We start from the raw sequence: 461,373 nt of genomic DNA, 5'->3' as shown, positions 1-461,373 counted from the left end.
GCTCGCGTTCGCCACCTCCTCGCTCGCCGACAGCCGGGTCATCCTCGACCAGCCGGGCGCCGAGAAGCTGATCGGCAAGGGCGACGGTCTCTTCCTGCCGATGGGCGCGAACAAGCCGGTCCGCCTCCAGGGCGCCTTCGTCACCGAGGGCGAGATCCAGGCCGTGGTCCAGCACTGCAAGGACCAGATGGCCCCCGTCTTCCGGGACGACGTCACCGTGGGGACCAAGCAGAAGAAGGAGATCGACGAGGAGATCGGCGACGACCTCGACCTGCTGTGCCAGGCCGCCGAGCTGGTGGTCTCCACCCAGTTCGGCTCGACGTCGATGCTCCAGCGCAAGCTCCGGGTCGGCTTCGCCAAGGCGGGCCGGCTGATGGACCTGATGGAGTCGCGGAACATCGTCGGGCCGAGCGAGGGCTCCAAGGCGCGCGACGTCCTGGTCAAACCGGACGAACTCGACGGAGTGCTGGCGGTGATCCGGGGGGAGACTCCCTGAGCGTGCCGGGGAGCCGGCCGCGGCGGGGGCGGGGGAGCGGTCGGGGGGGTACGGCGCCGGCTGACCGCCATCCGGCCCAAACAGCACTCGTACGGGATCCCCGAGCAACCGTTTCCCTTGGTCGTACGTCAAGTTGAGGGAGAGGTGGAAGCAAGTGTGGTCTGTGTTCCGTTGTGCGGGGTACGGCCATACCGATGGCGTACAAACTCCGCTCCACCGGTTGCCCCACTCTTTCGTACCCCCCCTAGACTGAACATCCAGCAGGTGGCTCACGCTCGAAAGGCGCCCCCGTGTCCATCGGCAACTCTCCCGAAGACGACCGGCCTTCGATCGCAGACGACGGGCCATCGATCGGTCGTGTACTTCAGCAGGCCCGTATCGCCGCCGGACTGACGGTCGACGAGGTCAGTTCCACCACGCGGGTGCGCATCCCCATCGTGCACGCGATCGAGCAGGACGACTTCTCGCGGTGCGGCGGCGACGTGTACGCGCGCGGCCACGTCCGCATCTTCGCCCAGGCCGTGGGCCTGGATCCGGCTCCGCTGGTCGAGCAGTACGACGCCGACCACGGCGGCCGTCCCGCACCGACCCCGGCGGCCCCTCTCTTCGAGGCGGAACGCATCCGCCCCGAGGCGCGCCGGCCCAACTGGACCGCCGCGATGGTGGCCGCGATCGTCGTGGTCGTCGGCTTCGTCGGCTTCACCATGTTCAGCGGCGGCAGCGACAAGAAGAACACCTCCGTCGCCGAGGGCCCCGCCCAGCAGAAGCCCCCGTCGCAGGCCCCGGCCAACCCCAGCCCCCTTCCCTCCAAGCCGGCCGAACCCAAGCCGACCCCCTCCCCCTCGGACAGCGCCATCGCCGCCGTCCCCGCCGACAAGGTCACCGTCAAGGTCACCGCGATCAACGACAAGAGCTGGATCTCGGCCAAGGACCACAACGGCAAGATGCTCTTCGACGGCCTGCTCCAGAAGGGCGAGGCCCAGACCTTCCAGGACGGCCAGCAGGTCGACCTGATCCTCGGCAATGCCGGGGCCATCGAGCTCTACGTCAACGGCAAGAAGATCGACAGCAAATTCGAGGACGGCCAGGTCGAGCGCCTGAGCTACACCAAGGGCGACCCCCAGGTCGGCTGAGCCGCCCGCCCCCGGGCCCGCGCCCACGACCCTCGCGGCGGGGGCGTGGGCCAGGACAAAGTAGTCTTGAGTCCATGCCCGAACGCCGCACCGTCGCCCTTGTCACTCTTGGCTGCGCCCGTAACGAGGTGGACTCGGAGGAGCTCGCAGGCCGCTTGGCAGCGGACGGCTGGGAGCTCGTCGAGGACGCATCGGACGCGGACGTCGCCGTCGTCAACACCTGTGGATTCGTCGAAGCCGCCAAGAAGGACTCCGTCGACGCCCTCCTCGAAGCCAACGATCTGAAGGATCACGGCAAGACCCAGGCCGTCGTCGCGGTCGGCTGCATGGCCGAGCGCTACGGCAAGGATCTCGCCGAGGCGCTCCCGGAGGCCGACGGCGTCCTCGGCTTCGACGACTACGCCGACATCTCCGACCGCCTCCAGACCATCCTCAACGGCGGCATCCACGCCTCGCACACCCCGCGCGACCGGCGCAAGCTGCTGCCGATCAGCCCGGCCGAGCGCCAGGGCGCCCCCGAGGTGGCGCTGCCCGGACACGCCCAGGACACCCCGCCCGAGGACCTCCCCGAAGGCGTCGCACCGGCCTCCGGGCCGCGTGCCCCGCTGCGGCGCAGGCTCGACACCAGTCCGGTCGCCTCCGTGAAGCTGGCCTCCGGCTGCGACCGTCGCTGCTCGTTCTGCGCCATCCCCTCCTTCCGCGGCTCCTTCATCTCGCGCCGCCCCAGCGATGTGCTCGGCGAGACCCGCTGGCTGGCCGAGCAGGGCGTCAAGGAGGTCATGCTGGTCTCCGAGAACAACACCTCCTACGGCAAGGACCTCGGCGACATCCGGCTCCTGGAGACGCTGCTGCCCGAGCTCGCCGAGGTCGAGGGCATCGAGCGGGTCCGGGTCAGCTACCTCCAGCCCGCCGAGATGCGGCCGGGCCTCATCGACGTACTGACGTCGACCGACAAGGTCGTGCCCTACTTCGACCTGTCCTTCCAGCACTCGGCGCCCGGCGTGCTGCGCGCGATGCGGCGCTTCGGTGACACCGAGCGGTTCCTCGAACTGCTCGACACGATCCGCGCCAAGGCCCCCACGGCCGGTGTGCGGTCCAACTTCATCGTCGGCTTCCCGGGCGAGACCGAGGAGGACTTCAAGGAGCTGGAACGCTTCCTCACCGCGGCCCGCCTCGACGCCATCGGCGTCTTCGGCTACTCCGACGAGGAGGGCACCGAAGCGGTCGGCTACGAGGGCAAGCTCGACGAGGACACCATCGCCGAACGGCTCGCCCACCTCTCGCGCCTCGCCGAGGAGCTCACCGCGCAGCGCGCCGAGGAGCGCATCGGCGACACCGTGCGCGTCCTGGTCGAGAGCGTCGACGACGAGGACGGGGCGGTCGGCCGCGCCGAGCACCAGGCCCCCGAGACCGACGGCCAGGTCGTCTTCACCGAAAGCGCCGGACTCGCGCCCGGCCTTATGGTCGAGGCCAAGGTCGTCGCCACCGAAGGCGTCGACCTCGTGGTCGAGCTCGTTGGCGGGGTTGAGGAGGCGGGCAGATGACCGGAGTCCCGGCATCGACGGCGGGCGGTACCGGCCGGACGCCGGCGCCCGGCGGCAAGCTGGGTGCTGCGGCCGTCAACCAGGCCAGCCTCTGGAACATCGCCAACATCCTCACCATGATCCGGCTCGTGCTCGTGCCGGGCTTCGTCATGCTGCTGCTCGCCGACGGCGGCTATGACCCCGCGATGCGGGCCTGGGCGTGGGCGGCCTTCGCCGTCGCCATGATCACCGACATCTTCGACGGGCATCTGGCACGCACGTACAACCTGGTCACCGACTTCGGGAAGATCGCCGACCCGATCGCCGACAAGGCGATCATGGGGGCCGCGCTGATCTGTCTCTCGCTCCTCGGCGATCTGCCGTGGTGGGTCACCGGCGTCATCCTCTTCCGGGAACTGGGCATCACGCTCCTGCGTTTCTGGGTCATCCGGCACGGAGTGATTCCGGCCAGCCGCGGTGGCAAGCTCAAGACCCTCGCCCAGGGCACCGCGACCGGCATGTACGTGCTGGCGCTGACCGGCCCGCTGGCCACGCTCAGGTTCTGGGTGATGGCGCTGGCCGTGGTGCTCACGGTCGTCACGGGGCTCGACTACGTGCGCCAGGCGATCGTGCTGAGGCGCCAGGGGCTCGCGGCGCAGCGTGCCGCCGGGGGGCCCGCGTCGTGAACGAGGCGGCCCGGCTCATCCGACTGCTCACGGAGCGTGAGCAGACCCTGGCGGTGGCGGAGTCCCTGACGGGCGGCCTGGTGGCCGCGGAGCTGACGTCGGTGCCCGGCGCCTCGCGCGTCTTCCGCGGCTCGGTGACGGCGTACGCGACCGAACTGAAGCGGGTCGTCCTCGGGGTGGACGGGACTCTTCTGGCCGAGCGCGGAGCCGTCGACGCGGAGGTCGCGCAGCAGATGGCGGCGGGGGTCCGGGACGTGCTCGGCGCGAGTTGGGGGATCGCCACCACCGGCGTCGCGGGACCCGATCCCCAGGACGGAAAGCCGGTGGGAACGGTATACGTTTCGGCCGTTGGCCCCTCGGGATCGAACAAAACCGTCGCGTTGCGGTTGAACGGCGACCGGGCGGAAATCCGTAAAGAGAGTGTACGCAGCGTGCTCGAACTGCTCTCCAGTGAACTGCGCAAGGATGAGCGGGCACAGGATACGGAACAGAACGGGGGGATTTGATGTTTGCAGCCCTGAGTGAACACGACATCGCTCCCCGCACGGCCGCGTCGCGAGGCGGTACGGTGGGGCGAGAAGGATGCGGCTACGCGGTCCGAGGAGGGAGCCACCGATGATTCTGCTCCGTCGCCTGCTGGGTGACGTGCTGCGTCGGCAGCGCCAGCGCCAGGGCCGTACTCTGCGCGAAGTCTCCTCGTCCGCCCGAGTCTCACTCGGCTATCTCTCCGAGGTGGAGCGGGGGCAGAAGGAGGCATCCTCCGAGCTGCTCTCCGCGATCTGCGACGCGCTTGACGTACGGATGTCCGAGCTCATGCGGGAAGTGAGCGACGAGCTGGCACTGGCCGAGCTCGCTGCGTCTGCGGCAGCGAGCGACCCGGTGCGTGCGCCGGTACGTCCGATGCTCAATTCGATCTCCGTGACGTCGGTGACCGGTGTCCCGACGGAGCGAGTGACGATCAAGGCGCCCGCCGAAGCGGTGGACGTCGTCGCCGCCTGACACTCGGGCGCGCACCCAGGCTTGTACTGAGCCCCGGCCGGTCACCAGATGACCGGCCGGGGCTCAGCCCTTTTCCGCCGCGCCCGATTCGGGGCTTCTGTGGCAGGGTGGTAGGAGATCGCGCATACGTCCGCATTCGTCGCACGGGTGTTCCTTCGTGGGTGACGTCGCGGGCGTTCCGTCCGAGTGGAGGAACCGCATGTCCTACATCAAGAGCCCGCTGTCCGACGCCGACCTCAAGGTGGTCGGCGACGCTCTCCAGGGCGCGCTCGTCGATCTCGTGGACCTCTCCCTGGTCGCCAAGCAGGTGCACTGGAACGTGGTCGGCCCGCGCTTCAGGTCCGTACACCTCCAGCTCGACGACGTCGTCGACACCGCGCGGCTCCATTCGGACACGGTGGCCGAGCGGGCCTCCGCCGTGGGCGTCAGCCCGGACGGGCGCGCCGCCACCGTGGCGAAGACCAGCGCGATCGGCTCGGTCCCGGACGGCTGGATCAAGGACACCGACGCGGTGAAGGTCCTCGTGGACGCACTCGGAGCGGTCGTCGCCCGGATGCGGGAACGCATCGAGGCCACCGCGGAACCGGACCCCATCAGCCAGGACATCATCATCGGACTCACCGCCGACCTCGAAAAGCACGCCTGGATGTTCCAGGCCGAGACGGTCTGAGCCCGCGATGTACGCGCCCCCGTCGCGCCGCGCGCGAATACCCCGTGAACGGGCCGGGTCGTACGCGATGACGCGCGCGGGGCTTGGAGCGCGCCGGGGCCGTTCCCGGTGCGCCCTCCCGGCGGGTTTTCCGGCGGTCTAGCGTGGTCGGCCCGAGGAGGCGGCCATGACGGTGGCGGTGCGTTGGGTGCCCGCGCTGCTGGTAGCGGCGCTGTGGTGGTGGGCCGTGCTGCGCCTGGTGCTGGTCCCCGGCCATACGGGACTGGTCGAGGGGGCCGTGGTCGCGGGCGGCTGGGGGCTGAGCCTGCTGCCGGTGCACGTGGCGTCCGTGTCGAGCGCGCCGCCAGGGACCGGCCGCGCTACCAGGGCATCGAGACGCCGCCGTTCGGACGGAGGATCTGGCCCGTCATGAACTCCGAGGAGTCCGCGGCGAGATACAGCACCGCCTGGGCGACGTCCTCGGGCCTGCCGAGACGGCCGAGCGGGGAGAGCCGCAGCATCATCGACTCGATCCGCCCCTGTTCCTCGGCCGCGTGCTGAGCGGTCATGGGGGTGCGGACCCAGCCGGGGGCCACGGCGTTGACCCGGATGCCGTGCGGCCCCAGCTCGCAGGCGAGCGTCCTGGTGAGCTGGACGACCGCGACCTTCGAGACGCTGTAGCAGAACAGGCCCGGCCGTCCGGCGTCCACGGCGCCCGAGGCCATGGTGACGAGCGAGCCCCGTATGCCACGGGCGATCATCGAGCGGGCCGCTTCCTGGCAGGCGTGGAGCACGCCCCTGAAGTTGACCGCCAGGACCCGGTCGAGGTCGGCGTCCTCGGTGTCCAGGACCGAGCTGGTGTGCATCACGCCCGCGATCGCGGCCAGGATGTGCACCGGCCCGGCGGCTTCCAGCGCCGCCTTCACCTGCGCGCGGTCCGAGACGTCGAGCCGGTGCAGCTGCGCGCTGCCGCCCGCCTTGGCGATCAGCGCCCCGGTTTCGCCCAGGCCCGCCTCGTCGCGGTCCGCGCAGTGCACCGTGGCACCGGCCTCCGCGAGCAGCAGGGCACTGGCCCGGCCGATCCCGCCGGCCGCGCCCGTGACGAAGGCCGTGCGCTCACCGAGGTCGTACGCCGTGAGGGGCATACCGGGACGGTACGACCGGATCTGACGGGTCGTCAATAACTGGTGGGGGACCGGTGGGGGGATGCGTGCGGGCTCTTGCGTGCGGGCTCATGCGTGCGGGCTCATGCGTGCGGGCTCATGCGTGCCGGCTCACAGAGCGGGCGCCGGCTGGCACGTGGGGCACCAGTACGTCGGCCGCTCACGGCCCGAGGGGTCGCGCTGCGCGGCGGTACGGATGGTGGTGCGGCAGCGCGGACACGGCCGGCCGGCCCGGCCGTAGATGTACGCCTGACGGACCGGGCGGTCCTTGTTGGCTTCCAGGAGCCGCTTCGCGGTGGCCACCAGGCGCTCGGGGCGGGGCAGTCACCGATCGCCAGCCAGGGGACGACCCGGACGGCGAAGCAGATCTCCGACTTGAACACATTGCCGACCCCGGCGAGGTTGCGCTGGTCGAGCAGGGCTTCGCCGATGGGGCGCGCGGGGTCCTGGAGGAGATTGCGCAGGGCGACCTCCGCGTCCCAGTCGGGGCCCAGCAGATCGGGGCCCAGATGGCCGACCACCTTCGACTCGTCCTGCGTACGGACCAGTTCGAGCACGGGCAGCCGATACCCGACGGCCGTGTGTGTGGCGTTGCCCAGGATCGCCCGGATCTGGTGGGAGGGGCCCCCGTTCCAGCGCTGCCCGGGCTCGAAGATCCGCCAGGACCCGTCCATCCGCAGATGGGAGTGGAGAGTGAGGCCGCCCTCGATACGGGTCAGGAGGTGCTTTCCGCGCGGGGTCACCTCAAGCACCGACGACCCGGTCAGGTCGGCCGTGGCGAACCGCGGCACCCGCAGATCGGACCGGGTGAGGACCTGACCGGCCAGCGCCGTGTGCAGCCGCCGCGCGGCCTGATAGACGGTGTCACCTTCGGGCATGAGCCAATTCTGCCGGGGGTGGCGGCGGATTGCCGCCGGGTGGGGTGGGGTGGGGCGGGCTGAGGGGCGGTTTGGCTGGGCGGCGGGGCTGGGCCTGCCGGAGGGGCGAGGCTGTGGTGCGGTTTGGGTGGGCGGCGGGGCGGGGCTATTGCGGTTTGGCGGGGCGGCAAGGCGGGGCTGCGCTGCGGTCCGGCCGGGCGGTGCGGCTGGGCCAGCCGGAGGGTGCCGTGGTGCGGTTTGGCTGGGCGCGCTGATCGGGGTGCGGGCCGGGGTGGCCCGGACTGGGTGGGTCGGGTGTCACCGGCCGGGGCCCGGCCCTCGGAAGCCCGGGCGAGCCCGCGGGGGCGCGTCAGGGTCTCAGGCGCAGCCCCCTGGGGGTGGGGACGAAGCCCGCTGTCTCCAGGGCGCGGGCGAGCGGCGAGGTCAGGGCGGGGTCGCCGTTGGCGCGCTCCACGGTGATCGTGCCGAGCCGACCGGCCCGCGCCGCTCCGGCGAGGGCCCCCGAGGCGGCCGTCAGCGCAGGATCGTCGGGCTCGGCGGCCCAGGCGAGCAGGGACTTGCCGCCGCGCTCCAGATACAGCACGAGCTCGCCGTCGACCAGCACGACCACGGAGCCCGCCTTGCGGCCCGGCTTGTGCCCCGCGCCATTGGGCGGCTCCGGCCAGGGCAGCGCCGCGCCATAGGCGTTCGCGGGGTCGGCGGCCGCCAGGACGATCGCCTGCGGGGCGCTGTTCGCGTCGGCCCCCCGGTCCCGGGCGGTGGCGGCCGCCCGCAGCCGGTCCACGGCGCCGTCCATCGCGAACTGGGCCGCGCCCAGCCCCTCGACGACATAGCCGCGCCGGGCCTGCCCGCTGTCCTCGAAGGCGGCGAGGATCCGGTACGTCGCCGAGAAGCCGCCCTCGACGCCCTCGGCCTGCACCGCACCCCGGGTGACCACGCCGTGCCGATCCAGGAGCGTACGGGCCAGGGCGTGGGCGCGATGGGTGGGATCGGGCTCGGGGGCGGGCAGCAGGGACCAGCGGCCCGAGACGGTCGGCGGGCCGGTGCGCGAGACCGGGCGGGCCGCGCCCGTCAGGGTGCCGTACCGGCCCCGGGGCACGGGCCGCTTGGCGCGGTGTGCGGTGGACCCCGCGGTACGGCCCGACCCGAGCAGGGCGCGCAACGGCGCCAGGGTGTCGTTGGTGAGCCGCCCCGACCACGCCAAATCCCATACGGCGTCGGCGAGTTGGGCGTCGTTGGCCTCCGGGTGGGTGGTGGCCCGGACCTGATCGGCGAGCTGACGGAAGAACAGGCCGTAGCCGGGGGCCAGCGCCGTGAGCACCGACTCGTGGAGCGCGGTCAGTTCCAGCGGATGGGGCGGCGGCAACAGGAGCGGCGCCGCGTCGGCGACATACAGGGAGACCCACCCGTCCTTGCCGGCCAGCGCTCCCGCCCCTGCCCAGACGACCTCGCCGGTCGTGGTCAGCTCGTCCAGGAACGCCGGACCGTAGTCCGACACCCGGGACGGCAAGACCAGCCTCTCCAGGGCGGAGGCGGGCACGGCGGCACCTTGCAACTGCTCCACCGCGCGGGCCAGTCCGTCGATGCCGCGCAGCCTGTTGGCCCCCAGGTGCTGCCACTGGGGCAGGAAGGTGGCGAGCGCGGCCGGCGGCACCGGCTCCAGTTCCTGGCGCAGCGCGGCGAGCGAACGCCGCCGCAACCTGCGCAGGATCGTCGCGTCGCACCACTCCTGGCCGATGCCCGCCGGATGGAACTCGCCCTGGACGACCCGGCCCGAGGCCGCGAGGCGCTGAAGCGCCCCGTCCGTGACCGAGGCGCCGAGCCCGAACCGGGCCGCGGCGGTCGCCGAGGTGAACGGGCCGTGCGTGCGCGCGAACCGGGACAGCAGGTCGCTGAGCGGGTCCTTCACCGGCTCGGTGAAGGCCTCGGGCACACCGACCGGCAGGGCTGTGCCGAGCGCGTCGCGCAGTCGTCCCGCGTCCTCGATCGCCGCCCAGTGGTCCGCTCCGGCGATGCGGACCCGGATGGCGCGGCGCGCCCCCTCCAGCTCCGCGGCCCAGCCCGGCTCGGCGCCGCGCCGCGCCAACTCGGCCTCGGTGAGCGGCCCCAGGACCCGCAGCAGGTCCGCTACGCCCTCGACGTCCTTGATGCGGCGGTCCTCGGTGAGCCACTGGAGCTCCTGCTCCAGCTCGCTCAGTACCTCCGCGTCGAGCAGTTCGCGCAGCTCGGCCTGGCCGAGCAACTCCGCCAGCAGACGCGAGTCGAGGGAGAGGGCCGCGGCCCGCCGCTCGGCGAGCGGCGAGTCTCCCTCGTAGAGGAACTGCGCGACATAGCCGAACAGCAGAGAGCGGGCGAAGGGGGACGGCTCCGCCGTGGTGACCTCCACCAGACGCACCCTGCGCGCCTCCAGGTCGCCCATCAGCTCCGTGAGGCCCGGGACGTCGAACACGTCCTGGAGACACTCGCGGACGGCTTCGAGGACGATCGGGAACGACCCGAACTCGCTGGCCACCTGGAGCAGTTGGGCCGCCCGCTGGCGCTGCTGCCACAGCGGGGTGCGCTTGCCCGGGGAGCGCCGGGGCAGCAGCAGGGCGCGCGCCGCGCACTCGCGAAAACGCGAGGCGAACAGCGCGGAACTGCCCACCTGATCGGTGACGATCTGCTCGATCTCCCCCTTGTCGAAGACCGCGTCGGCGGCCCCCACCGGGGCCTGCTCACTGTCGAACGCCGCATCGAGGGCGGCCGGGTCCTGGTCCAGCAGATCCAGACCCATCAGGTCCGCGTCGGGCAGCCGCAGCACGATGCCGTCGTCGGCATGCATGACCTGCGCGTCCATGCCGTACCGCTCGGCCAGGCGGGCGCCGAGCGCCAGCGCCCACGGGGCGTGCACCTGAGCGCCGAAGGGGGAGTGGATGACCACCCGCCAGTCGCCGAGCTCGTCCCGGAACCGCTCGACCAGGATCGTGCGGTCGTCCGGCAGATGACCGCAGGCCTGGCGCTGCTCGTCGAGATAGGCGATCACATTGTCCGCCGCCCAGGCATCGAGGCCCGCGTTCCGCAGACGCGACCGGGCGTCGTCGGGGGAGAGCGCGCCGACCTCGCGCAGGAACGCGCCGAGCGCACGGCCCAGTTCGAGCGGGCGGCCCAGCTGGTCGCCCTTCCAGAACGGCAGCCGGCCGGGCACCCCGGGCGCGGGCGAGACGAGGACCCGGTCGCGGGTGATGTCCTCGATCCGCCACGACGTGGTGCCCAGAGTGAAGACATCACCCACGCGCGACTCGTACACCATCTCTTCGTCGAGCTCACCGACCCGGCCGCCGCCCTTCTTCGGGTCGGCCCCCGCCAGGAAGACGCCGAACAGGCCCCGGTCGGGGATGGTGCCGCCCGAGGTGACGGCGAGCCGCTGGGCGCCGGGGCGGCCGGTGACGGTGCCCGCGATCCGGTCCCACACCACGCGCGGGCGCAGCTCCGCGAAGGCATCGGAGGGATAGCGGCCCGCCAGCATGTCCAAAACCGCGGTGAACGCCGACTCCGGAAGGGCTGCGAACGGCGCGGCCCGCCGCACCAGCGCCATGAGGTCGTCGACCTGCCAGGTGTCGAGCGCGGTCATCGCGACCAGCTGCTGAGCCAGCACGTCCAGCGGATTGGACGGGATGCGCAGCGCTTCGATCGCCCCCGTGCGCATCCGCTCGGTGACCACCGCCGACTGGACCAGGTCACCGCGGTACTTGGGGAAGACCACCCCGGTGGAGACCGCGCCCACCTGATGCCCCGCGCGGCCCACGCGCTGAAGCCCCGAGGCGACGGACGGCGGCGACTCGACCTGGACCACCAGATCCACCGCACCCATGTCGATGCCCAGCTCAAGACTGGAGGTGGCCACCACCGCGGGGAGCCGGCCCGCCTTCAGGTCCTCCTCCACGATCGCCCGCTGCTCCTTGGACACCGAACCGTGGTGCGCCTTGGCGAGCAGCGCGGGGGCGCCCGCGGCCGCCCCCGAACCGCCCATCAGATCCGCCGGCGCGTGCGTCTCGGGCAGCGGCTCACCCATGGCGCGCTCGTACGCGATCTCATTGAGCCGGTTGCACAACCGCTCGGCCAGGCGCCGGGAGTTGGCGAACACGATCGTCGAACGGTGTGCCTGCACCAGATCGACGATGCGCTCCTCGACATGCGGCCAGATCGACGGCTTCTCGGCGCCCTCCTTCGCGTCGGCCGCGGGCGAGCCGGCCAGCTCGCCCATGTCCTCCACCGGCACGACCACCGACAGGTCGAACTCCTTGGTGGACGGCGGCTGAACGATCTCGACCTTGCGCTGCGGGGAGAGATAACGCGCCACCTCGTCCACCGGACGCACCGTCGCCGACAGGCCGATCCTGCGGGCCGGCCTCGGCAGCAGCTCGTCCAACCGCTCGAGGGACAGCGCCAGATGGGCGCCCCGCTTGGTGCCGGCGACCGCGTGCACCTCGTCCAGGATCACCGTCTCGACGCCCGCGAGCGCCTCACGCGCGGCGGAGGTGAGCATCAGGAACAGCGACTCGGGCGTCGTGATCAAAATGTCCGGCGGGCGCGTGGTCAACGCCCGGCGCTCGGCGGGCGGAGTGTCACCGGAACGGATACCGACCCGGACCTCCGGCTCGGGCAGCCCGAGCCGCACCGACTCCTGACGGATCCCGGTCAGCGGAGAGCGCAGATTGCGCTCCACATCGACCGCGAGGGCCTTGAGCGGCGACACGTACAGCACCCGGCAACGCTTCTTCGCCTCGGCGGGCGGCGGGGTGGCGGCCAGCCGGTCGAGCGCGGCGAGGAAGGCGGCGAGTGTCTTGCCCGAGCCGGTCGGGGCGACGACCAGCACGTCGGAGCCCTCCGCGATCGCCCGCCAGGCGCCCTCCTGCGCCGCGGTGGGCGCGGTGAAAGCCCCCGTGAACCAGCCGCGCGTCGCGGGCGAGAAGGAATCCAGCGCTGTCCGTGCCATGGTCCCCATCGTGCACCCACCCACTGACAATGGCCCGGAGCTGCGAGAATGGGAGCGTGGAAGGGATCGGGGAATGGGCGCGGCACTGGCAGTATCCCGAGCTGCCCGGCCTCGACCTGCTCCGCGCCCGATACGTCAGCCACTCCTTCCCGCGCCACGCCCATGAGGGGTTCGTGCTCGGCGCGGTACGCACCGGAATAGAGGACGTGGTCATGTCCGGCGGGACCATCCGGGCGCGCCCCGGCACCGTCGTCATGATCAACCCCGAGGTGCCGCACGCCGCCCACGCCGGAACCCCCGAGGGCTGGACGTACGCGACGCTCTACCCCTCGGCGCACCTGGTCGCCGACATCGCGGCCGACACCACCACCCTGCGCGGCACCGCCGGATTCGCCGAGAGCATCGTCGAGGACCCCGACACCGCCCTGCTCATCCAGGACGTCCACCGCGCGGCCGAACAGGGCAACGCGCTCGCCGCCGACACCGTGTTCCGCGTCGCCGTCTCCCGCCTGCTGCGCCGGCACGGCCACGCCCTGCCCGAACGCACCGTGCGGTCGGCGGGGGCGCGCGCCGCGGCCTCCGCACGCCTCCTCCTGACGCAACGACTGAACGAGCCGCCGTCCCTGGAACAACTGGCCAAGGAGCTGGACACCAGCCCGTTCGCGCTGCTGCGCGCCTTCAAGGCGGAGTACGGGCTGCCACCGCACGCGTGGCTCACCGGCGAACGGGTCCGCCGGGCCTGCCGCCTCCTGGACGGCGGAACACCACCCGCCGAAGCCGCCGTCGCGGTCGGGTTCAGCGACCAGCCGCACCTCAACCGCCACTTCACCCGCATCGTCGGCGTCACCCCCGGCGCCTACCGCCGCGAGCGCGCCGGAACATAACCGCCGAGACGGCGGGCGGGCCCGCGGCACCCGCGCGCGCAAGAACGTACAAGAACCGGGGCGCGCCCCTCTTCTACCGTGCACCACGTGGCAACGGAACAGACAGCACCCCCAGACATACCCACCGAGGTCACCCAGGCCGAGGACAGGCCCGACGCGGCCGTCGTCCGCGACGCCCTGGGCGTCGGCGTCGCCGTGGGACTCTCCGGCTTCGCCTTCGGAGTGACCTCCGCCGGATCGGGACTCGGCCTCCTCCAGACGTGCGCGCTCAGCCTGCTCGTCTTCACCGGCGCGTCCCAGTTCGCGCTCGTCGGCGCGCTCGCCGCCGGCGGAAACCCCTTCACCGCGGCGGCCGGCGCCTTCTTCCTCGGCGTACGCAACGCCTTCTACGGACTGCGCCTGTCCCAACTCCTCGCGCTGCCAAAGGCGGTGCGCCCCTTCGCCGCCCAGTGGGTCATCGACGAGACGACCGCCGTCACCCTGGCCCAGCCCACCCGCCGGGCCGCGCGGATCGGCTTCACCGTCACCGGCCTCACCCTGTACGTGCTGTGGAACCTGACCACCCTCGCCGGTGCGCTCGGAGCGCGCGCCCTGGGCGACACCGACGCCTGGGGACTCGACGCCGCGAGCCCCGCCGTCTTCCTCGCCCTCCTCGCGCCCATGCTCACCAGCGCCACCGAGCGCATCACGGCCGCCCTCGCCGTCCTCCTCGTCCTCGGGCTGCTCCCGGTGCTGCCCGCCGGCGCACCCGTCCTGGTCGCGGCGCTGGCCGCGCCCGCCGTCCTCTTCCTGAAGGGACGCGACAGGCACCCGGCGGTCGAGGGCGATGTGCCGCGGACGGCCCGCGCCCACGACATCACCGATCCGGGGCGATCGGACACCACCGGGAACTCCCCGAAGGGACAAGCACGTTGAACGTCTGGATCGCCATCGCGGCCACCGCCCTCGGCTGCTACCTCGTCAAACTCCTGGGCCTGCTCGTCCCCGCCGGCGCCCTGGAACGGCCCCTCGTCAAGCGGCTCTCAGCGCTGCTGCCGGTGGCCCTGCTGGCCGCGCTCACCGCGCAGCAGACCTTCAGCACCGGCCACCAGGTCCTGCTCGACGCCCGGGGCGCCGGGCTCGCGGCGGCGGCCCTCGCCCTGGCTGTCCGCGCCCCGTTCCTGGTGATCGTCGGGGCGGCCGTACTCGTCACGGCCGGCGTACGGGCCCTGGGCGGCTGAGGGGCGCCCGCCGGCGCGCCGACGTCACCCGATGGCGCGGCCGTAGGCGCGCAACGTGCGCAACGCCTCGATCGTCACCATCGGACGGCACTCCAGGGCCGTGCCGGGCGCCCACGCCCGCCAACGGATCGGCCAGCCGCCGTCCTCGCGCTGCTCCGCCTCCAAATGGTCCAGGGAGCGCCCCATCTCCTCGTCGGTGAACCAGCGCCGCGCCGCCGACTCGGGAGCGGGCGCGTAGTCGTGCGGGAAGTGGTGCTCACCCGGGGCGTACCCCTCGGCGACCGGATAGTCGTCGAGCCGCTCCGGATCGAGCACCGCGAGCCCCTGCTCCCTGACCAGCCGGCCCAGCCGGTCCGCCGCCGCCTGCGCGCGCGCACGGTCCGGGACGCCGTTCAGGAAGGCGACGGCGGCCTGCACCTCGTACGGATGCGACGTCTCCAGCGCGTCCACCGCCGCCCAGCAGAAGTCGGTGGCCCGGAACAGCCACGCGTGCCACACCTGGTTGCGGTGGAGCAGCCCCACCACGGGACCGGTGGTCAACAGGGCGCTGGGCGGATCGTCCACGACGGGGACGAACGGCGCCGCCGGATAGCCGCGCTGCGAGGGGTGCAGCGCGGGCAGCGCGCCGTCCTTGGTGGAGACCTCCGTCAGATAGCGGCACACTCGCTCCACGCGCTGCCCGCCGAGCCGCCCCACCGAGTCCAGGACCCGCAGCGCGTGCGCGGTGTGCAGGGGCTGGCTGACGGGGCCGCGCAGATCGGGTTCGAGGGCGTGACCATAGCCTCCGTCGTCGCCTTCGTAGGCGTAGAGCGCCGCCTCGACGGCGTCGGCGCCCCGGCCGAGGAAGTGGTAGGCGAACCGGCGCTGTTCGAGCACCCTGGCCGTGAGCCAGATGAAGTGCTCGGCGCGCGCCAGCGGGGAGTCGGGGGAGTGCGGGGATGCTCCTGAACCAGCCATGTTTCAGACGGTAGGGCCCACAGAGCCGCGCACAAGCCCGACGGACGGGGCTGCACTCTCAGGGGCGGGATACTGGAGTCATGCGGTTGACGATTTTCTGGGAGCGGATGGCCGACCACTTCGGCGCCGCCTATGCGGACTCCTTCGCGCGCGACCACGTGATGACGGAACTGGGTGGACGCACCGTGCATCAGGCTCTCGACGCCGGCTGGGAGGCCAAGGACGTCTGGCGGGCGGTCTGCGCGGCCATGGACGTGCCCGCCGACCGGCGGTGACCGCTCCGGTCCTTTGACCGCAGGACGGGAGGGGCTCGGCGGCTCCTGTCGCAGGCATGGGCGAGACTTGCCCCGTGGCCCCGACTGATGAGATCAACACCGACGACCGCGAAGCCGACGGGGCGGACCGTCCGCGCGGCGGTTCGCCCGGCTCCGGGCGGCCCCCGACGCACCCCCTGGGAGTCGGCGGCCCCGCCCGCATGCCCCGCTGGCTGCCGCGCGCCGTGGTGCTCGTGCTCGCCCTGTACGCCTGCTTCCAGCTGGGCAGCTGGGCCTTCCACCAGCTCATCGGGCTACTGATCAACATCCTGATCGCCTTCTTCGTCGCGCTCGCCATGGAGCCCGCCGTCGGCCGGATGGCGGCTCGCGGCATGCGCCGGGGCCTGGCGACCTTCCTGGTCTTCCTCGCCCTGATGATCGCGACGGTCGGCTTCGTCGTGCTGCTCGGTTCGATGCTGGCGGGTCAGATCGTCGACATGGTCGAGCAGTTCCCCAAGTACCTCGACTCGGTGATCAACTGGGTCAACCACAGCTTCCACACCGAGCTCTCCCGGGTCGAGGTCCAGGACAGCCTGCTCCACTCCGACTGGTTGCAGAAGTACGTCCAGAACAGCGCCACCGGCGTGCTCGACGTCTCCGCGACCGTCCTCGGCGGCCTCTTCCGGCTGCTGACGATCTTCCTGTTCGCGTTCTACTTCGCCGCCGACGGGCCCCGGCTGCGCCGGACCATCTGCTCCGTGCTGCCACCCGCCCGGCAGGCCGAGGTGCTGCGGGCCTGGGAGATCGCGGTCGACAAGACCGGTGGCTACCTCTACTCGCGCGGCCTCATGGCGCTCATCTCCGGCATCGCCCACTACGTCCTGCTCCAGATCCTCGGCGTGCCCTACGCGCCGGCGCTGGCGGTCTGGGTGGGCCTGGTCTCCCAGTTCATCCCCACCATCGGCACCTACTTGGCGGGCGCCCTGCCCATGCTGCTCGCGTTCACCGTGAACCCCTGGTACGCGGTGTGGGTGCTCGGATTCGTGGTGATCTACCAGCAAGTTGAAAGGACACTAAACATGGTCTCACCTGGGGAAACGTACCGTGAGCTTGCTGCGATGATGGCTGAGGCCAGCCCCGAGGACAGAGGCAAGCTCCTAGCGGCGCTGGGCGACGGCCCCCGGCCGGCACGGGACCGTCCGAGGTCCAGCACACCACTTCCCAAGCCACGAAGGGACCCGTTCCGACCCGTGGTGGTCGAGAGCTGCTGACCTACTCGCGAGGAGGGGCCCCTGACGGGGCCCCTCTTTTTTGTACCTACCTCTGTAGCAGGGTTAGTTCGTTCATTCACGCCTTAATGCACGCACCGACGCCCGCTCCTGGGGGCGGTCGAGTCCCGAACCTGACCAAGGAGGCCAGAGCCAGCGAGAGGTGAGGGGGTATATAACCCCCCTCACTAATAATGTCGGCGTCACCTGCCCCTTCCAGGGACGAGATCCCTCTGAAAAGTGGCTCAGGTCACCCGAAGAGGGTGTTTCGACCTCCTGATTACCTCCGAACGGGGGTCGCCGGGGTTCCGCGGCCGGCGCGTCTGCCCGAGGGGCGGTTAGTTCATACCCGTACATGCTGGAAGGAAGGCACCCCTGGTGGGTCCTTTGAATGAATGTACAGGCATTACCCCCATCTATGTATCAGGCATTGTATTAGCGTTAGTTCATGCCTGGATTGCGGTTTGAATGAACCCGTGAATCCGAGAGGGCTTCTGACTAGCGCTGAATACCTTTCGGGATGAATGAACGAACTGAATCCGCTATGTAGCGAGACCATTCCAGAGCGTCATGAAGCTCTCTTGACCCTCTTCGGGTGGTCGCAACGACCACTCCAGTCAGGTTGGAATGTGACACATGCAACAGTTTTGGATATTGACTCTTTGGGTGCCATATGGCACGCGTGCGTCTCCATTGAGATCAAAGGTTCGAGTCCACGGAGTCGCTTCGAGATGTCTCGGCGTGGGGTTGCGCTTCAAGTTGGGATGTGACACCTTTAGGTCATCGCAAGGAACGCCCCACAGGAAAGCGCCCCTAGTACCACTCGCTAAGCGAGAATGCGGAACGGGAGATCAGCACACCAGGGATGCGAACGGCGATAGGAACGGCCCTCTAAGGGCCGAACCCAAACCCTTAGCAACACCAAGCACGAACCGCACGGAGAGGCGTCAAAGCGCCGTGTGGGGGTTGCAACGGCCCGGCAGTGACCGGCACGCCGCTAATACCAAAGCCTGAACACACCCTTTGAAGCGAATAGACAAGGGATGACCCTAGAGCGCCCGTGCATTGCTGGGAAGCGAAGCAACGGAGCACGCCATAGGAGAGTGGAAAGGTGGCTAGGTATGACTAGCGAAACCATCTGAGATTGACTCTCACACACCCAATCAACACGACGCATCCAGCGCGTAGCCCCTAAGCCATGAGTAACGGGGCTCAGCGTGTCTCTAAGCGTCTGAGAGTGGCTGTGTGGGGGTGAGTATCAGAGAGGTTCTGATACCGCGAGAGAAAGGCATACAGGATGCAGTGCGCCGTATGTGAGATGTGGGGTATTCAACGTCAGGCTCGATACATAGGCCCGTGGTCTGATTCGAGAAAGATGCATGGCCGGTGTGACGCGTGCATGGGTGGCGTCAATCGTGAACGCAAAGGGTTCGCGCTGATTAAGAACGAGGGAGAGTAATGTCAATCGAAACGTGTGAAAAGTGTGGTCAGACGCGGTTTGTATGGCTGGTAGGGGAACGCGTACTCTGCGCGACCTGCGAGTTCATGGGCATTCTTGACGCCCTCTAGGACGCTTCAGGCAGGCTCACAAGTTGGAATGTGAGCCTTTCTGTGGCGCGCTAGTGGCGCGGAAGTCAAGCGAAAGGTAAATGCAATGAGTGGCGCAATCATTGACATTAAGTTCAGCGACTTCGCCAAGGAATTTGCGGAGCGCGATAGGGGATACAGCTCTAGGAGCGTACTGGAAGACATGGCGGACGCCGCCCGTGACTTCGCGTGGGCAGGTTTCGGATTGGTTGACGACGGAACCGGAGAACCATTGGAAGACTGGACCGATGGCTGGTACTACAACTGCGACTGCCGTGAGACTCGAATCCGGGTCAATGCGGAAGCTACTCGCGCCGCCTTCAAGAGTGCCGGTGTTGAAACGTTCGAATGGCGCGGCTGGATCGTGTGGGATGCATCGAACCGTGCAGGGCGCGAGATTGCCCGCAGCATCGGAAGCAGCCTCGCAGATTACCCAATCCTTGATGATGAGCGAATGTCCGAACTTGAATGGGATAACGCTTGTTCTCTGATTGATGATCTCTACACCCTGCCCGAAGGGGTAGAAGCCTCCGACGTGATCCGGGAAATGGATGAAGTGCCGTATTGCTCGAACTGTTCATTCTGCGACGTTGAAGAAGCTTTGGCGAAGCTTGAATACAGTCGGTGCATGGACTGTTCTGCATGGATCAAGACGGGTGAATACCTGAGTGATCGTGTTTGCTGGGACTGTGCTGAGAGTGAGCAAGCGGGGGAATGTGAATGCATTCCGAACTACATTGATGGACTCCGGCACATGAGCCTCTACCCGACGGTGTCTGATCTCCGAGATACACAGCGCGGCTGTGAGACGTGCTATCCGGTGCGCTGGCCGCACGGCGGCGCAAAGCTGGGTATCTGACATGGGAAAGCAGACGAACAGGGGCGGGATCCAGCACACGGGGGCGCTCTTGGATGGCCGTATCGGTTGCCGAACGCTTGGCTGTATGAACGTGGCAACTCGCTGGATTGATACGGAGCGCTATGGCGACCGCCGTTGGCTGTCTACGGCGTACTGCGACGGCCACGGTGATTGGGAGCTGAGCGACCCGCATCACACGATGCGAGTCCGTGGGATCAAAGACTGAGCGACTTTAGGCAGGCTCACAAGTTGGAATGTGAGCTTGTCTATGGGCTCTCAGAACCGAAGAGAGTGAACACAGGAAAGGTGAGGCGTGATGACGACTCGACACATCACAGAGATTGACATGAAGGAGTTTCGGATTGGAAAGCGTGTGCAGGTGGCGCTTCCCGCGTGCCCGTACAGCCGTCGTGCGGCCGGTGTTTATCGGGGAACCGTGGACTACGTCAAGGGCAATCACGTGGGGGTTTGGATGAGCTTTAACGGCTACGGAGATGACAACGGATTCCTGACAGGCGCCGCCCGGATTACCGATAACGGCGTACTGATTGCGGGGCGCTGACATGCAGACGTATGCAATTGAGATCTACCAGACAGCCACCTACCGGTTCGAAATCAAGGCGGAGGATGAACAGGCGGCACAGGATGCGGCCTACGAGTTCTGGGGTGAGCTCTCTTCCGCAGAAGAAGCCAAGTATCTGGACGACGTCCAGGACTCGATCGTAGACAAGGTGACTGCCAAGGATGACAAGTGATGAAGGTCAATGAATCGGTGTCGGCCAAGGTGCTCCGTGATGCGATTGAACGCATCAAGTGGCACGAGTTCCAGTGGCGCATGAAGGGAAGCGGCCCGGACCATCGCGAGCTGCTGCGAGCACTCCTGGGGGAGTTCCAGGCCCAGGCCCAAGCCGGCTTGGGGGGTGACCGTCCGTACACGGTCGTCATGGACTGGGAATCGGACTGGTGGGAGTCAGGAGCCGACGACGTAAGCGGCGGTCAAGACGATCCAGTTGTGTTCCACGTATCGGCCCCCTGCGCGTCTGATGCCTCTGATGAAGCTGACCGCTTGGCGGTTGAAACCTTCGGTGAAGGTGCGGCGGCCTACCTCAATCACGTTGCGATTCAGCACGGACATGCCCCCCTCGTTCGAGACGGAGAGTGAACTCAATGACGACAACTCAAGAAATCATCCGCGTAATCGGTTCCGACGTGGTGAAGATGGGCGAGCGCGCGGCGGCGGTGGCCGGAGACAGGGGAGGGGACATACGTGAACCTGTCTACGTGTGGACCCGAGAGGACATCTCCAATGCGGTCAACAACGGCGTAGACCTGGTGAACGATGAACTCGGGAGCGAACGCGACACGGACTTGATGAACATCGTTGTAAACGCGGTCATGACCCTCTTGGAGAACCCGCATTACACCTTGGACGAAGTGATCCAGGAGTGCTACGACGAGGACCCCGAAGAGGTCCGCTCGTGGTGGACGGGGTGGATCTGATGGCCCCGGCCGCCGTCGAGATCGGGATTTGGGTTCAGTACAGGACCCGTCACGTACGCCGCTGGTCGCGAGGAAAGATCATCGGCGTTGTCTACGGCGAACCAAAAATGAAGCGCGCCAACATCACTCACGTGGTCGTTCAGGACTGGTACTCGGTGGGCAAAGGTGTGCAGCCGCACGACATCACGGCTCCCGCAATCATTCCGCTTCACGACGTACGCAAGGAACGGAGCTAACCCATGCAGCAGATATACGCGGCCTGCCTCGCCGCATACAACAACGGCATCTTGCACGGTGAGTGGATCGACGCCACCCAGGACCCGGACAGCATCGGCCATGAGATTCGGCTCATGTTGGAGCGGTCTCCGATACCGGGTGCGGAAGAGTACGCGATTCATGATTACGACGGCTTCGGGGGCCTGGACCTCGGAGAGTACGAGTCCCTGGATGACCTCAACGCCATTGCCCTTGCACTGGACGATTTCCCTGCCGTGGTGGTCGCGCACTTCCATGGACAGGTGGACGCGCAAGATCTCTTGGAGACGTGCCAGGGTCACTACATCGGGAGCGTGGCAGAAGAGAGCGGGGAAGTGAACGCCTATGCGGCCTACATCCTCGCGGAGGAAGACCACTTCTGGGAGGAGCTACCGCAGCAATACCGGGGCCACATGCGGGCCATCGCCCGTAGCGAGGCGCTTGACCGACTGCTCAATTGCGAGGTGACCGCCCTCTACGAGGGCGCCGGTACCTGGCACTTCGTGAGCAACTACTGACGCTTAGCGGCTGGACATCAGGGGCTCAAGTTGGGATGTGAGCCCCTGGTTTCGAGCTTCTAGGACACCCCTAGAGCTCAACAGGAAGGAACGAATGATGACCGCCCAGGAAAAGATTCGCTTCACGCTCGCAGATGGATCGCGAGATTGCCTCAATGGCGCGCTTGCGGCCGCTCGGCGGGCCAGCACAACGAAGCAGGCAGCGGACGGCTTGTGGGACGCCTCCCAGTCCGTAGCGGCAGCCGACTCTGACGGGTCGTTTTTCCTTACAGCCCGCGACCTGTACTGGATCGGCAAGGCAAGCCGCCCCGAGTACTGGCGCGACGAAATGACCATGACGTATGTGATGGCAAACGTGCAGGGGCAGTTCAACGCGTGGAGCATCGGGGACAGCAAGTGAGCAAGACCAATGACTTCATCGAGCTTGAGAACTCCGTGCTGTGCACGGCGGCAAGTGTTGCCCATCTCGATGACCCGGTGATCCGCATGCGAGCGATATCCCACCTGTTCCACGCCATTGGCGAGCAGGTCGGCCGCTCCCGTTTCCACGACAAGCCGATGGTCTTGGCCGTCCTCGTTCGTCGTGCCTCCGAGTCCTACGTCCACGCCAGACGCGAGGTCATCGCGGACATGCGGGCGGTGGCGTGATGTTCGAACCGAGGATGTGTGACACCTGCTGTATTCCGCTTGACCCCTTCATGCTGTTCATCTCACGGGAGGTTGAGTACAGGCATCCCGCTTGGGTCGGGGTGGAGTGGGACCACGTGCCTGTGCCGGTACCCCCAGACCCCGGCCGGCTTCGGGGGGTCTGTGACTTCTGCTCGTCGGACCACCCCGTGACCGCGTTCGAGACTGAAAAAATGATCGTGATGTTTGACGGTCTGTCCATCCACGAGTTCTCGGAGCCGTGGTCCGCCTGTCGGCGGTGTGCCGTGCATATCCGCAGACGCTCACCGCACCTCTTGATCGAGCGTGCGCTCCAAGTAATTCCTGGCACTCTTAACCAGCCTGATCGGTGGGCGCGTCGCACGCGGATCAAAGCCCTGTTCATGAACTTCTTCAAGGCCAAGCCGGAAGAGGTGGGGCTGTGACCTACGCGAAGGGCGATTACGTCTTCATCAAGAGGGGTGACGGGTCGGTGCTGACGGCCGGACGAGTCCAGAGGCGTCGCCCGGACGGCCGCTACAAGGTGCGTAAGGCCGGATCGAACCAGGTGATCACTGTGACCTCTGGACGCTTGGAAGTACATCCGCAGAACAGTTGGGGATCTAGCAGGACGGCCGGTTGAAGGCTAGTCGGTTCGCAAGGCCAAGGCCGGGATGCTTCCCGGCCTTTGTTGTATCCACGAAAGGGATGCTGAAGATGTTTGACGGGTTCTGGAAGCTGATCGACGCGCAGCTCAAGGAGCTGGAGAGCGCTAAGGGAGCGGACGACGTGATCCGCATCCTGGCAAGCGAATCGTGTGTAGGGGATGGGTTCTTCCACGGGTCTGGCGGCGACGAGACCGTGTACGACGCCCTCCTTGCCGCAGGGTGGTCGTTCCTGTGGGCGGAGGCGGACTACTACTACGCGATGCAGGCGCCGGATGGATCGGCGATCACCTACATAGAAGGCGACATCTACCGGGGGAACCGGCGGTGAGCGCCCCCACCGCCCGCTAGCCCGTAGGGCTTTGGTCTGGCCCCAACTTCGGTTGGGGCCTTTTCCATGGCCTGTCGGTCACACCAACACACCTATACAGAAAGGCAGTTCAATCATGGCGCGCAAGGTTCTCGTTGTTCACGTTGACGACCTCGACGGCACGGAGAGTGCCGAGCCCGGCACCATCCGGACCATCACGTTCGGACTCGACGGAGCATCGTTCGAGATCGACTTGACGGGAGAGAACGAGGCGGAGCTCCGTACGCTCCTGGCCCCGTACATGGCGGCCGGCCGGAGGACCCAGGGGCAGGCCGGCGGTTTGACGACCGCCAGGCCCAGGAAGACCTCGGTCACGTCCTCGGTGAGGGCTTGGGCGCGAGAGCACGGTTACGAGGTCAACGACCGAGGCCGCGTCCCCGAGTCCATCCAGGTTGCCTACCTCAAGGCAATGGATGGCTCTGCTGCGGTCGCCACTCCGGCCACGATTTCGCGCGCTGATGTCATCGAGAGCGAGGAAGAGGCAGCCAAGCACTACGAGGCGCTGCCCGCTCCCGAGGGCCACGAGAAGAGGTGGCACAAGCGCACGGGGTCCGGCTGCGAACGCACCAATCGCATCGAGGACATGACGCTCCTTGAGCGCGTACACACTCTGACCGCCTTCAACCTGAACGTGCTCGGTCAGATGACCGGCGACCGCCCGACCGGCAAGGGCGGAAAGATCAGCGGTCTTGGTACCTCCGCTGTCCGGTTGCGGAACTTCGAGTTCATCGACGACGACGACGAGATCACCGCGTTCGGACGGTACGCCTACGCGGTCCGCAGCTAACACACACGCAACCGATCAGCTCTGTTGAGGGGCCGCTACGGCGGCCCCTTCTTCATGGCCCATCGGAGGAAGGGGATCACACGATGGCACGGAAGATGATCGAGCAAATCACCTGCGACGGGTGCATGGCCAAGACGGGTTTGAGCGTCGAGGCAGTCACAGAACTGACGGTCGGCACGGACACCTACGACCTGTGCCAGGAGCACGCTGCCCGCTTCGCTGCGTACTTCGCCGATCTGTTCACCCCCACCACGATTGCCGCTGCCGCGGCCTGAGAGGAGACGTATCAATGAGCACGTTCAAGGAGATGCAGTACGGCCCTCTGGGGAAGGCGGTCGAGGCGGCGATGCCGCACAGCGAAGCAGACCCGATCGGCGTGTACGCCGCAACGTTGTCGCTCTGGTCCGCTGCGGTCGCCGGAAAGGTTTTCCAACCCTCCGGTCGGCCCACCCTCTTTTGGTCGGCGCTGGTGGGCCGATCAAGGGTGGGGCGCAAGGGCTTCGCGCTGGGGACCGCGCGGGCGATCCTTGACCCGTCCATCGGTGGCTTTCTCAACACGCGGATGCGCAAGGGCATCAGCAGCGGCCCTTCCCTGGTGACGACCCTCTTCGAGGTCGAGCAGGAATCCTTGACCTCAGAGGACGGTCGGGATGGTCGCGTAATGATCGCAGAAGGCGAATGGGCCTCGGTGCTCAAGAGGGCCAACCGGGACGCCACGTACCACGACCAGCTCATTAACGCTTGGGACGGCGAAGCTGTCGTCAACACGACGAAGGGTAAGGGAGGGAAGAGGGAGGAGCAGCGGATCGACGTACCCCTCCTCGGCTACCACGTCCACATCCAACCGGGCCGGTGGGCACCCTTGGTCAAGCCTGAGTTCGCACTTGGTGGCGCCTTCAACCGCATCCCACACTTTCTGGTCAGCCAGAGCAAGTCTCTACCGTCGAACGTCAAGAAGCCCCTTGACGCGGTGAAGGAGACGCCGGCCCTGACTAAGGCGTACCGGTGGGCTCGGGAGAAGGTCAGGGAAATGGAGCTGTCGCCGGAGGCGGCGAAGATGCACGACGCCTACAGGCTGGAGTTCGATGACCGCTGCGCAGCACTGCCTGAAAACGTCTCGTGCTTCATCGAGCGGGGAGACGAGAACCTGCTTCGCATCGCGTGTCTGCTGACGGCCGCGGAACGGAAGACGATGATTCCTGTGCGGGCCTGGAAGGCCGCGCACGCAATGATCGAGTACTCGATGGCCTGCACTGAGAAGCTGATCAACGAGGCTCAGTCGGGTACGGGCCGACAGATGAAGTCTGTCGAGCAGATCATTCGGGAGTCGCTTCAGCGCTTCGGAGGCGAGGCAACTCGAACCCTCATCCTGCGGTCGCTTGGCACGCGCGGCAACGCCGATTCGCTGACGGCCGCCATCGAGAAGATGCCGGACGTGGTGATGGAGACCAGGCAGGGCGCGGCCAAGGGCGGTCCGCGGCCCGTGTACGTGCGCTTCACCGATGCCAAGAGGGAAGGCGAGGACGAGCGCCAGGAGGAGCCCGAGGAGCGGCCGAAGCTCGCAGTCGTCCCCGCCCAGAGGGAACGGCCGGCGCCACGGAAGAGGGCGGTCGGCACAGGGCCCAAGCGGCCGGCTGCCAAGAAGGTACCCGCCAAGAAGGCGGCGCTCGTGAGGCAGAAGGAAGAGACGCCTAAGAACCCAATGGCTGATCTGCTGTGAACCCAAATCAGATGCCGCAGAGGCGACCCAACCGCATCGTGCGGGGGCGGTACGCGGCCCTAGCGCGACGCTGGGCACGAGGTGTCTGGATCAACATGGATGAGGAGGAGGAAGGCTGATGTTGGACACGCAGTTGAGGAAGGTTCTGATCGAGGCCGGGGGCGAAGTCTCCTGGTCGTTCGTGCTTCGGCAACTCGGGGTGCGGTCGGCAGAGGTTGAATCCGCGGCAGCGCGTATCGGAGCCACGGTCGGAACCAGGCGAACGGTCGAAGCTGGCCGTCCGGTGAAGGTCGTGAAGCTGGGGTGCCTCGCCAAGTAGTCTCAGCTTTGGGGTGAGGGCCCATCCAGCGGAGGGGCCCTTTCGTTGTCTCGATAGAGAAGCAGAAACGCGAAAGGCCGGGGCCCGCTAGGGGCCCCGGCTATTTTTTGTGCCCACATTGTACCAACCATTGTGCTGCGGTTAGTTCATTCATTCGCGGGCGGTGTCGTCTACTCCTTCGCGGTCGCCACGGTGGAAGCGTGTTCGACCTCTCGGAGCGCAAGTCGTGCCTGAGCAAGCTCGGCGGCCAGGTCCGGGGAGGGCTCAGCGAGCGCATTCGCGGTCTTCTGGTTCTCCAGGCGCTGGGCTGCCTCGGCACCACCCAGGAGGGCGATGGACAGGGGGATCAGGGTCACCCAGTCCACCTGGGGGACCAGGGAGACCAGGAGCGGGGTGAATGCCGCAAGGACACCCAGGATTCGGACGATGTGATTACGGAACAAGGTGGACCTCCGGGGCCGGGGTGGGAATGATCTGCTGCGGCACAACCGGGATGTCGGTCGGCTTGGACTGCTCGGGGTGCACCGGCGCCGGGGATGTCGGCTCAGCCGGAACCTTCGGCTCGGCCGGATGCTCGGGCTTCGGAGCCGGGGTCGGAGGAGAAGTCGGCTTCGACTTCACCGCGTCCTTGATCTCCTTGAGTTCCGCCTTGATAGCCCGCAGCTCCTTCGTGATCCCGTCGAGCTGGCCGCAGCACTCGCAGTGCTGGCCGTGCTTGGCGTTGGCCGGCCGCTGAGCAATCGGCTTGCTCGGCTTGACGGTTGCCGGCAGAGAGGTCAGCCGCGGAGAGGTGGTCGGGGCGGTGCTCCCCCTCAGAGAGACGACCTGCCCCACAACGACGAGGTTGGGATTCGCCTGGTACTTCGGGTTCCATGCGAGGAGCTGGGCGAGCGAGACTCCGTGTCGGTTCGCGATGGACCCAAGGGTGTCGCCGGGCTTCACCACATAGATGCCAGAGCTGGTCTCGGTCGGCGGCTTCGACGGCTCTGGGTTGGGCTTCGGCTTCTCGGGCGGAGGCTTCGGCTTTTCCTGCTCCTGCGGGACGTTGATCTCCTGGTCAGGGTGGATCACGTCCGGGTTCTTGATCTGCGGGTTGAGCGCCAGGAGGCCAGCGAGGCTCACGCCCAGGAGGGCGGCGATGCCCGCGAGCGTCTGCCCCTTCTTGATCTTGTACTTGGTCGTGCCCGCCGAGCCGTCCGTGTCGCTGGCCGGTCCGGAAGCCTTCGCCGCGTAGGTGTATCCCGCCTGGCCCTTCTTGGACGGGTCCGCGGTAACGATGCCCTCGGTGAACTCGGGCAGGCCGTAGCCGTGCACGTAGGCGTCCCGGCGTCGGCGCTGGCGAGCCATCACCTTGTTGCCGTTGGCATTGTTCTCCAGGGAGGTGTTCCCCTCGTAGACGTAGATCCACGTCTCATCGAAGGCGTAACAGATTCCCGTGTGCGTGCTGCCGCTCGTGCCGTAGATGACCTGCGCACCGACAGCGGGGAACTCGCTCCATCGCGACCGCTGCTTGAACCACTGCATCGCGGTCCACACGCTTGCGGTGCGCGGGTAGAGGCTAGCGACGCCGGCCTTCATGGCGACCCAGCTCACCCAAGTGGCGCACCACGGCTGGTAGTTCGACCACTCAAGGCCCGGGACCTGCCCGGAGTACTTCTGGTGACCGCTGGGACGCTCGCCTGGTGCTCGCTCTGCCTGATAGCCGACCTCTGCCTTGGCTATGGATAGGACGTTGGAAACCTGACTCATGTTGCCCCCTTTCGGGCATGGGAAAGGGGCCGCCCAGTAGGACGGCCCCTGCATGAACTAACCGGGGCCGGTTAGTTCGTTCGTTCAGTGGGTGCGGAAGATGTTCAACCGGGCGGGGTCGATGGTGGAGACCAGCTGCACGAGGCGCTTGTTCTCCTCCTCGATGCGGCCAAGGCGGTCCTTGATCTCAGTCAGGTCCTCCTGGAGGCGGTCAGCACGAGCCTTCTGTGCTTCGGCCTCGGCCTTCCACACCTCGGCCGTCTTGGCTTCCTTGGCTGCCCGGACAACGACAAAGCCACCAATCACGGTGGCCAAGATTCCTGCGATCCCGAAGAGATCCAATATGAAGGTGGTTGTACTCATGCGGCCTCACTAGCTGGTCGCGTCAGGGGATATTAGAACTGCGGAAAGCGCAGAGAGAGATTCATCGGGATTTCCGGTCTTCGCCTTCGTCCAGGTCCCGCCGTAACCTTGGATCGAAGTCCATATCGTCTGCTCGGAGTTGAGGATCACCAGGCCGGATGTGTGGGCTGCCTGGTAGCTGCCCTTCACCTTGGTCGAGGTGAAGCCCTTCAAAAGCGTCTGGCTCGAAGACCCTGAAGACGTGCCCACCTGCACGAGCAACGTCCCAGTATTGGTGAGTCCGTCCCAGGTGGCCGGGGTGGACATCGTGGCGGTACAAGTCACCCAGTACAGACCCGAGACAGGGGGCTTGAAGTTCACCCGATCCTGGGTGGTGAACCCGCCTGCGGTACTCGCTTCCTTCCAGACGATCGGTGCTTGCCCGCTCACGTTGTCATTGGTGACGCCGGCCGCCCGCAGGCTCGGAGGGTTGGCAAGTACCTGAATCGGCGTGTAACTGGCCCGATTCATAGTGGCCGCGTCCACCTTCTGACGACTGGTCCACTTCTCATCCACCGCTGCCATAGGTCCCCCTCCCGAGATAGGTGACCGCGAAGTTCCACCAGCGAGTGGTGCTCCCTGGATCACTGCGGCCCGAGTCCCAGTTCGTAGCGCTGTTGACACCCCAGAAGCGGACGTTCAACGCGTCCCCTGCTTTGAGAGGAAGCACGTCGCTGATGACCTGCCCCGACTCGTGACCTGTCCGTGCGTTTCCGCCCTGGCTGAGCAGAAGGGGCTTGGCATCCGTGCCACCGTTGCCGTAGACCCCGATCTGGTAGACGTACTGGACGTCCGCAATGGGCTGTGCGCTGTGCCTGGCATTGCCGATGACGGACACCAGGTAGATGCCGTCCCATGGGATCGTTATGGCCGTCTTGGCGCCCCATCCGGGAGCGGCTTCCGTCTCTTGGAACCATCCTGGGAGGGTGCTGTTTCGGTAGACGCCGGCCCAGGTGACAGCGCTCTTACTGTCGGTCTGGCCCTTCCAGTTGAAGTCGACCCCGCGGCCAGTCACGCGTCCTCGATTCTCCAGGGCGTTGAACTGGTCAATGGTCTGTTCGTTCATGCGCTTCTCGTCAAGGAACTCTGTGTCGGCCCAGCTCTTCATAGCGGGCGCTGGGCCAGGAGTGGCGTAGTGCCAGCCCTCGGAGCTAGGGGCGACCATGAACGCGTACAGGGCGGTATCGACCGCTCCGTCAGCGACTACCCAGCTCCCATCGGCGCCGCCGTCGAGGTACACCTTCGCCTTCAGCTTGGTGCCCTTGGTCAGGTACTCGGTCACCCCTACCGGGACCGTGTGGTAGAAGGCTGTGGTGACGTGCTGCTGAATTACTGCGCCGAGTTCGCCAACCGCGCCGTTCCCCGACGCGTTGTTCTCGGCTTCTATGTAGACATTCAGATTGGTACCTACGGAGCGGTTCTTGGTCCCGTAGACGGAAGCCTGGAAGTGCATGTGGTAGACGCCGTCCTCGGGGACGATGAAGTACTTCCCGTCATCGGAGGTTGTAAAGCCGGACTTCTTCACGTTGGTCGAGGGCCACGTCAACTCCACGAACTGGCCCTTGTAGAGGGCGGTGCCACTGCGCGGATTGGTGGTGTTACTGGTACATCCCTGGGCGGCGAAAAATGGCATCTTGCCGTAGTACCTCTGCGGGGCAGTGATGCGCTCCTGCATGGTCTTAGGGGCTACCACTTCCCGCTTCCCCCATCGGGTCAAGGTGGGTTTGGGCATGGATCACCTCACAGGAGATAGGTCGTCTTGCCGAGTACAGAGGCCGAAGGATCGCCTAGGACCCAGACGCCAGGGCTGGTGGGGTCGCCAGGAATCTTGATGGTGATGACGGCCGCGGCCGGCACCGTGGTGTCGAACAGGATCTTGTCGAAGCCGCCGCTGCCGGTTCCGGGCATGTCGCCTGAGTGGAGGAGGAGTTGGGACTGACCGAACTGGCCCTGGATGGCGGGGCGGTGGGTGGTGACGCCCTCGGGGAACTGCACGTTCGTGAGGTTCTTCGCCTCGGTCAGCGCGAGGAATAGCGTCGTGTTCCCGGCTGGAGAGCTGAGGGGAACTTCGCTGACGTTCGCGTACTCCTTCACCTCATAGAACGGGGTGATCGGAATGTTGCGAGCCTCGGCGCCCCGGTAGACGTAGTTCGCGATGGTGGAGATTCCGCCGCCTGGCACTCTCCAACGCACCGAGTTACCGGCCCGGAGGCCCCACTCGCCGTCGTAACGGAACATGATGGCCGAGACCCAGGTGCCGGAGGCGAGCTGCTTCGTGGCGGTGAGGTTCCCTGACGGGTTGAGGAGCTGTGGCATGGACTCGCGGGAGACGCAGACCGTGACGACGAAGTCGCCCAGGCGCATTCCCTGCGGCAGCCTGAAGGTGCGGAATTCTCCGTCCTTGATCCCACCGTTGGCGTCCACCCACGACGGGTAGTACACGGGGTCGGGATATTTGGTCATCCACTCGGCGCCGTCCCAGACCTTGAACTTGGGCTTAGCCGTCCACTGATTCCCGTCCCACATCTTCTTGGGCAGTTCAGTCCATCGTGTTCCGTCCCAGAGCACGACCTTGTTGTAACTAGCTGCCATATTGCACCCAGATGTCGCCAGGCTTCAGTGTTACTCCCTGAGTCGCCGGATCGACCGTTCCGGAGAAGACGCGGGCGCTGCCGATGTTGCTTGCGCTGACAGTGCCACTCACGTTCACGTTGCCGCGCGTGGTGATGTCGCCCCCCGTGTCGATGGCGCCTTCCCAGTTGATTTTGAAGGGGCCCTTGCCGTTGGCGAAGGTGTTGCCGTTGATGACGAAGGCGTTCGCGTTCACTTCTGCCCCGGCTCGAATCTCGACGGGGATGTGCGTGTTGGTGTGCTGATAGAAGGTGGCAGAGCCGTTCTGGCGGAGGGCGAAGTTGTACGTCGCGACGCCGTTGCTCTGGTAGATGGTGTCCCCGTCAGGCCGCGGGACCGTGTTCATCAGTCCGAGCCATCGAGTGTTGACGGGCAGGTTCACCTGGTTCTTGTCCTTCGCAAGGAAACCGTCCAGGCGGCCATCGGTGTACTGCTTGGACCCGTGGGGGTCGAATGACTCGGTGTGTGCCTTGAGGCGCCGGCCGATGTCGTTGGGGGTCAGCATCACCCGGCCTGCGTTGAAGTCCACCCACATCTGCTCGATGCCGTCAGGGCCTTGAAACATGGGGATCATGCCTCGCTCGTCGGTGAGCAAGCCGTCCTTCAATGCGTTGCCCGCCATGTCGAGGAGATCCTTGACCTCGTTCGGGTCCTCCTGGGTGAGGTAGACCCGCCCCTTCAGATTCGGCAGGCGGCCACCAGACTCGTTCTCGGCGGCGTCCGCCGCCGTACCGCCAAATACATTGCGTGCCATGTGCCCTCCCGGCTACTTAAGGCCCTGCGTCTCGTAGACGCCGGAGAAGAGGATGTACGACTTGCGCGGGAAGACACGGAGGTAATCAAGCCCCTCGTGCAGGTACTTCGGGTTCTGGTAAAGCATCCGAACGTAGTCGCCCTTATGTCCACCCCAGGTGTAGCCGCGAAGATCCACGAAGTTCGGCATACCGGCGTCGTAACCACCGTTCACCATGACACCCGTAAAGACCTGACCGTTAGTGCCGTGAAGCTGGGCATCCTTGGGGAGAGTGAAGGCCATGCAGTTGTCCTGCGCGTCGTTCCAATAGTCGTTATTCGTGGGGTTGTTGATATCGACGGAGTACCAAACCAGGTTGGGTGCGATCCGGCGGTAGCGCCCCCTAGTGACCAGCCCGGATGGCGCGACGCGCGTGTACCGAATCTCGGGGGTGTAGGTCCGTGTGTCGCCCAGGTCCCGTGTGATAGTGAAACCGTCTGCACCGGCGAACGCCTCGTACTGGCCGCCGCCGGCCGAGGGAGCGAGATTGCGGATGAAGGAGCCTTCCGCCTGGTGTGCGGCGACAGCCTGAGCCGGAGCCACCGCGGAAACGTCCTCCGGTGCCTTGTACGGGTGGACGGGCGAGATGACCGGCTGCCCCTGCTTCTTCGGAACGCGGATCACATACAGAGGCAGCTCCCAGCGGCCCCCACGCTCCTTGAGCACGCGTGGCACCTGCGGGTTGGCCGTGGCCGCCCCCTGGGAGACCTCCAGCCTCCCGTAGCCCTTCGCGAGATCGACGCGGATCACAAGGAGGTCCTGGCGGTCGTATGTCTGGTCGAGATTGTGCTCCACGCGGACAGTTGTCGGTGCGTCGAGTTTGTAGTGGAAGCCTCCAACCATGGCTTCGCCTCGCTGCACCTTGATGGTGTTTACGTCGTACACCTCGGCGTAGAAAGGCATCGACTCGGTGACCATGTTGCTGCTATTCAGAACGTGGTCGATCCGGTCGCCAGTGAACTGCGTTGCCAGGTTTTGCCAGTCGTTTTGTGTGACGGCTGCCCGGCCACCGCCCTCTTCGGGCTTGCCTATGTTGGTGTCCTTGTCGAACGGGTAACTGATCTCGGCCATCACATTCTCGCTTCCAGCTTGCGCAGCTTCTCTCGCATCTCAAAGACCTGCTTGTAAAGGTTCAAGGGCTGGCCAGTTCCTTGGTCACCGACCTTCGGCGTCACAGATTCGGCCTGGCCGCCGTCGTCCACGGTGATGGTGACTTCATTCACCTTGTCCGTGATCGTCTGGCCGTCGGCTTCCACGGTGACGATGTCGCCCACCACGTAGTCCCGGCCGTACATGCACTGCGGGGTGTCCACCGGGTAGACCTGGAAGTGGCCCGACTTCTCGCCCTGCTTGAGGGCGCTCTGAGCCGCTTTTTGGACGGCTTCGATGTAGTGCTTGAGAGCGGCGGACTTCTGCTCGGCCGGCGTCGTGCCCGGCCATGGTTTTCCGTCTGGGCCGGTGCCGATGTCCTCGGTCTTGTCGTCGTTGATGCGTGTGACCAGCTCGACCCTGCCGTCCACCGTCTTGAGGGGGATGTCGCGGCGGTCGATGAACTGCTCGACTACGCAGCCCCACACCTTCTCGGCTTCGGCGTCGGTGGCCTGGTAGATGTACCGGTCCTTGCCTTCGCCCTGGCAGGCCACGATGGCGCGGGTCACGGTCGGTGCTTTGAGCTGCCACGTGTACTGCTTGATGTTGCCCAGCTCGGGGGAGAAACGGATCGTCGCAGCGAGGTCACGACAGTTGGTGATCTTCAGTTCGATCTTCTGGGACGCCGGGTTGTAGAGGAACCGGAAGCCGGTCTGCTTGTCCTGGAGCCAGTCACCGAACTTCGTACCAAGGTTGTCGTACCGCAGCGTGTCTGTGATCGCGTCGCCAAGTGCCGGGTTACGCCCCACCATCACTCCGGGGAGCGCTCGGTCCGGGAGCGCACGAGCCCCGAACGCCAAGTCACACTCGACCCACACGGCCTGGCCCACCGAGCCACCGGCCGGCCTGCGGTCGATGCCCTCCCATTGGTTCGTGATGGGTCGGAGCTTCATCGCGTCTGTGCCCTCGCCTGAGACGGATGGAAAGGCGAGGTAGTTGAAGGGAATCTGGTTGTCGCACTTCCCGCCGACGAAAACGGAGCCCATGGCGGTGTGTTGCTCGACCGTCCAATACTTCTCGAAGGAGTCGATGCCACCGCTGAAGACGGGGTCTGAGACCCCGTCCTGGTAGATGACGATTCCGCGGCCCTGCTTCAGCAGACGCTCGTGCGAGGTGCCGACACGGACGAGCATCTGCCAGGAGCCGGGCTGGTTGAAGCGGGCGGTGAAGTCCAGCTTGATCCAGGTGTCCACCTCGCCCAGGAGAGGCATCCTGCCGTCAGGTCCGGGGGCATCCCGTACGAAGATTCTGTACCCCATGTGGCCCCCTAGTAGCTCTCGAATCGGGGACGGATGGACAGGCGGAGCGCTGCGCTCGACGCCCCGGGGTTCATTTGGACATTGACCCTGGACTCACCGGCCGGCAGCTCGAACATGGAGGGGTTCGGATCGAGCTTCGGCCACAAGTTTTCCCCGTTGCTCCGCGTGATGGTCTTGTATCCAGGTCGGGTGTCAACGGTCAGTGTTTCGCCCGTTCCGATCAGGTCGGAGCTGGTGTCCTTCGGGTTGATACCGAACTGCCTGCCGTCTGGACCGGAGATTGTGAACGATCGGACTGGCCCTGCTATCTCCCAGACGGGCCAGGCTTCAACGTCGCCTGGATTGAAGACAGTGACGCCGCGCGAAGAGATGGTGCCCGTGCTGATGTCGAGCGGAACGAAAGGCTTCCCCGCCCCCTTCAGGAACACCTTTCCTGCGCCGGTTTTCCACTCCGCGACGACATCGCGGTCTCCGTAGAACCACGGGTCGAAGGCAGTCAGTTGGACGCCATACCGGCACCAGGTGAACCCCGCGTTGTCGGTGCCTTCGTTCCCCTCCATGCCGCCCTTGTAGTAGGCGGTGAGGTACCGGGAGGTGCTGTCTCCCTCGGTGAAGCGAAGGATGCAGGCGCCGTTCTTGGGATTGAGCGTGCGTGACAGCTTCCGCTTCAGGTTCAGGATCGTCCGGCGGTCGATGCCGTACAGGTAGAGGGGCAGGAGGATGGGGCGCTCGGCCGCCCTGGTGGAGCGGAACCAGCCGCCGTCGAGGTTGGGGCTCGTGTCCGAGTGCACTTCCATCGGGGGCAGGTCGAGGCCCGTCGCGCCGTCCTGCAAGAAGATGGCTGGCCAGGCCCGGCCCGAGAAGTCAGTGAGGGGGATCTCCTCCCCATTGCCGCCAGTGATGGTGACCTTGGTGTGGCCCCAGCGATCCGGCTCCGGGGGAACTCCTACGATCGGGGCGTTGTCCTCCCAACTGGGGAGCCGGTAACCCGGAATTGGCATCGCGTACCTCGCTATCCGGGCAGCACAAAGGGCCCCGACCGAGGTCGAGGCCCTTCATGCCGCCTGCTACATGCCGTACATGGTCTCCACATACTTGAGTCCGCGAATCACAGCCTGCGTGGTGTCTTCGCTCCTGGCCTCATGGATGTGGATCTCGTAACGGGGACCTAGAAGATCTCGGGTTTCCCCGTTGTTGTAGACCCGCTCACCACCACGGAAATTGATCAACTCTGGCCCCTTCTCGCCTACGAGGGCGAGCCCGGGGGACGCGTAGTTGGTTCCGGTCCAATAGCCCTTCGGTGGCTTGCTGGGGTCGGCCTGCTGTACCCGGCCGATGTCGCCGTACCGGTCCCGGATGTAGTTGATCGAAGCGGCGATGTTCGCCACCGGATCGAAGATGTCCCAGCTCGTACCGGGCTGGTGGTACGCACGGAAGGTCGGGTCGATCACCTGGGTCAGGCCCTTGGACGGCGTGCCGGCCTTGGCGTTGGAGTCCCAGTTGTTGATGGCCCGCGGATTGCCTCCGGACTCGCGACGAATGATCGTCGCGATGCCATCAGCCCACCTGGAGCCACTGACACCCGTGAGGCCCATGGCCTTGGCGATGGCCTGCGCGATCTCGCCATCAACACCGCCACCCAATGTTCCGGAGAACTTCGGGACACTGCCCGGCCATGCGTTCAGAACAGGGCCGTCAGACGTGGCTGCGCCGCCCGTGGGTCGCAGAGCTGCTGTGGCGTTCCGCCAGTAGCCCCGGGCCCGCTTGAGGGAGTTGGATTCGTTACCGCCAACGGTCTCGTCCGGGCCCGTCTTGAGGTTGATGTGCCCATTGCCCCGGTAGGTCAAGAGGTCGCCCGGCTGCGACTGCGAAATGGGTACGTGACGCATGGCCGCATTCCAAGTCGCAACGGCCGGCCAGCGGTTCTGCGGCGCCCCCTTGGGGGAGTTCCCGTAGGCCGCGTTCGCCCCAGCCTTGTCCACCACGTACGAGATGAAGTCGGCACACCAGGCTTCACCAGTGCCGAGGCTGTACTTCGAGCCGCCCACCATCGGGGCCTCGGTGCGGAACTCCTCCAGGGCGACCTTCACGACCTGGCCGCCACCCGAGGTGTGGTCGTCAACCCACTTGGTCCACTTCTCGGCCCACGGAAGGCTCTTCTCGAAGCCCCGCCGGTCGAGGTCACCCGCGATGCCGAAGGAGCCGGATACCGCGTCGAGCATCGGCTTGACGACGGAGTTCCAACCCGCCGCAAGGGCGGCCGTGTAGCCCTCGTAGTCGTCGTCCTTGTGCTTGCTGACCCAGTCTCCGCCGGTCTGGCCCGACCAGCTCTTCTGGCCGACGACGCCGCCGTTGGCGTAGACGTGGCCGCCCTTACGGGCCTGGTCGTTCCAGCGCAGGATCGTTTCTGCACCGAGCGCTCGCACGACTTCCGGACGAAGGATGCCTTCGCCCTTGGAGAGCATTGCCGGGACCGTATCGACGCCAGGCTGGTAGCCCGGCACGACACCGCCCGTCGCGAAATGCACCGGATCGAGCGGGGCCTGAGTGCCGGCCAGCTTCGCCATTGCCGACATCATTGAGACCGCGCCCCGGTTGTACGGGCCGCTCACCGTACTCCTGGTGGACGAGTCCACGTAGGACATGGCAGAGCGCCACAATTCCTGGATTCGGCCCGAGGCCGATTCGAAGAACTGCCTGGTGCTGTCGAGGTTCGACCGCAGGCGAGCGAGGGAGCCGGACGCCAAGGAGACTGACGATCCGACCTGCGACTGAACGTCGTCCCACACAGCTCGGTTGGTGCTCTGGAAGCTCCGCTCGGTCTGCGTAAGCGGACCCTGCGTGTGCTGAATCCAGCGCTGCTGAGCGGGCCTGATGTCGCCGTCCACAGCCGAACGGACCTTCGCCGCCACCTGGTCCCAGTCGGCCATAGCCGATCCGCGGTGCGCCCGTACCGCCTCGCTCAGGGAATCGAGGGCGGCCCTGATCTTGGCTACTGCCGCCTCGTACGCCTCCGCATCCGGCAGCGAAATGTCATATCCCAACTTCGCGGGCGCGAAAAGGGAGCCGGTCTTCGCGCCGGAGTTGAGCTGTCGAACCGTTGAGTGCCCGAGAAGGCGCGCCGCCTCCGGACGGAGGATGGCTTCGCCGGGAGACAGCAGGGCGTGAACCCTGTCGTTGCCGGGCGAGTAGCCGGGGACGATCCCGCCGTCCGCGAAAGCGAAGAGGCCCTGGGTGTTGGGCATCAGCTCTTTAGCCCGCTCGACGAAGGACTCGAAGACCTCTGCTGCGTACTCGGAGGGGGACGACCAGATCTGCTTCAGCAGACCGACCATTTCGCGCACCTGTTCGACCATGCCCGTGAACATGTCCTTCACGGACCGGAAGGCGCCTTCGAGGAACCCGACCGGATCGGTGATCGCGTCTGCGAGTGCACCGAGGATCTCGGCGCCGGAATCCCACAGGTTGGTGACGAGATCCTTCAGGATCTGGGGGATGGATTTCGCCAAGTCGGTGCCGAACTGAAGGCCACGCTGGGCGATGTTTCCGTCACCCTTCCAGATGTCTTCCCAGAAGAGGTTTCCAGCGGTGGGCGCGATCCCTCCGGCAGCGATACCGATCAGGTTGCCAATGCCGGTTGGCGCCTTGGTCAGGAAGTCCGGGACGCGTTGAAGGACGAATTCCTTCAGGTTCTCAAACCGGTTGTTCACCAGCCGGCCAGCACCGTCACCGCCTGCCTGGGCACCCCAGTGCCGGACATTGGAGCCCGTTGCGCCGCCGATTCCCGCACCTGCGGAGGCCATTCCAATGCCGCTCGTGAAAGCACCGATACCCGGTCCGACGTTGACGATGTCGTACATCTCTTCCAGGACCGACAGCGGCCAAGTCCCCGACTTGGAGGACCCCTTGCCGGCCTTGCCCTTGGCGTGCCGCGATATACGGCCGCGAGCTGCTGCCGAGTTCCACTCGTTGATCCGGTCGGAGCCGAGAGCGTTGGCTACCTCCGGGCGGAGAACTGCTTCACCGGGGGAGAGGATGGCGTGGTAGTTGTCCACCCCCGGTGCGTAGCCGGGGATGACGCCGCCCAAGGCGTGCTTCTTGCCCTTGCTCTTCCCCTTGCCGTCGCCGCCCCCGCCGAAGCCGGTGAGTTCGTTGACCGCAATGAGCTTGCCCTCAAGGCCACCAGCCTTGCTCGCGGCCTTCTCTAGGGCGTCGCCCAGCGTGCGGACCTTGCCTGTGATCGAGCCGAGCCCGCGCCCGTTGACGTCCTTGATCCGGTTGTTAAGGTCCGTCGCCTGCGAGTAGGACCCCTTGATCGCCGGAGTCAGCGACCCAGAGAACTTCTCCCGGACCGAGCCCAGGCTGCGGTCGTTGAGACTGCCGACCTCCGACGACACCTGTGCGACGCGGCGTTGAGCAGTGTCGGCCTTGTCCGTGAGGTACTGCACCTGCTGACGGACCATGCCCGCCTTGGCGTCGTTGAGGGCGTTCACGGCCTGGTGGACCTGCTTGATTCCGCTCTCGGCCGTAGCCGCCGTTTCCTTGAGCGCGACCAGCCGCTGTCCCAGCCCCGCAATCTGCGCCTGATTCAACTCGCCCACAGAGAGGCGGGCCTGATCAATCTCGCGGTCGGCGCTGCTAGCCCGACCACGGACGCCGCCCTCGCCACCCAGCTCGGACGCGAGCTGCGCCAGGCGCTCCTGGTTGAGATTGTGGATGCGGTTCTGAATCTCCTGGATCTTCTGATCCACTTGCCGAAGCGCCGCTTCGGCCTCACTGGTCTGCACCGTGAGCTGTGTCGAGCGACTGTCCTGACCGCGCACACGATCCAGGCCCCGGCGAGCCGCGGAACGGTCGTCGCCGTCGTGATAGTCGGCCCGACGCTGCCGGTATGCCTCACGGAAGTTGCCCCGGCCGGCGCGTACGCCAGCGAGGGCCTGGTTGCCGGTCCGGTAGGCGCCGCGTGCTCCCTTGAGCACTCCGCTACCGGCCTTCACCAGTGGGGAGAGGGACTTCGCGATCTTGCCGAAGGTCTTGGTAAGGAGGCCGGCCGCCACTGCGAGGGGGCCAAGCACCACTGCGAGTTTCACGACCTGGGCCACGAGACCCTTGATGGCCGGGTGGTCGTTGAGGAACCCCTGAACCTTCTCGAACCCTGTGATCAACAGATTGATGGCTCGGACAAGGTTTCCGGTCAGACCCCCGGACAGTTGCTTGAAATCCGGGTCCTCTACGAGCTTTCCGAGACGGTCAGCGAGCTTGTGCGTGTTCTGGCCCAGCTCGGTCCACTCGAACTTGCCTGTGTCTTCGTTGAACTGGCCGAACAGCTTGCCCAGGTTCAACTGGGCCTGTTCCTTGACGGCCGTGAAGTGTCCGCCGATGGAGCCGGTGCCCAGCGCCTCCGCGGAGCCCTTGACTCCCGGAGCCTTCTGGTATGCCTTGATGAACTTGTCGAAGAAGTCGCGGGAGTTCACACCGCCCTTGGGGTCCTGGACTTCCTTGAGGAAGTCGGGTCCACCCTTGTAACCGGCTATCTTCCCGATCTCGTTCATCGGGATACCGGTGCCGCGTACGAACTGGCGCAGATAGCGGGTGGACAGCTTGCCCTGGTCCATCATCATGTCGGCGGCCATCATGCCGCCCTTGACCTTCTCCGGGTTCGTGACACCGAAGGAGGCGGCATAGTCAGCGATGCCCTTGATGAGCAGTTCAGACTTCTTGAGGGACTTGGATGTCGAGTCGCCGTATGACTCGAAGTTGCGAGCCACTTGCGAAAATTTATCCGTCATGTCCTCAAGCGAGAAAGGCGTCTTGACGGCGAAGTCCTGAATGGACTGAATTCCCTTGGCGACTTCCTTCTGGTTGAAGCCTGCCCGGTTAAGACCCTCCGAGGAGTAGAACTGCATGTCGGCGGAGGTCGCGCCGATCTTGGTCATGATGCCCGCAGCCGCAGCGAGAGGCATCACGAGGTTCTGGTTGATCGAGCGGCCAACCTGCTCAAGGTTCTGGCCGTAGGTCTCGGTGGCCTGGCCGAGCGACTTCCACTGTGAGCTAGCCGAGCGGGTTGCGGTCCTATGGTCGCGGTCCCACGTGGCTATCTGACGACGGTTGGCGGCGATGGTGGCCGCCATCTCGGAACGCTGCTGCTGGAGACCACGAAGCTCCTCCCGGAGGAAGCCCTGACGGGCCAGGTGCGCGGCGCGCTCCTCGGCCAGACGCTGACGCACGGCGGCAGCCATCTCCCGCTCCGCGGCCCGCTGCTCAGCAGCGGCCTGGCGGGCGGCTGCCGCCTGCTGTGCCTTGACCTGCCGGACCTCGGCAGCCAGGGCGCGTTCCTCGGTCTTCTCGGCCTGGATGCGCCGACGAGTCTCCGCCAGATCTTCCCTCTGGAGACGGGCCTTCTCCTGCGCCTGCTGCCGTGCTTCCCGAAGGGTTTCCTGGGTTGCCTCACGGTTTGCCCGAACCGTGTCGCTGATGGCCTTCCTTGTGGCCGCCGAGGTGCCTTCCTCCAGCTGCTCCCGCTGCCGCGCTAGATTCCGGTAGGTGCGGAACTGCTTGCCGGCCTCCTCGCCGTGAAAGCGCGTCAGTGAACGCTCGATCTGGCGCAACTTGTTGGAGGTGTCGAGAGCTTCCTTCTCCGTCCCCGCCTTGGCTGCCTTGGCTGCCTTGGCTGCCTTGGAGGCAGACGAGGCCAGCGTGGAGAAGCCCTTGTTGATCGATGCGGAGAACGACCTGGCGGCCTGCTCTCCCATGCGGGTCATCTGGCGAGTCAGGTCACCGCGCATCTTTGCCAGACCTGACTTAGACAGTTCCGGATAGATTTCGAGGTATCCCGATCCGACCTTGACCGGTGCCCGTCCGCGTGTAGCCATGCAGCCTCCTAAAGGGTGCCGAAGTGGTTGAAAAAATCAGCCACCTCTTCGCCGGAGGCGAGAGCGAGTTGGGGTTTCGGCTCCTCAGCAACCTGGCCCGGCCGGGGAAGTGGCTTCGGAGGTTCAAGGTCATCATCTTCAGCGGAGTTGGCCTTGATGAAGAGGTAGTTCGACAGCTCAAGGCCGTCGCTGATACGCGCAAGAATGTGGTTGGTCTCGGTCCAAGACGTCGCTTCATCGAGGTCCATCAGGAGGAGAGATTCACCGGGCTTCTTGAACAGGGCCTGTATGAGAACGTGCAGGCGCCTCAGCGACATCCGTCCGCGCCACAAATCCAGGAGATCGACCCTGAAATGGGACAGAAGGTCTGCCTCAAGTGGGTCGCTGTGGTCCTGAAGGACGCGAACGGTTTGGATTAGTTTCCCGCGTCACCGAAGCCGGCAGCCTCGCTGACCAGGTCGAGGAAGTCGTTGAACTCACCGATCGTGCACCGGAGCCCCTTGTAGGTGGCCCACTGCTCCTGGCCGACGATCGCGCGGGCGATGGCACGCTCGCCGCCGCCGTCCTCGATCACGTCGAGTACATCGTCGGAGAGGTCCAGGGGGGCCGGGATCACGAACGTTGCGCCCTTGAACTCGAACTCGGTGGCAGTCGCCTTCGCCTCGGCGGACTTGGCGGTGGTGGTGGTCTTAGCAGCAGCCATGGCTGACTCCAGGAACTGGGAAGGGGAAGAGGGTGGGCGGGGATTTCTCCCTCCCCGCCACGGGGGTAAGTGCAGTTGTGGGCCGGGCGCATCCGGCGATGGGGCCGTTACACCGTGGGCGTCTTGGCCTCGACCTTGAGCTTGTCGGCGGCGGTGACCTTCTCGGCGGCGCCGGCCTTCGCGGAAACGGCGTAGTCCGTGCCAACCGCGGCGTCGGCAGCGATGACGACGGGGATCGTGAACGTGCCGTCCTCGCCAACCGCCTTAGCGGTGGCGGTGAACTTCTCGGGGTTGGGCGCGACAGTCACAGTGACGGTTTCGCCCTTCGGGAATCCGCGACCAACCACGTCGAAGTGGCCGCCCTGGGCAGCGTGGTTGGGCTGGAGGGTGACCTCGATCGGGATGGTCACCGGGTCGCTCTTGACCTTGTCGTCCGTCAGGACATATCCGAGGGAACCGGAGTGGTCCAGGGCCTCGATGGTGAGCTCGAACTTTCCGTTCTCGGCGCGCTGGAGCTGGATCGCGCCCCGGTCGGAGATCATCGCGCGGCCGATAACGCAGCGGTAGCGGACGGGAACGCCGTCTACGGTCTGGGACCAGTCCACGACGATGGCGAGTTCATCCAGTTCCGGGGTGGACTTCAGGTCGAGGCGCCACACGCCGTCGATGACCGACCCATCGGTGTCCTTCGCCTGCACCCACTTGGCGCCGAAGAAGAGCTGAGTGGTCAATTCGTTCGTCTCCATGAGGGTGGCCTTGATCTGAAACGAGGCCGACTTGACGTTGTAGAGGACGGGTACCGCCGACTGCCAGACGTTGACGGGGTCAGTCTCGATGCTCGGGGTGATGGTGACGCCACCTTCGTCCACGTAACCGAGCGCCTTGAAAACGTCGTTCGCGGCGATCGGGGTGCAGTCGCGAGGCAGTTCCTTCACTGCGCGAGCGTCTGCCACGTAGATCTCGCCCTGGGGGGCAAAGCGAATCTTCTTGGCGTTACCGGAGTTGGCGGTCTGGTCAGCCATAGGGCCTCCTGTGTCTGGGCATGAAAAAAGCCCCCAGGGGAGGGGGCCGTAAAGGGATGCATCACATCCCAACTTCGAGGGCGAAAGAGGGGGCCGGCCCCTCACGAATCCGTGATGAAGACCGTGACCTCTCCCTGATAGGTGTGCTCACGCGAGGTCGTGTCAGGGAAGTAGCGGGGGCTGATCGCCTCAGCCGCGTCGAGTACCAGGGCCTCGCCAACGGCCCGTCCGGGCAGCTCCTCAAGCAGCGCCTCGCGCACGCGGTACGCCAGCTCGGCCGCCACCGAGCGGTCCTCGGCGTACACCTGGTACGTGATGTCGGCACGGTCCATGCGGTCCCGGACAACGCGGTGGCCGCCTGCGTGCTCCAGGTAGATCGTGGTCTCGCTGGGTTCCCGGCCGACCAGGTCGCCCGTTACGTGGCCAGCCAAGTCCTTACGTGCTGACAGGAACGCAAAGACGACGGCGACAGGATCAATCCTCATGGCTCCCTCACCTTCATCAGCGCGTTCTTCAGCACGTGGTTGCCCGGATGGCGCCGGCCGCCCCCATCACGCCAGCCGTACTCGATGAGGAGGGCGTGGCGGTCGGCCTGGACTGCCGAGCGCACGACGCCGTTTTCCTCCCAGGCCGTGATGGATAGGGAGCGGGCGTAGGAGTTCCACGAGCCCTTCTTGTTCTTGGGTGCGTCGTGTCGCGCAATGGCAGCGACTTCGGAAGCCTTCCTGGACAGGAGTTTTGCGGTCTCGGTGGAGGACATCGCGTGCGCAAGCGCGTACTCGTTAAGGACGAGCCTGAATCGGGCGGCCATCAGTGCTCCACCCTCCAAGCTCGAATGCGTACGTGCTGAAGGGAGAGGTGGCGCCACTCCAGTGGATCGCCGTCTACCTCGTAGGTCAGGCCGCGGTACTCCACGCGGTCCGCGGAGTCCACGTCCGTCTCGGCCGGCAGGTAGACGAATAGTCGCTCCTGGGCGGTCTCGCGCTCCGGGGAGCGGACCTCAAAGGCACGATCAGGCTGGACGCACGCCAGCCCTTCGAAGACGGTCCGAGGGTTCTTCCAGTCGCGCTTCTTGCCGTAGGGCCCGTCCTGCGTGATGTCGGCTCGGGTGACGCGAACCGGATCGGTGAACAGATCCTTCATGGGCTCTCCATCGCGATCCCGTCCCAGACTGGGGTGTCGATCTGTAGGGAGATGGTTGCCAGCTTGCGCCGGTAGCGCTTGAGTGAGGTCCTGGCGGCGGGTGACAGGGACTGTGTGGTGGCGGAGGAGCCGAACTCGACGGCCACGTCTCCCACCTTTTCCGACACGATGCCTGGTGATACGGCTAGCCAGCGGATGACCTCGGCGCAGATGACAGCCCGGATGCCGGGCGAGTCCTCGCGGTAGCCCGAGCCGCAGTAGTCCGCCACGAGGGCGGAGGCGTCCGTGATGAACGCCTCCACCCTCGGCTTCTCGTCGCCCTCGACCTTCCGCCCAAGCCGGACCTCAATGTCTGGAACAACGATGCTCAATGTCACATCCCAACTTAAAGGCAAAAAAGAGGGGCTACTTGGCCGCGACAGCGACAGTGCGGTTCTTCTCAACGGCCACTCGGTTGTGGTCCTGGATCGTCTTCTCGACGCCCTTCGCCACGAGAAGCTGCTCGGGGCGGATCACCTTGGCGTCGTAGATCACCCGTGACTTGATGGCGTCAGTGAAGGACTTCTCGGGCTTGTACGCCTCCATCTGCGCGAAGGGGATTACAAGCGAAGTTGCGGAAGTCGCGCCCATGAACATGTCGATCGAGTTGAACTCGTCGTGACGCCGGCCCTTGACAAGCGCGGACTTGACCGGCTTTGCAGCACCAAGGGTGTTGGAAACGCGGACGGGGACACCCAGGATGGTGCCGATGACGCCCGACGGCATGACGGCGTTCGAGCCCCAGTGGGAGGTGTCGATGAACTTGTCATCCCGCAGGAGCAGTGAACGCAGGCGCGGGGAGATGAACAGGTAACGCGAGTCCGGCGCGTTCTTGAGATCCAGGTTCTCCAGCATCGCCACGACGTAGTCATAGACACCGATGATCTCGGTGTCCAGGGCGTTCGCCTCAACGGTGTCGATCTTGCCGTGCAGTGCAGGCAGGGTCTTCAGGTCGGCCGGCGCGGACTCGGAGCCATTGAGATCCTTGCCCTCGACGGCCGCGAGCAGGGTCTGGGCAAGCATCTTGTCGATGGAGACGGCGGCCTGGCGGCCACGCTGCCGGACCAGCTCCGACATCAGGTCGATGCCGCTCTTGGTCTGGAGCTGGTGGAGGGCGTCGATCTCGATGTGGAAGCTCGACCCCTTGCCTACGGTCATCGGAATGTACTCAAGGGCTGCGTGGTCCTTGTCTCCGATTTCCCCGTATGCCTTGATGAGGCCCTTGTCCTCAACGGTGTCGATGAAGTGAGGGATACGAATGCGGTCGCCCTCGCGCCGGAACTCGCCCTCGTAGTTCCGATTGGTGATCTCAGCGGAACCGAGGATCAGATTGTCTTCAAGGTCCTGGAGGAGCTGGGCAGTCCAAAGTTCCGGGACAAAGACACCGTTGCCCTTGAGGACCGGATCGGCGCCGGCCGGGCCTCCAGCCAGAAGGCCCGAAGCTGCCTGAGTAGTGAAATCGTTACCAGCCATAAATTACCTCGTTTGGGCATAAAAAAAGGCCCCGAAGGGCCTGTAGATGGAGAGGCTGGTATCACATCCCAACCTCGGGGCAAAAAAAGAGAGCTCAGCCCTCGCCCCGCAGGAGAGCGTCACACTTGCCCGCAGCGCGGGCCTCGTTGATCTCCCTGGGAGACATGCGGGCAAGATCCTCACGGGTGAGCTGGCCAGCAGCCGGGCTTCCCTGACGACCGAGGCCGAGATCCTGCGGGTAAGGCGGCGTGCTGCTCGGCTTCGGAAGCGACGAGACGAACGCTTCGATGCGAGACGAATCCGGATTTCCGTCTTCGCCAAGGAAGGAGTTCAGATTCAGGAACTCAGCACCGGGAAGCGTGACGCCGGCCGCAGAGGAAGCGGCACGCAGCTCGGCGCTGATGAGCTTGGTTCCAACCTCGGAGAGGGCCGCGGTTCGCGCCTCCTGGCGAGCGGCCTCAATGGCCTTCTCGGTGTCGGACATCTGTGACTGGCGGAAGCCTTCAAGTTCTGTGGACGCCTGCTTGAACCGGTCCTCGTTCTTACGGCTCAGCGCCTTCCACTTGTCGATCTCAGCCTGAAGTGCGGATGCGTCGGGCATCTGGCCCTCCGCCCCCTTGCCCTGTCCGGTAGTGGTCAGGTCGTTCGTCATCTCGTCCACGTGATCATCCATTTCGGATCGGCCGAAGTCTCACATTCCAACTTCGGGAGGAAAAATAAGAGCCCCATTTCGGGGCTACTTCTCGAACCGTCGCCGGTTCGCGTTACCGGAGTTGCCCTGCGGGGGCTTCTGAGCGTCCTTTGCGGACTTGGCCTTGATGCTTGCCTCGTCCACAGCCAGCTTCGAGTCAGCACCCTGCTTCGCAAGCTCAAGCTCAAGCTCCTGCTTCTGCGCCTGAGTCTGGTACTTGTCGGCACGCTCCATTTCGGTGCGGGCCTCCTCCTCAAGCAGCTGGTCGAAGCGAGCGATCTGGGACGGGGTGTAACCCGCGTCCTGCCAGAGCTGCTGCTTCGGCACCGAGAGCTGCTGGAGCTTCAGCAACGAGTCGATGTGCTGTGCCTCGGTCCTGTTCTCGGGGTCGCGCCAGATAACCTCGGCGGCTTCGTACTCCTCCTGGAGCGAGCCGCCGTTCTCGACGGCGATGGCCAACCTCATGACCTGCTCCCACGCCTCACCGAAGTGCAGCATCCGTTCCCGTGTCTTACTGACAAGGCCGGCCTCCGCAGAGGTGATCGCGTCACCAGAAGGAGGCTGCCCGCCCTTGAGCATGTAGTGGAAGGGGATGCGGCTGATGCTCGCCATGTGCTGGACCAGCATGTCAACGAGGGCCACATAGTTGCTCAGGTCAGCGGCGGCGAACTGCCCGAAGGTGGCCGCAGGGTCCTCGGCCTGGAGCAACTTGTCCACCGCGACCTTGAACGGCTCGACCGGGTTGCCGTGCTCGTCCTCCTGGATTTCCAGACCCGTGACGTAGCGCTGGGGCCAGGCGGCGTACTCAGACGCCACCAGGGAGTCAGCGACCGTCTTGTTGATCGCGTCCTGGAGCGGGATGACCGTGGCCAGGTCCGACATCGGTTCACCAACGAGCCGGGAACGGTTCTGGATCGGAACGACCGGAGGCCGGCCCAGAGGGTTCGGCTCCGTCCGGTCGATCGAGTAACCACCGATCTTCCAGTCACCCGTGTAGACCTTGTCCCTCCACCACAGGGTGCAGAACGCACGGCCCCAGTCATCCACGTAGAACTTCGCTGCGGCCTCGATGTCGTGCCGCGAGCCGGGCTTGTACTGGATGGCGACGTGTTCCGCGGACTCGATGGAGATGACCGCCTTGCCCTCCTCGTCGCCCCACACGATTGCGTAGGCCGCGCCCTGGATCATCGCGTCCAGGTGCGCTGAGTTGGACTCGGAGTCGAGCCGGTTCCGCTGCCAGATCTCGCGAGCCAGCTCGTCTTCCTCGGGCTCCTTCGAGAGCCTGAATCCGTCGATGAACATGCGCTCGTTAACTGAGTCGATGATCAATCCACAGAAGTTGTCGTTCCAGCGCTCAAAGATGTGCGCGAACTCCGTCCGGTACTTGGACTGGGCGAACAACATCCTCTGATGCTTGCCGTCGTAGTACTCGCCGTAACGCTTGTAGTTTCCCGACCGGGAAGCGAGCTTCGAGGACAGGTAGTCCATCCACATCTGCGGAGTGGACGGAGGCGACATCACGCCTTCCTGCCCTATGGACTTGTCGAGAGCAGAAACCATCTGAGCCCCTTTCATGCGGGGCTCAGAAACCGACTACCCGCCTCCGTTTGATCTGGAGACGCCCATCAGCAATCGCGTCAGCGCGTGCTTCAAGTGCAAGTACGGCAGCCACCGCGAGGTCGATTTTTCGTTTGGATCGTGGCGAGTCCTTGGTGATCAAGTCGCCCTGTGGCACCTCACGTACAACCGCCTGTAGGACATGGCGAGTTAGCTCAGGTTCCCCGACGTGGGAGAGGTCTCCGACCATGACGGCCGTACGGAAACGCTCGACGGCCTGAACCATCCGGGTAGGTTTGTTGGTCCAGTACTCGAAGACGTAGTCGTCACCCCATTCGACCGCCCAGCGGCCGATGTTCTCCTGCCACCAGGGAGGGTCGGCGTACATCCACTCGACCCGGTAGGTATCAAAGGCCCTTTTCACCGCGGCCTCTACGGAGAGGACATCAACTTCCCAGTCGTCCTTGGCGTGTTCGGGCCTGAGCCACTGGCCGAGCGTGAACAGCTTGGCGTCGTGAAGCCTGATGCCGACCAAAGCTGTGCCGTCTCCGCGGACACTCCCGTCGAAGCCAATGGCTATCTGCTCGCCCGGCTTGATGTCGTTCACGCTCTCGCAGGCGTCCCACTCGGCCTTGTTCATCCAACCGTCGCTGGACTCAGCGATCTGATTGAAGAAGAACCGGCAGTACGTAGAGTCCGGCGTCGTGCGGTCGTAGAGGATCGTCTTCGTCAGGCCGTTGATGTCGGCCCAGTGAGCGTCCCCGTACGCCTCGATGAGGGCGGCCTTGACCTTCTCTTCATCCCGGATGTCCTCGACCTCAATCGAGCCTTCCAGGCAGTCATAGAGCCAGAAGCCCTGCGCGACCATGTCGGACTCGTAGATGATCTGCGCTACGGAATCCTCGTTGGGATTAAAGGCGTTGGTGGTGGTCACCCAGCGCGAGCCGGCCTTCGTCGTTTTCTCGACGTTCCGTTTGAGGACCTGATAGAAGTCAGGACCGCCGTTGGAGCTGACCCAGTGATGGACCTCGTCCATCACGATAAAGGTGGGTCGGTTGCCCTCATTGGTTCGACCGGAAGTGGCCTTGGGGGAGATCGAGCCCGGCTTGCCGGACTTGAACTGCACCATGGACTTGCTGATCTCCAGGCCATATTCCTTCTCGGCCGGAGACTCGGAGAGCATTCCGCGGATCATGTCGAGGGTCTGCTGCGTCTGGTCTAGCGCCGTGGCACCGAGCTGAACCACTGGAAGGGGGACGCGCTTTGCCACCGGCATCCCGGTCTCGGCCCAGTGAGAAAAGCGGCAGGGGCCGATGAACTCCACGATCGCCAACGCGGCGAGCAGCGGTGTCTTGCCCCAACCCTTGGCCCGGCGCAGAGTGCCGGCCGCGTACTTCCAGGTCCCGTCCGGATTGATGGCGTAGTACCAGAGAACGAACTTGAGCTGCTCGGGAGTGAACTTGAACGGCTCACCCGCGGAATCCCCGTCAGGCTGAACGATGTACGTCTGAGCCCAGCGAATGATCTGGTAGCCAAGAGTTTCGTGCGGTGCCGGAACTCCGCTGGGCAGGTTGCCCGTTTGAGCCACGGCACGTCACCTCTAACCCTCTGAAAGCAGCTTGAACAGCTCCTTGTCCATGTCTTCATCCGTGAGCTTCTTGGGCCCGTCCTGGGACTTCTCGACCTCAACCGACTTGTCGAAGGACATGCGCAAGCGGGCGCGATCCTCAGTGGTGGCACCCCACTTGCCGACGCGTTGACGGATCTCGCCGGCGTACTTCATGTCGCCCAGGTAGAACGCATCCACGAGCTTGGTGACGATCTCCAGCTCGGCCCAGTCGGTCTCCAACCAGTCCTCGGTCTGAGGGGAGGAAGCCCACGTGCGCCAGAAGCGCTTGGCCCCGGCCGTCGAGATCCCCAGGGCCTTCGGCAGCTCCCTGCCCTCACCGGCCTGACCGGAGAGGGTCTTCTCACCCAAGGCGTGATTTGTGTTGCGGCGGACCGCGTTGGGGTTGGGCGCCGGCCCGCGTCGCGTCGCCATCAGACCGCCCTCTTCAGCAGATCGGAGGAGACCCCGTACAGCTCGCCGAGCTCCTCCAGCTCGACCACCGCGGAACGGTGCCACTCCCGCTTGAGCGCGGCCTTCGACGGGCGCTGGACTCGGAGGCCGGCGTGCTCCTGGTCGTACTCGTCGGCCCAGGCGTCGGGGGTCATCGCATCATCACTCCATGAATGAACTAACCGCCGCTCATCAGGAGCGACGGTCGTCGTAGTAGGTCTTGAGGGCGTGGCACTTGCCGCAGAGCACCCAGAGGTTGTCCAGCTCCCAGGAGCCGCCACGGCTCACGGGCACCAGGTGATCGACCTGGAGGTTTTCCCTGGTGCCGCACTTCTGGCAGGTGAACCGGTCGCGAGCTAGGACCCGGGCCCTGCGGGAGGACCAGTCACCGGGCCGGGACTCGTTCCGGGCGGACTTCCTGTCCCAACCCCTTCGAGCAGGGGGAGCGTGCTCGTCGCACCGGCCCGAGCGGACCGTGGTCCTGGTACAGCCGCTGACGTAGCAGACGCTCTTGGCACGCGGCATCAGCCCACCCCCTTTGAAGTTGAATCCCGATGAGGCCGGACCATCCGGTTCAGATGTCTGTGTGTGATGCGCTGCTGCATCGGGATAGGTGAATCGACAGGGACTCGAACCCTGAGCTGCCTCCCGGAGAGGGAGGAGTGCGCGCCTACACCGCGATTCCAGCCGGTAGCGATCCGGCCTTCGCCGACCAGAGGGGATCAATCTCGGCCGGCCGGATGAGTGGCCCCGGCTGGGTTCTGATCTGGCAGCCGGGGCCAACACCTTCCTGGATCTCTACCGGATGAACTCAACGGGAGGTCTACAGGAAGGAATCTTTGAGAGTAGGTCTGGCCTAGCCTGACCTTTCTTTAAAGAGCTTCTAACTAGCTTCTTCTCTCTTTCTTCTTCTCACTATAAATGTCGGTGTCCTGAAGGTGCTCGGGGGACGATGCGAGGTAGGGATGTGACACAGGTCTCGCTCGACTGGGCACGGTGAGTGACGGGGCTGTGAGGTAGGCCTCATTTTGGGATGTGAGGGCAACCGTTCGGAGTGTGGTGTACAAGATCGAGTGCTAGGGTCAGAAGCACAACGGTGTTAGTTGATCAAGCAATTAAGGACGGGGAGTCGGGTGCAGAAGGTTCTTCCGGACGTCAACACGCTGATCCGCATGAAGGAGCAGGGGCTCACGGATGACCAGATCGGCGCCCGGTACGGCGTGGTGGGCCAGGCCGTGAACAAGGCCCTCACCCAGGCTGGCTACTACCGTCAGGCGGTGTCCAGGCAGGTGATCGAGGACGCCATCCCCTGGACGGTGAAGCGAACGCAGGGCGCTGGCAGCCATCACACCTCGTACCTCGGCAAGGCTGTCATGGCCTACCTGCGCGTAGCCATGGGTGATGACACGGCCAAGGACAGTCATCGTGTGGCCGCGAAGCGCCTGCGTGCTCGACTGATCCGTGACAAGAAAGTCATCGACTACGACCCGCAGAGCAAGGATGGGTTCGAGCTCGTGGACAGGGAAGCGCGAGACGGTGACCTGATCTTCCGCTGGCCCGCGGATGTTGATCTGCCCGAGGGCAAAGTCCTCGAAGCAATTACTCTTTCGGCATAACCCTGTACGAGGCAAGTACCCGTGAGCAGCACAAAGGCCCTTGGCTAAGCCAAGGGCCTTCATGGTTTCCCAGCGTGGGTGCTGGCATGAGCACGGAAGCACTGTTCTCGCGCGCGCTCTCTTACGCGGCAAACGCGGCGATTGCCTCGCGTTCCTTCTCCTGGAAGCGGCGGACACGGTGGGCGATCGAGTCGAAGCCGGCTATGAGCGTGCGGGACTCCACATAAACATCGTCGTCGTCCTGGATCGTGCACCGGATGGTGAAGGAGGCGCCCTTCAGGTCCTCCACCCATGCCTCGATCCTGACCGGCTGCTCGCGGTAGACGAGCGGACGTACGTAGCGCAGTGTCTGCTCGCGCACGACGAAGTTGCAGGCAAGTCGCTCGGCGGGGTCGTCAGGCACGAGGTCGGAGAACATCCGGAATCGAGTGTCCTCCAGGTACGTGTTGTAGACCGCATTGTTCATGTGGCCGTTGGCATCCATGTCGGCCCAGCGCAGGGGGCACAGGTAGGTGTAGCGGGGCACTACTGCTGTCCTTCAGTTGTTCCGAGTATGTCGAAGCTGTCGATGCCGTCGCCCCAGGTAAGGAAAACGAGGCGCAACGTGGGGAACTTGGCCGGGGTGCATACCTGGCTGATCACGTCCCTCGGTTCGTCGTTGTTGTACGGGACGCGGACGCGGAAGTGGTGGCCGTCCCGGTTGCTGACGACCGTGGTCTCTTCCTCCCAGAACGCGCCGATCAGCGGGTCCTCCAGGGCGGCAAGCAGGATGCGCGCGATAGCGGTGTCGGTGCCTCGTCGAGCGATCTCCATGCGGATCATGCCGAGGTAGACGCGGCAATGCTTCTCCCAGCTCTCCAGCTGCACGCGAGCGTCCGGGTGGAGCAGGGTCCATCGCATGAGATTGGCGTCTGGCTCAGCCACCCAGGGGAACCACTGGCCCATGGGCTGATTGAAAGCGACCACATTCCAGTCTTCGTCGGACACATAGGCGGGGCGTGTGCCCTGCTGGTCGAGAATCCAGGAAATCGGCAACAGCTCGGGGTCGTCGCGGTTGGACGTGACTCCATGAGGCGAAGGCACGCCCATCGTCATCAGGAAGAGCGTCATCCGCTCAGCGTGGTCGAGCCCGAGGCAGTCAGCGATGCGCTGGAGCACTTCGGCGTCGTAGGTGACCGGTAGGCCGGCCTCGAACATTCGGTACCACTTGTCGGACATCCCGCTGGCCTGCACCACATCCTTCTGTGGCAGAGCTCTCCCCAGCCCCAGCGCGGCCCCGCGCGCAGCGCGCCACGCCTTGAGATACCTCGTCAAGTTGGACGCGGCGATCAGATCGGTCATGTCGTAGCCGCGGCCTCGGTCGGCACACACCCCGGCCCCCTCCTCATGCGAACGTTTGATCGAATCTTGCCAGAGACCTCAGCATATGCAGGCTTGCGGAGTGGTCGCTTCCGAATATGTGCGCACATGCCGGGCCAAAGGTCCCGGGCGTCAGGGACGAAGGTCCCGAGCGGCCTCTCCCTCCACTGTATGTGAATGGAGAGCGGTACCTACTTACCGGTAAGCACTTACCGGTGCACTTCTGGTATCACTGATCATCCTGCGGGGCGGGGGGATGTGTGATCTACACAACCGTTGGGATGTGACACTTTCCTGCCCGGAGTGTCGTAGAGTGATTCTGCGGTTGCTCCGCCGTTATTCGGCCCGCTAGGCCCTATGACCGAGGAGCCATTAGAAAGTGTTCGAGACCTTCAAAAACCTCAAGATCAGTGAACGCGCGGAGGAGGTCATGGCGGCTGTATCCGGGGCGGATCTCACATGCAGGAGTCGTAACTACACCGCGGCCTCGGGGTTGTGACCATGGCAGCACACGGTCTTGGGGAGGTCATCTGCATCACTGTTGGTGATTCAGCGGAAGAATTCGAAGGAGAGATGATTGTGGATCTCGAAGAACTCATCGAATGCCGCCTGGAGGATGCCGAGATCATCCTCCACGAGGAGTTCGACTGGCCGCATCCGCGCATGAAGGGCTCCACCCGGTTCATTCAGGTCGAAATTTTCAAGGGGTATGTATGACCATCGAGGCCAACTACACGCGCTGGGTACTGATGCCTCGCTCCGTCTCCCAGATCACGGAGTTCGAGGAGTGCCCATACAAGAGCTGGCTCAAGAGGGTTGAGAGGATCGAGCCCAGGCCGGCAGCGTGGAGCACTCATGGCACCGCGTTCCACACGGCCGCTGAGCACTTCGAGAAGTCCGGCCGCGAGCTGACGGCCGACCAGGCCGTCACTGTCTTCCAGGACGAGTACAGCAAGGGCATCAATCGTGACCTGGGCAAGGTCAACGACATCGACCAATGGATGCGCGCGAATCGCGGCACGGCCGCTGACGACTTGGAGGACAGGTTCGCCAAGGGCACCGAGCAGACGCGCCGGTACGTCGAGTACGTACAGGATCAGGCCCCCGTGCTCTGGCGCCCGGACGGCGAGGCCCCGGCCGTCGAGATGTACTTCAAGGTCGACTTCGAGGGCGTCAAGCTCCGCGGGTACATCGACCAAGTAGTTCTGAATAAGGACGAGACCCTGCGTGTGCGAGACCTGAAGACCGGCAGCACCAAGAGCAAATTCCAGCTGTGGGTGTACGGCCTGGCCCTGAATCAGCTCTACCCGGACGAGCAGGTCACCAACGGCGACTGGTACCTCGCCAAGGATCACCGGGTCTCCCGGCCGGTCAAGATGGCCGACGCAGACCAGGACGCGATCACCGAGCGCATCGTGAGCATGGATCAAGGCGTGAAGTCAGGCGACTTCCCGGCGAAGCCAGGTTTCGGTTGCCGATTTTGCGATGTGTCCCATGCGTGTTCTTTTCGCTCTCGAAGTTGAGATGTGACATTCCATAGGAAGGTGAAGCAGTGTTCAGTCTGAATCAGTCGGTCCTTGTTCGGGGGGCGGCCGGCGAACCCATCCCCTCCCCGTATCGCGGACTCCAGAAGCTCGAAGTCGAGTTCAGGCGTGGCGACTTCTCCGTCGTCTGCGCTGGCGGAGGTACCGGCAAGAGCCTCATGGCTCTCTTCCTGGCCACCTGGTCCAACGTCCCCACGCTGTACGTCAGTGCGGACAGCACGGCTGCTACGCAGCTCTCCAGGGCCACGGCGATGATCACTGGCGACAGCGCCCGTGAGGTCAAGAAGGCTCTCGTGGCCGACGACGGCTCCTTTGCTGCGTACGAGGCGGCTCTTGCGAAGAGGTGGTGGCTGCGGTTCAACTACCAGGCGCGGCCCACCCCCAAGGACATCGAACTGCACCTTGAGTGCTACCGCGAAGTTTTCGGCTGCTACCCACATCTGGTTGTCATTGACAACATCACCAACGTTGACGGAGGAGGTTCCTCGAACGCCGAGGAGTACACCTTCGGTTTGGAGGGGCTGTGCGACTACTTCAATGAGATGGCGCGCGAGACCGGCGCGCACGTGATGGCCATGCACCACGTGGTCGGCGAGTACAGCTCCGGCATCAAGCCCATCCCGCTCGATGGCGTGAAGGGCAAGATCGGGCGCGTCCCCTCCGTCGTGCTCACCATCCATGCCGAGGTGGACGGAATGCAGGGCAGGACCCTGCATATCTCGCCGGTCAAGAATCGAGAGGGCTTCACAGACCCCTCTGGGGAGACGTACGCCTCGTTCGAGGTGAACACGTCCAACCTGCAAATCACCGACCTGGACGAGGAAGTGTTCTGACTCACAATATTTAAATTTGCTCCGCAAGTTGGGATGTGACACACTGAAGTCAGCGAGGAAGAGGGCATGAAGAAGCCCAAGAGCGGATACCGACCCTGCCTCCGATGCGAGAAGAATCGCGCGGAGAGGTTCTTCACCTCCACCAGGGCGAGGATCTGCACCACGTGCCACAAGAAGAAGCGAAGCGCCGCGTCGCATGAGGCCCGGGTCTCCGTCTACGGCCTTGAGGCCGGCGACTACGCCCGGCTGCTGGCGGCCCAGGGTGGCGTCTGCGCCATCTGCAAGCAGTCCAGGGCAAAGCGGCTCGACGTGGACCACGACCACACCACGGGAATCGTGCGCGGCCTCTGTTGTGCAAGGTGCAATCGGATACTCCTCGCCCGCGGCCTGCGCAACGACCCCCAGGTCGCCCGCAATGCGGCCGACTACCTGGAAGACCCCCCAGCAATCCGCTTCATAGGCAAGCGGTACCACCGAGAGGACGGCAAGAAGTGATCTCGTACGACGGCGGACGGCTCCACGTCACCCTGACCCGCAAGACCGGCCTGGCCAAGTTGGCCCGGCTCCTGGAGGCGGAAGCCGAGCTCGGTCTCCACGAGACGGCCACCGTCGTCTACAAGTGCCGCACCGGTGCCCTCCGTCAGGTCATGCCGATCCAGGCCCTCGCCGAGATGGTCAAGACGGAGGTGGACGCCATCAAGCAGCTTCGTATTGAGCGCGCCGTCAAGGTTGGGATGTGACATGTGGAAGCCGGGTATCGCTGATGTCTTCCGGCACTACTACCCCGAGGTTGGTCTGAAGGAGCAGGACGGCTGGCAGAAGATCCACTGCCCCGAACACCCCGAAGAGAACCCGTCGGCATCGGTTAGTTCATTCAAGAAGCGCTGGCACTGCTTCGCCTGCGACATCAGCGAGGACAGCTACGACGTGATCATGCGAAAGGAAGGAGTGGGATTCCGTGCTGCTCAAGAGTTCGCCGCAAGCCGCTTCGCTGGTGGAGATAGCCCAGAGGTACAGCCAGAGCTACCCGGGAAGCCCGGCCGAGCAGTACATCAGCCACCGCGGTTTGGCCAGTCTCGCAACTCCCCTGGGATTCGGGTACGTCGAGCACCCCGCTACGGGACATGAGAAGCACCTCGGGCGCCTGGCCATCCCGTACATCAGGCCGGCCGGTGGCGAGCACGCAGTGGCCACCCTGCGCTTCCGGTGCATCACCGAGGCGTGCCTCAAGCACCCGGACGGCACCTGGCGGGACGAGGAACTGCACGAGGGCCACGGGAAGTACCAGAGCCTCCCCGGCTCCAAGCCCCTGCTCTACAACACAAGGGCCCTCATCAAACCGTCCCGGTACCTCGGGCTCAGCGAGGGCGAGTTCGACGCTGCGAGCGCCGAGCTGGCCGACATCCCCACCGTAGGCGTCCCCGGCGTCAGCGGTTGGCGAGACCACTTCGACCCCGCCTTCCTCGGATACGAGGTGGTCTTCGCCTTCACGGACGGGGACGAGCCGGGCGAGAAGTTCGTACACATGCTGGCCGAACGGCTCCCCAACGTCGTCCCCATCGAGTTCGGCAAGAAGTCCGACGTGAACAAGTTCGTGAACGAGCACGGCCCCAGGGCCCTTCGAGAAAAGTGCGGTTTGGAATGAAGTACCAGGCAGGGCAGACGGTCTACGTGCAGCAGGCCAAGGCCACCGTCGAGGCCGGCTACCCGCAGCACTCGGGCGGAATCGACTTCTACGACCTGAAGTTCAGCGATGGCCGCACCGTCGCATTCCCCGGCTACGAAATCACCACAGAGCCGCGCGTGGGCTATGAGAAGCCCGACAAGGTCAACTCCCCGTCGCACTACATGCAGGGCAAGTACGAGGTCATCGACGTCATTCAGGGCTCAATGAGCCACGAAGGATTCCAGGGATACCTGCTCGGCAACATGACTAAATACCTTCTGCGGTGCCAGCACAAGCACCAGGACGGCGGTTCAGAGGACCTGAAGAAGCTCATTTGGTACGCCGAGAAATACATCGCCAACATCCGAGTGGAGACCGCATGAAGATTCTGACCATCGACCTGGAGACCTCCCCCAATCTGGCCCACGTCTGGGGGCTTTGGAATCAGAACGTCGGGATGAATCAGCTCCTTGAGTCCGGTGAAGTCATCTGCTTCGCGGCCAAGTGGTACGACGCGAAGAACGTCATGTTCTACAGCGCCCACCAACACGGCAAGGCAGCGATGATCCAGGCCGCTCACGCTCTCCTCGAAGAGGCAGACGCGGTTGTCCACTTCAACGGACAGCGGTTCGACATACCTCACCTCAACCGGGAGTTCCTTGAGGCCGGCCTCGCTCCTCCGGCCCCCTTCGCCCAGGTCGATCTACTCAAGGTCGTCAAGCGTCAGTTCCGTTTCCCGAGCAACAAGCTCGACTACGTGGTGCAGAAGCTCGGGATCGGCAAGAAGACCGCGCACACCGGCCACCAGCTATGGGTGGACTGCCTCTCCGGTGACGAGAAGGCGTGGCGCCTGATGCGGCAGTACAACTGCCAGGACGTGAAGGTCACCGAATCCCTCTACGACTACCTGTTGCCGTGGATTCCCACTCACCCCAACCACAAGCTCTACGACGGCCAGGGCGACGACCACCAGTGCCCCAACTGCGGCTCCGAGGACCTGAAGAAGGAAGGCCGGGCGTACACGGCCGTCAGCGCGTTCCAGCGCTACCGCTGTGAGGGCTGCGGCAAGTGGTCCCGAGGTAGCAAGCGTCTGGACGCGTCCGAGATCACCACCATCAAGTAAGGGAACCATGCAGGAAAACCCAATCGACTGGGGGCACCTTGCCGACCTGGCGGGCAAAGTCGCCTGTGTCGTTGCCGAGCGCTGGCACATCGTTGAAGCCGACGACGTGAAGCAGGCCATGCTGGAGCACGCGCTTCGCGAGCGAAAGAACATTGCTCCCGTGGCCGACAACGAGCGCCTTATGCGAAAGATCTTCTACACGGCCGGCCAGCGCTACGCCGCCCGCGAGCGCGTCTACCGAGACCTTATGGACAGCGAGTATTTCTACACCGCGGACGAGGCCAGGAATGCTCTCAAGCTCCTGATCTACACCACGGATGAATTCGCCAACATGATCGGCAAGAAAGACACGCTCAATCACTGCGAGATCACCGACAACCTTCACACCGCGCGCATGGAGGCCGAGGCCGGCCTGAAGAAGCTCAACGACCGGTATCAGAAGCTCCTCATGGCGCACTACGTCTACGGACTGCCGATTGGCAGCGAGGCCGACAAGAAGGCGTGCCATCGCGGTGTCATCGCGCTCTCGTACGAGATGAACCGCTCGATCCGCAGGAAGGTCCACGCATGATCGAGACCCGTCAGGTTCACTCCCGCGCGGACGTCAAGATCGAAGTCGTCCATGACAGTGGCCGAACCAGTGCCGTCTACCTGGGCGTTCACACCGATGAAGGGTCCTTCGAGGTCAACATTGACCGACAGGACTTCCCGTTCCTGATGCACATGCTGAACACCACCTACACCGACACCCACTGAGGAGACGCCCTTGTTCACAACCGAGACCGCAGAGACCGTCTTCAAGCGCACCTACTCTCGCAAGACGCCCAACGGTGAGATGGAATCCTGGCCCGAGACCGTACAGCGAGTCGTGGACGGCAACCTCGCCCTCGTACCGGAGCGCTACATTGAGGAGGGCGAGCGCCAGGCCCTCATTGATCTGATCCAGAGCTTCCGGTTCCTGCCCGCAGGCCGCCACCTCAAGTCGAGCGGCGTCAACGACTTTGCGCTGAACAACTGCTGGGCGAGCGGCTGGGTGCCTGCGGACCCGGCCGAACATTTCCGCTTCACTCTCCTTCGCCTGGCCGAAGGAGGTGGCGTCGGCGCCAACTACAGCAGCCGGTACTTCAGTGGGTTCTCCGCGATCGAGAACCGGGTCCACGTCCATATCGTCTGCGACCCGGCACACCCTGACTACCTCGATCTGGTCGAGGCCGGCGTCATCAGCACCGAGTACGACTACGAGTGGGCCGGGGCCTACAGCGTGGAGGATTCCCGCGAAGGCTGGGCGGGAGCCCTGGGCGACCTGATCGACACAGCCCACAGCCCAGACACCCGGCACGAGAACCGCGTCTATGACGTGAGCAGGGTCCGCGGCAAGGGGACGCCACTGCGCAACTTCGGCGGAACCGCATCGGGGCCGCTGCCGTTCGCGAAGATGATGGTCGAGGTCGGCAAGATCCTCACCGACGCCGCAGGGTGGCCGATGAACGGCATGGACGCCATGGCCATTGACCATCAGATCGCAATGGCCGTCGTGGCAGGGGGAGTTCGGCGCTCCGCACGCATGAGCATCATGGCCTGGGATGACCAGCTCATCTGGGAGTTCCTGAAGGTCAAGGGCGATCAGCTCGCCATGTGGACGACCAACATCAGCGTGGAAGTGGACGACCACTTCCTCACGGCCGTCGAGGACGGCCAGGAGCACGCGGTGAAGGTCATGCAGGCCCTCGCCGAGGGTGCGCTCAAGAACGGGGAGCCTGGTTTCTGGAACCGCTCGCTGACGAGTGTGGGGGAGGTAGACGGTACCTACACCACCAACCCGTGCGGGGAAGCCACGCTGACCCCCTGGGAGCCCTGCAACCTGGGCTCCGTGAACCTCGGGGCATTCGTACGGGATGGCGAGTCGGACAGCCAGGGCCTCTACGACGCTCACCGCTACGCCACCCGCTACCTGATCCGAGCCACCTTCGCGAAGGTGGCCGACCCGAAGTCGCAGGAGGCGATCAGCAAGTACCGCAGGATCGGCGTAGGGCATCTGGGCTTTGCCGACTTCCTCTTCAAGCAGGGCATCAAGTACAGCAGCGCTCCTTACAATCCGCGGGTTCGCTCGGATCTGAAGTTCATGGCCCAGACCGTGGACCAGTCCGCAGCCGAATACGCCAACGAGCTGCGTATCCCCGTGCCGATCAAGAAGCGAGTCATCGCCCCGACCGGTACCACGAGCAAGCTGGCCTCCGTCAGCGGCGAGGGCATCCACGCGCCCTTCGCGGCCTACTTCCTGCGCCGGATTCGCTTCTCGGACCTGGAGCCCTCGGAGAAGGCGCAGGTGGAGGAGTACCGCGGGAAGGGGTACAAGGTGGAGCCCTGTGTCTACGGAGCCACCACGTCCGTGGTCGAGATCCCGACCATGGACCCGCTTCTGGCCGCGCACCCCGAGCTGGCCGATGTGTTCGAGCACGCGGGGGAGTTGAGCCTCGTGCAGATGCTCACCGTGCAGCGGCTCTACCAGGAGCTGTGGGCCGACCAGGCGGTCTCGTACACGGCCTCTGTCGATCCGGAGAAGTACGGCCCGGATGACGTTGCCCGAGTGATGCTCGGGTACATGCCGGCGCTCAAGGGGACGACTATTTTCCCGGAGATGAGCCGCCCCCAGACGCCCTATGAGCGGATCTCGAAGGAGCGCTATCTCTATGAAGTCGCCATTGTGGGCGAGGCCGTATGGGATACGGGATATGACGAGGTCTGTGCCTCTGGCGCCTGTCCAATCTGAGATCCACTTCACAGCACCACAAGTTGAGATGTGACACTCAAATTTGAAAGGATTCATTCATGAGCGAGAACCCCTTCGGAAGCTCCCCCTGGGGCGAGCCGACCACCGATACCACCACTGCCGAGACCCCCAAGGAGTCGCCCATGACCACTCCCACCACCCACACGCAGGAAGGCGTAACGCTGAGCTTCAAGGGCGGCGAAGGCTATGACGCCTCGCTCCTCGTCCTCCGTGCAGCCACCGTCGCCGACATGGACGCCATGCTCGACGAGGAGGCCAGCGCGCTCGCCTCCCTCATGAAGCGCATGGCCAAGATCCAGAAGTACAGCACCGAACTGAACGCCAAGGACAAGGGCGCCAAGCCCGCAGGCAAGAACAGCTTCTCCGGCGGCAAGGTCCAGAACTCCGGAGGCGACGGCGGTCACCAGGGCGTCACCGACTGCGAGCACGGTCGCACCCATGTCGCCAAGGGCACCTGGGAGGCGTACTTCTGCAACGCCGACGAGCGTAAGGGCGACGACAAGTGCGCACCCGCCTTCCTCAACAAGAAGTCCGGCAAGTTCGAGCTGAAGAACTAGCAATTTCGCCAGCTCTCAAAGTTGAGATGTGACACCGGGGCCGGGTCGCCGGCCCGGCCCCGGTACTCCTGAAAGGTCATCGTGAGGTTCAAAAGCACCATGGACGTGGGGCTGGTGCAGCAGCTCGCCACTGACGAGATGATCTGCATGGCCGCTCGTGTCAGCACCATCGGCCGCAATGCCCTGGACCGCGACGAGGAGAAGGATCAAGGCCTCATCAGCTTCCTGCTCCGTGATCGGCACGGCAGCCCCTTCGAGCACGGTTCGTTCACGTTCCGGATCTCCGCCCCAATCTTCGTCGTCCGCGAGTTCATGAGGCACCGCGCCGGAATGTCCTACAACGAGGAGTCCGGCCGCTACCGCGAGCTGGAGCCCGTCTTCTACGTACCGGCCGGGGAACGCCCCCTAGTCCAGGTGGGCAAGGCCGGCCAGTACGACTTCAAGCCAGGCACGTTCGAGCAGTGGTTCGTGGCCTCCGAGTCCACCCGCACTGCCTACGCCACGGCCTGGGAGTCCTACCAGAACATGCTGGCCGCAGGCGTCGCCCGTGAAGTTGCCCGTTCCGTGCTGCCTGTCGGCATCTTCAGCACCTTCTACGTCACCTGCAATCCGCGGTCGCTGATGCACTTCCTCTCGCTGCGCACCAAGAGCGACGACGCGAAGTACAAGTCATTCCCCCAGGTCGAGATCCAGATGGTTGCTGACCAGATGGAGGAGCACTTCAAGCGCCTCATGCCGACCACGCACGAGGCGTTCGTGAAGCACGGGCGAGTTGCCCCCTGATGGCAGAGCTCGTAGACGTGCTGGCCTACTACGAATGCGCCTGTGGCTTCGCATTCGTGGATCAGTACCCCCGCAACGCAACCCCTGAACTCCAGGCCGCATGCCCGGCCTGTGAAACCCCCGGAGTGAACGAATGACCTACATGTGGACCTCGAATGCCTACGAGGCCGGCAACTCGGAGATCGATCTCAAGAACGTGCCGCTCAGCAAGGTCACGATCGAGGTCAAGGAGGAGAACAAGGCGCTCATCGAGTCGCTTCGCAAGGACCTTGCCGAGGTGACCCGCAAGGCCCGCGAGGTCGAAGACGCCAAGCGGTACTGGCTCAAGCGTTACGAAGACGCACGCAACTCCGCGCGCCAGCTCGGTGAAGAGGTAGCCAAGCTCAAGCGCGATGCCGAGGGCACTGGAAGCGGTCACCGGTACGTGCGCCTGGTGAAGCACCTCGCTGACCGGAAGGGCCACTTGGAGCGCATCAAGGCTGACGCCGCTCGCGAGATGGCTTGGGAAGAGGGCTTGGGCGCCGAGGAGCGGCTGAACGAGGTCACTGCGGCTCTGGGGGCGGCCGGTGTTCGATAGCTGGGACGAAATCCCCCTCTGGGTCTACGACCACTGCAACATGACCGTCGAGCGACGCATCGGACCTGAACCTTCCGAGCCTGAGTTCCCCTCGATCCTGGAAGGGACTTACTGATGCTTGGGAAGAAGGCGAACCAAATCCGACTGCTTCGCCTGGAAGTTGAGATGGCAAACCGAACCAATGCACACTTCCAGAAAGTCAACAACCGGCTCAACACGTACATCGACGGCCTCGAAGCCGAGTTGGACATAGCCGTCCAGGAGTACACGGAACTGGAAGCCAGGTATGACGCCCTCACCGCAGAGCGTGAGGCGTCGCAAGCAGATAAGCCCCCTTTTTGAGCCCATCAAGTTGGGATGTGACATACGGAGGAATCGAATGAAGGTCATCAACTACGCCATTAACGGCTCCGAAGTCCGCATCAACGTAGTTGAGACTGAAGAAGACCTCCCAGAATTCCGACACTTCGTGATCAACAACCGCCGAGCCCTGGGTTTCGACACCGAGACTGACGGGCTCTCTTGGTGGGAGGACGGTTTCCGTATACGCCTTGCCCAGTTCGGCAACGCGCACGAGAGCTACGTCCTCCCCACCGAGAGGGGTGGCCTCTTCCAGGAAGACGCCATCAAGGCCGTTGGCTGGATCGAGAAGCTGGCCATGCAGAACGGCACCTACGACATCCTCTGCATGGATCGAGTCTGGGGGGTGCCGGCCGAGTCTGTCTTCCCTCGCCTCGTGGACTCCCGCATCACCGCCCACCTCGTAGACAGTCGAGGTCGGAAAGACGGTGGCGTAGGCCACTCGCTCGAAGAACTCACCCGCCACTACGTCTCCGCGACGGTGGCCGATGAGGTGAAGGCGAGCATGACCGTCATCGCCAAGGAGCTGGGCATCAAGAAGGCGGACATATGGCCGGTGATCCCGCTGGAGCATGAGGGGTTCAACCTCTACGCCGGTATGGACCCGATCCTCGCCTTCCGCCTGGTGAAGCTCCTCAAGCCCCAGATTCCGACCACGGCCCGCAAGCTCGTGCGCTACGAACACGAGCTGGCAGCCGCCTGCGCCTACATGGTGCGTCGCGGCATCAAGGCCGACGTGCCATACATCGAGGACCGGGCAGCCGAGCTGGCCTCCACGGAGCACCACTACAAGGACATCGCGGCGAAGCTCGGACTGGAGAACATCAACAGCCCCCGGCAGGTTGGGGCGGCAGTCATCAGCCGAGGCGTCATCCCCACCGAGACGACTCCGACAGGTCAGCCCAAGGTGGACGACCATCTACTGAAGGCCCACATAGATGACCCGCTGTGCGAAGCCATCTACCGGGGCAAGAAGGCTGCCAAAGCCAAGGCCACTTGGTTCGACAACGCCCTAGCCAACCGAGACGGGGCACACCGGCTGCACGCCGATATCCGCTCGATGGGCGCCAGGACGGCTCGGATGTCGATCTCCGGAGCTATACCCGCGCAGACCTTCCCCTCCGGAGACTCGTTGGTCCGGCGCGGATTTATAGCCGATCCGGGCATGGTCATCTGCGCCGTGGACTACAAGGCCCAGGAACTCCGGGTCCTGGCCGCCCTGTCGGGAGACAAGGCAATGAAAAAGGCGTTCCGCGAGGAAGCCGACCTTCACCAGATCACCGCGGACGCCGCCGAAGTAGACCGCAAAACAGGGAAGATGACCAACTTCCTGACGGTGTACGGAGGCGGGCCGGCCGCCCTGATGAGCCAGGCCGGCGTCACTCGGGAAGTCGCTGAGCGAGCCATCAAGGGGTTCTTCAAGGTCTTCCCCGGCGTGGAGCAGTACTCCGAGGACCTTCAGCGAGAAGCGCGCCGGAAGGGCTACATCACCACGAACACGGGCCGACGCCTCTACGTGGACAAGCGGCGCCCATACGCGGCCCTCAACTATGCCGTGCAAAGCGCAAGCCGGGATGTGACTGGCCGGGCCATTCTGCGACTCCTGGAAGCCGGATACGGGCAATTCATGCTTCTGCCCGTGCATGACGAGGTGATCTTCCAGTTCCCGGAGGAGCACGCCCTCAATGCCACGACAAAGGCCGCTCAGATCATGAAGGAAGTCATGCAGGGCGTACTCATCGACACGGATGTTTCGGTCTACGGAAAGAGCTGGGGCTGCGGATATACGGCCGATGGCCAGGTCTGCGATCTCTGCAACATAATTCACAAGGAGGCAGCATGAGCGAGAAGGACGGATTCGAGGAGTTGATCGGCGAGTTCGCCAGGGAGATGGAGAATGCGGCTTTGGAGCACGTGGCCTCCAGTGCGTTCAAGGCCGCCCGGCTTTGCGGCCTAGTCGTGAAGGAAGCCAAGGAGTGGGGCGTACCGAAGGATTTGGCTGAAGCCATGGCCGCAGACGTGTGGCAGATCATCATGATTCCGACCGGAACTGAAGTTGTGGAGGCCGGCGAATGAGCTACGCGGACTATTACGTGGAGGGCGACGAGTACGGATACACCGCCCTCATTCACGACCCCTCCGGGGAAACAGTCGCTGAAGGCGGCTGCACCTGCTGCTCGGACAATGAGGTCACGCTCCAGATGCTGATCGACTCCGCTGACTACGACCAGGAAAAGCGTGGGGCCGCGGCAAGTGAAGGATCTTGATGGGCGTCCAGACTGGATACTTACTTCCTCGGAATCGCTGTGGCTGTCGCTGAACGAGGCGATTGTTGCCGCTGCCGTGTCGGAGCTGTGGTGGTCGGCGCTGACCGGCGAATCGTTTCTACGGGATACAACGGATCGTATCCAGGAGGCCCGTCGTGCAGCGCTGGCGAGTGTCCGCGGTGCCTCTCGGAAGTCCCCTCCGGCACCTCATACGAGGACTGTCTTGAAACACATGCCGAGGCGAATGCGCTCCTTTACGCAGATTGGGCGTCGTGCCAAAAATCCACGATCTACATCACTCGATCGGCATGCAAAGACTGTTTGAAGCTCATCAAGTCGGCCGGGATTCACCGCATCGTGTGGCTGGAACGAAGGCGGGTTGTCGCGCTTCGTCTCCGGTAGGTAGTCTGGGCTCCAGTTGGGTTGTGACATGTTAGGTGCAACCCGCCCCGTAGCTTGGAGCACTCGTGGAAATCGTGCAGGTTGTACGGCTCACAGTCGAGGGAGACACCTACGAGGGTGAGGTGGACGACCTTGAGAAGGTGAAGCACCTTACCAAGCTGGAAGATGCGTACAACAAGAGCAAGAAGGCTCTTGAGGATGCTCTGGATGAGTACGGCATCGGGCCGGCTGTGACGGCCGGCCCCTCCTTCACCGTCAGGCCGAGCGTGGGGAAGCGGGGGGCAGTGTCGTCTGGGCCCGACGCAGCCGACGTACGTGCCTGGGCCGCGACCCTTACCAAGCCGTCTCTGCCCCTTTCAGCACAGGGCCGCATCCCGGGCTGGGTCAACACCGCGTTCGAGAAGAAGCTGAAGGGTGAGGCTCTGGGCAAGCATGTCCAGGAGCACGCCTCCACCGACTTCCTGAAGAAGTTTGAAGACGCCAACAAGAAGTAGTGATCCTGGCAGCCAGAAGGCCCCCTCCAAGGAGGGGGCCTTCTGGTGTTCGGCGGCCTATCAGAGGGAGTTGACGGCGGCCGTCAGGGTGGCCAGGTCCGCAGGCGTGACCCGGTGCAGGGTGGACACCTTGCGGTGAGCCACCATCCAGCGAAGCCGGACATCGCCGTAAGGCACCTCCACGGGTTGGTTGGACGCGGGCAGCAGCGTGAAGGGGTCGTACAGCACGCCGTAGACGCCCCACGGGTATGAGCGCTCTACGTAGGCGGCAACGAATCGGTTGTAGAGACGGGGGCAACTCGTGACAGCTTCCGGTGCGCATCCGGTGCAGATGGGAGGCGCCATCGTGCGCTCGCCCTCTTGAATGGGTACGCCGTTGGCACTGTTCATCACGTACAACTGCCGGTCGAAGTCCTCTTCCAGCGTGCTGCCCCCGCAGACCTGACACAGCAGGTCGAACATGCAGCGTCGCTGCCGTAGCGAGTGCACGGCTTCGAAGATGGCCTTGCCTTGTCCGCGGGCGAGGCCTTGGGGTCTCCAGAGCGTTCCATGTTGATCTCGGTCCAGGGGACCTTCATCTACGAACGCCAGACGGCGGCCGTATAGGTCCGCCCGTGCGGTGAGTTGGGGCATGGCCACCACCTCTGGCTCCCAAGCAGAGATGTAGGGGACGGTGAGCCGGTTCTGCTCGAAGCGAGGCTTCGCTGAGGCGAGTGTCATCGAAGTCCCCACGCGCGCTTGGGCTCGAACCGGCGGTGGACCTCGCAGTCGGCTGGCATGGGCCAGGGGCCGTACCCACGCAGTATCAAAACCCGGCCTAGGCCACCTCGTGATCGCATGTCGTCCACCCGGCGGAAGTCCCCAGCCAGGAAGACGTAGTCACCCACCCGCACGGTGCTGGGAGTCACGAACTGGGCTCTGGTGTACGGGGGCGCGTACGTGCGGTCGGTCTCCTCGAAGGTGTAGAGCTTGTCGCTAGAAATTTTGGCCATGAATTCTTGGGTCCTTGCGGGCGGTAGAGTTCTTATCGGGGGGTGTTTTGTGGCTAGACTCTGAGGCTCCGGACCGTCTCGAAGAATTGGAGATCTCCCATGCCTCAGATTGCCCGTCAAGGTGGAAAGATCAAGGCGCCGGAGCGTCCTCGTATTCCTTCGGTGTTGCGGCCGGCGGGCGAGTCCGAGTTGGAGGACGATGCGATCCTCAAGGGCCTGTCTTTCGACGGTCAGACCTTCGTCGGCCGGGAGGTCGAGGCCGCCGAAGCCGAGGGGTGCAAGTTCGCCAACGTCCGGTTCACCGGCACCAACCTGCGCCAAACCCAGTTCAGTGACAGTGAGTTGGTGACCTGCGACTTCTCTCAGGTCACTGCCGCGGACGTCTCCCTGCTCCGCTCCACCGTGACCGGAAGCAGGCTCACTGGGTCCTCGTGGAAGTCCGGGACTTTCCGAGACGTGACGTTCTCCGGGTGCGTAGCAACCCCCGGCATGTTCCGGCACATGAAGATCTACGCGACGGTATTCGAGGACTGCCGGCTCTCCGGGGCAGACTTTCAGTTCACCGAATTCCACAACGTCAAGTTCATTAACTGCGACATGACTGGTGTGCAATTCGGAAACGCCAAAGTCGGCTCCATGCGATTCGAGAACTGCACGCTTCTCGATGTTGGTGGAGCGGCTTACTTGAAGGGCACCACCGTGGCAGGCCCAGGGTCGATGGAGCTGGCCCTGAGCCTGGCACGCGAGGCCGGACTCGCCTTCGAGTAGGTCAGGCAGCGGGCCGATAGCCCGAGAACTCCTCGCTCGTGATGCCCTGGCCGACCTGGAAGAAGTTGATCGGGTCGGCTTTGGCCCAGTCCGTCATCTCGTCCAGGATCAACCGCCCGTACGGAGTGAACAGGTCCCGCTTGGTCTGCATGTCGTCGCAGGCGTCGCGCAGGGAGTCCGTGTACTGATCCACCAGTACGGTCTCGCCCTGACTGTGCTCCATGAACATGAGCGGCACGGCGACGGCCGCCGCGTGCAGGGCCGCGTGCAGCGGTCGTTTCTCGCCGATCTTGACCGCGCTCAGTGCCCGGTTCTCGTCCTTCGACAGCTCGTCCGGGGAGAGCGTGAACATCGGGTACACCGAGTCCATGACGAACAGGCCCGTGTGCAGGCCCTCGTGGACGATGCACATCGCGTAGTCGAGCGTCAGCCACGCGGAGCCAGGGCTCATCATCACGACGCCCGGCATCTGGTTCGCGGAGCCGCCACCGTCCGCACCCGAGTTCAAGACGATGATGTCCGTCACCAACAGGTCCACCATCTGACGGAGGCCGGGGTGGATCTCCTCGATCAGGTCCAGGGCCTCGATGATCTGCCGGTCCCACTCCTCGCGGGTCGGCCCATCAGAGGGGGAGGCGGGGCCGACGATGTGCAGGAAGATCTCCTGCCGCTTGCAGTGATCGACCCACGGGCTGTCCTCGTAGCCGATCTTGAAGCCCTGCAACTCGGCCGGGAGCCCTTCAGGGCGCAGGGTGTTGATCGCCTTGACGTACCCCGGACGCAGCTCCTCGTACGTCTCCGGGTGCTCGTCGTTGATCGCGTAGGTGAACCGGGCCAGAGTCTCCACCAAGTGCCCGACGTTCAGCATGTGCATGGCCGTGTCCTTCTGCCAGGGGGACGGGATGCGCGCCCGGAGCGGGACCGACCTCGCTCCGGGCGCTCTGTGCAAGTGGTGCGAGGCGAGGACTAGTTGGTCCAGCCGCCCATCATCACGACGTGCTCATCGGCCTGAGCCGCGGAGACCCGCGCCTTGATGCCGGCCGTGACCTGCTCAGGGTCGTCCTTGACGCTGGCGAGCAGACCGGTGAACTGGTCGGTGTTGCGCTCGATCTTGACGGGCATAACTTCTCCTTCGTCGGATGAACGTGATGGCACTTGCAACCCGCCCCGTGAGGAGCGGGGGACTTTGGGTCAGCCGGAGGCAATCCGACTGACGCACAGGGCGACAACGCTCGCCCAGACGCACCCGAGGGCTAGGTCACCGAGGGACGGCCGGCGCCACCTCACGCCGAGCGCCGCTGCTTGCAGCGGTGGCACTGGCAGGGAGGCCAGATATGGGTCGCCTCGGGCTCTCGCGGCTTTTCCTCATTCACGCGATACACGACCTGCCCGCCGAAGGTTTGGCCGTTGTCCCGCGAGATACGGATGGTCATCACGAGGTCCACCCCGATCTGACCGGGCGGTTCAAGTGGGGGTGACGCAGAATCTCTCGGTTGCACTCGCCCACCGTCCGCAAGTCGCCAGCCGCGTAGGCGTCCTCACGAGCCTCGGACTTGGCCAAGCAAGGCATACAACGGGGCTGCGGCGGGGGGTCATTGGCGGGCGCCCTCTCCGAGGCTTCGTCCGTACAGGAGCTGATGAGCTTCACCACCGTCTGCACCTCCGTCGTCACCCGCCGTTGTTGGCGTGACGTAAAGCATCGGAGCGATCTAGGGACTTCTCCACGACTTTCAGCAGTCATCTGAGGGACCGTCATTGATGCAGAAGTCCGCTCGAAGACTTCGAGCCGACACCTTGCGGTCTCACGCCGAAACCGCTAACAGACCCCGGGGAGTTGGTGATACTTCAGAGGGGAAGCTCGACACGACACGGGAGAGCCGGCATGTCGGAAGAAGAACAGGCAACGCTCCTGCGCAAGCTCGCACGAGAAGCGGGCATCGAGTCCTACGCCTTGTTCCTCCCGAAGTACGAGCAGACAGCACGCCGACTGGGACACCGGAACAACGACCCCAAGCTCAGCCGCGAGACCGTGGGCCCAAGACAGTGGTCCCGATGGCTCGCAGCGAAGGCAGCCCCACAGCCGTACGCCCGACTGATCCTGGAAGAACTCTTCCGTCAACCGGTCGAGCTGCTGATGGCACCCGTGGGTACGCGACAGATGGAACCCGCGTCATCTCTCTCGGTAGTGCAGCACCCGCACATAACGGAAGAAGACCTCCTCATGACTGCACACGACGCCGCCTCGCACGCTGGCGACGCCGCCTCCTTGTCCCTGACCCCCGAGGCCATCCAACTTCTTCGCACCCAGCTCCGGGGCCTGGCTCGCAGCTACCACCAGAAGCCGGCCGCTGAGATCTTCGTCAAGGCCAGGACGATCCGGGACACGATTGAACGGCGCATGGCCCTCACCCACCGTCCGACCCAATCCTCCGAGCTCTATCTCCTCGCCGGACAGGCGTGCGCGCTTCTCGCATCTGCCGCCTTCGATCTTGGCTCCCAGGACGCCGCCGAGACCCTGACTATGGCGGCCCTCACATACGTGAGGCCCATCGACCATGCCCCGCTGATCGCCTGGTGCGGCGGGAACCTGGCCCTCCTGGCCTACTGGGACGGTCGGCCTGCGGAGGCCCTGGAGCACGTTCAGGCAGCGCAGGGGCTGGCTAGGTCTGGTACCGCCAAGCGTCGGCTTCACAGCATCGCGGCACGGACGTACGCGCACCTGGGAGACCCGGGTCGCGTTCGGTACGAACTCGAAGCGGCTGAGCAGGCGGACCCGGACATCCGCGATGATCATCATGACGACATGGGCGGCGAATTTGGGTTCTCGTCGGAGCGAGCAGCCATGTCGGCCGGGAGTTCATGGCTACTGATCCAAGACGGTGCGAGCGCCGTCGAGGCATCCACCCGCGCGCTTGACCTCATTCAGATGCGGACTGCCAGTCAGCGATCCGTGAAGGTCGAGATGGAGGCCACCGTGGACCTCGCACTCGCGCAACTCCTCAATACCGACCTGGCGTCGGCCGTCGCGACCTTGCAGCCGGTGTTCGACCTCCCGCCCGAGCAGCGGGTGGACGGGCTTCTGGCGCGCCTCCAAGGTGTCCGGAGCCAGCTCACCGTTCCGGCGCTCCACAGGCACAACGAGGCCGTTGAGCTGGGACACCACATCGAAGGCTTCAGGCGGGACTCCGCCAGGTCTACCCTGCCTGGAGCCCCGCGCTACCAGCTCGGAAGCTAGCGAGCGTCCCAGGCAGTGAGCAGGGTGGCTTCCTTCTCCTCCGAGAGCCCGATGTGGGCTGCCCTCTCGTTCTCCACGGCGGTCTCTCCAGATGACAGCCATGCCCAGGTATCAGCGACGGTTTCCGACAGAGGCCGACACCTAAGACCGGCCTCCTGGGCGCGCACGCCAGAGACGGTCCACGTTCCCGGGTACGTCCTCCAGAGCGGCAGTTCGGTCCACTGCTTCACCCCTTGGTCGAGAAGCCAGTCTTCGTCCACCCACTCCAAGGTCGCTTCTGCTCCGATTACCTCGATGCAGGCCCGGAGGAAGCTCCCCATCGTCGCGTGGTTTTTCGGGGCGGTCAGGTTGAAGACTTCGGCTCCGCGGCCGGCCTCCACTCGACCGCATGCGAAAGTGGCAACATCGCGGGCGTCAACAGGTGCGATGGTCTGAGCCGGGTTGCCGGGAGCCAGGACACGGCCACCACGCTCGATTCGGTTCAACCACCAGGGCAGCCGACCCACGTACTCCTCCGGGCCCAAGATGACGCCAGGGCGCAGAATGGTCAGCTTGCGTCCCAGGTTCGTCTGCGCAGACTTCTCCGCATCGGCTTTGTCTACCCCGTACGACACGTTCACGTCGTCCGGCATGCCCGATACCGGATCGGCCTCCGCGAGAGTTGGCAGATCCTCAGTGAGCGGGAGAAGCGGCCATCCCGCATAGACCGACACTGTGGACACGTAGACGTACCTGCTCGCCGCCTCGGCCAAGGCTTGGGTCGCGAGGTCTACTACGTCGGCGGACATCCCAGAGGTGTCGATAATCGCGTCCCAAGGGCCGACGCCGGCCAGGTGCTCCAAGTCCTTCCGGTTGGTGCGGTCGCCCTGGATGGCGTGCACTCCTTCGGGGTTCCTTCCAGTCTTGCCCCGGTTGAAGACGGTTACGGACCAGCCGCGCCGTAGAGCCTCAACCGCTACGGCGCGTCCGAGGAAGTGAGAGCCACCCATGACCAGAACGGAAGTCGTCATGGTGACTGATCTTGCCCGCTCGGAAGCGGTGGTACCAGCCCCAGGTGGGGTGGTTGCGTGAACTAACTGTCCACCTGCCAGCTCCGGGAGGGATGGTTCATGCCGAGCAAGTTGGGATGTGACATTCGTGCTACGGTTGGTGTCGTAAAGAGGGCCCCCTCTGGTGAGGGGGTCTTTGCGTTCACTACAAGTTGGAATGTGACACTAGGGGGCGTCGTGCGCGTGATCACTGTCCGCGTGGACTCTGAGGGCAACGAGACCGTCGTCCGGGACAAGGTGTACGGCCCTCTGGCGGCCCCCGGCGAGTCTGAATGAGGCCACGAAGAAGCCCCCTCCAGCATGGACTGGAGGGGGCAGTCTTGCTTGTTTACACGGTCACCTTGCTTCGAAGCCGCCCTTCGGAGAAGTAGTTGTCCCGCAGGACCAGCCTCTTCTTTACGTCCTCGGGAACCACCAGCTTGGCGTGGTCGTCGTAGACCAGGAACTTGATGCCACCCCGCAGGAGGTCTTCCTCCATCTGCTCTGTGTCGCCCATGAGCCAGCGCTGACGGTAAGTACCCTCAAGCTGCTTGTACTGCCAATGATCCGTAGACGCCTCCTCCGGCAGCCCGCTCAGCTCTGCATTGTGCTTCTGTAGTGCATCCTCGGCTGTCTTCTGGAGGAACCCGCCTACCGAGAACTGTCCGCCCGGCGCGAGGCCGGCTACGTAGAACTGGATGGACTGCTCCAGCTCCTTTCGGCGCTTAGCTGTCTCCTCTCCCTTGTGGTAGACCCGCTCAACCACCTCGTAGTCGCCAATCTCATCCAAGACGGCTTGGACCAGCGATCCGTAGACCTCAGCTGGCTTGCCGGATGGCCTGTGATCACATGGTTTGCTGACTGTGGAGAAGCAGCGGATGTACTCCAGGATCTTGGTGATGTTTCCCTTCTTGTCCTTCTTCTTGTTGGCCTGGTAGATCATGTTGCCCAGGCAGTAACCGCACTTGATTACGTCCAGGAAGCTCGTAGCCTTCTTCTGCTTCGGCGGATGCACCTGCTGCTTGGACATGTCGAACTCAACGAGTTCGGCGAACTCCAGCTCTGTGTAGATTGGCTCCGCCACTCGCACGGGGTTGCCATCCGCCCCGTAGAAGATCCGGGGAGGGTTGTACCTTCCAGGCTTTCCGTCGGAGATGATCCTGACTCCCATGAGTGCGGGATTCCTCATGATCCGGATCAGGCCTGTGACCCTCCACAGCTTCCCCTGTGCAGTCCTGAAGCCAGCGCGGTTCAATACCCTGCAAATAAACCCGTAGGACCGCTTCCGCTTGACGCGCATGAGTCGGGCCCACCTAAGCATCACTGCCCGCTCTGGAGTGACGGCCAGGGAGGTTTCCTTGGTCTTCGGGTCCTTAACGGTGTGGTATCCGAATACCGGCTGACCCACCACCCATCGTGAGGTGGTACGGGCGTACTGCCAGAGAGAAGTGAGGCGGATGCCCATGTTCTCGGCTTCGATCCTCGCCATTCCGGCGATCATCGTGACCATCATCTGACCGAAGGTGGACTTGATGTCCAACTCCTCGATCTTCGAGATCATGTTCTTGCCGAACTCCTGGCACCACTCGATCATCAAGTGCAGGTCGTAGATCTGCCGAATGAATCGATCGAGCTTCCAGAAGAGGAGGACGTCAAACTCCGGGGCCCTCTCGTGAAGCCAGTGCCCAAGGGCCTTCCGCTTCCATGGCGGGATCTTCGTGGCCGACTGGTTGAGGTCGGAGGCGACGCCTACGACCCTCACGCCCTTCTGCGTGGCCAGGGCCCAGAGGTCCAGCTCTTGGCGGACGGGAGAGGTTGTCTCGTCCGTGAAGACCGACAGCCGGACGGAGAGCAGCCCCCGGGGGGCGTCGCTCGGCAGCCCCCGCTGCATGTCGCGCCAGCGGTCCAGCTCCGCAAGCTCCTGCGGGCTCCATGAGGACCTGTCTGGTTCAAGTGTTATGTCTGTGTCGCTCGGCATGTCGGTATGTGTATCAGCCTTTCACTTTCGCAGCAGTTCGAGAACTACATGCTCCAGCCCAAGCTCACCGCGAAGACCGTGGACATCCACCCGGCCGTCGCCTTCGGCTCGGTGATCGCCGGCACCGCCCTCATGGGCGCGGTCGGCGCCCTCATCGCCATCCCGGCCGTCGCCACCCTCCAGGCGTTCCTCGGCGCCTATGTGAAGCGGTACGACGTGACGGACGACCCGAGGATGCACGGCAGGCATCAGCCGCGCGGCCAAGACGCCACCGACACCGCCTGACCACCTCCCGGGGCCGCCGCCCGGCATCCCGGGGCGGGGCGGACACCGCGGCCGACCGAAATGTTCCCTTTGTCGCGGAGGATGGAGGAGAGGGAACGGGGTACTCCGCTCCGCGTGGTGCGCTTGACACCAAAATCGAACATCCATTCTGATGGGACTCCGGCCCTGTGTTCCCAAGGGTTCCACCGCGTTTCCGGTGGAGTTATCCACAGGCTGGAAGGACGCCGGAGCCCATTGTCAGTGGCAGGGGATAGCGTCTTTCACGTGAAGCGATCGACTCAAGCAAATCGGGTGGAACCCATGGCAGGTACTGACCGCGAGAAGGCGCTCGACGCCGCGCTCGCACAGATTGAACGGCAATTCGGGAAGGGCGCGGTGATGCGCCTGGGCGAGCGGCCGAACGAGCCCATCGAGGTCATCCCCACCGGGTCGACCGCGCTCGACGTGGCGCTCGGCGTCGGCGGCCTGCCGCGCGGCCGTGTGGTGGAGGTCTACGGCCCGGAGTCCTCCGGCAAGACGACCCTGACCCTGCACGCGGTGGCGAACGCGCAGAAGCTCGGCGGCTCGGTGGCCTTCATCGACGCCGAGCACGCCCTCGACCCCGAGTACGCCAAGAAGCTCGGCGTCGACATCGACAACCTCATCCTGTCGCAGCCCGACAACGGCGAGCAGGCCCTCGAAATCGTCGACATGCTGGTCCGCTCCGGCGCCCTCGACCTGATCGTCATCGACTCCGTGGCGGCCCTGGTGCCGCGCGCGGAAATCGAAGGCGAGATGGGTGACTCGCACGTCGGCCTCCAGGCCCGTCTGATGAGCCAGGCACTCCGGAAGATCACCAGCGCACTCAACCAGTCCAAGACCACCGCGATCTTCATCAACCAGCTCCGCGAGAAGATCGGCGTGATGTTCGGCTCCCCCGAGACCACCACCGGTGGCCGGGCGCTGAAGTTCTACGCCTCCGTACGCCTCGACATCCGCCGCATCGAAACCCTCAAGGACGGCACCGACGCGGTCGGCAACCGCACCCGCGTCAAGGTCGTCAAGAACAAGGTCGCGCCGCCCTTCAAGCAGGCCGAGTTCGACATCCTCTACGGCCAGGGCATCAGCCGCGAGGGCGGCCTGATCGACATGGGCGTCGAGCACGGCTTCGTCCGCAAGGCCGGCGCCTGGTACACCTACGAAGGCGACCAGCTCGGCCAGGGCAAGGAGAACGCCCGCAACTTCCTCAAGGACAACCCCGACCTCGCCAACGAGATCGAGAAGAAGATCCTCGAAAAGCTGGGCGTCGGAGTCCGTCCCGAAGCCCCGGCCGCCGAGCCCGCCAAGGACGCGGCGGGCGAGACGACCCCCGCGACCGACACGGCCGCGGTGCCCGCCCCGGCCACCAAGGCCAAGACGGCCAAGGCCACCGCCGCCAAGAGCTAGCGGTGACCCGCAGGGCCGAATGGGCCGACCCCGAGGAGCCGAGCCCCCACCGGGCCCGCTCCCGGCGGGCCGACCCGGACCGAACGGGCGACGGCACCAACTCGTCGAGGGCCGAGAAGGAGCCGCCGCCGCAGGACCCGGCTGAGCGGGCGCGGGCCATCTGCCTGCGCCTGCTCACCGGGACCCCGCGAACCCGTAAACAACTCGCCGACGCCCTGAAGAAGCGGGAAATCCCCGACGAGGTCTCTGATGAGGTCCTGTCCCGCTTCGAGGAAGTCGGCCTGATCAACGACGCGGCATTCGCCGACGCCTGGGTGGAATCCCGCCACCACGGACGCGGACTGGCCCGCCGCGCCCTGGCCCGCGAACTGCGCACCAAGGGCGTGGACTCCACGGTCATCGACGAGGCCGTCGGCCAACTCGACTCCGACCGGGAGGAGGAGACCGCGCGCGAACTGGTGGCCCGCAAACTCCGCTCCACCCGCGGCCTCGACCGCGACCGCCGGATCCGCCGCCTCGCCGGCATGCTCGCCCGCAAGGGCTACCCCGAGGGCATGTCCCTGAGGGTCGTCCGGCAGGCATTGGAGCGGGAGGGCGAGAACGCGGAGGATCTGTACGAGATGTGAGCCGTACGCGGGCCCAGCCGGGCCGAACCTAGCCGGGTCGGGCCGGGTCGGGCCGGGCCGGGGACTGGCCAGCCTGGCCAGGGCGGGGGTGGGCCGAGCGGTCATAGCGGGCCCGGTCGATGGGGGCTGGGCAGCGGAAGCTGGCCGAGCCGAGCCGGACCGGGCTGCGGAAGCGGGCCTGAGCCTGCCGAGCAGCCATAGCGGGCCGGCCCGGGCCCGGTACTGGCCAGCCCAATCAGGACCGGGGCCGGCCGAGCAGTCATAGCGGGCCCGGTCGGGCCGGGGGCTGGGCGGCTCGACCGACGCGCGTACGGCTCACCACTTCGGGGCCTCCCGGGCCAGGGGCGGGACTTCCCCTTGCGCACGGGCAGGCCCGCCGGGCGCCGGCCCGCCACGGGGCCAGCCGCGTCCCCGGCCGTCAGCCGCGTCCTGGGCAGACTGCCGCGTCCGGGGACGACAGCCGACGGCCGCCGGTCACTCCGCAGGGGGCGAGACCGGAAGCCCTTCCGCGCGCCACGCCTGGAAACCGCCGACCAGATCCGTCGCCCGGTACAGCCCCAACTGCCGCAGGGACACCGCCGCGAGCGACGACGCATAGCCCTCGTTGCAGAGCACCACCACCCGCAAGTCATGGCCGGTCGCCTCGGCGGCGCGGTGACTGCCCAACGGATCGAGCCGCCACTCCAGTTCATTGCGCTCGACGACCAGAGCGCCCGGGATCAGACCGTCCCGCTCGCGCAGCGCGGCATACCGGATGTCCACCAGCAGCGCCCCCTCGGACGCCTCGGCGAACGCCTCCTTCGCGGTCACCCGGTCCAGGTCGGCCCTGACCCGGTCGAGGAGCGCGTCGATCCCCACCGGCTCGCCACGATCCGCGCTCACTGCCAGTCCTCCGGACGCTCGACCTGCTCGACACGGAGCACCGCACCCGTCCGGCTGTAACGCCGGATGAGCGGAAGCGGCGGCCAATAGGCATGCACCGAGATCGCGTGCTCGGTCTCCGACTCGTTCCTCACCTCGTGCACATGATGCGGCCCGAACGCGCGACCGCCCCCGGGCCCCAACTGCCGTGAACGGTCGACCCCTTCGGCGAGTTCCAAGGTCTTCCAGCCCTCAGTGGGCAACCGCGCCGCGAGCGAATCCTCCCGCAGCGCGCCGGCCGCCGTGGCGAACGCGCCGTGCGAGCCACCGTGGTCGTGCCAGCCCGTACCGGTGCCCGGCGGCCACCCGATCAGCCACGCCTCACTGCCGGCCGGGCCGTCGAGCCGCATCCAGGTACGCCCCTGCTCATCCAGCGGCAACGAGGCGACCAGCGCGCTGTCCCCGGCGATACGGCGGGCGAAGTCGAGCAGCTCCGCCTGGGTTGGCCCAACATCGGGCCCCTGGGCGGAGGTTGAGGTGTGATCGGGTACGGGCGAAGGGACAGAAGTGCTTGCGGAGAGCGACACGGCAGACCATCCTGAGGGAGTTCGCGAATGCGCGCGTACGACCGACGGCGACACAAGGGCGCGGCGGCACGGCGCGAAGGGAAAGGCGAATCAGCAGGACGGGCGACACACGCAGCCCGCATAGCGGACGAGGTCCATATGGACCCTCCGCCACAGGCGCACATCGGTGTCGGTCACGTTCCGGAGTAGACCATGCGCACCTGTGTCGGTCAATCGAAGTTCGGATGACGGACCACGGATGGCGGATGCCGGATGCCGGATGGTGTCAGCGGATGACGGCGGCGGCGGACGGCCACCTCCCGAGGCGGGTCCTCAGCTGACGGCTGACAGCTGACAGTTATCAAACATCAGCAGTCAGCAGTCAGCAGTCAGCGATCAGCAATCGACAGTCGGCCTGCCAACCATCCCTACCGTCACTTGACGTCAGCCGTCCGCCCCTCCGCCCCCACAACCCCACCCTCGACACCAGCCCCACCGTCCACATCCCCGCCCCTCCCGGCACCCGCCTCACCACCGGCCCCGCTCCCGCTCGTCCCTCCCCGTACCGACTCGGCCGCGGCGTACATGTCCGTGGGGTGGACGCCGTTGAACGCCGCGACCAGATGGCCGTCGGGGCGCACGAGGAGCACGGCGTGCGCGGGGGCGCCCGGGTACGCCTCGGCGACCAAGAGCTCGCCGTCCAGCGGAAGGGCGCTCACCGCGGCGTCCAGGCTCGGCATGACCCCGGCCGTCAGCCAGTGCCGCCGATCCCACACCCCCGTGCCCGGAGCGACCAGGACGACCAGCAGGCTGCCCCTGCCCAGACGACTCCGCAGGGCCACGACCGAGCCGTCGGGAGCCGTGACGGGGACATCGCAGACCGGTGCGCCCGGCTCCGTACCCACCGGAATGTGGGAGGCGGCAGGCTCGGGCGCCAGCGGCGAGTGCGGGTAGGCCGGGGGCGCGCCGAGGGGGCCGCGACCCAGGTGGCCATCGGTCACGAGGGCGTCATGGCCGCGCGCGGCGCCCGGAACCCAACCCCGCAACCCCGCCCCGCCCCGCAGGATCGGCAACGACTGGTCGGCCGCCCGCAACCGGGCCGCGACCGCCGAGCGCCGCTCCGTCTGATAGCTGTCCAGGAGCACCTCGCACCCACCGTGGTGCCAGGCCCGGGCCAGCTTCCAGGACAGGTTCTGAGCGTCCCTCACGCCCTCGTCCAGGGCCTGGGTACCCAGCGCGCCCAGCAGATGCGCGGCGTCTCCGGCGAGGAAAGCACGCCGCACCCGCCAGCGCCGGGCCAGCCGGTGGTGCACGGTGTGCACACCGGTGTCGAGGAGCTCATAGGGCGGCGTCCCACCGCACCAACCGGCCAGGGTGTCCCGGATACGCCCCACCAGGGCATCCGGCGTCACCAGGTCGGCGCGCGGCGGAAGCAGCCAGTCCAGACGCCAGACGCCGTCCCGCAGCGGACGCGCGGTCACCTCGTCGCCACCGGCCCGCCACGGCGGAAGCCGATGCAGCAACGCCTCGCCCGGCCAGGGGAGTTCGGCCCGCAGAGCCACCACCGCCTGGCGCTCCACCGCCGTACGGCCGGTGAAACGGACATCCAGGAGCTTGCGCACGGTGGAGCGCGCGCCGTCGCAGCCCACCGCGTAACTGCCCCGCCACCAGGTCCCACCGGGCCCCGAGGTGTGCAGGGAGACCCCCTTGGCGTCCTGCTCCAGGGTGTCGACGCGGCTGTGCGTGACGATCCGTACGAGACCGGAGGCGGCGAGCGCGTCGCGCAGCCCGCGCGACAGGGCGTGCTGCGCCAGGTGCACCGGCGAGGGCCCACCCTCCGCGCCCTCGCCGAACTCGACGCGACGCAGCAGCCGGCCGCGTCTCATGGACCGCCAGCCGACCCAGCGGGCGCCCTCGTCGCGCACGGTCGTACAGCCGAGGTCACTCACGAACGCGGCGATGTCCGGACGCAGCACCACCGTGCGCACCGGACGCGGCTCGTCCTTGCCGGGCCCCTCGTCGAGGACGACCGAGGGCACGCCCTGGGACGCCAGCGACAGGGCCAGCGTCAGCCCCACCGGACCGGCGCCGACCACGATCACCGGGTCCACGGCGTGGCCCCCGAGGCGCGTCGGGACAGCTGGCAGGTGGCGCGGGGAACCCGGTGCACGATCACAGAACGTATGCAACCCACTGCGCGTGCTTGCGTCAAGTGACGGAGGCAGCGACGCGAACGCCACTGCCTCATATGCCGTCAGTTCGTCGTGGTGGACGCCCCATCAGGACCGTCGAGGCCGGTGACGGCCAGGCCCGAGGCCGACCCGTCGGCCGTGATCGGAGCGACGGCCGTCCCCATCGCGATCCCGGTCTTCGCACGGCGACCGCGCTTCTCGATCCAGGTGGCGAGGGCGGAGAGCAGCAGACACATCGCCACATAGATGCTGCCGATGACCACAATGGTCGACACATACGGGTATTCGCCCTTGACCTGGGTGTTGCTCGCGATCAGACGGGCCGTCTGGAGCAGCTCCGGGTACAGGATGATGAAGCCGAGCGACGTGTCCTTGAGGGTGACGACGAGCTGACTGATGATCGTCGGCAGCATCGCCCGGACGGCCTGCGGCATCAACACGCTCGCCATCACCTGGGTCTTGCTCAACCCCAGGGCGTACGCCGCCTCACGCTGGCCCCTGGGCACCGCGTTGATGCCGGCGCGGAGCACCTCCGCCTGGACACAGCCGTTGTAGATCGACAGGCCGAGCGCGAGCGCCCACATCGAGTAGTCGGTGAGGAAGCCGATCCAGACCGCGTAGATCGTGATGAGCAGCGGGATGGAACGGAACAGCTCGATGAAGGCGGTCGCCGCCCAGCGGACCGGCTTGTGGTCGGAGAGCCGCGCCACCGCGAGCACCACCCCCAGCACCAGCGAGCCGACCGCCGCGAGGCCGAACGCCTTGAGGGTGGCGAGCACGGCGTCCGCGATGTTCTGCCGGATGCCCGAGTAGTTGAAGATGTCCCACATCGCGTAGTCGAGGTGACCCTTGTCCGCGAGCCGGACGATCGCGAGGGCGATCAGGGCGAGCAGCACGAGGGAACCGACCACGGCGTAGACCCGGTTGCGTACGACAGCCTTCGGGCCGGGGGCGTCGTAGAGAACGCTGGCGCTCATCGGGCGACCTCCATGCGGCGCTCAAGAAGGCGGAAGAGACCGCTCATCGCGAAGGTGATGATCAGATAGCCGAACGCGACCCAGAGGAAGACGGGGACGATGTCGTACCCCTGGTCACTCAGCAGCTTCTGCCAGCCGAACAGTTCGGTGACGCTGAAGGCGCCGGCGATCGCCGAGTTCTTGGTGAGCGCGATGAAGATCGAGCTCAGCGGCGGGATGACGGTCCGGGTGGCCTGCGGCAGCACGATCATGCGCAGGGTCTGCGTGAAGCTCATGCCGAGCGAGCGGGCGGCCTCGGCCTGCCCCAGCGGCACCGTGCTGATGCCGGACCGGACGGCCTCGCAGACGAAGGACGCGGTGTAGAAGCCGAGCGCCAGCGAACCCAGCAGGAACGGGCTCATGCCGGGGAAGAGGATCTCCGGCACGACGAAGAAGAAGACCAGGAACAGCAGGGTCAGCGGCGTGTTGCGCAGCAGCGTCACCCAGGCGGTGCCGAAGAAGCGCAGCGGAGGCACGGGGGAGACCCGGAAACCGGCGAGCAGCAGTCCGAGGACCAGGGCGATGACCGAACTGACGGCGGTGATCTCCACAGTGCCTATGAAGCCGTCGCGGAACTCCGCGAAATGGTCGAGCAGTACGTTCATGAGGTCTCCGCGTCGGCGGGCAGCGGCTGGGGGATCGGGCAGGCGGGGGCCGTGGCGCCCCGTACGTCGTACGGGGCGCGTTCAGCGGGGTCGGTCAGTAGCGGGCGACGGCCGGCGGAGCCTGGTAGGTGGAGCCGGACAGGCCGAGCGTGGCGTCGTAGATCTTCTTGTAGGTGCCGTCCTGCTCGTGCTTCTCGAGCGAGGAGTTGACGAAGTCGCGCAGCGCCTTGTCGTCCTTGTTCATGCCGATGCCGTAGGGCTCCTGGGTGAACGGCTGGCCGACGACACGGAGCTTGCCGGAGTTCTTGGCGGCGTAGCCCTTGAGGATCGCGTCGTCCGTGGTGACGGCGTCGACCTGCTTGGACAGGAGCTGCTGCACGCAGTCCGAGTACTTGGAGAGCTCCACGACGGACGCGCCGTACTCGGGCTTCTTGATCTCCTGGAGCGGCGTGGAGCCGACGATCGAGCAGACCTTCTTGCCCTTGACGGCGTCCTTGCCGGTGATGGAGGTGTCGTCCTTGCGGACCAGCAGGTCGGCGCCGGCCTTGTAGTACGGGCCTGCGAAGCCGACGAGCTTCTTGCGCTTGTCGTTGATCGTGTAGGTGCCGACGTAGTAGTCGACCTGGCCCTTGGAGATCGCCGTCTCACGGACGCCGGAGTCGACGGTCTTCCACTCGATCTGGTCGGGCTTGAAGCCCAGGTCGGCGGCGAGCATCTTGGCGATCTCGACGTCGAAGCCCGAACGCTCCTTGGTCGACTGGTCCTCGAAGCCGAGGTAGGGCTGGTCGGCCTTGGAGCCGATGATCAGCTTGCCGCGCTCTTTGGCCGCCTTGAAGGTCGGCGAGTCCAGGGTGACGTTCGAGGCGACGGTGTACGTCGGCAGCTTCGGCGCGTCGGCGGCGCCCGGCTGGGCGGACTGCTTGTCGCCGGCGGAGCCGGACTTGCCGCCACAGGCGGTCGCGGTCAGGGCGAGCACGGCGATCGCCGCGACGGCGGCGGACTTGCGGAGCATCATGGCGAAGGTTCCTTGCGTCGTGGGTCTGTGGTCGTCATCGGTGGGCCGACAACTGCCGGGCGGTGATGGTCGGTTGACCAGCGTCAGGTGACCGGGGTCGGTCGGCCCGGGCGGGTGACCAGGGTCGGTCGGCCAGGGCTGGTTGGCCAAGGCCCGGTGGCCCGGGTCGGTTGGCCGAGGCAGGTGGCCAAGGTCAGTTGACATCGGATATCTGTCATCTGTCAGCCGATATCCCTCAGTCGTCAACCGCCGGCCACCGGCAACCGGCCGCCCAACCGCCACCTTCCAACTGCCAACCCCCGTGCGGCAGTCGGGCGGCAGCCGTCAGTGGTGCAGGATCTTCGACAGGAAGTCCTTGGCCCGGTCGCTGCGCGGGTTGCTGAAGAACTGGTCCGGCGTGGCCTCTTCGACGATCTTGCCGTCGGCCATGAAGACGACGCGGTTGGCCGCCGAGCGGGCGAAGCCCATCTCGTGGGTGACCACGACCATGGTCATCCCGTCCCGCGCCAGCTGCTGCATGACTTCGAGGACCTCGTTGATCATCTCCGGGTCGAGCGCCGAGGTGGGCTCGTCGAAGAGCATCACCTTCGGGTCCATCGCCAGCGCCCGGGCGATCGCCACGCGCTGCTGCTGACCACCCGAGAGCTGCGCCGGGTACTTGTCGGCCTGGGTGCCGACGCCGACCCGGTCGAGCAGCGCGCGGGCCTTCTGCTCGGCGGTCTGCTTGTCGGCCTTGCGGACCTTCACCTGGCCCAGCATGACGTTTTCCAGCACCGTCTTGTGCGCGAAGAGGTTGAACGACTGGAAGACCATGCCGACGTCGGCCCGCAGCCGTGCCAGCTCCCTTCCCTCCTGGGGCAGTGGTTTGCCGTCGATCGAGATCGCTCCGGAATCGATCGTCTCCAGGCGGTTGATGGTGCGGCACAGCGTGGACTTCCCGGACCCTGAGGGCCCGATGACGACGACGACCTCGCCACGGGCGATGGTCAGGTCGATGTCCTGGAGCACATGCAGCGCGCCGAAGTGCTTGTTGACGTTGTTCAGCACGACCAGGTCACCCGACGCGGGTACGGCGTCCTCGGTCCCCTTGGCCACTGATACTCCGCTCATCGGCTTCTTGCTCCGTCCTCCTCGGTTGGGGAGGACCGTAGTGGGGAGTTGTGACCAGCGTCATTACATCTGAGCGGAACTTGAGCATAACGATCCGGTTGCGTGGAAGCACTCTGGGTGAGCGCGTAGCTCCACCCAATACCGGCTCCGTAACGGATGATGCGCAGGGGCGGGCGCCCCCTTGACCGAAGTGGCGACCATGGGCGTGGATTCGGGGGTACGTGCCGTGATGCGGCCGATGAACATCGTGTGCCGAGGCCCTGAAGGGCCGGCGCCGGCCATCCAGGGAGGGGGCTCGTGAGACTGCTGCTGGTCGAGGACGACGACCACGTCGCCGCCGCCCTGTCCGCCGTGCTCGCCAAGCACGGCTTCGAGGTGAAGCACGCCCGCAACGGAGAAGAGGCGCTCCAGGCCCTCCTTCCTGACGAGCGCTGCGCCAAACCACCTTTTGGGGTGGTCCTGCTCGACCTCGGGCTGCCCGATCAGGACGGCTACGAGGTCTGCGGCAAGATCCGCAAGCGCACCGCCACCCCGGTGATCATGGTGACCGCCCGTGCGGACGTCCGCTCCCGCATCCACGGGCTGAACCTGGGCGCCGACGACTACGTGGTCAAGCCGTACGACACCGGTGAACTGATCGCCCGTATCCACGCGGTCATCCGGCGCCCGCCGCCGGGTGCGCGGCCGGAGACGACCGACACCGAACTGCGGCTCGGGCGAGTGGGGATCGAGCTCCCGACCCGCCGGGTCCGTGTCGACGGCGAGGACGTGCAGCTGACCCGCAAGGAGTTCGACCTGCTCGCCCTGCTGGCCCAGCGCCCCGGGGTCGTCTTCCGCCGGGAGCAGATCATCAGCGAGGTGTGGCGCACGAGTTGGGAAGGGACCGGCCGCACCCTCGAAGTGCATGTGGCGTCCCTGCGCTCGAAGTTGGGCATGCCCGCGCTGATCGAGACCGTGCGCGGCGTCGGCTACCGGCTCGTCGCGCCGGCCGCCCTCTGAGGTCCGCGAAGCCCGGTGCGCACCCGACTTCTCCCCCTCCTCATCTTCCTGCTCGCGCTCGTCCTGGTCGCGTTCGGATTCCCGCTGGCCCTGAGCGTGGCCCACGCCCAGCAGCAGCGGGTCGTCGTCGACCGTATCGACGACACGGCGCGCTTCGCCGCGCTGGCCCAGTTCGTCACGGCCACCGACGGCGACGACACCAACAGCGCGGAACGGCTCACCACCCTGGAGGAGGAGCTGGCGCGCTACTCCTCGCTGTACGGGATCGACGCGGGCGTCTTCTTCCGCAACGGCAGCGCCATGGCGAGCGCCCCCAAGGGGTGGCACGTGCCCGCCAAGGGCCAGGGACAGCTGGCCTTCCAGGAGGCGCTCGCCGGGCGCCGCAGCCACGACCCGGCGCAGGTCTGGCCGTGGCAGCGGGGCCGTCTGGTGGTGGCCTCGCCGGTCGTGCGTGAGGGCGACGTGATCGCGGTCGTGGTCACCGATTCGCCCACCGGGGGCATGCGTTCCAACACCCTGCGCGGCTGGCTGCTCATCGTGGCCGGTGAACTGGCGGCGATGCTGCTCGCCGTCGGCGCGGCGTTCCGGCTGACCGGCTGGGTGCTCAGGCCCGTACGCGTCCTGGACGCGGTCACCCATGACATCGCGACCGGCCGCATGAACTCACGTGTCGCGGCCGCGGGCGGGCCCCCGGAACTCCAGAGGCTGGCCCGCTCGTTCAACGAGATGGCGGACAACGTCGAGGAGGTCCTCGATCAGCAGCGCGCCTTCGTCGCTGACGCCTCGCACCAGTTGCGCAATCCGCTCTCCGCCCTGCTGCTGCGCATCGAACTCCTCGCGCTGGAACTCCCCGAGGGCAACGAGGAGATCGCCTCGGTGCGCACCGAGGGCAAGCGTCTGGCGCAGGTCCTTGACGACCTGCTGGGTCTGGCCCTGGCCGAACACGCCGCGGCCGACCTCCGGCTCACCGACATCGGGGCGCTGGCGGCGGAGCGCATCGCGGCCTGGCGCCCGCTCGCCGAGGACAGGGGCGTACGGCTGCTGGCGGACGGGGCCACCGCCGCCACCGGCTGGGCGGACCCGGTGGCGCTGTCGAGCGCGCTGGACGCCGTCATCGACAACGCGCTGAAGTTCACCCCCGCCGGCGAGGAGGTGCGGGTCACCGTAGCGGTGGAGGGTGCGCGGACCGGCGTCACGGTCACGGACCACGGCCCGGGCCTCTCCGACGAGGAGTTGGGCCGGATCGGCGACCGCTTCTGGCGTGCGGGCCGTCACCAGAACGTCAAGGGCTCCGGCCTCGGCCTCTCCATCTCCCGGGCCCTGCTCGCGGCCGGCGGCGGCACCATCGCCTACGCCCACCACGAGCCGCACGGTCTGCGCGTGACCGTCACCGTGCCCCGCGCCCAGCCGGAGCCGTGAGCGAGCGCGTCCCCCAGCGGTGCCCGGTCTCCGGGCGGCGTCAGGGCTTCACCGACCGGTAGTAGTCGCGCGCCCCGTCGTGCAGCGGCAACGGGTCGGTGTAGATCGCGGTCCGCAGGTCCACGAGCTGGGCGGCGTGCACTTCACGGCCGATGCGGTCGCGGCTGTTTATCACCGTGCGGGTGAAGCCCTCGGTCAGGGCGGCGTCGGTGCGGTCCGTGGTGACCAGGAGGTTCGCCACGGCGATCGTCGGCACGGGGACGCCCCGCTGTGCCTTGGGGTACGCGTCGGCGGGCATGGTCGCCGCCCGGTAGTAGCCGGTGCTGCCGTCCGCCTTGTGCAGGGCCGACACCAGGTCGGCGAGCGGGACGAGCCGGATCGGATAGGACTCCGACAGTTTGAGGACCGCGGTGGTGGGCAACCCGCCGGACCAGAAGAACGCGTCGATCTCCTTGTTCCGCAACAGGTCGGGCATGGTGTCGATGCCCGCGGAGACGGAGTTGATGTCCTTGTGCGGGTCCAGTCCGGCGGCCGGGAGCAGCCGGCTCGCGAGCAGCCGCACCCCGGAGCCCTCCTGTCCGACGGCGACCCGCTTGCCGCGCAGGTCCGCGACCGAGCGCACGGCGGAGTCCTGGGGCACCACCAGCTGGACGTAGTCGTCGTACAGCCGGGCGCAGCCGCGCAGCCGGTCCGCGCCGGGGTTGGCGTCCTTGCGGAACTTGTCGACGGAGTCGGCCGTGGCGATGGTGAAGTCGGAGATCCCGTCGGCCAGGCGCTGGAGGTTCTGCTGGGAGCCCTGGCTGGTGCGGAGGTTGACGTGGACGTCCGGCAGATCGCCGGCCAGTGCCTGTTGCAGAAGTTCGCCGTAGCGCTGGTAGACCCCGGTGCGTACGCCCGTACTGAAGTCGATCTTCCCCGCGGGGGACCGGCCGCCGAACGGCATCAGCCACCACAGGAGCAGCCCGAGGACCACCACGAGGGCCGCGGCGGCGGTGACGGCGCGGCGGTGGCCGGGCCGGGACAGGGCGGGGAGCATGGCTGGATCCTGCCAGTTCATCGCCCGCGAGGACCAGGGGGTGACGGGCCCCGTACCCTGGTGTGCGAGATGAGTGCGAAGACCTACGAGGTGCGCACCTACGGGTGCCAGATGAACGTCCACGACTCCGAGCGGCTGTCCGGCCTCCTTGAGGGGGCGGGGTATGTCCGCGCGCCCGAGGGCGCCGACGGGGATGCCGATGTCGTCGTCTTCAACACCTGCGCGGTGCGGGAGAACGCCGACAACAAGCTGTACGGCAACCTCGGCAGGCTCGCCCCGATGAAGACGAAGCGGCCCGGCATGCAGATCGCCGTCGGTGGCTGTCTCGCGCAGAAGGACCGCGACACCATCGTGCGGCGGGCCCCCTGGGTGGATGTCGTGTTCGGCACGCACAACATCGGCAAGCTGCCGGTGCTGCTGGAGCGCGCCCGCGTCCAGGAGGAGGCGCAGGTCGAGATCGCCGAGTCCCTGGAGGCGTTCCCGTCCACGCTGCCGACCCGGCGCGAGTCCGCGTACGCGGCCTGGGTGTCGATTTCGGTGGGCTGCAACAACACGTGCACCTTCTGCATCGTTCCGGCGCTGCGCGGCAAGGAGAAGGACCGCCGGCCCGGCGACATCCTGGCCGAGATCGAGGCGCTGGTCGGCGAGGGCGTCAGCGAGATCACGCTGCTGGGGCAGAACGTCAACGCGTACGGCTCGGACATCGGCGACCGTGAGGCCTTCAGCAAGTTGCTGCGCGCCTGCGGGACGATCGAGGGTCTGGAGCGGGTCCGCTTCACCTCGCCGCACCCGCGCGACTTCACCGACGACGTGATCGCCGCCATGGCCGAGACCCCGAACGTGATGCCGCAGCTCCACATGCCGCTCCAGTCGGGCTCGGACACGGTCCTCAAGGCGATGCGCCGCTCCTACCGGCAGGAGCGTTTCCTCGGGATCATCGAGAAGGTGCGCGCCGCCATTCCGCATGCGGCCATCTCCACCGACATCATCGTGGGCTTCCCCGGCGAGACCGAGGAGGACTTCGAGCAGACGATGCACACCGTCCGTGAGGCCCGCTTCGCGAACGCGTTCACCTTCCAGTACTCCAAGCGCCCCGGAACGCCGGCGGCGACGATGGACGGACAGATTCCCAAGGATGTCGTCCAGGACCGCTACATGCGCCTGTCCGCCCTCCAGGAGGAGATCTCCTGGGAGGAGAACAAGAAGCAGGTCGGCCGGGTCCTGGAGGTCATGGTCGCCGAGGGCGAGGGCCGCAAGGACGGCTCCACGCAGCGCCTGTCCGGCCGGGCCCCCGACAACCGCCTGGTCCACTTCAGCAAGCCGGACCAGGACGTGCGTCCGGGCGACGTGGTGACCGTGGAGATCACCTATGCGGCCCCGCACCACCTCCTCGCCGAGGGCCCGACGAGCGGCGTCCGTCGCACGCGCGCGGGCGACGCCTGGGAGAAGCGCAACGCCGAGCCGGCGCGAAAGCGCGCCGGTGTGATGCTCGGCCTGCCCTCGATCGGCGCCCCGGCGCCGCTTCCCGAGCCCACGGGCGGCTGTTCGGTCCTCTGAGCCCGGGGGTCTTGGCCGCCTCACCGGGCGGCAGGGCCGGGCCGCCGGAACGCGGCTAGGCTGCGGATCATGCTCGTAGCCGCCGCCTTCTGTCCCTGTCCGCCGCTTCTCGTGCCCGAGGTGGCCGCCGGTGCCGCGCCGGAACTCGACGCGGCACGCGACGCCTGTGCCGACGCCGTCGGCGTGCTCGCCGCGTCCCGTCCCGACCTCCTGGTCGTGGTCGGCCCGGCCGAGGACGCCGGCTCCTACCGGCAGGGGGCGGTGGGCTCGTTCGCCCCGTTCGGCGTGGACGTCTCGGTGCGCCTGGGTACGGGCCAGCCCGTGGCGCAGCGGCTTCCGCTGTCCCTGGCGGTCGGCGCCTGGCTCCTGGAGCGGGCCGGCTGGGCGGACGCGCCCGTCGAGGGGCTCGCCGTCGCCGAGCGCCTTGAACCCTCGCTCTGCGCCACCGCAGGTGAGGAGCTCGCCGCCCGCGCCGACCGGGTCGCCCTGCTCGTCATGGGCGACGGCAGCGCGTGCCGCACCCTCAAGGCGCCCGGTTACCTGGACGAGCGCGCGGCGGGCTTCGACGAGGTCGCGGCGGCCGCTCTCGGCGGCGCCGACATCTCCACCCTGCTGGGTCTTGACGCCGAGGCGGCGTACGAGCTGAAGGCGGCGGGGCGCGCGGCCTGGCAGGTGCTGGCCGGCGCGGGCCGGGGCGCCGGACTCGCGGGACGGCTGCTCCACGAGGAAGCGCCTTACGGAGTCGGCTACTTCGTCGGCGTCTGGTCCTGAAACCCGGCGGGGCCCTTTTCCCCGCCGCTCGCCCGAACACGCCGGAGGGCCGTGGAGCAGAGGCTGCTCCACGGCCCTCCGGCGCGCGTGGTTCAGGACGCGGGCGGGGCGCCGCCCCCGTGTCCCTGGTGGGACGAGGAGTCCAGGGAACGTGTGGGGCGCCTTCCCCGGGCGGCTACTTGCGAGCGCCTTCGCCGGCCTCGCTGTCCGCCGCCGCCTCGGCCGACTGCTGCTTGGGGATCTCGACCCCCTCGGCGGTGGCGGACTCGGCGCCCTGCGCCGCCGCGGCCTTCTCCGCGTCCTCGGACGCCTCGTGCGCCTCGGCCGCCGACGCCTCGGGCGAGGTGTCCCCGTCGCCCTCGGTCTCCGGCTCGGCCGTCAGCGTCGCACCCTTCGCGCCCTCGGACGACTCCGCGGCGGCCTGCTCGGCCTTACGGCGAAACATTGAAAAAACGCCCATATCTACTCCATAGCGTGCTCGTGTGGGCGAAATCCCGCGCCGATCCGGAGCGCCTCATTGCGTCGCCCGGCGGCACCGGTCAACAAACCGGCGTTCGGAACCTCGCAACAGGCAACGAACCCAGCCGTGCCCCGTCACGTAGCTCGTTCGAGGACGACCCCCGAGGTTTGCGAGACTGTGGAGGTGAGAAGTGCAGCTCCCGCACCGCGGGTCATCGCCGTCGTCGGTCCCACAGCGGCCGGAAAGTCCGATCTGGGCGTCTTCCTCGCCCAGCAGCTCGGCGGCGAGGTCGTCAACGCCGACTCCATGCAGCTCTACCGGGGGATGGACATCGGCACCGCCAAGCTGACGCTCGGCGAGCGCGGCGGCGTCCCGCACCACCTCCTCGACATCTGGGACGTCACGGAACCGGCCAACGTGGCGACCTATCAACAGCTCGCCCGCGCCGAGATCGACCGGCTGCTCGCCCAGGGGCGCACCCCCGTCCTGGTCGGCGGATCCGGACTCTATGTGCGCGGCGCGATCGACGTCCTGGAATTCCCCGGCACCGACCCCGAGGTGCGCGCGCGCCTTGAGGGCGAGCTGGAGGAGCACGGCCCCGGCGCCCTGCACGCCCGCCTCGCGGCCGCCGACCCCGAGGCGGCCCGCGCGATCCTGCCCGGCAACGGCCGCCGCATCGTCCGCGCCCTCGAAGTGATCGAGATCACCGGCCGTCCCTTCACGGCCAATCTGCCCAGCCATGAATCGGTGTACGACACCGTGCAGATCGGCGTCGACGTCGGCCGCCCGGAGCTCGACGAACGCATCACCGTGCGCGTCGACCGGATGTGGGAAGCGGGACTGATCGACGAGGTGCGGGCCCTGGAGGAGCGCGGGCTGCGCGAGGGGCGCACCGCCTCCCGCGCCCTCGGCTACCAGCAGATCCTCGACGCGTTCGCCGGTGAGTGCACCGAGGGCGAGGCGCGCGCCGAAACGGTGCGCGCCACCAAACGCTTCGCGCGCCGCCAGGACTCCTGGTTTCGACGTGATCCCCGCGTCCACTGGTTGAGCGGCGCGATGGAGGACCGGGCGGAACTCCCGCGCCAGGCGCTGGCGTTGGTCGAACGAGCGGTTACAGCCTGATCACGTGATGGCATCGGGACGCTCCGCGGGTCATCGCGGCACTGCTGCCCGTGCCATCATCAAACGTCGATCGACCAGTGGAGTCCGAGTTGGGAGGGCGCGTGGCGATGGAGGCCGGCCCTCGAGACCGAGAGCAAGGATCGCGCGAGCACACCGCGCGTCCCGGCTCGGCGGACCCCGGTTGCGTGGTGCCCAGCCCCGCACAAGCGGAATCCGCCGAGAGCGCCGCCGACGGCGTGCGCGCCGCGGACGCGACACCGCCGCCGCTCGGTTCCACGGCGCTCGGCGCCTCGGGGTTGAGCCCGGACGGACCGGAGGACGGTTCCGTCGGAGCGGTGGCCGACGGCGGCGAGGTCGAGGTCGAACTGCGCCCCCAGCGCCGCCTGAGGATCTGGCAGCTCGCCCCCATCGTGATGCTCGCCGCGCTCGGCTCGCTGATGTTCGCCTTCCCGCTCGCCTTCGAATTCGGCGACGGCGGACCGGTCGTGGCCATGCTCGGACTCCTCATCAGCTGCTGTGCCGCGGGCTGGGGCATGATGGCGGCGCGCCGCGTCGGCCACACCTGGCCCGGGCTGCCCGGCAGGGGTTCGAGGGAACGCCCGGACTGGCGGGTGCTGGCCCTGTATGTGGGCGTCGCCGGTGTGCTGGTCGCGCTCGCCGTCTGGCGGGTCGCCCGGCTCCGCTGAGCGGGGCCGACCGCGCGGGGCGTCCCGGCCGGCTGTCGGTGCGCCCCCGTACGATTGACGTGTGAACACTGCGCCGATCGCCTTCCTCAAGGGTCACGGGACCCAGAACGACTTCGTGATCCTTCCCGACCCGGACAACGTCCTCGACCTGCCCGCGTCCGCGATCGCCCGGCTCTGCGACCGCCGCGCCGGAATCGGCGGCGACGGCGTGCTCCACGTGGTGCGCAGCGCGGCGCACCCGGAGGCGAAGGCCATGGCCGGCGAGGCCGAATGGTTCATGGACTACCGCAACGGCGACGGCAGCATCGCCGAGATGTGCGGCAACGGCGTGCGCGTCTTCGCCGGGTACCTGGAGCGCGCCGGGCTCGTCGACGAGGGCGACCTGGCCGTCGCCACCCGCGGCGGCGTCAAGAAGGTGCACATCGCCAAGGGTGGCGACATCACCGTCTCGATGGGGCGTGCCGCGCTTCCCGAGGCCGGGGTCACCGTCAGCGTGGACGGCAGGAGCTGGCCGGCGCGCAACGTGAACATGGGCAACCCGCACGCCGTCGCCTTCGTGGACGACCTGGCGCACGCCGGGGAACTGCGCTCGGCGCCCCCGTTCAGCCCCGAGGCCGTCTATCCGGACGGGGTGAACATCGAGTTCGTCGTGGACCGCGGGCCCGGCCATGTGGCGATGCGGGTCCATGAGCGGGGCGCGGGCGAGACCCTGTCCTGTGGCACCGGCGCCTGCGCGGTCGCCGTCGCCGCCGCCCGCCGCGACGGCGTGGACCCCGCGGTCACCGGCACCGCGGCCACGTACACCGTCGACCTTCCCGGCGGAACCCTGGTCATCACCGAGTACCCGGACGGCGAGATCGCGATGACCGGGGCCGCGGTGATCGTCGCCGAAGGCGTCGTCGACCCGGCCCTCCTGACCGGCTGACGAATGACCGCCTGACGAATGACCGGCTGACCGAGCCCGCCGGGGCGCCCGCCCGGCCCTGACCGAAAAGGTCGGGGCCGAAACGCCCATGGCCAAAACCTTCGCTCGAATGGGTGATCCGGTTCACGCTGAGCGAGAGCGGGACTGCGCCACGTGGTGGGGTCGGTAGCATCAAGCACCGGTCCAAGGGGGCACGCCAGTCCCTCCACCGCCGGTCGATGCCGCCGGAGGTACCCCATGAGTGCAGAGGCCACGAATCCTGGTGCTCAGAGCCGCCGTCGCGGCCGCCCCCGGATCGACCTCCGCCGACTGGGCCGCGCGGCACTGCTCGGCCCGGTCTCCCGGGACCGGCTGCCCGACGCCATCGGCCATGTCGCCGACGCCCACCGGGCCCACCACCCCGACGCCGACCTGGCCGTGCTGCACCGGGCGTACGTCCTGGCCGAGGCCTCCCACCGCGGCCAGTTCCGCAAGAGCGGCGAGCCCTACATCACGCATCCGCTCGCGGTGACCCTGATCCTCGCCGAACTGGGCGCGGAGACCACGACGTTGACCGCTTCCCTCCTCCACGACACGGTCGAGGACACCGAGGTGACACTCGATCAGGTGCGGGCCGAGTTCGGCGCGGAAGTCACCTATCTGGTGGACGGCGTCACGAAGTTGGAGAAGGTCGACTACGGCGCCGCCGCCGAACCCGAGACCTTCCGCAAGATGCTGGTCGCCACCGGCGACGACGTACGCGTGATGTCGATCAAACTCGCCGACCGGCTGCACAACATGCGCACCCTCGGCGTGATGCGCCCCGAGAAGCAGGCCCGCATCGCCAAGGTGACCAGGGACGTCCTGATCCCGCTCGCCGAACGCCTGGGGGTGCAGGCCCTCAAGTCGGAGCTGGAGGACCTGGTCTTCGCGATCCTGCACCCCGAGGAGTACGAACGCACCCGGATCCTGATCGCCGCCAACTCCGGCACCCCCGACCCCCTCACCGGCATCGCCGACGGCGTGCGCGGGGTGCTCCGCGAGGCAGGGATCAACGCCGAAGTGCTCATCAGACCGCGCCACTTCGTCTCGGTGCACCGGGTGCAGCTCAAGCGGGGCGAGCTGCGCGGAAGCGACTTCGGACGGCTGCTGGTGCTGGTCGCCGAGGACGCCGACTGCTATGCGGTCCTGGGCGAACTGCACACCTGTTTCACACCGGTCGTCTCCGAGTTCAAGGACTTCATCGCCTCACCCAAGTTCAACCTGTACCAGTCGCTCCACACGGCCGTCGTCGGCCCCGGCGGCGAAGTCGCCGAAGTCCTCATCCGTACGCACCAGATGCACAAGGTCGCCGAAGCCGGGGTCATCGCGCTCGGCAACCCCTACGCGGGAGGGATCGGCGACGGGCCGCAGCAGAGCGGCGACGAACGCGAGGACCCCACCCGGCCCGGCTGGCTCTCACGGCTCCTGGACTGGCAGCAGAACGCCCCCGACCCCGACACCTTCTGGTCCTCCCTGCGCGAGGAACTGGCGGGCGACAGCGAGATCACCGTCTTCTGCGCCGACGGCCACACCCTGGTCCTGCCGGCCGGCGCGAGCTGTGTGGACGCCGCGTACGCGCAGTATGGCGAGGTCGCCCACGGCTGTATCGGCGCCCGCGTCAACGGCCGCCTCGCCACGCTCAGTACGGTCCTGAACGACGGCGACACCGTACAACTGCTGCTCGCCCAGGACGCGGCGTCGGGGCCCTCCAGCGACTGGCTCGACCACGCGAGGACCCCGGCCGCCCGGATCGCGATCAGCGGCTGGCTCGCCGCCAACCCGGAGGGCGGCAAAGTGGCGTCGGCCGCGCCGCGCCCCCAGGTCAATGTGCCGGCCGACCGCCGGGGCGCCGCCAACGCGGTGACCGACCTGCCCGATGTGACGGTACGGCTCGCCGGTTGCTGCACCCCGGTGCCGCCCGACGCGGTGACCGGGTTCTCGGTCCGCGGGGCGGCGGTGACCGTCCACCGTCACGAATGTCCCGCCGTCGCCCGGATGAAGGCCGTCGGACGGCCGCCCGTGGAGGTGCGCTGGGGGGACGCCGCCGCATGCCGGGTCACCCTGGTCGCCGAGGCCTTCGGCCGCCCCCGCCTCCTCGCCGACCTCACGGAAGCCATCGCCACCGCCGACGCGGCCGTCATCTCGGCCACCGTGGAACCCCCCAGCGAACAACGCGTCCGGCACACCTACACCCTCCAACTCCCGGACGCGGCCGGGCTGCCCGCCCTGATGCGGGCCATGCGGGACGTCGCGGGCGTCTACGACGTGAGCCGGGCCCAGCATCCGGCGGCCGCCGGCTGACGCCGGTCCGCCCCCGGCTCCACCCCCGTTCGAGTGGCCCCCACGCGAGTCGCCCCGATGGCACCGGGTCCCGCTGATAGCGGTAGTCCATGCCGCTCACCCCCCGCCGTCCCCGCCCCCGCCATCTGCGTGCCGCGCTGCTGGTCGCAGCCGCGGCCTCCGTGGTCGCCGCGGCGCTGCCCGCCCCGGTGCCGCTGGGCATCGGGGACCCGTTGTTCCCGCAGCTCGGCAACCCCGGTTACGACGTGCTCTCGTACGACATCGGATTCTCCTATTCGGGGGACAACAGCAAGCCGATGGAGGCCGTCACCACCATCGACGCCGTCTCGACGGACGCCCTGGAGCGGATCAACCTCGACTTCGCGCGGGGCACCGTGCACGGCGTCGAGGTCAACGGACGCCCGGCGCGGTTCGCCAGTGCCGAAGAGGACCTGGTGATCACGCCGGAGACCCCCGTCCGCCCCGGTGAAGCGCTGCGGATCACGGTGCGGCACACCAGCGACCCCAACGCGGCGCTCGACGGCGGCTGGGTGCGCACCACCGACGGCCTGGTCATGGCCAACCAGGCCGACGCCGCCCACCGGGTCTTCCCCTGCAACGACCATCCCTCGGACAAGGCGTTCTTCACCTTCCGCGTAACCGCCCCCGAAGACGTGACGGTCGTGGCCAACGGGGTCCCGGTCGCCGGCGAACGCCAGGGCACCCGGATCGTCTCCACCTACCGCAGCAGCCACCCCATGGCGACCGAGCTGGCGCAGGTGTCGATCGGACGCTCGGCGGTACTGCACCGGGAGGGCCCGCACGGGCTGCCGATCCGCGACGTGGTCCCGGCGGTCGACAAGGACAAGCTGGAACCCTGGCTGGCGAAGACCCCCGGACACATCGAGTGGATGGAGCGCCAGGTCGGGCGCTATCCGTTCGAGACGTACGGGGTGCTCATCGCGGGCGCCGAGACGGGCTTCGAGCTGGAGACACAGACCCTGTCCCTGTTCGAGCGGTCACTGTTCGTGCGGCCCGAGTTCCCCGCCTGGTACATCGACTCGGTCATGGTCCACGAGCTGGCGCACCACTGGTTCGGCGACAGCGTCTCGCCCCGCACGTGGTCGGACCTCTGGCTGAACGAGGGGCACGCCACCTGGTACGAGGCGCGGTACGCGGAGGAGTTCGGCAAGCGGTCCATGGAGCAGCGGATGCGCGCCGCCTACGCGCTGTCCGACGGCTGGCGCGCCGCGGGCGGACCGCCGGCCGCGCCCCGGGCGGCCGAGCCCGGACAGAAGATCGGCATCTTCCGGCCGATCGTCTACGACGGCAGCGCCCTCGTCCTGTACGCCCTGCGCGAGGAGATCGGCACGAAGGCCTTCGAGCGCCTCGAACGCCGCTGGGTGCGCGACCACCGCGACTCCACGGCCACGACCGCCGACTTCGCCGCGCTGGCGTCCCGGATCTCCGGCCGCGGCCTGTCCGGCTTCTTCAAGGCGTGGCTGTACGGCGAGAAGACGCCGGCGATGCCCGGACACCCCGACTGGCACACCCAGGCACCCAAGCGCGGCTGACCGGCCCCCTTGCCGGGCCCGAAAACAGGGATGACGGCCCCGGCGGCACCGTGCGACCATCGGGTGTGTCGGCGGCGCGCCGAGGCCGATTCCGTCCGGGAATCATTGGGGCCCATTACGCGTTGTGACCGACACAGCCGGAATTCCCTCGGGAGCTCCGGTCCGGAAAACCCCAACGACGTAAAGGATCCAATGACCTCCTCTTCATCCCCTTCCCAGGACGAGCAGAGCTTCGCGGACACGCCCCGCACCGAGAGCCTTCGGGCCGATGCCCTGATGGAAGAGGACGTCGCCTGGAGCCACGAGATCGACGGAGCGCGGGACGGCGACCAGCTGGACCGCTCCGAGCGTGCCGCGCTGCGGCGCGTGGCGGGCCTGTCCACCGAGCTCGAGGACGTCACCGAGGTCGAGTACCGCCAGCTGCGCCTGGAGCGCGTGGTGCTGGTCGGCGTATGGACCACGGGGACGCTCCAGGACGCGGAGAACTCGCTCGCCGAGCTCGCGGCCCTCGCCGAGACGGCGGGCGCCCTGGTGCTCGACGGCGTCTACCAGCGCCGTGACAAGCCCGACCCGGCCACCTACATCGGCTCCGGCAAGGCGCAGGAGCTGCGGGACATCGTCCTGGAGACCGGCGCGGACACGGTGGTCTGCGACGGTGAGCTCAGCCCCGGCCAGCTCATCCACCTCGAAGACGTCGTCAAGGTCAAGGTGGTCGACCGGACCGCCCTGATCCTCGACATCTTCGCCCAGCACGCCAAGTCCCGTGAGGGCAAGGCGCAGGTCTCGCTGGCGCAGATGCAGTACATGCTGCCGCGGCTGCGCGGCTGGGGTCAGTCCCTGTCGCGTCAGATGGGCGGCGGCGGATCCAGCGGTGGCGGCGGCATGGCCACCCGCGGCCCCGGTGAGACCAAGATCGAGACGGACCGTCGGCGGATCCGCGAGAAGATGGCGAAGATGCGCCGGGAGATCGCGGAGATGAAGACCGGCCGCGAGATCAAGCGCCAGGAACGGCGCCGCAACAAGGTGCCCTCGGTCGCCATCGCGGGGTACACCAACGCCGGAAAGTCCTCGCTGCTCAACCGCCTCACGGGCGCGGGCGTGCTGGTGGAGAACTCGCTGTTCGCCACCCTCGACCCGACGGTCCGCCGGGCCGAGACGCCCAGCGGTCGGCTGTACACGCTGGCCGACACCGTCGGATTCGTACGGCATCTGCCGCACCACCTCGTCGAGGCGTTCCGCTCCACGATGGAGGAGGTCGGCGACTCCGACCTGATCCTGCACGTGGTGGACGGATCGCACCCGGCGCCGGAGGAGCAGCTCGCCGCGGTGCGCGAGGTGATCCGTGACGTCGGCGCGGTCGACGTGCCGGAGATCGTGGTCATCAACAAGGCGGACGCGGCGGACCCGGTCGTCCTCCAGCGACTGCTGCGCATCGAGCGGCACTCCCTGGCGGTCTCGGCCCGTACCGGTGAGGGCATCGAGGAGCTGCTCGCGCTCATCGACACCGAACTGCCGCGCCCCGCGATCGAGATCGAGGCGCTGGTGCCGTACACCCACGGGCAGCTGGTGGCCCGGGCGCACGCCGAGGGCGAGGTGATCTCCGAGGAGCACGTCGCGGAGGGCACCGTGCTCAAGGCCCGGGTGCACGAGGCTCTCGCCGCCGAGCTGGCGCCCTATGTGCCGGCCGCGCACTGACGGTCAAGTGCCGCCGCTGAACGGGTAGTTCACGCGGTTCGAGCGGCGAAAGGCCCGCCCCCATCCGGATGGGGGCGGGCCTTTCAGCGTGCGTGCTTCGCGCTGTCGAGCGGGTCGGTCACTGGCCGCCGTGCTTCGCGCTCATCGAGTCGAAGAGCGCCTTGGCGCCCGCGCCGAGCCGCGGGCCGGCCAGCCAGCCCGAAGTGACCGGGCCGATCGAGGTGTTGGAGACGAGCTGTAGCTTGCCGTCGGGGCCGTTCATGAACCAGCCGCCGCCCGAGGAGCCACCCGTCATGGTGCAGCCGATGCGGTACATAGCGGGGGTGCCGGGCGTGATGGAGAGCCGGCCCGGGCGGTCGACGCACTTGAACATCTGGAGGCCGTCGTAGGGCGGCGCCGCCGGGTAGCCCCAGGCGCCCATCGCGCTGACGGCGTGGGCGTCGGGCGCGGAGAAGTTGACGGTCAGGGCGTTGCCGACGGTCTCCTCGAGGGACTTGGTGCCGTTCTCCGGCTTCACATGCAGCACCGCGTAGTCGTAGGGCGCGCCGGTGCCGCCGGTCGGGCCGCCGTTCTGGATCCACTCATTGGACGTCGAGGCCCAGTCGGCCCAGAACACGCCGTAGGGGGCGATCTCCTGGGGGCGTGCGTTGTCGAGCGCCGCCGACGACTTGCCCTTGTCGTTGTAGGAGGGCACGAAGGCGATGTTGCGGTACCAGCCGCCGGAGCCGCCCTGGTGCACGCAGTGGCCCGCGGTCCACACCATGTTGGACCTGCCGGGGTGGGCCGGGTCCTTCACGACGGTGCCCGAGCAGACCATGGAGCCCTTGGGGGAGTCGAAGAACACCTTGCCGACCGGCGCCGCGTAGCTGTGGTACGGCAGCCTCTCCTGGACGGCCTTGACGGGCGCGGGCTCCGGGTCGGAGATGCCGCCGTTGACGTCACCGGTCGCCATGGTCTTCTGCGGGTCCTTGGCGGACTTCATCCGGTCCGGCTTCCACAGGCCGTCGATCACCGGGTTGACGAAGTCCTTGGCCTCACGCAGCCAGGTGTCCTTGTCCCAGTTCTGCCATCCGCCGTTCTTGTACTTGTCCAGGTCCACCCCGTGCTTCTTGAGGGTGTCGGCCAGGTCGGCGGGAGCGGTGGAGCCGCCGCCCTTGGCCGGGGCGGAGTTCGAGGCGGACGGCTTGCCGTCGGCCTCGTCCCCGCCCGGGCCGCACGCGGTGGCGGTCAGCGCGAGAGTCGCGGCCAGGCCGGTGACGGCGAGCAGCGGACGTATGGATCGCATGCGTATGGATCGCATGAAAGACGATTCCCCCTGATGAGCCTGCCCACAACGGGCAGGTTTTGCCATGTACTTGTCATTGCGATGGGCGGCCGTGCACTCGGCCGCCCACCGTGCGGCCCCCACTATGCCTGCTCGGCGAGGGGGGCGAGAACGGGGGTCCCGGCGTTCACAGGACCCCCGCAAGCCGCTTACCGCCCGGCGTACTTGGTGCTCACCGAGTCATAGACACCCTTGGCCTCCGCGCCCAGACGCGGCCCGGCCAGCCAGCCCGCCGTGACCGGCCCGATGGAGGTGTTGGAGACCAGCGAGGGCTTGCCGTCGGAGCCCGTGGCGATCCAGCCGCCGCCCGAGGAGCCACCGGTCATGGTGCAGCCGAGGCGGTACATCGTCGGCATGCTCGTGGCGAGCGAGAGCCGGCCCGGCCTGTCCTTGCACTGGTACAGCTTCTGGCCGTCGTACGGCGCCGCCGCCGGATAGCCGTTGGCCGTCATCGCGCCGATCTTCGGCACGGCCGGCGCGTTGAAGTCCACCGGGAGCGCCCCGCCGACCGTCTCCTCCAGGGACTTGCCGTTCGAGCCCTTCTCCGGCGTCATGTGCAGCACCGCGAAGTCATAGGGCGCGCCCTTGCCGCCGGTCGGGCCACCGCCCTCGATCCACTGCTGCGAGGTCTGCGCCCAGTCCGCCCAGTACACGCCGTACGGCGCGATCTGCGGCTTGGTGGCCTTCTGCAACTGGGAGGTCGGCAGGTTGGTGTTGTTGTACGAGGGGACGAAGGCGATGTTGCGGTACCAGCCGCCCTTGGCGCCCGCGTGCACACAGTGGCCCGCGGTCCACACCAGGTTGGACTTGCCGGGGTGCGCCGGGTCCTTGACGACGGTCGCGGAGCACACCATGGAGCCCTCGGGACCGTCGAAGAACAACTTGCCCAGCTCCGGCAGGCTCTGGTGGTACGGCGCCTTCACCGCGACCGCCTTCACCGGCGCCGGTACCGGGTCCGTCACGCCCTTGTCGCCGGAGATGTCATTGGGGACCGTCTTCTCCGGCGGCTTCTCCGCCTTGCGCATCCGGTCCGGGTCCCACAGGTCCTGGATGATCGGGTTGACGTAGTCCTTGGCCTCGCGCAGCCACGTGGCCCGGTCCCAGTTCCGCCACTCGCCGTTCTTCCACTTGTCCAGGTCGAACCCGTGCTTCTTCAGCCGCTCCTTGACGTCGTCCGGTATCTGGAGCTGGTCGGCGCCGCTCGCGGTCGCCGAGGCCGTCGGCTTGCCGTCGGCACTGGAATCGCCGGGACCACAGGCGGTCGCGGTCAGCGCGAGCGCGGCCGTCAGACCGAGGGCCGCGAGCCCGGGCACAACCCCGCGCCGCGCTCCCCTCCCCGCGCGCTCGGCGCTGGACGGGCGTGTCGGTCGCATGTCGCATTCCCCCTGGAACTTCGTCTTCACAGCGTCTTCGTCTTCTGAACTCGTAGATCTCGAACCGCGACACCGAGGACCGGTGCCGCCGTGCGGCCCCCACTATGCCGGTGTCGCCGGGGACGGTACGCGGCAGGGCCGCGGACGCGCCCCCGCCGACGAGGTCCGGCCGGCCCGGTAAGGCGAACCTTGCTTGAGGCCAAGGAACTTGGCCCCAAGCCGTGATCCGGCGGTGCCGGCGTCGTTGGTACGTACGGGGGACATCAGGACAGCGTTCAGCGTGGGCGTACGTGCCGCGCAACGGACGCGATACGGAACCGTCACAGCGGGAGGACCAGCAGCAGTGGCCGTGACCGAACCAGCTACGACGGCCCTGTCCGGCGCCCACGAGGGAATCCTGCGCAGGCAGTCCCTCCGGGAGTCGGCGGCCCGCACCTACGCCCGATCGCTGCCCATCGTGCCCGTGCGGGCCCGCGGCCTGACGATCGAGGGCGCGGACGGACGGCGCTATCTCGACTGCCTCTCGGGGGCGGGGACCCTGGCGCTCGGCCACAACCACCCCGTCGTGCTCGAAGCGATCCGCAAGGTCCTCGACTCGGGCGCCCCGCTGCAAGTCCTCGACCTCGCCACCCCGGTCAAGGACGCCTTCACCACGGAGCTCTTCGCCACCCTGCCGCGCCAACTCGCCGACACCGCACGGATCCAGTTCTGCGGACCGGCCGGCACGGACGCCGTGGAGGCCGCCCTCACACTGGTGCGCACCGCCACCGGACGCACCGGCATGCTCGCCTTCACCGGCGCCTACCACGGCATGACCGCGGGCGCCCTCGCCGTCTCCGGGGGCGCCCGCGACGTCCGGGTGACCCGGCTGCCCTACCCGCACAACTACCGCTGCCCGTACGGAGTCGGCGGCGAACGCGGAGCGGAGCTCGCCGCCCGCTGGACCGAGAACCTCCTCGACGACCCCAAGTCCGGCGTGCCCGCACCGGCCGGGATGATCCTCGAACCGGTGCAGGGGGAGGGCGGGGTGCACCCGGCGCCCGACGCCTGGATGCGTCGCATGCGCGAGATCACCGCGAGCCGCTCCATCCCGCTGATCGCCGACGAGGTGCAGACGGGCGTCGGCCGCACCGGCACCTTCTGGGCCGTCGAACACAGCGGCGTGGTGCCCGATGTGATGGTGCTCTCCAAGGCCATCGGCGGCTCGCTGCCGCTCGCCGTGATCGTCTACCGGGACGGCCTCGACACCTGGAAACCGGGCGCCCACGCCGGCACGTTCCGCGGCAACCAGCTCGCCATGGCGGCAGGCGCCGCCACCCTCGCACATGTCCGCGAGAACCGGCTCGCCGACCGCGCGGCGGTCCTCGGAGCCCGCATGCTCGGCCAGTTGCAGGGGCTCGCCGCCGAGCATCCCTGCGTCGGCGACGTACGCGGCCGGGGCCTGATGATCGGTGTGGAACTCGTCGACCCCGAGCGCGAGGACCTCGGCTCCGGCGATCCGCCGCCACCCGACCCCGCGCTCGCCGCCGTCGTCCAGCAGGAGTGTCTGCGACGCGGCCTCATCGTCGAACTCGGCGGCCGCCACTCCAGCGTCGTACGCCTGCTGCCCCCGCTCACCCTCACCGACGAGCAGGCCGTGGCCGTCCTCGACCGGCTCGCCGACGCGGTGGCCGCCGCCGCCCGCGCCCCGCACCCGCGAGCCGACCCGGAGGCCGGCGCCCGCCACCGGGCCGGGACCGGACCGGCCCACTGATCCCGGACCACCCCCAGCTCCCAAGGAAGACCGCCGTGAACCCCACCCCAGCCCCCGAAGCGCACGAGGCCGACGGCCCGGTCGGCGCCGACCGCGGCCCGGCCGCCGAGCCGACGACGGTGCCGCGCCAGAAGGCCGGGATCCACGGCGAACGACTGACCGCCCGCGACGAACACGACCCGCTCGACGCCGCCGACCCCAAGGCCGCCGCCGAAGCGGCCGCCGTCGAGAACCTGTTGCGCTGCTGGGTGCGCGAGAACGACCTGGCCGCACCCGACGGGCCACTCCTGCGCATCGCGCTGCCCGCCAGCGGCACCGCCCTGCTCGTGCCCGTCCGGTACTGGTCGCCCACCGGCTGGCACCGGTTCGACCGGCCCACCCTGCACGGCGCCCGCGCCGACGCGCAGGCCGCCGACGCCGTCACCGTCGCCGCCCTCCTCGGCCGCGAGGCGGGCCTGAGCCAGAGCGCCGACCTGGTGGGGCGCGTCGCCGACTCGGTGCGCCGCACCGCCGACTTCATCGCCGACCGGCGCGAGCGACCCGGCCCGCGCGAGAGCGCCGACCTCTTCCTCACCGCCGAACAGTCCCTCCTCCTCGGCCACCCCCTGCACCCCACCCCGAAGAGCCGCGAAGGCCTCTCCGACGCCGAAGTGCGCCGCTACTCGCCCGAGTTGTACGGCTCCTTCCCGCTGCACTGGATGGCCGTCGACCCCGCCGTCCTCGCCTCCGACTCGGCCTGGACCGAGGACGGCCGCACCGTCCCCGCCGCGGAACTCGCCCTCCGCTTCACGGACGGCCTCCAACTGCCGCCCGGGACCGTCCCGTTGCCCCTGCACCCCTGGCAGGCCCGCGACATCGTCCAGCGCCCCGCCGTCGCAGCCCTCCTCGACGCCGGACTCCTCCACGACCTGGGCCCGCACGGCGAGCCCTGGCACCCCACGTCGTCCGTGCGCACCGTGCACCGCCCCGGCGCCGACGCCATGCTCAAACTGTCGCTCGGCGTACGCATCACCAACTCCCGCCGGGAGAACCTCCGCAAGGAACTCCACCGGGGCGTCGAGGTGCACCGCCTGCTGCGATCCGGGCTCGGCGACGAGTGGCGGGCGGCCCATCCCTGCTTCGACATCGTCCGCGATCCCGCCTGGCTCGCCGTCGACACCCCCGACGGCGAGGCGCTGCCCGGCCTTGACGTCATGCTCCGCCACAATCCGTTCGCCCCCGGCGACGACGCGGTCTGCATCGCCGCGCTCACCGCGCCACGACCCATGCCGGGCCGCACCGGAACGCACTCGCGCCTCTCTGACGTGGTGCTCCGGCTCGCCACCCGCACCGGCCGGCCCACCCCCGCGGTCTGCGCCGAGTGGTTCCTGCGCTACCTCGACCAGGTCGTACGCCCGCTGCTCTGGCTGGACGGCACGGTGGGCATCGCCCTGGAGGCCCACCAGCAGAACACCCTGGTCCTGCTCGACCCCGACGGCTGGCCCGTCGGCGGCCGCTACCGCGACAACCAGGGCTACTACTTCCGCGACTCGCGCCGTGCCGCCCTGGAGCGCCGACTGCCGGGCATCGGCGCCACCAGCGACACCTTCGTGCCCGACGCCGTCACCGATGAACGCTTCGCCTACTACCTCGGCATCAACAACATCCTCGGCCTCATCGGGGCCTTCGGCGCCCAGCACCTCGCCGACGAGCGGGTCCTGCTCGCCGCCCTGCGCCGGTTCCTCGCCCGGGCCACCGACCTCGGCTCACCCCTCCCCGCCCTCCTGCTGGACAGTCCGACGCTGCGCTGCAAGGCCAATCTGCTGACCCGGCTGCACGGCCTCGACGAACTCGTCGGCCCCGTCGACACCCAGTCCGTCTACGTCACCCTCACCAACCCCCTGCACACGCAGGGAACGTGACCCGTACGAACCGCTGAGAGGAGCGTCGCCGTGCCTCCCACCGATGCCGGCACAGGCCCCGCCGCCCCCCAGGGGGAGGGGGCCGAGGACACCCTGGACCTCCAGCTGCCCGAGGAACTGCTCGCCCTGCTCGACGGGGCGGACACCACCGGGCCGGGCGGGCCGGAGCCCCATGAGGCGCGGTCCGGCGGCCCGCGGCGACCGGGCGAGCCGATCCCCGAGAGCCCCAATTCCCGCGCGGGCAGGCCGAGTTCAGGGATCGGCCCGGGTGGCCCCGCACTCCCCGCCGGGTCCTCGCCCCCGAAAGGCCCGGCCCTCTTGCGCGCACCCCTGGCCAGCGCGGTTGAACCGGCCGCTCCCGGCCCCACCGCGCTACCGGGGGCAGGGACGGGCACGGCCTCCCGAAGGCCCGGCCCGGTCGTGGAGGACCTGCTCGACTCACCCGGCGACTGGACGCCCGCCACGACGCCGCTCGGCGCGTTCCACCTCGTACCCGTACGTCTCGAACGTGACCTCGCCCTCCTGACCCAGTGGATGAACGACCCCGCGGTGGCCGCCTTCTGGAACCTGGCGGGACCCGACTCCGTCACCGCCGCCCATGTGCGCGAACTACTGGACGGCGACGGCCGCAGCGTGCCCTGTCTTGGCGTCCTCGACGGCACCCCCATGAGCTACTGGGAGATCTACCGAGCGGACCTGGACCCGCTGGCCCGGCACTATCCGGCCCGCCCCCACGACACCGGGGTCCATCTGCTCGTCGGTGGCGTCGGCGACCGCGGCCGGGGCGTCGGCACCCTGCTGCTCAGGGCCCTCGCCGACCTGATCCTCGACAACCGTCCGCACTGCCCCCGCGTGATCGCCGAACCCGATCTGCGCAACACCCCCTCCGTCTCCGCGTTCCTCAGCGCGGGCTTCCGCTTCCACGCGGAGGTCGACCTGCCCGACAAGCGCGCCGCCCTGATGGTCCGCGACCGCGCGCTCAGGAACCTGCTGTGAACGCCCCGCTCCGCATACCCCACCCGCCCCGAATCGGTTCCACCGCCGAGGAGACTTTGTGCCGAACCCTCCTTCCCCCCGTGACTCCCGCGGCCTCCTCGACACCGAAGCCCCGTCCGGGCTGCTTGCGCCGCCCGAGCTGAACCGCGAGGCCTGGGACCGTGCGGGACGCCTCCTCCTCGCGAAGATGGTCGGCGCCTTCGCGTACGAGGAGATCGTGCGTCCCATGGTGGACCCCACCACTGACAACGCCGGTCGGCCCGAGAAAAGCCCAGCTCAGTACGGGTTCACGGGCCACTACGGGTTCGCCCTGGACGACGGCAGCACCCTCACCTTCCTCGCCCGGCGCGGTGCGTACGGCGGCTGGCAGGTCGACCCCGACTCCCTCCGCCGGACCGAGCGGGCTCAGGGAGCCAAGGGCGCTCAGGGCGTCGAGAGGGCTCACGGGGTCGAGCGGACTCGGGGAGCCGGACGCGACGGCGCCCTCAGCGGGGCCGGCTCACCGCTCACGCGCCCCGAACCCTTCGGCGACCCCATCCGCTTCCTCGCGCTCGCCCGGCGAACCCTCGGCGTGGACGGCGCGACCTTCGGCCACCTCGTGCGGGAACTCACCGCCACCCTCGCCGCGGACACCCGCCTGCACTCCACGGCGCTGCCCGCGGCCCGCCTCGCCGACCTGGGCTACGCCGAGCTGGAGGGCCACCAGAGCGGCCATCCCTGGCTCGTGCTCAACAAGGGCCGACTGGGTTTCTCCGCCGACGACGCCGCGCGCTGGAACCCGGAAGCCCGCACTCCGGCCACCCTGCCCTGGATCGCGGTCCGCACGGACCTCGCCGGCTACCGCGGTGTCGCAGCCCTCGCCACCCCCGACCTGCTCTACGCCCGTGAGCTCGACGCCACCGTCCGCGAGGCGTTCGCCGCGGCACTGCGGGCCCGGGGCCTCGATCCGGCGGCCTACCTCTATCTGCCCGTCCACCCCTGGCAGTGGACGGAGATGATCCTGCCGCTCTTCGCGCCCGCCGTCGCCGACAACGCCATCGTGCCGCTCCCCACCGACGGCGACGTACGCCTGCCCCAGCAGTCCATCCGCACCTTCCTGAACCTCACCCGGCCCGAGCGGCACACGGTGAAGCTGCCGCTGTCCATCCTCAACACCCTGGTCTGGCGCGGCCTGCCGACCGAGCGCACCGTGGCCGCGCCGGCCGTCACGGCCTGGGTGCAGGGCCTGTGCGCGAAGGACCCCTTCCTGCGGGACGAATGCCGGGTCATCCTCCTCGGCGAGGTCGCCTCCGTCGCGGTGGAACACCCCGTCTACGACCGCATCGCCGAAGTCCCCTACCAGTACAAGGAGTTGCTCGGAGCGATCTGGCGCGAGCCGCTGCTGCCGAAGCTGGAGCCGGGCGAACGGGCCCGTACCCTGGCCGCGCTCCTGAGCACCGACCCCGAGGGCCGGGCCTTCACGGCCGAACTCGTCGCCCGCTCGGGCCTCGAACCCCGGGTGTGGCTGCGCCGGCTCTTCGGCGCCCTGCTGCCGCCGCTCCTGCGCTTCCTGTACCGCTACGGCACGGTGTTCTCGCCGCACGGGGAGAACGCCATCGTCGTCTTCGACGACCGGGACGTGCCCGTACGGCTCGCGATCAAGGACTTCGTCGACGACATCAACGTGAGCGCCGAGCACCTCCCCGAGCACGACTCGATGCCCGAGGACGTGCGGAACATCCTGCTCACCGAGCGGCCCTCCTTCCTCACCCAGTTCATTCATTCGGGGCTCTTCGTGGGCGTCTTCCGGTTCCTGGCCCCGCTCTGCGAGGACCAACTGGGCGTCGCGGAGGCCGAGTTCTGGGCCCTGGTGCGCGACGAGATCCTGCGCCACCAGACCCGCTTCCCCGACGACAAGGACCGCTACGAGACGTTCGACCTGCTCACGCCCGTGATCGACCGGCTCTGCCTGAACCGGAACCGACTGCACACCGACGGCTACCGGGACCGCCCCGAGCGGCCGCACGCCACCGTTTACGGCACCGTGGCGAACCCGCTCGCTCCGATGGAGTGAATCGGATTGTCAGTGGCGCGCCGTAGGGTGGTCTGGCTATGACAAAGCCTTCACTCCCCGAGCTCCTGCACGCCGCCGTGACCGCCGTCGGCGGCGTGGAGCGGCCTGGCCAGGTCACCATGGCCACCGCCGTCGCCGACGCCGTCGACGACAGCTCCCACCTGCTGGTCCAGGCCGGAACGGGCACCGGAAAGTCCCTGGGCTATCTGGTGCCGGCCCTGGCGCACGGGGAGCGCGTCGTGATCGCCACCGCGACGCTGGCGCTCCAGCGCCAACTCGTGGAGCGCGACCTGCCCCGCACCGTGGACGCGCTGCACCCGCTGCTGCGCCGCCGGCCGCAGTTCGCCATGCTCAAGGGCCGCTCCAACTACCTGTGTCTGCACCGCCTCCACGAGGGCGCCCCGCAGGACGAGGACGAGGGCCTCTTCGACCAGTTCGAATCGGCCGCGCCCACCAGCAAGCTGGGCAAGGACCTCCTCAGGATGCGGGACTGGGCGGACGAGACGGAGACCGGTGATCGCGACGACCTGACGCCGGGCGTCTCGGACAAGGCGTGGAGCCAGGTCTCGGTGTCCTCCCGCGAATGCCTGGGCGCCTCGAAGTGCGCCTATGGCGCGGAGTGCTTCGCGGAGATGGCCCGGGAGCGCGCCAAGCTCTCCGATGTCGTCGTCACCAACCACGCCCTGCTCGCCATCGACGCGATCGAGGGCGCCCCGGTCCTGCCGCAGCACGAGGTCCTGATCGTCGACGAGGCACACGAGCTGGTCTCCCGGGTCACCGGCGTCGCCACCGGCGAGCTCACTCCCGGCCAGGTCAACCGGGCCGTGCGGCGCAGCGCCAAGCTGGTCAACGAGAAGGTGGCCGACGGCCTCCAGACCGCCGCCGAAGGCTTCGAGCGGATCATGGAGCTGGCGCTGCCGGGGCGCTTGGAGGAGATCCCGGAGGACCTCGGCTATGCGCTCATGGCGCTGCGCGACGCCGCCCGGGAGGTCGTCTCGGCGCTCGGCTCCACCCGTGACAAGTCCGTCCAGGACGAGGACGCCGTGCGCAAGCAGGCCCTCGCGATGGTCGAGACGGTGCACGGCGTGGCGGAGCGCATCACCAACGGCTCCGAGTGGGACGTCGTCTGGTACGAGCGCCACGACCGCTTCGGCGCGTCACTGCGGGTCGCCCCGCTGTCGGTGTCGGGTCTGCTCAGAGAGAAGCTCTTCAACGACCGCTCGGTCGTCCTGACCTCGGCCACCCTCAAGCTGGGCGGGGACTTCAACGGGGTGGGCGCCTCCCTCGGCCTCTCCCCGGAGGGCACCACCGGCGAGGACGTCCCGCAGTGGAAGGGCCTGGACGTGGGCTCGCCCTTCGACTATCCCAAGCAGGGCATCCTGTACGTCGCCAAGCACCTGGCCACGCCCGGCCGCGAGGGTTCGCGGGGCGACATGATGGACGAGTTGGCCGAGCTGGTGGAGGCGGCCGGCGGCCGCACCCTCGGTCTGTTCTCCTCGATGCGGGCGGCGCAGGCCGCCGCCGAGGAACTGCGGGGGCGCCTCGACCATCCGATCCTGCTCCAGGGCGAGGAGACGCTGGGCGAGCTGATCAGGAACTTCGCGGCCGACCCCAAGACCTGTCTGTTCGGCACCCTGTCGCTGTGGCAGGGCGTGGACGTGCCCGGGCCGAGCTGTCAGCTCGTGGTCATGGACCGCATCCCCTTCCCGCGCCCCGACGACCCGCTGATGAGCGCCCGCCAGAAGGCAGTCGAGGAGGGCGGCGGCAACGGCTTCATGGCCGTGGCCGCGACCCATGCGGCGCTGTTGATGGCTCAGGGCGCGGGCCGGCTCGTCCGGGCGACCGGCGACCGGGGCGTGGTCGCGGTGCTCGACCCGAGGCTGGCCAACGCCCGCTACGGCAGCTATCTGCGGGCCTCGCTGCCCAACTTCTGGTACACCACGGACCGCAACCAGGCGCGCCGCTCGCTCGCCGCCATCGACGCGGCGGCCGCGGCCGAGGGGAAGTAGCGCGCTCGGGCCGGTGCCGGGGGACTGGTGCCGCCGGGGGCTCTGGAGACACAGCAGGGCCCCGGGACCGGCGCAGAGGGTCCCGGGGCCCGGTCAGGGGCCGACGCGGGGGTCAGACGCGCCGGAGCACCGCCACGACCTTGCCCAGGATGGTCGCGTCGTCGCCGGGAATCGGCTGGTAGGCGGCGTTGTGCGGGAGCAGCCAGATGTGGTTGTCCTCGCGCTTGAAGCGCTTGACGGTGGCCTCGCCGTCCAGCATCGCCGCCACGATGTCGCCGTTCTCGGCCACCGGCTGGCGGCGGACCGTCACCCAGTCCCCGTCACAGATGGCGGCTTCGATCATCGAATCGCCGACGACCTTGAGGACGAACAGCTCGCCGTCGCCCACCAGCTGGCGGGGGAGCGGGAAGACGTCCTCGACCGACTCCTCCGCCAGGATCGGGCCACCGGCGGCGATCCGGCCGACCAGCGGCACATAGGACGCGGCGGGCTTGCCCGCGGTGTCGGTGGCCTGGCTGCTCGGCTGGTCGGAGCCGCGGACCTCGTAGGCGCGCGGCCGGTGCGGGTCGCGGCGCAGGAAGCCCTTGCGCTCGAGGGCCATCAGCTGGTGGGCGACGGACGAGGTGCTGGAGAGGCCGACGGCCTGACCGATCTCCCGCATCGACGGGGGGTAGCCACGCCGCTGCACGGAGTCCCGGATGACTTCGATGACCCTGCGCTGCCGGTCGGTGAGGCCGGAACTGTCCGCCCTGATCCCTGGGGGCCGGCCTGGCAGCGAGCGGGCGGGCCGCGTGGCGTCCGCCCCCTGGTTGGTGACTGCGTCGTTCATGGCATGCACCGGCTCACGTCGGGTCTGGGAGCGGTCCTGGGCAGTGATGGTGGCACTGTCTGCGGTGGTGGTCACGTCGGCCCCTCTCGAATTGGTCTCCCTAGCTGGACAACGGTAGTGGCTTTCGAAAGGTTGCGCCAAACACACGTTCGAGTGAAAAATCGCAGAACGCGCTGCGTGGCCTTATGGGTGGGTGTATGTGCGACTCCCGATTGGGGGCCCGTCGAACGTCAATTCGGGCCATTACGGTACCGTTCAGCGCCGAGGCGGGCGCCTGATGAGCTCCCCTCGAAGGCCCTTCGGGGCAGCCGCCGCGTGTCGCGTGCGACGACGGCGTGCCGGCGCCAGTCTGTCACCCGGCACCCCGCGATCCCCCGGTGCGACGCGCGTCCCGTAAGGTCTTGGGCGGCCGGAAATCGCCGGGCCGGACCGGGGAGCCGCCGACACGCGGTAGGGGCCGGATAAGCAGCAAAACCCTAGATCTAGTGGTTGGATTGGTACAGCCGCCCAGAAGTTGTGGTCCATGGTCCATCAAGACCCTGGCCATCGCCTATGCTTGTGGTCGCTTCGCGGGCGGATTCCAGGCCTGGTGAGGCTATTCAGTCGTGCTGTGAAGGAGGGTTGGGAACCATGCACTGCCCCTTCTGTAGGCACCCCGACAGCCGTGTCGTCGACAGTCGTACGACTGACGACGGCACGTCGATCCGGCGGCGCCGCCAGTGCCCCGACTGCTCCCGTCGCTTCACGACGGTGGAGACGGCCTCGCTGATGGTCATCAAGCGCTCCGGCGTGACCGAGCCCTTCAGCCGGACCAAGGTCATCTCCGGCGTCCGCAAGGCGTGCCAGGGGCGGCCGGTCACCGAGGACGCCCTCGCCCAGCTCGGCCAGCGCGTCGAGGAAGCGGTGCGGGCCACCGGCAGTGCCGAGCTGACCACCCATGACGTGGGCCTGGCCATACTGGGCCCGTTGCAGGAGCTCGACCTCGTCGCGTACCTGCGCTTCGCGTCCGTGTACCGGGCGTTCGACACGCTCGAAGACTTCGAGGCGGCCATCGTGGAACTCCGCGAGCGGCAGCCTCGGGACAATCCATCAGACGAGTGCGTGGCCGGCGCGACCCCCGAGGTCCCCGTGCCCGCCACCGCTGCCGACTGACCGAGGGGCCCGGGCGGGCTCGCGGTCGCCGATCGGCGGCAATCCAGACCTGTCAGGGGTGCGCTTCGGCTGCGCCCATGGCAACAGACAAACACCGTGCCTTGGGAACATTCAGGCACTTTTGGGCGTTTTTGCCCGCGTATGGGAGGCGGCAATGACAGAGACGGCGAGCGGCCCGGCACGAGGCTCCCGAGCCAAGGGATCCAAGGCCACCAAGGGTCTGCGCATCGAGCGCATCCACACCACCCCCGGCGTGCATCCGTACGACGAGGTGGCCTGGGAGCGCCGTGACGTCGTCATGACCAACTGGCGCGACGGCTCGGTCAACTTCGAGCAGCGTGGCGTCGAGTTCCCCGACTTCTGGTCGGTGAACGCGGTCAACATCGTCACCAGCAAGTACTTCCGCGGGGCCGTCGGCACCCCGCAGCGCGAGACCGGTCTCAAGCAGCTCATCGACCGGATCGTGAAGACCTACACGAAGGCCGGCGAGGAGTACGGGTACTTCGCCTCGCCCGCCGACGCCGAGATCTTCGAGCACGAGCTGGCGTACGCCCTCCTGCACCAGATCTTCAGCTTCAACTCGCCGGTGTGGTTCAACGTCGGCACGCCCCAGCCGCAGCAGGTCTCGGCCTGCTTCATCCTGTCCGTCGACGACTCCATGGAGTCGATCCTCGACTGGTACAAGGAAGAGGGCATGATCTTCAAGGGCGGCTCCGGCGCCGGCCTGAACCTCTCCCGCATCCGCTCCTCCAAGGAGCTGCTCTCCTCCGGCGGCAACGCCTCGGGCCCCGTCTCCTTCATGCGCGGCGCCGATGCGTCGGCCGGAACCATCAAGTCCGGTGGCGCGACCCGCCGCGCGGCCAAGATGGTCATCCTCGACGTCGACCACCCCGACATCGAGAACTTCATCGAGACCAAGGTGAAGGAAGAGGAGAAGATCCGCGCACTGCGCGACGCGGGCTTCGACATGGACCTGGGCGGCGACGACATCACGTCCGTCCAGTACCAGAACGCCAACAACTCGGTCCGCGTGAACGACGCGTTCATGACGGCGGTCGAGCAGGGCGGCAAGTTCGGCCTGACGTCCCGCATGACGGGCGACGTCATCGAGGAGGTCGACGCCAAGTCCCTCTTCCGCAAGATGGCCGAGGCGGCCTGGGCCTGCGCCGACCCCGGCATCCAGTACGACGACACCATCAACCACTGGCACACCTGCCCGGAGTCCGGCCGCATCAACGGCTCGAACCCGTGCAGCGAGTACATGCACCTGGACAACACGTCCTGCAACCTCGCGTCCCTCAACCTGATGAAGTTCCTCAAGGACGACGGCAAGGGCCACCAGTCCTTCGAGGTCGAGCGCTTCGCCAAGGTCGTCGAGCTGGTCATCACGGCGATGGACATCTCCATCTGCTTCGCGGACTTCCCGACGCAGAAGATCGGCGAGAACACCCGCGCCTACCGCCAGCTCGGCATCGGCTACGCCAACCTCGGCGCCCTGCTGATGGCCACGGGTCACGCCTACGACTCCGACGGCGGCCGCGCGCTCGCCGGTGCCATCACCTCCCTGATGACCGGCACGTCCTACAAGCGCTCCGCCGAGCTCGCCGCGGTCGTCGGCCCGTACGACGGCTACGCCCGCAACGCCGAGCCGCACCAGCGCGTCATGAAGCAGCACGCCGACGCCAACGCCGTCGCCGTCCACGTGGACGACCTGGACAACCCGATCTGGGCCGCCGCCACGGAGGCCTGGCAGGACGTGATCCGGCTCGGCGCGAAGAACGGTTTCCGCAACGCGCAGGCCTCGGTCATCGCGCCCACCGGAACCATCGGTCTCGCCATGTCGTGCGACACCACCGGCCTGGAGCCCGACCTCGCCCTGGTCAAGTTCAAGAAGCTGGTCGGCGGCGGCTCGATGCAGATCGTCAACGGCACCGTGCCGCAGGCGCTGCGCCGCCTCGGCTACCAGGAGGAGGCGATCGAGGCGATCGTCGCCCACATCGCCGAGAACGGGAACGTCATCGACGCCCCGGGCCTGAAGACCGAGCACTACGAGGTCTTCGACTGCGCCATGGGCGAGCGCTCCATCTCCGCGATGGGCCACGTCCGCATGATGGCGGCCATCCAGCCGTGGATCTCCGGCGCCCTGTCCAAGACGGTCAACCTGCCGGAGACGGCGACCGTCGAGGACGTCGAAGAGGTCTACTTCGAGGCGTGGAAGATGGGCGTCAAGGCGCTCGCCATCTACCGCGACAACTGCAAGGTCGGCCAGCCCCTCTCCGCCAAGACCAAGGAGAAGGAGAAGGAGGCGGTCACCGCCAAGGCCGAGGACACCATCCGCACCGCGGTCGAGAAGGTCATCGAGTACCGCCCGGTCCGCAAGCGCCTCCCCAAGGGCCGCCCGGGGATCACCACCTCCTTCACGGTCGGTGGCGCCGAGGGCTACATGACGGCCAACTCCTACCCGGACGACGGCCTCGGCGAGGTCTTCCTGAAGATGTCCAAGCAGGGCTCCACCCTCGCGGGCATGATGGACGCCTTCTCCATCGCCGTCTCCGTCGGCCTCCAATACGGCGTGCCGCTGGAGACCTACGTCTCGAAGTTCACCAACATGCGCTTCGAGCCGGCCGGCATGACGGACGACCCGGACGTGCGGATGGCGCAGTCGATCGTCGACTACATCTTCCGTCGCCTGGCGCTTGACTTCCTGCCGTTCGAGACGCGCTCCGCGCTCGGCATCCACTCCGCCGAGGAGCGCCAGCGTCACCTGGACACCGGTTCGTACGAGCCGACCCTGGAGGACGACGAGCTGGACGTCGAGAGCCTGGCCCAGTCCGCCCCGCGCCAGACGGAGCCCCTGAAGGCCGTGGCGGCCCCCAAGGCCGTCGAGGTGCCGGCCCCCAAGGTCGCGCACAACTCGGCCGAGCTCGTCGAGATGCAGCTCGGCGTCAGTGCGGACGCGCCGCTCTGCTTCTCGTGCGGCACCAAGATGCAGCGGGCCGGCTCCTGCTACATCTGCGAGGGCTGCGGCTCGACCAGCGGTTGCAGCTGACACCCGGCGCGCGGGTTTAGCCACGCGCGGGTTTGAACAAGCGACAACGCACTGAGGGGACCGGCACGCGCCGGTCCCCTCAGTCGTGCCTATGGCCCTCGTGCCTACGGCCGCATGCGTACGGCCCCTCCTGCGTACGGTGCGATCAGGCGTCGGCCGCGCCCATGGAGGCGATGAACGCGTCCGGGGCCAGGTCGAATCCGCGGACCTCGTCGAGGAACTCCCAGGCGCCCGACGGGCCACGGACGAACTCGGCGACCGTCGCCGCCCTGGCGTCCGCCACCGCGGCGAAGTCGTGGTTCGACAGTTCGGTGTACCCCTCGCGGACCCGCACGCCGGGGGCTGCCACCTCGCCGAAGGTGAGCCCCGCGCCCTGCTGCTGGATGACCACCCCCACCACCACGCGCCCGTAGTCCGTGGACATCCGGCCGAGCTCCAGCCTCATCACCTCGTCGTACCCGAGGCCCTGGCCGGTCCGGCTGTCTCGGTCGAGCGAGATGGTGCCGTCCGGGGAGCGGCGGTCGAAGTACACCCCGTAGGCGGGCGGGCCGCCGGGGGCGGCCGCCGAGTAGACCCCGGCGACGATGTCCAGGTCGTGGGCGGCGGAGCCGAGGGGGCTGGGATCCCACCGCAGCGCCACCTCGACCGTGCCGAGCCCTTTGCCGATACCGCTCATTGCCAAGTCCTCCCCACATCCGTCTCCCCGCGTCCGCCTCCATGCTGTCACGGTCCCAACGAGCGCCGGATGCCCATGAGTTGGCCCCGCGCCCCGTACGATGGCGCGGTGCTGGTCAAGTGGATTCGCTGCACCGTGGTGGACCGCCGCGGTTTCGAGCGGGGGCAGCGGAAATGGGCGGGGTTACTGGGCGAGCCCGGTTTCCGGGGGCAGGGCGGCGGCTGGAGTCGGAGCCGGCCAGAAGTGGCCCATGTCTTCGGCTTCTGGGAGAGCCGGGCGTTCTACGACTCCTTCATGGCGCGGGCGCACGACGGCCTCGCCGGCGCCCAGTCCGGCACGTACAAGGACATGGAGGTCAAGCTCTTCGACCACCGCTTCGAGGTGAAGACCGGTTTCGAGCCGCGCTTCACCGACGCGGACGTGGTGCGCGTGGCGCACTGCACGGTGCACCAGGAGCGCGTCGAGCACTTCGCGCTGATGCAGCAGAGGATCTGGAACCCGGCGATGGCGGGCTCTCCCGGCATGCTGCGCGGCGTGTTCGCCGAGGCGCCCGGCCATGAGTTCCTGGTGCTCTCCATGTGGCGGTCGTCCGCCGAACGCGGCAAGTACCGGGCCGACCGCCTGAAGCGGCTCTCCCTGCTCGCCCAGACCGAGACCGACATCGCGGCCCTCAACGGCGACGTCGTCCAGCTCGACGCGGCCTGGACGGTCTGATCCCCAGGGCCGTCCCGGCCGCGATGTTCCGGGGAGGCTACGCCGGACGGGGCCGGACAAGTGCTCGATCGTGGCGCGGGCGATCTAGGGTTTGGGCATGGCACGACCACGGCGCATCGTCCTCGTCCGGCATGGCGAGTCGCAGGGCAATGCCGACGACACCGTGTACGAGCGTGAGCCCGACCATGCGCTGGGGCTCACCGAGACGGGCCTGCGCCAGGCCGAGGCGACCGGGGAGCGGCTGCGCGAGACGTTCCAGGACGAGCGGGTCAGCGTCTACGTCTCGCCCTACCGCAGGACGCACCAGACGTTCCAGGCCTTCGGCCTCGACCCCGCGCGGGTACGGATCCGCGAGGAGCCACGGCTGCGCGAGCAGGACTGGGGAAACTGGCAGGACCGGGACGACGTCAAACTCCAGAAGGCCTACCGGGACGCGTACGGGCACTTCTTCTACCGCTTCGCCCAGGGCGAGTCGGGGGCCGACGTCTACGACCGGGTAGGGGCGTTCCTGGAGAGCCTGTACCGGAGTTTCGAGGCGCCCGACCACCCGCCCAATGTGCTCCTGGTGACGCACGGGCTCACCATGAGGCTGTTCTGCATGCGCTGGTTCCACTGGAGCGTGGCCGACTTCGAGTCGCTGTCCAATCCGGGGAACGCCGAGACCAGGACGCTGCTGCTCGGTGCGGACGGGCGGTACGCGCTCGACCGGCCGTTTCAGCGGTGGCGTGCCCCCGAGCCGTACGGGATCACCGGATAGAGTGGCCGTGAGATGACCGCTGACTCCACCACCGAATCACTCGACACGCGCTGCGTACGCGCCCTGGGCAGCCTGCGCGGCCTGTCCGTCGGAGACGCGCTGGGCTCCCAGTTCTTCGTCCCCGTCAACTACCCCCTCCTCAAGCGCCGGGACCTGCCCGAGGGCCCCTGGCAGTGGACCGACGACACCGAGATGGCCTGCTCGGTCCTGGCCGTGCTCGCCTCCCACCACCGGATCGACCAGGACGCGCTCGCGCTGTCCTTCGCCCACCACCACGACTTCGACCGGGGCTACGGCCCCGCGGTCAACCGGATGCTGCGCCTGGTCAGGGAGGGCGCGGACTGGCGGGAGCTGGCCTCCGCGCTCTTCAACGGCCAGGGCTCCTGGGGCAATGGCTCGGCCATGCGGATCGCCCCGCTCGGCGCCTGGTACGCGGACGACCCCGAGCAGGCCACCCACCAGGCCGAGATCTCCTCGTACACCACCCACCAGCACCGCGAGGCCGTCGTGGGCGCCATGGCCGTGGCGGCGGCCGCCGCCCTGGTCGCCGCGCCCGCGGGTCCCCCGTCGCCGGGCGACCTGCTCGACAAGGTGATCGCGCTGGTGCCGCGCAGCGCGGTGGGCGCCGGGCTGCGGCGGGCGCGGGACATGCTCGACTACGACGACGCGGCGACCGTGGCCGCGGTGCTCGGGTCCGGGCGGCGCACCAGCGCGCACGACACGGTGCCGTTCGCCCTGTGGTCGGCGGCGCGCGGGCTCGGCGACTACGAGCGCGCGTTCTGGACCACCGCGCAGGTCGGCGGCGACGTCGACACGACCTGCGCGATCGTCGGCGGAGTGATCGCCTCCGCCCCGGCGGGAGCGCCCCCCGCCGACTGGCTGGAGCGCACCGAGGAGCTGCCGGACTGGGTGCCGACGAGCGCGGCACGCTGACCCGCCCGTGGCCGCCCCCGCTGCGTCCGCGTAACGCCAACGAGCCGCCTCCCCGGTCAGGGGGGCGGCTCCTTGGGTGCGGGCGCCTACAGGCCCGCTCCGGTGGGCGCGCCGCCCAGCGCCTCCAGGTCGCTCCTGCGGACCTGGATGACGAACACGGCGGTCAGGATCGCCAGCGCGACCAGCGCGACGGCGGCGATGAACGCGACCCCGATGCCGTGGGCGAGCACCTCGTCGCTCCAAGGGGCGGGCAGCTGACGGGTGTTGAGGAACGCCGCCTTCTGCTCGGGCGAGGCATGGGCCATGAAGTCCTTCACCTGGGTGGTGGCCTCGTGGCGGCTCGCGGTGCCGAACACGGTCGTCAGGATGGACAGGCCGAGCGCGCCGCCGACCTGCTGGGTGGTGTTCAACAGGCCCGAGGCGGCGCCGGATTCCTTGTCGGCGACGCCGGAGACGGCGGTCAGGGTCAGGGTGACGAAGTTGAGCCCCATGCCGAAGCCGAACAGCAGCATCGGCCCCAGGATCCCGCCGGCGTAGGAGCTGTCCGGGTCGATCTGGGTCAGCCAGGCCATGCCGAGACCGGTGAGCAGGGTGCCGGTCACCATGAAGGGCTTGGGGCCGAGCCTCGGCAGCAGGTTGGAGGAGAGGCCGGCGCCCGTGACGATCGCGACCGTCACCGGAAGGAAGGCCAGACCCGCCTTGATCGGGCTGTAGTGCAGCACGTTCTGCACGAACAGGACGATGAAGAAGAACATGCCGAACATTCCGGCCGCCAGGCTGAGCATCATCACGTACGTGCCCGAACGGTTGCGGTCGGCGAACATCCGCAGCGGAGTGATCGGCTGGGCCGAGCGCCGCTCCACCGCGACGAACCCGAACAGCAGTACCACGGCCGCCGCGAACGAGCCCAGCGTGAGCGAGTCGCTCCAGCCGTCCGACGAGGCCCGGATGAACCCGTAGACCAGCGCCGCCATGCCCAGGGTGGACGTCAGTGCGCCGGCGATGTCGAAGCGGCCTGGATGGCGCTCCGACTCCCTGATGTAGCGGGGTGCGAGAAACGCGATGAAGACGCCGATCGGTACGTTGACGAACAGCACCCAGCGCCAGTCCAGCCAGTCGGTCAGCATGCCGCCCGCGAGCAGCCCGATGGCGCCGCCGCCGGCCGATACGGCGGCGAACACGCCGAAGGCCCGGTTGCGTTCCGGGCCTTCGGGAAACGTCGTCGCGATCAGCGCGAGGGAGGTCGGTGAGGCTATGGCGCCGCCGATGCCCTGCACGGCGCGCGCGGCGAGCAACTGCCAGGGCTCCTGGGCGAATCCGCCGAGCAGCGAGGCGAGCGTGAAAGCGAGGATGCCGGTGATGAACATGCGGCGCCGGCCGAGCAGATCGCCGGCCCGGCCGCCGAGCAGCAGCAGCCCGCCGAAGGTGAGCGCATAGGCGTTGATGACCCAGGTGAGGTCATTGGTGGAGAAGCCGAGCGCGGTCTGGATGTGCGGCAGCGCGATGTTGACGATGGTGGCGTCGAGCACGACCATCAACTGGCACGCCGCGATGACGGTCAGGGCTATGCCGGGCCGCGCCGAACGGCCCGCGGGTCCCGGCCGGGCCTTCGTGGGCGGGGCCGCGCCGATCTGGTTGGACGTCACTGGATTTCCCCCTAGAACTGTAGTGAACGTCTCCGTTCACTAACGACCGACGATAGTGAGTCGCCGGGATCGAACACAAGGCTTTTCCTTGCGAGTTGGGGACGCGTCGGCCCGGGTGCGGGCCGGGGCGCCGGGCGGCGAAGGAGGTGGACGCCGTCTGGAACATCGGGGCGGCGCCGGGCCACCATGGGGGAATCCCACCCCGCACGCGTACGCTGCGCATCGAGTCCCCGGCGGTGGGACACCCGTCCCCAACAGGGGATATCCGTCCCCGCGGAGAGTCCCCAACGGAGAGAACACGATGGCTACTTCGCGCTGGGCCGCCACCACCGCGCCCCCCGTCTCGCTGCGCCGCCGAGGCCCCGTCCTGGAGCGGGCGATCCTCGACGCCACCCTGGAGCAGCTGAACACGGTCGGCTGGGGCGGCCTCACCATGGAGGGGGTCGCCGCGGGCGCGGGGACCGGCAAGGCCGCCGTCTACCGCCGCTGGCCGTCCAAGGCCGAGCTGGTCGCGGACGCGCTGCGCTCCGGCTTCGCCGCCCTCGACGACGCCCCGGACCACGGCTCGGTGCGCGAGGACCTCTACCAGCTGTGCCTGCGCATCCGGGACACGATGTACTCCCGCTCCGGTCACGCACTGCGTTCGGTCCTGTACGAGTGTGATCAAACGGCCGCCGACCGGTTCCAGGAACTGATCCTGCACCGTGTGATCGAGCCCGCCAACCGGCTCCTGCGCGAGGTGGTGCGGCGCGGCATCGAGCGGGGCGACGTGCGCCCCGACGCCACCGGGGAACTCGTCTTCGACGTGATCCCGGGGCTGATGATGTACCGCTCCAAGCTGTGCGGCAGCGCCTGGGACGAGGAGGACATCGCCGCGATGATCGACCAGGTCATGGTGCCGCTGCTGCGCCCCCGCGCCGGCTGACCACGCGCCGGACGCCCGGGATGGCGGGGGTGGGGGAGACCTGGGTGTCGCGGGCCGCGCCCGGCGGCGTAACCTTGCAGGCGCCATGCCGTACGAACCACCCACCCACAGCGTCGAGCGCTCGATTCGCGCCACCACCGGGGCCAAGATCGTCGCCGGTGTCGACGAAGTCGGACGCGGGGCGTGGGCCGGTCCCGTCACGGTCTGCGCGGCCGTCACCGGACTGCGCCGCCCGCCCACCGGGCTCACCGACTCCAAGCTGATCAGCCCCAAGCGCCGCACCGAGCTCGCCGCGGTCCTGGAGGGCTGGGTCACCGCCTACGCGCTCGGCCACTCCTCGCCCGAGGAGATCGACGAGCTCGGCATGACCGCGGCCCTGCGGCTCGCCGCCGTACGCGCCCTGGAGGCGCTGCCGGTGCGTCCCGACGCGGTGATCCTCGACGGGAAGCACGACTACCTCGGGATTCCCTGGCAGGTCCGTACGGTGATCAAGGGCGACCAGTCCTGCATCGCGGTCTCGGCCGCCTCGGTGATCGCCAAGGTGCGCCGCGACGCGATGATGGCCGAACTGGCGGGCGTCCAGGGGGAGTACGCGGGGTTCGGCTTCGCCGAGAACGCCGGCTATCCCTCGCCCGTGCACAAGGCGGCGCTGGAGGACCAGGGGCCCACCCCCTACCACCGGCTCTCCTGGGCGTATCTGGACGCGATGCCGCGCTGGCGCCATCTGAAGAAGACGCGGCTCTCCGCGGAGGCGGCCGCACTCGAAAGCGGGGGACAGCTCGGCTTCGACTTCTGATCCCGGGGGGAACGGGTTCCGTTGGTTCCCGCTCCGTTCCCCGCACGGTGCGGCCACGTTTCCGGAGCCTTCCGGTCCGCTTGACGGACCGGCGAAAGTCCGGGGTCGCGTCCTGAAATCCCTGGACTTTCCCGCCCAGTTGCGGGGAGACTCCGCCCCGATCGCACCTTTGTGCCCACCCGCCGGTGAGGCTTTCACCGGCATTTGATAGACATCCTTCATGCCTCTCATCCCCGAGGAGCCTCAGATTCACGAGAGTGCCCAGGGTCCCCGCGTCACCCCGGCCGCCGGCCGCACCGCGCAGACCCCTCATCCCGTACCCGGTCCGCGTTCCGCGGCCACACCGCGGCCCGGACGTCCGGTCCCCGGCCCGGCCCGGCCCACGCCTCCCGCGCAGCGCTCGCACGGTGGCGCCGCGCCGACCCCGGCGCCGCGGCCGCCGAGCCCGGCCGGCCCCCAGATCCAGCTCGTCCCGGCCCCGGCCGACGGCGCGCTCGACGCCGCCGGCGAGGCGGTGGACCTGCTGCTCGACACGGGTCGCGCGCCCGGCGACATCCTGGTCCTCACCACCGGGGACCCGCACCCCTGGGCCGCCCACGAGCTGTCCTTCGGCGAAGACGCCTACTGGGCCCAGCACGACGCCCGCGACGACGTCTTCTACGCCACCGCGTCCGCCGCGGAGCGGGCCTCGGCCCGCCCCGTGGTCGTCGTCGCCCTCAACCCGGCCACCGCGGCGGGCGCCAACGGCACGGACGGCACCGGCGACCCGGCCGCCCGCGCACTGCCGCTCGCCCTGGCCCGCGCGCAGGCACTGCTCATCGTGTGCGGCGACCCGCAGCGGATCAACGCGGCCCTCGGCGCGGGAGTCTGAGCGACGGGGGCGGGCCGAGCCGGGGTGCTACCGGGCCGCTCGTCCGGCCGGTCGGGCCGGGTCGGTCCTCGGGCCGGTCGGCCCGGCACGGCCCAACTCCCGGCCGGGCGGGGGCGGTTCAGCGCGCGGCCGTGCGCCACGACATGTCCGCCGCCCCGGTGGCGCGGCGCAACGGCAGCGGCTGGGCCAGCTCGTGCGCGGCGTCGGCGAGGCAGTCGGCCCCCGCGATCGAGCTGGGCCGGCGGCCGCCCCGTCCTTCACCGAGCACCTGCCAACCGCCGCGCGTGAGCGTGATGTACGCCCCGCAACGCAGCCCGTGCAGGGTGCAGGCGTCACGCAGAGCCCACATCCAGGCGCCGTCCTCCGGCGTCCAACGCTCGTCTCCCTCACGGCAGTAGAGCAGCACGCCGGTACGCACCGGTGTCCTGCGGCGCAGGTCGTGCGGGATGATCCGGCGCAGCTGCGCGAGCAGCGCGTTGCGGAACTCCCAGCCGTCGGCCGGCGCCGGGCGCCGGGTGAACGACGCGCTGGCCGTGAGGCGTTCGTCGTGGTCGAGGACCGCGACGACGGCGGTCGACGGGGCGGGCCGGTGTCGCGCGTGCAGCCCGCTGACGACCTCGCGGGGATTGCGCAGCAGGGGAATGCCGGCCGCGGCCCACTCGGCGGGCTCCAGGACCCGCCCGAAGCGGTTCGAGGAGTCGGCCGGTATCGGGGTGGGCAGCGCTGCCGGGGTCGTGGACGGAGCGAATCGGAACGTCATGGTCCTCCCTTCCGGATACACGCTCGTAGGGCGGCAGGGACGGCTGGGCGGCACCACGGCAGGCCTTGCGGGGGGCCACAGGGTCGCCGCGTGGGTGCGGTTTCCCCATGCTCGCCGTCGCCGGTCGGGGCGGCAACGAGCACTTTGCGCCGTCGGCCCGAAGTGACGGGTGGGGCACTCATATCCCTGCCCCGCCGCGCCCCCGATCACCCCTGCTCTCCCGCCGGAACGCCGGGCAACAGGGGGGCCGCGCCTTGGGTTTGGCGCGGCGAGGCTCCGCCGACCTCGGGGCGGTACGGCGACCCCCTGCCCGAAGGGTGCGAGGAACGGGCGCGTGGAGGAGCGGGAGGACCCTCGCTCGGCCTCAGGCGGCGAGGTGGTTCACGCCTGCACGGCGAGGACCAGCGGAAACACCCCCTTGGCTCCGGCGCGGCGCAGCAGCCTCGCCGCGACGGCCAGCGTCCAGCCCGTGTCGGAGGCGTCGTCCACCAGCAGCACCGGCCCCTGGGCCTCGGCCAGCGCGGAGGCGAGGGCCTCGGGGACCACGAAGGCGTGGTGCAGCGCGCGGACCCGCTGCGCGCTGTTGGACTGCGCGATCCGCTCACCCGCCGGGCCGTCGGCGTAGGCGAGGGAGCCGAGCAGCGGCATCCGGCCGATCTCCGCGATGCGTGCGCCGAGCGAGGCGACGAGCGCGGGCCGGGTACGGGAGGGGACCGTCACGACACCGACCGGCCGGGGCGGCGCGTCCGGGCTGCCGCAGGCCCAGCCGCCCGAGCCCTTCGCCCAGTCGGTGAGGACGCTCACCGCCGCCTGCACCACGTCGTCGGGCACCGGGCCGTCCGGGGCCCCCGGCGCCAGCATCGGACGCAGTCGATTGCCCCAGCCGATGTCCGAAAGGCGGCCCAACGCCCTTCCCGGGAAAGCCAGTTCACCAGCCGGGATGCGTCCCTTCAGGTCGATGCCGATCGCGGCGAGCCCGGTGGGCCACATCTTGCGGGGCTCCACCTCCACACCGGGCCGGGTGAGCTCGCCGCGCGCCTCGTCCAGCGCCTTGCCGGACACATCGGCGGTGAAACGGGCGCCCGCGCAGTTGTCGCAGCGCCCGCACGGCGCTGCCTGCTCGTCGTCGAGCTGGCGGCGCAGGAACTCCATCCGGCACCCCGTCGTCGAGGCGTACTCCCGCATCGCCTGCTGCTCGGCGGAACGCTGCCGGGCCACCCACGCGTACCGCTCGGTGTCGTACACCCACGGCTGGCCCGTGGTCGTCCAGCCGCCCTTGACCCGGCGCACCGCGCCGTCCACGTCCAGCACCTTGAGCATCGTCTCCAGGCGGATGCGGCGCAGCTCCACCAGAGGCTCCAGGGCCGGCAGCGACATGGGCCGTTCGCTGTGCGCCAGCACGTCGAGGGTGCGCCGGACCTGCTCCTCCGGAGGGAAGGCCACCGACGCGAAGTACTTCCAGATCGCCTCGTCCTCGCGGCCCGGAAGGAGCAGCACCTCCGCATGCGCCACGCCACGGCCCGCACGGCCGACCTGCTGGTAGTAGGCGATCGGGGAGGAGGGCGAGCCCAGGTGGGCCACGAAGCCGAGGTCCGGCTTGTCGAAGCCCATGCCGAGCGCCGAGGTGGCGACCAGCGCCTTGACCCGGTTGGCCAGCAGATCGTCCTCGGCCTGCTGGCGGTCCGCGTTCTCCGTCTTGCCCGTGTACGAGGCGACGGTGTGCCCGCGCCGGCGCAGATACGTGGTGATCTCCTCGGCCGCGGCGACCGTCAGCGTGTAGATGATCCCCGAGCCCGGCAGCTCGTCGAGGTGATCGGCGAGCCAGCCCAGGCGGTGGGCCGCGTCCGGCAGCGACAGCACGTTGAGACTGAGGCTCTCGCGGTCCAGGGGGCCGCGAAGCACCAGCGCGTCCGAGCCGCCGCCGGTGCCGAGCTGCTCGGCCACGTCCGCCGTCACCCGGGCGTTCGCGGTGGCGGTCGTCGCCAACACCGGGACACCCGGCGGGAGTTCGACCAGCATGGTGCGCAGCCGGCGGTAGTCGGGGCGGAAGTCATGGCCCCAGTCGGAGATGCAGTGCGCCTCGTCCACCACGAGCAGACCGGTGGCCGCCGACAGCTTCGGCAGGACGTTGTCCCGGAAGTCCGGATTGTTCAGGCGCTCCGGCGACACGAGAAGGACGTCCACGGAGCCCGCCGCGACCTCCTCCTGGATGGTGTCCCACTCCTCGGGATTGGCCGAGTTGATCGTCCGGGCGCTGATGCCCGCCCGGGCCGCGGCCTCGACCTGGTTGCGCATCAGGGCGAGCAGCGGCGAGACGATCACCGTGGGGCCCGCGCCCATGCCGCGCAGCAGGGCGGTCGCCACGAAGTACACCGCGGACTTGCCCCACCCCGTGCGCTGCACGACGAGCGCCCGCCGCTTGTCGGCGACCAGCGCCTCGATGGCCCGCCACTGGTCCTCGCGCAGCCGCGCCGTGCCGGTGGCGTCCCCGACGAGGCGGGCGAGGACCGTGTCGGCCGCCGTGCGCAGTTCCGCGTTGCTCGTGTGCTCCATGCCCCCATACAACAGGACGGGTCCGACAATCGCGGAACGAGCCGTTCCCGACGGCTGTCTCCGCACGACCTGTACGACCCGGGTGACCTGTACGCCCCGTGTGAGCTGTGCGGGCCGCACGACCCGCGGGACCCGCACGACCCGGCGGCGGGCCGGTCGGCACTTGTATGACCAGCGTCTTCGCCCTGTGGACAAGGTTATCCACAGGGGTGGTGGGAAGTCGGGGCTCACGAAACCCTCGGATCATGCGAGACACCAACGAACACCACGAATCCGGCTCCTACGACTCCCACGCCCGCGGGTCCGGCGCCCACAGGGCCCACGAGGCCGCATCCCGCACAACCGCGTCCCACGGCTCGCCGGCCGAGCCCCGGATCACCTTGCGCGGCCCGGCCGAACTGGCCGACGCACTGCCGTATCTGCTGGGCTTCCACCCCACCGACTCCGTCGTGCTGGTCGCCCTGCACGGCGAGAGCGGCAGGTTCGGCGGCCGCGTCAGGGTGGGCCTGCCCGCCTCGCCCCAGGAGTGGCCCGACATCGCCGACCAGCTCGCCGACTGCCTGGTGACGGGAAGCCAACGACGTGGTCCCCGGCCGGACGGGATCGTCGTCTTCCTCTGCCAGGACCCGTCGCTGGACGGCACCGGGCGCGAGGTGATGGAGCGGCTGCGCCCGCTGGCCCAACGGCTCCGCATCGCGTGCGGCGTCCTCGACGTACCCGTACGCGAAGCACTGTGCATTTCCGACGGGCGGTACTGGTCGTACTGCTGCCCCGACAGTCGCTGCTGCCCGCCCGAGGGCAGCGCGCTCGCCCTGCCGGGCACCTCCGTGATGGCGGCCGCGGCGACCTACGCGGGGGTCCAAGTCCGGGGCTCCCTGCGGGAGATGGAGGAGCGGTTCGCGCCGTGGCGGTCCCCGGCGGCGACCGACCAGGAGCGAGCCCTGGACGCGGCGGCCGCGGAGATGTTCCCCCGCATCCTCGAAAGGGGCGATCGGCGCAGCGTCGCCGACGAGACGCTGGACCTGGCGGCCCGGCTCATGCGCCGCATCGCGGACGCCCCGCCGCCGGCGCCCGGTGCGGGCTCCCTCTCGCCGCCCGGCCGAGGCGCGGGCACCCTGCTCCTGGGCAAAAACGCGTCGGACGACCTGGACGACAGCCTCATCGCCCACGACGAGGCGGCGGCGGTGATCCTCGGCCTCCAGGACCGTACGACCCGCGACTGGGCCGCGGAATGGATGGAGGGGTCGGACGCGGGGCCCGCCCTGCGCCTGTGGCGAGCGCTGGCCCGCCGGTGCGTCGGAGGGTACGCGGACCATGCCGCCGCGCTGCTCACCCTGGCGGGCTGGGTCTCCTGGTCGACGGGCGACGAACCCCACGCCCGGGTGGCCTTCAACCTGGCCCTGCGGGCCGACCCGGACTACCGCTTCGCCCAACTCCTCCACCAGGCCTGCAACCAGGGCCTCGACCCGGAAGAGCTGCGCATCTGCCTACGGGAGGAACGTGCGGCGCGGCTCGCGGCACCGGACGCGGCGATGCCCGAGGTCCTGCGATCGACGGCCCCCGAGGGCTCCCTCCGTTCTGAGGGGCCTCTCGAAGGGGAGGCCCCCGCGACCCCGGCCTCCGAGGGCGCCGCGGCCTCCCCGGCACCCCCGCCGCCAGTCGCTTCCCGGGCGTCCCGCCCCAAGCCGCCCCGCAAGGCCACCCCGTCGCACGCGAAGAGGAGCCCCAACTCGCCCAGGCGGCAAGGTGGTTCGGCCCGCACGGGGCGGACCCACCCCGAGTCGACTCGCCTTGAATCGACCCGCCCCGAAACCGGCCGCCCCGTACCCGCTCGGCCCGGTGTGGACGGCTCCGGCGGCCCTGACGGCCCTGACGGCCCTGACCGCCTCGGCGGTGGTTCCGAGCCGCAGTCCGAGCCGCAGTCCGAGCCGCAGTCCGAGCCGCAGTCCGAGCCGCAGTCCGAGCCGCAGTCCGGGCCGCGGAAGGCGCGTGACCGGGTGCGCCGCCGGGGTGGGGTGAGGGTGGACGGGGCGAGCAGGGTGAACGGGGAGGAGTGATGGCGCGGGTGTGGGTGACCCGGCCACGGAGCGCGGCATCCGAGGTGGGCGCTCGGGGGCGCGGAAGGGGGAGGGGAAGGGGCGCGGGGCGCGGGGGATACGGCCGGTCGGCTCCGATGAGGGGACCGGCGGGGCGACCTGTCCGTGACCCGGCCGAGGCCCGCGGCGTTCACATGGGTGGCGGGGCGGTCCCGGGCACCGCGTCGCACGGCCGGCGGCAGCCGCGCCCGGACCGCCGCCGTCGTCGCAGCCCGGGCCGCGCAGAAGGGTACGCAATGGCACCCACCGCATCGTCCCGCCCCGGGGTCGGGAGCACGCCCGGGCCGGTCCCGCCGAGGCCCGTCGGGTCGCTCGGCGAACTCCCGGCCGTGCACGCGGCCGTGATCTGCGTGGCCCTGCCCGGCCTCGCGGTGTCGCCGGAACACGGACAGCTCACCGGGCACGGTCTCGAAGGCTTCTACCAGCACGGCCGACGGCTGCTCTCCCGCTGCCAGTTGAGGGTGGCGGGGCGGGACCCGATCGCCGTGCAGGGCAGGTCGATATCGGCCGACCGCGCCCGGTTCCTGGCCGTGGTGCGCACGCCGGCGGACAGCGGGCCCGACCCCGAGATCTCCGTCGAACGTCTCCGTCAGGCGGACGGCATCGAACGGATCACCCTGACCAGTGCCTCGCCCCGGGTGCTGAGGCTCCCGGTGGAGATCGCGCTCGGTACCGACCTGGCCGACCTCGGCGCGGTCGCATCCGGCCGTGCCGGACCCGAACTGCCCGCCAGCGTCCACGACTCGGGAATGCGCTGGAGTTCGGGCGGTGCGTACTGCGCCGTGACGGCCACACCCGCGCCGACCGACGCGCTGGCCTCCGCCGGAGTGCTGCGCTGGGCCGTCGAGCTGCCGCCGGGTGGCTCGTGCACGATCCAGCTGACCATCAGGACCGGCCGGCCCGTGCGACCGCCCGGCCAGGGGGTGAGCCCGCTGCCCACCACCGGGGAGACCAGGGCGGAGAGCGACGACCCACGGGTCGCGGGCCTGCTGCACCGCAGCATCGACGATCTGCGGGCCCTGCTGATCCGCGACCCGGCCCACCCGGCCGACCTGTACGCGGCGGCCGGTGTCCCCTGGCGGTGCGGGGCGGCGCCCGCCGAGGCGCTCTGGGCGGCGCGGATGGCGCTGCCCCTGTCCACGCGCCTCGCGGCGGCCACCCTGCGCGCCCTCGCCCGAAGTCAACTGGCCGTACCAGGGCCGGAGTTGGGGCTCATTCCGGGTCCGTTCAGGGACGCCGGGCCCTATCTGCCGCCCGGGTGCACGGGGGTGGAGGCCACCCTCGCCTTTCCGGTGGTGCTCGCGGAGGCGCGGCGCTGGGGGCTGCCCGAAGCGGAGGTGGCCGAGCTGCTGCCCGCGGCCGAGCGGTGTCTGGCCTGGCTGGCCACCGCCCTGCGCGACGGTGACGACGGCTACCTCGCCGAGCGGGGTCCCGGCGCCGCCGGACTCGTCCGGGCGGAGACCCAGGCCCATGTCCATCGGGCCGCGCTGCTCGGCGCGGAACTGCTCGGTGAGTGCGACCGTCCCGGCGCGGACACCTGGCGCGCACGGGCCGCGGCGCTCAGAGAGCGGTTCCGGGCGGACTTCTGGCTGGACGACCTCGGCGGCGGCCGGCCCGCCGCGGCCCGTACCGCCGACGGGCGACCCGTGCCCCTGCTCGGGGCGGGCGCCGCCCACCTGCTGGACACGGGTCTGCTCGGCGGCGGCCGCCTCGCCCCCGGCCTCCTGGACAAGGTGCAGACCGAGCAACTGGCCCGGCTGCTAGGCGGCCCGGCCATGGACTCCGGCTGGGGGCTGCGCGGGCTGGCCGTCAAGGAGCCCGGGTACAACCCGTTCGGGCACCGGGCCGGCGCGGTGCGGGTCCACGAGAGCGCCGTCGCCGTCGCGGGCCTGGCCGCCGCCGGGTACGAGAAGGAGGCCGTCGCTCTGCTGCGGGGAGTCCTGGCCGCCTCGGAAGCGTTCGGTCACCGGCTGCCCGAGATGTACGCGGGGGAGCAGCGCACCGCGGACGGCGTGCCCGTGCCCCATCCGGCCGCCTGTCGCCCGGCGGCGGTGGCGGCCGCGGCCGGCGTCCACCTGCTGACCGCCCTGGCCGGGATCCGCCCGGACGCCCCGGCCCGGACCGTCGCGCTCGACCCGATGCGGTCGGCCCCGCTCGGCGCCGTACGGCTCGCGGGGCTGAGCGTCGCGGGGGAGCCGTTCACCGTACGGATCAGCAGGCTCGGGGTCGCCATGGTCGAGGAGGCCGCCCCGTGGCTCCAGTTGGGAGGCTGAGCGCGACGGGTGACCCGCGAGGTACGCCGGGAGAAGAAGTGCCGGACGATGTCGAAGAGAGTGTTTATCGTCAGGCAGACGACTATGATCGCCGCATGTCGCCCTACGACCCGTCGGCCTTTCCCCCCTTCGCCGTGACCGTCGACCTGGTCGTGCTGACCGTGCGCCGCCACGCGCTCTGCGCGCTCGTGGTGCGACGCGGGGAGCCACCGTTCCAGGGGCGCTGGGCGCTGCCCGGCGGATTCGTGCGCGACGACGAGGACCTGGCCACCGCGGCGGCCAGGGAGCTCGGCGAGGAGACGGGGCTGTGCGCCTCGGACCCGTCGGCCCCCGCGCTCGCCAACGGCGCCCACCTCGAACAGCTCGCCACCTACGGCGACCCCCGGCGCGACCCGCGGATGCGGGTGGTCAGCGTGGCGCACCTCGCCCTCGCCCCCGACCTGCCCGCCCCGCGCGCCGGCGGCGACGCGCACAGCGCCCGGTGGGCCCCCGTCGAGGACCTGCTCGGCCAGGAGGGCGGCTTCGGGCGCGACGGCGAGCAGCCCGCGCCGCTCGCCTTCGACCACGCTCGGATCCTGGCGGACGGGGTCGAACGCGCCCGGTCGAAGATCGAGTACTCCTCGCTGGCCACGGCCTTCTGTCCGGCCGAGTTCACCGTCGGTGAGCTGCGCCGGGTGTACGAGGCGGTGTGGGGCGTCGCCCTCGACCCGCGCAACTTCCATCGCAAGGTGACCGGTACCCCGGGCTTCCTGGTCCCGGCCGGAGGCACCACGACCCGCCAGGGCGGCCGCCCCGCCCAACTGTTCCGCGCCGGCGGCGCGACCCTGCTCAACCCCCCGATGCTGCGCCCCGAGGTCTGACACGGCAGAAGGCACACGGGCGTGCGTCCGCCACCCCCAAGGCCTGACACCCCGGCACACCTCACCTCCCCGCTGCGCCAAAAGTCCTAAATGTCGCGTTATCTTGCTGCGGTACCCGCCCAGCCGCCGAGCGGTCTCACCTACCGCGAGAGAAGCGATGCTCCAGGCAATCGGATTGACCAGCGCCCCCCGCCGAGACCTTCCGCCCGCCGTGGACGACCTCACCTTCGAGGCGAGACCCGGGCAGCTCACCGCCCTGCTCGGCGCTCCCGGATCGGGTCGTACGACGGCCCTGCGCCTGATGCTGGAACTCGAACCCGGCCGAGGCGTGACCTACTTCCGTGGCCGCCCGCTGCACGAACTCGCCCACCCCGCCCACGAGGTGGGCACCCTCCTCGGCGATGTGCCCGGCCACCCGGCCCGTACCGTACGGGGACAGCTCAAGCTGATGTGCGCGGTCGCCGGAGTCCCGGTCTCGCGTGCGGAGGAGATGCTCGAAGTCGTCGGCCTCTCCGGCCTCGCCGATCAGCGCCTCGGCACGCTCTCGCTCGGCATGGACCGCCGCCTCGGCCTCGCCGCCGCCCTGCTCGGCGACCCGCACACCCTCCTCCTCGACGAGCCCGCGGAAGGCCTCTCGCCCCGCGAGAACGCCTGGCTCCACGGACTGCTGCGCGGCCACGCGGAGCACGGCGGCACCGTCCTGTGCACGTTCGCCGACCCCAAGGAGGCCGCCCGGCTCGCCGACCGGGTGGTCACCATCGACGGCGGACGTCTCGTCGCCGACCAGGACGCCGGCGAGTTCGCCCGCACCCGGCTGCGGCCGCGCGTCGCCGTCGTCACCCCGCACGCCGCCCGCCTCGGCGCCCTGGTCAGCCGCGAGGCGCGCGCCGCCCACCGCTCCGTCGAAGTGGTCGCCGAGGACGGAAACCACCTGTCCGTGTACGGCAGTAGCTGCGCGGAGATCGGGGAGACCGCTTTCCGCAACGGCGTACTGCTGCACCAACTCGCCGACGAGATCGGCGACACCGGCCCGAGCGTCACCGTCCCACCCCAGGAACGGACGAGCCCGCCCCCGGGTTCCCACCCGCCACCTCTCACCCGCCGCCCGACCCGGGCCCCGCTGCGCCCCCTGCGCTACGAACTGCGCAGGTTCCTCGGCGTACGGACAACTTTCCTTCTGGCGGCGGGAGTTCTGGCCCTGTCGTCGTTCCTGGCCGTGCTGCTCGCGCGGTCCGGGCACACCCCGCAGCCCCGTCTCCTCGCCGCCTGGCCCGGCCTGCTGCCGCTTCCGCCGGCGGCGCTCGGCGCGGGCCTGTTCGGCGCCCTCGCCTTCGGCGACGAATACCGCTACCCGGCGCTCGCCGCCGACCGCGGCACCGTCCCGCGCCGGCTCGGACTGCTCGGCGCCAAACTCGTCGTGACCGCCGCCGCGGCCCTGGTGATCGCCGCCCTCGCGGTCGCCGTCGACTACGAGGCCCTGCGCCTGGTCTACGGCGCCGGCGTCACGGGGCAGCCGCAGGAATGGCTCGGCCTGAGCGCGGGCTGGGCCGGTCTCACCGTCGGCTGCGCCTGGGCCGGGCTGCTCGCCGCCGGGATCTTCCGGGCCACCACCGCGGGTCTCGCGGCGGTGCTCGCCGTGCCCGTGGTCGTCGTACCGCTTCTGAAGAAGGCCGTGGACGGGCGTTCGGTGCGTTCCGTCGCGGGTCTCCCCGACCGGCTGCGCGACCTGGCGTGGGTGCGGTGGCCGCACGCGCTCGACCACTGGCTCATCGCCGTTCTGCACCTGGTGGCCGAGCCCGTCGGAGCCGCGCTCGCCCTCTCGCTCACCGTTCTGATCTGCGCCTATCTCGTCACGGGGCTGCGTGCGAGGGCCCGTTGGTGAGCCGACGGCGACCCGCGAGAGGGGTCCTGTCCGCAACTCCCTTGGGAATGCCCGCTTCTTTCCGATAAAGCGTCAATTGCGGGGATGGCGGTGATCACCCTTTCGTGTGCTTTTCACCAAAGACCTCAAGGGGTGCCGGAGTCCCGCCGACAAAGGGTGCATGAGCACCCTTGCGCACACCATGATGACCGCCCGCACCGCCGACACCGGCCTCTCGGCCCAGGGCGAACTCGACCGCTACGCCTACGGGGAGGCGCGCCCGGCCGGCCGGATCGGCGCCCCCTCGTGGGACAACGGCGACGCGGAACTCGGCCGGGTAGGACGGCGTGCGGCGGGCAGTCGCGGCCGCGGTCTGCACGGCCAACTCGTCCAGCAGCTCGGTCAGATGATCGTCTCCGGCGACCTCGGATCGGACCGTCCGCTGGTGCCCGAGGAGATCGGCCAGCGCTTCGAGGTCTCCCGCACGGTGGTCCGTGAGTCCCTGCGCGTGCTCGAGGCCAAGGGTCTGGTCAGCGCCCGGCCCAACGTCGGCACTCGGGTCCGCCCGGTCAGCGACTGGAACCTGCTGGACCCGGACATCATTGAGTGGCGCGCCTTCGGCCCCCAGCGTGAGGACCAGCGCCGCGAGCTGGCCGAGCTGCGCTGGACCATCGAGCCGCTGGCCGCCCGACTGGCCGCCGGTCACGGCCGCGAGGACATTCAGCAGCGCCTCGCCGACATGGTGGAAATCATGGGCCACGCCCTCACCCAGGGCGACTCGATCACCTTCTCGCGGGCCGACGCCGAGTTCCACTCCCTGCTGATCCAGCTCGCCGGCAACCGGATGCTGGAGCACCTCTCCGGCATCGTCTCGTCCGCGCTCCAGGTCTCCGGCTCACCGGTCACCGGCTGTGACCGCCCCTCGGAGGGCTCCCTCGCGCACCACGGGCGGATCGTCGACGCGCTCGCCAACGGCGACCCCATCGCCGCCGAGACGGCCGTACGTCAACTGCTCACCGTCCACCCCGAGGTGGAGCGGGTCGTCCCCGCCCCGCGCGAGCACTGACAACAGCCCAGCCGCCGGGTCGTGCCGCCGGATCTCACGGGGGTCCGGCGCACCCCCATACGGCGCCGCATACGGGGTATCTGTCCCTTGTGGGCCCTTGGTCGCCTTTGGGGTGTGACTCGGGCCACGAAGATTGCGCGTAACACTCCTCGGAACCAGGCGATGACTTAAGAGGTAACAGCCGAGGAGGGAATACAGCCGCCATACGTGGCGCTGTGCAGCTCCGAGGTTCAGCCCGCGCCCCCGGCACATCCCCAGCCGGTGGTCGTCGGCTCCGGCCCGATCCTGGGCGGGGCCGGAAGCCGTTTTCCATCGTTTCGAGAGGTTGTTCGTGTCGGCCAGCACATCCCGTACGCTCCCGCCGGAGATCGCCGAGTCCGAGTCTGTGATGGCGCTCATCGAGCGAGGAAAGGCTGATGGACAGATCGCCGGCGACGACGTGCGTCGGGCCTTCGAAGCCGACCAGATTCCGCCGACCCAGTGGAAGAATGTTCTGCGCAGCCTCAACCAGATCCTCGAGGAAGAGGGTGTGACGCTGATGGTCAGTGCCGCGGAATCACCGAAGCGCACCCGTAAGAGCGTCGCAGCGAAGAGCCCGGCGAAGCGCACCGCCACCAAGACGGTCGCGGCCAAGACGACCGTGACCACCACCAGGACCGTCGCCGCCTCCGCGGCCCCGGCCGAGGACGTGGACGTGCCGGCCGACGAGGCCGAGGACGCCCCCAAGAAGGCCGTCGCCAAGAAGGCGGCCGTGAAGAAGACCGCCGCCAAGAAGACGGTGGCCAAGAAGACCGCGGCGAAGAAGACCGCCGCCAAGAAGGGCGACGAGGACGAGGCCGCCGAGGGCGAGGAGCTCCTCGAGGACGCCGCCCCCGGCAAGGGCGACGACGAGGAGCCCGAGGGCGAGAGCAAGGGCTTCGTCCTGTCCGACGAGGACGAGGACGACGCGCCGGCCCAGCAGGTCGCCGTCGCCGGCGCCACCGCCGACCCGGTCAAGGACTACCTGAAGCAGATCGGCAAGGTCCCGCTGCTCAACGCCGAGCAGGAGGTCGAGCTCGCCAAGCGCATCGAGGCCGGCCTGTTCGCCGAGGACAAGCTGGCGAACGCGGACAAGCTGGCGCCGAAGCTCAAGCGCGAGCTGGAGATCATCGCCGAGGACGGCCGCCGCGCCAAGAACCACCTCCTGGAGGCCAACCTCCGTCTGGTGGTCTCGCTGGCCAAGCGCTACACCGGCCGCGGCATGCTCTTCCTGGACCTCATCCAGGAGGGCAACCTCGGTCTGATCCGCGCGGTCGAGAAGTTCGACTACACCAAGGGCTACAAGTTCTCCACGTACGCCACCTGGTGGATCCGTCAGGCCATCACCCGCGCCATGGCCGACCAGGCCCGCACCATCCGTATCCCGGTGCACATGGTCGAGGTCATCAACAAGCTGGCGCGCGTCCAGCGCCAGATGCTCCAGGACCTGGGCCGCGAGCCCACCCCGGAGGAGCTGGCCAAGGAACTCGACATGACCCCCGAGAAGGTCATCGAGGTCCAGAAGTACGGCCGTGAGCCGATCTCGCTGCACACCCCCCTCGGTGAGGACGGCGACAGCGAGTTCGGTGACCTCATCGAGGACTCCGAGGCGGTCGTGCCGGCCGACGCGGTCAGCTTCACGCTCCTCCAGGAGCAGCTGCACTCGGTGCTCGACACCCTCTCCGAGCGTGAGGCGGGCGTGGTCTCCATGCGCTTCGGCCTCACCGACGGCCAGCCCAAGACCCTGGACGAGATCGGCAAGGTCTACGGCGTGACCCGCGAGCGGATCCGCCAGATCGAGTCCAAGACCATGTCGAAGCTGCGCCACCCGTCGCGTTCGCAGGTGCTGCGCGACTACCTCGACTAAATCGCGGTCGCCCCGCCCGTCCGCCAGGGCCCGGTCTCTTTCCAAGAGGCCGGGCCCTGGCGCGTGTCCGCGCGTGCGGCGGACGGTGTGCTGAATGACGCTGGGTGTGCCTGTGTCACCAAGAGTCAGGAGACCGTATGCGCCGCTTCATCGCCCGAGCCGCCTCCGGGGTGGCCGCCCTTGCGGTCACCGCACTGGCGACGCCGCCGCCCGCGGCCGCCGACGAGGTCGTCATCGGCGGCAACGAGATCAAGGTCTCGGAGAGTCCCTGGGTGGTGGCGCTGTCCAGCCGTGCCCGATTCGGAGGTACGCGGGCGGGCCAGTTCTGCGGGGGAGTGGTGGTCTCGGCAACGCAGGTGCTGACGGCGGCGCACTGTCTGCGCCCCGAGGTGCTGGGCATGGACGTGGCCAAGGTGTCCGACCTCAAGGTGATCGTGGGCCGCACCGAGCTGCGGTCCACCGAGGGCCAGGAGGTCGCCGTGAAGAGCGCGCGGACCAATCCCGGCTACAACCCGACGACCAACGCGGGCGACCTGGCGGTGCTGACCCTGGCCACCGAGCTGCCCGCCACCACGACGCCGATCCCGGTGGCCGCGGCGGGCGACCCCGGGTACCAGGCGGGCACCCGGGCCATGATCTACGGCTGGGGCGACACCTCGGGCAGGGGCAACTACCCGACGACCCTGCACGCGGGCCCGGTCACCGTGCTGTCCGACGCGTCCTGTGAGCGCGCCTACCCGCCGAAATCGGATGAGCCGTACGAGGCGTCCACCATGCTGTGCGCAGGCGATCCCAAGGGCGGCCACGACGCTTGCCAGGGCGACAGCGGGGGGCCGCTGGTGGCCGGAGGGAAACTCATCGGCCTGGTGTCCTGGGGGAACGGCTGTGCCCTACCGGATTACCCGGGCGTCTACACCCGGGTCGCGGCCGTGCCGTGGACCGCTGTGGCGGCCGGCTGACGGTCGGCGGTGTCCGGCGGACGCGGACATGAGAACGGGCGGTCACTCCCCCTGCACGGGGAGTGACCGCCCGTCGCCGGTCCTGGACCGGCCCTGGCTCGTCGGATCCGAGGTCTCAGTGGTCCTCGTCGCCTGCGGACTCGGGCACCGCGGTGAGGCGGTCCGTCTCGTCCTGTATGTCAGCGGCGATCTTCTTCAGTTCCGGCTCGAACTTGCGTCCGTGATGAGCGCAGAAGAGCAGTTCGCCGCCGCTGGTGAGGACTACGCGAAGGTAGGCCTGTGCGCCGCAGCGGTCGCAACGGTCGGCGGCCGTCAGGGGGCTCGCGGGGGTCAGAACAGTAGTCACGTCGCCTCTTCTCTAGCTCGACGAGCTGTCGTACCAGGGTCAACATCCAACCAGGCCGAAAACGTTCCCGCTCGTGGCTTTTCCTCGAAAGTTCTTGGTCAAGGTGGCTGTCTGCTGCCGGTTGGCGGCGAATGAGCCGTATTGCGGAGCTTTACGGGTTTCGCGTTGCTTGTCTCGTTTGGCCCTCCCGGCGGGGTTGCCGGTTGTTCATGAGGACGTGCCCGGAGCCTAAATGGTTCATGCCTGAATGGGAACGTGACATCCGCATCACCCCTGCGGGGGATCGAACATGTTTGCGACGCTGGACTAGCATGAGGATTCGCGAGGGTGGCGTTACAACGGCTCTACCAGGCCTCGGTACCCTCTGACCGGCGACCGACGCCGACCCCTTACCCACCGGGGGCGCAATTGAAATTCAGCGAGGAGCGAACTGCGTGACCGCCGAGACGTCCGTTCCGTCCACTGCGCTGCTGAGCGGGGCAGACCGCGACGGCTCCAACTACACCGCTCGGCATCTGCTCGTACTCGAAGGCCTCGAAGCCGTCCGTAAGCGACCCGGCATGTACATCGGGTCCACGGACAGCCGCGGCCTGATGCACTGCCTCTGGGAAATCATCGACAACTCCGTCGACGAGGCCCTGGGTGGCCACTGCGACCACATCGAGGTGATCCTGCACGACGACGCCTCCGTCGAGGTGCGGGACAACGGCCGGGGCATCCCCGTCGACGTCGAGCCCAAGACCGGGCTCTCGGGCGTCGAGGTCGTGATGACCAAGCTGCACGCCGGAGGCAAGTTCGGCGGCGGCTCCTACGCGGCCTCCGGCGGCCTGCACGGCGTGGGCGCCTCCGTCGTGAACGCCCTCTCCGCCCGCCTGGACGTCGAGGTGGACCGGGGCACCACCCACGCGATCAGCTTCCGCCGCGGCGTCCCCGGCATCTTCACCGAACAGGGTCCCGACGCGCCCTTCGACCCGGGCAACGGGCTGCTCAAGGGCAAGCGCGTGCCCAAGGGCCGTACGGGAACGCGCATCCGCTACTGGGCCGACCGCCAGATCTTCCTCAAGGACGCCAAGCTCTCCCTGGAGACGCTCTACCAGCGGGCCCGCCAGACCGCGTTCCTGGTGCCGGGCCTGACCATCGTCGTGCGCGACGAGCGGGGCCTGGACGGCGAGGGCAAGACCGAGGAGACGTTCCGCTTCGACGGCGGCATCAGCGAGTTCTGCGAGTACCTGGCGCAGGACAAGGCCGTCAACGACGTACTGCGCCTCACGGGGTCGGGCACGTTCAAGGAGACCGTGCCGGTCCTCGACGACCGCGGTCACATGACGCCGACCGAGGTCACCCGGGAACTGGGCGTGGACATCGCGCTGCGCTGGGGCACCGGATACGACACCAACCTCAAGTCGTTCGTGAACATCATCGCCACCCCCAAGGGCGGCACCCACGTCAGCGGCTTCGAGCGGGCGGTCACCAAGACCGTCAACGAAGTGCTCCGCTCCGCGAAGATGCTGCGGGTCGCCGAGGACGACGTGGTCAAGGACGACGCCCTCGAAGGCCTCACCGCGGTCGTCACGGTCCGGCTCGCCGAGCCGCAGTTCGAGGGCCAGACCAAGGAGGTTCTGGGCACCTCGGCGGCCAACCGGATCGTCGCGCATGTGGTCGCCAAGGAGCTCAAGGAGTTCCTGACGTCCACCAAGCGGGATGCGAAGGCGCAGGCCAGGGCCGTCCTCGAAAAGATCGTCGCGGCTGCGCGGACGCGGATCGCGGCCCGCCAGCACAAGGAGGCGCAGCGCCGCAAAACGGCGCTCGAGTCCTCCTCGCTGCCGGCGAAGCTGGCCGACTGCCGCAGCGACGACGTGGAGCGCAGCGAACTGTTCATCGTCGAGGGCGACTCGGCCCTGGGCACCGCCAAACTCGCCCGGAACTCCGAGTTCCAGGCCCTGCTCCCGATCCGCGGCAAGATCCTCAACGTTCAGAAGGCGTCGGTCTCCGACATGCTGAAGAACGCCGAGTGCGGCGCGATCATCCAGGTCATAGGGGCCGGATCGGGTCGCACCTTCGACATCGACGCGGCCCGCTACGGCAAGATCGTGCTGCTGGTCGACGCCGATGTCGACGGCGCGCACATCCGGATCCTGCTGCTGACGCTGTTCCAGCGGTACATGCGTCCGATGGTCGAGGCGGGGAGGGTCTTCGCGGCGGTGCCGCCGCTGCACCGCATCGAGCTGGTCCAGCCCAAGAAGGGCCAGGACAAGTACGTCTACACGTACTCGGACAACGAACTGCGCAGCACCCTGCTGGAGTTCCAGCGCAAGAACATCCGCTACAAGGACACCATCCAGCGCTACAAGGGCCTCGGTGAGATGGATGCCGACCAGCTCGCGGAGACCACGATGGATCCGCGCTTCCGTACCCTGCGCCGGATCAACATCGGTGATCTGGAAGCCTCCGAGCAGGTCTTCGACCTGCTGATGGGCAACGAGGTGGCGCCTCGCAAGGAGTTCATCACCAGCTCCGCCGCCACACTGGACCGCTCGCGCATCGACGCGTGATCCCGGCCTGACGGACGCCGGCCCCCCGAGCTCGTGGGGGCCGGCGTCCGTCGTCTCCACCCCTGGGTGGAGACGGAACTTCCACCCTCGCTCCACCCCTGCGCCGATGCCTCTGACCAGGCTGTTTCCGTAGCGTCTTGGACGTACAGACTTTCCGTCCCGTCGTCCGGAGGCTTCGATGTCCGCGCTTTTCAATGTGCTGGTAGCCGTCGCGGTGGTGGCGCTGATACTGGTCCGCCAGCTCAAGCCGCAGCAGGTGAACGGCGGCGGCCGCTGGTGGCTGGTGCCCGCGCTGCTGGTCTTCTTCTCGGTGCGCGACGGCGGCCTGGTGGACCAGCACCACCAGGTGGCGTCGACCGTCCTGCTCGGCGCGGAAGTCCTGATCGGCCTGCTCATGGGCGTCGGCTGGGCCTGCACATCGACGATATGGACCGAGCCCGACGGCACCACGTGGTCCCGCGGCACCAAGGCCACCGCCGGCATCTGGGTCCTGGGCATCGTCGTTCGGGTGGGGCTCGCGGGGCTCGGCGCCCTCGCCGGGATCCACCTGGGCACCGGCGCCCTCCTGCTCGCCCTCGCCGCCTCCCTGCTCGTCCGCGGCGCCCTCCTGATGTGGCGGACCGGGTCGGCTCCGGCGTCGTACGGTGTGGCTGCCGAAAGCCCCGCCCGGCAGGTGTGGAAGGACCGCGTGTGACCCAGGAGACCTGGCTCGGTTGGCCATCGCGGGAAGCCCTCTCCCGCGTCGGCCTGACCCGCGCCCGACGCAATCTCGCCTGGGGCATCAGGGCCCTGGTGTTCGGCGCCCTGCTCTGGTCCACCTTCAGCAAAGACCGTGCGGCCGGCGGTTGGGCCTGGGTGGCGGGGTTCGGCCTGGTGGTGGGGTGTGTCCTGCTGGCCCGCGTGTTCTTCCGCCTCACCTACGAGCACCGGCTCTGGCCGTCGGTGGCCTCGCTGCTCCTGGTGATGGGGGCCGCGGCCGGTGCCCGGGCGGCGGGCTGGCCGGTGCTGGCGCTCGTGCTGTGGTGCGGCTGCGCGGTGACCGCGCTGGAGCGGCTTCCGCTGGCGGCCGCCGTGCCGTGCACGGCCGTCGCGCTGGGCGCCTACACCGTGGCGGGCGACGACAACTGGCTCACCGCGGCGGTGACCGTGGCCGGGCTTGGACTCGCCGGGTATGTGCTGCGACTCGACGCCGAGGCACGCGGCACCGCCCAGCGGCTCCTGGCCCAGGAGCGGGCGGCGCGGGCCGCCGAGGCGGAGTCGGCGGCGCTGGACGAACGGGCCAGGATCGCCCGCGAGATCCACGACGTGCTGGCGCACAGCCTCTCGGCGCAGCTGGTGCACCTGGAGGCGGCGCGGCTGCTGATCGAGCGGGAGCCGCCCGGAGAGTTCCGGGACACCGTTCTGGAACGGGTGGTGGCCGCCCGGGGCATGGCCCGAGAAGGGCTCGCCGAGACCCGACAGGCGCTGTCCGCGCTGCGCGGCGAGATGAGCCCGGTGGAGGATTTCCTGCACACCCTGATCGAGGGACCGGGAGCGGGGGACGGGCTCGCCGCGGGGGCCCGGGTCCAGGTCGAGGGCGAGCGCAGGCCGCTGCGGGCGGAGGCGTCGCAAACCGTACGGAGGGTGGCGCAGGAGGCGCTGACCAATGTGCGCAAGCACGCGCCGGGTGCGGCCGTCGCCGTCCGCCTTGAGTATCTGGCGGACGAAGTGGCCCTGGAAGTAAGGGACTCGGGCGCCCGTGAGCGGGCGGGGGAGCTCACTGTCAGTGGCTGCGGATACGGTCTGTTGGGGATGAGGGAACGTGCCGAACTGCTCGGCGGGACATTGGAGGCCGGGCCGGAGGAGGAGGGCTTCGTGGTGAGACTGAGGGTGCCCGCATGAACGGGAGCGCGGCCGCGGCGCGGGGGACGATCAAGGTGGTCGTGGCCGACGACCAGTCCGTGGTGCGCGAGGGCATCGTGATGCTGCTGGGGCTGCTGCCCGGCGTCGAGGTCATCGGCTCGGCACGGGACGGCGAGGAGGCGGTCGCCCTCACGGCCCAACTGGCCCCGGACGTCGTCCTGATGGACCTGAGGATGCCGCGCTGCGACGGCGTCGAGGCGACCCGCCGCATCCGCTCCGAGCACCCCGGCACGGAGGTGGTGATCCTCACGACGTACGCGGACGACGACTCGCTCTTTCCCGCCCTGCGGGCCGGGGCCCGCGGCTATCTCACCAAGGACGCCGGCGGCGACGAGATCGTCAGGTCGATACAGGACGTGCTCGCCGGGCAGGCCGGGCTCGCCCCCTCCGTCCAGCGCCGCCTCCTGGAACGCGTGACGGCGCCCGATCCCGCCCCCGTCGCGCCGGCCGAGCTCCCGGACGGGCTCACCGCGCGCGAGGGCGAGGTGCTCGGCCTGGTCGCCGAAGGAATGTCCAACCCCGAGATCTCGCGAGCCCTGCACATCTCGACGGCCACCGTGAAGACCCACATCAACAACATTTTCGGCAAGACGGGGGCGCGGGACCGGGTCCAGGCCATGCGGTACGCCTACCGGCACGGGCTGTCCCGGCCTCCCGGCGACTCCGGTGCGTGACGATGCCCCCATCACCTAATGGGGTGAAGTCGGGGGCATAGCGGAGCCCAAGGCATGTCCGTTCTGCCCATCCTTGGGCACGCGGCCGAACGGGGCCGTGGGCAAGGAGAGTTGTTCGGTGGAGAAGCAGGAGGGGTGCGATCCCGCGGCGGCGCGGATCGACGACCCCTGGTATGACGCCTTGGCCTCGGGCTGGGGCGAAGTGGACGGCGGGCCGGCGCCCGTGGCCGTGCCCGCCCAGCACCGCGCCGACGAGGACGAACGCCTCAGCCCGGCCGAGATCTACCTCGAGGTGCATCGCAGCGCGGCGTTCCAGGAGGTGCGCCGCCGGTACCACCGCTTCGTCGTCCCGGCGGCTGTCGCCTTCTTCGGCTGGTATCTCGCCTATGTGATCACCGCGGTCAGCGCGCCCGGTTTCATGTCCCGCCCGGTCGTCGGCGCGGTGAACGTGGCGATGGTCGCCGGGCTGGCCCAGTTCCTGTCCACCTTCCTGCTGACCTGGGCCTACGCGCGGCACGCGCGGCTGCGGCGGGACCGGGCCGCACTGGAGTTGCGCTGGGTCGTCTTCGAGCAGAACCAGCAGCACCGGAAGAGCCGGAACACCCCGGACCACCGTTCCGGCCTGAACGGCCGACCCGGGTGGAGCGCCAACGCCGGACTGAACGGTCAGCCCAACTCGAACGACTGGCGCAGTCAAGGCAGTTACAGCGACCACAGTGACCACAGCGGCCGCCGCGACCATGGCGACCTCCGCGACCAAAGCGACCACAGCAGGGACGGCGGCACGTACGACCGGCCGGGCGAACCGGGGCGTGGAGCCCGGTACAACGACGGACAGGGAACGACACGGGAGACCAACAGGTGATCGTCGGCGGGGACCATCAGACTCTGGCGCTGCTGCTGTTCAGCGCGTTCGTGGCGGCGACGCTCGCCATCACCACCTGGGTGAGCCGCAACCGACACGGCTCCGCCGAGGAGTTCTATACCGGCGGCCGACTCTTCTCGCCCATGGAGAATGGTTTTGCCATCGCGGGCGACTACATGTCGGCCGCCTCCTTCCTCGGCATCTCCGGTCTCATCGCGCTGTTCGGCTACGACGGGATGCTGTATTCGGTCGGCTTCCTCGTCGCCTGGCTGGTGGTGCTGCTCCTGGTCGCCGAACTGGTGCGCAACTGCGGCAAGTTCACGCTGGCCGACGTGGTCGCGGCCCGGATGAACGAACGTCCGGTGCGGATCGCGGCGGGAACTTCCTCGGTCACCGTGTCCGTTCTCTATCTGGTGGCGCAGATGGTCGGCGCGGGCAGCCTGGTCGCCCTGCTGCTCGGCGGCACCAGCGACGCCGCGCGCAACTGGACCGTCATCGGGGTCGGCGCCCTGATGGTGGTCTATGTGTCCCTCGGCGGGATGCGGGCCACCACCTGGATCCAGATCGTGAAGGCCGTCCTGCTCATGGCGGGCACCATCACCCTCACCGTCCTGGTGCTGCTGCGCTTTCACGGCGACATCAATCTGCTGCTGAACTCGGCGGCCCAACACAGCGGCCACCCGAAGGAGTTCCTCGCACCCGGCCTCAAATACGGCGGGGACTGGACGGCTCGGTTCGACTTCATCAGCCTGGGGCTCGCCCTGGTCCTCGGCACGGCCGGACTGCCGCACATCCTGTCGCGCTTCTACACCGTGCCGACCGCGCGGGCGGCCCGCCGCTCGGTGGTCTGGTCCATCGGCCTCATCGGCGGCTTCTATCTGATGACGATCGTGCTGGGCTTCGGCGCGGCCGCGCTGGTCGGCTCGGACGCGGTCAAGGCGTCCAACCCCGCCGGGAACACCGCCGTCGCGCTGCTCGCCTACGACCTGGGCGGCGGCGCGGGGTCCACCGGGGGAACGGTTCTCTTCGCCGTGGTCGCCGCCGTCGCCTTCGCCACGATCCTCGCGGTGGTCGCGGGCATCACCCTCGCCTCCTCGGCGTCCGTCGCGCACGACCTGTACGCCTCGCTGCGGCGCCGGCACGCGAAGCAGCGCAGCGAGGTGACGGTCGCGCGGTTCGCCTCGGTGGGGATCGGCGCGGTGGCCATCGGGCTCGGCCTGCTGGCCCGGGACCTCAACGTGGCCTTCTTGGTCGGTCTGGCCTTCGCGGTGGCCGCTTCCGCGAACCTTCCGGTGTTGCTGTACTCGCTGTTCTGGCGGAACTTCACCACCCGGGGCGCGGTGTGGTCGGTGTACGGCGGCCTGGTGCCGGCGCTGGTTCTGGTGCTGGTCTCGCCGGTGGTCTCGGGCAGCCCCGAATCGCTCTTCCCCGACGTGGACTTCCAGTTCTTCCCGCTCCAGAACCCCGGACTCATCTCCATCCCCCTGGGCTTCCTCGCGGGCTGGCTCGGCACGGTGACCTCCCCGGACCTGCCGGACGAGGCGAAGCACGCGGAGGCGGAGGTGCGGGCCCTCACGGGGGCGGGGGCGGTGTGAGCGGCGGGGGCGGTGTGAGCCGCGTCCTACGGTCCTACAACGACGCGGCCCACTCGTAGCGGTGCTCCGGGCGGCCGGTTTCGCCGTAGCGCAGGCCCAGGCGTACGCGGCCGGCACGCTCCAGGAGTTTCAGATAACGCTGGGCGGTCTGGCGGCTCACGCCGGCCCGCTCGGCGATCTCCTGGGCCGAGAGCGGACCCTCGGCCTCCTTCAGGACGCGGCGCAACAGGTCGGCCGTGGTGGGGGAGTGGCCCTTGGGGAGGTCGGGTTCGGCGGGGACGGACAGCGCCCCGAAGATCCGGTCCACCTCCGCCTGTTCGGCCTCGCCGCCGCCGTCCAGGGTGCGGCGCAGCACCGCGTACGCCTCCAACTTGGCGCGCAGACCGGCGAAGTTGAAGGGTTTCACCAGGTACTGGAGTGCGCCCTGGCGCATTGCCGCCTGCACCGTGGCGACGTCCCGGGCGGCCGTCACCATGATCACGTCGGTCTGGTGGCCCAGCCTGCGCAGCTCTCGTACGAAGGTCAGACCGTTCTCGTCCGGGAGATGGTGATCGAGCAGCACCAGGTCCACCGGGTGCTCGGCGATCCTCGCGAGCGCCTCCGCGGCCGAATGCGCCTGCGCGACCACCCGGAATCCGGGAACTTTCCGGGTGTACGCGGCATTGATGTCGGCGACGCGGGGGTCGTCGTCCACGACCAGTACGTCGATCACGGTGCCTCCTCCCTCTTCCTGCTCCGGTCCGGATCAGACCCGCCGCCCCTCCCGGGCTCGCCCAGAACCTCGCTCCCAGGCTCACCCACGGCTTCACCTTCGCGACGCTTGCCCAGGGCCTCGCTCAACGCGTCGGGCAGTACGACGGTGAACTCCGCCCCGCCCAGCGGCCCCGTACCGACGCGAGCGCTGCCGCCCATGCGCTCCGCGAAACGGCCGACCAGGGCGAGGCCGAGGCCCCGTTGGCCGTGGGCGGGGGGCTCCTTGGTCGTCCAGCCCTCGGTGAAGACCAGTTGGCGCCGGTCAGCGGGAACGCCCGGCCCGTTGTCGCGGACCCGCACCACCACGGTCCGCCCCCGCGCGCGGAGCTCGACCTCGACCGCTGCGCCGGGCGAGCCGGCCGTCGCATCGAGCGCGTTGTCGATGAGGTTGCCGGTGACCGTGACCAGGCCGCGGGGGTCGACGAGCCGGTCGGGCAGCCAGGTGGCGGGGGACAGGCTCAGGGCCACCGCGCGTTCCGCGGCGACCGTCGCCTTGCCGACCAGGACCGCGGCGAGCAGCGGGTCCCTGACCTTCTCGGTGAGCTGCTCGGCGGTGGTGCGGTGCACCCCGACGACCTCGGTGACGTACTCGACGGCCTCCTCGTACAGTTCCAGTTCGAGCAGTCCCAACAGGGTGTGCAGCCGGTTGGCGTGCTCGTGGTCCTGGGCGCGGAGGGCGTCGATCAGGCCGCGCGTCGAATCCAGCTCGCGGCCCAGACGCTCCAGCTCGGTGCGGTCGCGCAGGGTGGCCACCGCGCCCCCGTCCTGCGTCGGCATCCGGTTGGCGACCAGGACGCGCTGACCGCGCACGGTCAAGAGGTCGGTGCCCTCGACCCGGCCGCTGAGCACCTCGGTCGTCCGGCCCGCGCCGAGGACCTCCTCCAGGGCCCGGCCGCCCGCCTCGGGGCCGACGCCCAGCAGACGCTGCGCCTCGTCGTTGAGGAGCCTGATCCGGCCGTCGGGGTCGAGCGCCACCACGCCTTCGCGGATGGAGTGCAGCATTGCCTCGCGCTCCGCCAGCAGCCCGGAGATGTCGGAGAACGCCAGGTCACGGGTCTGTTTATGGATGCGCCGGGCGATCAGGTAGGCGGCGAGCGCGCCCACCGCCAGCGCTCCGCCCGCGTAGGCGAGCAGGCCGGGGATCGCGCTGAGGAGCCGGGCCCGCACGCTGTCGTACTCGATGCCCACCGAGACGGCGCCGACGATCGTGCCGTCCGGTGTGCGCAGCGGGACCTTGCCGCGGGCCGAGCGGCCCAGGGTGCCGCTGTCGATCTCCATGACGTCATGGCCCGCGAGGACGTCGCCGGGGTCGGTGGACACCACCCGGCCCAGCTCCTTGGGGTCGGGGTGCGACCAGCGCACTCCTCGCGTGTCCATGACCACCACGTACTCGGCGCCCGTCGCCCGCCGGATCCGTTCCGCCTCGCCCTGGACCGGACCCGCGGCGGACGGCCGGGAGGCGAGCAGGTCCTCGACGACGCGCGGCTGGGCGGCGGTGGCCGAGGCGATGGCCAGCGCGCGCCGCATGGCCTGGTCGTCGAGCTGGGCGCTGAGCGGGGCCAGGAAGAGGCCGGTGGCGAGCACGGCGACTCCGGCAGCGACCGCCAGTTGCATGAGCAGGACCTGGGAGAACACCCGCCGCGGCCAGCCCAGGCGCCGCCGTCGCGCGGCGGTGCTGGTCGGTGGGGCGGTCATGGACAGGCACGTTAGACGGCCCGGTACGCATCCCGAAATCCCCGGGGGATCGCGGCACGGTCTTCGCGGCCCTTTCCCGGGACCAGCCACTCGCCCGTGACGGGCAGCACAGCCGGCTCCCCGGGGGCCACCCGCCCCCATGAAAGTCGCTTGCGTGGTTTGCGGATATCTTGCGGGCGCCTGTCGCGCTGCCGGGAAAGCCGCAGCATGCGCCTACGACAGGGAGGAAAGCGATCGTTCCGGTTCAGCGGTACGGAGGGGCGCGGGTTTCCCGGGTGTGTCACAGGGATGGACGCATGGACACATCTCTGCAACTCTCTCACCGCTCAGCGCAAAATACGTAGCTCTTCCATGCAGAAACCCTAGTCGCGCAGATCGGGGACACATGAGAACGCACCGTTGGAGATGGCGTACGCGGATGAGGGTGCTCGCCGCGGTTCTCGCCACCAGCCTGTTCATGATCGGTTGGCCGGCGCTCACCGCCTCGGCGGCGGGCGGCCCGGACCTCGCCGCGGGAAAGCCCGCGTCGGCCTCCGGTGCGAACGGCACCTACCTCGCCAAGAACGTCACCGACGGCGACCAGTCCACCTACTGGGAGAGCGCCGGCAGCACCTTCCCCCAGTGGGTCCAGGCCGACCTCGCCACCACGAGCACGATCGACGAGGTCGTCCTCAAGCTCCCCGCGTCCTGGGGCGACCGCAAGGAAACCCTGTCCGTGCAGGGCAGCGCCGACGGCACGAGCTTCAGCACCCTGGTGGGCTCCACCGCGTACAGCTTCACGCAGGCGTCGGGCAACACGGTGACGATAGGGTTCGCCGTCGCACGGGCCCGGTTCGTACGGATCGACATCACGGCGAACACCGGCTGGCAGGCGGCCCAGCTCTCCACCCTCGAAGTGCACGCGTCCGCCGGATCGAGCAGCGCCAACCTCGCCCTCGGCAAGACGCTCACCGCGAGCAGCACCACCCAGACCTATGTCGCCGCCAACGCCAACGACGGCAACAAGGCGAGCTACTGGGAGAGCGCCAACAACGCCTTCCCGCAATGGATCCAGGCCGACCTCGGCGCCACCGTGCCGGTCGACAAGGTGGTCCTCAAGCTGCCGGACGGCTGGGGAGCCCGCACCCAGACCCTCAGGATCCAGGGCAGCGCCAACGGCACCGACTTCCTGGATCTGACCGCTGCGCAGGGGTATGACTTCACCCCGGCGGGCGGCCTCACCGTGCCGATCACGTTCACCGCGGTCACCACCCGCTACGTACGGGTGCTGATCACCGGCAACACCGCGCAGCCCGGCGGTCAGCTCTCCGAGCTGGAGATCTACGGTCCGACCGGCGGAGACACCCAGCCGCCGTCCGCGCCCGGGAACCTCGCCTACACCGAGCCCGCCACCGGCCAGATCCGGCTGACCTGGGACGCGGCCACCGACAACACCGGCGTCACCGGGTACGACATCTACGCGGGCGGCGAGCTGCGCACCAGCGTCGCGGGCAATGTCACCACCTACACCGACACCCAGCCCGCGAGCGCCACGGTCGCCTACTACGTGCGGGCCAAGGACGCGGCGGGCAACCAGTCCGCCAACAGCAACACCGTGACCCGCAAGGGGAGTTCGGGCGACACCCAGGCGCCGACCGCGCCCGCGAACCTCGCCTATACGGAACCGGCGGCCGGACAGATCAAGCTCACCTGGGCGGCCTCCAGCGACAACGTGGGCGTCACCGGCTACGACATCTACGCCGACAACCAGCTGCTCAAGAGCGTGGCGGGCGATGTCACCACGTACACCGACAGCCGGCCGGTCACCGTCACCGTCTCCTACTGCGTACGGGCCAAGGACGCGGCGGGCAACCAGTCCGGCGCCAGCAACACCCTGACCCGTAACGGCACATCGACCGGGGACGGCTCCAACCTCGCGGTCGGCAAGCCCATCTCGGCCTCCTCGTCCACGTTCACCTTCGTCGCCGCGAACGCCAACGACAACAGCACGACGACCTACTGGGAGAGCGCGCCGGGCGGCTACCCGAGCACCCTCACCGTCAAGCTCGGCGCCAACGCGGACACCAACACGGTGGTCCTCAAGCTCAACCCGGACAGCGGCTGGGGCCGGCGCACCCAGAACATCGAGGTGCTCGGGCGCGAGCAGAGCGCCTCCGGGTACACCTCCCTGGTCGCGGCCAAGGACTACACCTTCGACCCGACGAGCGGGAACACCGTGGGCATACCGGTCATGGCCCGGGTCGCCGACGTCCAGCTCAGGTTCACCTCCAACACCGGGGCCACGGGCGGGCAGATCGCCGAGTTCCAGGTCGTCGGGGTGCCCTCGCCCAACCCGGACCTGGAGGTCACCGCGGTGACGGCCGCCCCGTCCGCGCCGGTCGAATCGGACGCCGTGACCCTGTCGGCGACCGTGCACAACAAGGGGACCAGCGCCTCGCCCGCCACCACCGTCGCCTTCCAGCTCGGCGGCTCCAAGGCGGCCACCGCCACCGTGGGGGCGCTGGCGGCCGGCGCCTCGCAGACGGTGAGCGCCTCCATCGGCACCCATGACGCGGGAACTTATCCGCTGAGCGCGGTCGTTGATCCGGACAACACCGTCATCGAACAGAACGACACCAACAACAGCTTCACGGGCAGCCCCCTGGTGATCAAGCCGGTCGACTCCAGCGACCTGATCGCCTCCGGGGTCAACTGGTCGCCGAGCGCGCCCTCGGCGGGCCAGGCCGTCACCTTCTCCGTGACGCTGAAGAACCAGGGCACGCTCGCCTCCACCGGCGGCGCCCACGCCATCACCCTGACCCTGCTCGACGACAAGGGCGCCACGGTGAAGACCCTCACCGGCGCCTACAACGGGACGCTCAACCCGGGCGCCACCGCGGCCCCGGTGAGCCTCGGCAGCTGGACGGCCGCCAACGGCAAGTACACCGCGAAGGTGGTGATCGCCGACGACGGCAACGAGCTGCCGGTCAAGCGCGCCAACAACACCAGCGCGCAGGCGTTCTTCGTGGGGCGCGGCGCCAACATGCCCTACGACACCTATGAGGCGGAGGACGGTGTGACGGGCGGCGGCGCCCAGGTCGTCGGGCCCAACCGGGCCATCGGCGATCTCGCGGGCGAGGCCTCCGGGCGCAAGGCCGTCACCCTCAACTCCACAGGAAACTATGTGCAGTTCACCGCCCGCGCCGACACCAACAGCCTGGTGACGCGCTTCTCCATCCCGGACTCGCCGGGCGGCGGTGGCACCAGCGCGAGCCTCGACCTCTACGTCGACGGCGCCTTCCGCAAGGCCATCGACCTGAGCTCGAAGTACATGTGGCAGTACGGCGCCGAGGCGAGCCCCAACAACGCGCCGAGCTCCGGCGGCCCGCGCCACATCTACGACGAGGCCAACGTCCTGCTCGGTGACACCGTGAAGGCGGGCAGCACCATCCGCCTCCAGAAGGACGCCGCGAACTCCTCGACCTACGCGATCGACTTCATCAACCTGGAGCAGGTCACCCAGATCCCGAATCCCGACCCGGCCGCCTACGCCGTGCCCGCCGGCACCGCCCAGCAGGACGTGCAGAACGCCCTGGACAAGGTGCGGATGGACACCAGCGGCAAGCTCGTCGGCGTCTATCTGCCGCCCGGCACCTACTCCACGAGCAACAAGTTCCAGGTCTACGGCAAGGCGGTGAAGCTGGTCGGCGCGGGCCCCTGGTTCACCCGCTTCGCCACCCCGCCCGACCAGGAGAACACCGACGCGGGCTTCGACGTCCAGTCCTCCGCCAACGGCTCCACGTTCAGCGGGTTCGGGTTCTTCGGCAACTACACCTCGCGCAACGACGGTCCCGGCAAGGTGTTCAACTTCGCCAACGTCGCCAACATGACGATCGACAATGTGTGGGTCGAGCACATGATGTGCCTGTACTGGGGCACCAACACCGACCACATCACCATCAAGAACTCCCGGGTCCGCGATCTGTACGCGGACGGGATCAACCTCACCAACGGCAGCAGCGACAACACCATCAGCAATGTGGAGGCCCGCTCCACCGGCGACGACAGCTTCGCGCTGTTCCCGGCGACCGACATCACCAACGCGGACGAGACAAGCAACGTCTTCGAGAACCTCAGCGCCCTGTTGACCTGGCGGGCCGCCGGATTCGCGGTCTACGGAGGCACCGCCAACACCTTCCGGAACCTGTACGCCGCCGACATGCTCACCTATCCCGGACTGACCATCGGCACGCTGAAGTTCGGCTCGATCCCCGCCCTCGGCTTCGGGACGGATCCCACGACCTTCCAGGGCATCTCCCTGGTGCGCTCCGGCGGACACTTCTGGGGCGCGCAGGCCTTCGGCGCGCTGTGGATGTACTCGGCGGAGTACGTGTTCCAGGGGATTCGCATCAGCGACCTCGACATCGTCGATCCGACGTACTCCGGGATCGTGTTCCAGACGAAGTACAACGGCAGTACGCCGCTGTACCCCATCAAGGACAGTGTGCTGACCAACGTCAGCATCAGCGGCGCGAAGAAGAGCGGTGACGCCTTCGACGCCAAGTCCGGCATCGGGATCTGGGCCAATGAGCTGCCCGAGCCCGGACAGGGGCCGGCCGTCGGCGAGGTGACGTTCACCAGCCTCAAGCTCAGCGGCAACGCCCAGGACATCCGCAACACCACATCGACCTTCAAGATCAACATCAATCCGTGACGGAGGTCCATCGCCGTACCGCCCCGGGGGCACCCCGGGGCGGTACGCGCACGCCCTGGAAGCGGGCCGCCCCGAGCCGGGGATCGTCCTGGCCATCAACGCAAACCGCTTGCATGGCTTGCGCTAGTCTTGCGCTCATGACGCGACGACTTGCTCAGGTGGCGAAGAAGGTGGGAGTCAGCGAGGCCACGGTCAGCCGGGTGCTCAACGGCAAACCGGGAGTCTCCGAATCCACCCGGCAGGCCGTGCTCACGGCGCTCGACGTGCTCGGCTACGAGCGCCCGACCCAGCTGCGCGGCGAGCGCGCCCGCCTGGTCGGCCTGGTCCTGCCCGAGTTGCAGAACCCGATCTTCCCCGCGTTCGCCGAGGTCATCGGCGGAGCCCTCGCCCAGCAGGGGCTCACGCCCGTGCTGTGCACCCAGACCAAGGGCGGCGTCTCCGAGGCCGACTACGTCGATCTCCTCCTCCAGCAGCAGGTCTCCGGCGTCGTCTTCGCGGGCGGGCTCTTCGCGCAGCGCGACGCCCCGCACGGGCACTATCAGCAGCTCGCCGACCGCAAGGTGCCGGTCGTCCTCATCAACGCCGCCATCGAGCACCTCGACTTCCCCGTGGTCGCCTGCGACGACGCCGTGGCGATGGAACAGGCCTGGCGCCACTTGACGTCCCTGGGTCACCAGCACATCGGCCTGGTGCTCGGGCCGCCCGACCACGTCCCCTCGCGGCGCAAGCTGGACGCGGCCCGGGCGCTCGCCGCCGCGGCCGGCTCCGCCCTCCCCGAGGACCGCGTCGAGCGCGCGATGTTCTCCCTCGAGGGCGGCCAGGCCGCGACCTCCCGCCTCCTGGAGCGCGGCGTCACCGGCATCATCTGCGCCAGTGACCCGCTCGCGCTGGGCGCCGTGCGGGCCGCCCGGCGCCGCGGGCTCGACGTGCCCCGGGACGTCTCCGTGGTCGGCTACGACGACTCGGCGTTCATGAACTGCACCGAGCCTCCACTGACCACCGTGCGCCAGCCCATCGAGGCGATGGGCCGCGCCGCCGTAGAGCTGCTCTCCGCGCAGATCCAGGGCGGTGTGGTGCCCCCGGGTGAGCTCCTCTTCGAGCCCGAACTGGTTGTGCGCGGCTCGACCGCGCAGGTACCGCGCTAGCCGATCGCCTCTCCTCGTCACCCAGCGCGCCGGGCCCGCCACCCGGCGCGCTGTTGTGTGCCCGGACCCTGCCCGCCGCGTACAACGCACTGTCGAAGTTTTACGAAATCAGCGCGAGATATTGCGCTGTTGTGGCGCCGGTGGTTGAGTGTGCCGCGCCCCGCTGCCGTCAGCGACGGGCCTTCCACGCTCCTCCCTAAGGGGTCCTCCCGATGAGACGCACCTGGTTCAGCCCCGCACCACGCCTTCGCCGCACCGCCGCCACGGCCCTGGCCGGCGCCCTCGCCCTCACCGCGCTCGCCGCCTGTGGCACCAGCAGCGACACCGGAAGCGGCGACAGCAAGCCCGGCACCGGATCGAGTGACCCCGCGGCCCCGCTCGACCCCAAGACCACGGTGGACCTCACCATCGACTGCATGCCGCCTGCCGCCAAGGCCGCCGAGCTCAAGGAGTGGAAGCAGGACGTCGCGACGTTCAACAAGACGTATCCGAACGTCCACATCGTCGGCAGGTCGACGCCGGGGCAGTGCGAGGAGCCGCCCCGTTTCACCGCGGCCCTGAAGGCGAAGTCCCAACCCGACGTCTTCTACACGTACTTCACCGATCTCCAGCAGGTCCTGGACAACAACGGCGCCGCCGACATCTCGGCGTACGTCACCGCCGCCTCCGTCCCCGCCCTGAACAGCATCGACCCGGCCGTCATGGGGGTGTACAAGAAGGACGGCAAGATGTACGGCCTGCCCACCAGCAACTACCAGATGGGCATCATGATCAACCGGAAGCTGTTCCAGCGGGCCGGGCTCGACCCCGACAAGCCGCCGGCCACCTGGGACGAGGTCCGCGCCGACTCGCGGGCGATCGCGGGGCTCGGCGGCGGCGTATACGGCTACGGGGAGTACAGCGCCGAGAACACCGGCGGCTGGCACTTCACCGCCGCGATGTACAGCCTCGGCGGCGACGTGGTGGGCGCCGACGGCAAGGCCGCCTTCAACAACGCCACCGGCAAGCAGCTCCTCCAGCAGCTGCACGACATGCGCTGGAGCGACCGGAGCATGAGCCCGACCCAGCTCCTGAAGTGGGGCGACCTCCAGAAGCAGATCACCGCCGACAAGCTGGGCATGTTCCTGGCCGCGCCGGACGACATCGCGTACATGGTCCAGCAACTCGGCGCGAAGTACGAGAACTTCGGCATGGGCCCGATCCCCGGTGCCAAGGCCACCCTGACCGGCGGCAACGGCTACATGATCAAGCAGGGCAGTTCGCCCGACAAGATCAAGGCCGCGATCGCCTGGCTCAACTTCAAGAACCTCTCGCCGGGCAAGGGCCAGTTCGACTGGGCCCGCACCAAGGCCGACCACCTGCCGGTCGGCGTGCCGCAACCCAACTTCTTCACCGGCGACGTGAAGGCCACCGACCTCAAGGCCCGTACCGACAACGCCACCATGCCGGTCGCCAACTTCGCGCCCTACCTCGGCAATCCGGTCCCCGGCAAGGCCGAGCCGCCCAAGGCGCAGGAGGTCTACAAGGTCCTCGACAACGCGATGTCCGGGGTGCTCACCAACGAGGACGCCGACATCGCGAAGCTGCTCTCGACCGCCCAGACAGGGGTCGACCAGGTCCTGGCGAACCAGTAGCGCGTACGGCGGCGGGGGCCGGAGCCCACGCTCCGGCCCCGCCCGCCCCGGACTCAGGAGTGACGATGTCGGCCTCCACACTGCCCGCACGGGAGACGGCCCTCCCGCCCCAGGGCGCCGAGCGGCCCGGACAGCCCGGGCGCAGCGGGCTCACCCGGGCGCTGCGGCGCAACCTCACCGCGCACGGCTTCCTGATCGGCGCCGTGCTCTGCTTCGCGTTCTTCTCCTGGTACCCGATGGTCAGGGAGTTCGTGCTCGCCTTCCAGAAGACCAAGGACGGGCGCACCACCTGGGCCGGCTGGTCCAACCTCAGTTACGTCTTCCACGACCCGGCGTTCTGGCAGGCCTGGCGCAACACCCTCCTCTTCACGGGCCTCGCCCTGGTCCTCGGCTTCGTGCTGCCCTTCCTGGTCGCCGTACTGCTCAATGAACTCCGGCACGGCCAGGGCTACTTGAGGCTTCTCGTCTATCTGCCGGTGATGCTGCCGCCGGTCGCCTCGGTGCTGCTCTTCAAATACCTCTACGACCCCGGATACGGCCTGTTCAACCGGATCTTCGACCTGTTCGGCCTGCCCGCGCAGCAGTGGCTCCAGTCCACCGACACCGCCATGGTCTCGGTGGTGATCGCGGCGACCTGGATGAACATGGGCAGCGCCACCCTCGTCTATCTGGCCGCGCTCCAGGCCATTCCGGGGGAGCTGTACGAGGCGGCCGAGCTCGACGGCGCGGGGCTGCTGCGCAAGATCTGGCACGTCACGGTGCCGCAGACCCGGCTCGTGCTGTCGCTGATGTTCCTGATGCAGATCATCGCGACCATGCAGGTGTTCACCGAGCCGTTCCTGCTCACCAACGGCGCGGGACCCGAGGGCTCCACGACGACCGTGGTCTACCTCATCTACCAGTACGCCTTCAACTTCAACAACTACGGCGGCGCCGCGGCGCTCGGCCTCTGCCTGCTGGTGCTGCTCGCGGGCTTCTCGGCGATGTACGTACGCCTCAGCCGCGACAGCGACACCTAGCTCCGTCGGGGTGCAGGGACGGCTACGACAGGAACGACGACCGGATACGGACTGAGGAACCATGTCGACACGCACACTCATCTCACCGGCCACCCTCGGCCGCCCCCGGGGCAAGGTCGTCTACTGGACCGTCCTCACCCTGGTGATGCTGCTGTTCACGCTCGTCTTCATCGGGCCGCTGTACTGGATGGCCGTCAACGGGCTCAAGTCCACCGAGGAGTTCACCCGGATCCCGCCGACGCTCGTCCCGCATGGCGTGCACACCGACAACCTCACCAACGCCTGGCGCGTGATGGACTTCGCCAAACTGCTGCTCAACACGGTCTGGTACGCCTTCGGGGCGCTCGCCTTCCAACTGGTCCTGGACGTGGCCGCCGCCTACTCGCTGTCCAAGCTGCGCCCGGTGTTCGGCAAGGCGATCCTCGCGATGATGCTGGCCACCCTCATGATCCCGGCGGCCGTCCTCGTCGTACCGCAGTATCTGACCGTCCTCGACGTGCCGATCTTCAAGCGCAACCTGCTCAACACCCCCTGGGCGATCTGGCTGCCGTCCGTCACCAACGCCTTCAACATCTTCCTGCTGAAGCGGTTCTTCGACTCGATCCCGCGCGAACTCCTGGACGCCGCCTCCATCGACGGCGCGTCCCCGCTGCGGACCCTGCGCTCGGTGGTGCTGCCCCTCTCCCGGCCGATCCTCGGCGTCGTCTCCATCTTCGCGGTGGTCGGCGTCTGGAAGGACTTCCTCTGGCCGATGCTCACCCTGCCCGACCCCGGCAAACAGACCCTCAATGTGGGCATCTACTCGCTCGCCCAGGGGGTGCCCGAGAACTGGCTCACGGCCGCCCTCGCCATGGCGTCGATCCCCACCCTGCTCATCTTCATCGTGTTCCAGCGCAACATCATGAGCGGTCTCACCGCGGGCGGCCTCAAGGGCTGACCCCGACGGCTCCGCCCTCCCCGCACTCCACCGCCGGCCCCATCCACCCTGCCCCCGCCGCACCAACGGGGCCGGCGGCGGGATCCGACCTGCCCGAAAGGACCGTCCCGTGGCAGCCCACGAAAGCGACGACTGGTGGCGCTCCGCCGCCATCTACCAGGTGTACGTACGCAGCTTCGCCGACGGTGACGGCGACGGCACCGGCGACCTCGCGGGCGTCCGGGCGAACCTGCCCTACCTCGCCGAACTGGGCGTCGACGCCCTGTGGTTCACCCCCTGGTATCTGTCCCCGCTCGCCGACGGCGGCTACGACGTGGCCGACTACCGCACGATCGACCCCGCCTTCGGCACCCTGGCCGAGGCCGAGAAGCTGATCGTCGAGGCCCGCGCCCTCAATATGCGCACCATCGTCGACATAGTGCCGAACCACATATCGGACCAGCACATATGGTTCCAGGCGGCCCTCGCGGCCGGGCCCGGCAGCCCCGAGCGAGAGCTCTTCCACTTCCGGCCCGGCCGCGGCGAGCACGGCGAACTGCCGCCGAACGCCTGGCCCTCGCAGTTCGCGGGCGAGACCTGGACCCGGGTCGAGGACGGCGAGTGGTACCTCCATCTGTTCACCCCCCAGCAGCCCGACCTCAACTGGGCCCACCCCGCGGTGCGCGAGGAACACGAGGACGTGCTGCGGTTCTGGTTCGAACGCGGCGTGGCGGGCGTGCGCATCGACTCGGCGGCCTTGCTCGCCAAGGACCCGGAACTGCCCGAGTTCGTCGAGGGAGTCGACCGGCACCCCTACATCGACCGCGACGAACTCCACGACATCTACCGCTCCTGGCGGGCGATCGCCGACGAGTTCGGGGCGGTCTTCGTCGGTGAGGTGTGGCTGCCCGACAGCGAGCGCTTCGCCCGCTATCTGCGCCCCGACGAACTGCACACCGCCTTCAACTTCACCTTCCTCACCTGCCCCTGGGACGCCGCGCTGCTGCGCGCCTCCATCGACGACACGCTCGCCGAACACGCCCCGGTCGGCGCGCCCGCCACCTGGGTGCTGTGCAACCACGACGTGACCCGCACCGTCACCCGCTACGGCCGCCAGGACACCGGCTTCGACTTCGCGACCAAGCGCTTCGGCACCCCCACCGACCTGGCGCTCGGCACCCGCCGGGCACGCGCCGCGGCCCTGCTGTCGCTCGCGTTGCCCGGCTCGGTCTACCTCTACCAGGGCGAGGAACTGGGCCTGCCCGAGGCGGACATCGCACTCGACCGCATCCAGGACCCCATGCACTTCCGCTCCGGCGGGGTCGACCCCGGCCGCGACGGCTGCCGCGTCCCGCTGCCCTGGACGGCCGAGCCGTGGACCACGCCCTGGCTGCCGCAGCCCCCCGGCTGGGAGCGGTACGCCGCCGACCGCCAGGCCGGCGACCCCTCCTCCATGCTGGCGCTCTACCGGCGGGCGCTCCTGCTGCGACGCACCCAACCGGGCTTCGGCGACGGAGAGTTGACCTGGCTCGCCGCCCCGGACGGGGTGCTCGCGTTCGCCCGTGAGGACGGCCTGCGCTGTGTGGTCAACCTCGGCGAGGAGCCGGCCGTGCTGCCCGCGCACCGCTCGCTCCTGCTCGCGAGCGGCCCCCTCGCCGACGGGCTGCTCCCCAAGGACACGGCGGTCTGGCTGCGCGCCTGACCCCGTCCGCTCATCCCCGCTCCGTCCCCCACGAAAGGGAGTCCCTCATGCGCATGATCAGAGCGGCGATCGACGCCGTACGTCAGGAGCCACCGCCCTCCGCGCCCGCCGGGGCGGTCCCCGGGCGCACCGCGGCCGCCCGGCGGGCCGCCGCCGCGGTGGCCTCGCTCGCCTGCGCCGTGGCACTGGGCGCGGCCGGGCTCGGCGGCGGCGCCCCGGCCTCGGCCGCCGAATCCGCACCGCTGTCCCCGCTGGCCGTGGCGGGCCGGGGCGCCACCGTGCCGTTCACCGAGCTGGAGGCGGAGGCCGCCGCCACCAACGGCACGGTCATCGGCCCCGACCGCACCTACACCACGCTGCCCTCGGAGGCCTCCGGCCGCAGCGCGGTGAAGCTCGACGCGGCGGGCCAGTACGTCGAGTTCACGCTGCCCAGAGCCGCCAACGCCGTCGACATCCGCTACAGCGTCCCGGACAACGCGGCGGGCACCGGCATCAGCGCGCCCGTCGAACTCAGCTCCGGCGGCGCCAAGCTGAAGGACCTCACCTTCACCTCCAAGTACGGCTGGTTCTACGGCAGTTACCCCTTCCAGAACCAGCCGGGCGACAAGCCCCACCACTTCTACGACGAGACCCGCGCGCTGCTGGGCAGGACCCTGCCCCAGGGTGCGAAGGTCAGGGTGACGCTGCCGTCGACCGCCGCGACCCCCTGGGCCGTCGTGGACCTCGCCGACTTCGAACTCGTACCGGACCCGGTGGGCCGGCCCGCGGGTTCGCTGTCCGTGGTGGACTACGGCGCCGACGCGAGCGGTGCGGCCGACTCGACCTCCGCCTTCCAGCGGGCGGTCGACGCCGGAAAGGCCCAGGCCAAGGTGGTCTACATCCCCACGGGCACCTTCAAGCTCACCGACCATGTGGTGGTGGACCAGGTGACCCTGGCCGGGGCGGGACCCTGGTACTCGGTGCTGACCGGCCGCAGCTCCACCGACCGCACCCGGGCCGCCGGCATCTACGGCAAGTACGTCGGCGGCGGCGGGTACAAGGGAGGGATACGCCCCTACGAGGCGGGCGGGCCCAGCCGGGACGTCGTCCTGAAGGACTTCGCGCTGATGGGCGAGATCACCGAGCGGATCGACGAGGACCAGGTCAACGGGATCGGCGGCGCCCTCAGCAACTCCACCGTCGACAATGTATGGCTCCAGCACACCAAGGTGGGTGCCTGGATGGACGGCCCCATGGATGGCTTCCATATAAAGAACAGCCGGATCCTGGATCAGACGGCGGACGGCGTCAACTTCCACTGGGGAGTGACCCATTCCTCGGTCGAGAACACCTTTCTGCGCAACACCGGTGACGACGGTCTGGCCATGTGGTCGGACACCGTGACCGACGCCAACAACACGTTCCAGAACAACACCGTGGTCGCGCCCGTCCTCGCCAACAACATCGCCCTGTACGGGGGCAGGGACAACGCGGCCACCGACAACGTCGTCGCCGACACGGTCACCAACGGCGGCGGGCTGCACGTCGGCAACCGGTTCGACGGCGTCAACCCCGGCAGCGGCACCGATGTCCAGGGCACCATCACACTGGCCCGCAACACCACCATCCGAGCGGGCAACGCGGACCTCGGCTGGCCGTTCCCGATCGGCGCGGTCTGGTTCGACTCCCGTAACAGCACCATGGACAAGGCGGCGGTCAACGTCACCGACACCGACATCCTGGACAGCTCCTACGCGGCCATCCACTTCGTGTCCGGCACCACCAAGGGCGTCTCCTTCTCCCGAGTGAACATCGACGGCACCGGCACCTTCGCCCTCCAGTTCAACGACCCCGCCCAGCTCAGCATGGCCGGGGTCACGGCGAAGAACCTCGGGTTCTCCGAGCCGGTCTACAGCTGCCTCGGCGGCAACCTCGCCCTCACCCAGGGCGCGGGCAACTCGGGCTGGAACGGCAAGCTGCCCGCCACGTACTGCGGTGAGTGGCCGAAACCCAACTACGACCACGGCGGCTCCACCACGCCCCCGAGCAGCCCGTCACCCACCGGTCCCGGCTCGCCGTCGCCCAGCACCCCGCCCGCCGACCCCGACCTCGCCAAGGGGCGCCCGGTCACCGAGACCTCGCACACCCAGGTCTACGACGCGGCCAAGGCCGTCGACGGCGACGCCAACACCTACTGGGAGAGCGCCAACAACGCCTTCCCGCAGTCGATCACCGTCGATCTCGGCTCGGTACGGAGCGTCGGACGGCTGGTCTTGAAGCTGCCGCCCGCGACCGCCTGGGGCGCCCGTACCCAGACGCTGTCCGTGCTCGGCAGCACCGACAACGGCTCCTACGGGCAACTCCTCGCGAGCCGCGGCTACACCTTCGACCCGGCCACCGGCAACCGGGCCACCCTCACCCTGCCCGCGAACACCACCACCCGCTATCTGCGGCTCACGGTGACCGCCAACACCGGCTGGCCGGCCGCCCAGTTCAGCGAGTTCGAGGCGTACGCCCCCTGACGGAGCGGCACTTCGACGCCCCTTCGACGACTCCCGACGCCCCTTCGGCGCCCCGGGCCGCCGCGCACACCCGCGCGGCGGCCCGGGGCTCTCGCGTTCCCGGCCGCCTCAGACGGGCAGCGGGCGCGGCGGGCGGGGGCCGATGTAGTGGCCGCTGGGACGCATCCGCAGGGGGCGTTCCGCGTACTCCTCCAGGGCGTGGGCGATCCAGCCCGCCGTGCGGGCCACCGCGAACACCGTCTCGCCGGCCTCGGCGGGCATCTTGAACGCGACGCTCATGACGGCCAGGGCCAGATCCACGTTGGCGTGCAGCGTGGTGTGCCGGGCCGTCGTGTCGATCACGTCGCGCGCCGCGGCGAGCGCGTCGCGGGCCTCGGGGATCGCGTCGAGCAGCGCGAACAGGGCCTGGGCGCGCGGGTCCTCTCCCGGGTAGAGACGGTGGCCGAGGCCCGGCACCCGCCGCCCCGAACGCAGATGGTCGGCGACGACCGGGGCCGCGCCGCCGCGTTCGAGCACCTCCGCCAGGGTGCGGTGGGCAAGGCCGCTGGCGGCGCCGTGCAACGGCCCCTCCAGGGCGCCGAGCCCCGCCGAGACCACGGCGTACGGATGGGCGCGGGCGGAGGCCGCCACCCGGACGGCGAGCGTGGAGGCGGCCAGGTCGTGGTCGATGAGTAGGGCAAGTGCCGTGTCGAGCAAGCGAATTGACTGCTCGTCAGGGGCCAGTGAGGTCAGGCGCCGCCACAGCTGCCAGGCGAGCCGGCCCTCGCCCCGGTGCTCCGCGCCCACCGTCGGCAGCGCCCCCACCAGGGTCGGGATCAACATGCGGCCACAGCCCAGGACCGCCGCGGGATCGAGGTCGAAGCGCAGCGGATCGGCCGCCGAGACCGCGACCGCCGCGGCCCGCAGCCGGTCCATCGCGCCACTGTGCGCGGGCAGTGCGCCGACCGCGAGCCGGGCCGCGTCCAGGAACCGCGGCGGCGCGGTGAAGCGCGGACCGTGCGTCAGCTGCCCGGTCCACACCCACTCCGCGACCTCCTCGAAGCCGTAGGCGGTGGCGAGTTCGACCGCGTCGACGCCGCGGTAGTAGTAGCGGTCCTTGTCGATCAGGGTGAGCGCGGTGCGGAACGTCAGCTCGCCGCCCGCACCGGCGGAATGGGGCTCCCTGCGGCCGCCGCGCCGGGCGAGGGCGTCGACCTCCTTGGCGTCGAAGGTGGAGCCCCGCCCGCCGGGGGCGCGCTCGCTGCTCAGCTGCCCGCGGCTCACATACGCTCGCACACAGCCGCACCTTCGAGGACGTCTGGCATCTGATGTTCCACGGCGAGCTGCCCGACGCCGCGGCCCGCGCCGCCTTCACCGCCCGCACCGCACGGCTGCGCCACCTCCCCGAGGGCGTACGCCGGGTCCTGCCCGACCTCGCGCGCACCGGCGCCCCGGCCGGCCCGCTCGCCGGAGTGCGCACCGCGCTGTCCCTGCTCGGCGCGGCCCAGGGCTTCCGGCCCGTCTACGACCTGGACGGCGCCGGCCGCGCCGAGGACGCGCTCGCCGCCTGCGCCGCCGTGCCCACCCTGCTGACCGCCCTGCACCGGCTCGGCCAGGGCCTTGAGCCCGTCGAGCCCCGCGACGACCTGCCGTACGCGGCCAACTACCTCTACATGCTCACCGGTTCACTGCCCGAGCCCGAGCGCGTGCGGGCCATCGAGCAGTACCTCATCTCCACCATCGACCACGGCTTCAACGCGTCCACCTTCACCGCCCGCGTCGTCGCCTCCACCGGCGCCGACGTCGCCGCGTGCCTGGTCGCCGCGGTCGGCGCGCTCTCCGGGCCCCTGCACGGCGGCGCCCCCAGCCGCGCCCTGGACACCCTGGACGCGATCGGCACCCCCGACCGCATCGACGGCTGGATCCGCGAACGCGTCCTGGCCGGCGAGCGGATCATGGGTTTCGGCCACCCCGTCTACCGCACCGAGGACCCCCGCTCCCGCATGCTGCGCGACATCGCGCGGGGCTTCGGCGGGCCGCTCGTGGACTTCGCCGTCGAGGTGGAGCGCCAGGTCGAGACGATCCTCGCCGAGCTCAAGCCGGGCCGGGAGCTGCACACCAATGTCGAGTTCTACGCCGGCGTGGTCATGGAGCTGTGCGGGCTGCCCCGCGCGATGTTCACCCCCACCTTCTGTGCCGCGCGGGTGGTCGGCTGGAGCGCCAATATCCTGGAGCAGTCGGCGGACTCGAAGATCATTCGCCCGGCGGCCCGCTATGTGGGCCCGCCCCCGCCGCAGCCGGTCCCCGCACTCTGAAAGGCCCCAGTGAACAGCGCGAGCAAGCAGATCCCCGTCCTCGTCCTCGCGGGCTTCCTCGGCTCGGGCAAGACCACTCTGCTCAACCATCTGCTCCGCGCCTGCCGAGGCACCCGCATCGGCGCCATCGTCAACGACTTCGGCTCCATCGAGATCGACGCCATGACGGTGGCGGGCCGGCTCGGCGACTCCACCGTCTCGCTCGGCAACGGCTGTCTGTGCTGCGCCGTCGACAGCAGCGAACTCGACCTCTACCTGGACCGCCTCACCCGGCCCGCCGCCCGCCTCGACGTGATCGTCATCGAGGCGAGCGGCCTCGCCGAACCCCAGGAACTCGTGAAGATGCTGCTCGCCAGCGAGAACCCGCGCGTCATGTACGGGGGTCTGGTCGAGGTGGTCGACGCGGCGGAGTACGACGCCACCCGGGCCAGGCACCCCGAGATCGAGCGGCATCTGGCCATCGCCGACCTGGTGGTGCTCAACAAGACGGACCGGGTCGAGGAGGCGGAGCTTGCGCGGCTGCGCGCCTCGCTGGGCACCGGCGCCGCGGTGGTGGAATCCTCGTACGGCCAGGTCGACCCCGAGCTCTTCTTCGACCCGAAGCCGATCACCGAGCGGATCGGACAGCTCGCCTTCGACGACCTCCTGGACGATCAGGAGCCCGGCGGCTGCGCCGAGGACCATGACCACCACACCGGATGCCGGGGCCACCGGCCGCATCTGCACGCCGGGTACGAGTCCGTCGCCTTCACCTCGGACGTGCCGCTCGATCCGCGCCGCCTGATGGCCTTCCTCGACACCCGGCCCGAAGGCCTCTACCGCATCAAGGGTTTCGTCGACTTCGGCGCCGCCGACCCCCGCAACCGCTACGGGGTGCACGCGGTCGGCCGGTTCCTGCGCTTCCACCCCGAGCCGTGGACCGGCGAGCGGGAACGCCGCACCGAGCTCGTCCTCATCGGGGCCGGGATCGACGCCCCCGCCCTGGAGCGCCGACTCGCCGCATGCGTCACCGAGGACCCCCACGAGACCCCCGCGGAGCACGCGATGTGGGGCGTCCTGCGGTATGTGCCCGAGCCCGAACAGGACGAAGGGGCCGCCGAGCAGAACGATCGGCCCGAACAGGACGAACAGCTCAGCCGGGACGTCCAGGAGCCGGACGAGGCCGGTGAGTTCGGCGAACTCACCGACCCCGTCGGCTAGTTGGGGCCCCGCTCCCCGTTACGCATACGGGCCCGCGAGCACCGCCACCGGCGAGAGCAGCGGCGTACCCGAACCGTCGCGGCGCGGGTCGATCTCCGGGAGCTGGGCCGGGGCGCCGTTGGTCTGCGCCGCACGGGCCGGGGCCGGACCGGCCCAGGCGAGCACCAGCTTGTCCTCGCCCTTGAGGAAGCGCTGACAGCGCACCCCGCCGGTGGCCCGGCCCTTGCGCGGATACTGGTCGAACGGCGTCAGCTTCGCGGAGACCGCCGCGTCACCGAGCAGGGTGGCGCCCGAGCCCGCCACCGAGAACACCGCCGCGTCCCCGGCCGGGTCGACCACCGTGAACGAGATGACCTTGGCGCCGTCGGTCAGCTTGATGCCGGCCATGCCGCCCGCGGGCCGGCCCTGGGGGCGCACCTGGCTCGCCTGGTAGCGCAGCAACTGGGCGTCGTCGGTGATGAAGACCAGGTCCTCCTCGCCGGTGCGCAGCTCGGCCGCGCCCACGATCCGGTCACCGTCCTTGAGGGTGATGACCTCCAACTCGTCCTTGTTGGCGGGGTAGTCGGGCACCACGCGCTTGACGACGCCCTGCTCGGTGCCGATCGCCAGACCCGGTGAGGACTCGTCGAGCGTGGTGAGGCACACCACCGTCTCGTCCGGCTCCAGCGAGGAGAGGAACTCCGACAGGGGCGCGCCGCCCGACAGGTTCGGCGCGGACGCCGTGTCGGGCAGCTGTGGCAGGTCGATCACCGCGAGCCGCAACAGGCGCCCGCCGGACGTCACCACGCCCACGTCGCCGCGCTGGGTGGCGGGCACCGCCGAGACGATCACATCGTGCTTGACGCGCTTGTCGTCCTCGCCCGCCGTGAACGGCTCGGCGTTGGCCGTGCGGGCCAGCAGACCCGTCGAGGAGAGCAGCACCCGGCAGGGGTCGTCCGCGACTTCGAGCGCCACGGCCGTGACGGAGGAGCCCGCCGACTCCAGCAGCACGGTGCGCCGGTCGGTGCTGAATTTCTTGGCGACCGCGGCCAGTTCGGCCGAGACCAGCTTGCGCAGCTCGCTGTCCGAGTCCAGGATCCCGGTCAGCTCGTCGATCTCGCCGGCCAGCCGGTCGCGCTCGCTCTCCAGCTCGATCCGGTCGAACCGGGTGAGGCGGCGCAGCGGGGTGTCCAGGATGTACTGCGTCTGGATCTCGCTCAGCGAGAAGTGCTCGATGAGCCGCTCCTTCGCCTGCGCCGAGTTGTCACTCGACCGAATGATCCTGATGACCTCGTCGATGTCGACCAGGGCGACGAGCAGGCCCTCGACCAGGTGCAGCCGGTCCCGGCGCTTGGTGCGGCGGAACTCGCTGCGCCGGCGCACCACGTCGAAGCGGTGGTCGAGATAGACCTCCAGGAGCTCCTTGAGTCCCAGGGTGAGCGGCTGGCCGTCCACCAGGGCCACGTTGTTGATGCCGAAGGACTCCTCCATCGGCGTCAGCTTGTAGAGCTGCTCCAGGACGGCCTCCGGGACGAAGCCGTTCTTGATCTCGATGACCAGACGCAGCCCGTGCGAACGGTCGGTCAGGTCCTTCACATCCGCGATGCCCTGGAGCTTCTTCGAGCCGACCAGGTCCTTGATCTTGGAGATGACCTTCTCCGGACCGACCGTGAAGGGCAGTTCGGTGACGACGATCCCCTTGCGGCGGGCCGTCACGTTCTCCACCGAGGCGGTGGCGCGGATCTTGAAGGTGCCGCGGCCCGACTCGTAGGCGTCCTTGATGCCCTGAAGGCCCACGATCCGCCCGCCCGTCGGCAGGTCGGGACCCGGCACGAAGCGCATCAGCGCCTCCAGGTCCGCCTGCGGGTGGCGGATCAGATGGCGGGCGGCGGCGATGACCTCGCCCAGGTTGTGCGGCGGCATGTTGGTGGCCATGCCGACGGCGATCCCGGACGAGCCGTTGACCAGCAGGTTCGGATACGCGGCCGGCAGGGCCACCGGCTCCTGCTCCTGGCCGTCGTAGTTGGAGGCGAAGTCGACCGTGTCCTCGTCGATCGACTCCGTCATCAGCGAGGTGGCGTCCGCCATCTTGCACTCGGTGTACCGCATGGCGGCCGGCGGGTCGTCGTTGCCGAGCGAGCCGAAGTTGCCGTGCCCGTTGACCAGCGGCAGCCGCATGGAGAACGGCTGCGCCATGCGCACCAGGGCGTCGTAGATCGACGCGTCGCCGTGCGGGTGCAGCTTGCCCATCACCTCGCCGACGACGCGGGCGCACTTCACATAGCCGCGGTCGGGGCGCAGGCCCATCTCGTTCATCTGGTAGACGATGCGGCGCTGGACGGGCTTCATCCCGTCCCGCGCGTCCGGCAGGGCCCGGGAGTAGATCACGGAGTACGCGTACTCGAGGAAGGAGCCCTGCATCTCGTCGACGACGTCGATGTCGAGGATCCGCTCCTCGAAGTCATCGGGCGGCGGCGGGGTCTTCGTGCTGCGGCGGGCCATCGCGGCTGCTGCTCCTTCACGTACCGGAACGGATCTGGATCCGACCATTGTGGACCGTCCCACTGACAACGCCGACCGCGACCCGGGAACTTCGCCAGGTGCCCGCGCGCTTGCATACAGTGGCAGGACTTCTCCATCCAGGACTTCCCCGCCGGTAGGTCACACGGCGGTACCGCACATCGCGAACGAAGGGACGTACATGCCCATGGGTCACACGGCCACAGCGCAGGCCGGCTCCGGCGGTCTGACAGCGACTGAGCACCGACTGGCCAACGGCCTGCGCGTGGTGCTCTCGGAGGACCACCTGACCCCGGTCGCGGCGGTGTGCCTCTGGTACGACGTCGGCTCGCGCCACGAGGTCGAGGGGCGTACCGGCCTCGCCCACCTCTTCGAGCACCTCATGTTCCAGGGCTCCCACCAGGTGCACGGCAACGGCCACTTCGAGCTGGTCCAGGGGGCGGGCGGCTCCCTCAACGGCACCACCAGCTTCGAGCGCACCAACTACTTCGAGACCATGCCCGCCCACCAGGTCGAGCTCGCGCTCTGGCTGGAGGCCGACCGCATGGGCTCGCTGCTCGCCGCGCTCGACGAGCAGTCGATGGAGAACCAGCGCGACGTCGTCAAGAACGAGCGCCGCCAGCGCTACGACAACGTGCCCTACGGCACCGCCTTCGAGAAACTGACCGCCCTCGCCTACCCCGAGGGCCACCCCTACCACCACACCCCGATCGGCTCCATGGCCGACCTGGACGCGGCGACCCTCGAAGACGCCCGGCAGTTCTTCCGGACGTACTACGCGCCCAACAACGCGGTGCTCTCCGTGGTCGGCGACATCGACCCCGCCCAGACGCTGGCCTGGGTGGAGAAGTACTTCGGCTCCATCCCCGGCCACGACGGCAAGCAGCCGCCGCGCGACGGCACGCTGCCCGACACCATCGGCGGTCAGCTCCGCGAGGTCGTCGAGGAGGACGTCCCGGCGCGCGCCCTGATGGCCGCCTACCGGCTGCCGCACGACGGCACCCGCGAGGCCGACGCGGCCGACCTGGCGCTGACCGTGCTCGGCGGCGGCGAGTCCTCCCGACTGCACAACCGTCTGGTCCGCCGCGACCGCAGCGCGGTGGCCGCCGGGTTCGGCCTGCTGCGCCTGGCCGGCGCCCCCTCGCTCGGCTGGCTCGACGTCAAGACGTCCACCGGCGTGGAGGTCCACGACATCGAGGCAGCCGTCGACGAGGAGCTCGCGCGGTTCGCCGCCGAGGGCCCGACCGCGGAGGAAATGGAGCGCGCCCAGGCCCAGTTGGAGCGCGAGTGGCTCGACCGGCTCGGCACCGTGGCCGGCCGCGCCGACGAACTGTGCCGGTACGCCGTGCTGTTCGGCGACCCGCAACTCGCCCTGACCGCCGTGGACCGCGTCCTGGACATCACCGCCGAGGAGGTCCGGACGGTCGCCGCGGCCACGCTGCGCCCCGACAACCGGGCGGTCCTGGTGTACGAGCCCACCGGGGCACCCGAGGCAGGCAACGACGAGGAAGAAGAGGCGGGCCAGTGACGGACGCTGTCGTGACCATGGAGTTCCACCCCCGGCCGACCGCCGGCACCCCCACGCCGTGGGCCTTCCCGGCCCCCGAGCGCGGCACGCTTCCCAACGGCATGACCGTGCTGCGCTGCCACCGGCCGGGCCAGCAGGTCGTCGCCGTCGAGATCTTCCTCGCGGCGCCCCTGGAAGCCGAGCCCGCCGGCCTCGACGGTGTCGCCACGATCATGGCGCGCGCCCTGACCGAGGGCACCGACAAGCACTCCGCCGAGGAGTTCGCCGCCGAGCTGGAGCGGTGCGGCGCCACCATCGACGCGCACGCCGACCACCCCGGCGTCCGGGTCTCCCTCGAAGTGCCCGTCTCGCGGCTGCCCAAGGCCCTCGCGCTGCTCGCCGAGGCGCTGCGGGCCCCCGCGTTCGCCGACACCGAGATCGAGCGTCTGGTGCGCAACCGGCTCGACGAGATCCCGCACGAGCAGGCCAACCCGGCCCGTCGCGCCGCCAAGCAGCTCTCCAAGGAGCTCTTCCCGGCCTCCGCCCGCATGTCCCGGCCCCGCCAGGGCACCGAGGAGACCGTGGCCGCCATCGACGCGGCAGCGGTGCGCTCCTTCTACGAGGCGTATGTGCGGCCCGCGACGACCGTCACCGTGGTCGTCGGCGACCTGTCGGGCACCGACCTCGACGCGATCCTCGCGGACACCCTCGGGGACTGGACCGGCGACCTGGCCGAGCCGCGCCCGGTCCCGCCGATCACCGCCGACGACAGGGGCCGGGTCGTCATCGTGGACCGCCCCGGCGCCGTCCAGACCCAGTTGCTCATCGGCCGCATCGGAGCCGACCGCCACGACCGCGTGTGGGCGGCCCAGGTGCTCGGCACGTACTGCCTGGGCGGCACCCTCACCTCCCGCCTGGACCGCGTGCTGCGCGAGGAGAAGGGCTACACCTACGGGGTCCGCGCCTTCGGCCAGGTGCTGCGCTCGGGGCCGGACGGCGGCGCCGCGATGCTCGCCATCAGCGGCTCGGTCGACACCCCGAACACCGGCCCCGCCCTTGAGGACCTCTGGAAGGTGCTGCGCACCCTGGCCGCCGAGGGCCTCACGGACGCCGAACGCGAGAGCGCCGTGCAGAACCTGGTCGGGGTCGCCCCGCTCAAGTACGAGACGGCGGCGGCCGTCGCGGGCACCCTGGCCGACCAGGTCGAGCAGTTCCTGCCCGACGACTACCAGGCCCGGCTCTACGCCCAGCTCGCCGAGACCGGCACCGTGGAGGCGACGGCGGCGGTCGTCAACGCCTTCCCCGCCGACCGTCTCGTCACGATCCTCGTCGGCGACGCCGCGCGGATCGCGGAGCCGGTCCGGGCGCTCGGCATCGGCGAAGTGACCGTTGTCACGGGCTGATTGAGGCGCGGGCGAGCGGATACACGAGGGACCCCGGAGGCGGATGCGCCTCCGGGGTCTCCCCTTATGTCCGGTTTATTGGAGAGGTTGCCCGTCTGTCATGTGGCGTGCGCTACAAAATCCGGTGTCTGTTTGGTGATTGAAAGATCAGACGTCTAGCGTCAGTCCCGCTGTCCGTCACCACCCGTCGCAGCCGCGGCACCGGACAGTGATCGCCGAGTCCCCGTACGGCGCGAGCCAGGGGAGCCGGGGACCCATTCAGTCCCTGGGGTGAATCGGACGCCTCCGCCCGCGGAGGAGCCCGTAGGAGACCTTCCTGCTCCGAACCCGTCAGCTAACCCGGTAGGCGAGATGGAAGGAAAGGACACCGCCGCTCCATGGCGTTCACCCGTGCCACCGGGAAGCATCGCGCGCCCAGCCGAATGACGCGCCGCAGCGCGAACATCGCGGGCATCGCCACCCTCGCCACCGCCGGAGTCGTAGGCACCCTCGCCTCGCCGGCCGTCGCCGCTCCCACTGCGACCGTCGACACCGGCCTGACGCAGGCCATCGTCATCGGCGACTCCCTCGCCGACCAGCTCGGAGCCCAGGCCGACGCGCAGAAGCAGGCCGCGGCGAAGGCCCAGGCGCAGGCCGCGGCCGAGGCCGCCGCCAAGCGCGCGGCCGAGCAGCGCGCCCAGGAGGCCCGCGAGGCCAAGGAGCGCGCCGCCCGTGAGGCCGAGCGCAAGCGTCTCAACTCGTTCGTGGCCCCCATAGCGGGCAGTTATGTGTCCACCGGCTACAAGACCGGCGGATCCCTGTGGTCCTCCGGTAGCCACACGGGCATCGACTTCCATGCGGGGATCGGCACTTCGGTGCACGCCGTGGGTCTGGGCACCGTCGTCGAGGCCGGTGACGGTGGCGCCTACGGCAACAACATCGTGATCCGGATGAACGACGGCACGTACACCCAGTACGGCCACCTCTCGGTCATCCAGGTCTCCGTCGGGCAGACCGTCGAGCCGGGCCAGCAGATCGCGCTCTCGGGCAACACCGGCAACACCACGGGCCCGCACCTCCACTTCGAGGCCCGCACCGGCCCGGAGTACGGCTCGGACATCGACCCGATCGCCTATCTGCGCTCGCACGGCGTCACCGTCTGAGACGTCCCGCTCCCGCGCGGCACCCCGAGCATCCCGAAGGCCCCCGGCATCCACCGCCGGGGGCCTTCGCGTTGGCCGGAAGATATCCATCGGTTCCGCCATGTCACCGGGAATTAACAAAGCCTGGAATAGAGTCGCCGAACAGATGTCGATCGACCGCGTTGCGCGGGAATCCAGGCGGAGGTCCGGTCATGAGTATTCCGGCGCATTCGATAAGCACGGCACTGCGCGACGACATCGTCTCGGGTGTCCTGGCGCGCGGCAGCCGGCTCATCGAGGACGTCCTCGCGCGCCGTTACGGCGTCTCCCGCGTCCCGGTGCGCGAAGCCCTGCGCACCCTGGAGGCCGAGGGGTTCGTGACCACCCGCAGGCACGCCGGGGCGTGGGTGGCGGAGCCCACCGAGGTGGAGGCCGTCGATCTCCTCGAACTGCGCGCCCTGGTCGAGCCGTTGGCCGCCGCGCGCGCCGCGCGGCGCCGCACCGAGGCCCATCTCAAGGTGCTGCGCGGCCTGGTGAGGCTGGGTCAGGACCGGGCCGCGCGCGGTCAGGGCGACGACCTGCGCTCGCTCGGCGGCTGGTTCCACGAGACGCTCACCCAGGCCTCCGTAAGCCCCGGACTGATCGCGACGCTCACGCAGTTGCGGCACAAGATCGCCTGGATGTACGTGGTCGAGACGCCGCCCCGGCCCGCCGAGGCCTGGGCCGAACTCGGCGCGATCACCGACGCGGTGGCCCGCGGCGACGCGGAGCGCGCCCGCTCGCTCACGGCGCTCCACGCCGAGCGTTCCTTTTCCGCCCATCGGCTGCGCACGTCCGTGGCGGTGAGATCTCCGCAATCTGCCGTCAACACGAAAAGAGCCCGCGCTTAACAGCACCGTCGTATACAAGGAATGCGTCGAGGGGCGCCGCACAGTGCTGCCCGGAATTCGTTGATGGCGCACAGGGCCGCGCATATTGCGCGCATGGCCGCGCCGGAAAAATTACGCGTACGGCCGCGCCGGGAGAGCGGAAAAGGACCGCCGAGCCCTGTGCGGGCCCCGCGGTCCCTTCGCTGTGAGGCCGGCCGGGTCAGACGGTCTCGGGGAGCTCGTCGAGGCCCTCGGCGACCAGCTTGGCCAGTCGGTCGAGCGCGGCGTCCGCGCCCTCGGCGTCGGAGGCCAGCACGATCTCCTCGCCGCCCTGGGCGCCGAGGCCGAGGACCGCCAGCATGGACGCGGCGTTGACCGGGTTGCCGTCGGCCTTGGCGATCGTCATGGGGACTCCGGCAGCCGTGGCGGCACGGACGAAGATGGACGCGGGGCGGGCGTGCAGGCCCTCGGCCCAGCCGACGTTGACGCGGCGCTCAGCCATGGTGTTGCCCTTCGAAATCTCTGACGGTTGTCTAGACCAGTCTCTCATGGGGTGTGCGGTGCTCGTACCGACCTTGGACCCGGATGCGCCGCCGATCGGCCTTCCCCACCTTGCCCCGACCCGTAGGGCCCCGCGACCCGTACGCTTTCGGTATGACGACGGCGTCCGACCCCGCGTACCCCGCTCACTGGGAGGCCGACGTGGTGCTCCGCGACGGCGGCACCGCGCGCATCAGGCCCATCACCACCGAGGACGCCGAGCGGCTCGTCTCCTTCTACGAGCTGGTCTCCGACGAGTCGAAGTACTACCGCTTCTTCGCGCCCTACCCGCGGCTCTCCGCGAAGGACGTCCACCGCTTCACCCATCACGACTACGTCGACCGGGTCGGCCTTGCCGCCACCGTCGGCGGCGAGTTCATCGCGACCGTCCGCTACGACCGCATCAACGCCCAGGGCCGGCCCGCATCCGCCCCCGCCGACGAGGCCGAGGTGGCCTTCCTGGTCCAGGACGCGCACCAGGGGAGGGGCGTCGCCTCCACCCTGCTCGAACACATCGCGGCGGTCGCCCGTGAGCGCGGGATCAGACGGTTCGCCGCCGAGGTACTGCCGGCCAACAACAAGATGATCAAGGTGTTCACGGACGCCGGCTACCAGCAGAAGCGCTCCTTCGAGGACGGCTCGGTCCACCTCACCCTCGATCTGGAACCCACCATCGAGTCGCTCGCCGTGCAGCGCGCCCGCGAGCACCGCGCCGAGGCGCGATCCGTGCGGCGCCTGCTCGCGCCCGGCTCGGTCGCGGTCATCGGCGCGGGCCGCGCCCCCGGCGGCGTCGGGCGCGCGGTCCTGCGCAACCTCCTGGACGCGGGGTTCACCGGACGCGTCCACGCCGTGAACAAGGCGCTCGGCCCCGGCCCGCACGAGATCGAGGGCGTCCCGGCCCACACCGGCCTCGGCGCGATCGGCGAACCGGTGGACCTCGCGATCCTCGCCGTGCCCGCCGAACGGGTGCCCGAGGCCGTCGCCGACTGCGGTGAGCACGGCGTCCAGGGGCTTCTCGTCCTGTCCGCCCAGTACGCGGAGAGCGGCGCGCCGGGCAGGGAGCGCCAGCGCGCCCTGGTCCGCCAGGCCCGCTCGTACGGGATGCGGCTGATCGGCCCCAACGCGTTCGGGATCATCAACACCGCGCAAGGGGTGCGGCTGAACGCCTCGCTGGCCCCCGAGGCCCCGCCCGCGGGCCGGATCGGCCTGTTCACCCAGTCCGGCGCCATCGGCATCGCCCTCCTGTCGGGCCTGTACCGGCGCGGCGCGGGCCTGTCGACGTTCATCTCCAGCGGCAACCGCGCGGACCTCTCCGGCAACGACTTCCTCCAGTACTGGTACGAGGACCCGGACACCGATGTGGTGCTGCTCTACCTCGAATCCATCGGCAACCCGAGGAAGTTCACCCGCCTCGCCCGCCGCACCGCCGCCGCCAAACCCGTCGTGGTGGTCAAGGGCGCCCGGCACAGCGGCGCGACCCCGCCGGGCCACGCCGTCCCGGTGACCCGGGTGCCGGACGCCACCGTCTCGGCGCTGCTGCGCCAGGCGGGAGTGATCCTGGTCGACACCGTCACCGAACTCGTCGACGCGGGCCTGCTGCTGGCGGGCCAGCCGCTCCCGGCCGGGCCGCGCGTGGCGATCCTCGGCAACTCCGAATCGCTCGGCCTGCTCACCTACGACGCCTGTCTGACCGAGGGGTTGCGTCCGCTCAAGCCCCTCGACCTGACCACCGGCGCGACCCCCGCGGACTTCCGCGCGGCGCTGGTGGCCGCCCTCGCGGACGACGCCTGCGACGCGGTCGTGGTCACCGCGATTCCCTGGGTCGGCGAGCACGGGGCGATGGAGACCGGCGACGGCCAGGTCCTCGCGGACGCCCTGCGCGAGGCCGCCGCGACCGCGCCCGCGAAGCCGGTCGCGGTGGTCCACGTGGAGATCGGCGGCCTGGCCGAGGCCCTGTCGGCGGCGGCCAGAACGGCCCTTCGCCCGCCCACCCCGATCACGCCGCCCCGCCCCACCGCCCAGCCCGCGCCGCCAACGGCCCCGCAACACAGCCCCGCCGACCCCTCCCCGCGCCGTGAGGCACGCCGCATTCCCGCCTACCCCGCCGCCGAACGCGCGGTGCGCGCCCTCGCGGAGGCCGTTCGCTATGCGCGGTGGCGCCGGGAGGCGGCCGAGCCCGGCAAGGCGGGGGAGTACGACGACATCGACGAGACGGGCGCCGCCGCGCTGATCGAGCGTCTCCTCGGCCCGGACCCCGACCCCCGCGGTCTGACCCTGTCCGCCCCCAAGGCCGAGGAACTGCTCGCCCGGTACGGCATCGCCGTGCATCCCACGCTGCCCGCGCCCGACCCGGAGCGCGCCGTCGAGGCCGCCCGTCGCCTCGGCTACCCCGTCGCCCTGAAGACCACCGCCCCGCACCTGCGCCACCGCCCCGACCTCGGCGGCGTACGCCTCGACCTGGCGGACGAGCACCAACTCGCCCGCGCCTACGCCGAGTTGAGCGCCGCGCTCGGCAAGCCCGAGGAGCTGATGCCGGTCGTGCAGGCGATGGTCCCGCGCGGTGTGGACACGGTCGTGCGCGCCTCCATCGACTCGGCGATCGGCGCGGTGCTGTCCTTCGGACTCGCGGGCGCCGCCTCCGAGCTGCTCGGCGACACCGCGCACCGGCTGATCCCCGCCACCGACCGCGACGCCCACGAGCTGCTCCGCTCGATCAGGACCGCGCCGCTCCTGTTCGGCTGGCGCGGCTCCGCGCCCGTCGACACCCCCGCGCTGGAAGAGCTGCTGCTGCGGGTGTCGCGCTTGGTCGACGACCACCCCGAGGTCGTCGCGGTGGGTCTTGAGCCCGTCATCGTCGCCCAGCACGGCCTGTCGGTGCTCGGCGCGAACGTCCGCCTCGCCCCCGCCCCGCCCCGCACGGACCTCGGCCCCCGACACCTGCCCAGCTACTGAGAACCCCCCTCGGGGCGTCGCCAGGGCCCCCGCCACGGGCGCCAGGGCCGTCGCCCCCCGGCGGGCGCTTAAGATGGACCCCATGGCGAAGACCGGTACGACGACCCAGGGGCTCCGCGCGGCGATCGAGCGCAGCGGCTACTACCCGGCCCTTGTGGCCGAGGCGGTGGAGGCCGCAGTCGGCGGCGAGCCGATCGCGTCGTTCCTCGTGCACCAGGAGACCACCTTCGACGCCAACGAGGTACGCCGCCATGTGACGGTCCTCGTGCTCACCGACAACCGCTTCATCGTCAGCCACACCGACGAGCAGAACGCGGACACCAGCTCCCCGACGCCGTACGCGACCACCTCCACCGAGTCCGTGAAGCTCGGCCGGATCTCCTCGGTCGTGGTGAGCCGCGTCGTCGCCAACCCGGAGTCGTACACGCCCGGCACGCTGCCCCGCGAGGTCGTCCTGACCATCGGCTGGGGCGCGGTCGCGCGGCTCGACCTGGAGCCCGCCGCCTGCGGCGACCCCAACTGCGACGCCGACCACGGCTACACCGGCAACTCCACCGCCGACGATCTGAGCCTGCGCGTCAGCGAGGCCGGCGACGGACCCGACACGGTCCGCCAGACCCTGGCCTTCGCCCAGGCGCTGTCCGAGGCGACCGCGGCGACCGGCCGCTGATGGCCCAGCCGGCCTGGCAGGATCCAGAACCCCTCGCCCTCGACACCGCGCCCGTCCCCGAGTACGGCACCGGCTCGCTCGCCGATCTGCTCCCCACCCTCGTGGCGGGCCAGGGCGTCCCCGGCTTCGAGCAGCGCATCGCCGGCCTCACCCCCGCAGACCGCAACTGCGTCTTCCTGATCGACGGCCTCGGCTGGGAGCAGATCAAGGCCCACCCGGACGAGGCCCCGTATCTGCACTCCCTGCTCGCCACCTCGCGCGGCGGCAGCGGCCGGCCCCTGACCGCCGGATTCCCGGCCACCACCGCGACCTCGCTCGCCTCGGTCGGCACGGGCCTCGCGCCCGGCGAGCACGGGCTTCCCGGCTACACCGTGCGCGACCCGGACAGCGGCGAGCTGATGAACCAGCTCCGCTGGAAGCCCTGGACCGACCCGCACGTCTGGCAGCCCCACCCCACCGTCTTCCACCTCGCCGACCGGGCCGGCGTGCACACCGCGCAGGTGTCCTCACCGGACTTCGAGCACACCCCGCTCACCAAGGTCGCGCTCAGCGGCGGCACCTTCCGGGGCAAGCTCTCCGGCGAGGAGCGCATGGATCTCGCGGCGGCCCAACTCGCCGCGGGCGACCGGTCGTTGGTCTACACGTACTACTCCGAAGTGGACGGCAAGGGCCATCGCTTCGGGGTCGACTCGGACGCCTGGCGTGGACAGTTGATGTACGTCGACCGGCTCGCCCAGCGCCTGGCCGAGCAACTGCCGCCCCGCGCGGCCCTGTACATCACCGCCGACCACGGCATGATCGACATCCCCTTCGACGAGCAGTCCCGCATCGACTTCGACGAGGACTGGGAGCTGCGCGCCGGGGTCGCCCTGCTCGGCGGCGAGGGCCGGGCCCGCCATGTGTACGCGGTGCCGGGCGCCCAGGCGGACGTGCTGACCTGCTGGCGCGAGGTGCTGGGCGAGCAGTTCTGGGTGGCGAGCCGCGACGAGGCCATCGCGGCGGGCTGGTTCGGCCCCCACATCGACGAGCGGGTGTACGGGCGGATCGGCGACGTGGTCGCCGCCGCCCACGACGACGTCGTCATCACCGCCTCGCGGCGCGAGCCCCACGAGTCGCTGATGGTCGGCAACCACGGCTCGATGACCCCGGTGGAACAGCTCGTACCGCTCCTCGAAGTACGCTCGTAAGCACCCCTCCCTCCCCAAATCTGAAAGGCCGTCAACTCCCCATGCCCGAGCTGGTGTTCTTCTCCGGAACCATGGACTGCGGAAAGAGCACCCTCGCTCTTCAGATCGAGCACAACCGCTCCGCGCGCGGCCTCCAGGGCATGATCTTCACGCGGGACGACCGGGCCGGCGTGGGCAAGCTGTCGTCCCGGCTCGGCCTGGTGACCGACGCGGTCGAGGCCGCCGACGGCTTCGATTTCTACGCCTACCTCGTCGCCCACCTCTCCAAGGGCGGCCGCTGCGACTATGTCATCGCGGACGAGGCGCAGTTCCTGGCGCCCGAGCAGATCGACCAGCTCGCCAGGGTCGTCGACGACCTCGAACTCGACGTCTTCGCCTTCGGCATCACCACCGACTTCCGCTCCAAGCTGTTCCCCGGCTCCCAGCGGCTCGTCGAACTCGCCGACCGGGTCGAGGTGCTCCAGGTGGAGGCGTTGTGCTGGTGCGGCGCCCGCGCCACCCACAACGCCCGCACCATAGGCGGCCAGATGGTCGTGGAGGGCGCCCAGGTCGTCGTCGGCGACGTCAACCAGGCCGCCGACGAGATCGGCTACGAGGTGCTGTGCCGGCGCCACCACCGCCGCCGCATGACGGCCGCCGCGGCTCGCGCCGCGGCCCTCTCCCCGGACGTCCTGCCGGTCGACGCCGAGGCCGCCCGCGCCTGAGGCGCCGGGCCGCCGCGACGCCGCCAGCGCTCCGGTCCCGGGTGCCCGCACCGCAACACCCGTACAGGAGCGGGCAGTTGGGTCAGGCGCGCGCGTGCAGGAGCGAGAAGACGGCGCCCTCGGGGTCGGCGACCGTCGCCACCCGGCCCCTCGCCTCCTCACGCGTCTGCCGGATCACCCGGCCGCCGAGGTCGACGACCCGCACGGCCGCCTCATCGACGTCCGCGACCTCGAAGTACGTCATCCAGTGCGCGCCCTTGTCGCGGGCCAGGGCGTTGCCCACCCCGTGCAGCGAGGCGACCGGGCGACCCTCCAGCTGGAGCGTCACGTGGTCGAACTCGGCCGGGACGACCGCCTGGACGTCATAGCCGAACAGCGCCTGGTAGAACTTGGCGACCGCCGAGGTCTCGCGCGTGATCAGTTCGTTCCAAGCCGGGGTGCCGGGCGTGCCCGCGACGGCGGCGCCGATGTGCTCACCGCCCTGCCAGATCCCGAAGACCGCGCCGACCGGGTCCGAGGCGATCGCCATCCGGCCGGCCTCGCCCGCGTCCAGCGGGCCGACGCCCACGGTGCCGCCGCAGCTCCGGATCGTCTCGGCCGTCACGTCCGCGTCGTCGGTCGCCAGATAGGTGGTCCAGGCGATCGGCAGATGGCGGTCGGGCGGCAACTGCCCGATGCCGGCCACCTCCTCGCCGTCGAGGAGCGCGCGGACGTACGGTCCGAGCTGCTGCGGGCCGGGGCTGAACTCCCAGCCGAACAGTGCCCCGTAGAACTCCTGGGTCGCGGCCAGACCGTGCACCATGAGACTCACCCAGCAGGGCGTGCCTGGTGTGCGCCGGGTCTCCGACAGGGTCATCGTCACTCTCTCCTCGGCCGTCGCCATACTGCTGCTGCCTGGGCGGTGCGGTCCACGGGACCCGCACACCCTTGCCGATGCTTCCACCACCGGCGCCGCCAAGCGCCCCGGCCGCGCCGCATTGGCGCGTTCCGGCGGCAGGATGCTCGTTTTGCCGCCTTCCGTCCTTTCGGGGGCGTTCCCTTGCCGGCGGACTCTGCGCGAGGATGACCCCATGAATGCCATCATCACCGCACCCGAACTGGCGGCCGAGACCGTCGGCCCGCGCCCGCCGGTACTGCTCGACATCCGCTGGCAGTTGAGCATGGCGAAGGCGACCGGCGCAGCTCCTTTCGATGGCCGTGCCGCGTACGAGGCGGGACATCTGCCCGGCGCCGTCTTCGTCGACCTGGACGCGGAACTGGCCGGGCCGCCCGGATCCGGCGGCCGCCACCCGCTGCCGGACGTGGCCGAATTCGGACGGGTGATGCGGCGGGCGGGCGTGTCGGCGGGGACACCGGTCGTCGTGTACGACGGCGGGCAGGGGTGGGCCGCCGCCCGTGCCTGGTGGCTGCTGCGCTGGACGGGCCACGAGGACGTGCGGGTCCTGGACGGCGGCCTGGCCGCGTGGACGGGCGAGCTCTCCACCGAGATCCCCACCCCCGCCGAGGGCGATTTCCAGCCCGTACCCGGCGCGCTCAAGCTCCTCGACGCGGACGGGGCCGCGGAGCTCGCCCGCACCGGGGTGCTCCTGGACGCCCGCGCGGGGGAGCGCTACCGCGGGGAGGTGGAGCCGATCGACCGGGTCGGGGGCCACATCCCGGGCGCCCTCTCGGCGCCGACCACCGAGAACGTGGGCCCGGACGGCCGGCTGCTGCCCGTCGACGACCTGGTCGTCCGCTTCAAGGACCTCGGCGCCTTCGACACCGAGGTCGGCGTGTACTGCGGCTCCGGCGTCTCGGGCGCCCACGAGGTCCTGGCGCTCGCCGTCGCGGGCATCCCGGCGGCGCTGTACGCCGGTTCGTGGTCCGAGTGGTCCTCGGACGAGTCCCGCCCGGTCGCCACGGGAGCGGACCCGCAGTAGCGGGCGGGCCCGGCGGCCCGCACGGGCGCGCGTTCCTCAACGGGGGCCGGGCGCACGCGGGGTGCGGCCGCCCGGCGCAGTGCCCGGGCCCGCCGGCCCGGCCGCGGCGTGGGCGCGGGACGGGCCGCCGGTCGCGCGGCCGGAGCGGGCTGCTTAGTCCTGCTTCTTGCGCCGCGTACCGAACACGATCTCGTCCCAGCTGGGCACCGCGGCGCGCCGGCCGGGACGGACCCCGTCCGCCTCGGCCTGACGGTCGGTGGTGCCGGTGAGCCGGTCGCGGTGGCCGGCCACGGTGCGGGGCATCAGGACGTCCGCGTACGCCGCGCCCGCCCCCGCCGAAGCGGCCGGAGCCGGCGGCTCCTCGACCTCCGGCTCGGCGGCGGGATCGGTCTCGGGCGGCTCGGGCGGCAGCGACGGCCGCTCGGGCACGACCATGTCGCCGCGGAAGCTCGGCACCGCTTCGAGCAGGCTGGTCAGCGAGTCGCTGTCGTCCACCACCGGCTCGGGCGGTGGCGGCGGCGAGGGACGCTCCAACTGCCGGTCCAGGGCCCGGTCCAGCGGCCGGTCCCGGGGCAGCCGGGCGATCCGCGGCACGAACGGGAAGCTCGGCTCGGGGACCGTGGTGATGGTGTCGTCGGACTCGCCGATCAGCGAGCGGGCCTCGTCGTCGACGGCCTGCACGAGCCGGCGCGGCGGGTCGTAGGTCCAGCTCGCGGAGTGCGGCTCGCCCGCGACCAGGTACACGAGCAGGACTTCCCAGGTGCCGTCGTCACGGCGCCAGGAATCCCACTGGACGCTCTCCTTGTCGGCGCCGCGCAGCAACAGCCGCTCCTGGACGGCCTCGCCGAGCTGGGGTCCGGTGTTCTCGCCGGGGCGCCGCACGGGGGTCTTGCGCGCCCGCTCGGCCATGAAGGCGCGCTCCGCGAGCACGGGCCCTTCGAAGCGGCGTACGCGGTCGACCGGGATGCCGGCGAACTGGGCGACCTCCTCGGCGGAGGCACCTGCTCGTATACGGGCCTGGATGTCGCGCGGCCGGAGGTGGCTCTCCACCTCGATCTCGATCTGGCCGAGGCGGGCTCGGTCGTTGCGCACGGCGGCCCGGAGCCGCTCGTCGATCGGAAGCGTGTACTCCGTGCTGTCCGCAGCCTTGAGCACCAGTCGTGTGCCGTCGTTGGAGACGGCCACGACACGCAGTTCGGGCATGGGGACCTCCCGGGTGGTGCCTGCCGACGTCACGTGCGTCGCTGCTTCCGCTAGTCGAGTGTGGCCTGCCCGGGTGCAGCCTGCCACAACATTGCCGAGTTGCCCGGCGTGTCGGGCATGGGCCCTGGAACGCCGTTATGGCACGGTTACCTCTTCGCAACGCAGAGTGACTGTGGTGCTCACTCTGTGCAGCAGGCCCCCGTGCGGTGCCGCGGCGCCGCCGGTTCGAGTGCCGCTTTCGGCCCCCTCCCGAAGTCCCGGATACCCGTGTGGGACCCGGGGCCCAGGGCTCGCCACAGTACTCCATTCGGGCCACCTGGGTGGACCGGCACGCCGCCGAAGTTCTCGCCGGGTACGGGAGTTGAGCCCGGCGTGGCGCGTCCCCGCCCGGCCCCCACGTGTCCTGCTTCACACAATCCCCTGAATCGGAACTAATCCTTTCGCTCAAATGTCCTTTCTCAGTGCAAGACGGACCAGAAAGGCGAACAGAGGCTGGGGATGGGTGACAAGCCGGACACCGGGACCGAAGACAAGAAGCGCATAGACCTGAGCGTGCCCCAAGTCGCGGGAAGTGCACTCGCCGCCGTCACCGCGGCGGTGCTCGCCTCCACGCTGGGCGTGTACGGAACGTTCGTCGGTGCCGGCGTGGTGAGCGTGGTCGCCACCTGCGGGGGCACCGTCTTCCAGCACTTCTTCAAACGGACCGGCGAGCAACTGCGCGAGGTGACGGTCCACGCCAAGGTCGGCTCGCGCCAGGTGCCGGTGGTCTCCCCCTTCAAGGGGGCCAAGGACGAGACGGCGCCGCCGCCGGCGGCCGAGGCGGAGAGCACCCAACTGCTCGGTCAGGCCGAGACGGACCGCACTCGGCTCCTCCCGCGGGCGGACGCGGACCGCACCCACCTGCTCCCACAGGCCGAGGCGGACCGCACCCACCTGTTTCCGCGGGCGGACGCCGACCGTACCCACCTGCTGCCGCAAGCCGGCGCCGACCGCACCCAGATGCTCAAGGCGGTCGACGGGTCCTCGCTGCCGCCCGGCGCCGGCCCCGCCAAGGAGTTCAACGAGGCGACCGTGCACGGCACCCGGCTGCGCGGGTGGAAGCGGCCGCTGCTCGCCGCGGCCGTCGTCTTCGGGGTGTCGATGGGTGGCATCACCGCCTTCGAACTGGTCTCCGGCGGCGAGGTCGGCGGCAACGGCAACGGAACCACCTTGCAGTCCGTGTTCACCGGGGGCTCCACGAAGCAGAAGCCCGCGACGCCCGAGGGCCCCGGGGAGCGCCACCACCCCTCGCCCGACACCGGTGGTTCGCCGACGCCGAGCACCGGCCACGGCACGGGGTCGACCGGCACGGACCCCGCGACGAAGGATCCCTCGCCCACGCCGTCCCCCTCCAAGTCCACGGGTTCGGGCTCGGGTTCGGGCTCCGGGTCCGGTTCGGGCGGCACGACGCCGACCCCGACGCCCACGCCGTCCGGTTCGAAGGGGTCCGGAACGGGCGACGGCTCCGTCGCTCCGGTCGACCCCAACACCCCGAAGTCCGGCGCGACCCCGACCCCGTAGGCCCGAGGCCCGAGCCCTGAGGGCCCCGACCCCCGTGGGTCGGGGCCCGCTTCAGTCGCCCAGGACGCGCCGCAGATAGGCGTTGGTGAAGCGGCGCTCCGGGTCCAGCCGGTCGCGTACCGCGGTGAACTCGGCGAAGCGCGGGTACGCCTTCGCGAAGTAGGCCGCGTCCTGGGTGTGCAGCTTGCCCCAGTGGGGGCGGCCCCCGTGTGCGGTCATGATGCGCTCCACCGCGGTGAAGTACGCCTGGTGCGGCGTCCCCCGGTACATGTGCACGGCTATGTAGGCGGTTTCGCGGCCCGAGGCGGTGGAGAGCGCGATGTCGTCGGCGGGGGCGGTACGGACCTCGACCGGGAAGCTCACACGCAGCGGCGAACGCTCCACGAGCGCCTTGACCTCGCGCAGCGCGCCGACGGCCGCCTCACGGGGCAGGGCGTACTCCATCTCGACGAACCGCACCCGGCGCGGACTTGTGAAGACCTTGTACGGAATGTCGGTGTAGGTGCGGGCCGAGAGTGCCCGGCTGGAGACCTTGGCGACGGCCGGGATGGTGGCCGGCACCGCCCGGCCGAGCGAACACACCACCTGGAAGAGCCCGTTGGACATGAACTCGTCGTCGATCCATCCGCGGACCCTGCCGGGCGGGGCGGCGGGCCCGGCGCTGCGGTTGTTGCGCTTGGTGTTGCAGTTGCCGGTGTGCGGGAACCAGTAGAACTCGAAGTGCTCGTTCTCCGCGAAGAGTTCCTCGAACTCGGCGGTGACCCGGTCGAAGGCCATCGGCTCCTCGCGCGCCGTGAGCAGGAAGATCGGCTCCACGGCGAACGTGATCGCGGAGACCACGCCGAGCGCCCCGAGCCCGATCCGGGCCGCCGCGAAGACCTCCGGGTTCTCCTCGGGCGAGCAGGTCAGGAGCGAGCCGTCGGCGGTGACCAGCTCAAGTGCCGTGATCTGGGCGGCGATCGAGGCCGAGTCCCGCCCGGTGCCGTGCGTGCCGGTGCTGGTGGCGCCCGCCACCGTCTGCTCCATGATGTCGCCCATGTTGGTGAGCGACAGGCCCTCCCTGGCGAGCGCGGCGTTCAGCCGCTTCAAGGGGGTGCCGGCCTCGACGGTGACGGTCATCGCGGCGCGGTCCAGCTCGCGGATGCCGGTCAGCAGATCGGGGCGTATGAGCACGCCGTCGGTGGCGGCGGCGGCCGTGAAGGAGTGGCCGGTGCCGACCGCCTTCACCGTCAGACCCTGCTCCGCGGCCCGGCGTACGACATCCGCGAGTTCGGCCGTGGAGGCCGGTGACACCGCCCTCGCCGGCCGCGCGGTGATGTTCCCCGCCCAGTTACGCCAGGTGCTGTTGCTGTTCGCTCCGCTCATCTGCTGCGAGCCCCTCCCGATGCGGCACCGGCCTGCGAAGCCGGCGGTACCCCAGGAACGCCACCGCCGCCGCGAGCGTTCCCGACACGCCGGACACCAGGTACCCCGCCTGCGCGCCCGCCGCGTCCACCACCCAACCGGCGGCGGAGGAGCCGAGCGCCACACCGACCGCGAGCCCGGTACTGGTCCAGGTCATGCCCTCGGTGAGCTTGCTGCGCGGTACGTGCTGTTCGACCAGGGCCATCGTCGTCACCATCGTCGGCGCGATGAACAGGCCCGCGACAAAGAGCGCCACGGCAAGGAACGGCAGGCTCCCGGCCAGTTGGAGCGGGATCATACTCACGGCCATCGCGCAGACACCCACCAGCCACCTGGTGGACGCCGCGCCCTTGAGGCGGAGCAGCCCGAACACCGCTCCCGCCAGGCAGGAGCCGAGCGCGTACACGGCGAGCACCAGGCTCGCCATCGCCTTGTGGCCGCGCTCGTCGGCGAAGGCCACGGTGACCACGTCGACGGAGCCGAAGACGGCCCCGGTGGCGACGAAGGTGGCGACCAGCACCTGAAGGCCGCGCGAGCCCATCGCGGAGCGGCCGGTGTGGTGCTCGCGCGGATGCGGTACGGGTTCGGTGCCGCGCTGGGCGGTCAGCCAGCAGACCCCGGCCACCAGGAAGCAGGCGGCGATCAAAGGGCCCGCCTCGGCGAACCAGGCCGTGCAGAGCCCGATGGACAGGATCGGCCCGAGGATGAAGCACAGCTCGTCGACGATCGACTCCCACGAGTACGCCGTGTGCAGGTTCTGGGAGTCGCCGCGGAAGATCTCGGCCCAGCGGGCCCGCACCATCGACCCCACGCTCGGCACGCAGCCCGCGCCCGCCGCGAAGACGAACAGGGTCCAGTCCGGGGCGCTCTGCTGGGCGCAGACCAGGAGCCCGGCGACGGCGGCGACGGCGATGGCGGTGGCCGGGCGCAGCACCCGGCGCTGGCCGTGCCGGTCCACGAGCCGGGATATCTGGGGGCCGACCACGGCGGCCGCCATGGCGAGCGTCGCCGAGAGCGCCCCGGCCAGGCCGTAGCGGCCGGTGAGCTGGGACACCATGGTCACGATGCCGATGCCCATCATCGACAGCGGCATCCGGCCGATGAGTCCGGCGGCGGAGAACCCCTTGGTGCCGGGGGCGGCGAAGATCGCGCGGTAGGGACTGGGCAACGGGGGCTCCCGGATCCGGCGTGACGCGTGTAATTGACCTCTAAAGCTTACGATGCTGAATTGGCCCGCCGCACCGCCTTTTCCGACCCGATCCGCCCGCTTCCCCCGGCTCGGCACCGTGCCTGTCCGAGGCGGATGGCAGGATCGAGTCATGTCCGAACTGCGTGATCCAGCTCCCGGAGCGGCCGCGGCCGCCGCCCCGTACGACGCCCTGCTGCTGCTCTCCTTCGGCGGCCCCGAGGGCCCCGACGACGTGGTCCCGTTCCTGGAGAACGTGACGCGCGGCCGCGGCATCCCCAAGGAGCGGCTCAAGGAGGTGGGGCAGCACTACTTCCTGTTCGGCGGGGTGAGCCCCATCAACGACCAGAACCGCGCGCTACTGGACGCGCTGCGCAAGGACTTCGCCGACAACAGCCTGGACCTGCCCGTCCACTGGGGCAACCGGAACTGGGCGCCCTACCTCACCGACACCCTGCGCGAGATGGTCGCCGAAGGCCACCGCCGCATCGCGGTCCTCACCACCAGCGCCTACGCCTCGTACTCGGGCTGCCGGCAGTACCGCGAGAACCTCGCCGAGGCCCTGGCCACCCTGGAGGCCGAAGGCCTCGCGGTGCCCAGGGTCGACAAGCTGCGGCACTACTTCAACCACCCCGGCTTCGTCCGTCCCATGATCGACGGCGTGCTCGCCTCGCTGGCCGAACTGCCCGAGGACGTCCGCGCGGGCGCCCACCTCGCCTTCACCACGCACTCCATCCCCACCGCCGCCGCGGACACCTCGGGCCCCGTCGAAGAGCACGGCGACGGCGGCGCCTACGTACGCGAGCACCTCGACGTGGCGCGTGTGATCGCCGACGCGGTCCGCGCCGAGACCGGCGTCGAGCGGCCCTGGGAGCTCGTCTACCAGTCCCGCTCCGGCGCCCCGCACATCCCCTGGCTGGAACCCGACATCTGCGACCACCTGGAGGCGCTGCACGGCGCGGGGGCCCCGGCCGTCGTCATGGTCCCCATCGGCTTCGTCTCCGACCACATGGAGGTCCTCTACGACCTCGACACGGAGGCCACCGCCAAGGCCGCCGAACTCGGCCTGCCCATCGCCCGCTCCGCGACCGTCGGCGCCGATCCCCGCTTCGCCGCGGCCGTGCGCGAGCTGGTCGTCGAGCGCGCCGCGATCGAGCGGGGGCAGCCCGCCCAGCGGTGTGCGCTCGGCGCGCTCGGCCCCTCGCACGACCTGTGCCCCGTCGGCTGCTGCCCGGCCGCCCGCGGCGCCGCCAAGCCCGCGGCCGCCGGCGCCGACAGCCCGTACGCGTAAGGGAGCCCCCATGACCGACCCCCTGCACCGCGAACTGCTCGGCCTCGCCCTGGAGGCCGCGCGGCGCGCCGGTGAGCTGCTGCGCGACGGCCGTCCGGCCGATCTCGCCGTCGCCGCCACCAAGTCCAGCCCCATCGACGTGGTGACCGAGATGGACATCGCCGCCGAGAAGCTGATCACCGGCTACCTAGCCGAGCACCGCCCGCACGACGGCTTCCTCGGCGAGGAGGGCGCCTCCAGCGAGGGCACCAGCGGCATCCGCTGGGTCATCGACCCGCTCGACGGAACCGTCAACTACCTGTACGGGCTGCCCACTTGGGCCGTCTCCATCGCCGCCGAACAGCACGGCGAGCGGGTCGCGGGCGTGGTCGCCGCCCCGATGCGCGGCGAGACCTACCACGCGGTCCTCGGCGGCGGCGCCTTCGAGGGCGAGCGGCCGCTGCGCTGCCGCCCTCCGGCCCCGCTGTCCCAGTCCCTGGTGGGGACCGGCTTCGCCTACGTCGAGGCCGTACGCGCCCACCAGGCCGAAGTGGCCCGGCGGCTGATCCCGCGCTTCCGTGACATCCGCCGCGGCGGCTCGGCGGCGATCGACCTGTGCGACGTGGCGGCCGGGCGGCTCGACGCGTACTACGAGCGCGGCCTCAACCCCTGGGACCTGGCGGCCGGCGACCTCATCGCCCGCGAGGCCGGCGCCCTGACCGGCGGCCGGCCCGGCGCGGCCCCCTCCCGCGAGCTGACGGTCGCCGCCTCCCCGGAGCTCTTCGGCCCGCTCCAGGGGCTCCTGGAGGAGTACGGGGCCTGGCACGACTGAGGGCTCCGGACGCGGCCCCCGGCATGACGAAACCCCGGCGCCGTCCCAGGGCGCCGGGGTTTCCCGGATGGGTTGGGGCCTGCCGGCTACGCGGCTACCTCCACGCCGTGCTCGGCGGCCAGACGACGCAGGTCGTCCAGCTCCGCCTGCTCGACGTCGGCGAGGAAGTCGTCGCCGGTCTCGCGTGCCCGTGTGAGGTCGGTTTCCGTGGTCCTTATGCGATGCAGCAGTCCTGCGGTGAAAGCGTCCATGGTGCGCCCCCTCGTCGTGGGTCGGTGGCACAGGACTGTGCCGACGGTGGGTCGCGACCACGACGTGACGATGTGGCATGCCACATACAGGACGTGATCGCGGGGTGTGCAATCGTCCTCCCCAAGCCCACTCTCAAAGAAACCTCAACTGCCGCGCCAATCCTGTTCATTCCCGCTACGCCCGTCCGGTTCGGCCGAAATTCGCAGGTGAGCGGCGGAGCGCGGCCCCGCACCGCCTTACCGCCGGTTTATGGCCGTAAGGGGCAGGATGGAAGCTCACAGTCACTGGTTCAGTGCACCGATCCGCCCGCGGCGACGTGGGTCCCTAGGGAAGGAAATGCGCCGTGCGCGTACTCGTCGTCGAGGACGAGCAGCTGCTCGCCGATGCGGTGGCCACCGGACTGCGCCGGGAGGCCATGGCCGTCGACGTCGTGTACGACGGCGCCGCGGCCCTGGAGCGGATCGGGGTGAACGACTACGACGTGGTGGTGCTCGACCGGGACCTGCCGAACGTCCACGGCGACGACGTCTGCCGCAAGATCGTCGAGCTGGGCATGCCCACCCGCGTCCTGATGCTGACCGCGGCCGGGGACGTCAGCGACCGGGTCGAGGGCCTGGAGATCGGCGCGGACGACTACCTGCCCAAGCCCTTCGCCTTCACCGAGCTGACCGCCCGGGTGCGTGCGCTCGGCCGGCGCACCACCGTGCCGCTGCCGCCCATCCTGGAACGGGCCGGCATCAAGCTGGACCCCAACCGCCGGGAGGTCTTCCGCGAGGGCAGGGAGATCCAGCTCGCGCCCAAGGAGTTCGCCGTCCTGGAAGTCCTCATGCGCAGCGAAGGCGCGGTGGTGTCGGCCGAGCAGCTCCTGGAGAAGGCCTGGGACGAGAACACCGACCCGTTCACCAACGTCGTGCGGGTCACCGTCATGACCCTGCGCCGCAAGCTCGGCGAGCCCCCGGTGATCGTCACCGTGCCGGGCTCGGGTTACCGGATCTGACGGCGATGGCCGCCACCCCCGCGCCGCCCACGGCGCCCCCGAAGCCGGCCTGGGCCCCGAAGTCGGCCGAACCGCCCTTTCCCTGGCTCAGGCCCACCATCCGCATACGTCTGACGCTGCTCTACGGCGGCATGTTCATGATCGCGGGGATACTGCTCCTCTCGATCATCTACCTGCTCGCCGCCCAGGCCCTGCACGCGGGCAGCGCCCCCTTCAAGATCATGGGGGGTCAGAACATCACGCTGTCCAGCGGCAGTTGTCAGCTCCCCGCGTCGGGCACCTTCCAGGAGATCAACGACGCGATCGGCGTCTGCATGGCCCAGCAGCGCCAGCACGCCCTGGACAACCTCCTCAGCCGCTCCCTGCTCGCCCTCGTCGGCCTCAGCGTCATCGCCTTCGCGTTCGGGTACGCGATGGCCGGCCGGGTCCTGTCGCCGCTCGGCAGGATCACCCGGACCGCGCGCCGCGTGGCCGGCACGGACCTGACCCGGCGCATCGAGCTCGACGGCCCCGACGACGAGCTCAAGGAGCTCTCCGACACCTTCGACGAGATGCTGGACCGCCTGGAGCGGGCCTTCACCGCCCAGCAGCGCTTCGTCGCCAACGCATCCCACGAGCTGCGCACCCCGCTGGCGATCAACCGCACGCTCCTGGAGGTGCACCTGTCCGACCCCGGCGCCCCGGTGGAGCTCCAGCAGCTCGGCAAGACGCTGCTCGCCACCAACGAGCGCAGCGAACAGCTCGTGGAGGGCCTGCTGCTGCTCGCCCGCAGCGACAACGAGATCATCGACCGCAAGCCCGTGGACCTCGCCGAGGTCGCCTCCCGCGCCATCGACCAGGCCAGGACCGAGGCCGAGGCCAAGGGCGTCGAGATCCGCGGCGAGCGGGCCGCGGCCGTGGTCCAGGGCAACGGCGTGCTCCTGGAGCGCATCGCCCTCAACCTGGTCCAGAACGCGGTCCGCTACAACGCCCCCGAGGACGGCTGGGTCGAGGTCGTCACCGCGCTCAAGGACGGCCAGGCGACGCTGATCGTGACCAATACGGGGCCGGTGGTCCCGGCGTACGAGATCGACAACATCTTCGAGCCGTTCCGGCGGCTGCGCACCGAGCGCACCGGCAGCGACAAGGGCGTCGGTCTTGGCCTGTCCATCGCCCGGTCGGTCGCGCGGGCCCATGGAGGCCGTATCATCGCGGAGCCCCGCGAAGGCGGCGGCCTCGTGATGCGTGTCACCCTGCCGGTCTGAGACGCTGCTCGGAGCTGTTGTGACAGTTCGCTTTGCGCGGAATTTTCGGGACCTTTCCCTGTGAGTTTCGTGTGTGATCAGTCACAAAGGCAAACTTCCGGTCACCTACTCTCCGTGATCGCCGAATCCCCTGGAATCCCGGGAAAAGTACGGGTTTCCGGGGGGTGAGATAACGGGAAGTACACGAGATGGCACCGGTGAAGTGCGACATTAGGACCGTGTACGGTCCCGATCGCCATCCAAGACGATCACTCATGAGGAGTGCGGTTGGGTGTCGATTGAGTAACAGACCTTGATGTGAGGCAAAATCTCCGCCTCAGGTCGGGCACAAGTCCGGCCTCTCACGCGTTACGTGCGCTGAGACACCGCAACCACCCAGAGGGGGAGAGCGACATGGCAACGGACTACGACACCCCACGCAAGACCGACGACGACGTCGATTCCGACAGCCTTGAAGAGCTGAAGGCCCGGCGCAACGACAAGTCCACCTCGACCGTCGACGTCGACGAGTACGAGGCCGCCGAAGGCATGGAACTGCCCGGCGCGGACCTGTCCAACGAAGAGCTCGCCGTCCGCGTCCTGCCCAAGCAGGCCGACGAGTTCACCTGCATGAGCTGTTTCCTCGTGCACCACCGCAGCCAGCTGGCCCGGGAGAAGAACGGCCAGCCGATCTGCCGCGACTGCGACTGAGCAGGCCGGCCGTGACAAGCGCGAAACCGCCCCGGAAGCGACCGTTCCGGAGGAAGGGTGCCCCGGGTTCCACCGAGGCACCCCAGGGCGGCACAGGCCCGGTGGACGGCGTGGAAGCCCCCGCCGAGCCGGACGGCCTCCCTGTGGTGCGCGCGGTCGAGGGTGCACGTGACGCCGAGCGGGGCCACCAGGCCTCGCTCGAAGCAGCGCTCACGGCACCGGAGACGGAGGACGAGGCGGGGCCCGCGGCCGGGGCCCGACGCCTGAACGCCCTGCGCAAGGGCGCTCTGGAGAAGGGTGTTCCCGCCCTGAAGAAGAGCGTTCCGGTGCTCAAGAAGGGCGTACGCAAGGGCGGCGAGGGCATGAAGGCCTCGCTCGGCCACCTTGCCGACCGGATCATCGACGTCGCCCCCCGCGTTCCCGTGCGGGACCTGGCGACGTTGCGCACGCATTTCCCCGGCCTCGGCCCGGAGGAGATCGCCGACAAGCTGATCGCGGGTGCCGCGAACGGCACTTCCACGGTCGGCGCGGGGATCGGCGCGGCCGCGATGCTGCCCGTTCCGCCGGCGATGCCCGCCGAGCTGGCCGCGGAGATCATCGGGGTCGCGGCCATCGAACTGAAGCTCATCGCCGAGCTGCACGAGGTCTACGGAATGCGGCCGCCCGGCTCGCTCAAAGAGCGCTCGCTGGCCTATGTCACCTCGTGGACCGAGGAGCGGGGCATCGACGGCACCAAGCCGACGTCGCTCAATTTCGCCCTCGGCAGCCAGATGAAGCGCGAACTGCGTCAGCAGATCATGAAGCGCATGGTCCGCAATCTGCCGAACCTGACACCGTTCATGGTCGGCGCGGCCGTCGGCGCCGTGCTGAACCGGCGGGACACCAAGAAGCTCGCCGGGCACATCAGGAAGGACCTGCGCGAACGCCAGGTGCCCTGGGACGCGCTGAGCGACCTGCCCGCCCTGGAGCAGCCCGACGACCCGCTGCCGCAGGGCCACACCCGCAAGGAACTCGGCCGCTGAGAGGCCGGGCCCGGCCTCAGGCCGTGCGGACCGCGTTCAGGGCTGCCTTCAGCGCCTCGGGGTCGCGGGTCGACAGGTAGGCGTAGGGCGTCGGGTCCGAGGGATCCGTGATCTCCACCTTCACCGCCGTCGGGATGTAGGCCCGCAGCAGCATGAACGCGCGCGGATCGGCCTTGTGCAGCCGCCAGGCCCGCGCCTCCTCGGCGTCCAGGATCTCGGGCTCGCCGAGCGCCTTCACCGGGATCCGGGCCTCCCCGGCGACCAGCGTGTCCGCGAGCACCCGGATCCGCACCGAGCCGTACGAGCTCACCACCACCCAGGACACCGCGGTGCCGCCCACGAAGCCGGCGAGCAGCGCGAGCGTGCCCACGGGCAGCAGCATCAGCGCGCACGCGACGCCGACCAGGACGGAGATGAACCACCACGAGCGGGGCACGGTCAGGCGTTCTGCGTACTGCGGGGCGTTGGGCTGCATGAAAGCTAGCTTGGCACGGCGCGACCTGCGCCTGGACCGCGGGTAAGGTCTGCGGCTGTGACTGCTACATCTGCGTCCCTGACGCCCCCGGCCGACGCCATGGCGCCGGTGCGGCACCCCGACGCGCCCGCACCCGGCGAGCTGCTGGGCGCGCACTACGGGCACTGCTTCGGCTGCGGCGACGGACAGCCCCACGGGCTGCACCTGGCGGCCCGGGCCGGCCAGGGCGTGACCGTCACCGCCGAGTTCACCGTGCGGGAGGCCCACCAGGGCGCCCCCGGCCTCGCCCACGGCGGGGTGCTGGCCACCGCGCTCGACGAGACGCTCGGCTCGCTGAACTGGCTGCTGCGGGTGATCGCGGTGACCGGCCGCCTGGAGACGGACTTCGCCCGGCCGGTGCCGGTCGGCACCGTGCTGCATCTGGAGGCCGAGGTCACCGCGGTGGCCGGCCGCAAGATCTACTCCCGGGCCACCGGCCGCATCGGGGGCCCCGAGGGGCCCGTGGCGGTCCGCGCCCAGGCCCTCTTCATCGAGGTGAAGGTGGACCACTTCATCGACAACGGACGACCGGCCGAGATCCAGGCCGCCATGTCCGACCCCGACCAGGTCAGGCGCGCCCGCGCCTTCGAGGTGAACCCGTGACCCGTGAACCCGTAGATGTCCTCATCCGCCGCGTCGACCCGGAGGTGCCGATTCCGGCGTACGGGCACCCGGGCGACGCCGGAGCGGATCTGGTCACCACCGAGGCCGCCGAGCTCGCGCCGGGCGAGCGCGCGGTCCTGGCGACCGGTGTCTCCATCGCGCTGCCCGACGGCTACGCGGCCTTCGTGCACCCCCGTTCGGGGCTCGCCGCCCGGTGCGGTGTCGCCCTGGTGAATGCCCCGGGGACGGTGGATGCCGGGTACCGTGGAGAGATCAAGGTGATCGTGGTCAACCTCGACCCGCGCGAGAGCGTGCGGTTCGAGCGCTTCGACCGCATTGCCCAACTGGTCGTCCAGCAGGTTGAGAAGGTGCGCTTCCACGAGGTGGCGGAACTTCCCGGCTCGGCGCGGGCCGAGGGGGGCTTCGGGTCCACCGGCGGTCATGCCGCCGTGGACGGTTCGGCCGCCACTGGCGGCACAACGGGTGGGAATCGATACGCTTCGGTCGTATCCGACCGGGAAGGACAGTGACGTGTTCGGACGTCGCAAGAAGAGCGGTACCGCCGAGGACTCGGCGGGCGAGGCCGAGCAGGTTGTCGAGGGCACCGCGTCCGCTGAGAACGACGCGGCCGGAGCCGGTGGCGAGGCTCGCGCGCGCAGGGTGAACCTGCCGCCGGCGCCCCGCCCGGACGGACCCTGGGACGTTTCCGAGGTGGGCGAGCCCGGCGAGGGCCGGGTGGACCTCGGGGGACTGTTCGTCCCCGGGGTCGAGGGCATGGAGCTGCGGGTCGAGGTCGCGGGCGACGCGATCGTGGCGGCCACGGTCGTCCTGAACGACAGCGCGGTCCAGCTCCAGGGTTTCGCGGCACCGAAGAAGGAAGGCATCTGGGGCGAGGTCCGCGAGGAGATCGCCTCCGGCATCACCCAGCAGGGCGGCATCATCGACGAGGTCGAGGGCCCGCTGGGCTGGGAGCTGCGCGCGCAGGTTCCCGTGCAGCTGCCCGACGGCACCAACGGCGTCCAGCTGGTCCGCTTCGTGGGCGTGGACGGCCCGCGCTGGTTCCTGCGCGGTGTCATCTCCGGCCAGGGCGCGGTGCAGCCGCAGGCCGCCGGGCTCCTGGAGACGATCTTCCGGGACACCGTCGTGGTGCGCGGCGAGGGCCCGATGGCGCCCCGCGACCCGATCGTCCTGAAGCTCCCCAACGACGCGCAGATGGTCCCCGAGGGCGTCCAGCAGGAGGACCAGGAGGGCTCGCGCTTCTCCGGCGGCATGGGCCAGCTCCAGCGTGGCCCCGAGGTCACCGAGATTCGCTGACGCCCCGTCAGATGCCCGATGGGCCGCTTCCCCGCGCCGGGGGAGCGGCCCATCGGCGTGTCCGGGGCCGACGGACCGCGACCACGGCCGGCCCCAACTGCCGCCGCGCGCACGGCGGATGAAGCAGCCGAAGCCCGTCCGTCCGGCCGGTCCGCCCCGGTTGCCCGGGAGGCCACCGCTCACCCGGACCGGCCGGGCCGATCCCCCCCGCGACGCATTGCCCGGCCGCGCGGGATCTGCCCATACTGGCGCCGGCCGCGCACAGTCACGTACGGGGGAGACACACATGACGCAGAGCACCAGCGGGCAGGGCGGCGCGACCGCCGTCGCGGAGGGACCGGCCGGGCCGATGGTCCGGGTCGACAACCTGCACCGCTCCTACGGGAGCGGCGCCGCGGCCGTGCACGCGCTGCGCGGCGTCTCCTTCGAGGTGCCGCGCGGTGAACTCGTCGCCCTCAAGGGGCGTTCGGGCTCCGGCAAGACCACCCTGCTCAACCTCCTGGGCGGCCTCGACCAGCCCGACGAGGGCAGCGTCACCGTCGACGGCACCCAGGTGGTGGGTCTGGGGGAGGAGGGGCTCCTGGAGCTGCGCCGGGACCGGATCGGCTTCATCTTCCAGTCCTTCGGCCTCATCCCCATCCTCAGCGCCGCCGAGAACGTGGGCGTCCCGATGCGGCTCAAGAAGGTCGCCCCGCGTGAGCGCGATGAGCGCGTCGCGCTGCTGCTCTCCCTGGTCGGCCTCGGCGACCACGCCGCCCAGCGGCCCGGCGAGCTCTCCGGCGGCCAGCAGCAGCGCGTCGCCATCGCCCGCGCGCTCGCCAACCGGCCCGCCCTGCTCATCGCGGACGAGCCCACCGGCCAGCTCGACGCCGAGACCGGGCTCGCGGTGATGGAGCTGCTGCGCGCCGTCGTCCGCAGCGAGGGCGTCACCGCCCTGGTGGCCACCCACGACACCCAGCTCCTCGGCTTCGCCGACCGGGTCCTCGAACTGAACGACGGACAGATCACCGACCACGGCTGAGCACGGCGCGCCCCTGGGGCGGGGCGTCAGAATCGCGTCAATACGCGGCCCCCGCCCCACCCCCACCCCGTTTGCCGGAATTGTTGGCCGTAAGGTCGACGCAGCGTACGCAGCTGAATTCTGAAAGACAATGGGGCCATGGCACGCGGCAAGCTTCGGATCTACCTCGGCGCGGCGCCGGGCGTCGGCAAGACCTACGCCATGCTCTCCGAGGCGCACCGCCGGGTGGAGCGGGGCACGGACTGCGTCGTCGCGTTCGTCGAGCACCACGGCCGGCCGCGCACCGAGGTCATGCTGCACGGCCTGGAACAGATCCAGCGGCGCCCGATCGAATACCGCGGAAGCCTCTTCACCGAGATGGACGTCGACGCCGTCCTGGAGCGCAGGCCCACCGTCGCCGTGGTGGACGAACTCGCCCACACCAATGTGCCGGGCGCCCGCAACACCAAGCGCTGGCAGGACGTCGAGGAGCTGCTCGCCGCCGGCATCGACGTCGTGTCCACGGTCAACATCCAGCACCTGGAGTCCCTCGGCGACGTCGTCGAGTCGATCACCGGCGTACGCCAGCGCGAGACGGTGCCCGACGAAGTGGTGCGCCGGGCCGACCAGATCGAGCTCGTCGACATGTCGCCCCAGGCGCTGCGCCGGCGCATGGCGCACGGCAACATCTACACCTCCGACAAGGTCGACGCGGCCCTGTCCAACTACTTCCGCCCCGGCAACCTCACCGCGCTGCGCGAACTCGCGCTGCTCTGGGTCGCCGACCGGGTCGACGAATACCTCCAGCAGTACCGCGGCGAACACGACATCAAGTCCACCTGGCAGGCCCGCGAGCGCATCGTCGTCGGACTGACCGGCGGCCCCGAGGGCCGCACCCTCATCCGCCGGGCCGCCCGCATGGCCGCCAAGGGCTCCGGCAGCGAGATCCTCGCCGTGTACGTGGCCAGGAGCGACGGGCTGACCTCCGCGTCGCCCAAGGAACTCACCGTCCAGCGCACCCTCGTCGAGGACCTCGGCGGCAGCTTCCACCACGTCATAGGCGACGACATCCCGGCCTCGCTGCTCGCCTTCGCGCGCGGCGTCAACGCCACCCAGATCGTCCTCGGCTCCAGCCGCCGCAAGGCCTGGCAGTACATCCTGGGCCCCGGCGTCGGGCAGACCGTGGCCCGCGACTGCGGCCCCGACCTCGACGTCCACATCGTCACCCACGACGAGGTCGCCAAGGGCCGCGGCCTTCCCGTGGCCCGCGGCGCCCGCCTCGGACGGGCCCGCATCGTCTGGGGCTGGGCGGCCGGCGTGATCGGCCCCGCCCTGCTCACCGTGGGGCTGACCAACGTCGAGGCGGACCTCGGGCTCGCCAACGACATGCTGCTGTTCCTGACGCTGACCGTGGCCGCCGCCCTGCTCGGCGGCCTGATCCCGGCGCTCGCCTCGGCCGCGTTCGGCTCGTTCCTGCTGAACTACTTCTTCACCCCGCCCGTCCACCGGATCACGATCGCCGACCCGAAGAACATCGTCGCCATCGTCATCTTCGTGCTGGTCGCCCTCTCCGTCGCCTCCGTCGTCGACGTCGCGGCCCGCCGCACCCACCAGGCCGCCCGGCTGCGCGCGGAGTCCGAGATCCTCTCCTTCCTCGCGGGCAGCGTCCTGCGCGGCGAGACCAGCCTGGACGCCCTCCTGGAGCGGGTCCGCGAGACCTTCGCCATGGAGTCGGTGGCCCTGTTGGAGCGGGCCGGAGACGTGGAGCCCTGGACGTGCGCGGGCAGCGTCGGGCCGTGCCCGGTCGCCCGACCCGAGGACGCCGACGTCGACATGCCGGTCGGCGACCACATGGCGCTCGCCCTGTCCGGACGGGTGCTGCCCGCGGAGGACCGCAGGGTGCTCGGCGCCTTCGCCGCCCAGGCCGCCGTCGTCCTGGACCGCAGGCGCCTGGTGGGGGAGGCCGATCAGGCCCGCAAGCTCGCCGAGGGCAACCGCATCCGCACCGCGCTGCTCGCCGCCGTCAGCCACGACCTGCGCACCCCGCTCGCCTCCATCAAGGCCGCGGTCAGCTCGCTGCGCTCGGACGACGTCGCCTGGTCCGACGAGGACCGCGCCGAACTCCTCGAAGGCATCGAGGACGGCGCCGATCGCCTCGACCACCTGGTCGGCAACCTCCTCGACATGTCCCGCCTCCAGACCGGCACCGTGACCCCGCTGATCCGCGAGATCGACCTCGACGAGGTCGTGCCCGTGGCGCTCGGCGGCGTCCCCGAGGACAGCGTCGCCCTGGACATCCCCGAAACCCTGCCCATGGTCGAGGTCGACCCTGGCCTGCTGGAGCGGGCGGTGGCCAACGTCGTCGAGAACGCCGTCAAGTACAGCCCGCCGGGCCGCGCCGTCACGGTCGCCGCCAGCGCCCTCGCCGACCGCGTCGAGATACGGGTCACCGACCGCGGCCCGGGCGTCCCCGACGCCGCCAAGGACCGCATCTTCGCCCCCTTCCAGCGGTACGGGGACGCCCCGCGCGGCGCCGGAGTGGGCCTCGGTCTCGCCGTCGCCCGCGGCTTCGCCGAGGCCATGGGAGGCACCCTGGCCGCCGAGGACACCCCCGGCGGCGGCCTCACCATGGTCCTCACGGTCCGGGCCGCCCCCGGCCGGGCCCAGCGGCCCCCCGACCCCGACCTCCTCATGAACCGAACCGCTCAGCCCGCAACGACAGAAGGCAGGGATCCCCGATGACCCGGGTGCTCGTGGTCGAGGACGAGCCGCAGATCGTGCGCGCGCTCGTGATCAACCTCAAGGCACGGAAGTACGAGGTGGACGCGGCCCCCGACGGCGCCAGCGCCCTCCAGCTCGCCGCCGCCCGCCACCCCGACGTGGTCCTCCTCGACCTCGGCCTGCCCGACATGGACGGCGTCGAGGTGATCCGGGGGCTCCGTGGCTGGACCCGGGTCCCCATCCTGGTGCTCTCCGCCCGCCACACCTCCGACGAGAAGGTCGAGGCGCTCGACGCGGGCGCCGACGACTACGTCACCAAGCCCTTCGGCATGGACGAACTGCTCGCCCGCCTGCGCGCCGCGGTGCGCAGGGCCGAGCCGGCCGGCGGCGCGGGCGGCGCCGACGACGTGGTGATGGTCGAGACCGAGGGCTTCACCGTCGACCTGGCCGCCAAGAAGGTCAACCGCGAGGGCCGCGACGTACGCCTCACGCCCACCGAATGGCATCTGCTCGAAGTGCTGGTCCGCAACACCGGCCGCCTGGTCAGCCAGAAACAGCTCCTCCAGGAGGTCTGGGGCCCCTCCTACGGCACCGAGACCAACTATCTGCGGGTCTACATGGCCCAGCTGCGCCGCAAGCTGGAACTCGACCCCTCGCACCCGCGCCACTTCATCACCGAGCCGGGCATGGGCTACCGCTTCGAACGCTGACCGCCGCCGCGCGGCCGGCCCCCGCCGACCCCCGCGTCAACACCGCACCGGGGGCGAACCCGCTTCACACCCGTGCTGTAGGGCCGCCCTATCGGTGCTGCCCACATGCTTTGATCCGGGGGCGGTGTCCACCGGTACGCTTTCTGTATGAGTGCTGACCTTCGTACCGAGAAGCCCGCGGGGCGTTTCCGCCGGATGCTCGACCGGCTGTCCACCTCGCAGGAGGACCTGCACTCCGCGGAGCTGCAAGAGGACACGCAGGCCACGGGGTGCACCCGCATCTCCGAGTGCAGCGACCGCCAGATAGTCAAAGTGACTGGTACCTTGCGGACCGTCACCCTGCGCCCCCGGGCCGGCGTGCCGGCGCTGGAGGCCGAGCTCTTCGACGGCACCGCGCCCCTGGACGTGGTGTGGCTGGGACGGCGCTCGATCGTGGGCATCGAGCCGGGCCGCAAGCTCATCGCTTCGGGCCGGATCTCCTTGAGCCACGGCCGGCGGGTCCTGTTCAACCCCAAATACGAACTCCGACCGCTCGGACAGGAGTAGCCGGTGACGTCAGTCGACAAGCCGACCACCACCCCCGCCCCGCCCGCCGACGCGAAGGCCGTCACCGAAGCCGCGCTCTTCGAGGCGTTCGGTGGGGTGCGCGGCATGGTGGAGACGGTCCTTCCGGGACTGCTCTTCGTCACGATCTTCACGGTCAACAAGGACCTGCACAGCTCCGCGATCGCCGCACTCGCGGTGTCGCTGCTCCTTGTCGTGGTCCGCCTGGTCCGCAAGGACACCATGAAGCACGCCTTCAGCGGCGTCTTCGGCGTCGCCTTCGGTGTGGTCTTCGCGATGATGACGGGCAACGCCAAGGACTTCTATCTGCCGGGCATGCTCTACACCCTGGGCCTCGCGCTGGCGTACATCGTCACCACCCTGTGCGGGGTGCCCCTGATGGGGCTGATCCTCGGCCCGGTCTTCAAGGAGAACCTGTCCTGGCGCACCCGCAACCCGGGCCGCAAGAAGGCGTACGCGAAGGCCAGTTGGGCCTGGGGGCTGATCCTGCTCGCCAAGTGCGCGATCCTCTTCCCGCTCTACTGGTGGGCCAACACCTCCCAGCTCGGCTGGGTCCTGATCGCCCTGAAGATCCCGCCGTTCCTGCTCGCGGTCTGGCTCACCTGGGTCTTCCTCGCCAAGGCGCCGGCGCCGATCGACGTCTTCGCCGAGATGGAGGCGGAGGAAGCGGCCGAGAAGGCCCGCAAGGCCGCCGCCCACGGGGAAGCCGGGGCGTAACGCCGCCTCCCGGGAACACAGCGAAGGGCCCGCGACCGTCACGGTCGCGGGCCCTTGGCCTGTCGTGCGTGGTCGAATCAGCTCTCGCGGCGCACCGAGAGCAGGTCCTCCAGCTGTTCCTCGCGCGCCTGCGCCGCCACGAACAAGAGCTCGTCGCCCGCCTCCAGGGTCTCCTCCTGGCTCGGCGTGAGCACCCGCGTGCCCCGGATGATGGTGACCAGCGAGGTGTCCTCCGGCCACGCCACGTCCCCGACCTGCGTGCCGGCCAGCGCCGACTCCGGCGGCAGCGTCAGCTCGACCAGGTTGGCGTCGCCATGGCTGAAGCGCAGCAGGCGTACGAGATCACCGACGCTCACCGCCTCCTCGACCAGGGCCGACATCAGCCGCGGCGTCGAGACGGCGACGTCCACGCCCCACGACTCGTTGAACAGCCACTCGTTCTTCGGGTTGTTGACCCGGGCCACCACCCGGGGCACCCCGTACTCGGTCTTGGCGAGCAGCGAGACGACCAGGTTCACCTTGTCGTCGCCGGTGGCCGCGATGACCACGTTGCAGCGCTGGAGCGCCGCCTCGTCGAGCGAGGTGATCTCGCAGGCGTCCGCGAGCAGCCACTCCGCGAGCGGCACCCGCTCCACCGAGATGGCGGTGGGCGCCTTGTCGACGAGGAGCACCTCGTGCCCGTTCTCCAGGAGCTCGCCCGCGATGGAACGGCCCACCGCGCCGGCCCCGGCAATCGCCACACGCATCAGTGACCGCCTTCCTCGGGGCCCTGGGCGAACGCCGCCTCGACCTTGTCGACCTCATCGGTACGCATCATCACGTGCACCAGGTCGCCCTCCTGCAACACCGTCTGGGACGACGGCAGCACCGCTTCGCCCAGCCGGGTGAGGAAGGCGACGCGTACGCCGGTCTCCTCCTGAAGGGTGCTGACCTTGTGACCGATCCACGCCGTGGAGGTGTGCACCTCGGCCAGCTGGACGCCGCCGCTCGGGTCGCGCCACAGCGGCTCCGAACCGGACGGCAGCAGCCGCCGCAGCATCTGGTCGGCGGTCCAGCTGACCGTGGCGACCGTCGGGATGCCCAGGCGCTGGTAGACCTCGGCGCGGCGCGGGTCGTAGATCCGCGCCGCCACGTTCTCGATGCCGAACATCTCGCGCGCCACCCGGGCCGCGATGATGTTGGAGTTGTCGCCGCTGGAGACCGCCGCGAACGCGCCCGCCTCCTCGATGCCCGCTTCGCGCAGGGTGTCCTGGTCGAAGCCGACGCCGGTCACCCGGCGCCCGCCGAAGCCCGACCCCAGCCGACGGAAGGCCGTCGGGTCCTGGTCGACCACCGCGACGGTGTGCCCCTGTTGCTCCAGGGCTTGCGCGAGAGCGGCTCCCACTCGCCCGCAGCCCATGATGACGATGTGCACGTCCCCTTACCCCGCACTCCTGGTCGCCCCGATGACCTGCGCAAACACCCTGCTCACTACTTCCTTCTCGGCTAGCTGGGCAACGGCGTGGCAACAGAAATCCACGTTGCCGCGAGATGAGCTTATGCGGCCCGCCCGAGGTTGCACTCACGCAGTGCCCCTCCGGCCCACGCCGCCAGGGGGAGGCGGGTGGGCCTTATCCGGACACAGCGCTTACGATCCTCTGCGTGTCCAAACTGACCGACGTGCCCAAACGGATCCTGATCGGCCGGGCGTTGCGCAGCGACAAGCTGGGAGAAACGCTCCTCCCCAAGCGCATCGCACTTCCCGTCTTTGCCTCCGACCCGCTCTCGTCCGTTGCGTACGCACCCGGAGAAGTCCTCCTGGTGCTGTCCGTGGCGGGTGTGTCGGCGTACCACTTCAGCCCCTGGATCGCGGTCGCGGTCGTGGTGCTCATGTTCACGGTGGTCGCCTCCTATCGTCAGAACGTGCACGCCTACCCGAGCGGCGGCGGCGACTACGAGGTCGCCAACACCAACCTCGGGCCGAAGGCCGGACTCACCGTGGCGAGCGCCCTGCTCGTCGACTACGTGCTGACCGTGGCCGTCTCCATCGCCTCGGGCATCGAGAACCTCGGCTCGGCCATCCCCTTCATCGTCGAGCACAAGGTGCTCTGCGCGGTCGCCGTCATCGTGCTCCTGACCCTGCTGAACCTGCGCGGCATGAAGGAGTCGGGCAAGCTCTTCGCCATCCCGACCTATGTCTTCGTCGCCGGCGTCTTCCTCATGATCGCCTGGGGCGCGTTCCGCGGGCTCATCCTCGACGAGACCATGAAGGCGCCGACCGCGGACTACACGATCAAGGCCGAACACCAGGGTCTGGCCGGCTTCGCGCTGGTCTTCCTGCTGCTGCGCGCCTTCTCCTCCGGCTGTGCCGCGCTCACCGGTGTCGAGGCGATCAGCAACGGCGTCCCCGCCTTCCGCAAGCCGAAGTCGAAGAACGCCGCCACCACCCTCGCCCTCATGGGCGGCCTCGCCGTCACCATGTTCTGCGGCATCATCGCGCTGGCCATGAGCACCCATGTGCGGATGGCCGAGAAGCCCGGCGAGGACCTGCTGCACAACGGCTCGCCGCTCGGCTCCGGATATGTGCAGAACCCGGTGATCTCGCAGGTCGCCGAGGCCGTCTTCGGCCACGGCAGCTTCCTGTTCGTCGTGCTCGCCGCGGCCACCGCACTGGTCCTGTTCCTCGCGGCCAACACCGCCTACAACGGCTTCCCGCTGCTCGGCTCGATCCTCGCCCAGGACCGCTACCTGCCTCGCCAGCTCCACACCCGCGGCGACCGCCTCGCGTTCTCCAACGGCATCGTGCTGCTGGCCGGCGCCGCCGTCCTGCTCGTGGTGATCTACGGCGCGGACTCGACCCGGCTGATCCAGCTCTACATCGTCGGCGTCTTCGTCTCGTTCACGCTCAGCCAGACCGGCATGGTCCGCCACTGGAACCGCCACCTGGCCACCGAGACCGACCCGGCCAAGCGCCGCCGCATGGTCCGCTCCCGCGCGATCAACGCCTTCGGCGCCTTCTTCACCGGCCTGGTCCTGGTCGTCGTCCTCGCCACCAAGTTCACCCACGGCGCCTGGGTCGCGCTGCTCGGCATGGTGATCTTCTACGGAACGATGACCGCGATCCGCAAGCACTACGACCGCGTCGCCGCCGAGATCGCCGCCCCCGACGAGCCCTCCGACGACAGCCTGCGCCCCTCCCGGGTGCACTCGATCGTCCTGGTCTCCAAGGTCCACCGCCCCACCCTGCGCGCCCTGGCCTACGCCAAGCTGATGCGCTCCGACCAGCTCGAAGCGCTGTCGATCTCGGTCGACCCGGCCGAGACCAAGGCGCTCAAGGAGGAGTGGGAGCGGCGCGGCATCAACGTGCCGCTGAAGATCCTCGACTCGCCCTACCGCGAGATCACCCGGCCGATCATCGAATACGTACGGGGCCTGCGCCGCGAGAGCCCGCGCGACGCGATCAGCGTGTTCATCCCCGAGTACGTCGTCGGCCACTGGTACGAGCACCTGCTGCACAACCAGAGCGCGCTGCGCCTCAAGGGCCGGCTCCTGTTCACCCCCGGCGTCATGGTGACCTCCGTCCCCTACCAGCTGGAGTCCTCCGAGGCCGCCAAGAAGCGGGCCCGCAGGCGGGCGGACTGGAACGCTCCGGGTTCGGTGCGCCGCGGCCCCGTGGCCCACCGGCCCAAGGAGCCCAGCAACAAGAGCTGAACCGTGTGCCGAGCCGTACGGTGGCGGGCGGCCGGGCGACACCCACGTAGACTGGTGGGCTGATCGCCCGGCCGCCCGCCGTTTCCTCCCCTCACCCCCCTGGAGTCACCCACCCATGCAGCAGAACGCATCCGAGCCCTCGCAGGCGTCGCTGGTCGGGGAGGAGTACGAGGTCGAGATCGGCCCCGTCGCGCACGGCGGCCACTGCATCGCCCGCACCGCCGAGGGCCGCGTCCTGTTCGTACGCCACGCCCTGCCCGGCGAGAAGGTCGTCGCCCGCGTCACCGAGGGCGAGGCCGACTCCCGCTTCCTGCGCGCGGACGCCGTACGGATCGTCGAGGCGTCCAAGGACCGCGTCGAGGCCCCGTGCCCCTTCGCAGGCCCCGGCAAGTGCGGCGGCTGCGACTGGCAGCACGCCAAGCCGGGCGCCCAGCGCCGCCTCAAGGGCGAGGTCATCACCGAGCAGCTCCAGCGGCTCGCGGGCCTCACCCCCGAGGAGGCCGGCTGGGACGGCACGGTGGTGCCGGCCGAGGGGGACAAGCTTCCCGCGGGCCAGGTTCCGGCGTGGCGCAGCCGCGTCCAGTACACGATCGACGACGAGGGCCGCGCGGGCCTGCGCAAGCACCGCTCGCACGAGGTCGAGCCCATTGACCACTGCATGATCGCGGCGCCCGGCGTCTCGGAACTGGGCATCGAGAAGCGCGAGTGGCCGCAGCTCGCGTCCGTCGAGGCGATCGCGGCCTCGGGCTCGCACGACCGCCAAGTCGTCCTGACCCCCACCCCGGGCGGCCGGCTGCCGCTGGTCGAGCTCGACAAGCCGGTCTCGGTGCTGCGCGTGGAGGAGAAGGACGGCGGCGTCCACCGCGTCCACGGTCGCGCCTTCGTCCGCGAGCGCGCCGACGGCCGCACCTACCGGGTGGGCATGGGCGGCTTCTGGCAGGTCCATCCGCAGGCACCGGACACCCTGGTCAAGGCCGTGATGCAGGGCCTGATGCCGCGCAAGGGCGAGATGGCGCTCGACCTGTACTGCGGCGTCGGCCTGTTCGCTGGCGCGATCGCGGAGCGGGTCGGCGAGAGTGGCGCGGTCCTGGGCATCGAGACCTCCAAGCGAGCCGTGGAGGACGCCCGCCACAACCTGGCCGACCTGCCCCGCGTCCGTATCGAGCAGGGCAAGGTCGAGCAGGTCCTGCCCCGCACGAAGATCACCGAAGCGGACCTGATCGTCCTGGACCCGCCCCGCGCCGGCGCCGGCAAGCAGACGGTGAAGCAACTCGCGGCCCTGGGCGCCCGCCGCATCGCCTACGTGGCCTGCGACCCCGCGGCCCTCGCCCGCGACCTGGCGTACTTCGCAGAAGCGGGCTACAAGCCGCGCACGCTGCGGGCGTTCGACCTGTTTCCGATGACGTCGCACGTAGAGTGCGTGGCGATCCTTGAGCCCGTTGCCAAAAGCGTTTGACCTGCTGATTCTCCCTACTCCTCAGGTTTCGGGGCGGTCCGACCGACCTGATTTCGGGAATGCACGACGTGGAACGTGTCGCAATATCGGAAAGTGGGCTTGACCTGCGGCTTCTTGGGCCTCGCGCGAGATGATGGACGCGTTTGTCCCCACCCGCGGGGGCGTATGGGAAAACGTCCTGACGCTCGTTTGACGCTGGTTCCGACGGAGCGTCAGGTGAAGGCCCGCTGGTCCGCATCGTCGTCTGATCGCGTCGGGACATCCGACCTTCTGCGGAGGGCCAGGGGGCCATAGGGGGCCTGCCTGATGGCACCGCTTCCAGCAATGTCCCGACCATGTGTTGGTGAACTTTGGCAGGCGCCGCGACGATATCGAGCCACTGACCCCACGGTGGGCGCGCAGCAGATCAGCCAGGTGCGACTGGGGTCGTGCTGGTCGTGGGTGTGTCCCTTTCAGGCATCCATGAGGGCGTCCACGACGGCTCTGGCGACGCGGCTTGCGCGCTCCGGTGTCCAGTAGGTGGGCTCTTCCATGGTGGAGACGTAGTAGCCACGGGTCAGGAGTGAGAGGACGTCGGCGGCGAGGCCGGCGTCCGGTACTCCCGCGGCGGTGGACGCGTCCCCGAACTCCTCGCGTGCTTCGCGGGGTTCCTGGCGGTCGACGCCATTGGGGTCGGAGTGGGCCGACGAGAGCATCTCCACCCAGAGCGTGCGGAGCAGCAGGTCCTCGGGTTCCGTGCTCAGGTGCCACTCCACCGTGGCCCGCAGTCGGTCCGCGCCGGACAGGTCGCCCAGGTGGGCCTCCAGGTCGGCCCGCCACCGTGATTCGGCTGCACGTACGGCGTTGGTGATCAGCGCAGTGCGGGTCGGAACGTAGTTGGTGACCATGGCCGTGGAGCCGCCGAGTTCCTTGGCCACGGCACGGATAGTGATGGCGCGCGCGCCGTCCCGGGCGGCGACAGCGAGGGTGGCCTCGGCGATTGCCTTGCGGCGCTGGACTTCGTCGACGTCGATCGGCATGGAAGCAACCTAGCTCAGAGGGGGTTGACGCTGAACACACCTAGATGCAACGCTGTTATATCACGTTGTTATCTAAAGGTTAGCTTCCCAGGAGGGCTTCATGTGCCTTGCCGTCCGACGCGTCACACCGGAACCCGTCCCTTCGCGCGCGCAGCAGCACATGGTGCGCATGCGTGACGGAGTGCGACTGGCCACCGACGTGTACGGCGCCGACCAGGGGGCGGCGCCTGCGCCGACGATCCTGGCCCGCCTGCCCTACGACAAGAACAGCCGATATGCCTTCTTCGACAAGATCGCGGACCGGTTCACGGCGCGTGGCTACGTCGTGGTGGTCCAAGACGTCCGGGGCAAGTTCCGCTCGCAGGGACGGACGTTGGGCTGGACCGGAGAGGTCGACGACGGCTACGACACCCTCGAGTGGATCACCCACCAGCCCTGGTCCGACGGGATCGTGGGCATGTTCGGCGACTCGTACTACGGCTTCACCCAGTGGTCCGCCGTCTCCAGCCAGCACCCCGCCCTGCGCGCCATCGTCCCCCGGGTGACCAGCACCACGAACGCCCCCGGCATCGCCACCTACGACTCAGGCTCCGGGCGACAGCCCCTGTGGCTGGAAGGCACGACCTACCAGGCGCAGGTGTGGACGGACAACGACATCCACGAGTTCGACGTCGATCTCACCAGGCGCCCGATCATCGCTGCCTACGAGGAGGCGTTCACCGCGATCGGGAAGCGCTCGGCCGGCTTCGACCTCATCGTCGGCGGCATCCCCCTCGACCCGTACAACGGTCCGCACCCCTACGACGCCCGCCCCATACCCGTGTTGCACTGCGTGGGCTGGTTCGACAACCTCGGCATCGCCCACATGCGCGACTACACCGAACTGGCCAGGCGTCCCGGCTGGGCGGCCGTCCAGTACCTGATCGCCGACACCATCGACCACGAGAACTACTTCCTCGAGGACGCCCCGGCGACCCCGGAGACCGACCACCTGGCCGGCGACGCCGCCCTCGAACGCATGCTGGACTCCTACACCGGCCCCGCGATCGAGTTCTTCGACGTCTTCCTCAAGGGCGTCGCCCATCCCGACTCGCTGCCCCGGGTCCGCTGGAAGCTCGGCCACGAGGGCTGGCGCACCGCGGCCACCTGGCCGCTGCCGGAAGCCACGGCCACCGAGCTGTACCTGGCGGATCCGGTCGCGGCGACCGGCACGGTTCCCGGTGGAAAGCTGGCCCCGCGTCCGGATGACACATCGGAAGCAGCGGAGTGGAGGTACGACCCCGACGATCTCGTACCGTCCGCAGCGGCGGACACCTTCATGCAGTTGCGCGACCACGTCGACGAGCGCCGCACACTCGACCGGGACGACGTGCTCGTGTTCACCGGCCCCGCCTCCGACGGGCCACTCGACCTCGCCGGCCCCGTCCGCGCGGTGCTGCACGTGGAGAGCACGGCCCCCACGTTCGACGTATTCGTACGGCTCCTCGACCTGGCCCCGGACGGCACAGCGCGCCTCATCGTGCGGGGCTGCGTCCAGGCCGACAGGCCGGGCGAGGTCGACATCGCCCTGGGACACACCGGCTACCGGGTGCGCCCGGGCCATCGCCTCGCGCTGATGATCGCTGGCAGCGACTTCCCGAACCACCTGCCCAACTCCGGCTCCCTGGAGAGTCCGTGGCTGACGACGGCTCCCAAGGCGAGTCTGCAGAAGCTGCGGACCGGCACCGCTCACCCCTCCCGCCTGTGTCTGACCGTCCTGCCCGAAAGCGGCGAATAGCCCCTGCACCCTGGAGGGCCCATGCTCCCTCTGCGCCATCTCTCCCGCACGCCACCGACAACCGGGTCCGCGGCGCACCGCCCGGCCGTGGAACAGTTCCGTGAAGGAGGCGGTCCGAGATGAGCCTCCGATTCGTCGCCACTCGGCTGGGCATGCTCGCCCTGACCGTGCTCGTCTCCAGCCTGGCCATCTACGGCGCGATGTTCCTCACACCAGGTGACCCCGCCACGCTGCTCGTCGGCGGCAGCCGGAACCCGGACCCCGCCGTACTGGCGCAGATCCACCGCGAGTACCACCTGGACGATCCGTTCATCCAGGGCTACTGGCACTGGCTGAGCAACTTCCTTCAGGGGGACTTCGGCAAGTCCCTCGTCTACCGCGACTCCGTCGCCCGCCTCATCGGCGCCCGCGCCGGCGACACCCTGGCACTCGTCGCCTACGCCTCCGTCCTCGTCCTTGTCGGCGGCACCGTCATCGGCACGGTCGCCGCACTGCGCGGCGGACGCACGGAAACGCTGGCCACGACCCTGACGGCGGGTGCGATGGCGGTACCGACCTTCGTCATGGCGGTCCTGCTCATCTGGCTCTTCGCCGTCCAGCTCCCGTGGTTCCCCGTCTACGGCTCCGGCGAGGGCTTCACCGGCACCCTGGCGCACCTGACGCTTCCGGCCGTAGCGCTGGCGTTGAGCTGGATCGGCTACGTCGCCCAGGTGACCCGGACCGCCGTCCGCGCCGAGATGCGCTCCGAGCACGTGGAGACCGCCCGCAGCCGCGGCGTCCCCGAGCGCACCGTGATCAGGCGGCACGTCCTGCACAACGCCTCCGGACCCGTCTTCGCCGTCTCCGGCGTCGGCATCGCCGGACTCATCGCCACCGCGGCGGTCGCCGAGCAGGCGTTCGGCACCGGGGGGCTGGGAGCCCTCATGATCGAGGCCGCGTCCAAGCAGGACATGGCCGTCGTGCAGGCCGTCTCCCTGATCTTCGTGGTCGTCTTCGTCGTCATCAACACCACCGTCGACCTGGTCAGCGCCGCCTTCGACCCCCGAGCCGCACAGAAGGGGGCTGCCCGATGACGACCGCCCTGTTCCCCCGCACCTCGCCCAAGCGGCGGACCGGACGCCCACGCGACCACCTGACGCTCGGCGCGGGATGCGTCGTCGCCTTGTTCGTCCTCATGGCCGTACTCGGGCCGCTGCTCGCCCCGCACGACCCGAACGCCGTCGACCCCCTCAACGTCAACGCCGGACCGTCCGCCACCCACCTCCTGGGCACGGACGACACCGGACGCGACCTGCTCTCGCGGCTGATCGCCGGAACCCGCGCCAGCCTCACCGCCCCCGCCGTGGTCATCACCGTGTCCACGACGCTCGGCACCCTTCTCGCGCTGACGGCGGCCTGGTTCGGAGGTTGGCTCGACCGGTTCGTCTCCGGGGCCCTGGACATCGTCTTCGGCTTCCCTGGGCTGATCATGGCCGTCCTCGTCGCCGCGGTCTTCGGCGCCGGGCTCACCGCACCGATCGTGGCCCTGTCGATCGCCTACCTCCCCCTGATCACGCGCGTCGTACGATCCGCCGCGATCAGGGAGCGCAACCTGCCGTATGTGTCGGCGCTGCAGCTCCTCGGCGCACCCACCTTCCGCATCTGGCTGCGGCACCTCCTGCCGAACCTGCTGCCGCTCGTCCTCGTCCAGGCCACCATCGGCTTCGGCTACGCGCTGCTCGACGTGGCCGCGATCTCCTTCCTCGGACTCGGCAGCCAGCCGCCGGACCCGGAGTGGGGACTGATGGTGGCCAACGGAGCCCCCTCGATCCTCGCCGGCCAGCCGCAGCAGTCGCTGTACGCGGGCATCGCCATCCTGATCGTCGTCGTCGCGTTCAACCTGCTGGGGACGGGACTGTCCCGACGTCTGCTCGGAGAGAACGCATGAGCACCATGAGCACATCACCGCTGCTCCGGATCGACGCGCTCGGCATCGACCTGCCCCTCGACGGAGCGCCGCGCACCGTCGTCCACCGCGCCGACGTCACCATTCCCGAAGGCACGGCCATCGCCTTGGTCGGCGAATCAGGCTCCGGCAAATCCCTTACCGCCCGCTCCGTCCTTGGCCTGCTGCCCCAGGGCGCCCGGATCCACGGAGACGTGCTGTTCGCCGGGGAGTCCGTCCCGCGGATGAAGCCCGAGCGTCTGCGCGCCTTCCGCGCGACCGAGGTCGCCATGGTGTTCCAGGACCCCCGCGCCCACATCAACCCCGCCCGCAGCGTCGGCGACTTCCTGATCGAAGGGCTGACCACCACACGCCGTGTCCCGGCAGCCGAGGCGGTCAAGAAGGTCACGGGAATCCTGCGGGAGGTCGGCATCGCCGACGCCGACCGGCGCATGCGCCAACGGCCCCACGAACTCTCGGGCGGCCTCCTCCAACGCGTCATGATCGCCGCCGCGCTGGCCGCCGAACCGCGCCTGCTGCTCGCGGACGAACCGACCACCGCTCTCGACGTGACCACCCAGGAAGAGGTGATGGCCATCATCGGCGAGGCCCGCGAAGCCCGCGGACTGGCCATGCTCTTCATCACCCACGACCTGGAACTCGCGGCAGCGGTGTGCGACCGGGTCGTGGTGATGTACGCGGGCATGACCGTGGAGGAACTCCCCGCCGACCGCCTGCGCGGGCGCGCCGTCCATCCCTATACACGCGCCCTGCTCGCCTCCCGCCCCTCGGTCTCCGACGCCGGCGCGGAGCTCCGCTCGATCCCCGGCCGGCCCCTGTCCGGCTTCGAAGCACCCGACGGATGCGCCTTCAGCGACCGATGTCCCCACGTTCAGGACCTGTGCCGCAGCGACCGGCCACAACCGAGCTCCGACGGTGACGCCTCGGCGGCCTGCCACTTCCCCCACACGTTCCCTCCCGAGGAGGCCGCCCGCCATGCTTGAGGTACGCAACCTCCGTAAGGAGTTCGGTGACTTCGTCGCCGTGGACGACGTGACGTTCTCGCTCCCGGAGCAGGGGTCTCTGGCCATCGTCGGCGAGTCGGGATCGGGTAAGACGACCACCGCTCGCATGATTGCCGGACTCGAGACGCCCAGCGGCGGACACATCGTCGTCGCCGGCGACGAGCGCAGGGCGGGCCGGCTGCGGTCACGCGAGCGCCGCGCCCGCGGCCGGCAGATCCAGATGGTCTTCCAGGACCCCTACTCGTCCCTCGACCGTCGCCAACGCGTCGGCGACGCCGTCGCCGAGGCGGTCGGGCTCCACCAGCCCGTGCCGGCGGACCGGCTGCGCGCCCGCGTGGCCGAACTCCTCGACATGGTGGGCCTGGACGACCGGCAGGCACGCTCTCTGCCCAAGGCCCTCTCCGGCGGACAGCGCCAGCGCGCCGCCATCGCCCGCGCCCTGGCCGCCGAACCACAGGTACTGATCCTGGACGAGGCCATCGCCGCCCTGGACGTGTCCATCCAGGCACAAATCCTGGCCCTGCTCACCCGCATCCGAGCGGACACCGGCACCGCGCTGCTGTTCATCACACACGACCTCGGCGCCGTCCGGCACATCAGCGACGACGTCCTCGTGATGCAGACGGGGAGAGTCGTCGAGCACGGCCCTGTCGCGACGGTCCTCGGCGATCCTCAGGACCCCTACACCCAACGTCTCATCGCCTCCATCCCGAAGCCGGGCTGGAAGCCGCGGAGAAGGGCGAAAAAAGCCGCCGCCTGACGGGCCCGCACGCCACGCGGCCCACCGAACGAAGACGTCTGTCCCGGCGAGGGAGCGGGGCAGACGTCTTCCTCATGTCGCACCCCGGGTCACAGGCACCGGAGAGACGTCCTCAAGCGCGCGTCACGCTCGCTGAGTTGGCAATCCGCGTCCGCCGCCGACACGGTGGCGGACGCCTTCTGATGTCCAACGCCTTGACGCCCCGTCACATCGGCCACATATTACGAGCCAGTACAACCGACCGGTAATACTGCGCGCGCAGAGCCCTCGCACCTCCGGCGGCGGACGTACGGGACCGTCCTGCCGCCGGTCCGGCGCGCCGACTGGCCCTCCCCGGCGGCCAGAAGGCGCCCGCCCCCCTCACCCCGCCACGAGAGGCACACCGCCATGCGATCAGTTCCACCGAGCCGTCGCGCCCGCACCGCTGCCGCCCTCACCGCCGTCACCGCCGCCCTGGCCACCGCCGCCGGTCTCGGCGCCGGCCCCGCCGAGGCCGCCGGCACCGCGCCCGACCGTTACGTGGCCCTGGGCGACTCCTTCGCGTCGGGAGCCGGCGTACCGGACCAGGCCGATGCCAACTGCATGCGCTCCAACCGTAATTACCCCGCTCTGGTAAACGCCGCGCTCGCCCCCGCCGCCCACAAGGACGTCACCTGCGGAGGGGCCACGACGGTGCACATGACCTCCGCGCAGAACGCGTCCGCGCCACCGCAGCTCGACGCGCTGAGCGCCGACACGGACCTGGTCACCCTCACCATCGGCGGCAACGACGTCGGCTTCGCCGGCATCATCGTCCGCTGTGTGACGCTCGGGGCGTTCAACCTCGGCGGCTCGCCCTGCAAGAACAGCTACACCTGGACGGGCACCGACCAGCTCGCCGCCACCGTCGACGCCACCGCTCCGAAGATCGCCGCCACCCTCGACGGCATCCGTCAACGCGCCCCGCAGGCCAGGATCCTGGTCACCGGCTACCCGGCGATCCTTCCCGACAACGGCACCAACTGCCCCTGGGTCGCGACCATCGCCAGGGGGGACGCCCCCTGGCTGCGGGACACCCACAAGCGGCTCAACACCGTGATCGCCGCCCAGGCCGCCGCGCGCGGAGCCGTCTACGTGGACACCTACACCAAGTCCATCGGCCACGACGTCTGCAAGCCGGCCGGAACCCGCTGGATGGAGCCGCTCGTCACCAACGCCGCGGCGCCCTTCCACCCCAACGCGGCGGGTGAACGGGCCATGGCCGACGCCGTACTCGCCGCCGCCGGCTGACCGGCGAGCGACCTTCGTCGGCCCGCGGCCCGGCCCGCTGCGGGCCGACCGCTGCGCCGTCAGTCGGCACCGGCGGCCATCCCGGTCCGCGCCGTGGTGCCCTGGGCGTTCTCCGCCGGCGGCCGCGGCCCGAGGCGGCTGCCGATCCAGCCCAGGAGGAAGCCGATGGGAACGCTGACCAGCGCGATGTTCTGGAGTGGGAACCAGTGGAAGTCGTGTCCGGGGAGGAGCGAAGAGGGCCGTCCCGACACCGTGGGGCCGAAGATCTGCAGGAGCAGGCAGCACGCCAGAGAGCCGTAGAGCGTCCAGAGCATCCCCCGCCGGGTGAAGCCCTTCCAGAACAGGGTGTAGATCAGCGCGGGAAGGATGGCCGAGGCGGCCACGGATGCGGCGAACGACGCCAGGAAGACCATGCTCCACGCATGCAGCAGCACGGACAGGAACACGCTTGCCACTCCGACGGCCACGACCGCCCACCGGGCCACCGACGTTTCCCGCTTGTCCGTGGCGGTCCCTCTGCGCAGGGTCCCGGCGTAGATGTCGTGTGACAGTGACGCCGCGGTGGCGAGGGCGAGGCCGGCCACCGTGGCGAGGATGGTGACGAACACAGCACAGGCGACCACCGTGAACAGGAGCCGCCCGGCGCCCGATCCGTCGAGAGTCCGGGCCAACAGGAACAGTGCGGAGTTGCCCTGCGGATCGTCCGCGGTGATCGTCTGCGCGCCCACGACCGCGGCTGCGGCAAGCCCGAGGAGCACCACCGCACCGTAGAACAACGTGATCATGACGACGGCCCGGCCGACCGCGCGACGGGCGGTCCCGCCACTGAGGGTGGCCCCGATCCGCAGGAGAATGGGAGGCACCACCGCAGAGCCGAACGAGACGGTCAGACACAGGGAGAGGAGTTCGACCGTGCCCGTCGTCGTGTCCCCGAACAGCAGGCCGGGGGCATGGAAGACCTCCGCCCCGCCGCTCCCGAGAGCGGCGGCTTCCAGCATCCCGCCGAAGTCCCCGTCGAAGCGGTTGACGGCCACGACGATCAGGGTGAGGACCACGGCGAAGAGCAGCAGTGCCTTACCGGCCTGGATCATGCTGGTGCCCCGCATGCCGCCGAAGGCGGCGAAGGAGATGATCAACAGTCCGATGAGCGCCGTGCAGACCTCGGCGGTTCCCGACGCGTCGAGTCCGAGGACGTACGCGGTGACGTCTCCCGCGACCGTGAGCTGAACGACGATGAGGGGCACGCAGACCACCAGAGTCAGCACGGTGCCGGCGGTCCGCGGCGCCGTGCCGGTCACCCGGGTCTGAAGAATCGACCCGAGCGTGAAACGTCCTGTGGCGCGCAGAGGCTCGGCCAGGGCCAGCAGGGTGATCAGCGCGGTACAGGCGCTGACGGCCAGCATCATGCTGTCGTAGCCGCTCAGCGCGAGCGTGCCGATGGGGCTGAGCAGAGCGGTCACCGGTATGTAGTCGCCGCACAGGGCGAGCGCGCTGCGCAGGGCCGGCAGTGAGCGATCGGCGGCGTAGAAGTCGGTGGGGGTTTCACTGTCCATGCCCGTGACGAGACACAGCAGGAAGCAGACGCAGACGACGGCCAGGAACAGGGTCAGCGGAGTGAGCAGGCCGGATTCGCCGGAGGCGAGAACACGGAACTCGTTCACAGCAGTTCCCCACCGCGGCCCGCGATGCCGTGCGGCTCGTTCACGTGCGGGTCGCACACGTCGCGGCATGCCCGGTCGTACCACAGGGCGGAGATCACCATGGTGGCCGCCTGGAGGCTCAGCAGCAGCATTCCGAGGGTGTAGGCGCCTGCCATCGGGGTCGCCACAAGGCCGTCCAGCGTGTGGGTGAGCAGGAGGACGAGGACGGTCACAGCCACGTTGACCGCCACCAGGCGGCGTCTGCGGCGTGCTGAGGCACCGCGTGGCTGTCTGTGGGCCGCATGCGCGGCGACCTCGACTCCGGGGGCGCTGCGCGGCGCTGGTTCGAACAGGGACATGACAGGACTCCTGGAGGCCGTGCGTGGAAGGGGAAGGAGAAGGAAACGGCGTGCCCCGGCGGTCGGTGCAGACCGCCGGGGCACGCCGTCGAAGGGCCGGGGCGGGCGGTCAGCCGCCCTGCGCCCAGGAGAGGGTCGGCCGGGTACGCGTGGCGCGGGCCTCGATGGCCGTGGCGACGTGGAGCAGCAGGTCCTCCTGGAAGCGTCCGCCGATCAGCTGGACGCCGGAGGGCAGTCCGTCGCGCAGGCCGGTGGGTACGGAGATGGCGGGGAAACCGAGCACGGGGACCGCCTGCATCGGCCACTGCGCGGCCAGGAGTTCGCTCACCCGGGCGTCTCCGGCGAGGTCGGCGTCCTGCTCGAACGGCGGCTCGGCGCAGACCGGCGTCAGCACGATCCGGTCCTGGCCCAGGAACTGCTGGAGGCGGTTGATGAGGGTGCCGCGGCGGGCATAGCCCCGGATGTAGTCGGTGAGGGTGGGCTGCTCGCCCCAGGTCTCCGCCGCGGCGGTGAACGAGGCGGCGAGCGAGATGCGTACGGTGTCGTCACCGAACCGCTCGATCTCGGACATCATCGTCCTCAGCTCCTGGTAGAGCAGGAGCGACCACAGCCGGGCGGCCTCGCCGAGGAGGGGAAGTTCCACCTCCTCCACCTCGTGGCCGGCGTCGCTGAGCCAGCGGGCCGCGTCGTCGATGGCGGCGTCGACGCTGGGATGCGGCTTGGCGCCTGTGGCGTCGCGGACGACCGCCACCTTGACCCGGCGGGGATCGCCCAGCGGCGGGCGTACGGGGAGGCCCACGGGGTCGGTCAGATCCGGGCTCACCATGGCGTGCAGGCCGAGCCGGACGTCGTCGACGGTCCAGCCCAGCGCCCCGTGGACCGCCATGGTTTGGAAGGACAGCGGGCTGTCGAACTCCTCCGCGCCGCGCGGCTCCACCCCGGAGACGAGTCCCATGGTGGGACGCAGGCCGACGGCGCCGCAGCAGTACGCGGGGAAGCGGACGGAACCGCCGATGTCGTTGCCCTGCGCGATGGGGGTCATGCCGGCGGCGACCGACGCTGCGGCGCCTCCGGAGGACCCGCCGGGGGTGCGGTCGGGGTTCCACGGGTTGAGGGTCTTGCCGTGCAGGTCGTTGCCGGTGAACCAGCGCACGGCGAAGGCCGGGCTGTTGCTGCGGCCCATCAGCGTCGCGCCGGCGTCGCGCAGACCGGCGATACAGACGGCGTCGTCCTGGGCGACGGCGCCGGCCCAGGCCGGGACCCCGTGGGAGCTGGCGTATCCGCGCTGCGAGGTGTTGATCTTGGTGGACACCGGGACGCCGAGCAGCGGGGGCAGGTCCCCGCCGGCGGCGACCGCGGCGTCTGCGGCGGCGGCCTGGGCGAGCGCTTCCTCGGGCCGGATGTCCACGAGGGCGTTGAGCGCCGGGTTGGTCTCGTCGATGCGGGCGAGGAACGCCTGGGCGACCTCGATCGCGGAGAAGGTCCTCGCGCGGATGCCGGCGGCCAGTTCGGCGGCCGAGTGGTCCCACAACGGCGTGCCGCCGGTGGTGTCGGTCATCGTCGTCTCCTGATTCGAAGGGGTGGCGGTCACGTGGCGGTGCCGCCGAGGTAGGCGGCCCACGGCATGCTCATGTAGGCGAAGGAGGTCGGCGCGCCGCTGATGCGCTTGTTCATGAACATCCGCTCGTGCGTGGTGGCCAGGAACACCACGGGGGTGGTGGGGGTGAACAGGGCCTGGGCCTCGGCGTACGCCTTGGCCGAAACCACGGGGTCGGAGGAGGTGCGGGCCCGGTCGAGCAGCTGGGTCACCTCGGGGTTGTCGTAGCCCGTCCAGTTGAAGAGACCACGGGGAGTGACGCTCTCGCCCACGTAGGACGACGGGTCGGGCATCGTGACGTAGCCGAAGGTGAGGATGAGGTCGAGGCCCTTGCGGACCGAGGGGTCGTAGAAGAGCGAGGACATCTGGGTGGGCTGGAGCTGCTTGATCTCGATGCCGACGCCGATCTTCTTGGCCGCGGCCTGGATGAACGTCAAGGTCTGCAGGCCGCGCTGGTCACCGGCGGGGATGGCGGCCACCAGCGGACGCGAGAGGGGGCGGGCCTGCGCGACCAGCTTCTTCGCCTTCTCCGCGTCCGGCTTCGGGACGTCGGGCAGGGCCTTGTAGGCGGCGTCGAACTGAGCTGCGGCCTTGTCCCCGCGCCAGGTCAGCGGCGGGACGAGCGACTTGAGGGTGGTGGCGTCACCGCCGAAGACGTTCCTGATCAGCGCGTCACGGTCGATGACCAGAGACAGGGCGTCCAGCAGCTTGCGGTCGGCCGCGGGCGACTCCCCGTTGGCGGGGATCAGCAGGACGTTCTGGGTCGAGGGGCCGAGGTGCACGGAGCCGTTGTCGGCCTTGCCGAGCGCGGTGGCGCTGCTGGGCGGCAGCTCGTAGGTGCCGTCCACCTCGCCGGACAGCAGCGCGCTGGTGAGGGTGTTGTTGTTGGTGATGAACTGGAACTCGACCTGCTTCGCCTTCGGCTTGAGCCTGGTGTCCCAGTAGGCGTCGTGACGTTCCAAGGTGATGCCGTTGCCGGACTTCCAGGAGCCCAGCTTGAACGGCCCCGTACACATCAAGCCGCCCTTGGCGGTCCCGTAGGCGGGGCCGGCCTTCTCGGTGTACGCCTTCTGGTTCACCGCGCCGAACGACGTGGCCAGCGCCTTGGGGAGCGTCTGGTCGTATCCCTTGGTTCGCAGCGTCACCTGGTGGGGTCCGGTGGCCTTGATCGAGGTCACGGCGGCCAGGTAGTTCCCGTACAGGGCCTGCGTCCTCGGGTCCCGCTGTCGTTCCAGGCTGTGGATCACGTCGGCGGGGGTCATGGGCGAGCCGTCCCAGAAGGTGACACCGGGGCGAAGGTCGAGAACCAGAGTGTGGTCGTCGGTCCAGGTGACCTTGCTCGCGAGGCCGGGGCTCAGAGAGAAGTCCGCGTTCATCCGGGTCAGGGTGTCGCAGAGGTTGGCTTCGACCGTCTGGGGCGAGTAGTCGCCGATCTTCGCGGGGTCGAGCGTCGTCGGTTCACCGTAGGGCAGCGCCCAGGTGACCCGATCCACTTCGGCGGTGCCTGGTGCCGTGGTGGTGGTCAGACGTCCGGGCTTGGGGGTTGCGCCGTTTCCGGCCGACGAGCCGGTGCAGGCCGTGGCGGCCAGCAGTCCCAAGCCCGTGAGCACCGTCAGCACCGATTTCTTCGCAGCCATAGCTGATGCTCCTTGCCGAGAGGAGTGAGGAGAGAAGGGGACGCTCGACATGGGGGGAGAGATGAGACACGCCGACGAGCCGTCATAAATGAACGTCATATAACGTTGTTGCATGTCACGCTTGCATCTGGTGAGCTAACACGTCAAGAGCAAGACGTGGCCGGATCGCATCGGGGCTTCGGGTGCGCCGTCCTCTCACAGAAGCGGAGAACCACCATGTCCTTCACTCCCGCCCTCGACTTCGCGTTCGAGATCCGGGCCGAGGTGTCCGAAACGCTGCACATCGGCAACGGCGACGGAGAGGTCACCGAGTTCACCCCCATCACCGGCGGCGCCGTGGACGGTCCCCGCTTGCGCGGGAAGGTCCTTCCCGGCGGAGGCGACTGGAGCAGCACGCGCGGAGAGGTGTGCGAGCTGGAGGCCCGCTACCTGCTCCGGGCGGAGGACGGAGCCGTGATCGACATCGTCAACCGCGGCTACTACCGGCCCAAGGCCGACACCCCGGACCAGTTCGACGGGGAGGTGCAGGTCTCCGAGGCCGGTCACTACTACCGCACCTCGCCGGTCTTCCGTACGGACGCCCCCGCCCACCGCTGGCTCGCGGAGACGGTCTTCGTCGGCCTCGCTCGCCCGGACGGCGACGATGCCGTGATCATCCGCATGTACGCGCTGAAGTAGCGGTCCGGCCGTGGCCCGCGCGCCCTCCGCGCGGGCCACGGCGCAGCCGCCGTACCCCGGCTAGGACAGCGCCCGCCACGCCGTGACCAGGGCTTCCCTCAGCACGCCGACCTCCTCGGCGCTCAGGTCGGCGACCATGCGCTCCTCCAGTGCTCGGGCCTGCCCGGCGTACTCGGCGAGCAGTCGCCGCCCCGGGTCGGCGAGCAGGATGAGGCGTTCGCGGCGGTTGGCGGGGTTGGGTTCGCGGCGGATCAGACTCCGGCTCTCCAGCGCGCGGACCATGTCGGCCATCGACTGGGCGGTGACGAAGGAGTCGCGGGCGAGCTGCGCGGCGGAGATGCCGTCGTGCCGCTCCAGCACCGTCAGAGCGGTGTACTGCAACGCGGTGATCCCGGCGGGCTTGAGCAGCTCCTCCAGGCGGGCGCGCACCGCCAGCTCCGTCCTCTTGAGCAGATAGAGCAGTGAGGTGCTCACGTTCGTTCTCCCGTGGTGATCGTCCGCGTGGGGCGGGCCATGTCGCTGCCGCCGGGGTGGTGGCGCCTCTCACCCTAAGACATTGACAGGAAACCTGTTGATGCCCAGACTGGCCTTCATCAGGATTCCTGTCGATCCCGGCTCGTGTCGGCGCTTTCGGCATTCCCCTCCCGCCCCTCACGAGAGGTACCTCATGGATCTTCAGGGCAAGGTCGCCGTCGTCACCGGCAGCGGACGCGGTCTCGGACTGGCCTACGCGCAGGCCCTCGCCGCGGCCGGCGCCGCCGTCGTCGTCAACGATGTCGACCAGGCCGTCGTCGACGCCGCCGTCGCCTCGATCACGTCCGAGGGCGGCACCGCGACGGGTGTCGTCGCGGCGGTGGGTGACAGCGAGTCGGCGCAGCGGCTGGTGGACACGGCGGTCGAGGAGTTCGGGCGTCTGGACGTCCTCGTCACCAACGCCGGCATCCTGCGTGACCGCGTGCTGTGGAAGATGACCGACGACGACTTCGACGACGTCGTCCGCGTCCACCTCCGCGGCACCTTCACCTGCGCCCGCGCGGCCGCCGTCCGCATGCGCGAACAGGGCACCAGTGGCCGGTTGATCCTCATCTCCTCCCCGGCCGGGCAGCGTGGCAACTTCGGCCAGACCAACTACGCCGCCGCCAAGGCCGGCATCGTCGCCATGGCCCGCACCTGGGCCATGGAACTGGGCCGCGCCGGTATCACCGTCAACGCCGTCGTCCCCGTCGCCGCCACCGATATGACCAAGACCATCCCGGCGTTCGCCCCGGTCATCGAGGAGTCCGAGCGCACCGGTAAGCCGCTGCCGGACTGGCTGCGCAAGGACGAGGGCCTCGGCTCCGTCGAGGATGTCGCCGCGCTCATCACCTTCCTGGCCTCGGACGACTCCGACGGAGTGACCGGGCAGGCGATCGGCATCGGCGGCGACCGGCTGGCCCTCTGGGCACACCCCAAGGAGAAGGCGATCGCCTTCGCGGACGGTGGCTGGAGCGCCGACGCCATCGCCGCCGGGTGGGCGGACGGCGTCGGCGCCGAGCCCGAGACCTACGGCATCCCCGCGCCCCAGGCACCGGAGGCGTGAGCATGGGCGACCTCGCGCTCGACCTCGACCGGCTCACCGCCATCGACGTGCACACGCACGCGGAGATCTCCAAGGACGGCCACGGGGCGCTGAGTCCGGAGCTGTTCGGTGCCTCCGAGGCGTACTTCAAGGCCCACGGCCACCGGCAGCCGACCATCGAGGAGATGGCCGACCACTACCGGGAGCGCCGCATGGCCGCGGTGGTGTTCACCGTCGACGCGGAGCACGCCACCGGTCACCCGCGGATCTCCAACGAGGAGATCGCCGAGAGCTGCGCCGCCCACGCCGACACCCTGATTCCCTTCGCCAGCATCGACCCGCACAAGGGCCGCGCGGGCGTACGGGAGGCCCGCCGGCTGGTCGAAGAACACGGAGTCCGGGGGTTCAAGTTCCACCCCAGCATCCAGGCGTTCTCCCCGAATGACCCGCTCGCCTACCCGCTGTACGAGGCCATCGAGGAACTCGGCGTCCCCGCCCTGTTCCACACCGGCCAGACCGGCATCGGCGCCGGCGTCCCGGGCGGCGGCGGTATCCGCCTGAAGTACTCGAACCCGATGCCGGTCGACGACGTGGCCGTCGACTTCCCGGAACTGCGGATCATCCTCGCCCACCCGTCCTTCCCCTGGCAGGACGAGGCCCTGGCGGTCGCCACCCACAAGCCGCACGTGTACATCGATCTGTCCGGATGGTCCCCGAAGTACTTCCCGCCGCAGCTCGTGCGCTACGCGAACACGCTGCTCCAGGACAAGGTGCTCTTCGGCTCCGACTATCCCGTCATCACCCCCGACCGGTGGCTCGCCGACTTCGAGAAGCTCGACATCAAGCCCGAGGTCCGGCCGAAGATCCTCAAGGAGAACGCCGCCCGACTGCTCGGTCTGACCACGGGCTGAAGGAGACGCCGTGTTGAACCAAGGCATCGGTTCCTGGCCGGCGCGCCGGGCCCGCAAGACCCCCGACCGGGTGGCCGTCGTCCACGAGGACCGCACCCTGACCTACCGCGAGCTGCACGAACGCGTCCTGCGCCTCGCCCACGCCCTGCGCGCGCTGGGCGTGGCACGGGGAGACCGGATCGCGTACCTCGGCCCCAACCATCCGGCGTTCCTGGAGACCCTGTTCGCCGCCGGGACCCTGGGGGCGGTCTTCGTCCCGCTCAACACCCGCCTCACGGCACAGGAGCTGGCGTACAACCTCGCCGACTCGGGCAGCACCGTCCTCGTCCACGCGCACGAGCAGGCCGAGGCGGCCCGCGCCGCGGCGGTCGAGACGGGCATACGGCACCGGATCGCGGTCGCCTGCCCCGACGAGGAGAGCGCCCTCGGTTACGAAGAGCTGCTCATCGGCGCCGGGACGGGACCGCTGGACGAGGCCGTGGCGCCCGAGGACCCGTGCATGATCATGTACACCTCCGGCACTACGGGCCGCCCCAAGGGCGCCGTCCTCTCCCACGCCAACATCACCTGGAACAGCGTCAACGTCCTCGTCGACACCGACCTGGCCGGCGACGAGGTGACCCTCGTCGTGGCGCCGCTGTTCCACACCGCCGGGCTCAACATGACCTGCCTGCCGACCCTGCTCAAGGGCGGCCGGGTGGTCCTCCTCGGAGCCTTCGACGCCGAGCGCGTCCTGGAGCTCATCGAGGACCTGCGGGTGACGTACATGTTCGGCGTCCCCACCATGTACGACGCCATGGCCGCGCGGCCCCGCTGGGAGACCACGGACCTGTCCAGCCTGCGCACCCTCAACTGCGGCGGCGCACCCGTGCCCGCCCGTACCATCGCCGCGTACCTCGACCGCGGCCTCGCCTTCAGTCAGGGTTACGGCATGACCGAGGCGTCCCCCGGGGTCCTCTACCTGGACCGGGAGCAGACCTCGGCCAAGGCGGGCTCCGCCGGCGTGCCGCACTTCTTCACCGACACCCGCGTGGTCCTGCCCGGCGGCCGCGCCGCCGAACCCGGCGAGCGCGGCGAGATCCTCGTCCACGGCCCCAACGTCATGACCGGCTACTGGGGACGGCCCGAGGACACGGAGGCCGCCTTCACCGACGACCACTGGTTGCGCACCGGCGACGTCGCCTGCGTCGACGACGACGGGTACGCCTACATCGTCGACCGCGTCAAGGACATGTTCGTCTCGGGCGGGGAGAACGTCTACCCGGCCGAGGTGGAGGACGTGCTCCTCTCCCATCCCGCCGTCGCCGAATGCGCGGTCATCGGCGTGCCCGACCCGGTCTGGGGCGAGGTCGGCCGCGCCGTCGTCGTCCTCGAACCCGGTGCCCACGCCGACGAGGACGACATCCTCGGCCACCTGCGCGGCCGGCTTGCCAAGTACAAGATCCCCAAGTCCCTCGTCGTGACCGAGGCGCTGCCCCGCACGGCCTCCGGGAAGATCATCAAGCCCGCCGTACGCGACACCTATGCGACCGGTCCCACCGATCGTCCCCACCCGTAAGAGACGTCCGGGCAGCGTCCATTCATGGCCGCGCTCACCGTTGCCCACGTCATCGAAAGGAACTTCCATGCCCACCACCGCCAACGGCCTCGACGGTCTCAAGGCCCTCAGCGGAGCCGACCTGGGCCGCACCGAATGGCTCGACATCACCCAGCAGCGGGTGAACACCTTCGCCGACGCCACCGACGACCACCAGTGGATCCACACCGACCCGGAGAAGGCCAAGGACGGCCCTTTCGGCGGCCCCATCGCCCACGGCTACCTCACCCTCTCCCTCATCATTCCGCTCTTCGGGGAGCTGCTCGGCATCACCGGCACCAAGATGAGCGTCAACTACGGCCTGGACAAGGTCCGTTTCCCCAGCCCCGTCCCCGTCGGCGCGAAGATCCGCCTCCACGGTGTCGTCGGCACGGTGGAGGAGGTCAAGGGCAACGGCGTCCAGATGCCGCTGACGTTCACCGTCGAGGTCGACGGCAGCGACAAGCCGGCCTGCGTCGCCCAGGCCGTCTACCGCCACTACGCCTGACCGGCGGCGGGCCGCCATGGCGCGGGCGGGGCAACGATGACCTCGCCCGCGCCCTGGTAACCGTCCTCGACGCGACTGGGAGCGCACCGGCTCTCTCGTCGTCGCCACCGAGCCCCACCAGGTCGCTTGGCTCGCCGAGGAGGCAGAGACGGCCGCCCGCCACGGGGCCGACACCGTCCTCCTCGACGCCGACGAGGTCCGCGCCGAGATAGACTCCACGACCTTCCTCGGCGCCGTCTGGAACAAGAGCGACACCGCGATGGTCAACCCGGCCCGCCTCGCCTGGGGTCTCAAGCGCGCCTGCCTCGACCTCGGCGTCTGCATACACGAACACACCCCGGCGCTCTCCCTCGACGAGCACGGCGCCGTCGTCTCCGTCGGCACTCCCTATGGCCGGATCACCGCCGCACGCGTCGCACTCGCCACCAACGCGTACCCCTCGCTGCTTCGCCGGCACCGCCCGTACACCGTCCCGGTCTACGACTACGCGCTGGTGACCGAGCCGCTGACCGAGGAGCAGCTTGCCTCGGTCCGCTGGCACAACCGGCAGGGCTGGGCCGACCCCGCCAACTACTTCCACTACGCCCGGATCACCACCGACCACCGCATTCTGTGGGGCGGTTACGACGTCGTCCACCACTTCCGGGGCGGGGTGAGCGCCGAGCACGACCGGCGCCCCGAGACCTACGCGACCCTGGCCCGCCACTTCTTCACGACGTTCCCCCAGCTGGAAGGCGTCCGCTTCAGTCACGCCTGGGGCGGGGCCATCGACACCAGCACCCGCTTCTGTGTCTTCTTCGATACCAGCCACCGCGGCAAGGTTGCCTACGCCGCCGGCTTCACCGGCCTCGGCGTAGGCGCCACCCGCTTCGGCGCCGAGGTGATGCTGGACCTCCTGGCCGGCGCGTCCACCCAGCGCACAGCCCTCGAACTCGTACGCCGCAAGCCCCTGCCCTTCCCGCCCGAGCCCTTCCGCTCGATCGGTATCGGCATCACCCAACGCTCCCTCGCCCGCGCCGACCGCAACCAGGGCCGCCGCGACCTCTGGCTACGCACCCTCGACCGCCTCGGCCTCGGCTTCGGCAGCTGACCGGAAGCTCTCGCCGCCCGGGCTGCGGCGGTGTGGGCGGCCACTTCCCGTACGAAGGCGGGTCGGGGCAGCGGTACCAACACGGGGGTTGGTACCGCTGCCCCGACCCGCCTTCAGCCTGCTCGCCCGCAGCGCTCGGTGTCGATCTCGGCGAGCGTGGCCTCGTTGTAGCGGGCCCCGTGGACGGTCGTGCCGTTCAGCACCCGTCCGGCCGCTTCGAGGGCCTCGCCGGGTACGTCGAGGTCGAGGACGGACAGGTTCTCCCGCAGGTGAGGAACCGACCGGGTCCCCGGAATGGCCACGACGTGGGAACCACGGGAGAGGACCCAGGCCAGGGCCAGCTGCGGCAGGGTGACGCCGGCACCGCCGGCGATCTTCTCCAGCTCGCTCCGCAGCGCCAGGTTGCCCGGATAGTGGCGCTCGTCGAAGCGGGGCATGCCCCGGCGGATGTCACCCGCGGGAAGAGCGCCGAAGTCCGGGGGTGCGGCGGTGAGGAACCCCCGGGCCAGCGGGCTGAACGCCACCAGGGCGACGCCGAGTTCACGGGCCGCCTCCAGGGTCCCCTGCTCGGGATTGCGCGTCCACAGGCTGTACTCGTTCTGCAGCGCGGCGATCGGGTGCACGGCGCGGGCCCGCCGCAGGGTCGCGGCGGACACCTCGGACAGGCCCAGGGCCCGCACCTTGCCCGCCTCGACGAGCCCGGCCATCGCCCCGACGCTCTCCTCCACCGGCACCGCCCGGTCGAGCCGGTGCAGGTAGTAGAGGTCGATCACGTCGGTACGCAGCCGGGCCAGCGCCTCGTCGACGGTACGCCGCAGGGTCTCCGGGCGGCCGTCGATGACGCGGCGGCCGTCGACGCCGGTCATGCCGCACTTGCTGGCCAGCACGATCCGGTCCCGGTGCCGGGCGAGCACCCGTCCGACCAGCTCCTCGTTGGCGCCGAAGCCGTAGAGGGCGGCGGTGTCGAAGAGCGTCACGCCCTCCTCCAGCGCCGTCAGGAGCAGCCGCTCGGCGTCCTCCGCAGAGGGCGCGACGCCGTAGGCGTGGCTCAGGTTCATGCAACCCAGGCCGACGGCCGGGACCTCGAAGGGCCCGATCCGGCGCGGGGACCATCCCGCGCCGGCCCGCGTCGGCGCGGTCACGAGCCCGCGGCGGCGGTGAGCTGCCGTTCCAGCGCCGCCAGCGTCCGGTAGCAGGGAAGGACCTGGGCGATGGACGCGTTCGGCTCGCGGCCCTCGCGGATCGCGGCGACGAACTCGCGGTCCTGGAGCTCGATGCCGTCCATCGACACGTCGACCCCGCTTACGTCGATCGGCTCGTCCTTGCCCGTGAACAGGTCGTCGTACCGGGCGATGTAGGTGCCGGTGTTGCCGATGTAGCGGAAGAACGTCCCGAGCGGGCCGTCGTTGTTGAACGACAGAGACAGGGTGCAGATGGCGCCGTTGGCCGCGCGCAGCTGGATCGACATGTCCATCGCGATGCCCAGCTCGGGGTGGATCGGGCCCTGGATCGCGTTGGCCTGCACGATCGGGGAGCCGGTCTGGTACGCGAAGAGGTCGACCGTGTGCGCGGCGTGGTGCCACAGCAGGTGGTCGGTCCAGGAGCGGCGCTCCCCGAGCGCGTTGAGGTTCTCCCGGCGGAAGAAGTACGTCTGCACGTCCATCTGCTGGATGTTGTAGTCGCGGGCCTCGATCCGTCGGTGCACCCACTGGTGGCTGGGGTTGAAGCGGCGGGTGTGGCCCGCCATCGCGACGAGCCCGGTGCGCTCCTGCGCCGACTGGCACGCCTCGGCATCGGCGAGGGAGTCGGCGAGCGGAATCTCGGTCTGCACGTGCTTGCCCGCGTCGAGGCAGGCCAGGGTCTGCGCTGCGTGCATCTGGGTGGGGGTGGCGAGGATGACGGCGTCGATGTCGTCCATCGCCAGCACCTCGTCCAGGGAGGCGACGGCGCGGCCCACGCCCTGCTCGGCGGCGAACTTCCGGGCCCCCTCCAGGCTGCCGCTCACGACGGCGGCCACCTCGACGCCCTCGATGCGGCGGAGTGCGGCCGCGTGCTTGGCGCCGAAGGCGCCGCCGCCGGCCAGGGCGATCCGCAGGGTTCGGTCGTCGGTCATGTCAGTTCTCTCCTTCGGCGGGCGCCTCGGCCCGGGGGTGGTTCTCCAGGATCAGGTGGCCGACGGCCGTGTTGGACGCGGGCACATGGTAAAAGCGGTGCTTGACCTCGACGGCGCCGTCCACGTCGCTCAGCGCGCCTCGGGCGATCAGCCACATGACCAGCTCGATGCCTTCCGAGCCGGCCTCCTCGACGTACTCCAGGTGCGGCACCTCGGCCAGCCCCGCGGGGTCGGCGATCAGCCGGTCCAGGAAGGCGTTGTCCCACTCGCGGTTGATGAGGCCGGCGCGCGGTCCCTGGAGCTGGTGGCTCATGCCGCCGGTGCCCCACACGTGCACCTTGAGGGGGCGGTCGTACGACTCGATCGCCTTGCGCAGCGCCTGGCCGAGCTTGAAGCAGCGGGCGCCGGAGGGGACCGGGTACTGCACCACGTTGACGTGGAACGGGATGACCTTGCAGGGCCACTTCTCGACGTCGCCGAACATCAGTGACAGCGGGACGGTCAGACCGTGGTCGACGGCCATCTCGTTGACGAGGGTGAGGTCGAAGTCGTCCCGGATGAGGGAGTGCGCGATGTGCGCGGCCAGGTCGGGATCGCCCTCGATGCCGGGCACGGGGCGGGGCCCGTAGCCCTCGTCGGCGATGGGGTACGAGGCGCCGGTGCCGAGGACGAAGGTCGGGATCATCGACTGGTCGAAGGCGCTGGCGTGGTCGTTGTAGACGAGGAAGATCACGTCGGGGACGTTCTCCCGCTCCCACGTCTTGGAGTACGCGTACCCCTCGAAGACCGGCTGCCAGTACGGCTCTTCGGTCTTGCCGTGGTCCAGGGCCGCGCCGATCGCCGGCACGTGCGAGGTGAAGACGGCGCCGGTGATCGTGGCGTGCTCGGCCGACGGCTCCGGGTTCGTGTACGCCGCGTCCAGGACGGCGTGGTCGATCCGGTTGCCCTCGACCGAGCGCCCGCCGCCGACCATCATGGCGCGGTACTCCTCCTCGGTCATGCCCGTCATCGAGCCGGCCATCTGCTGGAACGAGAACCCCAGCGTCGCACCCCACTTGGCGAGGAAGTAGATGTTGCCGCCCTCGCGCATCGCCGCGTTGAGGTCACGGTCGAGGAGCGCCTGCTTCTGCTCCTCTCGCAGCGGCCACGCGTCCAGGTAGGCGCGCTCGTCGGCGAGGAAGGCCGCGCGGTTCTCGGCCGTCATCAGCGACATGCAGAACTGGTTGAGGTGATAGCCCTTGGCGGACTGCTCGGCGTCGAAGATGGTCGTCCCCGGCACCAGCTTGTAGGTCTTGTCCAGTGACATGGTGGGCTTCCAATCGTACGGAGATCAGTCGGCGTCAGGCCAGTACAGGCGCGTCGGGTTGTCCACGAGGAGCTTGTGCCGGAGCTCCGGCGTGGGCGCGATGTGCGGGAGGAAGTCGACCAGGAGGCCGTCGTCGGGCATGTGGTCGGTGAGGTTGGGGTGCGGCCAGTCGGTGCCCCACAGCACCCGGTCGGGGAACTCCTCGACCACCCGCTGGGCGAACGGCACCACGTCCCGGTACGCCTCCTGCTCGCCGTCGAGGGCCGGTGGGCCGTCCACCGTCAGCCGCTCCGGGCAGGTCACCTTGCACCAGATGTCCGGCCGGGCCCGCAGGAAGTCCAGGAACGCCTCGAATTCGGGCCCGTCCGGGTCCTTGGTGACGTCGGGCCGGCCCATGTGGTCCACGACCAGCGGGACCGGGATCGACAGGAAGAAGTCCCGCAGGTCGGGCAGGTCGGGCGCCTCGAAGTAGACGACGACGTGCCAGCCCAGCGGGGCGATCCGTTCGACCACGTCCAGCAGGTCCTGGCGCGGCGCCGCGTCCACCAGCCGCTTCACGAAGTTGAACCGTACGCCGCGCACACCCGCCTCGTGCAGCTCGCGCAGCTCCTCGTCGGAGACGTCGGGGCGTACGGTCGCCACGCCCCGGGCCATGCCCTTCGACGCGCGCAGGGCATCGGCCAGGGCGCGGTTGTCGGCGCCGTGGCAGGTGGCCTGCACGATGACGTTGCGGGCGAAACCGAGGCGGTCGCGGAGCGCGAAGAGCTGGTCCTTGGACGCGTCGCACGGCGTGTACTTCCGTTCGGGCGCGTACGGGAACGCGGCGCCCGGGCCGAAGACGTGGCAGTGGGCGTCGACGGCGCCCTCGGGGAGCCGGAACCGCGGTCGGCTCGGGTCGGCGTACCAGTCGAGCCAGCCCGGGTTCTTCTCGAAGTCGGTCGTCATGGGTTCAGGTTCGTCCTCGTCAGTCCTCGTAGCGCAGGCCGAGTTCGGCCAGCGGGCCGCGCATGCCGTACATGTCCAGGCCGAGCTTCCCGGCGCGGAACTGCGTGCGCTTGCCCTCCTCGTTGGCCTCGCGAGCGGCCGATGCGGCGGCCACCTCGGCGGCCCGCTCGCGTGGCACCACGACGACGCCGTCGGCATCGGCGACGATCACGTCACCGGGGCGCACGAGGGCGTTGCCGCAGACGACGGGCACGTTGACCGAGCCGAGGGTGGCTTTGACGGTGCCCTTGGCGTTGACCGCGCGGGAGAAGACGGGGAAGTCCATGTCCTCCAGGTCGGTGACATCACGGACACCGCCGTCGATGACCAGGCCGACGCAGCCCCGGGCGCGGAAGGAGGTGGCGAGCAGCTCGCCGAAGAAGCCGTCGTCGCTCTCGGTCGTGCAGGCCGCGACGACGACGTCGCCTTCCCGGATCTGCTCGGCGGCGACGTGCAGCATCCAGTTGTCGCCGGGCTGGAGCAACACGGTCACGGCGGTGCCGCACATCCGGGCCTTCGGATGGGCCGGGCGCAGGTAGGGGCGCATCAGCCCGACCCGCCCCATGGCCTCGTGGATCGTCGCGACGCCGTACTTCGACAGCTCGGCGACGGCCTCGGGGTCGGCCCGGTCGACCGTGGTGCGGACGACGCCGATCTCGGTGTGTTCCATGGGTGCTCCTCCTGGGGTCAGCGGCCGGCCGCGGCGAGGCGGGCGGCGAGTCGGGGGTAGACGCGCAGGGCGTTGCCGGAGTAGACGGCGGCACGTTCCTCGTCCGACAGGTGCGGGGTGGCGTCGACGTAGCGCTTCGTGTCGTCGAAGTGGTGGCCGGTGCGCGGGTCGATGTCGCGGACGGCGCCGATCATCTCGCTGGCGAAGAGGACGGACCGGCTGGGGATCACGCGGGTCAGCAGGTCGACGCCGGGCTGGTGGTAGACACAGGTGTCGAAGAAGACGTTGTCGAGCAGCGTCTCCGGGTCCGGCCTGCCCAGCGCCATCGCCAGGCCGCGGAACCGGCCCCAGTGGTACGGGACGGCGCCGCCGCCGTGCGGGATCACGAACCGCAGCGTCGGGAAGTCGGCGAACAGGTCGCCCTGGACGAGCTGCATGAACGCTGTGGTATCGGCGTTCAGGTAGTGGGCGCCGGTGGTGTGGAAGGCCGGATTGCAAGACGTGGAGACGTGGATCATCGCGGGGATGTCGTACGTGGCCATCGCCTCGTAGAGCGGGTACCAGCTCCGGTCCGTCAGCGGCGGCGCCGTCCAACGGCCGCCCGAGGGGTCCGGGTTGAGGTTGACCGTCACCGCGCCGAGCTCCTCGACCGCGCGGCGCAGCTCGGGCAGGCAGGTGGCCGGGTCGACGCCGGGGGACTGCGGCAGCATCGCGCCCATCGCGAACCGGTCGGGGTAGAGCGTGCTGACCCGGTGGACCAGGTCGTTGCAGATCCGCGCCCACGTCGAGGAGACGGCGAGGTCGCCGATGTGGTGGGCCATGAAGCTGGCCCGCGGGGAGAAGATGGTCAGGTCGCTGCCCCGTTCGTCCATCAGGCGCAGCTGGTTGCCCTCGACGGCCCGGCGCAGGTCGTCGTCGGTGATGACGAGGTCGTCGGGGTCGGGCGCGTCCGCGGGGGAGCCGACGGCCGCGATCTGCCGGTCGCGCCACTGCGCCAACTGCGGCGGTGCGGTGGTGAAGTGACCGTGACAGTCGATGATCAAGGGAGGTCTCCTGGGGGTGTCGGGGCGGGATCCGGCCGGGACGTGGACGCGATCAGTCCTGGGCGCTGGCGGGCCAGCCGGTGTACTGCTCCGAGAGGTACGTCCGTCCTGCGCGCGTGCCCACCACGTTGTCGAGCTCGCCGAGCTGGCGCCGCAGGTCGAAGGCCGAGGCGCCGGGCGCGGTGTGGAGCAGCCGGGTCATCCAGTACGAGAAGTTCTGCGCCCGCCACACCCGCTGGAGGGCCCGCGGCTGATACGCGTCCAGCGCGGCCCCGCCCTCCCGACCGAGGGCCCGCAGCAGGACGTCGGCGAGGACCTTCACGTCGTGCATCGCCAGGTTGAGCCCGCGGGCGCCGGTCGGCGGCACGGTGTGCGCGGCATCCCCGGCGAGCACCATCGAGCCCCAGCGCATCGGCTCCTGCACGAACGACCGGAACCGCAGCACCGTCTTCTCGACGACGGGCCCCTCCTTCAGCCGGAAGCCGTCCTCACCGGCCACCCGCGCCTGGAGGGTCTCCCAGATGCGGTCGTCCGACCAGGCGTCGACGGACTCGCCGGGGCCGCACTGGAAGTACATCCGCTGCACGGCCTCGGTGCGCTGGCTGATCAGCGCGAAGCCGTGCTCCGAGTGGGCGTAGATCAGCTCGGGCGCGCTCATCGGCGCCTCGGCGAGGATGCCGAACCACGCGAAGGGGTACTCCCTGCCGTACCGCGTCCGCCGCTCCTCCGGCACCAGGTCGCGGCACATGCTGCGGGACCCGTCCGCGCCGACCACGTACCGCGCCCGGATCTCGTGCCGGGACCCGTCGGCCGCCGTGTACCGGACGCGCGGGGCGTCGGTGGTGATGTCGAGGACTTCGGTGTCCCTGACGCCGAAGTGGACCGTGCCGCCGTCGCGCTCCCGCGCGTCGGCCAGGTCGATGAACACGTCGGTCTGCGGGTAGAGCCACACCGACTCGCCCACCAGGGCCTTGAAGTGGATACGGTGCGCCCGGCCGCCGAACCGGAGCTCGGTGCCCTCGTGCTCGTGGCCGTCCCGCAGGATCCGGTCGGAGACACCGGTCTCGACCAGATCCCGGGCCACGTCGGCCTCCAGGATCCCGGCGCGCTGCGTCGTCTCGATCTCGCGCCGGGTACGGGTGTCGAGCACGATCGTCCCGACCCCGGCGCGCCCGAGCCGGTGCGCCAGCATCAGGCCCGCGGGACCGGCGCCGACCACGGCTACGGGGACCGAGGCGACGGTGTCGACGGGGGCATCGGCCATGGCAACTCCTGAGCGACTACGAACGTTCCGAACACCCCGAACGTTGACACCCGCTCCGATGCCGGGTCGCTGCCGTTTCCGTCAGGCGGAAGCCCGTCCCGATCCGGGACTTCAGGAAGTCGTACGGGTACGCCGGCCGAGCTCCTCCGAGATGCCGTGCGCGGCTCGCAGCAGCGGCTCCCGCAGCCGGCGCGCACGGCTCGCGCCCTGCGCCGTGATCACCACCCCCAGAGCGGCGCTCACCGGCCCGGCCCGCCCGATCCGTACGGGCGCGGCCACCGCGACCGTGCTCTCGGACAGCTGCCGGTCGCTGACGAAGACGTGCTCCCGGCGGATCCGGTCCAACTGCGCCCGCAGCGCCTTCGGATCGACGACCGTGTGCGGGGTCCACGCTCGCAGCGGCGCGTCGAGGACTTCCTCCTGGATCTCCTGCGGCGCGTACGCGAGGAGCACCCGGCCCATCCCCGTGGAGGCGATCGGGAAGCGCGTCCCGACCATCGTCAGCAGCTCCACCGAGCGGTGCCCGGCGATCCGCTCGACGAACACGAGCTCCGTGCCCTCCCGCACCGCGAGCTGGATGTTCTCGTGCGTGACCTCGTACAGGTCCTGCATGAACGGCAGCGCCACATCGCGCAGGATCTGGGTACGCGGGCAGCCGGAGGCGATCTCCCAGAGCCGCAGCCCCACATGCCACGACCCGTCCTCGGCCCGCTCCAGGATGCCCCAGCCCGCCAGTTCGGCCACCACCCGGTGCGTGGTGCTCAGGGCCAGACCCGTGCGCTGGGCGATCTCCGACAACGTCTGCGACGGGTGCTCGCGGTCGAAGGCCGAGAGGACCTCCAGGACCTTGCCGGCCGCCGTGCTCCGGGTTGTGCTCACGTCGCCAGTCTCGCAGACCGGCGTTGAGGCACGCGGTCGCGCGCCTTACCATCTGCCGGACACCAAGGAGGCGATGTGGACCGAGACATCTCTGGGCTGTCTTCGATGGCGACGCGGCCCGTGCTGGCCGAGCTGTCCGAACACATCCGGCTCGTTCACGGGCTCCCCGTACGGTTCGATTCCGCCGGCGGGGTCGAGATCGCGCGGCGGGTGCGCGAAGGCGCCGAGGCCGACCTGCTCGTCCTCGCCGACGGCGCACTGGCCGAGCTGGAGAAGGAAGGGCACATCCTCGAGGGCACGACGCGACCGCTGTGGATCTCGCAGGTCGTCGCCGCCGCGGCGAAAGGAACACCCGTCCCGGCACTCGGCTCGGAATCCGACCTGCGAGCCGCGCTGACGTCCGCGGAGGGGATCGCCTACTCCACCGGCCCCAGCGGCACGGCCCTCATCGATCTGATCACCCGGCTGGATCTCGCCGACACGCTGTCCGATCGGCTTGTCCAAGCGCAACCGGGGGTACCGGCAGGCAGCCTGCTGGCGTCCGGCCGAGCCGACCTGGCCTTTCAACAGCACAGCGAGTTGATGAACCTGCCGGGCGTCGTCGTCATCGGCCCCCTGCCAGGTGACACCGCCATCAGCTCGACGTTCAGCGGGGGTGTACTGACCGCCTCCAGCCGGCCGGGCCTCGCCCGCGAAGTCCTCGACCTCCTTGGCTCCGACGCGGCATCGAGGACCGCCCGCGCCAGGGGCATGCGGGCGGCTGGGGACTAGCGACCCGAGCCGGAGGTTCGTCGCTTCAGCTCTTGCCGGGCCGGCTCGGCGAACAACCTCCCGCAGGTTCGGCGATGACACGCTCGCTGGCATGGAGGGCAGGTGGACCCCGGGGCGGCGTAGTTGCGATAGGGACGGCGGAGGCCACCGATCTGCTGAAGCCGCAGTCCCAGGTGCGGGCACCCGGGATCGCGGGCTGCAGTCAGGCCACGATGTGACGGGCGAAGGCCAGGGTGCCGGTGAAGATCTCCTCCACCTGGGCGTCGGGAAGCCCGTGCCAGCCGTGATCGGCGCCGGGCACCGTCCGCAACTCGACCGGTGCCCGGGCTCCCTCCAGTGCCGCGGCGAGGGATTGGCTGTGTGAGCAGTGCACCATGGTGTCCTGCTCGCCGTGGACGAGGAGGAACGGTGGCGCGCCGGAGTGGACGTGGGTGAGGGGGCTGGCCGCGCGGGCATGCCCCGGGACGGCTGACGGGGCCGCGCCGAGCATGAGTGCCTCGGGAGTGGTGGCGTCCTCGGGGGTGAAGCGGCCTCGTGTGGCGGTCAGGTCGCTCGGTGCGTACCAGATCACGGCGCCCGCCAGTGGCGGATCGACGTGGGTCAGGGCGAGAAGCGAGGCGAGGTGTCCGCCGGCGGACTCTCCCCACACCACCGTGCGCGCGGTGTCGATGCCGAGTTCCGCGGAGCGCAGGGTGAGCCAGCGCAGTGCGGCGCGTAGATCGTCCAGCGGGGCGGGGAAGGTGGCCTCACCGCTGAGTCGGTAGTCGACGCATGCGACGGCGAGACCGGCAGCCGCGATGCGCGCGAAGGGCCCGGGACTCCAGTGGCGCGTGCGCATCCCCATGTCGTCGCGCCGGCCTCGTCGCCAGGCGCCGCCGTGCACGAACAGCACCAGAGGAAAGGGGCCGGTCCGGTCGTCCGAGGGCAGCCACAGGTCGAGTTCCAGGGGACGGCTGCCCTCGACATCGGCGTAGGGGACGCCGCGCAGTTCTCGTACGCCGGGCCCGCTCGGTGTGGCGGGCGGTAGGGGAGCGTGGTCCGGGTGGGGTGCGGCGATCAGTTCCCGCAGCGAGGGTCCGGTCGTTGTCATCGGGTCCGCCACTGGTGGTCGGGCAGGAAGCGTACGTCGTACTGCTCGGGGACACTGGCGAACTTGTGGGGTGCGGGAACGACCGGCTGGTGCGGCAGGCCGAGTTGCTCGGCAGGTGCGCCGAAATTCTCGAAGAACCGCTCGAAGGTGCCTCCAGGACCGGCGGCGACGCCGACGACCTGGCTGTGGTGGCGCTCCATGCGGTAGGCGTGGCGGCAGTTCTTCGGTACGAAGCCGAAGTCGCCGGGCGTGAGCAGCTTCTCCTGCTGGTTGCCCTCGGTGTCCTCGACGAACAGCCGGACCGCGCCCTGGGTGATGTAGAAGACCTCGTGGGTGTCGGTGTGCAGGTGGGCCGGGATGAGGTCGCCTTTGGGGCCCTCGACGGTGAAGAAGTTGAAGGTGTTCTCGGTCTGCTCCCCGCCCGCGTAGATGGTGATCAGGTCGCCGAACAGATGGGCGCGGTCCCCCTCTCCCTTCTCGATGAAGTAGGGCTTGCCCGGCTCCGCGGGTATCCGTGATGCCTGCCGGTAGCGGGTGGCGTACTCGATGGTCATGTGTCCTCCGGTGATCGGACTCCGCCAAGAATGTCAGGTAGCCTGACATGGGAGGGTGTCGATAATCAAGCGTTGGATGACGAGCCCGGCCCCATGGTGAGGAACAGATGCAGTCCACCCGCCGTAACCTCCCCCAGTTGCTCGGCGACGCCCGGCGCTGGTTCGAAGAAGGACTGCTGGCGGCCCTGGAAGCAGCCGGAGCCACGCCGGTGTCCCCGACGCAGGCCCAGCTCTTCGCCGTGCTGGACGACCAGGGCACCACGGTCTCCGAGCTGGCCCGGCGCATGGGCGTCACACGGCAGACCGCGCACCAGGCCGTGCACGGCCTCGTCGCCACCGGGCTGCTCCAACAAGTCCCGGACCCCGCCTCCGCCCGACAGCGCTTGATTCGCCGCACCAGTGAAGGAGAACGCGCACACCGTCAGGCCGGCATCATCCTTGACCGGCTGGAAGCGCAGCTCGCCGAGCGGATCGGCCAGGAGGCGGTCGATGCCCTGCGGGCGACGCTGGAAACTCCGTGGGGCCGGCCGCCCTCCCCGAGCTCGGAGTGAGGCTGCCACGACGGCACGCGCGGAATTAGGCCCCGGGCATGGCGACCGGCTGAGAGCTCCAACTGCTTGTCCCTCTGGTGGAGGGGTGCGTCGGAGCCATCAGAGGCGGAGCAGGCGCTCGGCGTTGAGGTGGCAGATCTTGGCGCGGTCGGGTTCGCTGATCGGGGCGGTCTCGATGAAGTGGACGGCTTCGTGGTTGCTTTCCAGGGGGTAATCGGTGGAGAACATGATGCGGTCGGCACCGAGCGCGAGCAGGCTGCCGAGTAGCGGGGCGTGTGCGCAGACCCCGCTGGTGGTGATCATGATGTTGTCGCGGATGTAGTCCGAGGGACGTGGCCTGGCCAGGCGGATGCCGCGCTGGTTGAGGAAGTCCCAGCGGCTGGCCAGGCGCCACAGGTGGCCGGGGAGTCCTTCGCCCATGTGGCCGAGGACGAGGTGGCATCGGGGAAGCGGTCGAAGACGCCTCCGAAGACGATCCGCAGGGCGTGGGTCGCGGTCTCCACGCCCCAGCTCCACATCGGCCCGATCAGTTCCTCGTGGCCGCGCAGGTTGTGCCACACGTCGTAGGAGCTGGCCGGGTGCAGGTAGATCGGTACGCCGAGGGCCTCGGCGCGCTCCCAGACCGGTCGGAACTTGGCCGCGTCCAGGTATTCGCCGTGCGTGTGGCCGTTGATCAGGGCACCCCGCAGGCCGAGTTGAGTGTCGCGCGCTCCAGCGGCGGCTCAGCGCATGGTCGATGGGCCGCGCGCAAACTGTCGCGAAAACTGTCGTTCACCATGCGGGGACCGCGTGCTCCTCGACCCGTGCGGTGGAGCGTCCCGCCCGCCGGGGCCGGTGCGGGCCCTCCGGGCCCGGCTCCGCGCTGCTCGCGTTCCGTGGCGCGGCCGTGACAGGGGGGTTTCGACGTCTCGACGTGGCCGCGACCTTCTTGCACACTGACCGCCACGGCTTTGGACGAGTCGCCCGGGGGTCGTCAGGCAGGCCGCTGCGGGCGGCCGCGTGACGGCCGACCGGAACGCACAGTCGGGAATCGGTGAGGGCGCCTTGGAAGACTCGCTCGTACGTGAGCCGCAGCATGCCGATGAGGTGCCTTCACCCGCGGCGGACGGAGGGGGCGCCGCCTCGATGACCCGTCGCCGCGGCTCCGAGTCGGCCACCGGGCCCGTGCTGGGCCGCGCCCTGCAGATCCTCGGGGCGTTCAGCGCGAGCTGCCCGGAGATGACGCTGAGTGAGCTGTCCCGGCGGTCCGGGCTGCCGGTGTCGACCGTGCACCGGATGCTCGGTGAGCTCATCGCCTGGGGAGCGCTGGAGCGCGGTGACAAGGGGTGCTACCGCGTCGGCCTGCGGCTGTGGGAGGTCGCCGCCCTCGCGCCGCGCGGACAGGGCCTGCGCGAGCGGGCGCTGCCGTTCCTGGAGGACCTCTCCCAGATCACCCGAGAGAACGTTCAGCTCGCGGTGCGCGAGGGGACGGAGGTGGTCTTCGTCGAGCGCATCGCGGGGTCCGGTGCGGTGCCCGTGCTGACGCGGGTGGGCGGGCGTTTCGCCCTCACGGCCACTGGCGTCGGGCTGGTACTGCTCGCGCACGCCCCCGACGAGGTGCAGGAGCAGGCGCTCGCCGGCCCCTTCGAGCGCTTCACGCCATGCACGGTCACCGATCCGCGGGAGCTGCGGCGCATGCTGGCCGAGGCGCGGACCCATGGCTATGCGGTCAGCGACCGCCAGGTCACGATGGACGCGCTGTCGGTCGCCGCCCCGGTGCACGGTCGTGGCGGTGGAGTGATCGCCGCAGTCTCGCTGGTGGTACGCCACGGCAGCACCTCCGCGCACGCGCTGGCCCGGCTCGTCTGTACGAGCGCCCGGGCGACCTCCCGCGCCATGATCACGTCGCAGGTCTGAACCCCGCCGTCCCGCGCCTGAGCTTCCGTACCGCCCATGCCGTGTGGCGAGCCGAGCCCCTGCGGCCCGGCCGGCGTTTCGCAGATGTTTCCCGGCATCCGGAAAGGCCCATGGTGACCCGAGGGCGCCGACGCCACGATGGTCCGCACCGGTCGACGCCCGGGCCCCGGTCCGCCGGGGCCGCACCCGCGCCCACTCCCCGTAGGCCCTTGCGGTGGGTGTCGACGACCTCCACGCAGTCGACAACGGAGTGCTGCCATGGTTCTGCCACCCTCTTCTCCCCATCCTTCCGGTTCTCCCCATCCTTCCGGAACCGTCCGGTGACCGGCCCTTCTCTGCGCGCCGCCCTCGACGAGGGGCCGATGAGCCGCTTCCAATGGGGCGCGATTGCGGTGTGCGTCCTGCTCAACATGCTCGACGGCTTCGACGTACTCGTCATGGCCTTCACAGGAAAAGCCGTGTCGGCGGAGTGGGAACTCAGCTCTTCCGAGCTCGGGCTGCTGCTCAGCGCGGGCCTCGTCGGCATGGCTCTGGGCGCCCTGTGCGTCGCCCCGTGGGCCGACCGGATCGGCCGCCGGCCGGTCATCCTCGGCTGCCTGGCGCTGGCCGCCGCCGGGATGCTGCTCTCCTCGGTCAGCCAGTCACCCGCCCAGCTCGGAGTGCTGCGCGTGCTCACCGGCGTCGGCATCGGAGGCGTCCTGGCGGACAGCAACGTCATCGCCGGCGAATACGCCTCCCGCCGCTGGCGCGGGCTCGCCGTCAGCCTCAACTCCACCGGCTACGCGGCCGGCGCCACCGTGGGCGGGCTGCTCGCGGTCGGCATGATCGGGGAGTTCGGCTGGCGTTCGGTCTTCCTGACCGGTGGCCTGGCCACCGCCGTCGCCGTCCCGCTGGCTTACTTCTGCCTGCCCGAGTCCGTGGACTTCCTGGCCTCCCGCAGGCCGAAGGGCGCCCTCGAGAGGATCAACGCCCTGGCCCGGCGCATGGGCCGACCGCCGCTGGAGAGCCTGCCCGAGCCCACCGCCGGACCGGCCGGAGTCGGGGCCGGATTCCGCGAGCTGCTCTCACCCGCGATGCGCCGCTCGACGCTGCTGCTGTGGTCCGCGTTCTTCCTCGTCATGGCCGGCTTCTACTTCGTGACCAGCTGGACGCCGACCCTGCTGGTCGAGGCCGGCCTGTCCGGCACCCAGGGCCTGACCGGCGGGACACTGCTCAACCTCGGCGGCATCTTCGGCGCGGCCGGGCTCGGGGCCCTCGCCGCCCGCTACGCGCTCCGCTCCGTCCTGATGGCCTACCTGATCACCACGGCCGTGATGCTGTCCGCCTTCATCGCCTCGACGTCCTCGCTGGGAGCGGCCTTCGCCCTCGGCGCGGTGATCGGCCTGTTCGCGAACGGCTGCGTGGCCGGTCTGTACGCCCTCACCCCGGCCACGTACGGCCCAGAAATCCGGGCCACCGGACTCGGCAGCGCCCTCGCGGTCGGCCGCATCGGCGCGATCCTCGCCCCGACCGTCGCGGGCGGCATGCTCGACGCCGGCTGGACCCCGCAGAACCTCTACCTGGCCGTCAGCCTGATCTTCATCGCCACATCGGCGCTCCTCCTGCTGCTGCGCCCCGCCACGGCAGCGCACACGGAGCCCGCCGCAGCGGCCCCGGCCGCCGGCACCGCGCACTGAACACCCCACTCCGGAAGGAAACGATCATGACTGCTTTCGTACGCGATCAGTGGTACGTCGCCGCCTACGGCCGCGAGGTCGGGCGCGAGCTGCTGGGGCGCACCGTACTGGGCGAGCCGATCCTGCTGTACCGCACCGAGGACGGCCGGCCGGTGGCGATGTCGGAGCGCTGTGTGCACCGGCGCTTCCCGCTGTCGCAGGCACCGAGCCGCCTGGACGGCGACCAAGTGGTGTGCGGGTACCACGGCTTCACCTACGGCACCGACGGCGGCTGCGTCTCCGTGCCCGGCCAGCAGCGCATCCCGCGCACCGCCCGGCTGAAGACCTACCCGGTGGTCGAACAGGACTCCTTCGTGTGGGTATGGATCGGCGACCGCGAGCCCGGGGACACTTTGCCGCCCCGCGCCCCGTGGATGGACTCGCCCGATTACACCGTCGTGTCGGGCATGGAGCCGATCGACAGCGACTACGGCCTGCTCGTCGACAACCTCATGGACCTGTCCCACGAGACCTACCTGCACGGCGGTTACATCGGCACCCCCGAGGTCGCCGAGACGCCCATCACCACCGAGGTCGACGACGCGGCCGGCATCGTGTACGTCAGTCGCCACATGGACGACGCGGAGTGCCCTCCGTTCTATGCGAAGTCCACGGGCATCAAGGGCCGGATCACCCGCTGGCAGGACGTCGAGTACCACGCGCCCGGTCTCTACCTGCTCCACTCGCGCGTCGCGCCGGACGGCGCGCCCGGGCCGAATTCGGACGGCAGCGACCCGCACGCCTTCCACGTGGAGGTCGTCTACGGCATCACCCCGTCGACGGAGAAGACGGTGTACGACTTCTGGGCCGTGGCCCGTGACTTCGCCCTCGACGACCAGGACGTCACCGAATTCCTGCGCGGCAACAATCACACGGTGGTCATGCAGGACGTCGTCGCCCTCAACGTGCTGCAGAAGTCCCTGGACACCGAAAAGGCCGGCTACCAGGAGCTGAGCATCAACATCGACACCGGCGGCGTTGCCGCCCGCCGCATTCTCGCCCGCCTGGCGCAGGAGGGGGCCGCGACGCCGGCCCCGGCGGTGGCCCGATGACCCCGCTCCACCCACCCGTCCTCTCCGGCGAGAACGTCCACCGCATCCACTGGGTGCTCGGTACCGACCGGCTGCTGGCCGTCTGTCACTGTGGTGCGCGGCGGGAGTTCGAGGACCCGGTGGAGCTGTGGGACTGGTTGCTGGGCCACCCCGAGGACCACCGCCCCGGCCTCACAAGTCCGCAGCGCACCGAGGTCGAGCTCGACCTGACCCTGGTGGGCAAGGAGCCCCTCGCCGAGGGCGTCGTCCGGCTCAGCCTGGCCCACCCCTCCGGCGAGCGGCTGCCCGCGTGGAGCCCCGGCGCCCACATCGATCTGGTGCTGGGGCCCGATCTGGTGCTGGGGCCTGACCTGGTACGGCAGTACTCGCTCTGCGGCGACCCGGGGGACACCTCCCTCCTCCACGTGGCCGTGCTGCGCGAGCCGCAGAGCCGGGGCGGCTCCCGCTACGTACACGACACGCTGGCCGAGGGCGACACGGTCCGGGTGCGCGGCCCCCGCAACCACTTCCCGCTGGTCGACTCCCCCCGCTACCTCTTCATCGCCGGCGGCATCGGCATCACGCCGGTCCTGCCGATGATCGCCGCCGCCGAGCGGCGGGGCGCCGACTGGCGGCTGGTGTACGGCGGACGCAGCCGCGCGACCATGGCTTTCGCCGGGCAGCTCGCCGAGGATCACCCGCACCGGGTGGAACTGTGCCCCCAGGACGAGACCGGCCTCCTCGACCTGGACGGGCTGCTCGGCAGCCCCGCCCCCGGCACCCTCGTCTACTGCTGCGGTCCCGAACCCCTGCTCGACGCGGTGGAGCGGCGATGTGCCTCCTGGCCGGAGGGCACCCTGCACATCGAGCGGTTCACGCCGAAGGCGCGGAAGGACGACGCCCCTTCGGCCTCCTTCGAGGTGGAACTCTCCCGGAGCGGCATCACGGTGACCGTCCCGCCGGACAAGACCGTCCTCCAGACGGTCGAGGAGGCCGGTGTGCAGGTCCTGTCCTCATGCCGGGAGGGCACCTGTGGCACCTGCGAGACCGCCGTCCTCGACGGGGTGGTGGACCACCGCGACTCCCTCCTCACCCCCGCCGAACAGGCACGCGACGACACGATGTTCATCTGCGTCTCGCGCGCCGCCTGCCCGCGCCTCGTCCTGGATCTGTGACCCACCGCCACCGACGGGGCCCACCGCATGACCCGAGACCGTGGCCGACCGCGGCCCCGTCGTCCGGCCGCCCACTACCGGGTAGTCGCGTGTGGCGCTCTCTCGGGACGGGCGCCCTCGGAGGGCGTGGGGATCACCGGGTCGGCGGGTCGGCGGCGCCGTGCCCACCGCGTACGGAGGGCCGTGGCGACCCGCTCGCCGAGGAGGATGCCCGCCAGTCCGCACAGGCTCAGCAGGGGCGGGGCGGGTGCAGCGACGTCCATGGCCCAGAAGACCGCGCCCATCACGGTTCCGGCGAGGAGGGAGACCCCCGCCCGGCGCGCGAACGCCACCGCACGGGCCCTGCGTGAGGCGGTCACAGGGCCCCCAGGGCGGCCTGGCTCAGCAGCATGCCGAGCAGGCCGCACAGCGCGACGGGCGGGGGAGCGGGAGCTTTCACTCGCAGTGCCACGTACAGGACTCCAACCACCATCCCGGCCAGCAGCACCTTCACGTATGCCATCAGGACCCAGCTCCCTACGAGAAAGCAACTTCCGTCAGGGTACCTGACATTGACTGTGGTGTGACGCGGGGTGCGTTGCCACCCGCCCCGATGCCGTCCGAGCGCTACAGCCCCTCGCCGTCGGCCGAGATCGCGCTCATCAGGCGGTCCAGGTGCGAGCGCATCACGGCGATCAGGTCGAACGAGCGCCCGCCGGCCAGCCACTGGAGTCGTAGTCCGGCGTCGAGCGCCGCGCACTCCCGGGCGATGTTCTCGTGGTCCAGGCCCGCTTTGAGTTCGCCGGACTCGGCGCCGGAGCGCAGGCGGTCCGCGAGTTCGCGTACGCCCTTTTCCTGCCAGTGGGAGAAGAACTCGTGCGCTGGGTGGTCCGGTGCGGTGGCCTCGGCGCCCCTCTTCGCGAAAGGAGCGGCTTGATGACACCGACGTCTGCCGGCCCCTCGCTCGACGCAGGCTCGTCCGACGACACCGCGAGATGGACCCCGCGACTGGTCGCCGTACTCATCGCGCTCATCTGGCCGCCCCGCTTGCCCACGCCAGGAATGCCACCTGCCCGCCGACGACATCGCGGACCTCGACGCCACAGCGGCCCGCATCGGCGTGCACGGCGACCGCTACAACGACGTCACATGGGCCTCGCTGGCAAGTGAGAAGGCCGCCTGTTGCCCGACGTCAATGGTTCCGGGAACAGATCGCCGCAGCGGTCGAACGGGACGCCCAAGGCAGCGGCCCACGAAATTGATCGGCGCTCCGGTCGATACCTCGTCGGCCACGAGTCGGCGGCCGAGGCCGCTGTCACGTTCCGGCGAGGCCGGGGCCTCTTGTCGACCGTGACGCTCATTTGACGCTCTGGGCTCAGGAATGGCGCCCACCGAGTCGAGAAACCGGCTTTGACCTGCGGTTTCTGTTGCCTTGTGCCCTGCGACATCTTTTCGATGACGCACCACGTGGAGTGCGTGGCGATCCTGGAACCCATCGCAAAGGCCGCCTGACCTGCGGTTTTGCCGATGTGCATGATGTGCGGTGCGGGCGTTATGGGCAATACCTTGACGCCGAAATGACGCCTGTGCCGCTCATGTGACGACGAGTTTTCGCTCGGGGGCTGCCGTCTTGACCTTGGACTTCTTGTTCGGCAGTGAGAGCCGGAAGACCTTGTGCCACGCGGAGAACACCTGCTTGGGCAGGGGCCCCGTGACGTAATCCAGCTCGTACTTCTCGAACAAGGCGCGTACCTTCACCGCGATCTCGGCGTACCGGTTGCTCGGCAGGTCCGGGAACAGGTGGTGCTCGATCTGGTGTGACAGGTTGCCGGTCATGAAGTGCATGGCCTTGCTGCCGCTGATGTTCGCCGAACCCATCATCTGGCGCAGGTACCACTGGCCGCGCGTCTCGCGCTCGATCGACCGGCGTTCGAAGACCTGCACGCCCTCGGGGAAGTGCCCGCACATGATCACCGAGTGTGACCAGAGGTTGCGGACCAGGTTCGCGGTAAACGTGGCGGCGAGCGTGCTGAGGAACGACGGGCCCGACAGCAGGGGGTGGACAACGTAGTCCTTGAGCACCTGCTTGCGGATCTTACGGCCGACGGCTTTGGCCCGCGCACGGAACTCCGGGTCCTTGCGGCGGTGCTTGTCCAGGTTGTTGCCGAGCTCCAGGTCGTAGGCGGCGATGCCGTACTCGAAGAAGCAGGCGTTGAGGAAGTTCCACAGCGGCTGGCCGAGGTGGAGCGGGTGCCACTTCTGGTCCTCGTCGACGCGCATGATGCCGTAACCGAGGTCGTTGTCCTTGCCGATCACGTTGGTGTACGTGTGGTGCAGCTCGTTGTGCGAGTGCTTCCACTGCTCGGCCGGCGAGACGTGATCCCAGTCCCAGGTAGTGGAGTGGATCTTCGGGTCCCGCATCCAGTCCCACTGGCCGTGCAGGACGTTGTGGCCGATCTCCATGTTCTCCAGGATCTTCGCCACGGACAGACCGGCGGTGCCGATCAGCCATGCGGGCGGGAAGGCCGAGAACAGCAGCACGCCCCTGCTGGCCAGTTCGAGCCCCCGCTGGGCGGAGATGACCTTTCGGATGTAGGCGGCGTCCTTTTCGCCGCGGGCGGCGATCACCCCGTCGCGGATCGCGTCCAGCTCTCGGCCAAGCTCTTCGATCTGCTCCCCGCTCAGGTGGGCGGTGGGGTCAATGGCGGTCAAGGTTCTCCTACCGTTCGATGTCGCAGGGGCCCGCCGCGGCGGACACGCAGGTCTGGATGAGGACGCCCGGCTCTGCCTCGGTGATCTCGCCGGTGCGCAGGTCGCGGACGGCCCCCGCCTTGAGCGGTGTGACGCAGCCGTAGCAGATGCCCATGCGGCACCCGGACGGCATGAGCACGCCGGCCTCCTCGCCCACGTCCAGCAACGGCGTGGCGCCGTCCGCGTCGACGATCTTGCCGGTGGTGCGGAACGTGACCTCGCCGCCGTCCCCGGAGACGACGACGCTGGGGCGGAAGCGTTCGGTGTGCAGGCGCTCTTGGACGCCCTGCTCGGTCCAGTGCGCCTCGGCGGCGTCGAGCAGGCCCGCGGGTCCGCAAGCCCAGGTCTCCCGCTCGGCCCAGTCGGGCACGAGCTCGTCGAGGCGGGCGATGTCGAGCATGCCGTCCGTGGCGGTGTGCAGCTCGGTGAGGCGCAGCTTCTTCTCCGCGACCAGGTCGTGCAGATCGTTGCGGAAGATCACGTCTTGTGGCCGCGGTGCGGAGTGCACCATGACGACGTCGTCGAACTCGGTGTCGCGCAGCATGCCCATCACCGGCGTGATGCCGCTGCCGGCCGTCAGATAGAGCACCTTGGCGGGTTTGGGCTTGGGCAGCACGAATTCACCGGTCGCCTGGTCGAGCCGGATCAGCGTGCCCGGTTGCGCCCTGCGGACCAGGTGGTTGCTGACCTTGCCGCCCGGGATCGCCTTCACGGTGATCGTGACGCGGCCGTCCCGGCGGTCCGTCGGTGAGGTGAGCGAGTAGGCACGCCACAGGCGTACGCCCTCGACGTCGACCCCGATGCGCACGTACTGACCGGCCGTGTGGCCGCGCCACCCCCGCCCCGGTCTGATCACGAGGGTCGCGGCGTCACCCGTCTCGGGGTGCACTGCCTCGATGCGCCCGCGCAGTTCAGCGCCCGCACGCAGCGGACTGACCAGGTCGAGGTAGTCCGACGGCAACAGCGGCGTCGTGACCGTCTCCAGCAGTTTCCACGCCCTGCCGCGGAGGGCCGCACTCCTCATGACTCCACCTTGATGCGCCTCAGGGCGTAAAGTCCTGTCCCCAGAACGTGAATCTGGTCGGCCGAATTGTTCGCAGGAAACAAAACATGAACCATGCCATCAGGAGAGCCAGCGAACTGACCCTGGACGAGACGACGGTCAGCGCATTGCGGGCCGCGCTGAAGAACACCGCCGACGAGATCGTCCAGGCGATCATCGACGAGGTTCCTCCCTACGCCAACGCCCTTTCGGGCCGCATGGGCGGCATCATCCGCCGCGCCGTACGCACCGCCCTGGGGCACCATCTGGACCTCGCGAGCGGCAACGCCACAGGCGGCGATGCCGGTGACGCGGCCTACGAGCTGGGTCGCGGCGAGGTCCGCGAGGGCCGTTCGATGGACGCCCTGCTCAGCGCCTACCGCGTCGGAGCCCGCGTGGCCTGGCGATGCCTGGCCACGGGTGCCGTGCCCGCAGGGCTGCCCGCCGCCGAAGTCGCCAAGTTCGCCGAGCTGACCTTCGCCTACATCGACGAGCTCTCCGCCGCGAGCGCCGCTGGCCACGCCGACGAACTGGCCGCCCAGGGCCGGGCTCAGGAGCGTCACCTGGAACACCTGGCCCGCGACCTCCTCGCCGACGCGAGCCCGGACGTGCTGCGAGCCTCCGTGCAACGGGCCGGGTGGCAGCCTCCAGTGTCGCTGACCGCGGTGCTGCTGCCCGCCGCCCAGGCCCGGCCTGCCTACCGCACGCTCCACCCCAGCACTCTCGTCCTCGACGATCTGCCGGACGCCTTGGGCGTGCTGCTGGTCCCCGATGCCGACCGGGCCCATCTCCTGAGACAGCTGAACCACCGCGCCGCCGTGGTCGGCCCGGCCCGGCCATGGACTCGTGCGTCCGCCTCGTACGCACGAGCCGTACGCGCGCGCTCCCTTTCCGCCGACATCCGCGACACCGAGGACCACCTGCCCGAGCTGGTACTGAGCGCCGACGCGGACGCGTTCGCGGACCTGCGTGCCCGAGCCCTCGCACCCCTGCGGACCGTGCCCGCCGCGACCGCGCGGCGACTGGAGGAGACGTTGCGGGCGTGGCTGCTGCACCAGGGCAGGCGGGACGAAGTGGCAAAGGCATTGTTCGTCCATCCCCAGACCGTCCGGTACCGGATGTCACAGCTGCGAGAACTGTTTCCGGATCTCGCATCGCCGCAATGCGTCCTTGAGCTGACGCTCGCGCTGGGTCTCCAGGTCCGCTGACGCACGCCCCGACGTCCACGACGACCCTGTCCGAAGCGGCGGACAGTGGCCGTAGCCGACCCAGCTCCCGCCTCGGATACCGTGTTCCTCTACGGGGTGCCATAACGGATGTGGCGCCCCCCACCGGAGGTAGCCAGCGTATGAGTTCAAAGCGCAGCAAGAATCCAGCCCTGCCCGTCCTTGACGACGCATACCGGCTCGAGTCGGTCAAGGGCGCCGAAGAGTCCACCCGTGACTTGGCCGCGCGGCTGGCCACCACCGAGCTGCGCCGCGCCTCCCACCCGGGCCGGATCACCTGGGAGCCCGTCGACCAGGCCGAGCCCGTACCGGTCCCGCCGACCGTGGTCGACGGTGACGGGGACCTGTGGCTGCGGGACCGGGGCACTGGCACCTGGACCATGCCCGAGTTCAACCCGAAGGAATTCCCGGCCCGCTGTGGCGAGGTTCTGACGTGGACCCAGCTTGCCCGCGAGTTCGGCCCGCTGACCGCCCTGGCCGACGACCGCCGCATGGGCGGCCGGCGCTGACCACGCCGCCTTCTGGGACGACCCGCCCCTGCGGCACCCGTTACGGGTAGCAGGGGAGAGCTAGTCACCTGCCGGCAGCCGGGCCCGCGCGGTTCGCCGGGCGGCGTCGCGCACGCGGCCGCCCAGCAGCTGACCGGACGTGAGGTGCGCTGGTACGGGGTCTGGGTGTGGCACCAGTGGTCCGGCCGCCTGGTGCACCTGCTGCCGCGCGAGGACGCCTGATCTGCCGGCCCCCCCGACGTCCCCCCACCCGCCGACGTCCCCCACGCCCCCGACGCCCGCCCCGACGAGCGCCTCGGGGGCGTCGTGCGTCGGCCGGGCCCGCCGGTCTCGCCCGGGAGGTGGGTCAGTTCGTGGTCAGGAGGCCCGCCGAGGCGAAGGCCTCGTGTGTGGATGGGGTGTCCAGTGCTCCGACTTCCGTGAAGTAGCGCGTGGTCGCCTGGGCGGCCCGGCCGATGGCGGCCCGGGTCGCGTCGGCCGGATGAGAGTCGGTGAGGATCTCCTCGGCCTCCTCCGCGCTGAATCCGGCGTCCCCAAGGGTGAGGGCTATGGCCAGGTAGTCCGGTTCCAGGAACGCGGTGATGAGCTCCGGGACCAGTGCGCCCATCCGTCTGCGCGCCGGTGCGTCGAGTGCGTGCCAGAAGAATTCGAGGAGGCTGCGGAAGTAGGCGTGGTGTTTCCCCTCGTCCTCGGCGTGGTCCTGGACCAGCTCCCTGACCGCTTCCGGCAGCCGCTTGTCCCGGGGGAGGTCGGAGAGGATGGAGGAGATCAGGGTCTCGCTCACGACGGAGAAGGCGAGGTCGGCCGCTCCGCGCAGATCGTGGTCCATCCCCGCCCGGATGCGGTCGAGGCGGTCGATGAACGCCGGGCGGTCCGGCAGGCAGGCGTCGAAGCCGGTCCGCGCCTGGACCTGGCGGGACAGGTCGTCGGAGAACTGGGCATGCCAGGCCTCATCCGTCGTGATCTTGAAAGCGTCCTCCCGCATGGCGGCCGGCAGGTCGAGCCCGCTGCGGCCCCGGCTGATGTCCATGGTCACCGGCATCACGGCGACTTGTTCCAGCTCGGTGGTGAAGTACAGGTACTGGTGCAGCCGTTGGGTGAGTACGCGCTCCGTCACCTCGTACGGCCGGGACCGTACGAGCGGATGCGCGACGACCGGCATCAGCTCGGGCGGGAAGTAGAGCCGGCCGGGCTCGGCGGGCGTCAGCAGGCGCGGCGGCTTCACGCGCACGCTGGCGCGCGCGTCCCAGAGGGCGAACCTGCTGCGGTACTGGGCCGCCACCGGCGATTCGGGGTCGGTCAGCCGGGTGAGGGTCTGGCGCAGGGGCGCGCGGTGCGTGGTCTTCTCCATCTCCGTCTCCGGGCCTAGGCGCCGGCGCTGATCGGATCGGCCTCTTCGGCGACGACCGGTCCGTGGGCCCGCCCCAGGCGCCTCACCTCGGGGATGGCCAGCACCCCCAGACTGGATACGGCCATCAGCGCGGCGGCGCCGTAGAGCGCCGCCTTGGCTCCGACGAGCCCGGCCAAGGGGCCGGCCAGCGCCATGCCGAGGGGGATGAGCGCGCTGGACAGCAGCCATTCGTAGGCGGAGACGCGGGACATCCGGTCGGTGGGGATCTGCTGCTGCACCGCGGTGTCCCACAGCGTCCCCATCAGGCCGAGCGCGAAGGCCATGACGCCCGCTCCCACGGCGATGAGCGCGGTCGGGGCCCCCAGCGCGATGAGGGCGAGCGGTATGGCGCCGAGCGAGAGGCAGATGTTGATCACGACGAGGGGCCGGGACGTGCGGACTCGTAGGGAGACCAGCGCGCCGGTGAGGGCCCCGACCGTCGCGCCCTGGGCGATGATGCCCCAGGCCACCTCGCCGCCCAGGCCGCTGATGACCGTCGCCGCTCCGACGGTGAAGTAGACGGTCCGCGACAGGTTCCAGCAGCCGTGGGCAGCGTAGTTGCTCCACAGCCAGGTCCGTTCACGGATCTCGCCCCATCCCTCGCGGAGCTCCTTGAGGAAGCTCTCGCGCGGCGCCGCCACGTGCCCGACGCGCAGTCTGCTGAGCATCAGGGCGTTGACCGCGAAGGTCGCGCCGTCGATGACCATGGCCCAACCGGGGCCGATGGTGAGGGCGATGGTGGTGGCCGCCGCGGGCCCCAGCATCATCGCCGAGCGCCGGGAGACGGCCATGACCGCGTTGGCCCGTTGCAGGAGCTCCGGGGTGACCGTCGACGGGACAAGACCGCTGGAGGCGGGCAGGAAGAAGCCCGTGGCCGCGCCCACGCAGGCGGAGGCGAGCATCAGTTCGGCGAGACCGGCCTGGCCGCTGACGATGCGGAGCCCGATGAAGACGTGGGCGACACAGCGGATCGAGTCCGCCGCGATCATCACCTTCTGCCGGGGCAGCCGGTCGGCCCAGACCCCGCCCACGAGGAGGAAGAGCGCTTCGCCGACCGCGGCGCTGGCCAGGACCAGGCCCAGGTCGGTGGCCGATCCGACTCCCTGCACCAACGCGAGGGTGAGTGCGACGGGGAAAATGGCACTGCCGGCATAGGAAAGCGTTTGTCCGAACCAGAGAACGCGGAACCTGCTGTCGCTCAATGGCCCGCTGAAGGCCTGGAACTTACGCAGATTCATGGCCGCGACTGTATCACCACCCCTCCACGGCGAGGCGAATGGATTTCTCGTCGACGGGGCATCCTTGGGTGCGCGACACAGCAACCCGCTTCGTTGAATTTCCGATATATCCGATTCTGGCGAGCGGCCCCACCGCGGCCTTCCCCGTGACGCTCTGTCAGGCCAATAGGGAACCGCCGGTAACGGGTAGTAGAATTAAGCGGAATTAAGAAATCCGTCTGCGGGAATCGCCCTGTTCCACAGGTCAACAGGGTTCCGGCAAACGGGGGTTGACGGAAGATCACGCCAGGACGCACAATGCTGTCGCCGGTCAGAACCCGTCTGCGACGTGGACAGATCTGGTTTGGGGGCAAGTCGGCACAGGGCCGGCGAAGGTGACCGTCTCGGTTTCCGAACGGGGCGACCAAGGGGGGCGCATTCCGGTTGGATAATTCACTTCCTTTGTGCCGCTCCGCGACGACCGCTTAGGCCTGCGGCCTGTCTCCCTCTATTCCATTCAAGGATGGAGGTGATTACACATGAAGAAGTACATCAAGCCGTCGACCAAGAAGGTCGACTTCGGTACGGTCATCGTGACCACCCGCTAAATAGCTCGCCGAGTACGCGTCACGCCCGGTTGGGCGTGACGCGTGCCCGTTTTATCGCTGAGTTCCCACTCGGGTCGCAACGAAAGTGAATGACATGTGCGGAATCGCTGGTGTTGCCCGGATCGACGGTGGCATGTTGACACCTGCCGCCGACGAGCTGCTGCGCGACTTGGCGTGCACGCTCGCCCACCGCGGCCCGGACGACCAACGGCTGCTGCGTGAGGACCAGGTGGGCCTCGCCTTCACCCGGCTGTCCCTGGTGGACCCCGAGGGCGGCGGTCAACCGCTGGTCAGCGAGGACGGTTCCGTCGTCCTGATCGCCAACGGCGAGGTCTACAACCACCGCGAGCTGGCCGCGTCGCTGCCTCCGGGCGCCCGCTTCAAGACCCGGTCGGACTGCGAGGTGCTGCTGCACCTCTACCAGCGCGACGGCCTGAACTTCCTCGACCGCGTGAACGGCATGTTCGCCGTGGTCCTCTGGGACCGCAAGCAGAACAAACTCCTCTTCTGCCGGGACCGGTTCGGCATCAAGCCGCTCTTCTACCACCGCGACCGGGAGCGGATCGTCTTCGCCTCCGAGATCAAGGCGCTCTTCACCGACCCCGCCACCCCGAGGCGCCTGGACTGGAGCGGCGCGCTCGCCGACTACGGCATGAGCTCGACGCCCGCCTTCATCCACGAGCCGGTCAACACCTGGTTCGAGGGCATCGAACTGGCCCCGGCCGCCACGGTGATGGAGATCGACCTCAAGGACGGCGCCACCCGCGAGCACCGCTACTGGTCGCTGCCCGGCGCGGCCGCGGACTCCGACGCCTCGGACGAGGAGTACATCGAGCGCTACCGGGATCTCCTCGCCGCGTCCGTACAGGACTGCGCCATGGCCGACGCCGAACTCGGACTGTTCCTCAGCGGCGGAATCGACTCCTCCGCGGTGGCCGCGCTGGCCGGCCAGAGCGGCCTGCGGACCTTCAGCGTGCTCACGGGGGCGACCGTCCTCAACGGCGACGCCGAGTGGAGCCACCGCGCGGCCCACATGCTCGGCGTGCCGAACGAGCAGATCCTCTTCGACGGCGACCGGGTCCCGGGGATCGAGGAGTGGAAGAACCTGCTCTGGCTCACCGAGACGCCCCTGTGCAGCCCGGAGCAGTTCTACAAGTACGAACTGCACCGCCACGCGCGCCTGCGCCACCCCGAGATCAAGGGCATGCTGCTGGGCGCCGCCTCCGACGAGTTCAACGGAGGCTATTCCCTCAACTACACCGGCGAGGGCGGCAATTGGAGCGACTTCATCACCAACATCGGCGCCCTCGCCCGCCGCAAGGCCCTGGACAGCCGGCCGCAGCTGGCGAGTTGGTGGCAGATGTCCGACCTGCCGCTGCTGAAGGACGAGGCCGCACACGCCGGCCTGGGCGTCGACGCCCCGGATCCCTACGACGCGTTCATCGCCTGGAAGTACCGCAGCCTCCAGCAGTACAACGTCTGGCACGAGGACCGTACGGCCGCCGGCAACAGCGTCGAGGCCCGGGTGCCCTTCCTCGACCACCGTCTGGTCGAGCTGGTCGCGTCGATCCCCGCCGCCCGCCGCGAGAACCTCCTCTGGGACAAGCGGATCCTGCGCCGGGCGATGGTCGGCATCCTCCCCGAGGAGCTGATCAACCGCCCCAAGGTCCCCTTCTTCCACGGCGAGGGGCAGCGCCACACCTACCGCACCTTCACCCGCATGCTGGCGCAGGGCGGCGACGCGCTCCTCGAAGAGGCCTTCTCCTCCGAGCGGGCCCGCCAGTTCATCCACCAGGACGGCGTCCGCGAGAGCCTGCGGCGCCTGGAGCGCGACCCCGAGAACGGCAGCGTCGAACACCTGCTGCGGCTGGTCAACCTCGGCCTGCTGGAACGCATGACCGCGGACCTTCCCGCCCCTCCGTCAGCCGCGTTCAGCGCCGCCACCCCCGAACCCGTGACCTTCGAGTACGGCGACTGGGACGAGAGCGAGGGGCAGATCCGCGCCCTCACCATGCCGCGGCCCCCGGTGGACCCGGCCGCCGTGTACGCGCTGCGGGACGACACCCTGCTCGCCTGCGTGCCGGCCCAGCCCGGCATCTGGTACCTGCTGGTCGACGGGGCGTGCGAGTTCGTCCTCAGCGAGGACGAGGAGCCCGGCCTGACCGCGCTGCTGCGCTCGCTTGACGGCGAGACCTCGCTGGAGAAGGTACTGGCAGGCAACGGCCACACGCTCGCCGAACTGAAGCCGCTGCTCGAGGAGGTGCTCGACCTCGGACTCGTCGTCGAGGCCGCCCCGAAGGGAGCCGACCGTGTCTGAGGACCGCCCGCACCAGCTGGAACAACTGCGCGCGCTGGACCTGCTGCCCGAGTCCTGGGTCTGTGTCTTCGAGGCGGGTTCCCTGGTCCGGGGCTGGGGCAACGCCTCCAGTGACGTGGATCTCTACGTGATCTCCGAGGAGCCGTGGACGGGCAAGGGCGCCTCGCGCCATCCCGTACCGCTCGTACCCTCCGTCGTACTGGGGGAGGAGACCTTCGTCGACGCGATGCGCTGGGACATCCGGTACTGGACGCGCGGCCAGGTGGAGCAGGTCCTCGCCAAGGTCACCTGGCAGGCCTTCGAGCAGGGCGCCGAGGAACTCGCCCTGCGCGAGGTGCAGTTGCTGGACCGGCTCGCCTTCGGCGCGGCGGCGGGCGGACAGGAGCTGCTGTCGCACTGGCGCGTCCAAGCGGAGGAATCCGCGTTCCGCTCCATCCACGCGGCTCGCATTCTGAACATGGCCGACTCCCGCGTCGAGGACGCGGTGGGCCAGCTGGAGGCCGGAGACGTGGACAGCGCCGTGCTGTCCGCGCGGGCCGCGTTCCACTACACGGTCGACGCGCTCCTCGCCTCGGAAGGCGAGTGCGGGCCGGGCGAGAAGTGGCGGGCCCGAAGGCTGCGGGCCGCCGCCCCCGCCGTGCTGCCGTACGACACGTACTGGGCTCTGGAGACGATGCGGTCGCTGGACCCCGCACAGCCCGCGGCCTGGATCAACGAGGTGCTCTCGGTCTGCCGCGGCATCGCCATGGAAGTGGACATCTGATGAGCACAGCGGGTCCGGTCACGGCCGAGTCCATCCCGTCCGTCCGCCCCGACATCCGGGTGCGCAAGATCCGCGGCACCCTGGTGGTCGCGGTCCCCGAGCAGGCCTTCGAGCTGGCGGAGACGACGGCGTTCATCTGGAAGCGGATCGACGGGGTCCTCACCGTGGGCGGCATCGGTGAACTCCTCGCCCGGGAATACGAGATCGACGTCGAGACCGCCGTCGAGGACACCATCGAAGTCCTGTCCGAACTGGTCGAGTACGGCGCCGTCCGTGTCTGAACCGACGGCCGCCGACGTGATCAGGGCCTGGCGGGACCCGCTGTTCCGGGCAGCCCTGGACGACCGTGCGCGAGCCGCACTGCCTCCGCATCCGGCGGGCGACATCGAGGTACCCGGCCTGGACCGTGCATAGCGGGAAGAGAACGAGAGGCGAGACGGTGCTGGACGCATTCCTCGACGACGCGCGCTGGTGGGCGGGGCTCACCCCCACTGAGCGCCGCACGGCCGGGGGCTTCGAACCCGACCCCGAGGAGCGCGAGCGTGGAACGGCCCGCGTCCGCCTGTGGCAGGAAGGACTGCTCGTCCCCGGGCTGCGCGTAGAGCAGGACGTACTGGCCGCCCGGTGGGGCCTGGCCCCTGACCGACTCGCCCTGCTGGCCGCGGAGACGCCGCAGGAGCTGAAGCGGCGGCTCCCCGGCGCGCCGGACTGGGTCCCCGTCCTCGTCGATGCCTGGCAGCGGTTCGCCGGCTCGGCCCTGCCCGCGCTCGCGGCCGACGCGGAGGACGTCGACGTACCGCTGGACTGGCTGGGCCCGTTGGCGGCGTGGGCGCGGGAGGAACTGCGCGGCCGCCTCGGCGCGGCCGGTCAACTCCCGGACAGCCACCCGCTGTTCACCCCCGACACCGACACCTTGCGCACCATGGTCCGGCGGACGCTGGTGCTCGAAATCAACGCCGCCCGGCTGGAGGGCCGGCTCGACGGCGCGAGTCCCGAAGCCCGCTACGAGGCGTTCGGCGAGAGCCTGCGGGACCCCGAACGGGCCCTGGACCTCCTGGCCGGGCACCCCGTGCTGGCCCGCGGCCTGGTCGGCCACGTACGGCGGTGGACCGACGTCCGTGCGGAGTTCGCCGAGCGACTGAGCGCCGACCTCCCCGAGCTGCGCGAGCGCTTCGCGGTGTCCGGCGAGGGCCTGAAGGACCTGGCGGGCCTCACGTTCGGCGCCGGCGACGCCCACCGCGGCGGGCGCACGGTAACGCTCGTGGCCTTCCGCGACGGATCCCGCCTGGTCTACAAGCCGCGCAGCCTGGCGGTGGACACCCATGTCAACCGGCTCCTGCGCTGGATCAACGACCGAGGCGCCCGCCACCCGTTGGGCACCAACGACCTGCTGGAACGCCCGGACTACGGCTGGTCCGCCTTCGTCACCGCCGCGCCCTGCGCCCACGCGGACGCTTTTCGCAGGTTCGCCTGGCGGCTAGGCGCCCACCTAGCGCTCTTCCACGTCCTGGGCTGCTACGACATGCACCTGGAGAACCTGATCGCGGCGGGCGAGCACCCCGCGTTCATCGACCTGGAAGCGATGTTCCACACCGAGTCCGCGACCACGTCCGACGCCGACGCCGACCCCGTGGACCTGCTGCTGCGCGCCTCGGTCCTCGCCGTGGGGCTGCTCCCGCAGCGCGTGGTGAAGGGGGACGGAAGCGGTGTGTACGCCATGGAGATCAGCGCCATGGCGGGTGGCGCCGCCCCCGGCGAGTACGAGATCCGGCCCGACATCGTCCTGGCCGAGGGCGGCACCGACCGGATGCGGATCGTACGGAGACGGCGCCCCGTCCCGGAGTCGGGCAACCGTCCCGTCCTGGACGGCCGGCCCGCCGACCCGTCGGCGATGCTCCCCGGGCTGATCGAGGGCTTCGAAGAGTGCTACCGGCTGCTGTTCGCCGGACGCGAGGACCTGCTCCGCGAGCTGGAGGCCTTCGCCGACGACGACGTACGCACCGTCCTGCGCAACACCTCCACCTACCGAGCGGTACTGGAGGAGGCCTGGCACCCGGACCTGCTGGGGGACGGTCTCGACCGCGCTTACCTTCTGGAGGCGCTGGACCCTGACGCGCAGGGCGACGCGGTGGTCCTGGCGAGCGAACTCGGGCAGCTGGCCCGCGGTGACGTTCCCGTCTTCACCGCCAAGCCCTCCGGCACGGCGCTCTTCGACGACGAGGGCGTCACGCTCGCGAAGGGCTTCTTCCGGCAGAGCGGACTGGATACCGCGCGGCGTCGGCTGGCGTCCCTGAGCGAGGAACATCTGCGGGACCAGCTCTGGTTCGTACACGCCTCCCTCGCCACCCGCGAACTCGGCGGACACGCACAGGAGGAGGGGCTCGCGCACGAGGGCGGACTCGCGCAGGAGGAGGGCCCCGCCCAGGAGAACGGGCTCGCGCAGGAGCAGGGGCCCGCGCAAAACGGCGGGTCCGCCCGGGAGGCCCGCGTAGAGGTCGGCCCGCACCTCCGGCAGGACGTGGACCCCGATACGGCGCTCGCCGCGGCTTCCCGCATCGGGGACCAGCTGCTCGCCTCCGTCCGGCACGGCGGGGACGGCGTCGTGGAGTGGGCCAACCTCAACCTGGTCGGCGACCGGTACTGGGTGGTGGGGCCCAGCGGGCTCGGGCTCTACTCGGGCGTCACCGGCATCGCCCTGTTCCTCGCGGAACTCGCCGCCGCCACCGGCATCGACCGCTACGAGCGGCAGGCGCGCGACGTCGTGGCGGCCCTTGCGGACCCCGACGGCATGCCCGAACCGGAAGACCTCCGCGCCCTGCCCGTCGGCGGATACGAGGACCTGTGCGGCGTCATGCTCCTCCTCGACCGGGTCGGACGGCTGTGGGAGGACCCCGCACTCCTCGACGCGGCCCGCTCCCTGGTGCCCGCCGTACGGCAGAACCTCGACGACGACGAGAGCTTCGACATCGTGGGCGGCGCGGCCGGAACCGCGCTCGCGTTGATCTCCCTCCACGCGACCCGGCCCGAGGAGTCGACGCGCGCAGCCGTGCGCCGGGCGGGCGAGATCCTCCTGGACCACGCTCCGACGCGCCAAGGCGTCCACGGATTCGGGCACGGACAGGCGGGCCGGGCCTACGCGTTGTCCGCGATCGGGGAGCTGACGGGGGAGCCGCGCTACGCCGAGGCCGCCTCGCGCGCCCTGGCCGAGAACGACCGTGCGGCGGCCCGTACCGGTCCGGGCGTCAACGCCTGGTGCCGGGGTTCCGCCGGCACTCTGCTGGCCACCGCGAGGATGCGTGGGTTCGCCGGCCGGCCGGAGCTCTCCGCCGTACGGGAGGGCCTGCGGGCCGGGGTCGGCAACGACTCGCTGTGCCACGGCACCCTCGGTCTCGCGCACGCCCTGCTCACCGCCGGTGAACGCTCCGGCGACCGGGCCCTGGTCGAAGAGGCCCGCCGGGCGGCGACCGGGGTGGCACACCGTGTCCTCGCGGGCGATGTACGCACGGGCGTTCCGCGCCGTCTCTGGGTGCCGGGCCTGATGAACGGCGCGGCGGGGATCGGCTACGGCCTGCTCCGCATCGCGCTGCCCGACCGCGCGGTGCCCGACGTCCTGTTGCTGGGGACCTGAGGCCCAACTCCCGGAAAACTCCCGCTCCTTCACCATGAGAAATGGAAAGAACATGCTCGAACTGCCCGTCATCCGTGAGCTGGTCTCCCGCTGTCTGATCGAGGACCTCGGCCGGGGCGACACGACCACGGACGCGTGCGTCTCGCCCGAGGCCGAAGGCCGGGCGCTCATGGCGGCCCGGGAGGACCTCGTCTTCTGCGGCGGGGCCCTGGTGCGGGAGGTCTTCGCCCAGCTCGACCCCCGCGTCCAGGTCGAGCAGTTGTGCCGGGAAGGCGAACGGCTCACGGCCGGCAAGGCCGCCGTCCTTCTGACGGGCCCCGCCCAGTCGCTCCTGAAGGGCGAGCGCCTGGCCCTCAACTTCGTCCAGCGGATGAGCGGGGTGGCCACCCTGACCCGCTCGTTCGTCGACGCCCTGACCCCCGGCTCCGGCACCCGGATCACCGACACCCGCAAGACCACTCCGGGACTGCGGATCGTGGAGCGCTACGCGGTCCGGTGCGGCGGCGGGCACAGCCACCGGTCCGACCTCGGCGCAGCGGTGCTGATCAAGGACAACCACGTAGCGGCTGCCGGAGGCATCACCGCCGCGGTGACCCGTTCCCGGGCGGTCGCCACCCACGCGACCCGCATCACGTGCGAGGTCGACACCCTGGAGCAGCTGCGCGAGGCGATCGAGGTCGGGGTCGACATCGTGATCCTCGACAACTTCACCGACGAACAGATCGCCACCGCCGTGGAGTTCACCGACGGGCGGGCCGTCATCGAGGTCTCGGGCTCCGTCTCGCGGGAGCGGATCAAGGCCATCTCCGCGCTCGGCGTCGACATCGTGAGCATCGGTGCGCTGACCCACTCGGCGCGCGCCGTGGACCTCGGTCTCGACTGGACCGCATAACCCGTACGAGACGTTGCATTCCACCCGAAGAGGAGGTAGTCGTGCCCAAGGCAGTCATTGATGTCAACGTGCGCTATTTGGACCAGGATCTTCGGGAGGAATACCTGCGGAATCTCAGCCTGAGCGATTACCTCTACCAGGAGCCTCCGACCGGACTTCCCCGTCTGATCGAACGCGACTATGTGAAGCCGGAGTTCTTCGACTGGGCGTTCAGCAAGATCGAGGAGGCCGGATTCGACCCGAAGGAGGTCGATCTCCGGTACGCGTCGATCGATGTGCGGCTGGATCCGATCCGGGAATCGGGCCCGCCCCTCTCCTTCCCCTTTATGATCAACTCGGCTTTCACCTACAACGGCCTGAACATCCACGGTCCTTTCGTCGCGGGGCATCAGGCCGGCATCTCCATGGTGCAGTCGCTCTCCGAGGTCAAGTACGCCAGGTTCAACCTCCCGCCGCACCTCGACGGAGTGTTCACCAGCGACCACCAGACCTCGGTCATCGCGCACAGCGTCAACGGGATCAGGACGGCGCCGGGCGTGGACGGGCTGATCGCCGCCCTGCCCGACCGCGGCCGCGACCCCGAGATGTTCCGCAAGTCGAACATCGCCCGGGTGCTGACCGGGGGCCACATCACGGACGCCGCGTACGACCGGGAGCCGGGGACGATCTGGCCCGGAAACCCGCTGCGCGGCGTGCCGTTCAAGATCACGCCCGAGGTGTACGGGGGCAATGCGCCGCTCTACGCGAACGACTTCACGTACTACTCCTTCTTCCGCCCCGAACTCCACGACGAACTGCTCCGCGACGCGCGGTTCCTGAGACTCATCGACGTGATTCGGCGCATGGGCCCCTCGTTCAAGGCCAATCGCCCCAACGCGTCCGAGGGGCTGCTCTTCAACCCGCAGCGCAACATGCAATTCATCACGGAACTCATCACCCGGAGCGCCAAGTGATCGACATACCCGTCCCCCTCGCGACCGGCCCCAAGCCCGAGCGGGGCGTACTCGTCAGCTTCTCCGGCGTCGACGGGTCCGGGAAGACCACGAGCATCAGGCGCCTCAAGGGGACGCTGCGCAGGAACGGCTATCGGGTCCGCGTCTTCAAACTGCCCAGCAACGAGTGCAAAAAGCTCCGCCTCTTCACGGAGTACAAGAAGGATCCGCTGACGGCGGAGCCCGAGGGCCGGGTCGACATCTTCTCCATGTTCCTGGCGGTGACCGGGGACCGGCTCAACACCATCAGGACCAAGATCCTCCCGCTGCTCGACGCGGGATACGCGGTGATCGTCGACCGCTATCTGTACTCGGCGCTGTGCGAGGCCGTCATCTCCTCCAGCGGGCTCACCCCCACGCAGTGGCGGGTCGTCTCGGACATCATCTCCGAGTTCCCCACGCCGCACGTGGCGTTCTTCACCCGGGTGAGCTTCATCGAGGCCCGCAAGCGGATCAACGCGCGCGAGGCGGAGCGCGACGACTATGTCGACCCGCTGCTCTTCAACGCGCGGATCGACGCCTTCGAGATCGTCCGCAGCAAGTTCGACGGTGTGCTCGTGGACACCGCCCTCGACGAGCACTCCTGCTTCAAGATCGTCTCGCGGGAAGTCGGCCGGCATGTGCTGAACCAGCCGGCGCGGGCCTGACCGCACTCCGCCCCTCTGGGCCGTCCCGCGTGACCCGCGCCTGAGCGAGGGGGTGGGCCCGCAGGGGGCAGGGAAGTGGCGCCCCGGGCAGCCGCGGGGGACGGCGGCCCGGGGCGCCGGATCAGGCGGCCGGTTCCTGCGGCGAGGTGAGGAGCACGACGCGGAGTTCGCCGTGCCCGTGGGGGGTCAGGATGTGGGACACCACGTTGACCGGCTCGGGCGTGATGTGCGGGAGGTTGAGGGTGTAGTGGTGGCCCTCGCGCGTCGCGACGTCCACCGGCTGGTCCCGGACCGTCGTGGGGAGCGAGTCGGCCTCCGACAACGTTGCACTGAGGGAACGCAGGGCGGCGTCGTCGGGGTTCTGGCGCAACGCGCGGTCGATCATTCCGAGATAGACCGCGGCGTGATCTTCCCAGTCACCCAGTACCCGTCTCGCGGACGGGTTGGTGAGGGCCCATGTCATGAGATTGGCGTCGGGGCCCTGAAGCCACGGGAACCAGCGCGCCATCGCCTGATTGCGGTGCACGATGTTCCAGTACTTGTCCGACACATAAGCGGGGTTCGGTTCCTGACCCCGCAGAAGTTCTTTGATCCACACGGGTATCTTCGGAGTGTGTGGGGGCGCGGCCGTGCGCTCGGTCGTCTGGCGGAGGTTCGGCCGGGCCGTCTCCCCGTTCGCCATGAGCTCCAGTCTGCGATAGGTGTCCTGAAGCCGTGGTGACGGCGATACGCCCAGGGACTGGGCCAAAACCTTGCGTAAGTTGCTGTATTCGTTGAGGGCTTCGAGCGGGCGGCCGTTGTCGGCCAGCAGTCGCATCAACGTGTCCCACAGCCGTTCCTGCAAAGGGTGTTGGGAGATCTCTCTGCGGATCTTCGCGATGACCGTAGAAATGGGCAGCTCATTCATGGCGAGGCGGCACCACGTTTCCAATGCGTTGAGGCGCTCCTCGTGCAGCGCGACGGCCTCATTCGCGAAAGGCTGGCCGTCGAGGCCGTCGAGAGCCGGTCCGCGCCAGAGGTCGAGCGCGAGAGACAGTTTCTCGAAAGCGGCGTGATGGTCGCCCGCTTCGATGAGTTGATGGACGTCCTGGATCGCATTCGTCCACACGGTGAGATCCAGCTGCTCCGGTGCCAACGTGATGCGATAGCCGCCGAGTTCCGTGGTGATGAGATCGCGCCCCCCGGGCAGATCCCGCCGTAACTTCGACACGATCTTCCGGATCTGCTCCATGGCGCTGTCAGGTTCTTCACCGCCCCAAACCGACTCTATGAGCCGCTGGTTGGGGATCGCGCGGGGTGAGGCGAGAAGGAGGTGGCACAGGACCCTCCGTGCCGTTTCGCCCCGCAGCGGGACCGGTTGGTCGTCCACCAGGATTTCCGGGACACCGAGAAGTTTGACCTGTACGCCGTGCGATGTGAGTGATAACGGTGTGGTTTTTTCGATAATGGTTTCGATCATGTGTCTTCAGCCTTCCAGGAAGTGTGGCGAGGCGAGCAACGCTGGTCCCCCGACAATCCAGCTCTCTGATCGGTATCAGTGCGAAAAAAGATCGAAAATGCTATGTGGCGATGTGTGTGTCGTGGGCGGCCGTCGAGGGTGGGAACAGCGAGGTCGCCGCGTTCCCACCCTCGTGACCATCTAGAGCTGAGCCGCGAACACCGCGCTGTTGAAGTATGCCTTGGCCTCGGCGATCAGGCCGTTTTCGTCGATTTCGTAGACATTTATTCCGGACCAGTTGGTGGGCTTGCCGTCGAGTGAAACCGCGGCACCGCGCCAGGAGACGGCGACAAAGTTTCCTACGGTGTGCGCCTCGAGCGGCGTGAGACCGAGGAAGGGGTCGAAGTTCGGGATGACGGACTTGATGAAGGCGCGGATGGCTTCGCGTCCTTCGAGGGGGTCCGTACCGACCGGGTCGTGGAAGGTGGCGGTCTCGGCGAAGGAGTCGGCCCACGCGTCGGCGTCACCCGCCTGGGAGGCGGTGAAGAACTGGTGGACGGACTTGGGCATGGCCGGGAAGGTCACGGTCTTCTCTTTCTCTCTTGTCTTTCTTGGGACGCCGCGGAAGTGCTGACGGATGTCAGGCGGTGGCTCCCGCGTGGCGAAGGTCGTAGCGGCGCATGGCCGGAAGGGCGAGCAGCCCGCCGAGGGCGAGCAGGGCCTGTACGGCGCAGACACCGCTCCAGCCGTAGGAGCCGTAACAGGCGCTGGCCAGGGCCGCCGCGATGGCGCCGCTGAGGAAGACGGCCACCATGTAGACGGTGTTGGCGCGGCTGCGGGCCTCGGGCAGATAGCTGAAGATGCGGGCCTGGTTGGCGATCTGGCTCCACTGCACGGCCACGTTGACCAGGAGCACCGCCGCGATCATGAAGGCGAGGGTGCTGCCGCCCAGGGCGTAGGCGCCGGCCGAGACGAGTGCGAGGACGAGCGCGGCGGTGATGATGGGGCCCGGGCCGCGGCGGTCGATGAAGCGGCCGGCCCAGGGAGCGGCGAACGCGCCGGAGAGGCCGAGGAGTCCGAAGAGTCCGGCGGTCGCGCTGCTGTAGCCGTAGGGCTCCTGGGTGAGGACCAGCACCAGGGTGGTCCAGGTCGCGCTGTAGGCCCCGAACAGCGTGCCGTGCAGGACGCAGGAGTGTCGCAGCGCGGGCTCCTGGCGCAGCAGCCGGGGCAGGGAGGCGAGGAGCTGCCCGTACGGCATGCCCGTGCGGGGCCCCTCCTTGGGCAGCAGGAGCAGCGTGACCAGACCGGTCAGCGCGGTCAGTGCGGCGGCCAGGACGTACACCGCGCGCCAGCCCAGCGCCTCGCCGACCAGGCCGCCGATGACACGGGAGCCGATGATGCCGGTCATCAGGCCGATCTGGACGTTCCCGACGACGGAGGCGCGGCGCTCGGGCGGCGCGAGTTCGGAGGCCAGCGGCACCAGGACCTGCGGGATGACGGTGACGCCGCCGATCAGGGCCGCGGCCGCGGCCAGCACGGACAGGCCGGGCGCGGCGGCCGCGAGGAGCAGCAGGACCGTGGTGGCGGCGATCATGGCGCTCAGCAGGGGGCGGCGACGGCGGACGTCACCGAGCGGCACCAGGAAGAGGATGCCCCCGGCGTAGCCGAACTGGGCGCAGGTGACGACGGTTCCGGCGGACGCGGAGGAGATGCCGAGCCCTCGGGCGAAGAGTTCGAGCAGCGGCTGGGCGAGATAGACGTTGGCGACCGTGGCGCCGCTACAGATCGCCATCACCAGAAAGAGGAGCGGGCGCACGGGCGGGGCGGCGGGCCGGCCGACCACCGCCTTGGCCTGCGCGGAGGCGGTGTCCGAATGCGACATGGGAAGTCCTTGGAGGCGAGGGGAGGAGCGGACGGAGGAGCGAACGGAGGGACGGACGCAGGGGCGGACCCCGGGTCCTTGGGTTCTCAGCGGTAGAGCGCGGCGATGGCGGCGCGCTGCTCCTCGTCGAGCAGCGGCGCGGAACCCGCGGCCGTGTTGGCGATGAGATGCCCGAGGTCGAGGGTGGCGGGCACGGTGACGGCGACGCGCGCATCCGAAAGGCCCCACCGCAGCAGAGCCTCGGAGGCCGTGGCGCAGCCGGTCTCCTTCGGGGGCACGGCGCGCCGGGAGGAGGAGAGCAGGCTTCCCTCGGCGAAGGGGCGCATCACCATCACGCCGATGCCGAGCTCCTTGGCCAGGGGCAGGATCCGCTCCTCCATGTCGCGCTCGACCGGGTTGAGCGGAATCTGGATGACGTCGAAGACGCCGGTGCGCATGGCCTCTTCCAGCTCGCTCGCCGTGCCGCCGCCGAAGGCGCGGTCGCGCCAGTAGGTGAGGCCGAGTTGGCCGATGGTGCCGCGCTCCCGCTCCTGCTGCATCCACTCGGCGTGGGTCCGCCAGCCGATGAGGTGGTGGAGCTGGAGCAGATCGACGCGCCCCTGGAAGAGGTGCAGCTGACGCTCGAACTGCCGCCGCCCGGTGTGCCGTTCGCCCGCCCAGATCTTCGTCGCCACATAGGCACGGTCGCGGTGGGCGCTCAACGCCCGGCTGAGGACCTCCTCGGCCCGGCCGTACACCGGGGCGGTGTCGAAGACCCGGACGCCGTTTTCGAGCGCCAGCTCCACGATCTGGCGGGCGAGGTACTCCTGTGGCCGGGGGAGATCGAATCGGCGCCATGTACCTAGGCCGACACAGGGGACTTGGGGTCCGATATGGCCAAGTGGACGCAGGTCCATAGCCGTTGACCTCACTTCCAGGGACTCGGGGAGGCTACGCTCCTGTTCTACATCAACCAGTTGGTTTAAATCAACTGGATGGTTTAGTTCGGGGCCGCGCGGACCCGTCGCCGCTGGTGGGCGGGGGACGGGGTGGCTCGCATGTGACACTTGCCGGACGAGGAAGGAGCTGCCGGGTGAGCTCGCGATCAGAACAGACGAGGAACCGGATCTATCAAGCGGCACTGGAGGAATTCGCCCAGTACGGGGTCTCCGGTGCCAGGGTCGACCGCATCGCACGTGAGGCGAAGGCCAACAAGCAGGCCATCTACCTCTACTACGACGACAAGGAGAAGCTGTTCACGCTCGTCCTGGGCCGGGCCCTGGAGGAGCTGGCGGAAGCCGTGCCGGCGCCCGCCGAGTCGGACGACATCGCCACCTACATCGACCGGCTGTTCACTTACCACAAGGAACATCCGGCCATTCTCCGGCTGTTGCTCTGGGAGGCCCTGGAACATCCCGGCGTGCCGGTCCCCGACGAGGCCGCCCGCACCCAGCACTACCAGCACAAGGCGCACGCGCTCGGGAAGGCCAGCGGCATCGGCGGCAGCACCCTGCCGGAGCTCGACCCGCAGGCCCTGCTCCTGGTCTTCACCGCCCTGGTGGGGTGGCCGCTCGCCATTCCCCAGGTCACTCGCATGATCATGGGCGATGGCCCGGAGGCGATGGACCGCATCAAGGCCGCCTCGATCGCCGTCGCCCAGGCGGTCACCGGCACCGCGCAGGAGTCCGACCCGGCCTGAGGCCGGATCCTTGCGCTCGGCCGGACGCCTTCGGGCGGCCCGCGCGCCCCTCGTGCCGGGGCCGGGCTCCGGCCGCGCCGCGCCCCATGGCGCCGAATCAGGCCATCCTCGACGCGCCGGCCTGTCACACCCCTCCCGTGGCAGGAAGCGTGGAGTCGTGGCCCGACGCGGCCGAAGGCGCCGTATCCGCACGGGTTTCGGCGATGCGGCGGGCCCGCCGGAGCCTTTCAGGTGACCGGATCCGAGGGAACAGAACCGGACGCCGGCCCTCCCGACGAGTGCGGGTGGGCTTGACGCTCTTCGCGCCGGTGTCAACCCCTCGCGGTATTTCGGCGGTAGGAGAAAGGAAGGAGCCTGCGCTGTCATGAGGTGGCCGGTGAGCGACTACCTCGGGAGCTAGGGCAATGGCGGATCTGTCACGGATCTTCAAGGCGTATGACGTACGCGGTGTCGTCCCCGACGAGTGGGACGACACCGTGGCGGAACTCCTCGGTGCCGCCTTCGCCGAACTCACCGGAGCCACCTGCGTCGTGGTGGGACACGACATGCGCCCCACTTCTCCGCGGCTCGCACGGGCCTTCGCCCGGGGCGCGGTCGCCCGCGGCACCGATGTGGTGTCCATCGGGCTGTGCTCGACGGACGGGCTCTACTTCGCCTCCGGGTCGCTGTGCGTGCCGGGCGCGATGTTCACCGCTTCCCACAATCCGGCGCGCTACAACGGAGTGAAGTTCTGTCTGGAAGAAGCCGCTCCGCTCAACGGGAACCTGTCCCTCGACACGGTTCGGGCGCTCGCGGAGCAGTGGATGGAGAGCCAACCGCCGGTGTCCACGCGCCGGTTGGGCACCGTCGTGGTGCGTGATGTGCTGTTCGATTACGCCGACTTCCTGCGGGCCACGGTCGACCTCTCGGACATCCGCCCCCTGAAGGTGGTCGTGGACGCGGGGAACGGCATGGCCGGCCTGACCGTACCCGCCGTACTGCGGGGGCTGCCCCTCGACGTGGTGCCGCTCTACTTCGAGCTCGACGGAACCTTCCCCCACCATCCCGCGAACCCCCTCGACCCCAAGAACCTCCTCGACCTCGTCCAGAAGGTGCGGGAGGAGGGCGCGGACCTCGGGGTGGCCTTCGACGGCGACGCCGACCGCTGCTTCGTCGTGGACGAGCGCGGTGAGGCCGTCCCGCCGTCCGCCCTGTGCGCCCTGATCGCCGACCGCACGCTGAAGCGGTCGCCCGGCGCCACGGTGATCCACAACCTGATCACCTCCAGGGCCGTACCGGAGATCATCGCCGAAGCGGGCGGAACACCGGTGAGGACCCGGGTCGGCCACTCCTTCGTCAAGGCGGAGATGGCCCGCACCGGAGCGGTCTTCGGCGGCGAACACTCCGCCCACTACTACTTCCGGGAATTCTGGAACGCCGACACCGGCATGCTCGCGGCACTGCACGTGCTGCGCGCGCTCGGGAAGCAGAGCGATCCGCTCTCCGCGGTGATGGCGCGCTACTCGCGCTACCAGGCGCTCGACGAGACCAACTACCGCGTCGAGGACCCGGCCGCCGCCATCGCCCGGGTGAAGGACCGCGCGGCCGGCCTCTTCGACGACCTCGTCACCCTCGAGGAGGTCGACGGTCTCACCGTCACCTCCACCCACGGGTGGTGGTTCAACCTCCGCCCCTCCAACACCGAACCGCTGCTGCGCCTCAACGTCGAGGCCGACACGCAGGAACGCTGTGTGCGCATCCGGAGCGCCGTCGAGGGCCTGCTCCTGCCGCACGCCGCGTAACGCCCCTCATCGCGTCACGTCTTCGCCCTGCCGGACATCGCAGCCCTTGGGGTCCGCCCGCGGGGTCATGTCCTCCTGAGGAATCGAGGAGCTCAACCATGCACATCCTGGTAACAGGCGGCGCCGGATTCATCGGCAGCACCTACGTACGCAATCTGCTCGGCGGCCACTACGGCACGGGCATCACCGACGTCACGGTCCTGGACAAGCTGACCTACGCCGGCAACCTCGCCAACCTCGCCCCCGTGTCGAGCGACCCGCGACTGCGTTTCGTGCAGGGCGACATCGCCGACGAAGCCCTGGTCCCCAAGCTGCTCACCGGCGTCGACGCCGTGGTGAACTTCGCGGCCGAGACCCATGTGGACCGCTCCATCGGCAACGCGTCGCAGTTCGTCAGAACCAACGTGCTCGGCACGCACACCCTGCTGGAGGCGGCGCTCCAGGCCCACACCCCGCGCTTCGTCCACATCTCCACCGACGAGGTGTACGGCTCCATCGCCGAGGGATCGTGGACCGAGGAGTGCCCGCTGGAGCCCAACTCGCCGTACTCGGCCGCCAAGGCCGGAGCCGATCTGCTGGTGCGGTCCTACGCCCGCACCCACGGCATGAACGTGAGCATCACCCGGTGCAGCAACAACTACGGGCCCTACCAGTTCCCGGAGAAGGTCATTCCGCTCTTCGTGACGACGCTGATGCGCGGGGGCACGATCCCGCTGTACGGCGACGGCCTCAACATCCGTGACTGGCTGCACGTCGACGACCACTGCCGAGGCATCCAACTGGTCCTGGAGAAGGGGCAACCCGGCGAGGTCTACAACATCGGCGGCGGCCGTGAACTCACCAACCGGCAGCTCACCGAGATCCTGCTGAAGGCCGCCGGGGCCGACTGGAGCTCGGTGCGGCAGGTACCCGACCGCAAGGGCCACGACCGCCGCTACTCGGTGGACCACGGCAAGCTCCACGCCCTCGGCTACGAGCCCCGGGTCACCTTCGAAGAGGGCATCGCCGCAACCATCGCCTGGTACCGGGAGAACACCGCCTGGTGGCAGCCGCTCCTGGACAACGCCGCCTGAGCACGGGCGCCCCGCACCGTTCCACACCCACGGTCCGGCCACGGCGGCCGGCCGTCACCGACAGAGGAAGGACCAAACATGCGCGGCATCATCCTCGCCGGCGGGTCGGGCACCCGTCTGCGACCGCTGACCAGCGTGCACTCCAAACAGCTCCTCCCCGTCTACGACAAGCCGATGGTGTACTACCCGCTCGCGGTACTCATGCAGTCGGGCGTCCGGGAGATCCTCATCATCTCCACCCCGGCCCATCTGGAGATCTACCGCGAACTCCTGGGCGACGGCCACAAGCTCGGCATCTCGCTGGAGTACGCCGTCCAGGACGAGCCCAAGGGACTGGCCCAGGCGCTGATCATCGGCCAGGAGTTCATCGGCGACCAGCAGGTCTGCCTGGTCCTCGGCGACAACATCTTCTACGGCCACCGCCTCCCCGACATGCTCCGCGAGGAGGCCCACCGCCTCGACGGCTGCACCCTGTTCGGCTACCCGGTCGGCGACCCCGAGCGCTACGGCGTCGCGGAGATGGACGAGGAGGGCAACATCCTCTCCCTGGAGGAGAAGCCGCTGAAGCCCAAGTCCAACCTGGCGGTGACCGGGCTCTACATGTACGACAACGAGGCGGTCCGCCGCGCGATCGCGCTGGAGCCCTCGGCCCGGGGCGAGTTGGAGATCACCGATCTCAACCGCACCTTCGTCGACGAGGGCCGGGCCCGTCTCGTCAACCTGGGCCGTGGTTCCGCCTGGTTCGACACCGGCACCCACGACAGCCTCCTGGAGGCGGCCACCTTCGTCCAGATCCTGGAGAAGCGACAGGGCATCCGCATCTCCTGCCTGGAAGAGGTCGCGTACCGCATGGGGTACATCGACCACGAGCAGCTCTGCATCATCGGCAAGGAGCTCTCCGGCTCGTCGAGTTACGGGCAGTACGTCATCGACCTCGCGAGACAGGAGGCAGCGGAGCCCGTCTCGCCGACTCCGCGCGCCGCATGAACACCCCGCTCAGAGACCCGGCACGCACCGACGTGCCCGCATTGGTCGAATCCGGCGCGTTAGCCGCCAACTCCCTTACCGCTAACGGTAGTTGGGTGCGGCACGGCGCCGAGGTCATCGACAGCACCCTGGCCCAGGGCGTCTTCGTCGGCTTCCGTTCCCGTGTCCTGTCCGCCTCCCTCGGGCCCGGCACCATGGTCGCCTCCCTGGCCACCATCGGAGAGCGCGAAGGCGACCGCGTCACCGTCGGCGCGGGCGCCTGGATCGCGGCGCGGGCCGTCGTCGCCCCCGGCGTCACCGTGGGCGACGGGGCCGTGGTCGCGGCAGGCGCCCACGTCACGGCCGACGTTCCCGCCGACGCCATCGTGGTGGGACGGCCCGCCCGGATCCTGCGCCACCGAAAGGTGACGGAGGACGGGCTCCCCGACATCAGCCCGATCGTGGCCATCGTCCGGGCCCGTACCAACAGCAACGCGGCGACGCCGCCCGCCGGTTGGCGGGTGGGGCCGGGCAGTCTGCTCGACGCCGCGTTCACCGGCGGGTCGGACGTCGTCATCGGCGCCGGACTGATCGCGCTCGGCCGCCCCGACGGGCCCTCCCCGGCCGGCGGGGTGCGCGCCGCCGACGGCGTACGCATCGGCGAAGACGCGACGCTGGAGGGCGGCGGCGGCATCGACATCGGTGCGGGCACCGAGGCCGGTGCGCGGTTGCAGATCCTCTCCAGCGGCCACGACCTGGACCGCCGTTCCCTGCCCTGGGAGGCCGGAGCCGTCTCCATCGGGGCCCGGGTCCGCATCGGTCACGACGTGACGGTCGTCGGCCCCTGTCACATCGGGGACGGCGCCGTCCTCACCGACGGGGCCGTGGTCCTGGGACATGTGCCCGCCCACAGCACCACCTCCGGAGTCCTGGAAGGAAACCGCCCATGAAGATCGTCCTGGCCCCCAACGCGACCGGCTCCGGCCACAACATGCGCACCCTGGCCCTGGCCCGTGAGATCCGCGCCCAGCGGCCCGACGCCGACCTGACGGTGCTCCTGGCCTCGCTCCAGTCCACGTTCGCCCCGCTGTTCACCGAAGCGGGCGTGAGCGTGGTCGACCTCGCCGGACAGCAGGTGAACTACGCGACCAAGAGCAACCTCACCCGGCGGATGGACTGGGCGGGCTACATCGGCGGCTACCTGGCGCCCGCCTTCGTCAACGGCGAGCGCATCCTGCACTACCTCGCGCTGTACCAGGAGCTCGCTCCCGACCTGGTGGTCAGCGACTACAACATGTCCGCCAGCATCGCGGCCGGCATGTCCGGCGTCCCGCACGCCCTGGTCACCGAGCGGTACGACTTCACGCTGTGCCAGCTCGACGACGAGACCCTCCTCGCCGGCGGCTTCGACATCGACTCCGAGGACCTGCGGCGGGGCCGCGACGCCCTGCACCTGGTGTTCGACTGGATCGTCAACAGCGCCCAAGTCGTGCTCACCGACAAGCCGTTGGTCGAGGAGCTCGACAAGGGAACCCCCGTGGCCGAGGCGCTCGAAACCGGGCACGCCCACTTCACCGGGCCCATGGTCCGCGCGATGCCCCCGCTGCACGACGGCGCCAAGGTCCGCGCGGACCTCGGGATACCCGAGGGCCCGATCATGGTGGGCTCGGTCGGCGGCACCACCATGTTCCTGGAGAACAAGCAGCGGGTGATCGAGGGCTACCTCCAGGCGTACGAGGTGCTCAAGCGGCGGGTGCCCGACCTCCAGTTCGTCCTTCTGGGGCGCGAGCGTGTCGACGCCCCCCAGTCGGTGATCCAGCTGGACTACCTGCCCGACTGGATGCCGCTCCTCCGGGAGGCGAACGTCCTGCTGTCCGCTCCCGGCTGGATCACCGTCACCGAGATCGCGGCGATGCGCATCCCCACGGTCTTCGTCCTGGGCAGCCTCGGCGAGTACCATGAGGTGGAAGCGGCACGCCGCCTGGAGCTGCTCGGCTTCCCGACGCTCATCTCCCCGACGGCCGACAGCCTGGTCGAGACCCTGACGCCGATGGTCACGGGCCGGCCCGACGGCGGTCTGCCCACGCCGGGCCAGCTCGCCATCGCGCCGAACGGATCGGGCACCGGCGCCGCCGCCGGCCACCTGATCGCCGCGGCCTCCCGAGTCGCCGGCGGGCGCCCGCCCGTACCGGGGCGAAGGTGAGCGGAGGCTCCATGACCGCGCTTCCCTGGGCGGCGACCCGCATGCTCCTGGCGAGCGACGGGTCGACCACCCTCCTGCTGGAATCCCTGCTCGACCAGCCGCTGTTCGTCAGGGTCACCCGCCAGCGCACCGTCGTGGCGGGCGACGCATCCGAACGAGCCGCCAAGGCCCTCGCCGTCGACCCCCGCACTCCGGTCGTCCACCGCTCCTCGGAACTGGTGACCGACGACGGCGAGGTCGTCAGCCTCAACACGGTGGTCTTCGCCCGGCCCCCGGCCGGCTGGTCGGGTTCCTCGGACGACTCCGTCCCGCTGGGCCGCCGGCTCCGGAGCAACCAGACCCTCCAGTACCGGAGCCTGCTCTCCTCGGGCGGCGGGGTGTGGCCGGGCGAGGGGCGCGGCGTGCCGTGCGCGTTCAAGGAGTACCTCATCCACTGCGAGGACGGCAGCCGCCTCTACGTCCACGAGCGCTTCCACCCGTCGTACGTCGCGGCTCCCGCGACGCTGCCGGCCGGCGCCCCGGCGCACTCCGCCCGCTTCCCCGGCAGGCGGTGCGACGCCGCCTGACCCGCACCGGTCGTCGGCACCGCTCCCGCTTCCTTTTTCCTCTCTCACCGCATGGAGACTTGTTGTGACCAGACCTCCCACGCTGCGTACGTTCATCGTGCAGAACTTCCTCGACGACGCCGCCCGCATACCCGCGGTCCTCGGCCGGGACAGGAGCGACTCCGTCACGCCGGACCGTACGCTCGGCGACGCGGCCCTGGCCCTGCTCGTGCTGCCCGAGAGCGGCGGCGACGCGGCGCTGACCCGGAACCTCCTGACGTCGCTGCGCGGCTTCGCCGACGAGGACTTCGCGGGCTTCCACGAGCTGCTCGACATCACCGGCACCCCGCACCCCGTGGGCGATGTGCGGACCCCCTCGGCACAGGCGCTCGCCCTGTGGGCCCAACACCACGCGGGCCGCATCCTCAAGGACACCGCGCTCGTCCAGGAGGCGCGTTCCCGCTTCCGGACGCTGTTCGCCTCGGTGGTCGACGGGCAGTGGCCCGCGCTCCTGCACCGGGACGGCGGCACGGTGATCGACGGGTCCAGCTCGCTGGAGCAGGTCGCCGTGCTCACCCTCGCCGCAGACGCCCTGGACGACGGCTCCGACACCTGGGGTGCCCAATTGACCGCCGCGGCAACGCAGTTGGAGAGGTTCCGGTCCGCCGACGGCTCCTGGGCGTATCTCACGGCGCGGGGCGCGAGCGACACCTTGCAGGGCTACCGGCTGCGCGCCACTTCCGTCGCCGTGCTTGCCTGGTGCCGACTCCACGAGCGGGGCCTCGCCACGGCGCTCGACCACGCCCGGGCCACTTTGCACCACGCCCAGGCCCATCTGCACACCCGCGGCCGCGGCTTCTGGGACCGCGCCGACGCGGCGTCCCAGCCCCGGGTCGACGCCCTGGTGATGCGGTACGGCAAGCCGGATTCACCCTTCCCCGCCAAGCTCATGGGCGACCACGCGCTGCTCGCCCTCGCGGCGGACCGGCTGTTCGCGATCGACGGTGACGAGCAGGCGAAGAACCTCTCCGCGCTGGCCCACGACGAGCTGTCCCGGTACACCGACGGGGAGCGCGGCGGGGTGTTCCACGGGCAGGGGAGCTGGTTCTCCACGCCCGTCGACCCCACCGTGCCCCTCGCCCGCCACGTCATGGTTCCGCCGCGCAGCGCCGGCGCGTTCTCCGTGGGCAACACGGCCTACGTCCCCTTCCACGAGAAGCACGCCGAGACCCAGCTCCTGGCGCTGGCGGCCCAGGGCGACCGGCGGCCCGCCGCGATCCCCGCGCCCCCGGCCCCGCCCGCGTTGGAGCACTGGCCGCTGGAGCGGGACCTCAGCTATGTGGCGCGGGCCCCGCTGTCCAACTCCGACATCGACATCCCGGCCTATCTGCGCTGGCTGCACTCCACCTCCTCGGGCCTCGGCTACGGCCTGACCCCCTACCGGGCCCCGCTGGGACTGAGGTCGGACCGCACCGCCCAGACGTTCTCCGTCATGCACGTGGTGTCCGACCTGATGGCCCTCGACGTGCCGATCCCGCACAGCGAGCAGCTCCTGGCGGGCGTGTACGCCACCCAGAACCCGGACGGCGGCTTCGGTGAGCAACCCGGCCTGCTGTCCGAGTCGTTCACCACGTACTGCGCCGTCGTGACGGCCACGGTCCTGGGAGGCACGGGCTACGACAAGGAGAAGTGCGTCGAGTTCCTCACCGCCTGCCAGCACCCCGAAGGCGCCTTCGGCAACGCCCCCGGATACCCCGGCGACGCCTGGCACTCCAACCTGGCCACCCTGGCCCTCCTGGCGCTCGGCCACCGCCCGGCCCGCGAGGACGACCTGATCGCCTACTTCGCGAGCTGCCAGAACGCCGACGGCGGCTACGGCAACCAGCCCGGCCACCCCTCCGACACCTTCGCGACGTTCCGGGTCGTGGGCTCCCTCATCGCGCTCGGCCACCGCCCGCCGCGCCTGGAGGAGAGCATCGCCTGGCTGCGCGGTCTCCAGACCGAGGCGGGCGGCTTCCGCTACCGCGATGCGGGTCCCGAGAGCTTCGTCGGCTCCTATCACGCCATCGCCTCGCTGTACGTGATGGGTTCGGAGCCCGCCGACGTCGCGGCCTGCCGTGCCTGGATCGCGGCCCGCCAGAGCGCCGACGGCGGGTTCGGACGGCTGCCCGGCGGTCCTTCGGAGACGACCGACGAAGGGTTCATCGCCATCCAGGCCCTCCACATGCTGGAAGGCAAGCTGAACCCGTACTGGGCCGTGATCATGGTCTGATCCCTCCCGACCGGCCGGCGGGGAGGGCTCCCCTTCCCTCTCCGCCGGCCCCCACGCCCGGCCCCACAAGGCCTTGCCGCGCCGGCCGGGCCGCCGTCAGCTGCCCAGCACCCCCAGCACCCCCAGCACCCCCAACACGAGGAGAAACACACCGTGATCATCGACTGCCACCAGCACGTGGTGCTGCCGACCGAGACCCAGCTCCAGTCGATGGACGAGGCCGGCATCCACCGCACCGTTCTGTTCTCGACGCTTCCGCACATCGAGCGGGCCACCGACCTCGCCTCGTTCCAGCAGGAGATGTCCGTGCTGGGCAAGGTGCTCCAGGGCGACGCCGACGGACGCGAGCGTCCCTCCCAGGAATTGCGCGAGGCCCTCGCCATCGGCGGGGACCGGTTCCTGCCCTTCGGCAAGATTCCGGTCGGGCTCGGCTACGAGGACACCGTCAAGGCGCTCCAGCAGGAGGTCCTCGACCCCGGCTACGTGGGCGTCGGCGAACTGACCTTCGGCTCCGACCAGGCGGCCGCCATCGAACCCGTCCTGCGCGCCGTGAGCGAGGCGGCCGTCGGTGGCCGCGCGCTGCCCGTGCTCGTGCACGGCTTCACCCCGCAGACGGCCGGGGACATCCGCACCACGGCGGAGCTCGCGCGCACGTACTCCTCGGTGCCGGTGATCATCGGCGCGCTCGGCGGACTCAACTGGCTGGAGACCATCAACCTCGTCAAGGAGATCCCCAACCTCTATCTGGACCTGGCCTCTTCCTTCATCTCCTGGGCGCCGCGACTGGCGGCCGCGGAGGTGCCGGAGCGCTGCCTGTTCGGCTCCAACACGCCGTTCGCCGACATGTACACCAACCGCGTCCTGATCGAGCGCCTGATCACGGACCCCTCGGTCCGCGACCGCGTCATGGGCGGCAACCTCGCGGAACTGCTCGGCCTGGAGGGCTGACGGCCTCGGCCGGCGCCCGGCGGGAGAGTCCCGCCGGGCGCCGGCCGAGTGTGGGAGGGGAGTGTCAACTCCCTTCCGCGGCAAGGGGGTTCACGAGTCGAGCTGCACCTTGAACGCCGCATAGTTGAAGTAGGCCCAGGCTTCCTTGATGAGGCCCTTGTCGTCGAGCTGGAAAACGTTGATCCCGGACCAGTTGACCGGACGGTTCTTGAGGGTCACCGCCGCGCCACGCCAGGAGACCGCCACGAAGTCGGCGCTCATGTGGGCTTCGTCGGGGGTGATGCCCAAGAAGGGGCGGAAGCTCGGCAGGATCGAGTGGATGCGCTTCCTGATGGCTTCGCGTCCCACCAGCGCCGGCTCTCCCACCGGGTCGTGGAACACGCCCTGCGGGGCGAACGCGGCGGCCCAGGCGTCGGCGTCGGCGCGCTGGGAGGCGAGGAAGAAGTCCAGGACCGCCCGCGGCATCGCGGGAAAACCCGCATGGTTCTGCTCCAGCACGATGCCCGCCGCGTGGCCGGACGTCGTGGCCGGCGCCGCCGCGTCTTTGGGCACGGCGGCCTCGGCGCGGGCGCCGGGCACGGTGAGGGCGGCGGCGGCCGCTCCCAGCGCGGCGCCGAGGCCGAGTATGTGACGGCGGGCGGGGCGGGTGTCCGGTGTGGTGGTCATCCTGAGCTCTCCTCCGAAGGCATGTGCGGTGACGTGAGTACGACGACCCGTACGCCCCTGTTCCCTTCGGGCCGCAGCGCATGGGAGATCACGTTGATGGGCTCCGGGGTGATCTGCGGAAGGTTCAGGGTGAAACGGTGGCCGGATCGCGAGGAGACGTCGATGACGTCGTCGCGCGCCAGCATGGAGTGGAGCGTCGGGTCTTTGTGGGTGGCGGCGTTGATGGCACGGAAGAACGGGTCGTCCGGGCGCTCGCGCAGCGCGGTGCGGACGATGCCGAGATAGACCATCGCGTGCTCGTCCCAGGCGTGCAGGACGGTGCGCGCGGACGGGGCGAACAGGGCCCAGCTCAACAGGTTGGAGCCCTCCGCCCGCAGCCAGGGGAACCAGCGCTCCATGGCCTGGTTGCGGTGCAGGACGTTCCAGTGCGCGTCCAGGACGTAGGCGGGCAGCGGTTCATGGCCCCGCAGCGAGTGGCGCAGCGCCGGTTCCTGGCGCAGCAGCGCGGGCAGCGAGGCGAGGAGCTTGCCGTACGGCATGACCTGTCGGGCGCCCTCGCGGGGCAGCAGGGCCAGGGTGAGCAGACCGCTGAGGGCGGTCAGGGCGGCGGCGAGCAGATAGACCGCCCGCCAGCCGAGGGCCTCACCCACCAGGCCGCCGATGACACGGGAGCCGATGATGCCGCTCATGAGGCCGATCTGCACATTGGCCACCACGGAGGCCCGCCGCTCGGGCGGCGCCAGTTCGGCGGCGAGCGGCACGAGCACCTGCGGAATCACGGTGACCCCGCCGATGAGGGCGGCGGCCGCGGCCAGGACGGACAGGGCGGGCGCGGCGGCGGCCAACAGCAGGGCCAGGACCGTGCCGCTCAGCATGACGGCGAGCAGCGGGCGCCGGCTGCGGATGTCGCCGAGCGGTACGAGGAAGAGGATGCCCGCGGCGTAACCGAGCTGGGCGCAGGTGACGACGATGCCGGCGGAGGAGGAGGACACGCCGAGGCCGTGCGCGAAGAGGGTGAGCAGCGGCTGGGCCAGATAGACGTTGGCGACCGTGGCGCCGGCGCACACCGCCATGGCGAGGAAGAGCACGGGCCGCACCGGCGCGGTCACGTTCGGCAACGGCTTGGGCGGCGCCGGGATGGTGTCTGAGTCCGACATGGGGAATCCCTGGGGTCGAGGGGTCGACGGAGAGAGATGGGCCGTGGTGCGAACCGGGCCCGTGGGGCGCCCGACGTTCATGACCGGCCCGTTCCATGGGCGTACAGGGAGCGCTGATCACACAGCGCCGCCGGTGGGTGACGCGGATCTGTGCCGCTCGCCGCTTGGCTATGCTCCATGAGTACATCAACCAGTTGGTTTAAGTCAACTGGTTGGTTTAGTTGATTCCCGCATCACCTGTCGCCAAGGGCGGCACGGCAGGTCCCCAGGAAGGTGCCCGCTGCGTTGCGCGCCGTGGGGCAACTCGCCCGCCGACCAGCCGGGTTGGTCGTGTTTCAGCCCGTCCGGACGGGTGGATCGCGGCCCGCGAACGTTTGAGGTATTTACAAGGTAGGTGAAAGGAATACGACCTTGCTGTCATGAGGTCCCGGTGAGCGGGACTACCTCTTGGAGTGAGGGCATGGTCGATCTGTCACGGATACGCAAGGCGTCCAGCCCCCGAAGGCCGGTGCGCGCAGCCGAGCGGAGCGGCGCCCGACGCGCGGCCGGGGAGGCCGTCCGTGGCTGACCAACACCGGCCGTTCTACGTGCTGTTGGGCCCGGACGGCGCGGGCAAGTCCTCCGTCATGGCCGAGGTCGCCGCCCGGCTGCCCGCCTGGCGCACCCTCTCCACCGACCACGGCCTCATCGGCCCCGGACACGAACTCGTCGGCGCGCTGCGCCGCAACGTCGTCGAGGACGTCCTGCCGCACCTGGGCACGTACTACTCCGCCGACTTCCTCGCCAGCGTCCTCCAGACCGCGGTGGTCCATCTCCGGGACGAGCTGGAGCGGCACGAGAGCGACGTACCGCTGCTCATGGACTCCTACTACTACAAGATCCTCGCCAAGTGCCGGCTGGCCGGGATCCGGCACAACCCGATGTACACGTGGTGGCGGTCCTTCCCGCAGCCCCGCGCGGTCGTCTACCTCGACGTCTCGCCCGCGTCCGCCTGGCGGCGCTCGGGCGAGGGCGCGCGGCTCAACCCGCTGGAGTACTTCGGCGACCGCCCCGAGTGGCTGGGGTTCGACAGCTACCAGAGGAGTCTTCGCAAACTGATGCTGGAAGAGGTGCGGGACGTGCCCGTGACGATCATCGAGGAACAGCCGAGCGCGGCCGACGCCGCCGAAGCCGTGGTGGAGGTGCTCGCCCCGTGACCACCGACAGCGCGGCCGCCCGGCCCACGACACCCGAGCCCAACTCCCCTTCCAGCGCGGCCGGTTGGGCGGCCCCCCGGCACGCCGAGCGCTACAGCGAGCGGGTCTTCGCCGAACGCGCCCGGCTGACCGAAGCCCTCGGCGACCCGCGCGGGCACCAGCACGACGTGCTCACCGATCTGCTCGACTTCAACTCCGGCACCGAGTTCGGCACGCGGCACGACTTCGGCCGGATCCGTGACGTCGACGACTTCCGCAAGGCCGTCCCCGTACAGGACTACGCCGCGCACGCCCCGCTCATCGAACGCATGGCGGCGGGCGAGCCCAACCTGCTCTCGGCCGATCAGCCGGTCGTCTACTTCACCAGCAGCGGAAGCACCGGCGCCCACAAGAAGATCCCGGTCACCCCGCGCTTCATGCGCACCACCTTCTTCCCGTTCTACTACGCGGCCTGGGCCCCCCTCATCGAGAACCACCCCGACGTCATGCGCCGCCCCGACGCCGTCCTCAACCTCAAGCACGACCCGCTCTCCGCCCCGCCCACCACCTCCGACGGCCGGCCCCATGTCGGCGCCAGCCAGGTGGACTTCGGCCGGAAGTTCGGCGAGCCGCTCTCCGCCGAACTCGGCACCGCCGCGCCCTGGGGCACCCTCCCCGTGGACATCGCCCCCGACGACCACCTGGAGAAGATGTATCTGCGGCTGCGGCTCGCCGTGCAGAGCGATGTGCGCTGTCTCATCGGCATCAATCCGGCCATGATCGCGGCCGTGCCGTACCAGCTCGGGCTGTGGTGGGAACGGATCGTCAAGGAGGTCCGCGACGGAACCGTCGGCGGGGTGCCCCACGGCGCTCCCGACCCGGCACGCGCCGCCGAACTGACGCGCCTGGCCGACTACTTCGGGACGGTGACCCCGGCCCAGGTGTGGCCGAGGATGAGCGCCCTGTTCGGCTGGACCACCGGCGTCGCCTCCCTCTACCTGCCCGCGCTGTGCGAGCGCTTCGGCGCCGGGGTCGCCGCGCTGCCCGCGCCGGTCGCCGCGTCCGAGGGGCCGGTCGGGGTGCCGCTGGACCGGCACGGCTCGGCGGGCAGCCTGGTCGTCACCGCCTCCGTGTACGAGTTCGTGGACGCCGACGCCGACCTCACCCCCGACGTCGAGACGCTGCTGCCGCACGAACTGGAGGCGGGACGCGAATACCACGTGATCTTCAGCCATGTCGGCGGTCTCTACCGGTACGCCGTGGGAGACGTCGTACGGGTCGTGGACATGGCCGGCGGCGTGCCCCGCCTCGCCTACGCGGGCCGCGCCAACCGGTCCGACGCGGTGGGGGAGCGGCTGCGCGAGTCCCAGGTCGTCCGGGCCGTGCGCACCGCGCTGGACGCCACCGGTCTCGGCCTCGTCAACATCGCCTGCCGCACCGAGCGCACCTCCCGCGAAAACGCCCCCCACTACGTCTTCGCCGTCGCCCCGCAATCGCCCTGGCAGCCGGCCGAGGCGGACCGCTTCACCTCGCTCCTGGACGCCGCCCTGACCCGGGAGTCCGCCGATTACGCCCGGGCCCGCACCGACCGCCGCCTCGCCGCCCCCGCCCTGTGCCTCCTGGACCGGGACGCCTTCCAGCGCGACTGGCACGCCGCCGTCGCCACCGGCATCCGCCCCACCCAGGTCAAGGACCGCCTGTTCCGCCAGGACACCACGCTCTGGCACCGGCTGCTGGGCACCGCCTGACGGCCACCTGGCTCAACGGCCGCCCCGCACAAGCCGGTTGACCGCCCGGGCACACCCCTGCCCCGCACCCGTTCCCACCCCGAACTCGCCGATCACCCATGCACAAGGAGAGTCCCGATGACCGAACTGCTCAACCCGGTGGAGCGGACCGCCCTGCTGACCGCGGCACTGCGGGGCGCGGAGACCCAGCGCGCGGACCGGCTCTACGAGGACCCGTACGCCGCCCGGCTCTGCGGGGACGCCGGGCCCGGGCTGCTGGCCGAGGTGTGGGCCGCGACCTTCCCGCCCGACCGGCCGCGTTCGCTGCCCAGCACCCCCGACTACAACGCCATCCGCACCCGGTTCTTCGACGAATTCCTGCGGGACGCGGCCCAGGACCCGCAGATGACGCAGATCGTGCTGGCCCCCGCCGGCATGGACTCCCGCGCCTACCGCATGACGTGGCCCGACCACATCCGCTACTTCGAGATCGACCGGCCCGCCGTCCTGGACTTCAAGGCCGACCGGCTGAAGGGCGTCACCCCCCGCGTGGCGCACCGCACGGTGGCCGTCGACCTCACCGCCGACGACTGGGAGGACCGGCTCGTCGACAGCGGCTACGACCCGGCGCTGCCCTCGACCTGGCTCCTGGAAGGGCTGCTCTACTACATCCCGGAACCCGACACGCACCGCATGCTGGAGCGCGTCGCCGCCATCTCCGCACCCGGCAGCCGCATAGCGGCCGACCTCGTGAACGCGGCCGCGTTGACCCTGCCCCACATGCGGGGGCTGCTCGACGTCTTCGCGAACTGGGGCTGCCCCTGGCTGTTCGGCAGCGACGAGCCGGAAGCCCTCTTCGACCGGTACGGATTCGACGTCGCCGCCGTCCAGCCCGGCGAGCCCGGCGCCGACTTCGGCCGCTGGCCCGACCCCGTACCGGAGCGTTCCGTCAAGAACGTGCGCCGGGTCTTCTTCATCCACGGACGGCGGCGTTGACCGCTCCCGCCGCCACCCCCGTCGTCGTGGTGGGCGGCAGCATCGCGGGTCTCACCACCGCCCTGGCCCTGGCCGAACGCGGCTTCCCCGTACGGGTGTTGGAGCGAGCGGAGGCGCCCCCGGAAGGACCTGTCGCCAAGGTCGCCGACGTGTGGGAGCGCTCCACCGTCCCCCAGAGCGGCCACTCCCACATCCTCACCTCGCTCGGAGTGCGCGTCCTGCGCCGGCGGGCGCCCTGGCTCCTGGAGGGCGCCCTGGCGGACGGCGCCCAGCTCCTCGACCTCACCCGGGCGGCGCCCACCGGGCCCCGCGAACCGGCCGACGACGACCTCGTGGCCCTCGCGGTGCGCCGCACCGTCCTCGAACTGCTCCTCTACCGAGGGGTGCGGAACCTGCCGGGCGTCACCCTGGAGCACGCGACGACCGTGCGGAGCCTGCTCCTCGACCCGTCCCGCACCCGCGTCACCGGTGTCGTGACCGATGCCGGCAGCCCCGTGCCCGCCCGGTTCGTGGTGGACGCCACGGGCCGGCGCGCCGCCTCCCTCTCCTGGCTGGCGCAGGCCGGGGCGCCGGTGGGCCAGGACCTGACGGGCCCCACCCAGCTGCGCTGCTTCACCCGCTTCTACCGCCTCGACACTCCCGGCCACACCTTCCCCGGGCCGCTCAACCGGGGCAACGCCGCCGGAGGCATCTGGGACCACTGCGCCGCCGTCGTGCACCCCGCCGACAACGCCACCTTCGCCATCACCCTGGGGGCGCCGACCGCCGACCCGGCCACCGACGCCCTGCGCACCCCGGCCGGCTTCACCGCCGCCGCCCGCCTCGCGCCGTATGTGGCGCCCTGGACGGACGAGCGCGTCGCGACGCCCCTGACCGAGGTGCGGGCCATCACCATGCCCCCGAACGTGCTGCGCTCCACCGCACGCCCCGGCCCGCGCCAGATCGCCGCCCTCTTCCCCGTCGGGGACGCCGCCTGCGTCACCGACCCGCTGTACGGGCGCGGCATGTCCCTCGCCTTCCACCACGCCTTCCAGCTGGCCGAGTTGCTCGCGGCGCACCCCGAGCCCGGCAGGGAGCAGAGCGAACGGGCCGTACGCCTGGCCGACGACCTCTACCGCCCCTGGTTCGAGCAGGCCGTCCACGACAGCGCGGCGCGCGCCGCACTGTGGCGCTCCCGCGCCGAGGACGCCCCGCCCCCGCCGGCCCCACCCGCCCCGCGCGGCCGCCCCGCCCTCGCCGAGATCGCGTGGGCCGCCGTCGGCGACGTCACCGTCTGGCGCGGACTCACCCGCGTCCTGATGAGCCTGAACACGCCCGGGGAGGTCTTCGACGCGGCCGGCTTCCGGGAGCGGGTGCGCCGCGCCCCCACCCCCGCCGCCCCGGCCGGACCCCGGCCGCCCACCCGCGCCGAACTGCTGGCGGCCCTCGGCGCCGAGGCGCGGCACTGATGGCCGGCCCCGCGACGGCCACCGCACGGACCACCGGCGAACGGGCCCCCGGCGCCCGGCGCAGGGTGCTGCTGGCCCCCGTCACCGTCACCCCGTCCAAACCCCTGACGCCCAGTCACCTCAAGGGGCTGCTGTGGGCGGACGTCATGTACCGGGCCACCCGGCCCTCCGCCGACGTCACGTTCCGCTACAGCCACACCACGTACCACCCCACCGAACAGACCCTGGGATTCTGGGAGTTCCTCGACCGCACCCAGGGCGACACCGACTACGCGGACCTGACCGAGGCGGACATCGGCGAGCTGTACGTCCGCTACCGGGCCGAGGGCCGGCCCCCCACCGCCGACGACCTGCGGCCCTACGCCGAGGCCGTCGAGAGCAACGGCTATGTGCACCCGGCCGGCGCCCAGGTGCTGCGGCTGTGGACGGGCCACTACGCACGGCTCGGCCTGCACGACCCCGGACTCCTCTCCCACCAGCCCCCCGGTTTCGCCCTGGAGGAGATGATCGAGGACCTGCTGGCCGCGGGCCTGGGCCTGGACCAGCGGAGCCTGGGCGGCCCGGTCTACCTCGACGCCACCCGGTACGGCCTGCCGCTGCGGCAGATCGTCACCGCCGACGGCCGCCCCAACTACCTCGCCTGCGCCCTGCGCGAACTCCTGCCGCTGGCACCCCACTACGACGAGATCGCCGTCCTGTACGACCGTGAACTCGACCCCGACTACCGCCTGTTGGAGCGCGTACTGGCCCACAAGGGGCCCACCGTGCACCGGGTGCCGATCGGCCGCGTACCCATCGACGGCAAGATCACCTCGGCCCGGCACGGCGGCTGGCACGACCACACCGTGGACACCCTGCTGCGCTCCCTCACCGACGCCGCCGACCCGGCCGCGCTCCGGCTCGGCATGCGGCTCTACTTCATCGCCACCCTCGGACCGGGCCAGCGGGAATCCTTCCGGCACGACCTGCTCCGCAAGAGCCTGCTGCGCGCCGAACACCTCCTGAGCCGCGCCGCCTCGGCGCCGGAGCCCGGCCCCGGGGCGCTGCCCGCGCTGCTCCAGCGCCACCGCCGAGGCCACACCCACATCGACCCCTACCGGCTCACCTCGTCCCTGCTCAGCCGGCGCGGCCCCACCCCGGCCCGCTCCCTGCTCACCACGGTGTCGCCATGAACCCCCACACCCTCCACGCCCCGCGCGCACCGGGCGACATACGCCAGCACCCGACGGGCGCGGCGCGCCTGGGACCCGAGCTGCTGCTCGCCGTCGCGGCCGAGCGACTGCGCGCGGCCCGCCCCGAACTGGCCGCGCGGGCCGACCTGACCACCCCCCAGGGCCTGCTCGACGCGCGGGCCGCCCTCACCGCCGACGAGGAAGGCGACCCGGCCGGCTCCCCTCTGGTCGTCGCCGTCATCGGCCGCTTCGACCTGCCGCGGTGGGTCGCCGAAACCTGTCGCTTCGCGCTGGCCCTGCCGCGGGAGCCGGCCGCGACATGGCGGCGGGCCTTCACCCGCACCGTCTTCCTCGCGGGCCGGCCGGACAACCTCACCGAACGGTTCACCTTCGACCACATGGCCGAGGACGGCTCCACGGCGTGGGCGGGCCCCGCCCCGCAGGAGACCACCACCGCCCTGCGCCGCCTGCTCAAGACGCTCGACGCCTCCCGCGAGCTCTCCGCGTGGAGCCCCGTCACCGTCGAGGTGCCCGGCGCGCCCCCCGAAGGAGCGGCGCGCCCACCCGTCCACCGCGACCTCTGCATCGCCACGGCGCGGGTCACCGTCTCCCAGCTCCTGGTCCAGGTCAACCACCTCCTCGTCGAGGCGGTCCTGGACCAACTGATCGCCCCCGGAGACCGGTTGACCCTGCGCGCCGTACCCCGCCTCACCGGGCCGGCCGTCCCCTTCGCCGCCCTGCGCGTCGACGCCGACCCCCGGCGCGCCCACCAACTCCGCGCCTACGCCGGACTGACCGAGGAGATCTGAGATGCCCCCCGCCCCGCCCGCCACCCCGGCCGAGAGCCAAGCTCCCGGCCGCCCCGTCCGCCTGGGCATCCACGGCGCCCGCCACCTCGCCACCCGCATCATCACCGGCGCGGGCCACCGTCCCGAGGACGTGGAGTTCGTCCCGTACGACGTCGCCGAGCCGTTCCGCCCGCTGCGCGAACACACCGTGGACGTCATGATCGTCAAATACGGCCTCCAGGAGCCGGACGTAGCCGTCAGCGGCCCCGTGGCCCACGACGGGCGGGCGCTGATCGTCGGCGCCGGCCACCCCCTCGCGGACCGCGCGTCGGTGTCGATCGAAGAAGCCGCCCCCTACGACGCGTTCTCCTGCCCGGGTGAATTCCCGCCCTACGTATGGGACTTGGTGGTGCCGCGGCACACCCCCGCCGGCGTCCCGATCCGGCGCGTCCACCCGATGACCACCGTCGAGGGCATGGTCGAGATCCTCGCCACCACCCACGCCGTCCATGTGTCCTTCCAGTCGCTCGACGCGGTGCTGCCGCCCCACATCAGGGCCGTCCCCCTCCACGACCTGCCCCCCGCCCCCGTGACCCTGGCCTGGCTGCGCGACACGCCCCTCACGCCGCGCGCCGCCGCCCTGGTCGCCGACGCCGAACGGAACGCCCCCTGATGCCCGACACCGCCCGGCCCGCACTCCTGCCCGTCGTCCTGCTGCACGCCCTGCCGCTCGGCTCCCTCATGTGGCGCGCCCAGGCCAGCGCCCTGCGCGCCCGCGGCCACACCGTCCTCACCCCCGACCAGCGCGGCTTCGGCACCACCCCCCTGGGCGCCGAGCCGCCCAGCCTCGACACCGTGGCCGACGACGTCGCCGCCCTCCTCGACGAGCACGGCATCCAGGAGGTGGCGCTCGCCGGATGCTCGATGGGCGGCTATGTGGCGATGGCGTTCCTGCGTCGCCACCCCGGCCGGGTCCGCGCCCTGGCCCTGTTCGCCACCCGGGCCACCGCCGACACGCCCCGCGCGGCCGCCGAACGCCGCACGTTCGCCGACCTGATCCTCGACGACACCCGCCGCGACCACCTGGTCGCAGGGACCACCCCGCTGCTCCTGGGCGCGGGCACCCGGGAGCGCCGCCCCGACCTGGTCGAGGAGGTCCTGACCATGGCGAAGGGGGCCTCGCCCGAGGCGGTGGCCTGGGCGCAGCGCGCCATCGCGGAACGCGCCGACTCCCTGCCCGTCCTGCGCGCCACCGATCTGCCCGCCCTCGTCGTCACGGGCGCCGAGGACGAACTCGTCGCCGCGCCGGACGCCGCCGCCACGGCCGACGCCCTGCCGCGCGGCCGGCTCGTCACCCTGCCCGGCGTGGGCCACCTCCAGCCGCTGGAGGCACCGGACGAGGTCACCGACCTCCTCACCACCCTGCTCGACGACGCCACCACACCGGATCGGAACGGGTACGGCACATGCTGACGACAGACCACGCCTCCTGGGGGCACACCGCCTCGACCGGCCTCGGCTTCACCCACGAGGAGATCGTCGACGCCCACTTCGCCGCCTGCGCACCGCACTACCGGGCCGCACTCGACGAGGTGGGCCTGCGCCCCGGCCTGCACGTCCTGGACGCGGGCTGCGGCAGCGGCGCGTTCCTGCCCTGGCTCTGCGACCTGGTCGGCCCCGACGGCCGCATCTCGGCGATCGACCTGGCCGAGGAGAACGCGGCGCTCGCCGCCGAACGCCTGGGCCATCACCGCGAATCCGGCACCTTCGAGGTCCGCCAGGGCGACGTGGGCGACCTTCCCTACGAGGACGACTCCTTCGACGCCGTGTGGTGCGCCAACACCACCCAGTACCTCGACGACGCCGAACTCGCCCGCGCGCTGGCCGAGTTCCGGCGCGTGGTGCGACCGGGCGGACTCGTCGCCGTCAAGGACCTGGACGCCTCGCTCATCAGCGCGGGCCCCGGCGACCCCTTCCAGTTCACCGACTTCTTCCGGCGCGCCGCCAACACCCCCGGATACGCACGGCAGTTGTTGCGTACCCGCCGTCTGCACCGCGCGCTGGAGGAGGCGGGCCTGGTGTCGGTGCGGCAGCGAACGACGCTGATCGAGCACCACGCCCCGCTGGAACCGGCGGCCCTGGACTTCTATACGCAGGCGTGCGCAAGCATCGCCCGCCAGGCGAGCGACGCCGATGTCCCCGGCGACTGGGCGCCGTTCCTCGACCCGGACGGCGCGGACCACCCGCTGCGCCGGCCGCACGGCTACATCAGCGAGGGCAACACGCTCGCCGTCGGTACGGTCCCGGCGCTGCCCTGACCGGCAGGGCGCCCCGCACCGCGCCCGCCGCCCCGGCACCTCACAGCGCGGGGAGCTCCCACGGCGCGGGGCCCGTCCCGTTGTTCCAGGCCCGCAGGAACGTACCGTCGAAGCAGAGGATGGCGCACTGCTCGGCATAGCCGAGGGCCGGGTCGGTGAACTCGCTGGTGGTGACCACCACGGCCAGTTCGGCGTCGTGCACCGCGTAACAGGTGCCGCCGAAGCGCTGAAGGTCCTGCGAGCCCACCTTGTGGCCCGGCCCGTAGCACTTGCACTGGATGACGAGCCTGCGGCCGTCCGGTGTGGTGGCCAGGACATCCGCGCCGAGGTCGCCCGCGCCGCCCACCACCCGCACGTCCGAGCAGCCGTCGCGCTCGCACAGCCGCGACACCGCGTCCTCGAAGGCGAGGGGGTCGATGTCGGCGCAGTCGGGTGCCTCCGGGGCGCCCACGGTGGGCGGCAGCACGGGCGCCGGCGGCTCCGGCGCCACGACCGCCTCCAGCGCCGACCCGCGTGCCGCGCGGCGCATGCGACTGCCGCGTATCGCCGCGGTGGACAGCAACAGCAGGGCGAGCAGCGTCAGTACGGCGCCCAGCGGATGGGAGTGCGGCTGCACGGCCGTCCGGAACGTCAGCGCCACTCCCCAGATGACGAGGGCGACCAGACCGAACCCCAGCGCGGTGGTGCGCAGACTGAACGCCTGACGCCGACGCTGGGCGACGGCGGGGTGACGGCGGACCGGCATCGTCATCGGTGGGCTCCTTCGAACTGCGGACTTCAAACCGGGCGGACGGACAACGCGGCGACCTCGCACCCAGCAAGATCACTCCCGTCTCCATCTGCCCGCCCGCACCCCATCCACGCGGTCCGACACCACGACGAGTCAACTGCCGCGCCCCCTGCGCCGGTTGGCGACAGGGGGCGCGGCACGCCACCCGGGCCGGCCCCGAAGGCCGGCCCGGGCGGGCGGATCAGACCAGGTCGAAGCGGTCCAGGTTCATGACCTTGGTCCACGCCGCCACGAAGTCGCGCACGAACTTCTCCTTCGCGTCGTCGCTCGCGTACACCTCGGCGACCGCGCGGAGCTCCGAGTTGGAGCCGAACACCAGGTCGGCGCGGGTGCCGGTCCAGCGGACGCGGTCCGTGGCGCTGTCACGGCCCTCGAAGGTGTTCTGGTCCTCCGACGTCGCCTTCCACGTCGTCCCCAGGTCGAGCAGGTTCACGAAGAAGTCGTTGGTGAGCCTCCCCGGGGTGTCGGTGAACACGCCGTGCGCGGACTGCTGGTAGGTGGCGCCCAGGACCCGCAGACCGCCGACGAGGACCGTCAGCTCGGGGGCGCTCAGCGTCAGCAGGTTCGCCTTGTCGAGCAGCAGGTACTCGGCCGGCAGCCGGTTGCCCTTGCCCAGGTAGTTGCGGAACCCGTCGGCCGTCGGCTCCAGGGCGGCGAAGGACTCCACGTCCGTCTGCTCCTGCGAGGCGTCCACCCGGCCCGCCGCGAACGGCACCTCGACGGCGACCCCGCCGTCCTTCGCCGCCTTCTCCACGGCGGCCCCTCCGGCCAGCACCACCAGATCGGCCAGCGAGATCTGCTTGCCGTCGGACCGCTCCGCGTTGAACGCCGAACGGATGCCTTCGAGGGTGCGCAGGACCGTCGCCAGCTCGTCGGGCTCGTTCACCTCCCAGCCGGCCTGCGGCTGCAAGCGGATGCGCCCGCCGTTGGCGCCACCGCGCTTGTCACTGCCGCGGAACGAGGACGCGGCCGCCCACGCCGTCGACACCAGCTGCGACACCGTGAGCCCCGAGGCGAGGACCTTCTCCTTGAGGGAGGCGATGTCCTCGGCGTCGATGAGCTCGTACGTCCGGGCCGGCAGCGGGTCCTGCCACAGGAGCTCCTCGGAGGGGACCTCCGGCCCGAGGTAGCGTACGACCGGACCCATGTCGCGGTGGGTCAGCTTGTACCAGGCACGGGCGAAGGCGTCCGCGAACGCCTCCGGGTCCGCCAGGAAACGCCGCGAGATCTGCTCGTACGCCGGGTCGAAGCGGAGCGAGAGGTCGGTCGTCAGCATCGTCGGGGCGTGCTTCTTCGACGCGTCGAAGGCGTCCGGCACGGTGTCCGAACCGGCGCCGTCCTTCGGCCGCCACTGGTGGGCACCGGCCGGGCTCTTGAACAGCTCCCACTCGTAGCCGAAGAGGATCTCGAAGAAGCTGTTGTCCCAGGTGGTCGGTGTGTTGGTCCAGATGCCCTCGAGACCGCTGGTGATCGCGTCGGGACCCACACCGGTGCCGTGGGTGTTGCGCCAGCCGAGGCCCTGCTGCTCCATGGAGGCGGCCTCGGGGTCGTCACCGACCGCCTCGGACGGGCCCGCGCCGTGCGTCTTGCCGAAGGTGTGACCACCGGCGATCAGCGCGACGGTCTCCTCGTCGTTCATCGCCATCCGGCGGAACGTCTCCCGGATGTCGCGCGCCGCGGCGATCGGGTCCGGGTTGCCGTTGGGGCCCTCGGGGTTGACGTAGATCAGACCCATCTGGACCGCGCCGAGCGGGTTCTCCAGCTCACGGTCGCCGGTGTAGCGCTGGTCGTCGAGCCAGTTGGTCTCGGGACCCCAGTACACGTCCTCGTCGGGCTCCCACACATCGGCGCGGCCACCGCCGAAGCCGAACGTCTTGAAGCCCATCGTCTCCAGGGCCACATTGCCGGTGAGCACCAGCAGGTCGGCCCACGAGATGCTCTTGCCGTACTTCTTCTTGACCGGCCACAGCAGCCGGCGCGCCTTGTCGAGGCTCACGTTGTCCGGCCAGCTGTTGAGCGGCGCGAAACGCTGCTGCCCGGCCCCGGCACCACCCCGGCCGTCGCTGATCCGGTAGGTGCCCGCGCTGTGCCACGCCATACGGATCATCAGCGGGCCGTAGTTGCCGAAGTCGGCGGGCCACCAGTCCTGGGAGGTCGTCAGGACCTCGGCGATGTCCCGCTTGACCGCCGGAAGGTCGAGGGAGCTGAACGCCTCGGCGTAGTCGAAGTCCTCACCGAGCGGATTGGCCACGGCGGGGTTCTTGGCGAGGATCTTCACATTGAGCCGCTCCGGCCACCACTGGCGGTTGCCGCCGCCCTGCGTCGGGTGCGGGGCGCGCTGGTGCGCCACCGGGCAGCCGCCGGTGCCCTCCGTCTTGGCATCGGTGACGATTGCATCGGGGTTCTCGGACATGGCAATCCTTCTTGGCTCGGTGGATCACATTGCTCAGGAACTGCGGGCGGTGAAGAAGCCGGAGCACGGGCCCCGGGTGTCGCGTGCGAAGGCCGGGGTACCTGCCCGGTGGACGGGCTCACCGGCCGGATCACCCACCCTGGACGGCGACGGCATCGTTACGGTCACGAGGCCGGGGCGGCCGGACGCGCGGGTGGTCATCGGCCGCGCGGCGCACACCCGTGGGCCGGCGCCCCGCGTCCTCGCGGCGGCGATCCCCATGACGTCCCTGTCTGGTGGGTGGGTTGGGTCGTTGAGTCCTGTTGCGGGTGGGGCGAAGTCTTCCTGTCCCTAGGCTGGCGACGCCATCGATCCTACGATGGACCAAATCCAAGTCAAGAAGAACACCAAACCCATATTCCTTCGGCGTGGACAGGTGGACCGCAATGAGTGACCTGCTCGAACGGCTGCGAGGGCGCGGCTGGCGCATGACCTCCCAGCGGCGCGTCGTCGCGGAGGTCCTGAACGGCGACCACGTGCACCTCACCGCCGACGAGGTGCACGTCCGCGCGGCCCGGCTGCTCCCCGAGATCTCCCGGGCGACCGTCTACAACACCCTGGGCGAACTCGTCCTGCTCGGCGAGGTCATGGAGGTCTCCACCGACGGCCGCGCCAAGCGCTACGACCCCAACGCCCACCGGCCCCACCAGCACTTGGTGTGCTCGCGCTGCGGCACCATCCGCGACGTCCACCCGACCGGCGACCCGCTGGTGGACCTGCCTCCCGGGGAACGGTTCGGCTTCACCCTGTCCGGCGCCGACGTCACCTACCGCGGAGTGTGCCCCGCCTGCGCCTAGGGCCTGTCCGGCGGATCTTGTCTGGGACGCGGGGGGCTGCCACGCCCATCTGCGGCGTTGTCGTCGGTTGCCGACGCTCCGCGTCGCCGCCCTCCTCCGCCTTGCAGCTGGACGCACCAGCCCCCCGCTCACCAGCACCACAAGGCCACGGCACCCCGACGGCGACCAGATCCGCCGGACAGGCCCTAGCGGCCCATCCACCCGGATCCCGGTGAAATGAGGCGCAGCCGACACCCCCGCGGGCCGTGTCGAAGTTGGGCTGAACGGGTGAGCGGCGTCATCATGGCCGGATGCAGATACAGCACGTGGGCGAGGTGGTCCGGTGAGCAGGTACGACGTCACCGACGAACAGTGGGAGGGGCTCGCCCAGGTCGTTCCGCTGCGCGGTCGCAACGAATGGCCGTCCAGAGCCGACCACACCACCATCCCCGGCGACTACGCGGCCGTCGAACAGCGGCGCTTCGTCGTCCTGCGGGTCCAGATCTTCGCGGACGCCCGCGAAGTGGCCGAATACCTCATCGCCCAGATCCCGGTCCTGCTCGACCTGACCGGCGCCGACCCCGAAGTCGCCAAGCGCATCCTCGACTTCAGCACCGGCGTCGTCTTCGGCCTGGGCAGCGGCATGCACCGCGTCGACCGCAACGTCTTCCTGCTCGCCCCGGCCGGCACCGAAGTGGAAGGCATCGCCGCGGCGGCAGTACCGCACCCCTGAACCGCCCCACGACTCCCGCACGAATCCCCGCCCGACCCGCCCCCCCCCACCAACTCCCGTTCCACCGCTCCGCCCAGGACCGTCCCGCAGCGCTGTGCCGTCCCTCATTCGTAGGAAGGTCAACGAGGCGGAACGGTTCGTCAGTTTTGCGGCTGCGTACGGTCCCGGTCATGACCACCGCGACCACCAGCAGGGACCGAACCGGCCGCCCCGATCGCCCCACCGTCACCGAACTGAGGCTCTCCGCCTTCCGGACCCACCGCGGCGCCACCATCCCGCTCGGCCCCCTCACTCTGATCACCGGGCCCAGCGGCAGCGGCAAGACCAGCGTCCTGGAAGCCTTCGAAGCCCTCGCCGGACTCGGCGCGGGCGCCACCCTCGGATCCGTCTTCCGCGACCCCTCGGGCTGCGTACCCGAACGCGCGGGCGCCGACGCCCAGGGCCGCCGCGGCTTCCGCATCGGCTGCACCGTCGACGGCCCCGCCGGTCCCGTCCGCCTCGACCTCGCCGTCCAGGCCGAACCCGAACTCCGCGTCGTCGGCGAACGGTTGACGAGCGAAGGACAGACCCTCCTCAGCACCGCCCTGCGCGACCCGGGCCGCTCCACCGTCCAGGCGGCCTGGCACACCGCGGGCGCGGTCCCCGTCACCCGCGCCCCGCTGCCCGACGACCGGCTCGGCACCGCACTGCTGCCCCTGCGGGTGGCGGGCAAGACGGAAGGGCAGCTGCGCGTCCTGGCCGCCGCCGAACAAGTCGTCGTCGCCCTGCGCTCGGTGTTCCCCTGCGACCCCCAGCCCCACCGCATGCGCGAACCCGTCGTCCCCGGCCAGGACGGCGGAGGCCGGCTCCGGCGCGGCTGCGACAACCTCGCCGAGATCCTGCGGCGCACCCGCACCGAATGCGGCATCCGGCACGGCCGGCTCGTCAGCGCCGCCCGCGCCGGCTGCGTCGGCCCCGTCACGGGCCTCACCACCGAAGAACACGCCAACGGCACCTTACGAGCCGTCCTCGCCCGCGGCACCACCCTGCACGGCACCCCCGTCGACCGGCTCGGCGAGGGCGAACTGCGCTACCTCGCCCTCGCCCTCGTGCTGCTCACCGGGCCCGGCGTCCTGGCCGTGGACACCGTCGCCGAAGTGCCACCCGCGATGCAGACCCTCACCGTCGTCGCCGACGGACTCGACCGCGCCCTCGACCCCCGGCAGAGCCGCGAACTCATCGCGCTGGCCGCCGAGATGTGCGCCCGCGGCCACATCCGCCTCCTCGCCGCCGTCGGCGACGCGGGCAGCCGGGAAACCCACGGGGCCACGGTGGTAGACCTGGGGCCGTGAACCACCGACTCGACGTACCGGCCCTGCAAAACAGGCTCGCCGCCTTCGCCGCCGCCCGCCACTGGCAGCCGCACCACACCCCGAAGAACCTTGCCGCCGCCCTCAGCGTCGAGGCCTCGGAACTGCTCGAAATCTTCCAATGGCTGACCCCGGAGGAATCGGGCCGGGTGATGGCCGACCCCGAGACGGCCCACCGCGTCACCGACGAAGTCGCCGACGTCCTCGCCTATTTGCTCCAGTTCTGCGAAGGACTCGGCATCGACCCGCTGGCGGCCCTCGCCGCCAAGATCGACCGCAATGAACTGCGCTTCCCCGCACCGGAATCCCACAAGGCCCCGAACAACCCGTCTACGAACACGGAGAGTCACTCTTCCGAGTGACCGAGATACTCACAATCGGCTTGCTGTGCACAGATTTCCGATTTCCTCTGGCTTTCCGGCCCACTGACGCTCACGCTAGGTAGTGGACACCCACCTCGGGCCCGCCACACGAACGGGGACATCGGATGGACGCGGTACGGCTCCTGAAAACCAGCCAACACGCCCTGGCCCAAAGCCGGGCGGTTCTCGACATCGTGGCCGAGGCCTGGCAGGCACAAGCCCTCGCCCAGGCCATCGGCGGCCACCTCGCGGCCACCGGCCCCCCGGAACTGCGGGGCGAGGCCCGAGGCCTCAGTGAGGCGGGCGGCCGGGGCTGCGCCGTACTCGACCACCCGGGCCTGCGGCGCGACGGCATCCGCGCCGCCCAACTCTCCGAAGTGACCGACGCGGCAAGCGCGTTGACCTCCCTCGGCGCCCTGCTGGGCGACGTCGCCATGGCCTTGGTCTCCGTGGCCTGCGCCACGGACGAAGAGGGCCTGTACTGGCAGTGCATGGAGGCCATCGACGCCGCCGACGAATCGGGCGACCGGGTCCGCGGCATGCTGCGCCGGCTCACCTTACGAGAGCGCGACAGATCGGCCGAGATCCTGCGCGACTCGACCACCGGCCCGCCATGACCACCGGCCCGCCATGACCGACGGGGCCGGCCGGCCCCGGTGTGCTGTCACGGGCGCAGAACATAGTAGCCATGGAGATAGTAGCCATGTACTGTATTTCCCATGAGCAAGGTTGCACCGGGCCCCACGCCCGGCTTCATGGTGTGGCGGCTCGCCAACAAGTGGCGCGTCGCCGTCGATCGGGCACTGGCTCCGCTGGGGCTCACACATGCGCAGTACTCGCTGGTGGCGTCGCTGTACGGAATGCAGCGGGCCGGTGAGCGGCCCAGCCAGCGGCAACTCGCCGACCACACCGGCCTGGAGGCGCTGTACGTCTCGAAGCTGGCGCGCGCCCTGGAGTCGGCCGAGCTGATCGAGCGCACCCGCGATCCCCGCGATCCGCGCGCCGTACAGCTCGCCCTCACCAAGCAGGGGCAGACCGTCGCGCGGCAGGCCATCGACGTGGTGCAGGAACTGCACCAGCAGTTGCTGGAGCCGCTCGGCGGGCTCGACGCCCCACGGACGCGCGTCTTCACCGACGAGCTGACGGCCCTGCTCGACACACCTCTCACGCCATCTCTGCCGAACAACGAGAACACTCAGGGGGCACCATCATGACCACCACCGCATCCACCACCGCATCCACCACCGCACCCGTCGCGGACGCCCGCGCCCTGGGCCTGGCCCACTACGCCGCCCGCGGTCTCCTGGAGCACGTCCTGGGCCGGCACGGCCTCACGTTCCAGCAGCACGTCACCCTGCGCGCCGCCGTCACCGCCGACGCCCCGCGGACGCCGGACGAGCTCGTCGCCCAGGTCCGGTCCTCCCTCAAGGCGGACCCGGCCCACATCCGCACCACCCTCGACGAGCTGCTGGCCGACCGCCTGCTCGCCATGGACGGCGCCCACCTTCGTGCCACCGGGTCGGGGCGCGAGCTGATCGCGGCCGTCGGAGCGTCGACCGGCCCCGTCACCGCCCGCGTCTGGGGCGGGATACCCACCGAGGACCTGGCCGCCGCCGGCCGCGTCCTCGCCCTGATCACCGAGCGTGCGAACGCGGAGCTCGCGACGCTGGCCGACTGACCGAGCCGGCCCTAGTGCCGCTCGCGCGGCTCGGGCCGCGCCTGTCCCTGGGCCTTCTGCGGCTCGTCCGGGCCACCGACGGGCGCCGTGCGGTCGGCGGTGGACTGGAGATCCGCGTCGAGTTGCGTCAGATCGGCGTTCAGCGCCGCCATCAGCTCCTCCATCTGCTGCAACAGCCCCTTCGGCGCACCCTTCCGCTCGGCTGCGGACTGCGGCGGCGACTGCTGCGGCACAGTCTGTTCGGGTACGGCTTCCTGGGACATGGCGGCCTCCTCGGCCCGAGCCCTCCCGCACGGCGGGCGGGGCGCAGAGTCGGTCGGCGCCCCGGTCGAGGCCGCCGACACGCGGGCCGGGCGGTCCGGCTCCGCCCGAGCCAACGACCGTTCGACGCCAACGTCACTGGTCAGAGGGGTCGCGCCGAGGTAGTTCGAAGGATTTTCACCCGACCGGGCTTTCATGCGGCGGGCGGGGGAGACGGGGTTGACGGCCGCACCACGGTGCAGGATGGAGGCATGGATCTTCGCATCTTCACCGAGCCCCAGCAGGGCGCCGGATACGACACCCTCCTGACCGTCGCCAAGGCCACCGAAGACCTCGGCTTCGACGCCTTCTTCCGCTCCGACCACTACCTCCGCATGGGATCCGCCGACGGACTCCCCGGCCCGACCGACGCCTGGATCACCCTGGCGGGCCTCGCCCGCGAGACCAAGCGGATCCGGCTCGGCACGCTCATGACGGCCGGCACCTTCCGGCTGCCGGGCGTGCTCGCCATCCAGGTCGCCCAGGTCGACCAGATGTCGGGCGGCCGGGTCGAACTCGGCCTGGGAGCAGGCTGGTTCGAGGAGGAGCACAAGGCGTACGGCATCCCCTTCCCGAAGGAGAAGTTCGCCAGGCTGGAGGAGCAGCTGGCCATCGTCACCGGCCTGTGGGCCACGGAGGTCGGCCGCACCTTCGACTTCCACGGCACCTACTACCAGCTCAACGACTCGCCCGCGCTGCCCAAGCCCGCACAGGCCAAGGTGCCCGTCCTGATCGGGGGCCACGGGGCGACCCGTACGCCACGCCTCGCGGCCCAGTACGCCGACGAATTCAACATCCCGTTCGCCTCCATCGAGGACAGCGAACGGCAGTTCACCCGGGTGAAGGCGGCCGCCGAAGCCGCCGGGCGCCGGGCGGACGACCTCGTGTACTCCAACGCGCTGGTCGTCTGCGTGGGCAAGGACGACGCAGAGGTGGCCCGCCGGGCCGCTGCCATCGGAAGGGAGGTGGAAGAACTCAAGGCCAACGGACTCGCGGGATCGCCCGCCGAGGTCGTGGAGAAGATCGGCAAGTACGAGGCGACCGGCTCGTCCCGCATCTACCTCCAACTGCTCGACCTCGACGACCTCGACCACCTCGAACTGATCTCCTCGACGGTGCTGCCGCAACTGAACCGGGCGTGACCGTGCGCCCCGCCCGGACGCTCGCGGCGGCCCTCGCGCAGGGGCCGGTGGTCCTCGACGGCGGTCTGTCCAACCAACTGGAGTCCCAGGGCTGCGACTTGAGCGACGACCTGTGGTCGGCCCGGCTGCTCGCCGACGACCCCGGGCAGATCCAGGCGGCGCACACGGCCTACGCCCGTGCGGGCGCCCAGGTACTGACCACCGCCGGCTACCAGGCCACCTTCGAGGGCTTCGCCCGCCGAGGCCTGAGCCACCGGGAGACGGAGCGCCTCCTGACCAAGAGCGTGGAACTGGCGCGCGCAGCAGGGCAGTTGAGCGCGGCGCACGGCCCTTCCGGGGTGGAGCCGCACGGGCAGGGTGGGGGCGCGGGGGGAGGGGTGGGGTGGGGGAGGGGGGAGGGGGAGGCCCCCCGAAGCCCCGCCCCGCCCCCCGCCCCCTGGGTGGCCGCCTCCGTCGGCCCCTATGGCGCCTTTCTGGCCGACGGCAGTGAGTACCGGGGGCGCTATGGGCTGAGCGTGCGGGAGTTGGAGCGTTTTCACCGGCCGCGTGTGGAGGCGCTGGTGGCGGCCGGTCCTGATGTGCTGGCGTTGGAGACGGTGCCGGACGTCGATGAGGCGGAGGCTCTGCTGCGGGTGGTGGAGGGGTGCGGGGTGCCGGTGTGGCTCTCGTACACCATCGCGGGTGAGCACACGCGGGCCGGCCAGGATCTGGCGGCGGCGTTCGCGCTGGTGGCGGGGCAGGACCAGGTGATCGCGGTCGGGGTGAACTGTTGTGACCCCGTCGAGGCCGGCCGGGCGGTGCCGATCGCCACCTCGGTGACGGGTAAGCCGGTGGTGGTCTACCCGAACAGCGGTGAGCGCTGGGATGCCCTCGGGCGTCGCTGGGTGGGCGGGGCGACGTTCGAGGCGGCGCGGGTGGCGGAGTGGACGGCGGCGGGGGCGCGGCTCGTCGGCGGGTGTTGCCGGGTGGGTCCGGCCCTGATCGCCCAGGTGGCGGCCCGGGTGCGGCAGTGGCCGGGGTAGGTGTCAGACCGGTTGGTGGGCCGGGGTGGGCCGCCGCCTCGGTGGGCCGGGCGGCGGGGAGCGTGTTCTCCGGGTGAGCGGGGCCGGTGCGGGACAGGATGGGGACATGGGATTCCATGTCGATTCCGAGACCGGGCGGCTGCGCCGCGTCATATTGCATCGGCCAGATCTGGAGCTGAAGCGCCTCACACCCAGCAACAAGGACGCGCTGCTCTTCGACGACGTGCTGTGGGTGCGTCGGGCCAGACAGGAGCACGACGGGTTCGCGGATGTGCTGCGCGACCGGGGAGTGGAGGTGCATCTCTTCGGGGATCTGCTGCGCGAGTCGTTGGAGATCCCCGAGGCGCGGGCCCTCGTGCTGGACCGGGTCTTCGACGAGAAGGAGTACGGGCCGCTGGCGACGGGCCATCTGCGGGCGGCCTTCGAGGAGTTGCCGGCGGCCGATCTGGCGGAGGCGCTGGTCGGCGGGATGACCAAGCGGGAGTTCCTGGAGGGGCATCCCGAGCCGACGTCGGTGCGTTTCCACGCGATGGATCTGGACGACTTCCTGCTCGGCCCGCTGCCGAACCATCTGTTCACGCGTGACACGTCCGCCTGGATCTATGACGGGGTTTCGATCAACGCGATGCGCTGGCCGGCCCGGCAGCGCGAGACCGTGCACTTCGAGGCGATCTACCGTCATCATCCGCTGTTCCAGGGGGAGCAGGCGGGCCCGTTCAACATCTGGTCGCGCGGGCAGAGCGACTATCCCTCCACCATCGAGGGCGGTGACGTCCTGGTGATCGGCAATGGCGCGGTGCTGATCGGGATGAGCGAGCGGACCACTCCGCAGGCGGTGGAGATGCTGGCCCGTGGGCTGTTCGCGGCGGGTTCGGCGCGGACCATCGTGGCGCTGGACATGCCGAAGCGGCGGGCGTTCATGCATCTCGACACGGTGATGACGATGGTCGATGGAGAAACCTTCACCCAGTACGCGGGTCTGGGCATGCTGCGCTCGTACACGATCGAGCCGGGCGCGGGTGAGCAGGAGCTCAAGGTCACCGATCATCCGCCCGAGCACATGCACCGCGCGATCGCGGCGGCCCTGAGCCTGGACCGGATCCGGGTGCTGACCGCCACCCAGGACGTGCACTCCGCCGAGCGCGAGCAGTGGGACGACGGCTGCAACGTGCTCGCGGTGGAGCCGGGGGTGGTGGTGGCGTACGAGCGCAATGTCACGACCAATACGCATCTGCGCAAGGAGGGCATCGAGGTGATCGAGATCCGGGGCAATGAGCTGGGGCGGGGCAGGGGCGGCCCGCGCTGCATGAGCTGTCCGATCGAGCGCGATGCCGTATAGTGATGCGCTCTTACGTATAGAATTCCAGTACTGACTGGACGTCGTCGTCGCCGTCGTCCCCTATCCGCCCCAGGAGCGCCACCATGGCGATAGATCTCGCAGGCCGCCACTTCCTCAAGGAGCTGGACTTCACGGCCGAGGAGTTCCTCGGGCTCGTCACCCTTGCCGCCGAGCTCAAGGCCGCGAAGAAGGCGGGCACCGAGGTGCAGCGGCTGCGCGGCCGCAATGTCGCGCTGATCTTCGAGAAGCCCTCGACGAGGACCCGCTGCTCCTTCGAGGTGGCCGCGGCGGACCAGGGGGCGTCGACGACGTACATCGACCCGGCCGGATCGCACATCGGCAAGAAGGAGTCGGCGCGTGACTCGGCGCGGGTCCTTGGCCGGATGTTCGACGCGATCGAGTTCCGGGGCGATGCGCAGGAGACCGCCGAGGCCCTCGCCGTTCACTCCGGGGTGCCGGTCTACAACGGTCTGACCGACGACTGGCACCCCACCCAGATGCTCGCCGACGTCCTCACCGTCACCGAGCACACCGACAAGCCGCTGGGCGAGGTCGTCTTCGCCTATCTGGGGGACGCCCGCTTCAACATGGGCAATTCCTATCTGGTCACCGGCGCCCTGCTCGGCATGGACGTCCGGATCGTGGCGCCCCGGGCGTACTGGCCGGCCGGGGACGTCGTCGCGCAGGCGCGCGAGGCGGCCGCGGTGAGCGGTGCTCGCGTCACCCTGACCGAGTCCGTCGAGGAAGGCGTGGCCGGCGCGGACTTCGTCGCCACCGACGTCTGGGTCTCCATGGGCGAGCCCCAGGAGATCTGGGCCGAGCGGATCAAGGCGCTCGCCCCGTACGCGGTGACCATGGACGTGTTGCGGGCCACCGGCAACGCCGGCGTCAAGTTCCTGCACTGCCTGCCCGCCTTCCACGACCTCGGCACCCAGGTCGGCCGCGACATCCACGAGCGGTACGGCCTGAGCGAACTCGAAGTGAGCGACGAGGTCTTCGAGTCGGCGCACTCGGTCGTCTTCGACGAGGCGGAGAACCGGCTGCACACCATCAAGGCGGTCATGGTCGCCACCCTGGGCTGACCCCGAAGGCCACGGCACGGGAAAGGCGCCGCGGCCCGGGCGCGACGGACGCGGCCCGTCAGCCGCTACGGCTCGGCAGGGTGAACCAGACCGCCTTGCCGTGCGCGGTGGGGCGGTGGCCGCACGCCGAGCTCAGGGTGCGGATGAGGAGCAGGCCGCGGCCGTGCTCCTGCCAGGGGTCGAGGTGGGCGACCGCTCCCGGGGCCGAGAGATCGCCCGGCGGCAGCGGCGAGTCGTCGTGCACCTCGACCTGGCAGCCCGAGGAGAACAGCTCCACGACCAGCTCGATCGGGGTGTCGCCCGGCGTGTGCTCGACCGCGTTGGCGACGAGCTCCGCGGTGAGCAGTTCGGCGGTGTCGCTGTCGGCGGGCGCGTCGATGTCCGCGAGCGCGGTACGCACCAGGGCGCGGGCGATGGGCACGGCGGCCGGGGTGTGGGGGAGCGAGATGCGCCACGCGGACGGCGCGGCGTCACGTTCGGGTCCGGGGGGATCGGGCAAGGCAACAGATCCGTTCGGGGTGCGGGGAGTGCCGGAACGCGCGGGTCGTGGGGCGGCCCTGTTCTTCACGGGTGGGGTCTGCACGGGTGGGGCGGCCTCTTCCCCCACGGTACGGAGCCGGTGCGCGGGCGCGTAGAGGCCCCCGGCGGGTGGCCCTCGGGCCGTGGGGCTCCGGCGCTCGGGACCTTGGCCTCTGGTCGGCCCCGCGGGGCGCTTATCGCGTACTCGTGACGACAGTCACGTACGAGTGATACCTTCGTCGGGCAGGCAGCAGAAGCAGGGGCGGCGCCTGCCGTCCCGCCGAGGGAGGCCGCCCGGATGAGCCCCTTTCCCAGCTCCGCACCGCCCACCGAGGACTGGCGCCATCTGCGGTTGTCGGTCGACGACGGGGTCGCGACCGTCACCCTGGCCCGGCCGGAGAAGCTCAACGCCCTCACCTTCGGCGCCTACGCCGACCTGCGCGACCTGCTCGCCCAACTGTCCCGGGAACGCTCGGTGCGCGCCCTGGTGCTGGCCGGCCAGGGGCGCGGCTTCTGTTCGGGCGGCGACGTCGACGAGATCATCGGCGCCACCCTGTCGATGGACACCGCCGAACTCCTCGACTTCAACCGGATGACCGGCCAGGTGGTGCGCGCCATCCGCGAATGCCCCTTCCCGGTGATCGCCGCCCTGCACGGGGTCGCCGCGGGCGCGGGCGCGGTGCTCGCCCTCGCCGCCGACTTCCGGATCGCCGACCCCACGGCACGGTTCGCCTTCCTCTTCACCAAGGTGGGCCTGTCCGGGGGCGACATGGGCGCCGCCTATCTGCTGCCCCGCGTCGTCGGCCTCGGCCACGCCACGCGTCTGCTCATGCTCGGCGAACCCGTACGCGCCGCCGAGGCCGAACGGATCGGCCTGCTCAGCGAGTTGACGGCGGAAGGCGCGGCGGACGCCCGCGCCGCGGAACTCGCCCGGCACCTCGCGGACGGCCCCGCCCTCGCCCACGCGCAGACCAAGGCGCTGCTCACCGCGGAGCTCGACATGCCGCTCGCCGCCTCCGTGGAACTGGACGCGGCGACCCAGGCCCTGCTGATGAACGGCGAGGACTACGCCGAGTTCCACGCGGCCTTCACCGAGAAGCGCCCCCCGAAGTGGCAGGGACGGTAGCGATGCCGGCCCCGGACGCCGGGCGCGCCCCGCTGCGGATCGCCGTCATCGGGGGCGGCCCCGGCGGGCTGTACGCCGCGGCCCTGCTCAAGCGGCTCGACCCGGCCCGCTCCATTACCCTGTGGGAGCGCAACGCGCCCGATGACACCTTCGGCTTCGGAGTGGTGCTCTCCGACGAGACGCTCGGCGGGATCGAGCACGCCGACCCCGCCGTCTACCAGGCGCTGCGCGCCGAGTTCGTCCGCTGGGACGACATCGACATCGTGCACCGGGGGCGCACCCTCACCTCCGGCGGACACGGCTTCGCCGCCCTCGGCCGACGCAGGCTCCTCGAGCTCCTGCACGAGCGGTGCCGATCGCTCGGCATCGAGCTCTGCTTTCGCGCCGAGGCCCCGCCCGCCGCCGAACTCAGCGCCGCCTACGACCTGGTGGTCGCCGCGGACGGGGTGCACAGCCCCACCCGCCAGGCGCACGCCGCCCACTTCGCGCCGCACATCACCTCGCACCGCTGCCGCTACATCTGGCTCGCCGCCGACTTCGCCTTCGACGCCTTCCGCTTCGAGATCGCCGAGACCGACCACGGGGTGATGCAGCTGCACGGCTACCCCTACGCGGCCGACTCCTCCACGGTCATCGTCGAAATGCGGGAGGAGGTGTGGTCGGCCGCCGGATTCGACGCGCTCGACGAGCAGGCCTCCGCCGACCAGTGCGCCAAGATCTTCACGGACGCCCTCGGCGGACGGCCCCTGCGCGGCAACAACTCCTCCTGGACCGCCTTCCGCACGGTCGTCAACGAGCGCTGGTCGTACGGCAATACGGTGCTGATCGGGGACGCGGCCCACACCGCCCACTTCTCCATCGGCTCCGGCACCAAGCTCGCCGTCGAGGACGCCCTGGCCCTGGCCGCCTGCATCGAGGAGCACCCCGACCTGCCCACCGCCCTCGGCGCGTACGAGGACGAACGCCGGCCCGTCGTCGCCTCCACCCAGCGCGCCGCCGCCGCGAGCCTGCGCTGGTTCGAGGAGCTGGAGCACCATCTCGACCAGCCCGTGCGGCAGTTCGCCTTCAACCTCCTCACCCGCAGCCGTCGGGTCACCCACGACAACCTCCGGCTGCGCGACCCCGCCTTCACCTCCGCCGTCGAGCGGGAATTCGGCTGCCCGCCCGGCACCCCGCCCATGTTCACCCCCTTGCGCCTGCGCGGCCTCGAACTGAGGAACCGCGTGGTGGTCTCGCCCATGGACATGTACTCCGCCGTCGACGGCGTCCCCGGCGACTTCCACCTCGTCCACCTCGGCGCCCGCGCGCTGGGCGGCGCGGGTCTGGTGATGACCGAGATGGTGTGCGTCAGCCCCGAAGGCCGGATCACCCCGGGCTGCGCCGGCCTGTACACCTCCGAACAGGCCACGGCCTGGCGGCGGATCGCGGACTTCGTCCACCAACAGGCGCCCGGCACCGCCTTCGGCGTCCAGCTCGGCCACTCCGGGCGCAAGGGCTCGACCAAGCTGATGTGGGACGGCATGGACCAGCCGCTGGACACCGGCAACTGGCCCGTTGCCGCCGCCTCCCCGCTCCCGTACCGGCCGGGTGTCAACCAGGTCCCGCACGCCCTTGACCGCGCGGGGCTCACCGCCATCCGCGAGCAGTTCGCCGCCGCGGCCCGCCGGGCCGCCGACTGCGGTTTCGACCTCCTCGAACTGCACTGCGCCCACGGCTATCTGCTCTCCGGATTCCTCTCCCCCCTCACCAATCAACGTGCCGACGGCTACGGCGGTTCCCTCACCGCCCGTCTGCGCTACCCCCTCGAAGTCTTCGACGCGGTACGCGAAATCTGGCCGGCCGAGCGGCCCATGACGGTCCGCGTCTCCGCCACCGACTGGGCCGAGGGCGGCACCAGTGCCGAGGACGCCGTCGAGATCGCGCGGGCCTTCGCCGCGCACGGCGCCGACGCCATCGACGTCTCCACCGGCCAGGTCGTCGCCGACGAACGCCCCGAGTTCGGCCGCTCCTACCAGACCCCGTACGCCGACCGGATCCGCAACGCCCTCGGCGTTCCCGTCGTCGCGGTGGGCGCCATCTCGTCCTGGGACGACGTCAACTCGCTGCTCCTCGCGGGCCGCGCCGACCTGTGCGCGCTGGGCCGGCCCCACCTGTACGACCCGCACTGGACGCTGCACGCCGCGGCCGAGCAGGGCTACAGCGGTCCCGGGGCGAGCTGGCCGCTGCCCTACCGCGCGGGCAGCCGCACACCGCCGACGGGCCGCACGGACGCCCCGAGGCCCCGCCTGCGGCTGAGCTGACGGCGCCACAAGGCGGCGTGACGGAAAACCGTCACGTCGTCGTCGTACGAGGCGGCCGCGAGGACGTGCCGGGCAGCGCACCCCGTACGAACGCGGCGCCCGCGTCGCGCAGCAGCCCGTGCAGCCGGCCGAACACCTCGGCGGAGCGGCCGCCGGGCCAGTCCTGGGGGAGGAGCTCGGCGGGCAGACCGGGGTCGGCGTACGGCAGCCGGCGCCAGGAGTCGAGAGCGAGGAGGTAGTCCCGGTAGGCGGCCTCGGCATCCCCCTCGGCGCCCGCCTCGGCGTCCCCCTCGGCCTCCGTGGACGCGGCGGACGACCGCGACTCCCAGGCCCGCAGCACCGGTTCGTGCCGGTCGAGGAAGTCCTCGTGCTGCTTGGCGATGGCGGGCAGGTCCCACCAGCGGGCGACGGCCTCGGCGGTGGGGGCGAACCCGAGGTGCTCACCCCTGAACAGCTCGACGTACGGCGCGAGTTGGAGGCGCTCCAGAGTGTGCCGCGCCTCGTCGTGGAGCCGGGCCGGGGCGAGCCACACTCCGGGCGCCGCCGTGCCGAAGCCGAGCCCCGCAAGGCGCGAGCGCAGCACATGGCGCTTGCTGCGCTCCGACTCCGGGACGGAGAACACCGCGAGCACCCAGCCGTCCTGGGGCCGGGGAGCGGGATGGGCGTAGATGCGCCGGTCGCCGTCGTCCAGCAGCTGGCGGGCGTCGGCCGACAGGGCGTAGCCCGCCGCGCCCGCCGCGGTGGGCCGTGCCTCCAGCAGCCCGCGCCGTTTGAGCCGGGACACCGACGAGCGCACGGAGGGCGCGTCGACGCCGACCGCCGCGAGCAGCCGGATCAGTTCGGCCACCGCCAGGGAGCCGGAGGTCTCACGCCCATAGGCGCCGTACAGGGTGACGATCAGGGATCGGGGGGTGTGCAACTCGGCCACGCGATCACTCTAGTTCCCGCAGCCGGAAGCGCTGGAGCTTGCCGGTGGGGGTGCGCGGCAGGGCGTCGAGGAAGACGATCTCGCGCGGGCACTTGTACGGAACGAGCCGCGCCTTCACGAAGTCGCGCAGCAGCGCCGCCGTCCCCTCCTCGCGCGCCACCCCCGGTCTCAGTACGCAGTAGGCGACGACGACATGGCCGCGCCGTTCGTCGGGCCGGCCCACCACCGCGGCCTCCGTGACGTCGGGGTGGCGCAGCAGCGCGTCCTCGACCTCGGGGCCCGCGATGTTGAACCCCGCCGAGATGATCATGTCGTCGGCGCGGGCCACGTACCGGAACCAGCCGTCGCTCTCCCGCACATAGGTGTCACCGGTGAGGTTCCAGCCGTCGCGTACGTAGGCGCGTTGGCGTTCGTCGGCGAGATAGCGGCAGCCGACCGGGCCGCGCACGGCGAGCAGCCCGGGCTCGCCGTCCGGGACGGGCCGTCCCTCGCCGTCGACGACGCGTGCCTGCCAGCCGGGGACGGGCCGGCCGGTGGTGCCGGGCCGGATGTCGTCGTCGGCGGCCGCGATGAAGATGTGCAGGAGTTCGGTGGCGCCGATCCCGTTGATGATGGGCAGGCCGGTGCGCTCGCGCCAGGCCCGCCAGGTCGCCGCCGGGAGGTTCTCGCCGGCCGACACACAGCGCCGCAGGGCGCTCAGATCGTGGCCGTCGAGCTCGTCCAGCATGGTCCGGTAGGCGGTCGGCGCGGTGAACAGGACCGTCGCGCGGTGCTCGGCGAGTGCGGGCAACAACTGGCGCGGGCCCGCCTGTTCGAGCAACAGGGAGGCGGCGCCGGCCCGCAGCGGGAAGATGACGAGACCGCCGAGCCCGAAGGTGAAGCCGAGCGGGGGACTGCCCGCGAAGAGGTCCTCGGGCGTCGGCTTGAGGATCTGCTCGGCGAAGGTGTCCGCGATGGCGAGGACATCGCGATGGAAGTGCATGCACCCCTTGGGGCGGCCCGTGGTGCCGGAGGTGAACGCGATCAGGGCGACGTCGTCCGCGGAGGTGGCCACGGCCGGGTACCGCCCGGCGGGCGCCCCTTCGATCCGGTTCAGGAGGTCGCCGGGCCCGTCCCCGCCGTACGCGGTGATGCGCAGACCCGGCGCCTGGGCCCGTTCCAGGTCGTCCAGGACCCGGGCGTCGCACAGGGCGTGGCTGATGCGCGCGATGGAACACATGACGGCCAGTTCATGGGCGCGCTGCTGGGCCAGAACGGTGACGGCGACCGCGCCCGCCTTCATCACGGCCAGCCAGCAGGCGGCCAGCCACGGTGTGGTCGGGCCGCGCAGCAGTACGCGGTTGCCGGGCACGACCCCGAGCTCACCGGTCAGGACATGGGCGATCCTGTCGACCCGGTCGCGTAGCTCCCGGTAGGTCCAGATCTCGCCCTCGCCGGTGCGGAACGCGGGGCGGTCCGCACCGAAGCGGTCAATGGTGGCGTCCAGGAGTTCGGCCCCGCAGTTGAGCCGGTCCGGGTAGTGCGGCCCCGGCGGTCCGAGCACCAGGTGCGGCCACTGGTCGGTGGGCGGCAGGTGGTCGCGGGGAAAGGTGTCGGCGTGCGCTGAGGTCTTCAGCTCCATACGGGATCGCCCCCTTGTCGCCTCTGGAGCGTATCGTTTGAATGACGACAGTCAACAGTTCGCGATAGGGCGGTCCCCGCCGTCGTCCGAGCCGAGTGGAGAGGGGTGGGCCATGCCCGGATTCGCGCTGGAGCCCGACCAGCGGGAGTGGTGCGCCGACCTGCGGACGCTCGCCGGGGAGCGGCTGCGTCCCCTCGCGGAGCAGGGTGCGCCCGGAAGGGTCAACCGGCCACTCGTCGAGGCGCTCGGGGCGCACGGGCTGCTCGCCCGGCTCTTCGACTCCGGGGCGCTCGATCTGTGCCTGATGCGTGAGTCACTGGCGTACGCGTGCACCGAGGCGGAGACCGCGCTCGCCCTCCAGGGCCTGGGCGCCCACCCGGTCGCCGCCTACGGGACACCGGCCCAGCGCGAGCGCTGGCTGCCCGAAGTGACGGCGGGCCGCGCGATCGCCGCCTTCGCTCTGAGCGAGCCGGACGCGGGATCGGACGCGGCGGCCCTCGGCCTCAAGGCCGCCCGGGATCAAGGGGGTTGGCGGCTCACGGGTGAGAAGTGCTGGATCTCCAACGCGCCCGAGGCCGACTTCTACACCGTCTTCGCCCGGACGACACCGGACGCGGGCGCCCGGGGGGTGACCGCCTTCCTGGTCCCCGCCGACCGGCCGGGACTGAGCGGCGCCGCACTCGATCTGCTCTCGCCGCACGCCATCGGCAGCCTCGACTTCGACGGCGTGCCCGTCGGCGCGGACGACGTCCTGGGCGAGCCCGACCGCGGCTTCGGCGTGGCGATGAACACGCTCAACCTGTTCCGGCCGAGCGTCGGCGCGTTCGCGGTGGGCATGGCGCAGGCGGCCCTCGACGCGACCCTCGCCCACACGGCGACCCGCACCGCCTTCGGCGGCCCCCTCAAGGACCTCCAGGCCGTCGCCCACCAGGTCGCCGACATGGCCACCCGCACCGAGGCCGCGCGCCTCCTGGTGTACGCGGCGGCAGCGGCACACGACCGGGGCGATGCGGGCATCGCACGGGGCTCCGCCATGGCGAAGCTGTTCGCCACCGAGACCGCGCAGTACGTCGTCGACACCGCCGTCCAGCTGCACGGCGCCCGCGCGCTGCAACGCGGCCACCTCCTCGAACACCTCTACCGTGACGTCCGCGCGCCCCGCATCTACGAAGGTGCGAGCGAAGTGCAGCGCACGATCATCGCGAAGGAGCTGTACCGGTGAGCCTCGACCGAGTGAACCCCGCCGAGCTGTCCCCGGCGCGCGGCTTCAGCCACGCCGTCGTCGCCACCGGCTCGCGCCTGGTGTTCCTCGCCGGGCAGACCGCGCTCGACCCCGACGGCACGGTGGTCGGCGCCACCCTGCCCGAGCAGTTCCGCACCGCGCTGACCAACCTCCTCGCGGCGCTGGCCGCGGCGGGGGGCGGCCCCGGTGATCTCGCCCGGGTCACCGTGTACGCGACGGACGTCGCCGACTACCGCGCCCGCGCCGCTGAACTGGGCGCCATCTGGCGGGAGTTGGCCGGGCGCGACTATCCGGCGATGGCCGTGATCGGCGCGGTCCGCCTCTGGGACAGCGAGGCCCTGGTCGAACTGGACGGCTTCGCGGTCCTGGACTGAGCGCGGCCCCTCGGCCCGTCCGGACGAGCAGCGGGGCCCCGCGCCCTCAGGCGAGCGGCGGGGCCCCGCCTCCTCAGGCGAGCAGCGCGGCCCCGCCCCCTCAGGCGAGCAGCTCGCCCATCCACTCCTCCACCCCGGCCACCGACCTGGGCAGCGCGCCCGACATCAGCCGGGCCCCGGTCTCCGTGATCACCAGGTCGTCCTCGATGCGGACGCCTATGCCGCGCAGTTCGGGAGGCAGGGTCTCGTCGTCCGGCTGGAGGTAGAGACCCGGCTCGACCGTGAGGACCTGGCCGGCCTCCAGCACGCCGTCCAGATAGGTCTCGCCGCGCGCCTTCGCGCAGTCGTGGACGTCGAGGCCGAGCATGTGCCCGCTGCCGCACAGGGTGTAGCGCCGGTGCAGTTCACCCGACGCGCTCTTGAGGACGCCCCACTCGGCGAGACCCTCCGCGATCACCGCCATCGCGGCCCGGTGGAAGTCGCGGAAGGCCGCGCCCGGCCGCAGCGCGGCGATGCCCGCGTCCTGCGCGGCCAGGACCAGCTCGTACACCTGGCGCTGCACGGGGGAGAAGCGCCCGGACAGCGGGAGCGTGCGGGTGATGTCGGCGGTGTACAGGGTGTCCGTCTCGACGCCCGCGTCCAGGAGCAGCAAGTTCTCGGGGTCGAGCCGGCCGTCGTTGCGGATCCAGTGCAGTACGCAGGCGTGCGCCCCCGAAGCGGCGATCGTCTCGTATCCGGTGCCGTTGCCCTCGGCGCGGGCCCGTGTCCCGAAGACGCCTTCGAGCAGGCGCTCGCCCCGGGCGTGGGCAAGGGCGCGGGGCAGGGCGCGGACGACGTCCTCGAAACCGGCGACCGTGTGGTCGACGGCCAACTGGAGCTGGGCCACCTCCCAGACGTCCTTGACCAGCCTCAACTCGCTGAGCACAGAGGCGAGTTCGTGGTCGTCGGCGGCGTTGCGGCCGGGCGGCAGTGGGGTCAGGCCGTCCACATGGGCGCAGCGCAAACCGGTCAGGCGCTCGGTCTCGGCGAGGTCGGGACGCCGGCCCACCCAGAACTCGCCGTACCGGCGGTCCCGGTAGAACTCGTCGTCGCCGCCGGCCCGTGGCGAGCGGGGCCGTACGTACAGCACCGCCTCGTGGCCCGAGCCGGACGGTTCGAGGACCAGTACGTGGCCGGGCTGGTCCTCGCCGGTGAGGCCGGTCAGCCAGGCGTAGGCGCTGTGCGGCCGGAAGCGGTGGTCGCAGTCGTTGGAGCGGATGCGCAACTCGCCCGCGGGCACGATCAGGCGCTCGCCCGGAAAACGGGCGGAGAGCCGCGCCCGCCGGTGCGGGGTGACCTCGAAGCCGGGCACCCGGGTGTCGCCGGGCAGCGGGGTGGGGGCCCAGTCGCCGCTCATGAAGGCGGCGAGTTCGGGGCCGATGGGAAGGTCGTGGCTGCCGGTGTTGGGGCGTGCGGGGCGCTCGGCCATCGGGTCTCCCGGGGTGGGGATGGATGAGGGGTGGGCGCGCCGGGGCCGCGCGGTGGGCGGCGTGCCGTGAGCGCCAGTACAATTTCACATTACTCTGTCACGGGTCACATCTCACAGCCCTCATCGAGCGGGTAGGGGAGCCCAAGTGGCGCCCCCGGAGCGGCGATCGAGGGGATGGGCGTCGGGACTCTTGTGGGCGACGCCTCCGGCTCAGTAAAATGTCACACACCACACTAGGGAGTTCGACCATGACATCCTCAGCACCCCGGCGCCTGCGGCCCTGGCACGGAATCCTCGTCGCGACCGCGCTGCCCCTGCGCTCCGACCTTTCCGTCGACTTCACCTCCTACGCCCAGCACGTGCGCTGGCTGATCGACAGCGGCAGCGACGGTGTCGTGCCCAACGGCTCGCTCGGCGAGTACCAGACCCTGTCCGACGAGGAGCGCGCCCGCGTCGTGACCACCGCCGTCGAGGCGGCGGGCGACGGCGAGCGCGTGATGGTGGGCGTCGCCGCGTACGGCAGCACCGAGTCCCGCCGCTGGGCCGAGCAGGCCGCCGACGCGGGCGCGGGCTCCGTCCTGCTGCTCCCCCCGAACGCCTACCGCGCCGACGAGCGTTCGGTACGGGCCCACTACGCGGAGGTCGCCAAGGCGGGCCTGCCCGTCGTCGCCTACAACAACCCCTACGACACCAAGGTCGACCTCACGCCCGCGCTGCTGGCCCAGCTGTACGCCGACGGCAGCATCGTGGCGGTCAAGGAGTTCAGCGGCGATGTGCGCCGGGCCTACGAGATCGCCGAACTCGCCCCGGAACTGGACCTGTTGGCGGGCGCGGACGACGTGCTGCTGGAGTTGGCACTGGCGGGCGCGGTCGGCTGGATCGCCGGCTATCCCAACGCGCTGCCCGCCGCCTGCGCCCAGCTCTACCACGCGGCCGTCGAGGGCGACCTCACCACCGCCCTCCCCCTGTACCGCGCGCTGCACCCGCTGCTGCGCTGGGACTCCAAGACCGAGTTCATCCAGGCCATCAAGGTCTCCATGGACCTGGCGGGCCGCCCCGGCGGGCCCGTGCGGCCACCTCGCCAGCCGCTCACCGCCGACCAGGAGGCGGTGGTGCGCGCCGCCACCGAGAAGGCGCTCGCCGAAGGCCACAAGTAGCCCTGGAGAAAGGCGAACCCATGCGGACCCGACACGTCTACCACGCGGTCGACTCGCACACCGAGGGCATGCCGACCCGCGTCATCACCGGCGGCCTCGGTGTCATTCCCGGCGCCACCATGGCCGAGCGGCGGCTGTACTTCCTGGAACACCTCGACCACATCCGTACGCTCCTGATGTACGAGCCGCGCGGCCACGCCGCGATGAGCGGGGCGATCCTCCAGCCCCCCACCCGGCCGGACGCCGACTACGGCGTCCTCTACATCGAGGTGTCCGGGCTGCTGCCGATGTGCGGACACGGCACGATCGGGGTCGCCACGGTGCTGGTGGAGACCGGCATGGTCCCGGTCACCGAGCCCGTCACCACCGTCCGCCTCGACACCCCGGCCGGACTGGTGAGCGTGGACGTACGGGTCGAGGACGGCGAGGCCCGCTCGGTGACCCTGACCAACGTCCCGGCGTTCTGCCTCGGCCTCGACCGCAAGGTGACCGTGCCCGGCCTCGGCACGGTCACCTACGACCTGGCGTACGGAGGCAACTTCTACGCCTTCGTCGAACTCGACGCGCTGGGCCTGCCGTTCGCCCGCGACCACAAGGACGAACTGCTCGGGGCGGGGCTCGCCATCATGGACGCCATCAACGCCTGCGAGCCGCCCGCGCACCCCGAGAACCCGGAGATCACCGGGGTCAAGCACGTCTACCTCGCGGCGCCCGGCTCCGACGCCACGCGCTCGCGCCACGCCATGGCGATCCACCCGGGCTGGTTCGACCGCTCCCCGTGCGGCACCGGCACCTCCGCGCGCATGGCCCAGCTGCACGCCCGCGGCGACCTCCCGCTCCACCGCGACTTCGTCAACGAGTCGTTCATCGGTACGGAGTTCACCGGCCGGCTCATCCGCGAGACCACGGTCGGCCCGCTCCCCGCGGTCGTGCCCACGGTCACCGGGCGGGCCTGGATCACCGGCACCGCCCAGTACTTCCTGAACCCCTCGGACCCCTTCCCGGAAGGCTTCCTGCTGTGATCCACCTGGGCGCCGACGATCTCGCGGCGCTGCTGACCCCGGCCGCGGCGGTCGAGGCGCTGGCCGGGGCCCTGCGGGCGGGCCTCGACCCTGAACAGTGCCCGCGACGCTCCAACATCCCCGTACCGGCAGGGGAGTTGCTCGTCATGCCGGCCGCCTCCGCGACATATGCCGGAGTGAAGGTGGCGGGTGTCGCGCCCGCCAACCCGGCCCGCGGGCTGCCCCGCATCACCGGCGGCTACCTTCTTTTGGACGGCCCGACGCTGCTCCCGCTCGCGATGCTCGACGCGGCCGCGCTGACCACGCTGCGCACCGCGGCCGTCTCGGCCCTCGCGATCGACGCGCTCGCCGAACCGGACACGTCCCGCCTGGTCCTGTTCGGAGCCGGCCCCCAGGCGTACGCCCACCTCGAATCGGCCCTCGACACAAGGGAGTTGACCCACGCCACGGTGGTGTCACGCAGCGCGGCCCGGGCCGAGCGGCTGGTGACCTACGCCCGCGAACTCGGCCTCGAAGCCCGCACCGGAAGCCCCGCCGATGTGTCCTTCGCCGACCTCGTCATCTGCTGCACCACCGCCCACGAGCCCCTCTTCGAGGGCCGCCGGGTCCCCGCCCACGCCACGGTCGTCGCGGTCGGCTCGCACCAGCCGACCGTGCGCGAAACGGACTCGGAACTCGTGCGCCGCTCCTCGCTGTGGGTGGAGGCCCGCACGGCCGCCCTGCGCGAGGCCGGTGACCTCCTGATCCCCCTGGCCGACGGCGTGATCACCGAGTCGGACATCACCGGCACCCTCGCCGCGCTGGTGGGCGAGGGCGCGCGCCCACCGGCCGACCGGCCCAGGCTCTTCAAGAGCGTGGGCATGGCGTGGCAGGACCTGGTCGTGGCGGGAGCGGCGCACGCGGCTCTCGCCGGCGCCCGGAGCGCCCGCCCGGACCTGTCGGTTCCGGGCGGGACGGGCCGGGCGCGGCGGCAGTCCTAGATGTCCCGGAAGATCTCGATCTGCGCGCCCACCGAGTTGAGCCGCTCGGCGAGATCCTCGTAACCGCGGTTGATGACATACACATTGCGCAGCACCGAGGTGCCTTCCGCCGCCATCATGGCGAGCAGGACCACCACGGCGGGGCGCAGGGCCGGGGGACACATCATCTCGGCGGCGCGCCAGCGGGTGGGGCCCTCGACCAGGACGCGGTGCGGGTCGAGGAGTTGGAGGCGCCCGCCGAGCCGGTTGAGGTCGGTGAGGTAGATCGCGCGGTTGTCGTACACCCAGTCGTGGATGAGCGTCTTGCCCTGCGCCGCCGCCGCGATCGCCGCGAAGAACGGCACGTTGTCGATGTTCAGGCCGGGGAACGGCATCGGGTGGATCTTGTCGATGGGCGCCTCCAGCTTGGAGGGGCGCACCGTGAGGTCGATCAGCCGGGTGCGGCCGTTGTCGGCCGGGTACTCGGCGGTGCGGTCGTGGTCCAGGCCCATCTCCTCCAGGACCGCGAGCTCGATCTCCAGGAACTCCACCGGGACCCGGCGGATCGTCAGCTCGGACTCGGTGACGACGGCCGCGGCCAGCAGGCTCATCGCCTCGACCGGGTCCTCGGAAGGGGAGTAGTCGACGTCGACGTCGATGTCGGCGATGCCGTGCACGGTCAGGGTGGTGGTGCCGATCCCCTCGACCCGGACGCCCAGCGCCTCCAGGAAGAAGCACAGGTCCTGGACCATGTAGTTGGAGGAGGCGTTGCGGATGACGGTGACGCCGTCGTTGCGGGCGGCGGCCAGCAGCGCGTTCTCGGTCACGGTGTCGCCGCGCTCGGTCAGCACGATCGGGCGGTCGGGCGCGGTGCGCGCCACCTCCGCGTGGTAGATCCCCTCGGTGGCCGTGATGTCCAGGCCGAACCGGCGCAGCGCGATCATGTGCGGCTCGATGGTGCGGGTGCCGAGGTCGCAGCCGCCGGCGTAGGGGAGCCGGAAGCGGTCCATGCGGTGCAGCAGCGGGCCGAGGAACATGATGATGGAGCGGGTGCGGCGGGCGGCCGTCGCGTCCATCGCGTCGAGGTCGAGCTCGGCCGGCGGCACGATCTCCAGGTCGGTGCCCTCGTTGATCCAACGGGTGCGTACACCAATGGAGTTGAGGACCTCCAGGAGCCGGTAGACCTCTTCGATGCGGGCCACCCGGCGCAGCACGGTGCGGCCCTTGTTGAGCAGCGAGCCGCAGAGCAGCGCGACACAGGCGTTCTTGCTCGTCTTGACGTCGATGGAGCCCGAGAGCCGGCGGCCGCCCACGACCCGCAGATGCATGGGGCCCGCGTAGCCGAGCGAGACGATTTCGCTGTCGAGCGCTTCCCCGATGCGCGCGATCATCTCAAGGCTGATGTTCTGGTTCCCGCGCTCGATGCGGTTCACGGCGCTCTGGCTGGTGCCCAGAGCCTCGGCCAACTGCGTCTGTGTCCAGCCCCGGTGCTGCCGGGCGTCACGGATGAGCTTGCCGATGCGTACGAGGTAGTCGTCTGCCATAGGGGCAGGTTATCTCAGATATGAGATGACGCTCGCGCCCAAGGGGGCCAACGGGGTGATGAACCGTCAATTCCGATCGTGCGACTTCCGTACGGGGGCCGCAAACGGAACGACTCCATCCGAGTCGCGCACCCTCCGCATGCCGGGTGTGTCGGGTGCCCCCAGAGTGGGTGGTGGAGATGAGCGTGTCGTGCGCCACGAAGGGGGCGCCCGGCGGCCCGATGCCGCCGCCCGCGCATGACCTACCGGCGGCCATGTACTAGAGTTATCTCGACATCGAGATATCTACCGAGGCGCACCGCAGCCGACGCTCGGTAAGGGTTACCTAACTTAGCCTTACCTCAGCGGATCGACAACACGTCGTGGCGGCAGGATTGTGGTGGAACGCGCACATCAATGAAGGAGACTGTCGTGTCGGCGAACAGCTTCGACGCCCGCAGCACGCTGCGCGTGGGCGACGAGTCGTACGAGATCTTCAAGCTGGACAAGGTCGAGGGCTCCGCGCGCCTCCCTTACAGCCTGAAGGTTCTCCTGGAGAACCTGCTCCGCACCGAGGACGGCGCGAACATCACCGCCGACCACATCCGGTCGCTCGGCAACTGGGACTCCCAGGCCCAGCCCAGCGAGGAGATCCAGTTCACGCCGGCCCGCGTGATCATGCAGGACTTCACCGGTGTGCCCTGTGTCGTGGACCTCGCCACCATGCGTGAGGCCGTCAAGGAGCTCGGCGGCGACCCGGCGAAGGTCAACCCGCTCTCCCCGGCCGAGCTGGTCATCGACCACTCCGTCATCGCCGACAAGTTCGGCACCAAGGACGCGTTCGCGCAGAACGTCGAGCTGGAGTACGGCCGCAACAAGGAGCGCTACCAGTTCCTGCGCTGGGGCCAGACCGCCTTCGACGACTTCAAGGTCGTCCCGCCGGGCACCGGCATCGTCCACCAGGTCAACATCGAGCACCTCGCCCGTACGGTCATGGTCCGCAACGGCCAGGCCTACCCGGACACCCTGGTCGGCACCGACTCGCACACCACCATGGTCAACGGCCTCGGCGTGCTCGGCTGGGGCGTCGGCGGCATCGAGGCCGAGGCCGCGATGCTGGGCCAGCCGGTCTCGATGCTCATCCCGCGCGTCGTCGGCTTCAAGCTGACCGGTGAGCTGAACGCGGGCACCACCGCCACCGACCTCGTGCTGACGATCACCGAGATGCTGCGCAAGCACGGTGTCGTCGGCAAGTTCGTCGAGTTCTACGGCGAGGGTGTGGCGGCCACGAGCCTCGCCAACCGCGCCACCATCGGCAACATGTCGCCGGAGTTCGGCTCCACCGCCGCGATCTTCCCGATCGACGACGAGACCCTGAAGTACCTGCGCCTGACCGGCCGCGACGCCCAGCAGGTCGCGCTCGTCGAGGCGTACGCCAAGGAGCAGGGCCTCTGGCTGGACCCGGCCGCCGAGCCCGACTTCTCCGAGAAGCTGGAGCTCGACCTCTCCACGGTCGTCCCCTCCATCGCCGGCCCGAAGCGCCCGCAGGACCGCATCGTCCTCGCCAACGCCGCCGAGCAGTTCGCCAAGGACGTCCTCAACTACGTCGAGGTGCCCACCGCCCAGGCCGGCACCGCCGCCTCCCCGGTGGACGAGGCGAGCGACGAGTCCTTCCCGGCCTCCGACGCCCCGGCCTACGGCAGCCAGGAGAACGGCGCGGGCGCCCCGCAGCACGCCGAGGGCACCGGCGCCACCGTCCCGGCGAACCCGGTCACGGTCACCGCCGCCGACGGCACCACCTTCGAGATCGACCACGGCGCGGTCACCGTCGCGGCCATCACGTCGTGCACCAACACCTCGAACCCGTACGTCATGGTCGCCGCGGCCCTCGTCGCGAAGAAGGCCGTCGACAAGGGCCTGACCCGCAAGCCGTGGGTCAAGACCACGCTCGCCCCGGGCTCGAAGGTCGTCACCGACTACTTCGACAAGGCCGGTCTCACCCCCTACCTCGACAAGATGGGCTTCAACCTCGTCGGGTACGGCTGCACCACCTGCATCGGCAACTCCGGTCCGCTGGACGAGGAGATCTCGAAGGCGATCAACGAGCACGACCTCGCGGTCACCTCGGTGCTCTCCGGCAACCGCAACTTCGAGGGCCGGATCAACCCCGACGTCAAGATGAACTACCTGGCGTCCCCGCCGCTGGTCGTCGCGTACGCCATCGCCGGTTCGATGAAGGTCGACATCACCACCGAGGCGATCGGCACCGACACCGAGGGCAACCCGGTCTTCCTCAAGGACATCTGGCCCACCGAGGCCGAGGTCAACGACGTCGTGGCCAACGCCATCGGCGAGGACATGTTCAACAAGTCCTACCAGGACGTCTTCGCGGGTGACGCGCAGTGGCAGTCGCTGTCGATCCCGACCGGCAACACCTTCGAGTGGGACACCGAGTCCACCTACGTCCGTAAGCCCCCCTACTTCGAGGGCATGACGATGGAGACCACCCCGGTATCCGACATCGAGGGCGCCCGCGTCCTCGCCAAGCTGGGCGACTCGGTCACCACCGACCACATCTCCCCGGCCGGTGCGATCAAGGCTGACACCCCGGCCGGCAAGTACCTCACCGAGCACGGCGTCGAGCGTCGCGACTTCAACTCCTACGGCTCGCGCCGAGGCAACCACGAGGTCATGATCCGCGGCACCTTCGCCAACATCCGCCTGCGCAACCAGATCGCGCCGGGCACCGAGGGCGGCTTCACCCGCGACTTCACCCAGGCCGACGGCCCGGTCTCCTTCATCTACGACGCCTCTCAGAACTACCAGGCCGCCGGCGTCCCGCTGGTCATCCTGGCGGGCAAGGAGTACGGCTCGGGCTCGTCCCGCGACTGGGCCGCCAAGGGCACCGCGCTGCTCGGCGTCAAGGCCGTCATCGCCGAGTCCTACGAGCGCATCCACCGCTCGAACCTCATCGGCATGGGCGTCCTTCCGCTCCAGTTCCCCGAGGGCGCGACCGCTTCCTCGCTCGGCCTGACCGGCGAGGAGACCTTCTCCTTCACCGGCGTGACCGTCCTCAACGACGGCACCACCCCGCGCACGGTGAAGGTCACCACCGACACCGGCGTCGAGTTCGACGCGGTCGTCCGCATCGACACCCCCGGCGAGGCGGACTACTACCGCAACGGCGGCATCATGCAGTACGTGCTGCGCAGCCTGATCCGCAAGTAGGGACGGGCCCGGCAGCGGGAACGACGACAGGGCCGCACTCCCTTCCAGGGGGTGCGGCCCTGCCGCTTGCGCGCCGGGACTCCGCATGGCGCCGAAGTCAGGGACGCCGCTGACGCCTCAGGACGTCATCAGGCGGTAGACGGAGTAGTCGGTGCCGATCTGGACGCGCGGCTGGTACGGGGCGGCGGCCTGGCCGGTGCCCTTGTACAGCCACAGGCCGCCGCCGGTGTCCCGGGCGATGAGGTCGGTCCTGCCGTCCAGGTCCACATCGCCGCTGGAGAGCAGCTTGTTGAACATGTTCCAGCCGGAGCCGATCCTGGTGCGGGGCGCGAAGGGAGCCGTGTAGCTGCCCGTGCCCTTGTAGAACCACAGCACGCCCGCCGTGTCCCGGGCGACGATGTCGGGCTTGCCGTCGCCGTCCAGGTCGCCCTTGCCGGCGAGTTGGGTGTAGGCCTCCCAGCCGGCGCCCACCTTGATGCGGCCGGTCATGGTGCCGTCCCCGTAGCCGAGGTACAGCCACAGCACGCCCGTCTTGTCGCGCGCGATGAGGTCATAGCCCGGTGCGCCGCCGAGGTTGCCCGGCGAGAGCACCGTGTCGTAGATGTTCCAGCCGCCGCCGATCGCCTTGCCGGTGGCGGGGGTGGCGCTCGGATAGAACACCAGGTTCCCGTTGGTGTCCCACTGCCATTCGCCGTCGATGTAGCCGTTGGCGTCGTTGTCGACGAAGGCGTCGTTGGCCAGGGCGGGGAAGGTGCCGTCGACCTCCTCACGGCTGGTCAGGCCGCCGCTGCCGTTCGGGCCGTAGATCCAGCCGGTGTTCGCGCCGTCGACGCCCAGCATCGGGAAGACCGGGTCGGCGGCGTTGGCCGCCGCCGGGGCGGCTACGGCGAGCGCCGCCGCCTTCGGCGCGTTGCGCGGGGCCGTCGGCATATGGCCCGGGTAGACGCCGACGGCCGAGGCCGCACCGGCGCTCGCGCCGAGAAGAGCTGCGGCTATCGCCGCCACGGCGAGGCGGGACAACACCTTGCCGCTCCTACCGCCGTTGAGTGTGGCCACGTAGTGCTCCTGACTTGCGGTGGCGAAAGCGCGGACGGGGCGCCGTACGACCCATGAGCCGTACGACACCCCACCGCGCTGCTTTCACCGCATCCTTACAGCTGCACTCGTCCGAATACCGGGAAAGATGAGCTTTGCCCGGGTGAAATCCCCCGGTATCCGCGGCCGTTCAGGAGAGCAGCTCGACCTCCGCGAGGGTCGCACCGCCTCCGCTCCCGCTCACCAACCGGTAGTGCGGATACGAGCCGGGGGCCCGCACGGAGAACACCCTGGTCTGGTGGTCCCAGGTGAAGCGGTCGTCGGTCCGGCGGTCGAGGTCCTTCCACGTCGTGCCGTCGGCGGAGCTTTGAAGCGTCCAGGACGTCGGCGCCTTGGCGTGGTCACCGGAGGTGAGGGTGTACTGGAGCGCGCGGGGGGCGCCCGCCACCGGCAGTTCCACCGTCGTGAACTCGCCCGACGTCGCCGAGGAGTTGTCGAACAGCGGGCCGGAACCGGTGATCGCGTCGGCCGGGGGAGCGGGCACCTTGTCGTCCTGGGCTATGGAGACCGGCGCCGCGTTCTTCGCGGTGCCCCACGACGAGGGCTTGGCACCCATGGTGAAGTCGAGGGTGCCGCCCCGCGCCAGCAGGTCGTGCGGGAGCGCCGTGGAGTTCCACGCCTTCCCGTTGACCTTCAGGGACTGCACATAGACGTTGGAGACGCTGTTCTTCGGCGCCTTCACCACCAGATCGCGGCCGTTCTCCAGATGGACGGTCGCCTTGGTGAACAGGGGCGAGCCGATGGCGTACTCACCGCCGCCCATGACCAGCGGGTAGAAGCCGAGCGCCGAGAACACGAACCAGGCCGACTGCTCGCCGTTGTCCTCGTCGCCGTGGTAGCCCTGCCCGATCTCGCTGCCGTTGTACAGCCGGCGCAGGACCTCGCGGATCTTCTCCTGCGCCTTGTCCGGCCGGCCCGCCGCGTCGTACATGTACGTGACGTGGTGCGCGACCTGGTTGGAGTGGCCGTACTGGCCCATCCGCACATCACGCGCCTCGGTCATCTCGTGGATGACGCTGCCGTACGAACCGGCGAACTCGGGTGAGGCGGTCTCCGGCGTCGAGAAGTAGGCATCCAGCTTCTGGGCGAGGCCTGCCCGGCCGCCGTACAGGTTGGCCAGGCCCCGGGAGTCCTGCGGGGCGGTGAAGGCATAGCCCCAGCCGTCGGTCTCGGTGTAGTCGTAACCCCAGACGCGCGGGTCGAACTTCGCGCTGTCCACGCGCCATTGGCCGGCCGCGTCCTTGCCCTGGAAGAAGCCCGCCTTGCTGTCGAAGAGCTTCACGTAGTTCTGGGCCCGGCCCAGGAAGTACGCCGACTCCTCCTTGTAGCGGGGCTTCTTCGTCTTCTCGTACAACGCCTGGCCCATCTTCGCGAGGCCGTAGTCGTTGACGTATCCCTCCATCGACCAGGACAGGCCCTCGGGCGTGGAGGTCGGCGCGTAGCCGAGGAAGGGGGAGGTGTCCATGCCCTTGCGGCCCACCCCCGAGGACGGCGGGGCGACCGTCGCGTTCTTCAGGGCCGCCTCATAGGCGGCCTCCGCGTCGAACTTCACGCCCTTCACATAGGCGTCCGCGAAGGCCACGTCGGAGCTGGTGCCGGTCATCAGGTCGGCGTAGCCGGGCGAGGACCAGCGCGAGATCCAGCCGCCGTCCTTGTACTGCTGGACGAAGCCGTCGACCATCTCGCCGGCCTTCTTCGGGGTGAAGAGCGAGTAGGCGGGCCAGGTCGTGCGGTAGGTGTCCCAGAACCCGTTGTTGACGTAGACCGTGCCGTCGACGACCTTCGACCCGGTGTGCGTGGGGGTGTCCTCGCCGGTCTTCGGCGAGAACGGGCTGGCGTACCGGTTCTTCGAACCGACCTTCTCGAAGCCGGAGTTGGGGTACAGGTAGAGCCGGTACAGCGAGGAGTACAAGGTGGTCAGCTGCTCCTGCGAGGCGCCCTCGACCTCGATGCGGCCGAGGATCCTGTCCCAGGCCTGGCGCGCCTGGTCCCGGACCGTCTCGAAGCGGGCCTTCGCCGGGATCTCGGCGGCCAGGTTCGCCTTCGCCTGGTTCACGCTGATCAGCGAGGTCGCGAGCCGCAGCGTGACCGTGTGGTCCTTGCCGGGCTTGAAGCGCGCGTAGCCGGTGACGTCGGCGCCGCCACCGCCCGGCAGCTTGCCGCTCGCGGTGACGGGCGCGTCGAAGACGCCGTACACGAAGAGCCTCCCGGCGCCTGCGGACAGACCGCTCTTGACGTCGGAGTAGCCGGTGAAGGAACGCGTGGCCGCGTCCAGGATGAGGCCGCCCTGGTTGGTGACGTTGTCGAGGATCAGGCTCGCGTCGTCACCGGGATAGGTGAACCGCATCATCGCCGCGTGGTCGGTGGGTGTGATCTCGGTGGTGAGGCCGTTCTCGAAGGTCACCCCGTAGTAGTACGGCCTGGCGGTCTCCCGCTCGTGGCGGAAGGGCAGCGCGCGGGCGGTGCGGGAGGCGTCGGGGGTGCCGGCCGCCGCCGACGGCATCACCTGGAAGGTCTGCCGGTCGCCCATCCACGGGCTCGGTTCGTGGCTGGCGCTGAAGGCCTGGAGGGTGGGCAGGTTGTCGGCGTTGTTGCGCCGCGCGTAGTCGTACAGCCAGTCCTGCGATCCGGCGTTGGTGACCGGGGTCCAGAAGTTGAACCCGTTGGGGACCGCGGTCGCGGGGAAGTTGTTGCCGCGCGAGAAGGAGCCGCTGGAGTTGGTGCCGCGAGTGGTGAGCGCGTAGTCGGAGAGGTGCGCGAGCGGCTTGGCGGGCTTCTTCGGCGCGATGGTGAGGTCGTCGATCCAGCCCTGGAACGCGGCGGGGCCCTGGGGGGAGTCGTACGCCACCAGGATCCGGTCCACCGTCCGGCCGGCGGCGACCGTGCCGATCACCGAGGAGACCTGGTTCCACTGGTTGACGTAGAGCGTCTTGGCGGCGCCCTGCCCCTGCGGGTCGAGCCGCCCGCCGTGCGCGTCGAGCGCCTTGAGGTCACTCAGATAGGTGCCGTCGGTGAAGGCGAGGTCGACGGCCACATGGGTGGCGGGGTAGGTGAGGTCGGTCTCCGTCATCGACGGGAAGATCTTGTAGTCGAGTTCGGTGTCCCGGGTCACCGGCAGATCGACGTCGAAGACCTTGTTGTACGAGTAGGCCCGGCCCTTGGCCGTGTGGGTGCCGGCGTAGCGCAGCGCGCGCTTCCCGGTGAAGCCCGCGTTGGCCTTGGCGGTGGGGGAGCCGCCGGGACCCCGGTCGGGCGCGGTCAGCATGTCCGGCGGGGTGGGCGTGGTGGTGTCGCCGTTGGAGAACTGGAGGTCGCCGAGCTGGGTGATCGGGGCGCCGCCGTTGGCGGTGATCTCCAGGCGGTAGTGCGCGTAGGCGGTGGTGTTGACGATGTCGTACGTCGTGGTCTGGAAGCGGCTCTTGAAGCTCTGGCCCGCACGGCTGTCCAGGGTCCTCCAGTCCTTGCCGTCCGCCGACCCCTTCAGCGTCCAGTCCCTGGGGTCGCGTTCGGGCGCGTCGTTGGCCGACGTCAACGCGTAGGCGAGGATCTTCACCGGTTCGGAGAGATCGAATTCCAGCCAGGCCGTCGGCTGGAAGGCGAGCCATTTGGTGCTCGGCTGGCCGTCGACGAGGTTCTCCTTCACCTCCCCGCCGTCGGTGTTCTCGGCGCTGGCCCGGACATCGGTGACCCGGTCCGTCACATTGCCCGGTATGCCACTGCTGAAGGCGCCGTCGACCCCCGAGGACCGCTTGGTTCCGGCCCGGTCCCTCTCTACGGTATTGGCCCACTCCGGCTGGGGCTCGCCGGTCTCGAAGGAGGTGCTGAACCGGCCGCCGTGCTGGGCCGGTTGGGCGGTCGCGGACGGCGTCCCCACCGCCCACTGGGTCGTCACTACGAGCAGGAACGAGGCGGCGGCAAGGACGGCCGCCGGTCCTCGTCGGTACCGGGATCTGGGCAGCATGCTGGCCCTTTCCTTCGGCGCGCGCCGGTGTCGACCGGCAGATGCGAGGTGGACAACGTTGTCAGAGAGAAAACGCAGGATCCAGTAGCGCGGCAAGTGCGGCGTGGTGTCAAGGGTGTTGGGAAGGAATGCGTGGCTTGAATCGGCGCGGCAATGCAGTCGTCAAGGTGTGTAATGCGCGTCAAAAGGAGCAGCCCCTCCCCATTGGTACGTACCAACGAATACATCGCCGAGGTCTCAACTCGGGAAAGACTGTCGGCCAACCGTGCTTTCGATCTTGCTCAGTTGACGGGAAGTGGACTATACCTGTCGGCGTCCGGGCAACCCGCTGAACGCGGGCGGGGGAACCGCGTGCGGGCCGGTCGGCCCGGGGCCGGGCAGCCTCCGCGATGGATGTACGGCATCACTCACGCTTCAACTGTTCGCGGGCGTCGGCGGATTCCGCTGCACCGCATGAGTCCTGGAGAAGGCGAGGACTTGAGCATGGGATCCGAGATCAACCGTCGTGACGCACTCAAGCGGGCCATGGCAATCGGCCTGCTGGCAGTGCCGGCGACGTCGCTTCTGAGCGCGTGTGCCAGTTCCGACAGCGGTGACACCACCAAGAAGCCCAGTTCTCAGGGCACCAAGTCGGCGGACAATCCGCTGGGCGTCAACAAGGGCACCGCCCTTGAGGCGTTCGTCTTCAAGGGCGGCTTCGGCGACGACTACATCAAGTCCGCCGAGGCCGACTACAACGCCAAGTACGGCATCACGGTCAAGCACACCGGCACCCAGGCCATCGGCCCCAAGCTCCAGCCGCGGTTCGCCAGCAGCAGCCCGCCGGACTTCATGGACAACTCCGGTGCCGACAACCTCGACACCGCGGCCCTCGCCAAGACCGGCAAGCTCCAGGACCTCACCCCGCTCCTGGACGCGCCGACCATCGACGACCCCTCGAAGAAGGTCCGCGACGTCCTGATCGCCGGCACCGTCGAGCAGGGCCAGTTCGGCTCCAAGGAGATGTACGCGTTCAACTACGCGTTCACCGTCTACGGCACCTTCTACTCCAACAAGCTGTTCAAGGAGAAGGGCTGGACCTACCCCCAGACCTTCTCGGACATGCTGGCGCTCTGCAAGAAGATCAAGGCCGCGGGCATCGCGCCGTTCACCTACCCGGGCAAGTACCCGTACTACGTCCACTTCGACCTGCTGCACCAGATCGGCAAGGTCGGCGGCAAGGAAGCCCTCAACGCGATCGACAACCTCGACGACGGCGCCTTCAAGACCGACGCGGTCAAGGAGGTCATCGCGTACTACGAGGAGCTGGCCGGCCAGGGCTACTTCCTCCAGGGCTCCGAGGGCATGACCCACATCCAGATGCAGACCGCCTGGACGCAGGGCCGCGCCGCGATGGTCTCCGACGGCTCCTGGGTGGAGAACGAGGCCGCGCCCACCATGCCGAAGGACTTCGACCTCGCGGTCGGCTCCCTCATCGGCTCCGGCCCGAACGACAAGCTGCCCTTCGGCGCCCTGTACGCGGCGGCCGGCGAGCCCTTCATCGTCGCCAAGGACGGCAAGAACCCCACGGGCGGCATGGAGCTGCTGCGCATCATGCTCAGCAAGAAGCAGACCTCCAACTTCACCAACGCCATCAAGTCGCTGACCTGCGTCCAGGGCGCCGCCGACGGCCTCTCCCTGACCCCGGGCCTGACCTCGGCGAACGCCGCGCTGAAGGCGGCGGGCCCCAACGTCCTCAACTCCCGGCTCCAGGACTGGTACAAGAAGCTGAACAACGAGACCATCGGCAACCTCACCCTGGACCTGCTCAGCGGCAAGATCAAGGCGACCGAGTGGATCGACCGCGCCCAGAAGGCGGCGGACGACACCAAGAAGGACTCCTCCGTCCCGAAGTTCAAGCACCTCTGACGAGGCCGCTTAACCCCACTGGCTGAGACGAGAGCGACCGGCGACATGCGACACGGCAAGTACCGGTTCATCATCGGATTCCTGGCAATTCCCCTGGCGCTGTACGGGGTCCTCGTGATCTCGCCCTTCCTCCAGGACTTCCAGATTTCGCTGACGAGCTGGAGCGGACTGACCCCCGAGAAGAATTTCATCGGGTTGGACAACTATCAGAAGCTGATCCACAACGACCTGTTCTGGAAGGCGTTGTGGCACAACGTCCTTCTGTTGCTCTTCGTGCCGGTCGTCACGCTGGCCTTCGGTCTCTTCTTCGCCTTCATGCTGAATGTCGGCGGCCGTCGCAGGGGTTCTGCGGGGGTCGCCGGCGTACGGGGCTCGGGCCTCTACAAGGTGATCTTCTTCTTCCCGCAGGTCCTCTCGATCACGATCATCGCGATCCTGTGGCAGCAGATCTACAATCCCGACCCCGAGAACGGAATGCTCAACTCCCTTCTCTCCAGCGTCGGTCTGGGCTCGCTCCAGCAGTCCTGGCTCGGCGATTCCAGCATCGCGCTGATCTGCATCATGGTCGTGATGGTGTGGGCGAACGTCGGTTTCTACGTCGTCCTGTTCTCGGCCGGCATGGCCTCCATCCCGGGCGAGATCTACGAGGCGGCCCTCCTGGACGGCGCCTCGCGGGTCAAGACGTTCTTCCGGATCACCCTGCCGCTGCTGCGGGACACGGTGGCCACCGCCTGGGTCTACATGGGCATCATCGCGATGGACGCGTTCATCTACGTACAGCTGATGTCCGTGAACGTCGGCGGCCCCGACGAGTCCACCGACGTGGTCCCGCTGCTCCTGTACAAGACGGCGTTCCGGGACAACAGCCAGTACGGAATGGCCGCCGCCATGGGTGTCGCGATGCTGATCGTGACCCTGGTGTTCGCCGTTCTCAGCATGCGGCTCTCGCGCCGCGAGCGCATCGAATTCTAGGGATGGCGCGATGACGACCGAAACCCTGCCGGTGGACGGCGAGCAGACCACCGCCCCCGCCACCAGCGCCGCCCGCTGGAAGTGGCGCAGCAGCGAGGGGGGCGTGCTCAACGCCTTCTCCCATGTGTTCCTCCTGGTCTGGGCGCTCATGGTGGGCGTCCCCCTGCTGTGGGCGCTGTGGAGCTCGTTCAAGACCTCCGGCGACATCCTCACCCACCCCTGGGCGCTCCCCGGTGAGCTCCACTTCGAGAACTGGTCGCGGGCCTGGAGCAAGGCCAACATCGGCCAGTACTTCATCAACACGGCCTTCGTGGTGGGGCTTTCGACCGCCGGCACGATGCTGCTCGGCTCGATGGCGGCCTATGTGCTGGCCCGCTTCGAGTTCCCCGGCAACAGGTTCATCTACTTCCTGTTCGTCGGCGGCATGGCGTTCCCCGTGGTGATGGTCCTCGTGCCGCTGTTCTTCGTCACCAAGAACCTGGGCATCCTGAACACGCTGCCCGGCCTGATCCTCATCTACATCGCGTACTCGCTGCCGTTCACGGTCTTCTTCATGACGGCGTTCTTCCGGACGCTGCCGACCACCGTCGCCGAGGCCGCGCTCATCGACGGGGCCTCGCACACCCGCACGTTCTTCCAGATCATGCTGCCGATGGCCAAGCCCGGCATCATCAGCATCGGCATCTTCAACGTGCTCGGCCAGTGGAACCAGTACCTGCTGCCCCTGGTGCTCAACCAGGGCGACACCAAGAACTGGGTGCTCACCCAGGGGCTCGCGGACCTCGCCGTGCAGCAGGGCTACCAGGGCGACTGGGGAGCGCTTTTCGCGGGGCTCTCGATCGCGATGCTGCCCGTGCTCGCCGTCTACATCGTCTTCCAGAAGCAGGTCCAGGCGGGCCTGACGGCGGGAGCCCTCAAGTAGCCGGTCTCCGCCTCCGCCTTCTTCCCCCGACCGCCCGTGGGCCCCGCGCCCACGGGCGGTCGCGCGTTCCCCGATCCGCTCCGCGTCTGCTCAGGTCTTGACGGGAGACCACCCAGAAGGCTGAGCTTAGGGTTCACATGTTGGAGATAAGACGGGGCCTCATTGCTGCGGCTCCGTGTGGGGGCGGCCGTCGTGCCGTCCGCCTACGGCGGGAGTGGATGAGTCGATGGAGACTCCGGGGTCGCAGACGTCACTGCACCGGGCCAACCTTGAGCGGGTCGTACGCGCCGTGCGCATGGCGGGCTCGCTCACCCAGGCCGAGATCGCCAGGACGACGGGTCTGTCCGCGGCCACCGTCTCCAACATCGTCCGTGAGCTGAAGGACGGCGGGACCGTCGAGGTCACCCCCACCTCGGCCGGCGGCCGCAGGGCCCGCAGCGTCTCGCTCAGCGGCTCGGCGGGCATCGTGATCGGGGTCGATTTCGGCCATACGCACCTGCGGGTCGCGGTCGGCAACCTGGCCCACCAGGTGCTCGCCGAGGAGTCCGAGCCGCTCGATGTCGACGCCTCCTCCGCGCAGGGCTTCGGCCGGGCCGAGGAGCTGGTCAAGCGCCTGATCGCGGCCACCGGCATCGGCCAGGACAAGGTCATCGGGGTGGGTCTCGGCGTGCCGGGACCCATCGATGTGGAGTCCGGCACGCTCGGCTCCACCTCGATCCTGCCGGGCTGGACCGGCATCAACCCCAGCGAGGAGCTCTCCGGGCGCCTGGGCGTGCCGGTGTACGTCGACAACGACGCCAACCTGGGCGCCCTCGGCGAGCTGGTGTGGGGCGCCGGGCGCGGGGTGCGGGACCTGGCGTACATCAAGGTCGCCAGCGGTGTGGGCGCCGGCCTGGTGATAGACGGGCAGATCTACCGCGGGCCCGGCGGCACCGCGGGCGAGATCGGGCACATCACCCTGGACGAGTCGGGCCCGGTGTGCCGCTGCGGCAACCGCGGCTGCCTGGAGACCTTCACCGCGGCCCGCTATGTGCTGCCGCTGTTGCAATCCAGCCACGGCGCCGACCTGACGATGGAGCGTGTGGTCCAAATGGCCCGCGCGGGTGACCCGGGATGTCGTCGGGTGATCGCGGACGTCGGACGCCACATCGGCAGCGGCGTGGCCAATCTGTGCAACCTCCTCAACCCCAGCCGGGTGGTCCTCGGCGGCGACCTCGCGGAGGCCGGCGAGCTCGTTCTGGGGCCGATCAGGGACTCGGTGTCGCGGTACGCGATCCCCAGCGCCGCACGGCAGTTGTCGGTTCTTCCCGGGGCGCTGGGCGGCCGGGCCGAAGTGCTGGGCGCGCTCGCTCTCGTGCTGAGTGAAATGGGCGATTCGACCCTGTTGGACAGTGCACTTCCCGCCTCGGCGCCTGCCTTCACTTAGATAACGGATGGCACCGTTGTCATCTCGTTAAGGATTTACTCCTTGACGATGGGCTTAACGCCGAGTTGACTTCCAGCCACCTCGGCCGCACTGTCGCGGCCTCGTCAGGGAGGTTTCTGAAGTGAACACGAACATGCGTCGTGCCGCTGTAGCCGTCGCCGCCACCGCGATGGCCGTCTCGCTCGCCGCCTGTGGCAGCGCCAAGGAGTCGGGCGGCGGAACCAAGTCGTCCGACGGCGCCAAGAAGGGCGACGACCTCAAGATCGGTCTGCTGCTCCCGGAGAACCAGACCGCGCGCTACGAGAAGTTCGACAAGCCGCTGATCGAGGCCAAGGTCAAGGAGCTGACGGGCGGCAAGGGCCAGATCGTCTACGCCAACGCCAAGCAGGACGCGACGACGCAGAACCAGCAGGCCGACACGATGATCACCAACAAGGTGGACGCCCTCATCGTGGACGCGGTCGACTCCAAGGCCATCGCGGGCTCGGTCAAGAAGGCCAAGGACGCCGGCATCCCGGTCGTCGCCTTCGACCGCCTCGCCGAGGGCCCCATCGACTCCTACGTCTCCTTCGACAACGAGGAAGTCGGCCACGTGCAGGGCAAGGCCCTCCTCCAGGCCCTGGGCGACAAGGCGAAGTCCGGCGACATCGTCATGATGAACGGCGCCGTCACCGACCCGAACGCCAAGCTCTTCAAGAAGGGCGCCCACGCCGAGCTCGACGGCAAGGTGAACATCGGGAAGGAGTACGACACCAAGGAGTGGAAGCCCGAGAACGCCAACGCCAACATGGAGGGCGCGCTCTCCGCCCTGGGCAAGGACAAGGTCATCGGCGTCTACTCCGCCAACGACGGCATGGCGGGCGGCATCATCACCGCCCTCAAGGCGGCCGGCCTCGCCAAGCTTCCCCCGGTCACCGGTCAGGACGCCGAGCTCGCGGGTGTGCAGCGGATCCTCACGGGCGAGCAGTACATGAGCGTCTACAAGTCCTACCCGCAGGAGGACGCGATCGCCGCCGAGATGGCGGTCAAGCTCGCCAAGGGCGAGTCCCTCGGCTCGCTCGACGCCAAGAAGGTCGACTCGCCGACCACCAAGGGCGTTCCGTCCACCATCGTCCCGGTCGTCTCGCTGACCAAGGCCAACGTCAACGACACGGTCATCAAGGACAAGATCTACACGGTCGCCGAGATCTGCACCGGCACCTACAAGGCCGCCTGCGACGCGGCCGGCCTCAAGTAGTTCCTCCCGCCAACTCCCTTGCCCGGCAAGGGAGTTGAGGGACAGCACCTTCCCTCCGGCGCCCCGCGCCCGCCTCTGTCCCCCGCTGCGGCGGGGGCGCCGGACGAAACGTTTTCCCCTTTTTCTGTTCTCTTCTGCTCGACCTCCGCGCCCCCACCCCTTCGGGCGCGGCATCCCCGCCGGTCAGGCGGCGAAGGAGATGGTTCACGTGTCCGCTACGCCCGTGTTGGCGTTGCGCGGGGTCTCCAAGCGGTTCGGTGCCGTTCAGGCGCTCACCGACGTAGAGCTTGAGGTCCACGCCGGTGAAGTGGTCGCCCTGGTGGGCGACAACGGCGCCGGAAAGTCCACGCTGGTCAAGACGATCGCCGGCGTGCACCCCATCGATGACGGCGTCATCGAGTGGGAGGGCAAGGCCGTCCAGATCGGCAAGCCGCACGACGCCCAGACCCTCGGCATCGCGACCGTCTACCAGGACCTCGCGCTGTGCGACAACATCGATGTCGTCGGCAACCTCTACCTCGGGCGCGAGCTGAAGAAGCGCGGCGTCCTCGACGAGGTCGAGATGGAGCGCCGCTCGCGCGAGCTGCTCACCACGCTGTCCATCCGCATCCCGAGCGTGCGCATCCCGATCGCCTCGCTCTCCGGCGGTCAGCGCCAGACCGTGGCCATCGCCCGTTCGATGCTCGGCGAGCCCAAGCTCGTCATCCTCGACGAGCCGACCGCGGCGCTCGGCGTCGAGCAGACCGCCCAGGTGCTCGACCTCGTCGAGCGGCTGCGCGAGCGCGGCCACGCGGTCGTCCTCATCAGCCACAACATGGCCGATGTGAAGGCCGTCGCCGACAAGGTCGCGGTGCTCCGGCTCGGCCGGAACAACGGTGTCTTCGATGTGAAGACCACCTCGCAGGAAGAGATCATCTCCGCCATCACCGGAGCCACGGACAACGCCGTGACCCGCCGTGCGGCGCGCAACGCGGAGGTTCAGAAGTGAGCACCGACAAGACCTCCCCGGCCGACCTCGGCAAGCCGGCCGCGGCCCCCGTGGACGCGCCGCCCCCGGCCGAGGCCGCCTCCACCGTGGTCGACCCCCGCCTGCTCGTCCGCGAGCAGGGCCTCACCGGCTACCTCGGCGAGTTCAAGCGCAAGGTGCGCGCCGGTGACCTGGGCGCGCTGCCCGTCATCATCGGCCTGGTCATCATCTGCATCGTCTTCCAGAGCCTGAACTCGAACTTCCTCACCGCGGGCAACCTGTCCGACATCTCCGTCGCCATGGTCGGCACGGGCATGATCGCGGTCGGCATCGTCTTCGTGCTGCTGCTCGGCGAGATCGACCTGTCGGTCGGCTCGGTCAGCGGTGTGGCGGGCGCGTCCTTCGCGGTCCTCAACATCATCCACGGCACGCCCGAGTGGCTGGCGCTGATCCTGGCCATCCTGACGGGCACGGTCGCGGGCGCCCTCCACGGCTTCATCTTCGCGAGGATCGGCGTCCCCGCCTTCGCCGTCACGCTGGCCGGTCTGCTGTTCTGGAACGGCTTCATGCTGAAGATCCTGGGCGACAACGGCACGATCAACACCAACGGCTCAGGCGTCTTCTACAACCTGTCGAACTACTTCTTCAGCGATGTCGCGGTGGCCTACGGCGCCGCCGCGGTGGCCGTCGCCGTGTACTTCCTGTCCGCGTTCTTCGACAGCCGCCGCCGCGAGGCCGCGGGCGTCCCCTCGCGGCCGCTGAACGAGATCGTGCTGCGCACGGTGCTGCTCGCCGTGGTGGCCTTCGCCGCGGCCTTCATGTTCAACCAGTACAAGGGCCTGCCGCTGGCCGTGGTGATCTTCCTCGCAGTGCTGATCGTCACCGACTTCGTGCTCCGGCGCACCGCGTACGGCCGCATGATCTTCGCGCTCGGTGGCAGCGTCGAGGCGTCCCGTCGTGCCGGCATCAACATCGTGCTGGTCCGCACCTCGGTCTTCGCGATCTCCGGCACCTTCGCGGCCATCGGCGGCCTCTTCATCGCGTCCAAGATCAGCGCCGCCAACCAGGGCGCCGGCAGCGGTGAGCTCCTGATGAACGCCATCGCGGCGGCCGTCATCGGCGGCACCAGCCTCTTCGGCGGCCGCGGCCGCACCTGGAACGCGCTCCTGGGCGTGCTGGTGATCGTCTCGATCCAGTACGGTCTGGCGCTCGAAGGCGTCGCCTCGGCGATCCAGCAGATGATCACCGGTGGTGTGCTTCTGCTCACCGTGATCATCGACGCCGTCACGCGCAAGACCCAGAAGTCCGCGGGCCGCGCCTGACCTGCCCCGTTCCCGACGTGCCCGGTGCCCGTGAGGCGCCGGGCACGTCTGCGCGTGGCGTGCCGTATGGGCAACACGGGTGCCACGGAACGCACCGCCCCGCGACCGCGGTCGCGGCCGGAACATTAGACTCAACGGATCGGCATGCTCGACCAGCACGGATGCAAGGAGGCACGGGTGCCGCTGCTTACCCGTATCAGGGGACCGCGCGATCTTGACCGGCTCAGCCCGGAGCAGCTCGACCAGCTGGCGGCAGAGATCCGGACCTTCCTGGTGGACGCGGTCTCCAAGACCGGCGGACATCTCGGTCCGAACCTCGGTGTGGTGGAACTGACCATCGCACTGCACCGCGTTTTCGAATCCCCCCGGGACCGGGTCCTGTGGGACACCGGGCACCAGAGTTACGTCCACAAACTGCTCACCGGGCGGCAGGACTTCTCCCGCCTGAAGATGAAGGGCGGGCTGTCCGGCTACCCGGCGCGCGCCGAGTCGGACCACGACGTCATCGAGAACAGCCACGCCTCGACGGTCCTCGGCTGGGCCGACGGCCTCGCCAAGGCGAACGAGGTGCTCGGCAAGGACGACCACGTCGTCGCGGTCATCGGCGACGGCGCGCTGACCGGTGGCATGGCCTGGGAGGCGCTGAACAACATCGCCGCCGCCAAGGACCGCCCCCTGGTGATCGTGGTCAACGACAACGAGCGCTCGTACGCGCCGACCATCGGAGGCCTCGCCAACCACCTCGCCACCCTGCGCACCACGGACGGCTACGAGCGCTTCCTGGCCAAGGGCAAGGACCTCCTGGAGCGCACGCCGGTCGTCGGCAAGCCGCTGTACGAGACCCTGCACGGCGCCAAGAAGGGCCTCAAGGACTTCATCGCCCCGCAGGGCATGTTCGAGGACCTGGGCCTGAAGTACGTCGGCCCCATCGACGGCCACGACATCGAGGCCCTGGAGTCGGCGCTCCAGCGCGCCAAGCGCTTCGGCGGCCCGGTCATCGTGCACTGCCTCACCGAGAAGGGCCGCGGCTACCAGCCGGCGCTCGCGGACGAGGCCGACCGCTTCCACGCGGTCGGCAAGATCCACCCGGACACCGGCCTTCCCGTGTCGACCTCCGGGCTCGACTGGACCTCGGTGTTCGGCGAGGAGATGGTCGCGCTCGGCAAGGAGCGCGAGGACATCGTCGCGATCACCGCGGCCATGCTCCAGCCGGTCGGCCTCGACAAGTTCGCCAAGGCGTTCCCCGAGCGCGTCTACGACGTGGGCATCGCCGAGCAGCACGCCGCGGTCTCCGCGGCGGGCCTCGCCACCGGCGGGGTGCACCCCGTGTTCGCGGTGTACGCCACCTTCCTCAACCGCGCCTTCGACCAGGTCCTCATGGATGTCGCGCTGCACAAGTGCGGCGTGACCTTCGTGCTCGACCGGGCCGGCGTCACCGGCACCGACGGCGCCTCGCACAACGGCATGTGGGACATGTCGATCCTCCAGGTCGTGCCCGGCCTCAGGATCGCCGCCCCGCGCGACGCCGACCAGGTGCGTGCCCAACTGCGCGAGGCCGTCGCGGTGGAGGACGCCCCCACCGTGGTGCGCTTCTCCAAGGGCGCGGTCGGCCCCGCCGTCCAGGCCGTGGGCCGCATCGGCGGCATGGACGTGCTGCGCGAGCCCTCCTCGGCCGCGGTGCGCCCGGACGTGCTCCTGGTCTCGGTCGGCGCGCTCGCGCCGATGTGCCTGGAGATCGCCGACCTCCTGGACGCCCAGGGCATCTCGACGACCGTGGTCGACCCGCGCTGGGTCAAGCCGGTCGACGAGGCCATGGCCCCGCTCGCCGAGAAGCACCGCGTCGTGGTGACCGTCGAGGACAACAGCCGCGTGGGCGGCGTCGGTTCGGCCATCAGCCAGGCGCTGCGCGACGCGGGCGTGGACGTGCCGCTGCGCGACTTCGGCATTCCGCCGCGCTTCCTCGACCACGCCTCGCGCGGCGAGGTGATGACGGAGATCGGTCTGACCGCGCCCGACATCGCCCGCCAGGTGACCGGTCTCGTCTCCAAGCTGGACGGACGGTTCGAGGAGAGCCGGGCGGCGGCGGAGCCCGTGCGCGACTGATCATGTGAGTGCAGGTCAATGGGCCGGACCGATCTCCCGTACGGGTGATGGGTCCGGCCCGTTCGCGTGAAAAACGCGCTCAGCCCGGTACCCGTACCTCCACTCCTCCCGATCATGGCGAGGACGTTGAGCTAGCGGAGGTGCACGGGTGGCCAGTAAAGGTCTGTTCCGGACCAAATCGATCGAACAGTCCATCAGAGACACGGAGGAGCCAGAACACGCACTCAAGAAGTCGTTGTCCGCTCTCGACCTCACCGTCTTCGGGGTCGGAGTCATCATCGGCACCGGCATCTTCGTCCTCACGGGCAAGGTCGCCAAGGAGAACGCGGGGCCGGGAGTCTCGCTCGCGTTCGTGGTCGCGGGCGTCGTCTGCGCGCTCGCCGCGCTCTGCTACGCCGAGTTCGCCTCGACGGTGCCGGTGGCCGGATCCGCGTACACCTTCTCCTACGCCTCGCTCGGCGAGCTGCCCGCGTGGATCATCGGCTGGGACCTGGTGCTCGAATTCGCGCTCGGCACGGCGGTGGTGGCGGTCGGCTGGTCCGGCTACGTCCGTTCGCTCCTGGACAACGCCGGCTGGCATCTGCCCGAGGCCCTCAGCGGGCGCGACGGCGCCCACGGCTTCGGCTTCGACATCCTGGCGGCCGCGCTCGTCCTGGTACTCACCGGCATCCTCGTCCTCGGCATGAAGCTGTCGGCACGGGTCACCTCGGTCGTCGTCGCCATCAAGGTGACGGTCGTCCTCATCGTGATCATCGCGGGCGCGTTCTTCATCAACTCCGACAACTACTCGCCGTTCATCCCCAAGGCGCAGGCACAGAGCGCGGGCGGCGACCTCAAGGCCCCGCTCATCCAGCTGATGAGCGGCTACGCCCCCACCAACTTCGGCGTGATGGGCATCTTCACCGCCGCCTCGGTCGTCTTCTTCGCCTTCATCGGCTTCGACATCGTGGCGACCGCCGCCGAGGAGACCAAGAACCCGCAGCGGGACATGCCGCGCGGCATCCTCGGCTCGCTCCTCATCTGCACCCTCCTGTACGTGGCCGTCTCGATCGTGGTGACGGGCATGCAGCACTACACCAAGCTGTCGGTGGACGCGCCGCTCGCTGACGCGTTCAAGGCCACCGGCCACCCCTTCTTCGCCGGCATCATCAGCTTCGGCGCCGCGGTGGGCCTGACCACGGTCTGCATGATCCTGCTGCTCGGCCAGACCCGGGTGTTCTTCGCGATGAGCCGGGACGGGCTGCTGCCCCGGTTCTTCTCCCACGTCCACCCGCGCTTTCGCACCCCGCACCGGCCGACCATCCTGCTCGGCGTGATCATCGCGATCGTCGCCGGGTTCACCAGCCTCAGCGAACTGGCCGACCTGGTGAACATCGGGACCCTGTTCGCGTTCGTCGTCGTCGCCGTCGGCGTCGTCATCCTGCGCCACACCCGGCCCGACCTGCCCCGCGCCTTCCGCACCCCGCTGGTGCCCTGGGTGCCCGCGCTCGCGGTGGCCGCCTCGCTGTGGCTGATGCTCAACCTGCCGGCCGAGACCTGGATCCGGTTCGCCGTGTGGATGGCGATCGGCGTGGTCATCTACTTCGTCTACGGCCGCCGCCACAGCCGCGTCGAGGAGCCCGCGCCCCGCACCACCCGGTAACCCGCCCCCGATTCGGCAGCGGCCCCGTATGTCCCCGCGCTCGGGGCGTACGGGGCCGCATAGGGTGGCCCGCATGCTCGCCGAGCCACCACCGTCGCTACGATCCGCGACCACGAGCATCCCGGCGGCCAAGGGCCGTCGCCCCACCGACCCGCGCGCCCCCGAGGGCTACTGGCGGCGCCTGCTGCCGGTCCTCGCCGTGCTCGCCCTCCTCACCCGCCTCCCGTCCTTCCGGCACCCCCTGTGGAGCCCCGACGAGGGCTATCTCGCCGTCCAGGCACGCCTCCTGGCGAGCGGCGGCACCCTGTACACCACGGTCGTCGACCGCAAACCACCCCTGCTGCCCTGGCTGTACGAGGCCGCGTTCGCCGTGTGCGGAGACGGCTCGCTCGGCCCGCTGCGCCTCGCCGCGATCGCCGCCCAGCTCCTGACCGCGCTCGCGCTCGCCTCCACCGCACGACGCCGCTGGGGCGACGGCGCGGGGCGCGCCGCCGGCGTCCTGTACCTGCTGGTCTCGGTGGGGCTCAACCCCGAGGACGCCCAGGCGGCCACCTTCGAGGTGTTCATGCTGCCCTTCACGGCGGCCGCCGTCCGCTGCGCCGACCGGGGGCACTTCACCCGGGCCGGCCTCGCCGTCGCAGGGGCGTGCCTGACCAAACAGACCGGCGGCGCCGTCCTCCTCCCCGTCCTGTGGCTGGCGTGGCACCATCCTCGGCCGCTACGAACCTCCCTGCTGCGTACGGGGGTTGGCCTCGCCGCCCCCGTCCTCGCGGTGGCCCTGTCCACCGGGCCCTCCCGCTTCCTGTTCTGGACGGTCACCGGATCGGCCGCCTATGCCTCCTTCACCGGGTCCGAACTCCACGTCCTGGCGCGGGGGTTGACCAACACCCTCATCCTGGCCGCGGGCTGCGCGGGGCTCCTGCCGCCGGTCGTACGGGTGCTGCGCATCGCCCGGACCGGCGCCGGGGACCTGTGGCTCTGGCTGATCGCCTCCGCGGGGGCGGTCCTGCTCGGCTTCCACTTCTTCGGCCACTACTACCTCCAGCTCATCCCGCCCCTGGTGCTGCTCGCCACCGGCGCGCTCCAGATCCTGCCCGCCCCCCGGCTCACCAGCGCGCTGTCCACCTGCGCCTGCGCCTGCGCCCTGTTCCTGGTGTGGGGGGTGCTCGCCCCGCGCCCGGAGCTCGCCCACAGCGAGCGCCTCGCCGCGGCCGTCGAGGCCCGCACCACGCCCACCGAACGGGTCCTGGTCTGGGGCATACACCCGGAGACGTACTGGCTGGCCCGGCGCGCCCCCGCCAGCCGCTATCTGACCGCCGGGCTGCTCACCAACTACAGCGGCGGCCGCGACGGACCCCAGGTGGGGGAGAAGTACGGGGTGGACGGCGCGTGGCCGGTGTTCCGCACCGAACTCGCCGACCGGCCGCCGGCGCTCGTCGTGGACGACTCCCGTGGCAAACCCTTCGCCCCCGACCGCCTCCCCACCCTGCGCCGCTTCCTCGCCGCACGGTACGAGCGCAGCGCCGTCGTGGACGGGGCCGTCTTCTACGTACGCGCGGACCGGCCCTCACCCGGGCGGACGTAGCCCAGGGGTGGAAACTCCGCCCGGGGCGGGTGCGGGGAGCGGTGAAAAGCCCCACGTCGGGACGGAAATCCCGGGGAAAAGCGGGGTGGCGACCAGTGTTAAAGTCGCTGGACGTCGCTGGTTTGCTGGACCCGGACGCTCGCGCGGATCCGGTGGGGAAAGGTGGTCGTGGACCATGGCACTGAGGTCTCGACAGACGGCGGGCGGTGAGCCCCAGCGGTCCGGCTCCATCGTCACCACACCCGTCGCCGCCACCCCCCGCGTGGCGACCGAGGACGGCCGCCCCACGGTCACCGGCTGGCTCCGGCTCGGCAAGGACGGCCGGCTCTCCGCGTACGCCCCCGCCACCGGCGGCGTGGCCCGCTGGACCGAGACCCGGCCGGGCGGCGCCTGGACGGGCCCCGAACTGGTGGCGCCGGGCAAGGGACTCCAGTCGCACCTCTCGGTCGCCCAGGGCCCCGACGGCTATGTGCACCTGGCGGCGCTGCGCCAGACCCCCATCGAGGACGGCGGCACCTGGACCGAGCTGGTCCACGCCATCCAGTACCAGACGGGCCGCCCCGTCAAGAACTGGGCCGTCGTGGGTTCGCCCTACCCACGGCGCGACTGGAAGCTGGGCTTGCGCATGGGCCACCCCTCGGTGGGCGTCGACTCGCTGGGCAACGCCCAGATCGTCGTGCGCAACGCCTTCGGCGGAGTGTCCGCGCGCGGCCAGGAGCCGTCCGGCAAGTGGGCCGGCTGGGCCGACCTCAACGGCAACGGCGCCGACCGCTCGATATCCGTCGTGGCGGCCGAGGGCGGCCGGATGTTCATCCACGCCCCGTCCGACGACGGCATCATGCGCTTCCGACGGGCCGCCGCCGACGCCAAGTTCGAGCGCGTCGACAAGCTTCCCGGCCACCCGGAGACGGCCACCGTCAACGGCCTGGAGACCGGCGAGGACGGCAGCGTCACGTTCTTCCTGCGCGACGCCGACTCCGGCGAGCTGCGCGCCTGGCGCGGGGACGGTCCCATGGAGTCGCTCGGCGGCCGGGGCTCGGGCCCCGTCGCGGTGCTGCGCAAGGAGATCGACGGCGTCGACTGCACGGTGCTGGCCCAGCGCGACCGCGACGGCCGCCCCGCGATAGCGGCCTACCCCACCGAGCAGGAGGAGGCCGGGGTCACCTGGACCCCGACCGGTGAAGTCTGCGTGGGCGCCCCCGCGTTGACGGTGGACGCCGACGGCCGCGTCGTGCTCGGCGTGTTCACCGTCGACGGCGGCCTGCGGATCACCCGCCAGCGCACCGACGAGCCGGGCCTGGCCCTGGAGGCCTGGCAGCAGGTCTGACCCTTGACGCGCACCAAGGCCCGGGACCACGCGTGGTCCCGGGCCTTCGTGCATCCTGGTGACGGGCCGTCAACCACCGTGGTGGGAGCGGCACTTGGGCACGACAGCGGCCCCGCACCGAAGTGCGGGGCCGCCGGGGTGGAACCAGGTTACGCCGGGACGCTCGCGACGCCCTGCGCCAGGAACTTCTTGCCGTTCACGCGCTCCGAGACGCCTTCGCGGTCCAGGTACGGCGTGATGCCGCCCAGGTGGAAGGGCCAGCCGGCGCCCGTGATCAGGCAGAGGTCGATGTCCTGGGCCTCGGCGACGACGCCCTCGTCCAGCATCAGACCGATCTCCTGCGCCACCGCGTCCAGGACACGGTCACGGGTCTGCTCCTCGGTCAGGGCCACATCACCCTGCTTCAGGAGGGCGGCGACCTCCGGGTCCAGCTCCGGCTTCCCGGAGTCGTACACGTAGAAGCCGCGCTTGCCGGCCTTGACGACCGCGGCCAGGTTCTCGGAGACCGTGAAGCGGTCGGGGAAGGCGCGGTTGAGGGTCTCGGACACGTGCAGGCCGATGGCCGGGCCGACCAGTTCGAGCAGGACCAGCGGCGACATCGGCAGACCGAGCGGCTCGACGGCCTTCTCGGCGACGGCGACCGGGGTGCCCTCGTCGATGACGTTCTGGATCTCGCCCATGAAGCGGGTCAGGATGCGGTTGACGACGAACGCCGGGGCGTCCTTCACCAGGACCGCGGTCTTCTTCAGCTTGCGCGCCACCCCGAAGGCCGTGGCCAGCGAGACGTCGTCGGTCTGCTCGCCCCGGACGATCTCCAGGAGCGGCAGGATCGCGACCGGGTTGAAGAAGTGGAAGCCGACGACCCGCTCGGGGTGCTTCAGCTTCGACGCCATCTCGGTGACCGACAGCGAGGAGGTGTTGGTGGCGAGGATCGCGTGCGCCGGGGCGACCGCCTCGACCTCCGCGAACACCTGCTGCTTGACGCCGATCTCCTCGAAGACCGCCTCGATGATGAAGTCGGCGTCGGAGAAGCCCTCGGCCTTGTCCAGGACACCGGAGACCAGGCCCTTGAGACGGTTGGCCTTGTCCTGGTTGATCCGGGACTTGGCGAGCAGCTTGTCGATCTCGGCGTGGACGTAGCCCACGCCCTTGTCGACGCGCTCCTGGTCGATGTCGGTCAGGACGACCGGCACCTCCAGGCGGCGCAGGAACAGCAGGGCGAGCTGCGAGGCCATCAGGCCCGCGCCGACCACGCCGACCTTGGTGACCGGGCGCGCCAGGTTCTTGTCCGGGGCGCCGGCCGGGCGCTTGGCGCGCTTCTGGACCAGGTTGAACGCGTAGATGCCGGAGCGCAGTTCGCCACCCATGATGAGGTCGGCGAGCGCGCTGTCCTCGGCGTCGAAGCCGGCCTGGAGGTCGCCGTCCTTGGACGCCGCGATGATGTCGAGGGCGCGGTAGGCGGCCGGGGCGGCCCCGTGCACCTTCGAGTCCGCGATGAAGCGGCCCTTGGCGACGGCCTGGTCCCAGGCCTCGCCGCGGTCGATGGCGGGACGCTCGACGGTGACGTCGCCCTTGAGGACGTTCGCCGTCCAGATGAGGGACTGTTCCAGGAAGTCGGCACCCTCGAACAGGGCGTCCGCGATGCCGAGTTCGAAGACCTGCTTGCCCTTGAGCTGACGGTTCTGGTTCAGCGAGTTCTCGATGATGACCGAGACGGCCTTCTCGGCGCCGATCAGGTTGGGGAGCAGCGTGCAGCCGCCCCAGCCCGGGACCAGGCCGAGGAAGACCTCGGGCAGCGAGAACGCGGGCAGCGCCTTGGAGACGGTGCGGTAGGTGCAGTGCAGACCGACCTCGACGCCGCCGCCCATGGCCGCGCCGTTGTAGTACGCGAACGTCGGCACCGCGAGGCCCGCGAGGCGCTTGAAGACCTCGTGGCCGCCCTTGCCGATGGCCAGCGCGTCCTCGTGCTTCTTCAGCAGCTCGACGCCCTTGAGGTCGGCGCCGACCGCGAAGATGAACGGCTTGCCGGTGACGCCGACGCCGACGATGGAGCCCTCGGCGGCCTCCTTCTCGACCTGGTCGATGGCGGCGTTGAGGTTCGCCAGCGAGCCGGGGCCGAAGGTGGTCGGCTTGGTGTGGTCGAAGCCGTTGTCGAGCGTGATGAGCGCGAAGCGCCCGGCGCCGTAAGGCAGTTCGAGGTGGCGTACGTGCGCGGACGTCACGACCTCGTCCGGGAACAGCTCGGCCGCGCCCTTGAGAAGCTCAGCGGTGGTGGTGCTCACTTGCTGCCTCCGGCGTCCTTGTGGTGCGGGTTCTCCCAGATGACCGTGGCGCCCATGCCGAAGCCGACGCACATGGTGGTGAGGCCGTAGCGGACCTCCGGCTGCTCCTCGAACTGCCGCGCCAGCTGCGTCATCAGACGTACGCCGGACGAGGCGAGCGGGTGGCCGTAGGCGATGGCGCCGCCGTACTGGTTGACGCGCGCGTCGTCGTCGGCGATGCCGTAGTGGTCCAGGAACGCGAGGACCTGGACGGCGAACGCCTCGTTGATCTCGAAGAGGTTGATGTCCTCGATCGACAGACCCGCCTTGGCGAGGGCCTTCTCGGTGGCCGGGATCGGGCCGTAGCCCATGACCTCCGGCTCCACGCCCGCGAAGGCGTAGGAGACCAGGCGCATCTTCACGGGGAGGTTGTTCTCCCGCGCGAACTCCTCGGACGCGATGATCGACGCGGTGGCGCCGTCGTTGAGGCCGGCCGCGTTGCCCGCGGTGACGTTGCCGTGGACGCGGAACGGCGTCTTCAGGTTCGCCAGGCTCTCCAGGGTGGTGCCCGGGCGCATCGGCTCGTCGGCGGTGACCAGACCCCAACCGGTCTCGCCCACCTCGGCGTTGGTGTTGCGCACCGAGATCGGGACCAGGTCCTGCTGGATCTTGCCGTCGGCGTACGCCTTGGCGGCCTTCTCCTGCGAGCGCACGGCGTACTCGTCGGCGCGCTGCTTGGTGATCTGGGGGTAGCGGTCGTGCAGGTTCTCGGCGGTCATGCCCATGAACAGGGCGGACTCGTCGACCAGCTTCTCGCTGACGAACCGCGGGTTCGGGTCGACGCCCTCGCCCATGGGGTGACGGCCCATGTGCTCGACGCCACCGGCGATGACGGCGTCGTACGCGCCGAACGCGATGGAACCGGCGACCGAGGTCACGGCGGTCAGGGCGCCCGCGCACATGCGGTCGATGGAGTAGCCCGGCACGGACTGCGGCAGACCCGCGAGGATGCCGGCGGTGCGGCCCAGGGTCAGGCCCTGGTCGCCGATCTGCGTGGTCGCGGCGATGGCGACCTCGTCGATCTTGGCGGGGTCCAGAGCCGGGTTGCGGCGCAGCAGCTCCCGGATCGCCTTGACGACGAGATCGTCGGCCCGGGTCTCGTGGTAGATGCCCTTCGGGCCCGCCTTGCCGAACGGGGTGCGGACGCCGTCGACGAAGACGACGTCCCTGACGGTACGAGGCACGATGGCTCTCCTCCAGGTGCGGGATGGCACTGCTGCGCTTGGCTCGCGCGCCGACTGAGCGCGCGCTCACCTCACCCATGCTACTTACGGGTAACCAAACTGCCCAGTCCCCTGGGCGGGAGCGGCGAACGTCACACTCGGAGCCCACCCCCCTGGGGCTCCGCCCCAGCCCCCGGGGTTCCTGGGGCTGCGGGCCGGGGTCGCGTGTTGCGCAGTTCCCCGCGCCCCCAAAACCCCTGGTCATGTGCGGACCGTGCGTGGCTGGGCGCGCAGTTCCCCGCGCCCCTTAGCCACTCGGTGCTGGCCAGCACCTCAGCCCGTCCGGCGATTGAGGACGAGCGCCGTTCAGGCGCGAACGGGGTCTGGGGCGGAGCCAGGGGGTCGGAACCATCCAACCCCGGGGCACGGGCGGGTGGGTGGGGAAGGTGCCCGGGGTCTGGGGCGGAGCCCCAGGGGCGGAACCAACCAACCCGCGGCACGGGCGGGTGGGTGGGCAAACGCGTCGGGGTCTGGGGCGGAGCCCCAGGGGGCTGGGGGCCCGCCCCAGGGGGTCAGGGCTTGGTGGGGGTGGCGGTCAGGGCCGCCGAGAGGAGCGGCGTCACCTGCTCGATCTGCCAGCGCCGGGCACCGAACGAGGCCAGCGCCTCGGCAACCGCGCCCTCGGACCGATCCCCCGGCGGCTCCCAGCAAACCCGCCGCACCGTATCCGGCGTGATCAGATTCTCCTGCGGCATGTTCAGCCGCTCCGCGAGCTCGGAGACGGCCGCCCGGGCCGCCGAGAGCCGGGCCGCGGCGGCCGGGTCCTTGTCCGCCCAGGACCGCGGCGGCGGAGGCCCCTGCAACGGCTGGCCGGGCTGGGGGAGCTCCGCCTCCGACAGCGCCTTCGCGCGGTCGACGGCTGCCTGCCACTGCTCCAGCTGACGCCGCCCCATCCGGTGCCCGAAGCCCGGCAGCGCGGTCAGCGCGGTCACATGGGCGGGCAGCGCCAACGAGGCCTCGATGATCGCGGAGTCGCTGAGCACCTTGCCCGGCGAGACGTCACGCCGCTGCGCCACCGCGTCCCGGGCGGTCCACAGTTCCCGTACGGCGGCCATCTGGCGGCGCCTGCGCACCTTGTGCATCCCGGAGGTGCGGCGCCACGGATCCTTGCGCGGCGGGGCCGGCGGGGCGGAGGCGATCGCGTCGAACTCCTCGCGGGCCCACTCCAGCTTGCCCTGCCGGTCGAGCTCCTTCTCCAACGCGTCGCGCAGATCGACCAGGAGCTCCACGTCGAGCGCCGCGTAGCGCAGCCAGGGCTCGGGCAGCGGCCGAGTCGACCAGTCGACGGCCGAGTGGCCCTTCTCCAGGGCGAACCCGAGCACGCTCTCGACCATCGCGCCCAGACCCACCCGCGGGAAGCCCGCGAGCCGGCCGGCGAGCTCGGTGTCGAAGATCCGGGAGGGAACCATGCCTATTTCGCGCAGGCAGGGCAGATCCTGGGTGGCGGCGTGCAGAATCCACTCCGTGTCCGAAAGTACCTCCCCCAAACCGGAGAGATCCGGACAACCGACGGGGTCGATGAGAGCGCTGCCGGCGCCCTCCCGACGGAGCTGCACGAGGTAGGCGCGCTGCCCGTAGCGGTAGCCGGACGCGCGCTCGGCGTCCACGGCGACGGGGCCGGTGCCCGCCGCGAAGGCCGCCACCACGTCGGCCAGGGCCTCGTCGGTGGCGACGACGGGCGGAATGCCCTCTCGGGGCTCCAGCAAGGGAATCGGCGCCTTGTCGACGTCGTCCGGGGGAGCGCCCCCGGTGGTTCGCAGTGCTGTCTCTGCTGCGGTCTTATGGGCGTCGGTCACCTGTCAAGGGTATCCGTGTATGCACGGCGCCCGTCGACGGAACGTTCCGTCGACGGGCGCGCGAGGGTCGTAAACCAGTCAGTGAATGATTCCGGTCCGCAGCGCCACGGCCACCATCCCGGCGCGGTCACCCGTGCCGAGCTTGCGTGCGATCCGGGCGAGGTGGGACTTGACGGTCAGGGCGGACAGGCCCATGGAGACGCCGATCGCCTTGTTGGACTGGCCTTCGGCGACGAGCCGGAGCACCTCGACCTCACGGCCGGAGAGCTCGCGGTAGCCGCCCGGGTGGCTCGGGGCACCCGGGGGGCGGCGGTGCATACGGGCGGCCGCGGCGCCGATGGGGGCGGCGCCGGGGCGGCCGGGGTGGCCGATGTTGGTGCGGGTGCCGGTGACGACGTAGCCCTTCACGCCGCCCGCGAGGGCGTTGCGCACGGCACCGATGTCGTCGGCGGCGGACAGGGCCAGGCCGTTGGGCCAGCCCGCGGCTCGGGTCTCGGACAGCAGGGTCAGCCCGGAACCGTCGGGCAGGTGGACGTCGGCAACGCAGATGTCGCGCGGGTTGCCGACGCGGGGACGGGCCTCCGCGATGGACGACGCCTCGATGACGTCACGTACTCCGAGCGCCCACAGGTGCCGGGTGACGGTGGAGCGGACTCGGGGGTCGGCAACGACGACCATGGCCGTCGGCTTGTTCGGGCGGTAGGCGACCAGGCTTGCGGGCTGCTCAAGAAGAACGGACACCAGGCCTCCTGGAAAGGTGCGGGACGAAGCCGGCTCGGGGATGAAGCCGGGGCGAACCGTGCAGTTAGGGTCACAAACCTCTTCGGCACCAAACCCCTCGGCCTTTAGAGAATGATCACGATTTGGTGAGAAACATTTAGGGCAATTCGAACAGACGCTCGATCGTCGAGTGGCCGCCGGGGCGCACGGGCCCGCGCGGGGGCCCACGAAAACGCCCCGCGCCCCACCGAAGGCGGGCGCGCGGGGCGCGGGGAGGCGAAAAAGGTGGTGCCGGTCCTCAGCGAGGATCGCGGCGCTGGGGCAGCGTCACCACGCCACCGCCGCCGTCGGCGGGGCCCGACGCCGGTGGCAGGCCCGCGATCTGGCACAGCAGATCGCACCAGGCCGCCAGATGGCCCGCCGTGTCCGGCACGCCGCCCGGCCCCTCGCGTGGCGTCCAGGACGCCCGGATCTCGATCTGGGTGGCAGGACGGCGCTCCGCGAGCCCGCCGAAGTAGTGCGAGCCCGCCCGGGTGACCGTGCCGCCGGCCTCCCCGTACGCCAGGCCCCGGGCTTCGAGCGCGCCGGTCAGCCAGGACCAGCACACCTCGGGCAGCAGGGGATCGGCCGCCATCTCCGGCTCCAGCTCGGCCCGTACCAGGGTGACCAGGCGGAAGGTGCCTTTCCAGGCGTCGTGCCCGGCCGGGTCGTGCAGCAGGACGAGCCGGCCGTCGGCCAGATCCTCCTCGCCTTCCACGACCGCCGCCTCCAGGGCGTAGGCGTACGGCGCGAGGCGCTGGGGCGGGCGGGTCTCGTCCAGCTCGATCTCGGGGCGCGGTCGCGCCGTCCGCAGTGCGTCGACGGCCTGACGGAAGGGGATCGGAACGGAGGTTCCGTCCGCGGCGTCCCTGCCGTCAGCGCCATCCGAAGTTCGTCCCTGAGCGGCAGCCATGCGGGGAAGACTAGGCGGAACGGGCGCCCGGCGCCGGTAGGGACACCCGGCCCGGGGCAGCCGCTTGTGGCACATGCGAAGATTCTGGTCGTGAGCGCCAACGACCGCCCTGTGGGCCAGCCGAACAGCACGACGCACGACTCCGCGTTCCTCAAGGCGTGCAGGCGGGAAGCCGTCCCGCACACCCCGGTCTGGTTCATGCGCCAGGCCGGGCGGTCGCTGCCGGAGTACCTGAAGGTGCGCGAGGGCATCCCGATGCTGGAGTCGTGCATGCGGCCCGACCTGGTCACCGAGATCACGCTCCAGCCGGTGCGCCGCCACAAGGTCGACGCGGCCATCTACTTCAGCGACATCGTGGTCCCGCTCAAGGCCATCGGTATCGACCTGGACATCAAGCCGGGCGTCGGCCCGGTCGTCGCCGACCCGATCCGCACCCGGGCCGACCTGGCGCGGCTGCGCGATCTGACCCCGGACGACGTCCACTACGTCACCGAGGCCATCGGCATGCTGACCGGCGAGCTCGGCGCCACGCCGCTCATCGGCTTCGCGGGCGCCCCGTTCACGCTGGCCAGCTACCTCGTGGAGGGCGGCCCGTCCCGCAACCACGAGAACACCAAGGCCATGATGTACGGCGACCCGGAGCTGTGGGCCGACCTGCTGGACCGCCTCGCCGAGATCACCGCCGCCTTCCTCAAGGTGCAGATCGAGGCGGGCGCCTCCGCGGTGCAGCTCTTCGACTCCTGGGTCGGCGCGCTCGCCCCGGCCGACTACCGCCGTTCGATCCTGCCCGCCTCGGCCAAGGTCTTCGAGGCGGTCGCCGGCTACGGCGTGCCCCGCATCCACTTCGGCGTCGGCACCGGCGAACTGCTCGGCCTCATGGGCGAGGCCGGCGCGGACGTCGTCGGCGTCGACTGGCGCGTCCCGCTCGACGAGGCGGCCCGCCGGGTCGGCCCCGGCAAGGCGCTCCAGGGCAACCTCGACCCGGCCGTCCTGTTCGCCCCGACCGCGGCTGTCGAGGCCAAGACCCGCGAGGTCCTGGACGCGGCGGCGGGCCTTGAGGGCCACGTCTTCAACCTCGGCCACGGCGTGCTCCCGTCGATGGACCCGGACGCGCTGACCCGCCTCGTCGCGTACGTCCACGAGCAGACCGCCCAGTAGCGGCTAGCCGGCGGCGCGCAGCGTCGAGACCGCCTTGCGCGCCGCCACCAGGACCGGGTCCCACACCGACGAGAACGGCGGCGCGTAGGCCAGGTCGAGCGCCGTCATCTGATCCACCGTCATACGGGCGGTCAGCGCGACCGCCGCGATGTCGATCCGCTTGGCCGAGCCCGCGCCGCCCACGATCTGCACGCCGAGCAGCCGCCCCGACTCCCGTTCCGCCAGCATCTTCACCGTCATCGGGGCCGCGCCCGGGTAGTACCCGGCGACGGTGGTGGACTCGATGGTCGCCGTGACGTACTGGAGGCCCTCCTCGCGGGCCTCCAGCTCCGACAGCCCGGTGCGGGCCACCTCCGTCTCGCAGACCTTGGTGACGGCCGTGCCGACGACGCCCGGGAACGTGCCGTAGCCGCCGCCCACGTTGGCGCCGATGATCTGGCCGTGCTTGTTGGCGTGGGTGCCGAGCGCGATGTGGCGGTGCCGGCCCGACACCAGGTCAAGCACCTCGATGCAGTCGCCGCCCGCCCAGATGTTCTCATGCCCGCGCACCCGCATCGAGGCGTCGGTGCGCAGCGCGCCCGAGGCGCCGAGCGGCAGGCCGGCCGCCCGGGCCAGCTCCGTACGGGGAGTGACGCCGAGGCCGAGCACCGCCACGTCCGCCGGGTACTCGGCCCGGTCGGTCGCCACCGCGCGCACCCGGCCCGACTCGTGCGTGAGCACCTTGGTGACCTCGGCGTCCGTGACCACCGTGATCCCGGAGCGCTCCATCGCCTCGGTGAGACGGTGGCCCATGTCCGGGTCCAGCGAGTGCATAGGCTCGGCGCCCCGGGTCAGCAGCGTCACCTCGAAGCCGCGGACGAGCATCGCCTCGGCCATCTCGATGCCGATGTAGCCGCCGCCGACCACCACCGCGCGCCGCTCACCGGCCGACTCCAGGCTCTCAAGCAGCGCCCGCCCGTCGTCGATGGTGTGAACCCCGTGCACCCCGGGGGCGTCGATGCCGGGCAGCGCGGGCCGCACCGGGCGCGCCCCCGTCGCGATGACGAGCTTGTCGTAGGAGGTCCACTCCTCGCCGCCCGAGTCCCGATCCCGCGAGCGCACCCGCCGGCCCGCCACGTCCAGCTCCGTCACCTCGGTACGCATCCGCAGATCGATCCCGCGAGCGCGGTGCTCCTCGGGGCCGCGGGCGATCAGCTCCTCGTGGCTCGGCACGTCGCCCGCCACCCAGTACGGAATGCCGCACGCGGAGTACGAGGTGAAGCCCGACCGCTCGAAGGCGACGATCTCCAACTCCTCGGGGCTCTTCAGCCTGCGGGCCTGCGATGCCGCCGACATGCCCGCCGCGTCACCGCCGATGACCACCAGTCGCTCCGCCGCCATGGGTGTTGCCTCCGCTCCTGAGGGTCCGCCTTCACCGATCACGATACGGAGGGCCGGCGCGCGGCGTTCTCCGGCCGTCCGGGAACGGCCCGGGGGTTGGCCGCACGCGTCCCCCAACTCGCCTACTCGCAAGCCCAGTTGAGGCGCCCCCGATACCGCGTCCGGGGCTCGTTTCCGGTGGTCGGCGCCGGTCTGAGACAGTGGAGCCATGGACAACGCCCCCGCCCGCGCCCCGCACATCGTCGTCGTCGGAGGCGGCATCTCCGGGCTCGCCGCCGCCCACCGGCTGCTCGCGTCCGGCGCCCGGGTGACCGTGCTCGAAGGCAGCGCGGTGCTCGGCGGCAAGCTGCTCGCCGGGGAGATCGAGGGCGCGCCCGTCGACCTCGGCGCGGAGTCGATGCTGGCCCGCCGCCCCGAAGGGGTGGAGCTGGCCCGCGCGGTCGGCCTCGGCGACCGGATCCAGGCGCCCGCCGCCGCGGGCGCCGCCATCTGGACCCGAGGCGCGCTGCGGCCCATGCCCACCGGCCATGTCATGGGCGTTCCCGCACAGCCGGACACCCTGCACGGCATCCTGTCCGCCGAGGGCCTGGCCCGGGTCGCCCAGGACCGTGAACTGCCGCCCACCGAGCTCGGCGAGGACATCGGCGTCGGCGAGTTCGTCGCCAAGCGGGTGGGCCGCGAGGTCGTCGACCGCCTGGTGGAACCGCTCCTTGGCGGGGTCTACGCGGGCGACGCCTACCGGATCTCGATGCGGGCCGCGGTGCCCCAGCTCTTCGATGCGGCCCGCACCCACCCCTCGCTCCTCGACGGCGTCCAGGACATCCAGGCGGCCGCCGCGGCCAAGCAGCGGGGCGGCCCGGTCTTCGCGGGCCTGGACGGCGGCATCGGCACCCTGCCCGTCGCGGTCGCCGACGCCGTACGGGCCCAGGGCGGCGAGATCCGCACCGAGACCCCGGTCCTCGCCCTCACCCGGACCGCGGACGGCTGGCGGATCCGTACCGACAGTGAACTGATCGACGCCGACGGGGTGATCCTCTCCACCCCCGCCTGGTCGGCCTCCGCGCTGCTCGCCGCCGAGTCGCCGGTCGCGGCCGCCGAGCTGTCCGAGGTGGAGTACGCCTCGATGGTCCTGGTCACGCTCGCCTTCCGGCGGGCCGATCTGGCCGGCCTGGAGACGCGCTCGGGATTTCTGGTGCCGCCGGTGGACGGGCACACCATCAAGGCCTCCACCTTCTCGACGCACAAGTGGAGTTGGGTCAAGGAACGCGGCTCGGACCTCTTCGTGCTGCGGACCTCGATCGGCCGCTACGGCGAGGAGCGCCACCTGGACTGGGACGACGCCGACCTCGTGGACGTCTCGCTCGGCGATCTCGGCGAGGCCGTCGGGCTGTCCGCGAAACCCGTCGCGAGCCGCGTCAACCGCTGGATCGGTGGACTTCCGCAGTACCCGGTCGGCCATCTCGCCAAGGTCGCCCGCGTCCGCGCCGAGGTCGCCAAGCTGCCCGGACTGCGGGTCTGCGGCGCCGCGTACGACGGCGTGGGCATCCCCGCCTGCGTCGCGAGCGCCCGGCGCGCCGCCGACGAGATCATCGCCACGTCGACCCTGGCGCGGAACACCCAGAGTGACGCGGGACAATAGCCACATGAGTGCTGCTCCGGAAAAGATTCCCAACGCGGGGAAGAAGGCGAAGGACCTCAACGAGGTCATCCGCTACACCCTGTGGTCTGTCTTCAAGCTGCGCGACGTCCTGCCCGAGGACCGCACCGGTTACGCCGACGAGGTCCAGGAGCTGTTCGACCAGCTCGCCGCCAAGGACATCACCGTCCGCGGCACCTATGACCTGTCGGGTCTGCGCGCCGACGCCGACATCATGATCTGGTGGCACGCGGAGACCTCCGACGAGCTCCAGAGCGCCTACAACCTGTTCCGCCGCACCAAGCTGGGCCGCGCGCTCGAACCGGTGTGGTCGAACATGGCGCTGCACCGTCCCGCCGAGTTCAACAAGGCGCACATCCCGGCGTTCCTCGCCGACGAGAACCCGCGCGACTACGTGTCGGTGTACCCGTTCGTGCGCAGTTACGACTGGTACCTGCTGCCCGACGAGGACCGCCGCCGCATGCTCGCCGACCACGGCAAGATGGCCCGCGGCTACCCCGACGTGCGGGCCAACACGGTCGCCTCGTTCTCGCTCGGCGACTACGAGTGGCTGCTCGCCTTCGAGGCCGACGAACTGCACCGCATCGTCGACCTGATGCGTCACCTGCGCGCCTCCGAGGCCCGGATGCACGTGCGTGAAGAGGTGCCGTTCTACACCGGCCGCAGGAAGTCCGTCGCCGACCTCGTCGCCGGGCTCGCCTGACGGCCTCCACCGGCCACGCAAGACCAGGTGACCGGCCCGCGCCACGCGAGCGGGTCCGGTCGCCCCTGACCCGGAAGATCAGAGAGCGGGCACCGCACGCCCCGGCCTGTGGGTCGTCCGCTCGTCCAGCGACACCGGGTTCGGCTCCCGGTGCGGCGCGCACTCAGCGCGCCGCACCGGCGTCCGGCCGTTGAGCAAGTAGTCCTCCACATAGCCGTTCACACACGCGTTGGCGCCGCCCGCGATGCCGTGCGTACCCGCGTCCTTCTCCGTGATCAGCACGGAGCCCGGAAGCCGCCGCTGGAGTTCCAGAGCGCCCGGGTACGGTGTCGCCGCGTCCCGCTCCGCCGCCAGGATCAGCGTGGGCGGCAGCGCCCCCGGCTGTACGCGGACGTCCACCGGCTTCTGCCGCGGGGCCGGCCAGTAGGCGCACGGCAGGTTCATCCACACGTTGTCCCACGTCTCGAACGGCGCGGTCCGCGCGAGTTCGCTGTTGTCGCGGTCCCACGTCGCGAAGTCCGTCGGCCACGGGGCGTCGTTGCACTCGACGGCCGTGTAGACCGCGTTCCCGTTCTCGTCGTCGCTCGCCGACTCGGGCCTGGGGGCGGCCTGTTGGACCAGCGGCCGCTCATTGCCCTTGAGGTACTCCGCCAGGGCGCTCGCCCGGCTCGACCAGTAGTCGTCGTAGTACCCGGCCTTGAGGAACGCGGCCTGCAACTGTGCGGGCCCGACCGTGCCGCCGGCCGGCCTGCGGGTCAGGGCGGCCCGCACCTTCTCGTAGCTCTCCAGGACCTCCTGCGCGGTGGCGCCCAGGTGGTAGACGTCGTCGTGCTTGGCGACCCAGGTGCGGAAATCGGCCCAGCGGCTCTCGAACGCGCGGGACTGGTCGAGGTTGTTGCGGTACCAGATCTGGTCGGGGTCCGGGTCGACCGCCGAGTCGAAGACCATCCGGCGGACGTGCGAGGGGAACAGCGTCGCGTACACGGCCCCGAAGTAGGTGCCGTACGAGGAACCCATGAAGGTCAGCTTCTTCTCGCCGAGCGCGGCCCGCAGCACGTCGAGGTCGCGCGTGTTGTTGAGGGTCGTGTAGAAGCGCAGCGCCGGACCCGCGTTGCGCTCACATCCCGCGGCGTACGCCTGGGCCTGCGCGATGCGCTCCATCTTGTACGGCTCGTCGGGGTGGGTCGGGGCGTCGGAGGGGGCCTGGGCGAAGTCCGCCGGGTTCTGGCAGGACAGCGGGGCCGAACGGGCCACCCCGCGCGGGGAGTAGCCGATGAGGTCGTACGCTCCGGCGAGCCGCTTCCAGGCGGCGAGGTCGGCCACCATCGGGAAGTACATGCTGGAGGCGCCGGGCCCGCCCGGGTTGAAGACCAGGGCGCCCTGCCGCTGGGCGGGCTTGCCCTTGGCCTTCACCCGGCTGACGGTCAGCGCGATCTGACGGCCCGTCGGGTGGGCGTAGTCGAGCGGGACCTTGACGGTGCCGCACTGCACGGAGGGAGGCAGCGCCTCCACCTCGGGGCAGCGGCCGAAGGCGATCGGGGTGGCGGCCGCGTGCCGGGCGGCCGCGGCCGCGCCCCGGGCCTCGACGGTGAGCGGGTCGGCGCTGCCCGCGGGAGCGGCGACGAGGGCGGAAAGGACGAGGGAACCCACGGTTCCGTACAGCGCTACAGCTCTCATCGCCGGAACATCCCTTTCGTGCTGCGGTACTACCGAAGTACATACAGGTCAAAAGGGGATACTTAGCCTGAGGGGAAGTAAAGCAGCCGGGCCGCCCCGGACGCGGTCATTGACTCCGATGCGCGAAGCGACCGCTCGTCAGGGCGCTGCGCACCTGGGGATCGTCCACGGCCCGCACTCCGCGCACGGCGACCGCGGTGAGCGGATCACCCGCCGCGTCGAGCCCGCCGAGCAGCGCCTGCCCGTCGGGCGAGGCCCAGCGGGTGTACGGGTGGATCTCCATGCGGGCGATGGCGAGGCAGCCAAGCGTGAGGACGAGCGGCAGCGAGAACCAGGCGGCCATCTCGGCCCGCCCGATGGACGCCTCACCGGGCATGAACAGCGCCGCGGCGCCGAGCGCGGTGATCAGCAGGGCGGCGCCCCGGACCGCCCGCACCGAGGAGCTGACCCCGTCGCGCACCACGTCCGGGACGGCCAGGCCCGCCCCCGCGAGCCGGTCGGCGAGTGCGCGCACCGCGTCGGCCGCGGCCGCGCCGGACCGTATCGTCGCTATCCGCTCCTGGCCGCCCGGGCCGATCGCGGCGAGGACGGACCGCTCCAGGTCGTCGCGGCCCTCGGGGTCCACGACAGTGGCCCAGCCGGTGTGGGCGAGCAGCAGCCGACGGGCCCGGTGCATGGAGATCAGGGTGAGGTCGGCGACCCGGTAGGGGCCGCCCGCCAGGAACGCGGCCTCGTAGCAGGACAGGTCCCGCTCCTCCTCCGGACGCGGTCCGGGGCGCGCGGCGGCGACGGCCGCGAGGCAGAGCCGACCGCAGGACAACCCGGCCGCGACGATCGACGGCAGAAGGAAGAGCACCCAGAACATGGCCGAGTTGTATGCGAAGTTGACGGTTGCCCGCCACAGTCTGTCCACAATCTGGACGTGGAGTTATTCCTTCGTTACGGAGTGTGGGTGTCGGGTGTGGACGACGCCTCGTCCTTGGGGCGGGACGCGGCGGGCGGCAGCGAGAACGAGGGCTCGGCGCTGTCGGAGGCCTCGGGGGCGAGCGGTGCGGGGCTGGCGAGCGTCGCCCCCGGCGTGGGCGGGGGCGGCCCGGTGGGGCTCGCGGTCGCCGCCGAGGCACCGTCCCGCGCGAGCGCGTCGAAGTCGACGAGCCCGGTCGCCTCCAGCATGCGCATGTGGTCCAGGACGGTCGTGTTGGCGTCGTCGGCGAGCTCACGCACGAGCGAGTTGCGGGTGGTCGCGCGCACCTGGGCGACGAGCGAGAACACCTTGCCGTGGGCGGCGCGCAGCAGGTTGGCGAAGTCCCGCTCGTAGGCGGTACCGGTGTCCGCCGTCAACTGGCTCAGCCAGCCCCGCTGTTGGTCGTTGGGCTGGTCGGGCAGCTCCATGCCGAGCCGGGCCGCGACCTCACGCACCCGGGCGTCGAGGAAGGCGTGCCCGTCCACCAGGTGCCGCCCGGCCGCCTCGATCGCGGCGCTGGGTCCGCGCTCGATGGCCTGCTGCCCGGCCGGCCCCTCCCAGAGCCCGGCGAGCCGCACCCGGACCACGAAGTCCCGGTCGGCCGCGGACAGCGGGCCCCAGCGGGTCGGCACCGTCGCGGCGTCGAGGTCGGCGAGGGGCGTACCGGACCGGTCGGCGTACGACCAGAGCGGGAAGAGCAGCGCGAGCAGGGTCGCGGCCAGCGCGACGAGGACGAGCCCGGTACCGGACAGCAAGCGACGCATGGATGCCTCCTGGTGCGTGCCGCACGGTAGTGCGGTTGCCGCTGATCCGGGAGGCGGTTCGGTGAAATGGGTGGCCGGGTGGTGTGGAAGTCGTCACGTGAGGGAGGAGTTCGTCTCAACTCCCTTACCCACGCGATACGTTGACCGGTTGCGCCGCCCCAGGGCCGCCCCGCCCACGGTGTTCAGGAGCCGTGCCGCGCGGCCCGGCGGCCGCGCACCGGCCCGCTCCTTCCACCACCGGGCCAGCGCCCGCCGGGTGTCGGCGTCACCCGGCCGGCCCGCGTCGAGCAACGAGCGCGCGAAGTCGAGGGCGTCCTGGCGGTAACCGCCGGACATCGGACGGCACTTGGCGTACCCGAGGAACGCCTCGCGAAAGCCGTCGCCCAGGAGCGTCACCAGCTCCGGCGCCACCTTGGCCACCACGTCGGCCCGCTTGGCCGCGAGCGCACGGGCCTGCACCCGCAGGCGCGGCCCGTCGAACCCGGCGGGCGCGGGCGTGCCGGCGGTGAGCGAGGACAGCAACGCGGCCTGCGCCAGCGCCAGCCGCTCACGGCTCCCTTCGGGGGCGGTCGCATCGGTCCGGATGGCTGCGCTGGTCCGGGCCGCCGGTTCGGCGGGGGCCTCCGGTCCGGCCCCGGACACTGGCCCGGCCACCGGTTCGGCGACCGGTTCGGCCGGGCGCGGGGCAGGGCGCCGGGCGGGCCGGAGCGTGGACCGGATCGCGTCGAGCTCGCCCGCGAGCTCCGCCGCCGGCGGGAACGCCTCGTCCCGCTCCAGGAGCACCCCGGGCGGGTCCATCCGTGCGGCGAGCTCGGCCAGGACGTCCAGGACGGCGCGGGGCACGGGGTGGGCGTGCGTGTCGTGCCAGACGCCGTCCCGCTCCACGCCGCCCGCGACATGGACGTACGCGATCGCCTCCAGGGGCAGCGCGTCGAGCACCTTCACGGGGTCCTCGCCCCGGTTGACCCGGTTCGTGTGGAGGTTGGCGACGTCGACGAGGAGCCCCACCCCGGTCCGCTCGACGAGCTCGGTCAGGAACTGACCCTCCGTCAACTCCTCGTATGGCCAGTCGATCAGGGCCGCGATGTTCTCCAGGGCGAGGGGCACGGGCAGCGCGTCCTGCGCGATGCGGACGTTCTCGCACAGCACCCGCAGGGCGTCGCGCGTGCGCGGGACCGGCAGCAGGTGGCCCGCCTCCAGGCGCGGCGAGGCGGTCAGCGTGCCGCCCGCGCGCACGAACGCGATGTGCTCGGTGACCAGCGGGGAGCCGAGCGCCTCGGCCCGGGCCGCGAGCTCGGCGAGCCGCCGCGCGTCCGGGCGGTCGGCGCCACCGAGGCCGAGCGAGACCCCGTGCGGCACCACGGTGACGCCGCGCTCGCGCAGCCGTACCAGCGAGTCGGGGAGGTGCCCGGGGCAGAGGTTCTCCGCGACCGCCTCGACCCAGTCGATGCCGTCGAGCCCCTCCACCGCCGAGGCGATCTCAGGCCGCCAGCCGATGCCGATGCCCAGTTGCTTCATGGACAGGTCATGGCCCCCGGCGGCGGCCCCGAACCCCGACCGAGCCACTTCAGAGCTTGATTTGAGGTTGCCGCGCCGCTCCGGACGCCCGACTCAGCTGGGGACGGCCAGCGCGTCGAAGTCCACCAGACCTGTGGCCTCCAGCATCGTCATGTGGTCGAGCACGGTGGTGTTGGCGTCGTTCGCCAGCTCCCGCACGAGCGAGTTGCGGGTGGTCGCGCGCACCTGGGCGACCAGCGCGAACACCTTGCCGTGCGCGGCGCGGAGCAGGTTGGCGAAGTCCCGCTCGTAGGCGGTACCGCTGTCCGCCGTCAACTGGCGCAGCCAGCCCTGCTGTTGGGGGTTGGGCTGACTCGGCAGCTCGATGCCGAGCTTCGCGGCCACGTCGCGGTCGTGCCGGTCCAGCGCGGCGTGGCCCATGACGAGGTGGTCCCCGGCCGCCTTGATCGCGGCGCTGGGGGCCCGCTGCTGTGCCTGCTGCCCGGCCGGCCCCTCCCAGAGCCCGGCGAGCCGCACCTTGGTGACGAACTCCCGGTCCGTAGCGGAGAGCGGGCCCCAAGGGGTCGGTGTCGAGGCCGAGTCGAGAGTCGCCTGCGGGGTGCCGCCGCGGTCGGCGTACGACCAGACGGGAAAGGCCAGCGCGGCGATGGTGGCCACGAGCACGGCGATCAACAGACCCGTACCGTTCACGCGGCGCAGGGCGAAACGACTGGAGCGAACTATGCCACGCGACAAAATGCCTCCCGTGCCGGTCAGTAAAGAACGCCGAACGCTACTCGACGCCACCACCAGATACGCACGCCCCCGCGCCCCCGTTCAACAACCAGAACCCGAGCCCGAACGGGCCCCCACCCGCCCCCGGGACCCCCCAACACCGCTGGCCACACGAGGCCCCGCACGGAGCCGGGCGTTGGGGGCGCGGGGAACTGCGCAAAGGGCCGCACACCGCCCGGGAGTCAGGGGCGCGAGGAACTGCGCGAGTACCGACCACGGCCCGAGGCCGAAAGCGGGTTTAGGGGCGCGGGGAACTGCGCGAGAAGCGACCACGGCCCGCAGCCGAAAACGGGTTAGGGGCGCGGGGAACTGCGCAAAAAGCCGCACGGCGCGAGGCCGAAGAGGGGTGCCGCCAGGCCCGGCACGGGCCAGGGGGCCGGGGGGGCACGCACCCCCCAAACGTCACCCCGCACGCACCCCCCAAACGTCACCCCGCACGCACCCCCCAAACGTCACCCCGCACTCACCCCCCCAACCGCCCCCGCAACGCGACGTGCTCCGCCACCACCGTGCAAGACCCAGCCGCAATCTCCGTAAACCCCGCATCCCGAACCACAGGCAACCCACTCAGCGTGAGCTCGCGCCACGCGGCGCGCTCCGCGACCCGCACCGAGAGCGCGAACCCCCCCGAGCGCCAGGCCTCGCGCTCGGCATCCGTAAGCTCCCACCACGCGAGCTGCGCCCCGTGCCCCGCCTGCGCCATCGCCTTGCCCGCGGACATGTCGAGCTCCGGGTTGAGCCAGAGCACGGGAGCGAGCGGATCGGGGGCCCCCGGGTCCGCCGGGTCGTCGAGGTCCGTGCCCGACACCTGGAGCTTGGCCAGTTCCTTGGGCCAGCCGTCGAGCGGCACCGGCGGGAAGACGCGTACCTCCGCCGCCTTCCCGGTCACCGTGATCCCGGGCAGCGCCGAGGCCTTGCGCCACTCGGCGCCGCGGGCCCGCCGCACCACCTTGCGGATCCGCGCGTCCTGCCAGTCGCGCACGGCCCGCGCCCACTCGCCCTCGTTCTCGCCCTCGCCCCGCGACCGCTCGTCGGAGAGCATCACCAGCACCGCGCGGGCCGCCGTCTCCAGCGCGTCGGTACGCGCCGGCGGCTCGGCCTTCTCGATGTGGACGACGAGCGGCAGCACGTACTGCGGCGCCTCGTCGCGCGGGGACTCGTCGTGGAAAGGGCCGGCGGAAGGGGTGTCCTGGGCGGTGTCCTGGGTGCTCACTCCACCAGTCTGCCAGCCGCCGAACCGGTGATTCTTGGCGGAACGAATCATTCCGGGACAGGATGCGCGCATGAAGAGCGACCTTTTTGCCATCGAGAACATGGCCCAGCCGGCGACCGCCGCCGGAATGACGCTGGAGAACGCCAAGTCCATCAAGTACGCGGTCAACGGGGAGATGCTGGCGCGCCAGGGCGCCATGATCGCTTACCGCGGCAACCTCCAGTTCGAGCGGCGCGGCCAGGGCATCGGCGGCATGCTGAAGCGCGCGGTGACCGGCGAGGGCCTGCCCCTGATGGCGGTCACCGGCCAGGGCGAGGCGTGGTTCGCGCACGAGGCGCAGAACTGTTTCATCGTCGACGTGGAGCAGGGCGACGCCCTCACCATCAACGGCCGCAACGTGCTGTGCTTCGACTCCACGCTCAGCTACGAGATCAAGACGGTCAAGGGCTCCGGCATCGCCGGCGGCGGCCTGTTCAACAGCGTGTTCACCGGATACGGCCGGCTCGGCCTGGTCTGCGAGGGCAACCCGCTGGTCATCCCGGTCTCCCCGCAGCTTCCGGTGTACGTCGACACGGACGCGGTGGTCGGCTGGACCGCGAACCTCCAGACCTCCCTTCACCGTTCGCAGTCCATCGGCTCGATGCTGCGCGGCGGTTCCGGCGAGGCCGTCCAGCTGATGCTCCAGGGCGAGGGCTATGTCATCGTCCGGCCGAGCGAGGCGACGCCGCAGAAGGCGCAGCAGCACTGAGCACCACCCGCGCACTGCGGGGCGTGGGCCGCCGGTACTCCATCGGCGGCCCCTGGGTGCTGCGCGGCATCGACCTGGAGCTGCCCGAGGCCGCCCTGGTTCGTGTCGGGGGCCCCAACGGCGCCGGAAAATCAACCCTGTTGAGGCTGATCACCGGCACGGACGCGCCGACCGAGGGCCGGGTCACCGGCCGTCCCCGCACCGCCTACGTCCCCGAGCGCTTCCCGGCGGCCCTGCCGTTCACGGCGGCCGGTTACCTCACGCACCTGGGCCGTGTCCACGGCCTGTCGCGCCGCGCGGCCGAGGAGCGGGCCGGGCACTGGCTCGAACGGTTCGGCGCGGCCGCGCACGCGGACACCGGACTCGCCGAGCTCTCCAAGGGCACCAGCCAGAAGGTCGCCGTGGCCCAGGCGCTGCTCGCCGCCCCCGAACTCCTGGTCCTGGACGAGGCGTGGACCGGCCTCGACACCGCGGCCCGCGCCGAGTTGGACCGCGCGGTGCGCGAGCGCGTGACGGCGGGCGCCACGGTCGTCTTCGTCGACCACGACCCCGCGCGCCTCGCCGGCCACGAGGACGCGCGGTACACGGTGGCGGGCGCGGGGCTGCACCCCGCACCCCTGTCCGGCGACCCGAAGCCCTCCGGCGCCCTGGTCCTCCTCGACATCACCGGAACCGGGCCCCTCCCGCCCCAACTACCGGGCAGCCCGCAGGAGTTGAGCTGGTCCGACGGCTCCCGCACCCTGTCCGTGGCGGCCGAGCACTCCGACGACCTGCTGCGCGCCCTGCTCGCGGCCCGCCCGCCCTGGCACATCCGAGGAGTGCGCCCCGCATGAGCCCGCTCGTCCCCCTCACGCGCTACCAGAGCGCCCTGCTCCTGCGCTCCCAGCGCTGGCTCGCGCCGGTCCTGCTGTACGCCGCCTTCCTGGCGGTCGGCGTCCAGGCGGGGGAGCCGGTCCTGGGCGCGCTGGGATTCGCGGCCGCCGGGCTGCTGCCGGTGGCGGCCTGGCTGGTACGGATCTGCGTGACCCAGGAACCGGAGGCCGCCCGCACCTGCGCGGCGGCCGCCGCGGGCCCGGCCCGGGTCCATCTCGCGTCGCTGCTCGCGGCGGTCGGCTGCGCGGCCCTGCTCGGCCTGCTGGGCACGGCGTACGTGGCCGCAGTGGGCGATGGGACGAGCGCGGACCACAAGGTGGTGGTGCCGCTGGGCTCCGCGATCTCGGCGGGGCTGCTGGCGGCCGGGGTCTGTGTGCTGACCGGGGCGGCGGTCGGCGCGCTGGGCAGCCGGCCGGTGCTGCACGCGCGGGGCTGGTCCCTCACGCTCACCGCACTGGGCGCGCTGCTCGCCCTGGTCCTCACGCCGTCGCCCGCCAAGTACGCAGTGTCCGCCCTGGTCACCGGCTCGCGCACCGGTTCCGTACCGCTCGCGGTGCTGCCGCTGGCCGCCGCGCTGGTGTGCGCGGGGGCGACCGCCGCCGGTGTCTGCGCCCTCAGCTCACGGCGCCGCTGAGCCGGCGCCTACTCCCGCCGGGCCCGAACCACCGTCGGCCCGGTACCTCCGCCGGGCCCGAACCACCGTCGGCCCGGTACCCCCGCCGGGGCCGGGTGACCGCCGGGCCCGGGCCACCGCGTGCACCCGTACCCGATTACGCTCGGCCCCATGGACGAGATGCGGCCGCACGACGACACGACGTACTGCGACGCGGGACCGGGAGCGGGACCGGGGCCCGCCACCGAAGCCCCCGCGCCCGGCTCCCCGAACGAACCCTTCGCCGAGTGCGTGCTGTGCCGTGAGCCCACCGAGTACCCGGAGTCGACGAAGGGCAGCACGCTCTGCCCGGTCTGCGAGTGGCAGGAAGCGCAGCGCACCGCCTGCTCCGGCTGACCGCTCAGTGCTGCGCGGCCCCGCGGATCAGGTCGGAGACCTTCACGAAGCGGTAGCCGCGCTTGCGCAGCTCCGGCACGATGCGCTGGAGCGCGGTGTCGGTGACCGGCGCCGCGCTGCGCGTGCAGTGCATCACCACCAGCGACCCCGGCCTGACCCCGGCGAGCACCTGCTCGGCCACCGCGTTGGCGTCCGTCGCGAAGGCGTCCCCGCTCACCACGTCCCACTGGACGGCGGTCATCTTCAGCGGCGCGAGGGTGCGCAGGACCTCGTCGTCGTAGCAGCCGCCGGGGAAGCGGAAGTACGGCACGGCGTTGGTCACTCCGGCCTTCTTGAACTGGGCCGACGCCTTCTCCACATCGGCCAGTACCGCGTCCTTGTGCACCACGGGCAGGCCGTAGCAGTCGGACTTGAACGCGTAGTGGCTGTAGGAGTGGTTGCCGACCTCGAAGGCGGGGTCGGTCCCGATCGCCCGGGCCTCGGCCGGATACTCCTCGGCCCACCGCCCGGTCATGAACACCGTCGCGGGCACCTTCATCCGCCGGAGATCGGCGATGAGCCCGGGGTTGTCGAAGTGTTCGCCGCCCGCGGCGCGCGGCCCCTGGTCGGCCGTCATGTCGGCGTCGAAGGTCAGCGCGACGACCTTCTCGCCCCGGGGGTTCTCAGGAGCCCGCTTGAAGACGGGGGTGAGACTGCCGGGACCGGGCGCGAGAGTCGGGGCGCTCGCCGTCTTGGGCGCGCCCTCCCCCTGCGGGGCCGAGGGGGAGGGGCGGTCCGCGGAGTGGCGCGGGGCGGAGGCGGGGTCGGAGCCACAGCCGGCGAGCGCGGCACCGAGCAGGGCAACCGCGATCATTTTGCGTGCAGTAATGGTCACGAACGGAAAGTATCCGATCGTATCGGCACATTTGTTGAGGCTGGCCGTCCCTCAGCCGTCGTTGAGCAGTCGGCGCCTGCACTCCTCGACGTCGAAGTCGCCCGGCGGATACCGCGGGTCGAGCGCTTCCAGCTGTTCGAGGAGCAGCGTGCTGACCGCCCAGTCGCGATACCACTTGCGGTCGGCCGGCACGAGGTACCAGGGGGCGTCGGCGGTCGAGCAGCGCTCCAGCGCGATCTCGTACGCCTTCTGGTAGGCGGGCCACAGTCCCCGCTCGTCGATGTCGCCCGGGTTGAACTTCCAGTGCTTGTCGGGGTTGTCGAGGCGGGCGAGCAGACGGCGGCGCTGCTGCTCATAACTGATGTGCAGGAACACCTTGACGACGCTCACCCCGTCGTCGACGAGGGACCGTTCGAAGTCGTTGATCTGGTCGTAGCGGCGGTCGAGCCGCGAGCGCGGGACCAGCTCGCGCACCCGGGCGATCAGCACGTCCTCGTAGTGCGAGCGGTCGAAGATGCCGATCTCGCCGGGCCGGGGCAGCGCCTTGGTGACGCGCCACAGAAAGGGGTGGTCGAGCTCTTCGCGCGTCGGCGCCTTGAACGCCTGGATGCGGCAGCCCGACGGGTTGAACAGACCGATGACGTGCTTGACCGTGCCGCCCTTGCCGCTGGTGTCCATGCCCTGGAGCACCAGCAGGATCCGCCGCCGGTCGCCCGCGGTGCTCGCCGCGTACAACCGCTCCTGGAGGCCGGCGAGACGTTCCCCCATCCGGGCGGTGGCGGCCAGCCCCTCGGCCTTGTTCCGCGGCCCGGCGGGGGTCGCGTCGGCGGCGTACGCGGACAGGCGCACGCGTTCGCCGCCGGGGATGCGCAGCGCTTCACGGAGGCCGGGTCCGGGTTTCTTCCGGCCCTGCCCGGCCTTGTTCCTCTTGGCCACCGCGCACCCCTTCCCGACGCCTGGCGTTCCCTCGATCGTGCGATGGAACGGCGTCGGGCGCTACCGCTGGCGGCAGCCTCAGACGAGCTCGGCGGAGAGCGTGATGGTGGTCCCCGAAAGGGCCTGGCTCACCGGGCAGTTCTTCTTGGCGTCCTCCGCGGCCGCCTGGAAGCCGTCCGCGTCGAGGCCGGGGACCTCGCCGCGCACGGTGAGGTGGATGCCGGTGATGCCCTCGCCGGGCTGGAAGGTCACGTCGGCCTTGGTCTCCAGACGGGTGGGCGGGGTGCCCGCACCCGTCAGACCGTGCGAGAGGGCCATCGAGAAGCAGCTGGAGTGGGCGCCCGCGATGAGCTCCTCCGGGCTGGTCTTGCCATTGGCCTGCTCGGCGCGGGACGGCCAGGAGACCGCCTGCGAGGCGATGCCCGAGGAGTCGAAGGTGACGGTGCCGGAGCCCTTGAGGAGCTCGCCTTCCCAGACCGTGTGCGCCGTGCGCGTGGTGGCCATGATGTTTCCCTTCTGTGGCCGAGGGGGGCGATGGACGGATGCTGCGGCGCCCCCTCGGCCCCAAACCTACTGCCCCACAAGGCCCTTCGCGTCGCGGGCCAGCGCGGTCAGACGGGAGATGGCACGGAAGTACTTCTTGCGGTATCCGCCGTTCAGCATCTCGTCACTGAACAACCGGTCGAAGGGGACGCCCGAGGCGAGCACCGGCACCTCCCGGTCGTACAGCCGGTCGGCGAGCACCACCAGACGCAGCGCGGTCGACTGGTCCGGCACCGGACGCACATCGGTCAGGCACACCGCGCGGATCCCGTCCGTGAGCGCCCCGTACCGGCTGGGGTGCACCCGGGACAGGTGGTCCAGCAACTGCGGGAAGTCGTCGAGCGCGGCACCCTCGGTGGCGTACGCGGCCCGGGTGACCTGTTCGTCGGAGTACGGCGCGGGAGCCTCGGGCAGCCCGCGGTGGCGGTAGTCCTCGCCGTCGATCCGCAGCGGGCGGAAGTGCGCGGAAAGACCCTGGATCTCCCGCAGGAAGTCGGCGGCCGCGAACCGGCCCTCGCCGAGCTTGCCGGGCAGCGTGTTGGAGGTCGCGGCCAGCGCCACGCCCTGCTCGACGAGCCTGCTCAGCAGCGAGGAGACGAGGACGGTGTCGCCGGGGTCGTCGAGCTCGAACTCGTCGATGCACAGCAGCCGGTGGCCGCCCAGGGTCTGCACGGTCTGCTGGAAGCCGAGCGCGCCGACCAGATTCGTCAGCTCGACGAACGTGCCGAAGGCCTTGAGCGCCGGCTCGGCCGGAGTGGCGTGCCACAGCGAGGCGAGCAGATGGGTCTTGCCGACGCCGTACCCGCCGTCGAGGTACACCCCGCGCGGCCCGGGGGCCGCGGCCGGCTTCTTCGCGAACCAGCGTCGCTTGGCGCCCACCGCGTGCGCCCCGCCGAGCCCCGCCGCGAAGGAGGACAGCACGGTGACCGCCTCGGACTGGCTCGGCTGGTGGGGGTCCGGCACATACGTATCGAAACGGACCGAGTCGAACCGCGGGGGCGGCACCATCTCGGCGACCAGTCGATCGGCGGGGACATGGGGAGCGCGGGCGCACAAGGACGCCGGGGCCGCTTCGGTTATGGGGCTGGTCGACACAGTTCCCCACTGTAAGGGTCGTGCCAGACTGCACGGCATGCGACAACTGTTCCCTGTGACCGACCAGACACCGGCCGCCGAGAGCGCCGAAAGCGCCGGACAGTCCGGACACCCCCGGACCGCGGAACACGCCGCGGACACGGAGTGGTCGCTCGACCGGCTGGCCGACGCCTACGCCTATCCCCGCACGGACGGCCCCTGGCTGCGGGCCAACATGGTGTCCTCGCTCGACGGCGCGGGCCAGCACGAGGGCCGCTCCCAGCCCCTGTCGTCCGACACCGACATGCGGATCTTCGGCACCCTGCGCGCCCTCGCGGACGTCGTCGTGGTCGGTGCGGAAACGGTACGCCTGGAGGGCTATCGGCCGGCCAGGGCGCGGGCCGAGTTCGCCGAGCGCCGCAAGGCCGCCGGGCAGGGCCCCGCCCCCGCGATCGCCGTCGTCACCGCGGGCCTCGACCTCGACTTCTCGCTGCCCCTGTTCACCTCGCCGCTCGTACCCACCCTGATCCTGACCGGCGCCGCCGCCGACCCCGACCGGGTCCGGGAGGCCGAGCGGGCCGGCGCCGAGGTGGTGGTCGCGGGAGACGGCCCCGGCGTCGAGCCCCGCCGGGCCGTCCAGGCGCTGGCCGACCGGGGCCTGCCGCGGATGCTCACCGAGGGCGGCCCGCGGCTGCTCGGCCAGTTCGTCGCGGCCGGAGTCCTCGACGAGCTCTGTCTGACGGTCTCCCCGCTGCTGACCGCGGGCGACGCCCAGCGGATCGCCGGAGGCCCCCCGGTGGCGGTTCCGCAGCGGTTCGCGCCGACGTCGGTCCTGGAGGACGCCGGGTTCCTCTTCACGCGTTACCGTCGGATCTGACGAACGGCGGAATTTCCCGTTCCGGTTAGCTCACGCTGGGCACACTTATTCAGGCAGACCCCGTGCGGGCACGGGGAAGGATGGTTTCCGCAGGGGCCGGGCCCACCGCTCACGGTGGCCACGGCCATGGAGAGAACAGAAGGGCGCCTGTCGTGTTCACGAGCGTATTGATGATCGAGAAGCCCCTGACCTCCGTCGACGTGGAATTCGTCACCACTCTGCACGGAGACGAGCCGATCTCGTTCGTCGTGCTCATGCAGCCCAGAGGCGACCAGGACCGGCTGCTGCGCGCGATCGACGACGTGGCGCTCGGCGAACTCGAAGAGGCCGTCCGCGAAGGCGACGAACCGGAGGGCACGGCCGCCCAGGGCCCCGCCGAACTGGCCCTCCAGCACTCCCTCCAGTCCCTGCGGCAGGCGGGCAGCACGGCCGTGGGCCAGGTCGTGGACGACCACCCCCTGGACAAACTGAAGGGCGTGGTCGACGAGGTGGGCGCCGACGAGGTCATCGTCCTGACGGCCCCGCACTACGTGGAGGAGTTCTTCCACCGCGACTGGGCCTCGCGCGCCCGTCACAAGGTCGGCGTGCCGGTCCTCAAGCTGTTCGCCCACAGCGAGTAGCCCCCGACACCTCGCACGCCGTGCGTGTGCCCGCGGGCCCGTTCCTGCACGAACGGAGCCGTGTCGCGGCCGGAGCCCCCACAGGAATTAGGGTGGGGGCTCCTTCTGTACGTCGCACCCCGGGAGAGAACCGCATGGCATCCGCCATTCCCACCGCCATGGAACGGCCGCACTTCATCGGCATCGGCGGTGCCGGCATGTCGGGCATCGCGAAGATCCTGGCCCAGCGCGGGGCCCAGGTCGCGGGCAGCGATGCGAAGGAGTCCGCCACCGCCGAGGCGCTGCGGGCCCTCGGCGCCACCGTGCACATCGGCCACGCGGCGGGCCACCTCGCCCCCGACGCCACCTGTGTCGTCGTCTCCAGCGCGATCCGCGCCGACAACCCCGAGCTGGCCCGCGCCGCCGAGCTCTCGGTCCCCGTCGTGCACCGCTCGGACGCGCTCGCCTCCCTCATGGGCGGCCTGCGCTCCATCGCGGTGGCCGGCACCCACGGCAAGACGACCACCACCTCGATGCTGGCCGTCGCCCTCACCGAGCTGGGCCTTGACCCCTCGTACGCGATCGGCGGCGACCTCGAAGGCCCCGGCACCAACGCCCGGCACGGCGAGGGCGACATCTTCGTGGCCGAGGCCGACGAGAGCGACCGCAGCTTCCAGAAGTACGACCCCGAGGTCGCCATCGTCCTCAACGTCGAGCTCGACCACCACGCCAACTACGCCTCGATGGACGAGATCTACGACTCCTTCGAGATCTTCGTCGGCAAGGTCAGGCCCGGCGGCACCCTGGTGATCGCCGCCGACCAGCCCGGCGCGGTGGAACTCACCCGGCGCGTCCGCGACCTGTCCTCGCTCAAGGTCGTCACCTACGGCGAGTCCGAGACGGCGGACGTACGCGTCCACAAGGTCACCCCGCGCGGTCTCACCTCCGAGGTGACGGTCCTGCTGAACGGCAAGTTCCTGACCTTCACCGTCTCGGTCCCCGGCCGGCACTACGCCCACAACGCCGTGGCCGCGCTCGCCGCCGGCGTCGCCCTCGGCATCCCGGCGCACAACCTGGCCTCCGCGCTCGGCAAGTACACCGGCGTCAAGCGCCGCCTCCAGCTCAAGGGCGAGGCCAAGGGCGTGCAGGTCATCGACTCCTACGCGCACCACCCCACCGAGATGACCGCGGACCTGGAGGCGATGCGCGGCGCGTCCGACTCCCGCCTCCTGGTGGTCTTCCAGCCCCACCTCTTCTCCCGCACCCAGGAGCTCGGCAAGGAGATGGGCGAGGCCCTGGCGCTCGCCGACCTCTCCGTCGTCCTCGACATCTACCCCGCCCGCGAGGACCCGGTCCCCGGCGTCACCAGCGCACTGATCATCGACGCGGCCAAGGCGGCCGGCGCCACGGTCACGGCCGTCCACGACAAGACCACCGTCCCGGACGTGGTCGCGGGAATGGCGGCCCCGGGCGATCTCGTTCTCACCATGGGCGCGGGCGACGTGACGGACCTCGGCCCGGCCATCCTGGCCCGCCTGTCGAACTGATCCATCGCGATCCGACCCGATCCGATCCGAGCGAGGAGCACCCCATGGCGTACGAGGTCGAGAAGCCCGACGAGCAGTGGCGCGCGGAGCTGACCCCCGCCGAGTACCAGGTCCTGCGCCAGGCCGGCACGGAGCCCGCGTTCGTCGGTGAGTACACCGACACCAAGACCGAGGGCGTGTACTCGTGCCGCGCCTGCGGGGCCGAACTGTTCACCTCGGGCGAGAAGTTCGAGTCCCACTGCGGCTGGCCGAGCTTCTTCGACCCGAAGGACACCGAGGCCGTCGAACTCATCGAGGACCGCTCCCACGGCATGTCCCGCACCGAGGTCCGCTGCGCCCGCTGCGGCTCCCACCTGGGCCACGTCTTCGAGGGCGAGGGCTACCCGACCCCGACGGACCAGCGGTACTGCATCAACAGCATTTCGCTGCGGCTGGTGGAGAAGTAGGGCCGTAGAGCCGAGAACAACACCGAAGGGGCCGGCACGGACGCAGCGCGTCCTGCCGGCCCCTTCGCGTCTCGGCATCCGCTCGATGCGGGCGGCGAGGCTCACCTGAGTTCGCGAGGCTCACCTGTGTTCGTGGAGGCGGATTTCGGGGTGGCGGCCGTCGGTCTGCGCGGGGAGGGAGACGGCCGCGGCCCAGGTGCCGGGTACGGCGAGGTCCACCACGGTCCAGGAGGCGGGCGTGCCGGGCACCCCGGTGGCCACGGTCACCGGGTCCGAACTCTCCGGACGCGTCTCGACCGTACGCAGATCAGTCGTGATCCCGACGCCGACCGCCTTGAGCACGGCTTCCTTACGGGTCCAGCACCGCAGGAACGCCCGGGTGCGGGCATCCCCTTCCTCCGCCCCGAGCACGATCCGCCGCTCGGATTCGGTCAGGGTGGACGGCGCGAGCTCCTCGACCGGGAACTCGCGTACGAGCTCGACGTCCACGCCCACCGGGGCGTGAGCCACGGCGAGCATTCCGCAGCCGCCGGTGTGGGAAATGCTGATCCCCAGGGGCGTGTCCGGGTGGAGCACCGTGGGAGGCCCGTGCAGAGGATCGCCGCAGCCCGGGCAGGGGCGGCGGCCGAGGCCTATCTCCTCCGGTGCCACATCGAGCAGCGCGGAGAGGATCCGTCGGCTCGCCGCGCGCGCGGCGGCGTACCCCACGGCCGCCCCCGGGTGGACGAACCGCGCGGCGCGCTCACGCTCGTCCTCACTGAGCAGGGCCAGGTCGGCCGTGGCTATGGGGCCGTCTCCGGTACGCCACCACCAGGCGTGCGCGACGGCGGTGTCGGTTGCAAGGATCAAGGTCACGAGCGAACGCTACCGCCCTGGGCGGCGCCGAGCCGACGCTCAAGTTGACGCGGGATGAGCAGATCCGTAAGGTTCTTCGGGTTGCCAGGGAGCCGTAACGGTTCTGCGGCAACCGTCCGCCGCAGACTCTGCGGCACCCAACTCAGCACGATCTCCCGACCGGGATGAATTTCGGCATGCCGAATTCTTTCTTTCGGTCGGACGGCAGACTCGATTGTGAATCGGCCGGGGAAATCCGCTAGAGTTCGGGACGTCGGAACGGCCCAAAAGCCGGGAAGACAACCCCGCCCCGACGGGGAATCGGACACGAAAGCGTCTGATAGAGTCGGGAACACGAAATACCGAAGGGAAGCGCCCGGAGGAAAGCCCGAGAGGGTGAGTACGAAGGAAGCGTCCGTTCCTTGAGAACTCAACAGCGTGCCAAAAGTCAACGCCAGATTGACAACCCCGTATCCACTCCGGTGGATCGAGGTTCCTTTGAAAAGTCCTGTCGGCCTTCGCGGTCGGCAGGCGATTACACAGCGAGGACGCTGTGGACGGGCCGCCTTATTCCGGTGGTTCCGTCCCGCTCTTACGTGATGTGTGCACCCGATTACGGGTAAACATTCATGGAGAGTTTGATCCTGGCTCAGGACGAACGCTGGCGGCGTGCTTAACACATGCAAGTCGAACGATGAAGCCCTTCGGGGTGGATTAGTGGCGAACGGGTGAGTAACACGTGGGCAATCTGCCCTTCACTCTGGGACAAGCCCTGGAAACGGGGTCTAATACCGGATAACACTCCTCAGGGCATCTTGAGGGGTTAAAAGCTCCGGCGGTGAAGGATGAGCCCGCGGCCTATCAGCTTGTTGGTGGGGTAATGGCCTACCAAGGCGACGACGGGTAGCCGGCCTGAGAGGGCGACCGGCCACACTGGGACTGAGACACGGCCCAGACTCCTACGGGAGGCAGCAGTGGGGAATATTGCACAATGGGCGAAAGCCTGATGCAGCGACGCCGCGTGAGGGATGACGGCCTTCGGGTTGTAAACCTCTTTCAGCAGGGAAGAAGCGAAAGTGACGGTACCTGCAGAAGAAGCGCCGGCTAACTACGTGCCAGCAGCCGCGGTAATACGTAGGGCGCAAGCGTTGTCCGGAATTATTGGGCGTAAAGAGCTCGTAGGCGGCTTGTCACGTCGGATGTGAAAGCCCGGGGCTTAACCCCGGGTCTGCATTCGATACGGGCTAGCTAGAGTGTGGTAGGGGAGATCGGAATTCCTGGTGTAGCGGTGAAATGCGCAGATATCAGGAGGAACACCGGTGGCGAAGGCGGATCTCTGGGCCATTACTGACGCTGAGGAGCGAAAGCGTGGGGAGCGAACAGGATTAGATACCCTGGTAGTCCACGCCGTAAACGTTGGGAACTAGGTGTTGGCGACATTCCACGTCGTCGGTGCCGCAGCTAACGCATTAAGTTCCCCGCCTGGGGAGTACGGCCGCAAGGCTAAAACTCAAAGGAATTGACGGGGGCCCGCACAAGCAGCGGAGCATGTGGCTTAATTCGACGCAACGCGAAGAACCTTACCAAGGCTTGACATATACCGGAAACGGCTAGAGATAGTCGCCCCCTTGTGGTCGGTATACAGGTGGTGCATGGCTGTCGTCAGCTCGTGTCGTGAGATGTTGGGTTAAGTCCCGCAACGAGCGCAACCCTTGTTCTGTGTTGCCAGCATGCCCTTCGGGGTGATGGGGACTCACAGGAGACTGCCGGGGTCAACTCGGAGGAAGGTGGGGACGACGTCAAGTCATCATGCCCCTTATGTCTTGGGCTGCACACGTGCTACAATGGCCGGTACAAAGAGCTGCGATGCCGCGAGGCGGAGCGAATCTCAAAAAGCCGGTCTCAGTTCGGATTGGGGTCTGCAACTCGACCCCATGAAGTCGGAGTTGCTAGTAATCGCAGATCAGCATTGCTGCGGTGAATACGTTCCCGGGCCTTGTACACACCGCCCGTCACGTCACGAAAGTCGGTAACACCCGAAGCCGGTGGCCCAACCCCTTGTGGGAGGGAGCTGTCGAAGGTGGGACTGGCGATTGGGACGAAGTCGTAACAAGGTAGCCGTACCGGAAGGTGCGGCTGGATCACCTCCTTTCTAAGGAGCACAGCACCGTCTGTAGACAAATGTTCTACACGGTCAGCTCATGGGTGGAACGTTGACTATTCGGCACCAGTTGGTTCGGTGGGTTTGCGAGTACTGCTTCGGCGTGGAAAGCGAACACATCAACTGGCTGGGCCGGGCACGCTGTTGGGTATCTGAGGGTGCGGACCGTTTTGGTCTGCCCTTCTTGATGCCGGCCCCAGTGAACTCGAACCGGTTGGTTCGGGGTGGTGGGTGGCTGGTCGTTGTTTGAGAACTGCACAGTGGACGCGAGCATCTGTGGCCAAGTTTTTAAGGGCGCACGGTGGATGCCTTGGCACCAGGAACCGATGAAGGACGTGGGAGGCCACGATAGTCCCCGGGGAGCCGTCAACCAGGCTTTGATCCGGGGGTTTCCGAATGGGGAAACCCGGCAGTCGTCATGGGCTGTCACCCATACCTGAACACATAGGGTATGTGGAGGGAACGAGGGGAAGTGAAACATCTCAGTACCCTCAGGAAGAGAAAACAACCGTGATTCCGGGAGTAGTGGCGAGCGAAACCGGATGAGGCCAAACCGTATGCGTGTGATACCCGGCAGGGGTTGCGCATGCGGGGTTGTGGGATCTCTCTTTCACAGTCTGCCGGCTGTGAGACGAGTCAGAAACCGTTGATGTAGGCGAAGGACATGCGAAAGGTCCGGCGTAGAGGGTAAGACCCCCGTAGCTGAAACATCAACGGCTCGTTTGAGAGACACCCAAGTAGCACGGGGCCCGAGAAATCCCGTGTGAATCTGGCGGGACCACCCGCTAAGCCTAAATATTCCCTGGTGACCGATAGCGGATAGTACCGTGAGGGAATGGTGAAAAGTACCGCGGGAGCGGAGTGAAATAGTACCTGAAACCGTGTGCCTACAAGCCGTGGGAGCGTCGCGCATTGAGTTTACTCAATGCGTCGTGACTGCGTGCCTTTTGAAGAATGAGCCTGCGAGTTAGCGGTGTGTAGCGAGGTTAACCCGTGTGGGGAAGCCGTAGCGAAAGCGAGTCCGAACAGGGCGATTGAGTTGCACGCTCTAGACCCGAAGCGGAGTGATCTAGCCATGGGCAGGTTGAAGCGGCTGTAAGAGGTCGTGGAGGACCGAACCCACCAGGGTTGAAAACCTGGGGGATGACCTGTGGTTAGGGGTGAAAGGCCAATCAAACTCCGTGATAGCTGGTTCTCCCCGAAATGCATTTAGGTGCAGCGTCGTGTGTTTCTTGCCGGAGGTAGAGCACTGGATAGGCGATGGGCCCTACCGGGTTACTGACCTTAGCCAAACTCCGAATGCCGGTAAGTGAGAGCGCGGCAGTGAGACTGTGGGGGATAAGCTCCATGGTCGAGAGGGAAACAGCCCAGAGCATCGACTAAGGCCCCTAAGCGTACGCTAAGTGGGAAAGGATGTGGAGTCGCAGAGACAACCAGGAGGTTGGCTTAGAAGCAGCCACCCTTGAAAGAGTGCGTAATAGCTCACTGGTCAAGTGATTCCGCGCCGACAATGTAGCGGGGCTCAAGCGTACCGCCGAAGTCGTGTCATTCCAGCATATAGGGCCAACGCCTGCTGGGATGGGTAGGGGAGCGTCGTGTGCCGGGTGAAGCCGCAGCGGAAGCTAGTGGTGGACGGTTCACGAGTGAGAATGCAGGCATGAGTAGCGATACACACGTGAGAAACGTGTGCGCCGATTGACTAAGGGTTCCTGGGTCAAGCTGATCTGCCCAGGGTAAGTCGGGACCTAAGGCGAGGCCGACAGGCGTAGTCGATGGACAACCGGTTGATATTCCGGTACCCGCTTTGAAACGCCCAGTATCGAATCAGGCGATGCTAAGCCCGTGAAGCCGTTCCGGACCCTTCGGGGAAAGGAAAGTGGTGGAGCCGGTGACCCAGACTTGTAGTAGGTAAGCGATGGGGTGACGCAGGAAGGTAGTCCAGCCCGGGCGGTGGTTGTCCCGGGGTAAGGGTGTAGGACGTTGTCTAGGCAAATCCGGACAACACATAGTCTGAGACCTGATGCCGAGCCGATTGTGGTGAAGTGGATGATCCTATGCTGTCGAGAAAAGCCTCTAGCGAGTTTCATGGCGGCCCGTACCCTAAACCGACTCAGGTGGTCAGGTAGAGAATACCGAGGCGTTCGGGTGAACTATGGTTAAGGAACTCGGCAAAATGCCCCCGTAACTTCGGGAGAAGGGGGGCCATCACCGGTGATAGCACTTGCTGCTTGAGCTGGGGGTGGCCGCAGAGACCAGCGAGAAGCGACTGTTTACTAAAAACACAGGTCCGTGCGAAGCCGTAAGGCGATGTATACGGACTGACGCCTGCCCGGTGCTGGAACGTTAAGGGGACCGGTTAGTCACATTTCGGTGTGGCGAAGCTGAGAACTTAAGCGCCAGTAAACGGCGGTGGTAACTATAACCATCCTAAGGTAGCGAAATTCCTTGTCGGGTAAGTTCCGACCTGCACGAATGGCGTAACGACTTCTCGACTGTCTCAACCATAGGCCCGGTGAAATTGCACTACGAGTAAAGATGCTCGTTTCGCGCAGCAGGACGGAAAGACCCCGGGACCTTTACTACAGTTTGATATTGGTGTTCGGTTCGGCTTGTGTAGGATAGGTGGGAGACTTTGAAGCGGCCACGCCAGTGGTTGTGGAGTCGTCGTTGAAATACCACTCTGGTCGTGCTGGATGTCTAACCTCGGTCCGTGATCCGGATCAGGGACAGTGTCTGATGGGTAGTTTAACTGGGGCGGTTGCCTCCTAAAGAGTAACGGAGGCGCCCAAAGGTTCCCTCAGCCTGGTTGGCAATCAGGTGTTGAGTGTAAGTGCACAAGGGAGCTTGACTGTGAGACCGACGGGTCGAGCAGGGACGAAAGTCGGGACTAGTGATCCGGCGGTGGCTTGTGGAAGCGCCGTCGCTCAACGGATAAAAGGTACCCCGGGGATAACAGGCTGATCTTCCCCAAGAGTCCATATCGACGGGATGGTTTGGCACCTCGATGTCGGCTCGTCGCATCCTGGGGCTGGAGTCGGTCCCAAGGGTTGGGCTGTTCGCCCATTAAAGCGGTACGCGAGCTGGGTTTAGAACGTCGTGAGACAGTTCGGTCCCTATCCGCTGCGCGCGCAGGAACATTGAGAAGGGCTGTCCCTAGTACGAGAGGACCGGGACGGACGAACCTCTGGTGTGCCAGTTGTCCTGCCAAGGGCATGGCTGGTTGGCTACGTTCGGAAAGGATAACCGCTGAAAGCATCTAAGCGGGAAGCCTGCTTCGAGATGAGTGTTCCCACCTCCTTGAGAGGGTAAGGCTCCCAGTAGACGACTGGGTTGATAGGCCAGATGTGGAAGCCCGGTAACGGGTGGAGCTGACTGGTACTAATAGGCCGAGGGCTTGTCCTCAGTTGCTCGCGTCCACTGTGTTTGTTCTGAAGCAATGAACTCCCGCATGCCCTGATGGGGTGTGTGCCGGTTGAGTTCAACTTCATAGTGTTTCGGTGGTCATAGCGTTAGGGAAACGCCCGGTTACATTCCGAACCCGGAAGCTAAGCCTTTCAGCGCCGATGGTACTTCAGGGGGGACCCTGTGGGAGAGTAGGACGCCGCCGAACAAATTTTGGGGAAAGCCCCGCACCAGACCGTAAAAGATTACGGTCACGGTGCGGGGCTTTTTCGCGTTTGCGAGGCGGCGCAGCGCCGCGCGCCGCGCCCTTTTCAGGCCGGCTGCAACAGGTCCCAGCGATTTCCGTACAGGTCCTCGAAAACGGCCACCGAACCGTACGGCTCATGCCGTGGGTCCTCCAGGAAACGGACTCCGGCCGCCAACATGCGGGTGTGGTCGCCCGCGAAGTCCTCGGTGTGGAGGAAGAAGCCGACCCGGCCGCCGGTCTGGGCGCCCACGCTGGCGAGTTGAGCCTCGTCCTTGGCGCGGGCCAGGAGCAGCGAGACCGCGCCATGCGCGCTGCCGCGCGGCCGGACCACCACCCAGCGCGAGCCGTCCCCGCGATCGGTGTCCTCGGCCAGCTCGAAGCCGAGGGCCCCGGTGTAGAAATCAATGGCCTCGTCGTAGTCGCGTACGACGAGCGTGATGAGTGCGATGTGCGCCATGCCCTCCAGGTTATACGTAGTACGTATTTCCGGCGCGCGCGGTGGAACAATGCGGGCATGGATCTCGACCTTGACCGGCTCGTCGGGCGCGCCCGGGGCCTCATCGTTCCCGGACGGCGCCGCATTCTCGGTATCGCGGGGCCACCCGGTGCCGGAAAGTCCACGCTGGCAAGGGAGTTGGTGGCACGGCTCGGCGAGGAGGCCGTTCTCGTACCCATGGATGGATTCCACCTCGCCAACGCCGAGCTGCGCCGGCTGGGGCGTGCCGAACGCAAAGGCGCGCCCGACACCTTTGACGCCGCCGGCTACGCCGCGCTGCTCGCCCGGCTGCGCTCGCCCCTGCCCGGCACGGTCGTGTACGCGCCGGACTTCGACCGGTCCCTGGAGGAGGCGTTGGCCGGAAGTATCCCGGTGGCCCCGCAGATCCCGCTCGTCGTGACCGAGGGCAATTACCTGCTGCACGACGAAGGGGCGTGGGCGCAGGTCAGGGATCTCGTCGACGAGATCTGGTACCTCCATCTCGACGGTGCGGAGCGGGTGCGTCGGCTGGTCGATCGTCATGTGAGGCACGGGAAGTCCCGGCCGGATGCGCAGCGGTGGGTCGAGGGGTCCGACGAGGCCAACGCGTCTTTGGTGGCCGCCGGACGCGCGCGGGCGGATCTTGTCATCACCGAGGTGCTCACTGGGTAGGCTCGCAGCTCTGGCGACCGTGCAAGGGAAGGCAGCTGACGTGGGGATATTCCGACGAGGGCCCAAGCGGGACGCGAGCGACGTCCCGAGGGACCCCGAGTTCGGCTTCTTCTCGAACGACGAGGGTGCCCGCTTTCGAGCTGTGGTCAGGGAAGCGTTCGCGGAGCTGGGTCTTGAGGTGACCGTCTACGCGGATTCCGTGCGGGACAGCGGCGGGCGCCGCTTCGGCCTGGGCAACCTCGCGGCCGTCTGCCACAACGAGCCCCGCGGCCCGCGTGTGTGGCCGGAACTCATTCGTAAGCACGTCGCCATGGTGTTGCGCACCATGGACGCACCGTCCGCGCTCGAGACCCTGCCGCCCGAGCAGATCCGGGCCCAGCTCTACCCGCGCGTGATCAGCGGCGACGGCCTTGACCCGCAGAGCTTCGGCTATGCGCGCAGTGTGGCGCCGGGACTGTACGAGATCCTCGCGCTCGACCTACCCGAGAGCGTCATGATGCTGACCGACGAGGCTCTCGAGCCCCTCGGGCACGTTCCCGACCTGCGCGAACAGGCCCTGCGCAATCTGCGGGAGCTGCCCGTGGAGGCACATGAGACGGTCAAGGGCGACGACGGGACGCGCTTCGAGATCGTGGTGGGGGACTCCTTCTACACGGCGAGCCGTGTGCTCGCCCTGGAGAGCGTCGTCCGCGAGGTCACCGGCAGCGGGCTCCCGCCGGAAGGCGCACTCGTGGCGATGCCTTTCCGCCACCAGCTCGCCTTCCACGTCATTCGCGATTCCGGCATGGTCCTCGCGCTCAACGCGATGGCCTCGTTCGCCGCCGCGGGCTACGAGGACACGCCCGGGTCGATCAGCCCGTACGTCTACTGGTGGCGCGGCGGCGTGCTGACGCAGCTCAGCGACCGGGACGGGGAGGGCCTGCGCATCGTGGTCGGCGAGGAGTTCGGCGAGCTGCTTGAGAAGCTCGTCGAGGACGAGACGGAGGGGCTCTGAACAGGAGGACGCGGCGCCGGCAGCGGGCCCCCTCGGCGACCAGGAAGTCGGTCAGTTTGGCCAAGTAAGACCACTCGTCGATGGGGTCCGCGTGCCAGGCCAGAGGTCATGGCCGTCTCGTCGGCGGCCCGGGGGCTGCCGCCAGCCACGCCGTCCAGTGGTCACCAAGCGGAAGCTCGCCTGCGGGCCGACCGGCGGGCAGGATGAGGGCATGACGACGACGTCCACTCCCGCGCCCTTCACCGCCGACGACTACCGGGCCCGCATGGCCCGCGCCGCCGAGTCCGCCGCCGAGGCCGGACTGGCCGGCGTGCTGGTCGCGCCCGGCCCCGACCTCGTGTATCTCACCGGGTACCGGCCGACCGCGGTCACCGAGCGGCTCACCGTTCTGGTGCTCGCGGCCGTCCAGGAGCCGGTCCTGGTGGTGCCGACCCTGGAGGCGCCCGACGCCGAACACGCCGACGGTGCCGCCGCGTTGACCCTGCGCGACTGGACCGACGGCAAGGACCCCTACGCGGTGACGGCCCCGCTCCTCGACGTCAACGGCCGATTCGGCGTGAGCGACAACGCCTGGGCTATGCATCTGCTCGGCTTCCAGAAGGAGTTGCCCGGCACCTCCTACGTCTCACTGACCGAGGCGCTGCCCATGTTGCGCGCCGTCAAGGACGAGCACGAGCTGGCCCGCCTCGACGCGGCGGGGGCTGCGGCGGACGAGGCGTACGGCGAGATCGTGAAGGTGGCGTTCGCGGGCCGCAAGGAGACGGACGTCGCCGCCGATCTGGCCGCTCTGCTGCTCACGTACGGCCACTCGCAAGTGGACTTCACCGTGGTCGGCTCCGGGCCGAACGGCGCCAACCCGCACCACGAGGCGGGCGACCGCACGATCGAGCACGGCGACATGGTCGTCCTCGACTTCGGCGGGCTCAAGCACGGTTACGGATCCGACACCACCCGTACCGTCCACGTCGGCGAACCCAGCGCGGCCGAGCAGCGCGTCCACGACGTGGTGCGCGAGGCGCAGCAGGCGGGCTTCGACGCGGTACGGCCCGGTGTCGCCTGCCAGGACATCGACCGTGCGGCGCGTGCCGTGATCGCGGACGCCGGATACGGCGAGTACTTCATCCACCGCACCGGCCACGGCATCGGCGTGACCACCCACGAGCCGCCGTACATGATCGAGGGTGAGGAGCGCCCTCTGGTGCCCGGGATGTGCTTCTCGATCGAGCCGGGCATCTATCTGCCGGGCCGGTTCGGCGTCCGTATCGAGGACATCGTCACCGTGACGAGTGACGGCGGTCGGCGTTTGAACAACACCGACCGCGCCATGGCGATCGTCGAGTAACACGGCGTAGTGGTACGGGTGTTGGCGGGTCGAGGCGCCCGGGCCTCACGGTTTAGGGGCCCAGGACCGCAGCCGACTCCGGTGGCATCAGGACGAGCCCGTCCGCCCCCGGCGCCTCGACCGGCTCCCAGGCCGCGAGGACCCGGCCGCCGCCCCCGATCTTGATCCTCACCGCTTCCTTGGAGAGGTTGACCACGACCCGCAGATCGCCGCGCCGATAGGTCAGCCAGCGCGCCTCCTCGTCATGGGCCACCTTGACGGCCGCGAGATCGGGGTCCGTCAGGTCGGCTCGGGCGCGGCGCAGCGCGATGAGCTCCTGGTGCCAGGCGAGGAGCCGCGCGTGGGGTCCGGCCGCGGGCTCCGTCCAGTCCAGGCACGACCGTTCCCGGGTCGCCGGGTCCTGCGGATCGGGGATGTCCTCGGCCGACCAGCCGTGGGAGGTGAACTCCCGCCGCCTGCCCTCCCGTACGGCTCGCGCGAGCTCGGGGTCGGTGTGGTCGGTGAAGAACTGCCAGGGTGTGGAGGCGCCCCACTCCTCGCCCATGAACAGCATCGGCGGGAACGGGCTCGTCAGCGTGAGCGTCGCCGCGCAGGCCAGCAGGCCGGGCGACAGGGTGGCGGAGAGGCGGTCGCCCTGGGCCCGGTTGCCGATCTGGTCGTGGGTCTGCGCATAGCCGAGGAAGCGGTGCGCGGGGGTGCGGACGCGGTCGACGGGGCGCCCGTGGGTGCGGCCCCGGAAGCTCGAATACGTACCGTCGTGGAAGAAGACCCGGGTCAGGGTCTTGGCGAGGGCCGAGAGCGGGGCGCGCGCGAAGTCGGCGTAGTAGCCCTGGGATTCACCGGTCAGCGCGGTGTGCAGGGCGTGGTGGAAGTCGTCGTTCCACTGGGCGTGCAGCCCGAGGCCGCCCTGTCCGCGCGGTGTCGTCGTGCGGGGATCGCAGGTGTCGGACTCGGCGATGAGGAAAAGCGGCCGGTGCACCTCGACGGCGAGCGCGTCGACGGCCGTGGACAGCTCCTCCAGGAAGGAGTAGGCGCGGGTGTCGGCCAGGGCGTGCACCGCGTCCAGGCGCAGGCCGTCGAGACGGTAGTCGCGCAGCCAGGCCAGCGCGCTCTCCAGGAGGAAGGCGCGGACCTCGTCGGAGCCGGCGGCGTCCAGATTGACGGCCGAACCCCAGGGCGTGTGATGGGTGTCCGTGAAGTACGGGCCGAAGGCGGGCAGATGGTTGCCGGACGGGCCGAGGTGGTTGTGCACGACGTCCAGGACGACGCCGAGACCATGGGCGTGCGCCGCGTCGACAAAGCGCTTCAGGGCGTCGGGTCCGCCGTAGGGCTCGTGCACCGCCCAGAGGGAGACGCCCTCGTATCCCCAGCCGTGCCGTCCCGGGAACGGGCACACCGGCATCAGCTCGATGTGGCTGATCCCCAACTCGACGAGGTGGGGCAGCTGTTGGATGGCCGCGTCCAGGGTGCCCTCGGGGGTGAAGGTGCCGATGTGCAGCTCGTACAGGACGGCCCGTTGCAGGGAGCGGCCCTCCCACGGATGCCGCCAGGCGAACGTCTCGTGGACCACGACGGCGCTGAGGCCGTCCGGCCCGTCGGGCTGGCGGCGCGAGCGCGGGTCGGGCAGCACCGGACCGTCGTCCAGCACATATCCGTAGCGGTCGCCGGAGTGCCCCTCGGCCTCCGTCAGCCACCAGCCCGCGCGCACGGGATGGCGGCGCATGGGATGGGTCGCGCCCTCCAGGAGAAGGGCGGCCCGGTCGGTGTGCGGCGCCCACACTTCGAACAGCACTGGTGTGTCCCCCTGTCGTTACCGGTTGCGACCATGGTGCGACAGACGAGGGGGACACGCCCGGAATTCGGGACTACTTCCAGATCATGTTGATCGCGCGCTGGAAGACGACGTATCCGGCGCGGGCGAACGCGTTCGCCATGGGCACGTTGGGCAGGTCCGTGGCGGCCCGGATCCGCGGCACGTCCTGTTCCGCCAGGATCCGCGTCCCCTCGGAGAGGATGTCGTCGATGTAGCCGTGGCCGCGGTGGGCGGGCAGCACCCCGATGTAGGAGATGATCGGGTTGTAGTCGTTGCGGGCCGGGATCACGAACCCGACGGGCTCGCCGCCGTCCTTCAGCTCGGCGATCCGCCACCACGCGCGCGGCGTCGTGTACCGCTCGAACTCCTCCTCGTACATCAGCTCCGCCGACGCGCGCGGCGACATGGTGCGGAGCTCGTCACGGGTGTGCTCGTCGAGCGAGCCCTCCACGACGAGCGTCATCAGGGAGATGAGTTCCTCGCGGTCGGTGGCGGGGCGGAAGGTGAGCCGCGTCGAGGCTTCGGGAAGCGTAGTCCCGGGCCGCCACTCCAGGCGCAGCCGCTCCACGAGCGGGGTCGCGCCGGAGGCGGCCATGATGTTCAGCCTGGTCTCGACGACCTCGCGGGCGGCGGGGTCCTCGCGCCAGTCGCCGGGCACGAACCGGCCGTACTCGGGGCGTTGAGCACCCGCGGGCACCACGGCTGCGGTCGCGGTCTCCAGGAGGCGCAGGCCGATCTCGTGGCGCTCGGCAGCGGGCAGCGAGTCGTCGACGTCGAAGAAGTCGAGGCTCTGCGGCGCCCTGCCCCTCTTTCCGGCCCACCATGCGACGCGCGCCACGACGCGGTCCTCGCGCAGCGCCACCCACATCCACTCCGGGAGGCGGCGGCCACTGGCCAGATCCTCCGGCAACTCGTCGTCGAGGACATAGGAAAGCTGTTGGAAGAGCCCGAGTTCCCCGGGCCCGGCGAGCGGACGAAAGGTCGTGTCCGACGCGGAAGTCGTCAAGTAAGTCCCATCAAAGGAGCGGCAAGTCAGCGGACCCTAACAGCGCACCAGGGGTGTCGGGCAAGGCAATTACGACGGCCGTTGCCTCTGCGTCGCAGGTCAGCGGTGGGGGCGGTGGGGGACGGGGGCCTCCGGGGGAGCGTCACCTGCCGCTGGACACCTCCGGGCCCGGGGAAGGACAATCGCAGCTGTGACGCCCTCCTTCGAATCCCGGACCTCCTCCGCACCCGTACGGCTCTCCGACGCGGAGCGCGACCGGGTCCTGGATGTGCTGCGGGAGGGGGCCGCCGAGGGCAAGCTGTCGCACGACACCTTCCTGCGGCGCATGGAGCTGGCCCTCTCGGCCCAGCGGCCGGACGAACTGGTCGCGCTCACCGCCGACTTGGAGACCCGCAACCGCTGGTCCAAGGCCGTGTTCGGCGCGGTCAGCAGGGTCTCGGAGTTCTCCGTGTCGCTGCGCAGGGCCTGGCAGACGGAGCGGCTGCCCAAACTCCTCTTCCCCGCGCCGGGCCCGTATCCGCTGCGCATCGGCCGCGATCCGCACAACGGGCTCCGCCTGAGCCACGAGACGGTGTCGCGGGTGCACGCCGAGCTCGTCTTCCACTCCGGTACGTGGCAGTTGCGCGACCTGGGTTCCACCAACGGCACCTGTGTCAACGGGCGTCGGGTGACCGGGGTGGTCGCCGTGGCCGACGGCGACCAGGTCAGTTTCGGGCGGATGGCCTTCCGGCTCGCGACGAGTTGACCGTCCGGTTCGGCACGAGCTTCGCCGGCCCCCGCGGCCTGGTGAGTACCACCTGCCGCGCGGCCTCACTGCTGGTGCAGGCCCCGCCCCGCCAGGGTGAGGAACGTTTCGCCGACCGCTTCCGAGAGAGTGGGATGGGCGTGGATGTGGCGGGCCACGTCGGAGGGTTCGGCGTCCCAGCCGACGATGAGCTGGCTCTCCGCGATCATCTCCGACACGTTCGGCCCGACGAGATGGACCCCGAGCACCTGACCGTCCCGCGCGGCGACCACCTTCACCACCCCACCCTGCCCGTGGACCATGCCCTTCGCGACGGCCGTCAGCGGCATCGTGTTGACCACGACGTCGTCACCGCGGTTGCGGGCCTCGGCCTCGGTCAGGCCCACCGAGGCGGTCTGCGGTGAGGAGTACGTGACGCGGGGCACCGCCGTGTAGTCCACGGGCGGCGAAGCCACCTGGGCCAGCGTCTCGGCGACCAACAGGCCCTCGGCGAACGAGGCGTGGGCGAGACCGAGCGAGGGCGGCGGCAACAGGTCGCCGACCACATGGATGCCCGGTACCGCGGTCTCCAGGCGGGACCAGTCGGCCGGCGCGACGAAGCCCCGCTCGTCGACGGCGAGTCCGGCCGCCGCGAGGCCGAGCCCGTCGGTGACCGGCGCGCGGCCCACCGCGACCAGGAGGCGCTCCGCCTCGATTGGGCGGATCTCGCCGCGGGCCGTGCGCACCGAGGCCCGTACCCCGTCCGGCAGGACGCTCGCGTCCAGGAAGCGCGCTCCCGTCTGCACGTCGATGCCGCGCTTCTTCAGGCCCCGGGTCAAGTGGCGGCTGACGTCGGCGTCTTCGAGCGGCACCAGACGGTCGGCGGCCTCGACCAGGGTGACCTCGGCGCCCATCGACCGGTGGAACGAGGCGTACTCGACACCGATCGCCCCGCCACCGAGCACCAGCACCGATCCCGGCAGGCCGGGGGCGAACAGGGCGTCGTCGCTGGTGACCACATGCCGGCCGTCCGCCTGGAGGCCCGGCAGCATCCGGGGACGCGAACCGGTGGCCAGCACAATGCCGCGTCGGGCGGAGAAGTTCCCGTATCCCTCGATGAACACACCGCGTGGGCCCGTCAGTTGGGCGCTGCCGCGCAGCACCCGGACGCCGGCGTGCGCGAGATGTCCCTCGACGCCCTTGTGGTTGCGCGAGACGATGTCGTCGCGGGTCGCCACCAGCGCCTGCCAGTCGATCGAGTCGACGCTCGCCTTGACCCCCCACCTCTCGCGCGCCTCGGCGATCCCGTCCACGAGTTCGGCGGCGTGCAGCATCGCCTTGCTGGGGATGCAGCCGCGGTGCAGACAGGTGCCGCCGACCTTGTCGCGCTCGGCGAGCACGACCGTCAGGCCGAGGGCGGCCGCGCGCAGAGCGGTCGCATAGCCGCCGGTGCCCCCGCCGATCACGATCACATCGACAAGGCGGTCGTCGCTCGTGGCGGGGGCCGTCGTGCGGCCCCGGGTGGACGCGTTCGGGTCCGCGATCGGGTTCCCGCTCAAGCTGGCGGTCGGGTTGTCGGTCAGGTTGTCGGTCATGGAAGAAGCCTCCGCCCGGACGCTGCCATGAGTCCAAGGCAATGTTCTTGTGAGGTCGATGCACGATGCTTATGGGTGCTTGGGGATCATGCTGGTGGTGTGCCGAGCACGGCACATGAGGGCGACGGGACCGGGGGAGCGGCATGAGCCTGCGACAGATGGAGTACTTCGTCACGGTCGTCGAGGAGACGTCGTTCACCCGGGCCGCCGAGCTGCTGCACGTCACCCAGCCGGCGCTCTCCCACCAGATCAAGGCGCTGGAGCGGGCCGTCGGAGGCGAGCTGCTCGAACGGCTGCCGCGTGGCGTGCGCCTCACACCCATGGGCCGCGCCTTCCTGCCGCACGCCCGGCTCGCGGTCCGCAGCGCCCTCCAGGCCCGGCGCGCGGCCCGCGCGGCGGCCGGCTCCGAGGGAGGCGAACTGCACATCGCCTCCCTGCACTCGGTGGCGGTCGGCGTGCTGCCCGAGACCTTCGCCCGCTGGCGGCGTACCCATCCCGGCGTGCAGCTGCTCCTCCACGAGTACGCCTCCACCGAGGCGCTGGAGGAGTCGCTGGAGCGTGGCGCCGCCGACCTGGCCGTCGGCCCGTCGCCGCGGCACTGGCAGGGGCCCGTGGTGCCGGTCGGCGAGGAGGAGATCGCGCTCGTCGTCGCCTTCGACGACCCCCTGGCGGGCCGCGCCTCGGTACGTCTCGAAGAGCTCGCGGACCACGCCTGGGTGCGGTGCGCGATGGAGCCCGTCGTCGAGGGGCGCCCCTTCCTCGACCTGGTCTGTGAACGCGCCGGCTTCACCCCGCGCACCGTCGTGCGCACCGAGCACACCTCGACGGCGGTGCGGATGGCCGCCGCCGGGGTCGGCGTGGTCGCCGTGCCCACCCATGTCGTGCGCGGAGGGATCGGCGAGGACTGTGTGCTGCTCTCGGTCGACCCCGCCTGGAAGCGTGCGCTGACGGTGTTCTCGCGGGTCGAGCTGGTCGGCGCCGCCGCCTTCACCGAGCTGCTGCGGGCCTGCGCGCCGTACGGCACGAGCACCCTCTCACCCGTACGGCCGAACGCCGATCGCGACTGCCGAGCCGAAGTGGTCGGCTGAGAGCAGCCAGTCGCCGGGCCCGGGCGTCGTCGGACAGGACCGCGGGTCGGACACGACCGCGCCCACCGGGCGCCGACGGGGGAGGCGCGCCATGACGACGATCGAGCCGCCGGCACCCGTGGCCGTGACACCCGGGACGTCCACCGCCCCCGCCGCGGCGCTCTCGCTGCTCGGGCCCGCCGCCCGCCGCGACCCGTACGCCTTCTATCGGGTCCTGCGCGAGGAGCATCCCCTGGTGTGGGACGACGGCCTCGGGGCGTGGCTGGTCGGGCGGTACGCGGACGTCGCACCCGCGCTCGGCGGCGGCGGGCTCGTCGGGGCGCGCGGGGGGCCCTGCTGCGGGCCGGGGACGGTGCGCTGCGCCCAGGAGTACACGGTGCCCGAGAGCGCGTTCGCCCTGCTGCGCGAGGTGTGTGCGCGCACCGCCTATGTGCTGGCCCGTCGGCTGGCCGGGCGCCAAGAGGCCGACCTGGTCGAGGAGTTCTGCCGCTGGCTGCCGACCGGCACGATCGCCGCGGCGACCGGACTGTCCTACGCGACGGTCCTCGGCCACGCCGGTGATCTGCCCTCCCGTAGCCGGGCAAAGGCGCCCGCCGCCACCGACGTGGGTCGCGGTCGGGGCGGTACGGGTGTCGCGCTGCTCGCGGCGCGCTGTGCGGGCCAGGCGGTCCTCACCGGTCGGGCGCTCGCCTCCCTGATGGCCAACCTCCTTGCCAATCCTGAGCAGTTGGAGCTGGTGAGGGCGGTGCCGGCGCTGACAGGGCAGGCGTGGGACGAATCGCTGCGGCGCAACCCGCCCGTCCATGTGGTGCTGTGCCGGGCCCGCCAGGACCTCGCGATGTCCGGCGGCACCATCCCGGCGGGCGCCGCCGTCGCCCTCCTCGTCGGGGCCGCCAACCGCGACCCCGACCGGTTCGCCGACCCCGACCTCTTCGATCTGCACCGCACCGCTCCGGGCGCGCTGACCCTGGGGCCCGCCCACTGCCCGGACGCCCGCGTCGCCGAGCTCCAGGCGGAGTGCGCGGTGGGGGCCCTGCTCGACGCCATGCCGGGACTGCGCAGGGCCGACACCTTCGACGCGGCCGAGACGGGTCTGCTCACCCGCGCGCCGCGCCGCCTTCTCGTACGACCCTGCTGAGCAGGGGTGTCCGAGGGCTCACCCGCGCCCCGCGCCGCCTTCTCCTACGACCCTCCTGAGCAGGGCCACCGGATACGTCGCGAACAGCTCGTCGAGAGCGACGGCCCCGCTGAACTGCCGCCCCGCGCCGATGACTTCGGCCCACTGCCCGTCCGGCAGGGTCAGCTCCGTGCCGGCCCAGCCGCCCCCCTCCGCGAGGCGCAGCGAGAGGCGGGTCACTGCCGTCACGGCCTCGCCCGAGCGGCAGAACGCCACGCAGTGACCGGCGCGCGGCCCCCGCGCGGGCAGCGCTTCGTAGGTGGCGGACGCACCGAACGCCTCGGGCAGTTCGCGGCGCGTCCGCAGGGCCGCCAAGGTCACCCCGAGCTTGTCGCCGGGCTCGGCGAGGGCCGCCGGGTCGAAGGGGACCGGACGCCGGTTGTCCGGGTCCACCAGGGCCGCGTACTCGGCCTCCGTGCCCTGGTAGACGTCGGGCACCCCCGGCATCGTCAGGTGGAGCAACGCGGCGCCGAGACTGTTGGCCCGTGCGGCACCGGCGATGTCGCTCACGAACTCCCGCACCGCTGAGGCCAGTTGACCGCCGGGGCCCTGCTCGACGAACGCGCTGACCGCCTTCTCGTACGCCGCGTCCTGTTCCGTCCACGTGGTGTGCAGGCCCGCCTCGCGCACCGCCTTGAGCAGCGCCGCCTCCAGCCGCTCCGTCTCGGGCAGGCCGCCGAGACCGACCGAGGTCTGCCAGGCGTTCCAGGCGAGGTGCGGATCGGGTGCCCCCGCCCCGGCGACCCGCTCAAGCAGCGCCGCCCACCGCTCGGGGCACTCGGAGAGGACCGCGATCCGGGCCCGCACCTCGGCGCTGCGCTTGGTGTCGTGCGTGGACAGGACGGTGCCCGTGCTCGGCCACTCCCGGGCCAGATGGGCGCAGAACGCGTGGAACTCGTCGGGTTCCACCGCGGGGCGCCCCGGGTCCCCGCCCACCTCGTTCACCGAGAGCAGCGGCGTGTAGCGGTAGAAGGCGGTGTCCTCGACCGACTTGGCGTGCAGCGCCGACGACGTCTGCGCGAAGCGGGCCCGGAAGCGGGCGTGGTCCGGCCCTTCGCCGAGCCGGCCGAGCGCCAGGTCCCGTACGACGTCGACCGCCGCGGCCTCCTCGGCGACCGAGAACGCGGACTTGGCCTCCTCGGCGGCCGACGCCGAGAGTACGAGCTCCGCCCCCGACAGGTAGGGCCGGTAGACCGGGACGCGGACCAGTAGCTCGCGCAGGGCGAGCCGCAGTGCCCACGGGGCGTGATCGCGCAGCTCCGGGCCGCCCGTCGCGCAGATCCGCCGGGCCAGCCGCACCAGGTGCTCGGTCTCGGCCGCCAGCTCATGGGCCACCACCCGGTGGGCGGCGCGGCGCACCGTCGGCTCCCAGCGCCCGCCCCGGTCGTCCTCCATGGCGGTGAACCGGCGGTACTGCGCGTCGAGTCGAGGGATGCCGCGCGGGTCGACGAACAGGCCGTCGATGTGGCGCAGCGCGTCGTACCCGGTCGTCCCGGCCACCGTCCACGACGTCGGAAGACGCTCGTCACCGGTGAGGATCTTCTCCACGACCGTCCAGCGGCCGCCCGTCGCCTCGTTCAGGCGGCGCAGATACGCCTCCGGTTCCGCGAGGCCGTCCGGGTGGTCCACCCGCAGCCCGTCCACCACTCCGTCGTGGACCAGCTCGAGGATCTTGGCGTGGGTGGCCGCGAAGACGCTCTCGTCCTCCACGCGGACACCGATCAGCTCGGAGATGGTGAAGAAACGCCGGTAGTTGAGCTCGGTCCTGGCAAGGCGCCACCAGCAGAGCCGGTAGAACTGCGCGTCGAGCAGCTCGGCCATGGGCAGGCCCGCCGTGCCCTCGCGCAGCGGGAAGCGCTCCTCGCCGTAGTGCAGTTCACCGTCCCGTACCGTCAGGCGGGCCATCTCCTCGGCCAGCGGCCCCGCCAGGACGGGCAGCAGGACCCGCCCGCCGCCCGCCTCCCAGTCGATGTCGAACCAGGAGGCGTACGGAGAGGAGGGCCCGGCCCGCAGGACGTCCCACAGCGCGCGGTTGTGGCGTACGGCCGCCGACATGTGGTTCGGCACGATGTCGAGGATCAGGCCGAGCCCGTGCTCCCTGGCCCGGGCGGCCAGGGAGCGCAGTTGGGCCTCGCCGCCCAGTTCCTCGCGCACCCTGCTGTGATCGGTGACGTCGTATCCGTGGGTCGAGCCGGGCACGGCCTCGAGGACCGGCGACAGATGCACATGGGAGATTTCGAGACCGGCGAGGTAGGGCAGCGCTTCCTCGGCGGCGGAGAAGGGGAATCGGGGCTGGAGTTGGAGCCGGTAGGTCGCGATGGGCGGCGTCATATGAACGTACGTACCCCGTCGCGCGGCTTCTGTTCGTTCGGCCCATGCGTATGCCCCGGTCGGCCGCGTTAGCTTCGCCTGATGGCTGGATCCCTGGGGACCTATCGCACGGTGCTGGCCCTGACCGGCCCGGCGCTCCCGCTCATCTCCTTCCTCGGCCGACTGCCGACCGCCATGTGCCAGCTCGGCAGTGTGCTGCTGGTCGCCGAGACCAGCGGCAGCCTGGCCACCGCCGGGCTCGCCGGAGGAGCGCTCGCCGGCGGGCAGACGCTCGCGGGCCCCCTCCTGGGGCGCGCCGCCGATCGGTACGGCCAGCGCCCCGTGGTGCTCACGGCGGCGATCACCAACGCCGTCGCCGTGACCGCTCTGGTCCTGGCCGCGCTCGCCCACCTGGCGACCGGATGGCTCGCCCTGCTCGGCGCCCTCGCCGGGGCGAGCGTCCCCCAGGTCGGCCCGCTCGCCCGCAGCAGGACCGTCGCCCTGGCGCACCGGGCGGGCGCCGACGCGCGGACCGTGGCCGGCGCGCTCTCCTTCGAAGGCACCCTGGACGAGGTCTCGTTCGTCCTCGGCCCGGCGTTCGTGGGCCTCGCGGCGACCCTCGCCCACCCGGCCGTCGCCCTGCTGACGGCCGCGGCCCTGCTCGCCGTCTGCGGCACGGCCTTCGCGCTCCATCCGACGGCGCGTCAGCTCTCCGCGCGACGGCGCGCGGTGGCTGCCCGCGGCCGGCTGCCCGGCGCCGTGTACGCGCTGCGCGCCACCATGGTGCTTCAGGGCGCCATGTTCGGCGCCTCGCAGGCCGGCATCACCGCCCTGACCGAACAGCTCGGCCGGCCCTCGCAGACCGGGCTCGTGTACGCCGCCATGGGCGTGATGAGCGCGGCCGCGGGACTCGCCATGGTGGCCGTGCCCGAGCGGCTGACGCTGCCCGTCCGCTGGCGGATCGCCACCGCGGGGCTGGTCGTGCTGTCCGTGCCGCTGGTGTTCGTGGACACGCTGATCGGCCTGTACGCCGCGGTCGTCGTGCTCGGTGTGGCGTACGCGCCCCATCTGATCACCGTGTTCGGCTTGACGGAACGGCTGGTTCCGGCCGGTCGGCTCGCCGAGTCGATGGCGTTCTTGACGAGCGGGATCGTCGGCGGTCAGGCGCTCGCGCTCGCCGTGTCGGGGCGGCTCGCGCAGGACCACGGCGCGGCGGCCGCGTTCGCCGTGATGGCGGGCGCCGGAATGCTCTGCGCGGTGTGCTCCTGGGCGGTGCGCGGGCTCGGCGGACGCCGCCCGGAGGCGGCGGCCTGCGCGGCCGTCGCACGGGGCGCCGGCGCGCCACCGGCGGCTCCCGTCGACGGCTGAGCAGACCCTGATCGCGTTCATGACCCCACTGTGCCGGAGCCCACTGACAATCGAACTCCGGCGCAGGTCAGAGCCGTTGAGGCGACCGCACGCGACGGCCTAGGCGGGCCTGCGCAGCACCGTCAGGCTCCGGCCGATCAAACCGATCCGTCCCCCCGCCGCCACCTTCGGCCCCTCGCCCGGCGGCACGCCCTCGGGCCGCGCGGTGTCCACCACCACCTGCCACTGTTCGCCGTGGTTGACCGGCACCACGAAGTCGATCTCCTCCGCGCTGGCGTTGAACATCAGCAGGAACGAGTCGTCGCCGATCCGCTCGCCGCGCGGACCCGGCTCGGAGATCGCGTTGCCGTTGAGGAAGACCGACAGCGCCTTCGCGCTCGCCGACTGCCAGTCCTCCTCGGCCATCTCCTCGCCCTCGGGGGTGAACCAGGCGATGTCGGAGAGTTCGTCGTGGGTGCCCTGTACCGGACGGCCGTGGAAGAAGCGCCTGCGCCGGAAGACCGGATGGTCGCGGCGCAGCCCCACCATGGCCCGGGTGAAGGCGAGGAGCGTGCCGTCCACGTCGTCGCCGGGGTCCGGCCAGTGCACCCAGGACAGTTCGTTGTCCTGGCAGTAGGCGTTGTTGTTGCCGCTCTGGGTGCGGGCGAACTCGTCGCCGTGGCTGATCATCGGCACCCCCTGCGACAGCATCAGGGTGGCGATGAAGTTGCGCATCTGGCGGGCGCGCAGCTCGTTGACTTCGGCGTCGTCGGTGGGGCCCTCGGCGCCGCAGTTCCAGGAGCGGTTGTAGCTCTCGCCGTCCCGGTTGCCCTCGCCGTTGGCGTCGTTGCGCTTGTCGTTGTAGGAGACGAGGTCGTTGAGGGTGAAGCCGTCGTGGCAGGTGTGGAAGTTGATGGAGGCCAGCGGGCGCCTGCCGTCGTCCTGGTAGAGGTCGGAGGAGCCGGTGAGGCGTCCGGCGAACTCGGCGAGCGTGCGCGGCTCGCCGCGCCACAGGTCCCGCACCGTGTCGCGGTACTTGCCGTTCCACTCGGTCCACAGCGGCGGAAAGTTGCCCACCTGATAGCCGCCCTCGCCGACGTCCCAGGGCTCGGCGATCAGCTTGACCTGGCTGACCACCGGGTCCTGCTGGACCAGGTCGAAGAAGGACGAGAGCCGGTCGACGTCGTGGAACTGGCGGGCCAGCGTCGCCGCGAGGTCGAAGCGGAAGCCGTCCACATGCATCTCGGTCACCCAGTAGCGCAGCGAGTCCATGATCAGCTGGAGCACGTGCGGGGACCGCATCAGAAGGCTGTTGCCGGTGCCGGTGGTGTCCTCGTAGTAGCGCGGGTCATCGGCGAGCCTGTAGTACTGCGCGTTGTCCAGGCCCCGGAAGGACAGGGTGGGGCCGAGGTGGTTGCCTTCGGCGGTGTGGTTGTAGACGACGTCGAGAATGACCTCGATGCCCGCCTCGTGCAGCGCCCGCACCGCCTGCTTGAACTCCAGCACCTGCTGGCCGCGGTCGCCCCAGGAGGCGTACGCGTTGTGCGGGGCGAAGAAGCCGATGGTGTTGTAGCCCCAGTAGTTCGACATCCCGGCGTCAGCGAGGCGGTGGTCGTTGACGAACTGGTGCACCGGCATCAACTCAAGGGCGGTGACGCCCAGTTGGGTCAGGTGCTCGATCACCGCCGGATGCGCGAGCGCCGCGTAGGTGCCGCGCTGCTCGGGGGGAAGCTCCGGATGGAGCATGGTGAGGCCCTTGACATGGGCCTCGTAGAAGACGGTGTGGTGGTAGTCGGTGCGGGGCGGCCGGTCGTCGCCCCAGTCGAAGAACGGATTGACCACCACCGACGCCATGGTGTGCGGCGCCGAGTCCAGGTCGTTGCGGCTGTCGGGCCGCCCGAAGTGGTAGCCGTACACCGACTCGTTCCACTCGATGGTGCCGCTCATGGCACGGGCGTACGGGTCGAGCAGCAGCTTCGCCGAGTTGCAGCGATGCCCGTTCTGCGGTTCGTACGGTCCGTGCACCCTAAAGCCGTACCGCTGGCCCGGCAGTACGCCGGGCAGATAGGCATGGCGTACGAAGGCGTCGGACTCGCGTAGTTCGACGGCCGTCTCCGAGCCGTCGTCGTGCAGCAGACACAACTCGATTCGACGGGCGGCCTCGGAGAAGACCGCGAAATTGGTCCCGGCGCCGTCGTACGTGGCGCCGAGTGGGTAAGCCTGTCCCGGCCACACCTGCATGGGCAAGACTCTTCCACTTCCGCTCGGTTTACTGGGGGGCTGTTCGGCCAGATCCTCCCTGAAAAGTCGACCCTCACCCGGGACGTCCGCGTGCGCCAACGGGTGACCCGGTTCGGGCCGACGCGATGCGAGCGCTATGAATCCGCTCACCCCGTCAGATAGTGCCCATCAGAACAGGCCGTATCCTCGGGCGAGTTGGCAAACTCGACTTGTGATCGGGCTGCAACGCCTCCCGGTGCCGGAGTACCCTTCCTTGATCGTTGAAGGGCGTGCGGGGGCGGGTCGGGCCCGCGGGGTTTGCCGGGGGGCGGAAGGCGGTGCGTGGGTGAGCTCGGGAGGGCTTGAGCTGCCCCCTGGTGACACGGGTCATGAGGGGGAGTCCGGCGACATCCCGCCCGGAGCGGTCTCGCTGGCGCGCCCGATGGAGATCGGGGCGGAGCTGGACTGGGACGCCGACGCCTGGAGCGAGGTGCGCACGCGCGCCCAGCGGGCCGGGCGCGCCTACATCTGGCTGAACCTGGTCGAGCAGCGGCTGCGCGCCGTGGTCGCCGCCGTGCTCCGGCCGATCTACGAACCGGTCCACGGCGACGACTGGGTGGTGGCCGCCGCCGGGCCGGCGGGCCAGGAGTGGGTGCAGCGGGCCGTCGCGGTGCGCGAGGTCTCGCGCCGCAAGGGCTATCTCCTGGACCCCGCCGACGACAACGTGCTCAGCTTCCTCACCCTCCCGCAGCTGCGGGAGCTGATGGTGCAGCACTGGCCGTGCTTCGAGCCGTACGTGGACGACCGCCGCGACGTCGAACTCGCCCTGGACGAGCTGGAGGTGGCCCGCAACGTCGTCTCCCGCAACCGGGCGCTCAACGAGGCCGTGCTGGCGCAGGCGGAGCGGGCCTCGGCGCGCCTCCTCGACGTGCTGGGCGGGGCCGGCGGCGCACCGGCCGCGCACCGTCTGCCCATCGACGCCGTCGAGGACCTCGTCGGCGACCGGTACGCCGATGTCGTCTCCGTCCACTCCGACCGGGTGCGCCTCCAGCGCCAGTTGCCCGCCGAGGACCTCTTCGGCGGCGCCCGCCGGCTGGACGCGATAGGCATCGGACTCAACCTGCTGGTGCAGAACTACTCGGGGCGGCGGCTGGTCCGGCTCGCCGAGACGGGCTGCCGCGTCCGGCTGCTCTTCCTGAACCCGGCGAGCAGTGCGGTCAAACGCCGCGAGCGTGAACTCGGCGTGAAAAAGGGTGAGTTGAGCCGCTCGGTGGAGATGAACATCCTGCACATGCGACGGGTGCGGGCCCGGCTGCGCGACCCCGGAGCCTTCGAGATCCAGGTCTTCGACGAGACACCGCGCTTCACCGCCTACCTGGTGGACGGGGACGGGTCGGACGGCCTCGCGGTCGTCCAGTCGTATCTGCGCCGCGCGCGCGGCATGGAGGCGCCGGTCCTGGTGCTGCGCGGCGGTGGCAGGCGGGGCGTGATGCGGCCCGGCCAGGACGTGGAGCACGGCCTCTTCGAGACCTACCGCGAGGAGTTCGAGTCGGTCTGGGTCGATTCACGCCCGGTGTCCTGAATCGTGGCTGTTTCTGCCTGGGTGCCTTCCCGCCACCGGCCGATTGTCAGTGCCGCGTGCGAGGGTGGTCGTCAACTGGGGGAAAGCACCACGAAGGAGGGGCAGCACCATGAGCTGGCACCTGGAACCGCTGATCGGGTTCGATCTGGAGACGACCGGCACCGAGCCGCGCGAGGCGCGCATCGTGACGGCCGCGATCGTCGAAGTGCGGGGCGCCGACGTGGTCGCCCGGCACAACTGGCTGGCGGATCCGGGCATCCGGATCCCGGCACAGGCGTCCGCGGTCCACGGCATCAGCAGTGAACACGCGGCCTCGCAGGGCAGGCCCGCGGCCGAGGTGGCCGACGAGATCGCCGAGACCCTGGCCGCCCACTGGCGCCGGGGCGTGCCCGTGGTCGCCTACAACGCCGCCTTCGATCTGACCCTGCTCGCCGCCGAACTGCGCCGCCATCACCTGCCGTCGCTCAGCGACCGGCTGGACGGAGCAGCCATAGGCCCCGTCGTCGATCCCTACACCATCGACCGTTTCGTGGACCGCTACCGCAAGGGAAAGCGCACCCTTGAAGCGGTGTGCGTCGAGTACGGCGTGGTCCTGGAGTCCGCGCACGACGCGGGGGCCGACGCGCTGGCCGCGGCCCGGCTGGCCGTGGCGATAGCCGAGCGCCACCCTCAGGTGGCGCTGCTCGAACCGGCGGAGCTGCATGAGCGTCAGATCCAGTGGTACGCCCAGTGGGCGGCGGACTTCCAGCGGTTCCTGCGCGAGAAGGGCACGGCGGACGCCGTGATCGACGGCGTCTGGCCGCTGCGCGAACTGGCCCCGGCCCAGGGCTGAGACGTGCCCGCGGCCTCGGACGGCCCGGTCAGAAGGGGTGCCAGCGCACCTCGGGGTCGCCGTCGCGCAGCGAGGCGACCCTTCGGCGGAACTCGTCGAGCGCCTTCGGGTTGGTGGGGGCGTGCTGAGCGACCCAGGCGCAGCTCGCCGTCTCCCGTGCCCCGCGCAGCACCGCGCACCCCTCCCACTCGCGTACGTCCCAGCCATAGGCGGTGACGAACGCGTCGTACTGCTCGACGGGCAGTCCGTACCGGTCGAGGGAGAGCGCCATCACGACCAGGTCGTGCTCACGGAAGTCGGCGGAGAACGTCTCCAGGTCGACCAGGACCGGCCCTTCGGGACCGATGTACACATTGCGGGGGAGGGCGTCGCCATGAACCGGACCGACGGGCAGCCGCGGGACGAGCGCGGCGGCGGCCTCGGCGAAGCCGTCCCTGCGGGCGCGCAGATACGCGGCGTCCGCCGGGTCGATCGCCTCCCCGGCCAGGCGTAGCCAGCGCTCGACGCCGCCGAGGAGTTCACGGCGCGGGAGCGCGAAGGAGGGCGTCGGCAGGGCGTGCACGCGCAGCAGCAGTTCGGCCAGGTCGACCGGGGTGGCCGGACGCTCGGCGGGCGGCAGCCGGTGCCACACGGTCACCGGATGACCCTCGACCAGGCGGGGCGCGGGCTCGGCGGCCCGGACCGCGGGCACCCCCGCCTCGGCGAGCCAGATGGCGACGGCCACCTCGCGCTCGGCGCGCTCGAGCAGCTCCGGGTGGTGCGTGGCGTCGCGCCCCACCTTGACGACCAGGCCACCCGCCGCGCCGGGACCAGAGCCGGGACCGGAGCCGGAGCTCGCATCGGGCAGGGCGAAGACGGCGTTCTCGCCGAGCGCCAGCAGCTCGGCGCCCTCGGTCCCGGCGAGCCCGCCGGGGTCGGTCCCTGCCGCAGCGGCCAGCAGTTCGCGTGCCCGTGCCTCGTCCATTGGTCTCTCCCGGTGATCGTCTCGGCCGGGTCAAGTCTCGCATTCACGCAGGTCGTCTTGACGAACGGACGACCCGTCAGCACGATGACGGAGTCCGTTCGGCATTACTGGACAAAGGGGTTGGAAAGGTGACATCGACGACCGTCCATGCACGGTCAGCCGCCAGAAAGCCGACGAACAGCCGACGGGGAGCGGACCGGCGCGGGGCCGGTGCCTGGTTCCTGGTGCTCCCGGCACTCCTGCCGATCCTGGTTCTCAGCGTGGGCCCGCTCCTCTACGGGATCGCGCTCGCCTTCACCGACTCCCAGTCCGGCCGCACCACCTCCACCCAGTGGGTGGGGCTGCTCAACTTCCGAGATCTGGCACACGACGGCTTGTTCTGGGATTCCTTCCGGATCGGGCTGCTGTGGGCGGTCGGCGTCACGGTGCCGCAGTTCCTGCTCGCCCTCGGACTCGCCCTGCTCCTCAACCAGAAGCTCCGGCTGCGCTGGCTGGCCCGGGCGCTCGCGATCGTCCCCTGGGCCATGCCCGAGGTCGTCGTCGGCATCATGTGGCGCCTGGTCTACCAACCCGACGCGGGGATCCTGAACGAGACCGCCCGCACCCTCGGTCTCGGCGGCGGCCACGACTGGCTGACCGGGCTCGCGACCGCGCTGCCCGCCGTGATCGTCGTCGGCGTCTGGGCGGGCATGCCCCAGACGACGGTCGCCCTGCTGGCCGGGCTCCAGAACACCCCCGTGGAACTGCACGAGGCCGCCGCCATCGACGGGGCCGGCGCCTGGCGGCGCTTTCGTACCGTCACCTGGCCGGCCCTCAAGCCGGTGGCCCTCGCGATCACCGCGCTCAATTTCATCTGGAACTTCAACTCCTTCGCCCTGGTCTATGTCCTGACCAACGGCGGTCCCGGCGGGCGCACCCGGCTGCCGATGCTCTTCGCCTACGAAGAGGCGTTCCGCTACGGCCAGTTCGGCTATGCGGCCGCCATGGGCTGTGTGATGGTCGCCGTGATCGCCGTCTGTCTGGCCCTGTTCCTGGTGGGACGGCTCGGGGAAGGGGACGACAAGTGACCGCCCGCACAAGGGTGTTGGGGCGCGCCGGACAGTACCTCGCGCTCCTCGCCTATCTGGTCTTCCTCGCCTTCCCGTTCCTGTGGCTGATCTCCACCGCCTTCAAATCGCCGCGTGAACTGGGCTCGCTCCACCCCACCTGGATTCCCCGCCACCCCACGCTGGACAACTTCCGCCAGGCCTTCGACGAGCAGCCGCTGCTCCACGCCGGTCTGAACAGCCTGATCGCCGCCGTGTCGGCCGCCCTGATCGCGGTGGTGATCGCGACCCCGATGGCGTACGTCATGGCCCGTCACCGCGGCCGGCTCGCCACCGCCGCCACGGGCTGGGTGGTGGTCAGCCAGGCGTTCCCCTTCGTCCTTCTGATCATTCCGCTCTTCCTCGTCCTGAAGAACCTGCGCGCGATCAACTCGGTGGGCGGTCTCGTCATGGTCTATGTCGTGTGGTCGCTGCCGTTCGCGCTCTGGATGCTGAACGGGTACGTACGCGCCGTCCCCGCCGAACTGGAGGAGGCGGCCGCGGTCGACGGCGCCGGGCGGCTGCGCACCCTCGTCTCGGTGACCGCGCCGCTGCTCGCCCCGGGGATCGTGGCCACCGCGCTCTTCGCCTTCATCACCGCGTGGAACGAGTTCTTCTTCGCCCTCGTCCTGCTCAAGTCCCCCGAGAAACAGACTCTCCCGGTGGTTCTGACCCACTTCCTCGGCGCGGAGGGGGTCGCCGACCTCGGCCCGCTCGCGGCGGCCGCCTTCCTCGCCACCCTGCCCTCCCTGGTGATCTTCGCGCTCATCCAGAAGCGGATCACCGGCGGCATGCTGGCCGGGGCGGTGAAGAGCTGATGCGCGACCCGCGCCGACCCGTCCGACGGCTGACCGTGGCCGGGGTGCTGGCCCTGCTCTTGCCGCTGCTCGCCGGCTGCTCCGGCGACCGAGCGGACACCGGGGGAGTCATCACCCTCCGCTTCCAGTCCCTGGCCTGGCAGAAGGAGTCCGTGGACGCGACGAAGGCCCTGGTCAAGGAGTGGAACGCCGGGCACCCGGCCGTTCAGGTCCAGTACGTCCAGGGCAGTTGGGACACCGTGCACGACCAGCTGCTCACCGCCTTCGAGGGCGGCGAGGCGCCGGACGTCATCCACGACGCCTCCGACGACCTGGCGGACTTCGCCTACGGCGGCCGTCTCGCGGACCTGAACGCCCTGCTGCCGGAGCGGCTCAAGCGCGACATCCCGGCGCGGAGCTGGGGGACGACGACGTTCGGCACGGGGGTGTACGGGGTGCCGTTCCTCCAGGAGCCGAGGGTGTTGATCGCCAACACGAAACTCCTCAGGTCCTCGGGTGTGCGCGTCCCCACCGTCGAACAGCCGTGGAGCTGGGCCGAGTTCAGCCAGGTGGCGAAGAGACTCAGCGGCGCCGGACGGTACGGGGTGGCCTGGCCCCTCAAGGAGCCGGTCTCCGCCACCCTCAACCTGGGCCTTGGCGCGGGTGGCCGGCTCTTCGCGCGGGACGCCGGGGGGAAGGCGAAGGTGGAGTTCACGGCCGGGGACGCGGTGGTGCCCACCACCATCGCCGCCCAGGTCAACACCGACCACAGCGCCGCCCGCGCCACGCTCGGCATGGGCGGCTCGGACACGCTGCCCGGCTTCTTCGGGGGGAAGTACGCCATGGTGCCGCTCGGGTTCTCCTACCGTCAGCAGATCGCGCGGCAGGCTCCGCCCGGCTTCGCCTGGACGGTCCTCCCCGCCCCGGCGGGCAGTGCCGGCCTCGATCAGGGCGTCAGCCCCCAGACCCTTTCCGTCGCCGAGGACAGCCCACACAAGAAGGAGGCCGTCGCGTTCATCGACTTCCTGCTGACGCCCGCGCACATGGTGCGTCTCGCCGGGGGCGACTGGATGCTGCCGACGGGCACGGACGCTCTCAAGGACCCGGCCCTGCACACCACCGAGGACGGCTGGGCCACCGGCGCAGCACTCGCCCCGTATCTGCGTCCGGCCCCCGCGCAGTCGGTGCGGGGCTACCCGGAGTGGAAGGACAAGGTGGCGACCCCCGCGCTTCAGGAGTACTACAGCGGGGCGATCGACACGGGGGAGTTGAGGAAGCGCCTGGTCCAGGACGGCAACCGGGTGCTGGCCCGCTACCAGCGCTGAAGCCCGGCCGCCCCCTCTCCGCGCGCCCCGGCCCGACCCCGCGCCCCCGCCGCCCCGGCCCGTCCCCCGATCGGGCCGGGGCAGTCCCGGTGGGGCGGCGACATTGCCCCTGCCGTGCCTTCGACGGTACGGGTGATCGGCAGCCCTCTCGTCGTGCTCCCAGGTGAACCGTCGAGGCCCCGGCTTCCCCCGTGCGGCGCGGTGGCATCCGTCGCGCGGAGTACTCAAGCGCCGCTTCCGCAAGGGGAGTTGGGGACGCGCGCTGGGCGCCGGGTTCACGCAGAGTGTCCACCGGCCCTCCATAAAGCCCGAGTTGTCCTTGGGCGGTCGATATCGCATTACGAAACCTTGTTGGCTAAGTCACAGCTGGATGAAGTCCTTGATCTGCGCGCGTCAATCGGCAAGGGTTCGAAGCAGCCCCGGAAAGTTTCCCTCCGGTAGGTAAATCCCCCCACATTCAGTGACGAGGAGACCCCTCTTCATGGCAACGCACAAACGCGCGAGCAGGATCAAACTCACCGCGGCCATAACCTCCGTCGTGGCGGCGGCCGGACTCACCGCGCTCACCTCCCCGTTCGCCGGGGCCGCCCCCGCCGAAGGCCCGGTCTACGGGCTGAACGCCCAGGACGCAGTCGACGGGAGCTACATCGTTCTGCTCGACGATTCGGCCACGGCCGAGGCCAAGCGCGAACTCGCCGAGGAATACGGCGGAAAGCTCCAGCGCGACTACTCCTCCTCCCTCAACGGCTTCTCCGCCAGCGGACTTTCACAGACCGAGGCCAAGCGGCTCGCCGCCGATCCGAAGGTCGGCAAGGTCGTACAGAACAAGAAGTTCCACATCAATGCGGCTCAGACCAACCCGCCTTCCTGGGGCCTGGACCGGATCGACCAGAAGGCGACCGCGGGCGACGGCACGTACACCTACCCGGACAGCGCGGGTGACGGCGTCACCGCGTATGTGATCGACACCGGGGTCCGCATCACGCACAAGGACTTCGGCGGCCGGGCCTCCTACGGCTTCAACGCGGTCGACAACAACGACAAGGCCGACGACGGGAACGGCCACGGCACCCATGTCGCGGGCACCATCGCGGGGACCCAGCACGGCGTGGCCAAGAAGGCGAAGATCGTCGCCGTACGCGTCCTGGACAACCAGGGTTCCGGCAGCACCGAACAGGTCGTCGCCGGGATCGACTGGGTCACCAAGAACCACAAGGGCCCCTCGGTCGCGAACCTGAGCCTCGGCGGCACCGCCGACCCGGCGCTCGACGCGGCCGTCCAGAAGGCGATCGCCTCCGGCATCACCTTCGGCGTGGCGGCCGGCAACGAGTCCGCCGACGCGGGCAACGGCTCGCCGTCCCGCGTCAAGGAGGCCATCACGGTCGCCTCCTCCACCAAGGACGACCAGCAGTCCGGCTTCTCCAACTTCGGTTCGGTCGTCGATCTCTACGCCCCCGGCTCGGACATCACCTCCGACTGGAACACCAGCGACACGGCCACCAACACCATCTCCGGTACGTCGATGGCGACCCCCCACGTCGTCGGCGCCGCGGCGGTCTACCTGGCCGGGCACAAGGACGCCGCTCCCGCCCAGGTCGCCGACGCCCTCACCGGGGGCGCCACGCCGGACGCCATCTCCAACGCCTCCCCGGGCACCCCGAACAAGCTGCTGAAGGTCGTCGAGTAGACGCCGTACGGCAGCGCCGAACGACGGCCTCCGCGCCCGTCCCCCACGGGGCGCGGGGGCCGTCCTAGGGTGTGCCCATGACGACGACGTACGCCGCTCTGTTGCGCGGCATCAATGTGGGCGGGAACCGGAAAGTTCCCATGGCCGAGCTCCGGACCCTTATGGAGGAGCTGGGCCACGATGCGGTGAAGACGTATCTCAACAGCGGCAACGCCGTCTTCGCCAGCGCCACCCGCGACCAGGACGCGCTCGCCGCGGGCCTGGAGGAGGCCATCGAGAAGCACTTCGGCTTCCGCGTCGCCTGCATGGTGCGCAGCGGTCCCTATCTGCGGTCGGTCCTCGACGCCTGCCCCTTCCCGGCGGCCGAGCTGCCCGGAAAGCAACTGCACGCCACCTTCTTCTCCGGCCCCCCGGTCACCGCCGAACGCTTCACCTCCCTCGACCCGGCCGCCTTCCTCCCCGAGGAGTTCCGGCTCGGCGACCAGGTGCTCTATCTGTACGCGCCCGACGGCCTCGGCAAGTCCCCGTTGGGTGCCGCGCTCTCCCGGCCCGGTCTGCTCAAGGGCGTCGAGGCGACCTCCCGCAACTGGAACACCGTCAAGGCGCTCGTCGAGATGACGGAGGCGACCGATGCCTGAGGCGGAACGCGACGCGGTGGAGGCCGCCATCGAGGGGGAGCTGCGGCTGCTCGACCCCGAGGTGCGTGCCAGTGCCGACCTGCTCGGAGCCCAACTGCACCCGGAATTCATCGAGTTCGGCAGTTCGGGCGGGCGCTTCGACCGGACGGACGTCATCGTGGCACTCACCGAGGAGGGCGCCCGTCCCGCCCCGCCGATCACCGCATCCCGGATGACCGGGGTGCGGCTCGCCCCCGACGTGGTCCATCTGACCTTCGACACCGACAACAACGGCCGTCTGGCGCACCGCAGTTCGCTGTGGCGGCGCACCGAGGACGGCTGGCTGCTCTACTTCCACCAGGCGACACCGTTCACGGCCCCGCCCGCTTCGTCGCTCACCCGGCACGGCTGACGGACGAAATGGCCCAGTCGATCACGGAGCCAATGGCCCAGGAGTGAGGGCCATTGGCACACTACGCTCGACGCATGACGGATACGACGAAAGACACCGCGACCACCACGACGGCCGAGCCCGCGAAGACCACGACGACGGCCGACCCCGCGACGCGCACCACCGTCGACTTCTACTTCGACCCGGCCTGCCCCTTCGCCTGGATCACCTCCCGCTGGATGCTCGAAGTCGAGCGCCACCGCGACATCGACCTGAGATTCCGGCCCATGAGCCTCTATCTGCACAACATCGGCAATGAACTTCCCGACTGGTACCGGGACTTGGTGGACCGCTCGATCGGCCCCGTCCGGGTCGCGGTCGCCGCCGCCGAGGCGCACGGGGAGGGCGTGCTGCGCGATCTGTACACCGCGCTCGGCACCCGCATCCACCAGGACAAGAACCAGGACTTCGACGAGGTCGTCGCCGAGGCCCTCGCGGAGCTCGGCCTGCCCGCCGCGCTCGCCGACGCCGCCCACGACCCGGCGTACGACGAGGCCGTACGGCGTTCCCACGACGCGGGCAAGGACCCGGCCGAGGACGGCTATGTCGGCACCCCGACCATCCACCTCGACGGCAAGGTCTACTTCGGCCCGGTGCTCAGCTCCATTCCGCGCGGCGAGGAGGCGGCGCGGATCTTCGACAGCGTGCGCACGATCGCGGCGTACCCCGACTTCTTCGAGCTGAAGCGCACCCGGACTGGCTCCCTCCGCTTCGACTGACCTCTGAGCGAGTCCCGACGGGGCGGCCCGGGCCGGGCGGCCGTCCCGCCCGCTCGCCCTGTCGCGTTTCTTCAAGACCGGGCAAGGGGTACGGCGGGAGGCTGGTCGCATGAAGAACGAACACCGTGCCATGACCGAATGCGCAGAGGAGGCCGCCCGCATCGCGCGCGGCGTGACCCCCGACCGGCTCGCCGGGCCCACTCCCTGCGGGGAGTGGGACGTGCGGACCCTGGTCAACCACTGGGTCCTGTACACCTCGCACGGCCTGGAGCACCGGGCCCGGCGAGAGCCGCTCTCCGACGAGCTCACCGCGCGCGACTTCACCGCGGACACCGACTGGGCCGAGCGCTATGCCGCCCAGCTCGAACGGGCCGTCGCCGCCTGGTCGGACCCGGCCGTGTGGGAGGGCGAGGTCGATCTGGGCGGGGCGGCGATGCCCGCCCGCCGGATCGCCTCGATGATCGTCAAGGAGATGGCGGTGCACGGCTGGGACGTGGCGCGCGCCACCGGGCAGGAGGTCGTGCTCTCCGAGGAGTCCGCCGCCTTCGTGCTGAAGGTCGTCGAGGACAACGCCGAGCTCTACCGCCAGTACCAGGGCTTCGCGGACCCCGTGGAGCCGGCGCCCGGCGCCACCGTCCTGGAACGCGCCCTCGCCGCTTCCGGCCGCGACCCGCACTGGTCCGCCGGAACGGCGCCCCTCACGCGAGGACCCCTCAAGTGATCGGATGAATAGGGAGAGTTGAAGAGAATTCCCGGGCGATCCGGAGCGATGTGTTGACCGTGGTACGTCAATGCTCCTACCTTTCCAGTGGCTCGTGGGGCCGGTCCCGTGAGCCCCCTGGGAGGGAACCATGCCCGCATCCCGGAGCGCGCCACGGACTGCGCCCCGCAGAGCCGCCCCGATCCTCGCCCTCGCCGCCGCACTGGCCCTGGCCGGCCCCGGCCTCGTGCCGTCGGCCACCGCGCGCTCCCCGCACGCGGGGTCCGCCGACGTCTACGTGTCCCCGACGGGCGACGACGCCGCCGACGGCACCGCCCGGCACCCCGTGCGCGGCCTGCCACGCGCCCGCGACCTGGTGCGCGGAAGAACGGCACACCAGGAGGCCGACCTCACCGTCCACCTCGCCGCCGGGACCTACCGGGGCGACACGCCGCTCGACCTGGACGCCCGCGACTCGGGGGGCAACGGCCACCGTGTCATCTGGCAGGGCGCGGGCAACGGGGCCACCGTCATCAGCGGCGGCCGCAAGGTGGAAGGCTGGCGGCCGGTGTCCGGGCGGCCCGGACTCTGGTCCGCGCCCGCGCCCCAAGGGCTCGACCTCACACGGCAGTTGTACGTCGACGGCGTACGCGGACAACGCGCCCGGGGTGAGGTGCCGGTCACGCTCACCCCCACGTCCACCGGCTACACCGCGAACTCCGACACCCTCGCGCACTGGCGCCACCCCTCGGACGCCGAGTTCGTGTACACCAGCGGGGAAGCGCTGTGGAACGTCGAGCGCAACGGACTCGGCCAGTGGACCGAACCCCGCTGCCCGATCGCCTCCGCCAAGGGCACCGTGATCACCATGGCCCAGCCGTGCTGGGACAACTCCACCAAGCGCGTCGAGTTCCCCGACCGGCCGGGCCGCACCATCGGCATGGTCGGCCCCGGCAAACTCACCAACAACGGCAAGGCGTCCTTCGTCGAGAACGCCTACGAACTCCTCGACGAACCCGGCGAGTGGTACCTCGACCGTTCCGCGCACACCGTCTACTACCTCCCCCGACCCGGCGAGGACCTCCGCAGCGCCGACGTCGAGGCCGCCTTCGCCGAGCGGCTCCTGGACGGGCACGGCACCGCGAAGGCGCCCCTGCACGACGTCACCTTCCAGGGGCTCCAGTTCAGCTACGCCACCTGGCTCACGCCGTCCGGGCCCGAGGGGTTCTCCGAGATCCAGGCCGGCTACACCGTCACCGGCGCCAAGGGCTGGGCGACCCAGGGCCTGTGCGGATTCACGCCGGGCGGGACCTGCCCCTTCGCCTCCTGGACGAAGATGCCGGGCAACGTGTCCTTCTCGTACGCGCACCACATCGACATCCGCGACAGCACCTTCGCCCATCTCGGCGCCGCCGGGCTCGAACTCGGCGCCGGGACCAGCGACTCCACCGTGAGCTCCAGCGTGTTCACCGACATCTCCGGCAACGGCCTGGAGATCGGCGCGGTGGACGGCACGACACCGGCCTCGTCAATCGAGGTGACGAACAATCACCTCTACGCGCTGCCACGGGAGTTCCACGGCGCCGTCGGCATCCTCAACGGCTACACCCAGCACACCACGATCGCGCACAACCAGCTCGACCACCTCGGCTACAGCGCGATCTCGATGGGCTGGGGTGGCTGGCCCGACAAGATCGGTTCCCCCGCCACCCCCAACCCCAGCCACGACAACGCCGTCCGCGCCAACCTGATCTTCGACTACATGCAGCTCCTCGACGACGGCGGGGGCATCTACACCCAAGGCCTCACCGGCGCCTCGATGGCCGACGGCGAGAAGGTCACCGGCAATGTCGTCCACGACCAGTGGGGGCTCGGCAAGAGCGTCTACACGGACAACGGCTGCACCTACGAGACCGTCCAGGGCAACGTCCTGTACGGCGCGGCGTACGCCAATGTCGGCAGCCGCCACACCGACTACCGGGACAAGCTCGGCAACAACGACCCGACGCTGATCAAGGACAACTGGTGGGAGGAGGGCGCGGCCGACGGCAACAACAAGGGCCTGGTCACCACGGGCAACCACATCATGGCGAGCCTCTCCGACGTGCCGCAGGACATCGTCGCGGGCGCCGGGATCGAGCCCGCTCGGCGTTCGGTCCTCGACCGCGTGACCCAGGCGGTCTCGGTGCCCGAGGCCCCGGCGCGCGTGGGCACGAGCACGGGTGGTACCGACGCGCTGTACGTCGTCTTCAACCCCAGCTACGTGGACGGCGGGTCCCCGACGACCGGGTACACCGCGCACGCGCTGCGCGCCGACGGGACGGAGGTGGCGACCGCGAGCGTCTCGGCGGCGGACTTCCGGCGGCAGGCGTATGTCCGTCTCGGCCAACTCCGGTCCTCCGAGGGGCCGTTCAGGGTGATCGTCACCGCGCGCAACGCCCACGGCGAGAGCGCGCCGTCCCTCGCCTCGGCGCCCCTCACCCCGACCGGGGCCGTCGCGCTGCCCGGCGCGCCCACCGGTGCCAAGGCGCGGGCGGGGTCGCGTGCCGTCACCCTCGCCTGGACGCCGCCCGCGACCACGGGTGACGCCGAGGTCGTCGGCTACCGGATCACCGTGTCGGACGGGCGGGTCATCGAGGTCACGGGGCGGGACGTGCTCGTGACGCGGTCCTCGGGGAAGGGGATGTTCCGGGTGGTGGGCGGTCTCGTGCCGGGGGTGGCCTACACGTTCTCGGTCAGGGCCGTCACGGCGGCGGGGGTGGGTCCTGGGGTGGTTGCCCCCACCCCGCCCCTTCGCTGACCCACCACGCGCCCCGGCGGGGTGTCGAAGTTACGCCGTCAGGGCCGGGGGGCGGCTGTGGGTCTTCGACTCCTCGTAGCGGGTCAGGATCAGGCGGGCCAACTCTGGGGCGCTGCCCAGGACTTCGGACAAAGTGTCCGCTTCGGTGGCGCCCCGGGCTATGCGGTCGGGCAGGAAGCCGGGGGCGATGACGTAGGGGGCGACGGCTACGTGCCGTACGCCCAGGGCCCGTAGATCCCGTACGGCGTCTTCCGTACGGGGGAGGGCCGCGGAGGCGAAAGCAGGCCGCACGGCGCACCAACCGGTGTGCCGCAGCTCCCGCGCGATTTCAGCGATCACTGCGATCGCCTCCGGGTCGGTGGAGCCCGCCGAGGCCAGGACGAGCCCGGTCGAGCTTTTGTCGGCGGGGCCCAGGCCCGCCTCGTAGAGCCGTCGCTCAAGGGTGGCGAGCAGCAGGGGGGAGGGGCCGAGGACATCGGCGAGGCGGATGTTCAGGCGGGCCGGGGCCCGCCCCAGCACCGCCGGGATGTCCGCCTTGGCGTGGAAGGCGCGGGTCAGCAGGAGGGGGAGTGCCACCACGTCCCGGACGCCTTCCAGGGCGAGCCGGTCCAGGACCCGCGGGACCGAGGGCGCGTTGAAGTCCAGGAAACCCGTCTCCACGCGGACGCCGGGCCGCATCGCCCGGACCCGCCGCACCAGGGCGTGCACGGTCGCGGCGTGCCGCGGGTCGCGGCTGCCGTGGGCGATGACGAGGAGGACCGGGCGGTGCACGGCGGCTCAGCCCTTCACGAGCAGCCCGCGGCCGCGCAGCACCCTGCGCTCCAGCGGGCTGAAGATCAGCAGGTCGATGGCGATGCCCACGAGGAGGATCAGGATGATCGCCAGGAAGATGCCGGGCATGTCGGAGTTGTTGCGGCCGTTCTCCAGCAACTGGCCGAGCCCCAGGCCCAGATCGGGGGAGGAGGCGATGATCTCGGCGGCCATCAGGGAACGCCAGGAGAACGCCCAGCCCTGCTTCAGACCGGCGAGGTAGCCGGGCAGCGCCGCCGGCATCAGGATGTGCCAGGCGCCCCGCACCCCGGTCGCCCCCAGCGTGCGGCCCGCCCGCAGATACAGCGGGGGCACCTGGTCGACGCCGGAGACCAGTCCGTTGGCGATGGAGGGGACCGCGCCGAGCAGGATCACGGCGTACATCATCGAGTCGTTGAGGCCCAGCCACAGCACGGCCGGCGGGACCCAGGCCACCGACGGCAGCGACTGGAGCCCGGACAGGATCGGGCCGATCGCCGCGCGCACGAACTTGACCCGGGCCACGAGCAGTCCGAGCGGGGTCCCGATGGCCAGCGCGAGCAGGAAGCCGAGCAGACCGCGCGAGACGCTGGTCCACACGACGTCGAGCAGGGTGCCCTGGAGCCACATGTCCTTCAGGCTCGACCACACCGCGGACGGGGCGGGCAGCTTGTAGGAGTCGGTGACCTTCGCCGAGACCAGGACCTGCCACACCACCAGGACGAGCGCGACCGCGACCAGGGGCGGCAGCACCTTCTTGACCAGGACCTCGCGCACCGGGGTGCGGTGGGCCTGGACGGTTTCGAGGGCGTCGAGTCCCGCTTCGAGACTGCCGAGGCCGGCGGCGTCCTTGACGTCGGTGGTCTCAGTGCTGGCCATGGCGGCGGATCTCCCCACGCAGTTGTTCAGTGATCTCGACGGAGAGCTCCGCCACTTCGGCGTCCTCGATGCGGCGCGGCTGGTCGATGTCGACCGTCCACTCGTGGGCCACCCGGCCGGGCCGCGAGGAGAGCAGCACCACGCGCTGCGCCAGCCGGACCGCCTCGCGCACGTTGTGCGTCACGAACAGGACCGACACGTTCGTCTCGCGCCAGATGCGGGTGAGCTCGTCGTGCAGTACGTCCCGGGTGATCGCGTCGAGCGCGGCGAACGGCTCGTCCATCAGCAGGAGTTGGGAGTCCTGAGCGAGGGCGCGGGCCATCGCGACGCGCTGGCGCATCCCGCCGGACAGCTCGTGCACGCGCTTGCCGTACGCGCCCTGGAGGCGGACCAGGGAGAGGAGTTCCTCGGCCCGCTCACGCCGGTCGTTCTTGGCCACCCCGCGCAGCCGCAGGGCGAGTTCGACGTTCTTGCCCGCGGTCAGCCACGGGAACAGGGCGTGCTCCTGGAACATCAGCGCGGGCCGGCCGCCCGGCGTCTCGATGGTGCCCGCGGTCGGGGCGTCCAGGCCCGCGACCAGATTGAGCAGCGTCGACTTTCCGCAGCCGGAGGCGCCCAGGAGGGTGACGAACTCGCCCGGCGCGACATCGAGGCTGATGTCGTCGAGGACGAGCTGAGGTCCCGCGGGACCGTTGAAGGACTTCGAGACATGCCCGATACGGGCGGCGTACTCGTGCGGCGCCGCCGTGCGGTCCGTGGCCTTGGCGAGTGCGGTGGCCATGGTCGTCACCTCCTGGGAAACCTGTGAACCGGCTGGGTGAAGGGGCTACTTGACGCCGAGACCGGCGTCGCCGACCTGAGGCCTGCCCAGGGACTTGAGGACCTTGTTGAGCGGATCCAGGTCGTAGATGCCCGCGAGGTCGGGCTTCTTGAGGAGACCGGACTTGGCCGCGTGGTCGGCCTGCGCCTGGAGGCTGGCCGCCAGCGGGTCGTCCAGAATCTTGATCGACTTCCACGCCGGGTCGAGGATGTCGGCCGGAAGCGCCTTGCCCGACAGGTTCTTCAGCGCGGCGTTGGCCGAGGCCTTGGCCTGGTCGGGGTGGGTCACGATCCACTCGTTGGTCTTCACCGAACCGCGCAGGACCGCCTCGACGACGTCCGGGTGCTCCTTGAGGAACTTCTGCGACACGATGATGTTGGTGATCACGAACTGCTTGTCCGGCCACAGGTCGGACTCGTCGAGGAGCACCTTGCCGCCCTCGGCGACCAGCTTGGACGCGGTCGGCTCGGGCACCCAGGCACCATCGATCGAACCGGACTTGAAGGCGTCCGGGGTGATCTTGTTGTCGGTGCGGACGACGTCGACGTCGCCCTTGCCGGACTGCGCGTCGACCTTCCAGCCCTTGTCGGCGATCCAGTTGAGGAAGGCCACGTCCTGGGTGTTGCCGAGCTGAGGCGTGGCGATCTTCTTGCCCTTGAGGCCGTCGAGCGAGGTGACCTTGGAGGGGTTGACCACCAGCTTCACACCGCCGGAGGCGGAGCCGCCGATGATGCGCAGGCTCTGCCCCTTGGACTTGGTGTAGCCGTTGATCGCCGGGGAGGGGCCGATCCAGCCGATGTCGATCGAGCCCGCGTTGAGCGCCTCGATCTCGGAGGGGCCCGCGTTGAAGGTGGCGGTCTTGACGGCGGTGCCGCCCAGCTCCTTCTGGAACAACCCCTCCTGGACGCCGACGAGCGCGGTGGCGTGCGTCAGGTTGGGGAAGTAGCCGATCTTCACGGAGTCGGCGGAGAGCTTCTTGCCGTTGGCAGCAGGGGCGGCCTTGTCGGCGTCGCTCTTGTCGGAGCTGGAGCCGTAGCCGCAGGCGGCGAGCGCCCCGAAGAGCAGGGGCAGGGTGGCGGCGGCGATGAGGCTGCGCCTCACGGTGGAACTGGCAGGCACGGGAGGGTGTCCTCTCCAAGGCCCGGTTCTTACGTCCCGGGGAGTCTCAACTCCGGGACGCGGCCGGGAAGTCGGCAGGTCTTCGATGGTGCGGAGGGTGCTGGTGGTGCATCCGGGCGCGCGAGCGGTGCGCGTACGTCATCGCGCACATCGCGCCACTCCGCCCTGGCCGCTGCCGAGGGCGCCGCTGCCGACACGGCCGCCCTCCTTCGCGAAGGTCGCGTAGACGTCGATGCTCATCAGAAGTCCCAGCCCTCTTCGTCCGCGACCGCGGTGAGGGTCTTGTGGGTGGCGAACGACTCGCCCGCCATGCCGGCCGCGAGCGTGGTGCCGTCCGCCGGGTCGATCAGCAGGAACGAGCCGGTGCGCCGCGAGTGGGCGTAGGAGTCGAGCGCGAGCGGCTCGGCGGTGCGCACCAACACCTGGCCGATGTCGTTGGCGACGAGCTGGCCCGGCTCCGGGTGCTGGGAGAGGTCGTCCAGGGTGAGCCGGGACGGGATCTCCTTGACGATCGCCTTGACCGTGCGGGTGGTGTGCTTGAGCAGCACCCGCTGACCCACCGTCAGAGGTTGGTCGGCCACGTGGCACACCGTCGCCTCGACGTCCTGGGTGGTGGGCGGCGCGTCCCCGCTCGGCACGATCAGATCGCCGCGCGAGATGTCGATGTCGTCGTTGAGCAGCAGCGTGACCGACTGCGGCGTCCAGGCGACGTCGACCGACTCGCCCAGCAGGTCGATGCCCGCGATGGTGCTGGTGCGACCCGAGGGCAGCACCGTCACCGGCTCGCCGACCCGGAACGTACCGGCGGCGATCTGGCCCGCGTAGCCCCGGTAGTCGGGGAGCTCGGCGGTCTGCGGCCGGATCACGTACTGGACGGGGAGCCGGGCGTGGCAGGAGGTCAGATCGTGGCTGACCGGGACCGTCTCCAGGTGCTCCAGGACGGTGGGGCCGCCGTACCAGTCCATGTTGGCGCTGGGCTCCACCACGTTGTCCCCGGCGAGCGCCGAAATCGGGATCGCGGTGATCTCCGGGACGCCCAACTCGCTCGCGTAGGCGGTGAATTCCTCGGCGATCGCCGCGAAGACCTTCTCCTCGTACGCCACCAGGTCCATCTTGTTGACCGCGAGGACCACATGCGGCACGCGCAGCAGGGCCGCGACGGCCGCGTGCCGACGGGTCTGCTCGATGACGCCGTTGCGGGCGTCGACCAGCACCACGGCGAGGTCGGCGGTGGAGGCGCCGGTCACCATGTTGCGGGTGTACTGCACATGACCCGGGGTGTCGGCCAGGATGAACCGGCGCCGGGCGGTGGCGAAGTAGCGGTAGGCCACGTCGATGGTGATGCCCTGCTCGCGCTCGGCGCGCAGGCCGTCGGTGAGCAGCGCCAGGTCGGGGGCCTCCTGGCCGCGCTTGAGCGAGGCCGCCTCGACGGCCTCCAGCTGGTCGGTGAGGACCGACTTGGAGTCGTGCAGCAGTCGCCCGACCAGAGTGGACTTGCCGTCGTCGACGGAGCCGGCGGTCGCGAAGCGCAACAGGGTGGTGGCCGACAGATCGGCCAACTGCTTGGTGGACGTGGACATTTAGAAGTACCCCTCGCGCTTGCGGTCTTCCATCGCGGCCTCGGACATCTTGTCGTCGGCGCGGGTGGCGCCCCGCTCGGTCAGCCTGGACGCGGCGATCTCGGTGATGACGGCGTCCAGCGTCGTCGCGTCGGAGTCGACGGCGCCGGTGCACGACATGTCGCCGACGGTGCGGTAGCGCACCAGGCGCGTCTCGACGCTCTCGCTTCCCTTGGGGCCGCCCCACTCGCCCGCGGTCAGCCACATCCCGGACCGCTTGAACACCTCGCGCTCGTGCGCGAAGTAGATCCCCGGCAGGTCGATGTCCTCGCGGGCGATGTACTGCCACACGTCCAGCTCGGTCCAGTTGGAGAGCGGGAACACGCGCACGTGCTCACCGGGGGCGTGCCGACCGTTGTAGAGCTGCCACAGCTCCGGGCGCTGGCGGCGCGGGTCCCACTGCGAGAACTCGTCGCGCAGCGAGAACACCCGCTCCTTGGCGCGCGCCTTCTCCTCGTCGCGCCGGCCACCGCCGAACACCGCGTCGAAGCGGTGCTGCTGGATGGCCTCGGTCAGCGGCAGCGTCTGGAGCGGGTTGCGCACCCCGTCGGGCCGCTCGCGCAGCTTGCCCGCGTCGATGTACTCCTGCACCGAGGCGACGTGCAGACGCAGCCCGTGCTCGGCCACCACCCGGTCGCGGTAGGCCAGGACCTCGGGGAAGTTGTGCCCGGTGTCCACGTGGAGCAGCGAGAACGGCACGGCGGCCGGGGCGAACGCCTTGAGCGCCAGGTGCAGCATGACGATGGAGTCCTTGCCGCCGGAGAACAGGATCACCGGCCGCTCGAACTCACCCGCCACCTCACGGAAGATGTGCACCGCCTCGGACTCCAGGGCGTCGAGGTGGCTGAGCGCGTACGGGCTGTCCACACCCTCGGTCACGGTTGCTGCCGACGTCATGCCAGGCCCCTCTCGGTGAGCAGCGCGTGAAGCGCCGCCGCGGACTCCTGCACGGTCTGGGTGTGCGACTCGATCACCAGGTCCGGCGCCTCGGGCGCCTCGTACGGGTCGTCGACCCCGGTCAGGCCGCTGATCTCGCCCGCCGCCTGCTTGGCGTACAGACCCTTCACATCGCGCACGGAGCACACCTCCACCGGGGTGGCGACATGCACCTCCAGATAGGCGGTGTCCTCGCTCTGGTGACGCTTGCGCACGGCCTCGCGGCTGTCCGCGTACGGCGCGATCACCGGGACGAGTGCCTTCACGCCGTTGGCGGCGAGGAGTTCGGCGACGAAGCCGATCCGCTGCACATTGGTGTGCCGGTCCTCGCGCCCGAAGCCGAGGCCCGCCGAGAGGAACGCGCGGATCTCGTCGCCGTCCAGCACCTCGACCCGGTGCCCTTCCGCGCGCAGCCGGTCACCGAGTTCGTACGCGATGGTCGTCTTGCCCGCGCTCGGCAGACCGGTCAGCCAGATGGTGGCTCCCGCCTCCGTCACGCTCATCGAAGTCTCCTGATCATCCTGACGGTCCGTCATCCGTGCAGTCCACACTCGGTCTTGTTGCGCCCGGCCCAGCGTCCGGCGCGCGCGTCCTCGCCCTCGGCGACCCGTCGGGTGCAGGGCGCGCAGCCGATCGAGGGGTAGCCGTCCATGAGGAGCAGATTGGTGATCACCCCGTGCTCGGCGACGTAGGCGTCCACGTCGTCCTGCGTCCAGCGGGCGATCGGCGACACCTTGACCTTCTGCCGCTTCTCGTCCCAGCCGACGACCGGGGTGTTCGCCCGGGTCGGGGACTCGTCGCGGCGAAGGCCGGTGGCCCAGGCGGCGTACGAACTCAGGCCCTGCTCAAGGGGCTTGACCTTGCGCAGGGCGCAGCACAGGTCCGGGTCGCGCTCGTGCAGCGCGGGGCCGTACTCGGCGTCCTGCTCGGCGACGCTCTGGCGCGGGGTGAGGGTGATGACGTTGACGTCCATCACCTCGGCGACCGCGTCCCGGGTGCCGATGGTCTCCGGGAAGTGGTAGCCGGTGTCGAGGAACACCACGTCCACACCGGGCATCGCGCGCGCGGCGAGGTGGGCGACGACCGCGTCCTCCATGGAGGAGGTGACGCAGAACTGCTTGCCGAAGGTGTCGGTGGCCCACTGGAGGATCTCCAGGGGGGAGGCCTCTTCGAGGTCCCGGCCCGCCTGCTCGGCGAGCGCCTTGAGGTCTTCGGCGGTGCGCTCGTCGATCTGAGTCGCCGTCATATCGCTTCCCCTCCACGGTCGTTGCGCTGGATGCCCCGGGCCAGGAGCCCGAGGAACTTCAGCTGGAAGGCCCGGTTGCACGCCGCGCATTCCCACGCGCCGTGTCCGGTCTCGTGGGGACGCAGGTCCTCGTCGCCGCAGTAGGGGCAGTAGAAGGGGGCCGCGCGCTCGCTCATGACAGGGCCTCTTCGCTGGCGCGCGAGGCCCAGGTCGCGAACCGCTCGCCTTCGGCGCGCTCCGCCTGGAACCGCGTCAGGACCCGCTCCACGTAGTCGGGCAGCTCGGCCGAGGTGACCTTCAGGCCACGGACCTTGCGCCCGAAGCCGGCCTCCAGGCCGAGCGCGCCGCCCAGGTGCACCTGGAAGCCCTCGACCTGGTTGCCCTCGTCGTCCAGGACCAGCTGGCCCTTGAGGCCGATGTCGGCGACCTGGATGCGGGCGCAGGAGTTGGGGCAGCCGTTGATGTTGATGGTGATGGGCTCGTCGAACTCGGGGATGCGGCGCTCCAGTTCGTCGATGAGGGAGGCGCCGCGCGCCTTGGTCTCGACGATGGCGAGCTTGCAGAACTCGATGCCGGTGCAGGCCATGGTGCCGCGGCGGAACGGCGAGGCGTTGACCTTCAGGCCGAGCGACTCAAGGCCCGAGACGAGCGACTCGACGCGGTCCTCCGCGACGTCGAGCACGATCAGCTTCTGCTCGGTGGTGGTGCGCAGCCGGCCCGAGCCGTGGGTCTCGGCGAGCTCGGCGATCTTGCTGAGGGTGGCGCCGTCCACGCGGCCGACTCGGGGCGCGAAGCCGATGTAGAAGCGGCCGTCGTTCTGGCGGTGCACCCCGAGGTGGTCGCGCCAGACGTCCTTGGGCAGCTCGGGCGCGGGCCCGTCGAGGAGGGCGCGCTTGAGGTACTCGTCCTGGAGGACCTGGCGGAACTTCTCCGGGCCCCAGTCGGCGACCAGGAACTTCAGGCGGGCGCGGTTGCGCAGCCGCCGGTAGCCGTAGTCACGGAAGATCGAGATGACGCCCTCGAAGACGTCCGGCACCTCGTCCAGGGGCACCCAGGCCCCGAGACGCACCCCGAGCTTGGGGTTGGTGGACAGGCCTCCGCCGACCCACAGGTCGAAGCCGGGGCCGTGCTCGGGGTGGTCGACGCCCACGAACGCGATGTCGTTGATCTCGTGCGCGACGTCGAGCTGCGGGGATCCCGAGATGGCGGTCTTGAACTTGCGGGGCAGGTTGGAGAAGGCCGGGTTGCCGATGAAGCGGCGGTGGATCTCGTCGATGGCGGGGGTGCCGTCGATGATCTCGTCCGCGGCGATCCCGGCGACCGGCGAGCCGAGGATGGTGCGCGGGGTGTCGCCGCAGGCCTCGGTGGTGGACAGGCCGACCGCTTCGAGCCGGTTCCAGATCTCCGGGACGTCCTCGATGCGGATCCAGTGGTACTGGATGTTCTGGCGGTCGGTGAGGTCGGCGGTGCCGCGCGCGAACTCCTGCGAGATCTCGCCGATCACCCGCAGCTGCTCGGTGGTGAGCCGGCCGCCGTCGATGCGGACGCGCAGCATGAAGTACTCGTCGTCCAGCTCCTCCGGCTCCAGGATCGCCGTCTTGCCGCCGTCGATGCCCTGGCGCCGCTGGGTGTAGAGACCCCACCAGCGCATCCGGCCGCGCAGATCGCTGGGGTCGATCGAGTCGAAGCCGCGCTTGGAGTAGATCGTCTCAATGCGTGTCCGCACATTGAGACCGTCGTCGTCCTTCTTCACCTGCTCGTTCCCGTTGAGCGGCGTGAAGTGGCCGACGGCCCACTGGCCTTCACCACGGTGGCGGCCCGGCTTGCGGCGGGGCGTCGTGGGGGCAGGGTTTTCTGGGCTGGCGGCCATGGCGTATGTCCTTCGGGACTGCAAGGGGGCGGCTCTGACCTGCACACTCGCGCTTCGGCGCGGCGGTGCGCGGTCAGGACAGAGGGGAACCGTTAACAGGGGGAATCGCGGCGGTGCTGGAGCGTCAGCGGGCCGGACAGATGGCGCTGGACATGCGGCCGAGGTCGACGTGCCGCCGACTCACCAAGGCAATTCCAGTTCCAGACATGACGGAAGCGTGTCACGGGACTTTGGACCCAGTCCACCACTATCCAAAATGTGGACTTAGCTGTCCCGCATCGTGGGACGGTGTGCTGCGGGTCACTGGCGGAGGCGGACGCTCCGCGCCGTCAGAACGCCCCCGGCCAGGGGCCGGGCGCGGCGACCTCCGCCACCTGTTCCTCGACGGTGGCGAACAGTTTGAAGCCGCGCCGCACATAGTTGTCCATGGCGTGCTCGCCGTCCAGGGAGCAGGTGTGCAGCCACACCCGCTCGGTCGCGGGCAGTTCCGGCCAGCGCTCGGCCAGGTCCCAGGCGCGCCGGGTCCCGTACGTCAGCAGGGGGCCGCCCATGCGCCGACCGCGGAAGGCGGGGATCAGACCGAAGTAGACGATCTCGACCGAGCCGCCGGGCTGGGCCTGGAGCTCGACATAGCCCGCGGGCGTCCCCCGGTCGTAGGCCACCCACGTCTCGGTGCCCGGCCTGTTCAGTTCCCGCTCCCACGCCTCGTACGTCATGCCGAGCCGGTCGACCCACTTGATGTCCCCACCGACCGCCGTATAGAGGAAGCGGCTGAACTCCGGCGAGGGCACCTCGGCCCGCACGATCGTGAAGCCGTCGGCCGGTTCGGCGGCCGGGCGCAGATCGGTGACGGCGGTCTGTTCCAGGGACCAGGTGGTCACGGTGATACTCATGCACGCCAGGCAATCACGGGGCCTCGGACGCTTGCCACGCGGGTCGCTGGTGGCCGCCCCGGGCCCGGGCGATCGACGGGGACAGCGAATGGGGAAGCAGGTCCGCCGCGTGGTCCGGCCGGACCACCTCCACCCGTACGTCCTCGCTGAAGCGGTAGGGGCGGTGGGCGAGCACCTCGGCGAGGTGGCGGCGCAGCCGTGACATCTCGGCCCGTACCGTCACCGTGCGCGTCGGGTCCGCGAAGATGTCCCGCGCGAGCTGGGCGGCGCTGAGGCCCTCCCGGTTCAGCGCGAGGACGAACAGGAGCTCGGCGTGGCGGGGGCTGAGCTCCTGCGTCCAGCTCCCCGTGTCGCCCGACACCGTCACCGAGCAGCGCCGGGGCCGGCTGACGTCGAGCACGACCCGCCGGGCCGTCGCGGTGTCCGAGCCGTCTGCCTCCTCGCACACCCGCACCAGCCGGCCGCCCGGCAGCGGCTCGACGGCGCACATGCCGAGCGAGGGCAACCACACCCGGCCCGCGCGCGGCACCTTGGGCAGGGCGAGCCGGTCGAGGGGCGGCATGCCGGTGACCGCGGCCACCCAGCCGTTGTCGTCGACGGCCAGCGCCCGACCGCCGACCCGGCACAGCACCGGGGCGGCCGCCGTGCGCAGCCGCTCCAGGGCGGCGAAGTGCCGGTTGCGCAGCTCGGCGGCGGCGAGCCGGGCCACCGAGGTCACGAAGGACAGCGTGGCCGGATGCATGGTGCCGAGCGGGCCGCTGATGTCGACCACGCCGAGCAGCCGCCCGTCGCGCGGGTCCACGACGGGCGCGCCCGCACAGGTCCAGGTGTGGTGGGAGGCCACGAAGTGCTCGGCCGAATACACCTGCACCGGCCGGCCGGTGACCAAGGGGGTGCCCACGCCGTTGGTGCCGACGGCCGCCTCGCTCCAGTCGGCACCGACCTCGAAGCCGAGGGCGTCGGCCAGCTTCAGGACGGAAGGGTGGCCCTCGCGCCACAGCAGCCGCCCCTCGGCGTCCGAGACGACCATGATGTGCTGGGCCGCGTCCGCGACCGACACCAGCGCGTCCCGCAGCACCGGCAGGACCTCCGCCAGCGGCGAGCGCCGTCTGCGCCGTTCGACCTCGGCCAGCGACAGCAGCCCCGCGCGGTTGTCCCCGTCGGGATCGAGCCCACTGTTCAGCGCCCGCCGCCAGGACTCCCCGATCTCCGTGCGCGGGGCGACCTTCGAATCCCTGCCCGCCAGCGTGGCCGCGCGCACGCGCGTCAGGAGCCGGGCGGCCTCCTGGGCGTCCATGGCGGCCAGACGGGCCACGTCCAGCATGGTGGTGTGCACCGGATCCTCCTGCCGTCGACACCGGGCTCGCCGACTGCCGAGCCCGGGTGTCCTGAATTCATCGTGCCCGCCCGGCGGTTGGCGCGCGGCGATATGCCCCACATGGTTGCAACCCTTTGCAACCCTCGCGAACGGCCCCGCGGGGGTACGAAGGTGGCACTGCACCGGAAGTCCGGTCGTCATGCTCCGTCTTCGGACGCATGAGAGTGCGGGGGTGGTGCCGTGTCGGCGCAGCACCACCCCCGACGGACCGCCCCGGGCACCGGCTTTCGGCCGCGCTCGGGGCCGTCCCGAGACCTCGGCGCGGGGCCCGCCTCACACCTCGATGCGGGGGCCGCCGCACACCTCGGCGCGGGGCCCGCCTCACATCTCCGCGCGGGGCCCGTCTCACACTTCGGCGCGGGCGCGCTCGACCACCGACGCCAGATCCAGCGAGTGCGGCAGCGTCCCGAAGGCCGCCCCCCAGTCGCCGCCGAGCCGCGAGGCGCAGAACGCGTCCGCGACCTCCGCCGGCGCCCAGCGCACCAGCAGGGAACCCTGGAGCACCAGCGCCATGCGCTCCACCAGGCGACGGGCCCGGCCCTCGATGCCGTCCAGATCGGCGAGTTCGGTCAGCAGGTTCTTGATCGCCGCGTCGAGCCGGTGGTCCGCGCCGCGGGCCTTGCCGACCTCCTGGAGGAAGGCGTTGATCGCCTGCGGCTCGCGCTGGAGCGCCCGCAGCACGTCCAGGGCCTGGACATTGCCCGAACCCTCCCAGATCGAGTTCAGCGGGGCCTCCCGCAGCAGCCGGGGCATCCCCGACTCCTCGACGTACCCGTTGCCCCCGAGACATTCGAGCGCCTCGCCCGCCACCGGCGTACACCGCTTGGTGACCCAGTACTTGGCGGCCGGCACCGCGAGCCGCAGGAACGCCCGCTCCTCCTCGGTGTCGGCGTCATAGGCGGCCGCGAGCCGCAGCGCGAGCGTGGTGGCCGCCTCCGACTCCAGGGCCAGATCGGCCAGGACGTTGCGCATCAGCGGCTTCTCCACGAGCAACCCGCCGAACGCACGTCGGTACGAGGCGTGGTGGACCGCCTGCGTCACCGCCTGCCGCATGATCGCCGCCGAGCCGATCACACAGTCGAGCCGGGTCGCCGCCACCATCTCGATGATGGTGCGCACCCCGCGCCCCTCCTCGCCGACCCGGCGCGCCCACGTCCCGTCGAACTCGACCTCGCTGGAGGCGTTCGACTTGTTGCCCAGCTTGTCCTTGAGCCGCTGGATCGCGAACGCGTTGCGGGTGCCGTCGGCGAGGACGCGCGGCACCAGGAAACACGTGAGGCTGTCCTTCTTGGAGGGGGATGCCTGCGCGAGGACCAGGAACCCGTCGCTCATCGGCGCCGAGCAGAACCACTTGTGCCCGGTCAGCACGTACTCGCCGTCGGCGGCGAGCGGGGTCGCCACGGTGGTGTTGGCCCGTACGTCGCTGCCGCCCTGCTTCTCCGTCATGCCCATGCCGAAGATGACTCCGGCCTTCTCCGCGGCGGGCCGCAGCCCCTCCTCGTATACGTGTGAGGTGAGCCGCGGCTCCCACTCGGCGGCCAGCGCCGGGTCGGTGCGCAGCGCGGGCACCGCCGCGTGCGTCATGGAGACCGGACAGCCGTGCCCGCCCTCCGCCTGCGTCCACACCAGGAACCCGGCGGCCCGGCGCACATGCCCGGCGGGCCGCCCCCAGGCGTCGGTGAGCCCGGAGGTCACGGCCTTGCCGAGCAGACGGTGCCAGCTCGGATGGAACTCGACCTCGTCGATCCGGTTCCCGTACCGGTCGTGGGTGCGCAGCTTCGGCGGGTTCTCGTTCGCCAGCACACCCCACTCCTGGGCCTGGGCCGATCCCGCCGAACGTCCGAGGGTCGCTAGCTCCTCGGTCACCTCGTCGACGAGCTCCGGCGCGGTGTGCCGCTCGACGGCCTCGCCGAGGACCCGGTCGGCGGTGAAGACGTCGTACCCCACCAGGGGCGGAGCCTGGTTGGTCACTGTGTGGGTGGTGGCTGCCATGCCGATACGGTAAGGACGTGCAGCCAGCAAATGAAACACCCGAGCGGACATCCGGCCGCCTTCATCGGGCCCGTGTGCTCTACCGCAACGTCTCCAAGCGGAAATTGGGCTGGCTGCTCCTCAAGGACACCGTCAACTCCTGTGTCGAGTACCGCATCCTGGGCCTGGCCGCCGAGGCCGCGTTCTTCACGCTGCTCTCGCTGCCGCCGCTGCTGCTCAGCGTCATCGCGCTGCTCGGCTACGTGGACGGCTGGACCAGCACCCACACCGTCGCCAGCATCGAGCAGAACATTTTGAACGCGGCCGGAACCGTGCTCTCCGACCGCGGTGTGCACGAGTTCGCCCAGCCGCTGCTCGACGACGTGACCCAGGGCAAGCGCCCGGAGATCGTCTCCATCGGCTTCGCCATCGCGCTGTGGTCGGGCTCGCGCGCCGTCAACGTCTTCATCGACACCATCACCGTGATGTACGGGCTCGACGGCCAGCGCGGCATCGTCAAGACCCGGCTGCTCTCGCTGGTCCTGTACATCGTCGCGCTGCTCATCGGCGCGGTCGTGCTGCCGCTCGCGGTGGTGGGCCCGGACCGGGTGGTGGAGCTGATCCCGTGGGGCACGGACGTGATCAGCTTCCTGTACTGGCCCACGATGATCCTGCTCTCCATCGCCTTCCTCACCACCCTCTTCCACGTCTCGGTGCCGGTCCGCTCGCCGTGGATCGAGGACGTGCCGGGCGCGCTCGTGGCCCTCGCGATGTGGGTGCTCGGCTCGTTCCTGCTGCGCATCTACCTGACCAGCACGGTCGAGGGCCCCACCATCTACGGCTCGCTGGCCGCGCCCATCGCGGTGCTCCTGTGGATCGGCATCTCGGCGTTCGCGGTGCTGGTGGGCGCGGCCGTCAACGCGGCCATCGACCGGGTCTGGCCCTCGGTCGCGACGGCCGCCGCCCGCGCGGCCGGCGAGCGGGCGCGGGCCGCGCAGGCCGCCCAGATCGTCGCCCGCGCCCATGTCCAGCCGATGCTCTTCGGCGAGGAGGACGAGGAGGATGAGGAGGACGGCGAGGACGGCAACGACCCGGGGATGCCCTCCGAGTTCCCCGAGCGGTGGTCGAAGTTCCTGCCGCCCGAGGACGTGAAGTCCCGTCTGCACACCGTGAAGAAGCACGAGGACAAGCCGCAGGACCCCTCCGCGCGCGACCCCCACAAGGGCCCGCGCGACCACGACTGAACCCGGCGGGCCGGCCTTGTCACCTCGCGCCGGGACGGCACGCGGATCTTCTACCGGGCGGCCGGGCCGGGCGTGCGGGCCCTCCTGGAGGAGGCGTCCGTGGTGGCCCTCGCCGTATCGCCCGAGGGCGTTGGCGCTGGTGGGCCCGGTGCAAGCGGGCCCGGTGACGGCGCGTTCGTCCCCGGCAAGCTGTCCTGATCCCGCGTCGCCCACATGAGTGGCGCCGTGCATGGGCCGAGCTGGGCCGGAGAGCTATACGGAGCGACTCACGCAGAAGGCGGGAATCCCAGAATCCGGGGGAGCGGGGTATGCCTGACCTCCGTGGGAGCGTCACCGAGGCGGAAGAGTTCCGGCGCCAACTGCTGGCCGCCGCGGCCCGGGCCACCACCGTGGCCGAGCTCGCCACCGAGCTGTCCCGGCTGCTCCACCCTTTCCTGCCGCACGACGGCCACACGCTGGCCGGCCTCGATCCGCTCACCGGCGTCGGCTGCCTCCACCACGACCTGCGGCCCTCGAAGGGGCCCGGAAGCGAGCTGCCCATCGCGCTGACCCTGCGCGGGAGGGTGTGGGGCGGCCTGGTCCTGCTGCGGGGAGGCGACGGCACCCCGTTCTCGGAGGCGGAGGCCCGGTGCGCCGAGCGGCTCGCGGGCCCGCTCTCGGCCGCCCTGCGGCAGTACGTGGCCGGCAAACCGCTGCGCCCGGGCCGGCGCGGACTGTTCCCCGGCGTGATCGTCATCGGCCCCGACGACACGATCAAGGGCATGACGTCGACGGCACGCACCTGGCTGCACGAGTTCCTCCCCGAGACCCCGCCTGCCAAGGACGACGAACTGCCCCATCTGCTCTGGGGCATCACCTACTTCACCCGGCGCACCCACACCACCGCGCTCAGCAGGATCCCGACCGGCGGGGGGTGGGTCGCGGTGCACGCGCAGTTGCTCGACGGGAAGGAGGAGGGGGACATCGTCATCACCTTCCAGTCCGCCCCCGCCTCGCAACTCCTTCCGGCGATCTTCGTCTGGTACGGGTTCACACCGCGCGAGCAAGCCATCGTCGAGTGCCTCCTGGGGGGCCTCGCGACCAAACGCATCGCCCGGCTCCTCGGCATGTCCCCGCACACGGTCTCCGGCCATCTGCGCTCGGTCTACCGCAAGACGGGCACGGGCGGCCGCGAGGAGCTCATCGCCGGATTGCGGCAGTAACACGACGAGCGCGCCGGGCGGCCCCACGCTCTCGCGCGGATCCCGCCCGGCGCTCCGACCCGCCGGTTCTCTTGTGTGCCGGGTGGTTCAGTCCAGCGCCCGCCGTTCCAGCAGGGCGCGGTCGAGCCGGCGGGTCACGCCGTCCACGAGCCCGAGCGCCGTGAGCCGCTCCTCGATGTACTCCTGAACGGGCAGCACCACCCCGCACACGGACAGGCCGGTCGCGGGGTCCCGCCACCGCTGTTCCGGCGTGGACTCCGCGGCGAAGAAGCCCGAACAGGAGCCGTGGAAGCGGCAGCCGGTGCAGGTGTCCGTGACCCGCTGCCGCGACTGGCGCAGTGCCTCGGCGAACGAGGCGGAGCGGCGCGTCGAGGAGAGCGAGTCGGTGAAGATGTTGCCGTGGCACAGCGCCGGGTCGTAGGCGTCGCCGTTGGAGTACACCGAACCGTCCGTGTCGATGACGAGGATGGTCTCCGAGAGCTCCTTGTCGTAGTAGCGACGGTTGTCCGCGCCCGACAGGGCGTGGACGACCTGGGCCGCATAGCCTTCGATGGGCTCGACGTTGATGAAGCTGTCCGAGACCAGCCACCGGTCGGTGAGCGTCTTGAACGCCTCGACGATCTCCTGCGCCGAGAGTTCGTGCTCGGCCTGCTGCCCCGGATAGCCCGTCCGGTAGATCGGCAGCATCCGAAAGCCCAGGTTCATGTCCTCGAAGAAGCGGTGGATCTCCGCGACATGGGGCGCCGTGGAGCGGGAGAGCACGGTGATGCACCCGAAGTTCAGGCCCTCGTCCATGAGGCGCTGCATATGGGCGAGGACCCGCGGCTGCGCCTGACGGCCGGCGACGTTCACCCGCTGGCCGCCCACGAGGTCCACCGAGACACCCACGTCGTCGAAGACGTCCCTCATCAGGGCGAGGTCGTCGTCGGTCAGCCGGTAGAGGTTGGTCTGGACGGAGTTGCCGTACGGAATGGAGGCGGGCTCCAGGAACTCCTCCTGGGCCCGTTTGACCTCGCGGTAGAAGTCGGGCGGCATGAGCAGGGGCTCGCCGCCGTGCCACACGAAGTCCGCGGTTCTGCCCGGCTGGTCCGCGAGCCACTCGCCCACGTGCCGGATCATGTTCCTGACCTGTTCCACCGTCATCGCGGCCCGGTCGCCGAGGGACGGGAACTCGTAGCAGTAGCGACAGCGCAGATTGCAGAACTTCGAGACCTTGACGACCAGTTGGAGGTAGGGCGGCATCGGCTCACGCCCCGCCGCCCCCACCTCCCCCCGCTGCGGGGAGGCGTCGACACTCATGCGGGCTCGGCGCCCAAGGTCAGCCTCAGCCGCAGAAACGCCTCGCTGACGCTCATCCGGCTCGGCGCGGGTTCCTGACCGCCGCGGCGGGCGACGGAGCCCGAGCGACGCGGTCCCTTGTCTCCGAACCGCTCGTGCCAGGGGCCGCCCCCGCGAGGGCTCTCGACCCAGAAGTCCGGGTAGTCGGGCCACATGCGTACCGGCGGACGCAACTCGTCGACGATCGCCTGCCGCTCCAGCCGTTCCGGCTGCTGCCCGGCCTCCTCGACGCCCGCCGGCGCCGTGGGCTCTCCCGCGCGTTGCAGCGCGAGCAGCCGCAGATAGGCGCTCCGGGAGGGGCTGTTCGGCTCGTGCGATCCCGGTTCCCTGATGTCCCGCTTCGATTCAGCCATGTCGGCCGTTCCTCGCTTCCTCGGTCCAGTGGTGCTTCCGCCTCGACGCCGGTCCTTTTGGGCCGTACGCAACTCAGGAAAGGGGGTACGAAAGCCCGCGCCAACCCCCCAACATTCGGGGGGTGTCGAGGACGGGGGCACGCCGCGAGACTGGTCGCCGGGTTCACAGCGAACGCACAGGAACCCGCCCCGGACCGGCACTGGTCCGGGATCGGCCCGGGACAGGAGATGGGCATGATGCTGGCTTCGACAACGGCGGCCGCGGTCAAGAGCGTGCAGGTGGTGACCGTGCCGACCGACGCGGCGGGAGTGGCGGACGGCGGCCTGCTGCCGCCGGCGGGAACCGTCGTGATCTATGTGGGAGACGCCGCGGCGCCCGAGTGGCACCGGCTGCGCGCGGCCGCGCTCGACGGCGACTGGCAGGCCGTCCGGGACACCGCCGTACCCCAACACCCCAATCCGGGCGCCGAGTTGACCGCCGCGTCGACACCCTTCGACCTGGTGTGCGCGGGCCATGTGGTGGCGCACGGCCTGGCCCTCCCGCACGGAGTCCCGTTCAGGACGCTGACCTTCCCCTACACCGGCGGCCCGATCCGGGACGCCGACTTCGGCATCGTCGAGCACACCGACGGCGGCACCCCCGCGGTCCGCACCACCTGTCTGCTGATGCGCCGGGCACCCGAACTGACGCGCCTGGAACGGCAGTTGCTCGACGACATGGATCCCGAGGAGCGCCACGTCCACATGCGCCGGCCCCAGCCGTGCCAGACCCTGACCGCGATGGACGCGCTGACCGACGGCATCGGCCGGGCGGCGCAGGAGGCGGTCCGCGAGAAGCACGCGCGCGGCGGATACGCCCGGGACGAGAGTGCGACGGCGCTGTCGCAGAGCGAGATCACGGAGATCGCGGGTGAGTCGGGCGAGCCCGCGGCCGCGGTGGCCGATCTGCTCGCGACCCGCCGGCGCCACTTCTCGTACTAGCGGGCCGCCCCCGTGGTCCCCGCGCTTGTGGCCGTCGTACTGGCCGGGTGGCTGCTGTTGACCGTGGTGGCGGCGCTGCCCCGGATCGGCACCGCCACCCAGCGGCACGTCCCCGACTGGTTCGCCCCGCTCCTGCCCGCCTGGACGTTCTTCGCACCCAACCCGGCGACGAAGGACAAGGTGCTGATGTACCGGGACATCCTCGCCAACGACACCGTCGGCCCCCTGCGCCTCGTCCTGCCGGAAGGCGGCGCGGGGGGCAGACCCGGCAAGGCGCTGTTCGACGCGGCGTCACAGCTGCTGCGCCGGGCCGCAGCGGGCTGGGACGAGGAGCCCGACGCCCGGATCAGGGACGCCCGGTTGATGATCAGCACCCCGTACCTCCTCCTCCTGAACAGGGCGGCCACGGCGCCGCACGACGCCACCGCCGTCAGCTTCGAGTTCGTCATCGCGCACGCGAGCCGACGCGACGAGGAACCCGAGGTGGTCTTCGTCTCCGCCGTGCACCGCCTCAAGGGCGCGGCGGGCAGCGGCGCGGTGGCGCACGGCGGGCCGGGCCGGCGCGCCGTGCGGGAAGGGACCCCATGCTGAACGAGACCGAGACGGCCCGCGCGATCCTGGCCGTCTGTGGAGTGGGCCTCGCGGTGTCGGCCGGCCGCGACCTGCGGCAGAGCCACGAGTTCGGTGCGGGCGGCGCCCTGGCGTGGGCGGTGGTCGGCGCCTACCCGCACCGCTGCCCGCCGGCGGTGCGCGCCCTCTTCGTGGGGGACCGCTACCGGGCGGTGCTGGCGGTGCAGTGCGCCGCCGGCCTCGCCGCCCCGGCCGTGGCCGCGCTGTCCGCACCCGGCTCGGCCGTAGTGGCCTGCGTCCTGCTGACCACGCTCCTCCTCGGCCTGCACCGCAGCGACTACGGCACCGACGGCGCGGACCAGATGGCGGCCCTCGCCATGCTCACCGCCGCCGTCACCCTGACCGTCGGCGGCACGGTGGGCCGGCTCTTCCTCGCCTTCCTCACCGGCCAGTTGATCCTGAGCTATCTCATCGCCGGAGTGGCCAAACTGGTCTCGCCGACCTGGCGCGACGGCTCCTGCCTCGCCCAGATCCTCTCCACCGACTCCTACGGCTCGCCGGGGATCGCCGCGTTCCTGCGCGCCAGACCCTGGGTGGGCGCCCTCATGGCGTGGGGCGTGATGGTCCTCGAGGTCACCTTCTGGCTCGCGCTCGTCGTGCCGGGGCCCCCGCGCTGGGGGCTGCTCGCCGCCGGCGCGGCCCTGCACCTCGGCATCGCGTTCACCATGGGGCTCACCACGTTCGTCTTCGCGTTCATCGGGGCCTACCCGGCGCTGGTGTTCACCGCCGCCGCCCTCACCGGCTGACCCCGCGTGCGCCGACCACGCCGTGACCGCACGGCCCCCGCGCCCGACGAGGACGCGCAGCGGCCCTCGGATTCCGAACAGCTCCTGTTCGGCGGCCCCTTGCGCTACGACACCGGCTGGTCCCAGCACGAAGAGGCCTATCTGGCTCTGAACCTGCGCGCCGTGCTGAGACGGCTGCCCCGGCTCCTCGCCTCGGGGTTCCGGCTGGCGTGGCGTGCCGATCCGCGCGCCGCACGCGGCCTCGTCGCCGCCAACCTGGGCCGGGGGCTCACCCAGGCCGCGAGCCTGCTCGCTGTCAACCGCGTGCTGGCCGGGCTGATGACCGGCGGGACCATGGAGGAGCGGCTGCGCGGCGTGCTCGGCGCCCTCGTCGCGGTCGGCGTCTGTCTGTCCGCCGGGGCGCTGCTGCGGGCCGTTTCCACGTACGCGACCGGACGCCTCGAACCGCGGGTCGAGCGGATGGCGACCGAGGTCTACCTGGAACGGGCCTCGCGGGTCGAGCTGGCGGCCATCGAGGACGACCAGTTCCACAAGCTGCTCGATTCGGCGCGCTACGGGGCGTCCTCCGCGCGCCGCATGATGAGCATCGGCAACCGCGTCATCAGCGCCGCGATCTCCTTCGTCACCGCCGCGGGCGTCCTCACCGTGCTGCACCCCGTCCTGCTGCCGCTGCTGACCGTCATGACGCTGCCCGGCTCCTGGAGCGCGCTCACCACCGCCCGCCGTCGCTATCTGTCCTTCCACGCCTGGACCCAGCACACCCGGGCGGGCGCGCTCATCGGACAGATGCTGACCGACGCCGGTGCCGCGCCCGAGATCCGGGTGCACGGCGTCGGCCCGTTCCTGCTGCGCCACTTCCGCGCCCTCGCCGAATCCGCCGAGGCGGAACAGTCCCGGCTGGCCCGGCTCGAAGCCCGTACGGGACTGATCGCCGCCGGGTGGATCGGCGTCGCAACCGCCGCCACCTACGCGACTTTGGGCGCCCTGCTCCTCGGCGGGGCGATGGCTCTGTCCGTCGCCGGCACCGCCGTGATCGCCATCCGCACCGGCTCGGCCAGCCTCACCACGCTCGCCCTGGAGGTCAACGCCCTCCATGAACAGGCCCTGTTCGTCGGCGACTTGGAGCGCCTGTGTGAGGAGGCCGAGCGGCGCACCCGGGCGCCGGGAGGTGTGGCGCTGCCCGAGGCGCCGCGCCTGATCCGCTTCGAGCAGGTGACGTTCACCTACCCGGGGGAGGGGACGCCGGCCCTGGACGACGTGACGCTCACCCTGCCCACCGGACGGATCGTCGCGCTGGTCGGCAGCAACGGTTCGGGCAAGACCACCCTGGCCAGGCTCCTGGCCGGCCTCTACGCCCCGCAGCGCGGCCGCATCCTGTGGGACGACGTCGATGCCGCCCTGGCCGACCGGCGGCAGCTGACCGACCGGGTGGCGATGGTCGCGCAGGACTTCACCCGCTGGGCCTTCACCGCGCGGGTCAACGTCCTCATCGGCCGCCCCGAGGCCCCCGCACACGACGAGCACGTCGAGCGCGCCCTGCGCCACGCCGGGGCCGAGGACCTCGTCGCCGGACTGCCCCGCGGTCTGGACACCCTGCTCGCCCGGGGGTTCCGCGGCGGCCACCAACTGTCCGGCGGACAGTGGCAGCGGCTCGGCTTCGGCCGCGCCGCCTACCGGGCCGCCGGCCGGCCGGGCCAGATCCTCATCGTCGACGAGCCGACCGCAGCGCTCGACGCCCGGGCGGAACTACAGATCTTCGACGAGATCCGCTCCCTCGCCGAGGACGGCAGCACGGTCCTCCTGATCACCCACCGGCTCGCCTCCGTGCGCCACGCCGACCTCGTCCACGTACTGGACGAGGGCCGCCTGGTCGAATCCGGCGCGCCCGCCGACCTGTTGGCGGCCGGCGGGCTCTACGCCGAGCTCTACCACCTCCAGGCGAACCAGTACGCCCCCGAGGACGAGACGTGCCGTTGACCGTCGCGCGCTTCAGCGGCGCCACGCGGGGTGCGCCCGCGCGGGTGTCGCCGGGCGACCGGCACGCGCGCCTCCCGAGCCGCGTCCCGCACCGGCACCACGGTGGCGGCATGAACCGGGTTCGCATCGCTGTCGCCGCCGTCTTCCTGCTCACGCTCACCACGACCCTCACCGTCGGTGCCGGCCGCCCCGCACGGGCCACGGACGCGGCGCGGGACCCGGCCCTCCAGCACATCGCCCCGGCCCTCCAGCACATCGACCCGGCCGTCGAGCACATCGCCCCGGGGGTCGACTACCAGGCCCTCACCCTGACGACCGGCCACGGCCCGAGCAGGGTCCACGTGGTGACCGTCGACCTGCGCCACGCCGGAGTGGGGGCCGGTCTGCTGCACGCCGGCACGGTCACCGGCCGGGCACCGGTGTCCGCCATGGCCGAGCAGCAGGGGGCGGTCGCCGCCATCAACGGCGACTTCTTCAACATGACCGAAGCGGAGCACCCCGGCGTCGCCGCCACCGGTTCGGCGTCAGGCGCCGCCGTCCTGCACGGGCAGCCCCTGAAGGGGGCGGTGCCCCAAGGCCAGCGGTTCGGCTGGAAGATGCCGGCCGGCGCGTCCGGCGAGGACGTCCTGGGTGTCGGCCAGGACGGCCGCGCCCGCACCGCCCGCCTCACCCTGAACGGTCAACTCCACCCCCCACAAGGCTCGTTGGCGCTCAAAGGCCTCAACCAGTACGCCCTTCCCGAAGGCTCCATCGGGGTCTTCAACCCGGACTGGGGCAGCGTCTCGCGCGCGCGAGCGGCCTGCGGAACCGACCACAAACGCGCCGCGCCCTGCACCCGCGACACCTTCGAGGTCACCGTCCGCGACGGGCGCGTCGCCGACACCGCCACGACCCCGGGCAGCGGCCCCGTCCCGGCCGGCTCGCTCGTCCTGCTCGGGCGCGAACAGGGCGCGCGGGCCCTGCGCTCCCTGACGCCCGGCACGCCCGTCTCGGTCGACTACCGCTTCGACTCGACCGGTGTCACCCCGTTCGACTTCGCCCTCGGCGCCTACCCGCTCCTCAAGGACCGGGCGCCGCTGCCCGGCCTGGACGACGTCACCGCGGAGCCACGGACCGCCGCCGCGATCGCCGACGACGGGCATCTGCTGCGCCTGGTGGCCACCGACGGCCGCGAATCCACCGCCACCGGGCTCACCGTCGCCGAACTCGCCCGATTCCTGGCGTCCTTGCGGTGCGACGAGGGCGTCTTCCTCGACGGCGGCGCCTCCACCACGCTCGTCACCCGCGACCCCGCGACGGGCCGCACGACCGTACGCAACACGCTCGACCACGGCCAGCAACGGCGCGTCCCCAACGGCATCGCCATCTACCACCACTGATACGGAAAGCGCCGAGCGGTTACGTGAGGACGGGCAGCGAGGTCAGCCCGCGCACCAGCCGGGTGCGCCGCCACTGGAGCCGCTCGAACGCCACGGCGAGCCGGAGGCGGGAGAAGCGCACCAGGGCCGCGCGCAGCGCGATCTCGGCCTCGGCCAGGGCCAGGGGAGCGCCGACGCAGCGGTGGATGCCGTGGCCGAAGCCGAGATGTCCGGCGGCGTCCCGGTCCCGGTCGAGCAGGTCCGGCGACGGGAACCGCCGCGGGTCGCGGTTGGCCGCTCCGAGCGCGACCAGGACGGGGACACCGGCGGGAATGTCCGTACCGCCGAGCGTGACGGCCTCGGTGGTGAACCTGAACGTGGCCGTACTGACGGGGGAGTCGTACCGGAGCAGCTCGTCCAGCAGGGTCCGGATCCCGTCCGGATCCGCCCGGAGACGGTCGAGTGCGGCGGGGTGCCGGAGCAGCGCGAGGGCGGCGTTGCCGAGGAAGTGGGTGGTGGTCTCGTGCCCGGCCACGAGGAGCAGCACGGCGAGGGAGACCAACTCCTCCTCCGACAGGCGGTCGTCGCCGTCCCGCGCCGCGATGAGCCGGTCGAGAAGACGCTCCCCCGGGCGCAGGCGCTTCGCGGCGATGAGGTTGGTCATGTAGTCGGCGAGCGCATGCGAGGCCGCGTCGATGACGTCGGGTCGTCCCGCCGCGAACAGCTCCCCGGACCAGCGCCGCACATCCGGCCGGTCGTCCTGCGGCACCCCGAGCAGCTCGCAGATCACGGCGACCGGCAGAGGAACCGCCAAGTCGGCCACGAAGTCGGCCTGTTGGCCCACCGGCCACCGATCCAGCAACTCGTCGGTGACGTGGGCGATGAACGGACGCAGCTCCGCCACGGCACCCGTGGTGAACGCCTTCGTGACCAGCTTGCGCAGCCGGGTGTGCCGGGGCGGATCGCTGGCCAGCATGGTCCGCGCCACCGCGGGATGCAGGCGCCGCGACGAACCCTTGCCCGCGAAGAAGGCCGCCGTGTCCTTCGACAGCCGAGCGTCCGCGAGCGCCTCGCGGGCCTCCGCGTAGCCGGTGACCACATAACTGGCGCGCCCGTCGGGCCCGTTGGCGAGGCGCTGCACCGGGCACCTGGACCGCAGGGCGGCGTACGCGGGATAGGGGTCCTGGTGGAAGCGGGGGTCCTGCGTCGGGTCGTTCATGCCCCCAGGCTCCCACCGCGCCGAAGGGCCTTGCCGGGGCCGATTAATTCGGTGGTGCCGTGCCGGGGGCGTGGCTAGGGTTGTGCTCATCCGCTCGCGCGACGGCGAGCGGGGTCGGTTCGTTGAGCAGAAGCAGGAGGTGAGGACATTGATGACGGTCATGGTGACGGGCACTGCCCGCATTCAGGAGTTCATCGTTCCCACCCCTGTGGTCTCCGGCTGACACCCACGCGTACCGCGCGCCCACAGCGCGCCGCCGGGACCGCCCTTCGAAGGGTCCCCCTTGTCTTCCTCGTTCTCCACCCCGTTCAACACCTCCGCCTTCGGCACCTCGGGGTTCAACACCTCCGCCCCGTCGCGCCCGCTCGCCGCGTACGGCTGGGACGACGCCTGGGCCGCCGAGTTCACCCCGTACGCCGAGCAGGGCCTGGTGCCCGGCCGGGTCGTCCGGGTCGACCGCGGCCAGTGCGACGTGGCGACCGCCGACGGCACCCTGCGCGCCGACACCGCGTACGTCACCCCGCACGACCCGATGCGGGTGATCTGCACCGGTGACTGGGCCGTCGTCGAACCGGGCGGCGACCCGCGCTTCGTGCGGGCGTATCTGCCGCGCCGCACCGCGTTCGTGCGCAGCACCTCCTCCAACCGGTCCGAGGCGCAGATCCTGGCGGCCAACGTCGACCACGCGATCATCGCGGTGTCGCTCGCCGTCGAACTCGACCTCGGCCGCATCGAGCGTTTCCTGGCGCTGGCCTGGGAATCGGGCGCCCAGCCGCTCGTCGTACTCACCAAGGCCGACCTGGTCCCCGACCCGGTCGGGCTCTCCTACCTCGTCCGGGACGTCGAAACGGCCGCGCCCGGGGTGCAGGTCCTGCCGGTCAGCGCGACCACCCGCGAGGGCATCGACATCCTCGCCGCGGTCGTCGCGGGCGGCACCAGCGTGCTGCTCGGGCAGTCCGGCGCGGGCAAGTCCACGCTCGCCAACGCGCTGCTCGGCGCGGAGGTGATGGTGGTGCAGGCCATCCGCGACGTGGACGGCAAGGGCCGCCACACCACGACCACCCGCAACCTGCTGGTGCTGCCCGGCGGGGGCGTCCTCATCGACACCCCCGGGCTGCGGGGTGTCGGCCTGTACGACGCGGAGTCCGGCGTCGGCCAGGTCTTCGCCGAGATCGAGGAACTGGCCACGGACTGCCGCTTCCACGACTGCGCCCACCAGGCGGAACCGGGCTGCGCGGTGCTGGCGGCCATCGAGGACGGCTCCCTGTCGGAACGCCGCCTGGACAGTTACCGCAAGCTGCTGCGCGAGAACCAGCGGATCGTGGCGAAGACGGATGCGCGGGTGCGGGCGGAGCTTCGGAGGGAGTGGAGGTTGCGGGGGGCGGAGGGGCGGGCGAACGGAGTGCTCAAGCGGGGGCGCGGAGTGTCTTGAGGTGCGGGGTGCGGGCTGCTGGGGGAGGCCCTTGCCCCCGCACCCCTGCACCCCCTTACGGCTGCGGACCGTGCGGGGCTGGTCGCGCAGTTCCCCGCGCCCCTAGAAACCCGCTTTTCGTCCTCGGGCCGTGGGTGGCTGGTCGCGCAGTTCCTCGCGCCCCTAAACCCTCTCGAACCTGCGGGCCGTGGTCGCTTTTGCGCAGTTCCTCGCGCCCCTGGAGACCCGTTTTCGTCTGCGGGCCGTGGGTGGCTGGTCGCGCAGTTCCTCGCGCCCCTAAACCCTCTCGAACCTGCGGACCGTGCTGGCTTCTCGCGCAGTTCCTCGCGCCCCTTAACTATTCGGTGCTGGCCAGCACCTCAGCCTGTCCGGCGATTGAGGACGAGCGCCCTTAAGGCGCGAACGGGGTCTGGGGCAGAGCCCCAGGGACCCGGGGCTATCCAACCCCCGTAACGGGCGGGTGGGTGGGCGAGGTGCCCGGGGTCTGGGGCGGAGCCCCAGGGAAGGGGGGCGGGGTCCGAAAGCCGCCAGCCGCCCGGCAGGGGACCCCGCACACTGGAAGACGTGATGGACCACGACGCCGCGTACGAGGCGGTCACCAGCAGGGACGCCCGGTTCGACGGCGAGTTCTTCTTCGCCGTCGCGACGACCGGCATCTACTGCCGCCCGAGCTGCCCCGCCGTCACCCCCCGCCGCAAGAACGTCCGGTTCTTCCCGAGCGCCGCCGCCGCCCAGAACCACGGCTTCCGCGCGTGCCGCCGCTGCCGCCCGGACGCCGTGCCCGGCTCCGCCGAGTGGAACGCGCGGGCCGACGTCGTGGGCCGGGCCATGCGCATGATCGGGGACGGCGTGGTGGACCGGGAGGGCGTGCCGGGTCTGGCGACCCGGCTGGGCTACAGCGCCCGCCAGGTGCAGCGCCAGCTCACCGCGGAGGTGGGCGCGGGCCCGGTCGCGCTCGCCCGGGCCCAACGCGCCCACGCGGCAAGGGTGTTGCTCCAGACCACCTCGCTCCCGGTGACCGAGATCGCGTTCGCCTCGGGCTTCGCGAGCGTGCGCCAGTTCAACGACACGATCCGGCAGATCTACGCCCGTACGCCCAGCGGCCTGCGTGAGGAGGCCGGCACCCGGGCCACCAGAGCCGGTGTCGCGGCCGCGGCCGGGATCCCGCTGCGGCTCGCCCACCGGGGCGCGTACGCGGTGAAGGAGACCTTCGACCTGCTGGCCGCCGAGGCCGTCGAGCACGTCGAGGAGGTCGCCGGCGCGAGCGGAGCCCGCACCTACCGCCGCACCCTGGGCCTGCCCCACGGCACCGCCGTCGTGGCCGTCGACGAGGCCGCACCCGCACACACCGCGGCCCGCCAGGGCTGGCTGGACGCCCGGATCCACCTCACCGACCTGCGCGATCTGACCACCGCCGTCCAGCGCCTGCGCCGCCTGTTCGACCTGGACGCCGACCCGTACGCCGTCGACGAGCGGCTCGGCGCCGACCCCCGTCTCGCCCCGCTCGTCGCCCGCACCCCAGGGCTTCGCTCGCCGGGGGCGGCCGACCCCGAGGAGTGCGCGGTGCGGGCGCTGATCGGGCAGCAGCGCGCGGCGGGCCTCGTCGAGACGTACGGCAAACGGCTCGACGTGCCCTGCGGCACGCTCACCCATCTGTTCCCGGACTCCGCCACGCTCGCCCCCCACCCCGATCCGCACCTCGCCGCCCTGGCGACCGCGCTCGCCGACGCCACCCTGCGCCTGGACGCCGGCGCCGACCGCGACGAGGCCGCCCGCGTGCTGCGCACCCTGCCCGGCATGGACGAGGAGACCGTCCAGGTGATCCGTACGCGGGCGCTCGGCGACCCGGACGTGGGCCCAGCGGACCGGGACGCCTGGCGGCCCTGGCGCTCCTACGCGCGCCGCCACCTGGCGGTCGCGGCGGCCGGGCGGCGGTAGTCCGACGCCGTGGTCCGACGGGCGGGGCGCCGCCACTTCTGAGAACGTCGAAGGCATGATCCGTCTCGCGCGCCTGCCCCTGGACCGCTGGTCGGCGGTGATGCCGCCGCTCGCCGTCGTGCTGCTCGCGCTGACGTGGGGCCGTTCGCTGCCCGGCGTGCTCGTCGCGCTGGTCGCGTGTTTCCTGGCCGGCGCGGTGCTCGCGGCGGTGCACCACGCGGAGGTGGTGGCGCACCGGGTGGGCGAACCGTTCGGGTCGCTCGTGCTCGCGGTCGCGGTGACCATCATCGAGGTCGCCCTGATCGTCACCCTGATGTCGGACGGCGGCGACAAGAGCGCCTCGCTCGCCCGCGACACCGTCTTCGCCGCCGTGATGATCACCTGCAACGGCATCGTCGGGGTGTGCCTCCTGGTGGGCGCCGTGCGGCGCCGACTGGCCGTCTTCAACGCCGAGGGCACCGTCACCGCGTTCGCGACGGTCACCACGCTGGCGGGCCTCAGTCTCGCCCTGCCGACCTTCACCACCAGCAAGCCGGGCCCGGAGTTCTCGCCCGCCCAGCTGATCTTCGCGGCGATCGCGTCGGTGTTCCTGTACGGGCTCTTCGTGGCGACCCAGACGGTGCGCCACCGCGACTACTTCCTGCCGGTCACCCAGCAGGGCGAGGTGATGCGGGACGATGCGCACGCCAACCCGCCCTCCGCACGCACCGCCTGGACCAGCGTCATCCTGCTCGGGGTGGCGCTCGTCGCGGTGGTGGGCCTGGCCAAGGGCGTCTCGCCCACCATCGAGCGGGGGGTGGCCGCGGCGGGGCTGCCCGCCTCGGTCGTCGGCGTCGTCATCGCGCTGCTCGTGCTGCTTCCCGAGACCATCGCGGCGGTGCGCGCGGCCCGTCGCGACCGCGTGCAGACCAGCCTCAACCTGGCGCTCGGCTCGGCCATGGCGAGCATCGGCCTCACCATTCCGGCCGTCGCTCTCGCCACGATCTGGCTGTCCGGGCCGCTCGTCCTCGGCCTGGGCGCCAGCCACATGGTGCTGCTCGCGCTGACCGTGGCGGTCGGCATCCTCACCGTCGTACCGGGCCGCGCCACCCTGATGCAGGGCGGGGTGCACCTCTCCTTGTTCGCCGCGTACATCGTCCTCGCGGTCAGCCCGTAACCCAACTCGGAAAACCCCCGCCGACCGCCAACAACCCCCATTTACAAGCCATTTCACCCCTCACCCCGTTGACGCCCCATACCTCCGCACCACACGATCGAAGCTAAATAGTTGCCCATTACATCCGCTTCGGTCGACGGCACGTCCCCCTCCGGCCGGAGAGGTGAACCAGGAGGAACCATGTGTGGCATCACCGGCTGGATCTCCTTCGATCGTGAACTGCGCGCCGAACGGGAAACCCTGGACGCGATGACCGAGACGATGGAGTGCCGAGGCCCCGACGACCGCGGCGTCTGGGCCGGCGGACCCGCCGCCCTCGGCCACCGCAGGCTCGCGATCATCGACCTTCCGGGCGGGCGCCAGCCCATGACGGTCGAAGCCGACGGCAAGACCGTCGCCCTCGTCTACTCGGGCGAGGCCTACAACTTCACCGAGCTCAAGGCCGAACTCGCCTCCCGCGGGCACCGGTTCCACACCGACTCCGACACCGAGGTCGTCCTGCACGGCTACTTGGAGTGGGGCGAGGCCGTCGCCGAACGACTCAACGGCATGTACGCCTTCGCCATCTGGGACGAGCGCGTCCAGCGGCTCGTGATGATCCGCGACCGCATGGGCATCAAGCCCTTCTACTACTACGAGACCCCCGACGGCGTCCTCTTCGGCTCCGAGCCCAAGGCGATCCTCGCCAACCCGCTCGCCCGGCGCTCCGTCTCGCTCGACGGCCTGCGCGAGCTGTTAACCCTGGTCAAGACCCCCGGCCACGCCGTATGGGACGGCATGAAGGAGGTCGAGCCCGGCACCGTCGTCACCGTCGACCGAGGCGGCCTGCGCACCCACACCTACTGGAAGCTCGAAACCCGGCCGCACGAAGACGACCGCGCCACCACCGTCGCCCGCGTCCGCGAACTGCTCGACGACATCGTGCGGCGCCAGCTCGTCGCCGACGTGCCGCGCTGCATGCTGCTCTCGGGCGGCCTCGACTCCTCGGCGCTCACCGCGATAGCCGCCCGCCAGCTCGGCGAGGTGGACGAGAAGGTGCACAGCTTCGCCGTGGACTTCGTCGGCCAGACCGAGAACTTCGTCGCCGACGACCTGCGCGGGACCCCCGACACCCCCTACGTCCACGACGTGGCCCGCGCCTCCGGCACCCTCCACCAGGACATCGTGCTGGACGCCCGGTCCCTCGCCGACCCGGAGGTGCGGGCCAAGGTGATCCGCGCCCGCGACCTCCCCATCAGCTTCGGCGACATGGACGCCTCGCTCTACCAGCTGTTCAAGGCGATCCGCGAACACTCCACGGTCGCCCTGTCCGGTGAGTCCGCGGACGAGGTCTTCGGCGGCTACAAGCAATTCTTCGACGAGGACGCCCGCAGCGCCGACACCTTCCCCTGGCTCGTGAACTTCGTCGAGCAGTTCGGCGACTCCGACCTGCTGCGCCCGGAGCTCTCGGCCGCGCTGAACGTTCCCGCCTACGTCAAGGACTCCTACAACACCGCCGTCGCCGGCGTCCAACGCCTCGACGGCGAAAGCGACTTCGAGTACCGGATGCGCAGGAGCAGCCACCTGCACCTGACCCGCTTCGTGCGCGTGCTGCTCGACCGCAAGGACCGCGCGAGCATGGCCGTCGGCCTTGAGGTGCGGGTGCCGTTCTGCGACCACCGCCTCGTCGAGTACGTCTACAACGCGCCCTGGTCCCTCAAGTCCTTCGACGGCCGTGAGAAGAGCCTGCTGCGCGAGGCGACCCGGGACGTCATCCCGCGGTCCGTGTACGACCGGGTCAAGAGCCCCTACCCCTCCACGCAGGACCCCGAGTACGTCACCGTCCTCCAGGGCCACGCCAAGGACCTGCTGGCCCGGACCTCCCACCCGGTCTTCGACCTCATCGACCGGGACGGGCTGCGCCGGGCCACCGAGGCGAGCGCCCCGCAGATCCCCAGGGCCTCGCGCCGGGATCTGGAGTACTCCCTGGACCTGGCGATCTGGCTCGACCTGTACAAGCCGGAGCTGAAACTGGCGTAGCAAGGCCGTCCGCGACGCGGCTGCCGGCAGGGCCGGGCGGGGTGGACACGACACCCCGCCCGGCACCCGCCGACGTCCGGTGCTAGCTGATGGTCTCGTCGAACGACAGCGGGTACAGGCCGGTCGCCTCGCGCGGCGCGAACGGGGCCCGCCAGTTGCCCGTACCGCGGTAGACGTACGAGTCGCCGGTGGATGTGGTGACGAACACATCGGCCCTGCCGTCGCCGTCACAGTCGCCGATGCCGACCGTCTGGGTGTACTCACCCCAGCCCGCGCCGATCCTCACCCGGGACTCGAAGGTGCCGTCGCCTTTGCCGAGGTACAGCCACGAGACGCCGTCCTTGTCCCGGCCCACGAGGTCGCCGCCGGGCCCTCCTGCCACGTCGCCGACCGCCGTGACCTGGTTGTACATGTCCCAGCCGGTGCCGGCCTTCACACGGGGAGCGAACGGGGCCCGCCAGTTGCCGTTGCCCTTGTACAGCCACAGCACCCCGTGGGAGTCCCGGGCCAGCAGGTCGCTGCGGCCGTCGCCGCTGACGTCGCCGCCGCCCGTGAGCTGGTTGTACTCACCCCAGCCCGATCCGATCCTCACCCGGGTGTCGAGGGTGCCGTCGCCCTTGCCGAGGTACAGCCACAGGATGCCGGACTTGTCCCGGGCCACGACGTCGCCCACGGGGCCACCGGCCACGTCACCGACGGCCGTGACCTGGTTGTAGATGTCCCAGTCGGAGCCGATGGTGGCTGCTTCGCCGCCCTTGAGCTTCCCGGTCCCCGGCTCGCGGTAGGTGTCCCTGCGCTGGAGGGTGCCCAGGCCGTCGCGGATCAGCAGGTCCGGAGAGCCGTTGTCCGTGAAGTCGTGCGGGGTGGCCTTGCGGGACACCGTGAAGGCGCCGCTCCGCACCAGGTCGGGGCCTATGCCGTTACGGGGCTTGGCCGCCAGGGTCCAGGTGTAACCGCCGTTGGGGGCGGCCGTGTTCGGGGAGTAGGAGGGCCCCATCAGGCCGTCCCAGTCGAGCTCGCGCCAGGCGGGATCCGTCGACTCCCACTGGGCGGGGTCGACCCGGAGCTCGATCTCGCGCTGGGCGCCGGACGCGGTGTGGCGCAGGGTGACGGTCACATCGGTGTTGTTGTGCGTCAGCCGCCACTTCGGGCGCCACGGGGCCTTGTCGAGCGCGGCCACCGCCGGGACCTGCGATTCCTCCACGATGAGCTTCGTGGGGTGGCCGGTGCCCGACAGGAGTTGGGCGACCGGCGCCCTGTCGGACCCGGTGACGACCCGGTAGAGGCCTTCGCCTTCGGCGGCCGTGCCGCCCATCACGAGGAGGCTCCCGTCCGGGGCGGGCGCGAGGGAGCTCGCGTGGTCCATGACCGTGCGCTCCGTGCCACCGCCGATCGGCGTGGCGTGCAGCGCCGAATCCGTGAGGTCGTTCCCCTCGTTGAGCGTGCGGCTCGCGCCGTACAGGGACCAGCCGCCGACCAGTCCCACCAGCCCGTCCCCCTGCTTGTGGTCCAGGTTCATGTTCCAGCGCTTCTGGTCCCCGCCGAGCTCCATGGTCCGTACCGACGACGAGGTGTCGCTCGTGAACAGGCCGCCGACCAGCGCCAGATGGGTGGGGGACACGGCGGCCTTCGTGATGTAACCGCCCAGCATGCTGTTTCCGGGGACCGCCTTGGCCGAGGACAGATCGGCCGCGACGTAGTCGAAGAACTCGCTGCTGGTCGAGGAAGTCGAGTAGCGCAGCGCGGCGAAGTCGCCCGACCCCGCCTCCACGTCGACCTCCCGGGCGCTTGCGGGCAGGCCGGTGATGACCCGGTCGGTCACCTTCTGGTCCACGACGTCCAGGACGTGGGGCTCCACGGTGTCACCGATCTGCTTGGACGCGAGGACGTGCGAACCGACCGTGCCCAGGTAGAAGTAGTCGTACGGGGCGAGGTCGATGACGTTCGACGTCCCGGTGGTCATGTCGAGCAGGGTGACCTTGGTGCCGGCGTCGTCCCTGAGCGCCACCATGTCCGACGAGGCCCCGTGGAACGCGGGCAGGGACGCGTACGAGGGCGCGTCCTTCACCACCACCGTCGTCTGTCCGTCGGCGTACCGCGTCCACAGCAGGTCGTGTCCGCTTCCCGACTTCGCGAGGGACAGGAAACCGGTCCGGCCCGCGCTCAGGACCTGCGCGTCGGCGGCGATCTTGAACGTCGCCGCGTGGGGAGCCGTTGCGGCGCCGGACGCGGTGGGCACCGCCGGCGGGGCGGCCACGGCGGGCGAAGCGAACGGTCCGGCGGTCACCGCCAGGGCGAGCAGGGTCGCCGCGGTGACGAGCCGACGCGACCCCCCGGTCGAACGAGGCGATCGGGTCCTGCTCGGTGGGGCGGAAGGGTGCACGTGCTCTCCTGGCGCTGGCGATACGTAGGCAGGAGGGCAACCGGAGAACGCGAATCCCCCACAATCAACGGAATCCCCCCGCGGTTGGTGCACAAAATCCTAACAACCGGGCGCCCAGGGCCTGTTTCCGGCCGGCATCCCCTCCGGGCGGGCCGGGAAGGTCAGGTTCCGCTTCCGGTCGGCACCGCCGCCGGCGGGAGGGCCCCGCTCACTGGTCCAGGCTCCAGCTGTGGATCTTCTCCGGGTGGATGCGGATGAGCTCCTCGCTGAAGTGCGGGCCCAACTCATGGGGGCCGGTGAGGAGTTCGGCCGTGCCGCGGATCTCCACCCCGCGCACCTTCCAGGGCGTCACGCTCACCACGTCGTCGATCACCAGGGCTGCCTTCGGGTTGCCCCGGAGGTTGCGCCACTTCTTGGTGGTGCCCAGCGCGTACCCGCCGATGAGGATCGTCCCGTCGTCCTGGGGGAAGAAGCCGACGGGGTTGGCCTGCGGCTGGCCCTTGCCGTCCACGGTGGCGAGCCGGCCGAGCCTCTGGGTCTTGAGATAGGCGCGCTCGGCCTCGCTGAATTCGGTCATGGGGCCACCCTCACACGGCCGCCCCCGCTCGTCATCGGGCCCAGGGCCCAGGTCTTCGGACGGAGCGCGGTGCCGCCCGTTCGGCCCCGGGGCGCCGCTCAGCCCCAGATCACCGCGCCGAGCCAGGCCCCGGCGACGAGCAGACAGGCGAAGAGCTCGGCCATCACCGAGTAGCCGCCCGCGCGCAGGACCATACGGGCGGAGGTCCAGCCGTCCCCGTGGCTGCCGAGCCGTCTGCGCTCCGCGCCGTAGAGCCCGCCGACGAACCCGGCGAGGCCGCCGATCACGGGCAGCACGAAGAAGCCCACGACGGCGGTCGCGCCCGCGGTGAACACTGCTCTCCTGGATACCCCGGCGGCCTTGAACCGGCGTGGCGGGAGGAGGGGCCTGAGGGCCTGGTTCAGGAGCAGGACGCCGGTGGCTCCGGCGAGTACGCCCCAGGCGAGCGCGGTGATGTCGTCCAGGGCCCACCACGCCAGGGCGGCCCACACGATTGCCGGTCCGGGTACGCCGGACACGAGCACGCCGCACAGCCCCATCGCCATCACCGCCCCCACCCCGACAACCTGCCACACACCCATCCCCCCAGCCTGCGCGCCCCGCTCCACCCCCGCCACGCACGATCCGGCTCCGCCCCAGACCCCGTATCGCGCCTTAAGGCCGCTCGTCCTCAATCGCCGGACGGGCTGAGGTGCTGGCCAGCACCGAGTGGTTAGGGGCGCGGGGAACTGCGCGCCCAGCCACGCACGATCCGCACCCGAAAGCGGAGCTCCCTGGGGCTCCGCCCCAGACCCCGTTCGCGCCTGAACGGCGCTCGTCCTCAATCGCCGGACGGGCTGAGGTGGCCGATGCTGGCCCGCACCGAGCATTTAAGGCGCGCGGGGAACTGCGCGCCCAGCCACGCACGATCCGCACCCGAAAGCGGAGCTCCCCGGGGCTCCGCCCCAGACCCCGTTCGCGCCTAAAGGGCGCTCGTCCTCAATCGCCGGACGGGCTGTAGGTGCCCCCGCACCGCGTAGTTAGGGGCGCGGGGAACTGCGCAAAAGGGACCACGGCCCGCAGACGAGGACGGGCAAGGGGTCCAGGTCACCCGGGGTTTCAGCGGGTGACCCAGCCCCGTTCGTACGCGTGCCACCCCAACTGAAGCCGCGTGGTCACACCGGTAAGCTCCATCAACCCCTTGACCCGCCGCTGCACCGTCCGCAACCCCACCTCCAACTGCTTCGCCGCACTCGCATCGGTCATCCCCGCCAGCAGCAGCGACAAGATCTCCAGGTCGGTGGCGTCCGGCCCCGGCGTCTCCTCGACGATGCCGCGGTCCCCACCCCCGAGCCGCAGCGGCAGCGCGTCCTTCCACACCGCCTCGAAGAGGCCCATCAGGGATTCGAGCAGACCGCTCGCGTGCACCACGAGCGCCGCCGGCTCGGCGTCCCGCCCGGTCAGCGGCACCATCGCGAGGCTGCGGTCCGCCACGACGAGCTTGGTCGGCACCCGCTCCACCGTGCGCACCTGCTCGTCGCGGCCCAGCGCCGCCGACAGCTCGACGATCCCGGCGGGCAGCGAAAGCACCTCGCGTTCGATCACCACCCGGTAGGCGACCCCCCGGATCGAGGCCCGCTCCTCGGACTCGTTGTCCATCCCGGTGACCGCGACCGGCTTGCCCGTCACGAGCGCGCACACCTCCTCGGCGGCGCCCAGCTGCAACTGGTGGAAGCGGTGCGAGACCGCGCTCGCCCCGGTCACCACCTCGACCAGGTCGTGGACGGCCGGCTCGGCGGCCTCGGCGCGGTACTCGGAGGCGAGCAGCGCCGCCGCCAGTTCGGCCTGGTCCAGCTCGTGGCGCTGCTGGGTGAGCAGCGCACCGAGCGCGACACCGGGCGGGGCCGCGACCCAGCGGCCGGTGCGGGCCGAGGACTGGGCGGCCAGACCGTGCCGCTCCAGGCGGCGCAGCGCGCGCTCGGTCTCGTTCTCGGGGAGCGCGAGCCGGTGCGCGAGGTCCGTCACCTCGGCCGCGCCCACCGCGACCAGGGCGCGGTACGCCGACTCCTGCGTCTCGTCGAGACCTATCGCTCCCAGCACCATGGACCGCCTCTCTCAGGGCTTGCCTCTGGCGGGAAACCGCCCCGGCGCAAACCCGCCTCCCAACATCATCCCCGTATCACCCGCCCCTCTGCCAAGGTCGAGCCACCGCAGCACCAACCGCCTCCGGGTACAGGGCATTTGCGCGTTTTGCGCGCGGTGTCTTTTGTGCCGGATCGACCTGGGGAGAGCGATGCGCCCGATATCGCGTACGGCTCTGGGGGTGGCGGCCGCCGCCGCCCTCGCCGTCACCGCGGTGGCGCCGTCCGTGGCAGCGCCACGACACGACGACACCGCGTCCACCGCCGAGCGACCGCTCGTGGGCGGCGCCACGAGCGGCACGGGACAACCGGCCACCGTCACCCTCGTCACCGGCGACAAGGTCGTGGTGAGCAGGGACCGCTCCGGCGCCCCCACCGGCGTCACCGCGCTGCCCCGCGAGGACGGCTCCGTACCGCTCGTCCAGACCAGGCGGTCGGGACAGGAGCTGTACGTCTACCCCGACGGCGCGGCCGGAGCGCTCGCCGCCGGATCGGTCGACGAGGAGCTGTTCAACGTCTCGGGGCTGATCCGCCAGGGCTACGACGACGCACACACCAAGACCCTCCCGCTCATCGCGGTGTACGACCACGCCGCGCCACGGTCGGCGCGGGCCGTGCCGCGCGGCGCGAAGGCGGGCCTGAACCTGCCCGCGGTCAACGGCACCGCCCTCACCGTGGACAAGGTCTCGGCCGCACACCTGTGGGCCGATGTCGCCAACTCCCGTACCAGAGCCGCCTCTTCGGGCATCAAGAAGCTGTGGCTCGACCGCAAGGTGACGGCCACCCTGGACCGGTCGGCGCGGCAGATCCGCGCCGACCTCGCCTGGGCCGCCGGATACGACGGCAAGGGCACCAAGGTCGCCGTCCTGGACACCGGTGTGGACGCCGAACACCCCGACCTCAAGGGCCGCGTCACCGACGCCAAGAACTTCACCGACTCGCCCGACACCGAGGACCGCCAGGGCCACGGCACCCACACCACCTCCACGGTCGGCGGCTCGGGCGCGGCGAGCGACGGAAAGAAGAAGGGCATCGCGCCCGGCACCGGCCTGATGGTCGGCAAGGTCCTCAACGACTCGGGCTCCGGCGACAGTTCATGGATCATCGCCGGGATGCAGTGGGCCGTCGACAACAAGGCCGACGTGGTGTCCATGTCGCTCGGCAGCCCGGTCCCCACCGACTGCACCGACCCGATGAGCATCGCGGCCCAGGAGCTGGCGACCAGCGCCCCGCACACCCTGTTCGTCGTCGCGGCCGGCAACTCCGGCCCGGGCCTGAACACGGTGTCCTCGCCGGGCTGCGCGCCGGGCGTCCTGACCGTCGGCGCCGTCGACCGCGACGACACCACCGCGGGCTTCTCCAGCCGCGGCCCGGCCCCCTTCACCCACACCCTGAAGCCGGAGATCACCGCCCCCGGCGTCGGCATCTCGGCCGCCAACGCGGGCGGCCGGGGCGTCTACGCGTACCAGACGATGTCCGGCACCTCGATGGCCACGCCGCACGTCGCGGGCGCCGCCGCCATCGTCAGGCAGCGCCACCCCGACTGGAGCGCCCAGCAGATCAAGGCCGCGCTCGTCTCGTCCGCCGACAGCGCCATCCCGGGGGACGTACGGGAGACCGGTGGCGGCCGGCTCGACGTCAAGGCCGCCATCGACACGACGGTGCTCGGCGCGCCCGCCGTGCAGGCCGGCACCTTCGACTGGCCACAGGACAAGAGCGACCGCACCACCGTCGACGTGCCCTACACCAACCTCACCGACAAGCCCCTGAGGCTCGACCTCAAGGTCGCGGGCGTCACCGGGAACGACGGATCGCCTGTCAACTCACGGGTGGCGAAGCTGAGTTCGGGCACGGTCACCGTCCCCGCCGGTGCCACGGCCAAGGTGCCGCTCGCCATCGACCCGACCGCCCGCCTCGCAGCCGGCCAGTACGGGGACGTCACCGGCCGGGTGCTCGCCACGGCCAACGGCGTGCAGGTCTCCACCCCGTTCGCGCTGTACGTCGAGCCGGAGACGCTCACTCTGCGCGTCAAGCTCGTCGACCGCCAGGGCGGGCCCGCCGCCGGAGCGTCCTCGCTCGACGTCATCGGCACCGACACCGCGACCGGCGAGCGCCGCTTCAACGACGGCGCCACCGACCAGGTCTACCGGCTGCGCCCCGGCGCCTACTTCGTGTCCTCCTTCGTCACCTCGCCCGACCCCGGCGACGCGACCGGCGCCGACGTCGGCTCGGTCAGCTATCTCGGCCGCCCGCAGCTCGACCTGAAGAAGGACACCACCCTCGTCCTGGACGCCCGCTCCGCGCACCGGCTCTCCCTACGCACCGAGCGGCCGAGCGAAGTCCGCACCACCACCCTCGACTTCGCCCGCTCCTGGGGCGGCCAGTGGCTGCACTCCGGTTCCCTCAGCGGATCCCGTCTGATCAAGGAGTACTTCGCGGACGTGCGGGGCGACGCCCGCACCGGCGACTTCGAATTCGGCAGCTACTGGCGGGCGTACGCCCCGCAGTTCGACAGGCTCGGCGTGGTCGGCGGGCCCGAACTGCACCCGCTCACCGCGAGCGTCGGCTCCGACAACCTCGACGGCACCGGCCGCGCCCCCCTGGTCGACGCGGGCCGGGGCACCCCCGAGGAGCTCAAGGCCGCCGGCGTCGCCGGAAAGGTCGCCTTCGTCGCGGTGCCGGACGGCGCGGGGTCGCTGTCGACGCTGGGCAAGGACGCCAAGGCCGCCGGCGCCACGGCGCTCCTCGTGCACCGCCCGTCGGCCGGTCGCTGGCTGCCGGCGTACGGCTTCACGGGCGGGCCGCTGCCCACCCTCTCCGTCGAGGCCGCCGAGGCCAAGGCGCTCACCGACCGCCTGTCGGGCGGCCCGGTCACGCTCACCTGGAAGGCCACCGCGAAGAGCGGCTACGTCTACAACCTGGGCTTCCAGGAGGACGGCGGCTTCGACTCCGACCGCGTCTACCGGGTACGCGACGGGCAGTTGGGCCGCAACGCCTCCACCTACCACTCGATGGGAGTGCCGGCCGACTTCGTCGACGGCGTCGCCGCCCACCGTCCCGACGGCCGAGCGATCGGGGTCTCCGGCATCGACCTGGTGGCCGTGCCTTCCACCCGCACCGAGTTCTACACGCCCGGTCCCACCACCTGGGACCACTTCGTCTCGTCCAGCTTCCCCTTCGGCGAGTTCATGCTCTCCCCGCCGACGGCGTACCGGGCGGGCAAGCAGACGAAGGAGAGCTGGTACGACGGGGTGGTCGGGCCCGACGCCGGACGCGACGGCACGGGCGAGCCCCTGCTCGCCGCCGAACGCCAGGGCGACCTGATCGGCTTCGCGCCCGGCATGTGGGGCGACACCGAACACAGCGCCCAGCCGGGCTCGTTCGGCGACATCGGCTCGCTGCTGCTGCGCCGCGACGGAAAGGACTACGACAGCAGCGGCTGGCCCTCGGGGGTGTTCACCGTCCCCGCCGACGACGCGGCGTACGAGCTCATCAGCGACAACCAGAAGATCGGCCCCTCCGGTGCGGTCTGGAAGCGCTCCACCGAGACCGTCACGAGCTGGAAGTTCCGCTCGCACCGGGAGGAGAAGGTGTACTCGCAGGGGATCCCGCTCCTCTTCCCGCACTACGACGTCCCGGACGACGCCCTCAAGACCGTCCCGGCGGCGGACGGCCAGAAGATCGGCCTCACCGTCACCGGGCACGCGGGCTACACCCCGGCCGGCCTGGTCTCGGCCGCGCTGTCGTACTCCTACGACGGCGGAGCCACCTGGACCAAGGCCAACTCCGTTCATCAGGGCGGTAGTTGGATGGCGACCGTGAACCACGCGGGCGCCTCGGCCAAGAACGTGACCCTGAGGGCCGAACTGACCGACGCCAACGGCAACTCGGTCACCCAGACCGTGGTGAACGCCTACGCGGTGCGCTAGACACCAAGCCGGTCCGCCGGGTGTCCCTCCCGTGGGGGGTGGGGACGCCCGGCGGACCTTTCGTCGGCCCTCGCCGGGCTTGTCCGTTGAGCACATTTTCCCGATGCCCCGTTTTCGTACGCCTGAGACGGTGGACAATTAAGGGCATGAGCCAGCAGGGGGAGAGGCCAGCCCGGGACGACGACTGGTGGAACCGGCTGTACGACGAGTCGGCGCCGGACGCCGGTCCCGACGGTTCGCGCGACAGCCTGGACGACCGCTTCAACTCGGTCTCGGACACGGTGCGGTGTCCGACGGCGACCGAAACCCCACCGCGGCCCGCACCCCCACCCCCGGCGCCCGGTGTGCCCCTGCCGTCCGGTGCGGCCCCGCCGAGCGACGCGGCCCCCTCGCCTGACACAGCCCCGCCGCCGACCGCGCCTCCGCCGGCCAACACGTCCCCGCCATCGGCTCCTGCGGCCCCGCCGCCGGGTGCCCCCCCGCCCAGCGACACGGCCGCCCCGCCGCCCGGAACGGCTTCGTGGTCCGGTGCCGCCCCGGCGAATGACGCGGCCTCCTCGCCTGGTGCGGCGCCGCCCCCCACCGCGCCGCCGCCGGACGCGGGCCCGGCATCGCCCGGTCCGGCTTCGTGGTCCGGTGCCGCCCCGGCGAATGACGCGGCCTCCTCGCCTGGTGTGGCGCCGCCCCCCACCGCGCCTCCGCCGCCGGACGCGCGCCCGGTATCGGCCGGTGCCGCCACGCCCGGTGCGGCCCCGCCGAACGACCGGGCCCTCTCGCCTGGTGCGGTGCCACCCCCCACTGCGCCTCCGCCGCCGGACGCGGCCCCGCCGCCGGACGCGGTCCCGGCATCGGCCAGTGCCACCCCGTCGCTCGGTGCCGCCCCGCCCCACGACACCGCCGCATCCCCGACCGTGCCCCCGCCGATCGGCGACCCCGACGCGGTCCCGTCCGCTCCCGAGCCGAGGTCCCGGGCGCCCTGGGAGGCGCCCGAGGGGGCGCACGCGCCGCGCGGGGCCGTCGCCTGGTGGGAAGCCGTGCCCGCCGCGCCGCCCCCGCCGGCCGAACCCGCGCCGCTGCCCGATCTGCCCCCGGGATGGGCCGAAGACGCCTCCCCGGACGCCCCGCACTCGCCCGGGGCGCGCCCGCCGGCCCCCGCGTCGCCCGGTGCCGGCGGCGAGGAACCGTTCGCCGGTGACGCCCCGCACTCGCCCAGGGCCCGGCCGCCGGCCCGTATCGGCGACGAGGAACCGTTCGCCGGCAACGCCCCGCGCACACCCACCCTCGACGCCTCCGGGCCGCCCTTGACCGCGCCCGACGAGCAGTTCGCGCAGCCCGCACGGTTCACCTCGCTGCCCCGGCCGCGTACCGGCCACGTGGGCGACGGGCCGCCCACCTATGACGCCGAGCCGACCGCGCTGCCCGCCGCCCGGCCCGAGGAGCTCGACGACCTCGTCGCCGACACCGTGCTCGACGGCGCCCGCTACGGCACATACGTCCTGCGGGCCGTGTCCGCGCGGGGTGACTCGGCCCGCTACCGGGGCGAGGCGCGCCGCGACGCCCTGCTCACCGCCCGCTTCGGCACCGGCGAGAACGCGCTGGTCCTGGTCGCCGTGGCCAGCGGCGTACGGACCAGCGAGCGGGCGCAGCTCGCCGCCGCCGACGCCTGTCACTGGATCGGCGGAGCCATCGGCCGCAGCCATGTCCGCCTCGCCGAGGACATCCGGGCCGGCCGGCGCGGTGACCTCAAGTCGGGCCTGCACCGGCTCACCGACCGCAGCTACGGAATGCTGCGGGCCCGCGCCGCCGAGCTCGGTGCCGGGCCCGAGGAGTACACCGCGCACCTGCGCTGTCTGCTGCTCTCCGCCGACCCGGCCTGCCGCACCCGGGTGTTCTTCGGCGTCGGCCACGGCGGCCTCTTCCGGCTGCGCGGGGGAGTCTGGCAGGACATAGAGCCCGCCGTGCCCGAGCCCGGCGAGGTCCTCGGCGAGCCGGTGGTCGGCTTCGGCTCCGCGCCGGCCGAGACCCCGGCGGGTGATCGTCTGACGATGGACCTGGGCACGGTCGAGCCCGCCCGCCCCTACATCGACCCGCCCGTCCCACCGGGCGAACCGTTCCGCTTCCGGGCCTCGGTGGCCCGTCCGGGCGACACCCTCCTGCTGTGCAGCGCGGGCCTCGCCGAACCCCTGCGCGGCGAGGCCGCCCTCGCCGAGGAACTGGCCGAACGCTGGGCCGCCGCCGAGCCGCCCGGGCTCGCCGCGTTCCTCGCCGACGTACAGCTCAGGGTGAAGGGGTACGCCGACGACCGTACGGCCGTCGCGGTCTGGGAGGCGTAAGCGCGGGGGCCATGGGTTGATGGACCCATGGCCAAGCAGAACGTCGCAGAGCAGTTCGTGGACATCCTCACCCGCGCGGGCGTCCAGCGGATGTACGGAGTCGTCGGCGACAGCCTCAACCCCGTCGTCGACGCCATCCGCCGCAACTCCGCCATCGAGTGGATCCAGGTCAGGCACGAGGAGGTCGCCGCCTTCGCGGCCGGCGCCGAGGCCCAGCTCACCGGGAAGCTGGCGGCGTGCGCCGGATCGTGCGGGCCCGGCAACCTCCACCTCATCAACGGCCTGTACGACGCGCACCGCTCGATGGCCCCCGTCCTCGCCCTCGCCTCGCAGATCCCGTCCTCGGAGATCGGCCTCGGCTACTTCCAGGAGACCCATCCCGAGCAGCTGTTCCGCGAGTGCTCCCACTACTGCGAGCTGATCTCCAGCCCGCAGCAGATGCCCCGGGTGCTCCAGACGGCGATCCAGCACGCGATCGGCCGGGGCGGCGTCGGCGTCCTCGCGCTGCCCGGCGACATCGCCTCCGCGCCGGCCCCGGACAAGGCGATCGACCACGCCCTGGTGACGTCCCGGCCGACGGTGCGGCCCGGGGACGCCGAGATCGCCCAGCTCGCCGCCCTCGTCGACGCGGCCAGACGCGTCACCCTGTTCTGCGGCAGCGGCACCGCCGGGGCGCACGCCGAGGTCATGGAGTTCGCCGGGCGCATCAAGTCGCCGGTCGGGCACGCGCTGCGCGGCAAGGAGTGGATCCAGTACGACAACGAGTACGACGTCGGCATGAGCGGTCTGCTCGGGTACGGCGCCGCCTATGAGGCGACCCATGCGTGCGATCTGCTGATCCTGCTCGGCACCGACTTCCCGTACAACGCGTTCCTGCCCGACGACGTCAAGATCGTCCAGGTGGATGTGCGCCCCGAACACCTGGGCCGGCGCTCGAAGTTGGACCTCGCGGTATGGGGCGATGTGAAGGAGACGCTGCGCTGTCTGATCCCGCGGGTGAAGGAGAAGACGGACCGCCGCTTCCTAGACAAGATGCTGAAGAAGCACGCCGACGCCCTGGAGGGCGTCGTCAAGGCATATACCCGCAAGGTGGACAAACACGTCCCGATCCACCCCGAGTACGTGGCATCCGTCCTGGACGAACTCGCCGACGACGACGCCGTGTTCACAATCGACACGGGGATGTGCAACGTGTGGGCGGCCCGCTACATCTCGCCCAACGGCAGGCGCCGCATCATGGGTTCGTTCAGCCACGGCTCCATGGCGAACGCACTGCCGCAGGCGATCGGCGCCCAGTTCGTCGACCGCCGGCGCCAGGTGATCTCGATGTCCGGCGACGGCGGCTTCTCCATGCTCATGGGTGACTTCCTCACCCTGGTCCAGTACGACCTGCCGGTGAAGATCGTGCTGTTCGACAACTCCTCGCTCGGCATGGTCGAGCTGGAGATGCTGGTGGCCGGACTGCCCTCGTACGGCACGACCAACCACAACCCCGACTTCGCCGCCATCGCCCGGGCGGCGGGCGCGTACGGGGTGCGCGTGGAGAAGCCCAAGCAGCTCGCGGGCGCCCTCAAGGACGCCTTCCGGCACAAGGGTCCGGCCCTGGTCGACATCGTCACCGACCCCAACGCGCTCTCCATCCCGCCGAAGATCAGCGCCGAGATGGTGTCGGGCTTCGCGCTCTCCGCGAGCAAGATCGTCCTGGACGGCGGGGTGGGCCGGATGCTCCAGATGGCCCGCTCCAACCTCCGCAACGTGCCGAGGCCGTAACCGTCCCGGCCACCCCCCGCCGGGCCGGGGGCGAAAGGGACGCGGTCCCTCCGCCGCGCCGCACACGACCACCCCGCTCTCCCCGCATTTCATCGCCTTCACTCGGCGCCGCAACAGCGACTACCCTCAACCGAGTTACGCCGATGACCAGGCGAGAAGGGCCGGGGGAGCCACACCATCATGAGCGGTAGCAGCGGGGACGGACGCGGCGAGAAGGACGACTACATCGACGGGGGCATCAAACCGCTCGCGGTCAGCGACCCCGCGCGCATCGGGCCCTATCTGCTCCTGGGGCGGCTCGGCGCCGGCGGCATGGGGCGGGTCTTCCTCGCGCGCTCGGACAGCGGGCGCACCGTCGCCGTGAAGGTGGTGCACGAGGAGCACGTGTCGGACGAGCAGTTCCGGGCGCGGTTCCGCCGCGAGATCGACGCGGCGCGCAAGGTCGGCGAGCGGTACACCGCGCCGGTGCTCGACGCGGGCCCCGGCGACGAGCCGCCGTGGGTGGCCACGGGATACGTTCCCGGCCTCTCGCTCGAACAGATCGTGCGGCGCTACGGACCCCTGCCCGCCACGTCCCTGTACGCCCTCACCGAAGGGCTGTTGAAGGCCCTCAAGGACATTCACGGCGCGGGCATCGTGCACCGCGACCTGAAGCCGTCCAACGTGATGCTCACCGTGGACGGCACCAAGGTCATCGACTTCGGGATCGCGCGGGCCCTGGAGACCTCCGTCGAGTCCCTGCTGACCAGTACGGGAATGGCCGTCGGCTCGCCCGGCTTCATGTCGCCGGAGCAGGTGCGCGGCCAGAGCGCCGGGGTCAAGAGCGATGTGTTCACGCTCGGCTGCGTGCTGACCTACGCGGCGACCGGACAGCTCCCGTTCGGGCACGGGGCCAGCAACCAGCACGCCGTGATGTTCCAGATCGTGGAGGGCGAACCGGATCTGACGGGCGTCGAGGACGCCCCGCTGCGCGCGCTCATCGCCCGGTGCCTGACCAAGGAGATCGACCAACGGCCGGGCGTCGAGGAGCTGTTGACGGATCCGGAGCGGCCCCGCCCGAGCACCGCGCGCGGCCCCTGGCTGCCCGCCCGGGTGGTGGCGCGCCTGGCCCAGCAGTCCGCGCGGCTGCTCGACGCCGAGGCGAAGCCGCTGCGGGAGGAGCCCGTGGACCGGGCCACCATCGGCCTGCGTCCACAGGGCGGCTCCCCCGAAGGCGTCGTGGGGGACGGCGCCCTCACGGTGCGCGAGCCCCGGGAGGAGCGGCCCCGCCGCCGCCGTCGGCTCGTCGTGCTGCCCGTCATCGCGGTGCTCACCGTAGGCGGCGGCACGATCGCCGTGCTCCAGCCGTTCGCGCGGGACGGCGGGAGCGAGGCGCACGCCCAGCCGCCGAGCAGCAGCGCGAGCGCGAGCCCCGGCGCCAGCGCCAGTACGGGCGCCAGTACCGGCCCCGGCGGCACGCCCTCCCCGAGCAACTCGCCGAGCCCGAGCGCCAGTTCACCCTCACCGTCGGCGAGCGACAAGGGCGCCGAGACGAAGGGCCCGGACGGCAAGGGCGGCGCCGGCGGCCCGAACGCCCCGGCGAACGGCGGCGGTTCGGCGGCGCAGGGCGGCGCGCCCGGAGGCTCACCCGGGGGCGGGGGCGCCGCCACCCGGGGCGCCGGTGGCGGCGGCTCGGGTTCCTCCGGCCCCTCCGGGTCGGGAGGAGGCTCCGGCGGATCGGGCTCGTCCGGTACCAGCGGCGCGCCCGCGGGCTCCCCGCCGCCCGCCATGAAGGGTTACAAGGTCGAGTACGCCAACGGCTGTGTGGGGGCGTGTTCCATGCCGCTCGTGGTGAGCTGGTCGGCGATCTCCGGAGCGACCCGCTACGACGTCCACTACACCAACAAGGGCAGCAACTTCACGAAGAAGAGCGTCGACACCATCTACTCCACCGGCGGCAGCAGCTACACGATCAACGGTCCCTTCTCCGGCGACGAGATCTGCGTCTCGGTGCGGGCCGCCAACAAGTACGGCGCCTCCGCCTGGGCGGAGACCTGGTGCGGCACCGTGCCCTACTGAGCGACCCCCAGCCGGTCGGTGTGCCACGCGCCCGGGCCGTCAACCCGCGACGGCCTCCTCCGGCACCTCACGTACCCGGCTCTACGTCTCGCGCGCTCCTCGGTCCACCCGGGTGATCGACCAAACCGGCGGGGCGGGTGCATCCGATGGGGCAGCGCGGGATTGCGCAGCCGGGCGGCATCGCCGTACGCAACGCTGTACGCGGGGAGCGCGGCGCCTTTGGGAGCGGAGCGGCAACCGTCTCGGGGGATCGGCCGATGCCCGGCGGCCGTCGTGTCCCGGGCCCGGGTCGGTCCGAAGGCGTGCCGCATCGCCGCAACGGCGGCCGGTCCTCCGAGTGGGGCGGCCCTCCGCCCGCGCGGCCCCGCTGCCACCGGGATATGCCGGTGGGGAGGGGGGAGGCCTCTCGGGCCGGGGCCCGCGCGGCAGGGCCTTGGCCCGTTCGCCCGAAAGCACAGGTCGGCTCCGGTGAAAGAGGGGTCGGGCGCGGTTGCGGCCCTGCGTCCCGACCGCGCGCCGGGCGGCCGCCCTTCGATCCCGAGCCGGGCCGCCGAGCGGAGCCGCCGCCACTCCCGGCCGGCCCCCGACGGCTCGTATGCCGCCGTCAACACCCTTACGCGGACGTCCAGTTGACCCAGCGCGCACACTGAGATGGACAGGGCCTCGGCGTCCGACGGGGTACGGGCGGGCGTACGGGCGGGCGTACGGGCGCGGCGCACGGAGTGCCGCACGGCCCCCGGAGCCGATCCCCAGGCGTGGCTCCGCCCTCCCGCGTCCACCCCTCCGGATCGGCCTCCGCGACGTCATCCCGTTCGGTCGTTGCGGAATCACCATGAGTGACCGGCGCCCGGTGGGGCATGCATCCCGTGTGCGTGTTCGAGGGAGGAAGGTCGTCGCAACGTGCAGGTGGGGGTTATGACAAGGCATCAGGCGGGGCGCGGTCCGGCGCGGAGCGGGCCCGTCCGGACACCTGATGCGCAGCAGGAGGGCCGGCCTCTGCTGCGCAGAGAAGTGGGGAGGGCGGACCTGGGCGCCGTCCGGGACATCCGCCGAGCGCTGCGGGAACTTCTGGGGCCCTCACCGCATTCGGGTGCGCTGGAGGTGGCCGAACTGCTCACCAGCGAGCTGGTGACCAATGCGCTCGTCCACACCGACGACGGCGCGGTCGTGACGGTGACGGCCCGCGGGCGCCGACTCCGCGTGGAGGTACGGGACTTCGTTCCCGCGCTGCCCACCCCGCACGCGCCGTCCGACGACGACGGTACGCACGGCAGGGGGCTGCTGCTCGTCCAGGCGCTGGCCGACGCCTGGGGCGTGCACGAGCACGCCATGGGGAAGGTCGTCTGGTTCGAACTCGGCGACGGACCGGCGCCGCGCTACTAGCGCGGACACCGCCGTCACCTACCCGAACTGCTGCTCAAGGTCCTTCAGCTTGCGCTCCAGGGAGTCGAGCCGGGGCAGCGCCTGGGTGTCGTCCTCGGCGGTGAGGTCCACGGTCCTGGCGGTCGGCGCCTCGGCGGTCCCGACGGCCTGGAGGGAGGGCCGGTTGCGCAGGGGCAGTTGTCCGGGCTCCGCTATGGCCGGCTCCGCGACGGCCTTGGGCTGCGCGGAGCCCGACCCCGGACCGATCCCCGCGACGTCGACCTGACGGCCGCCGCCCCTGCTGCGTCCCCAGGCCCGGTTCTGCCGGCTGAGCGCCTTGAAGTGCGCCCGGTCCAGCTTCTCCTGGTCGCGCCTGCGGAGCTTGTTCTCCTCCTTGGTGCGCTTGTCCTCCCTCACTTCGTCGACCGCCTCGTCCAGGGTGCGTACGCCTTCCAGGAGCATCAGCGACCAGGCGCCGAAGGTCTCCCGGGGGGCCCGCAGCCAGCGGACGATACGAATCTGCGGCAACGGCCTTGGTACCAGCCCCTGTTCACGCAGGGCCGCCCGGCGGGTCTGCTTCAGCGCGCGGTCGAACAGCACCGCCGCCGAGAGCGACATCCCGGCGAAGAACTGCGGGGCGCCCGCGTGGTCCATCCCGCGCGGCGCGTGCACCCAGTTGAACCAGGCCGCCGCGCCCGCGAACGTCCACACGAGCAGCCGCGAGCCGAGCGCCGCGTCACCGTGGCTGGCCTCGCGCACCGCGAGCACGGAGCAGAACATCGCCGCGCCGTCGAGGCCGAACGGGACCAGGTACTCCCAGCCGTCCGTCAGATTGAGGTTCTGCCGGCCGAAGCCGACCAGACCGTGGAAGGAGAGGGCGGCGGCCACCGCCGCGCAGCAGAACAGGAGCACATAGGAAGCGGTGCCGTACACCGCCTCCTTCCTTCTGCGGCGCTCCTCGCTGCGTTCCCACGAGTCGTCGCCGGTGGCGTTGTCACCGGCGCGCTTGCCGCGAGCGAGCACTACCAGAGCCACGACGACCCCCACGATCATCACGCCGCCCGGAAGCAGCCAGTCCAGCGATATGTCGGTCAGTCGCATGCGGTGTCCCTTGCATCGCGTAGGGCGTATCGGCCGCCATACTGCTCCAGCCGGACGGGGCGGCAGGAGGGTTTCGGGGCAAGAGGACGCCAACGGAGTGCGAGGGCAGTCGGATAGGGGCGATTGGCTCGAACTGCCGTGCCCGGCGCGCGAGTTGCGTTCGACTGGCGCTCACCCGGACGGGTGGCATGGAGTCAGGATGCGGTGCTGAGCAGCCGTACGCGGTCGGCGTCGCAGGTGCGCGGACAGGTGACGCAGGTGTCCTCGGGCCGCACGGTGTAGAAGAAGCAGCAGCTCGCCCGGTCGCGGGTGGCCAGGCGCCGCCCGTCGGGCGCGGTCAACTCGCGGAAGCCGGGGGTGCCCACATACGGCTTCGCGGTGCCGGGAAACAGCGCGTCGAGCTCGGCCATCGCGCGCGGCTCCTCGCCGAGCAGCGAGCCGATGTACCAGAGCCCCTCGACGATCTCGTCCGTCGCCATGCCCCACAGGGCCCGTCGGCCGCGCCGCATCCGCGGTCCGAACCCGTCGAGCACCGGCCCGAGGTGCTCGGCCACCGATGCCCGCACCTCGGCCCGCAGCGCCTCCTCGTCCGCCACGACGCGGGCGCCGGGGAGCGCCGCCGCCGGGTCGTCGGGCAGACAGGCGAACTCGCGCACCCGCACGGCGACCCGGCCGAGCGTCCGCTGGAACGCCACGTCGGCGACCGGCACCCGCGGCACCCGGCGGTGCAGGAACCAGGGGATGGTCACCAGGAGGCAGACCGGCCAGGCGTAGCGGTGGAAGCCGAACGAGGCGATGACATCGGGACGGGCCTGGTGGCCGTAGTCCCGGACCACTTGGGCGTTGTCCCAGGCCAGAAAGGCGTCGAGGGCGCCACCGCCGGCCGCGAGCTCGGCCGCGCCCACCCAGCCGGCGCCGTCGGGCGTGGGCTCGGCGGCGGTCAGCTCTTTGATTCCCAGACCGGGGAACACCTCGGCGAGCCGGGCGTAGGAGTCCGCGAGGGGGCTCGGCGCGGGGCTGGGCAGCAAGGCGGACACGGTCATGCGGAACCACCCGATCACGATCGTTGGCAGGTAAGGCTTACCTTAGCCGATGCGGGCGATGTTTGAACTCGCGCTTTGTCCGCCTATGGTCTGTGGGGGCATGCGGAGCCGTAGGAGGCCGGGGTGGAGCAGGGCAGAGCGCACGAGGCGGTGGTGCCTCCATACGGGTCACCCAGGGTCCCCGGTCAGGCCAGGGGCGGCGAGCGTCCCGGCGACGCCCGCGGCGAGCACGTCCACGCCGAACCCCCGGCCCCCCGCTCCGTCCATCGCCACTCCGTACGCGGCCAAATCCTGGCGGCCCTGCGCACCGCGCTGGTCGACGGGGAACTGGTGCCCGGGGAGGTGTACTCGGCCCCGGCGCTCGGCGAGCGGTTCGGGGTCTCGGCGACGCCGGTCCGCGAGGCGATGCAACAGCTCAGCATCGAGGGCGCGGTCGAGGTCGTGCCGAACCGGGGCTTTCGGGTCACCGAGCGCAGCGCCCGCGAACTGGCGGAGCTCGCCGAGGTGCGGGCCATGATCGAGGTCCCGGTGATGCTCCGCCTGGCCCGCACCGTCCCGGCCTGCCGCTGGGCCGAGCTGCGGCCACTGGCGCTCGCCACCACCGAGGCCGCCGCCACCGGCGACCGCGCGGGGTACGCCGAGTGCGACCGCGCCTTCCACCGGGCGGTCCTCGCGCTCGCCGGCAACCAGCAGCTCGTCCAGGTCGCCGACGACCTGCACCGGCGCGCGCAGTGGCCGCTGACCGCGGCGCCGGTCGCCCGCCGCGGCGACCTGGTCGCCGACGCCGCCGAACACCTGGCCCTCCTGGACGCCCTGTGCGCCCAGAACCTGCCGGTCGTCCAGTCGCTGGTGCGGGAACACTTCACGGGCTCCGCGCTCTGACGCACGGCAGCCCCGCACCGCCGGCGCGGGACCACCTCGGGTTTCCTCAACTCCCTTGTCGGGGAAGCCTGTTCATCCAACTGACTGGTCGTCAGCTCCGTGTCGTCGGCCTCATGGGGCGGGACGCGGCGGCGGTACGGTGTCCAGATGGGCGGCGAGCCAGGTGGGAACGCCGAGCAGCCGCACCAGCCGTGCCGCCTCCGTACGCAGCCGCGTCGAGACCGGCTCCTCCTCGGTGTCGGCGAGCGCGGCGAGCGCGGGGGCCGTACCGATGAGGTAACCGAGCTCCTCGCGGATCCGCAGGGACTCGGCGAACCCCTGCCGTGCCTGCGCCAACTCGCCCTCGCGCAGGTCGAGTCCGGCCAGATGGCGCCAGGTGAACGAGAGCAGCAGGGTGTCGCCGTGGGCGGCGGCGCCCTCGTGCGCGCGCAGATAGGCGGCGCGTGCGGCCTGCGGCGCGTCGGCCACGTTCTCGGCGAGCAGCCCGCGCCGGAAGTCGAGCAGCGCCCGGCCGCGCCCCGCGAGCGCGGTCAGGGCGGCGGCCCGGCCGAACGCGGAACGCGCCTCGTCCGCCCGGTCCCGTACCCCGAACAGGGTGGAGGCGTAGGCGAGATAGCCGCGCTCGCAGGCGGCCGCGCCGCGCTCCTCGTCGCTGCGGGCGACGGCCTCGGCGCCGCGCAGTGCCTCCTCGGCCTCGGCCCAGCCCGACTCGGTGTACACACAGCGCTCGGTCAGCAGGGCGGAGCGCTGGAGCGCGCCGGCCGCCGTCGCCGCGTGTGGTTCGAGCAGGGCCGCGGCGTCCGTCCAACAGCCCCGCGAGCGCAACCGCCATACCGCGGTCTGGAGCGGATCCCCGTCATCCTCAGTCGTTCCGGAACCAGACATGGCGGTGTGCGCCACGTTGCCCTCCCCGAGCGCGCCATTGAGCTGCTGAGTCGATCCGCATCTCAACACGGAATGGCACGCCGGGCCAAGGGGGGCGCGTGAATGAGTTCACAATCGTCCGACCGTGGCCGGGATCGACCGTCAGCTCATCCGAAGCGCCAGGAAGAAGTCCAGCTTGTCCTCGAGGCGGGAGAGGTCACGGGCCGTCAACTGCTCGATCCTGCCCACCCGGTAGCGCAACGTGTTGACGTGCAGGTGCAGTCGGGTCGCGCACCGCGTCCAGGAACCGTCGCAGTCGAGGAACGCCTCCAGCGTCGGAATGAGCTCGGCCCGGTGGCGCCGGTCGTAGTCGCGCAGCGGGTCCAGGAGGCGGGCCGTGAAGGCGCGCCGTACGTCGTCCGGCACGAACGGGAGCAGCAGTACGTGCGAGGCCAGTTCGTGGTGACCGGCCGCGCAGACCCGGCCCGGACGGGCGGCGGCGACCCGACGGGCGTGCCGGGCCTCCTCAAGGGCGCCGCGCAGTCCCTCGGCGGAGTGCACCGCGGCGCTGACACCCAGTGTCAGACGGCCGTCGTCGGCGAGGCCGGGCGAGAGCGGCGCGCGCACCGTGGCGAGGAGCGCGTCGGCGTGCAGTCCGCCCTCGACGCCCTCGGGCGTGACGGCGGGCAGCGGGACGAGCGCGATGGCCTCGTCGCCCGCGTGGGCCACCGCGATGCGGTCGGAGGACTCCGGTCCGACGACCGCCGGGTCGACCAGGATCTCCTCCAGGAGCGACTGGGCGACCGGGCCGCCCGCGATCTCCGCGCCCGAGTCGCGCTCCCAGTCCACCCGGGCCACCACCACCTGCCAGTGCGGGGCCGAGCCGAGGCCGGGCAGCAGCACGGGCGCGGCGACCCGCAGCCGGGCCGCGATCTCGGCGGGCGCGGCACCGGTCTGCACCAGTTCCAGGACCTCCTGGGCGAGCCGGCGGCGCACCGAGCGGGCCGCGTCGCGCCGGTCGCGCTCGACCGCGATGAGCTGGGTGACGCCCTGGAGCAGGTCGAGCCGGGCGGCCGGCCAGTCGCTCGCGTCGGCCTCGACGGCGAGCAGCCAGTCCGAAAGCACCGTCTCGCGCACGTCGCGGGCGGCGGGGGCCGCGCCCCGGCCGTTGTTGCGGATGGGGAAGAGCGAGTAGGTCACGCCGTCCGCGGTGGTGCGGTGCGGGCCCCGGCGACCCGTGCGGGTCGCACCCAGGTGCTCGGCGGCGAGCGCGGCGCCGACCGCGGGGGTCAGGGCGTCGCCGGCGCCGGCGATCTGGCGGCCGGTGGGGGAGAGCACCCAGGCCCGCAGGTCGAGGTCGGAGCCGAGCAGGTCGAGGACCACCTCGGGGCCGCCGCCCGCCGGGCCGGAGGTCATCAGCCTGCGGTGGCGGTCCACCACCGCCGCGAGGTCGCCCGCCCGCTCGCCCGACACCTGCCGTACGACGTGCTCGGTGATGGTGGCGAACGCGACCGACTCGTTCACCGCGAACAGCGGAAGGCGGTGGCGAGAACAAGCCACGACGAGATCGTCGGGGATCGCGCCGAGCTCCGCCTCGCCCGCCGCCAGGCCCGCCACGCCCGCGCTCGCCAGGATCCGTACGAATGGCTCGGAATCTTCGGCGTCCCGGCGCCAGGCGAGACCCGTCAGGACGAGCTCGCCGCCCGTCAGGTAGCGGCTGGGATCGCGCAGGTCCGTGGTCATCACGCCCCGCACCGTGCGGTCCAGCTCGTCCTCGCCGCCGAGCAGCCGCAGCCCCAGCGCGTCGGTTTCCAAAAGTGCGCGCAGCCGCATCGCGTGTCGCCGCCGATCTGTCTTGATGTTGCCGTTGGAAAGCGGTGAGGTAACGGAACACCGCCTTTCATACGAATCTACAAGACGTGAGCGAACACCAGCCAACTCCTTCATGGTTTCAGTGACTGCACCCGAGGGATCGGGGACTTGTGTACTGATTCCACACCGCGTTAACAGCACATGAACGACTGAGATGTCGAGGGCCTGCCGTCCCCGGGACCCGTGCGAACGACCCCGAATTTGAGAATCGGAAGAGAGCCACTCATGGACTTCCTTCGCCCCGCCAGCTGGGAGGAGGCGCTCGCCGCCAAGGCCGAGCACCCCACGGCTGTGCCCATTGCGGGTGGCACCGATGTGATGGTCGAGATCAACTTCGACCACCGGCGGCCCGAGTACCTCCTGGACCTGAACCGCATCGGTGAGCTGGCCCAGTGGGAGGTCGGGGAGGAGAGCGTCCGGCTTGGCCCCTCCGTCCCGTACACCCAGATCATGGAGAACCTGCGGACGGAGCTGCCGGGCCTCGCGCTCGCCTCGCACACCGTGGCCTCCCCGCAGATCCGCAACCGCGGCGGCGTCGGCGGCAACCTCGGCTGCGCCTCGCCGGCCGGCGACTCCCACCCGGCGCTGCTGTCCTCCGGCGCCGACGTCGAGGTCGAGTCCCAGGCGCGCGGCGTCCGGCTCATCCCCATCGACGAGTTCTACAAGGGCGTCAAGCGCAACGCCCTGGAGGCGGACGAGCTGATCAAGGCCGTCCACATCCCCAAGGCGGACGGCCCCCAGCAGTTCTCCAAGGTCGGCACCCGCAACGCCATGGTCATCGCGGTCTGCGCGTTCGGCCTGGCCCTGCACCCCGAGACCCGCACGGTCCGTACCGGCATCGGCTCGGCGGCCCCCACCCCCATTCGGGCCAAGGCGGCCGAGGAATTCCTGAACGCGGCGCTCGAAGAGGGCGGGTTCTGGGACAACGGCAAGATCATCACTCCGTCGATCGCCAAGCAGTTCGCCACGCTCGCCTCGGGCGCGTGCAACCCGATCGACGACGTCCGCGGCACCGCGAACTACCGCCGTCACGCCGTCGGCGTCATGGCCCGTCGCACGCTGATGTGGACCTGGGAGACGTACCGCGGCAGCAACGGCCGCACCCTTGAAGGAGCTGCATAACCATGCGCGTCAATTTCACGGTCAATGGCCGCAAGCAGGAGGCCGACGACGTCTGGGAGGGCGAGAGCCTCCTGTACGTCCTGCGCGAGCGCATGGGGCTCCCGGGTTCGAAGAACGCCTGCGAGCAGGGCGAGTGCGGTTCCTGCACGGTCCGCCTCGACGGTGTTCCGGTGTGTTCGTGTCTGGTCGCGGCCGGTCAGGTCGAGGGCCGCGAGGTCGTCACCGTGGAGGGCCTGGCCGACTACGCCGCCCACCGCGCCGACTCCCACCCCGGCGGCGGCTGCGCCTCCGGCTCCTGCGGCACCTCCATCGACGCCGCCAAGCGCTGGACGGCGCACGGGTCCGAGAGCCCGCGGGCCCAGGACGGGCAGACTGGAGAGGCGGGCGGTCTCTCCCCGATCCAGCAGGCCTTCATCGACGCCGGCGCCGTGCAGTGCGGTTTCTGCACCCCCGGTCTCCTGGTCGCCGCCGACGAGCTCCTGGAGCGCAACTCCGAGCCGTCCGACGCGGACATCCGCGAGGCGCTCTCCGGCAACCTGTGCCGCTGCACCGGTTACGAGAAGATCCTCGACGCGGTCCGCCTCGCGGCCGCCCGTCAGGAAGAGGCGGTCTGATCATGGCGCAGAAGACCCGCACCACTCCGGCCGGTACGCCGACCAACGTCACCCAGAACCACACCAAGGGCGGCATCGGGGAGTCCACCCTCCGCCCGGACGGCACCCTCAAGGTGACCGGTGAGTTCGCGTACTCCTCGGACATGTGGCACGAGGACATGCTGTGGGGCCAGACGCTGCGCTCCACCGTGGCCCACGCCCTCATCGAGAACATCGACATCTCCGAGGCCGTCGCGATGCCCGGCGTCTACGCCGTGCTCACCTACGACGACCTGCCGGCCAAGATGAAGAACTACGGCCTCGAAATCCAGGACACCCCCGTCCTGGCCAACGGCCGGGTCCGCCACCACGGCGAGCCGGTGGCCCTGGTGGCCGCCGACCACCCGGAGACCGCCCGCCGCGCCGCGGCCAAGATCAAGATCGACTACAAGGAGCTGCCGCTCGTCACGGACGAGGCCTCGGCCACCGCCCCGGACGCGCCGCTGATCCACGAGGGCCGCGACGACCACCACGCCGGTCACGTCCCGCACCCCAACATCGTGCACCGCCAGCCGATCATCCGCGGCAACGTGGAGGAGGCCCGCAAGCGGGCCGACGTGATCGTCGAGGGCGAGTACACCTTCGGCATGCAGGACCAGGCCTTCCTCGGCCCGGAGTCCGGCCTCGCGGTGCCCGCCGAGGACGGTGGCGTCGACCTGTACGTCGCCACCCAGTGGCTGCACTCCGACCTCCAGCAGATCGCCCCGGTCCTCGGCCTGCCGCCGGAGAAGGTCCGCATGACGCTCTCCGGCGTCGGCGGCGCCTTCGGTGGCCGCGAGGACATCTCGATGCAGATCCACGCCTGCCTCCTGGCGCTGCGCACGGGCAAGCCGGTCAAGATCGTCTACAACCGGTTCGAGTCCTTCTTCGGCCATGTGCACCGCCACCCGGCGAAGCTGCACTACGAGCACGGGGCCACCAAGGACGGCAAGATCACGCACATGAAGTGCAGGATCGTCCTGGACGGCGGCGCCTACGCCTCGGCCTCCCCGGCCGTCGTCGGCAACGCCTCCTCGCTCTCCGTCGGCCCGTACGTCATCGACGACGTCGACATCGAGGCGATCGCGCTCTACACCAACAACCCGCCCTGCGGCGCGATGCGCGGCTTCGGCGCGGTCCAGGCCTGCTTCGCCTACGAGGCCCAGATGGACAAGCTCGCGGCGAAGCTGGGCATGGACCCGGTCGAGTTCCGCCAGCTCAACGCCATGGAGCAGGGCACGATCATGCCGACGGGCCAGGTCGTGGACTCGCCGGCCCCGGTCGCCGAGCTGCTGCGCCGCGTCAAGGCCCGCCCGATGCCCCCCGAGCAGCAGTGGCTCGCGGCAGGCGAGGCGGCGGACGTCCGCGCGCTGCCGGGCGGCCTGTCCAACACCACGCATGGCGAAGGTGTCGTACGGGGTGTCGGCTACGCGGTCGGCATCAAGAATGTCGGCTTCTCCGAGGGCTTCGACGACTACTCGACCGCCCGGGTGCGTCTTGAGGTCATCAACGGCGAGGCCGTCGCGATGGTCCACACCGCCATGGCGGAGGTCGGCCAGGGCGGCGTCACCGTGCACGCCCAGATCGCCCGGACCGAGCTGGGTGTCACGCAGGTGACCATCCACCCGGCCGACACCCAGGTCGGCTCCGCCGGATCCACCTCCGCCTCCCGGCAGACGTACATGACCGGCGGCGCGGTGAAGAACACCTGCGAGGCCGTCCGCGCCAAGGCGCTGGAGATCGGCCGCCGCAAGTTCGGCTCCTACCACCCCGCCTGGGCCACCGCCGAGCTGCTGCTCGAAGGCGGCAAGGTCGTCACCGACGGCGGCGAGGTCCTCGCCGACCTGGCGGACGTCCTGGAGGGCGAGGAGATCGACGTCGAGCTGGAGTTCCGGCACCGCCCGACCCAGGCCTTCGACCTCGTCACCGGCCAGGGCAACGGCCACGTCCAGTACACGTTCGCCGCGCACCGCGCGGTGGTCGAGGTGGACACCGAGCTCGGCCTCGTCAAGGTCGTCGAGCTGGCCACCGCCCAGGACGTGGGCAAGGCCCTCAACATGCTCTCCGTCGTCGGCCAGATCCAGGGTGGCACCACCCAGGGCCTGGGTGTCGCGGTGATGGAGGAGATCATCGTGGACCCGAAGACCGCGAAGGTGCGCAACCCCTCCTTCACGGACTATCTGATCCCGACGATCCTGGACACCCCGACCATCCCGGTCGACGTCCTGGAGCTCGCCGACCCGAACGCGCCGTACGGCCTGCGCGGTCTCGGCGAGGCCCCGACGCTGTCGTCCACCCCGGCCGTCCTCGCGGCGATCCGGAACGCGACGGGTCTGGAGCTCACCAAGACCCCGGTCCGCCCCGAGCACCTCACCGGCACCGGCGTCTGATCCCACCTCGGGATCCCTGATCCCTCCGGGCGGTGCGGGCCTCACTGGAACGTCACACTTCCGAAGCCCGCGCCGCCCGGAGCACACCAGTACCGCACCGCTCGCGGTCCTCGCAGTACCCAGCAACACCAGCAACACCCGCAGCGCCCAGCAACACCCGCAGCACCCGCAGTACCAGCACCACCCGCGTGACCCCGTCACACCAGCACCACCCGTAGTCATCTGCACTGCGGTACCGCGACCGGTACCCCGGCAGGAGCAGACACCGTTCGTCTCGGGCCGTCCCCCGGGTCGTGCAGCCCACGCACCATCCCAAATCCCGCAGCTTGTCTGACCTGAGGATTCAAGTCTTATGCGGGTGCCCCTGTGAACCTTGGGAGTAGGCACCATGACCCAGCAGTCCCTGGAGCCGAAGACCACCGCTGAGGACGCGGGCTCCGGCTCTCGTCCCTCCGCCGGCAGGTCTTGGCTCGACCGGTACTTCCACATATCCGAGCGAGGGTCCACGACCGCGCAGGAAGTGCGCGGCGGCATCACCACCTTCATGGCGATGTGTTACATCCTCCTGCTCAACCCGCTGATCCTCTCGACGCCCGACGTCGACAAGCACACGCTGGGCCACGCGGGCCTGGTGACCGCCACCGCACTCGCGGCCGCGGTCAGCACGCTGCTGATGGGCTTCATCGGAAAGGTGCCGCTCGCTCTCGCCGCCGGACTGAACGTCTCCGCGGCCCTGACCACCCAGGTGGTCCCCAACATGACCTGGCCGCAGGCCATGGGCATGTGCGTCATGTACGGCGTCGTCATCATGCTGCTGGTCGTCACCGGCCTCCGCGAGATGATCATGAACGCCATCCCGCTGGCGCTCAAGCACGCGATCACCATGGGCATCGGCATGTTCGTCGCCCTGCTGGGCCTGGTGAAGGCCGGGTTCGTCGGCAAGGGCCCCGAGCACGGTCCGCCCGTCACCCTGGGCCTCACCGGTCAGCTCGTGGGCTGGCCCGTCTTCTTCTTCGCCATCACCCTGCTGCTGATCTTCGCCCTCCAGGCGCGCAGAGTCCCCGGCGCGATCCTGATCGGCATCGTCTCCGGCAGCGTCCTGGCCTTCGTGGTCACCAAGGTCGCGGGCCTCACCGACGCGGACTGGGGCGGCAGCGCCCCCGGCCTCGACGGCAGCGCGGTCTCCACGCCCGACTTCGGCCTCTTCGGCCACGTCGAGTTCGGCGGCTGGGGCACCATCGGCGCCATCGGCGTCACCATGATCGTCTTCACCCTGGTGCTCGCCGGCTTCTTCGACGCGATGGCCACCATCATCGGTGTCGGCCAGGAGGCCAAGCTCGCCGACGAGCAGGGCCGCATGCCGGGCCTGTCCAAGGCGCTGTTCATCGACGGCGCGGGCGGCGCGATCGGCGGCGTCAGCGGCGCCTCCGGCCAGACCGTGTTCATCGAGTCCGCCTCCGGCGCCGGTGAAGGCGCCCGCACGGGCCTCTCCTCGGTGGTCACCGGCCTCTTCTTCCTGGCCTGCCTCTTCTTCACCCCCGTCACCCAGCTGGTGCCCGCCCAGGTCGCCTCCGCGGCCCTGGTCGTGATCGGCTCGATGATGATGAGCGCCGCCAAGCACGTGGACTGGAGCGACCGCGCGGTCTCCATCCCGGTCTTCCTCACCGTGGTGCTGATGCCGTTCACGTACAACATCACCGCCGGTGTCGGCGCGGGTGTCGTCGCCTACACGGTTATCAAGGCCGCACAGGGCAAGTGGAGGGAGATCGGCGGGTTCATGTGGGCCCTCACCGCCGTCTTCACCATCTACTTCGCCCTCCATCCGATCGAGAACTGGCTCGGCGTCAAGTAGCGGCCGAGCCGCCCGCGCCCTCCACCCATCGTTAAGGAGACCGAACATGCTGGACATCGCCGAAGAGCTCAACCGGTGGGTCGAGCAGGGACGCGCGTTCGCCGTGGCCACCGTGGTGGCGGTCGGCGGCAGCGCGCCCCGGCAGCCGGGAGCCGCCCTCGCCGTCGACAGCGAGGGCACGGCGATCGGCTCGGTCTCCGGCGGATGTGTGGAGGGCGCCGTGTACGAGCTGTGCCAACAGGCGCTCGAAGACGGCGACACCGTCCTCGAACGCTTCGGCTACAGCGACGAGGACGCCTTCGCGGTCGGTCTGACCTGCGGCGGCGTCATCGACATCCTCGTCACCCCGGTCGGGCCTCAGGCACCCGCCCGTGAAGTGTTCGCCGCTGCCCTGGCCGCCGCCGCGCGCGGCGAGGCCACCGCCGTCGCCCGCGTCACCGACGGGCCCGCCGAACTCATGGGCCGCGCCCTGCTCGTCCACCCCGACGGCCGGTACGAGGGCGCCCTCGGCGGACACCCCGAACTGGACCGTGCCGTGGCCGACGAGGCCGCCGCCCTGCTGGACGCCGGCCGCACCGCCACGCTCTCGCTCGGCGCCGACGGCCGTCTGTGCGGCCGCCCGCTGACCGTCCTGGTCGAGTCGAGCGTCCCGGCCCCCCGGATGATCGTCTTCGGCGCCATCGACTTCGCGGCCGCCCTCGTCAGGGTCGGCAAGTTCCTGAATTACCACGTCACCGTGTGCGACGCCCGGCCCGTCTTCGCGACCAGGGCCCGCTTCCCCGAGGCG

At 70.2% G+C, this 461,373-nt stretch carries 399 protein-coding genes, 3 rRNA genes, 10 pseudogenes and 1 riboswitch (2 of these 413 cut by a window edge); of the genes and pseudogenes, 256 read left to right on the top strand and 156 right to left on the bottom strand.

From position 1 onward, the window contains the following. The 8 genes from DWB77_RS10725 to DWB77_RS38855 all read left to right on the top strand — a co-directional run. On the top strand, window positions 1-496 hold the 3' portion of the coding sequence (locus DWB77_RS10725; RefSeq protein ID WP_120721035.1) for a DNA translocase FtsK. The gene continues 2,255 nt to the left of window position 1, outside the view; the window shows 496 of its 2,751 coding nt (coding positions 2,256-2,751); its start codon lies off the left edge, out of view; the stop codon is at window positions 494-496. A gap of 290 nt (window positions 497-786) precedes the next feature. Further along, window positions 787-1,629 carry a helix-turn-helix domain-containing protein gene (locus DWB77_RS10720; protein ID WP_120721034.1) on the top strand — a complete coding sequence of 281 codons (843 nt, stop codon included), beginning with the start codon at window positions 787-789 and terminating at the stop codon, window positions 1,627-1,629. A 74-nt stretch (window positions 1,630-1,703) separates the two neighbouring features. Further along, on the top strand, window positions 1,704-3,173 hold the full coding sequence (gene rimO, locus DWB77_RS10715; RefSeq protein WP_120721033.1) for a 30S ribosomal protein S12 methylthiotransferase RimO: 1,470 nt from the start codon (window positions 1,704-1,706) through the stop codon (window positions 3,171-3,173). Further along, entirely contained in the window at window positions 3,170-3,838 is a 669-nt protein-coding gene (gene pgsA, locus DWB77_RS10710; protein WP_120721032.1) for a CDP-diacylglycerol--glycerol-3-phosphate 3-phosphatidyltransferase, read from the top strand. The genes rimO and pgsA overlap by 4 nt, the downstream gene beginning before the upstream one ends. Then, a complete protein-coding gene (locus DWB77_RS10705) occupies window positions 3,835-4,344 on the top strand; it encodes a CinA family protein (protein ID WP_120721031.1) in 510 nt (169 codons plus the stop codon). Before pgsA ends, DWB77_RS10705 begins: the two co-directional genes overlap by 4 nt. A 109-nt stretch (window positions 4,345-4,453) precedes the next feature. Further along, a complete protein-coding gene (locus tag DWB77_RS10700) occupies window positions 4,454-4,837 on the top strand; it encodes a helix-turn-helix domain-containing protein (RefSeq protein WP_120721030.1) in 384 nt (127 codons plus the stop codon). A gap of 199 nt (window positions 4,838-5,036) precedes the next feature. Continuing rightward, window positions 5,037-5,507 carry a Dps family protein gene (locus DWB77_RS10695; RefSeq protein WP_120721029.1) on the top strand — a complete coding sequence of 157 codons (471 nt, stop codon included), beginning with the start codon at window positions 5,037-5,039 and terminating at the stop codon, window positions 5,505-5,507. A gap of 172 nt (window positions 5,508-5,679) precedes the next feature. After that, window positions 5,680-5,919: a hypothetical protein gene (locus tag DWB77_RS38855; protein ID WP_120727644.1), complete on the top strand. Its 240-nt coding sequence runs from the start codon at window positions 5,680-5,682 to the stop codon at window positions 5,917-5,919. On the opposite strand, the gene DWB77_RS10685 is transcribed toward DWB77_RS38855, so the two are convergent. The 3 genes and pseudogenes from DWB77_RS10685 to DWB77_RS10675 all read right to left on the bottom strand — a co-directional run bounded on the left by DWB77_RS10685 (window position 5,867) and on the right by DWB77_RS10675 (window position 12,502). After that, window positions 5,867-6,631, bottom strand: coding sequence for an SDR family NAD(P)-dependent oxidoreductase (locus DWB77_RS10685; protein WP_120721028.1), 765 nt, complete (start codon window positions 6,629-6,631; stop codon window positions 5,867-5,869). The two genes, DWB77_RS38855 and DWB77_RS10685, sit on opposite strands and share 53 nt — an antisense overlap. Window positions 6,632-6,760: 129 nt before the next feature. After that, a pseudogene (locus DWB77_RS10680) lies at window positions 6,761-7,527 on the bottom strand (Fpg/Nei family DNA glycosylase). A 349-nt stretch (window positions 7,528-7,876) separates the two neighbouring features. Further along, window positions 7,877-12,502, bottom strand: coding sequence for an ATP-dependent helicase (locus tag DWB77_RS10675; protein ID WP_120721027.1), 4,626 nt, complete (start codon window positions 12,500-12,502; stop codon window positions 7,877-7,879). Between the two features lie 56 nt (window positions 12,503-12,558). On the opposite strand from DWB77_RS10675, the gene DWB77_RS10670 reads away from it, so the two are divergent. The 3 genes from DWB77_RS10670 (at window position 12,559) to DWB77_RS10660 (ending at window position 14,606) form a co-directional block, all read left to right on the top strand. Further along, a complete protein-coding gene (locus DWB77_RS10670; RefSeq protein ID WP_428985115.1) occupies window positions 12,559-13,386 on the top strand; it encodes an AraC family transcriptional regulator in 828 nt (275 codons plus the stop codon). An 87-nt stretch (window positions 13,387-13,473) separates the two neighbouring features. Next, window positions 13,474-14,301, top strand: coding sequence for an AzlC family ABC transporter permease (locus DWB77_RS10665; RefSeq protein WP_120727642.1), 828 nt, complete (start codon window positions 13,474-13,476; stop codon window positions 14,299-14,301). Continuing rightward, complete coding sequence (locus DWB77_RS10660) at window positions 14,298-14,606, top strand: AzlD domain-containing protein (protein WP_120721025.1); 309 nt, start codon at window positions 14,298-14,300, stop codon at window positions 14,604-14,606. The genes DWB77_RS10665 and DWB77_RS10660 overlap by 4 nt, the downstream gene beginning before the upstream one ends. A gap of 24 nt (window positions 14,607-14,630) precedes the next feature. Here DWB77_RS10660 and DWB77_RS10655 read toward each other — a convergent pair whose 3' ends face one another. Then, the gene (locus tag DWB77_RS10655; RefSeq protein ID WP_120721024.1) at window positions 14,631-15,563 is read right to left on the bottom strand and encodes a hypothetical protein; all 933 of its coding nucleotides are present in this window, start codon (window positions 15,561-15,563) and stop codon (window positions 14,631-14,633) included. Window positions 15,564-15,643: 80 nt separating this feature from the next. On the opposite strand from DWB77_RS10655, the gene DWB77_RS10650 reads away from it, so the two are divergent. From DWB77_RS10650 to DWB77_RS10590, 16 genes and pseudogenes are all read left to right on the top strand, one after another. Next, window positions 15,644-15,838, top strand: coding sequence for a DUF3046 domain-containing protein (locus DWB77_RS10650; protein ID WP_120721023.1), 195 nt, complete (start codon window positions 15,644-15,646; stop codon window positions 15,836-15,838). Window positions 15,839-15,912: 74 nt separating this feature from the next. Then, entirely contained in the window at window positions 15,913-17,088 is a 1,176-nt protein-coding gene (locus DWB77_RS10645) for an AI-2E family transporter (RefSeq protein WP_428985114.1), read from the top strand. A gap of 1,651 nt (window positions 17,089-18,739) precedes the next feature. Next, window positions 18,740-19,531: a hypothetical protein gene (locus tag DWB77_RS37740; protein WP_162952511.1), complete on the top strand. Its 792-nt coding sequence runs from the start codon at window positions 18,740-18,742 to the stop codon at window positions 19,529-19,531. Between the two features lie 316 nt (window positions 19,532-19,847). After that, complete coding sequence (locus DWB77_RS37735; protein WP_162952510.1) at window positions 19,848-20,093, top strand: hypothetical protein; 246 nt, start codon at window positions 19,848-19,850, stop codon at window positions 20,091-20,093. Window position 20,094: 1 nt separating this feature from the next. Next, a complete protein-coding gene (locus DWB77_RS10635; protein ID WP_120721021.1) occupies window positions 20,095-20,286 on the top strand; it encodes a hypothetical protein in 192 nt (63 codons plus the stop codon). After that, the gene (locus DWB77_RS37730; protein WP_162952509.1) at window positions 20,286-20,693 is read left to right on the top strand and encodes a hypothetical protein; all 408 of its coding nucleotides are present in this window, start codon (window positions 20,286-20,288) and stop codon (window positions 20,691-20,693) included. The genes DWB77_RS10635 and DWB77_RS37730 overlap by 1 nt, the downstream gene beginning before the upstream one ends. Window positions 20,694-20,698: 5 nt before the next feature. After that, window positions 20,699-21,031, top strand: coding sequence for a hypothetical protein (locus DWB77_RS10630; protein ID WP_120721020.1), 333 nt, complete (start codon window positions 20,699-20,701; stop codon window positions 21,029-21,031). After that, window positions 21,022-21,267 carry a hypothetical protein gene (locus DWB77_RS37725; protein ID WP_162952508.1) on the top strand — a complete coding sequence of 82 codons (246 nt, stop codon included), beginning with the start codon at window positions 21,022-21,024 and terminating at the stop codon, window positions 21,265-21,267. The genes DWB77_RS10630 and DWB77_RS37725 overlap by 10 nt, the downstream gene beginning before the upstream one ends. Window positions 21,268-21,270: 3 nt before the next feature. After that, entirely contained in the window at window positions 21,271-21,804 is a 534-nt protein-coding gene (locus DWB77_RS10625; RefSeq protein WP_120721019.1) for an antirestriction protein ArdA, read from the top strand. Window positions 21,805-21,901: 97 nt separating this feature from the next. After that, on the top strand, window positions 21,902-22,204 hold the full coding sequence (locus DWB77_RS10620) for a hypothetical protein (protein ID WP_162952507.1): 303 nt from the start codon (window positions 21,902-21,904) through the stop codon (window positions 22,202-22,204). Beyond that, entirely contained in the window at window positions 22,201-22,452 is a 252-nt protein-coding gene (locus tag DWB77_RS10615) for a hypothetical protein (RefSeq protein ID WP_120721017.1), read from the top strand. The genes DWB77_RS10620 and DWB77_RS10615 overlap by 4 nt, the downstream gene beginning before the upstream one ends. 188 nt (window positions 22,453-22,640) lie before the next feature. Further along, the gene (locus tag DWB77_RS37720; RefSeq protein ID WP_162952506.1) at window positions 22,641-22,895 is read left to right on the top strand and encodes a hypothetical protein; all 255 of its coding nucleotides are present in this window, start codon (window positions 22,641-22,643) and stop codon (window positions 22,893-22,895) included. 262 nt (window positions 22,896-23,157) lie between these two features. Beyond that, on the top strand, window positions 23,158-23,445 hold the full coding sequence (locus DWB77_RS10605) for a hypothetical protein (protein ID WP_120721015.1): 288 nt from the start codon (window positions 23,158-23,160) through the stop codon (window positions 23,443-23,445). Between the two features lie 115 nt (window positions 23,446-23,560). Further along, window positions 23,561-23,893: pseudogene (locus DWB77_RS38850) on the top strand (histone-like nucleoid-structuring protein Lsr2); the annotation flags it as partial. 461 nt (window positions 23,894-24,354) lie between these two features. Beyond that, window positions 24,355-24,546: a hypothetical protein gene (locus DWB77_RS10595; RefSeq protein WP_120721013.1), complete on the top strand. Its 192-nt coding sequence runs from the start codon at window positions 24,355-24,357 to the stop codon at window positions 24,544-24,546. A 14-nt stretch (window positions 24,547-24,560) separates the two neighbouring features. Beyond that, entirely contained in the window at window positions 24,561-25,991 is a 1,431-nt protein-coding gene (locus DWB77_RS10590; RefSeq protein WP_120721012.1) for a DUF3987 domain-containing protein, read from the top strand. A 489-nt stretch (window positions 25,992-26,480) separates the two neighbouring features. Here DWB77_RS10590 and DWB77_RS10580 read toward each other — a convergent pair whose 3' ends face one another. From DWB77_RS10580 to DWB77_RS39615, 11 genes are all read right to left on the bottom strand, one after another. Continuing rightward, the gene (locus DWB77_RS10580; protein WP_120721010.1) at window positions 26,481-26,753 is read right to left on the bottom strand and encodes a hypothetical protein; all 273 of its coding nucleotides are present in this window, start codon (window positions 26,751-26,753) and stop codon (window positions 26,481-26,483) included. Continuing rightward, on the bottom strand, window positions 26,743-28,059 hold the full coding sequence (locus tag DWB77_RS10575; RefSeq protein WP_162952505.1) for a LysM peptidoglycan-binding domain-containing protein: 1,317 nt from the start codon (window positions 28,057-28,059) through the stop codon (window positions 26,743-26,745). Before DWB77_RS10575 ends, DWB77_RS10580 begins: the two co-directional genes overlap by 11 nt. A gap of 84 nt (window positions 28,060-28,143) precedes the next feature. After that, complete coding sequence (locus DWB77_RS10570) at window positions 28,144-28,422, bottom strand: hypothetical protein (RefSeq protein ID WP_120721008.1); 279 nt, start codon at window positions 28,420-28,422, stop codon at window positions 28,144-28,146. Window positions 28,423-28,431: 9 nt separating this feature from the next. Next, entirely contained in the window at window positions 28,432-28,986 is a 555-nt protein-coding gene (locus DWB77_RS10565; RefSeq protein WP_120721007.1) for a hypothetical protein, read from the bottom strand. After that, window positions 28,970-30,136 (bottom strand): hypothetical protein, encoded by a 1,167-nt coding sequence (locus DWB77_RS10560; protein WP_162952504.1) that lies wholly within the window; start codon window positions 30,134-30,136, stop codon window positions 28,970-28,972. Before DWB77_RS10560 ends, DWB77_RS10565 begins: the two co-directional genes overlap by 17 nt. A gap of 65 nt (window positions 30,137-30,201) precedes the next feature. Beyond that, a complete protein-coding gene (locus DWB77_RS10555) occupies window positions 30,202-31,053 on the bottom strand; it encodes a hypothetical protein (RefSeq protein ID WP_162952503.1) in 852 nt (283 codons plus the stop codon). Next, the gene (locus DWB77_RS10550; RefSeq protein ID WP_120721004.1) at window positions 31,043-31,846 is read right to left on the bottom strand and encodes a hypothetical protein; all 804 of its coding nucleotides are present in this window, start codon (window positions 31,844-31,846) and stop codon (window positions 31,043-31,045) included. Before DWB77_RS10550 ends, DWB77_RS10555 begins: the two co-directional genes overlap by 11 nt. 12 nt (window positions 31,847-31,858) lie before the next feature. Further along, the gene (locus DWB77_RS10545) at window positions 31,859-32,956 is read right to left on the bottom strand and encodes a hypothetical protein (protein ID WP_162952502.1); all 1,098 of its coding nucleotides are present in this window, start codon (window positions 32,954-32,956) and stop codon (window positions 31,859-31,861) included. Next, a complete protein-coding gene (locus DWB77_RS10540; RefSeq protein ID WP_120721002.1) occupies window positions 32,956-34,293 on the bottom strand; it encodes a siphovirus ReqiPepy6 Gp37-like family protein in 1,338 nt (445 codons plus the stop codon). The genes DWB77_RS10545 and DWB77_RS10540 overlap by 1 nt, the downstream gene beginning before the upstream one ends. An 8-nt stretch (window positions 34,294-34,301) precedes the next feature. Next, on the bottom strand, window positions 34,302-35,294 hold the full coding sequence (locus tag DWB77_RS10535; protein ID WP_120721001.1) for a phage tail domain-containing protein: 993 nt from the start codon (window positions 35,292-35,294) through the stop codon (window positions 34,302-34,304). Window positions 35,295-35,360: 66 nt separating this feature from the next. Next, complete coding sequence (locus DWB77_RS39615) at window positions 35,361-41,165, bottom strand: tape measure protein (RefSeq protein ID WP_428985113.1); 5,805 nt, start codon at window positions 41,163-41,165, stop codon at window positions 35,361-35,363. Window positions 41,166-41,188: 23 nt separating this feature from the next. On the opposite strand from DWB77_RS39615, the gene DWB77_RS37715 reads away from it, so the two are divergent. Next, window positions 41,189-41,584 (top strand): hypothetical protein, encoded by a 396-nt coding sequence (locus DWB77_RS37715; protein ID WP_162952501.1) that lies wholly within the window; start codon window positions 41,189-41,191, stop codon window positions 41,582-41,584. Here the strand turns inward: DWB77_RS37715 and DWB77_RS10520 are convergent. From DWB77_RS10520 to DWB77_RS10460, 13 genes are all read right to left on the bottom strand, one after another. Continuing rightward, window positions 41,581-41,868 (bottom strand): hypothetical protein, encoded by a 288-nt coding sequence (locus DWB77_RS10520; RefSeq protein ID WP_120720999.1) that lies wholly within the window; start codon window positions 41,866-41,868, stop codon window positions 41,581-41,583. The two genes, DWB77_RS37715 and DWB77_RS10520, sit on opposite strands and share 4 nt — an antisense overlap. A gap of 107 nt (window positions 41,869-41,975) precedes the next feature. Beyond that, window positions 41,976-42,890, bottom strand: a complete 915-nt coding sequence (locus DWB77_RS38835) for a hypothetical protein (protein WP_246033496.1) — start codon at window positions 42,888-42,890, stop codon at window positions 41,976-41,978. A gap of 101 nt (window positions 42,891-42,991) precedes the next feature. Continuing rightward, complete coding sequence (locus DWB77_RS10505) at window positions 42,992-43,375, bottom strand: DUF3168 domain-containing protein (protein WP_120720997.1); 384 nt, start codon at window positions 43,373-43,375, stop codon at window positions 42,992-42,994. Beyond that, a complete protein-coding gene (locus DWB77_RS10500) occupies window positions 43,372-43,701 on the bottom strand; it encodes a hypothetical protein (RefSeq protein WP_120720996.1) in 330 nt (109 codons plus the stop codon). The genes DWB77_RS10505 and DWB77_RS10500 overlap by 4 nt, the downstream gene beginning before the upstream one ends. Further along, window positions 43,701-44,033 (bottom strand): hypothetical protein, encoded by a 333-nt coding sequence (locus tag DWB77_RS10495; RefSeq protein WP_120720995.1) that lies wholly within the window; start codon window positions 44,031-44,033, stop codon window positions 43,701-43,703. The genes DWB77_RS10500 and DWB77_RS10495 overlap by 1 nt, the downstream gene beginning before the upstream one ends. Beyond that, entirely contained in the window at window positions 44,030-44,335 is a 306-nt protein-coding gene (locus DWB77_RS10490) for a hypothetical protein (RefSeq protein WP_246033495.1), read from the bottom strand. The genes DWB77_RS10495 and DWB77_RS10490 overlap by 4 nt, the downstream gene beginning before the upstream one ends. Before the next feature lie 103 nt (window positions 44,336-44,438). Then, complete coding sequence (locus DWB77_RS10485; protein WP_216826846.1) at window positions 44,439-45,545, bottom strand: hypothetical protein; 1,107 nt, start codon at window positions 45,543-45,545, stop codon at window positions 44,439-44,441. 94 nt (window positions 45,546-45,639) lie between these two features. After that, on the bottom strand, window positions 45,640-46,206 hold the full coding sequence (locus DWB77_RS10480; RefSeq protein ID WP_162952499.1) for a hypothetical protein: 567 nt from the start codon (window positions 46,204-46,206) through the stop codon (window positions 45,640-45,642). Window positions 46,207-46,281: 75 nt separating this feature from the next. Next, window positions 46,282-47,796 carry a phage portal protein gene (locus DWB77_RS10475; RefSeq protein WP_246033494.1) on the bottom strand — a complete coding sequence of 505 codons (1,515 nt, stop codon included), beginning with the start codon at window positions 47,794-47,796 and terminating at the stop codon, window positions 46,282-46,284. Between the two features lie 22 nt (window positions 47,797-47,818). After that, a complete protein-coding gene (locus DWB77_RS10470) occupies window positions 47,819-49,381 on the bottom strand; it encodes a terminase large subunit (protein WP_246033493.1) in 1,563 nt (520 codons plus the stop codon). Window positions 49,382-49,393: 12 nt separating this feature from the next. After that, entirely contained in the window at window positions 49,394-49,834 is a 441-nt protein-coding gene (locus DWB77_RS10465) for a hypothetical protein (protein ID WP_120720993.1), read from the bottom strand. Then, window positions 49,834-50,007, bottom strand: a complete 174-nt coding sequence (locus DWB77_RS37710) for a hypothetical protein (protein ID WP_162952498.1) — start codon at window positions 50,005-50,007, stop codon at window positions 49,834-49,836. The genes DWB77_RS10465 and DWB77_RS37710 overlap by 1 nt, the downstream gene beginning before the upstream one ends. Window positions 50,008-50,044: 37 nt before the next feature. Further along, window positions 50,045-50,377 (bottom strand): HNH endonuclease, encoded by a 333-nt coding sequence (locus DWB77_RS10460; RefSeq protein WP_120720992.1) that lies wholly within the window; start codon window positions 50,375-50,377, stop codon window positions 50,045-50,047. A 608-nt stretch (window positions 50,378-50,985) separates the two neighbouring features. Between DWB77_RS10460 and DWB77_RS10455 the strand changes: the two genes are divergently transcribed. After that, complete coding sequence (locus tag DWB77_RS10455; RefSeq protein WP_120720991.1) at window positions 50,986-51,468, top strand: hypothetical protein; 483 nt, start codon at window positions 50,986-50,988, stop codon at window positions 51,466-51,468. Window positions 51,469-51,589: 121 nt separating this feature from the next. On the opposite strand, the gene DWB77_RS10450 is transcribed toward DWB77_RS10455, so the two are convergent. Then, window positions 51,590-51,994 carry an acyl-CoA thioesterase gene (locus tag DWB77_RS10450; protein ID WP_120720990.1) on the bottom strand — a complete coding sequence of 135 codons (405 nt, stop codon included), beginning with the start codon at window positions 51,992-51,994 and terminating at the stop codon, window positions 51,590-51,592. Then, complete coding sequence (locus tag DWB77_RS10445; RefSeq protein WP_162952497.1) at window positions 51,994-52,809, bottom strand: helix-turn-helix transcriptional regulator; 816 nt, start codon at window positions 52,807-52,809, stop codon at window positions 51,994-51,996. The genes DWB77_RS10450 and DWB77_RS10445 overlap by 1 nt, the downstream gene beginning before the upstream one ends. 519 nt (window positions 52,810-53,328) lie before the next feature. Between DWB77_RS10445 and DWB77_RS37705 the strand changes: the two genes are divergently transcribed. The 21 genes and pseudogenes from DWB77_RS37705 to DWB77_RS10350 all read left to right on the top strand — a co-directional run bounded on the left by DWB77_RS37705 (window position 53,329) and on the right by DWB77_RS10350 (window position 66,224). Continuing rightward, complete coding sequence (locus tag DWB77_RS37705; protein WP_162952496.1) at window positions 53,329-53,544, top strand: hypothetical protein; 216 nt, start codon at window positions 53,329-53,331, stop codon at window positions 53,542-53,544. Further along, on the top strand, window positions 53,541-54,350 hold the full coding sequence (locus DWB77_RS10440) for a RecB family exonuclease (protein ID WP_246033492.1): 810 nt from the start codon (window positions 53,541-53,543) through the stop codon (window positions 54,348-54,350). Before DWB77_RS37705 ends, DWB77_RS10440 begins: the two co-directional genes overlap by 4 nt. A gap of 29 nt (window positions 54,351-54,379) precedes the next feature. Beyond that, a complete protein-coding gene (locus tag DWB77_RS10435; RefSeq protein ID WP_120720988.1) occupies window positions 54,380-55,204 on the top strand; it encodes an AAA family ATPase in 825 nt (274 codons plus the stop codon). Between the two features lie 66 nt (window positions 55,205-55,270). Further along, the gene (locus DWB77_RS10430) at window positions 55,271-55,699 is read left to right on the top strand and encodes an endonuclease domain-containing protein (protein ID WP_216826845.1); all 429 of its coding nucleotides are present in this window, start codon (window positions 55,271-55,273) and stop codon (window positions 55,697-55,699) included. Further along, window positions 55,696-55,944, top strand: a complete 249-nt coding sequence (locus DWB77_RS10425; RefSeq protein WP_120720987.1) for a hypothetical protein — start codon at window positions 55,696-55,698, stop codon at window positions 55,942-55,944. The genes DWB77_RS10430 and DWB77_RS10425 overlap by 4 nt, the downstream gene beginning before the upstream one ends. 1 nt (window position 55,945) lies before the next feature. Further along, a pseudogene (locus DWB77_RS39610) lies at window positions 55,946-56,131 on the top strand (CHC2 zinc finger domain-containing protein); the annotation flags it as partial. Window positions 56,132-56,162: 31 nt separating this feature from the next. Next, entirely contained in the window at window positions 56,163-56,849 is a 687-nt protein-coding gene (locus tag DWB77_RS10415; protein ID WP_246033491.1) for a toprim domain-containing protein, read from the top strand. Next, on the top strand, window positions 56,846-57,253 hold the full coding sequence (locus DWB77_RS10410; protein WP_120720984.1) for a DUF3310 domain-containing protein: 408 nt from the start codon (window positions 56,846-56,848) through the stop codon (window positions 57,251-57,253). Before DWB77_RS10415 ends, DWB77_RS10410 begins: the two co-directional genes overlap by 4 nt. Next, entirely contained in the window at window positions 57,250-57,993 is a 744-nt protein-coding gene (locus tag DWB77_RS10405; protein WP_120720983.1) for a ribonuclease H-like domain-containing protein, read from the top strand. The genes DWB77_RS10410 and DWB77_RS10405 overlap by 4 nt, the downstream gene beginning before the upstream one ends. 7 nt (window positions 57,994-58,000) lie before the next feature. Continuing rightward, complete coding sequence (locus DWB77_RS10400; RefSeq protein WP_120720982.1) at window positions 58,001-58,564, top strand: hypothetical protein; 564 nt, start codon at window positions 58,001-58,003, stop codon at window positions 58,562-58,564. Then, entirely contained in the window at window positions 58,561-58,749 is a 189-nt protein-coding gene (locus DWB77_RS10395) for a hypothetical protein (RefSeq protein ID WP_120720981.1), read from the top strand. Before DWB77_RS10400 ends, DWB77_RS10395 begins: the two co-directional genes overlap by 4 nt. A gap of 10 nt (window positions 58,750-58,759) precedes the next feature. Beyond that, window positions 58,760-60,763, top strand: a complete 2,004-nt coding sequence (nrdJ, locus tag DWB77_RS10390; protein ID WP_120720980.1) for a ribonucleoside-triphosphate reductase, adenosylcobalamin-dependent — start codon at window positions 58,760-58,762, stop codon at window positions 60,761-60,763. A gap of 59 nt (window positions 60,764-60,822) precedes the next feature. Next, window positions 60,823-61,341 carry a hypothetical protein gene (locus tag DWB77_RS10385; RefSeq protein ID WP_120720979.1) on the top strand — a complete coding sequence of 173 codons (519 nt, stop codon included), beginning with the start codon at window positions 60,823-60,825 and terminating at the stop codon, window positions 61,339-61,341. Window positions 61,342-61,440: 99 nt separating this feature from the next. After that, window positions 61,441-62,124 (top strand): FAD-dependent thymidylate synthase, encoded by a 684-nt coding sequence (thyX, locus tag DWB77_RS10380; RefSeq protein WP_120720978.1) that lies wholly within the window; start codon window positions 61,441-61,443, stop codon window positions 62,122-62,124. A 133-nt stretch (window positions 62,125-62,257) separates the two neighbouring features. Then, window positions 62,258-62,701: a hypothetical protein gene (locus DWB77_RS10375; protein ID WP_120720977.1), complete on the top strand. Its 444-nt coding sequence runs from the start codon at window positions 62,258-62,260 to the stop codon at window positions 62,699-62,701. Window positions 62,702-62,815: 114 nt separating this feature from the next. Then, the gene (locus DWB77_RS37700; RefSeq protein ID WP_162952494.1) at window positions 62,816-63,043 is read left to right on the top strand and encodes a hypothetical protein; all 228 of its coding nucleotides are present in this window, start codon (window positions 62,816-62,818) and stop codon (window positions 63,041-63,043) included. Between the two features lie 37 nt (window positions 63,044-63,080). Beyond that, window positions 63,081-64,904 carry a DNA polymerase gene (locus DWB77_RS10370; protein ID WP_162952493.1) on the top strand — a complete coding sequence of 608 codons (1,824 nt, stop codon included), beginning with the start codon at window positions 63,081-63,083 and terminating at the stop codon, window positions 64,902-64,904. Further along, window positions 64,901-65,137, top strand: a complete 237-nt coding sequence (locus tag DWB77_RS10365; protein ID WP_120720975.1) for a hypothetical protein — start codon at window positions 64,901-64,903, stop codon at window positions 65,135-65,137. Before DWB77_RS10370 ends, DWB77_RS10365 begins: the two co-directional genes overlap by 4 nt. After that, window positions 65,134-65,328 carry a hypothetical protein gene (locus DWB77_RS10360; protein ID WP_120720974.1) on the top strand — a complete coding sequence of 65 codons (195 nt, stop codon included), beginning with the start codon at window positions 65,134-65,136 and terminating at the stop codon, window positions 65,326-65,328. The genes DWB77_RS10365 and DWB77_RS10360 overlap by 4 nt, the downstream gene beginning before the upstream one ends. A gap of 12 nt (window positions 65,329-65,340) precedes the next feature. Next, window positions 65,341-65,730: a deaminase gene (locus DWB77_RS39605; RefSeq protein ID WP_120720973.1), complete on the top strand. Its 390-nt coding sequence runs from the start codon at window positions 65,341-65,343 to the stop codon at window positions 65,728-65,730. A gap of 65 nt (window positions 65,731-65,795) precedes the next feature. Then, complete coding sequence (locus DWB77_RS10350; RefSeq protein WP_120720972.1) at window positions 65,796-66,224, top strand: hypothetical protein; 429 nt, start codon at window positions 65,796-65,798, stop codon at window positions 66,222-66,224. A gap of 60 nt (window positions 66,225-66,284) precedes the next feature. Here DWB77_RS10350 and DWB77_RS10345 read toward each other — a convergent pair whose 3' ends face one another. Further along, window positions 66,285-66,686 (bottom strand): hypothetical protein, encoded by a 402-nt coding sequence (locus tag DWB77_RS10345; RefSeq protein ID WP_120720971.1) that lies wholly within the window; start codon window positions 66,684-66,686, stop codon window positions 66,285-66,287. A gap of 254 nt (window positions 66,687-66,940) precedes the next feature. Then, a complete protein-coding gene (locus DWB77_RS10340; RefSeq protein WP_120720970.1) occupies window positions 66,941-67,216 on the bottom strand; it encodes a hypothetical protein in 276 nt (91 codons plus the stop codon). 99 nt (window positions 67,217-67,315) lie between these two features. Here DWB77_RS10340 and DWB77_RS10335 point away from each other — a divergent pair, with 99 nt between their 5' ends. Continuing rightward, on the top strand, window positions 67,316-67,984 hold the full coding sequence (locus DWB77_RS10335; protein WP_120720969.1) for a pentapeptide repeat-containing protein: 669 nt from the start codon (window positions 67,316-67,318) through the stop codon (window positions 67,982-67,984). Between the two features lies 1 nt (window position 67,985). Here the strand turns inward: DWB77_RS10335 and DWB77_RS10330 are convergent, their stop codons facing one another. After that, window positions 67,986-68,858 (bottom strand): aKG-HExxH-type peptide beta-hydroxylase, encoded by an 873-nt coding sequence (locus DWB77_RS10330; RefSeq protein ID WP_120720968.1) that lies wholly within the window; start codon window positions 68,856-68,858, stop codon window positions 67,986-67,988. A gap of 92 nt (window positions 68,859-68,950) precedes the next feature. Further along, on the bottom strand, window positions 68,951-69,106 hold the full coding sequence (locus DWB77_RS37695) for a hypothetical protein (RefSeq protein WP_162952492.1): 156 nt from the start codon (window positions 69,104-69,106) through the stop codon (window positions 68,951-68,953). Between the two features lie 760 nt (window positions 69,107-69,866). Here DWB77_RS37695 and DWB77_RS10320 point away from each other — a divergent pair. Next, window positions 69,867-71,219: a DNA-binding protein gene (locus tag DWB77_RS10320; RefSeq protein ID WP_162952491.1), complete on the top strand. Its 1,353-nt coding sequence runs from the start codon at window positions 69,867-69,869 to the stop codon at window positions 71,217-71,219. Here the strand turns inward: DWB77_RS10320 and DWB77_RS10315 are convergent. Beyond that, window positions 71,216-72,229 (bottom strand): NAD-dependent epimerase/dehydratase family protein, encoded by a 1,014-nt coding sequence (locus tag DWB77_RS10315; RefSeq protein WP_246033490.1) that lies wholly within the window; start codon window positions 72,227-72,229, stop codon window positions 71,216-71,218. The two genes, DWB77_RS10320 and DWB77_RS10315, sit on opposite strands and share 4 nt — an antisense overlap. Before the next feature lie 367 nt (window positions 72,230-72,596). Next, complete coding sequence (locus DWB77_RS10310) at window positions 72,597-74,225, bottom strand: recombinase family protein (RefSeq protein ID WP_120720966.1); 1,629 nt, start codon at window positions 74,223-74,225, stop codon at window positions 72,597-72,599. Window positions 74,226-74,255: 30 nt separating this feature from the next. On the opposite strand from DWB77_RS10310, the pseudogene DWB77_RS10305 reads away from it, so the two are divergent. The 3 genes and pseudogenes from DWB77_RS10305 to recX form a co-directional block, all read left to right on the top strand. Further along, window positions 74,256-74,510: pseudogene (locus tag DWB77_RS10305) on the top strand (AI-2E family transporter); the annotation flags it as partial. Window positions 74,511-74,810: 300 nt separating this feature from the next. Continuing rightward, the gene (recA, locus tag DWB77_RS10300) at window positions 74,811-75,935 is read left to right on the top strand and encodes a recombinase RecA (RefSeq protein ID WP_120720965.1); all 1,125 of its coding nucleotides are present in this window, start codon (window positions 74,811-74,813) and stop codon (window positions 75,933-75,935) included. Continuing rightward, window positions 75,851-76,561: pseudogene (recX, locus tag DWB77_RS10295) on the top strand (recombination regulator RecX); the annotation flags it as partial. The gene recA and the pseudogene recX, both read left to right, overlap by 85 nt. A gap of 474 nt (window positions 76,562-77,035) precedes the next feature. On the opposite strand, the gene DWB77_RS10290 reads toward recX, so the two are convergent. From DWB77_RS10290 to DWB77_RS10260, 8 genes are all read right to left on the bottom strand, one after another. Further along, a complete protein-coding gene (locus DWB77_RS10290) occupies window positions 77,036-77,443 on the bottom strand; it encodes a rhodanese-like domain-containing protein (protein ID WP_246033489.1) in 408 nt (135 codons plus the stop codon). Continuing rightward, window positions 77,440-78,009, bottom strand: a complete 570-nt coding sequence (locus DWB77_RS10285; RefSeq protein WP_120720964.1) for a cysteine dioxygenase — start codon at window positions 78,007-78,009, stop codon at window positions 77,440-77,442. The genes DWB77_RS10290 and DWB77_RS10285 overlap by 4 nt, the downstream gene beginning before the upstream one ends. Window positions 78,010-78,099: 90 nt before the next feature. Further along, window positions 78,100-78,171: a putative leader peptide gene (locus DWB77_RS39450; RefSeq protein WP_309544753.1), complete on the bottom strand. Its 72-nt coding sequence runs from the start codon at window positions 78,169-78,171 to the stop codon at window positions 78,100-78,102. A 251-nt stretch (window positions 78,172-78,422) separates the two neighbouring features. After that, complete coding sequence (locus tag DWB77_RS10280) at window positions 78,423-80,099, bottom strand: FAD-dependent monooxygenase (protein ID WP_120720963.1); 1,677 nt, start codon at window positions 80,097-80,099, stop codon at window positions 78,423-78,425. Window positions 80,100-80,242: 143 nt separating this feature from the next. Beyond that, window positions 80,243-81,157 (bottom strand): amino acid ABC transporter permease, encoded by a 915-nt coding sequence (locus DWB77_RS10275; protein ID WP_120720962.1) that lies wholly within the window; start codon window positions 81,155-81,157, stop codon window positions 80,243-80,245. Further along, the gene (locus DWB77_RS10270) at window positions 81,154-81,801 is read right to left on the bottom strand and encodes an amino acid ABC transporter permease (protein ID WP_120720961.1); all 648 of its coding nucleotides are present in this window, start codon (window positions 81,799-81,801) and stop codon (window positions 81,154-81,156) included. Before DWB77_RS10270 ends, DWB77_RS10275 begins: the two co-directional genes overlap by 4 nt. Window positions 81,802-81,895: 94 nt before the next feature. After that, entirely contained in the window at window positions 81,896-82,816 is a 921-nt protein-coding gene (locus tag DWB77_RS10265) for a glutamate ABC transporter substrate-binding protein (RefSeq protein WP_120720960.1), read from the bottom strand. 324 nt (window positions 82,817-83,140) lie between these two features. Further along, window positions 83,141-83,926, bottom strand: coding sequence for an amino acid ABC transporter ATP-binding protein (locus tag DWB77_RS10260; protein ID WP_120720959.1), 786 nt, complete (start codon window positions 83,924-83,926; stop codon window positions 83,141-83,143). Between the two features lie 297 nt (window positions 83,927-84,223). Here DWB77_RS10260 and DWB77_RS10255 point away from each other — a divergent pair, with 297 nt between their 5' ends. Both DWB77_RS10255 and DWB77_RS10250 read left to right on the top strand, forming a co-directional pair. After that, the gene (locus DWB77_RS10255) at window positions 84,224-84,925 is read left to right on the top strand and encodes a response regulator transcription factor (protein ID WP_120720958.1); all 702 of its coding nucleotides are present in this window, start codon (window positions 84,224-84,226) and stop codon (window positions 84,923-84,925) included. A gap of 15 nt (window positions 84,926-84,940) precedes the next feature. Then, entirely contained in the window at window positions 84,941-86,344 is a 1,404-nt protein-coding gene (locus DWB77_RS10250; protein ID WP_120720957.1) for an ATP-binding protein, read from the top strand. 40 nt (window positions 86,345-86,384) lie between these two features. Here the strand turns inward: DWB77_RS10250 and DWB77_RS10245 are convergent, their stop codons facing one another. Continuing rightward, window positions 86,385-87,380 (bottom strand): TAXI family TRAP transporter solute-binding subunit, encoded by a 996-nt coding sequence (locus tag DWB77_RS10245; protein ID WP_120720956.1) that lies wholly within the window; start codon window positions 87,378-87,380, stop codon window positions 86,385-86,387. 69 nt (window positions 87,381-87,449) lie between these two features. Here DWB77_RS10245 and miaB point away from each other — a divergent pair, with 69 nt between their 5' ends. Next, window positions 87,450-88,937 carry a tRNA (N6-isopentenyl adenosine(37)-C2)-methylthiotransferase MiaB gene (gene miaB, locus DWB77_RS10240; protein ID WP_120720955.1) on the top strand — a complete coding sequence of 496 codons (1,488 nt, stop codon included), beginning with the start codon at window positions 87,450-87,452 and terminating at the stop codon, window positions 88,935-88,937. 69 nt (window positions 88,938-89,006) lie between these two features. Further along, a complete protein-coding gene (locus DWB77_RS10235) occupies window positions 89,007-89,708 on the top strand; it encodes a class III extradiol dioxygenase subunit B-like domain-containing protein (protein WP_120720954.1) in 702 nt (233 codons plus the stop codon). A 175-nt stretch (window positions 89,709-89,883) separates the two neighbouring features. Here the strand turns inward: DWB77_RS10235 and DWB77_RS10230 are convergent, their stop codons facing one another. After that, the gene (locus tag DWB77_RS10230; protein ID WP_246033488.1) at window positions 89,884-90,153 is read right to left on the bottom strand and encodes a gliding motility protein; all 270 of its coding nucleotides are present in this window, start codon (window positions 90,151-90,153) and stop codon (window positions 89,884-89,886) included. A 198-nt stretch (window positions 90,154-90,351) separates the two neighbouring features. On the opposite strand from DWB77_RS10230, the gene miaA reads away from it, so the two are divergent. From miaA to hflX, 6 genes are all read left to right on the top strand, one after another. Then, on the top strand, window positions 90,352-91,290 hold the full coding sequence (miaA, locus tag DWB77_RS10225; RefSeq protein WP_120727623.1) for a tRNA (adenosine(37)-N6)-dimethylallyltransferase MiaA: 939 nt from the start codon (window positions 90,352-90,354) through the stop codon (window positions 91,288-91,290). Window positions 91,291-91,397: 107 nt separating this feature from the next. After that, window positions 91,398-91,976: a hypothetical protein gene (locus DWB77_RS10220; RefSeq protein WP_428985189.1), complete on the top strand. Its 579-nt coding sequence runs from the start codon at window positions 91,398-91,400 to the stop codon at window positions 91,974-91,976. A gap of 61 nt (window positions 91,977-92,037) precedes the next feature. After that, window positions 92,038-92,901, top strand: coding sequence for a diaminopimelate epimerase (dapF, locus tag DWB77_RS10215; RefSeq protein ID WP_120720951.1), 864 nt, complete (start codon window positions 92,038-92,040; stop codon window positions 92,899-92,901). Window positions 92,902-93,138: 237 nt separating this feature from the next. Then, window positions 93,139-95,223 carry a RelA/SpoT family protein gene (locus DWB77_RS10210; protein WP_120720950.1) on the top strand — a complete coding sequence of 695 codons (2,085 nt, stop codon included), beginning with the start codon at window positions 93,139-93,141 and terminating at the stop codon, window positions 95,221-95,223. Window positions 95,224-95,312: 89 nt separating this feature from the next. Continuing rightward, entirely contained in the window at window positions 95,313-96,776 is a 1,464-nt protein-coding gene (locus tag DWB77_RS10205) for a M1 family metallopeptidase (protein WP_120720949.1), read from the top strand. A 192-nt stretch (window positions 96,777-96,968) separates the two neighbouring features. Then, complete coding sequence (gene hflX / locus DWB77_RS10200) at window positions 96,969-98,471, top strand: GTPase HflX (RefSeq protein WP_120720948.1); 1,503 nt, start codon at window positions 96,969-96,971, stop codon at window positions 98,469-98,471. Between the two features lie 118 nt (window positions 98,472-98,589). On the opposite strand, the gene DWB77_RS10195 is transcribed toward hflX, so the two are convergent. Then, on the bottom strand, window positions 98,590-99,756 hold the full coding sequence (locus tag DWB77_RS10195) for a trypsin-like serine peptidase (protein ID WP_120720947.1): 1,167 nt from the start codon (window positions 99,754-99,756) through the stop codon (window positions 98,590-98,592). A 188-nt stretch (window positions 99,757-99,944) separates the two neighbouring features. Further along, window positions 99,945-101,168, bottom strand: a complete 1,224-nt coding sequence (locus DWB77_RS10190; RefSeq protein ID WP_174248532.1) for a trypsin-like serine peptidase — start codon at window positions 101,166-101,168, stop codon at window positions 99,945-99,947. A gap of 343 nt (window positions 101,169-101,511) precedes the next feature. Here DWB77_RS10190 and DWB77_RS10185 point away from each other — a divergent pair, with 343 nt between their 5' ends. The 5 genes from DWB77_RS10185 to DWB77_RS10165 all read left to right on the top strand — a co-directional run bounded on the left by DWB77_RS10185 (window position 101,512) and on the right by DWB77_RS10165 (window position 109,880). Beyond that, window positions 101,512-102,921 (top strand): diaminobutyrate--2-oxoglutarate transaminase family protein, encoded by a 1,410-nt coding sequence (locus DWB77_RS10185; protein WP_120720946.1) that lies wholly within the window; start codon window positions 101,512-101,514, stop codon window positions 102,919-102,921. Between the two features lie 35 nt (window positions 102,922-102,956). Then, complete coding sequence (locus tag DWB77_RS10180; RefSeq protein ID WP_120720945.1) at window positions 102,957-104,822, top strand: IucA/IucC family protein; 1,866 nt, start codon at window positions 102,957-102,959, stop codon at window positions 104,820-104,822. 30 nt (window positions 104,823-104,852) lie between these two features. Next, complete coding sequence (locus tag DWB77_RS10175) at window positions 104,853-105,818, top strand: GNAT family N-acetyltransferase (protein ID WP_246033487.1); 966 nt, start codon at window positions 104,853-104,855, stop codon at window positions 105,816-105,818. A 121-nt stretch (window positions 105,819-105,939) separates the two neighbouring features. Continuing rightward, the gene (locus tag DWB77_RS10170) at window positions 105,940-107,871 is read left to right on the top strand and encodes an IucA/IucC family protein (RefSeq protein ID WP_246033838.1); all 1,932 of its coding nucleotides are present in this window, start codon (window positions 105,940-105,942) and stop codon (window positions 107,869-107,871) included. Between the two features lie 38 nt (window positions 107,872-107,909). Further along, a complete protein-coding gene (locus tag DWB77_RS10165) occupies window positions 107,910-109,880 on the top strand; it encodes an ATP-dependent DNA helicase (protein WP_120720944.1) in 1,971 nt (656 codons plus the stop codon). A 112-nt stretch (window positions 109,881-109,992) separates the two neighbouring features. Here DWB77_RS10165 and lexA read toward each other — a convergent pair whose 3' ends face one another. Next, entirely contained in the window at window positions 109,993-110,784 is a 792-nt protein-coding gene (gene lexA / locus DWB77_RS10160) for a transcriptional repressor LexA (RefSeq protein WP_120720943.1), read from the bottom strand. A 555-nt stretch (window positions 110,785-111,339) separates the two neighbouring features. Between lexA and nrdR the strand changes: the two genes are divergently transcribed. After that, window positions 111,340-111,861, top strand: a complete 522-nt coding sequence (nrdR, locus tag DWB77_RS10155; RefSeq protein ID WP_120720942.1) for a transcriptional regulator NrdR — start codon at window positions 111,340-111,342, stop codon at window positions 111,859-111,861. A 154-nt stretch (window positions 111,862-112,015) separates the two neighbouring features. Next, window positions 112,016-114,910 carry a vitamin B12-dependent ribonucleotide reductase gene (locus DWB77_RS10150; protein ID WP_120720941.1) on the top strand — a complete coding sequence of 965 codons (2,895 nt, stop codon included), beginning with the start codon at window positions 112,016-112,018 and terminating at the stop codon, window positions 114,908-114,910. Between the two features lie 145 nt (window positions 114,911-115,055). Here DWB77_RS10150 and DWB77_RS10145 read toward each other — a convergent pair whose 3' ends face one another. Further along, window positions 115,056-115,586 (bottom strand): TerD family protein, encoded by a 531-nt coding sequence (locus tag DWB77_RS10145; protein ID WP_120720940.1) that lies wholly within the window; start codon window positions 115,584-115,586, stop codon window positions 115,056-115,058. Between the two features lie 108 nt (window positions 115,587-115,694). Between DWB77_RS10145 and DWB77_RS10140 the strand changes: the two genes are divergently transcribed. The 3 genes from DWB77_RS10140 (at window position 115,695) to DWB77_RS10130 (ending at window position 117,990) form a co-directional block, all read left to right on the top strand. Further along, the gene (locus DWB77_RS10140) at window positions 115,695-116,300 is read left to right on the top strand and encodes a YdbC family protein (RefSeq protein WP_120727615.1); all 606 of its coding nucleotides are present in this window, start codon (window positions 115,695-115,697) and stop codon (window positions 116,298-116,300) included. Between the two features lie 97 nt (window positions 116,301-116,397). After that, the gene (locus DWB77_RS10135; RefSeq protein ID WP_120720939.1) at window positions 116,398-117,057 is read left to right on the top strand and encodes a histidine phosphatase family protein; all 660 of its coding nucleotides are present in this window, start codon (window positions 116,398-116,400) and stop codon (window positions 117,055-117,057) included. Between the two features lie 12 nt (window positions 117,058-117,069). Continuing rightward, window positions 117,070-117,990, top strand: a complete 921-nt coding sequence (locus DWB77_RS10130) for an ADP-ribosylglycohydrolase family protein (RefSeq protein ID WP_120720938.1) — start codon at window positions 117,070-117,072, stop codon at window positions 117,988-117,990. Between the two features lie 86 nt (window positions 117,991-118,076). Here the strand turns inward: DWB77_RS10130 and DWB77_RS10125 are convergent, their stop codons facing one another. Further along, window positions 118,077-119,636 carry an MFS transporter gene (locus DWB77_RS10125; RefSeq protein WP_120720937.1) on the bottom strand — a complete coding sequence of 520 codons (1,560 nt, stop codon included), beginning with the start codon at window positions 119,634-119,636 and terminating at the stop codon, window positions 118,077-118,079. A 301-nt stretch (window positions 119,637-119,937) separates the two neighbouring features. Between DWB77_RS10125 and DWB77_RS10120 the strand changes: the two genes are divergently transcribed. The 3 genes from DWB77_RS10120 (at window position 119,938) to DWB77_RS10110 (ending at window position 122,228) form a co-directional block, all read left to right on the top strand. Further along, window positions 119,938-120,561, top strand: coding sequence for a TetR-like C-terminal domain-containing protein (locus DWB77_RS10120; RefSeq protein ID WP_120720936.1), 624 nt, complete (start codon window positions 119,938-119,940; stop codon window positions 120,559-120,561). 85 nt (window positions 120,562-120,646) lie between these two features. Then, window positions 120,647-121,357: a ribonuclease HII gene (locus DWB77_RS10115; RefSeq protein WP_120720935.1), complete on the top strand. Its 711-nt coding sequence runs from the start codon at window positions 120,647-120,649 to the stop codon at window positions 121,355-121,357. Between the two features lie 220 nt (window positions 121,358-121,577). Then, entirely contained in the window at window positions 121,578-122,228 is a 651-nt protein-coding gene (locus tag DWB77_RS10110) for a hypothetical protein (protein WP_120720934.1), read from the top strand. 118 nt (window positions 122,229-122,346) lie between these two features. Here the strand turns inward: DWB77_RS10110 and DWB77_RS10105 are convergent, their stop codons facing one another. Beyond that, on the bottom strand, window positions 122,347-122,988 hold the full coding sequence (locus DWB77_RS10105; RefSeq protein WP_120720933.1) for a hypothetical protein: 642 nt from the start codon (window positions 122,986-122,988) through the stop codon (window positions 122,347-122,349). A 381-nt stretch (window positions 122,989-123,369) separates the two neighbouring features. Next, a complete protein-coding gene (locus tag DWB77_RS10100; RefSeq protein ID WP_120720932.1) occupies window positions 123,370-125,541 on the bottom strand; it encodes a RecQ family ATP-dependent DNA helicase in 2,172 nt (723 codons plus the stop codon). Window positions 125,542-125,786: 245 nt separating this feature from the next. Between DWB77_RS10100 and DWB77_RS10095 the strand changes: the two genes are divergently transcribed. From DWB77_RS10095 to DWB77_RS10065, 7 genes are all read left to right on the top strand, one after another. Continuing rightward, on the top strand, window positions 125,787-127,598 hold the full coding sequence (locus DWB77_RS10095; RefSeq protein WP_120720931.1) for a DUF4192 domain-containing protein: 1,812 nt from the start codon (window positions 125,787-125,789) through the stop codon (window positions 127,596-127,598). A gap of 275 nt (window positions 127,599-127,873) precedes the next feature. Continuing rightward, window positions 127,874-129,910 (top strand): glycogen debranching N-terminal domain-containing protein, encoded by a 2,037-nt coding sequence (locus tag DWB77_RS10090; protein WP_246033486.1) that lies wholly within the window; start codon window positions 127,874-127,876, stop codon window positions 129,908-129,910. A 95-nt stretch (window positions 129,911-130,005) separates the two neighbouring features. After that, window positions 130,006-130,770 carry an NUDIX hydrolase gene (locus DWB77_RS10085; RefSeq protein ID WP_120720929.1) on the top strand — a complete coding sequence of 255 codons (765 nt, stop codon included), beginning with the start codon at window positions 130,006-130,008 and terminating at the stop codon, window positions 130,768-130,770. Window positions 130,771-130,927: 157 nt separating this feature from the next. Then, window positions 130,928-132,652, top strand: coding sequence for an ATP-binding cassette domain-containing protein (locus DWB77_RS10080; RefSeq protein ID WP_120720928.1), 1,725 nt, complete (start codon window positions 130,928-130,930; stop codon window positions 132,650-132,652). 160 nt (window positions 132,653-132,812) lie between these two features. Continuing rightward, window positions 132,813-133,697 carry a FadR/GntR family transcriptional regulator gene (locus tag DWB77_RS10075; RefSeq protein WP_120720927.1) on the top strand — a complete coding sequence of 295 codons (885 nt, stop codon included), beginning with the start codon at window positions 132,813-132,815 and terminating at the stop codon, window positions 133,695-133,697. Between the two features lie 331 nt (window positions 133,698-134,028). After that, a complete protein-coding gene (locus DWB77_RS38830; RefSeq protein ID WP_120727612.1) occupies window positions 134,029-135,582 on the top strand; it encodes an RNA polymerase sigma factor in 1,554 nt (517 codons plus the stop codon). Window positions 135,583-135,719: 137 nt separating this feature from the next. Further along, on the top strand, window positions 135,720-136,541 hold the full coding sequence (locus tag DWB77_RS10065) for a serine protease (protein WP_120720926.1): 822 nt from the start codon (window positions 135,720-135,722) through the stop codon (window positions 136,539-136,541). A 115-nt stretch (window positions 136,542-136,656) separates the two neighbouring features. On the opposite strand, the gene DWB77_RS10060 is transcribed toward DWB77_RS10065, so the two are convergent. After that, complete coding sequence (locus DWB77_RS10060) at window positions 136,657-136,887, bottom strand: DUF7455 domain-containing protein (protein WP_120720925.1); 231 nt, start codon at window positions 136,885-136,887, stop codon at window positions 136,657-136,659. 434 nt (window positions 136,888-137,321) lie between these two features. Between DWB77_RS10060 and DWB77_RS10055 the strand changes: the two genes are divergently transcribed. From DWB77_RS10055 to DWB77_RS10030, 6 genes and pseudogenes are all read left to right on the top strand, one after another. Then, window positions 137,322-139,439, top strand: a complete 2,118-nt coding sequence (locus DWB77_RS10055; RefSeq protein ID WP_120720924.1) for a DNA gyrase/topoisomerase IV subunit B — start codon at window positions 137,322-137,324, stop codon at window positions 139,437-139,439. A gap of 178 nt (window positions 139,440-139,617) precedes the next feature. Continuing rightward, window positions 139,618-140,133 carry a CcdC protein domain-containing protein gene (locus tag DWB77_RS10050; RefSeq protein ID WP_120720923.1) on the top strand — a complete coding sequence of 172 codons (516 nt, stop codon included), beginning with the start codon at window positions 139,618-139,620 and terminating at the stop codon, window positions 140,131-140,133. Continuing rightward, the gene (locus DWB77_RS10045) at window positions 140,130-141,320 is read left to right on the top strand and encodes a sensor histidine kinase (protein ID WP_120720922.1); all 1,191 of its coding nucleotides are present in this window, start codon (window positions 140,130-140,132) and stop codon (window positions 141,318-141,320) included. The genes DWB77_RS10050 and DWB77_RS10045 overlap by 4 nt, the downstream gene beginning before the upstream one ends. Then, window positions 141,317-142,015: a response regulator transcription factor gene (locus tag DWB77_RS10040; RefSeq protein WP_120720921.1), complete on the top strand. Its 699-nt coding sequence runs from the start codon at window positions 141,317-141,319 to the stop codon at window positions 142,013-142,015. The genes DWB77_RS10045 and DWB77_RS10040 overlap by 4 nt, the downstream gene beginning before the upstream one ends. 118 nt (window positions 142,016-142,133) lie before the next feature. Then, a pseudogene (locus DWB77_RS38825) lies at window positions 142,134-142,616 on the top strand (DUF485 domain-containing protein); the annotation flags it as partial. Between the two features lie 263 nt (window positions 142,617-142,879). Continuing rightward, on the top strand, window positions 142,880-144,475 hold the full coding sequence (locus DWB77_RS10030) for a solute symporter family protein (RefSeq protein WP_120727610.1): 1,596 nt from the start codon (window positions 142,880-142,882) through the stop codon (window positions 144,473-144,475). 34 nt (window positions 144,476-144,509) lie between these two features. Here DWB77_RS10030 and DWB77_RS10025 read toward each other — a convergent pair whose 3' ends face one another. Continuing rightward, entirely contained in the window at window positions 144,510-145,187 is a 678-nt protein-coding gene (locus DWB77_RS10025) for a DUF7342 family protein (RefSeq protein WP_120720919.1), read from the bottom strand. Further along, window positions 145,184-146,923, bottom strand: coding sequence for an ATP-binding protein (locus DWB77_RS10020; RefSeq protein ID WP_120720918.1), 1,740 nt, complete (start codon window positions 146,921-146,923; stop codon window positions 145,184-145,186). The genes DWB77_RS10025 and DWB77_RS10020 overlap by 4 nt, the downstream gene beginning before the upstream one ends. A gap of 385 nt (window positions 146,924-147,308) precedes the next feature. Here DWB77_RS10020 and DWB77_RS10015 point away from each other — a divergent pair, with 385 nt between their 5' ends. The 7 genes from DWB77_RS10015 to DWB77_RS09985 all read left to right on the top strand — a co-directional run bounded on the left by DWB77_RS10015 (window position 147,309) and on the right by DWB77_RS09985 (window position 160,533). Beyond that, window positions 147,309-151,616, top strand: a complete 4,308-nt coding sequence (locus DWB77_RS10015) for a discoidin domain-containing protein (protein WP_120720917.1) — start codon at window positions 147,309-147,311, stop codon at window positions 151,614-151,616. Window positions 151,617-151,753: 137 nt separating this feature from the next. Then, window positions 151,754-152,761, top strand: coding sequence for a LacI family DNA-binding transcriptional regulator (locus DWB77_RS10010; RefSeq protein ID WP_120720916.1), 1,008 nt, complete (start codon window positions 151,754-151,756; stop codon window positions 152,759-152,761). Window positions 152,762-152,973: 212 nt separating this feature from the next. Further along, window positions 152,974-154,395, top strand: coding sequence for an ABC transporter substrate-binding protein (locus DWB77_RS10005; RefSeq protein ID WP_120720915.1), 1,422 nt, complete (start codon window positions 152,974-152,976; stop codon window positions 154,393-154,395). A 65-nt stretch (window positions 154,396-154,460) separates the two neighbouring features. Then, window positions 154,461-155,414 carry a carbohydrate ABC transporter permease gene (locus tag DWB77_RS10000; protein ID WP_120720914.1) on the top strand — a complete coding sequence of 318 codons (954 nt, stop codon included), beginning with the start codon at window positions 154,461-154,463 and terminating at the stop codon, window positions 155,412-155,414. A gap of 61 nt (window positions 155,415-155,475) precedes the next feature. Continuing rightward, complete coding sequence (locus DWB77_RS09995) at window positions 155,476-156,351, top strand: carbohydrate ABC transporter permease (RefSeq protein ID WP_120720913.1); 876 nt, start codon at window positions 155,476-155,478, stop codon at window positions 156,349-156,351. A 109-nt stretch (window positions 156,352-156,460) separates the two neighbouring features. Then, window positions 156,461-158,032, top strand: a complete 1,572-nt coding sequence (locus DWB77_RS09990; RefSeq protein WP_120720912.1) for a glycoside hydrolase family 13 protein — start codon at window positions 156,461-156,463, stop codon at window positions 158,030-158,032. Window positions 158,033-158,079: 47 nt separating this feature from the next. Then, window positions 158,080-160,533, top strand: a complete 2,454-nt coding sequence (locus tag DWB77_RS09985) for a discoidin domain-containing protein (RefSeq protein ID WP_246033484.1) — start codon at window positions 158,080-158,082, stop codon at window positions 160,531-160,533. 108 nt (window positions 160,534-160,641) lie between these two features. Here DWB77_RS09985 and DWB77_RS09980 read toward each other — a convergent pair whose 3' ends face one another. Further along, window positions 160,642-161,808: a citrate/2-methylcitrate synthase gene (locus DWB77_RS09980; RefSeq protein ID WP_120720911.1), complete on the bottom strand. Its 1,167-nt coding sequence runs from the start codon at window positions 161,806-161,808 to the stop codon at window positions 160,642-160,644. Between DWB77_RS09980 and DWB77_RS09975 the strand changes: the two are divergent. Then, a pseudogene (locus DWB77_RS09975) lies at window positions 161,802-162,827 on the top strand (citrate/2-methylcitrate synthase); the annotation flags it as partial. The gene DWB77_RS09980 and the pseudogene DWB77_RS09975 sit on opposite strands and share 7 nt — an antisense overlap. Window positions 162,828-162,836: 9 nt before the next feature. Next, a complete protein-coding gene (locus DWB77_RS09970; RefSeq protein WP_120720909.1) occupies window positions 162,837-164,027 on the top strand; it encodes a CobW family GTP-binding protein in 1,191 nt (396 codons plus the stop codon). Between the two features lie 18 nt (window positions 164,028-164,045). On the opposite strand, the gene DWB77_RS09965 is transcribed toward DWB77_RS09970, so the two are convergent. Beyond that, entirely contained in the window at window positions 164,046-166,508 is a 2,463-nt protein-coding gene (locus tag DWB77_RS09965; RefSeq protein WP_120720908.1) for a DNA gyrase/topoisomerase IV subunit A, read from the bottom strand. A 205-nt stretch (window positions 166,509-166,713) separates the two neighbouring features. Here DWB77_RS09965 and DWB77_RS09960 point away from each other — a divergent pair, with 205 nt between their 5' ends. The 4 genes from DWB77_RS09960 to DWB77_RS09945 all read left to right on the top strand — a co-directional run bounded on the left by DWB77_RS09960 (window position 166,714) and on the right by DWB77_RS09945 (window position 171,447). Then, window positions 166,714-168,054 carry a M16 family metallopeptidase gene (locus DWB77_RS09960; protein WP_120727606.1) on the top strand — a complete coding sequence of 447 codons (1,341 nt, stop codon included), beginning with the start codon at window positions 166,714-166,716 and terminating at the stop codon, window positions 168,052-168,054. A gap of 17 nt (window positions 168,055-168,071) precedes the next feature. Beyond that, window positions 168,072-169,436, top strand: coding sequence for a M16 family metallopeptidase (locus DWB77_RS09955; protein ID WP_120727604.1), 1,365 nt, complete (start codon window positions 168,072-168,074; stop codon window positions 169,434-169,436). 203 nt (window positions 169,437-169,639) lie between these two features. Next, window positions 169,640-169,800, top strand: a riboswitch (cyclic di-AMP (ydaO/yuaA leader). Window positions 169,801-169,813: 13 nt separating this feature from the next. Next, window positions 169,814-170,578 carry a M23 family metallopeptidase gene (locus tag DWB77_RS09950; protein ID WP_120720907.1) on the top strand — a complete coding sequence of 255 codons (765 nt, stop codon included), beginning with the start codon at window positions 169,814-169,816 and terminating at the stop codon, window positions 170,576-170,578. A gap of 191 nt (window positions 170,579-170,769) precedes the next feature. After that, the gene (locus tag DWB77_RS09945; RefSeq protein WP_120720906.1) at window positions 170,770-171,447 is read left to right on the top strand and encodes a GntR family transcriptional regulator; all 678 of its coding nucleotides are present in this window, start codon (window positions 170,770-170,772) and stop codon (window positions 171,445-171,447) included. Between the two features lie 199 nt (window positions 171,448-171,646). Here the strand turns inward: DWB77_RS09945 and DWB77_RS09940 are convergent, their stop codons facing one another. Beyond that, window positions 171,647-171,928 (bottom strand): HPr family phosphocarrier protein, encoded by a 282-nt coding sequence (locus DWB77_RS09940; RefSeq protein WP_120720905.1) that lies wholly within the window; start codon window positions 171,926-171,928, stop codon window positions 171,647-171,649. Between the two features lie 152 nt (window positions 171,929-172,080). On the opposite strand from DWB77_RS09940, the gene DWB77_RS09935 reads away from it, so the two are divergent. From DWB77_RS09935 to DWB77_RS09920, 4 genes are all read left to right on the top strand, one after another. Beyond that, window positions 172,081-174,918, top strand: a complete 2,838-nt coding sequence (locus DWB77_RS09935; RefSeq protein WP_174248530.1) for a bifunctional GNAT family N-acetyltransferase/acetate--CoA ligase family protein — start codon at window positions 172,081-172,083, stop codon at window positions 174,916-174,918. A gap of 82 nt (window positions 174,919-175,000) precedes the next feature. Next, window positions 175,001-175,588 (top strand): DUF5998 family protein, encoded by a 588-nt coding sequence (locus DWB77_RS09930; protein WP_120720904.1) that lies wholly within the window; start codon window positions 175,001-175,003, stop codon window positions 175,586-175,588. Beyond that, entirely contained in the window at window positions 175,588-176,775 is a 1,188-nt protein-coding gene (locus DWB77_RS09925; protein WP_120720903.1) for an alkaline phosphatase family protein, read from the top strand. The genes DWB77_RS09930 and DWB77_RS09925 overlap by 1 nt, the downstream gene beginning before the upstream one ends. Window positions 176,776-176,816: 41 nt before the next feature. After that, window positions 176,817-177,479, top strand: a complete 663-nt coding sequence (locus tag DWB77_RS09920; protein ID WP_120720902.1) for a thymidine kinase — start codon at window positions 176,817-176,819, stop codon at window positions 177,477-177,479. Between the two features lie 82 nt (window positions 177,480-177,561). Here the strand turns inward: DWB77_RS09920 and DWB77_RS09915 are convergent, their stop codons facing one another. Further along, a complete protein-coding gene (locus DWB77_RS09915; RefSeq protein ID WP_120720901.1) occupies window positions 177,562-178,335 on the bottom strand; it encodes a VOC family protein in 774 nt (257 codons plus the stop codon). Between the two features lie 214 nt (window positions 178,336-178,549). On the opposite strand from DWB77_RS09915, the gene DWB77_RS09910 reads away from it, so the two are divergent. Next, window positions 178,550-179,398: a sulfurtransferase gene (locus DWB77_RS09910; protein WP_120720900.1), complete on the top strand. Its 849-nt coding sequence runs from the start codon at window positions 178,550-178,552 to the stop codon at window positions 179,396-179,398. Window positions 179,399-179,551: 153 nt separating this feature from the next. On the opposite strand, the gene sepH is transcribed toward DWB77_RS09910, so the two are convergent. Then, window positions 179,552-180,601 carry a septation protein SepH gene (sepH, locus tag DWB77_RS09905; RefSeq protein ID WP_120720899.1) on the bottom strand — a complete coding sequence of 350 codons (1,050 nt, stop codon included), beginning with the start codon at window positions 180,599-180,601 and terminating at the stop codon, window positions 179,552-179,554. 498 nt (window positions 180,602-181,099) lie between these two features. On the opposite strand from sepH, the gene DWB77_RS09900 reads away from it, so the two are divergent. Beyond that, window positions 181,100-182,161 carry a hypothetical protein gene (locus tag DWB77_RS09900; RefSeq protein ID WP_246033483.1) on the top strand — a complete coding sequence of 354 codons (1,062 nt, stop codon included), beginning with the start codon at window positions 181,100-181,102 and terminating at the stop codon, window positions 182,159-182,161. A gap of 51 nt (window positions 182,162-182,212) precedes the next feature. Here DWB77_RS09900 and DWB77_RS09895 read toward each other — a convergent pair whose 3' ends face one another. Together DWB77_RS09895 and DWB77_RS09890 are read right to left on the bottom strand one after the other, a co-directional pair. Next, a complete protein-coding gene (locus DWB77_RS09895; RefSeq protein WP_120720898.1) occupies window positions 182,213-183,526 on the bottom strand; it encodes a D-arabinono-1,4-lactone oxidase in 1,314 nt (437 codons plus the stop codon). Then, window positions 183,492-184,733 (bottom strand): MFS transporter, encoded by a 1,242-nt coding sequence (locus tag DWB77_RS09890; protein ID WP_120720897.1) that lies wholly within the window; start codon window positions 184,731-184,733, stop codon window positions 183,492-183,494. Before DWB77_RS09890 ends, DWB77_RS09895 begins: the two co-directional genes overlap by 35 nt. A gap of 151 nt (window positions 184,734-184,884) precedes the next feature. On the opposite strand from DWB77_RS09890, the gene DWB77_RS09885 reads away from it, so the two are divergent. After that, window positions 184,885-186,042 carry a ferrochelatase gene (locus tag DWB77_RS09885; RefSeq protein ID WP_120720896.1) on the top strand — a complete coding sequence of 386 codons (1,158 nt, stop codon included), beginning with the start codon at window positions 184,885-184,887 and terminating at the stop codon, window positions 186,040-186,042. 10 nt (window positions 186,043-186,052) lie between these two features. Next, a complete protein-coding gene (locus DWB77_RS09880) occupies window positions 186,053-186,853 on the top strand; it encodes an inositol monophosphatase family protein (protein ID WP_120720895.1) in 801 nt (266 codons plus the stop codon). Between the two features lie 86 nt (window positions 186,854-186,939). Here DWB77_RS09880 and DWB77_RS37690 read toward each other — a convergent pair whose 3' ends face one another. Further along, window positions 186,940-187,104 (bottom strand): hypothetical protein, encoded by a 165-nt coding sequence (locus DWB77_RS37690; RefSeq protein WP_162952490.1) that lies wholly within the window; start codon window positions 187,102-187,104, stop codon window positions 186,940-186,942. 344 nt (window positions 187,105-187,448) lie between these two features. Between DWB77_RS37690 and DWB77_RS09875 the strand changes: the two genes are divergently transcribed. The 4 genes from DWB77_RS09875 (at window position 187,449) to DWB77_RS09860 (ending at window position 191,058) form a co-directional block, all read left to right on the top strand. Further along, entirely contained in the window at window positions 187,449-188,102 is a 654-nt protein-coding gene (locus DWB77_RS09875) for a response regulator transcription factor (RefSeq protein WP_120720894.1), read from the top strand. Between the two features lie 5 nt (window positions 188,103-188,107). Further along, window positions 188,108-189,346, top strand: a complete 1,239-nt coding sequence (locus DWB77_RS09870; RefSeq protein ID WP_120720893.1) for a sensor histidine kinase — start codon at window positions 188,108-188,110, stop codon at window positions 189,344-189,346. Window positions 189,347-189,739: 393 nt separating this feature from the next. Next, window positions 189,740-190,036, top strand: a complete 297-nt coding sequence (locus tag DWB77_RS09865; RefSeq protein WP_053725482.1) for a DUF4193 domain-containing protein — start codon at window positions 189,740-189,742, stop codon at window positions 190,034-190,036. Between the two features lie 11 nt (window positions 190,037-190,047). Next, complete coding sequence (locus DWB77_RS09860; protein WP_428985112.1) at window positions 190,048-191,058, top strand: hypothetical protein; 1,011 nt, start codon at window positions 190,048-190,050, stop codon at window positions 191,056-191,058. 16 nt (window positions 191,059-191,074) lie between these two features. Here the strand turns inward: DWB77_RS09860 and DWB77_RS09855 are convergent, their stop codons facing one another. After that, window positions 191,075-191,533 carry a DUF3093 domain-containing protein gene (locus DWB77_RS09855; protein ID WP_120720891.1) on the bottom strand — a complete coding sequence of 153 codons (459 nt, stop codon included), beginning with the start codon at window positions 191,531-191,533 and terminating at the stop codon, window positions 191,075-191,077. A gap of 57 nt (window positions 191,534-191,590) precedes the next feature. Between DWB77_RS09855 and DWB77_RS09850 the strand changes: the two genes are divergently transcribed. From DWB77_RS09850 to DWB77_RS09815, 8 genes are all read left to right on the top strand, one after another. Then, complete coding sequence (locus DWB77_RS09850; protein WP_120720890.1) at window positions 191,591-192,175, top strand: PaaI family thioesterase; 585 nt, start codon at window positions 191,591-191,593, stop codon at window positions 192,173-192,175. Next, entirely contained in the window at window positions 192,172-192,705 is a 534-nt protein-coding gene (gene dut, locus DWB77_RS09845) for a dUTP diphosphatase (RefSeq protein ID WP_120720889.1), read from the top strand. The genes DWB77_RS09850 and dut overlap by 4 nt, the downstream gene beginning before the upstream one ends. 1 nt (window position 192,706) lies before the next feature. Further along, entirely contained in the window at window positions 192,707-193,489 is a 783-nt protein-coding gene (locus DWB77_RS09840; protein ID WP_120720888.1) for a DUF3710 domain-containing protein, read from the top strand. A gap of 286 nt (window positions 193,490-193,775) precedes the next feature. After that, a complete protein-coding gene (locus DWB77_RS09835; RefSeq protein ID WP_120720887.1) occupies window positions 193,776-194,510 on the top strand; it encodes an ABC transporter ATP-binding protein in 735 nt (244 codons plus the stop codon). Between the two features lie 138 nt (window positions 194,511-194,648). After that, complete coding sequence (locus DWB77_RS09830) at window positions 194,649-197,231, top strand: sensor histidine kinase (RefSeq protein WP_120720886.1); 2,583 nt, start codon at window positions 194,649-194,651, stop codon at window positions 197,229-197,231. Then, complete coding sequence (locus tag DWB77_RS09825; RefSeq protein WP_120720885.1) at window positions 197,228-197,920, top strand: response regulator; 693 nt, start codon at window positions 197,228-197,230, stop codon at window positions 197,918-197,920. The genes DWB77_RS09830 and DWB77_RS09825 overlap by 4 nt, the downstream gene beginning before the upstream one ends. A gap of 147 nt (window positions 197,921-198,067) precedes the next feature. Beyond that, a complete protein-coding gene (locus tag DWB77_RS09820) occupies window positions 198,068-198,466 on the top strand; it encodes an OB-fold nucleic acid binding domain-containing protein (RefSeq protein WP_100575930.1) in 399 nt (132 codons plus the stop codon). A gap of 3 nt (window positions 198,467-198,469) precedes the next feature. Then, complete coding sequence (locus tag DWB77_RS09815) at window positions 198,470-199,201, top strand: DUF3159 domain-containing protein (protein ID WP_120720884.1); 732 nt, start codon at window positions 198,470-198,472, stop codon at window positions 199,199-199,201. Between the two features lie 77 nt (window positions 199,202-199,278). Here the strand turns inward: DWB77_RS09815 and DWB77_RS09810 are convergent, their stop codons facing one another. Further along, window positions 199,279-199,947, bottom strand: coding sequence for a potassium channel family protein (locus DWB77_RS09810; protein ID WP_120720883.1), 669 nt, complete (start codon window positions 199,945-199,947; stop codon window positions 199,279-199,281). Then, window positions 199,947-200,615 (bottom strand): potassium channel family protein, encoded by a 669-nt coding sequence (locus DWB77_RS09805; protein ID WP_120720882.1) that lies wholly within the window; start codon window positions 200,613-200,615, stop codon window positions 199,947-199,949. The genes DWB77_RS09810 and DWB77_RS09805 overlap by 1 nt, the downstream gene beginning before the upstream one ends. 227 nt (window positions 200,616-200,842) lie before the next feature. Here DWB77_RS09805 and DWB77_RS09800 point away from each other — a divergent pair, with 227 nt between their 5' ends. Both DWB77_RS09800 and DWB77_RS09795 read left to right on the top strand, forming a co-directional pair. After that, window positions 200,843-202,891 carry an APC family permease gene (locus DWB77_RS09800; protein WP_120720881.1) on the top strand — a complete coding sequence of 683 codons (2,049 nt, stop codon included), beginning with the start codon at window positions 200,843-200,845 and terminating at the stop codon, window positions 202,889-202,891. A 115-nt stretch (window positions 202,892-203,006) separates the two neighbouring features. Continuing rightward, on the top strand, window positions 203,007-204,347 hold the full coding sequence (locus DWB77_RS09795; RefSeq protein WP_120720880.1) for a class I SAM-dependent RNA methyltransferase: 1,341 nt from the start codon (window positions 203,007-203,009) through the stop codon (window positions 204,345-204,347). 452 nt (window positions 204,348-204,799) lie between these two features. Here DWB77_RS09795 and DWB77_RS09790 read toward each other — a convergent pair whose 3' ends face one another. Continuing rightward, window positions 204,800-205,366 (bottom strand): TetR/AcrR family transcriptional regulator, encoded by a 567-nt coding sequence (locus DWB77_RS09790; RefSeq protein WP_120720879.1) that lies wholly within the window; start codon window positions 205,364-205,366, stop codon window positions 204,800-204,802. 169 nt (window positions 205,367-205,535) lie between these two features. Between DWB77_RS09790 and DWB77_RS09785 the strand changes: the two genes are divergently transcribed. From DWB77_RS09785 to DWB77_RS09760, 6 genes are all read left to right on the top strand, one after another. Beyond that, complete coding sequence (locus DWB77_RS09785; protein WP_120727598.1) at window positions 205,536-207,143, top strand: CocE/NonD family hydrolase; 1,608 nt, start codon at window positions 205,536-205,538, stop codon at window positions 207,141-207,143. Window positions 207,144-207,262: 119 nt separating this feature from the next. After that, window positions 207,263-208,216 carry an ABC transporter permease gene (locus DWB77_RS09780; protein WP_120720878.1) on the top strand — a complete coding sequence of 318 codons (954 nt, stop codon included), beginning with the start codon at window positions 207,263-207,265 and terminating at the stop codon, window positions 208,214-208,216. After that, complete coding sequence (locus DWB77_RS09775; RefSeq protein ID WP_120720877.1) at window positions 208,213-209,070, top strand: ABC transporter permease; 858 nt, start codon at window positions 208,213-208,215, stop codon at window positions 209,068-209,070. Before DWB77_RS09780 ends, DWB77_RS09775 begins: the two co-directional genes overlap by 4 nt. Next, complete coding sequence (locus DWB77_RS09770; protein ID WP_246033481.1) at window positions 209,067-210,071, top strand: ABC transporter ATP-binding protein; 1,005 nt, start codon at window positions 209,067-209,069, stop codon at window positions 210,069-210,071. The genes DWB77_RS09775 and DWB77_RS09770 overlap by 4 nt, the downstream gene beginning before the upstream one ends. Further along, complete coding sequence (locus DWB77_RS09765; RefSeq protein WP_120720876.1) at window positions 210,064-210,852, top strand: ABC transporter ATP-binding protein; 789 nt, start codon at window positions 210,064-210,066, stop codon at window positions 210,850-210,852. The genes DWB77_RS09770 and DWB77_RS09765 overlap by 8 nt, the downstream gene beginning before the upstream one ends. A 387-nt stretch (window positions 210,853-211,239) precedes the next feature. Further along, entirely contained in the window at window positions 211,240-212,121 is an 882-nt protein-coding gene (locus tag DWB77_RS09760; protein WP_120720875.1) for an SGNH/GDSL hydrolase family protein, read from the top strand. Window positions 212,122-212,180: 59 nt separating this feature from the next. On the opposite strand, the gene DWB77_RS09755 is transcribed toward DWB77_RS09760, so the two are convergent. The 4 genes from DWB77_RS09755 to DWB77_RS09740 form a co-directional block, all read right to left on the bottom strand. Continuing rightward, complete coding sequence (locus DWB77_RS09755) at window positions 212,181-213,782, bottom strand: cation acetate symporter (RefSeq protein WP_162952489.1); 1,602 nt, start codon at window positions 213,780-213,782, stop codon at window positions 212,181-212,183. Beyond that, window positions 213,779-214,120: a hypothetical protein gene (locus DWB77_RS09750; RefSeq protein ID WP_120720873.1), complete on the bottom strand. Its 342-nt coding sequence runs from the start codon at window positions 214,118-214,120 to the stop codon at window positions 213,779-213,781. The genes DWB77_RS09755 and DWB77_RS09750 overlap by 4 nt, the downstream gene beginning before the upstream one ends. A gap of 109 nt (window positions 214,121-214,229) precedes the next feature. Continuing rightward, window positions 214,230-215,678, bottom strand: coding sequence for an amidase (locus DWB77_RS09745; RefSeq protein ID WP_120720872.1), 1,449 nt, complete (start codon window positions 215,676-215,678; stop codon window positions 214,230-214,232). Between the two features lie 29 nt (window positions 215,679-215,707). Continuing rightward, a complete protein-coding gene (locus DWB77_RS09740; RefSeq protein ID WP_120720871.1) occupies window positions 215,708-217,354 on the bottom strand; it encodes an ABC transporter substrate-binding protein in 1,647 nt (548 codons plus the stop codon). Window positions 217,355-217,570: 216 nt separating this feature from the next. On the opposite strand from DWB77_RS09740, the gene DWB77_RS09735 reads away from it, so the two are divergent. Further along, a complete protein-coding gene (locus DWB77_RS09735) occupies window positions 217,571-218,032 on the top strand; it encodes a DUF3237 domain-containing protein (protein ID WP_120720870.1) in 462 nt (153 codons plus the stop codon). A 60-nt stretch (window positions 218,033-218,092) separates the two neighbouring features. Here the strand turns inward: DWB77_RS09735 and DWB77_RS09730 are convergent, their stop codons facing one another. Then, window positions 218,093-218,506, bottom strand: coding sequence for a MarR family winged helix-turn-helix transcriptional regulator (locus DWB77_RS09730; RefSeq protein ID WP_246033480.1), 414 nt, complete (start codon window positions 218,504-218,506; stop codon window positions 218,093-218,095). 193 nt (window positions 218,507-218,699) lie between these two features. On the opposite strand from DWB77_RS09730, the gene DWB77_RS09725 reads away from it, so the two are divergent. The 5 genes and pseudogenes from DWB77_RS09725 to DWB77_RS09705 all read left to right on the top strand — a co-directional run. After that, window positions 218,700-219,611 (top strand): SDR family oxidoreductase, encoded by a 912-nt coding sequence (locus tag DWB77_RS09725; protein ID WP_120720869.1) that lies wholly within the window; start codon window positions 218,700-218,702, stop codon window positions 219,609-219,611. A gap of 2 nt (window positions 219,612-219,613) precedes the next feature. After that, entirely contained in the window at window positions 219,614-220,501 is an 888-nt protein-coding gene (locus DWB77_RS09720; protein ID WP_120720868.1) for an amidohydrolase family protein, read from the top strand. Between the two features lie 10 nt (window positions 220,502-220,511). Then, complete coding sequence (locus DWB77_RS09715) at window positions 220,512-222,059, top strand: acyl-CoA synthetase (protein ID WP_120720867.1); 1,548 nt, start codon at window positions 220,512-220,514, stop codon at window positions 222,057-222,059. 67 nt (window positions 222,060-222,126) lie between these two features. Then, entirely contained in the window at window positions 222,127-222,585 is a 459-nt protein-coding gene (locus DWB77_RS09710; RefSeq protein WP_120720866.1) for a MaoC family dehydratase, read from the top strand. Window positions 222,586-222,658: 73 nt separating this feature from the next. Beyond that, window positions 222,659-223,675, top strand: a pseudogene (locus DWB77_RS09705) (NAD(P)/FAD-dependent oxidoreductase); the annotation flags it as partial. A 113-nt stretch (window positions 223,676-223,788) separates the two neighbouring features. Here DWB77_RS09705 and DWB77_RS09700 read toward each other — a convergent pair. The 8 genes from DWB77_RS09700 to DWB77_RS09665 form a co-directional block, all read right to left on the bottom strand. Then, on the bottom strand, window positions 223,789-224,817 hold the full coding sequence (locus DWB77_RS09700; protein WP_120720865.1) for an aldo/keto reductase: 1,029 nt from the start codon (window positions 224,815-224,817) through the stop codon (window positions 223,789-223,791). Next, the gene (locus DWB77_RS09695; RefSeq protein ID WP_120720864.1) at window positions 224,814-225,788 is read right to left on the bottom strand and encodes a Gfo/Idh/MocA family oxidoreductase; all 975 of its coding nucleotides are present in this window, start codon (window positions 225,786-225,788) and stop codon (window positions 224,814-224,816) included. Before DWB77_RS09695 ends, DWB77_RS09700 begins: the two co-directional genes overlap by 4 nt. Window position 225,789: 1 nt before the next feature. Beyond that, a complete protein-coding gene (gene ligA, locus DWB77_RS09690; RefSeq protein ID WP_120720863.1) occupies window positions 225,790-227,094 on the bottom strand; it encodes a protocatechuate 4,5-dioxygenase subunit alpha in 1,305 nt (434 codons plus the stop codon). A gap of 24 nt (window positions 227,095-227,118) precedes the next feature. Then, window positions 227,119-228,039 carry an amidohydrolase family protein gene (locus tag DWB77_RS09685; RefSeq protein ID WP_120720862.1) on the bottom strand — a complete coding sequence of 307 codons (921 nt, stop codon included), beginning with the start codon at window positions 228,037-228,039 and terminating at the stop codon, window positions 227,119-227,121. Between the two features lie 19 nt (window positions 228,040-228,058). After that, window positions 228,059-228,748 carry a 4-carboxy-4-hydroxy-2-oxoadipate aldolase/oxaloacetate decarboxylase gene (gene ligK / locus DWB77_RS09680; RefSeq protein WP_120720861.1) on the bottom strand — a complete coding sequence of 230 codons (690 nt, stop codon included), beginning with the start codon at window positions 228,746-228,748 and terminating at the stop codon, window positions 228,059-228,061. A 17-nt stretch (window positions 228,749-228,765) separates the two neighbouring features. Next, complete coding sequence (locus DWB77_RS09675; RefSeq protein WP_120720860.1) at window positions 228,766-229,791, bottom strand: amidohydrolase family protein; 1,026 nt, start codon at window positions 229,789-229,791, stop codon at window positions 228,766-228,768. A 52-nt stretch (window positions 229,792-229,843) separates the two neighbouring features. Then, window positions 229,844-231,055, bottom strand: a complete 1,212-nt coding sequence (locus tag DWB77_RS09670) for a 4-hydroxybenzoate 3-monooxygenase (protein WP_120720859.1) — start codon at window positions 231,053-231,055, stop codon at window positions 229,844-229,846. Window positions 231,056-231,166: 111 nt separating this feature from the next. Continuing rightward, on the bottom strand, window positions 231,167-231,934 hold the full coding sequence (locus DWB77_RS09665; RefSeq protein ID WP_120720858.1) for an IclR family transcriptional regulator: 768 nt from the start codon (window positions 231,932-231,934) through the stop codon (window positions 231,167-231,169). Between the two features lie 105 nt (window positions 231,935-232,039). On the opposite strand from DWB77_RS09665, the gene DWB77_RS09660 reads away from it, so the two are divergent. Beyond that, complete coding sequence (locus DWB77_RS09660) at window positions 232,040-232,705, top strand: substrate-binding domain-containing protein (RefSeq protein ID WP_246033479.1); 666 nt, start codon at window positions 232,040-232,042, stop codon at window positions 232,703-232,705. Window positions 232,706-232,907: 202 nt separating this feature from the next. Here the strand turns inward: DWB77_RS09660 and DWB77_RS09655 are convergent, their stop codons facing one another. Together DWB77_RS09655 and DWB77_RS09650 are read right to left on the bottom strand one after the other, a co-directional pair. Further along, window positions 232,908-233,795: an alpha/beta hydrolase gene (locus DWB77_RS09655; protein ID WP_120727591.1), complete on the bottom strand. Its 888-nt coding sequence runs from the start codon at window positions 233,793-233,795 to the stop codon at window positions 232,908-232,910. Next, complete coding sequence (locus DWB77_RS09650; RefSeq protein WP_120720856.1) at window positions 233,792-234,349, bottom strand: quercetin 2,3-dioxygenase; 558 nt, start codon at window positions 234,347-234,349, stop codon at window positions 233,792-233,794. The genes DWB77_RS09655 and DWB77_RS09650 overlap by 4 nt, the downstream gene beginning before the upstream one ends. Before the next feature lie 107 nt (window positions 234,350-234,456). Between DWB77_RS09650 and DWB77_RS09645 the strand changes: the two genes are divergently transcribed. After that, the gene (locus DWB77_RS09645; protein WP_120720855.1) at window positions 234,457-234,900 is read left to right on the top strand and encodes a MarR family winged helix-turn-helix transcriptional regulator; all 444 of its coding nucleotides are present in this window, start codon (window positions 234,457-234,459) and stop codon (window positions 234,898-234,900) included. Window positions 234,901-234,999: 99 nt separating this feature from the next. On the opposite strand, the pseudogene DWB77_RS09640 reads toward DWB77_RS09645, so the two are convergent. Then, window positions 235,000-235,547: pseudogene (locus DWB77_RS09640) on the bottom strand (amidohydrolase family protein). Between the two features lie 478 nt (window positions 235,548-236,025). Between DWB77_RS09640 and DWB77_RS09635 the strand changes: the two are divergent. The 4 genes from DWB77_RS09635 (at window position 236,026) to DWB77_RS09620 (ending at window position 240,717) form a co-directional block, all read left to right on the top strand. After that, a complete protein-coding gene (locus DWB77_RS09635) occupies window positions 236,026-236,796 on the top strand; it encodes an IclR family transcriptional regulator (protein WP_120720854.1) in 771 nt (256 codons plus the stop codon). A gap of 320 nt (window positions 236,797-237,116) precedes the next feature. After that, window positions 237,117-238,472: an MFS transporter gene (locus DWB77_RS09630; protein WP_216826843.1), complete on the top strand. Its 1,356-nt coding sequence runs from the start codon at window positions 237,117-237,119 to the stop codon at window positions 238,470-238,472. 26 nt (window positions 238,473-238,498) lie between these two features. Further along, window positions 238,499-239,563: an aromatic ring-hydroxylating dioxygenase subunit alpha gene (locus tag DWB77_RS09625; protein WP_120720853.1), complete on the top strand. Its 1,065-nt coding sequence runs from the start codon at window positions 238,499-238,501 to the stop codon at window positions 239,561-239,563. Then, entirely contained in the window at window positions 239,560-240,717 is a 1,158-nt protein-coding gene (locus DWB77_RS09620; protein ID WP_120720852.1) for a PDR/VanB family oxidoreductase, read from the top strand. Before DWB77_RS09625 ends, DWB77_RS09620 begins: the two co-directional genes overlap by 4 nt. A gap of 74 nt (window positions 240,718-240,791) precedes the next feature. Here the strand turns inward: DWB77_RS09620 and DWB77_RS09615 are convergent, their stop codons facing one another. The 5 genes from DWB77_RS09615 to DWB77_RS09590 form a co-directional block, all read right to left on the bottom strand. Beyond that, on the bottom strand, window positions 240,792-241,076 hold the full coding sequence (locus tag DWB77_RS09615) for a DUF1427 family protein (protein ID WP_162952488.1): 285 nt from the start codon (window positions 241,074-241,076) through the stop codon (window positions 240,792-240,794). Continuing rightward, a complete protein-coding gene (locus DWB77_RS09610; RefSeq protein WP_120720850.1) occupies window positions 241,073-241,219 on the bottom strand; it encodes a DUF1427 family protein in 147 nt (48 codons plus the stop codon). The genes DWB77_RS09615 and DWB77_RS09610 overlap by 4 nt, the downstream gene beginning before the upstream one ends. Window positions 241,220-241,323: 104 nt before the next feature. Continuing rightward, window positions 241,324-241,800 (bottom strand): TetR family transcriptional regulator C-terminal domain-containing protein, encoded by a 477-nt coding sequence (locus DWB77_RS38415; RefSeq protein ID WP_216826842.1) that lies wholly within the window; start codon window positions 241,798-241,800, stop codon window positions 241,324-241,326. A 489-nt stretch (window positions 241,801-242,289) separates the two neighbouring features. Then, complete coding sequence (locus tag DWB77_RS09595; protein WP_120720849.1) at window positions 242,290-243,408, bottom strand: fatty acid desaturase family protein; 1,119 nt, start codon at window positions 243,406-243,408, stop codon at window positions 242,290-242,292. Window positions 243,409-243,415: 7 nt separating this feature from the next. Beyond that, window positions 243,416-244,471: a ferredoxin reductase gene (locus tag DWB77_RS09590; RefSeq protein ID WP_120720848.1), complete on the bottom strand. Its 1,056-nt coding sequence runs from the start codon at window positions 244,469-244,471 to the stop codon at window positions 243,416-243,418. An 86-nt stretch (window positions 244,472-244,557) separates the two neighbouring features. Here DWB77_RS09590 and DWB77_RS09585 point away from each other — a divergent pair, with 86 nt between their 5' ends. Both DWB77_RS09585 and DWB77_RS09580 read left to right on the top strand, forming a co-directional pair. Then, window positions 244,558-245,697, top strand: coding sequence for a PucR family transcriptional regulator (locus DWB77_RS09585; RefSeq protein ID WP_120720847.1), 1,140 nt, complete (start codon window positions 244,558-244,560; stop codon window positions 245,695-245,697). 140 nt (window positions 245,698-245,837) lie between these two features. Beyond that, complete coding sequence (locus tag DWB77_RS09580) at window positions 245,838-246,224, top strand: hypothetical protein (RefSeq protein WP_120720846.1); 387 nt, start codon at window positions 245,838-245,840, stop codon at window positions 246,222-246,224. Window positions 246,225-246,570: 346 nt separating this feature from the next. On the opposite strand, the gene DWB77_RS09575 is transcribed toward DWB77_RS09580, so the two are convergent. Both DWB77_RS09575 and DWB77_RS09570 read right to left on the bottom strand, forming a co-directional pair. Further along, window positions 246,571-247,575 (bottom strand): diiron oxygenase, encoded by a 1,005-nt coding sequence (locus tag DWB77_RS09575; protein ID WP_120720845.1) that lies wholly within the window; start codon window positions 247,573-247,575, stop codon window positions 246,571-246,573. Window positions 247,576-247,589: 14 nt separating this feature from the next. After that, window positions 247,590-248,852, bottom strand: coding sequence for an MFS transporter (locus tag DWB77_RS09570; protein ID WP_120720844.1), 1,263 nt, complete (start codon window positions 248,850-248,852; stop codon window positions 247,590-247,592). 681 nt (window positions 248,853-249,533) lie between these two features. On the opposite strand from DWB77_RS09570, the gene asnB (DWB77_RS09565) reads away from it, so the two are divergent. From asnB (DWB77_RS09565) to DWB77_RS37675, 8 genes are read left to right on the top strand one after another with little or no spacing between them, the layout of a single operon-like run. Beyond that, a complete protein-coding gene (gene asnB, locus DWB77_RS09565) occupies window positions 249,534-251,756 on the top strand; it encodes an asparagine synthase (glutamine-hydrolyzing) (RefSeq protein WP_120720843.1) in 2,223 nt (740 codons plus the stop codon). Then, window positions 251,749-252,519: a hypothetical protein gene (locus tag DWB77_RS09560; protein WP_120720842.1), complete on the top strand. Its 771-nt coding sequence runs from the start codon at window positions 251,749-251,751 to the stop codon at window positions 252,517-252,519. Before asnB (DWB77_RS09565) ends, DWB77_RS09560 begins: the two co-directional genes overlap by 8 nt. After that, window positions 252,519-252,800, top strand: coding sequence for a PqqD family protein (locus DWB77_RS09555; protein ID WP_120720841.1), 282 nt, complete (start codon window positions 252,519-252,521; stop codon window positions 252,798-252,800). Before DWB77_RS09560 ends, DWB77_RS09555 begins: the two co-directional genes overlap by 1 nt. Then, entirely contained in the window at window positions 252,793-252,933 is a 141-nt protein-coding gene (locus DWB77_RS37685; protein ID WP_162952487.1) for a mersacidin/lichenicidin family type 2 lantibiotic, read from the top strand. Before DWB77_RS09555 ends, DWB77_RS37685 begins: the two co-directional genes overlap by 8 nt. A gap of 25 nt (window positions 252,934-252,958) precedes the next feature. Then, complete coding sequence (locus DWB77_RS09545; protein ID WP_120720839.1) at window positions 252,959-256,147, top strand: type 2 lanthipeptide synthetase LanM family protein; 3,189 nt, start codon at window positions 252,959-252,961, stop codon at window positions 256,145-256,147. Between the two features lie 34 nt (window positions 256,148-256,181). Then, window positions 256,182-257,039 carry a carboxylating nicotinate-nucleotide diphosphorylase gene (gene nadC, locus DWB77_RS09540; protein ID WP_216826841.1) on the top strand — a complete coding sequence of 286 codons (858 nt, stop codon included), beginning with the start codon at window positions 256,182-256,184 and terminating at the stop codon, window positions 257,037-257,039. A 41-nt stretch (window positions 257,040-257,080) separates the two neighbouring features. Next, on the top strand, window positions 257,081-257,992 hold the full coding sequence (locus DWB77_RS37680; RefSeq protein WP_162952486.1) for a hypothetical protein: 912 nt from the start codon (window positions 257,081-257,083) through the stop codon (window positions 257,990-257,992). Continuing rightward, window positions 257,989-258,678 (top strand): dTMP kinase, encoded by a 690-nt coding sequence (locus DWB77_RS37675; RefSeq protein ID WP_162952485.1) that lies wholly within the window; start codon window positions 257,989-257,991, stop codon window positions 258,676-258,678. Before DWB77_RS37680 ends, DWB77_RS37675 begins: the two co-directional genes overlap by 4 nt. 121 nt (window positions 258,679-258,799) lie before the next feature. Here the strand turns inward: DWB77_RS37675 and DWB77_RS09530 are convergent, their stop codons facing one another. From DWB77_RS09530 to DWB77_RS09515, 4 genes are all read right to left on the bottom strand, one after another. Then, window positions 258,800-260,137, bottom strand: coding sequence for a BTAD domain-containing putative transcriptional regulator (locus DWB77_RS09530; protein WP_120720836.1), 1,338 nt, complete (start codon window positions 260,135-260,137; stop codon window positions 258,800-258,802). A gap of 180 nt (window positions 260,138-260,317) precedes the next feature. Further along, window positions 260,318-260,701 (bottom strand): nuclear transport factor 2 family protein, encoded by a 384-nt coding sequence (locus DWB77_RS09525; protein WP_120720835.1) that lies wholly within the window; start codon window positions 260,699-260,701, stop codon window positions 260,318-260,320. A 55-nt stretch (window positions 260,702-260,756) separates the two neighbouring features. Beyond that, a complete protein-coding gene (locus DWB77_RS09520) occupies window positions 260,757-261,998 on the bottom strand; it encodes an MFS transporter (RefSeq protein ID WP_120720834.1) in 1,242 nt (413 codons plus the stop codon). A gap of 86 nt (window positions 261,999-262,084) precedes the next feature. Further along, window positions 262,085-262,894 carry an aldo/keto reductase gene (locus tag DWB77_RS09515; RefSeq protein ID WP_120720833.1) on the bottom strand — a complete coding sequence of 270 codons (810 nt, stop codon included), beginning with the start codon at window positions 262,892-262,894 and terminating at the stop codon, window positions 262,085-262,087. Between the two features lie 176 nt (window positions 262,895-263,070). Between DWB77_RS09515 and DWB77_RS09510 the strand changes: the two genes are divergently transcribed. The 9 genes from DWB77_RS09510 to DWB77_RS09470 all read left to right on the top strand — a co-directional run bounded on the left by DWB77_RS09510 (window position 263,071) and on the right by DWB77_RS09470 (window position 273,464). Then, complete coding sequence (locus tag DWB77_RS09510) at window positions 263,071-263,676, top strand: TetR/AcrR family transcriptional regulator (protein WP_246033478.1); 606 nt, start codon at window positions 263,071-263,073, stop codon at window positions 263,674-263,676. Window positions 263,677-264,080: 404 nt separating this feature from the next. Next, window positions 264,081-265,457 (top strand): phosphomannomutase/phosphoglucomutase, encoded by a 1,377-nt coding sequence (locus DWB77_RS09505; protein WP_120720831.1) that lies wholly within the window; start codon window positions 264,081-264,083, stop codon window positions 265,455-265,457. A gap of 98 nt (window positions 265,458-265,555) precedes the next feature. Then, window positions 265,556-266,530 carry a dTDP-glucose 4,6-dehydratase gene (rfbB, locus tag DWB77_RS09500; RefSeq protein WP_120720830.1) on the top strand — a complete coding sequence of 325 codons (975 nt, stop codon included), beginning with the start codon at window positions 265,556-265,558 and terminating at the stop codon, window positions 266,528-266,530. Window positions 266,531-266,608: 78 nt separating this feature from the next. Then, entirely contained in the window at window positions 266,609-267,517 is a 909-nt protein-coding gene (gene rfbA, locus DWB77_RS09495; protein WP_120720829.1) for a glucose-1-phosphate thymidylyltransferase RfbA, read from the top strand. Next, entirely contained in the window at window positions 267,514-268,446 is a 933-nt protein-coding gene (locus DWB77_RS39255; protein ID WP_120720828.1) for an acyltransferase, read from the top strand. The genes rfbA and DWB77_RS39255 overlap by 4 nt, the downstream gene beginning before the upstream one ends. Beyond that, the gene (locus DWB77_RS09485; RefSeq protein WP_120720827.1) at window positions 268,443-269,699 is read left to right on the top strand and encodes a hypothetical protein; all 1,257 of its coding nucleotides are present in this window, start codon (window positions 268,443-268,445) and stop codon (window positions 269,697-269,699) included. The genes DWB77_RS39255 and DWB77_RS09485 overlap by 4 nt, the downstream gene beginning before the upstream one ends. 11 nt (window positions 269,700-269,710) lie before the next feature. Further along, entirely contained in the window at window positions 269,711-270,265 is a 555-nt protein-coding gene (locus tag DWB77_RS09480) for a hypothetical protein (protein ID WP_120720826.1), read from the top strand. A 64-nt stretch (window positions 270,266-270,329) separates the two neighbouring features. After that, on the top strand, window positions 270,330-272,516 hold the full coding sequence (locus DWB77_RS09475; RefSeq protein ID WP_120720825.1) for a prenyltransferase/squalene oxidase repeat-containing protein: 2,187 nt from the start codon (window positions 270,330-270,332) through the stop codon (window positions 272,514-272,516). Window positions 272,517-272,669: 153 nt separating this feature from the next. Further along, on the top strand, window positions 272,670-273,464 hold the full coding sequence (locus DWB77_RS09470) for an amidohydrolase family protein (protein ID WP_120720824.1): 795 nt from the start codon (window positions 272,670-272,672) through the stop codon (window positions 273,462-273,464). A 90-nt stretch (window positions 273,465-273,554) separates the two neighbouring features. Here DWB77_RS09470 and DWB77_RS09465 read toward each other — a convergent pair whose 3' ends face one another. Then, window positions 273,555-274,130: a nuclear transport factor 2 family protein gene (locus DWB77_RS09465; protein WP_120720823.1), complete on the bottom strand. Its 576-nt coding sequence runs from the start codon at window positions 274,128-274,130 to the stop codon at window positions 273,555-273,557. After that, on the bottom strand, window positions 274,127-275,287 hold the full coding sequence (locus tag DWB77_RS09460) for an MFS transporter (protein WP_162952484.1): 1,161 nt from the start codon (window positions 275,285-275,287) through the stop codon (window positions 274,127-274,129). Before DWB77_RS09460 ends, DWB77_RS09465 begins: the two co-directional genes overlap by 4 nt. A 560-nt stretch (window positions 275,288-275,847) precedes the next feature. On the opposite strand from DWB77_RS09460, the gene DWB77_RS09455 reads away from it, so the two are divergent. The 9 genes from DWB77_RS09455 to DWB77_RS09415 all read left to right on the top strand — a co-directional run bounded on the left by DWB77_RS09455 (window position 275,848) and on the right by DWB77_RS09415 (window position 284,911). Further along, window positions 275,848-276,483 (top strand): hypothetical protein, encoded by a 636-nt coding sequence (locus DWB77_RS09455; RefSeq protein WP_342777939.1) that lies wholly within the window; start codon window positions 275,848-275,850, stop codon window positions 276,481-276,483. Then, window positions 276,480-278,210, top strand: a complete 1,731-nt coding sequence (locus DWB77_RS09450; protein WP_120720821.1) for a GH3 auxin-responsive promoter family protein — start codon at window positions 276,480-276,482, stop codon at window positions 278,208-278,210. Before DWB77_RS09455 ends, DWB77_RS09450 begins: the two co-directional genes overlap by 4 nt. Before the next feature lie 117 nt (window positions 278,211-278,327). Next, window positions 278,328-279,185, top strand: a complete 858-nt coding sequence (locus DWB77_RS09445; protein WP_120720820.1) for an SAM-dependent methyltransferase — start codon at window positions 278,328-278,330, stop codon at window positions 279,183-279,185. After that, complete coding sequence (locus DWB77_RS09440; RefSeq protein WP_120720819.1) at window positions 279,182-280,633, top strand: FAD-dependent oxidoreductase; 1,452 nt, start codon at window positions 279,182-279,184, stop codon at window positions 280,631-280,633. The genes DWB77_RS09445 and DWB77_RS09440 overlap by 4 nt, the downstream gene beginning before the upstream one ends. Further along, window positions 280,633-281,805: a hypothetical protein gene (locus DWB77_RS09435; RefSeq protein ID WP_246033477.1), complete on the top strand. Its 1,173-nt coding sequence runs from the start codon at window positions 280,633-280,635 to the stop codon at window positions 281,803-281,805. Before DWB77_RS09440 ends, DWB77_RS09435 begins: the two co-directional genes overlap by 1 nt. Continuing rightward, window positions 281,802-282,614: a DUF6182 family protein gene (locus DWB77_RS09430; protein WP_246033476.1), complete on the top strand. Its 813-nt coding sequence runs from the start codon at window positions 281,802-281,804 to the stop codon at window positions 282,612-282,614. Before DWB77_RS09435 ends, DWB77_RS09430 begins: the two co-directional genes overlap by 4 nt. A 1-nt stretch (window position 282,615) precedes the next feature. Further along, window positions 282,616-283,266, top strand: a complete 651-nt coding sequence (locus DWB77_RS09425) for a LysR family transcriptional regulator substrate-binding protein (RefSeq protein ID WP_120720818.1) — start codon at window positions 282,616-282,618, stop codon at window positions 283,264-283,266. Further along, entirely contained in the window at window positions 283,266-284,066 is an 801-nt protein-coding gene (locus DWB77_RS09420) for an alpha/beta fold hydrolase (protein ID WP_120720817.1), read from the top strand. Before DWB77_RS09425 ends, DWB77_RS09420 begins: the two co-directional genes overlap by 1 nt. Then, the gene (locus tag DWB77_RS09415) at window positions 284,060-284,911 is read left to right on the top strand and encodes a class I SAM-dependent methyltransferase (protein ID WP_120720816.1); all 852 of its coding nucleotides are present in this window, start codon (window positions 284,060-284,062) and stop codon (window positions 284,909-284,911) included. Before DWB77_RS09420 ends, DWB77_RS09415 begins: the two co-directional genes overlap by 7 nt. Before the next feature lie 40 nt (window positions 284,912-284,951). Here the strand turns inward: DWB77_RS09415 and DWB77_RS09410 are convergent, their stop codons facing one another. Together DWB77_RS09410 and katG are read right to left on the bottom strand one after the other, a co-directional pair. Further along, a complete protein-coding gene (locus tag DWB77_RS09410; protein ID WP_120720815.1) occupies window positions 284,952-285,662 on the bottom strand; it encodes a restriction endonuclease in 711 nt (236 codons plus the stop codon). 220 nt (window positions 285,663-285,882) lie between these two features. Further along, window positions 285,883-288,114 carry a catalase/peroxidase HPI gene (gene katG, locus DWB77_RS09405; RefSeq protein WP_120720814.1) on the bottom strand — a complete coding sequence of 744 codons (2,232 nt, stop codon included), beginning with the start codon at window positions 288,112-288,114 and terminating at the stop codon, window positions 285,883-285,885. Between the two features lie 425 nt (window positions 288,115-288,539). On the opposite strand from katG, the gene DWB77_RS09400 reads away from it, so the two are divergent. The 7 genes from DWB77_RS09400 to DWB77_RS09370 all read left to right on the top strand — a co-directional run bounded on the left by DWB77_RS09400 (window position 288,540) and on the right by DWB77_RS09370 (window position 293,051). Next, window positions 288,540-288,950: a Fur family transcriptional regulator gene (locus DWB77_RS09400; protein WP_120720813.1), complete on the top strand. Its 411-nt coding sequence runs from the start codon at window positions 288,540-288,542 to the stop codon at window positions 288,948-288,950. Between the two features lie 322 nt (window positions 288,951-289,272). After that, window positions 289,273-289,662, top strand: coding sequence for a cell division protein SepF (locus DWB77_RS09395; RefSeq protein ID WP_120720812.1), 390 nt, complete (start codon window positions 289,273-289,275; stop codon window positions 289,660-289,662). Between the two features lie 170 nt (window positions 289,663-289,832). Beyond that, complete coding sequence (locus DWB77_RS09390; protein WP_120727580.1) at window positions 289,833-290,993, top strand: AAA family ATPase; 1,161 nt, start codon at window positions 289,833-289,835, stop codon at window positions 290,991-290,993. Beyond that, window positions 290,990-291,373 carry a nucleotide pyrophosphohydrolase gene (locus DWB77_RS09385; protein ID WP_120720811.1) on the top strand — a complete coding sequence of 128 codons (384 nt, stop codon included), beginning with the start codon at window positions 290,990-290,992 and terminating at the stop codon, window positions 291,371-291,373. Before DWB77_RS09390 ends, DWB77_RS09385 begins: the two co-directional genes overlap by 4 nt. Before the next feature lie 125 nt (window positions 291,374-291,498). Beyond that, window positions 291,499-291,990 carry a DUF6099 family protein gene (locus DWB77_RS09380; RefSeq protein ID WP_120720810.1) on the top strand — a complete coding sequence of 164 codons (492 nt, stop codon included), beginning with the start codon at window positions 291,499-291,501 and terminating at the stop codon, window positions 291,988-291,990. 102 nt (window positions 291,991-292,092) lie between these two features. Further along, the gene (locus tag DWB77_RS09375; protein ID WP_120720809.1) at window positions 292,093-292,587 is read left to right on the top strand and encodes a MarR family winged helix-turn-helix transcriptional regulator; all 495 of its coding nucleotides are present in this window, start codon (window positions 292,093-292,095) and stop codon (window positions 292,585-292,587) included. Further along, window positions 292,584-293,051, top strand: a complete 468-nt coding sequence (locus tag DWB77_RS09370; protein ID WP_120720808.1) for a MarR family transcriptional regulator — start codon at window positions 292,584-292,586, stop codon at window positions 293,049-293,051. Before DWB77_RS09375 ends, DWB77_RS09370 begins: the two co-directional genes overlap by 4 nt. An 11-nt stretch (window positions 293,052-293,062) precedes the next feature. On the opposite strand, the gene DWB77_RS09365 is transcribed toward DWB77_RS09370, so the two are convergent. Then, on the bottom strand, window positions 293,063-293,314 hold the full coding sequence (locus DWB77_RS09365) for a hypothetical protein (protein WP_120720807.1): 252 nt from the start codon (window positions 293,312-293,314) through the stop codon (window positions 293,063-293,065). 249 nt (window positions 293,315-293,563) lie between these two features. Here DWB77_RS09365 and DWB77_RS09360 point away from each other — a divergent pair, with 249 nt between their 5' ends. The 4 genes from DWB77_RS09360 (at window position 293,564) to argF (ending at window position 297,936) form a co-directional block, all read left to right on the top strand. Next, entirely contained in the window at window positions 293,564-294,493 is a 930-nt protein-coding gene (locus DWB77_RS09360; protein WP_120720806.1) for an LLM class F420-dependent oxidoreductase, read from the top strand. 2 nt (window positions 294,494-294,495) lie between these two features. Further along, window positions 294,496-295,515, top strand: coding sequence for a homocysteine S-methyltransferase (gene mmuM, locus DWB77_RS09355; protein WP_120727578.1), 1,020 nt, complete (start codon window positions 294,496-294,498; stop codon window positions 295,513-295,515). A gap of 106 nt (window positions 295,516-295,621) precedes the next feature. Next, window positions 295,622-296,854 (top strand): arginine deiminase, encoded by a 1,233-nt coding sequence (locus DWB77_RS09350; RefSeq protein ID WP_162952483.1) that lies wholly within the window; start codon window positions 295,622-295,624, stop codon window positions 296,852-296,854. Window positions 296,855-296,937: 83 nt separating this feature from the next. Continuing rightward, on the top strand, window positions 296,938-297,936 hold the full coding sequence (gene argF / locus DWB77_RS09345; RefSeq protein ID WP_120720804.1) for an ornithine carbamoyltransferase: 999 nt from the start codon (window positions 296,938-296,940) through the stop codon (window positions 297,934-297,936). 58 nt (window positions 297,937-297,994) lie between these two features. Here argF and DWB77_RS09340 read toward each other — a convergent pair whose 3' ends face one another. Next, entirely contained in the window at window positions 297,995-298,435 is a 441-nt protein-coding gene (locus tag DWB77_RS09340) for an ATP-binding protein (RefSeq protein ID WP_120720803.1), read from the bottom strand. A gap of 318 nt (window positions 298,436-298,753) precedes the next feature. Between DWB77_RS09340 and DWB77_RS09335 the strand changes: the two genes are divergently transcribed. Then, window positions 298,754-299,581 carry an enoyl-CoA hydratase family protein gene (locus tag DWB77_RS09335; protein WP_120720802.1) on the top strand — a complete coding sequence of 276 codons (828 nt, stop codon included), beginning with the start codon at window positions 298,754-298,756 and terminating at the stop codon, window positions 299,579-299,581. 2 nt (window positions 299,582-299,583) lie between these two features. Further along, window positions 299,584-301,881, top strand: a complete 2,298-nt coding sequence (locus DWB77_RS09330) for a bifunctional salicylyl-CoA 5-hydroxylase/oxidoreductase (RefSeq protein ID WP_162952746.1) — start codon at window positions 299,584-299,586, stop codon at window positions 301,879-301,881. A 31-nt stretch (window positions 301,882-301,912) separates the two neighbouring features. On the opposite strand, the gene DWB77_RS09325 is transcribed toward DWB77_RS09330, so the two are convergent. Together DWB77_RS09325 and DWB77_RS09320 are read right to left on the bottom strand one after the other, a co-directional pair. Then, a complete protein-coding gene (locus DWB77_RS09325; protein ID WP_120720800.1) occupies window positions 301,913-302,809 on the bottom strand; it encodes a PaaX family transcriptional regulator in 897 nt (298 codons plus the stop codon). Between the two features lie 4 nt (window positions 302,810-302,813). Continuing rightward, window positions 302,814-304,430, bottom strand: a complete 1,617-nt coding sequence (locus DWB77_RS09320) for an AMP-binding protein (protein WP_120720799.1) — start codon at window positions 304,428-304,430, stop codon at window positions 302,814-302,816. 112 nt (window positions 304,431-304,542) lie between these two features. Here DWB77_RS09320 and DWB77_RS09315 point away from each other — a divergent pair, with 112 nt between their 5' ends. Beyond that, a complete protein-coding gene (locus DWB77_RS09315; RefSeq protein WP_120720798.1) occupies window positions 304,543-305,652 on the top strand; it encodes an acyl-CoA dehydrogenase family protein in 1,110 nt (369 codons plus the stop codon). Next, window positions 305,649-306,047, top strand: coding sequence for a RidA family protein (locus DWB77_RS09310; RefSeq protein WP_120720797.1), 399 nt, complete (start codon window positions 305,649-305,651; stop codon window positions 306,045-306,047). The genes DWB77_RS09315 and DWB77_RS09310 overlap by 4 nt, the downstream gene beginning before the upstream one ends. Window positions 306,048-306,147: 100 nt before the next feature. Here the strand turns inward: DWB77_RS09310 and DWB77_RS09305 are convergent, their stop codons facing one another. Next, window positions 306,148-307,515, bottom strand: a complete 1,368-nt coding sequence (locus DWB77_RS09305; protein ID WP_120720796.1) for an aminopeptidase P family protein — start codon at window positions 307,513-307,515, stop codon at window positions 306,148-306,150. A gap of 248 nt (window positions 307,516-307,763) precedes the next feature. Here DWB77_RS09305 and DWB77_RS09300 point away from each other — a divergent pair, with 248 nt between their 5' ends. From DWB77_RS09300 to DWB77_RS09290, 3 genes are read left to right on the top strand one after another with little or no spacing between them, the layout of a single operon-like run. Further along, the gene (locus DWB77_RS09300) at window positions 307,764-308,672 is read left to right on the top strand and encodes a dihydrodipicolinate synthase family protein (protein ID WP_120720795.1); all 909 of its coding nucleotides are present in this window, start codon (window positions 307,764-307,766) and stop codon (window positions 308,670-308,672) included. A gap of 20 nt (window positions 308,673-308,692) precedes the next feature. Next, complete coding sequence (locus DWB77_RS09295) at window positions 308,693-309,694, top strand: proline racemase family protein (protein ID WP_120720794.1); 1,002 nt, start codon at window positions 308,693-308,695, stop codon at window positions 309,692-309,694. Continuing rightward, window positions 309,691-310,674 carry an ornithine cyclodeaminase family protein gene (locus tag DWB77_RS09290; RefSeq protein WP_342777938.1) on the top strand — a complete coding sequence of 328 codons (984 nt, stop codon included), beginning with the start codon at window positions 309,691-309,693 and terminating at the stop codon, window positions 310,672-310,674. Before DWB77_RS09295 ends, DWB77_RS09290 begins: the two co-directional genes overlap by 4 nt. Here the strand turns inward: DWB77_RS09290 and DWB77_RS09285 are convergent. After that, window positions 310,671-312,197, bottom strand: coding sequence for a helix-turn-helix domain-containing protein (locus tag DWB77_RS09285; RefSeq protein ID WP_120720793.1), 1,527 nt, complete (start codon window positions 312,195-312,197; stop codon window positions 310,671-310,673). The genes DWB77_RS09290 and DWB77_RS09285 overlap by 4 nt on opposite strands. A gap of 411 nt (window positions 312,198-312,608) precedes the next feature. Between DWB77_RS09285 and DWB77_RS09280 the strand changes: the two genes are divergently transcribed. Continuing rightward, window positions 312,609-315,404: an aconitate hydratase gene (locus DWB77_RS09280; protein ID WP_120727574.1), complete on the top strand. Its 2,796-nt coding sequence runs from the start codon at window positions 312,609-312,611 to the stop codon at window positions 315,402-315,404. A gap of 117 nt (window positions 315,405-315,521) precedes the next feature. On the opposite strand, the gene DWB77_RS09275 is transcribed toward DWB77_RS09280, so the two are convergent. Beyond that, a complete protein-coding gene (locus DWB77_RS09275) occupies window positions 315,522-316,460 on the bottom strand; it encodes an FG-GAP repeat domain-containing protein (RefSeq protein WP_162952482.1) in 939 nt (312 codons plus the stop codon). Between the two features lie 169 nt (window positions 316,461-316,629). Further along, window positions 316,630-320,460 carry a GH92 family glycosyl hydrolase gene (locus DWB77_RS09270; RefSeq protein WP_120720792.1) on the bottom strand — a complete coding sequence of 1,277 codons (3,831 nt, stop codon included), beginning with the start codon at window positions 320,458-320,460 and terminating at the stop codon, window positions 316,630-316,632. 483 nt (window positions 320,461-320,943) lie between these two features. Here DWB77_RS09270 and ngcE point away from each other — a divergent pair, with 483 nt between their 5' ends. The 11 genes from ngcE to DWB77_RS09215 all read left to right on the top strand — a co-directional run bounded on the left by ngcE (window position 320,944) and on the right by DWB77_RS09215 (window position 335,871). Beyond that, the gene (gene ngcE, locus DWB77_RS09265; protein ID WP_120720791.1) at window positions 320,944-322,368 is read left to right on the top strand and encodes an N-acetylglucosamine/diacetylchitobiose ABC transporter substrate-binding protein; all 1,425 of its coding nucleotides are present in this window, start codon (window positions 320,944-320,946) and stop codon (window positions 322,366-322,368) included. Window positions 322,369-322,413: 45 nt separating this feature from the next. Further along, complete coding sequence (locus DWB77_RS09260; protein ID WP_120720790.1) at window positions 322,414-323,340, top strand: carbohydrate ABC transporter permease; 927 nt, start codon at window positions 322,414-322,416, stop codon at window positions 323,338-323,340. A gap of 10 nt (window positions 323,341-323,350) precedes the next feature. After that, on the top strand, window positions 323,351-324,262 hold the full coding sequence (locus DWB77_RS09255) for a carbohydrate ABC transporter permease (protein WP_120720789.1): 912 nt from the start codon (window positions 323,351-323,353) through the stop codon (window positions 324,260-324,262). Between the two features lie 226 nt (window positions 324,263-324,488). After that, window positions 324,489-325,688, top strand: a complete 1,200-nt coding sequence (locus DWB77_RS09250) for an ROK family transcriptional regulator (protein ID WP_120720788.1) — start codon at window positions 324,489-324,491, stop codon at window positions 325,686-325,688. A gap of 133 nt (window positions 325,689-325,821) precedes the next feature. Next, window positions 325,822-326,925, top strand: coding sequence for an ABC transporter substrate-binding protein (locus tag DWB77_RS09245; protein WP_174248686.1), 1,104 nt, complete (start codon window positions 325,822-325,824; stop codon window positions 326,923-326,925). A gap of 199 nt (window positions 326,926-327,124) precedes the next feature. Beyond that, window positions 327,125-327,913, top strand: coding sequence for an ATP-binding cassette domain-containing protein (locus DWB77_RS09240; RefSeq protein ID WP_120720786.1), 789 nt, complete (start codon window positions 327,125-327,127; stop codon window positions 327,911-327,913). Next, window positions 327,910-329,214: a sugar ABC transporter permease gene (locus DWB77_RS09235; RefSeq protein ID WP_120720785.1), complete on the top strand. Its 1,305-nt coding sequence runs from the start codon at window positions 327,910-327,912 to the stop codon at window positions 329,212-329,214. The genes DWB77_RS09240 and DWB77_RS09235 overlap by 4 nt, the downstream gene beginning before the upstream one ends. A gap of 177 nt (window positions 329,215-329,391) precedes the next feature. Then, window positions 329,392-331,317, top strand: coding sequence for a 1-deoxy-D-xylulose-5-phosphate synthase (gene dxs, locus DWB77_RS09230; RefSeq protein ID WP_120727570.1), 1,926 nt, complete (start codon window positions 329,392-329,394; stop codon window positions 331,315-331,317). Window positions 331,318-331,465: 148 nt separating this feature from the next. After that, on the top strand, window positions 331,466-332,959 hold the full coding sequence (locus DWB77_RS09225; protein ID WP_120720784.1) for an amino acid permease: 1,494 nt from the start codon (window positions 331,466-331,468) through the stop codon (window positions 332,957-332,959). Window positions 332,960-333,032: 73 nt separating this feature from the next. Further along, entirely contained in the window at window positions 333,033-334,544 is a 1,512-nt protein-coding gene (locus DWB77_RS09220; protein ID WP_120720783.1) for a glycosyltransferase family 39 protein, read from the top strand. A 175-nt stretch (window positions 334,545-334,719) separates the two neighbouring features. After that, entirely contained in the window at window positions 334,720-335,871 is a 1,152-nt protein-coding gene (locus DWB77_RS09215) for a hypothetical protein (RefSeq protein WP_216826840.1), read from the top strand. A 149-nt stretch (window positions 335,872-336,020) separates the two neighbouring features. On the opposite strand, the gene DWB77_RS09210 is transcribed toward DWB77_RS09215, so the two are convergent. The 5 genes from DWB77_RS09210 to DWB77_RS09190 form a co-directional block, all read right to left on the bottom strand. Continuing rightward, the gene (locus DWB77_RS09210; RefSeq protein ID WP_120720782.1) at window positions 336,021-338,153 is read right to left on the bottom strand and encodes a 3-hydroxyacyl-CoA dehydrogenase NAD-binding domain-containing protein; all 2,133 of its coding nucleotides are present in this window, start codon (window positions 338,151-338,153) and stop codon (window positions 336,021-336,023) included. Beyond that, window positions 338,150-339,376: a thiolase family protein gene (locus DWB77_RS09205; RefSeq protein ID WP_120720781.1), complete on the bottom strand. Its 1,227-nt coding sequence runs from the start codon at window positions 339,374-339,376 to the stop codon at window positions 338,150-338,152. The genes DWB77_RS09210 and DWB77_RS09205 overlap by 4 nt, the downstream gene beginning before the upstream one ends. Before the next feature lie 551 nt (window positions 339,377-339,927). After that, window positions 339,928-341,211 carry an HRDC domain-containing protein gene (locus tag DWB77_RS09200; protein ID WP_120720780.1) on the bottom strand — a complete coding sequence of 428 codons (1,284 nt, stop codon included), beginning with the start codon at window positions 341,209-341,211 and terminating at the stop codon, window positions 339,928-339,930. 78 nt (window positions 341,212-341,289) lie between these two features. After that, entirely contained in the window at window positions 341,290-341,952 is a 663-nt protein-coding gene (locus DWB77_RS09195; RefSeq protein WP_114039865.1) for a helix-turn-helix transcriptional regulator, read from the bottom strand. 277 nt (window positions 341,953-342,229) lie between these two features. After that, window positions 342,230-342,883 carry a DUF3000 domain-containing protein gene (locus DWB77_RS09190; RefSeq protein WP_120720779.1) on the bottom strand — a complete coding sequence of 218 codons (654 nt, stop codon included), beginning with the start codon at window positions 342,881-342,883 and terminating at the stop codon, window positions 342,230-342,232. A 90-nt stretch (window positions 342,884-342,973) separates the two neighbouring features. On the opposite strand from DWB77_RS09190, the gene hemE reads away from it, so the two are divergent. Next, window positions 342,974-344,041: a uroporphyrinogen decarboxylase gene (gene hemE, locus DWB77_RS09185; RefSeq protein WP_120727566.1), complete on the top strand. Its 1,068-nt coding sequence runs from the start codon at window positions 342,974-342,976 to the stop codon at window positions 344,039-344,041. Between the two features lie 3 nt (window positions 344,042-344,044). Here hemE and DWB77_RS09180 read toward each other — a convergent pair whose 3' ends face one another. After that, window positions 344,045-345,421, bottom strand: coding sequence for an FAD-dependent oxidoreductase (locus tag DWB77_RS09180; protein WP_120720778.1), 1,377 nt, complete (start codon window positions 345,419-345,421; stop codon window positions 344,045-344,047). 208 nt (window positions 345,422-345,629) lie between these two features. Between DWB77_RS09180 and hemG the strand changes: the two genes are divergently transcribed. Together hemG and hemQ are read left to right on the top strand one after the other, a co-directional pair. Next, window positions 345,630-347,060 (top strand): protoporphyrinogen oxidase, encoded by a 1,431-nt coding sequence (gene hemG / locus DWB77_RS09175; RefSeq protein WP_120720777.1) that lies wholly within the window; start codon window positions 345,630-345,632, stop codon window positions 347,058-347,060. Between the two features lie 4 nt (window positions 347,061-347,064). Then, window positions 347,065-347,781, top strand: a complete 717-nt coding sequence (hemQ, locus tag DWB77_RS09170) for a hydrogen peroxide-dependent heme synthase (RefSeq protein WP_120720776.1) — start codon at window positions 347,065-347,067, stop codon at window positions 347,779-347,781. A 78-nt stretch (window positions 347,782-347,859) separates the two neighbouring features. On the opposite strand, the gene DWB77_RS09165 is transcribed toward hemQ, so the two are convergent. The 6 genes and pseudogenes from DWB77_RS09165 to DWB77_RS09140 all read right to left on the bottom strand — a co-directional run bounded on the left by DWB77_RS09165 (window position 347,860) and on the right by DWB77_RS09140 (window position 354,691). After that, window positions 347,860-349,458 (bottom strand): alpha/beta hydrolase, encoded by a 1,599-nt coding sequence (locus DWB77_RS09165; protein WP_120720775.1) that lies wholly within the window; start codon window positions 349,456-349,458, stop codon window positions 347,860-347,862. Between the two features lie 106 nt (window positions 349,459-349,564). Continuing rightward, window positions 349,565-350,323 carry a TIGR04222 domain-containing membrane protein gene (locus DWB77_RS09160; RefSeq protein ID WP_120727564.1) on the bottom strand — a complete coding sequence of 253 codons (759 nt, stop codon included), beginning with the start codon at window positions 350,321-350,323 and terminating at the stop codon, window positions 349,565-349,567. 74 nt (window positions 350,324-350,397) lie between these two features. After that, complete coding sequence (locus DWB77_RS09155; protein ID WP_120720774.1) at window positions 350,398-351,186, bottom strand: DUF4142 domain-containing protein; 789 nt, start codon at window positions 351,184-351,186, stop codon at window positions 350,398-350,400. A 93-nt stretch (window positions 351,187-351,279) separates the two neighbouring features. Beyond that, the gene (locus DWB77_RS09150) at window positions 351,280-352,704 is read right to left on the bottom strand and encodes a DUF692 domain-containing protein (RefSeq protein WP_120720773.1); all 1,425 of its coding nucleotides are present in this window, start codon (window positions 352,702-352,704) and stop codon (window positions 351,280-351,282) included. A gap of 105 nt (window positions 352,705-352,809) precedes the next feature. Beyond that, window positions 352,810-353,403 (bottom strand): annotated as a pseudogene (locus tag DWB77_RS09145) (DUF4142 domain-containing protein); the annotation flags it as partial. Window positions 353,404-353,941: 538 nt separating this feature from the next. Further along, the gene (locus DWB77_RS09140; protein WP_428985111.1) at window positions 353,942-354,691 is read right to left on the bottom strand and encodes an aminoacyl-tRNA hydrolase; all 750 of its coding nucleotides are present in this window, start codon (window positions 354,689-354,691) and stop codon (window positions 353,942-353,944) included. Between the two features lie 70 nt (window positions 354,692-354,761). Between DWB77_RS09140 and DWB77_RS09135 the strand changes: the two genes are divergently transcribed. The 4 genes from DWB77_RS09135 (at window position 354,762) to DWB77_RS09125 (ending at window position 357,321) form a co-directional block, all read left to right on the top strand. Then, window positions 354,762-355,439, top strand: a complete 678-nt coding sequence (locus DWB77_RS09135) for an AIM24 family protein (RefSeq protein WP_120720771.1) — start codon at window positions 354,762-354,764, stop codon at window positions 355,437-355,439. Between the two features lie 23 nt (window positions 355,440-355,462). Next, window positions 355,463-356,272, top strand: coding sequence for an ATP-binding cassette domain-containing protein (locus DWB77_RS38810; RefSeq protein WP_246033474.1), 810 nt, complete (start codon window positions 355,463-355,465; stop codon window positions 356,270-356,272). Next, on the top strand, window positions 356,269-356,946 hold the full coding sequence (locus tag DWB77_RS38805) for an ABC transporter (protein WP_246033473.1): 678 nt from the start codon (window positions 356,269-356,271) through the stop codon (window positions 356,944-356,946). Before DWB77_RS38810 ends, DWB77_RS38805 begins: the two co-directional genes overlap by 4 nt. Window positions 356,947-357,096: 150 nt before the next feature. Next, the gene (locus tag DWB77_RS09125) at window positions 357,097-357,321 is read left to right on the top strand and encodes a hypothetical protein (RefSeq protein WP_246033472.1); all 225 of its coding nucleotides are present in this window, start codon (window positions 357,097-357,099) and stop codon (window positions 357,319-357,321) included. A gap of 4 nt (window positions 357,322-357,325) precedes the next feature. Here the strand turns inward: DWB77_RS09125 and DWB77_RS09120 are convergent, their stop codons facing one another. From DWB77_RS09120 to zapE, 4 genes are all read right to left on the bottom strand, one after another. Then, window positions 357,326-358,174: a polysaccharide deacetylase family protein gene (locus DWB77_RS09120; RefSeq protein ID WP_120720770.1), complete on the bottom strand. Its 849-nt coding sequence runs from the start codon at window positions 358,172-358,174 to the stop codon at window positions 357,326-357,328. 72 nt (window positions 358,175-358,246) lie between these two features. Beyond that, window positions 358,247-359,131, bottom strand: a complete 885-nt coding sequence (locus DWB77_RS09115; protein WP_120720769.1) for a polyphosphate kinase 2 family protein — start codon at window positions 359,129-359,131, stop codon at window positions 358,247-358,249. Window positions 359,132-359,209: 78 nt separating this feature from the next. After that, window positions 359,210-359,635, bottom strand: a complete 426-nt coding sequence (locus DWB77_RS09110) for an OsmC family protein (protein ID WP_120720768.1) — start codon at window positions 359,633-359,635, stop codon at window positions 359,210-359,212. A 66-nt stretch (window positions 359,636-359,701) separates the two neighbouring features. Then, window positions 359,702-360,808: a cell division protein ZapE gene (gene zapE / locus DWB77_RS09105; RefSeq protein WP_120727557.1), complete on the bottom strand. Its 1,107-nt coding sequence runs from the start codon at window positions 360,806-360,808 to the stop codon at window positions 359,702-359,704. Here zapE and DWB77_RS09100 point away from each other — a divergent pair. The 4 genes from DWB77_RS09100 (at window position 360,807) to msrB (ending at window position 364,217) form a co-directional block, all read left to right on the top strand. After that, window positions 360,807-361,625, top strand: coding sequence for a pyrimidine reductase family protein (locus DWB77_RS09100; RefSeq protein ID WP_174248527.1), 819 nt, complete (start codon window positions 360,807-360,809; stop codon window positions 361,623-361,625). The genes zapE and DWB77_RS09100 overlap by 2 nt on opposite strands. Window positions 361,626-361,777: 152 nt before the next feature. Beyond that, window positions 361,778-362,245, top strand: a complete 468-nt coding sequence (locus DWB77_RS09095; protein WP_120720766.1) for an indole-3-glycerol phosphate synthase — start codon at window positions 361,778-361,780, stop codon at window positions 362,243-362,245. A 134-nt stretch (window positions 362,246-362,379) separates the two neighbouring features. Then, the gene (gene murC, locus DWB77_RS09090; RefSeq protein WP_120720765.1) at window positions 362,380-363,771 is read left to right on the top strand and encodes a UDP-N-acetylmuramate--L-alanine ligase; all 1,392 of its coding nucleotides are present in this window, start codon (window positions 362,380-362,382) and stop codon (window positions 363,769-363,771) included. Between the two features lie 44 nt (window positions 363,772-363,815). Continuing rightward, complete coding sequence (msrB, locus tag DWB77_RS09085; RefSeq protein WP_120720764.1) at window positions 363,816-364,217, top strand: peptide-methionine (R)-S-oxide reductase MsrB; 402 nt, start codon at window positions 363,816-363,818, stop codon at window positions 364,215-364,217. A 120-nt stretch (window positions 364,218-364,337) separates the two neighbouring features. On the opposite strand, the gene DWB77_RS09080 is transcribed toward msrB, so the two are convergent. Continuing rightward, on the bottom strand, window positions 364,338-365,072 hold the full coding sequence (locus tag DWB77_RS09080; protein ID WP_246033471.1) for a 4'-phosphopantetheinyl transferase family protein: 735 nt from the start codon (window positions 365,070-365,072) through the stop codon (window positions 364,338-364,340). A 605-nt stretch (window positions 365,073-365,677) separates the two neighbouring features. On the opposite strand from DWB77_RS09080, the gene DWB77_RS09070 reads away from it, so the two are divergent. The 3 genes from DWB77_RS09070 (at window position 365,678) to rrf (ending at window position 370,822) form a co-directional block, all read left to right on the top strand. Next, window positions 365,678-367,203, top strand: a 16S ribosomal RNA gene (locus tag DWB77_RS09070). Between the two features lie 287 nt (window positions 367,204-367,490). Beyond that, window positions 367,491-370,614: ribosomal RNA gene (locus DWB77_RS09065) — 23S ribosomal RNA — on the top strand. A gap of 91 nt (window positions 370,615-370,705) precedes the next feature. Further along, window positions 370,706-370,822, top strand: a 5S ribosomal RNA gene (gene rrf, locus DWB77_RS09060). The 16S, 23S and 5S rRNA genes sit together here, the layout of an rRNA operon. A 103-nt stretch (window positions 370,823-370,925) precedes the next feature. On the opposite strand, the gene DWB77_RS09055 is transcribed toward rrf, so the two are convergent. Then, the gene (locus DWB77_RS09055) at window positions 370,926-371,318 is read right to left on the bottom strand and encodes a VOC family protein (RefSeq protein WP_120720763.1); all 393 of its coding nucleotides are present in this window, start codon (window positions 371,316-371,318) and stop codon (window positions 370,926-370,928) included. A 57-nt stretch (window positions 371,319-371,375) separates the two neighbouring features. Here DWB77_RS09055 and DWB77_RS09050 point away from each other — a divergent pair, with 57 nt between their 5' ends. The 3 genes from DWB77_RS09050 to DWB77_RS09040 all read left to right on the top strand — a co-directional run bounded on the left by DWB77_RS09050 (window position 371,376) and on the right by DWB77_RS09040 (window position 374,344). Further along, window positions 371,376-372,008: a nucleoside/nucleotide kinase family protein gene (locus DWB77_RS09050; protein WP_120720762.1), complete on the top strand. Its 633-nt coding sequence runs from the start codon at window positions 371,376-371,378 to the stop codon at window positions 372,006-372,008. A gap of 40 nt (window positions 372,009-372,048) precedes the next feature. Next, complete coding sequence (locus tag DWB77_RS09045) at window positions 372,049-373,002, top strand: hypothetical protein (protein WP_120720761.1); 954 nt, start codon at window positions 372,049-372,051, stop codon at window positions 373,000-373,002. A 211-nt stretch (window positions 373,003-373,213) separates the two neighbouring features. Next, window positions 373,214-374,344 carry an aminopeptidase P family protein gene (locus DWB77_RS09040; RefSeq protein WP_120720760.1) on the top strand — a complete coding sequence of 377 codons (1,131 nt, stop codon included), beginning with the start codon at window positions 373,214-373,216 and terminating at the stop codon, window positions 374,342-374,344. Window positions 374,345-374,396: 52 nt separating this feature from the next. On the opposite strand, the gene treZ is transcribed toward DWB77_RS09040, so the two are convergent. Both treZ and DWB77_RS09030 read right to left on the bottom strand, forming a co-directional pair. After that, window positions 374,397-376,136 (bottom strand): malto-oligosyltrehalose trehalohydrolase, encoded by a 1,740-nt coding sequence (gene treZ, locus DWB77_RS09035; RefSeq protein ID WP_120720759.1) that lies wholly within the window; start codon window positions 376,134-376,136, stop codon window positions 374,397-374,399. Window positions 376,137-376,209: 73 nt separating this feature from the next. After that, on the bottom strand, window positions 376,210-377,163 hold the full coding sequence (locus tag DWB77_RS09030; protein WP_120720758.1) for a GNAT family N-acetyltransferase: 954 nt from the start codon (window positions 377,161-377,163) through the stop codon (window positions 376,210-376,212). A 190-nt stretch (window positions 377,164-377,353) separates the two neighbouring features. On the opposite strand from DWB77_RS09030, the gene DWB77_RS09025 reads away from it, so the two are divergent. Next, entirely contained in the window at window positions 377,354-377,908 is a 555-nt protein-coding gene (locus tag DWB77_RS09025) for a DUF1707 and FHA domain-containing protein (protein WP_120720757.1), read from the top strand. Window positions 377,909-377,973: 65 nt separating this feature from the next. Here DWB77_RS09025 and lpdA read toward each other — a convergent pair whose 3' ends face one another. Then, on the bottom strand, window positions 377,974-379,482 hold the full coding sequence (lpdA, locus tag DWB77_RS09020) for a dihydrolipoyl dehydrogenase (protein WP_120720756.1): 1,509 nt from the start codon (window positions 379,480-379,482) through the stop codon (window positions 377,974-377,976). Window positions 379,483-379,625: 143 nt separating this feature from the next. Between lpdA and DWB77_RS09015 the strand changes: the two genes are divergently transcribed. Both DWB77_RS09015 and DWB77_RS09010 read left to right on the top strand, forming a co-directional pair. Continuing rightward, window positions 379,626-380,570: a LysR family transcriptional regulator gene (locus DWB77_RS09015; RefSeq protein ID WP_120720755.1), complete on the top strand. Its 945-nt coding sequence runs from the start codon at window positions 379,626-379,628 to the stop codon at window positions 380,568-380,570. Window positions 380,571-380,661: 91 nt separating this feature from the next. Then, the gene (locus DWB77_RS09010) at window positions 380,662-381,708 is read left to right on the top strand and encodes a cytochrome P450 (protein ID WP_120720754.1); all 1,047 of its coding nucleotides are present in this window, start codon (window positions 380,662-380,664) and stop codon (window positions 381,706-381,708) included. An 18-nt stretch (window positions 381,709-381,726) separates the two neighbouring features. Here the strand turns inward: DWB77_RS09010 and treY are convergent, their stop codons facing one another. After that, a complete protein-coding gene (gene treY / locus DWB77_RS09005) occupies window positions 381,727-384,078 on the bottom strand; it encodes a malto-oligosyltrehalose synthase (RefSeq protein WP_120720753.1) in 2,352 nt (783 codons plus the stop codon). Window positions 384,079-384,159: 81 nt separating this feature from the next. Between treY and DWB77_RS09000 the strand changes: the two genes are divergently transcribed. Continuing rightward, complete coding sequence (locus DWB77_RS09000) at window positions 384,160-385,425, top strand: MFS transporter (protein ID WP_120720752.1); 1,266 nt, start codon at window positions 384,160-384,162, stop codon at window positions 385,423-385,425. A gap of 99 nt (window positions 385,426-385,524) precedes the next feature. Here DWB77_RS09000 and glgX read toward each other — a convergent pair whose 3' ends face one another. Further along, window positions 385,525-387,645, bottom strand: coding sequence for a glycogen debranching protein GlgX (glgX, locus tag DWB77_RS08995; RefSeq protein WP_120720751.1), 2,121 nt, complete (start codon window positions 387,643-387,645; stop codon window positions 385,525-385,527). A gap of 325 nt (window positions 387,646-387,970) precedes the next feature. On the opposite strand from glgX, the gene DWB77_RS08990 reads away from it, so the two are divergent. Beyond that, entirely contained in the window at window positions 387,971-389,206 is a 1,236-nt protein-coding gene (locus DWB77_RS08990; RefSeq protein WP_120720750.1) for an SAV2148 family HEPN domain-containing protein, read from the top strand. A 109-nt stretch (window positions 389,207-389,315) separates the two neighbouring features. Beyond that, on the top strand, window positions 389,316-390,038 hold the full coding sequence (locus DWB77_RS08985; protein ID WP_120720749.1) for a 3'-5' exonuclease: 723 nt from the start codon (window positions 389,316-389,318) through the stop codon (window positions 390,036-390,038). 28 nt (window positions 390,039-390,066) lie between these two features. On the opposite strand, the gene DWB77_RS08980 is transcribed toward DWB77_RS08985, so the two are convergent. After that, a complete protein-coding gene (locus DWB77_RS08980) occupies window positions 390,067-391,002 on the bottom strand; it encodes a phosphotransferase enzyme family protein (protein WP_120720748.1) in 936 nt (311 codons plus the stop codon). Window positions 391,003-391,130: 128 nt separating this feature from the next. On the opposite strand from DWB77_RS08980, the gene DWB77_RS08975 reads away from it, so the two are divergent. From DWB77_RS08975 to DWB77_RS08935, 9 genes are all read left to right on the top strand, one after another. Continuing rightward, entirely contained in the window at window positions 391,131-392,069 is a 939-nt protein-coding gene (locus DWB77_RS08975) for a carbohydrate ABC transporter permease (RefSeq protein WP_120720747.1), read from the top strand. Beyond that, entirely contained in the window at window positions 392,066-392,905 is an 840-nt protein-coding gene (locus DWB77_RS08970; RefSeq protein ID WP_246033470.1) for a carbohydrate ABC transporter permease, read from the top strand. The genes DWB77_RS08975 and DWB77_RS08970 overlap by 4 nt, the downstream gene beginning before the upstream one ends. After that, window positions 392,905-394,209: an ABC transporter substrate-binding protein gene (locus DWB77_RS08965; RefSeq protein WP_120720746.1), complete on the top strand. Its 1,305-nt coding sequence runs from the start codon at window positions 392,905-392,907 to the stop codon at window positions 394,207-394,209. The genes DWB77_RS08970 and DWB77_RS08965 overlap by 1 nt, the downstream gene beginning before the upstream one ends. 481 nt (window positions 394,210-394,690) lie before the next feature. After that, window positions 394,691-395,896 (top strand): S8 family peptidase, encoded by a 1,206-nt coding sequence (locus tag DWB77_RS08960; protein ID WP_120720745.1) that lies wholly within the window; start codon window positions 394,691-394,693, stop codon window positions 395,894-395,896. 77 nt (window positions 395,897-395,973) lie between these two features. Beyond that, window positions 395,974-396,534, top strand: coding sequence for a DUF1697 domain-containing protein (locus DWB77_RS08955; protein WP_120720744.1), 561 nt, complete (start codon window positions 395,974-395,976; stop codon window positions 396,532-396,534). Continuing rightward, window positions 396,527-396,925: a DUF4440 domain-containing protein gene (locus DWB77_RS08950; protein WP_120720743.1), complete on the top strand. Its 399-nt coding sequence runs from the start codon at window positions 396,527-396,529 to the stop codon at window positions 396,923-396,925. Before DWB77_RS08955 ends, DWB77_RS08950 begins: the two co-directional genes overlap by 8 nt. A 74-nt stretch (window positions 396,926-396,999) precedes the next feature. Beyond that, window positions 397,000-397,683 (top strand): DsbA family protein, encoded by a 684-nt coding sequence (locus tag DWB77_RS08945; RefSeq protein ID WP_120720742.1) that lies wholly within the window; start codon window positions 397,000-397,002, stop codon window positions 397,681-397,683. Window positions 397,684-397,792: 109 nt separating this feature from the next. After that, a complete protein-coding gene (locus DWB77_RS08940) occupies window positions 397,793-398,404 on the top strand; it encodes a TIGR03086 family metal-binding protein (RefSeq protein ID WP_120720741.1) in 612 nt (203 codons plus the stop codon). A 130-nt stretch (window positions 398,405-398,534) separates the two neighbouring features. Next, window positions 398,535-401,183 carry a fibronectin type III domain-containing protein gene (locus DWB77_RS08935; RefSeq protein ID WP_120720740.1) on the top strand — a complete coding sequence of 883 codons (2,649 nt, stop codon included), beginning with the start codon at window positions 398,535-398,537 and terminating at the stop codon, window positions 401,181-401,183. Between the two features lie 30 nt (window positions 401,184-401,213). Here the strand turns inward: DWB77_RS08935 and DWB77_RS08930 are convergent, their stop codons facing one another. The 14 genes from DWB77_RS08930 to DWB77_RS08870 all read right to left on the bottom strand — a co-directional run bounded on the left by DWB77_RS08930 (window position 401,214) and on the right by DWB77_RS08870 (window position 414,724). Further along, on the bottom strand, window positions 401,214-401,954 hold the full coding sequence (locus tag DWB77_RS08930) for a sirohydrochlorin chelatase (RefSeq protein WP_120720739.1): 741 nt from the start codon (window positions 401,952-401,954) through the stop codon (window positions 401,214-401,216). 6 nt (window positions 401,955-401,960) lie between these two features. Then, window positions 401,961-402,851 (bottom strand): ABC transporter permease, encoded by an 891-nt coding sequence (locus DWB77_RS08925; protein ID WP_120720738.1) that lies wholly within the window; start codon window positions 402,849-402,851, stop codon window positions 401,961-401,963. Then, the gene (locus DWB77_RS08920) at window positions 402,838-403,632 is read right to left on the bottom strand and encodes an ABC transporter ATP-binding protein (protein ID WP_120720737.1); all 795 of its coding nucleotides are present in this window, start codon (window positions 403,630-403,632) and stop codon (window positions 402,838-402,840) included. The genes DWB77_RS08925 and DWB77_RS08920 overlap by 14 nt, the downstream gene beginning before the upstream one ends. A 45-nt stretch (window positions 403,633-403,677) precedes the next feature. After that, on the bottom strand, window positions 403,678-404,790 hold the full coding sequence (locus DWB77_RS08915; protein WP_120720736.1) for an aliphatic sulfonate ABC transporter substrate-binding protein: 1,113 nt from the start codon (window positions 404,788-404,790) through the stop codon (window positions 403,678-403,680). A 239-nt stretch (window positions 404,791-405,029) separates the two neighbouring features. Beyond that, window positions 405,030-406,370, bottom strand: coding sequence for a sulfate adenylyltransferase subunit 1 (locus DWB77_RS08910; protein WP_120720735.1), 1,341 nt, complete (start codon window positions 406,368-406,370; stop codon window positions 405,030-405,032). After that, on the bottom strand, window positions 406,371-407,306 hold the full coding sequence (gene cysD / locus DWB77_RS08905; protein ID WP_120720734.1) for a sulfate adenylyltransferase subunit CysD: 936 nt from the start codon (window positions 407,304-407,306) through the stop codon (window positions 406,371-406,373). It abuts the gene before it with no gap. After that, window positions 407,303-407,848: an adenylyl-sulfate kinase gene (gene cysC, locus DWB77_RS08900; protein WP_120720733.1), complete on the bottom strand. Its 546-nt coding sequence runs from the start codon at window positions 407,846-407,848 to the stop codon at window positions 407,303-407,305. Before cysC ends, cysD begins: the two co-directional genes overlap by 4 nt. A 29-nt stretch (window positions 407,849-407,877) precedes the next feature. Beyond that, a complete protein-coding gene (locus DWB77_RS08895; RefSeq protein WP_120720732.1) occupies window positions 407,878-408,591 on the bottom strand; it encodes a phosphoadenylyl-sulfate reductase in 714 nt (237 codons plus the stop codon). Continuing rightward, complete coding sequence (locus DWB77_RS08890; protein ID WP_120720731.1) at window positions 408,588-408,767, bottom strand: hypothetical protein; 180 nt, start codon at window positions 408,765-408,767, stop codon at window positions 408,588-408,590. The genes DWB77_RS08895 and DWB77_RS08890 overlap by 4 nt, the downstream gene beginning before the upstream one ends. Continuing rightward, window positions 408,764-410,461: a nitrite/sulfite reductase gene (locus tag DWB77_RS08885; protein ID WP_120720730.1), complete on the bottom strand. Its 1,698-nt coding sequence runs from the start codon at window positions 410,459-410,461 to the stop codon at window positions 408,764-408,766. The genes DWB77_RS08890 and DWB77_RS08885 overlap by 4 nt, the downstream gene beginning before the upstream one ends. A 124-nt stretch (window positions 410,462-410,585) precedes the next feature. Beyond that, complete coding sequence (locus tag DWB77_RS39445) at window positions 410,586-410,669, bottom strand: putative leader peptide (protein ID WP_310591794.1); 84 nt, start codon at window positions 410,667-410,669, stop codon at window positions 410,586-410,588. Window positions 410,670-410,790: 121 nt separating this feature from the next. Then, the gene (locus DWB77_RS08880; protein WP_120720729.1) at window positions 410,791-411,354 is read right to left on the bottom strand and encodes a GNAT family N-acetyltransferase; all 564 of its coding nucleotides are present in this window, start codon (window positions 411,352-411,354) and stop codon (window positions 410,791-410,793) included. 13 nt (window positions 411,355-411,367) lie between these two features. Further along, complete coding sequence (locus tag DWB77_RS08875) at window positions 411,368-412,678, bottom strand: helix-turn-helix domain-containing protein (RefSeq protein WP_120727551.1); 1,311 nt, start codon at window positions 412,676-412,678, stop codon at window positions 411,368-411,370. Window positions 412,679-413,077: 399 nt separating this feature from the next. Then, window positions 413,078-414,724 carry an acyl-CoA dehydrogenase family protein gene (locus tag DWB77_RS08870; protein ID WP_120720728.1) on the bottom strand — a complete coding sequence of 549 codons (1,647 nt, stop codon included), beginning with the start codon at window positions 414,722-414,724 and terminating at the stop codon, window positions 413,078-413,080. Between the two features lie 17 nt (window positions 414,725-414,741). On the opposite strand from DWB77_RS08870, the gene DWB77_RS08865 reads away from it, so the two are divergent. Together DWB77_RS08865 and DWB77_RS38800 are read left to right on the top strand one after the other, a co-directional pair. Beyond that, entirely contained in the window at window positions 414,742-415,947 is a 1,206-nt protein-coding gene (locus tag DWB77_RS08865; protein ID WP_120720727.1) for a YihY/virulence factor BrkB family protein, read from the top strand. 308 nt (window positions 415,948-416,255) lie between these two features. Further along, a complete protein-coding gene (locus tag DWB77_RS38800; protein WP_120720726.1) occupies window positions 416,256-417,149 on the top strand; it encodes a LuxR C-terminal-related transcriptional regulator in 894 nt (297 codons plus the stop codon). Window positions 417,150-417,236: 87 nt separating this feature from the next. Here DWB77_RS38800 and DWB77_RS08850 read toward each other — a convergent pair whose 3' ends face one another. Both DWB77_RS08850 and DWB77_RS08845 read right to left on the bottom strand, forming a co-directional pair. Beyond that, complete coding sequence (locus DWB77_RS08850) at window positions 417,237-418,448, bottom strand: radical SAM protein (RefSeq protein WP_120720725.1); 1,212 nt, start codon at window positions 418,446-418,448, stop codon at window positions 417,237-417,239. Further along, on the bottom strand, window positions 418,445-418,840 hold the full coding sequence (locus DWB77_RS08845; RefSeq protein WP_120720724.1) for a hypothetical protein: 396 nt from the start codon (window positions 418,838-418,840) through the stop codon (window positions 418,445-418,447). Before DWB77_RS08845 ends, DWB77_RS08850 begins: the two co-directional genes overlap by 4 nt. Window positions 418,841-419,074: 234 nt before the next feature. On the opposite strand from DWB77_RS08845, the gene DWB77_RS08840 reads away from it, so the two are divergent. The 5 genes from DWB77_RS08840 to DWB77_RS08820 all read left to right on the top strand — a co-directional run bounded on the left by DWB77_RS08840 (window position 419,075) and on the right by DWB77_RS08820 (window position 424,553). Continuing rightward, window positions 419,075-419,821, top strand: coding sequence for a hypothetical protein (locus DWB77_RS08840; protein ID WP_120720723.1), 747 nt, complete (start codon window positions 419,075-419,077; stop codon window positions 419,819-419,821). A gap of 12 nt (window positions 419,822-419,833) precedes the next feature. Beyond that, window positions 419,834-420,412, top strand: a complete 579-nt coding sequence (locus DWB77_RS08835) for a hypothetical protein (RefSeq protein ID WP_162952481.1) — start codon at window positions 419,834-419,836, stop codon at window positions 420,410-420,412. Beyond that, on the top strand, window positions 420,406-421,197 hold the full coding sequence (locus DWB77_RS08830; protein WP_120720721.1) for a hypothetical protein: 792 nt from the start codon (window positions 420,406-420,408) through the stop codon (window positions 421,195-421,197). The genes DWB77_RS08835 and DWB77_RS08830 overlap by 7 nt, the downstream gene beginning before the upstream one ends. Window positions 421,198-421,203: 6 nt before the next feature. Continuing rightward, the gene (locus DWB77_RS08825) at window positions 421,204-423,174 is read left to right on the top strand and encodes an ABC transporter ATP-binding protein (RefSeq protein ID WP_120720720.1); all 1,971 of its coding nucleotides are present in this window, start codon (window positions 421,204-421,206) and stop codon (window positions 423,172-423,174) included. Window positions 423,175-423,284: 110 nt separating this feature from the next. Further along, window positions 423,285-424,553 (top strand): phosphodiester glycosidase family protein, encoded by a 1,269-nt coding sequence (locus tag DWB77_RS08820; protein WP_246033469.1) that lies wholly within the window; start codon window positions 423,285-423,287, stop codon window positions 424,551-424,553. A 19-nt stretch (window positions 424,554-424,572) separates the two neighbouring features. On the opposite strand, the gene DWB77_RS08815 is transcribed toward DWB77_RS08820, so the two are convergent. Then, window positions 424,573-425,751: a cytochrome P450 family protein gene (locus tag DWB77_RS08815; RefSeq protein ID WP_120720719.1), complete on the bottom strand. Its 1,179-nt coding sequence runs from the start codon at window positions 425,749-425,751 to the stop codon at window positions 424,573-424,575. A 283-nt stretch (window positions 425,752-426,034) separates the two neighbouring features. Between DWB77_RS08815 and rsgA the strand changes: the two genes are divergently transcribed. The 4 genes from rsgA to asnB (DWB77_RS08795) all read left to right on the top strand — a co-directional run bounded on the left by rsgA (window position 426,035) and on the right by asnB (DWB77_RS08795) (window position 432,296). Then, window positions 426,035-427,183, top strand: coding sequence for a ribosome small subunit-dependent GTPase A (rsgA, locus tag DWB77_RS08810; protein WP_120720718.1), 1,149 nt, complete (start codon window positions 426,035-426,037; stop codon window positions 427,181-427,183). Between the two features lie 567 nt (window positions 427,184-427,750). Further along, complete coding sequence (locus DWB77_RS08805; RefSeq protein ID WP_120720717.1) at window positions 427,751-429,121, top strand: bifunctional transcriptional activator/DNA repair enzyme AdaA; 1,371 nt, start codon at window positions 427,751-427,753, stop codon at window positions 429,119-429,121. A 55-nt stretch (window positions 429,122-429,176) separates the two neighbouring features. Continuing rightward, a complete protein-coding gene (locus tag DWB77_RS08800; protein ID WP_246033468.1) occupies window positions 429,177-430,277 on the top strand; it encodes a calcium:proton antiporter in 1,101 nt (366 codons plus the stop codon). Window positions 430,278-430,457: 180 nt separating this feature from the next. Further along, the gene (gene asnB / locus DWB77_RS08795; RefSeq protein ID WP_120720716.1) at window positions 430,458-432,296 is read left to right on the top strand and encodes an asparagine synthase (glutamine-hydrolyzing); all 1,839 of its coding nucleotides are present in this window, start codon (window positions 430,458-430,460) and stop codon (window positions 432,294-432,296) included. 82 nt (window positions 432,297-432,378) lie between these two features. Here the strand turns inward: asnB (DWB77_RS08795) and DWB77_RS08790 are convergent, their stop codons facing one another. The 4 genes from DWB77_RS08790 to DWB77_RS08775 all read right to left on the bottom strand — a co-directional run bounded on the left by DWB77_RS08790 (window position 432,379) and on the right by DWB77_RS08775 (window position 437,335). Further along, on the bottom strand, window positions 432,379-434,679 hold the full coding sequence (locus DWB77_RS08790) for an FG-GAP repeat domain-containing protein (RefSeq protein WP_120720715.1): 2,301 nt from the start codon (window positions 434,677-434,679) through the stop codon (window positions 432,379-432,381). A 208-nt stretch (window positions 434,680-434,887) separates the two neighbouring features. Continuing rightward, window positions 434,888-435,256 (bottom strand): PPOX class F420-dependent oxidoreductase, encoded by a 369-nt coding sequence (locus DWB77_RS08785; RefSeq protein WP_120720714.1) that lies wholly within the window; start codon window positions 435,254-435,256, stop codon window positions 434,888-434,890. A 98-nt stretch (window positions 435,257-435,354) separates the two neighbouring features. Continuing rightward, a complete protein-coding gene (locus DWB77_RS08780) occupies window positions 435,355-435,837 on the bottom strand; it encodes a DUF456 domain-containing protein (RefSeq protein WP_120720713.1) in 483 nt (160 codons plus the stop codon). Window positions 435,838-436,354: 517 nt separating this feature from the next. Further along, complete coding sequence (locus tag DWB77_RS08775) at window positions 436,355-437,335, bottom strand: helix-turn-helix domain-containing protein (RefSeq protein WP_120727545.1); 981 nt, start codon at window positions 437,333-437,335, stop codon at window positions 436,355-436,357. Window positions 437,336-437,528: 193 nt separating this feature from the next. On the opposite strand from DWB77_RS08775, the gene DWB77_RS08770 reads away from it, so the two are divergent. The 5 genes from DWB77_RS08770 (at window position 437,529) to DWB77_RS08750 (ending at window position 448,849) form a co-directional block, all read left to right on the top strand. Beyond that, window positions 437,529-441,305 carry a S8 family peptidase gene (locus DWB77_RS08770; RefSeq protein WP_120720712.1) on the top strand — a complete coding sequence of 1,259 codons (3,777 nt, stop codon included), beginning with the start codon at window positions 437,529-437,531 and terminating at the stop codon, window positions 441,303-441,305. Between the two features lie 146 nt (window positions 441,306-441,451). Then, entirely contained in the window at window positions 441,452-443,638 is a 2,187-nt protein-coding gene (locus tag DWB77_RS08765; RefSeq protein WP_120720711.1) for a protein phosphatase 2C domain-containing protein, read from the top strand. A gap of 27 nt (window positions 443,639-443,665) precedes the next feature. Beyond that, window positions 443,666-445,408: a pyruvate dehydrogenase gene (locus DWB77_RS08760; protein ID WP_120720710.1), complete on the top strand. Its 1,743-nt coding sequence runs from the start codon at window positions 443,666-443,668 to the stop codon at window positions 445,406-445,408. A 180-nt stretch (window positions 445,409-445,588) separates the two neighbouring features. Continuing rightward, entirely contained in the window at window positions 445,589-447,466 is a 1,878-nt protein-coding gene (locus tag DWB77_RS08755) for a serine/threonine-protein kinase (RefSeq protein ID WP_120720709.1), read from the top strand. A 915-nt stretch (window positions 447,467-448,381) separates the two neighbouring features. After that, the gene (locus tag DWB77_RS08750; RefSeq protein ID WP_120720708.1) at window positions 448,382-448,849 is read left to right on the top strand and encodes an ATP-binding protein; all 468 of its coding nucleotides are present in this window, start codon (window positions 448,382-448,384) and stop codon (window positions 448,847-448,849) included. A gap of 18 nt (window positions 448,850-448,867) precedes the next feature. Here the strand turns inward: DWB77_RS08750 and DWB77_RS08745 are convergent, their stop codons facing one another. Together DWB77_RS08745 and DWB77_RS08740 are read right to left on the bottom strand one after the other, a co-directional pair. Continuing rightward, the gene (locus DWB77_RS08745) at window positions 448,868-449,929 is read right to left on the bottom strand and encodes a DUF2637 domain-containing protein (protein ID WP_120720707.1); all 1,062 of its coding nucleotides are present in this window, start codon (window positions 449,927-449,929) and stop codon (window positions 448,868-448,870) included. Between the two features lie 194 nt (window positions 449,930-450,123). After that, a complete protein-coding gene (locus DWB77_RS08740) occupies window positions 450,124-450,972 on the bottom strand; it encodes a (2Fe-2S)-binding protein (protein WP_120727543.1) in 849 nt (282 codons plus the stop codon). A gap of 123 nt (window positions 450,973-451,095) precedes the next feature. Here DWB77_RS08740 and DWB77_RS08735 point away from each other — a divergent pair, with 123 nt between their 5' ends. After that, on the top strand, window positions 451,096-451,854 hold the full coding sequence (locus DWB77_RS08735; protein WP_120720706.1) for a GntR family transcriptional regulator: 759 nt from the start codon (window positions 451,096-451,098) through the stop codon (window positions 451,852-451,854). 111 nt (window positions 451,855-451,965) lie between these two features. Here DWB77_RS08735 and DWB77_RS08730 read toward each other — a convergent pair whose 3' ends face one another. Together DWB77_RS08730 and DWB77_RS08725 are read right to left on the bottom strand one after the other, a co-directional pair. Further along, the gene (locus DWB77_RS08730) at window positions 451,966-452,739 is read right to left on the bottom strand and encodes a hypothetical protein (protein ID WP_120727541.1); all 774 of its coding nucleotides are present in this window, start codon (window positions 452,737-452,739) and stop codon (window positions 451,966-451,968) included. Window positions 452,740-452,880: 141 nt separating this feature from the next. After that, entirely contained in the window at window positions 452,881-454,551 is a 1,671-nt protein-coding gene (locus DWB77_RS08725; RefSeq protein ID WP_120720705.1) for a PucR family transcriptional regulator, read from the bottom strand. A 264-nt stretch (window positions 454,552-454,815) separates the two neighbouring features. Between DWB77_RS08725 and DWB77_RS08720 the strand changes: the two genes are divergently transcribed. The 5 genes from DWB77_RS08720 to DWB77_RS08700 all read left to right on the top strand — a co-directional run. Further along, the gene (locus DWB77_RS08720; protein ID WP_120720704.1) at window positions 454,816-455,712 is read left to right on the top strand and encodes an FAD binding domain-containing protein; all 897 of its coding nucleotides are present in this window, start codon (window positions 454,816-454,818) and stop codon (window positions 455,710-455,712) included. Between the two features lie 2 nt (window positions 455,713-455,714). Continuing rightward, window positions 455,715-456,326 carry a (2Fe-2S)-binding protein gene (locus DWB77_RS08715; protein WP_120720703.1) on the top strand — a complete coding sequence of 204 codons (612 nt, stop codon included), beginning with the start codon at window positions 455,715-455,717 and terminating at the stop codon, window positions 456,324-456,326. Window positions 456,327-456,328: 2 nt separating this feature from the next. After that, window positions 456,329-458,734, top strand: coding sequence for a xanthine dehydrogenase family protein molybdopterin-binding subunit (locus DWB77_RS08710; RefSeq protein WP_120720702.1), 2,406 nt, complete (start codon window positions 456,329-456,331; stop codon window positions 458,732-458,734). Window positions 458,735-459,122: 388 nt separating this feature from the next. After that, window positions 459,123-460,586, top strand: a complete 1,464-nt coding sequence (locus tag DWB77_RS08705; protein ID WP_120720701.1) for an NCS2 family permease — start codon at window positions 459,123-459,125, stop codon at window positions 460,584-460,586. A 46-nt stretch (window positions 460,587-460,632) separates the two neighbouring features. After that, on the top strand, window positions 460,633-461,373 hold the 5' portion of the coding sequence (locus DWB77_RS08700; protein ID WP_120720700.1) for an XdhC family protein. It continues 408 nt past the right edge of the window; only the first 741 of its 1,149 coding nucleotides appear in the window; its start codon is at window positions 460,633-460,635; its stop codon lies beyond the right edge, outside the window.

The sequence above is a fragment of the Streptomyces hundungensis genome (genome assembly GCF_003627815.1).
GTDB classification, from domain to species: Bacteria; Actinomycetota; Actinomycetes; order Streptomycetales; family Streptomycetaceae; genus Streptomyces; species Streptomyces hundungensis_A.
This window is presented reverse-complemented; position numbering and strand designations above follow the sequence as displayed.

Coding starts and splice junctions, on each gene's coding strand:
- rimO (WP_120721033.1), top strand. CDS start 1,704: ATGCCCGAACGCCGCACCGTCGCCCTTGTCACTCTTGGCTGCGCCCGT.
- pgsA (WP_120721032.1), top strand. CDS start 3,170: ATGACCGGAGTCCCGGCATCGACGGCGGGCGGTACCGGCCGGACGCCG.
- DWB77_RS10700 (WP_120721030.1), top strand. CDS start 4,454: ATGATTCTGCTCCGTCGCCTGCTGGGTGACGTGCTGCGTCGGCAGCGC.
- DWB77_RS10695 (WP_120721029.1), top strand. CDS start 5,037: ATGTCCTACATCAAGAGCCCGCTGTCCGACGCCGACCTCAAGGTGGTC.
- DWB77_RS10685 (WP_120721028.1), bottom strand. CDS start 6,631: ATGCCCCTCACGGCGTACGACCTCGGTGAGCGCACGGCCTTCGTCACG.
- DWB77_RS10675 (WP_120721027.1), bottom strand. CDS start 12,502: ATGGCACGGACAGCGCTGGATTCCTTCTCGCCCGCGACGCGCGGCTGG.
- DWB77_RS10655 (WP_120721024.1), bottom strand. CDS start 15,563: ATGGCTGGTTCAGGAGCATCCCCGCACTCCCCCGACTCCCCGCTGGCG.
- DWB77_RS10650 (WP_120721023.1), top strand. CDS start 15,644: ATGCGGTTGACGATTTTCTGGGAGCGGATGGCCGACCACTTCGGCGCC.
- DWB77_RS37740 (WP_162952511.1), top strand. CDS start 18,740: ATGAGTGGCGCAATCATTGACATTAAGTTCAGCGACTTCGCCAAGGAA.
- DWB77_RS37735 (WP_162952510.1), top strand. CDS start 19,848: ATGACGACTCGACACATCACAGAGATTGACATGAAGGAGTTTCGGATT.
- DWB77_RS10635 (WP_120721021.1), top strand. CDS start 20,095: ATGCAGACGTATGCAATTGAGATCTACCAGACAGCCACCTACCGGTTC.
- DWB77_RS37730 (WP_162952509.1), top strand. CDS start 20,286: ATGAAGGTCAATGAATCGGTGTCGGCCAAGGTGCTCCGTGATGCGATT.
- DWB77_RS10630 (WP_120721020.1), top strand. CDS start 20,699: ATGACGACAACTCAAGAAATCATCCGCGTAATCGGTTCCGACGTGGTG.
- DWB77_RS10625 (WP_120721019.1), top strand. CDS start 21,271: ATGCAGCAGATATACGCGGCCTGCCTCGCCGCATACAACAACGGCATC.
- DWB77_RS10620 (WP_162952507.1), top strand. CDS start 21,902: ATGACCGCCCAGGAAAAGATTCGCTTCACGCTCGCAGATGGATCGCGA.
- DWB77_RS10605 (WP_120721015.1), top strand. CDS start 23,158: ATGCTGAAGATGTTTGACGGGTTCTGGAAGCTGATCGACGCGCAGCTC.
- DWB77_RS10595 (WP_120721013.1), top strand. CDS start 24,355: ATGGCACGGAAGATGATCGAGCAAATCACCTGCGACGGGTGCATGGCC.
- DWB77_RS10590 (WP_120721012.1), top strand. CDS start 24,561: ATGAGCACGTTCAAGGAGATGCAGTACGGCCCTCTGGGGAAGGCGGTC.
- DWB77_RS10575 (WP_162952505.1), bottom strand. CDS start 28,059: ATGAGTCAGGTTTCCAACGTCCTATCCATAGCCAAGGCAGAGGTCGGC.
- DWB77_RS10570 (WP_120721008.1), bottom strand. CDS start 28,422: ATGAGTACAACCACCTTCATATTGGATCTCTTCGGGATCGCAGGAATC.
- DWB77_RS10565 (WP_120721007.1), bottom strand. CDS start 28,986: ATGGCAGCGGTGGATGAGAAGTGGACCAGTCGTCAGAAGGTGGACGCG.
- DWB77_RS10560 (WP_162952504.1), bottom strand. CDS start 30,136: ATGCAGGAGCGCATCACTGCCCCGCAGAGGTACTACGGCAAGATGCCA.
- DWB77_RS10555 (WP_162952503.1), bottom strand. CDS start 31,053: ATGGCAGCTAGTTACAACAAGGTCGTGCTCTGGGACGGAACACGATGG.
- DWB77_RS10550 (WP_120721004.1), bottom strand. CDS start 31,846: ATGGCACGCAATGTATTTGGCGGTACGGCGGCGGACGCCGCCGAGAAC.
- DWB77_RS10545 (WP_162952502.1), bottom strand. CDS start 32,956: ATGGCCGAGATCAGTTACCCGTTCGACAAGGACACCAACATAGGCAAG.
- DWB77_RS10540 (WP_120721002.1), bottom strand. CDS start 34,293: ATGGGGTACAGAATCTTCGTACGGGATGCCCCCGGACCTGACGGCAGG.
- DWB77_RS10535 (WP_120721001.1), bottom strand. CDS start 35,294: ATGCCAATTCCGGGTTACCGGCTCCCCAGTTGGGAGGACAACGCCCCG.
- DWB77_RS39615 (WP_428985113.1), bottom strand. CDS start 41,165: ATGGCTACACGCGGACGGGCACCGGTCAAGGTCGGATCGGGATACCTC.
- DWB77_RS10520 (WP_120720999.1), bottom strand. CDS start 41,868: ATGGCTGCTGCTAAGACCACCACCACCGCCAAGTCCGCCGAGGCGAAG.
- DWB77_RS38835 (WP_246033496.1), bottom strand. CDS start 42,890: ATGGCTGACCAGACCGCCAACTCCGGTAACGCCAAGAAGATTCGCTTT.
- DWB77_RS10505 (WP_120720997.1), bottom strand. CDS start 43,375: ATGAGGATTGATCCTGTCGCCGTCGTCTTTGCGTTCCTGTCAGCACGT.
- DWB77_RS10500 (WP_120720996.1), bottom strand. CDS start 43,701: ATGGCCGCCCGATTCAGGCTCGTCCTTAACGAGTACGCGCTTGCGCAC.
- DWB77_RS10495 (WP_120720995.1), bottom strand. CDS start 44,033: ATGAAGGATCTGTTCACCGATCCGGTTCGCGTCACCCGAGCCGACATC.
- DWB77_RS10485 (WP_216826846.1), bottom strand. CDS start 45,545: ATGGCTGGTAACGATTTCACTACTCAGGCAGCTTCGGGCCTTCTGGCT.
- DWB77_RS10475 (WP_246033494.1), bottom strand. CDS start 47,796: ATGGTTTCTGCTCTCGACAAGTCCATAGGGCAGGAAGGCGTGATGTCG.
- DWB77_RS10465 (WP_120720993.1), bottom strand. CDS start 49,834: ATGGCGACGCGACGCGGGCCGGCGCCCAACCCCAACGCGGTCCGCCGC.
- DWB77_RS37710 (WP_162952498.1), bottom strand. CDS start 50,007: ATGACCCCCGACGCCTGGGCCGACGAGTACGACCAGGAGCACGCCGGC.
- DWB77_RS10460 (WP_120720992.1), bottom strand. CDS start 50,377: ATGCCGCGTGCCAAGAGCGTCTGCTACGTCAGCGGCTGTACCAGGACC.
- DWB77_RS10445 (WP_162952497.1), bottom strand. CDS start 52,809: ATGACCGATCTGATCGCCGCGTCCAACTTGACGAGGTATCTCAAGGCG.
- DWB77_RS37705 (WP_162952496.1), top strand. CDS start 53,329: ATGGCAGCACACGGTCTTGGGGAGGTCATCTGCATCACTGTTGGTGAT.
- DWB77_RS10440 (WP_246033492.1), top strand. CDS start 53,541: ATGACCATCGAGGCCAACTACACGCGCTGGGTACTGATGCCTCGCTCC.
- DWB77_RS10430 (WP_216826845.1), top strand. CDS start 55,271: ATGAAGAAGCCCAAGAGCGGATACCGACCCTGCCTCCGATGCGAGAAG.
- DWB77_RS10410 (WP_120720984.1), top strand. CDS start 56,846: ATGAAGTACCAGGCAGGGCAGACGGTCTACGTGCAGCAGGCCAAGGCC.
- DWB77_RS10405 (WP_120720983.1), top strand. CDS start 57,250: ATGAAGATTCTGACCATCGACCTGGAGACCTCCCCCAATCTGGCCCAC.
- DWB77_RS10400 (WP_120720982.1), top strand. CDS start 58,001: ATGCAGGAAAACCCAATCGACTGGGGGCACCTTGCCGACCTGGCGGGC.
- DWB77_RS10395 (WP_120720981.1), top strand. CDS start 58,561: ATGATCGAGACCCGTCAGGTTCACTCCCGCGCGGACGTCAAGATCGAA.
- DWB77_RS10385 (WP_120720979.1), top strand. CDS start 60,823: ATGAGCGAGAACCCCTTCGGAAGCTCCCCCTGGGGCGAGCCGACCACC.
- thyX (WP_120720978.1), top strand. CDS start 61,441: ATGGACGTGGGGCTGGTGCAGCAGCTCGCCACTGACGAGATGATCTGC.
- DWB77_RS10375 (WP_120720977.1), top strand. CDS start 62,258: ATGACCTACATGTGGACCTCGAATGCCTACGAGGCCGGCAACTCGGAG.
- DWB77_RS37700 (WP_162952494.1), top strand. CDS start 62,816: ATGCTTGGGAAGAAGGCGAACCAAATCCGACTGCTTCGCCTGGAAGTT.
- DWB77_RS10370 (WP_162952493.1), top strand. CDS start 63,081: ATGAAGGTCATCAACTACGCCATTAACGGCTCCGAAGTCCGCATCAAC.
- DWB77_RS10365 (WP_120720975.1), top strand. CDS start 64,901: ATGAGCGAGAAGGACGGATTCGAGGAGTTGATCGGCGAGTTCGCCAGG.
- DWB77_RS10360 (WP_120720974.1), top strand. CDS start 65,134: ATGAGCTACGCGGACTATTACGTGGAGGGCGACGAGTACGGATACACC.
- DWB77_RS10345 (WP_120720971.1), bottom strand. CDS start 66,686: ATGTTCGACCTGCTGTGTCAGGTCTGCGGGGGCAGCACGCTGGAAGAG.
- DWB77_RS10340 (WP_120720970.1), bottom strand. CDS start 67,216: ATGGCCAAAATTTCTAGCGACAAGCTCTACACCTTCGAGGAGACCGAC.
- DWB77_RS10335 (WP_120720969.1), top strand. CDS start 67,316: ATGCCTCAGATTGCCCGTCAAGGTGGAAAGATCAAGGCGCCGGAGCGT.
- DWB77_RS10330 (WP_120720968.1), bottom strand. CDS start 68,858: ATGCACATGCTGAACGTCGGGCACTTGGTGGAGACTCTGGCCCGGTTC.
- DWB77_RS37695 (WP_162952492.1), bottom strand. CDS start 69,106: ATGCCCGTCAAGATCGAGCGCAACACCGACCAGTTCACCGGTCTGCTC.
- DWB77_RS10320 (WP_162952491.1), top strand. CDS start 69,867: ATGTCGGAAGAAGAACAGGCAACGCTCCTGCGCAAGCTCGCACGAGAA.
- DWB77_RS10315 (WP_246033490.1), bottom strand. CDS start 72,229: ATGACGACTTCCGTTCTGGTCATGGGTGGCTCTCACTTCCTCGGACGC.
- DWB77_RS10310 (WP_120720966.1), bottom strand. CDS start 74,225: ATGCCGAGCGACACAGACATAACACTTGAACCAGACAGGTCCTCATGG.
- recA (WP_120720965.1), top strand. CDS start 74,811: ATGGCAGGTACTGACCGCGAGAAGGCGCTCGACGCCGCGCTCGCACAG.
- DWB77_RS10275 (WP_120720962.1), bottom strand. CDS start 81,157: ATGAGCGCCAGCGTTCTCTACGACGCCCCCGGCCCGAAGGCTGTCGTA.
- DWB77_RS10270 (WP_120720961.1), bottom strand. CDS start 81,801: ATGAACGTACTGCTCGACCATTTCGCGGAGTTCCGCGACGGCTTCATA.
- DWB77_RS10265 (WP_120720960.1), bottom strand. CDS start 82,816: ATGATGCTCCGCAAGTCCGCCGCCGTCGCGGCGATCGCCGTGCTCGCC.
- DWB77_RS10260 (WP_120720959.1), bottom strand. CDS start 83,926: ATGAGCGGAGTATCAGTGGCCAAGGGGACCGAGGACGCCGTACCCGCG.
- DWB77_RS10245 (WP_120720956.1), bottom strand. CDS start 87,380: ATGCTCCCCGCCCTGTCCCGGCCCGGCCACCGCCGCGCCGTCACCGCC.
- miaB (WP_120720955.1), top strand. CDS start 87,450: ATGAGTGCGAAGACCTACGAGGTGCGCACCTACGGGTGCCAGATGAAC.
- DWB77_RS10235 (WP_120720954.1), top strand. CDS start 89,007: ATGCTCGTAGCCGCCGCCTTCTGTCCCTGTCCGCCGCTTCTCGTGCCC.
- DWB77_RS10230 (WP_246033488.1), bottom strand. CDS start 90,153: ATGTTTCGCCGTAAGGCCGAGCAGGCCGCCGCGGAGTCGTCCGAGGGC.
- DWB77_RS10220 (WP_428985189.1), top strand. CDS start 91,398: ATGGAGGCCGGCCCTCGAGACCGAGAGCAAGGATCGCGCGAGCACACC.
- DWB77_RS10210 (WP_120720950.1), top strand. CDS start 93,139: ATGAGTGCAGAGGCCACGAATCCTGGTGCTCAGAGCCGCCGTCGCGGC.
- DWB77_RS10205 (WP_120720949.1), top strand. CDS start 95,313: ATGCCGCTCACCCCCCGCCGTCCCCGCCCCCGCCATCTGCGTGCCGCG.
- hflX (WP_120720948.1), top strand. CDS start 96,969: ATGACCTCCTCTTCATCCCCTTCCCAGGACGAGCAGAGCTTCGCGGAC.
- DWB77_RS10195 (WP_120720947.1), bottom strand. CDS start 99,756: ATGCGATCCATACGTCCGCTGCTCGCCGTCACCGGCCTGGCCGCGACT.
- DWB77_RS10190 (WP_174248532.1), bottom strand. CDS start 101,168: ATGCGACCGACACGCCCGTCCAGCGCCGAGCGCGCGGGGAGGGGAGCG.
- DWB77_RS10165 (WP_120720944.1), top strand. CDS start 107,910: ATGACAAAGCCTTCACTCCCCGAGCTCCTGCACGCCGCCGTGACCGCC.
- nrdR (WP_120720942.1), top strand. CDS start 111,340: ATGCACTGCCCCTTCTGTAGGCACCCCGACAGCCGTGTCGTCGACAGT.
- DWB77_RS10150 (WP_120720941.1), top strand. CDS start 112,016: ATGACAGAGACGGCGAGCGGCCCGGCACGAGGCTCCCGAGCCAAGGGA.
- DWB77_RS10145 (WP_120720940.1), bottom strand. CDS start 115,586: ATGAGCGGTATCGGCAAAGGGCTCGGCACGGTCGAGGTGGCGCTGCGG.
- DWB77_RS10135 (WP_120720939.1), top strand. CDS start 116,398: ATGGCACGACCACGGCGCATCGTCCTCGTCCGGCATGGCGAGTCGCAG.
- DWB77_RS10130 (WP_120720938.1), top strand. CDS start 117,070: ATGACCGCTGACTCCACCACCGAATCACTCGACACGCGCTGCGTACGC.
- DWB77_RS10120 (WP_120720936.1), top strand. CDS start 119,938: ATGGCTACTTCGCGCTGGGCCGCCACCACCGCGCCCCCCGTCTCGCTG.
- DWB77_RS10115 (WP_120720935.1), top strand. CDS start 120,647: ATGCCGTACGAACCACCCACCCACAGCGTCGAGCGCTCGATTCGCGCC.
- DWB77_RS10110 (WP_120720934.1), top strand. CDS start 121,578: ATGCCTCTCATCCCCGAGGAGCCTCAGATTCACGAGAGTGCCCAGGGT.
- DWB77_RS10105 (WP_120720933.1), bottom strand. CDS start 122,988: ATGACGTTCCGATTCGCTCCGTCCACGACCCCGGCAGCGCTGCCCACC.
- DWB77_RS10100 (WP_120720932.1), bottom strand. CDS start 125,541: ATGGAGCACACGAGCAACGCGGAACTGCGCACGGCGGCCGACACGGTC.
- DWB77_RS10095 (WP_120720931.1), top strand. CDS start 125,787: ATGCGAGACACCAACGAACACCACGAATCCGGCTCCTACGACTCCCAC.
- DWB77_RS10090 (WP_246033486.1), top strand. CDS start 127,874: ATGGCACCCACCGCATCGTCCCGCCCCGGGGTCGGGAGCACGCCCGGG.
- DWB77_RS10085 (WP_120720929.1), top strand. CDS start 130,006: ATGTCGCCCTACGACCCGTCGGCCTTTCCCCCCTTCGCCGTGACCGTC.
- DWB77_RS10080 (WP_120720928.1), top strand. CDS start 130,928: ATGCTCCAGGCAATCGGATTGACCAGCGCCCCCCGCCGAGACCTTCCG.
- DWB77_RS10075 (WP_120720927.1), top strand. CDS start 132,813: ATGAGCACCCTTGCGCACACCATGATGACCGCCCGCACCGCCGACACC.
- DWB77_RS10065 (WP_120720926.1), top strand. CDS start 135,720: ATGCGCCGCTTCATCGCCCGAGCCGCCTCCGGGGTGGCCGCCCTTGCG.
- DWB77_RS10050 (WP_120720923.1), top strand. CDS start 139,618: ATGTCCGCGCTTTTCAATGTGCTGGTAGCCGTCGCGGTGGTGGCGCTG.
- DWB77_RS10040 (WP_120720921.1), top strand. CDS start 141,317: ATGAACGGGAGCGCGGCCGCGGCGCGGGGGACGATCAAGGTGGTCGTG.
- DWB77_RS10020 (WP_120720918.1), bottom strand. CDS start 146,923: ATGACCGCCCCACCGACCAGCACCGCCGCGCGACGGCGGCGCCTGGGC.
- DWB77_RS10015 (WP_120720917.1), top strand. CDS start 147,309: ATGAGAACGCACCGTTGGAGATGGCGTACGCGGATGAGGGTGCTCGCC.
- DWB77_RS10010 (WP_120720916.1), top strand. CDS start 151,754: ATGACGCGACGACTTGCTCAGGTGGCGAAGAAGGTGGGAGTCAGCGAG.
- DWB77_RS10005 (WP_120720915.1), top strand. CDS start 152,974: ATGAGACGCACCTGGTTCAGCCCCGCACCACGCCTTCGCCGCACCGCC.
- DWB77_RS10000 (WP_120720914.1), top strand. CDS start 154,461: ATGTCGGCCTCCACACTGCCCGCACGGGAGACGGCCCTCCCGCCCCAG.
- DWB77_RS09995 (WP_120720913.1), top strand. CDS start 155,476: ATGTCGACACGCACACTCATCTCACCGGCCACCCTCGGCCGCCCCCGG.
- DWB77_RS09985 (WP_246033484.1), top strand. CDS start 158,080: ATGCGCATGATCAGAGCGGCGATCGACGCCGTACGTCAGGAGCCACCG.
- DWB77_RS09965 (WP_120720908.1), bottom strand. CDS start 166,508: ATGGCCCGCCGCAGCACGAAGACCCCGCCGCCGCCCGATGACTTCGAG.
- DWB77_RS09960 (WP_120727606.1), top strand. CDS start 166,714: ATGGGTCACACGGCCACAGCGCAGGCCGGCTCCGGCGGTCTGACAGCG.
- DWB77_RS09955 (WP_120727604.1), top strand. CDS start 168,072: ATGGAGTTCCACCCCCGGCCGACCGCCGGCACCCCCACGCCGTGGGCC.
- DWB77_RS09950 (WP_120720907.1), top strand. CDS start 169,814: ATGGCGTTCACCCGTGCCACCGGGAAGCATCGCGCGCCCAGCCGAATG.
- DWB77_RS09945 (WP_120720906.1), top strand. CDS start 170,770: ATGAGTATTCCGGCGCATTCGATAAGCACGGCACTGCGCGACGACATC.
- DWB77_RS09940 (WP_120720905.1), bottom strand. CDS start 171,928: ATGGCTGAGCGCCGCGTCAACGTCGGCTGGGCCGAGGGCCTGCACGCC.
- DWB77_RS09935 (WP_174248530.1), top strand. CDS start 172,081: ATGACGACGGCGTCCGACCCCGCGTACCCCGCTCACTGGGAGGCCGAC.
- DWB77_RS09930 (WP_120720904.1), top strand. CDS start 175,001: ATGGCGAAGACCGGTACGACGACCCAGGGGCTCCGCGCGGCGATCGAG.
- DWB77_RS09925 (WP_120720903.1), top strand. CDS start 175,588: ATGGCCCAGCCGGCCTGGCAGGATCCAGAACCCCTCGCCCTCGACACC.
- DWB77_RS09920 (WP_120720902.1), top strand. CDS start 176,817: ATGCCCGAGCTGGTGTTCTTCTCCGGAACCATGGACTGCGGAAAGAGC.
- DWB77_RS09915 (WP_120720901.1), bottom strand. CDS start 178,335: ATGACCCTGTCGGAGACCCGGCGCACACCAGGCACGCCCTGCTGGGTG.
- DWB77_RS09910 (WP_120720900.1), top strand. CDS start 178,550: ATGAATGCCATCATCACCGCACCCGAACTGGCGGCCGAGACCGTCGGC.
- sepH (WP_120720899.1), bottom strand. CDS start 180,601: ATGCCCGAACTGCGTGTCGTGGCCGTCTCCAACGACGGCACACGACTG.
- DWB77_RS09900 (WP_246033483.1), top strand. CDS start 181,100: ATGGGTGACAAGCCGGACACCGGGACCGAAGACAAGAAGCGCATAGAC.
- DWB77_RS09895 (WP_120720898.1), bottom strand. CDS start 183,526: ATGAGCGGAGCGAACAGCAACAGCACCTGGCGTAACTGGGCGGGGAAC.
- DWB77_RS09885 (WP_120720896.1), top strand. CDS start 184,885: ATGTCCGAACTGCGTGATCCAGCTCCCGGAGCGGCCGCGGCCGCCGCC.
- DWB77_RS09880 (WP_120720895.1), top strand. CDS start 186,053: ATGACCGACCCCCTGCACCGCGAACTGCTCGGCCTCGCCCTGGAGGCC.
- DWB77_RS37690 (WP_162952490.1), bottom strand. CDS start 187,104: ATGGACGCTTTCACCGCAGGACTGCTGCATCGCATAAGGACCACGGAA.
- DWB77_RS09870 (WP_120720893.1), top strand. CDS start 188,108: ATGGCCGCCACCCCCGCGCCGCCCACGGCGCCCCCGAAGCCGGCCTGG.
- DWB77_RS09865 (WP_053725482.1), top strand. CDS start 189,740: ATGGCAACGGACTACGACACCCCACGCAAGACCGACGACGACGTCGAT.
- DWB77_RS09855 (WP_120720891.1), bottom strand. CDS start 191,533: ATGCAGCCCAACGCCCCGCAGTACGCAGAACGCCTGACCGTGCCCCGC.
- DWB77_RS09835 (WP_120720887.1), top strand. CDS start 193,776: ATGACGCAGAGCACCAGCGGGCAGGGCGGCGCGACCGCCGTCGCGGAG.
- DWB77_RS09830 (WP_120720886.1), top strand. CDS start 194,649: ATGGCACGCGGCAAGCTTCGGATCTACCTCGGCGCGGCGCCGGGCGTC.
- DWB77_RS09825 (WP_120720885.1), top strand. CDS start 197,228: ATGACCCGGGTGCTCGTGGTCGAGGACGAGCCGCAGATCGTGCGCGCG.
- DWB77_RS09820 (WP_100575930.1), top strand. CDS start 198,068: ATGAGTGCTGACCTTCGTACCGAGAAGCCCGCGGGGCGTTTCCGCCGG.
- DWB77_RS09810 (WP_120720883.1), bottom strand. CDS start 199,947: ATGCGTGTGGCGATTGCCGGGGCCGGCGCGGTGGGCCGTTCCATCGCG.
- DWB77_RS09795 (WP_120720880.1), top strand. CDS start 203,007: ATGCAGCAGAACGCATCCGAGCCCTCGCAGGCGTCGCTGGTCGGGGAG.
- DWB77_RS09790 (WP_120720879.1), bottom strand. CDS start 205,366: ATGCCGATCGACGTCGACGAAGTCCAGCGCCGCAAGGCAATCGCCGAG.
- DWB77_RS09785 (WP_120727598.1), top strand. CDS start 205,536: ATGCGTGACGGAGTGCGACTGGCCACCGACGTGTACGGCGCCGACCAG.
- DWB77_RS09780 (WP_120720878.1), top strand. CDS start 207,263: ATGAGCCTCCGATTCGTCGCCACTCGGCTGGGCATGCTCGCCCTGACC.
- DWB77_RS09775 (WP_120720877.1), top strand. CDS start 208,213: ATGACGACCGCCCTGTTCCCCCGCACCTCGCCCAAGCGGCGGACCGGA.
- DWB77_RS09770 (WP_246033481.1), top strand. CDS start 209,067: ATGAGCACCATGAGCACATCACCGCTGCTCCGGATCGACGCGCTCGGC.
- DWB77_RS09765 (WP_120720876.1), top strand. CDS start 210,064: ATGCTTGAGGTACGCAACCTCCGTAAGGAGTTCGGTGACTTCGTCGCC.
- DWB77_RS09760 (WP_120720875.1), top strand. CDS start 211,240: ATGCGATCAGTTCCACCGAGCCGTCGCGCCCGCACCGCTGCCGCCCTC.
- DWB77_RS09750 (WP_120720873.1), bottom strand. CDS start 214,120: ATGTCCCTGTTCGAACCAGCGCCGCGCAGCGCCCCCGGAGTCGAGGTC.
- DWB77_RS09745 (WP_120720872.1), bottom strand. CDS start 215,678: ATGACCGACACCACCGGCGGCACGCCGTTGTGGGACCACTCGGCCGCC.
- DWB77_RS09740 (WP_120720871.1), bottom strand. CDS start 217,354: ATGGCTGCGAAGAAATCGGTGCTGACGGTGCTCACGGGCTTGGGACTG.
- DWB77_RS09735 (WP_120720870.1), top strand. CDS start 217,571: ATGTCCTTCACTCCCGCCCTCGACTTCGCGTTCGAGATCCGGGCCGAG.
- DWB77_RS09725 (WP_120720869.1), top strand. CDS start 218,700: ATGGATCTTCAGGGCAAGGTCGCCGTCGTCACCGGCAGCGGACGCGGT.
- DWB77_RS09720 (WP_120720868.1), top strand. CDS start 219,614: ATGGGCGACCTCGCGCTCGACCTCGACCGGCTCACCGCCATCGACGTG.
- DWB77_RS09710 (WP_120720866.1), top strand. CDS start 222,127: ATGCCCACCACCGCCAACGGCCTCGACGGTCTCAAGGCCCTCAGCGGA.
- DWB77_RS09695 (WP_120720864.1), bottom strand. CDS start 225,788: ATGACCGACGACCGAACCCTGCGGATCGCCCTGGCCGGCGGCGGCGCC.
- ligA (WP_120720863.1), bottom strand. CDS start 227,094: ATGTCACTGGACAAGACCTACAAGCTGGTGCCGGGGACGACCATCTTC.
- DWB77_RS09685 (WP_120720862.1), bottom strand. CDS start 228,039: ATGACGACCGACTTCGAGAAGAACCCGGGCTGGCTCGACTGGTACGCC.
- ligK (WP_120720861.1), bottom strand. CDS start 228,748: ATGGAACACACCGAGATCGGCGTCGTCCGCACCACGGTCGACCGGGCC.
- DWB77_RS09670 (WP_120720859.1), bottom strand. CDS start 231,055: ATGGCCGATGCCCCCGTCGACACCGTCGCCTCGGTCCCCGTAGCCGTG.
- DWB77_RS09660 (WP_246033479.1), top strand. CDS start 232,040: ATGGCGACGCGGCCCGTGCTGGCCGAGCTGTCCGAACACATCCGGCTC.
- DWB77_RS09655 (WP_120727591.1), bottom strand. CDS start 233,795: ATGACAACGACCGGACCCTCGCTGCGGGAACTGATCGCCGCACCCCAC.
- DWB77_RS09650 (WP_120720856.1), bottom strand. CDS start 234,349: ATGACCATCGAGTACGCCACCCGCTACCGGCAGGCATCACGGATACCC.
- DWB77_RS09645 (WP_120720855.1), top strand. CDS start 234,457: ATGCAGTCCACCCGCCGTAACCTCCCCCAGTTGCTCGGCGACGCCCGG.
- DWB77_RS09635 (WP_120720854.1), top strand. CDS start 236,026: ATGACCCGTCGCCGCGGCTCCGAGTCGGCCACCGGGCCCGTGCTGGGC.
- DWB77_RS09625 (WP_120720853.1), top strand. CDS start 238,499: ATGACTGCTTTCGTACGCGATCAGTGGTACGTCGCCGCCTACGGCCGC.
- DWB77_RS09620 (WP_120720852.1), top strand. CDS start 239,560: ATGACCCCGCTCCACCCACCCGTCCTCTCCGGCGAGAACGTCCACCGC.
- DWB77_RS09610 (WP_120720850.1), bottom strand. CDS start 241,219: ATGGCATACGTGAAGGTGCTGCTGGCCGGGATGGTGGTTGGAGTCCTG.
- DWB77_RS09590 (WP_120720848.1), bottom strand. CDS start 244,471: ATGAGGAGTGCGGCCCTCCGCGGCAGGGCGTGGAAACTGCTGGAGACG.
- DWB77_RS09585 (WP_120720847.1), top strand. CDS start 244,558: ATGAACCATGCCATCAGGAGAGCCAGCGAACTGACCCTGGACGAGACG.
- DWB77_RS09580 (WP_120720846.1), top strand. CDS start 245,838: ATGAGTTCAAAGCGCAGCAAGAATCCAGCCCTGCCCGTCCTTGACGAC.
- DWB77_RS09575 (WP_120720845.1), bottom strand. CDS start 247,575: ATGGAGAAGACCACGCACCGCGCGCCCCTGCGCCAGACCCTCACCCGG.
- DWB77_RS09570 (WP_120720844.1), bottom strand. CDS start 248,852: ATGAATCTGCGTAAGTTCCAGGCCTTCAGCGGGCCATTGAGCGACAGC.
- asnB (WP_120720843.1), top strand. CDS start 249,534: ATGTGCGGAATCGCTGGTGTTGCCCGGATCGACGGTGGCATGTTGACA.
- DWB77_RS09555 (WP_120720841.1), top strand. CDS start 252,519: ATGAGCACAGCGGGTCCGGTCACGGCCGAGTCCATCCCGTCCGTCCGC.
- nadC (WP_216826841.1), top strand. CDS start 256,182: ATGAGAAATGGAAAGAACATGCTCGAACTGCCCGTCATCCGTGAGCTG.
- DWB77_RS09530 (WP_120720836.1), bottom strand. CDS start 260,137: ATGATCGAAACCATTATCGAAAAAACCACACCGTTATCACTCACATCG.
- DWB77_RS09520 (WP_120720834.1), bottom strand. CDS start 261,998: ATGTCGCATTCGGACACCGCCTCCGCGCAGGCCAAGGCGGTGGTCGGC.
- DWB77_RS09515 (WP_120720833.1), bottom strand. CDS start 262,894: ATGGACCTGCGTCCACTTGGCCATATCGGACCCCAAGTCCCCTGTGTC.
- DWB77_RS09505 (WP_120720831.1), top strand. CDS start 264,081: ATGGCGGATCTGTCACGGATCTTCAAGGCGTATGACGTACGCGGTGTC.
- rfbB (WP_120720830.1), top strand. CDS start 265,556: ATGCACATCCTGGTAACAGGCGGCGCCGGATTCATCGGCAGCACCTAC.
- rfbA (WP_120720829.1), top strand. CDS start 266,609: ATGCGCGGCATCATCCTCGCCGGCGGGTCGGGCACCCGTCTGCGACCG.
- DWB77_RS39255 (WP_120720828.1), top strand. CDS start 267,514: ATGAACACCCCGCTCAGAGACCCGGCACGCACCGACGTGCCCGCATTG.
- DWB77_RS09485 (WP_120720827.1), top strand. CDS start 268,443: ATGAAGATCGTCCTGGCCCCCAACGCGACCGGCTCCGGCCACAACATG.
- DWB77_RS09480 (WP_120720826.1), top strand. CDS start 269,711: ATGACCGCGCTTCCCTGGGCGGCGACCCGCATGCTCCTGGCGAGCGAC.
- DWB77_RS09465 (WP_120720823.1), bottom strand. CDS start 274,130: ATGACCACCACACCGGACACCCGCCCCGCCCGCCGTCACATACTCGGC.
- DWB77_RS09460 (WP_162952484.1), bottom strand. CDS start 275,287: ATGTCGGACTCAGACACCATCCCGGCGCCGCCCAAGCCGTTGCCGAAC.
- DWB77_RS09445 (WP_120720820.1), top strand. CDS start 278,328: ATGACCGAACTGCTCAACCCGGTGGAGCGGACCGCCCTGCTGACCGCG.
- DWB77_RS09435 (WP_246033477.1), top strand. CDS start 280,633: ATGGCCGGCCCCGCGACGGCCACCGCACGGACCACCGGCGAACGGGCC.
- DWB77_RS09430 (WP_246033476.1), top strand. CDS start 281,802: ATGAACCCCCACACCCTCCACGCCCCGCGCGCACCGGGCGACATACGC.
- DWB77_RS09425 (WP_120720818.1), top strand. CDS start 282,616: ATGCCCCCCGCCCCGCCCGCCACCCCGGCCGAGAGCCAAGCTCCCGGC.
- DWB77_RS09420 (WP_120720817.1), top strand. CDS start 283,266: ATGCCCGACACCGCCCGGCCCGCACTCCTGCCCGTCGTCCTGCTGCAC.
- DWB77_RS09415 (WP_120720816.1), top strand. CDS start 284,060: ATGCTGACGACAGACCACGCCTCCTGGGGGCACACCGCCTCGACCGGC.
- DWB77_RS09410 (WP_120720815.1), bottom strand. CDS start 285,662: ATGACGATGCCGGTCCGCCGTCACCCCGCCGTCGCCCAGCGTCGGCGT.
- katG (WP_120720814.1), bottom strand. CDS start 288,114: ATGTCCGAGAACCCCGATGCAATCGTCACCGATGCCAAGACGGAGGGC.
- DWB77_RS09400 (WP_120720813.1), top strand. CDS start 288,540: ATGAGTGACCTGCTCGAACGGCTGCGAGGGCGCGGCTGGCGCATGACC.
- DWB77_RS09390 (WP_120727580.1), top strand. CDS start 289,833: ATGACCACCGCGACCACCAGCAGGGACCGAACCGGCCGCCCCGATCGC.
- DWB77_RS09380 (WP_120720810.1), top strand. CDS start 291,499: ATGGACGCGGTACGGCTCCTGAAAACCAGCCAACACGCCCTGGCCCAA.
- DWB77_RS09375 (WP_120720809.1), top strand. CDS start 292,093: ATGAGCAAGGTTGCACCGGGCCCCACGCCCGGCTTCATGGTGTGGCGG.
- DWB77_RS09370 (WP_120720808.1), top strand. CDS start 292,584: ATGACCACCACCGCATCCACCACCGCATCCACCACCGCACCCGTCGCG.
- DWB77_RS09365 (WP_120720807.1), bottom strand. CDS start 293,314: ATGTCCCAGGAAGCCGTACCCGAACAGACTGTGCCGCAGCAGTCGCCG.
- DWB77_RS09360 (WP_120720806.1), top strand. CDS start 293,564: ATGGATCTTCGCATCTTCACCGAGCCCCAGCAGGGCGCCGGATACGAC.
- DWB77_RS09350 (WP_162952483.1), top strand. CDS start 295,622: ATGGGATTCCATGTCGATTCCGAGACCGGGCGGCTGCGCCGCGTCATA.
- argF (WP_120720804.1), top strand. CDS start 296,938: ATGGCGATAGATCTCGCAGGCCGCCACTTCCTCAAGGAGCTGGACTTC.
- DWB77_RS09335 (WP_120720802.1), top strand. CDS start 298,754: ATGAGCCCCTTTCCCAGCTCCGCACCGCCCACCGAGGACTGGCGCCAT.
- DWB77_RS09330 (WP_162952746.1), top strand. CDS start 299,584: ATGCCGGCCCCGGACGCCGGGCGCGCCCCGCTGCGGATCGCCGTCATC.
- DWB77_RS09320 (WP_120720799.1), bottom strand. CDS start 304,430: ATGGAGCTGAAGACCTCAGCGCACGCCGACACCTTTCCCCGCGACCAC.
- DWB77_RS09315 (WP_120720798.1), top strand. CDS start 304,543: ATGCCCGGATTCGCGCTGGAGCCCGACCAGCGGGAGTGGTGCGCCGAC.
- DWB77_RS09305 (WP_120720796.1), bottom strand. CDS start 307,515: ATGGCCGAGCGCCCCGCACGCCCCAACACCGGCAGCCACGACCTTCCC.
- DWB77_RS09300 (WP_120720795.1), top strand. CDS start 307,764: ATGACATCCTCAGCACCCCGGCGCCTGCGGCCCTGGCACGGAATCCTC.
- DWB77_RS09295 (WP_120720794.1), top strand. CDS start 308,693: ATGCGGACCCGACACGTCTACCACGCGGTCGACTCGCACACCGAGGGC.
- DWB77_RS09285 (WP_120720793.1), bottom strand. CDS start 312,197: ATGGCAGACGACTACCTCGTACGCATCGGCAAGCTCATCCGTGACGCC.
- DWB77_RS09270 (WP_120720792.1), bottom strand. CDS start 320,460: ATGCTGCCCAGATCCCGGTACCGACGAGGACCGGCGGCCGTCCTTGCC.
- ngcE (WP_120720791.1), top strand. CDS start 320,944: ATGGGATCCGAGATCAACCGTCGTGACGCACTCAAGCGGGCCATGGCA.
- DWB77_RS09260 (WP_120720790.1), top strand. CDS start 322,414: ATGCGACACGGCAAGTACCGGTTCATCATCGGATTCCTGGCAATTCCC.
- DWB77_RS09255 (WP_120720789.1), top strand. CDS start 323,351: ATGACGACCGAAACCCTGCCGGTGGACGGCGAGCAGACCACCGCCCCC.
- DWB77_RS09250 (WP_120720788.1), top strand. CDS start 324,489: ATGGAGACTCCGGGGTCGCAGACGTCACTGCACCGGGCCAACCTTGAG.
- DWB77_RS09245 (WP_174248686.1), top strand. CDS start 325,822: ATGCGTCGTGCCGCTGTAGCCGTCGCCGCCACCGCGATGGCCGTCTCG.
- DWB77_RS09240 (WP_120720786.1), top strand. CDS start 327,125: ATGGTTCACGTGTCCGCTACGCCCGTGTTGGCGTTGCGCGGGGTCTCC.
- DWB77_RS09220 (WP_120720783.1), top strand. CDS start 333,033: ATGCTCGCCGAGCCACCACCGTCGCTACGATCCGCGACCACGAGCATC.
- DWB77_RS09215 (WP_216826840.1), top strand. CDS start 334,720: ATGGCACTGAGGTCTCGACAGACGGCGGGCGGTGAGCCCCAGCGGTCC.
- DWB77_RS09190 (WP_120720779.1), bottom strand. CDS start 342,883: ATGGCTGCCGCTCAGGGACGAACTTCGGATGGCGCTGACGGCAGGGAC.
- DWB77_RS09180 (WP_120720778.1), bottom strand. CDS start 345,421: ATGGCGGCGGAGCGACTGGTGGTCATCGGCGGTGACGCGGCGGGCATG.
- hemG (WP_120720777.1), top strand. CDS start 345,630: ATGGACAACGCCCCCGCCCGCGCCCCGCACATCGTCGTCGTCGGAGGC.
- hemQ (WP_120720776.1), top strand. CDS start 347,065: ATGAGTGCTGCTCCGGAAAAGATTCCCAACGCGGGGAAGAAGGCGAAG.
- DWB77_RS09165 (WP_120720775.1), bottom strand. CDS start 349,458: ATGAGAGCTGTAGCGCTGTACGGAACCGTGGGTTCCCTCGTCCTTTCC.
- DWB77_RS09160 (WP_120727564.1), bottom strand. CDS start 350,323: ATGTTCTGGGTGCTCTTCCTTCTGCCGTCGATCGTCGCGGCCGGGTTG.
- DWB77_RS09155 (WP_120720774.1), bottom strand. CDS start 351,186: ATGCGTCGCTTGCTGTCCGGTACCGGGCTCGTCCTCGTCGCGCTGGCC.
- DWB77_RS09150 (WP_120720773.1), bottom strand. CDS start 352,704: ATGAAGCAACTGGGCATCGGCATCGGCTGGCGGCCTGAGATCGCCTCG.
- DWB77_RS09135 (WP_120720771.1), top strand. CDS start 354,762: ATGAAGAGCGACCTTTTTGCCATCGAGAACATGGCCCAGCCGGCGACC.
- DWB77_RS38805 (WP_246033473.1), top strand. CDS start 356,269: ATGAGCCCGCTCGTCCCCCTCACGCGCTACCAGAGCGCCCTGCTCCTG.
- DWB77_RS09125 (WP_246033472.1), top strand. CDS start 357,097: ATGGACGAGATGCGGCCGCACGACGACACGACGTACTGCGACGCGGGA.
- DWB77_RS09120 (WP_120720770.1), bottom strand. CDS start 358,174: ATGATCGCGGTTGCCCTGCTCGGTGCCGCGCTCGCCGGCTGTGGCTCC.
- DWB77_RS09110 (WP_120720768.1), bottom strand. CDS start 359,635: ATGGCCACCACGCGCACGGCGCACACGGTCTGGGAAGGCGAGCTCCTC.
- DWB77_RS09100 (WP_174248527.1), top strand. CDS start 360,807: ATGCGACAACTGTTCCCTGTGACCGACCAGACACCGGCCGCCGAGAGC.
- zapE (WP_120727557.1), bottom strand. CDS start 360,808: ATGCCGTGCAGTCTGGCACGACCCTTACAGTGGGGAACTGTGTCGACC.
- murC (WP_120720765.1), top strand. CDS start 362,380: ATGGCATCCGCCATTCCCACCGCCATGGAACGGCCGCACTTCATCGGC.
- msrB (WP_120720764.1), top strand. CDS start 363,816: ATGGCGTACGAGGTCGAGAAGCCCGACGAGCAGTGGCGCGCGGAGCTG.
- DWB77_RS09055 (WP_120720763.1), bottom strand. CDS start 371,318: ATGGCGCACATCGCACTCATCACGCTCGTCGTACGCGACTACGACGAG.
- DWB77_RS09050 (WP_120720762.1), top strand. CDS start 371,376: ATGGATCTCGACCTTGACCGGCTCGTCGGGCGCGCCCGGGGCCTCATC.
- DWB77_RS09040 (WP_120720760.1), top strand. CDS start 373,214: ATGACGACGACGTCCACTCCCGCGCCCTTCACCGCCGACGACTACCGG.
- lpdA (WP_120720756.1), bottom strand. CDS start 379,482: ATGACCGACAACCTGACCGACAACCCGACCGCCAGCTTGAGCGGGAAC.
- DWB77_RS09015 (WP_120720755.1), top strand. CDS start 379,626: ATGAGCCTGCGACAGATGGAGTACTTCGTCACGGTCGTCGAGGAGACG.
- DWB77_RS09010 (WP_120720754.1), top strand. CDS start 380,662: ATGACGACGATCGAGCCGCCGGCACCCGTGGCCGTGACACCCGGGACG.
- treY (WP_120720753.1), bottom strand. CDS start 384,078: ATGACGCCGCCCATCGCGACCTACCGGCTCCAACTCCAGCCCCGATTC.
- DWB77_RS09000 (WP_120720752.1), top strand. CDS start 384,160: ATGGCTGGATCCCTGGGGACCTATCGCACGGTGCTGGCCCTGACCGGC.
- glgX (WP_120720751.1), bottom strand. CDS start 387,645: ATGCAGGTGTGGCCGGGACAGGCTTACCCACTCGGCGCCACGTACGAC.
- DWB77_RS08985 (WP_120720749.1), top strand. CDS start 389,316: ATGAGCTGGCACCTGGAACCGCTGATCGGGTTCGATCTGGAGACGACC.
- DWB77_RS08980 (WP_120720748.1), bottom strand. CDS start 391,002: ATGGACGAGGCACGGGCACGCGAACTGCTGGCCGCTGCGGCAGGGACC.
- DWB77_RS08965 (WP_120720746.1), top strand. CDS start 392,905: ATGCGCGACCCGCGCCGACCCGTCCGACGGCTGACCGTGGCCGGGGTG.
- DWB77_RS08960 (WP_120720745.1), top strand. CDS start 394,691: ATGGCAACGCACAAACGCGCGAGCAGGATCAAACTCACCGCGGCCATA.
- DWB77_RS08955 (WP_120720744.1), top strand. CDS start 395,974: ATGACGACGACGTACGCCGCTCTGTTGCGCGGCATCAATGTGGGCGGG.
- DWB77_RS08950 (WP_120720743.1), top strand. CDS start 396,527: ATGCCTGAGGCGGAACGCGACGCGGTGGAGGCCGCCATCGAGGGGGAG.
- DWB77_RS08945 (WP_120720742.1), top strand. CDS start 397,000: ATGACGGATACGACGAAAGACACCGCGACCACCACGACGGCCGAGCCC.
- DWB77_RS08940 (WP_120720741.1), top strand. CDS start 397,793: ATGAAGAACGAACACCGTGCCATGACCGAATGCGCAGAGGAGGCCGCC.
- DWB77_RS08935 (WP_120720740.1), top strand. CDS start 398,535: ATGCCCGCATCCCGGAGCGCGCCACGGACTGCGCCCCGCAGAGCCGCC.
- DWB77_RS08925 (WP_120720738.1), bottom strand. CDS start 402,851: ATGGCCAGCACTGAGACCACCGACGTCAAGGACGCCGCCGGCCTCGGC.
- DWB77_RS08920 (WP_120720737.1), bottom strand. CDS start 403,632: ATGGCCACCGCACTCGCCAAGGCCACGGACCGCACGGCGGCGCCGCAC.
- DWB77_RS08910 (WP_120720735.1), bottom strand. CDS start 406,370: ATGTCCACGTCCACCAAGCAGTTGGCCGATCTGTCGGCCACCACCCTG.
- cysD (WP_120720734.1), bottom strand. CDS start 407,306: ATGACGTCGGCAGCAACCGTGACCGAGGGTGTGGACAGCCCGTACGCG.
- cysC (WP_120720733.1), bottom strand. CDS start 407,848: ATGAGCGTGACGGAGGCGGGAGCCACCATCTGGCTGACCGGTCTGCCG.
- DWB77_RS08895 (WP_120720732.1), bottom strand. CDS start 408,591: ATGACGGCGACTCAGATCGACGAGCGCACCGCCGAAGACCTCAAGGCG.
- DWB77_RS08890 (WP_120720731.1), bottom strand. CDS start 408,767: ATGAGCGAGCGCGCGGCCCCCTTCTACTGCCCCTACTGCGGCGACGAG.
- DWB77_RS08885 (WP_120720730.1), bottom strand. CDS start 410,461: ATGGCCGCCAGCCCAGAAAACCCTGCCCCCACGACGCCCCGCCGCAAG.
- DWB77_RS39445 (WP_310591794.1), bottom strand. CDS start 410,669: ATGTCTGGAACTGGAATTGCCTTGGTGAGTCGGCGGCACGTCGACCTC.
- DWB77_RS08880 (WP_120720729.1), bottom strand. CDS start 411,354: ATGAGTATCACCGTGACCACCTGGTCCCTGGAACAGACCGCCGTCACC.
- DWB77_RS08875 (WP_120727551.1), bottom strand. CDS start 412,678: ATGCTGGACGTGGCCCGTCTGGCCGCCATGGACGCCCAGGAGGCCGCC.
- DWB77_RS08870 (WP_120720728.1), bottom strand. CDS start 414,724: ATGGCAGCCACCACCCACACAGTGACCAACCAGGCTCCGCCCCTGGTG.
- DWB77_RS38800 (WP_120720726.1), top strand. CDS start 416,256: ATGCCTGACCTCCGTGGGAGCGTCACCGAGGCGGAAGAGTTCCGGCGC.
- DWB77_RS08850 (WP_120720725.1), bottom strand. CDS start 418,448: ATGAGTGTCGACGCCTCCCCGCAGCGGGGGGAGGTGGGGGCGGCGGGG.
- DWB77_RS08845 (WP_120720724.1), bottom strand. CDS start 418,840: ATGGCTGAATCGAAGCGGGACATCAGGGAACCGGGATCGCACGAGCCG.
- DWB77_RS08840 (WP_120720723.1), top strand. CDS start 419,075: ATGATGCTGGCTTCGACAACGGCGGCCGCGGTCAAGAGCGTGCAGGTG.
- DWB77_RS08830 (WP_120720721.1), top strand. CDS start 420,406: ATGCTGAACGAGACCGAGACGGCCCGCGCGATCCTGGCCGTCTGTGGA.
- DWB77_RS08820 (WP_246033469.1), top strand. CDS start 423,285: ATGAACCGGGTTCGCATCGCTGTCGCCGCCGTCTTCCTGCTCACGCTC.
- DWB77_RS08815 (WP_120720719.1), bottom strand. CDS start 425,751: ATGAACGACCCGACGCAGGACCCCCGCTTCCACCAGGACCCCTATCCC.
- DWB77_RS08805 (WP_120720717.1), top strand. CDS start 427,751: ATGGACCACGACGCCGCGTACGAGGCGGTCACCAGCAGGGACGCCCGG.
- DWB77_RS08800 (WP_246033468.1), top strand. CDS start 429,177: ATGATCCGTCTCGCGCGCCTGCCCCTGGACCGCTGGTCGGCGGTGATG.
- asnB (WP_120720716.1), top strand. CDS start 430,458: ATGTGTGGCATCACCGGCTGGATCTCCTTCGATCGTGAACTGCGCGCC.
- DWB77_RS08785 (WP_120720714.1), bottom strand. CDS start 435,256: ATGACCGAATTCAGCGAGGCCGAGCGCGCCTATCTCAAGACCCAGAGG.
- DWB77_RS08780 (WP_120720713.1), bottom strand. CDS start 435,837: ATGGGTGTGTGGCAGGTTGTCGGGGTGGGGGCGGTGATGGCGATGGGG.
- DWB77_RS08770 (WP_120720712.1), top strand. CDS start 437,529: ATGCGCCCGATATCGCGTACGGCTCTGGGGGTGGCGGCCGCCGCCGCC.
- DWB77_RS08765 (WP_120720711.1), top strand. CDS start 441,452: ATGAGCCAGCAGGGGGAGAGGCCAGCCCGGGACGACGACTGGTGGAAC.
- DWB77_RS08760 (WP_120720710.1), top strand. CDS start 443,666: ATGGCCAAGCAGAACGTCGCAGAGCAGTTCGTGGACATCCTCACCCGC.
- DWB77_RS08755 (WP_120720709.1), top strand. CDS start 445,589: ATGAGCGGTAGCAGCGGGGACGGACGCGGCGAGAAGGACGACTACATC.
- DWB77_RS08750 (WP_120720708.1), top strand. CDS start 448,382: ATGACAAGGCATCAGGCGGGGCGCGGTCCGGCGCGGAGCGGGCCCGTC.
- DWB77_RS08745 (WP_120720707.1), bottom strand. CDS start 449,929: ATGCGACTGACCGACATATCGCTGGACTGGCTGCTTCCGGGCGGCGTG.
- DWB77_RS08740 (WP_120727543.1), bottom strand. CDS start 450,972: ATGACCGTGTCCGCCTTGCTGCCCAGCCCCGCGCCGAGCCCCCTCGCG.
- DWB77_RS08730 (WP_120727541.1), bottom strand. CDS start 452,739: ATGTCTGGTTCCGGAACGACTGAGGATGACGGGGATCCGCTCCAGACC.
- DWB77_RS08725 (WP_120720705.1), bottom strand. CDS start 454,551: ATGCGGCTGCGCGCACTTTTGGAAACCGACGCGCTGGGGCTGCGGCTG.
- DWB77_RS08720 (WP_120720704.1), top strand. CDS start 454,816: ATGGACTTCCTTCGCCCCGCCAGCTGGGAGGAGGCGCTCGCCGCCAAG.
- DWB77_RS08715 (WP_120720703.1), top strand. CDS start 455,715: ATGCGCGTCAATTTCACGGTCAATGGCCGCAAGCAGGAGGCCGACGAC.
- DWB77_RS08710 (WP_120720702.1), top strand. CDS start 456,329: ATGGCGCAGAAGACCCGCACCACTCCGGCCGGTACGCCGACCAACGTC.
- DWB77_RS08705 (WP_120720701.1), top strand. CDS start 459,123: ATGACCCAGCAGTCCCTGGAGCCGAAGACCACCGCTGAGGACGCGGGC.